Below are 461,373 nucleotides of genomic sequence, written 5' to 3'. Positions count from 1 at the left end.
GTATGGCGGAGCAGGGCAGCGCGCCGAAAATGTTCGCCAAGACGTCGCGTCGTGGCGTGCCATGGGTGACGGTGATGGTGATGACCATCGCGCTGCTGTTTGCGGTGTATCTTAACTACATCATGCCGGAAAACGTCTTCCTGGTGATCGCCTCTCTGGCGACCTTCGCAACGGTATGGGTGTGGATTATGATCCTGCTGTCACAAATTGCCTTCCGTCGTCGTCTGCCGCCGGAAGAGGTTAAGGCGCTGAAATTTAAAGTGCCGGGTGGGGTTGTGACGACCGTTATTGGCCTGATTTTCCTGGTCTTTATCATCGCGCTTATCGGCTATCATCCGGATACCCGCATTTCGCTATACGTCGGCTTTGCGTGGATTATCCTGCTGCTTGCCGGCTGGGTTTTCAAGCGCCGTCGCGAGCGCCAACTGGCTGAAGCGCAGTAATATTTTTGCCGGGTAGCTTAATGTTACCCGGCAATTTTCTCCTCCCCCACACTCCTCCCCCAATAAACGTTAAGATGATGAGTGATCCTGCACTTCGCTATGGCAAGGTGACGTCATTATCATCAAAGGGGATACGTGATGTTGAACGCCTGGCACCTTCCGGTTGCCCCATTTGTTAAGCAAAACAAAGATCAACTGACGATTACATTATGGCTGGCGGGGGAAAATCCACCCCAGCGGGTGACGCTACGCGCAGAAAACGATAACGAAGAGATTTCGCTGGGTATGCACAAGCAACGCAGCCAGCCGCAACCGGGCGTGACCGCGTGGAGAGCGGCGATCGATCTCTCCAGCGGACAGCCTCGTCGACGCTATAGTTTTAAATTACTTTGGCTCGATCGTCAGCTGTGGTTTACCCCGCAGGGATTCAGCCGTTTTCCGCCTGCGCGTCTGGAGCAGTTTGCTGTTGATGTGCCGGATAACGGTCCGCAGTGGGCCGCCGATCAGATTTTTTACCAAATTTTCCCGGACCGTTTTGCCCGCAGCCAGTCGCGTGAAGCGACTCAGGATAACGTCTATTACCACCACGCTGCCGGACACGATATTGTGCGGCGCGAGTGGGATGAACCGCTTACGGCCCAGGCCGGTGGCTCCACGTTTTATGGCGGCGATTTGGACGGCATCAGCGAAAAGCTGCCGTATCTGAAAACGTTAGGCGTCACGGCGCTGTACCTGAATCCGGTATTTACCGCGCCGAGCGTGCATAAATACGATACCGAAGATTACCGTCATGTTGATCCGCAGTTTGGCGGCGACAGGGCGCTGCTGCGCCTGCGTCACACCACCCAACAGCAGGGGATGCGCCTGATTCTCGACGGTGTTTTTAACCATAGCGGCGATTCACACGCCTGGTTTGACCGACATAATCGGGGAACGGATGGCGCGTGCCATAATCCGCAATCCCCCTGGCGCGACTGGTATCATTTCTCAGCCGACGGCGTCGCGCTCGACTGGCTGGGGTATTCCAGCCTGCCCAAGCTGGACTTTTCCTCTGAAAGCCTGGTGAATGAAATTTATCGCGGCGAAGACAGCATCGTTCGCCACTGGCTGAAAGCGCCGTGGAGTATGGATGGCTGGCGTCTTGACGTGGTGCATATGCTGGGAGAGGCCGGTGGTGCGCACAACAACCTGCAGCACGTGGCCGGAATTACGCAGGCGGCGAAAGAGACCCAGTCAGAGGCATATGTGGTGGGCGAGCATTTTGGCGACGCGCGCCAATGGTTGCAGGCCGACGCGGAAGATGCCGCCATGAACTATCGCGGTTTTACCTTCCCTGTATGGGGATTTCTCGCCAATACCGATATCTCATACGATCCGCAATTCATTGACGCCCAGACCTGTATGGCGTGGATGGATAACTATCGCGCGGGTTTGTCGCATCAGCAGCAGTTGCGGATGTTCAACCAGCTCGACAGCCACGATACCGCCCGTTTTAAATCTCTGCTCGGTAAAGACGTCGCACGTTTACCGTTGGCGGTGGTGTGGCTGTTTACCTGGCCTGGTGTGCCCTGTATTTACTACGGTGACGAAGTGGGACTGGATGGGAACAACGATCCGTTTTGTCGCAAACCATTCCCGTGGCAGCCTGAAAAACAGGACGCTAACCTGCTGGCGTTGTATCAGCGGCTGGCAACATTACGCCACCAGAGCCAGGCGCTGCGCCATGGTGGTTGTCAGGTGATTTACGCCGAGGATAACGTGGTGGTGTTTGTACGCGTGCTGAACCGCCAGCGTGTATTGGTGGCGATTAACCGTGGCCACGCCTGTGAAGTGGTCCTGCCTGCCTCGCCATTACTGAGCGTCAGCCAATGGCAGCACCAGGAGGGCAAAGGCGTGCTTACCGAGGATATCCTGACGCTGCCGGCGATTTCCGCCTCGGTGTGGATGGGTCATTGATATAAGTGCGTAACATCCGGGCTTGCCAGCAGCGTTTCCCGCCACCAGCGCTGCGCTAATCCATCGCGGTTATTGCGCCAGGCCATATAGGCCACGTCTTTTTGGCGAAATGAGATGACCGTTTTTTCCACCAGCTCGCCCGTGGCAAGCCACGGGTTAGCAATATGGCGGGGGAGAAATCCGCAGCCCAAGCCGGCCCGCAGTAGCATCACCTTACTGTGGAAATCATCAACGCGAATCTGCGCCTGCTCCTCCATCAGATTGGTTTGTAACGGATGACAAAAGCGGGCGCTGTCGCTAATGACAATCGCCCGGTGCAGGCACAGCTGTTCGTTAGTCAGGCCATCCGGTGCTACGGCCAGCGGATGCTCAGGCGCAACGACAAACACATTGTCCAGCGTGCCAAGCATTTTGTAGGACCAGGCCGCTGACGTAGGCGGTTCATTAATCGCCCCCAAAATAATATCTGCTCCATTATGCGTCAGCTCCTCCCAGGAGCCCGCCAGCGTATGGTGGGTGAAGTTAAGGCGGGTTTGCTTATTCAGCGCGTGAAATTCATCGATAATGGGCAGCAGCGAGGCGAAAGGGAAGGAGTCGTCCAGCGCAATCGCCAGCTCTTTTTCCCAGCCTGAACTCAGCTGCACCGCCTGCTTTTCGAGATCTTTTGCCGCACTCAGCAGCAAACGTCCCTTTTCCAGCATCATCTGACCGGTGTCGGTAAATTTTGCCCGGTGACCGGAACGGTCAAGCAACTCGATATTCAAATCACTTTCCAGCTTTTGAATCATATAGCTGAGTGCTGCAGGGGTTTTAAACAGCGATTCGGCCGCTGCGGCAAATGAACCCTGTTTATCGAGTGCGTCGAGAATTAGCAAAACATCCAGATTGATGCGCATAAGCAGAAAATATCCTGAAAATTAAACCCCTCTGTTGTACCGAATGGAGAAAAACAATGCCAGTGAATAAATTAGATGAGTCATGCGCATTTTTTTGATGTTGTTTAGGATATATCGCAACACAAAATTAATAGTTTCACTGGATGGTAAGTTTTCTTTAATAACTCGTTAGAAATTTCCCGCTATACTCAACAAGCTTTCTGATTCAGGATCCTGCTGCTGACGGCAGATACAGACCGTTGCCTTTTAACTTATTGATTAAGAAGGTGTGCTATGTCTATTCGGGAACTGATTGACCCTCAAAACTCAACGCTTATTTTTATTGATCATCAGCCGCAAATGTCATTTGGTGTGGCGAATATTGACCGCCAGACTTTGAAAAATAATACCGTGGCATTAGCTAAGGCCGGGAAAATATTTAATGTTCCGGTGATTTATACTTCTGTGGAAACGAAAAGTTTTAGCGGTTATATCTGGCCGGAATTGTTAGCGGTTCATCCTGATGTGAAACCAATTGAACGCACCTCGATGAACTCCTGGGAAGATGCGGCGTTTGTGAAAGCCGTGGAAGCGACCGGGCGTAAAAAATTGATTATCTCCGCGCTGTGGACCGAAGTATGCCTGACGTTCCCGGCGCTGATGGCGCTGGAAGCGGGTTACGAAGTTTATGTGGTAACTGACACTTCCGGCGGCACGTCCGTGGATGCCCATGAGCGTTCTATCGACCGCATGGTACAAGCGGGCGCCGTACCAGTGACCTGGCAACAGGTTCTTCTCGAGTACCAGCGCGACTGGTCCCGCAAAGAAACCTACGACGCCGTCATGGATCTGGTACGTGAGCACAGCGGCGCCTACGGTATGGGCGTGGATTACGCCTACACCATGGTGCATGGCGCGCCGGAACGTAAAGCCTAAATACACCTCATCCTTCATGTTGCCTCTTTGTGGGCTTCGTTTGCGAACCCCGGTCACTCACTTTGTCAGCTTCCGGGGATACACAATCTTGCCGCTTCGATGCGCCATGAATGATTTTGTGTATTGCTTCCGTGGCCTAAGCGGGCCTGTTTCCTCTCCACAAGGAACCCTTTATGGCGCAGAACAAACATGTGACGTTGGTGATTTCCCACACCCTGCTGCCTGAACAAGCGCAGCGGTATGAGCAGTGGCTGGGGAAAATCATGCCGGTGGCGGCCGAGTTTCCCGGTCATCTGGGGGCGAATGTGATTCGTCCTGCAGATGGCAACAATCTGTGGAACATCATTATCCGCTTCGACACGCTTGAGCATCTGTATAACTGGACCCAGTCCGATACGCGCCGCGTGCTGGTCGAAGAGATTGCCCCGCTGCTGGCGGAGGGGGATAAAACCGAAATCCGCACCGAAGCGGCGTTCTGGTTTACGCCGCCCGCGCCCCATGTACGTCAGCCCAGGCGCTGGAAACAGTTTCTGATAACCCTGCTGGTGATTTTTCCCAGCACCAATCTGGTGCCGTGGTTGACCGGCATTGTGCTGCCTGCCATGAAGGGCTCGTTACTCCTGCATCTGATCAATGATGCCTGTGTGGTTGCGCTGGTGGTCTGGTTCTGGATGCCCATCGTAACCCGTCTGTTTGCCGGATGGCTGAAAAAAGCCTGACCGGTTTCTCAGGAGATTGTTATGTCTCAAACTGCCACACTGATTCTGACTCACGGAAAAATTCATACTCTCGAAAGACAAAACCCGCAGGTCGAGGCGGTGGCGATCGCCAATGGTAAGATCCTGGCGACCGGTAGCCACGATCGCATCATGAGTTTTGCCACCGACGGGACGCAGGTTGTCGATCTGCAAGGGCATACGGTGATCCCGGGCCTGAACGATTCGCACCTGCACCTCATTCGCGGCGGTCTGAATTACAACCTGGAATTGCGTTGGGAAGGCGTTCCGTCGCTGGCGGACGCGCTACGCATGCTCAAAGAGCAGGCTGACAGAACGCCATCGCCGCAATGGGTGCGCGTGGTGGGCGGCTGGAGCGAATTCCAGTTTGCCGAACGTCGCATGCCAACCCTCGAAGAACTGAATGAAGCTGCCCCGGATACCCCAGTTTTTGTTCTGCACCTCTACGACAGAGCTTTGCTGAACCGTGCCGCATTGAAAGCAGTCGGCTACACCAAAGCGACGCCGGACCCGGCGGGTGGTGAGATTGTGCGTGATAGCAACGGTAACCCAACCGGGATGCTGATCGCCAAACCCAATGCCATGATCCTTTATTCGACGCTGGCAAAAGGACCAAAACTGCCGCTGGAAATGCAGGTCAACTCGACCCGGCAGTTTATGCGCGAGCTGAACCGTCTCGGGCTGACCAGCGCCATCGATGCAGGCGGTGGTTTTCAGAACTACCCGGAAGATTACGAGATAATTGAGCAGCTACACGCCAACAAACAGATGACGGTGCGCATCGCCTACAACTTGTTTACCCAGCGTCCGCAGCAGGAACTGGAAGACTTTGAACGCTGGACCGATATGCTCAAACCAGGGCAGGGGACCGACTTCTACCGTGCCAATGGGGCAGGGGAAATGCTGGTCTTCTCGGCCGCGGATTTTGAAGACTTCCTCCAGCCACGCCCGGATCTGCCGGAAGGTATGGAAGATGAGTTGGAGCGCGTGGTGCGCCACCTCGTGGAGCACCGCTGGCCGTTCCGCCTGCACGCCACCTACGATGAATCCATCAGCCGAATGCTCGACGTATTCGAGAAGGTGAATCGCGATATCCCGTTCAATGGCCTGCACTGGTTCTTCGATCACGCTGAAACGATTACCGAACGGAATATCGAGCGCGTAAAAGCGCTGGGGGGCGGGATCGCTGTTCAGCACCGTATGGCGTTCCAGGGCGAATATTTTGTCGATCGCTATGGCAAAGATGCGGTCAAACATACCCCGCCAGTGGCGAAAATGCTGGCGGCTGACGTTCCGGTAGGGCTGGGGACTGATGCCACCCGCGTGGCCAGCTACAACCCGTGGACAGCGCTCTACTGGCTGGTTTCGGGCCGTACTGTGGGAGGGATGGCGATGTACGATGATAACAATCGCCTGCCGCGCGATGTGGCGCTGGAACTGTGGACGGCCGGTAGCGCCTGGTTCTCCAGCGAACAGGGTAAGAAAGGGCGCATCGAGAAAGACCAACTGGCCGACCTGGTGGTGCTGTCTAAAGATTACTTCAGTGTGCCGGAAGAGGAGATCAAAGGCATAGAGTCGGTAATGACCATTGTCGATGGCAAAGTGGTGTATGCGGCCGGGCATTTCACTCCGCTGGCGCCGCCGGCCATCCCGGTTGTACCTGACTGGTCGCCGGTGGTAAAAGTGCCGGGGCACTATCGCTCAGCGCCGCCTGCTGCGGCGAAAATTGGCGCAATGGTGCAGATGCACCAGTGCTGCGGCAGCTGCGGCGTACACGGTCATCAGCATGATATAGCGCGTAAATCGGCAATTCCGGTGTCAGATGACCGGGCTTTCTGGGGCGCGCTTGGCTGCTCCTGCTTCGCGTTTTAATCCCTCATCACAGCCCCTGGCCAAACGCAGGGGCTGATTGTCTATTCTGAAAAGCGGTTCATCGTGTTAACCGATATGGCGCAACTGCAACAATTTGTGTCATTCTGGTCTGTCTTTATACAGTGAAGGTGGAAACATGGATGAGCTGCTAACCCTTGGCTGCATTGTATTATTCTTCGCGCTGGTAGTGGTTCCCGGCCTCGCGATCGTGGCATTCAGACGCAGTGCGGCTGTACGTTCTGAGCTGATGGCCTTGCGCCGTCGGGTAGAGGAGCTGGAGCTGCGCGGTGTGGCGCAGACCAGCGCCGTTGAGCCAACGGCAGCAAAAGATATTGTTCCTGCCGATGCGCCAACGGCTGCGATGAGCAGCGTATCGCCGGAGCCTGTAACTGAGCCGCCGCCTGAGCCCGTTAACCCGTGGGCTTCACAGCCGAAGCCGGATAATGCGGCGGTATCTACGCCCGACGTCGAGCGGCCTTCTGCTTTTGGCGGGGTAATGTCATCGCTGGTGCGCTGGTTTATGCAGGGTAACCCGTTGGCAAAGCTCGGTATTTTGCTCCTGTTTTTGGGGCTTTCTTTCCTACTGCGTTATACGGTCGAACATTCTCTGTTTCCGCTGGAGCTGCGTCTGGTGGCGGCCGCGCTGTTCGCTATTGTGCTGTTGGAGTTGGGCTGGCGGTTGCGGCATAAGCAACCGATTTATGCGCTGATATTACAGGGGGGAGCTACCGGAGCACTCTATCTCACCGTCTTTGGCGCGTTCCGGCTGTGGCAAATGCTGCCAATGACACTGGCATTTGCGCTGCTGGTGGTGATTTGTGCGGCGAGTGTGGGGCTGGCTATTCTGCAAAAGGCGCTCAGCCTGGCGATGCTGGCAAGTCTTGGCGGTTATCTCGCGCCGCTGTTGCTTTCCACCGGCGGCGGCAGTCATGTCGCGCTCTTCTCTTTCTATCTTCTGCTCTCGGTCGGTATTCTCGCCATCAGCATCTGGCAGCACTGGCGGGAGCTTAATCTGCTCGGCCTGTTGTTCACCTTCGGCGTTGGCGGGATGTGGGGCCTGGAGGGCTATCGACCAGAGTATTACCTGAGTTGCCAACTGTTCCTGATCGCCAACACGATTATTTTTGGCGTGCTGAGCGTGGCGTTGTCGCTCCGGACGCAGGAAAAAGGCAAACAGATTATTGACGGCGTACTGCTGTTTGCCCCACCGCTGATCGGTTTTGGAATGCAGTATGCCATTACCCGGCATATGGCTTATGGTCCGGCGCTTAGTGCGCTGGGCTACGGTGGTTTCTATCTGGTGTTAGCAAAGTTTGCGTTGCGCCGTTCCTCTTCTCTGGGGAGACCTTTGGTATTGTCCGCCCTGGCGCTCGGTGGTGCGTTTACCACGCTTGCTATCCCGTTGGCGCTTTCAGCCCGTTGGACGGCGATGGCCTGGTCGCTGGAGGGGCTTGGGATCCTCTGGCTGGGCGTGCAACAACAGCAACGACGCATGAGTTATAGCGGTACGGCGCTGCTCGTGCTGGCCGTGGGCAGCGCGCTATGGGCGCTGGCGAACGGAACAACCGCGCTCTCAGTCATGCTGATTTTTGCCGTGCTCAGCCTCAGTTGGCTGGTTGCTGCATGGCTATGGCGCAACATTTGGATGCCGGGCAGTTGGGCGCTACTCGCTGGTGGTTTGGTTTTCTGGATTGTTGCGCTCGTTGCGGCATCGCAACTCGTTCTGAAACAGGAGCGGTGGGTACTGTCTGGCGTGCTGGCATTAATGGCGGTATCGAGCTGGGGCTGGCGAAGTATCGCGGGTCGCCTGGCGTGGCGGGAGCTGGATGCCAGTAAATGGCTGCTGTGGCCGATGATGCTGGTGATGCTGATGTATCAGATCGCTGTACAGCAGATTTTTGCGGCGGGCTGGCCGAATCTGGCCTGGTGCGCGGCGCTAATTGTTGCGGTAGCGCTGCTCTGGCGTGACGCACAAATATTACCGCCAATGCTTTCCAGACTGGCGCATTTATCGTTCTTCTGGATGATTTTACTGGCGCTTGCGGTTGAGCTGTTCTGGTTCGCGCAGGGGCTGCCGTGGGGAAGGGCCGCGTGGGGTAGCGGCCTGATGATGGCGGCTGGCGGGCTGCTTATTTTCCTGATTTATCAGTCTGTTCATCGACAACTCTGGCCGTTTCGCATCTGGCCGGCCCTCTATTCTGTTCAGGCGATGGTTCCCGTTGTGCTGGTGCTGGTCGGTCTGCTCGTGCTGACGAATTTACAAGATGGCGTGGTTTATCGTCAGACTTATCTGCCGTTGCTCAACCCGCTGGAAGAGGGCGCAGCTTTTGCCCTGCTGGGCTTGGTGGTGTTTTATCGCGCGTCTGAACGCTATTTCCCTGTGCAGCTTTCGGTATGCCGCCCATGGTCGGTTGTGGCGCTGATGGCGCTCAGCTTTTGGTGGCTCAATGGTGTGCTGCTGCGCGCATTGTCCTGGTATGGCGAGGTTGCGTGGCGTGTAGACGCACTATGGGATTCACGGCTGATTCAAACCTGTTTTGCTCTGTTCTGGATGCTGGCGGCATTGGTGGTGATGCTGCGGGCGACCCGGCGCCGCTCGCGTCGGGAATGGCTGTGTGGCGCGGTATTGCTGGGGATAGTCATTGTGAAACTGATGCTGGTGGACAGCGCAGGAGGCGGCGGCCTGGCGCGCGCGGTTGCGTTTATCGGTGTGGCCATTCTGGTGTTGATTATCGGGTATTTTTCACCATTACCGCCCAAAGCTGGAGAAGAAAAATGAAATGGATGAAAGCGGTGTTATGCAGCGTACTGCTGGGCGCGACAGGCGCGGCGGTAAGCAGCGATGAAGTGAAAGAGTCTCCGGCGGACTACGTAACGGGGGTGACGCTGGAAACTACGGGCACATCGCCGTGGTATCGCGTTTCGCTACCTCCGGCGGTGTATCCGGGTACCGCCTGGGCGGATTTGCGCGATGTCCGGGTCTTTAACCATCTGGGGGAGACGGTGCCGTTTACTCTGGTTGCGCAGAAAACCCAGCCCGTTACGCCAGAGGCAGTGGCGCTGCGTTTTTTCCCGCTTGATATGTCACCGGTTGCGCCGCGTGAGGAGGGGCAACGAGGCGGAGACGCTATTGTTTTACGTTCGAAGAGCGGCATTGAAATTCATTTGCAAAGTGATGATGTCAAAGCGCTCGGCCAGAGCTATTTACTGACGCTCCCGGAAGAGACGAAAGATGCCTTTTCACTGGCGCAGTTACGCCTGAACTGGGACTCGCAGGCGGGCAACTGGCAGGGGAAAGCCTCGGTTTATGCAAGCAGTGATTTGCGCTACTGGCGACCCGTGCAGGAAGATGCGCCGTTAATGGATCTGACGCGTGATAACGATCGCCTGAAAATGGACACCATCAGCGCCAGCCTCACGCTCTCTGTGGAGGCGACTCGCTACCTGCTGGTGATCCTCGACTCGCAAAGTCCGGCGCTGACGTTAAACAGCGTGAGCGCGATAGCGGCCAGCAGCGAGCCGGAATCCGAGCGTATCGTGATTGAAGCCCAGGGGAATAAGGTTTCGGATGACGAAGCCGTCTGGCGATGGGCGCAGCCCCAGCCGCTGACCTCGCTTCGCATCGATCTGGAAAGTGAAGGTGTTTTACCGGTGGAACTGGCCTGGCGCAGCGCTGAAAAAGAGCCCTGGCAGCCGCTGACAAAAACCATGCTTTACAATCTGGACTGGAGGAGTGCGGAAGATATTCATCTTTCCGGTCAGTTGGTTGAGGCCGTCCGGATGACGACCATTAACGCCCGGTTGCCAGAGAGGCTGCCTGAGTTGAGCGGCATGCGCGACAGTTATCAACTGGTGTTTAATACGCAGGGCAAAGGGCCTTATATGCTGGCGTGGGGAAACCGGGCGGCGAAAAAGGCTGATGTTGGTCTCGATATGCTGATCCCGGCGTCGCTGCGTAAATCGCAGGAGATAGATTATCTACCGTGGGCGACTCTTCAGGAGAGCGTGGCGCTTGGTGGTGAAGCGCGATTGACGGCAACGTCAGTAGCTGAGCAACAAAGCCAGTGGAAAACGCTGTTGGTGTGGGGGGCGTTAATTCTTGGGGTCGCCGTACTGGCGCTTATGGCGTGGCGAATCTGGCGTGAAGTGAAAAAGGATAATCCGACATAGACCAATAAAAAAGGCCCGCATTTGCGGGCCTCTTACGATTCATGCCAATTACAGGCTGGAAACGTTCTCGGTCAGGTATTTTGCCACGCCGTCCGGAGACGCGTTCATACCTTCTTTACCTTTTTCCCACTGTGCCGGGCAAACGTCGCCGTGCTCTTCGTGGAACTGCAGCGCGTCAACCATGCGCAGCATTTCGTCGATGTTACGACCCAGCGGCAGATCGTTAACCACCTGGTGGCGAACAACGCCGTTAGCGTCGATCAGGAAAGAACCGCGCAGAGCAACGCCCGCTTCCGGGTGCTCGATGCCGTAGGCTTTCTGGATTTCGCGTTTGATGTCAGCAACCATTGCGTATTTCACTGCACCGATGCCGCCTTTGTCGACAGGGGTGTTACGCCATGCGTTGTGGACAAATTCAGAGTCGAAGGAAACGCCAACAACTTCCACGCCGCGCTTCTGGAATTCTTCGTAACGTTTGTCGAAAGCGATCAGTTCAGACGGGCAAACGAAGGTGAAGTCCATCGGCCAGAAGAACAGAACGGTAGTTTTACCGTTGGTATGCTGTTTGAAGTTGAAGTTTTCAACGATCTCACCGCTACCCAGTACCGCAGCTGCTGTGAAATCCGGAGCCTGACGAGTTACCAGTACCATATAATTCTCCTGCAATGTTAAGGGGTTTTTGGAACGCAACGCGGGCCAGTATAGAGAGTGTTCGGGAATAAGACAAAGAGGCGCTGGCAATCAATGAGACAGGTTTTGTCTATCAATCTTTTGCCGGATGGCGGCTACTGCTTATCCGGCGGCTAATACGGGCTGTAGTCAAAGGGTTTTACGCTGCGCCTGTTCCATCATTTGCGGATAAAACTGCCAGAATCGTTCCTCTAACGCATCGTAATGCGTATCCAGGTCATACCATGAGTCACGCAGGGCATCGAGTCGTGGGCGGCGGCTGGCCATGCCATTCAGGACGTTCTGGATAAAATCCATGTCCCGATAGCGCTCAAGCCATTTCTCTGACCATATATAGTTGTTTAAATTGATAAAGCGCGGTGGCGATTCAGGCAAAATAGTGGTCACCTGGGTGCGTGCATAGCGGACAAAGTCCGCCAGCGGGAAGTCGGGGGATATTTCCGACCAGTGGCGCGACAGAAAATGATCCCACATTACGTCCAGCGTAATCGGCGCGACACGGCGCGTTTCGCTGCGAAACCACTCTTTGGCTTCACGCACCTGCGGCAGGTTATCGGTCATCACGTCGATACGACGGTGCATGAAGATGCCTTCTACCACGTCAGGCGAAAAGTGCGTTTCCGGATTGCCCCGGACAAAGTCGGCCAACAAATTGCCGGAAAGCGAGCTGTCGGCAAGGTGAGCCAGATGCAAATGTGCAAGAAAATTCATATCCACTTCATCCTTCAAACTGCCTCTTTGTTGGCTGCCTTCTCTCACCCCTGTCACTTACTTGAGTAAGCTCCCGGGGACTCATTCAGTTGCCGCCTCGATGCATCTTGAATGATTTTGTGTATAGATTATGTCTTTTAACTTGAGGGGTAAAGGTTGCAGGGAGGACGCCCCGGCACTAGACTACCCGCCTCTTATTTTAGTCTGAGTCAGTGTCATGCGCGTTACCGATTTCACCTTTGAACTACCCGAATCCCTGATTGCCCACTATCCGCAAGCTGAGCGCAGTAGTTGCCGCTTGCTGTCTTTGGACGGGCCGACGGGCGCGCTGACGCACGGTACTTTCACCGATTTGCTCGATAAGCTCAACCCTGGCGATTTGCTGGTCTTTAACAACACCCGCGTTATTCCGGCGCGTCTGTTTGGCCGTAAAGCCAGCGGCGGCAAGATCGAGGTGCTGGTCGAGCGTATGTTGGATGACAAACGTATTCTGGCGCATATTCGCGCCTCGAAAGCGCCAAAGCCGGGGGCCGAGCTGCTGCTGGGCGACGACGAAAGTATTAAAGCAACGATGGTGGCACGCCATGACGCGCTGTTTGAAGTCGAGTTTAACGACGAGCGCAGCGTGCTGGATATCCTTAACGCCATCGGCCATATGCCGCTGCCACCGTATATTGACCGTCCGGATGAAGATGCCGATCGCGAGCTGTATCAGACCGTGTATAGCGAAAAACCCGGTGCGGTCGCCGCGCCGACTGCGGGTCTGCACTTTGACGATCCGCTGCTGGCTAAGCTGCGCGATAAAGGCATTGAAATGGCGTTCGTCACGCTGCACGTGGGCGCGGGGACTTTCCAGCCGGTGCGCGTAGACACCATTGAAGATCACATCATGCACTCCGAATATGCGGAAGTGCCGCAGGATGTTGTTGATGCTGTGCTGGCGGCGAAAGCGCGCGGCAACCGCGTGATTGCGGTGGGCACCACCTCCGTACGTTCACTGGAAAGCGCGGCACAGGCGGCCAAAAACGACCTTATCGAGCCGTTTTTCGGCGATACGCAAATATTCATTTATCCTGGCTATAAATATCAGGTGATTGATGCCCTGGTAACCAACTTCCACCTGCCGGAATCAACGCTGATCATGCTGGTTTCCGCGTTTGCTGGTTATAAAAACACCATGCACGCCTATCATGAAGCGGTAAAAGCGGAATATCGCTTTTTTAGTTACGGTGATGCGATGTTTATCACGTACAATCCGCAGGCTATTTCTGAGCGTGTCGGGGAATAAATCCGCGATATGAGTATTTAAAACGTCGGACTGTTTTTCTGACGCAGGAGTTAAGATGAAATTTGAACTGGATACCACAGACGGTCGCGCTCGCCGCGGCCGCCTGGTTTTTGATCGTGGCGTAGTAGAAACACCTGCTTTTATGCCGGTCGGTACTTACGGCACCGTGAAAGGCATGACGCCGGAAGAAGTTGAAGCAACTGGCGCGCAGATTATCCTCGGTAACACCTTCCACCTGTGGCTGCGCCCGGGACAGGAAATCATGAAACTGCATGGCGATCTGCACGATTTTATGCAGTGGAAAGGGCCAATCCTCACCGATTCCGGCGGCTTCCAGGTTTTCAGCCTGGGTGATATCCGTAAGATTACCGAGCAGGGCGTGCATTTCCGTAACCCGATCAACGGCGATCCGATTTTCCTCGATCCCGAGAAATCAATGGAGATTCAATACGATCTCGGTTCCGATATCGTCATGATCTTCGACGAATGTACACCGTATCCGGCCGACTGGGACTATGCTAAACGCTCGATGGAGATGTCTCTGCGTTGGGCGAAGCGCAGTCGGGATCGTTTTGATAGCCTCGGCAACAAAAATGCGCTTTTTGGCATCATTCAGGGCAGTGTTTACGAAGATTTACGTGATATCTCCGTTAAAGGTCTGGTAGACATCGGCTTTGATGGCTACGCTGTCGGCGGTTTGGCTGTCGGTGAGCCGAAGGAAGATATGCACCGCATCCTGGAGCATGTATGCCCACAGATTCCGGCAGATAAACCTCGTTACCTGATGGGCGTCGGCAAACCAGAAGATCTGGTTGAAGGCGTACGTCGCGGTATCGATATGTTTGACTGCGTGATGCCAACGCGAAATGCCCGTAATGGTCATTTGTTTGTGACTGACGGCGTGGTAAAAATTCGTAACGCGAAACATAAAAGCGACACCAGTCCGCTCGATGCTGAGTGTGATTGCTACACCTGTCGCAATTATTCGCGCGCTTACTTGCATCATCTCGACCGTTGCAACGAAATATTGGGCGCGCGACTCAACACGATTCATAACCTTCGCTACTACCAGCGTTTGATGGCGGGTTTACGCAAGGCTATTGAAGAGGGTAAATTAGAGAGCTTCGTGACCGATTTTTACCAACGTCAGGGTAGACCAGTTCCACCTGTGAACGTTGATTAATTTTAATAATGAGGGAATTTGAATGAGCTTTTTTATTTCTGATGCGGTAGCGGCAACAGGTGCTCCGGCGCAGGGCAGCCCGATGTCTCTGATTCTGATGCTGGTGGTGTTTGGTCTGATTTTCTACTTCATGATCCTGCGCCCGCAGCAAAAGCGCACCAAAGAACACAAAAATCTGATGAACTCCATTGCGAAAGGCGATGAAGTGCTGACTAACGGTGGTCTGGTGGGTCGCGTGACCAAAGTAGCAGAATCTGGCTACATCGCTATCGCGCTGAACGACACCACTGAAGTGGTTATTAAACGTGATTTCGTAGCTGCCGTTCTGCCGAAAGGCACCATGAAGGCGCTGTAATTTATTGTTTTCCCAAAGGGAACTGCCGTGTTAAACCGTTATCCTTTGTGGAAGTATGTCATGCTGATCGTCGTTATTGTCGTCGGTCTGCTCTATGCGCTTCCCAACCTGTATGGTGAGGATCCGGCTGTTCAAATCACTGGCGTGCGCGGTGCCGCCGCCAGTGAGCAAACGCTGATCCAGGTCCAGAAAACGTTACAAGAAGATAAAATCACACCTAAGTCTGTGGCTCTGGAAGAGGGTGCTATTCTTGCGCGCTTCGACTCCACTGATACCCAACTGCGCGCACGTGAAGTGTTAATGGGCGTATTGGGCGATCAATACGTCGTGGCGCTTAACCTTGCTCCGGCAACTCCACGTTGGCTGGCAGCCATTCACGCAGAACCGATGAAACTCGGTCTTGACCTGCGTGGCGGCGTTCACTTCCTGATGGAAGTGGATATGGACACCGCGCTGAGTAAGTTGCAGGAACAAAATATCGATAGCCTGCGCAGCGATCTGCGTGAAAAAGGCATTCCTTATACTACCGTTCGCAAAGAAGATAACTACGGTCTGAGCATCACCTTCCGTGATAGCAGCGCCCGTGATGAAGCTATCTCTTACCTGAGCAAGCGTCACCAGGATCTGGTTATTTCCAGCCAGGGCAGCAATGCTCTGCGTGCGGTGATGACCGATGCGCGCCTGAGCGAAGCCCGTGAATACGCGGTACAGCAGAACATCAACATTCTGCGTAATCGTGTTAACCAACTGGGTGTTGCTGAGCCGGTGGTCCAACGTCAGGGTGCTGACCGCATTGTGATCGAACTGCCAGGCATTCAGGATACCGCGCGTGCGAAAGAAATTCTGGGCGCTACCGCGACGCTGGAATTCCGTCTGGTGAACACCAACGTTGACCAGTCTGCTGCGGCATCCGGGCGTGTACCGGGTGATTCGGAAGTGAAACAGTCTCGTGAAGGTCAGCCGGTTGTGCTGTACAAACGCGTGATCCTGACCGGTGATCATATCACCGACTCCACTTCCAGCCAGGACGAATACAATCAGCCGCAGGTTAACATCTCGCTGGATAGCGCGGGTGGTAACATCATGTCCAACTTCACCAAGGACAACATCGGTAAGCCGATGGCGACCCTGTTCGTGGAGTACAAAGACAGCGGTAAAAAAGATGCCAACGGTCGCGCAGTGCTGGTGAAACAGGAAGAGGTGATTAACATCGCCAACATCCAGTCTCGCCTGGGCAACAGCTTCCGTATCACCGGTATTAACAACCCGAACGAAGCGCGTCAGCTTTCTCTGCTGTTACGTGCCGGTGCGTTGATTGCGCCGATTCAGATTGTTGAAGAACGTACCATCGGACCTACCCTGGGTATGCAGAACATTAAACAGGGTCTGGAAGCGTGTCTGGCCGGTCTGGTGGTGTCTATTCTGTTCATGATCTTCTTCTATAAGAAGTTCGGTCTGATCGCGACCAGTGCGCTGATTGCTAACCTGGTACTGATTGTCGGTATTATGTCGCTGCTGCCGGGAGCCACGCTGAGTATGCCGGGGATTGCGGGGATCGTCTTAACCCTTGCCGTCGCGGTCGATGCGAACGTACTGATTAACGAACGTATCAAAGAAGAGTTGAGTAACGGGCGTTCGGTGCAGCAGGCCATCAATGAAGGTTATGCGGGTGCATTTAGCTCCATCTTTGATGCGAACATTACGACGCTGATTAAGGTCATTATCCTGTACGCAGTTGGCACCGGGGCAATTAAAGGGTTCGCGATTACTACCGGTATTGGTGTGGCGACGTCGATGTTTACCGCGATTGTCGGTACACGTGCCATCGTAAACCTGTTGTATGGCGGCAAGCGCGTCAAAAAGCTGTCAATCTGAGGAGTGCGAAGTGGCACAGGAATATACTGTTGAACAATTGAACCACGGCCGTAAAGTCTGGGACTTTATGCGCTGGGACTACTGGGCTTTCGGCATTTCAGGTTTCCTGCTGATTGCGGCCATCGTGGTGATGGGCGTACGCGGGTTTAACTGGGGTCTCGATTTCACCGGTGGTACGGTAATTGAAATCACGCTGGAAAAACCGGCCGATATGGACGTGATGCGCGATGCGCTGGAGAAAGCGGGCTTTGTTGATCCGCTTCTGCAGAACTTCGGCAGCAGCCACGACATTATGGTGCGTATGCCGCCAACTGAAGGCGCAGACGGCGGTCAGGTACTGGGCAGCAAAGTGTTGAGTGTGATTAACGAATCCACCAACCAAAACGCCGCGGTGAAGCGAATTGAATTCGTAGGTCCGAGCGTGGGTGCAGACCTGGCGCAAACCGGTGCAATGGCGCTGATGGCGGCGTTAATATCCATCCTGGTGTACGTCGGTTTCCGCTTTGAGTGGCGACTGGCGGCAGGGGTAGTTATCGCTCTGGCGCACGACGTGATTATCACACTTGGGATCCTGTCGTTGTTCCATATCGAGATTGATCTGACTATCGTCGCATCGTTGATGTCGGTAATCGGTTACTCGCTGAACGACAGTATCGTCGTATCTGACCGTATTCGTGAAAACTTCCGCAAAATTCGTCGCGGTACGCCTTACGAAATCTTTAACGTGTCATTGACTCAGACGCTGCACCGTACGTTGATTACGTCCGGTACGACGTTGATGGTTATTCTGATGCTGTTCCTGTTCGGTGGTCCGGTACTGGAAGGCTTCTCGCTGACGATGCTGATCGGTGTTTCCATCGGTACTGCATCTTCTATCTACGTAGCATCGGCGCTGGCGCTGAAGCTGGGTATGAAGCGTGAGCACATGCTGCAGCAGAAGGTTGAGAAAGAAGGGGCGGATCAACCGTCAATTCTGCCTTAAACTATTAAGAGTGAAGATACTGGAATCCCGATCACAAGGTCGGGATTTTTTTTTGCCTGCGATTTGCTAGCAGTCCATTATCTTTTCCGGTCGCCATACTACTGACAGTATGCTGTCAGTAGCCCTGTCTTATAGTCCTTCTGAGATTACCCACACAGGCAGGAGGAAGTATGAATAACGTAATTAGCTGGTTTGAAATCCCCGTGGCACAAATGGAGCGCGCCATTGCTTTTTATGAGCCAGTGATGCAGGTTTCTTTGCGTCGTGAGAATATGGACAGCGCGGAGCTGGCCGTATTTCCACATCAGGATCCCGCTCCCGGCGGAGCGCTGGCTAAATTTGACGGTATTACGCCTTCGGCGCAGGGCGCTATTATTTATCTGCATACGGACGATTTGGCTGCAACGCTTAAACGCGTCGCCACCGCTGGCGGTCAGTGCGTGTTTGGTCCGCTCGAACTGGGGCAGGATATTGGCACTATTGCGCTGTTTACTGACAGCGAAGGCAATCGTGTTGGTTTACATCAACCCGCGTAATATTTTCAGGACTGAGGATTAAAATGACCAGACGCGCCGACCGCTTGTTTCAGATTGTACAAATCCTGCGTGGCAGGCGAGTGACAACGGCGGCGCTGCTGGCAGAACGTCTTGAGGTTTCTGAACGGACGATTTATCGCGATATCCGCGATCTCTCTTTATCCGGCGTGCCCATTGAAGGAGAAGTGGGCAGTGGATACCGCTTAATGGCGGGGTTTGATCTGCCGCCGTTGATGTTAACGCATCGCGAATCAGAAGCGTTAATGGTAGCGATTCGGTTGCTGAAAACATGGGGCGGGGATTCACTCTCACAGGCGCTGGAATCCGCGCAGGAAAAAGTGCTGGCGATATTGCCGCCAGAGTGTCGGCGCAGAGCCGAGCAAACGCGGGTTTTCGCGCCAGATTTTGGCAATCAGCCGCATTCACGCAGTGCTTTTGATCTCATACATCGCGCGGTTTCGGCGCAGCAGGTGTTGGCGCTGCATTATCGCGACGAGTCCGGGAATCTCTCCTGGCGCGACGTTCAGCCGCTGGGGTTATTTTTCTGGGGTGAGCACTGGTTGCTGGTTGCCTGGTGCGAGAAACGTGACGATTATCGCTGCTTTCGCGTTGATCGGTGTCTGAAGATCACGCCGCTCGACAGGCATTTTCGTGAATCTGCAGATCGCTCGCTAAGTGATTTTTTACGTAAAGTACGCTGTGAAGACCAGCCATAAAAAAGCCAGCGGTTAAGCTGGCTTGTCTGCGATAAATTGGCAGGATTAGAAGTTGTAACCTACGACCAGGTAACCACCCCAACCGGTAGATTTCGCGCTGAAGTCGCCTTCGCCCCAGTTCAGAGTATCTCCACCTTTCCACTGGCCGCCGTTATGGAAATAACGCGCTACTACGGAGTAGTGCCAGTGATCGTAGTTCAGCGCCAGGACGTGGCTGGAAGCGATAGAGTTGCTGGTGCGGTTCGGATCATCACCCAAATCGGAGCCCCAGTCGAAGTTGGTGAAGCCGATGTAGGTCAGTTGGCCGCCCCAAACCTGGGTGATCGGCACAAAGTATTTCACTTTGAAACGGTAGCCATCCCACTCGTTTTCGTTGGATGCGCCATAGTTCTGCCACTGGTATTTAGCATACACGTTCAGGGACAGACCCATCGGCAGACCGGTATCGATATCGGTACCCAGACCCATATACCAGGTGCTCTGGCGGCTGGCTTTGTTATCACCCATATCGTAGATGTAGTTGTTGGCGAAATACCACTCTTTGAACGGACCAAAGCTCAGGTCAGCACCGGTCAGTTTATCGATGGAGAAACGCGGTTCGATTTCCATAAACAGCGGGGAACCGTCAGACCAGATGCCTTTATCGTTGCCGTTACCCCAGTCGAAGGTTTTCGGAATATCGATGTAGCCATAGAAGTCAAACCAGTCTTTTTTGGCAAACGCTTCGTATTCCAGATAAACGTCGTTGTTCAGTTTCGGGGAGAAACGGGTGTGGTAGCTTCCCACCACGTTGACGCTCTGGTGCCACCAGTCGGACAGATATTGCGGTTTGTCATTTTCTGCAGCGTTGGCAGTAAAAGACGAGGAGAGCGCCAGCACTGCACCGGCTGCAAGTAATGTTTTTTTCATATGTATGCCACTGTTTGAAATCCCTTTCGGGAGTGAAAAAGGCGCAAATTGCGTTTCTAAATATTTCGTGTTTCTTCGGAGCCTATTATAAAAATCATTGTTCACAAAAATATGTGTTGTTTCACAGTTCTATCATTTACGTAATCGATTGCGTTCACGTTTGCTTACTTTAGGCGGCGAATTGTACTGGCTCCCATGAATGTTGCCAAGTTTTACCAGAAATATCGGTTATGTCAGGTGAGTAACAAAACGGGCCGGAGTGATGTTGCGGAACGCACAAAACGTCCCGCAAAAAAGTTTATTGATTAACAGGCTGGATGTCGTGGATACGAACAAATCCTAACTGGTCCGGAGAGAGGCCATTTATCTGCAGCGGAATGTCTACGTCGCTGGGAGCAAGGATACTTGCCGGGGCCGTTACCAATTGGTTCTGAACGTTCGTTTCCTGATAGTTATCCGTGGTGCCCTGAATTTGTCCATACTCGACGGTGGCGCTAAAGGCGGGTAAAGGCGTAGTGGATTCACCCTGAATACGTAATGTAAGCCGCGTGCCGTCGGCGTTCGGCGCAATATTGACAAGTGACATCCGTAACATGCCAATCTGGCTGTCCAGTCGGGCTGGTGTATTGGAACCCGGCAGCAGATAGGCTCCGCTGGTTGATTTGGCATTCAACATATTTTGTTGTGTACTTTTTACCGTTTCCTGATTTAGCTGTGTCATCTCTTTATTCAACGTGCTAACGCTTTGATGCATCTGGCGTACTTCGCTTTGCTGTGCGCATGCGCTAAGACTAAAGAGACTTCCCACCAGGAGAATTCTTAGGTAACGTCTTGTCATTGTGATTACTTCCTTCATTGTCGCGATAGCATAATGGTAGTGCGCACCGAGCACGAAGGCATCGATCCTTTGTCTCAAAAGCGCTGCGCCTTTGTTGTCACGCCAGTTCAGGGTAAAATAGATTTCTGTTAACCACTGAGGACAGGACGCCGTATGCATTGCCCATTCTGTTTCGCCGTAGACACTAAGGTAATTGACTCTCGTCTTGTAGGCGAGGGCTCCTCAGTACGCCGCCGTCGGCAGTGTCTGGTCTGTAACGAACGTTTCACCACTTTTGAAGTGGCTGAACTTGTCATGCCACGCGTTGTGAAAAGCAACGATGTGCGTGAACCCTTTAATGAAGATAAGCTGCGCAGCGGCATGCTCAGAGCGCTTGAGAAACGTCCGGTCAGCTCAGATGACGTCGAAATGGCGTTGAACCATATCAAATCACAACTGCGTGCGACTGGCGAGCGTGAGGTGCCGAGCAAGATGATCGGCAACCTGGTGATGGAGCAGTTGAAAAAACTCGATAAAGTCGCCTACATCCGCTTTGCCTCGGTTTACCGGAGTTTCGAAGATATCAAAGAATTTGGCGAAGAGATTGCTCGCCTACAGGACTAAGCCATGCAGGATGAATTGTACATGGCGCGCGCGCTGAAGCTTGCTGCGCGCGGACGTTTTACCACTCACCCCAATCCCAACGTGGGCTGCGTGATTGTCAAAGATGGGGAGATCGTCGGTGAAGGGTATCATCACCGCGCGGGCGAACCGCATGCCGAAGTCCACGCTCTGCGCATGGCTGGAGAAAAAGCGCAAGGGGCGACTGCCTATGTAACGCTTGAACCCTGCAGCCATCATGGTCGTACCCCCCCGTGCTGCGATGCGCTGATTGCCGCAGGCGTGTCACGTGTGGTTGCAGCGATGCAGGATCCCAATCCGCAGGTAGCAGGTCGTGGTCTCTACCGTTTGCAGCAGGCGGGCATTGACGTCAGTCACGGGCTGATGATGAGCGAGGTTGAGCAGCTTAATAAAGGCTTTCTCAAGCGTATGCGTACGGGATTCCCCTACGTGCAGCTTAAACTTGGTGCGTCGCTTGATGGGCGTACGGCGATGGCCAGTGGTGAAAGCCAGTGGATAACCTCGCCGCAGGCGCGTCGCGATGTGCAACGATTACGGGCGCAAAGCCATGCCATCTTAACCAGCAGCGCTACGGTGTTGGCTGACGACCCTCAGCTTACCGTGCGTTGGTCGGAACTTGGGGAGTCAACCCAGGCGAGTTACCCGCAGGAAAATCTGCGCCAGCCTATCCGCATTGTTGTTGATAGCCAGAATCAGGTCACGCCGGAACACCGTATTGTGCAACAGCCTGGAGAAACCTGGATTGCCCGGACAAAAGATGATCCTCGTAGTTGGCCGGAGACGGTGCGCAGCCTGAAGGTGCCGGAACATAACGGGCATCTGGATCTGGTGGTGCTGATGATGCAACTGGGCAAGCAGCAAATTAACAGCATTTGGGTTGAAGCTGGTCCAACGCTTGCGGGCGCGTTATTACAGGCCGGTCTGGTCGATGAGCTAATCGTGTATGTTGCGCCTAAACTGTTAGGCAGCGATGCACGAGGATTATGTGTGCTTCCAGGCCTTGAGAAACTGGCTGACGCCCCCCATTTCAAATTCAACGAAATACGCCATGTAGGTCCGGACCTTTGCCTGCATTTAGTGGGCGCATGATCTCCCGGTTCGAAAGGGAAGCAGCGCACAGATTATTATGATAAAATCCGCCCCCCTGCGGGGTCCAGTGAATCCGAAGGAAGAATATGAACATTATTGAAGCTAACGTTGCTACCCCGGACGCTCGCGTCGCCATCACCATTGCGCGTTTCAACAACTTTATCAATGACAGCCTGCTGGAAGGTGCGATCGACGCCCTGAAACGTATTGGTCAGGTTAAAGATGAAAACATTACCGTCGTTTGGGTTCCGGGCGCGTATGAGCTGCCGCTGGCAGCCTCGGTACTTGCAAAATCCGGTAAATACGACGCGGTGATTGCGTTAGGTACGGTGATTCGTGGTGGTACCGCGCACTTCGAATATGTGGCTGGCGGTGCAAGCAATGGCCTGGCGCATGTCGCTCAGGACAGTGGCATTCCGGTAGCCTTCGGTGTTCTGACCACCGAAAGTATTGAACAAGCCATCGAACGTGCTGGCACTAAAGCTGGCAACAAAGGCGCAGAAGCTGCACTGACTGCACTTGAAATGATTAATGTATTGAAAGCCATCAAGGCCTGATTTTTGTAAGGGGAAATCCGTGAAACCTGCTGCTCGTCGCCGCGCCCGTGAGTGTGCCGTCCAGGCGCTCTACTCCTGGCAGTTGTCCCAGAACGACATCGCTGATGTTGAATACCAGTTCCTGGCGGAACAGGACGTAAAAGATGTCGACGTTCTGTATTTCCGTGAACTGCTGTCCGGGGTGGCGACTAACAGCGCGTACCTGGATGGATTAATGAAGCCTTATCTGTCTCGTCTGTTGGAAGAGCTGGGTCAGGTAGAAAAAGCCGTGCTGCGTATTGCGCTGTTTGAACTGTCTAAACGTAGTGATGTGCCGTACAAAGTGGCCATCAACGAAGCGATTGAACTGGCGAAAACCTTCGGCGCTGAAGACAGCCATAAATTCGTGAACGGCGTACTGGATAAAGCAGCACCTGTGATTCGCCCCAACAAAAAGTAATCCCGAGGCCGGCTGGATGGTGGAACTTGTTTCCGCTGCCCCCGGCTTTTTCTTTTTTTTCTGCTGAGGCATAACGTATGGCATGCGGCGAATTTTCCCTGATTGCCCGTTATTTTGACCGCGTAAGAACGTCTCGTCTTGATGTCGAAACCGGTATTGGTGACGATTGCGCACTTCTGAACATCCCTGAAAAACAGACGCTGGCGATCAGCACCGATACGCTGGTGGCAGGCAACCACTTCCTCCCCGACATTGATCCCACCGATCTCGCCTGGAAAGCGCTGGCGGTGAATTTGAGCGATCTGGCGGCGATGGGAGCCGATCCTGCGTGGCTGACGCTGGCGCTCACGCTGCCTGACGTCGATGAAGCCTGGCTTGAAGCCTTCAGCGATAGCCTGTTTGAACTCCTCAATTACTATGATATGCAGCTGATAGGTGGTGACACCACGCGTGGGCCATTGTCGATGACGCTGGGTATCCACGGCTACGTCCCTGTTGGACGGGCCTTAAAACGCTCCGGTGCGAAACCGGGGGACTGGATTTATGTGACCGGTACGCCGGGCGACAGCGCGGCCGGGCTGGCGATTTTGCAGGATCGCTTGCAGGTGGCAGATGCAAAAGACGCAGACTATCTGCTTAAACGTCATCTGCGTCCAACACCGCGTATTTTGCAGGGACAAGCCCTGCGCGATCTGGCCAGTGCGGCTATCGATATTTCCGACGGCCTGATTTCCGATCTGGGGCATATCGTCAATGCCTGCGGCTGTGGGGCGCGGGTTAACGTCGATGCGTTGCCATACTCCACGGCATTTGCCCAACATGTTGAGCCGGAACAAGCCCTGCTCTGGGCGCTTTCGGGGGGGGAAGATTATGAGTTATGCTTTACCGTACCGGAAATTAACCGTGGCGCACTGGACGTGGCGCTGGGGAATCTCGGCGCATCGTTTACCTGCATTGGGCAGATGAGCGCGGACGTGGAAGGCATTCACTTTACGCGCGACGGAAAACCCGTCACGTTCGACTGGAAAGGATATGACCATTTTGCCGCGCCTTAAAAAAGATGTCGCCAAAAGCCGCCTGAGTATGCGCAATCCGTGGCACCTGTTGGCCACCGGTTTTGGCAGCGGGCTGAGCCCAATTGTTCCAGGCACGATGGGATCGCTGGCGGCGATCCCTTTTTGGTATTTAATGACGTTTCTGCCGTGGCAGCTGTATTCACTGGTGGTCATGTTGTCTATCTGTATCGGCGTTTATCTGTGCCATCAAACGGCGAAAGATATGGGCGTGCACGATCACGGTAGCATTGTCTGGGACGAGTTTGTCGGGATGTGGATAACCCTGATGGCGCTGCCGACCCACGACTGGCAGTGGGTCGCCGCGGGATTTGTGATTTTCCGTATTCTGGATATGTGGAAGCCGTGGCCGATCCGTTGGTTCGATCGCAACGTGCATGGCGGTACGGGGATCATGATTGATGATATTGTGGCCGGAATACTCTCCGCCGGAATTTTGTATTTTATCGGCCATCACTGGCCGGTAGGTATCATTTAAATGGGCTTGCCGGATGGCAGCGTAAACGCCTTATCCGGCCTGGAAACACGATGGCGGTTTCGTAGGCCCGATAAGCGCAGCGCCATCGGGCAATGCCAGATTATTTAAATCCGACCACCGGATGCTGTTTGTACGGCGTTTCCAGCTCGGCAATCTGCTCTGGCTTCAGCGTCAAATCCACCGCATTAAGTAACTCATCCAACTGTTCCTCGCGTGAAGTGCCGATAATCGGCGCTGCCACCCCCGGTTTGCTCAGCAGCCAGGCCAGCGCAACCTGCGCACGCGTTACGCCTAATTCCTCACTGACACCGGTCAGCCGCGCGGCAATTTGCGCGTCGTTTTCATCGCTGTCACTGTATAAATTTTTACCGACTTCATCAGAAACCAGACGTGCGGTCGTTTCTCCCCAGGGGCGCGTCAGGCGACCACGCGCCAGCGGACTCCAAGGGATCACCGCGACGCCTTCCTGATAGCAAAGCGGCAGCATTTCGCGTTCTTCCTCACGGTAGATCAGGTTGTAGTGATCCTGCATGCTAACGAACTGCGCCCAGCCGTGTTGTTTCTGTAAAGCCAGCGCCTGAGCAAACTGAGACGCGTGCATGGATGAGGCGCCAATATAGCGAGCTTTACCGGCTTTCACTACGTCGTTAAGGGCTTCCAGCGTTTCTTCGATAGGCGTATTGTAATCCCAGCGGTGAATTTGCAGGATGTCCACATAGTCCATACCCAGGCGTCTGAGGCTATCGTCGATTGAGCGCAAGATTTGTGCGCGGGATAATCCTTCCGCTAAATCATCAACCTGGTGAAAAACCTTGGTGGCGACCACGACCTCTTCGCGGCGGGCGAAATCACGCAGCGCGCGGCCGACAATCTCTTCGCTGCTACCAGCGGAGTAGCTGTTGGCGGTATCAAAAAAGTTAATGCCGCCTTCAATAGCGTGTTTGATTATCGGGCGGCTGCTTTCTTCAGGTAGCGTCCAGGCGTGATTGCCGCGATTGGGCTCGCCAAACGTCATGCAACCCAGGCAAAGGCGGGAGACCCGTAGGTCGGTTTTTCCTAAGGTGTTGTATTTCATTAATCCACTCCTGCTATGCTCGTGATGAGTTAAGCATAGCAGGAGCGGGGAGGGGATTATGCCAGCCAGGCCTTGATTTTGGCCTCAATTCCGGCGGCATTAAGTCCCAGTTCGGCGCGAGCCTCGTCCTGAGTTCCCTGCGGGATGAAGAAGTCAGGCAGGCCAATGTTCAGCACCGGAACAGGCTTGCGATGGGCCATTAGCACTTCGTTTACGCCGCTACCAGCGCCGCCCATAATGGCATTCTCTTCGAGGGTGACCAGCACCTCGTGTTGGGCTGCCATTTCGAGGATCAACGTTTCATCCAACGGTTTCACAAAGCGCATATCAACCAGCGTGGCGTTCAGTGACTCTGCGACCTGATCGGCTTCCGGCATTAGGGTGCCGAAGTTGAGGATCGCCACTTTCTCCCCGTGACGCTTCACGATGCCTTTGCCGATTGGCAGATGTTCCAGCGGCGCCAGCTCAACGCCCACCGCGTTACCGCGCGGATAACGTACGACCGTTGGACCGTCGTTGTAGTGATAGCCGGTGAACAGCATCTGGCGACATTCGTTCTCATCGCTTGGGGTCATAATGACCATTTCCGGGATGCAGCGCAGGAAAGAGAGGTCGAACGCCCCTTGGTGGGTTTGTCCATCTGCGCCAACGATACCTGCCCGGTCGATGGCGAACAGGACCGGCAGTTTCTGGATGGCGACATCATGCAGTACCTGATCGTAAGCGCGTTGCAGGAAGGTGGAGTAAATAGCCACGACCGGCTTATAACCGCCAATCGCCAGACCGGCCGCAAACGTCACCGCGTGCTGCTCGGCAATCGCCACATCAAAGTAGCGGTCCGGGAACTTACGTGAGAACTCCACCATACCGGAGCCTTCGCGCATCGCCGGGGTGATCGCCATCAGCTTATTGTCTTTCGCCGCGGTCTCGCACAGCCAGTCACCGAAGATTTTTGAATAGCTCGGCAGGCCGCCGCTGCTTTTCGGCAGGCATCCGCTGGATGGATCGAATTTTGGTACCGCGTGGAACGTAATCGGATCTTTTTCCGCCGGCTCGTAGCCACGACCTTTTTTGGTCATGATGTGCAGGAACTGTGGACCTTTGAGATCGCGCATGTTCTTAAGCGTGGTGATAAGCCCCAGCACGTCGTGACCGTCCACCGGACCAATATAGTTAAAGCCCAGCTCTTCAAACAGCGTACCCGGCACAACCATGCCTTTGATGTGCTCTTCGGTACGTTTGAGCAGTTCTTTAATCGGTGGCACACCGGAGAACACTTTCTTCCCGCCTTCGCGCAGCGAGGAGTAGAGTTTGCCAGAGAGCAGTTGCGCCAGGTGATTGTTCAGCGCGCCGACGTTCTCTGAAATCGACATTTCGTTGTCGTTGAGGATAACCAGCATGTCGGGCTTAATATCACCCGCGTGGTTCATCGCTTCAAATGCCATGCCTGCGGTGATTGCACCGTCCCCAATCACACAAACAGTACGGCGTTCCTTACCTTCTTTCTCGGCGGCAACCGCAATACCGATACCTGCGCTGATGGAGGTTGAGGAGTGCCCAACACTCAGTACGTCATATTCGCTCTCACCGCGCCATGGGAATGGATGCAAACCGCCTTTCTGCCGAATGGTGCCGATTTTATCGCGGCGGCCGGTCAGAATTTTGTGCGGGTAAGCCTGATGTCCCACATCCCAGATTAACTGGTCAAACGGGGTGTTGTAGACGTAGTGCAGCGCTACGGTGAGTTCCACCGTGCCCAGACCAGAGGCGAAGTGCCCGCTGGAACGGCTTACGCTGTCGAGCAAATAGCGGCGCAGTTCGTCGCAAAGCTTTGGCAGGCTCTCTTTTGGCAGCAGGCGTAACTCCTGAGTGGAGTCGACCAGCGCCAGGGTCGGGTATTTGGCTATATCAAAACTCATCGCAAGCTCATGGGATATGTTGGTTTATTTATCACGCTGGATTATGTAGTCCGCTAGCGCTTCCAGTGCCGAGGTATCGAGTGACTGTGCGGCCAGCAAACTTAGCGACTGGCGGGCATCCTCAATTAAATCCCGGGCTTTATTCTGGGCTTGCTCAAGACCCAGAAGTGCAGGATAGGTACTTTTGCCAAGCTGCTGGTCAGCACCCTGACGTTTACCCAATGTTGCAGTATCGCCTACCACATCCAGGATGTCATCCTGAACCTGGAAGGCCAGACCGATGCTTTCTGCGTACTTGTCGAGTATTGCCAGGCATTCTCGCCCTTTATCGCCTGCGCTTAACGCACCCAGACGCACGGCGGCGCGAATCAATGCCCCGGTTTTATGGCGGTGAATACGCTCCAGCGCATCCAATTCTACCTGATGGCCTTCAGCGTCCAGATCCAACGCCTGACCGCCGCACATACCGGCGATACCGCTGGCCTGGGCCAGTTCAGAGATCATCGCGATGCGGTCACGATCAGAAACTTCCGGCATCGGGGCGTCGCTGATAATGGAGAACGCCAGCGTCTGTAGCGCATCTCCGGCCAGGATCGCATTCGCCTCGCCAAATTTTACGTGGCAGGTCGGCAGACCGCGGCGCAGGTCATCGTCGTCCATCGCGGGTAAGTCATCGTGCATCAGCGAATAGGCATGGATACACTCGACGGCGGCAGCGGGAGCATCAAGCGTACTCAGGCTGACGCCAAACATCTGACCGGTCGCATACACCAGAAACGGGCGCAGACGTTTACCGCCTAATAATGCGCCATATTGCATGGTTTCGACCACGGGAGTGTTCTGAAAGGGCAATGGCGCGATAAAACGGCTCAGTGCCTGGTTGGCCTGCTCAACGCAAGCCTGTAGCTGCTGCGTAAAATCCATTTACTCATTATCCGGTGTGAAAGGCGTAAGGGCGGCGTCTTCAGTATCTGACAGCAGGATTTGTACGCGCTGTTCAGCCTGCTGCAACTTGACCTGTCCCTGACGTGCTAACTGTACGCCACGTTCAAATTCGTTCAGCGCTTCTTCCAGCGGCAGGTCGCCGCTTTCCAGACGGGTAACAATCTGTTCCAGGTCGCTCAGCGCTGTTTCAAAACTGGCTGGCGCTTCATTTTTCTTCGGCATAATGAATGTCTGACTCTCTGTATTGGCAGCACAAGGCTATGGTAACGGACTCGCACTGATAAGCAAATAACGCACAATGGTAAGGCGATGTGCACAGGATGACCATGATGGTGGTATACTTGCGCGCCTGGATGCAGCCGCAGGGTATGGGCTGCTGTATTTTTTTCCATTACAAGTCATTCAGACTTGCCAAAGAACCATTGCCGCCATGAAGTTTATCATTAAATTGTTCCCAGAAATCACCATCAAAAGCCAATCTGTGCGTTTGCGCTTTATAAAAATTCTGACAGGGAACATTCGTAACGTTTTAAAGCACTATGATGAAGACCTTGCCGTTGTCCGCCACTGGGATCACGTTGAGGTTCGCGCTAAAGATGAAAGCCAGCGCCTGGATATTCGCGACGCGCTGACCCGTATTCCGGGGATCCACCATATTCTCGAAGTTGAAGACGTGCCGTTTACCGATATGCACGATATTTTCGAGAAAGCGCTGGTGCAGTATCACGATCAACTGGAAGGCAAAACCTTCTGCGTACGCGTTAAGCGTCGCGGTAAGCATGAGTTTAGCTCTATTGAGGTGGAACGCTATGTTGGCGGTGGACTGAACCAGCATATTGAATCCGCGCGCGTGAAGCTGACGAAGCCGGACGTGACGGTTAATCTTGAAATCGAAAACGACCGTCTGCTGCTGGTTAAAGGCCGCTATGAAGGTATTGGCGGTTTCCCGATCGGGACGCAGGAAGATGTACTGTCGCTGATTTCCGGTGGTTTCGACTCCGGCGTGTCCAGCTATATGCTGATGCGTCGCGGCTGCCGCGTGCACTACTGCTTCTTTAATCTCGGCGGCGCAGCGCATGAAATCGGCGTTCGTCAGGTGGCGCATTATCTGTGGAACCGCTTTGGTAGCTCGCATCGCGTGCGTTTTGTCGCGATCAACTTTGAGCCGGTGGTTGGCGAGATCCTGGAGAAAGTCGACGACGGTCAGATGGGCGTGGTCCTTAAACGTATGATGGTTCGTGCAGCGTCGAAAGTCGCTGAGCGCTACGGCGTACAGGCACTGGTAACCGGTGAAGCGCTGGGCCAGGTGTCCAGCCAGACGCTGACCAACCTGCGCCTGATCGATAACGTTTCTGACACCCTGATCCTGCGCCCGCTTATCTCCCATGATAAGGAGCACATCATTAATCTGGCGCGTGAAATTGGTACTGAGGACTTTGCCCGTACCATGCCGGAATACTGCGGTGTGATTTCAAAAAGCCCGACGGTGAAAGCGATTAAAGCGAAGATTGAGGCCGAAGAAGAAAACTTCGATTTCTCTATCCTCGATAAAGTGGTTGAAGAAGCGAACAATATCGATATTCGTGATATCGCCCAGCAGACGCAGCAGACCGTGGTGGAAGTGGAAACCGTGAGCGGCTTCGGCCCGAACGATGTGATTCTGGATATCCGCTCTGTGGATGAACAGGATGACAAACCGCTGAAGGTTGACGGTGTGGACGTCGTTTCTCTGCCGTTCTACAAACTGAGCACCAAATTCGGCGATCTGGACCAGAGTAAAACCTGGCTGCTGTGGTGTGAACGCGGGGTGATGAGCCGTCTGCAGGCGCTGTATCTGCGCGAGCAGGGCTTTGAAAACGTGAAGGTATATCGCCCGTAGTGACTTTTGCCTGAGGGGGCTGCGCTTATCAGGCCTGCAAGCGGTATGTTTTGTAGGCCTGATAAATTGTTTATGCTGCCATCCGGCAATATAACAATATTATTCAAAACGGATGGGGAGCTTTTTCCCGTTCGACACCCAGACACCCTGATAGACGCCGTCTTTTAACTCCAGCGTTATCTTCTCTTCCGATTGTTCAGCGGCAGAGGTCTTCAGTACATAATGTTGATTGTCGGCTGTGTCGCATTTACCGTTTAATTCAATCGGTGCGCCAAATTTCTGGTAAAAGTAAGCCCCTTCAAAAAAATCACCGTATTTGCAGTCGACCTTCAACACAATACGCATGCTTTTTCCCAACGTGCCGTACATCACCTTGCCGTCAATGCCGGGCGCTGGCGAAACCGGTGTTGTTCTCTTTGCGGTAGTCAGATACTGGCCGTAAGGCGTGAGCTGATTATGCAGTTCAACGGTCGGGATCTTCGTGGTGAAATCGCCCAGTTCGTCACCCGCGCGATTGGCGTGGTTGCTACAACGTCCGTTCAGGAAAGCCAGATGGTCTTTTTGCAGGGAGAATTTGTCGATGTAGTACAGACCGTCGGTGTAGGTTGCACACGATGCGTAGAATTCGGCAAAGCCAGAATCTCCACCGTCTTCTTTTATTTGCTCCGGCTTTTGTGATTTCTGTGCGACAACAAAGGTATCAATTTGGCTGCGGATATCTTTTCTGATGCGGGTGTTTAATTCGGTCATCGTGGAGCGGGAAAAGAGGTCGTTAAGGGTAATTGTCGCGCCGTTGGCTAAATCGAAGCTGATCGGTACATTGTACGACTCGCAATACGCCCCGCAGCCTTCGACAAACATGTTGAGGGTCAACACTTTGGCGTCGCGATACTCAACCGTGTAGTCAAGGTTTGCGGTGGGATTCATCTCTGATTTCGCAAACTGATTCACGGTCGCTTGTGGATTATTTCCCGGTAGCTGATTGATAAAGCTTGTGAAAATATAATCGTTAATGCGTTTTGCAACCTGTGGGTTATCCGTTGAGGTAAACCACGGCACGCGATATTGCATCTCAGTGCTTGCGGGATAGCGATACTCAAGGCTCTCAATTTCAAGTTGAGTCGCACTGGCGTAGCCGGAAAGGAGCAGTAAAGCCACTCCGCTCAGATATCCTTTCATCATAATTCCTTGAATGCGAGTGGCCTGAAGATTACTCGTAGTAGTTATAAATACCCGCAGCCATCACCAGTTGTGATGCCACTTCGTAAGCTTTTTCGCGACTCACCAGGAGATCAATGATTTTTAAACCGAAATCGATAGAGGTTCCCGGTCCCTGGCTGGTTAACAGATTGACGCGCGGATCCCATACGACGCGCTTATCCTGCCACTGGTCAGTGGGAATATTGTCTTTCAGCGCCGGAAAACCGGTCATGTTACCGATGGGAAAAATATCGTGTGGGACGAGGACTGTGGCGGCAGCGGCGCAAATTGCTGCGACGATGCGCCCGGAGCGATGAAACTGTTTCACGGTTTCGACAAGCAGAGGGCTGTCGCGAAAACACTCGGCGCCTTTAATACCGCCGGGCAGCACGATAATGTCGAAATCCCCGTCAGCAACTTCCACTAATGGTGCATCCGCCAGTAGTTTTACTCCGCGTGAGCACACGATCGTCAGGCTGCCATCGCTGGCAACGCTTGCAGTCGTGACCTTAATTCCGCCGCGAACCAGCAGATCGATAGTGGTGACCGCTTCGGTCTCTTCACTACCAGGGGCGAGACATACCAGTGCTTGAGCGCTCATACTCACTTTCCTTTCTCTTAACCATTTCAAACAGGCGGGCATTTTCCGGGACGGCGATGCCGTGCGCGCGGGCGCGTTTTAACAAATAACCGGTAATGTAGTCGATCTCAGTATGGCGCAGGGCATGTATGTCTTGCAGCATTGATGAGATATTTTCCGCCGTACTGTCAATCACTTGCTCAACATAATAGCGTAAATCATCTGCTGATGTGTGGTGGCCTTCGCGTTCAATGACCGCCGCCACCTCCTCGCAGATGAGCGCTATTTTTTCAGGATGATGGCGTAACTCTCCATTCGAGCAATCCCATAATGCGGTCAGCGGGTTAATGACGCAGTTGACGGCCAGCTTGCGCCACAACTCAGCGCGAATATTGTTGTGCCAGGCGACGTCCGGCAGCACCTCTTGCAGGACTTCAGCCAGATAACTGAAATCACCGTCTTGTTCACGCGCCGGACCAATCCTTGTTGTTCCCTGAGCGACATGAATGATCACGTTCCCGTCACGGTGTGCCGCGTGGGTTGTGGTGCCCATCAATAGAGGTTGCTTAATGTTATGCAACTCTTCAATCGTCCCCATACCGTTGTGAATCAGCAGAATGGGAGTGGTGTCAGGCAGAATGGCGGCCAGGCCTTTGACCGCATCAGAAACCTGCCAGGCTTTCAGAGTGACAAGCAGCAGGTCGCTTTTCGCCAAAAAATCGGGGTCGTTTGCCGTCAGGGATTCATTGAATACTGACCCATCCGTGTCGATCAGGTTAACGCTGCAATAGGGTTGCGGTACGCGTAGCCACCCCTGAACCTCATGTCCATGTTTGCACAGCGTGGTTAGCCAAAGCTGTCCTAACGCTCCACATCCCAGTACGGTAATTTTCATTCTTCCTCCTCACCTGCAACATCACCAGGTGTTAATCCATATCGGCCGTACCCCATTATTGTTCGCAGGTATCAGTACCACGTACAATTAAAGGATACAGCCTAGTATAGCGCTGTCTGTTGTGTAACTTTGCAGGTATTATGCTTCGCATCAAAAATGAAGGGAGAGGAAAAGATGCCATCTTTCGATATTGTTTCTGAAGTTGATCTTCAGGAAGCCCGTAACGCGGTAGATAACGCCAGCCGCGAAGTGGAGTCACGCTTTGATTTTCGTGGCGTTGAAGCGACTTTTGAGCTGAACGAGTCGAATAAGACGATTAAGGTGCTAAGCGAGTCTGATTTCCAGGTCAATCAGTTGCTGGATATTTTACGTGCCAAGCTGCTGAAACGTGGTATTGAAGGCACTTCGTTGGACGTACCAGAAACCTTCGTGCATAGCGGTAAAACCTGGTTTGTTGAAGCTAAGCTGAAACAGGGCATTGAAAGCGCGGTGCAAAAGAAAATCGTTAAGCTGATCAAAGACAGCAAACTGAAGGTGCAGGCGCAGATTCAGGGCGAAGAAATCCGCGTGACCGGCAAGGCGCGTGACGATCTGCAATCCGTTATGGCGCTGGTTCGCGGCGGCGATCTCGGCCAGCCGTTCCAGTTTAAGAACTTCCGCGATTAAGTCGTAATGCCTGATGGCGCTACGCTTATCCGGCCTACAGGTTGCACACGCTATTTGTAGGCTGGATCAAACGATAGTCGCCATCTGGCACTCTTCACGCCTGGCTGATGGCCTGTTCAACCTCAAATCGATTCGTCACTTTGCTGTCGATTTTCACGTAAGCCGAATGCTCTTTCGCAACAATTAACACTTCGCTTATCCCTTCTTTAGCCAGCAGACGCTGCTTAAGGGTGTCATCTGCGGCAATCTCAGGTGGGATTTCCACTCGCAGGCTACTGACATACGGCGGCTCTTTCATTGTGCTTGCCACCAACAACCAAACTGCCGCCAGAAGCGCGCCGGCCAGGAATACCGCCTGACCATCAAACATTTCGACCACCCAACCGCCGAGCGAACCGCCAATCGCCACGCCAAGAAACTGGCTGGTGGAGTAAACGCCCATCGCCGTGCCTTTATAGCCAGCCGGAGACTCTTTGCTGATAAGCGAGGGGAGGAGGGCCTCCATCAGGTTGAAGGCGAGGAAGAATATCTGAACGCCCGCAATCAGCCCCCAAAAACGCACGTTAGCGCTCCACAATACAATCTCTGCGATAAGGATCAGTAACACGCAGGCGAGGAATACGCGCTTCATCCGCCGCTTCACTTCTGCGTAGATGATGAACGGCACCACGGAAACAAAGGACAGCAGCATCGTCACCAGATAAATTTTCCAGTGTTCTGCGGCGGGGAAACCGGCTTTCGCCAGTTGGCCCGGTAAGGCGACGAAAGTGGACATCAACAAAATGTGCAGACACATGATGCCAAAGTTGAGCTTGAGCAGTTTGGGCTCCGCCAGCACTTTGCTGAAGCTGCCTTTTACCATGCCAGATTCGCGGTTCAGCACGTGGCTGGTGCTATTGGGAACGACCCAAATGGTTAGCACGATGCCGGTGGTTGCAAGAGCTGCAATCATCCAGAACAGCGCGTGTAGCCCCAGCGCATGGGTAACGATCGGTCCTAGCACCATCGCAATGGCGAAGGTGATACCAAAGCTGACGCCGATAAACGCCATCGCTTTGGTACGGTTTTGCTCACGGGTTAAGTCGGAAAGCAGCGCCATCACGGCGGCGGCAATCGCGCCAGAGCCTTGCAAAGCGCGACCGAGAATAATGCCCCAGATTGAATCGGAGAGGGCGGCAATCACGCTGCCGAGAACGAACACCGCCAGCCCGCCGACGATAAGCGGCTTACGACCGATGCGGTCAGAAAGCAGACCAAAGGGGATCTGGAAAACGGCTTGCGCCAGACCATAAATGCCAATGGCAAGGCCAATTAGCGCTTCACTGGCACCCTGTAGCGCCATACCGTACGTGGTCAGAACCGGCAGAACCATAAACATGCCAAGCATGCGCAACGAGAATACGGTCCCTAAACCCCAGGTGGCGCGCAACTCACCGGGCGTCATTTTGTAATCGTTCATTCCCACCTCTGTATTAATTTCGCGCCTAGTGTAAAGCGGGGAAGGAGTGCGGTAAACCTCTACGATATGTGGAATTGTGTAGTGGGAAAATCGAAATAATTACAACTGCGACTAATTTACTTGCGATAATTACAGGTGTAGTCTTTTTGTGGTTATTTCTAATGGAAAGAGGGAAAAGGAAAATGGCGATTCCGGGCAATATGTGGATTTATGACGATGGTGGTGCGCTGATTAAGGGCGGGTGTGATGTAAAGGGAAGAGAATACAGTATTGAATTTAAAGGCTTTCATCACAATTTGTCTATTCCCACTGATAACGGTACAGGCAAGCCAACAGGCACACGCCAACATTCACCGATGATGATCGTCAAAGAGTTTGACTACTCTAGCCCGTATTTATACAAAGCTGTCGCTTCTGGTCAGAATCTTAAGTCCGCAGAGATTCGTTGGTACAAAATCAATGATGCCGGTCAGGAAGTTGAATACTTCAATATGTTTCTGGAAGGGGTGCGGATTGTCTCCGTTTCTCCCTCGATGGCTGGTCCAGAGGACATGAATAATAACCATCTTGAAACCATAGAATTACGCTACGAAAAAATCACCTGGAAGCATTGCGACGGGAACATTATCTATACCGACGCATGGAATGACCGGCAGACGGCATAATGGGGGATTGAATGGACACAACTGAAGAGGCGAATGGAACCTATTGGTATCATGGTCACGCTAACGTAACGTCGGGTGAACTGTTTGATTTGATATTCATTGAGCAGTTGGCAGATTCATTAGGTATCACCACGGAAGCTGTTATGCTGGTTTTGATCGGTCAACCATTTATTCCTGTCAAAGGAAAACTATCAGCAGCCACGAACACCCCAGGCACTAGTATTGCATCAATTCTATGTAGAAAACTTCTGAAAGGGGCTCGGTTCCCGTTTGGTTTAAGACTACACGCTCCTATGGGGAAGTTTTCCAAATTGAAGATGGTTCCAACAAACCAAATAGCAACTTACATAGGCCGTTGGGTTCCTTTTGTTGGGCATGCTCAGTTAATCGTGCTTTTGTTCGCGGTGACAAAACATACCCGCGATAAATACAACCTCATCGTACGACCCAAAGATCGCATACAGTGGACATCTTTCTGATGAGAAATTATGAAGCTGAAGTTATTGAGTACATCATGAAGAATTACCCAATCAGGGAACGTTGGTTTAGGCCTGGTCTTAAGCAGGTCACGAAAGAATGGACCCTGGAGGATGATTTTCAGTTTATTCCGGAAGATGCATATGATTTTTTAGCTGATTTATTTGAGCATTTTGATATTGAATATTCGAACTTTGATGGAAGGAATTATATTGAACAAGAATACCCTTTCTGGAAAAAAGATCCTCCTGAAATTGAATTAAAGCCTTTGACAGTAGAGATGATTATAGAGTCAGCAAAGGCGGGGAAATGGCTTTATGACTGAATAACATCCCTGCCAATAAAAAAGGGTGCCGGAGGCACCCTTTTCGTATCAGCAGATCTTTACCAGACGTAAGTCAGAAGGTTCTGCGAGTTTGGCACCATAAAGTCAACGGACATCATCACGGAAAGCGCGGTAATGGCGATGATGGAGAAACCGAACAGCTTGCGTGCCCAGACCCTGTCATCTTCCACTTTATAACCGCGCAGCGCCATGCCCAACCACCAGACGCTCACCGCCGCAGCAACAATCAGGTATTTATAACCAGCATAGCCGCCCAGGGTTAGCATCAGCGTGGCGATAGCAAACGCCACGATGTACAGCGTGATATGGTTCTTCGCGACCGAAATACCTTTCACCACCGGCAGTACCGGGATGTTGGCTGCCTGATAATCCTTAAAGCGGAAAATCGCAATCGCGTAAGAGTGCGGCATCTGCCACAGACTGAAAATAGCCAGCAGAATCAGCGCACCGCTATCGAACTCACCTGTTACGGCGCAGTAGCCAATCACCGGCGGCGCAGCGCCGGAGAGTGAGCCAATCAGCGTGCCATAAACGGAATGGCGCTTCATGTACAGGCTATAGACGCCCACATAGACCACGAAGCCCATTACCCCCAGCCAGCAGGCCAGAGGGTTCGCGCCAAACCACAGCAGCATAAAGCCAGCAATACCCAGCAGGGTGGCGTATACCAGCGAGACCGCAGGGGAAATCAGACCTTTAACCAGCACACGGTTTTTGGTCCTCTCCATCTTCCTGTCGATATCCCTGTCGATGTAGTTGTTAAATACACAACCCGACGCCACAACCAGTGACACCCCAACCAACGTGTAGATAAACAGGGGATAATCAATGCTGCCTTTCGAGGCCAGCAGGAATCCCCCAATCACCGAGATCAGGTTGCCAAAGATGATGCCTGGTTTTGTTACTTGCAGGTATTGCTTAAACATCATAATCGCCGCTCTTAGTGCATCATCATGTTGTAGTTAAGGTTCCACATAATCCAGATGGAGCCCACAACCAGGATGGCGATGATTAGCACAGTAAAGACAAAGGCTGTCATGTTCCAACCTTCATCAGATTTGCTATTCATGTGCAGGAAGCACACCAGGTGCACCAGAATCTGTACCACTGCCATTGCCAGAATAGTTCCCAGAATGACGGCAGGAGAGGCAGAACCTGTCATGACCATCCAGAACGGAATAACCGTCAGGATTATCGACAGGATAAAACCTGTCATGTAGGTTTTTACGCTGCCATGGGATGCGCCGCCGCTCTCGTTAGAATGACTCATTACATCGCCCCCATCAGATAAACAACAGTGAACACACAGATCCACACCACATCCAGGAAGTGCCAGAACAGGCTCAGGCACATGATGCGGGTACGGTTAGTACTGGTCAGGCCGCGACGAGCAACTTGCACCATCAGCACCGCCATCCAGATAAGACCGGAGGTGACGTGCAGACCGTGCGTGCCGACCAGCGCGAAGAACGCAGACAGGAAGCCGCTGCGATCCGGGCCCATACCGTTAACAATCAGGTGATGGAATTCATAGAGTTCCATCCCGATGAATCCGGCACCGAACAAGAAGGTCAACGCCAGCCAGGAGATAACCTGGCTCTTGTTGTTCTTGTACATGGCGATCGCCGCCATGCCGTAAGTAATAGAGCTGAATAACAGCAGGAATGTTTCAACCAGAACGAACGGCAGTTCAAAAATGTCCTTACCTGTTGGGCCACCTGCGGTGCCGTTCACCAGAACGGCATAGGTTGCAAACAGAATAGAGAACAGAATGCAGTCGCTCATCAGGTAGACCCAGAATCCGAAGATCTTGGTCTGGCCTGCATCGTGGTGCCCGTGTTCGTGCGCGTGGGCAGTCGCGTGCGTTAAAGTATCAGTTGCCATTTTTCAGCCCTGCCTTAGTAATCTCATCGAAATGCTGGTTTTCCAGTTTTTCGACTTCCGGGACCGGCACGTAGTAATCCACGTCTTCATCAAAGCTTTTCACAATCCAGCTAATGATCATGCCTGCGAAGCTTGCAATCGCCAGCCACCAGATATGCCAGATCATGGCGAAACCAAACAGTGTTGCGAAGGCGGTAATGACGATACCGGCACCGCTGTTTTTCGGCATATGAATTTCTTCATAGTGCGCAGGCTGCTTGTACGCTTCACCTTTTTCTTTCATTTCCCAGAAGGCATCACGCTCGTGAACGTGCGGCACAACGGCAAAGTTGTAGAACGGAGGCGGGGAAGAGGTTGCCCACTCCAGCGTACGACCACCCCATGGGTCACCGGTCAGGTCGCGGTTCTGCTCGCGGTCGCGAATAGAAACGAAGATCTGAATCAGCTGGCACAGGATACCCAATGCAATCAGCGCGGCACCGCAGGCGGCAACGACCAGCATCGGATGGAACTGCGGGTCAATCTGCTGGCTGAGGCGACGGGTCATCCCCATAAAGCCCAGCACATACAGCGGCATAAACGCCACGAAGAAGCCGATGATCCAGAACCAGAATGCGCGTTTACCCCAGGTTTCGTTCAGCGTGAAGCCAAACGCTTTTGGCCACCAGTAGGTCATACCTGCGAAGCATCCAAATACGACGCCGCCGATGATAACGTTATGGAAGTGCGCAATCAGGAACAGACTGTTGTGCAGCACGAAGTCCGCACCCGGAACCGCCAGCAGTACGCCGGTCATGCCGCCGACTGAGAAGGTAACGATAAAGCCAATCGTCCACAGCATCGCTGAGTGGAATACGATACGACCCTGGTACATGGTGAACAGCCAGTTGAAGATCTTCACCCCGGTCGGGATGGCGATAATCATGGTGGTAATACCGAAGAAGGCGTTTACGTTAGCGCCTGCACCCATGGTGAAGAAGTGGTGCAGCCAAACAACGAACGACAGAACGGTGATACACACGGTTGCCCACACCAGTGAGGTGTAACCAAACAGACGTTTACGTGAGAAGGTTGCAGCGATTTCGGAGAACACACCGAAGACCGGCAGAACCAGAATGTACACTTCCGGATGGCCCCAGGCCCAAATCAGGTTGATGTACATCATCATGTTGCCGCCCATATCGTTGGTAAAGAAATGGGTGCCCAGATAGCGATCCAGGGTCAGCAACGCGACGGTAACCGTCAGGATTGGGAAAGACGCGATAATCAGGATGTTCGCACACAGCGATGCCCAGCTAAATACCGGCATCTTGAACATGGTCATTCCTGGCGCACGCATCTTAATGATGGTCACAAAGAAGTTGATCCCGGTTAGGGTTGTACCAATACCGGACAACTGGACTGCCCATATCCAATAATCGACCCCGACGCTTGGACTGTACTCTATTCCCGAGAGTGGCGGGTACGCCAGCCAACCGGTCTGTGCGAATTCACCCACGCCCAGAGACAGGTTAACCAGGATTACGCCGACAACGGTGAACCAGAAGCTCAAGTTGTTCAGGAACGGGAATGCAACGTCACGTGCGCCGATCTGCAGCGGAACCACCAGGTTCATCAGACCGATAACAAATGGCATTGCCACGAAGAAGATCATAATCACGCCGTGAGCCGTGAAGATCTGGTCGTAGTGGTGAGGTGGCAGGAAGCCCGCTTCACCTGCAGAAGCCAGCGCTTGCTGACTACGCATCATGATGGCGTCGGCAAAGCCACGAATCAACATGACGATTGCGACAATGACATACATGATGCCAAGGCGTTTGTGGTCAACCGAAGTTAGCCACTCTTTCCACAGGTAGGTCCACTTACCGAAGTAAGTGATTAGGCCCAGTAAGGCCGCACCACCGATGATAATGGCAGCGATCGTAACCATGACAATTGGTTCATGGAACGGCACTGCATCCAGCGTCAATTTTCCGAACATCGTATTCTTCCTCGGCCCCTTAGTGAGCGGATTCCGCGTGGCTCATGTCCATGCCTTCCATTCCTTCGTGTGCGCTGTGCTCACCTTCGGGTTGGGTCATGTCCATGCTCTTACCGTGAGCCATAAATTTGTTAATAACGTCTTTAAACAAATCTGGTTTCACGTTGGAGAAGTATTCCACCTGGTTGTATTCGCTTGGCACAGCCACTTTTTCGAACGCAGCCATGTCGCTCATGGTGTTCGTGGACTGTTTAGCTTTAGCAACCCATTGGTCGAATTCGGCGCGGTCCTTTGTTGCGATAGCCTTGAACTTCATACCAGAGAAGCCTGGTCCGCTATAGCTTGCGGAGATACCATCATAAGTACCGACTTCGTTGGCGATCAGATGCAGTCGAGTCTGCATACCGGCCATGGCATAAATCTGGCTACCCAGACGCGGGATAAAGAAGGAGTTCATCACGGAGTTGGACGTCACTTTGAACTCAACCGGAGTATTCGCCGGGAAGGCGATTTCATTCACGGTAGCGATACCTTGTTCCGGATAGATGAAGAACCATTTCCAGTCCATGGAAACCACTTCAATGGTAATGGGCTTCTCGTCATGCGCCAGCGGTTTGCTTGGCTCAAGAGCGTGAGTGGTTTTCCAGGTCAGTACGGCAAGGAAAATGATGATTAAGATCGGCACCGTCCAGACCACAGCTTCCACTTTATTGGAGTGTGACCAGTTCGGGCTGTACTTCGCATCTTTATTGCTTGCACGATACTTCCAGGCGAAACCAACAGCCATCAAGATGGCAGGAATAACGACAATCAACATCAGGCCAAATGCCGTCAGTATCAGAGAACGTTGTTCCAGTCCAATCTGTCCTTTAGGGTCAAGCAGCGCAGAATTACAGCCACTGAGTAATGCAGTGCCTGCAATTAATGACAACCATCCCAAACTTTTATTGTATTTCCTGAGTCTCATTTAACGACCTCAATTCCACGGGACCGGGTGGCGTTTAAAGTGTGAGGGCATTTTACGGGAAGGTTACATTACTGTAAACATCCTTGGATCTGTGTTACTGGGTTCTGCCGGGCATGTCACATATGTTGCAATATATGTCGTTTTGACTTTAAGAACCTGTTGCAACATCACGTTATAACGAAAGCGGGCAAGCGGGAGACGTGCTGAGGGCAATTGGTATAACCAATACGAAAATAAAACAATTGTTTAACAATTGATTATCAATAAAAAGACAATTGAAGAACAAAAAATAAATCTGTAGTGGCTGAATCGAGTAAGGGAAATAGTATATATAAAAGGCGTCAATAATTTCCAAATTCTTTGGCGCACAAAATAACAAATAATATTTTTAGTAATTGTTGTTTATTTAGCCGTTATAATTACGCAGGGTGATTACAACGGCGATATTAATGTGGATTTTTACGCCAGGCGGGTTTTGCGCAGTGCCAGATAATCCAGCAATCCACCAAAAACGACCCCGCAGACCGCGACCACCACCGAGATTTCCAGCAGTTCCGGCAGGAAGGAGAAGTTGGTGTAATCCAGCGCGTTCATAGTTAACAGCAGCAGCCAAACCACCAGCAGCCCGCAGCCCGCAACCAACGTCATTAATGCCAGGCTGTACGCGCCACGAAATTCCGTGCGCGGAATGAAGCTCTCATTTTGCCAGCTATGTTCCAGAGTCTGACGACAAACCAGCAGCAGTATGAGGCCGGGGATAGCGGCAAACACAGAGAACAAATAAAACGTTGGCCACCCGTGCGCTTCAACAAACCAACCTGCTACCGGGCCAACGTAAACGCGACCAACGGCTGAAAGCGCGGAGAGCAGAGCGAACTGGGTCGCTGAGAAGGACTTATTGCACAGCGTCATTAATAAGGCGACAAACGCTGCCGTACCCATGCCACCACACAGGTTTTCAAAGAAGACGGCGGCGGCCATACTGAACATGTGTTTGTCAGTGATGGACAATAACCAGTAGCCCGCATTCGACGCCCCCTGCAGGATGCCGAAAATCAGCAATGCGCGAAACAGCGAAAGGCGTTGCATCAGGATCCCGCCGTACAGCGCGCCAACGATGGTTGCCAGCAGTCCGAGCGTTTTATTCACCACGCCAACTTCACCCGCATCAAATCCGACGCCGCGGATTAAAAAGGTTGTAGTCAGGCTCATGGCAAAGGCATCCCCGAGCTTATACAGAACGATAAGCAGCAGAATTAGCCAGGCGTTGTTACGACCAAAGAAGTCGCGCAGCGGGGCCACAACCGCTTGCTCCAGCGTTTTGGGCACCGGAATGGCATCAGTCGGTTCGGGCGCTAGCAGGGTAGCGATGATGCAAGGTATCAGCAGCGCCGCCATCAGCCAGTACATTCCTTGCCAGCCCAGCCAGCGGTCGGCCATCCACAGAGCCAGCCCACCGGAAACCAGCATCCCTAAACGATAGCCCAGCACGCTGATAGCCGCGCCGGTACCGCGTTCTTCGGCGGGTAGCACGTCGGTTTTCCATGCGTCAAAGACGATATCCTGCGATGCCGAGCAAAATGCGATCACCACCGCAAGCGCGGCCATCCAGCGTAGCTGCGTGCCAGGCTCCAGAAAGCCCATCGCGGCAATAGAAATCAGTAACAACACCTGAGTTGCCAGCAACCAACCACGGCGTCGACCTAAAAACGGCGGCGTGTAGCGGTCCATTAGCGGAGACCAGAGGAACTTAAACACGTAGGCCTGGCCGACCAGAGAAAAGAAACCGATGGTTTTAAGATCGATATTCTCGACTGTCATCCATGCCTGAAGCGTACCCGAGGTCAGTGCGAGTGGTAAACCGGAGGCGAATCCCAGTATGAGCAGGATAGCTGAACGTGGTTGCTGAAAAATACGTAAGTAATGACTGGACATGGGCTTCTATAGGCCCGACGAACGCCGGGCCATATGGGCAGAAATTAACGAGCGTTCTGCTTGATGAAATCGTGAACGCTGGTGTCCTGAGACATATCAGCGATGGTATCGGTCAGCACGCTGTTAACGGCGTCAGCGATATTTTTGTTAGAGGCCTGCAGTGCGCCTTCAACAGAATAGCTTGCGCGGTAGTTTTTGGTCATCTTGTTGCCGTTAGCAGCGGTCGCAATGATGGCGATGTCTGCCTTGGTGGCGATGTTATAGCGCACGCTACCCTGGGACACGTCTGCATACAGCTGGCTAACAATGATTTGCAGGTTAACAGCACCGTTTGGCCCAATCATATAACCGCGTGCGGTCATCTGTTTTTCCAGTACTTCTTGCAGCAGGAAGCGCAGATCGCGGGACGCGGTCAGGGTAACAAGCTGGTTGTCACGGGTAACTTTAGCCAGCGCCTGATCCTGACGCTGGTCGGCACCGTTGATGCTAACGGTCACACCCATCAGGCTCGGGTCCTGCTGTGGCAGGGTAATTTTCGGGGAAACTTCAATAGTGGTCGGCGGCGTTGCGCATCCAGCTAACATAAACAGCGCGACAAACGGGACGAGGATTTTTTTAAACATGCCAGGGCTCTCAGCGAATCTAAATTGTATGGTTGGAGAAAATTCCCGCCATCATAACATCGCCAACGATGAGGGGAAGTGGGTAACGCATGTAAATTCATTGTGTTGTCAGTTTTATGTCTTTGTGGAGACCATAAACGGACTTTTTGCAATAAATCGAAGTGAGGATTTAGTGAACTTCATCCATTTGGCTGAGAAAATCAGACAAACGCTAATTTTTTGTTGCTAAGGTGTAATGAAAGCGGTAAAAGCGGCTAGTATTTAAAGGGATGGGTGACATCTCAGCGTTGTCGGAGGAAAAACTTCATGATGATTCGTGAGCAAATAGAAGAAAAATTAAGGGCAGCGTTCCAACCCGTGTTCCTCGAAGTTGTGGATGAAAGCTATCGTCACAATGTCCCGGCAGGTTCTGAAAGCCACTTTAAGGTTGTACTGGTTAGCGATCGCTTTACAGGTGAGCGTTTTCTGAATCGTCATCGGATGATTTACAGCACCTTAACGGTGGAGCTTTCCACAACCGTTCATGCACTTGCCCTGCATACCTACACCATTAAGGAGTGGGAAGCGTTGCAGGATACGATTTTTGCATCGCCTCCGTGTCGTGGGGCGGGAAGCATCGCGTAAAAACGGATTTGCAACAACCGACGCTTTTCCAGTATGTTGCTACAGATTATGTGAAAACGGCCTGCGGGCCGTTTTGTTTTGTCTGAATTCTGGGGCAGTCGTACAGTATTCAGACAAAAATTAGCCGGGAATTGTGAAAAAAGCCGCAGCAACGCGCGATAACCGTTCTCGACTCATAAAAGTGATGCCGCTATAATGCGCGTCTTATTTTTCGGAATGTCTTCGGGATGATTCTGACGACAGGGAATGTGATTGCTTATGAGAACATCCCAGTTCCGCGAAGCCAACAACCTGTGCTTGCGGAGAAGAGTTGACCGAGCACTGTGATTTTTTGAGGTAACAAGATGCAAGTTTCAGTTGAAACCACTCAAGGCCTTGGCCGCCGTGTAACGATTACTATCGCTGCTGACAGCATCGAGACCGCTGTGAAAAGCGAGCTGGTCAACGTAGCGAAGAAAGTGCGTATTGACGGTTTCCGCAAAGGAAAAGTACCGATGAATGTTGTTGCTCAGCGTTATGGCGCGTCTGTTCGCCAGGACGTTCTGGGCGACCTGATGAGCCGCAACTTCGTTGACGCGATCATCAAAGAAAAAATCAATCCGGCTGGCGCACCGAACTACGTTCCGGGCGAATACAAACTGGGTGAAGATTTTACTTACGCGGTAGAGTTCGAAGTTTACCCGGAAGTTGAGCTGACTGGCCTGGAAGCAATCGAAGTTGAAAAACCGGTTGTTGAAGTCACCGACGCTGACGTTGACGTGATGCTGGACACCCTGCGTAAGCAGCAGGCTACCTGGAAAGACAAAGACGGCGCTGCTGATGCAGAAGACCGTGTAACCATCGACTTCACCGGCTCTGTAGACGGCGAAGAGTTCGAAGGCGGCAAAGCGTCTGACTTCGTACTGGCGATGGGCCAGGGTCGTATGATCCCAGGCTTTGAAGAAGGCGTTAAAGGCCATAAAGCTGGCGAAGAGTTCACTATCGATGTGACCTTCCCGGAAGAGTACCACGCTGAAAACCTGAAAGGTAAAGCCGCTAAGTTCGTTATCAACCTGAAGAAAGTTGAAGAGCGCGAACTGCCGGAACTGACTGAAGAATTCATCAAACGTTTCGGCGTTGAAGATGGTTCCGTAGCGGGTCTGCGCGCTGAAGTACGTAAAAACATGGAACGCGAGCTGAAAGGCGCTGTGCGTAACCGCGTTAAATCTCAGGCGATCGAAGGTCTGGTAAAAGCTAACGACATCGACGTTCCGGCTGCTCTGATCGACAGCGAAATCGACGTTCTGCGTCGTCAGGCTGCACAGCGTTTTGGCGGCAACGAAAAACAAGCTCTGGAACTGCCGCGTGAACTGTTCGAAGAACAGGCTAAGCGTCGCGTAGTTGTAGGTCTGCTGCTGGGCGAAGTGATTCGTACCAACGAGCTGAAAGCTGACGAAGATCGCGTTAAAGGCCTGATCGAAGAGATGGCTTCTGCTTACGAAGATCCGAAAGAAGTTGTTGAGTTCTACAGCAAAAATAAAGAGCTGATGGACAACATGCGTAACGTCGCTCTGGAAGAGCAGGCTGTTGAAGCCGTTCTGGCGAAAGCGAAAGTGACTGAAAAAGCCACTTCCTTCAACGAGCTGATGAACCAGCAGGCGTAATTCGTCGCTTATTTAGCACGAATTTCGTACACAAGCCCGTCACCTTTTGGTGGCGGGTTTTTTTTTGTCACGGATTTTGCATGGGAAGAGTGCGAAAACAGCGTTTCAGTGTTAGCGTTACAACAAAAGATTGTTATGCTTGAATTATGGCGATGTCGTACCCATTACAGAGGGACTAGCTGATAATCCGTCCATAAGGTTACAATCAGCACAGCAGGTTTTTTCAAATTTTATCCAGGAGACGGAAATGTCATACAGCGGCGAACGAGATAACTTTGCACCCCATATGGCGCTGGTGCCGATGGTCATTGAACAGACCTCACGTGGTGAGCGCTCTTTTGATATCTATTCTCGTCTACTTAAGGAACGCGTCATTTTTCTGACCGGCCAGGTCGAAGACCATATGGCTAACCTGATCGTGGCGCAGATGCTGTTCCTGGAAGCAGAAAACCCAGAAAAAGATATCTACCTGTACATCAACTCCCCTGGTGGAGTGATCACTGCCGGGATGTCTATCTATGACACCATGCAGTTTATTAAGCCGGACGTCAGCACCATTTGTATGGGCCAGGCGGCCTCAATGGGCGCGTTCCTGCTGACTGCCGGGGCGAAAGGTAAACGTTTTTGCCTGCCTAACTCTCGCGTCATGATCCACCAGCCTCTGGGCGGTTACCAGGGCCAGGCAACGGATATTGAAATTCATGCCCGTGAAATCCTGAAGGTAAAAGGGCGCATGAACGAACTTATGGCGCATCATACGGGTCAATCTCTTGAGCAGATTGAACGTGATACCGAGCGCGATCGCTTCCTCTCCGCTTCTGAAGCGGTAGAGTACGGTCTGGTCGACTCGATTTTGACCCATCGTAATTAATGCCCAGCGCGCAGGTGTACCGCTATAATTACCTGGAGCGGCACAACGCTGACTAGCGTCTTGCGCCTGAGAATGGCATTTGCGTCGTCGTGTGCGGCACAAAGAACAAAGAAGAGGTTTTGACCCATGACAGATAAACGCAAAGATGGCTCGGGCAAATTGTTGTACTGCTCTTTTTGCGGCAAAAGCCAGCATGAAGTGCGTAAGCTGATTGCCGGACCATCCGTGTATATCTGCGACGAATGTGTTGATTTATGTAACGACATCATTCGCGAAGAGATTAAGGAAGTAGCACCGCACCGTGAACGCAGTGCGCTGCCGACGCCACATGAAATTCGCAACCACCTGGACGATTACGTTATCGGTCAGGAGCAGGCGAAGAAAGTGCTGGCGGTCGCGGTATACAACCATTACAAACGTCTGCGCAACGGCGACACCAGCAATGGCGTCGAGTTGGGCAAAAGTAACATCCTGCTGATTGGCCCGACGGGTTCCGGTAAAACGCTGCTGGCTGAAACGCTGGCACGCCTGCTGGACGTTCCGTTCACTATGGCCGATGCCACCACGCTGACCGAAGCTGGTTATGTGGGTGAAGATGTTGAAAATATTATTCAGAAACTGCTGCAGAAGTGCGATTACGACGTGCAGAAAGCACAGCGCGGGATCGTCTATATCGATGAAATCGACAAGATTTCTCGTAAGTCTGACAACCCGTCCATTACCCGTGACGTTTCCGGCGAAGGCGTACAGCAGGCGCTGTTGAAACTGATCGAAGGTACGGTTGCTGCCGTTCCACCGCAGGGGGGGCGTAAACATCCTCAGCAGGAATTCCTGCAGGTTGATACCTCCAAGATCCTGTTTATCTGTGGCGGTGCCTTTGCCGGTCTGGATAAAGTCATTGCTAACCGTGTTGAAACGGGCTCCGGCATTGGTTTTGGCGCAACGGTAAAAGCGCAGTCTGATAAAGCCAGTGAAGGTGAACTGCTGTCGCAGGTGGAGCCGGAAGATCTGATCAAATTTGGTCTGATCCCTGAATTCATCGGGCGTCTGCCGGTTGTAGCGACGCTGAGCGAACTGAGTGAAGAAGCGCTGATCCAGATCCTGAAAGAGCCGAAAAATGCCCTGACCAAGCAGTACCAGGCGCTGTTCAATCTTGAAGGTGTTGATCTGGAATTCCGTGAGGAAGCGCTGGATGCGATCGCCAAAAAAGCGATGGCACGTAAAACCGGTGCTCGTGGTCTGCGTTCTATCGTCGAAGCCGCACTGCTTGACACCATGTACGATCTGCCTTCTATGGAAGACGTCGAAAAAGTGGTGATCGATGAGTCGGTGATTGGCGGCCAGAGCAAGCCATTGCTGATTTACGGTAAGCCGGAAGCGCAGCAGGCATCTGGCGAATAATTCATCAATTCATACAGACATTTAATTAATAAGGGGGGATTTTATCTCCCCTTTTATTTTTCCGTAAACATGGCGTTGAATGTGTGGGAAACATCCCCATATACTGACATACATGTTAAAGGTGGTGTGGAGCACAGTCGTACCACCTGATTACCTGGCGGAAACTAAACTAAGAGAGAGCTCTATGAATCCTGAGCGTTCTGAACGCATTGAAATCCCCGTATTGCCGTTGCGCGATGTGGTGGTTTATCCGCACATGGTCATACCCTTATTTGTAGGGCGGGAAAAATCTATCCGTTGTCTGGAAGCGGCTATGGACCATGATAAAAAAATCATGCTGGTTGCCCAGAAAGAAGCGTCAACGGATGAGCCGGGTGTAAACGATCTTTTCACCGTCGGGACCGTGGCCTCTATTTTGCAGATGCTGAAACTGCCTGACGGCACCGTAAAAGTGCTGGTCGAGGGGTTACAGCGCGCGCGTATTTCAGCGCTGTCTGACAACGGCGAGCACTTCTCTGCGAAAGCGGAGTACCTTGACTCGCCTGCTATTGATGAGCGCGAACAGGAAGTGCTGGTGCGTACCGCTATCAGCCAGTTCGAAGGCTATATCAAGCTGAACAAGAAAATCCCGCCCGAAGTGCTGACGTCGCTGAACAGCATTGACGATCCTGCACGTCTGGCGGACACCATCGCTGCGCACATGCCGCTGAAGCTTGCTGACAAGCAGTCCGTACTGGAGATGTCAGACGTTAACGAACGTCTGGAATATCTGATGGCGATGATGGAGTCTGAAATCGATCTGCTGCAGGTTGAGAAACGCATTCGCAACCGCGTGAAAAAGCAGATGGAAAAATCCCAGCGTGAGTACTATCTGAACGAGCAGATGAAAGCCATTCAGAAAGAGCTCGGCGAGATGGACGATGCGCCGGACGAAAACGAAGCGTTGAAGCGTAAAATCGACGCGGCGAAAATGCCGAAAGAGGCAAAAGAGAAAGCGGAAGCAGAACTGCAGAAGCTGAAAATGATGTCTCCGATGTCAGCGGAAGCGACCGTAGTCCGTGGCTACATCGACTGGATGGTTCAGGTTCCGTGGAATGCGCGTAGCAAGGTCAAAAAAGATCTGCGTCAGGCTCAGGAAATCCTCGATACTGACCATTACGGTCTGGAACGTGTCAAAGACCGTATTCTTGAGTATCTCGCGGTTCAAAGCCGTGTGAATAAAATCAAGGGGCCGATCCTGTGCCTGGTTGGGCCGCCGGGGGTAGGTAAAACTTCTCTGGGACAGTCCATCGCTAAAGCAACCGGACGTAAATACATCCGTATGGCGCTGGGCGGCGTGCGTGATGAAGCTGAAATTCGCGGTCACCGCCGGACCTATATTGGTTCGATGCCGGGTAAACTGATCCAGAAAATGGCTAAAGTGGGCGTTAAAAACCCGCTGTTCCTGCTTGATGAGATCGACAAAATGTCTTCCGACATGCGTGGCGATCCGGCTTCCGCACTGCTTGAGGTGCTGGATCCAGAGCAGAACGTGGCGTTCAGCGATCACTACCTGGAAGTGGACTACGATCTCAGCGACGTGATGTTCGTTGCGACCTCTAACTCCATGAATATTCCTGCACCGTTGCTGGATCGTATGGAAGTGATCCGTCTGTCCGGGTATACCGAAGACGAGAAGCTGAACATTGCTAAACGTCACCTGTTGCCGAAACAGATTGAGCGTAACGCGCTGAAAAAAGGCGAGCTGACGGTCGACGATAGCGCCATTGTGGGCATTATTCGTTATTACACCCGTGAAGCTGGCGTGCGTAGTCTGGAGCGTGAAATTTCCAAACTGTGCCGTAAAGCGGTGAAACAGTTGCTGCTCGACAAGTCGCTGAAACATATTGAGATCAATGGCGACAACCTGCACGACTACCTGGGCGTACAGCGCTTTGACTATGGCCGCGCGGACAACGAAAACCGCGTAGGTCAGGTAACCGGTCTGGCATGGACGGAAGTGGGCGGCGATCTGCTGACCATCGAAACCGCTTGCGTACCGGGTAAAGGTAAGCTGACCTACACCGGTTCTCTGGGTGAGGTCATGCAGGAATCCATTCAGGCTGCGCTGACCGTGGTGCGCGCGCGTGCGGAAAAACTGGGTATTAATCCGGACTTTTACGAAAAACGCGACATCCACGTTCACGTACCTGAAGGGGCGACGCCGAAAGACGGTCCAAGTGCGGGTATTGCCATGTGTACCGCGCTGGTTTCTTGTCTGACCGGTAACCCGGTTCGCGCCGACGTGGCGATGACCGGCGAGATCACCCTGCGTGGCCAGGTTCTGCCTATTGGTGGTTTGAAAGAAAAACTGCTGGCAGCACACCGTGGTGGTATTAAAACGGTCTTAATTCCAGACGAAAACAAACGCGACCTGGAAGAGATTCCGGACAACGTAATTGCCGATCTGGACATCCATCCGGTGAAACGCATTGAGGAGGTTCTGACGCTCGCGTTGCAAAATGAGCCCTCCGGAATGCAGGTTGTGACCGCAAAATAGTGACCTCGCGCAAAGAGCACTAATAAAAACAGGGCTGGCAGGCCATTTCGGACTTGCCAGCCTTTTTTTGTATAGCTAATTTAGATGACGGATTGGGCTTGCCATCATTAACGGGTGTTGTAAGGGCATGGCAGGCCTGATATAACTGCTGCGCGTTCGCACTTTGAAGGATTCAGGTGCGATATAAATTATAAAGAGGAAGAGAAGAGTGAATAAATCTCAACTGATCGACAAAATTGCTGCAGGGGCTGATATCTCTAAAGCTGCGGCTGGACGTGCGTTAGATGCAATTATTGCTTCTGTTACTGAATCTCTGAAAGAAGGTGATGACGTAGCGCTGGTAGGTTTTGGTACTTTTGCCGTTAAAGAGCGTGCTGCCCGTACTGGTCGCAACCCGCAAACAGGTAAAGAGATCACCATCGCCGCGGCTAAAGTACCGGGCTTCCGTGCAGGTAAAGCACTGAAAGACGCGGTAAACTAAGTGATTTCCCCTTTGGGGATGTGACGAAGTACAAGGGCGCATCGACTGATGTGCCTTTTTTATTTGTAATTCCGGTACTTTCTACGCGTTGTGGGCTGACAATTGCCCCTGTTTCTTGTCACAATAGGCCTTTGTACGCAGCGTTCAGGAAACGCTATGCTGCGTGAAGCATATATACCAAAATCCTTGCCGCCGCTGTTGTGACAACGCGCAGGCGGCTTGAGAGATAACGCGTATAGTCATCTACAGCGGAGTGTGGTTACACCATGATGGACAGCTTACGCACGGCTGCTAACAGTCTCGTGCTCAAGATTATTTTCGGTATCATTATCGTGTCGTTCATTTTGACCGGCGTGAGTGGTTACCTGATTGGCGGGGGCAATAACTTCGCCGCCAAAGTGAATGGCCAGGAGATTAGCCGCGGGCAGTTCGAGAATGCGTTCAACAGCGAACGTAACCGCATGCAGCAACAGCTGGGCGATCAATACTCCGAGCTGGCTGCGAACGAAGGCTACATGAAAACGCTGCGTCAGCAGGTGCTGAATCGTCTTATTGACGAAGCGCTGCTGGATCAGTACTCCCGCGAGCTTAATCTCAACATCAGCGACGATCAGGTTAAACAGGCTATTTTCGCCACGCCTGCGTTCCAGGTGGACGGTAAATTTGATAACAATCGCTACAACGCGATTGTTAATCAGATGGGAATGACCGCAGACCAGTACGCTCAGGCATTACGTAATCAGCTTACTACCCAGCAACTGATTAACGGTGTTGCCGGTACGGACTTCATGCTGAAAGGCGAAACGGACGAGCTGGCGGCGCTGGTCGCACAGCAGCGTATCGTTCGCGAGGCGACAATTGACGTTAACGCACTGGCCGCGAAGCAGTCTGTTACCGAGCAGGAAGTTGCCAGCTACTACGAGCAGAATAAAAACAACTTTATGACGCCGGAACAGTTCCGCGTGAGCTACATCAAGCTGGATGCTGCTGCTATGCAGGAGACGGCCAGCGATGCTGATATTCAGGCTTATTATGACCAGCATCAGGATCAGTTCACTCAGCCGCAGCGTAACCGCTACAGCATCATTCAGACCAAAACGGAAGATGAAGCCAAAGCGGTACTGGACGAGCTGAACAAAGGCGGTGATTTCGCTGCGCTGGCAAAAGAAAAATCTGCTGACATCATCTCTGCCCGTAAAGGCGGCGATATGGGATGGCTGGAAGATTCCACCACCCCGGATGAGCTGAAGAATGCCGGTCTGAAAGAGAAAGGCCAGCTGTCAGGTGTGATTAAGTCTTCCGTTGGTTTCCTCGTTGCGCGTCTTGACGACGTACAGCCTGCGCAGGTTAAACCGCTGAGCGAAGCCCGTGACGACATTGCGGTGAAAGTGAAGCAGGAAAAAGCGCTGGATGCCTACTATGCGCTGCAGCAGAAAGTGAGCGATGCCGCCAGCAACGATAACGAATCCCTGGCGGGCGCGGAGCAGGCGGCGGGTATGAAAGCGGTTGAAACGGGCTGGTTTAGCCGTGACAGCCTGCCGGAAGAGCTGAACTTCAAACCGGTCGCTGACATCATTTTCAATGGTGGTTTGGTTGGTGAGAACGGTACGCCTGGCAGTAACTCCGACATCATCACCGTGGATGGCGATCGCGCGTTTGTACTGCGTATTGCAGAGCACAAAGCTGAAGCCGTTAAACCACTGGCTGAAGTGAAAGATCAGGTAACTGCGCTTGTTAAGCACAATAAAGCAGAGCAGCAGGCGAAGCTTGATGCCGATAAACTGCTGGCGGATCTGAAAGCTGGTAAAGGCGATGAAGCCATGAAAGCGGCGGGTCTGAGCTTTGGCGAGGCGAAAACGCTGAGCCGTACGGGTCAGGATCCGCTGAGTCAGGCGGCCTTTGGCCTGAGCCTGCCGGCGAAAGACAAACCGAGCTACGGCGTGGCGAACGACATGCAGGGTAACGTTGTACTGCTGGCGCTGGACGAGGTGAAAGCCGGTTCTATGCCTGAAGAGCAGAAGAAAGCGATGGTTCAGGGGATTACCCAGAACAATGCGCAGATTGTCTTTGAAGCGCTGATGAGCAACCTGCGTAAAGCCGCAAAAATTAAAGTCGGTGACGCGCTGGAACAGCAGCAATAACCGAGGCTACTCGCAAAAAATTGCAAAAAGTTGTATCAACCAAAGGCCGCTTTCGCGGCCTTTTCCATTTCTGATATTTGCCGTTTGTCTGCCGTTCTGCACCTCGCTATCGTGATTCCACTGTTAACAAACAAGGAGAAAACAGTATGAAACATGGAATCAAAGCCCTGCTTATTACCCTTTCATTGACCTGCGCCGGTATGGCTCAAAGCGCACTGGCTGCAGAGCCAGTCGCCAAAAGCCAGGCGACTCAAGTCAAAGCGGATGCTACGGGGGTAGCACAAAGCAAAGCCACGCAACCGGCTAAAGCGAACGATGATGAAGGCACCAGGGTAAGCATCAACAGCGCTTCTGCGGAGGATTTAGCGCGAGTCATGAATGGCGTAGGTCTGAAGAAAGCACAGGCGATTGTCAGCTATCGTGAGGAGTACGGGCCGTTTAAAACGGTGGAGGACTTAAAGCAGGTGCCGGGCATGGGGAGTTCGCTGGTAGAGCGCAATCTGGCAGTTTTAACACTTTAATAACTTGCAGAGTTCTGAAAGTTTGCCAGACTGTAGAGGTCATACCAGTTATGACCTCTTACCCTAAAGTGTGTTCCTATAAAAACAACGTAAGGCTCCTGCGCTATGCAAACACAAATCAAAGTTCGTGGTTTTCATCTTGATGTCTATCAGCACGTTAACAATGCTCGCTATCTTGAGTTTCTGGAAGAAGCCCGCTGGGATGGCCTGGAAAACAGCGACAGCTTTCAGTGGATGACCGCACACAACATCGCTTTTGTGGTCGTGAATATTAACATTAACTACCGCCGCCCTGCGGTGCTGAGCGACCTGCTGACCATTACCAGTCAGGTGCAACAGTTAAATGGCAAAAGCGGTGTGTTGAACCAGACTATCACCCTGGAGCCGGAAGGACAGGTGGTGGCAGACGCGTTGATTACCTTCGTCTGTATTGATTTGAAAACGCAAAAGGCGCTACCGCTGGAAGGGGAGTTGCGCGAAAAACTGGAGCAGATGGTGAAGTGATGGAAGGAAGCCTGACGGCGCTTTGCTTATCAGGCTTACGGGCGATATTGACCACGGTGAACGTCGAAAGCCGGATAAGGTGCGTGCACCGCCATCCGGCAAAACGATCACTTTAGTCCTGTTTTCTGCTTCATTGCCGCCATCACTGCCGGTTTATCTGCCAGATAATGGTTCAGGCCGTTGGCGCGCAGATTACAGGCCGCGCAGTGACCGCAACCGTCACCTTTGATGCCGTTATAGCAGGTCAGCGTTTCTTCGCGTACCAGGTCCAGCTTGCCCCAGTAATCGGCCAGTGCCCAGGTTTCGGCTTTATCGATCCACATCAGCGGGGTTTCAAAGCGGATATCTTTCGCCATTCCCAGGCTTACGGCATGGTTCAGGGCTTTGACGAACTCATCGCGGCAGTCCGGATATCCAGAGAAATCCGTTTCACAAACGCCGGTAATGACCGCCTCCGCCTGCACCTGATACGCGTAAATCGCCGCCAGCGTTAAAAACAGAATATTGCGTCCTGGCACAAAGGTATTAGGAATGCCGTTCGCATCCGGTTCGTAATCGGGTACCGGAATGTTATCGCGGGTCAGGCTGCTGACGGCCAGTTCGCTGAGCAGCGTTACATCAAGTACCTTGTGCGCACGCGCGCCAAGTTTTAAGGCCAGGTCACGTGCGACATCAATCTCAGCGCGATGGCGCTGACCATAATCAAAGGTCACGCAGTGCACTTCATCATACTGATGCAGCGCTTGCGCCAGACAGGTTGTGGAGTCCTGACCCCCACTGAATACAACAACGGCACGTTTCATGGTTTTTCCTGACAAATAACGAAACCCTTATGGTAGCGCCTGGGCGTGTCGCCGACCAGCTTCTTCACGCCGACGGGGGCGGTAGCCAGGCTTCGGTAAATTCAAACCAGCCGCGAGGATTCAGGCGTACGCCGTTCACGCCCGGCGGAGCGCTAATACGATAGTGATAATTGAACAGCGGTGTCAGGGTCGCGTCATGCATCAGCGAGGCGAAAACGTGTTGTAAAGCCGCATGACGATCGTCCTCATCGGCCTGGATTTGCAGGGCATCCAGGGTGGTTTGCAGATGAGTATATGCCGGCGAGCTCAATACATGTGACCAGAGCTGATCGCAACGCAGCCACTGTTCGAGGGTATATTCAGGCGCTTCGCCAATCAGCCTGTCGCCCATCATCAGGTCGGCCTGGGCTAAAGGATGGTCGCCATCCCAGTTTTTAGCATTATGAAAAATAAGCGTTAATTCACAGCCGAGTAGCGCCAGCGCCTGGCGAAGCTGTTCAGCCATGGCGTGCAATTCTACCGGCAGGTGATAGGCCAGCGTAAGTTTTTCCGGTAGCGGCACGTCGTCCAGTTCATCCCATTGGGGGATCATCCATCCCGGCAGCAGCGCATTGCTTGGCGTGATCAGGTTTTCATCCACGTCAAGCGTTTGTAGCAGGGAAGAGCGGTGGATAATATTGACCAGGCGACGGGCCTGCTGCGTATTCAGCCGCGCGCTTTTTCTGAGCGTGAGATAGCAGAAACCGAGGCTGATCCCGCTGCTTACCTGGCTTAGCATGGGAAGCTCTTCGGGTTTACCAATTGCAATTTGAACCGGATGGCGACAGCTGGTGCCCAAATCCTGGGAGAAAAGCTGCGGGGTTATCCAGTATTCAATGGCTTTTAGTAGCGGGTGACTCAGGTGGTAGTGATCGTGACTCTCGATGCGCACCAGGTCTGGGGTAAACAGCGTCAACCGGAACGGACCGGTACCAACAAACGGGAGTTCGGGATGTGCCAGGTGACTGCTGTAGCTTGCCAGACGATGCGCCAGCCAGAAGTCTGGGCGATGCAAAATAAAGGTTAGGCACTGGGGATGCGTCACCTCAATGCGCTTTACGCTGATAAACAGCTTGTTTAACGCGGGTAGCTCTAATAGCTTCAGCAACTGTTGATGTAGCTGTGTGCTGCTGACCGCATCGCCGTTATGCCAGTACAGGGTGGAGCGAATATAGAAATCCCAGCGCTGGCCGTCGGCGGAGATATTCCAGTGGTGGGCTAAATCTCCGCAGGGGCGTTGCGTAACACTGTCGAACCGGGTCAGGCCCGAGAATATTTGTCCGGCGAGGTGTTGTTCTGCGCGACCAGGGAGAAATCCAGGGTGCAAAGGGTCGAGCTGGCGGTAATAGGGGATGCGCAGGGTTGGCGTGTCGTTTTGCCACTGCCCGCCCATAAACGGCTGGAGCAGCGTTCTTAATTCTCCCGGCGCCAGCTGAGCCAGCTCCAGTACGCTAAGTTGCTCCCCCTTTTGCAGCGCTTGCTCCATCATAATGCTGCGTAGCGAATCTGGCGTCACCAAAAAGCGCAGTTGCCCGCGTTTCCCACGCCCCGACTGGGCATGCCACTCCAGCCAGCCAGCATCCTGCGCTTGCTTCAGCAGGGTACGCACGTGGCGCTCGCTGCAAAAACAGCGTTCTGCCAGCTCCCCGACGGTCACCGACTGCGGTTCTCCCGCCGAAGGCTGCCACAGGCGTTGGTACTGATTCAGGCGATTCAACAATCTCATATACACGTCATCCTTCAAGCTGCCTCTTTGTTGGCGGCGTTAATTCACCCCAGTCACTGCATGCTCCTGGACGTTCATTCACTTGCCGCCTGGATGCAACTTGAATGATTTTGTGTAATAAACCCGGAACAATTCATTTTATCTATTCACTATTACTTCCGTATATCTCAGGTAATACTGAATCACAAGTTAACCGCGTCACAGTGTGGAGAAAGAAATGGCTCGTCTGGCTGCATTTGATATGGATGGCACCCTTTTGATGCCGAATCACCATTTAGGTGACGAAACGCTTTCAACGCTGGCGCGCCTGCGTGAACGCGATATTACCCTGACATTTGCCACCGGCCGCCATGTGCTGGAGATGCGCCATATTTTGGGTTCTATCTCACTGGACGCCTTTTTGATCACGGGTAACGGCACGCGCATTCACTCTGTTGAGGGCGATGTATTGCACCGTCAGGATCTGGATCCGACTGTGGCGGATATCGTGTTACATCAGAAGTGGGATACTACAGCCAGCATGCATGTCTTTAATGACAACGGTTGGTTCACCGGACAAGAGATCCCATCGCTGCTACAGGCGCATGTGTATAGCGGATTTCGCTACCAGATCGTCGATGTGAAACGTATCCCGGCTCATCAGGTAACGAAAGTCTGTTTCTGTGGGGATCATGACTCCCTGATCCAATTACGCATTCAACTGAATGAGGCGCTGGGTGAGCAGGCAAATCTCTGTTTTTCCGCGGTTGATTGCCTTGAGGTGCTGCCGCTGGGCTGTAACAAAGGGTCGGCGCTGGCGGTACTAAGCGACCACTTAGGTTATTCAATGGCCGAATGTATGGCGTTTGGCGATGCCATGAACGATCGCGAAATGTTAGGCAGCGTTGGGCGCGGCCTGATTATGGGCAACGCGATGCCACAACTGATTGCTGAACTGCCGCATTTGTCGGTGATTGGGCATTGCCGCAATCAGGCGGTGTCACACTTTTTGACGCATTGGCTGGACAATCCGCATCTACCTTATTCCCCCGAATGAGAGATCCCTTCCAGCAAGCCAGACTTCGCGTCTGGCTTTTTTTTATCCCATTAATGGGTGTTCAGAAGCCGGGTGAGTTCCGCTTTCCACGGCGTTAAATCACCGATGTGCGTGTCGATCCACTGCGGGTTGTAGTAGGTTTCAAGATAGCGTTCGCCGCTGTCGCACAGCAGCGTGACCAGTGAACCGCTTTCTCCGGCATCGCGCATACGGGCGGCAAGTTGCAGCGTTCCCCACATGTTGGTGCCGGTTGAAGCGCCGACTTTGCGGCCCAACTGCGTTTCCAGCCAGTGTGCGGTGGCCACGCTTGCGGCATCCGGTACGCGCAGCATTTCATCGACTACGTCAGGAATGAAGGAGGGTTCGACACGTGGGCGGCCGATGCCTTCGATTTTGCTTCCTACCGGGCTGCGTAACGTTGCATCGCGATCCTGCCAGAAGGGCAGAAAGACTGAGTTTTCCGGATCCACCACCATCAGGCGGGTGTCGTAGCCCTGACAGCGAATATAGCGGCCAATGGTTGCAGAGGTGCCGCCGGTTCCGGCGCTCATCACAATATGGCGGGGGACGGGGTTGGGCTCGCACTGCATCTGACGGAAGATGCTGTCAGCAATATTGTTATTGCCACGCCAGTCGGTAGCGCGCTCAGCATAAGTGAACTGGTCCATGTAATGACCGTTCAGCTCACGCGCCAGCTGTTCAGAGGCCGCATAGATTTCACAGGCGCTTTCCACGAAATGACAGCGACCACCGTAAAACTCTATCTGTTCAATTTTACGCTTCGCCGTACAGGAAGGCATGACGGCAATAAACGGCAGCCCTAACAGTCGGGCGAAATAAGCCTCAGAGACCGCCGTTGAACCGGACGATGATTCAATGATGGTGGTACCTTCTTTAATCCAGCCATTGCACAATCCGTACAGAAACAGTGAACGCGCCAGACGATGCTTCAGGCTCCCGGTGGGATGCGTGCTCTCATCTTTTAAATAGATCTGAATGCCCGGGAACGCCGGTAGCGACAGACGAATGAGATGCGTATCCGCAGAACGCTGATAATCCGCGTTGATTTCATTGATGGCGTTTTTAACCCAGGAGCTATTCATAATTAATAGATATCCATTTGTCATTTTGTGCCAAGAATAGCGAAAAGCACGGAAAAAATTGTTGCCATTTAGCCTTTAAAATAGAATGTAAGGAGAAAATTCTTCTCTGTGGAGTGGATATGTTAGACAAAATTGACCGTAAGCTGCTTAGCTTACTGCAACAGGACTGCACCCTTTCTTTGCAGGCGTTAGCAGATGCCGTTAATCTGACTACCACCCCCTGCTGGAAACGCCTCAAACGGCTTGAGGATGACGGTATCCTGCTGGGTAGAGTCGCCCTGTTAGATCCAGAAAAACTGGGGCTGGGGCTGACCGCGTTTGTGCTGATTAAGACTCAGCATCACAGCAGTGAATGGTATTGCCGCTTTGTCACCGAAGTCACCGGTATGCCGGAGGTTCTGGGGTTCTGGCGTATGGCAGGGGAATATGATTACCTGATGCGAGTGCAGGTCGCCGATATGAAAAGCTACGATGAATTTTATAAGCGCCTGGTGAACAGCGTACCGGGCCTGTCTGACGTCACCTCCAGCTTTGCGATGGAACAGATTAAATACACAACTGCGCTCCCTATTGAATAACTCTCCCGGCGCTTATTGCCGGAAATCTTGTCAGGACATAACGCGTGCGATTATTTGCTCAATTAAGCTGGTACTTCCGCCGGGAGTGGCGTCGCTACCTCGGGGCGGTGGCCCTGCTTATCATCATCGCTATCCTTCAGCTTATTCCGCCGAAAGTGGTCGGGATCATTGTGGATGGCGTGACGACTCAACGCTTCACCACCGAGCGACTGCTGATGTGGGTGGGAACAATTGCCCTGATTGCAGTGGTGGTTTATTTGCTGCGCTATGTCTGGCGCGTGCTGCTGTTTGGCGCATCCTACCAACTAGCGGTTGAGCTGCGGGAAGATTATTACCGTCAGTTGAGTCGCCAGCATCCAGAATTTTATCTGCGTCACCGCACGGGCGATCTGATGGCGCGTGCGACCAACGATGTCGATCGCGTCGTATTTGCCGCCGGAGAAGGCGTGCTGACGCTGGTAGATTCGCTGGTAATGGGATGTGCGGTGCTGATCGTGATGTCAACGCAGATAAGCTGGCAGTTGACGTTAATTGCGCTGCTGCCGATGCCAGTGATGGCGTTGATGATCAAACGTTACGGCGATCGACTGCATAACCGCTTTAAGCTGGCGCAGGCGGCGTTTTCCAGTCTCAACGACCGTACTCAGGAAAGCCTGACCAGTATTCGCATGATCAAGGCCTTCGGTCTGGAGGATCGGCAATCGGCATTATTTGCCGCCGATGCCGAAGATACCGGTAAGAAAAACCTGCGCGTGGCGCGCATTGACGCCCGCTTTGATCCCACGATTTATATCGCCATTGGCATGGCTAACCTACTGGCGATTGCTGGGGGAAGCTGGATGGTGGTGCACGGCTCGCTGACGCTCGGCCAGCTCACCAGCTTTATGATGTATCTCGGTTTGATGATTTGGCCGATGCTGGCGCTGGCATGGATGTTTAACATCGTCGAACGTGGCAGTGCGGCGTACAGCCGTATTCGCGCCATGCTGTCTGAAGCGCCGGTGGTGGATGACGGCACTGAACCGGTACCGGAAGGGCGTGGAGAGCTGGCGGTGGCGATTCGTGAATTTTGCTACCCGCAAACGGCGCATCCGGCGCTGGAAAATGTGAACTTCCAGCTTAAACCTGGGCAGATGTTGGGTATTTGTGGGCCTACCGGCGCGGGGAAAAGTACGGTGCTGTCGCTGATTCAGCGTCATTTTGATATCACCCACGGCGATGTGCGCTTTCATGATATCCCCTTAACGCGATTACAACTGGATAGCTGGCGCAGCCGGCTGGCAGTTGTCAGCCAGACGCCATTCCTGTTTTCGGATACCGTTGGCAATAACATCGCGTTAGGACGCCCTCAGGCCACGCAGGAAGAGATCGAGTATGTGGCACGCCTTGCCAGCGTTCATGAGGATATTTTACGTCTTCCGCAGGGCTACGACACCGAAGTGGGCGAACGTGGGGTGATGCTGTCTGGTGGGCAAAAACAGCGTATTTCTATCGCTCGAGCGCTACTCCTGAACGCTGAAATCCTGATTCTGGATGATGCGCTGTCGGCGGTAGATGGTCGTACCGAGCATCAGATCCTGCATAACCTGCGCCAGTGGGGCGAAGGCAGAACCGTCATTATTAGCGCCCACCGTTTATCGGCCCTGACGGAAGCCAGTGAGATTATCGTGATGCAGCATGGGCATATTGCCCAGCGCGGCGAGCATGATGCGTTAGTGCAGCAGCCTGGCTGGTATCGCGATATGTACCGCTATCAGCAACTGGAAGCGGCGCTGACTGATGCACCAGAGATAAACGAGGAGGCGGCTAATGCGTAGTTTTGGGCAATTATGGCCGACCCTGAAAAGATTGCTGGCGTATGGCTCTCCATGGCGAAAACAGCTGGCTATTGCGGTAGTCATGCTGTGGGTGGCAGCTGCGGCGGAAGTCAGCGGTCCGCTGCTGATTAGCTATTTTATCGATAACATGGTGGCGAAGAATAATCTGCCGCTGGCGATGGTCGCCGGGCTGGTTGCGGCATATATCGGTCTACAACTGCTGGCGGCTGGTCTGCATTACGCGCAGTCATTGCTGTTTAACCAGGCGGCAGTTGGCGTAGTACAACAGTTGCGCACCGACGTAATGGACGCTGCGCTGCGCCAGCCGCTCAGCGCCTTTGATACTCAACCTGTCGGGCAGCTAATCTCCCGTGTGACCAATGACACTGAAGTTATTCGCGACCTGTACGTGACGGTGGTAGCAACAGTCCTGCGCAGCGCGGCATTAATTGGCGCCATGCTGGTAGCGATGTTCAGCCTTGAGTGGCGTATGGCGCTAGTGGCGATGGCCATTTTTCCGGCCGTGCTGGTGGTGATGGTGATTTATCAACGCTACAGCACCCCGATTGTGCGCCGGGTTCGCGCTTATCTGGCGGATATTAACGATGGCTTTAACGAAGTCATCAACGGCATGAGTGTTATCCAGCAGTTCCGCCAGCAGGCGCGATTTGGCGAGAGAATGGGCGAAGCAAGCCGCTCGCACTATATGGCGCGTATGCAGACCCTGCGACTGGATGGTTTTTTGTTGCGCCCGCTGCTTAGCCTTTTCTCGGCGCTGATCCTCTGCGGATTGCTGATGCTGTTCAGTTTTACCTCTGGCAGCTCGATCGAGGTTGGCGTGCTGTACGCGTTTATCAGCTACCTCGGCCGTTTGAACGAACCGCTGATCGAGTTGACCACTCAGCAATCAATGCTGCAGCAGGCGGTTGTCGCCGGTGAGCGAGTGTTCGAACTGATGGATGGGCCACGTCAGCGCTATGGTGAAGATGAGCGACCGCTAAAGAGCGGGGACATTGAGGTGGATAACGTTTCATTTGCCTATCGCGACGACAATCTGGTGCTGCAAAATATCAGTCTGTCCGTGCCTTCGCGCAGCTTTGTGGCTTTGGTCGGACACACCGGCAGTGGTAAAAGCACGCTCGCCAGCCTGTTGATGGGTTACTACCCGCTGACGCAGGGGGAAATCCGTCTTGATGGACGGCCGCTATCTTCACTAAGCCACGGTGCGTTACGTCAGGGCATCGCCATGGTGCAGCAGGATCCGGTGGTGATGGCAGATACCTTCCTGGCGAACGTCACGCTGGGCCGCGATATCTCAGAAGAGCGGGTATGGCAGGCGCTGGAGACCGTGCAACTGGCAGAACTGGCGCGAGGTCTGAGCGAGGGGATTCATACCCGGCTGGGCGAGCAGGGCAATAATCTCTCCGTTGGTCAAAAACAGCTGCTGGCGTTGGCGCGGGTGTTGGTTGAAACGCCACAGGTGTTGATCCTCGACGAAGCCACGGCCAGTATTGACTCCGGTACTGAACAGGCCATTCAGCAAGCTCTGGCGGCGGTACGTGAACACACCACGCTGGTGGTGATTGCGCATCGGTTATCGACGATTGTCGATGCGGACACCATTCTGGTGCTGCATCGCGGTCAGGCGGTTGAGCGTGGTACGCACCAGCAATTACTGGCGGCGCAAGGCCGTTACTGGCAGATGTATCAGCTGCAGCTGGCGGGTGAAGAGTTAGCCGCCAGTACGCAAGACGATTCTGTTATCGCCTGATGGCGCGGCGCTTACCCGGTCTGCGGCCAGCGCGGTCTCGTAGGCCGGATAAGGCGTTTACGCTGCCATCCGGCAATCAACAATCTGGTGCAAAAATGTAACGCACTATGCACCGTTATAGTGCGTTTTTTCTTTTTCTCTCCCGGAAGTACCCTGAGAACCTGAATCATCCCGCCTTTTTCATTCCTGGCACATCCCTTGCAATATTCCTCTCGTGTATCTGCAGCCACTACTGAATTCTGACTGGAGGGGATCTATGAAGCTGGTTACCGTGGTAATCAAACCGTTCAAACTGGAAGACGTCCGTGAAGCATTGTCGTCTATTGGTATTCAGGGGCTGACCGTCACCGAAGTGAAGGGGTTTGGCCGACAGAAAGGTCATGCTGAGCTGTACCGTGGGGCTGAATATAGCGTCAATTTTCTGCCCAAGGTGAAGATTGATGTGGCGATTGCCGACGACCAACTGGATGGCGTGATTGATGTCATCAGTAAGGCGGCATACACCGGAAAAATTGGCGACGGCAAAATCTTCGTCGCCGAGCTGCAACGTGTGATTCGTATTCGTACCGGCGAAGCCGACGAAGCCGCACTGTAACGTCTGGCACACAGTGATAGGAAACCAAAAAATGAAGATAGCAACGATGAAAACAGGTATTGCTTCACTGGCGCTGCTGCCGGGACTGGCGATGGCGGCACCGGCGGTTGCGGATAAAGCGGATAACGCTTTTATGATGATCTGTACCGCGCTGGTGTTGTTTATGACCATCCCTGGCATTGCGCTGTTCTACGGCGGTTTGATTCGCGGTAAGAACGTGCTGTCGATGCTGACTCAGGTTACGGTGACATTTGCTCTGGTTTGTATTTTATGGGTGGTTTATGGCTACTCACTGGCCTTTGGCGAAGGAAATAATTTCTTCGGCAACTTCAACTGGGTATTGCTGAAGAATATTGCGCTAACGGCGGTAACGGGGAGCTTCTACCAGTACATTCACGTTGCTTTTCAGGGCTCGTTCGCCTGCATCACCGTTGGGCTAATCGTCGGTGCGCTGGCTGAACGTATTCGCTTCTCCGCGGTGCTGATTTTTGTGGTGGTATGGTTAACGCTGTCGTACATCCCCATTGCTCATATGGTCTGGGGCGGCGGCTTGCTGGCTTCCCATGGCGCGCTGGATTTTGCCGGCGGAACGGTTGTGCACATCAACGCGGCGATTGCCGGTCTGGTAGGCGCGTATCTGATTGGCAAACGTGTCGGTTTTGGCAAAGAAGCTTTTAAACCGCATAACCTGCCGATGGTCTTCACCGGTACCGCTATTCTCTACATTGGTTGGTTTGGCTTTAACGCTGGTTCAGCGGGTACGGCAAATGAAATCGCCGCACTGGCCTTCGTCAATACCGTGGTCGCCACCGCTGCAGCCATCCTCGGATGGATCTTCGGTGAATGGGCGCTGCGTGGTAAACCGTCTCTGCTGGGCGCCTGCTCTGGTGCCATTGCGGGTCTGGTGGGCGTAACACCTGCATGTGGCTATATCGGTGTCGGCGGCGCGCTGATTATCGGTGTCGTTGCGGGTCTGGCAGGCCTGTGGGGCGTGACCATGCTGAAGCGTTTTCTGCGTGTGGACGATCCGTGTGACGTGTTTGGCGTTCACGGCGTGTGCGGCATTGTCGGCTGTATCCTGACCGGAGTTTTCGCTGCCAGCTCTTTGGGAGGCGTGGGCTTTGCCGAGGGCGTGACCATGGGGCATCAGCTGCTGGTGCAACTGGAAAGCGTGGCGATCACCATCGTTTGGTCTGGCGTGGTGGCTTTCATTGGCTATAAGCTGGCGGATATGACGGTTGGTTTGCGCGTACCGGAAGAGCAGGAGCGCGAAGGTCTGGATGTAAACAGTCACGGCGAGAACGCTTACAACGCCTGATTCTCAATTTGCCGGATGGCAACGCTTTTGCGCCACCATCCGGTAATTCTCAATTGCGATTACGCATTACCCCTTCCTGTACGGTAGAAGCGACCAGCACGCCATCCTGGGTATAAAACTCTCCGCGTACAAAGCCCCGGGCACCGGATGCCGAAGTACTCTCGACGTTATACAGCAGCCATTCATTGATATTAAACGGACGGTGGAACCACATAGAATGGTCAATGGTGGCGATCTGAATCCCTTTTTCCAGGAAGCCAATCCCGTACGGTTGCAGCGCAACAGGCAGGAAGTTCAGGTCTGAGGCATAACCCAGCAGATACTGATGGACGCGCAGATCGTCCTGCAGCACGCCGTTAGCTCGGATCCATACCTGGCGCGTCGGAGGTGCGACGTGACCTTTTAGGGGGTTATGAAACTCGACAGGGCGTACTTCCAACGGACGATCGTTGATAAATTTTTCTTTCAACAGCGGCGGCAGCAAATGCGCCACTGAGCGGGCAATTTCCGTTTCTGATTTCAGCTCATCGGGACCCGGCGCATCCGGCATGGTTTTCTGATGTTCAAATCCGTCTTCCGGTGCCTGAAAAGAGGCAGTCATGTAAAAAATGGGTTTACCATTCTGGATCGCGGCAACGCGGCGCGCGCTGAAGCTGTTACCATCACGCAGGACTTCCACATCATAGATGATGGGCTTTTGGCTATCGCCGGGGCGTAAAAAGTAGCTGTGAAAAGAGTGTACCAGACGCTCTTCCGGTACGGTTTCTTTTGCGGCATATAGCGCCTGACCGACAACCTGTCCCCCAAAAACCTGACGTAACCCTAAGTCTTCACTTTGGCCCCGAAAGAGTCCTTCTTCAATTTTTTCCAGATTTAACAATGTCAGCAAATTTTTCAGTGCCAGACTCATACGTGCTCTCCAGGTGATATCGATGTCGCAGCGAGGTAGGCAGAGTATAACGCAATTTTAAAAGTGGTCCGATGGGTGCAATTGTCTGAATTACTGGCCTATTACAGGCAAAAATAGCTGTCTTGTGCCACACTTAGTCACGTTATGTTTTTGTTAACCACTCTTCTGGCGAGGAAAGTTCTCGCTGGTGCATAGATGATAAGGAGAATTTAATGAAACTCGTGCACATGGTAAGTGGTTTAGCGGTTGCAGTCGCTCTGGCGGCCTGTGCCGATAAAAGCGCTGATATTCAGACACCTGCGCCAAGCCCTAATACGTCAATTTCTGACACACAGTCTAAAATTCAGCAGCCAAATGTCTCCGGTACAGTATGGATCCGTCAGAAAGTGGCCTTGCCACCCGATGCGGTGCTAACCGTTACGCTGTCAGATGCTTCACTGGCCGATGCGCCGTCAAAAGTGCTGTCGCAAAAAGCGGTCCGTACTGAAGGTAAACAAGCGCCATTCAGCTTTGTATTACCGTTTAACCCGGCAGATATTCAACCTAACGCCCGTATTCTGCTGAGTGCGGCTATTACGGTAAATGATAAACTGGTCTTTATTACTGATACCGTTCAGACGGTCATCAATCAGGGTGGGACTAAAGCCGACCTGACGCTGGTCCCGGTACAGCAAACAGCAGTACCGGTTCAGGCGAGCGGTGGGGCTACTACCACGGTTCCGTCTACTTCACCAACCCAGGTGAATCCGTCATCTGCGGTTCCGGCTCCCACGCAGTACTAAGGTCGTTGTAACCCTCTCCGCCTGGAGAGGGTTAGTACACCCAGCGATAGCGCTGTAAATCGATCTGTCCGCTTCCTGAAACCACAATTCCTTCTGCCAGCAACGCCTGACGTTGTCGTTGCAGGTCGGGACCCGTCAGCGAAATGGCTCCGTGGCGATTGACCACCCGATGCCAGGGTAGGGTGCTGCCTTCGGGGAGACGCTTAAGCACGCCGCCTACCTGACGCGCAGCGCGCGGCGATCCCGCAAGCCGGGCAACATCGCCATACGTGGTGACGAAACCTTCGGGGATTGAAGCGACGATTTGCCAGACGCGTTGGGGGAAAGAGTCCTGTATATCCATCATTTATTCCTGCGCTAATCCTCCAGCATAATGCCGAATGGCGAAGGAGTGAAGCCGCATTGCACAAGAAAACAGCATCCGATGCTGGATGGGTTGCAATTACAGGGTGCAGCAGTGATAATGCGCCTGCGCGTTGGTTAACAACGCTCTCAATGGGGGCTCTGTTGGTTCTCCCGCAACACTACTCTGTTTACCAGGTCAGGTCCGGAAGGAAGCAGCCAAGGCAGATGACGTGTGTGCCGGGATGTAGCTGGCAGGGCCCCCACCCAATTCTGCCGTTCGGCAATTTCTCTTCTGTTTATCTTCTTTTCTTTGTCATCGGATCGTCATTTTATTGTCATCAAATACTGTCACTGTGTTTTGGGGATGTTATTTGAGCTTTTGCCGCCGCCATTGCGCTGTAATGACATGGTCTTACATCCGGTGTGTTGTGGCTGACCACAAGGATTTTCTACGATGTCGACCGCTGTATTGAATGTCAAAGTTGATGAGGCGCTAAAAGAAAAGCTTCGCCATTATGCTGAAGTGCATAATGAAAATTTGAGTATCGCCACGGAAAAACTGCTACTAATCGCGTTTTCCGCCATTGAAGAGGTGGGAGTCTCCGCTGAGGATATCGATAGCCAGCATACGGAAGAATCCGTAGTTGATGCACTGACTCCTAAAGAAATCAAAGCATTGCGAAGATTACTGAAGAAGAAAAAATGAAACAACAATCGCTCTCAACCGCCTGTAATTATGGCGAAGCCTGTGAAATGCTGCGCTCCGGTTATGTGAAACACGTTCGTCTGTGCTGGAATGTCGGCAGCGATGAGTTCTTCCGTATTGCCTCCGATTGGTGTGATGCTGGGGCAAAAATTAAGAAAGACGGTGAGAATTTCGTGATTTCCCTGAAGGGTTTTCCGGTTCCTCCTCAGCGGTAGTATTGCCAGGACCTCCTCGTCCATCACGGCATTCAAGAGCGAGTCCTTTAACTCGTCGTTTAGATTATTTTACGCATTTTCCCGCCGCTAGCCTGCAAACGCAGGCTATCCCAAATAGGTTGCAACACTCTGAAGGCGGCACACGCTGTGTCATCCGGCAACGTGAAGGGCATACGCAAAAAGCGGTCGAATGCGCCATCAAGGCCGAACCGCGTACCGGTTCCCAACTGAATGCCTGCACTTTCGGCGCGCGTGGCAAAGAGCGTCGCCAGCGTATCAGGCAGTTCAACCCAGAAAGAGAGTCCTCCTTGTGGCTGGGTAAACTGCCATTCCGGGAAATGTGAATTCATCAGGCGCGAGCACAGGTCTCGCTGTGATGTGAGTCGGCGTCTTCTGTCAGGAAGAAAGTCCTCGGCGTTATCCAGCAGCCAGCTGGTGGTGAGTTGTTCAAGCACCGGGGAGCCCAAATCGAAGGTGTCGCGGGTTTGGACCAGCGCGGCAATGGTACGCGCCGACGCCCGAATCCAGCCCAGACGTAATCCGCCCCAAAAGCTTTTCCCTGCTGAACCGAGCAGGATGATCGGGGCATCGCGATTGAATGCGGCAAGCGGCGGTGGCGGTGGGGCGTCATACCACAGGTTCACCATGGTCTCATCGACCACCAACGTCGTGCGGGTTCTTTCAGCAATATCCGCCACGACCTGGCGAGTAGCGGTGTCCATACAGCGCCCGGTCGGGTTGTGAAAATCCGGCATCAGATAGGCCATTCTCGGTGCAGTTTGCGCGATGGTGGCGACCAGACCCGCCGTATCCCAACCGTGCTCGGGCAGCGACACGCCGACGGGGCGACATGACGCCCCTTGTATTGCTGCAATGGCCAACGGATAAGTGGGGTGATCTACCACTACGCGATCGCCGGGGCCGGTGAGTAAACGCAGGATCAACGCCAGACCGCTGACCGCGCCGTTCACGACCATTATTTCGTCGGGCTGCGTCGGGAGTCCGCGTTCGCAATAATGCCGGGCGATGGATTCACGCAAAACCGACAGTCCCTGCGGTAGATACCCGGAGCTCAGCAGATGCTGCGGCATTGCGAACAGTGCCTGCTGGTAAGCCTGATGAATTTCAGGACCGGCACTCAGCGCTGCCGTGGACAAATCAAGCGCTGTTCCAGTGCTGGTCCGCGTTGGCACATGGCGAATGTGCTCCGGCAGGATCACCCGTGAACCGCTACCATGTCGGCTTTCCAGATATCCCTCCTCACGCAGTTGCGCCATGGCGCTGGCGACGGTGGTTCGGCTGACTTGCAGAACGGCAGCGAGCTCGCGTTCACCGGGCAAGCGGCTATTCAGCGCCAGTCGTCCATCGAGGATCAGCAAACGTAACGCTTCTGCCAGCTGTCGCCAGATGGGCGTTCGCGAGGGACTTTCCTGCCAGTGTCCGAGCAGGCGTTGCAAAGACTGGCTTCCGTAACGGCGAGATGACATAGCAGTCCACTTTTTGAAAACTGGACATTAATCATAGTGCCAATTGCGGTGAAGATGAAAGTTATCTGAGAGTAAGAGGGGAAGAACATGCTGCGTCGTTTACTTCAGCTGTTTATCGGGCTGACGCTGTACGGTGTGTCGACGGCGATGTTTGTCCGTGCCGATTTAGGGGCCGATCCGTGGAACGTGTTCCACCTGGGGGTGGCAAATTTACTGTCGATGAATATCGGCGTGGTGATTATTGCCGTGGGTGTGTTGGTGCTTCTGGCGTGGATACCGCTACGCCAGCGCCCAGGGTTTGGCACGTTAAGCAACGTGATTATGATTGGGCTGGCGGCAGATGTCGCGCTGCTGGTGATTCCGGGATTTGAATCCCTGCTGGCGCGCAGCGGGCTGCTGGTGTCAGCGGTGATACTGAATGCGTTAGCAACCGCTCTGTACATTGGTGCCGGTTTTGGCGCGGGCCCGCGTGACGGTCTGATGACTGGAATTCACGCGCGTACCGGCTGGCCAGTACGACGAATTCGAACCGCAATCGAAGTGTCCGTGTTGCTTATTGGTTGGCTGCTGGGGGGAACCGTTGGGTTTGGAACGGTGCTGTATGCACTGGCTATTGGGCCGCTGATTCAAATTTGCCTGCCATGGTTTTGCCATCAGCCGCAGGCGCGTATTCGTATCAGGAATGCGCCTGGGGCACGATCTCCTGCTGGCGACTAAACTTAACCTCGACTGACGCGGCCGGAATCGGCTTGCCGCGCAGTACACTTCGGAGGTTTTTCTCATGAAGTATGTTGATGGCTTTGTGGTTGCCGTACCCGCTGAAAACAAGGAGGCGTACATTGCGATGGCGGCAAAAGCAGCTCCGCTTTTCAAGGAGTTCGGTGCATTGCGCGTGGTGGAGTGCTGGGCAGATGATGTCCCCGACGGCAAACTGACCGATTTTCGCATGGCTGTGAAAGCGCAGGATCATGAAGAAGTGGTATTCAGCTGGATTGAATACCCTTCCAAAGAGGTCCGCGATGCGGCGAATCAGAAGATGATGTCCGATCCCCGTATGAAGGAATTCGGTGAATCTATGCCATTTGATGGCAAGCGAATGATCTACGGTGGATTTGCGCCCATTATGGAAGAGTGATGTGACTGGCTGTGCGGCGTGCCGCCAGCCATCTCAACATCAACAGCCATGCTAAAGCCGTTTTTCTGCCCACAGAATAAATTCCGCTTTCGGCAGCGCTTTACTGTAGAGCCAGCCCTGACCGTACTGCACGCCGTGCTGGCGTAGCCAGGCTTCCTGATTCTCGGTTTCAATACCTTCTGCCACCATCTCCAGCTTCAGCGTTTTCGCGATCTCGATGATATGCGGCGTGACGTTGTTGTACTCCAGCGCATCGACGAACGATTTGTCAATCTTCAGGATATCCACATCCAGATCCTGCAAATAGCTAAGACTTGAATAGCCGGTACCAAAATCATCAATATAGATCGAATGGCCTGCCTGTCGGTATTTAGCAATAAACGGCGCGCTGTTTTTTGGGTCGGCAAATTCGCGTTCGGTCAGTTCCAGCGCGATTTGTGCAGGCTTAAGTTGCCAGTGGTTCACCTTCTGGCTTAACAGAGCAGGAAGCGTTTCGGAGGTCAGATCGGCTGACTCAAGGTTAATGGATATATGCTGGTGGGGATATTGACGCAACCATTTTCCTAAATCGTCAAATACGCTTTCAATAATCAAACGGGTGAGCGGCTCTGAAAGCCCGGTCTCTTGCGCCAGTGCGACGAAAATCTCAGGCGACAGATAGCTCCCGTCGGCCTGTGGCCAGCGAGCCAGCGCTTCTGCCCCGACCACTTTCCCCGTTTTGAGCGAGATAATCGGTTGGTAGTAGACCTTGATATCCCGATGCTGGATAGCGTCCTGCAACTGGTGATGAGGGGACTGTAAACGGCGCAAAATACGCAGAATAAAGGCTGCGGTGAGTAAGCCGAGAAGGATCCCTGCCGGCAGCCAGATTAGCGCTTGTCGGTGCCAGCTTTTTTGCAAAGGTACAGTGGATGCCCAGGTTACAACCGTAATGCCCAGTTCGGGGAAGGGGCGGGCGTTATAAATACTGCCGCCTTTCTGAAGATGGGTAATCGAATGCTCTAGTTGCACATGTTGTAAAACATCCGGTGGCAGATCGGTGCTACTGGCTACCACCGTGTTACGCGCGGTACCAATGATAGCGACTTCAATCGGCCATGAGCCAAACGGGATGACATCAATAAAAGAACCGGGATCGATCATCACGACGTAATGCTTGCTACCTAATGCCGCCATAAAACGCTTGATGCCCAAATCGTTTTGCATGGTCAACCATGCGTGGTAGCCATCGGGCGTGATTTTCATTGCTGGAGGAAACGCGGCTGCCCGGCTTCTTTTTTCCAGGGATGAGCATTGTGGAACGTTATCTTTGAGGTACAGCACTTCCTGAATATAGCGATAGCTATATGACAAACGACGCATTTCAAGCAGATGCTCTTCACTACAAGGTTCACCCTGAAAAGCTTCAATATGGCGCAACGCTTTTTTGGCCTGTTCACCTACGCGTTCCGTACGTAATGCGACTCGGGTTGAGAACATATCGAGCTCATCGATAAATTTCGTTTCGACCTGACGATGCGCCAGCCACAGGCTTAAACCTACGGGCGCGAGGATGGAAAGAAACAGCACCCCAGTCACCAGGCTTATCAGATGTCGTGTTATCACAGTGATATCCTTATTAACACAGCGTAGGGAAAGTATATCCGAAAGCCGAAAAAGCTATTCGATTGGCATCATATATTTACGGCCACTTATCATCCCGTTTAACTCTTAATCGCGTAAACCAGGTTGTGATTTATACAAGAGTGGTGTATTTTTGTGGTTATGTTATAACGTAATAAATTGAGGTTGCCATGAAGCCGGATATTCATCCTTTTTACCGTACTGTGGTGTTTCACGATACCAGCGCCAATGAATTTTTTAAGGTCGGCTCGACCATTAAAACGGAACGTGAGATTGAGTTTGAGGGGAAAATGTATCCGTACGTGACCCTGGATATCTCTTCCAAATCGCATCCGTACTATACCGGGAAACAAAAAACCTTTGATAACGAAGGCAGTGCAGCACGTTTCCAGAAACGTTTTGGTCATTTTATTGGCACTAAGCGAGGTTAAGATGCAGGTACTCAATTCACTTCGTAGTGCAAAACAGCGTCATCCTGACTGCCAGATAGTGAAACGCAAAGGGCGTTTGTACGTAATCTGTAAAACGAATCCGCGCTTTAAAGCTGTTCAGGGGCGTAAAAAAAGACGTTAGTTTCTTTACCAACATTTCAGGGATTAAAGTGCGTTTCCTTCACCGGGACGCACTTTTTTTATCTGCGTTGAGATGTGGTTACTGGCTGGTCTGGGGACGGGTTAGCGTAAAGACATCGTAAAACGAGAGTTCACCCTTACGCGATATCATCTTTTGCAGCTGCGCTTTATGTTCGCTATCGACGGAAGGTGAGTGCAGGATGGTATCGATGAGTGAAGGGGGGACAAAGCGCGTGTTATACCATTCCCCGTTATAGCAAACTCTGAAATCCAGTACGTCGATATCTTCAAAGCGGTATCGCGGCGCAACGTCGAAAAAGAAAAACGCGTTGAGTATGACGAACAGAACCACCAGCAGCCATACTGAATCGACTAACGTTTCTGACTGCAGCATCACCGCCAGCGTGGCAAACCACGCAACATACATGCCGATGAACAAGCCGGGATGTTTGCGAATAAAGCTGATGCTAAAGCGCGGTTTGTTGTCGCGCTTTTCGCGAATATTTAAGTCGTCGATGGTTTCGGTAAGCAGGCGCTGTATTTCTGTCATCTCTTGCCTTTGTGGTGTCTGCGATATTCAGATGCGATCGCCCTATTTTAAAAGGGGATACCTTGTGAAGAAAGTAACAGATTAACCACAATTTAGCATAACAGTTACATTTAAGATCACAGCGTTTTGATAATCCTGGCGGGATTGCCCCCAACCACGCAGTTTGCCGGAACGCTTTTCGTGACCACCGCGCCCGAGGCCACAACCACGTTATCACCCAACGTTACGCCAGGGTTTATCACTGCGCGTCCACCTATCCAGACGTTGTGGCCAATAGTCACGGGTTTGCCGAGCTCCATGCCACTGTTTCGCTCGGTGGCATCCAGCGGGTGGGTGGCGGTATAAATATGGACTCCTGGGGCTAACATGCAGTTGTCGCCAATATGGATTGGGCAGACGTCGAGCATAACGCAGTCGAAGTTGGCGTAAAATTCTTTACCGAGATAGATGTTATAGCCGTAATCACAACGAAAAGAGGGTTCAATATAAGCCCCTTCGCTCTGGCCCAACAGCTCATGCAGGATAGCTTGTCGCGCATTTTTTTCATCGGGAGCGGTGAGGTTGTAGCGATGGGTCAACTGACGAGCGCGTAGTCGGTCGTGGCGCAATGTTTCATCCGCCGGGCGATAAAGTTCACCGGCGATCATTTTTTGCTTTTCATTACTCATTACGAATTTCCTGTGTACTGGAGGTCATTTCAACACAGTAAAACGCAATGCAAACAAGGGGAACGTTCCCACTTCTTCGCTGTGATCGTAGTCACGTGATTTGATTTAAATAACCATTGTAAATACGAAAATGGTCAGCCAGACAAATGTACCGCTATACCTGACTTAACCCGTGAGCAATTAGCGAATGAATTTCCAAACAGAAGTTGGAATCTTGTCGTAGAGCTTATTCATAGTCAATTCAGCAAGGCGGTGATCTGCTGCTGAGTAAAATACAGCCAGTTCGTTGTCGGACAATTCATATTTATTTTTTTCAATAACGCGCTCAAGTGTGTCAATTGTCTGACAACGTCGCAGGCGCATCAAATAATCAGTTTTAGTTAATGGTTTATCGGACATAAATCTTACCTATGATTGTAATAATTTTTAACAAGACAAACTAACAGGATTAGCCCTGGTGGCATTGACAAAACAGCGAAACAGTCGATTACCTGACTTCCGCCATTTCTGCAGATCCTGCGTATTAATACCATAACTGCTGAACAACATAAAAGTGTCATCCAGGTATTCATCTATCTGCGCGATCAGCTTATTGTCCTCATTGTACTTAATTTTATAATTAAGTGCGAAGGTTGCAATATGCTCTATCAGTTCATTGAGCTGCAAGCTAGTGGCAGAGGTAGGGTCATTAACCCAGCCATGGTTACTTTGTTCAAGGTTTGCAAGACAGTCATGATACAGGGTTTCGCAGAGAAATTTAAGCTGCGCGATATCATGTCTTTTGGGTGAGTATTCATCCATAACGCATCCCCTTCTTCGTGGCTTAAACTAACCGAACACCTTCGGGATGGATACAACAGACTACCTGGAACTTGCCCGCGACTCCTGATGATTTAACTATAATCTAGTCTAAAAAAGATTTCATCGTCATATCACGAAAAATTACAATTATGCAAACTTATGATGTCAGGTCATTTTTACATTTTAACAGATAAATGCGGTTATTCGGAATCGGACAATTTCTTTATTCTTCGGGCAATCATCGAGTTATCTTGATTAGGTTTAGCAACGAAAGGTAACAATCGACAATGTGAACCGCTTACCAGGAATAATCTTAATATTTATTAAAGTAAATAAGAACTCTCAATGATTTTTAAGAATAGCCTTTAAGGCTACAGGGATTATATCGCTTATTTACCCTGGAGAAAATAAACGAAATAGCAATAAGTGATTTTTATGATTTTTCCAGAAAAAAGGCCGCTTGCGCGGCCTTATCTTTAGAGATCTATCAATGATGGTCTACTGAGTGGCTATGCTCAAGATCTTCACTTTTGCGGCTAAAGCGGCGGCGTACCACCACAAAGAACACCGGAACAAAGAAGATAGCCAACACGGTTGCCGTCACCATCCCGCCCATTACGCCAGTACCAACGGCGTTCTGCGCGCCGGAGCCTGCGCCGGAGCTGATAACCAGCGGCATTACGCCCAGAATAAAGGCCAGCGATGTCATCAGGATCGGACGTAAACGCATGCGGACCGCATCCAGCGTCGCCTCTATCAGACCTTTACCCTCTTTATCCATCAAGTCTTTGGCGAATTCGACGATAAGTATCGCGTTCTTCGCCGACAACCCAATGGTTGTGAGCAGGCCTACCTGGAAGTAAACGTCGTTGGTCAGGCCGCGGAACGTTGCTGCCAGCAATGCACCGATAACACCTAACGGTACCACCAGCATGACGGAGAACGGAATTGACCAGCTCTCATACAATGCCGCCAGACACAGGAATACGACAATCAGTGAAATGGCATACAGAGCAGGGGCCTGGTTGCCGGACAGTCGTTCCTGGTAGGACATACCGGTCCAGTCATAGCCGATACCGGATGGCAGTTTGCTGGCCAGTTCCTCCATCATTGCCATGGCTTCACCGGTACTTTTACCCGGTGCGGCCTGGCCTAAGATTTCCATGGAAGGCAGACCGTTATAGCGTTCCAGACGCGGTGAACCATATTCCCAACGTGAGGTAGAGAAGGCGGAGAACGGTACCATCTGTCCATCGCTGCCGCGGACATACCAGTTTCCAATATCTTCCGGCAACATACGGTATTTCGCTTCAGACATGATGTAAACTTTCTTCACACGACCACGGTCGATGAAGTCATTTACGTAGCTTCCGCCCCATGCTGCACCCAGCGTTGTATTAATATCACTAATGGATACACCCAGAGCCTGCGCTTTTTCCTGATCGATATCGATCTTGAACTGTGGCGTATCTTCCAGACCGTTAGGACGTACGCCGACTAACAGATCAGGATGTTTCGCAACTTCACCAAACAGCTGGTTACGCGCCTGAGTTAGCTTCTCATGACCTAAACCTGCCTGGTCAATCAGTTGGAAGTCGAAACCGGTCGCGGTCCCTAACTCCACAATCGCTGGCAGGTTAAAAGCGAAGACCATCGCGTCTTTAATCTGCGAGAATGCGCCCATCGCACGTTGAGTAATTGCCTCAACCTTGTTCTCCTCGCCTGGACGTTCACTCCAGTCTTTCAGAGACACGAACGCGATACCGGTGTTCTGACCACGTCCTGCAAAACCGAAGCCGTTAACGGCAAACACCGATTCAACGTTCGCTTTTTCTTTGGTCAGATAGTAATCCGTCATTTCGTCCAGCACCTTCTGGGTACGCTCTTGCGTTGCACCCGCTGGCAGCTGAGCCATTGACAGGAATACCCCCTGGTCTTCATCCGGCAGGAACGAGCTTGGCAGACGAACAAACAGATAGGCCATACCCACGACGATGATCAGATACAGCGCCAGATAACGACCGGTGCTGCGCAGAATTCCGCCCACGCTGTCGGTGTAATGGTGCGTGCTCTTATCGAACATGCGGTTAAACCAGCCGAAGAAACCTTTTTTGCCTTCTCCGTGATCGCCTTTAGCAACCGGTTTGAGCATGGTCGCACACAGGGCAGGGGTCAGAATCAATGCCACCAGGACTGATAACGCCATCGCCGAAACAATAGTGATGGAGAACTGACGGTAAATTGCACCGGTAGATCCCCCGAAGAAGGCCATCGGAATAAATACCGCTGAAAGCACCATAGCGATACCAACCAGTGCGCCCTGAATCTGGCCCATCGATTTACGCGTTGCTTCCTTCGGTGGTAGCCCTTCCTCAGCCATTACACGTTCAACGTTCTCGACCACAACGATGGCGTCATCCACCAACAGGCCGATGGCGAGCACCATCCCGAACATCGTCAGCGTGTTTATCGAGAAGCCGAAAATCGCAAGGACGGCAAACGTACCCAATAGCACCACCGGCACGGCGATAGTCGGAATCAGCGTCGCGCGGAAGTTCTGCAGGAACAGATACATTACCAGGAACACGAGGATGATGGCTTCCGCCAGCGTTTTCACTACTTCGTGAATAGAGATTTTCACGAACGGCGTGGTGTCATACGGGTAAACGATCTTCAGACCTGACGGGAAGAACGGTTCCATCTTCTTCAGTTCATCGCGGATAGCGTTTGCGGTGTCCAGGGCGTTAGCGCCTGTCGCCAGCTTGATACCCAGACCGGATGCCGGTTTACCGTTGAACTTCGCAATGATGTCGTAGTTCTCGCCACCCAGTTCGACTTTCGCTACGTCACGCAGGCGCACCTGGGAACCGTCCTGATTCACTTTCAGCAGAATTTTGCTGAACTCATCGGCGGAGGTTAGACGGGTTTGCGCGATGATCGAAGCGTTAAGCTGCTGGCCTTTCACCGGCGGCGTACCGCCTAACTGACCGGCTGCAACCTGGGCGTTCTGCGCTTTGATGGCGCTAATCACATCAACCGGCGTCAGCTGGAAGTTATTCAGTTTGTTCGGATCCATCCAGATGCGCATCGCGTACTGGGAACCGAACAGCTGAACATCACCCACACCTGAAGTACGGCTGATGGCGTCCTTCATGTTGGCGCCCACGTAGTCGGAAATATCCTCCTGCGTCATGGTGCCGTTGGTGTTGATAACGCCGACAACCATCAGGAAGCTACTGGATGATTTCTCAACGCTCACACCCTGTTGTTGTACTTCCTGCGGCAGAAGCGGCATTGCCAGCTGCAGTTTGTTCTGCACCTGTACCTGCGCGATATCCGCATCAGTACCAGACTGAAAGGTAAGCGTGATCTGCACGGTACCCGTGGAGTCACTGTTTGAGGACATGTACATCAGGTTATCGATACCGTTCATATTCTGTTCGATAACCTGCGTAACAGTATCCTGTACTGTTTTGGCATCAGCGCCAGGGTAGGTCGCGGAGATCGTCACTGCTGGCGGTGCAATAGTCGGATATTGCGCTACCGGCAATTTGAGGATCGCGAGCCCCCCTGCCAACATGATGATAATGGCGATCACCCACGCAAATATTGGGCGATCGATAAAGAAATTAGGCATGTCTTAACGGCTCCTGTTTAAGTTAAGACTTGGACTGTTCAGGCTGGCTACCGCTTGCAGCTTGCTGGTTGTTATCAGCGGTGATTTCCTGCGCTTTTACCTGCGCGCCAGGACGTACTTTTTGCAGCCCAGTGACAATCACGCGGTCGCCCGGTTTAAGTCCATCAGTGACTAACCATTTGTCGCCAATCGCTTGTGCGGCGACAATTTGACGGGTTTCAACTTTGTTGTCTGCACCGATAACCAATGCACTGGCATCGCCACGCGGTGTGCGGGTAACGCCTTGCTGTGGAACCAGTAATGCAGTTGGGTTAGTCCCTTCTTCCAGACGAGCACGGACGAACATACCCGGCAGTAAGGTGTGATCCGGGTTAGGGAAGATTGCGCGTAACGTAATCGACCCGGTGGTTTGATCTACCGTGACATCAGAAAATTCCAGCGTACCGGACTGCGGGAATTTAATGCCGTCATTGGTCACCAGTTCGACTTTCGCTTTACCGTTTTCTTGCTTCAGCGTGCCGTTGGCCAACTCTTGTTTCAGGCGCAGGAAATCGTTGCTTGACTGCGTCACGTCCACATAGATGGGATCCAACTGCTGAACGGTTGCCAGTGCGGTTGCCTGACCGTTTTGCACCAGAGCGCCTTCAGTAACGGATGATTTACCAATGCGGCCGCTGATCGGCGACGTCACTTTGGTATAAGCCAGATTGATGCGTGCAGTTTCTACCGCGGCTTTCGCGGCGACAACGGAGGCGTTCGCCTGCTGTGCGTCTGCCAGTGCACTATCGTAATCCTGTTGACTGATGTACTTAGTACCCAACAGTTTCTGATAACGTTTGACCGTCAGTTGAGCGATATTTGCTGCGGCTTGTGCTTTTGCCAGATCGCCTTTTGCGCTTTCATAAGCGGCCTGGTAAGTAGCAGGATCAATCTGATAGAGAGATACACCCGCTTCGATGTCACCACCTTCCGTGAAATTACGCTTCAGGATAATACCGCTAACCTGAGGACGAACTTCTGCAATGCGATACGCACTGGTGCGACCCGGGAGTTCGGTTGTTATCTGTAGAGGTTCAGTTTTGAGCGTAACAACTCCAACCTCTGGCATCTGCTGGCCCCCTTGTTGGGCCTGTTTGTCGTCACATCCTGTTAGCGCTAAGCTGCCTGAGAGCATCAGAACGACTGCCAGAGGCGTTAACCCTCTGTTTTTGTTCATATGTAAACCTCGAGTGTCCGATTTCAAATTGATCAATGGCTGAAAGCCCATAAACCCATTGCTGCGTTTATATTATCGTCGTGCTATGGTACATACATTCACAAATGTATGTAAATCTAACGCCTGTAAATTCACTGACCTATGGCACGAAAAACCAAACAACAAGCACAGGAAACTCGACAGCACATTCTCGATGTCGCTCTGCGTTTGTTTTCGCAACAAGGGGTATCATCCACCTCGCTTGCGGAGATCGCAGCAGCCGCTGGTGTCACGCGCGGCGCGATCTATTGGCATTTCAAAAACAAATCGGATTTATTCAGTGAAATCTGGGAGCTAGCAAAACCTAACATTGATGAGTTAGAGACTGAGTATCAGGCAAAATTCCCCGACGATCCACTATCAGTATTAAGAGAAATTTTAATTTACGTTCTTGAAGCTACCGTGACAGAAGAACGCCGACGTTTATTGTTGGAAATTATATTCCACAAATGCGAATTTGTCGGGGAAATGGCCTCAGTTCAGCTAGCTCAACGCAGTCTGTGTATTGAAAATTACGACCGTATCGAACAAACATTGCGGCACTGCATGAACGCCAACATGCTGCCGGAAAATCTGAACACGCGTCGCGTGGCGGTGCTGCTGCGTAGTTATGTTACCGGAATTATCGAGAACTGGTTATTTGCCCCTGAATCTTTTGATCTGAAAAAAGAGGCTCGGGAATACGTCGCCGTGCTGCTTGAGATGTGTCTTCTCTGCCCAACCTTGCGGGTTAACGTAGCGGAAACCTGTTAACTCTCTGGGTCTGTACCAGGAATTCTCCTGGTCATTTTGCCTCCTGCTATTCTGCCGGTCACAGCCGTGATATTCTTGCCGCTTGACTATTTTCGGTCACTTTTCCGGTTCAGAAACCTTCATTCTCATGACTATGTTGCAGCTCTATAAACGTTCACAGCATCTTATTGCTATTACCATTCTTTTCTTCATTCTATTGCTATCCTGCCAGTCATCTGCATTTGCGCGGGCGCAACAGAGTGGTGAACTGCCGACGAAAGCGGATATTCAGAGCCAGTTAGACACGCTGAATAAACAAAAAGATCTCTCCGCACAGGATAAGCTGGTTCAACAGGATCTCATCGATACCATTGCCACGCTGGATAAAATCGATCGTGTGAAGGATGAAACCGTACAGCTTCGGCAAAAAGTTGCCCAGGCGCCGGAGAAAATGCGTCAGGCGACGGATGCGCTAAATTCGCTTAGCGATGTCGATAATGACGATGAAACGCGAAAAACGCTGAGTACGCTCTCCTTACGACAGCTTGAGTCGCGCGTGTCGCAGGTCCTGGATGACCTGCAAAGCTCGCAAAACGATCTGGCCGCTTACAACAGCCAACTGGTATCGCTGCAGACACAGCCAGAACGCGTACAAAATGCGATGTACACTGCGTCGCAACAGATGCAGCAAATCCGCAATCGACTCGATGGCACCACTGTGGGAGAGGCGGCTTTACGCCCCAGCCAGCAGGTGCTGCTGCAGGCGCAGCAAGCGTTGCTGAACGCGCAGATCGACCAGCAGCGTAAGAGCCTCGAAGGGAATACCGTTTTGCAGGATACCCTGCAAAAACAACGCGATTATGTGACGGCGCACAGTAACCGCCTTGAACACCAGCTCCAGCTCCTGCAAGAGGCGGTGAACAGCAAACGACTGACGTTAACCGAAAAGACGGCACAGGAAGCGGTAACGCCGGACGAAGCCGAGCGTATTCAGTCCAATCCGTTAGTGAAGCAGGAGCTTGATGTTAACCATCAGCTCAGCCAGCGCCTGATTGCCGCGACTGAAAACGGCAACAGCCTGATGCAGCAAAATATCAAGGTCAAAAACTGGCTTGACCGCGCGCTGCAATCCGAACGCAACATTAAAGAGCAGATCGCCGTTCTGAAAGGCAGTCTGCTGCTGTCGCGCATTTTATATCAGCAACAACAAACGCTGCCGTCGGCGGATGAGCTTGCCGATATGACCAACCGGATCGCCGATTTGCGTCTGGAGCAGTTCGAAGTTAACCAGCAGCGCGATACGTTGTTCCAGAATGATGCGTTTGTCGCCAAACTGGAAGAAGGGCACAGCAACGACGTTAACCCTGAAGTCCATGATGCCCTGCTGCAGGTCGTGGATATGCGTCGTGAACTGTTGGATCAGCTAAATAAGCAGCTGGGCAACCAGTTGATGATGGCGATTAATCTGCAAATCAACCAGCAGCAGTTAATGAGCGTGTCGAAAAACCTGAAAGAGATCCTCACGCAGCAAATCTTCTGGGTTAACAGTAACCGTCCGATGGACTGGGACTGGATCAAAGCCTTTCCGCAAACCCTAAAAGACCAGTTTAAGTCGATGAAAATCACGGTGAACTGGGAAAAAGCCTGGCCCGCCGTGTTTATTGCGTTCCTGGCAGGGCTGCCGCTGCTGCTTATCGCCGGGTTAATCCGTTGGCGTTTGAAGTGGCTGAAGGATTATCAGGCAAAATTAGCCGCCGCGGTGGGGAACCTGCGCAATGACAGTCAGCTTAATACGCCAAAAGCGATTCTGATCGATCTCATCAGAGCCTTGCCGGCGTGTCTGATTATCCTCGCGGTGGGTCTGATTCTGCTAACTATGCAACTGAATATTAGCGACCTGCTGTGGGCGTTCAGTAAGAAGATGACCATCTTCTGGCTGGTGTTTGGTCTGTGCTGGAAGGTGCTGGAAAAAGATGGCGTGGCGATACGTCATTTTGGCATGCCAGCGAAGCAGACCAGCCACTGGCGTCGCCAGATTGTGCGTATTAGCCTTGCGCTGTTGCCGCTTAACTTCTGGTCGGTCATTGCTGAGCTGTCGCCGCTTAATTTGATGGACGATGTGCTTGGCCAGGTGGTCATTTTCCTCAACCTGCTGCTGATCGCCTTCCTGGTATGGCCAATGTGCCGCGAAAGCTGGCGTGACAAAGAGTCGCATGGTCTGCGTCTGGTCACTATTACCGTGCTGTCTATTATTCCGATTGCATTAATGGTGCTGACGGCGACAGGGTATTTCTACACCACGCTGCGCCTGGCGGGCCGCTGGATTGAAACGGTCTATCTGGTTATCCTCTGGAATCTGCTGTACCAGACGGTGCTGCGAGGGTTGAGCGTAGCGGCACGCCGTATCGCCTGGCGTCGTGCGTTAGCGCGTCGTCAGAACCTGGTGAAAGAAGGGGCCGAAGGCGCAGAGCCGCAGGAAGAACCGACTATTGCGCTGGAGCAGGTTAACCAGCAAACGCTGCGTATAACCATGCTGGTGATGGTTGCCCTGTTTGGTGTTCTGTTCTGGGCCATTTGGTCTGATTTGATCACCGTGTTCAGCTATCTCGACAGCATAACGCTCTGGCATTACAACGGCACCGAAGCGGGTGCGGCAGTGGTGAAAGACGTCACCATGGGCAGCCTGTTGTTTGCGATTATTGCGTCAATGGTCGCGTGGGCGCTGATCCGCAACTTACCCGGCCTGCTGGAAGTGCTGGTGCTCTCGCGACTGAAGATGCGCCAGGGGGCTTCTTATGCGATCACCACGATCCTGAATTACGCCATCATCGCCATTGGTGCGATGACGGTCTTCGGATCGCTCGGCGTTTCGTGGGATAAGCTACAGTGGCTGGCCGCTGCTCTCTCGGTTGGTCTTGGTTTCGGCTTGCAGGAAATTTTCGGTAACTTTGTTTCCGGTCTGATTATTCTGTTTGAACGCCCGGTACGCATCGGCGATACCGTGACCATCGGTACGTTCTCCGGAACGGTCAGCAAGATCCGTATCCGTGCCACCACCATTACTGACTTCGATCGCAAAGAGGTGATCATCCCGAACAAAGCATTCGTGACGGAGCGTTTGATCAACTGGTCGCTCTCCGATACCACCACGCGTCTGGTGATCCGCATTGGCGTGGCCTATGGTTCGGATCTGGACAAAGTGAAGAAGGTGCTGTTGCAGGCGGCGACAGAACACCCGAAAGTGATGCACGATCCGGAGCCTGCAGTGTTCTTTACCGCCTTCGGTGCCAGCACGCTGGATCATGAGCTGCGTTTATACGTGCGTGAATTGCGCGATCGTAGCCACACGGTTGATGAACTTAACCGGGCGGTCGATCGTTTGTGCCGTGAAAATGACATTGATATCGCCTTTAACCAGCTCGAAGTTCACCTGCATAACGCGAAAGGTGACACCGTGACCGAGGTTAAACGTGACATCATTAAAGGTGACGATCCGACGCCTTCGGTAGGTTAAGAGAAATAATCATCAGGCCTGCGAGCTTCGATTCATTCGTAGGCCTGATAAGTGCAACGCCATCAGGTTCTCAGTTACAGCTCTTTTTTAGATAAAGAGAGCAGTTTCTTCTCGTAATCCTGCTTCACAATCTCCAGTGCTTTCAGAACTGTTTCAGGCTCCATCTGATTCTCTTCAAGCAGGACAATCAAATCGACGGCCAGTTTGACTTCATCTGGGGCGTTCTCTAATGACATAAATTCTCCGGGGATTAGCGGGTTAAACGCGCCAGCACATTATCTATTCTTGCCAGTGCATGACGACAGCGTGCCAGTCGAGCCTCGAATGCCTCTACTTCGCGATGCAGTTTTTGCTGTTCTTCAAAGCCCGTAACCTGCGCCAGGCGTTCTTTACGTTCACGCGTCATTTCAACCAGGCGGCGCTCAAACTCCTGGTGTTGAACTCGCTTACGCTGCCAGCGCGCCAGGCCAGGAGAGGCGCTGTCCCACTCCCGGAGCGACCAACTGGCGGTTTCACGTGAAATCGCCTCTAACTGTGAGGCAAGGTGTTCCGTAAGCCAGGTAATTTGTGGTAGTTGTTGCTGTTCAACTGCGCGACGTAGAGCAGTGAGATTATCATCAGCTTCATCCAGACAGGCCTGTAGCAACGTGCTGCGGGTGTGAAACAGATGCCTGTCAAAGCGGGCGCTAAGCGTGGCATGGTGTGCCAGTGGGGCACAACGCTGCCGCAAGCGGTTAAGCTGGTTTTCGAGCGTCTGAAGCAGCATGACGGTTTTCACGACAACACTCCGATGAAAATGAGAACTGTTATGATAAAGTAGCGATTCTCTGTGTTAAGTATTCATATTATGCAACGCATTATTCTAATCATCATAGGCTGGATAGCGGTAGTGTTAGGAACGCTGGGCGTTGTATTGCCTCTGTTGCCGACAACGCCGTTTATCTTGCTGGCCGCCTGGTGTTTTGCTCGCTCATCGCCGCGTTTTCACGACTGGTTGCTGTACCGTTCGTGGTTCGGCGGGTATCTGCGCCACTGGCAAAAACACCGCGCGATGCCGCCGGGAGCAAAGCCGCGCGCTATTTTGTTGATCCTGGTGACGTTTAGTATTTCACTGTGGCTGGTCAATATGATGTGGGTACGCGGCCTGCTGCTGGTTATTCTCGCCTGTTTACTGATTTTTATGTGGCGGATCCCGGTGATTGATGAAAAACAACAAAAGCAGTAAAGCGCAATAAACGCTGTTGCAATTGTCTCTCACAGCCAGTAAATTCGACCGTTTTCGAGCACAGGCGCAGGTGGTCAAAGGTTAAGCAAATATAACCTTGGCTCTTATACAGACACAAAATCATTCAAGATACGTCGAGGATGAAGTGTATAGTGCGCCGTGAAGTAATACTGTATTAATCAGGCACAAACTTATGACCGCGACTGCACAGCAGCTTGAGTTTCTCAAAAATAGCATCAAAAGCATCCACGATTACCCAAAACCGGGCATTCTTTTTCGTGATGTCACCAGTTTACTAGAAGACCCGAAAGCCTACGCCCTCAGTATTGAATTGCTGGTTGAACGCTACAAAAATGCGGGTATCACTAAAGTGGTTGGTACCGAAGCGCGTGGCTTCCTGTTTGGCGCGCCGGTAGCGTTGGGTCTGGGCGTTGGTTTTGTTCCGGTACGTAAACCCCGTAAGCTTCCGCGTGAAGTTATTGCTGAGAGCTATGAGCTGGAATACGGCACCGATCAACTGGAAATCCACGTAGATGCCATCAAACCTGGTGATAAAGTCCTGGTTGTGGACGACCTGCTGGCAACTGGCGGCACGATTGAAGCGACCGTGAAACTGATCCGCCGTCTGGGTGGCGAAGTGACCGATGCTGCATTTATCATTAACCTGTTTGATCTGGGCGGCGAGCAGCGTCTGGAAAAGCAGGGACTGACCTGTTATAGCCTGGTTCCATTCCCGGGCCACTAATTTCGGGCTATCTTATCTCGGCAGATTAATACCGAGACACACAACCTCGCCGTCGCTGCGAGGTTGTGTTAGCATTATCCCCCTGTGAATCCACCCTCCAGCCTTTCAGAGCCTGCCAATGAGTTATCAGGTCTTAGCCCGAAAATGGCGCCCACAAACCTTTGCTGACGTCGTCGGCCAGGAACATGTGCTGACGGCACTGGCGAACGGCTTGTCGTTAGGGCGTATTCATCATGCTTATTTGTTTTCCGGCACCCGTGGCGTCGGGAAAACGTCAATCGCCCGTTTGCTGGCGAAGGGATTAAACTGTGAAACCGGCATCACCGCTACGCCGTGCGGCGTGTGTGATAACTGCCGTGAAATCGAGCAGGGGCGCTTTGTCGATTTGATTGAAATCGACGCCGCCTCACGCACCAAAGTCGAAGACACCCGTGACCTGCTGGATAACGTCCAGTACGCGCCAGCGCGCGGTCGCTTTAAGGTCTATTTGATTGACGAAGTGCACATGCTGTCGCGCCACAGTTTTAACGCCTTGCTGAAAACGCTCGAAGAGCCGCCCGCACACGTTAAGTTCCTGCTGGCGACCACCGATCCGCAGAAGCTGCCGGTGACTATCCTGTCGCGCTGTCTGCAATTCCATCTTAAAGCGTTGGATGTCGAACAGATTCGCCATCAGCTTGAGCATATCCTCAAAGAAGAGCATATCGCCCATGAGCCACGTGCGTTGCAACTGCTGGCTCGCGCCGCGGACGGCAGCCTGCGCGATGCGCTGAGCCTGACCGATCAAGCGATCGCCAGCGGCGATGGTCAGGTCTCGACCGACGCGGTCAGCACCATGCTTGGTACGCTGGACGACGACCAGGCGCTTTCGCTGGTTGAAGCGGTTGTGGCTGCGGACGGCGAACGCGTTATGACGCTGGTGAACGATGCCGCCGCGCGCGGTATTGAATGGGAAGCGCTACTGGTTGAGATGTCGGCTCTGCTGCATCGTATTGCCATGGTTCAGCTTTCACCTGCCGCGCTCGGCAGCGATATGGCCGCCATTGAACAGCGTATGCGCGAACTGGCGCGAATCGTCCCGCCAACCGATGTGCAGCTTTACTACCAGACCCTGTTAATCGGGCGCAAAGAACTGCCGTATGCGCCGGACAGGCGAATGGGCGTTGAAATGACGCTGCTACGTGCGCTGGCTTTTCATCCGCGCATGCCGCTCCCGGAACCTGAAGCCCCGCGACAGTCTTTTGCCCCGGTCGCCCCCACTGCGGTGATGAACCCGACGCAGGTGCCGCAGCAGCCTGCGGCAGCGCAACAGCAACAGAATGTACCGCTCTCCGATGCTACCAGCCAGGTGCTGGCGGCACGCAGCCAGCTGCAACGCGCTCAGGGAGCAACCAAACCAAAAAAGAGTGAACCGGCAGCCGCTTCCCGCGCGCGGCCGGTGAATAATGCTGCGCTGGAAAGACTGGCTTCGGTGTCGGAACGTGTTCAGGCGCGTCCAGCGGCCTCTGCGCTGGAAAAAGCGCCAGCGAAGAAAGAAGCGTATCGCTGGAAAGCGACCAATCCTGTTGCAGAAGTCAAAGAGGTCGTCGCTACGCCGAAAGCGCTGAAAAAAGCGCTTGAGCATGAAAAAACGCCAGAACTGGCGGCAAAGCTGGCGGCTGAGGCCATCGAACGCGACCCGTGGGCTGCACAGGTAAGCCAGCTCTCGCTGCCTAAACTGGTGGAGCAGGTGGCGCTTAATGCCTGGAAAGAAGAGAATGGCAACGTGGTTTGCCTGCACCTGCGTTCCACGCAGCGACACCTTAACTCCAGCGGCGCGCAGCAAAAACTGGCCGAGGCATTGAGCTCCTTAACGGGGTCAACGGTTGAATTGACCATCGTTGAAGATGATAATCCAGCGGTGCGCACGCCGCTGGAGTGGCGTCAGGCCATTTATGAAGAGAAACTCGCGCAGGCGCGTGAGTCGATTATTGCGGATAATAACATTCAGACGCTGCGTCGTTTTTTCGATGCGGACCTGGACGAAGAGAGTATTCGCCCCATTTGATCGTCAGCCCTTACGGTTTGACGGTCGTCATCCCTTAACGTGATTGAGAGAGAAGCCTATGTTTGGTAAAGGCGGTCTGGGTAACCTGATGAAACAGGCCCAGCAGATGCAAGAAAAAATGCAGCAGATGCAGGAAGAAGTCGCCAAGCTGGAAGTGACCGGCGAATCTGGCGCGGGTCTGGTAAAAGTAACCATCAACGGCGCGCATAACTGCCGTCGTGTGGAGATCGATCCAAGCCTGCTGGAAGACGACAAAGAGATGCTGGAAGACTTGGTTGCTGCGGCATTCAACGACGCCGCGCGCCGTATTGAAGAGACGCAGAAAGAGAAGATGGCCTCTGTTTCCTCCGGAATGCAGCTGCCGCCTGGCTTTAAGATGCCGTTCTGATGCAAACCAGCCCGCTGTTAACTCAGCTTATGGAAGCTCTGCGCTGTCTGCCGGGCGTTGGCCCGAAGTCTGCGCAGCGCATGGCGTTCACGCTGCTTCAGCGCGATCGCAGCGGCGGGATGCGTCTGGCGCAGGCGTTAACGAAGGCGATGTCGGAAATCGGCCACTGTGCCGATTGCCGCACATTCACAGAACAGGACGTCTGCAACATCTGCTCGAACCCGCGTCGCCAGGAAAACGGTCAGATTTGCGTGGTGGAGAGTCCGGCGGACATCTACGCCATTGAGCAAACCGGGCAATTTTCCGGACGTTACTTCGTGCTGATGGGACACCTGTCGCCGCTGGACGGTATTGGTCCTGATGATATCGGGCTGGATCGTCTTGAGCAGCGGCTGGCATCTGAGCAAATCAGCGAACTGATCCTGGCGACCAATCCCACGGTCGAAGGAGAGGCGACCGCCAACTATATTGCTGAGCTTTGCATGCAATATGACGTTGAAGCCAGCCGTATCGCCCATGGCGTTCCGGTTGGTGGCGAGCTGGAAATGGTCGATGGCACCACGCTGTCGCACTCTCTGGCAGGACGACACAAGATTAAATTCTGAACAAACGGAGGCCGCGACGGCGGCTTCCGCTTGAAATCCTTCCCGCTTGTCCCCATTTCACCCTCAACCTGTTTTTACCATTGAAAATGGCATTGTTGAGGTAGACCTACATGAAAGGACAAGAAACTCGTGGTTTTCAGTCAGAAGTAAAACAGCTTCTGCACCTGATGATCCATTCTCTGTATTCCAATAAAGAAATCTTCCTGCGTGAGCTTATCTCTAACGCCTCGGATGCGGCAGACAAGCTGCGTTTTCGCGCACTGTCTAACCCGGACCTGTATGAAGGTGACGGTGAGCTGCGTGTGCGTGTTTCCTTCGATAAAGATAAGCGTACGTTGACCATTGCCGATAACGGCGTGGGGATGAACCGTGATGACGTTATCGATCATCTGGGGACCATTGCGAAATCCGGTACTAAATCTTTCCTTGAATCCATGGGATCCGATCAGGCGAAAGACAGCCAGTTGATCGGCCAGTTCGGGGTTGGCTTCTACTCTGCGTTCATCGTGGCGGATAAAGTCACCGTGCGTACCCGCGCAGCGGGCGATAAACCGGAAAATGGTGTGTTCTGGGAATCTGCGGGTGAAGGTGAGTACACCGTTGCCGACATCACCAAAGACGATCGCGGCACCGAAATCACGCTGCATCTGCGCGAAGGCGAAGACGAGTTCCTTGATGACTGGCGCGTACGTTCCATCATCAGCAAATATTCCGACCATATCGCGCTGCCGGTAGAGATCGAAAAATCTGAAGAGAAAGACGGCGAGACCGTAGTTTCCTGGGAAAAGATCAACAAGGCGCAGGCGCTGTGGACCCGTAACAAGTCGGAAATCAAAGACGACGAGTACAACGAATTCTACAAACATATCGCGCACGACTTCACTGATCCGCTGACCTGGAGTCATAATCGTGTGGAAGGTAAGCAGGAGTACACCAGCCTGCTGTACATCCCGTCTCAGGCTCCGTGGGATATGTGGAACCGCGATCACAAGCATGGTCTGAAACTGTACGTTCAGCGCGTGTTCATTATGGACGACGCCGAGCAGTTCATGCCGAATTACCTGCGCTTTGTGCGTGGCCTGATAGATTCTAACGATCTGCCGCTGAACGTTTCTCGTGAGATCCTGCAGGACAGCACCGTCACCCGTAACCTGCGTAGCGCGCTGACCAAACGCGTACTGCAGATGCTGGAAAAACTGGCGAAAGACGACGCGGAAAAATACCAGACCTTCTGGAAACAGTTCGGCCTGGTGCTGAAAGAAGGCCCGGCGGAAGACAACGCTAACCAGGAAACGATCGCTAAGCTGATGCGCTTCGCGTCCACGCACACTGACTCCTCCGCACAAACCGTGTCGCTGGAAGACTACGTGTCGCGTATGAAAGAAGGGCAGGAGAAAATCTACTACATCACCGCAGACAGCTATGCGGCGGCGAAGAGCAGCCCGCACCTGGAACTGTTGCGTAAGAAAGGCATCGAAGTGCTGCTGCTTTCTGACCGTATCGATGAGTGGATGATGAACTACCTGACCGAGTTCGACGGTAAGGCATTCCAGTCCGTAGCCAAAGCTGACGAGTCCATCGACAAGCTGGCGGATGACGTTGACGAATCGGCAAAAGAAGCGGAAAAAGCGCTGACGCCGTTCGTTGAGCGCGTGAAAATCCTGCTGGGCGATCGCGTAAAAGAAGTGCGTCTGACTCACCGTCTGACCGACACGCCGGCCATCGTTACCACCGATGCGGACGAAATGAGCACCCAGATGGCGAAACTGTTCGCAGCTGCTGGCCAGGCCGTACCGGAAGTGAAATATATCTTTGAACTCAACCCGGACCACGTGCTGGTCAAACGCACAGCGGATACCCAGGACGAAGCGCAGTTCAAAGAGTGGGTTGAACTGCTGCTGGATCAGGCGCTGTTTGCTGAACGCGGCACGCTGGAAGATCCAAACCAGTTCATTCGTCGTATGAACCAGTTGCTGGTGTCCTGATAGCCGTAAGGTAATGCCGGATGATGCTAACGCGTGTCCGGCTTACACCATCTCGTCGATCCCTGGCCGGATACGGTGTTTACACCGCGATCCGGCATTTTCTCTCCTCATTTTTAATTTTCCCATCGTTAACCGTTTCAGCGTCGGGCGTCTTCCTTGAGCCAATTGCGTGATGGTGGTATCGTTTAGCGCTTTTTAAAAAATATCGACAACCTTTAAGGGGATTTTCGTAATGCGTATCATTCTGCTTGGCGCTCCGGGCGCGGGTAAAGGAACTCAGGCTCAGTTCATCATGGAGAAGTATGGTATTCCGCAAATCTCCACCGGTGATATGCTGCGTGCTGCCGTGAAATCTGGCTCCGAGCTGGGCAAACAAGCGAAAGACATCATGGACGCCGGTAAGCTGGTGACTGATGAGCTGGTGATCGCGCTGGTAAAAGAGCGTATTGCTCAGGAAGACTGCCGTAATGGTTTCCTGCTTGATGGCTTCCCGCGTACTATTCCGCAGGCTGATGCCATGAAAGAAGCAGGCATCAACGTGGACTACGTTCTTGAATTCGACGTTCCGGACGAGCTGATCGTTGACCGTATCGTGGGTCGTCGCGTACACGCTGCTTCTGGCCGCGTTTACCACATCAAATTCAACCCGCCTAAGGTTGAAGGCAAAGACGACGTGACCGGCGAAGAGCTGACCACCCGTAAAGACGATCAGGAAGAGACCGTACGTAAGCGCCTGGTGGAATACCATCAGATGACCGCTCCGCTGATCGGCTACTACTCTAAAGAAGCGCAGGCGGGTAACACCAAATACGCGAAAGTTGACGGCACCCAGGCTGTGGCTGACGTTCGCGCAGCGCTGGAAAAAATCCTCGGTTAAGTTTTAGCGCAGTCAATGCCGGATGGCGGTGTAAACACCTTATCCGGCCTACGATTTTATGTAGGCCTGATAAGCACAGCGCCATCAGGCAAATTCTCGTCTTACCTTTCACAGCAATTAGTTCTTCTTTATCGCTTTTCCGCTACAATTATCAACAATTTGAATCGATAAGAGGCGGTAATGCGTCAGACGAAAACCGGTATCCTGCTGGCAAACCTCGGCACTCCCGATGCCCCAACCCCCGAAGCCGTTAAGCGCTACCTGCGCCAGTTTTTAAGCGATCAACGCGTAGTCGATACGTCACCTGCGCTGTGGTGGCCGCTGCTGCGTGGTGTGATTTTGCCGCTACGTGCGCCACGCGTGGCAAAGCTGTACCAGTCAATCTGGATGGAAGACGGTTCCCCGCTGATGGTCTACAGCAAGGCGCAACAGCAGGCGCTGGCACAACGTCTGCCAAATACGCCTGTCGCGCTGGGGATGAGCTACGGTTCACCGTCGCTTGAAAGCGCGGTCGATGAACTGCTGGCAAGCGGAGTTGAACACATGGTGGTGTTACCGCTGTACCCGCAATATTCCTGTTCTACCGTGGCGGCAGTCTGGGATGAACTGGCGCGAATCTTAGCGCGTAAACGCAGTATTCCTGGTATCTCATTTATTCGTGATTACGCTGATGACAGCAGCTACATTGATGCGCTGGCCAAGAGCGCCCGTGATTCGTTTGCTCAACATGGTGAACCCGATTTGCTGCTGCTTTCCTATCACGGCATTCCGCAGCGCTACGCCGATGAAGGCGATGACTACCCGCAGCGCTGTCGCGATACGACTCGTGAGCTGGTTTCTGCGCTTGGCTTGCCGCCGGAAAAAGTGATGATGACCTTCCAGTCTCGTTTTGGCCGTGAACCGTGGTTAACGCCATATACCGATGAAACGTTAAAAATGCTGGCGGAGAAAGGGACCCGACATATCCAGGTCATGTGTCCGGGCTTCGCGGCTGATTGTCTCGAAACGCTGGAAGAGATAGCGGTGCAAAACCGGGAGATTTTCCTTGAGGCAGGCGGTAAGCAATATGAGTATATTCCGGCGCTGAATGCCACACCGGAACATATCGAAATGATGGTTAAACTGACCGCAGCCTACCGTTAAAGCTGCGCTCTGAAGTAACGCGCGCCCTCCCGTAACGCATCGTCGGCGGTTTTCATCATCCGCGAATAGTGCAGGAAGGCGTGCAACGTGCCGGGGTACATTTTGTACTGGCAGGGCTGCTGATGCGCCTGTAGCGTCTGGAACAATAAGCGGCTGTCGTCAATCAGCGGATCAAACTCCGCACCGGCGATAAAACACGGCGGCACGTCGCGCGTCAGGTCGTTATTAAACAGGCAATAGTACGGTGATTCACGATCGTCGGCGCTACGCAGGTACGCGTTTTCGTACATCTGCAGATCCTCGCGAGTTAAACCATCCCAGGCTCCGCCCATTAGCCGTCGGCTCAGTGAATCCTGCAGGCCGTAAAGCCCATACCACAACAGCACGCCAGCCACCTTGCCGCAGGCAATGTGTTTATCCCGCAACCACAACGCGCTGGCAAGCGCCAGCATGGCCCCGGCGGAATCGCCCGCAAAACCAATATGATTCACATTAAGGGAATAATCGCCAGCGTGCTGATAAAAGTACTGACAGACGGCGACAATCTCTTCGATGGCTTGCGGGTAGCGGGCCTCTGGCGAAAGCGAATAGTCGATGCCAATTATCGTGCACTGCGTATAGCGCGCCAGTAAACGCATAATGCGATCGTGGGTATCCAGATTACCGAGAATAAAACCGCCGCCGTGCAGGTAATATAGCGTCGCCTGGCTATGGGGCAGCGGAGCGTAAATTCGTGTGGCAACGGGGCCGCATGCGGTGGAAATAACGCATTCTCGGGTATTCATCTGTGGGGCATCGGCATTCCACAACTGCCGTTCATGAATGTAGTGTTTACGCTGGGCCACAAAGTCATCGGCAGCGGGCCACGGCGGCAAATCTTCGCGATGAAAATTCACCACACTTTTCATTTCATCCGAAATGTTGTCGAGTACGGGGATCTTGTTTTCCGGCTTCATAAAGCGCTCCTTGTGAAGGTGAGTTATTGTAGAAATTCATCCCGGATAAACTGCGATCTCACCGTCCGATATTGAAACTCAGCGCCGCATCGCATGCGCAGCGGGGAATGTGCTACCATGCATCGCTCAGCTAACCACCCGTAAAATCGACCATGAAATTTCCCGGTAAACGTAAATCCAAACACTATTTTCCCGTCAGCGCGCGCGATCCGTTGCTGCAACAAATTCAGCCAGAAAATGAAACCAGCGCAGCCTGGGTGGTGGGTATTGACCAGACGCTGGTGGATATTGAAGCCAAAGTTGATGATAACTTTGTAAAACGTTATGGATTAAGCGCCGGGCACTCTCTGGTGATTGCAGATGATGTCGCTGAAGCGCTCTACCAGGAACTGGTGCGTGAAAATTTGATCACCCATCAGTTTGCGGGCGGTACTATCGGTAATACAATGCACAACTACTCCGTGCTGGCGGATGACCGCTCGGTGCTGCTGGGTGTGATGTGCAGCAATATCGAGATTGGCAGCTATGCGTACCGCTATTTATGCAATACCTCCAGTCGTACCGATCTGAACTACCTGCAGGGCGTAGATGGACCGATTGGTCGCTGCTTTACGCTGATTGGCGAGTCCGGTGAGCGTACCTTTGCAATCAGCCCAGGGCATATGAACAAGCTACGGGCGGATAGCATCCCTGAATCGGTGATTGCCGGAGCGTCCGCGCTTGTGCTGACGTCCTATCTGGTGCGCTGCGAGCCGGGCGAGCCAATGCCGGAAGCGACCATGAAGGCGATCGAATTTGCTAAAAAACACAATGTACCGGTGGTACTGACGCTGGGCACCAAATTTGTCATTGCCGATAATCCGCAGTGGTGGCAGGCATTCCTGAAAGAGCATGTCTCAATTCTGGCGATGAATGAAGAAGAGGCCGAAGCGCTGACCGGCGAAAACGATCCGCTGCTGGCGTCCGACAAGGCGCTGGATTGGGTGGATCTGGTGCTGTGCACAGCGGGTCCGGCGGGTCTTTATATGGCGGGCTTTACGGAAGAAGAAGTCAAACGTAAAACCCAGCATCCGCTGCTGCCTGGGGCCATTGCCGAATTCAACCAGTACGAGTTTAGCCGCGCCATGCGCCATAAAGATTGTACCAATCCGCTGCGTGTGTATTCGCACATCGCGCCGTATATGGGCGGCCCAGAGAAGATCATGAATACCAACGGCGCTGGCGACGGCGCGCTGGCGGCATTGCTGCATGATATTACCGCTAACAGCTATCACCGCAGCAACGTGCCTAACTCCAGCAAGCACAAGTTCACCTGGCTGACCTATTCGTCGTTAGCCCAGGTGTGTAAATATGCGAATCGCGTGAGTTATCAGGTACTGAACCAGCATTCCCCGCGCCTGACGCGCGGTTTGCCGGAACGCGAAGATAGCCTCGAAGAGTCGTACTGGGATCGTTAAATCATGCACATGCCGGATAAGCGATAGCGTCATCCGGCAACGACATCAGCCTGTAACGACCACCTCACCAGCAGGCGGCGTTTCAATCAGCTCCAGCATGGTACGGGCGATTTCACGCTCACCCATGACGACCTGATTGGCGCCGCGTTCGGTAATGTATTCCACCTCGTCGTCATAATGCGCGCGGGCGATAATTTCAATCGACGGGCACTTCTCGCGTGCTGAAGCGACAATTTCACCCGCTTCATAGCCATTGGGAATAGTCAGCAGCAGCCAGCGTGCGCAATCCAGATGCGCCAGATTCATAATTTCTTCGTTGGCGGCATTTCCCAGCACCGCGCGGATCCCGCGCTCGCGCAGTTCATCCACTCGGGTGCGTGAGGTTTCGATAACTACCAGCGGGATCCCCGCAGCCATCAATTTCTCGCCCAGCAGGCTACCGACGCGCCCAAAGCCAACCAGCAGGGCGTGATTGCAGATATCCACCGGAATTTGCTTCTCTTCTTCAATAGCCTCTTCCAGCGTCTGTTCTTCCAGCGTTTCTGTTTTGGCGAGATATTTTTCTAACACCGCGAACAGCACCGGGTTAAGCATGATGGACAGGATCGCCCCCGCCAGCACCAGATTCTGTCCGGCCTGCGGCAGCAGGTTTAACGCCATGCCCAGACCCGCCAGGATAAAGGCAAATTCACCAATCTGCGCCAGGCTGGTGGCAATGGTGAGCGCTGTGCGTTGGGAGTGACCAAACAGGCGCACCAGGAAATAGGCGGCAAGGGATTTACCAAAGATGATAATCGCCAGCGTGCCCAGCACCGCCAGCGGCTGCTGAATCAGAATCATGGGATCAAAGAGCATCCCGACGGAAACGAAGAACAGTACGGCGAACGCATCGCGCAGCGGCAGGGTGTCATGCGCCGCACGGTGACTCAGTTCAGATTCGTTCAGCACCATGCCGGCGAAGAATGCCCCCAGTGCAAAGGAGACATCGAACAGCTCCACTGCGCCAAATGCGATACCTAATGCGAGGGCGAGGACTGACAGGGTAAACAGTTCGCGTGAGCCGGTTGCGGCGCTACGGGCCATAATCCACGGCACCAGGCGACGACCAACCAGCATCATAATTGCGATAAACGCCACTACCTTACCGATGGTAATGCCCATATCTACGGCCAGCGAGGCAAAGCCGACATCTTCTTTTTCCAGCATTCCAGCGACGGCTGGCAGGAGAACCAGCGTCAGCACCATCATCAGGTCTTCGACAATCAGCCAGCCAATGGCGATTTGCCCGCGCTGACTGTCAATGAGCTGCCTTTCTTCAAGTGCACGCAATAGCACCACGGTACTGGCGGTTGAAAGACACAGACCAAACACGATCCCAACCATCAGCGACCAGCCCATCACCGCTGAAAGCGCCATGCCCAGCAGCGTTGCCACCGCTATCTGGGCAATCGCGCCGGGAATGGCGATAGACTTTACCGCCATCAAATCCTTCAGCGAAAAGTGCAGCACCACGCCGAACATCAGCAGGATTACGCCAAGCTCGGCCAGTTCAGGCGCTAACTTGGTATCAGCAACAAAACCAGGTGTAAATGGACCGGCCAGAACGCCCGCTAACAGATATCCCACCAGAGGAGAAATACGTAGTTTATTGGCAATCATGCCTAATATAAAAGCGAGCACAAGGCCGCCGACAATGGTGGTGATAAGCGGGGTGGCGTGATGCATTCCGTCTCCTTTGGTTGCTGTGATAATCCTGAAAACTCAAACGACGAGTAATAGTTTATGACAATTTTGATGTTTTTGTTTGTGAATAATTATTGAATTTTGATGAAAATAGGATTTTAGACGTAAAAAAGCACGGATCGGAAAAGTACAGCGGTATGTGAGAGGCAAAGGCTGATGGCTACTGTAAGTCTGACGGCCAAAATTTACTTTTGGCCGTCAGGAAATCACGCTTTATGTCGGTTATCAGGTAAGAATATGGTCAGTATCCCCAGTAGTGGCAGGAAAGCACATATTTTGTAGACCAAATCGATGCTGGTATGGTCGGCAATCAGCCCTAACACCGCGGCTCCCAAGCCGCCCATGCCGAAGGCAAAACCGAAAAATAGCCCAGAAACCATGCCGATACGGCCAGGAAGCAGCTCCTGCGCGTAGACCAGAATGGCAGAAAATGCCGATGCGAGGATAAAACCAATGATCACGGTTAAAATCCCGGTCCATTCCAGCGTTGCGTAGGGTAAAAAGAGGGTAAAGGGTGCTACGCCGAGGATAGAGCCCCAAATAACATATTTTCTGCCAATTTTATCGCCCAATGGTCCACCAATCACCGTCCCGGCTGCGACGGCAAACAGGAAGGCAAACAAGTGAAACTGGGCATTTTGTACCGATAATCCGAATTTTTGCATCAGATAAAAGGTGTAATAGCTGCTGATGCTCGCCATATAGAAGTATTTGGAGAAAATCAGCACCAACAGGATGCTTACCGCCAACACCACTTTATTCCGTGGTAACGGATTCACGATGGCGACTTTCGGTTTTCCTTTACTCATCCGGTGCTGCGCGGCATACCAACGGCTGATTTGCGCCAGAACGACAATCGCTAATAACGCAGCCAGCACAAACCAGGCCACATTACCCTTACCATATGGCGCGATGATGACAGCCGCCAGTAATGGTCCCAGAGAGCTACCGAAGTTGCCGCCAACCTGGAAAATTGACTGGGCAAGACCGTGACGACCGCCGGAGGCCATTCGCGCCACGCGGGATGATTCCGGGTGAAATACCGAAGAGCCGGTACCAACCAGCGCTGCGGCGAGCAGGACCATATGGAAACTGCCGGCCATGGCCAGCAAAACAAGCCCACTCAGCGTGAAGCACATCCCAATGGGCAGCGACCACGGCATTGGGTATTTATCCGTCCAGTAACCCACAACCGGTTGCAGCAGTGAGGAAGCAAGCTGGAAGGTCAGGGTAATCATCCCTATCTGCATAAACGTCAGCGAGAACTCTGACTGCAATAGCGGATAAATCGCCAGGATCAGCGACTGGATCATATCGTTTAGCAGATGGGAGAGGCTGATTGCCCCTAAAATGCCAAATGAGGTGCGTGCTTTAGCAACCGACGCTGACGCGCCAGCCACTGGCTGGGTTGGTTCACTTATTGCCATAGAAAGTCACTTCTGTTTGGGTTGCGATTATGAGGGTAATCTAATTTGTTATTATTACCTGACTAACATACCTGCGGAAGGTGTTTGAAGGAAGTCTCATTTCTGAAAACATTTTCGGCTATTATTTTCAGTAGCTGTAATTTTATGCCCGAACTAATTCGACTTACAGGTAGGCGGCAAACGCGAGAGTCCCAGGAGCTTACTGCATAAGCGACAGGGGGAAGTGAGCGCAGCCAACGCACATGTAATTTGAAGGATAACGGGTATGGCGGTTGATATTGAGTCAGGGAGTGAAATATGAAGTTTTTAAAACGGGGCGTGGCGCTGGCGTTATTAGCCGCATTTGCGCTGGCAGGTCAACCTGCACAGGCGTACGAAAAAGATAAAACCTACAAAATTACCATTCTGCATACCAACGATCATCACGGTCACTTCTGGCGCAGCGAATACGGTGAATACGGGCTGGCGGCACAAAAAACGCTGGTGGACGGTATTCGTAAAGAGGTGGCTGAGGAAGGGGGCAGTGTACTGCTACTTTCCGGTGGCGACATTAATACCGGCGTACCGGAGTCTGATCTGCAGGATGCGGAACCTGATTTTCGCGGAATGAACCTGATTGGCTATGATGCGATGGCGGTCGGAAACCACGAGTTTGATAATCCGCTTAGCGTATTGCGCCAGCAGGAAAAATGGTCCAAATTCCCGTTTCTCTCGGCCAATATCTATCAGAAAAGCACCGGCGAGCGTTTGTTTAAGCCGTGGGCCATCTTTAAGCGCCAGGATTTAAAAATTGCCGTACTCGGTTTAACCACTGATGATACGGCGAAAATTGGCAACCCAGAGTTCTTTACCGATATTGAGTTCCGTAAACCTGCTGATGAAGCCAAACTGGTTATCCAGGAACTGAACATGGGGGAAAAGCCGGACATCATTATTGCGACCACCCATATGGGACATTATGACAATGGCAATCACGGCTCGAACGCGCCTGGCGACGTAGAAATGGCGCGCAGCCTGCCGGCGGGATCGCTGGCAATGATTGTGGGTGGTCACTCGCAGGATCCGGTATGTATGGCCGCGGAAAACAAGAAGCAGGTTGATTACGTACCGGGTACGCCGTGTGCGCCAGACAAGCAAAACGGGATCTGGATTGTGCAGGCGCATGAGTGGGGGAAATACGTGGGGCGGGCGGACTTTGAGTTCCGCAATGGCGAAATGAAAATGGTTAACTACCAGCTCATCCCCGTCAACCTTAAGAAAAAAGTGACCTGGGACAACGGTAAAAGTGAGCGCGTACTCTACACCCCGGAAATTGCAGAAAATCAGCAAATGCTTTCTCTGCTGACGCCGTTCCAGAATAAAGGTAAAGCGCAGCTCGACGTGAAAATTGGTAGCGTCAATGCGCGCCTCGAAGGCGACCGTAGCAAAGTCCGTTTCGTACAGACCAACATGGGGCATTTACTGCTGGCTGCGCAAATGGCGCGAACCAGCGCTGATTTTGGCGTGATGAGCGGCGGCGGTATCCGTGACTCCATCGAAGGCGGTGATATCACCTATAAGAGCGTGCTGAAAGTGCAGCCGTTCGGTAACATCGTGGTGTACGCCGACATGAGCGGGAAAGAGGTGATTGACTATCTGACCGCCGTGGCGCAAATGAAGCCGGATTCCGGGGCCTATCCGCAGTTTGCCAATGTCAGCTTCGTGGCGAAAGACGGCAAGCTTAACGATTTGAAAATTAAAGGCGAACCCGTTGATCCAGCCAAAACCTATCGCATGGCAACGCTGAGCTTCAATGCCACCGGCGGCGATGGCTATCCGCGAATTGATAACAAGCCTGGCTATGTAAATACCGGGTTTATTGATGCGGAAGTGCTGAAAGAGTACGTGCAGAAGAACTCACCGCTCGATGCTGGTGCGTATGAGCCGAAGGGTGAGGTAAGCTGGCAGTAACAGGGCAATTTGGGGCATCATTTTATCCGCTCCTCCGGGCCGCCCTTCATGGCGGCCCAATAATCCTACTTATTACCTCTATGCTCCGGTTCCTGCACGCTGGCCGAGTCCAAACTGTCTTCACCAATCACACCCTGTATCGGACGGTTGGGCGCAATCTCGATATTGAGTTGCGCCTATGTTACTCATTTTTAGTCAATCCTAACGAGAGTTGTGTAATCAGTGGATACGATGCCTGTTATGCCCTATGCTATATGTACATGTTTAACGTACTTATAAGGTGTACCATATGAAAACACTGGCAATGACCGAAGCCCGTAAAAACCTGTTCGCGCTGGGGGATGAGGTGGCGCGGGGTGAAACCGTTATTCTCCAGCGTCGGGGCGGTGAGGATCTGGCACTCGTTACCGCGCGGGAGCTGACGGAGCTGCGCAAAGAGCGTAACCAGCGGAAGATTGATACCTTGCTGGGCCGCATTCATCCGTTAATGGTGGAGCTGGTTGATAAATGAATTACAACTTTCTCGCACCGGAGCTGGTGATCCAGTTGCATGACTCCATCCTTGCGATCACTAAAGGGCTACCAGGCGTGAAAGAGCCGGAACTGGTGGAGGCGGTATGTTCCCGCGTCCTCAATCTGGCGCACTATGAAGGCATTGACGACGTTTACACCCTGGCGGCGATGTATCTGGTAGCCATTGCCCGCGGTCACGTCTTCAATGACGCCAATAAGCGCACTGCCGCCGCTGCCGCGCTATTTTTCCTTGCGGATAATGGGATTGATACGCCGGACTTTATGCGTCTGTCGGAGCCTACCGTATTAGCCGCACAAGGTCTTATGACGGTTGATGATATCGCCGCCGTTCTGCGTACACTTTAATGAATTTCAGAAGATAGGGTATATGGTTCAGGTTATTGTTGCGCCTCCCTCAATTTCTCGGGATTGAACATAGCCGACTGGTGATGAGTGTCAGTCGTCAAACAGCTATTCAAAATATTTAAATCAAACAAGCGCATGAGGCTGAGCCGGAGACTCCGGGAACTTTTGGCGTTACTGTGCACGGTATGAAACATATCTTTCAGCGTAAGGTGAGAGTCGTAGAAAGCCCCTACGTTATAGTAGGCTCAATCGCCGTATCACCGGGCAAAAGACAATTAATCACGGCGTGCGATATCGGCGAATTTCGCATCCAGAATTTTCGCCAAATCGCCCGCTGCCAGTTCAATATCCAGCCCGCGTTTGCCGCCGGACACATAAATGGTGTCAAACGTCTGGGCGGGAGCGTCGATGAGCGTTGGCAATCTTTTTTTCTGCCCCAGCGGGCTGATGCCGCCTACCAGATACCCGGTGGTTCGCTGCGCGATCATCGGATCGGCCATATCGACCTTTTTGGCTCCCAACGCCCTGGCGACTTTTTTGAGATCCAGTTGACCGGCTACCGGCGTAACGGCAACCGCCAGGTGCTTCATATCGCCATTCACGGCAACCAGTAGCGTTTTGTAGACCTGGTCCGCATTCAGACCTAACTTGCGTACCACTTCGTCACCAAAGTTCGTCTCGGACGGATCGTGATCGTAGGTGTGGATCTGGAAAGAAATTTTGTTTTTTTCGAGTAATTTAACGGCGGGTGTCATAGCAATTTTCCTGGCCCAGACAAAATACGACACAAGCATACGCCTGATGTCTGTCTAAAAAATAGTACCATCTTGCGCAATAGTGTTGGCAGGATGATGACTTTGAGCGACAATCGAACTACACCGATGCTTTAAGCGTCGGGATCATAATAATGATGAAATTCCTCTTTGACGGGCCAATAGCAATATTGGCCATTTTTTTACCGTAACATCTCCGGCAAATTTCCTTCTCCATACAAATGCAGCGCGCCAACGGCCACGACATAGTGCCCGGCAGGCATCGCCCTGAGTCGATCGCGCCAGGCCACATTACGCTGATGCATCAAAACGTCATACAGCGACTGGCTAAAAGTATTGGGTAGAGTGAGTTCGCTATTGCGTGGCGGCGTTTTAAGCCACCAGCCCATCATCTGTTGTAGCAGTCTGGCATTGGTATGCCAGTGCGTCAGGGTATCGTCCAGTAGAGCCAGTCCGTTATCGGGTAACTGACACAACAGCTCGATTTGGCTGGATGCGCCTTCCAGCTCGATTATGGGTTTATGCACCTGTTTTGCCGCATTCAGAAGTTGGTAATCAATGCCGTATTCTGCCCGCAACCCCAACTGCTGCGCCTGCGTTGCCTGCAAGACCATGGCGATTTGCCACAGCGGCTGGGTAGACAGCAGGGAAGAGGAAATACCCAGCTCGTCGGTGACTTTGTGCAGATTATCTAGCAGCTCTGGGCTGATGCGCTCTTCCAGTGCGGCAAAGGTCGGAAGGTTGGCAAACGGCGCGTCGTCGCCGGAAACATCGGCTTCGACAATGAGCGCATCGGCACGCTGGAGCTTTTTGAGTAATTTGGCAGGCAGAGGCGCCATATCGCGGCTGCCCATGTGAATACTGCCAATCAGATGAAAATGGCGGTTTCCGGGCAAGGAGATGTCGATGGCAGGCCAGGTATAGTGGTTGCCGCGTAGCGCGGTGAAAAATGATTTTACCCGGTACAACAGATCCATACGGCCTCCCTAAGTAGACTTCCATGCTAGCGCGTGGTCCTGGAAGGTGCAAATACACTTCATCATTCGCTCAGCTTCTTTATTGGCAGCGAGCAAAAACCCCAGTCACATAGTTGGCTATGCTCCTGGGGTTTTTATACTTGCCGCCTTGAGGCAACGCGAATGATTTGGGGCTCCGTTCAGAGCGCCATCCGGTAAAGGCTTACTCTTTAGGTTTGAAGCGCAGCAGTCGATTAGCGTTGCTCACCACGGTAATGGAGGAGAGCGCCATCGCCGCCCCGGCAACGACCGGGTTGAGCAGTGTTCCGGTGAACGGCCACAAAATCCCGGCGGCAACGGGGATACCGATGCTGTTATAGATAAACGCGCCGAGCAGGTTCTGCTTCATATTGCGCAGCGTTGCCCGGGAGATAGACAGCGCATCGGCAACGCCCATCAGGCTATGGCGCATCAGCGTAATCGCGGCGGTTTCAATCGCCACATCGCTGCCGCCACCCATGGCAATCCCTACGTCAGCCTGAGCCAGTGCAGGCGCATCGTTGATACCGTCACCGACCATGGCAACCTGACGCCCCTGGCTCTGCAGACGTTTAATTGCCTCGGCTTTACCGTCAGGCAGAACGCCAGCAATCACCTCATCAATACCCGCCTCTTTGGCAATGGCGTTGGCGGTCGTTGGGTTGTCGCCGGTGAGCATCACCAGACGATACCCGGCGCGGTGCAGACGCTGGAGTGCTGCCACGCTGTCGCTACGCAGAGGATCACGTACCGCTAACAGCGCTGCCGCTTTACCGTCAATCGCTAACAGTACTGGGGTTGAGCCTTGGGAAGCCTGAGCGGTGATTTCAGCCTCCATTTCAGTGGTATCTACCTGCTGTTCATTGAGCAGCGCCTGGTTTCCCAGCAGCAGCGAATGACCTTCCGTTTCGCCACTGACGCCTAAACCGCGCAGCGTACGGAAACCGTTGACCTGCGGCAGCGTGACATCACCTGCTTTGTCCAAAATCGCCCTGGCTAACGGGTGGCTGGAACCCTGTTCAAGGGCCGCTGCCAGACGAATTGCCAGCGCTTCGTCGGTATTGCCAAACGTTTTGAAGGCGACAACCTGTGGTTTGCCTTCAGTTAGCGTCCCGGTTTTATCAAACACGATGGTATCGAGCGTGCTGGCGCGCTGCAGCGCATCGGCATCACGTACCAGCACCCCAAATTCAGCGGCACGCCCGACGCCGGAAATAATCGACATCGGCGTTGCCAGACCCAGCGCACAAGGGCAGGCAATAATCAGGACGGTGGTGGCGATTACCAGCGTATAGACAATCTGCGGTGCCGGTCCAAAGAAATACCAGATAGCCGCACTGACCAGCGCAATGGCGACCACGACCGGAACGAACACCGACGAGATGCGGTCGGCCAGTTTGCCAATCTCCGGTTTGCTGCTTTGCGCCTGGCGCACCATACGAATAATGCGCGACAGCGTGGTGTGACTGCCAACAGCGCTGGCGCGGAACAGCACGCTACCGTCCTGTACGACCGTACCGGCGTGGACGCTATCGCCTGCGCCTTTTTGCTGTGGAATCGGTTCCCCGGTCAGCATGGCCTCATCCAGCCAGGCTTCACCCTGAGTGATTTCGCCATCAACCGGAACGCGGTCACCGGTGGTCAGGCGCAGCAACATTCCAGCCTGCACCTCTGCCAGCGGCACGTTCTTTTCACCTTCGTCAGTGACGACGCGTGCGGTCGGCGGTGTCAGATCGAGCAGTTTTTCCAGTGCTTTAGACGAGCGTTGGCGAGCCCGCGCTTCCAGCATGTGTCCGAGGTTAATCAGACCGATAATCATGGCACTGGCTTCATAATAGAGGTGTCGCGCTTCCATCGGGAACCATTGCGGCCAGAGGTTGACGCTCATGGAATAGAGCCATGCCACCCCCGTACCCAGCGCCACCAGCGTATCCATGGTCGCGGTGCCGTTCATCAGGCTTTTCCACGCATTGCGGTAAAAGTGACCGCCCGCGAAAACCATCACGGCAAGCGTTGCCAGACCAATCATCAGCCACAGGCTGCGGTTGTCGTCGCTCACCATCATGTTGTCGCCAATCATGCCCCATACCATCACCGGGATACCCAGGAGCAGCGCGACGGCTGCCTGCCAGCGAAAACGTTTCATGGTTGCCACGGCGGTTTCTTGCTGACGTTCGCGACGCTTAGCATCATCTTCAATCGCTTCTGCGCCGTAGCCCGCTTTTTCAACCGCTTGTACTAAATCTGCGGCGGAGGCACTGCCCATTACCAGCGCAGTGCGTTCCGCCAGGTTTACCCGTGCCTGCGTGACGCCCGGTACACTTTGCAATGCATTTTGTACGCGGGTCACACAACTGGCGCAGCTCATGCCGTTTAACAGCAACTGTTGGCTGTCATCATCAGCCGTAGCTGCCGGAAGCTCGGAAGGGACCGCTGCCAGTGCTTCCGACGGGATTGATGACTCCGTCAGCGGTTTAGCCTTTGGGTGGCTTAACTCCGCGCCGTAACCGGCTTGTTTAATGGTTTCAATCAGCGCTTCTGCGCTGGCGCTCCCGGTAACATGCGCTTCTGTCACGGTGACATCCGCTTGCTCAACGTCCGGACGTTGTTCCAGACTTTCTTTAACGCGTTTTACGCAGTGACCACAGGACAGGCCGTCCAGGGTTAGATCGATTGTTTGAGACATAACCAACTCCTTTTTTGCAGGATTAACTGACTGTGATAAAGGTTAAACCTTCCAGCAAGGGGAAGGTCAAGGGCGTTTTTAGAAAAGGTGAAAAAAGGGTGTAAAGGGAGAAAAACGGGAACGCCACGTCAGGGGTTCCCGGTCTGTTATTGATTGAGGACGATAATTGGCGTTCGATGCTTCGGTTCATTTATGACCGTGAGATCGGCACCGTACAGCGCGTTCAGCGACCGTTGCTTCAGAACATCCTGCGGATATCCGTTATCAATTATTCTGCCGCGCTCCATCAATACCACGCGGTCGGCATAGCGCGCCGCGAGGTTGAGATCGTGCAGGACGCAGCAGACGTTAAACTGCCGTTCACGCACCAGACGACGTAGCAGACGAAAAAGGTGCTGCTGGTGGTGAATATCCAGCGCGGAGGTGGGTTCATCAAGAAACAACCATTTCGGCCCAGGCTCGGGCTCCCAAAGCTGAACCAGCAGGCGCGCCAGTTGTACCCGCTGTTGTTCTCCTCCCGACAGATGCCGGTAATCGCGTGCGGCCAGCGTCTGGCAATCACACAATGCCATGATGTACTCCGTTTCATCGCCCGTGTTGCGCGTACGATACGGATGTCTGCCCATGCGAATGACCTCCTGAACGCTAAACGGGAAGGCCATATGACTATTCTGGCGCATCACGGCACGGGTTTTTGCCAGCTCGGTGATTGACCACTTGTCCAGCGGCTTGCCAAACATGCTACAACGCCCACTGTGGGGCTGCAGATATCCCGTAAGCTGGCGTAGCAGCGTCGATTTCCCGGCTCCGTTCGGGCCAAGAATCGCGATGATCTCTCCATCAGGTAGCGTCAGGGAAACGTCGTCGGTCAGTCGTCTTCCCTGAATGTGGTAGACCAGATTTTCAGCGACGATCATGACACCCTCCGGCTACGCAGTATTAACCACAGGAAATACGGTCCACCGATCAGGCTGGTTAACAGGCCAACGGGCATTTCGGCTGGCTGAACAAGTGTGCGGGCCAACGTGTCGGCAATCAGAAGTAAACAGGCACCGGCCAGCGTAGAGCAGGGAATCAACCAGCGATGATCGGCACCGGTCGTCATTCTGATCAGATGTGGGATCACCAGGCCAATAAAACCAATTACGCCGCTGACGGAAACCGCAGCGCCAACCAGGAGCGAACTGAGCAACAGCAACTGCTGCCGCTTACGTTTGACGTTTACGCCGAGGTAATGCGCCTCTTCATCACCCAACTGCAGTAAATTAAGCGTTCCCGCCATGCAGATGGTTACAACAATGGCTGGAAGAACAAACGTGCTGGCAACCAACAGCGTTGGCCATTGGGCCTGGCCGAGATTTCCCATCATCCACAATGTAAGTTGACGTAGCTGCTGCTCGTCGCCCACATAGCTTAGTACGCCAATAGCCGAACCGCACAGGGCATTGATAGCGATACCGGCTAACAGCAGTTGCATCATTCCACCGTGGTTATGACGCTGGCTTATCAGGAAAATAATCGTGCAGACCACCATGCTGCCTGCGACGGCAAAAATCATCTGCTCATACAGCACCAGCACTACGGGGAACGAAAATGGGATAACTATCGCGATGCCGACCATCAGCGCGGAGCCGCTGCTGACGCCAAGCAGGCCAGGATCGGCCATCGGATTGCGAAAAAGTCCCTGCATGATGACCCCTGCCGTCGCCAGCGCAGCACCGACCAGAACGGCCAGCAGCACGCGAGGCAGGCGGATGTTTAACCAGATATCACGATATTCGTCGTTGAACAGAGCGCTGAAGCTAATGTTCAGCGCCCCCTGGCTGGCACCGAAGAGCATCAGAGCAACCAGCAAAAGAGAAAGACCCGTCAGGATGCTGACGGAAGAAAGCGAGTCCTTAAGCACGTAACGCTCCATAACGTCTTTGCGGCGCGGAGTTCCCGCGCCGTGAGGGGTTTACGCGGGTTTCAGTCCCGGCTCAACCAAACTGTAAATCTGGTTATTAAGTGCTGGCGCAGTGGCCAGTTCGTGAATATGCTTCGCAACATCTGCACGCATTACAAAGCCGTGACACTCCTGAGCCTGTATTCGTTGCGCCTGGCAGGTGGCTGCACCGTTCAGCAAACCGCCGGGGCGGAGAATGGCGTAGTCCAGTCGACTGGTTTGTAGCCAGCTTTCAGCCAACGATTTTTCGCGTACAGCCTGACCAAATGCGGCCTTTGCGCGTGAAGAAAGAAAAGGCCAACTGTCACCGCAGCCGAGTGAGGTCACCAGAATCATGCGCTTGATCTCCGCTTTTTCTGCTTCATCAATGACGGTTCTGTGCGCCAGATAATCCTGGGCGCCGCCCATGGAGGAGATCACCGTGGCATGTTGACCCGCTGCGCGACAGGCACAGGCGGTGACCTGACTATCGCAGGCGTCGCCGATGAAGACCTGCACACCTTTTTCCTGCAACCCTGCAGCGACCTGTGCGTTGCGAACGACAACAATCACCGGACGTTGTTCCGCCAGTGCGAGTTCAAGCGTTTTCGCACCGACGCCGCTACCACCCGCACCAAAAATGAGCCATGGAGCCATCAGGCATGTTCCTTTAAAGATGAAGACAACGCGTGAAAGGCGCTGACCTGTTCGGCCAGTAACTGTCGATGTTCATCCCGACCGAGGAAAATTTTGAACATCGCGCTACCCGCCTGGTTAAAGAAGAGAATGGACGCGGTGTCCATTCCCATAAATTTGCGTTCAATCAGGGCAATATGCGTACAGTTTTCTGCCTTGATATGACCGGTCATGCCTTTTTTGCCGCGCAGGTTGAAGTAGCCATGACGGTGGAATCCGGAAGGTAATTCCCCGGTGAATTCCAGAATGACATCAGCAGTATGGACCAGGGTGGTGACTTTGCCCCATTCGCTGACGGTTTCCCAGACAGTATCAAATTGATCGCCGGAAACCAGCGTCGGGGAGGGGAGGTTTTTCACCACCTCCAGCAGCGTGGTGTTGTACTGGGCAGCGATAGCTTCCAGCGTACCGTCCGGTTCAGTTTTCAAAAAATCCTGTAAAGAGACATGGCTCATAATTCACTCCTGGTATGGTTGTTCTACCGCAATGCGCGGCGCGTTAAGTGCCTGAATAAGTTCATCAAGAGACTGCAAAATATTGCTCGCCCAAAAACGCCCTTCATTGGTCAGGCGCACGCAGGTGCTGGCATCTCGCGTCAGTCCTGCGTGATGCCATTGGGTCAGTAGCGGGGTTAGTTTTTGTGCATGAGGCGTCAGTTCATCCAGCGGGACGCGGGCCGTTTCAATGCCCGCCTGGAGAGAGTGTCGCCACTGGAAACCACGCTCGGCGGTACGCATCATCATCATTAGCGGTTTTTTCCCGGCTGCGATAGATTCATGCCATGTCGTCAGATTGCGCTCGACCATCCAGGAATAGCCATTGACTGATCCCCCGGCGCCTGAGCCGAATGCCAGACAGTCCGCTCCCTGTTTAATCAGCAGGTTGTACAGATTGCGTTCACGCGTGGTACGCGCCCAGTGGCTGTTGCTGATGCAGCGCCAGCCCGCGCTGTCCATGAAATCGCAACCCTGAAGATAGAGATCGCGACGTTCGGCGGGAGAGGGAACGGTTGTGCGCCCGGTTTCAACTGCTTTGCCAAGCGGTGTATTGGGGATCAGGTTCAGCGCATAAAGATCTACGCCGTCGAGGCCGATGTCACGGGCAATCGCCAGATCGTCGCCCCACAGTTTTGCATCTTGTCCTGGCAGACCAAACAACAGATCGCATACCACGGCGGCACGATCCCGTTTTACCAGCCCCTGCATAAAGGCAATTGCGGTCGGGCCGTCTGAGGTGCGCGCCATTTTCTTGCGGATCCGGCTGTTAAAAGATTGAATACCGATCGAAAACCGATTGGCGCCAGCGTCAAGGCAGGCATCAATTCGCGCATCGTCAAAATTGAGCACTCGTCCCTCAATGGTAATTTCGCAGTCCGGTGCCAGCGGTAACTTTTCACGCAGCGCGGTGATGATTCTGCCCAGATCCCGTGCTGACAGCGCGGAAGGCGTACCGCCGCCAAAATAGACGGCGTGAATTGGGGCTGACTGATGTAATGCGCTATCGGCTTCCATCTCGATTTCGCGCAACAGCGCGTTGGTGTAGCGGGCGCAGTGATCTTCTTCGAACCGGTTTTGATAAAAACCGCAGAAAGTACAATGCGTTGCACAAAAAGGGATATGCAAGTACACCAGCCGTTTACGCGGCGGGGTAGGCTGGCTGATAACATCCTGCCAGGTTTGTGACAATAGCTCTTTGGCAATCGGGATCGCCCCGCGCCATGGCATTGTGGCGCGGCGATCCTTAAAGGGCTGACTTCCCTCAAGCGCAAAATGCGCGGTGAGATCCAGGGAGTGTTCAGTTTTCATTCTTTTTTATAAATCCAGTTAGTGAGGCCAGAATTGCTGGTGCAGGGCTTCAACCGCATCGGCGACGCGAGGCCCCATTCCCAGAATCAGCGCCTGGTCTACCGCCACAATGCGCTGGTTTTTCCAGGCCGCAGTGTGGGTAATACCGGCAATCGCGCTCAGACGAGCCAGATCGCCATCCACCATTTGCGACGTCACCACGATCACCTCCGGGTTGGCGGCGATCAGCGACTCCGCGCTGTAACTTTTATACTGCACGTGGGTGGCGACATTTTGTGCGCCTGCAAGGGTCATAATGGCATCGGCAACGCTGCCCTTGCCGGCGACCTGCGGCGCGCTGCCGCCAGCGGAGAGAATGAACATGGCTTTGACCGGCGCATTTTTCGCCGCCACGCTGTGCTGAACACGATCCAGACGTTGATGCAGGCGATTGACCAGCGCTTCACCTTGTTCAGGAATGCGCAGCGTTTGAGCCAACTCCCGAATGTTGGCGTACATCTGCTCGACGGTGGCCGGTACGCGCGGCAATGTAACGACGTTAACTTTCTGCGCCCGGAGCTGATCCAAAACGATTTGAGGGCCTGCATCCTGCCAGGTGATAAAGCTGTCTGGGTGCAGCGATAAAATGCCCTCGCTGCTTAACTGCTTCCAGTAGCCGATATGCGGGAGTGCGGCAGTTTCAGGTGGGTACGAGGTGGTTTCATCGACGCCAACCACCCGGTTGCCGACGCCCATGGCGTAAATCAGTTCGCTAAGCGAACCGCCCGCCACCACCAGGCGGTCAGCGGACTGGGCGCTGAAAACACAGGCGAGGCTCAGTAAGCCAATCATGAGTTTTTTCATCGTCAGAAATTCCACGCAAAGCCAACAGCGGCATTGAAACCAGCGTCTGGGATAGATTCATGCGCGGTTCTGTAACGCTTGTCGGTCAGGTTGTTGAGCGCGAGGTTGACCTGATACTGGTCCTGCGGACCAAACTCGGTGTTGAATGCGAGGTTAAGCGTGGCCCAGCCTGGATAGTTTATTTCCGTGGTGCCGGTATTATCTTTGGCGCGGGACGCCGCGCGAATAAAGACATCGGACGTCACGTTAGCGGCATTCATCAACCAGGTATGTTTCAGGCCAACGCGCCCGGTCAGCGTGGGTTCGCCGGTATCCCAGGTTTTTATGGTGTTGCCTTCGTATTGACGGCGAATGAGATTACCGCTCAGGTAGGGTGAAACCGCCCAGCCGTTGTATTCTGCGGTTAATTCCATGCCCCAGGTTTTGGCACGATCGATGTTGTCGTAGTAGTAATAGCCGCCGCGGGAAGAGGTGGTGTTGCCGTTGCAAACGGGTTGGCCTGAACAGGCCAGACTGGCGATATAGTCTTTGGCTTCGGAGTAATAAATAGCGCCGTCAATCAGCCACATATTCCCTTTATACCGCGCGCCCAACTCATAGTTATTTGAGTGTTCCGCCTTCAGGTTTGGGTTGCCGTAGGTAACGCTGCCGCCGGCGGATGTCTGCATGAACAACTGAGTAAGTGTGGGGAAGACATAGCCCTGGGCGTATGCAGCCCGAAGTTCAAGATCTTCAAAGCCGGAATAGCGCAGGCTGGTCGAGGTCACCAGTTCATCATCGTGAACGGAATTTCCCCCGGTGGATTGCCAGGTGGTGCCGCTGCTTTGGATGGTTTGCGTATCGTTGCGATTGAGTTTCGAAGACAGCCAGTACTGGCGTGCGCCCACGGTCCACGTCCAGTCATCGGCAAAGCGCCAGTCGTTTTGCGCGAACAGTGAGGTGTTGCTTTGTTCCGCTTCGTTATATGACAGGGTACGGGTTTGCGTATCGAAGAAGCCGGTAGCCGCGGTCTGGCGCGTACTGCCGTCCGTGTCCTGTTTTATTTTGTCATGCTGATACTGAGTGCCAATCACCAGCGTGTTGTTTGCCGGAAGGGAGATATTGCCCTGCAGCGTTACACCCTGGGTATATTGTTTGTCGTTGGTATTGGTTTGATTGCTTACCGTCAGCGCTTTAATCATCGGGCTGGGGATAATCTGGGTCGTTTTGACCCGGTTTTCAAATTTGCGCTCTATTGTCTGGGTGTATGCGTCAAAATGGATGTTCCTCAGGTAATCCCCGTCGGCCGCGTAGTCGTAGAAAAGACCGATTTTCTCGCGTTCCAGCTTAGGAATTTTGACGCTAAAGTCGTCGAACTGACCTTCGGGATCGTCAAACCAGGTTTGAGTGGATAGCTTATAACGGTCGAGTGAGAGCCCAATTTTGTGGCGATCGAGGTTGTAGCCAAGCCACACTCCCTGACCGTTATTACGGAAGTTGGTGTCGGGCAATCTTCCGTCAGGTGTATCGCGATCCCCCTGGTCGGAATAGCTGCCATTGATGCGGTAGTCAAAGTTACCGATGCTTCCCCAGGCTGCCGCTGACTCTTCCCATCCTGCCGTTGCGGAGTTATAAACAGCCTTAACGCTACCACCCAAAGGCTTATCGCCGCCTTTTTTGGTAATAAAGTTCACGACGCCGCCAATTGCCTGCGAACCATAGAGGACAGAATAAGGGCCTTTGACCACTTCAATACGTTCCAGCGCGGATTCGTCAATCAGTAAACCGGCTCCGTAGTTTTGTCCGGCACGTTGGTAGCTGACGACCTGGCCGTCTATCAAAATCAGCACCCGCGAAGAAGCTTCGCCACGGATACGAATTTGTTTCCGACCTGCGAGAGCGTTATCGGTAACTTCGACGCCGGGGATATCTTGTAAATCATCAGCAAGAGAAACGCTGGTGGAGTTTTGTAGCGTCTGGCGATCGATAACCTGAATGGTTGCCGGGCTATCCCAGAGACTACTTTCTGTGCGGTTAGCCGTAACGATCACCGTATCTTCGTCGGACGTTGAACCGTGTGTTGGAGAGGTCGCTGCAAAAGTAGCGCCGGACATGCATAATGTCAGGGCTGAAAGAATAAATGGCCTTTGGTTAATCCGTGGCAACATAAGAGAACCTTTATTGAATGTAAATGATCATCATTATCATTCGCGTTTGTATATAAAATTGTTTCCCTTTGTTCAAGATGAAAGGTGCAGAACCGATACATCTTTTGATTTGAGTCAATTTTGCGTGGTCAATAAATGCTGAAATGTGATCTGAATCGGATATAACAATGTGAATTAAAAGGATTTGTGCATCGCTGTGATGGTGGGAAATGCGCGGGGTTCTTGGGTAAAGGATTACGGCAATGTGGGCTATAATGTGGCTCAGTACCAACAAGATCAGCGGGGGAAATGTGAATATTAGCGATGTTGCGAAAAAAACCGGTTTAACCAGCAAAGCGATACGCTTTTACGAAGAAAAGGGGTTAGTGACGCCGCCGCTGCGTAGCGAAAATGGCTATCGCACATACAACCAACAGCATCTGAATGAGCTTACGCTGTTACGACAGGCACGACAGGTTGGTTTTAACCTGGAAGAGTGCGGCGAGTTGGTGAACCTGTTTAACGATCCGGCGCGTCACAGCGCAGATGTGAAAAAGCGTACGTTAGAAAAGGTGGCGGACATTGAGCGCCATATCAGCGAGCTGCAGGCTATGCGCTTGCATTTGTTGGCGCTGGCGGAGAGTTGCCCTGGCGATGACAGCGCTGAATGCCCGATTATTGATAATCTCTCCGGCTGCTGCCACCACAAAGCGAAGGCTTAACGGGGTGGCGGATTGAGCATAAACACCACCGTGCCGCGGTACCACGGTGATTTCTCAAGCTGCGCTTCAGCCTGCGGGTCCCGGCTACCGTTTTGTACCAGCCCCAGCTTAAATGGAATGCGCAGACGACTGAGGGCGGGCAGATACGCCTGATAATTCGGTACCGTGTGACGCCCCTGATAGCTCTGGACCACCAGTTCATCGACCGCCAGCGCGTTCAGCGTGGCGACGTCGCCCGTTTTTGCCCAATCCAGTAGTCCGGTTACGCCAAGTGCAAACTCGGTCGGTAGCCGTTGGCGTAACTGCTGCAGAAAGTAGGCGTAATCGGCAAGCTGATGGGTCGCCGCGTCAAAATCAACCTGCAGGCCGATGACGTGATTTCCGGCCGCCTGCCAGCGTTGCATCAAGCGTATGATGCGCGCCGGGATCTCCTCCGGTACGTCGAGTGTGGTAAAGCGCACGGTCAACCAGATAGAGGGGAAAGTCAGGCGATTAACCGGCAGCCCGAGACGCTGGAACACCACGTTACCTGAACGAACCAGGACTTCGCCCTGATGCAGATAGACTGTTTGTGCGTTTTTCAGCTCGTCACTGGCCTTCACTCCGGACCATAGCCAGAAGGCCGGATGTTCACGGGCGGCGACGATTTCCGCCGCCTGTGCCTGGCCGAGTAGCAGCGCAGTTACCAGTAGTATTTGAGTTTTTGCGCCCACGGACTTCCCGGATACTGCGTTTTCAGTTGGGTGAACCAGCCTTTACGCTGTAGTTTATCCACTTCCTCACCGCCGCACTCGTTAGAGCCTGACGGCGCATAGCACATGATGGCGCGATACAGCGCAAAGCTCTTATCTTCAACCTCTGCTTTTGGCGATGTGATCACCTGCTGGTAGTAGCTTTGCCTGTCGAACTGGCCGAACGGTTTCTTGCGCGAGATTGCTGATCCAAGCACATCGTTGCCGGAACTGTTTTTCCATAAATCAACGTGGGTTTGCGTAGTGCGGAAAAATTCGCCTAAGCAGTTCAGGGCGTGGGCATCATGCGCTTGTTTGCTCAGAACCGTTACCGTTTCATTGAGGCTGCGACAGGTATAACCGCTCTCGGCAGAGTCGCCGTTCCAGTCGAAAATACTCAGATTAACGTCATCAAACGCTTCGCCAATGACCGGCGGCGTAATGGCGCTGGCCAGTTTTCTGTCATTCAGCCAGTCGTCAAAGCGATGCTCAGTGAGATCCCGCACCAGCAGCGTATGCAGGGCGATGGTACGCTCTTCGTTATTAGGACCGTGGACGGCTTGCTGGCGCAGTAGTTCAGGCGTGGCCTGGGTTTTCAGCACCTGCGAGCGAAAGCGCAGGTTAGTTACTGCGCTTTCTGGGGCGAAAATTGCCGCCACGTCGCCGCTATAAACCAGCGTCGCGGCTAGCTTAGCCTGCACATACTGCTGCTGTTCATTGTCCTGGCTGAGCTTCAGCAATGTCTGCCAGAAATCACGTGCCGTGGGCCATTTCTGCTGGCCCATCAGCGCTTCGCCGTACAGCACCTGTTCGCTGAAGGCCAGCGTATCGTGGGCCGGAAGTTTCTGCGCTGGGGTAACTGCCGAAATAATCGCCGCGTAGTTGCCCGTTGCCAGCCACAGATTCAGCTGCAGATCGCGCCATAGCGGCAGTTTTTGGCTCTGCTCAAACACCGGTTTGCTGGCGTCAAGCTGGGCCTGCGTCAGCGTTGGTTTGTTGTTGTTATTCAGGCGCAACGCGCGCAGCAGTTCGATATAGCTGACAAGCGGCGCATCGGGGAAAGCCTCCACCACGGACTGTTCGTAGAACGCCATGCCGTAGACATTATCGTATTCGATGACGATCTCACGCAGTTGCTGTGCGTCAGCCGATTGCTGAAGCGTCTGCTCATACAACCCCGCCAATTGCGGCCACGCCTGTAAATACCAGTTGATACGACGCAGCATACCGTGCGAGGAAGCGGCGTACAGGCCTTGCGGGTAGTGTTGCAGATAGGCTTGCGCCAGCGTCTGAGCCTGAGAAGCGTCCTCGCGGTTAATTTTTGTGATATCAAAATCGCCGTACTCGCCCACGCTGTTCTGGCTGCTTTTGTTCAACGCCGCACGTATCAGCATGTATTGCGCGGTCTCAGCCAGCCACGGACGATCGCTTTTGGCTAGCTGAGCGAAATCCTGTTCGGCGCTGGCATAATCACCGGCATAAAAACTGGCGGCCGCTGCCAGATAGCTTTTGTAGGACTGAGCTGGAGAATCTGCCGGGAGAGTGGCAAGCGATGACTCAATCTGCTCGCGGGTTGCCCCGGATAACAGTCCTGTGCGCGCCTGGGCCAGGGCCTGACGCTGATTTGCCGTTAACGTTGAGTCGGCCAGCAGTGCGGCAAAAAACGCGCTGACGCTCGCGGTATTGTTCGAAACATGACGGTTCTCAAGCTCAGCGTCGTTGACGTTTATTTCGTCTGCGCTAATGTTCAGTTCGGCTATCTGTCGGGACAGGGGGCTGTCTTCGGCAGATACCTGCGCTGCGGCTGGCTGCGGGGCAATGTCATCCCACTGCGGATGATACGCAAAATAGAAATCGCGGGAGCGGGTGATGTCCGCCGGCATCGACTGCACCGGCAGAGCAAATGATTTCTCCTGGCTCAGCAGCCGCAGCAGGTTATCACGGCTGTCGTTTTCCGGATTGAAGGTGGGGGTGCCTTTCAGCAGGCAGCTGTCGTCGCTCCATTTGCAGTCTTCCATATCGAAAGAGGCGAATACCTGCGGGGCGGCGACCAATAATGAGCAAAGGGCAAAGGCAAGGGGTGTCTTCCTGACCATAGTCTTATTTCCTGTCTTTTTAGTGTGATACCGCTGTAATAATCAGGGTAATTCCCTCAACGGCAATAACTTCAACCTGCGTTCCGGCGCACAAATCGTCGCGGGCGCTGACGGGCCATGAGCTGTCGCCGACGCGCATATGTCCGCGGCCATTGACCAGGGCGGTTTCCAGAATAAATCGACGGCCAACCAACTGCTGCCCGCGCTGGTTAAGATGGCTGTCGGCGGGTTTCTGATCTTGTACGCGCCTTGCCAGCCACTTCCACCACAGCCAGGCCGCCAGCAGGGTGAGTACGGCGAACATCGCCCCCTGCCACGCCCAGTCAAGCGGGATAAGCCACACCACCAGGCCGGTAATCACCGCCGCCACGCCGCTCCACAGCAGATAGCCGTTACCGCCCAGCATCTCGGCGGCGAGTAGCAGACCGCCGAGGCTGAGCCAGAAGAAGTGCGGGTGCACCAGAATCATCGCTATCATGATTTTTTCCGTTCGCTGGCGCTGTCTTTCACCAGTTCGGCTATCCCGGCAATGGACCCCATCAGGCTGCTGGCATCCAGCGGCATCATCACCACTTTGCTGTTATTCGACGAACCGATGTGTTGCAGCGCTTCGGTGTATTTCTGCGCCACGAAGTAGTTCACGGCCTGAATATCCCCGGCGGCAATTGCCTCCGAAACCATCTGCGTCGCGCGGGCCTCGGCTTCTGCGGAACGTTCACGCGCTTCAGCCTGTAAAAATGCCGACTGGCGTTCACCTTCCGCTTTGAGGATTTTCGACTGTTTCTCACCTTCGGCCTTGACGATTTCTGCCTGACGGATCCCTTCCGCTTCAAGAATATAGGCGCGCTTGGTTCGTTCGGCTTTCATCTGCGCGTTCATGGCGTCGATAAGTTCTGCTGGGGGACGCACATCGCGGATTTCAATACGGGTGATTTTGATGCCCCAGGGATTCGTGGCCTCGTCAACGATATGCAGCAGGCGCGTGTTAATGTTGTCGCGCTGGGAGAGCATTTCATCGAGTTCCATCGAGCCGAGAACGGTACGAATGTTGGTCATGGTCAGGTTGATGATCGCCAGTTCCAGGTTGCTGACCTCATAAGCCGCTTTTGGCGCGTCGATCACCTGAATAAAACAGACGGCATCAATCGCGACGTTGGCGTTGTCTTTGGAGATGACTTCCTGAGAGGGGATATCAAGCACCTGTTCCATCATGTTGATCTTACGACCGATGCGGTCCATGAACGGTACAACAAGGTTTAAACCCGGTTGCAGGGTTTTGGTGTAACGGCCAAAACGCTCGACCGTCCACTGATATCCCTGCGGGACGATTTTGACGCCAGCACCGACGATGACCAGCGCGACAAAAATGAGAATAGGAATAAAAATGAGCATTGATGAAACCTCCTGTTGTGTTGTCCTTTACTGCCTCATTAGTCAAATTATACCCGATTTATCAGGGTGGGCTCCCCTATAATAAATTACAGGGATAGACTGTCTGCACGAAAGAGGTAAAAAAGGGATTGGTAATGGAAGAAAGCAGCATTCTGCTTCAGTTAAAAAATGTCGCATGGCAGGCAGGGGCGACGCAGGTTCTCAATAACATCTGTTTTAATCTCCGGGCCGGAGAATTTAAGCTGATTACCGGCCAGTCTGGTTGCGGTAAAAGTACGTTACTCAAGATAGTGGCGTCATTAATTAGCCCGACTGCCGGTGAAATTCTCTTTGAGGGCAAGGAGATAAACACTCTTAAGCCTGAAACATATCGCCAGCAGGTTTCTTATTGTGCGCAAACGCCCGCGTTGTTTGGTGACACCGTTTACGACAACCTCATTTTCCCCTGGCAAATCCGCGATAAACGTCCGGAGCCGGATGTGTTTCTTGCCGATCTGGCCCGTTTTGAGCTACCCGAAACGATCCTCAAAAAAAACATCAATGAGCTGTCTGGCGGCGAAAAGCAACGCGTCTCATTAATTCGTAATTTACAGTTTCTGCCAAAAATCCTGCTGCTTGATGAAATTACCAGCGCGCTGGATGAAGCCAATAAACGGAATGTGAACGAATTAATTCACCACTATGTTCGCGATAAGAATATTGCTGTGCTGTGGGTGACGCACGACAAAGATGAAATTAATCATGCGGATAATGTCATAACCCTTCAACCGCACGCCGGGGAAATGCAGGAAGTAAGCAATGAACGAGCATAATATTACCAATGAATCACTGGCGTTAGCGATGATGCTGGTGGTGGTCGCGATACTGATCAGCAACAAAGAAAAACTGGCGCTGGAAAAAGATATTCTCTGGAGCGTTTGCCGGGCGGTGGTTCAGCTTATTATCGTTGGTTATGTGCTGAAATATATTTTCGGCGTTAACCACAGCATTCTGACCTTATTGATGGTGCTGTTTATCTGTTTCAACGCGGCCTATAACGCGCAAAAGCGCAGTAAATATATTGATAAAGCTTTTCTCTCGTCATTTATCGCCATCACGGCGGGGGCGGGGTTAACGCTGGCGGTGCTGGTTCTGTCAGGCTCTATCGAGTTTACCCCAATGCAGGTGATCCCAATTTCCGGCATGATTGCAGGCAATGCGATGGTTGCGGTAGGGCTGTGTTACAACAATCTGGGGCAGCGGTTTAACAGCGAACAGCAGCAAATTCAGGAAAAACTCAGCCTCGGTGCGACGCCGAAAGTGGCCTCCGCGCCGCTGATTCGCGACAGTATTCGCGCTTCGCTGATCCCGACGATCGATTCAGCGAAGACCGTGGGACTGGTGAGTTTACCGGGGATGATGTCCGGGTTGATTTTTGCAGGTATTGATCCGGTAAAAGCGATTAAGTATCAGATTATGGTGACGTTTATGCTGCTTTCGACCGCCAGCCTGTCAACCATTATCGCCTGCTACCTGACTTATCGGAAGTTCTATAATTCACGTCACCAACTGGTGGTGACGCATTTGAAAAAAAACTAATGGAGTACCGGATGGCGCGGGCCTACGGGGAGATTGTAGGCCCGATTAGCACAAGCGCCATCAGGCAAATGCAGCGGATTAGTACAACAGCGCGTACAGCTGGCGGCGGTATTTCGAGGCCAGCGCATCGCCGGTGCCCAGTGCGGCAAGGATCTCCTGGAAGGTTTTACGCGCCTGACCGTCGGCTGCAGTGAGATCTTTCTTCAGGTGACTGAACAGCAATTCCAGTGATTCCTCGTTACGTCCGACCTGATGTAACTGAATGGCCAGTTGAGTTGCCAGCGCCGCATCCTGTGGATTGCTGGCGACCTGCTGCTGCAACTGTTGGATTTCAGGCGTATCAGCCGCCTGCTTCAGCAGTTCGATCTGTGCCACCAGGCCCTGATAACGGGTGTCCTGATCCTGCAACGGGATAGTTTTCAGTACCGCTTCGGCTTCGTCAGAACGGTTCAGGGCGATTTGCGTTTCCGCCAGCAGCAGGCCAATTTCGCTGCTCTGATTGGAGATCTGCCAGGCTTCTTTCAGCAGCGGCAGCGCATCAGCGTGATTGCCGGCTTCGATGAACTCGATCGCCTGGCGCGCTTTCAGCTCTTCCTCGCTCGGCAACACTTTCTCCAGCAGCGCGCGAATAACTTCTTCCGGCTGCGGGCCCTGGAATCCATCTACCGGCTGACCGTTCTGGAACAGATAAACCGTGGGGATCGCGCGCAGACCAAATTGGGAGGCGATGATCTGCTCGGCGTCGCAATCTAACTTGGCGAGAATAAACTGACCGTTGTACTGGGCAACAAGGCTCTCCAGTACCGGCGTTAATTGCAGACAATGCTGGCTGCGCTCAGACCAAAAATAGAACAGGACCGGCGTGGTCATCGACTGTTCAAGGGTCTGCTGGAGGTTCGATTCGTTAATGTTAACAATATTCTGTGTGGACATGGAGTTACTCTCTTTTGTCGATTTCTTGTTACATGGGGGCTGACGCGCGTGCTTCAACTCAACCGTGTAAAATTTTGTCCATTATGCGGCCTGGCAACAGGCGCTTCAGTAGCATAACTGCCCAGGTCACCAGCGTAACCGGATAACGCAGCTTGGGTTTGTCGCTCTCAAACGCATGACGCACTTTGGCGACAACCGCTTGTGGCTCCAGCGTAAAACGCGCGGCAATTCCGGGGTTTTCCACGGGAGCATCGCTCTGGGTCTGGTTGACGTTTTCGGTAAAGCGGGTGCGAATAGGGCCAGGCTCAATCAGGCTGACCTTAATCCCGCTGTGGCGCAGCTCCATACGCAGCGCGTCGGACCAGGCTTCCAGCGCATATTTGCTGGCGGCATAGGCCCCGCGCCCCGGCGTTGAGATCAATCCCATTACCGACGAGGTCATCACAATTCGTCCTTCGCCGTGGGGTAGCATGGCGGGTAACAGGCGCATGGTAAGCTGATGTGCGCCAAAGAAGTTGGCGGAAAACTGCTGTTCCATCTGCTCGCGGCTGATGGTGGGCAGTGGGCCATAGACGCCGTATCCGGCGTTGTTAAAGATCCCATACAAACGATTATCGGTCAGGGCGATCACCTCATCAGCCGCGCGATCTACGCTCTCGGGTGAATCCAGATCCAGCAATATGCCGGTGAATCCCATGCTGTTCATACGCGCCACATCGTCAGATTTGCGACAGCCCGCCAGAATTTGAAAACCCTGGCGCTTTAGCTCAAGCGCGCTTTCCAGACCGATTCCGCTGGAACATCCTGTTATTAAGACCGATTTTTGCATAACTTTACCTGTCAGGATCTCCGTTGTTTTACGAGTCGTGATTTACTAGAGGAGTGAGATGTTGCGCCATCCAGTCGGCAATAAACGGCTGGGCGTCACGGTTAGGATGAATACCATCATCCTGCATCCACTGGGGTTTCAGATAAACCTCTTCCATAAAAAAGGGCAGCAGAGGTATATCAAACTCTTTGGCGAGTTTTGGATAAATCGCGCTAAAGCTTTCATTATAACGGCGACCGTAGTTTGCCGGCAGACGAATTTGCATCAGCAGCGGTTCGGCATTTGCTGCTTTCACATCCTGCAGAATCGTGCGCAGGGTTTGTTCGGTTTGCGCAGGCGCAAATCCGCGCAGACCGTCGTTGCCGCCAAGTTCGACCAGCACCCAGCGCGGCTGGTGCTGCTTCAGTAATGCAGGCAGACGGGCCAGACCCTGCTGCGAGGTGTCGCCGCTAATACTGGCATTCACCACCGGCGTTTTGGTTTGCCATTTATCATTAAGTAGCGCAGGCCACGCGGCGCTGGCGGACATACGGTATCCGGCGCTCAGGCTGTCACCCAGAATTAATAACGTGTCCGCTGCGGCGGCGCGGAAAGTTAACAGGACCAGGAACAGGAAAGGCCAATGCCAGCGGAAAACATTGTTGAAGTTCATCATCTTAAGAAATCCGTCGGTCAGGGTGATCATGAGCTATCCATCCTTACCGGAGTTGAACTGGTTGTCAAACGCGCCGAGACCATTGCGCTGATTGGCGAGTCGGGTTCAGGAAAATCCACACTGCTGGCGATCCTCGCCGGGCTGGACGATGGCTCCAGCGGTGAAGTCAGCCTGGTGGGGCAGGCGCTGCACACCATGGATGAAGAAGCCCGGGCACAGCTGCGGGCGCGACACGTGGGTTTTGTCTTCCAGTCATTCATGTTAATTCCGACCCTAAACGCGCTGGAAAACGTCGAGTTGCCCGCGTTGTTGCGCGGCGAAAACAGCGGAAAAAGTCGCGACGGGGCAAAAACGTTGCTGGAGCAACTGGGGCTTGGAAAACGTCTTGATCATCTTCCGGCCCAGCTTTCCGGCGGGGAGCAGCAGCGCGTGGCGCTGGCGCGGGCGTTTAACGGTCGCCCTGACGTGCTGTTTGCCGATGAACCGACGGGCAATCTGGACCGCCAGACTGGAGACAAAATCGCCGACCTGCTGTTTTCTCTGAACCGGGAACATGGCACCACCCTGATTCTGGTGACCCATGATTCTCAACTGGCGGCGCGTTGCGATCGGCGTTTACGCCTGGTGAACGGACAGTTGCAGGAGGAGGCATGATTGCACGCTGGTTCTGGCGCGAATGGCGCTCGCCTTCATTACTGATTGTCTGGCTGGCGCTGAGTCTGGCCGTGGCCTGCGTGCTGGCGCTGGGCAATATCAGCGATCGTATGGAAAAAGGGCTGAGCCAGCAAAGCCGTGAGTTTATGGCGGGAGATCGGTCGCTGCAAAGTTCGCGTACCGTGCCGAAAGCGTGGATTGACGAGGCGCGACAGCGTGGCCTGAAAGTGGGCGAACAGCTGACCTTTGCCACTATGACCTTTGCCCGGGATACGCCGCAGTTGGCGAACGTCAAAGCGGTGGATGATGTGTATCCGATGTATGGCACGTTGCAAACCAATCCGCCGGGACTGAAACCTCAGCCAGGCTCGGTGCTGCTGGCTCCGCGTCTGATGGCGTTGCTGAACTTAAAAATCGGTGATTCCATCGACGTGGGTGATGCCACGCTGCGCATCGCCGGGGAAGTGGTGCAGGAGCCGGACGCCGGTTTCAATCCGTTTCAGATAGCGCCGCGCCTGATGATGAACATGGCGGATGTCGAAAAAACGGCGGCGGTCCAGCCGGGGAGCCGGGTGACCTGGCGCTATAAATTTGGCGGGACACCGCAGCAACTGGAAGCCTATGAAAAATGGCTGCTCCCGCAGTTAAAGCCTGAACAGCGCTGGTATGGGCTGGAGCAGGATGAAGGGGCGCTGGGGAAATCACTGGAGCGTTCGCAACAGTTCCTGCTGCTGTCGGCGCTGCTAACGCTGCTGCTGGCGGTCGCTGCGGTTGCCGTGGCGATGAGCCATTACTGCCGCAGTCGTTACGATCTGGTGGCTATTCTGAAAACCCTTGGCGCGGGCAGAGCACAGTTGCGCAGGCTAATTGTTGGTCAATGGCTGATGGTGCTGGCGCTGTCTGGCGTGACCGGAGGGTTATTCGGGCTGTTGTTTGAACGTGTGCTGGTGGTATTACTTAAGCCGGTACTGCCCGGCGAACTGCCGCCTGCCAGTCCCTGGCCGTGGCTATGGGCATTAGGCACTATGACGGTCATTTCTCTGCTGGTGGGGTTACGCCCTTACCGTTTGCTGCTGGCGACTCAGCCACTGCGGGTACTGCGCCGTGACGTGGTGGCAAACGTCTGGCCGCTGAAGTTTTATTTGCCGGTGGTATTGATAGTCGTGATTGCCCTGCTCACCGGACTGATGGGCGGAAGTCCGCTGCTGTGGGCCGTGCTGGCCGGAGCGGTAGTGCTGGCGCTTTTGTGCGGGGTGCTCGGCTGGATGCTGCTCAACGTGCTGCGTGGCCTGACGCTCACCTCGCTGCCGCTGCGTTTAGCTGTCAGTCGGCTGTTGCGCCAGCCGTGGTCAACGCTCAGTCAGCTGTCGGCATTTTCGCTTTCCTTTATGTTGCTGGCGCTGCTGCTGGTACTGCGTGGTGACCTGCTCGACCGCTGGCAGCAGCAAATGCCGCCGGAAAGCCCGAACTATTTTCTCATCAACATTGCCACCGAACAGGTGGTTCCACTCAAGGCTTTCCTGGCTGAGCATCAGGTGATCCCGGAATCGTTCTATCCGATTGTGCGGGCGCGTCTGACGGCGATCAATGAGAAGCCGACCGAAGGCAATCACGATGAGGCGCTGAACCGTGAGCTTAATCTGACCTGGCAGGATACCCGACCGGATCATAACCCGATCGTTGCCGGAAGCTGGCCGCCAAAAGCGGGCGAAGTCTCGATGGAAGAGGGGCTGGCGAAACGGCTGAACGTCAAACTTGGCGATCGGGTGACCTTTATGGGCGATACCCAGGATTTCAGCGCCACGGTTAGCAGTCTGCGCAAAGTGGACTGGGAAAGCCTGCGCCCCAACTTCTTCTTTATCTTTCCCTCCGGCGCGCTGGACGCTCAGCCGCAAAGCTGGTTAACCAGCTTTCGCTGGGAGAACGGCAACGGCATGCTGACGCAGCTTAACCGCGAATTCCCGACTATCAGCCTGCTGGATATTGGCGCAATCCTCAAACAGGTGAGCCAGGTGCTGGAGCAGGTGAGCCGGGCACTGGAGGTGATGGTGGTGCTGGTTACCGCTTGCGGTATGTTGCTGCTATTGGCGCAGGTCCAGGTCGGAATGCGTCAGCGTCATCAGGAACTGGTGGTCTGGCGCACGCTGGGCGCGGGTAAGAAGCTATTGCGTACCACGCTATGGTGCGAGTTCGCCATGCTCGGAATGGTCGCCGGACTGGTGGCTGCCATCGGTGCGGAAACCGCACTGGCGGTGCTGCAAACCCGAGTGTTTGATTTTCCGTGGGAGCCAGACTGGCGACTGTGGGTCGTGTTGCCGCTTTGTGGGGCATTGTTGCTCTCGCTATGCGGCGGATGGCTCGGTTCACGTCTGCTAAAAGGCAAAGCGCTGTTCCGTCAGTTCAGTAGTTAATTCATATTCGTGATGATTACGCACCGGTTTTTTAAATCGGTGCGTTTTTTTATCTATGTAGCACAAATTGATAACTCATTGATATTTAACAGCACAGAACAATAAAAACCCGACAACACGAGTGTATTAATAAACGTTAATATTTGTATGCTGAATAATTGGCAGGCTATCTATCAAGGTACAAATAATGACTATAAAAAAAACGGCGCTGGCGGTATCGATCGGCGCAGCAGTGGCATTAACGACGTTCGCCTCCCAGGCGGAAATCACGGTCCTGAAACAAGATCCACAGGCGGGCAACCCGCTGAGCCGTCTTAACTTCACCGTCGGCGGGAGTATTCGTCCGCAGTTCCAGAATATGGCCGGTGACGATGGTAAGAATGGCTACAAACGTAATGGTTTCGACGGCGGGACGCGTTTTCGCTTCGCCGCTGATTACTATCTGTTTGATGACATCAGCTGGGTGAGTTATTACGAGCTGGGCGTAAACTTCCCGGCAATGTTCAACTGGGATAATCACTATGCTAACGGCGCCAACGATACCACGCGTCGTATGTTGTACACCGGTCTGAAGAGCGCGACCTGGGGTACGCTGACCTTCGGTCAACAGAACAGCATTTACTATGATGTGGTTGGTGCGAAAACGGATATCTGGGACTACGACATGATCGGTCAGGCACCAGGTAACGGTATCAATGGCGACTATGACGGTTCCTATCGTACGCGTAAGTCACTGAAGTATAAGAAAACGGTTGGCGATGTTGATCTCTACGCATCTTATCTGTTCAGCGATGATTACAACCCGAACAACGGTCTGCGCTACAAGCGTAAAGGCGGTGGCTCGCTGGGTGTGGATTATCACATCACCGATGACCTGACCTGGGGTACGGCGTGGAACTACACCCGCGCGGAAATGCGTGGCGACACCAGCAAAACCTACGATCAAAACATCGTCGGTACCGCGCTGAGCTGGAAACCGGACAACTGGACCTTCTCGATGGGCGGCGGTTGGTATCAAAACTTCATGACCACCAAAAAAGTCTCTGTTAACGATTACTTTGCCGGTGATGCCTGGGGTCTGGAATACTTCGCGGGTTACACCTTCCCGGTTGGTCAGTATGCGCTGAAATCCGTTCAACCCTACGTTATGGGCGACCGTATTGAATACGTGAATGGTCGTAACTACCTGCGTACCGACAATGGTGTGGGTATCAGCTTCCAGCTGGACTACGGTTTCCGTGTGGATTACGAACACGTCTTCACCTCCAGCACCGACAATCTGGGTGATATGAACCTGGTTCGTCTGCGTTACGATTTCTAAGTCAATTTCCCTGCCAAAACCGGGTAACCAGAAGGTTATCCGGTTTTTTACTATCCTTTGCTGAAAAACGCATTAGTACCTTCAACGTACATTCAACGACATATCCCGCAACATCATGAAATAATTTCAAGGACAGCAGGTTGTGATCTGTGTCATGTTAACAATCAGCCTGTTAACAGGCCAACAAGAACAACGCCGCAAGAACGGCGTGAGACATGACACCACAACGTTAAAATGGAGAAATTATGGGATTGCGTCAGAGTTTACGCGTCGCGACCGGAGCGCTGTTACTGGCCTGTGGATTACAACTTGCTCATGCGAACAGTGACCCGCATACCATCGTGTTTGGCGTCGCACCTGGGCCGTACGGCGATATGGTGAAACAGGCCATTGCCCCTACGCTGAAAGAGAAAGGCTATAAGGTAGTGGTGCGCGAATTCAGCGACTACGTGCAGCCGAACATGGCGCTTTCCAACGGCAGTATTGATGCCAACTTGTTCCAGCACTCGCTCTACTTTGACAAATTCACCGCTGATAAAGGACTGAAGCTGAGCAAGCTGATTGTGGTCCCGACGGCCGGGATGGGTTTTTACTCACATAAAATCAAAAGCCTGGATGAGTTAAAAAAAGGGGATGTGATCACGCTTTCCAATGATCCAACCAATCTGGCTCGCGGTCTGCGTTTCCTGCAGTCTATTGACCTTATTACCATCAAAGACACTATCGATCCGACTAAAGCCTCTGAGCGCGATATCGCCAGCAACCCGAAAGGGCTGGTGTTTAAACCGCTGGAAGCGGCACAACTGCCGCGTACCCTGGACGGTGTGACCGGCGCGCTGGTCAACGGTAACTTTGCCGTGGCGGCGAAACTGGATCTCGCCAGTGCCATCAAGCAAGAGCATCTGGACGAAAATCTGAAAAATATCATAGCGGTTCGCAGTGAAGATGCGGATAAACCGTTCGCGAAAGATATTGTGGCGGCGGTGAAATCTCCGGCGTATCGCGCGGTGATCGACGATCCGCAAAATATCTACAGCGCCTTCCAGAAACCGGAATGGATGTCGGCAGCCCAATAATCGCTGCGCACAAGGTTAACAGGGGCAGCGGCGACTGCCCTTTTCGCATTTCTGAGGTGGCTATGATTGAGATAGAAAAGGTTTGCGTGGATTTTAGCGCAGGCCGTGGACCATCAACCCGGGCGGTTGATGACGTCAGCTTGCGCATAGGCGCAGGCGAGATATTTGGCATTGTCGGGACCAGCGGCGCGGGGAAAAGTACGCTGCTGCGCACCCTGAACGCCTTAACGCGACCAAGCCTGGGAAGCGTAAAGGTTAACGGCGTAGAAATTTCCGCGCTGGAAGGGGCGCAACTACGTAAAGCCCGTCAGCGTATTGGGATGATTTTTCAGCATTTTAATCTGATGCATACCCGTACCGTGGCGCAAAACGTCGCTTTCAGCCTGAAGGCTGCCGGATGGGAGCGCAGTAAAATTGGCCCACGCGTCAGCGAAATCCTGACGCTGGTGGGGCTGTCTGACAAGGCGAACCGCTTTCCTGTGCAGCTCAGCGGCGGGCAAAAGCAGCGCGTTGGTATTGCCCGTGCGATTGCCAATCACCCCGATGTGCTGCTGTGTGATGAACCGACCTCTGCGCTGGATCTGGAAACATCGGCCACTATTCTGGCATTGCTTAAGCAGATCAACCAACAGCTGGGGATCACGATCGTGCTGATCACTCACGAGATGAACGTGATCAAATCGATTTGCGATCGTGTGGCGGTGATGTCCGGCGGCAAGGTGGTGGAGTCCGGTGAGGTGTTTGACGTTTTTGCTCACCCGCAGCACGCTTTCACGCAGCAACTGGTGTCGCATACCCTCAATCTGACGCTACCCGAACGCTTGCGCCAGCATTTGCCTGGCCAGTTGCTGAAAATTCTGTTCATCGGCGATTCGGCGGAACAGCCAGTGTTGTCAGAAGTCGCGATTAAATTTGGTGTGGCGGTGAACATTCTGCACGGCAAAATTGAATATATCGGCGAGCGTGCGCTGGGGATTCTGGTGGTGCAACTGACCGCGCCGCATAACCCTTCTGCGGTGGATGTCGCCGTGGAGCATATTCGTCAACGCACGGCACAGGTGGAGGTGATTCGTGGATGATTTATTGCCTGATTTGACGCTGGCGTTTAATGAAACCTTTCAGATGCTAAGTATCTCTACGGTGCTGGCGATTATTGGCGGTCTGCCGCTCGGTTTTCTTATTTTTGTCACCGACCGGCATTTATTCTGGCAAAACCGTTTTGTGTATCTGCTCAGCTCCGTGCTGGTGAATATCATCCGTTCGGTGCCGTTTGTGATCTTGCTGGTGCTGCTGCTGCCGCTCACACAGTTTTTACTCGGAAATACCATTGGGCCGATTGCGGCGTCTGTCCCGCTCTCGGTGGCGGCAATCGCTTTTTATGCTCGTCTGGTCGACAGCGCACTGCGCGAAGTCGATAAAGGCATTATTGAAGCGGCGGAAGCCTTTGGCGCCAGCCCGATGCGCATCATCTGCACCGTTCTGTTACCTGAAGCGAGCGCGGGTCTGCTGCGTGGGTTGACGATAACGCTGGTGAGTCTGATCGGTTACTCCGCGATGGCCGGAATTGTTGGCGGCGGTGGGGTAGGCGACCTGGCGATTCGCTTTGGTTATTACCGCTACGAAACCCAGGTCATGATCGTCACCGTGGTGGCGCTGATTATTCTGGTGCAGGTCGTTCAGGTGCTGGGCGACTGGCTGGCGAAACGCGCGGATAAGCGCGACAGACACTGATCACTGTGCGTTAAGCCATCCGGCAACGTCCTGCCATGTGCCGCGAAAGACGATTTTCGCGGCTTTCTTTTCCAGCTGATAGCGATACATCGGGTCGTAATACTCGTTGAGCAACGGCACCAGCCAGCCCATATGGGCGTCGGTACTGCCCGTTGCTTGCTGTTCGCGCAGAGCCACGTCGAGCAGGGCGGTCAGCTCGGCAAAACGTTGTAAACCCAGACGGCGGCGAATAGCAAACAGGCCGTGGTGCAGATACTCGCTATACTCCTGCCAGCCCTGACTCTCGCCATAAGCATGGGTAAAATCGTGGTGCATCCGCACGAAATACTCTTCGCGCAGTCGCTCCAGACGACGCTCAAAAGGATCGTCCACCACTGCAATAGATGCCTGGGTCATGCGTTCGCGCAGGCACTCAGGCAGATGATTAGCCCCTATCATGCGGCCTTCATCTTCCAGTACCCACAGACGCAGATCCTGACGGCTGTCGGTTCTGAGCATTTCGACCGCCAGCAGGTTTTCAAAACTCGCCTGACTCAGCTGCGGTTCAACGGTGCGACCAAACGAGGAACCGCGATGGTGCGCCAGACCTTCGAGATCCACGCCGTTCGGCTGCTGTTGCACCAGCTGCGTTTTCCCGTTCCCGGTACAGCCGCCAATTAAGACGATCGGCTTTTGCACTAATTCTTCAGTCAGTTGAATCGCCGCCTGACGCAGGGCTTTGTAGCCGCCGTGTATCAGCGGGTAGTCAATCCCGGACTCGTGCAGCCACTGTTGCACAATGTGCGAACGCTGACCGCCGCGCGCGCAGCATAAATAACCCGCAGGATTTTGACGACAGGCATCCAGCCAGGCCTTCATACGTTGTTGGCGAGTCTCGCCGCAGACCAGTTGATGACCGAGCGTGAGGGCTGCCTCGGGTCCCTGACGTTTATAACAGGTACCCACGGCGGCACGTTCGTCATCGTTCATTAGGGGAAGGTTGATTGCGCCCGGCATTGCGCCTTGCAGAAATTCGACGGGGGCGCGTACATCGATTATAGGCGTACCAGCGAGCAAAATTGCGCGATAGTCCGTTCCATCGTTCATGTGTGATCCTGAAAATACAAAAACAGCAATGGAGGGGATTTTACGCGCCAGAGGAGGGGCCGGGGAAGGATAAAATCAAATCCCCGGCATTAATGGCTTATTTCAGCGTTGACTGCGCCCAGATAATACCGCTGGCATATTCCGGCGGCAGCAGGGGGATAAGCGCTTCCAGCGTCGCGCTAAGACGCGCGGTATCGCTGTCGCTCAGGTTCAGGTGTCCCACCTTACGCCCTTCACGCACCTCTTTGTCATACCAGTGCAGATGCACCAGCGGCAGCTTCAGCCAGTCATAGTTCAGGTCGCTACCAATCAGATTTACCATCACCGAAGGAGTGTTCACTATCGGCGTGGGTAACGGCAGGTTGGTAATGGCGCGCAGGTGCAGCTCAAACTGGCTGATGCTGGCACCGTTTTGCGTCCAGTGCCCGCTGTTGTGCACGCGTGGAGCCAGTTCGTTAATCAGCAGACCTTCCGGGGTGATGAAACATTCCATCGCCATCACGCCGACATAGCCCAGCTCCTGCATGATGGCAGAGAGCATCGCTTCGGCCTGTTTCTGCTGTTTGCCGTTAGCCTGCGGGAAGACCACGCTGGTGCGCAGAATGCCGTCCTGGTGCAGGTTATGGGTCAGCGGATAGAAGACGGTGCTACCGTCGTGCGCACGAGCGCCAACCAGTGAGACTTCACCAGAGAAGTTGATTCCCCGCTCAACGATGCACTCGCCGTAGCAGTCGTCCGGCAGTTGTTCGGTTTCATTTGCGCGCAAACGCCACTGCCCACGACCGTCGTAACCGCCGACGCGACGTTTCACGATCGCCAGCTCACCGAGTTTGTCGAATACTGCAGGCCATTCGCTTTTATCCGCCAGCAACTGCCACGGCGCAGTTGCCAGGCCGAGCTTGTCAAAAAGCTGCTTTTGCGTCAGACGGTCGGCAATAATTGGGAAAACGTCGCGGTTGACAAATGCCGGATGGCGCGCGAGCTCGCGGGTGAGCGCCGTTTCCGGCCAGCGCTCAATCTCAGCGGTGATCACGCTTTGCTGAAAAGGGACCGCTGCTGGTTCGGCATCCAGCCCGACGGGCCAGACCGCAATGCCCAGCGGCTCACCGGCCTGGCGCAGCATGCGCCCTAACTGACCGTTACCGAGTACGCAGACCTGCTTCATGCCGCACCTCGCGGGTCCGGATTCTCCAGCACCTCGTCGGTTTGTGCTTTGCGCCAGTCGTTCAGACGCTGGTGTAATGCTTTGTCGTGTGTTGCCAGAATTTGTGCTGCCAGCAGGGCCGCATTTGCCGCGCCCGCTTTGCCGATAGCCAGCGTTCCGACCGGAATACCGCGCGGCATCTGTACGATGGAGTAAAGGCTATCTACGCCGCTCAGCGCCGCGCTTTGCACCGGGACGCCTAAAACAGGCACCAGCGTTTTCGCCGCAATCATGCCTGGCAGATGTGCAGCGCCACCCGCACCGGCAATAATCACCTCATAGCCGTTCTCTTCTGCGCTTTCGGCGAAGCTAAACAGCTTGTCAGGGGTGCGGTGGGCGGAGACGACTTCAACATGATGCGGCACGTTCAGAATTTCGAAGATTTCGGCGGCGAACTGCATGGTAGCCCAGTCGCTTTTGGACCCCATCACGATGGCGACACGCGCCGGGTTATTGCGGGAAGACATGCGTCTGAAAACTCCTGTGATGCACTACACTCGACTTTTGAGGCCACAGAGAATAGCATAATTCGCCGTCAAGGAAAACGATTGCGCGCTTTACACTTCACCCTTCAGGCAGCCTCTGTAGCTGGCTGCATCTCAACGAGTTTTGTGTAAAGAGGAACTGGATATCTGCGGAATTAAAACGGAAATGCGATCAGTTCAACGTCATCTGGCGTGACTTTGATCATCGACCCTTCGGTGTGCCATGCGCCTAATACCACGCGGAAAGCGGGTTTTTCATTGGCCGTAAGCTCGTGGACTGCCGGGCGGTGGGTGTGGCCGTGAATTAACCACTGGACCTGATGCTTTTCCATCTCGGTGATGACGGCCTGCGGATTCACATCCATGATCTCCAGTGACTTGCTGCTGTTGGCCGCTTTGCTGTTGGCGCGCATTTTCGCGGCGATACGTTGGCGAACGAACAGAGGTAGGGAGAGGAACAGCTTCTGTAGCCAGGGTTGATGTACTTTGGCGCGAAACGCCTGATAGCCTGCATCGTCGGTACACAAAGTGTCGCCATGCATGATCAATACCTTGCGGCCATACAGGTTGAGTACTTTTTTCTCAGGCAGCAAGCTCATGCCGCTTTCACGGGCAAAACGTTTGCCGAGCAGAAAATCTCGGTTGCCGTGAATAAAAAAGCAGGGAACGCCGGAATCAACCAGTGATTTTATCGCCGCGGCTATTTCATGATGCAGTGGGGTTGGGTCGTCGTCGCCAATCCAGGCTTCAAACAGATCGCCGAGAATGTACAGTGCATCAGCTTTTCGCGCATCACCGGCTAAAAAACGCAGAAAACCGGCGGTGATCGCCGGTTCTTCTGTGCAGAGGTGAAGATCTGCAATAAACAGTGTCGTCACGATTACTCGCTGACGGTCACGTTTTCGATGATGACGTCTTCTTTTGGCACATCCTGGTGCATACCGCTGCGACCAGTGGAAACGCCTTTGATTTTATCAACCACGTCCATGCCTTCAACAACTTCAGCAAACACGCAATAACCCCAACCCTGCATGCTTTCGCCGGAGAAGTTCAGGAAGTCGTTGTCTGCAACGTTGATGAAGAACTGTGCGGTTGCGGAGTGCGGAGCCTGAGTACGCGCCATCGCCAGCGTACCACGGGTGTTTTTCAGACCGTTGTTCGCTTCGTTTTTGATCGCTTCTTTCGTGGCTTTTTGCTTCATGCCCGGTTCGAAACCGCCGCCCTGGATCATGAAACCGTTAATAACACGGTGGAAAATGGTGTTGTTGTAAAAACCTTCGCGGCAGTAGTCCAGGAAGTTTTTAACTGTTTCAGGCGCTTTATCATCAAACGTTTTGATTACGATATCGCCGTGATTAGTGTGGAAAGTAACCATTTTTGCATCCTGTTCCGATAGATTGGTGCTTCGACCCCGTGAAGGGTCAGAGTTAGGGGTGTGTTATAGCATAACCGCAAGCTGCGATCACCTCGCAAAGTGTGCTGCTTCCGGTCTAAATTATGGGTATTATACAGACTTTACTATCCACACACGTCTACACGGAATCTTCGATGTTAAAAATCTTTAATACACTGACGCGCCAAAAAGAGGAATTCAAACCTATTCATGCCGGGGAAGTCGGCATGTACGTGTGTGGTATTACCGTTTACGATCTCTGTCATATTGGCCACGGACGTACCTTCGTTTCTTTCGACGTTGTCGCGCGCTATCTGCGCTTCCTCGGCTATAAGCTGAAGTATGTGCGCAACATTACTGATATTGATGACAAAATTATCAAGCGCGCGAATGAAAACGGCGAGAGCTTTGTGGCGTTGGTCGACAGAATGATCGCGGAAATGCATAGCGATTTCGACGCGCTGAATATTCTGCGCCCGGATCTGGAGCCGCGCGCTACGCACCATATCGCTGAGATTATTGAAATCACTGAACAGCTGATTGCCAAAGGTCACGCTTATGTCGCTGATAACGGCGACGTGATGTTCGACGTGCCGACTGACCCGAATTATGGTCAGCTATCACGCCAGGATCTGGAGCAGCTGCAGGCGGGCGCACGCGTTGATGTGGTTGATGTGAAGCGCAACCCGATGGACTTCGTGCTGTGGAAAATGTCCAAAGAAGGCGAGCCGAGCTGGCCGTCTCCGTGGGGCGCGGGTCGTCCTGGCTGGCACATCGAATGTTCGGCGATGAACTGCAAACAGTTGGGCAACCATTTTGATATTCATGGCGGTGGTTCGGATCTGATGTTCCCGCACCATGAAAACGAAATCGCTCAGTCCACCTGTGCGCATGACGGTGAATACGTTAATTACTGGATGCACTCCGGGATGGTGATGGTTGACCGGGAGAAAATGTCCAAATCGTTGGGTAACTTCTTTACCGTGCGTGACGTGCTGAAATACTACGACGCCGAAACCATTCGCTACTTCCTGATGTCTGGTCATTACCGTAGCCAGTTAAACTACAGCGAAGAGAACCTGAAGCAGGCGCGCTCTGCGCTGGAGCGTCTGTATACCGCGCTGCGCGGCACCGATAAGTCCGTTGCCCCAGCCGGTGGCGAAGCCTTTGAAGCACGCTTCATTGAAGCGATGGACGATGACTTCAATACGCCGGAAGCCTACTCCGTGCTGTTTGATATGGCGCGTGAGGTTAACCGCCTGAAGGGTGAAGATATGGCGGCGGCTAACGGTATGGCTTCGCATCTGCGTAAGCTTTCCAGCGTGCTGGGCCTGCTGGAACAGGAGCCCGAAGCATTCCTGCAAAGCGGTGCGCAGGCGGATGACGGTGAAGTTGCTGAAATTGAAGCGTTAATCCAGCAGCGTCTGGATGCCCGTAAAGCCAAAGACTGGGCGGCAGCTGACGCCGCGCGTGACCGTCTCAATGAGATGGGTATCGTGCTGGAAGATGGCCCGCAGGGCACTACCTGGCGCCGTAAGTAATGATATTGATTGCCGGATGGCGGCTCGCGCCCTGTCCGGCAATCAATGTACGAATGTCGGTCGGATAAGACGCTTGTTGTATCCGGCAAATTAATATTTCCGATACCACCACAGCACACCCATCATCATAACTCCCGGTAGCCATACCCATATCAACTCCGAAATTATCACCTGGTGCCCGTATGGTGTGGCGTAGCGTGATAGCGCAAACGGGGCGGCTTTAATCACCTGCCACGGTGCAAAGAAGCGTTCATCCGACCACGGCCACAGCCAGCCGACGCCTTTGCCGCCAGTGGTGACCGAATCCAACAGGCTGTGCGACAGCAGTGAAACCGTCAGGAATAGCCAGCAGCGAATTAAGCCTGCCTTGAACCATCGTCGACCCATCCATACGCAGAGCAGCGGTACCACGAAGGCGAACAGCAGCGAATGGGTAAAACCGCGGTGACCAAACACGTTGCCGTAGGCGACGCCAAGCTTAAACGAGAGTACGTCGGCATCCGGCAACATAGCCAAAATGACGCCAGTAAACAGTAATTGCGGGGGGATGACTTTACGCCCGAGACCTAATCCTAAACAGAGAGGAACGGCAGCGTGGGTAACGATTGTTGGCATGATGATCGCTTCGTGTGGAAAAACAACATGCTAACAGTTAATTGTGAAGTGGTGATGAAGTCATTATCTGAAAAGGAGAGAGGAAGTGGCCGGACAGGGGTTAACCTCATCCGGCTCCTGGGATCACGCCACGACGTTAATGCTGTGGCCTTCAAAGCTGACGGTCTGTCCGGCAACGATTTTGCAGCGTTTACGCGTTTCTACCGCACCATCGACCTTCACTAGCCCTTCGCCAATAGCAATTTTTGCCTGGGCGCCGCTTTCGCTCCAGCCTTCCAGCTTCAGTAAATCGCAGAGTTCAACGTGTGGGTGTTTACCCAGTGAAAATGTGGCCATCTTAAACGTCCTTTACATCATGATATTCAACACACGCCTGCAGCGTGTTTTCGATAAGTGTAGCGACCGTCATTGGGCCTACGCCGCCGGGTACCGGCGTGATATATGACGCGCGTGCGGCAGCATCTTCAAAGACCACATCGCCAACAACCTTACCATTCTCCAGACGGTTGATGCCGACATCAATCACAATCGCACCTTCTTTGATCCACTCGCCGGGAATAAAGCCAGGTTTGCCGACGGCAACAATCAGCAGGTCTGCATGCTCTACATGGCGACGCAGATCTTTGGTGAACCGGTGGGTGACGGTGGTGGTGCAGCCAGCCAGCAGCAGCTCCATGCTCATCGGGCGGCCAACAATATTCGACGCGCCAATAACGACCGCATTCAGACCGTAGGTGTCGATATTGTAACGCTCAAGCAGAGTCACAATACCGCGCGGAGTACACGGGCGCAGGCGCGGCGCACGCTGGCACAGGCGACCAACGTTATACGGGTGGAAACCGTCAACGTCTTTATCCGGCGCAATACGCTCGAGAACTTTAACGTTGTCGATACCCGCAGGTAACGGCAGCTGGACCAGAATACCGTCGATGGTGGTATCTGCATTGAGCGTATCGATCAGCTCGAGCAGCTCCGCCTCGCTGGTGGTTTCAGGCAGGTCATAGGAGCGGGAGACAAACCCCACCTCATCACAGGCTTTGCGTTTACTCGCGACATAAATCTGCGAAGCCGGGTTGCTACCTACCAGCACAACAGCCAGGCCTGGGGCGCGTAATCCAGCCGCTAAACGCGCCTGAACTTTTTGAGCAACCTCAGAGCGCACCTGCTGCGCAATCGTTTTACCGTCAATAATCTTTGCTGCCATCAGAGAGAGGATTCCGTCTGTTACGTTAAATCGAAGGGGATGCCGCTATTTTGTCAGAAGCGGGACGTGCTGTCAGTTTTCGTTTGCATTTTTACGTGCGCCAGGGGGCGTCACGATCTGCGAATGGGATCAGGACAAAGGCATAAGCCTTGCGGATAATTAATGAGCATGCTAATTAAAATTAACGTGAATGAAACAACTCATCACCCTGGTATTTTCAGGGGTAATGCGCCACAAACCAGTCTGTTACGGTTAATTATGAGGGATTTTACCTCATTCTCACCCAGATTTTTCCTGGGTCCCATTAAGAATTAGCTAGGGTCATTAAAAGGATTTGCAGGTATTTTTCATTAATTGAAATGTTTAATTTATCGCTGTGACGAATAGTCATATTCGCGAGGAATAATTAGTGAATCAAATACTCAGGAGAATTGGGGTAAAAGGTTAGCTAATTCTCATGCGATATATATCTTTACAGGATGCAGAGATAATTAGCCTGACATTTAATGTCGATAATGATTCAAACGGATCCCGCAGGATGCTGGAGCCGGATGTGTGTAATTCAAGGGAAATCCATGAAACGTAAATTAATGACCTCTTCTGTTATTGCCAGCCTGATGTTAGTCGCCGGTGCAGCGGTTGCAGCCGATCCGGTAAGCGTTAGCGGCGGTACTGTGCATTTTGAAGGTGAACTGGTCAATGCAGCCTGTGCAGTCAGTACTCAGTCATCCGATCAGGTTGTGACGTTAGGCCAGTATCGTACTGCCAGTTTTGCCGCAGTGGGTGACACTACAGCACAAATTCCGTTCTCTATCGTGCTGAACGACTGTGACCCGAACGTTGCCGCAACTGCAGCCGTTGCTTTCTCTGGCCAGTCCGATAATACCAATAACAACCTGCTGGCCGTCTCTTCTGCAGACAACGGTACCACTGCGGGCGGTGTTGGGATTGAAATTCTGGACAATACGTCCACCGCGCTGAAGCCGGATGGCGCAACCTTCTCTACCGCTCAGGCGCTGGTAGAAGGGACCAACACCCTGCGTTTCTCTGCGCGTTACAAAGCCACTGCCGCAAGCGCAACGCCGGGTCAGGCAAATGCCGACGCGACGTTCATCATGAAGTACGAATAAGCCGTTTTGATTTGCGCAAGGATGACGTTCGCCTCAATGGATGAGGCAATATCCGGGGATGATGAAGGATGCGGCAGATGATAGGGAAAGGCGTGGCGCTGGCGGGAATGCTGTGCGTAATGCCTGTGCTTTCACATACGGTAATACTGGAAAGTGGCCGCGTCCACTTACGGGGGCAGCTCGTCAACGGCGCCTGTACGGTCGCCACTGACAGTCAGGATATGCGGGTGCAAATGGGGCAGTATCGCACCAATGCTTTCTCTGGGACGGGAAGCTTCGCCTCTACCAGCGTACCGTTTTCACTGCGCTTAACGTCGTGCAGCTCCGATGTTTATGACCATGTTGGGATTGCATTTGCGGGCGTGACGCCAGCGGAAGATCCGCAGGTTTTTCTTGCCAGCGGCGATGCGTCTGCGGCTTCGGGGATTGGCCTGGCATTATTTGACGAGCGCCAACGGCAAATTATACCGAATGCCCTGCCGCTTCATTATGCGCCGATTATAACGCAAGAGATGACGTTTCATTTCACTGCCCGCTATCGGGCTGTCTCGGAAAATATAACACCGGGAACGCTTCGCTCAGACGTGTGGTTTACGTTGGTTTATCCCTGATTTATTTCCCAACGATAATCGCATCAAAGGTATTTTTAGCTATGTTTAATTATCTAAAATCAGGTTTTATCCTTTTACTGGCCTTATTTTCTGCTGCCAGTGTTCAGGCTGCCGGAGGCATTGCATTAGGCGCCACTCGCGTTATTTATCCGGCCGATGCCAAACAAACGTCCCTGTCTATTAGCAATAGCGATACCAAAGAACGTTACCTGGTTAATTCATGGATTGAGAATAGCGCAGGTGCTAAAGAAAAATCGTTTGTGGTTACGCCTCCGCTGTTTGTCAGTGAACCCAAAAGCGAAAACACGCTGCGTATCATCTATGCCGGTGAACCGCTGCCCAAAGACCGTGAGTCGCTGTTCTGGATGAACGTCAAAGCCATTCCGTCAGTCAATAAAAACAGCCTTGAGGGAAAAAACGTTCTGCAACTGGCGATTCTGTCACGCATCAAACTTTTTGTTCGTCCGAATAATCTGCCGCAAATCCCGGAAGATGCACCAGGAATGCTGACCTTTTCCCGCTCCGGCAACCACCTGAAGATCAACAATCCGTCAGCGTATTACGTCACGTTGGTCAATCTCAATGTGGGGAAAACGAAGGTCGATAACGTGATGGTTGCGCCGAAAAGCGATGCGCAGGTCCTGCTACCCACGGGCGTTCAGGGCAACGTCACGTTCCAGACGGTCAATGATTATGGCGCTGTGACCCCGGCTAAAACGGTTAGTGTGCGTTGAGATAACGATGAATAAGACAACGTATTTTCCTGGCCTGTTACCGGGGGTTACGCCACCGCTGGCGGGGGTGGCGTTGTCCACGCTGGCGGCGCTCTTTCCCTCTCTAAGCTATGGAGAAAGCTATTTTAATCCGGCTTTTTTATCTGCGGATACGGCAACCGTGGCGGATTTATCACGTTTTGAAAAAGGCAATCACCAGCCTGAAGGCGTTTATCGCGTGGATATCTGGCGCAACGATGAGTTTGTTGCCACTCAGGATATTCGTTTTACTACCAGTGCGGCAAAAGCCGGGGAGAAGTCCGGTGGGCTGATGCCGTGCTTTGGACTCGACTGGGTAAAGCGCCTTGGCGTCAATATCGCCGCGTTTCCGGCACTCAGTAAGGATCCGAACGATACCTGTATCAATCTACCTGAGGCGATTCCCGGCAGCGAGATTGCGTTTGATTTTTCTACCCTGCGCTTAAACGTCAGCCTGCCACAGGCGTCAATGTTAAACAGCGCGCGCGGCTATATTCCTCCGGAAGAGTGGGATGAAGGGATCCCGGCCGCGCTGGTTAACTACAGCTTTACCGGCAGCCGCGGCAGTGATACTGACAGTTACTTCCTCAGTATGCTCAGTGGTCTGAACTATGGCCCCTGGCGGCTGAGAAACAACGGTGCGTGGAGCTACTCCAGGGGCGACGGATACCACTCGCAAAGTTGGAAAAACATCGGTACATGGCTTCAGCGCGCAATTATCCCGCTGAAGGGCGAACTGGTGATGGGCGACAGCAACACTGGCAACGACGTTTTTGACAGCGTCGGGTTTCGCGGTGCGCGGCTCTATTCCTCAGACAGTATGTATCCCGACAGCTTACAGGGCTACGCGCCTACCGTTCGCGGCATTGCGCGTACCGCAGCGAAACTGACCATTCGTCAGAATGGCTATGTGATTTATCAAAGCTATGTTTCCCCCGGCGCTTTCTCGATAACCGATCTCAACCCAACGTCATCCAGCGGTGATCTTGAGGTCACGGTGGATGAGAAGGACGGCAGCCAGCAACGCTATACGGTGCCGTACTCCACCGTTCCCTTATTACAGCGAGAAGGGCGTTTCAAATATGACATTGTCGCCGGGGATTTTCGCAGCGGCAATAGCCAGCAATCTTCACCGTTCTTTTTTCAGGGAACATTAATTGCCGGGTTACCAGAGGGCTATACCGCATACGGTGGTACGCAGTTGGCCTCACGTTACACCGCGGTGGTTTTAGGCACCGGTCGAAACCTGGGGGACTGGGGGGCGGTTTCTGTCGATCTCACCCATGCGCGCAGCCAACTGGCGGATGACAGTACGCACCAGGGGCAGTCTCTACGTTTCTTGTATGCGAAATCGCTGAACAATTTTGGCACTAACTTCCAGCTGTTGGGGTATCGCTACTCAACGCGTGGCTTCTATACCCTCGACGATGTGGCGTATCGCAGTATGGAAGGCTATGAGTACGAATACGACAGTGAGGGCAATCGCCACGACGTGCCCAATGTGACGAGTTACCACAACCTGAGCTACAGCAAAAAGGGCCGTTTCCAGATCAACATTTCGCAGAATCTGGGGGATTACGGATCGCTGTATATCTCGGGTAGTCAGCAGACGTACTGGAATACTTCAGACACCAATACCTGGTATCAACTGGGCTATGCCAGCGGCTGGCAGGGGATTAGCTATTCACTCTCCTGGTCGTGGAATGAATCGGTTGGCATCTCCGACACCGATCGTATTCTGGCGTTCAATATGTCTGTACCGTTCAGCCTGCTGAGCGGACGGCGTTACTCGCGTGATAACGCCCTCGATCGCACCTACGCCACGTTTAATGCCAACCGTAATAGCAACGGGCAGAACAGTTGGCAGAGCGGAATCGGCGGTACGTTGCTGGATGGGCGCAACCTGAGCTACAGCGTGAATCAGGGGCACAGCAGCAGCAATGGCTATAGCGGAAACGCCAGCGCCAACTGGCAGGCGGCCTATGGCACGCTGGGCGTGGGTTACAACTACGACCGTGACCAGCATGACTACAACTGGCAGCTCTCCGGCGGCGTGGTGGGGCATGCGGACGGCATTACGCTCAGTCAGCCTCTGGGCGATACCAACGTGCTGATTAAAGCGCCGGGCGCGCAGGGTGTACGGATAGAGAACCAGACCGGCGTTCAAACCGACTGGCGCGGATACGCGGTGATGCCATATGCCACCGTCTATCGCTATAACCGCGTCGCGTTAGACACCAATTCCATGAACAACAATACCGATGTGGAGAATAACGTCAGTAGCGTAGTGCCAACGCAAGGGGCGCTGGTGCGGGCGGCGTTTGATACACGAATCGGTGTGCGGGCGCTGATTACCGCCAAACATGCCGGTAAACCAGTGCCGTTTGGCTCCGTCGTGCGTGAAAACACCAGCGGCGTGACCAGCATGGTGGGTGAAGACGGGCAAATCTACCTGAGCGGCTTGCCGCTAAAAGGCGAGTTGTTGATCCAATGGGGGGAAGGCGCAAACGCGCGCTGCGTGGCGCGCTATGCCTTGCCAGAGGATAGCCTGAAACAAGCGGTAACGCTCACGAACGTGACGTGCGAATCTCCGTCAGCACGACAGGAATAATACGATGAAACGACAAACGGGTTTGTTACTGGGAAGCGCTTTACTGCTGATGGCCCATTCGTCCTGGGCGACGGTCTGCCAAAACTCGAATGGCACGCCAACGGATGTTTTTTACGATCTGTCGAATGTCTTCAACAGTAGTAACAACCAGCCGGGACAGGTGGTGACGTTACCGGAAAAATCTGGCTGGGTTGGCGTGAATGCCACCTGTCCGGCCGGGACAACGGTAAATTACACCTATCGAAGCTATGTCACTGAACTTCCGGTTCAAAGTACCGAAGGCGGCTTCCAGTATCTGAAGCTCAATGACTACCTGCTGGGGGCCATGAGCATAACCGATAGCTATGCCGGGTTATTTTATCCCCCACGTAATTACATTCGCATGGGGACTCACCCTAACGTACCTAAGCAGCAGCCTTTTGGCGTGATGGATTCAAAGCTGGTGTTTAAGCTCAAAGTGATCCGCCCGTTTATTAACATGGTGCCGATTCCGCGGCAGACGATGTTCAGCGTCTATGTCACGACCAGTACCGGAGATGCGCTAAGCGTGCCGGTTTATACCATCAGCTACAGCGGCAAGGTGGAGGTTCCACAAAACTGCGAAGTAAACGCCGGGCAGATTGTTGAGTTTGATTTTGGTGATATTGGCGCATCGCTGTTTAGCAAGGCAGGAGCGGGAAACCGGCCTGAAGGCATCAATCCGCAGACCAAAACGGTAGCGATAAAATGCACCAACGTCGCTGCTCAGGCCTACTTAACCATGCGTGTAGAGGCCGAGAAAGCCACCGGGCAAATGATGGTATCTGACAATCCCGATTTAGGTTTTATTGTCGCCGACAGCAGCGGTAAACCGCTGACGCCCAATAATCTGTCCAGCACTATCCCGTTTCAACTGGATGATAACGCCGCGGCGAGCGTGGGTATTCGAACATGGCCGGTCAGCGTGACGGGCAATAAGCCCACCGAAGGACCTTTTACAGCCCGTGGCTATCTGCGAGTGGATTATGACTAACAAGCAAACGCCAGCCGCAGGGAAACGCCTGGCAATGGTGTGCCTGCTGACATTCAGCTCGTTGTGCCATGCCGCTTCGTCGCTGGGAGAAATCAATATTGAACTGCGCGGAAACGTGGTGGACTTTACCTGCGCGGTAATTGCCAGCGACAGCAATAAGTCGGTGGAGCTAGGCACCTGGTCGACCAAGCAGCTTCAGACCAGCGGAGATACTACTCAACCGGTCGCGTTTACGCTGAAGCTAGAAGGCTGCCCGCCGGGTTCCGCTTCGATAACGTTTTCCGGAACTCCGGCCCCGGGCACGACGTTGCTGGCGCTTGATGATGCGGTGATGGCGCAAAAGGTGGCGATCGAACTGCACGACAGCGACCGTACGCGATTGCCGCTCGAACAGGCCAGCCAGACGGTGGGGATTGATGAGAACGGCAATGCCACGCTGACCTTTTTCGCAAACTATATCGCGTTAGCTGCTGGGGTTCAGCCTGGCATTGCCAGGGCTGATGCCACGTTCATGATTAACTATAACTAATCAATGCGCTAACAAAACACTCCCGAACGAAATCTCGCCGGGAGTGTTATTACATTAATTCATGCATTTTTGCGTAATCGATCAGCTCAACGATGGTGTGCAACCCGAGCTTGGAGTAGATATTAGCCTTGTGAGCGCTAATCGTTTTATTGCTGAGTAACAACTGCTCAGCAATTTCCTTATTGGATAGCCCGTTTGCCAGATAACGCAAAACGGTAACTTCACGGTTAGAGAGCGGCATGTCATGTAAGACGCCTTTTTGTGCATTTATATTGTTAATGAAATTAAGTGTATCCGAAGGAAAAAAGGAATATCCCGATAAAATCATTTTTACCGCATTGTAGATATCATTGAGATCCTTTCGTTTACTGACAAACCCATTTGCACCGGCCCGGATAGCACGCCCGGCATAAAATGACTCGGATTTTGAGGACAGAAACAGTACCCGAGTTTTCTCCTGCAATGACTTTATTCTTTTGAGTAATGTAAACCCATCAGAACCAGGCAGTTCAATATCCAGGATGACAAGATCGACAGGGTACGTGCGCAGGTGTTCTATTGCCGTACGGCTGTCATCGGTTTTCAACACTACCTGAATATTACTGTTTTTCTCGAGTAGTACTTCTATCGACATTCTGACAATAGGGTGTTCGTCCATAATGATAACGGATGCTGGTTTCATTGTTGTATGCCTCAAACTGTTTGCGTATCTTGCGAATTTGATAAAACATCAGGCGTTATAATATTGTCAAATAGCCAAGAATTGTTCTGAGGGAGAGCCGAATAAATATTATTTCATCCTTGTTTATTCGGTTGTTCTTCTGCAGAACAATGAATTTGTGGAAAATCCATTTCACACCGGGAAAACTAACAATTAATCAGGAAACTGTGGGGATTATACCTGCTCTGCTCATTCGGAAAAGACTTACAACATCCTGGTTGTTAATGTCAGTTAGGATATTCTGAAAGATCCAGATGTGTTAATGACTATTGGTATTATTTATCTGTGGTTCGAATTATGGCAGATTGAAAATTTTTTTTAAACAGTAAAAACGACACAATAAACCAATTGTTTAGGTTTTGTTAAGGCTGCAATAGGACTATTTTTTATTGAAATGCACAGGATCAGTAAGGTTAAGTGTGAGTGTGCCTCCAGGCATAATACCAGGAATAGTTGTAAATATTAAATATTTGTAAAAATTAGATCTTTTTTCTTATTCAATAATAAGTAATTTCCTAAAAAATCTTATAGCACAATGAGTTATGGTGTTAAATTAAATGGGGAGAGGTAACGTTGAGACGGTGTATCAGATGCAAAAAACGCTGCCTGCTGGGTAATCCAAGGCGCGTAATCAACTGGTTCAGGCGATAGATGATGCGGTGGTAGGGTTGTTCCTGTAACAATGCAATATTTTTTAAGGAGTTACCCTGCAATAGTAAGGTAATCAGCTCCCAGTCGAGCTGATTTATACGCCTGGAATGAATATAGTTAAGAACCGGAGATAATAAGGCATGGCGCATCTCGGGGAGGCGCAAATTGCGTGGCAAGATATAAAATGGACCGGACAGTGAAATAAATGTAGTGAGGTCTTCATCGCGACTGGAAAGCATTATGAAGATTTGGATGTCATTATGCTTCTTAATTAGCTGGCGCAGGCTTTCAAGTATATCGAAATAAGGGATTGTTAAGCTTTCAATGTCAATCACTAACTGGCTTATTACCGGCTCTTGCATGCTGAGCAAAGTCGATTCAACGCTCTGGAAGATCGCCGTGCGAGTACCTGAGAATAAATGTCGACTCAGCGCATAGGCCAGATAGTAGTCTGTCGTAATTATCGCCTGAGATATAGTGCCGTCCGGTAAGGTGTATTCGAGTTTTTGCGCCAGATACTCGATCCGGTCAAATACCTGTGAGGTACAGTGGGGAAATTGCCAGCTACAGTTAGCGTTTCGTATACGGCGATAGCGGTCCCGGCGTTTTGCACTGTGCATCCTTTTCCATTCCATTTCTGTTGCGGCAGGTCTGGATAAATTGCTGACTACAGGCATCCCTGAACCAAACTTTTGTCAGCGCAAATGTGAGTTGACTTGTGCCGTTGGGTTTCAGTGCTTCAACAATCATCAGACTGGCAATTGCGTACTCCATCAGAATAATCTGCCGGAAGTTTTCTGATGTCTTACTCAATGCCCAAAAGATCGTTTTATCCAGTTCAACCTCTCTCTGAGATTAGATAAAATATTACCGGGTGTGTCTTTCTGTTACCCCGGAAATAGTATGGCCGGATTATTCTCGCAGCCTGAAGCCAGGTACAGTAGGAGCCGATGCTTAATCGATGATGAGATATTTCTCAATAAAAATTAGGCAGAGACACCCCGTCTAATTTTGCAGAAAGTTCAGATGTGCGCGGATGTATCTTAAGAATTGCTGATCGTTTTTCACATGCAGCTTTTTCATAATGCTGCGGCGGGTCGCTTTGGCCTGGATATCACTGACTGAGAGCAGATGAGCCGTTTCGGCTAACGTATACCCGCTGGCGAGAAACATTAAGAACTGGCGTTCTTCGATAGAAAAGTTGCGGGTGGTGCAGTAATGGCAGATAGTCGCGGGCACGCTAGTGCGCAGTGCGCGTTTTTGCAGGATGAGGACCAGTTTTTTGGTTATCTCGTCGACGTCATCTTCCCGATAAATCAGTGGCAACATGTACAGGCAGGGGCGGAACATCAGCTTATCTTTGTCGTTTTTGCTACAGATGACCACCCGGTGTTGGCGCCTGGTATGGACAGGAACCATGTAACAATCGGCGCTGAGCCAATCTTCATCCAGTGAGATAAACGCGATTTCAGCGCGATCGATATCTTCGACAGGTAAAAAGCTAATCTCCTGATGCCACTGATTTGCCAGATGGGAGATGATGATTTTCAGTCCATGTTCGAAGTGACTGTTTTCTTCCTTGATGGCGATACTTAACATTAAAGAGTTCCTGACCACTGGAGAGGGGATAAAAGAATGTTAAGCAAAATCATAAATATTCTAAATACATGTATCCCTAAATCTGACGTTTTGCGGGCTGAGTTGTTACCAGGTGATTTCCTGGATACCTTTGAACGAGCAGAAAAAATCAACATTCGTACACTTCGCCAGCAACCGAAACAAAAGGCATTGACTCAGCAAGCACTGACCGTATAATTCACGCGTTTCATCTGCATGAAGTAATCACTTCGCAATGCGCCCTTAGCTCAGTTGGATAGAGCAACGGCCTTCTAAGCCGTAGGTCGTAGGTTCGAATCCTACAGGGCGTACCATTATATTTCAGCAACTTACTCATTTTCTGCAAGTTCCTTATTTTCCAGATGGGACATATTTGGGACATCATTACTAAAAATCGAGTCGATTTGCTTCGCGTGTTCCGTTAAATGATTCGGCGCAAGGTGAGCGTACCGGCGCACCATCTCGATGCTCTCCCATCCTCCCATTTCCTGCAGAACAGAAAGCGGAACTCCGGACTGAATTAGCCAACTAGCCCACGTGTGTCTCAGATCGTGGAAGCGAAAATCCTCAATTCCCGCCCGGCGACAAGCTGCATTCCATGCCCGCTGATCATCGACGCGCATCTTTCTGACTGTCGGTGTCTTTGAGCCATCAGGACGGATGCCTTCTTTCGTATGCACGAACACCCATTTATGATGCTTACCAATCTGGTCACGCAAAACCTTACAGGAGGTGTCGTTCAGCGCTACGCCAATAGCGCGATTTGACTTACTGTCTTCCGGGTTAACCCAGGCAACTCGACGCTGCATGTCGATCTGCTGCCACTCCATATTGATGATATTAGAACGGCGTAGGCCGGTTGCCAGCGCAAACTTAACAACCGACTTCAGCGGTTCCGGACATTCATCAATCAGCCTTTTCGCCTCATCAGCCTCAAGCCACCGGACGCGCTTATTGCGTACCGATGGAACCTTGATCACCGGCGCTTTCTCCAGCCACTTCCAGTCACGTTCTGCCGCCCGCAGGATTGCCTTCATCAATGCCAGATGCTTGGCCTTGGTGGAGGTGGTGACCGGTTTAGCTGAATATACTGGCGCTGGTTCTCCGTTCTTTTGCGCCGCGGCAGCCTTGATTTTCCATATCTCAAGTTGCTTGCGGTTACTCATCTTGTTCACTGCTGAGTAAATCTTTTGCTCGGTCACGTCCTTTAACCGGATCCCCTCAAAATGCGCCAGCCAGAAAGCCATACGGCTGCGATCATCTTTCAGTGATTTCTTCTCTGCCTTTTCCTCCAGCCATCGCATGCAGGCATCATCAAACGTTACGTCAGGGAAATCGCCAAGCCGGTCTACTCGCCACAATTCAGCTTTGCGCTTGTCATGTAGCTCAGTAGCGAGCCGCTTGTCGGAAGTCCCAAGGCTTTCCTTAATTCGCTTCCCGCCCGGTGTCGAGTAGGACGCGTACCATATTTCACCTCTGCGGAAGAGTGACATTGTTTTTCCTCTGTTATGCCATCACCCGCGCTCACGGCGACAGTATGCAGCGGAGAGTTAAGCGCCGCAATGCAGGCCTGTCGTGTGGTGAGGTAAGGGGATTTAGGTTTTGCGGGGTCTTTGCGGGTTGCTTGTAGTCGGCCTGAGCGGATCCAGTTGGTGGCTGTAGGTCTGGATATCTGAAGAAATGCGCAGGCCTCATCGAGTGTGAGGCTGTGTGATTTCATGGTTACTCCAGTTTTAATCCCGGTATTTTACCTGCACTGATTTGGTCATAGATAAAGAGAGCGTCGCTGTGTCTTGGATCGTTGCCGTAGTCAACCTTTACTGATGCTATAAGCACATTCTTTATTGCCAATACCGTTTCATTTCTCTTTTTCATCTCTCTGTCTTTTTTGATCTCAGAAAGAATTCCCGCGCATTCAAGACACACATGGATTTTGTTTTTACACTCAATCATTGATGCTTTACCGAAATTGCCACCACACAGAGAGCAAAGATCTTCTGGGTCTGGTTGGTACGTCTGAAATCCAATTATTGATGTTGGTGCTGACATGTTAGGCATGGTTTACTCCAGGCAAAAAGAACCCGGCACTATGGCCGGGCAAATGGGGGATAACGTGGCAGTGCATTCGCACCCAATAGCCAGCTCATAACTGGCTATCAGTTGCGTCAGTCGTCTTCATCGTCCCACCAATCTTCGTCATCACCTTCGTGACAATCAGAGAAAAGCGGATTGGTTGCAGATAGCATGTCACTGGCTGATCCGAGGCGTTGAAGTCGGCGTAGCGCCTCATATAATTCGAAGGCCTCAGTTCTCTCATCGCCTATTTCTAGAGAGCAAGCTACCTGATGAGCCTCTGGAACTAGCTCGGCTAACTTGTTGCGAATATCCTGAATGGTGCTCATATCTCTCCTCATGCCGCCCGCATAGCGCGGAGGCGTTTTAAGTGTTCTGCTGTTTCTATTTCTTCGGCGATCCGCTCGGCCTGTGCTTTGGTCAGCGGCTCGAATTCATGCTGAAAGCGGCCCATGCTGGAAATGCAGGTGCGACCGTTGCGGATGTAGTGGATGACTTCGTGAGTAGCGCGGATGATTTTGCAGGGCGCGCCGTGGGGATCGGCGTACCAGGTATTAGGCTGGATTATCCTGAACATTGGCTAACTCCTGAGTGCGCTTTAATTCCTCTCGGTATGCTGCAACCTCTCTCGCTTTCCTTTTCTGTCTCGGTGATGGCTTTGCGTGTTCCCATACAAATGGGTAATTACTTCCCCAAACCAGCCAGCGCCTGTTGCTTATCCGATAAGTGTCTCTGATATGAACACCAAGCAAGCGCCTTGCTTTGCGATTATTCATCACATCCTCCGATTCCGCTTTTCTTCATCTTCCTGACAACTAACGCACTTCTTACAGCCAGGAAACGCATCTCTACGTTCAGGAATTAGCGGATCACCGCATTCCTCACAGTGCGTTGCTGATACTGCTGAGTGGTTTAGTCTGTGCATGCTCAGTGCTGCGTCACGCTGCAAATCTTCAAGCGTTGATGCGTTATCGATAATGTCAGCCATGGTCAATGCTCCCGAAACTGTTTGTTGATCATCCCAATGGTGTAAACGAACAATAAAAAAGGGACTCCAAGTCCCTTTATCTTCTCGTAATGTTTCGCCAGAAGTGGCCGGCTGACAGAGTCAAACTTCGGCTTAGGCTTCTGTGCCATCGCAGCTTTCAGTTCGTCGTTGCAGCGCTTGGCAGTAGCTCGCAATGCGTTCTCCTGTTCGATAGTCATCTTCTTCATGCTGCCTCCCGTCGAGCGAGAAGTTTCGCCCCGAAAGCCATCAGCTCGTCCCGGTCCACAGTTGCGAAGAGGCAGTGTGTACGCGGGTACGGTCGCCAGATGATGAGCATCGATCCTTTGTTGTTGCCGCTTACCGGTTTACCGGTGGCCGGGTTGATGAATGCCAGACGCCCAGCGGTGATGAAGCGAACTTCGCTGGCTGTCTCGATAGCCTCACGGAACCAGCCAACCGAAGTATCAGCAGGAACCAGCATGACAGTGCCGATCTGGTTCTTGCTCTCCGCTGCAGCTTTTTTCACAAACGGCGTGATGTCGCTGTAAGGTGGGTTTAGCCATGCATAACCTGGAATGTTGAGGTAATCGGTCCACGGTGTTTCCAGCGTGTTCTGCTCGGCCGTGATGAACTTACGGCACAGCGCGTTATATGGCGCTGCGGCTGCGTCCAGTTGAAAGCAGAATTCAGCATCCAATGCTGCGAAGAGTGCCGGTGGTGTGCGCCAGAGGTCACGCTGATCTGCTGGCGTGTTGCTGCCGGTATAATCGGTCATGAATCCTCCCTCTCCGGATCGTTAACATCCCATCCATTCCGCTCAATATTCACCTGCAGCCGCTTATCTCCGACCTCTTCGATACTCCGACCGGTAATCTCTGCTACTTCTGCGTTGGTGTAGCGCATGAGAATCGCTAACTCTTCCGTTGACCATTCACGCATAGTTAATCCTCCGGAGCGGGCCAGAGCGTTACGCTTGCTTCTGACTGAGTAAATGGATCGACCGGTTGCTTTGGCTATCTCTTCCTCTGAGAACCGACCAAAGAGATGAAGTTCGGCTGGCGTCCATGGTCTGCCGGTCATCTTTCTGATAAGTGGTGCGCCGATGCGTGACGCCTGGCGAGTGATTGCCGATTCGGAACGTTCAAGCTTTTCTGCGATAACATGAACCGGCATTGTTCTGCCAACGTCATGCAGGAACAGGTTTTCCCACGGTTGCCAAAGTTCGCTCATTGGTTCTCCTTAAGCCGATACACACAGCCGCCGATCGTTCCGTTTCCCCATTCCTCAGCGACAAGGTGTTGTTGTATCTGGTCCAGCGCCGGGCCTGAGATGAATGTTTGTTGCATCTCTAAGTTAGGTGCCCATCCCTCGTAATATGGCTCGTGGTAATTGAGGGTGATTCCTTCTGAGTGGCTTAGTGCGCCTGCTGAAGTTTTCCATCTATGGAACGCAGTGATATTGTTCCGAGCGTCCTTGCGCAGAATGCTGAGGATAGTTTCTGGAGTCATGGTGAATCGGCCCTTAGGCCGCCTACTTGTAGGTTGGTTATGCAGATTCAGTGTTAGGAGAGAAATCTAGCTTCCTGCTGTCGTAAACTTCTTTTGCTTTTGCCTGGTATTCAGTGCCACGAAGAGTTATCCATGCTTCTTCGAAAAGAAGTTTCAGTGTCTCCATGTCTGGTGCATTTTCTGCATCAGAGACAAACTGCTTAAGTGCCTCTTCGTGTTGGTTGATTCCAGACTCAAGCCAGTCAAGCAAGCGCTTACCAGTGTCTTCTCCGAGAATTACCGGATCCGAGTTTGAGAACAATTTGGTACGGTCTTTACTGGCGATCGCATGGTGCGTTTCGTGGGCTATGTCCAGCACAGTAGTGAACTCGTATTCAACGCCGTCACGCTGCTCTGATTTCATGCCAAGCTTGGCGACCTTCTTGCGGCCGTTCTCTTCTACCTGGGCTGTTTCAGTCTTGCTGCGCATGGTTGCGATGATGTGCATAGGCGAACGCAAAATTGCATCGAGGAAAAGGCGATGACGAGGGTTAATTTCGCTCCAGGCTGACCAACTATTGCCGCGGTATTTCGCCTTGGCGATTGTGTCTACCAATTCCAGGCATCCGCCGACACCTCCCCATTCGTGGGTGATACTGTCGAGGATAAGCGTTTCATACCCGGCATCTTCTGCTGACTTGATCGCCTCAATGAAGCGCTCCGGAGAGAATGGCGGATCAAGTTCAAGTACGTCAAAGTCAGCGATATCTGAATAAAGTGAAGCGCTGCCTTTCTCTGTGTCGATGAAAGCTATTTTTCCGCCAATGCCTTTTGCTACCAACAATGCGCTATATGTTTTTCCAGATCCGCTTGGCCCGGTAAGTGCCAGCCGTAGCTTGGCTTTCTTTCTCATGGCTTTTTCGAATTTCATGATGTTTACCTTTTTAGAACGGGCATCCGCCCAAGAAATAACGCTGATTAAGAACCTCGATTCTCGACAAGTTCAGATGTGCTCTCATTCCATTGCGATCACCTTTATGGCGATACCAGAGAGCTTTCTGTGTGCTGAGTCGTCGTTGCAATTGACTATCTTTCACTGTTCTAGCGAGAGGCATGATTGACTCCTGAAATTTGGTTGTGCGCTTCCCGTCTGCGATAGCCGGACGAGTAGGGGGAATGGGGCGGGGGATTAATTATTCTTCTGGAGGAGCAGGAAGCGGCATCCAATGAGTAACAAAGAAAACATTATCATCAAAATCGCTCATCCCTTCGTCGCAGTTGGTATCGCAATCCTGAAATTTATTGCTCCATTCAGGGTCGTACCAATCCGTAACAACTCCAAAAGATGATGAAACAAGATATCGACCTTTAATATCTGGTCTGGAATCTTCTTTTTTTATCCATTCCATAATCATTTCCTGTGCCACGGAAAACCAATTGCCGCCTTCATATCGTTGTAGGCCGACATCCACATCACCGAATCACCTATAAATCTGGCGATTAGCGCTTTGTTCTGAGCTGCACGAAGCATGTTGTGATTAATCATGATTTACCCTCCACCTGCTGCAATAACCCGGCAATGTGCATCTGCCAGAGGTTCATTGTGATTTTCTCGCGAGGTTTATCGACTGATGAGAGTTGCCACTCGTTGTCGTTGAGTTTTGATGCGTGGTACTGCTTGCCGTTGTGGGTGACTGTCATGATGTCTCCCGGGCTTTGGCATTTGCCGCATTGATGGCGTCAATGTTCATCAGGCAGTAGATAGCGCATTCAGCGTCGTAATCACTCAACCCGCCGCTTTCCAGCTTATTAAGTGCGGTGACAGTTAAGCCGATCTTGAAGCAGATAGAGCCGTGCTTAGGGCCATATCCATAACGATGATCTTCACGCTGATCGCTCCATTGGGCGTAGTTTTTTGTGCCAAAATAACGCTCGCTCAGGCGGGTGAACCCGGATGCAATGTCGTTAATCGCATCTTCAACACACCCGCGCCGCTCCATGCTTTGCTTCGGCTCTCCGAAATTAACGATCGTCATGCCATGCTGGACCATCTCAACCGTAAGGCCTTTATTGGCCTGGTTGATTCCTTCAGACACGGCAATCAGCTCTTTACCGATGCGTGAGGTGTCATCAACAAACTTCGCCTTCAACTGAGCCAGTTCGGCTTCAATTGCCATTTTCTTTTTGGTCAATTCGATAAGAGTCATAATCATCTCCGCGCTTAAGCCGCGCCGCTGAGCTAAAGACCTCTGCATGAAAAAGCAATTTATGCAGACTTATTGGTAAGCGGTGGATAGCCGCCATTCATAACTAAGCGTCCTCTGAGAAGCCGCTGAGGTATGAGCAATAAAAAACCCGCCGGAGCGGGTCTTAAATTTCAGTCAGTCTTTGATGAACTCATCCGTTACAACCGATCGCTCCCCCGAATACAGGACAGCGCCGCCAACTTCAACGACGATAACTGCATGTGGATTAGCGTTATCGTTTAGCCATTTGATAAGCGGCTTAACTGCTTCTTCGAAACTTTGACTCCCTTCCATCGCCTTACCCTCTGTTTGTATCGTGAGCTAATAAAAAGGCCGCCAGTTAGGCAGCCTGTTTAATTTCCAGATTTTTCAACGTTGCTCCAGCTATCCACGCCCAGTACATCCAGTGGTCACGCGCATCGCCTTCATCTTCTGCTTCAATAATCCGATCGAACTCTTCGTCATTCCACTGACCGGTACATCGAAATCGATTACCTTCCATTGCCTCACCTCATAAGTTAATTAACGCGCCGTAACCGATTAAATCAGCGGCGTATTTTAATCTGATGTTTTTTCTTTCAACATTACTGACCAGTCCTCTGTCTTTTCAGTAAAGTAAAGAAAAAAAGCCTCGTCATCATCTTCGCTTCTTGATGAAATCAGCAGATTTAGAAAAAGCTCAAGAGCATTGACTTTTATTTGCCACTTTTTCGCCCTTGCAATGTCATGTGGGCATAAAGTTTTTATAGCGATTGATTGGCTATATTTCAGTGTTCTGGTGCTGCGCCTGTACGCTTCAAGAATTGAAGCAAGGGACTTTTCACTTACTATGTTTATGAAGTTATCGTTAGGTGAAAAATACGTATTTTCGTGCTCTCCGATTTTCATATTTACCTCGTTGTAATTTGTGTGCTTTGTTGAAACATTTTGTGGTGCGGTGCCGGGTTGCTTATCTTCCTGGTTACTGTCTGGCAGTTGCATTTCACCGCACTACAAAACATTCCGTTTGCATCCAATTGCCGTTCATCCTGAACCCGCCTGGTGCCCGACGTATGGTTTACTGTCGCGCCGTTCGACTGACCGAAACGCTGTGTTGTTTCGATGGGTTAAAGATAACCTTAGTTATGGGTAATGGCAATAACCTAATTTATAATTATCATCACAAAAGTTATAAATACATGATAACTAAATGAATTTATTTTTGTAAAAAATGGGTGATATGCTCATAAAAACATCAATGAGGGCTTTGTTATGGGGTTAGGAATGGATATGGGGCGGGATGAGCTATTGGAAGATCGCGCAGCGTTCATCGCTGGAGAGATCGGTGGTGCGGTTGTTGAGTTGATTATCGGCGGGGTAGTGATTGATAGGGATGCGATTGTGGATAGCCTGGAGACCAAGAGGAAGACGGTGGGTAATGTTATTCACAAGGGGTTGCTGAGAGATGCTGCTGAGTTCGTGAGGAAAGGGCAGTAAAAACCCGGCATGGTGCCGGGTCGATTACTATCTACAGCAATACAGAGTACCAAAACACGCGACCAATGATTTCCACGTCGGCCTCGTTAGCCGTCTCATCTTCACGGTTAAAGCTGCGTATAGTCAGCATCCCGCCTGGATTGCGATATAGCTGTTTTATTCGCTTCAGCTTATCGTCTCCCCCTCCTGGCTGGGCGATCGCATAAAGCTTTCCATCAACTATGCGCTTATTATTCGTGTCTACTGCAACGGTTGTCCCGTCTGGTATTACTGGTTCCATGCTGTCACCGGTTGCCGGGAAGCATAGAACACCAGAACCATCGCTATTGGCTCCAACGCGACGCAATGTTGCTTTTGAGAATCTCAACTTAAAACCGTTGTGATCTTCGCTATGCACGCGCCCATCACCACATGCAAACTCGATATCCTTAAGGAACGGCACTTCAACCTCATCATCTGGTAGTGGCGTGTTCTTGTCCCAAGCGTCAACTGATCCCCATTCGCTTTCCGGTGGAATTGAAGAATCTTTATTGACTTCATAACGCATATCACCAATGCCTGAACTAAGCCATTCCGGCCTTACTTTCAGCGCATGAGCAAGCTCAACCATCTTGCGGCTGCCGTTTGTTTTCCCCGATGTCATCTTCTGAATTGCTGGTTGGGATATACCCACCATTTCAGCCAATTGACCCTGAGAAACCCCCGCGGCTGTCATTGCCGCATTCAGTCTTTCTGCGAATGTTTTCATTTCACCAATATATAACCGAGGTTATGCAGAGTAAAATAACAAAGGTTATGGACATTCATCATAACTTGAGTTATCTTTTCATTAATCCAGTAATCGGATAGGAAAAATCCATGAACTTAGTTATTCAACGAGCTTTGAAAATCGTTGGCAGCCAAAAGCGACTTGCAGATGTCTGCGGTGTCAGCCAGCCAGCGGTGCACAAATGGCTGAATGGCGGTTCTGTCTCACCAGAGAAGGTGAATGCAATCGTCAATGCCACAGGTGGCGAGATTAAGGCGCATGAAATCAGACCTGATCTCCCTGAGTTGTTCCCTCATCCGGCGCCATAAACCGCCTGATGTACCACCAGTAATAACCGAACGGCCCGGTATATGGTCGGGTGCCCGGCGTGGTCAAGGTTGACTGTCAATGGTGCACGATAAAAAGAACAAACATTTATTAATTAACTATTTCACACCAAAGGAATTATCACAGATGGATAACACAACTACCCGAAACAAAACTCAGGCTCGAAAAATCGAGTCTTGGATCCTGAATCAGATTGCCATGCGTGGCTCCACTAACGTAGCCAAAGCGCTGGGTATGGATAAGTCAGGCATTACCCGCTGGAAGGAAAGCATGTTGCCGAAGCTGTCGATGCTTCTTGCTGTTCTGGAGTGGGGCGTTGTCGATGACGACATGGCCCGGCTAGCGAAAGAGGTTGCTTCAATCCTCAAAAATGAAAAGACGCCCAGCTGCGGTAACAGTCTGGACGCCTAAAAGCACTGTGTCATGTCAACAAAGTTGCAGGAGTAATTATGGCAAAGCGTAAGCAGAAATACCAGGAAAATGAGGAGCGTCGCTATCCTGATTCACCTGACGGGCTGATTGTTGCTGCATCAAAGAATCAGGCGTTCGCAGAGCGCCTTGTTGGAGTAATCCGGATCGCAATGGCTAAGGCAGGGGTGAAGCATGGGCGTCGTTAAGCAATTAGCAGACTACAGGCCATCACTGGAGGCCGTGGAGCGTCAGGTGGCAGATCTCGATGATGGTTACGCCAGACTATCAAACATGCTCCTTGAGGCTTATTCAGGCGCCGATCTGACAAAGCGACATTTTAAAGTGCTGCTTGCCATTCTGCGCAAAACCTACGGTTGGAATAAGCCAATGGACAGAATAAGCGATTCGCAACTTAGCGAGATAACAAAGTTGCCAGTCAAGCGGTGCAATGAAGCCAAGTTAGAACTCGTCAGAATGAACGTTATCAAGCAGCAAGGCGGCATGTTCGGACCTAATAAAAACATCTCAGAATGGTGCATCCCTCAAAGTGAGGGGAAATCCCCTAAAACGAGGGAGAAAACATCCCTCAAAATGAGGGAGTCGTATCCCTCAAAACAGGGGGACACAAAAGACACTATTCAAAAGAAAGAAAAACAAGATCCCCCTAAATCCCCCGAGGGGGAAAACATGCTCGCTCAGGAAGTGATGGATTACTTCAACGAGCTGACCAAAAGCCGCTGCTCAAAACTGGCGCCATTTGAAAAAGTTCTCTCCACCGTGAAAAGCAAAGGTGAGTGCTACACAGCTGAAGAGCTGAAGCTGGTTATCAGATGGGCTCATGTGAACTGGAAGCACAGCATCAAGCCGGAGAACATTTGCCGCATGACACGCTTCGATGGCTACCTGTCAGACGCTTTGCTTTGGGCTGATGAGCAAGGCAGCAACCCGGCAGCATGCCCACACAACGAAATAATCTCTCTCTGGAATGACAAGTTCCCGGCTAAAGCGGTTTCACAGCATGAGTGGAACCGGCGCCGACCTGCCTACCGAGATCTTGAAGCGGTATGGAATGGCAAGACGAGCCAGGGGAACTGGCGAGAGCTAAAACATATGAGCAGGGCATTCGACCTGATCGGCAAATCCTCTCTGTTCACCAACAAGCATGGTGAATCCTGGCTGACTTTGGACTGGATACTCAATCCGAAGAACTGGGGCTCAGTCTACGAGCAAGCCATCAACGAACACCGCCAGCGCAAGGGAGTTACTGCATGAGCCGTTTTATCGATCTCTACGCAGAGAAGTCAGTCATCGGTGGAATCATGCTGGCAGCCAGCAAGCCGGAAGGTGCTGACGCAGCCACAGATGCCATCGAGGGTATGGGTGAGGAACATTTCACCGTAAGGCCTCACAAGCTGATTCTGGGCGCTTACAAGCGACTTAACGAAGCAGGAACACCAATTGACCTGCTGACGCTTACCGATGAGCTTGAGCGCACTGGTAATCTGGCAGAAGCCGGAGGATTTGCCTACCTGGCTGAATGCAGCAAAGACACGCCATCATACGCCAATCTGTCGGCCTACTGCGAGAAGCTTCGTGAATTAGCTACTGGGCGCCGGATGGCGTTAATCCTCCAGGCCAGCCTTCAGAAACTATCAGAACCAACATCTGACTCACTGAGAGACATCATAGGCGCCATTCAGGCCGACGTATCAGGTATTGAATGCCAGGACGAAAGCGGAACAGAGCACATCACTACCGGAATCGACATGTCCCTGGAGACCATCCAGTCGATCATCAGCGGTGATATCTGGAAGCACAAAACAGAGCTTGGAATGGCAACCATCGACAATGCGTTTGGCGGGTTCAACAACACGGATTTCATCGTGGTAGGTGGTCGTCCTGGAATGGGTAAAACCATGTTCAGCACCACAGTAACCGAGACAGTAGGCCTGAAAAATAAAAAGCCGGTCCTGTTCTTCAGTCTGGAAATGCCAGTAGAGCAGATATCCGAGCGCGTCGCTTTCCACCGGGCCCGAGTGAGCAAAGAGGATTTGCTCAGCAAGCAGAGCGGCGTAATGGATGGCGCCTGGGGTAAAGTTGGTCACTGCATGAAAGACTTTATCGACTCACCAATTTACATCAACGACAAAAGCTCTCTCAGCGTCCATCAGGTACGCGCAGAGGCACGTCGCATGCACAAGAAGCTCGGTGGCCTCGGTGTGGTTATCGTCGATTACCTCCAGAAGATGCGCATGTCAGATCCGGAGAACATGAACCGCAGCGTTGGTGAGATAGCCACCGGCCTAAAGAACCTGGCTAAAGAGTTGCGATGCCCGGTAATCGCTTTGGCGCAGCTCAACCGAAATCTTGAGCAGAGAGCCAACAAGCGTCCGGTTGCAGCCGACCTACGAGAATCCGGCGTAATTGAGCAGGAGGCAGACGTGATTTTCATGGTGTATCGGGATGAGAAATACAACCCCAACACCGAACTGAAAGGCATCACGGAAATTATCTGCGTCAAATCTCGCCACGCTCCCGGCGCCGAAAAAACCTATCACTTCAGCAGTCGCTATTCCGGTCTGGATCCGGTGGCGTTTACGCATAACGAACAACAGGAAATCGACAATGACTATGAGTGCTAATGACGAAGGATTGAATACTCGCGAGGTAATCGAAAAGCATTACCCGGAGTTCCCTGAAACCATCCTCCACGCCGAACTATGCCGGGCATGTGCTCGCGTAGACGGTCGCAGCATCAAGCAGTCGCTTAAGGCCTTTGCTATGGCTCGTATCGAAAAGGTTGAGAGCAAGCCACTTAAAGGCGCACTGGAGCAGATGGCATCCAGCATGTTTCCAGAGACAGAAATAGCCCGTATTCGCGCCTGTGTAGGTCGCATGGAGTCGGCGCTGGTTAAGACATTCGGAGTGAAGCGAGCATGACTGAACCTTACATAGCAGAGCTATCTGCAAGCGTGGCCGTGATAGTCGGCCTTTTTTATGCCCGGAGGAAATGGTGAAAGAAACAATATTTTTATGCGCTCTTTATCTCACTGCCGGATTTGCTATTGGCTTTGCTGTTTTTTCTCCCGGGAAGGAGAGCGTAAACGAACTCAAGGCAAAGGTTGCTGTAGCGGTATACGAGGGAAGAGCGGTCTGCGAAAAGGCGCTAGATCAATGGGTATGCAGTATTCCAAAAGATTAACAGGCTCGCATCGCGGGCCTTTTTTATGAGGGTAGGATTATGATCGTTAAACGTTATTGGTCATACGCTGGCGGTGATTCCTCAATGCAGGAAACTGAAACTGGCAACTACGTGATGTATGAAGACTACGCATCACTTGAAAGAAAAAACATTGAACTGGCAGTACAGCTCGCTAACGCCGAGAGCAAGTGCAGGGAGCTGGCGGCGGAGAACTCGGCGCTAAAAAATCCAGATAACTGGCTGTCACAGAGTGATTACGGTTACGAAGCTGCTGAGGTTGCAACGCAAAACGGAGCAACTGAAGACGAGTCCCTGAGAGCAGGGATGGTCGCAATTATTAATCGAATTGAAACCCCAGCTACAGATGCGCACCTGGCTGAAGTGCGGGCCAGTGCAATTCCTGAAGGTTACGTACTCGTGCCTCAACAAATCTTTCTTGACCCATCCGACATTGAGTCTATTTGCTCGCAATGCGGTGACGGCCATGAATCCGGGTACGGTGATTTTACTGACGGACTGTTGTGGGTTGGCAACATTCAACGTGACGACGGAAGTATTGTCCACGGTCTGCATATCTCGTCAGCAGACTACACAGAGGAAGGTGGTGTAACAGTCTATGAGTTCGCCGCCCAACTTCGCAAAGGAGCCAAATCATGATTTGGATTCTGTTGTCACTTAGCGCTGGTTACTACAACAGCGGGAATATTTCCGGCGTTGAGTTTAATTCTCATGACGCATGCATTGAGGCCAGAGAAGAGGTGCGTAAGCACGACAGGATGAATGTCGTGGTTATGTGCGTGAAAAAAGGGGAGACAGCCCAATGACAGCACTCAACAAACAGGCGCTGATTGCAAAAATCAAAAAGCAGACCGAGAGCTTTGACACTGTAGTGCTGAAAGAGGATGAAGCTCTCGCGCTGATAGAGGCGCTGGAAGCGCCAGAGAATCGCAATGCTGAATTACAGAGAGAGAATGTATACATCCGGAACCGGTACAAAGAACTGGACCTGTTAATCGGGAAGAACATTCTGGTCATGCAGGCAGCGATTATCGAATGGCAGGCAACTGGCGACGCTAAGAACGGACTGGCATGGATTTATAACACGCTGTTTGGTCCTGGAGAATTACCGGACGAAGCAGAGAAAGATGCTCAGGCCTACTTTGACCGCAAATATGCACCGATTGACGAAAAGCTTATGGCGCTTCACAAGTGGTTTTGGGAACAAAGTGAAGCCGAACGCGCCGTCGCTGGCATTGGCGTGAAGGGGGAGTGAGATGATTCACTATCACGGCGGACCAATAACGGCGGATACGTGCGCCATGAAAGCGTGGAAAGGACGCCATGCGTTTATCAGTTTCGCGCACTCCGGGCAAATTAACCTCGCAGCTGAATACTGCCAGTCATTCGCGCTGGACAACGGTGCATTCACTGCGTGGAAAGCAGCTGGCAAAAACAAAATCGACTGGAGCGATTACTACGAGTTTGTGGCCCGCTGGAAAAATCATCCCGGCTTTGATTTCGCCATCATCCCGGATGTTATCGACGGCGGCGAGGAAGAGAACGAAGCGCTTCTTGATGAGTGGCCGCATGGGGAGTTTTTCGGCGTTCCTGTCTGGCACATGAATGAAAGCGACGAGCGTTTTATCAGGCTCTGCAATGAGTATCCCCGCGTTGCAATCGGTTCATGTGGTGACTATGACGTTAAGCGTCCCAACCTTGCTGTAGCCAGAATGAAAGACCTGATTCGTCATGTTGTTGATGCTCACAGCCAGCCTGTCACTAAGTTGCACGGTTTGCGCATGTTAAACCCGCTGATATTCACAAAGTTACCGTTAGCCAGCGCTGATAGTACAAATGTCGCCCGTAACATCGGCATCGATAAAGCATGGTCTGGTGCTTACGCGCCAGCTTCAAAAGAAACCCGCGCCGCGTTAATGGTAGAGCGCATTGAATCGCATAACAGCCCCGGCTCTCTTGCGTACTGCGAGCAGCGTGACCGGTTCGACATGCAACTGCAATTAGCAGTTTAAGGAATAACCCATGACAACTAACCACCCGGCCCACGGTCCTGTATCACTCGCTCGCCTGCACCAGATAAGCGAAATACTCAGTAAAGCAGCAGCACAAAGCGACGGCGGTAATCTCGGCTACGCAATGGCTGATGCTGTGAAGGTGATTGATATGGCGATTGTATCGTTCGATGCTGAGCCTGTTGGCTACTTCTATGAAACAGAACCTGGAAATTGGTACCAGCGTTCGGCTGGAGATAAAGCGCCAAAGTGGATACCGCTTTACGCCGCGCCGGTAGTGCCGCCTGAAATTGAACCTGACTACGAGGTTATAAAAGCCATTCTCCCAACGGCTAATCCGGATGAATACGCATGCTGCATTGCCGCTGATATGTGGAATGCCTGTCGAGCTGCCATGCTTCAGTCTGGCAACTCTCCGGTAACTCCGGATGGTTGGATTCCGGTAAGCGAGCGGATGCCTGATGATAGCAGTGATGTGCTTTGCACTGCTGAATTTGATGGCCCTGGAGACTGGAGAAGAAAGGTTGGTTATTGGCACGAAGGGAAGTGGGTAGTTTATGGTGCCTCATGGACTCCAACCCACTGGATGCCGTTGCCACAACCCCCAATGAAATAGTAATGTATAATCCCCTCCATAACCCGAGGGGATTTTCTTATGTCTGGTCATAACATCGCAACAAAATCGAAAGAAGAGCAGGACAAGGTTAACGTCGACCTGGCCGCCAGTGGTGTAGCGTACAAAGAGCGCCTGAACATGCCGGTAATCGCTGAGCAGGTAGCCCGCGAGCAGCCAGAGCATCTGCGTGAATACTTCATGGAACGCGTTCGCTACTACCGTGAGCAAAGCCTGACTCTACCGAAATCATTCGACCCGAGATACCTGGATATGGCAGCCCAGAACGAGAAGAAGTAATGGGCTGCCTCATTGTAAGCGGTATCAAGTTTTACGTTCTGGCAGAAGGTGAGTCATACCCGGATCCGCATGCTGATAACCGGTATGTCGGTGCGTATGCCGTATTTCCGTTCGAGGGAAAGTGGGTAGCTCAGAAGTATTTCAGGGGAGGGAGTTGGCGTGATATTACCGATCGCCGATTTAACACTGAAAGTGAGGCATTCAACTTCACATACGAATACGCATTTCTCCCGGAAAACCGCTACAAATATTAATCCGCGCAACGTCAAGCAACATTACCCACTCTCAAAATTAGTGTTATAATTAGGTCGCAGTCGGATTGAGCACCCGGCTGTGACCTCTGCATCTGATTGGGAAATTAGATGCGAAACACAAAGAGTACGACCTACCATATCCCGTCAGCGTTATCTAATGCTGAGGGTTTTCTGCATTCTGCGTTACCTCTCAGAGGTGGCGTATGAAGCAACAATTCCTCCTTCGAAATACTAACATTCGCGCCAATGCCATCAATGCGATTAACCAGTTACAGATTGATGAGAAGCGACCGGTCGTCATCGAGATAAAAGAGATGACCCGCTCCATTGACCAGAACTCCAAGCTTTGGGCAATTTTGGGCGACGTCAGCAGCCAGGTTGAATGGCATGGACGCAAGCTCTCATCCGAGTCGTGGAAGCACATCTTCACCGCCGCGCTGGTTAAGCAGGAAGTTGTGCCTAACCTGGCTGGTGATGGCTTCGTAGTGTTGGGTCAGTCAACCAGCAAGATGACAGTCGGCCAGATGCGCGACCTTATCGAACTGATCCACGCCTTTGGCGCAGAGCGTAACGTCCGTTGGGGAGATGAATCCCGCCTTGCTATGGAATGGGCTTCCCGCTTCGGAGGTTCCCATGCGTAAACCTACCCGCCGCAGCTGCAAAATCTGCAAGACAAAATTCACCGCTACCTACGACAACGTATGGTGGTGCTGTCCTGAGCATGGCTTCGAGTACAGCCAGTTGCTGTTAGCGAAGAAGAAACTGGCATCCGACCGCAAGCGTAAGCAGGAGGCGCAGCAAGAACGTCGTGAGCTGAAGGTAAGAAAGGCTGCATTCAAGACTAAGGCTCAATGGGATAAAGAGGCGCAATCCGCTTTCAATCGGTATATCAGGATCCGCGATGAAGGAAAGGAATGCGTAAGCTGCGGCAGTCCTCTCATGGGAAAAAGCAACTACCTGACAGGGAGCGCCATCGACGCCAGTCACTACCGTTCCCGCGGCGCTGCTTCACATCTCAAATTCAACGTGTTCAATGTTCATTCGGCGTGCACCCGGTGTAACCGGCAATTAAGCGGCAATGCTGTCGAGTACCGCATTCGCCTGATTGAACGCATTGGTCTGGAACGTGTCGAGCGACTTGAATCCGACAATTATCCGCGCCTGTTCGATATCGCATACCTGCAGCGCATCAAATCCATATTCATGCGCAAAGCTCGGCAACTTGAGAAGCGCCGAAATCGTCAACAGGAGGCAGCATGATTTTCATTTTTAGCATGTACATACCAGACACATGGAAATGTCAATCATGGCTGTTATGGGACAGGCGAGAAACGTGGCGTGTATGCAAGGCGTATTACAGAGATTTTCAGCTGGCCTATGAAGGATTGAGGCTTCATGAGCATATCGATGCATTACTCAAAGAGCACATAAGGGAGTCCGCATGACATTCGAATCCTACTTTGCTGATCACCTTCGTCTGCGCTGGACTCGGTTACGCATCTACCGTCGCCCGGGTTCATTTGCTACGGACTACCGAATTTTACGCAATTACATCAGCCGCTATAAACCATCAGGAGCAGAAGCATGAATACTCAATACCTGCAGTTTGTACGCGAGCAGCTCATTGTAGCGACTGCTGACCTGAGCGGCGCAACGAAAGGCCAGTTAGTAGCGTTTGCCGAGAATGCGATGTTTGAAGCGACACCGCGCAGCCGATCTCGCCTGAAGGTGGTTAATCCCGCTAACGGTCGCCTGATGAATCCAACCAGACCACCAATCCCCGGGCAGCAATCACGCGCTAAAGGCTCATCTATCGCACTGGTGCAACCGGTTGAGTATTCAACAGCATCATGGCGCCGTGCAGTGCTGTCTCTCGATGAGCACCAGAAGGCGTGGCTTCTCTGGAACTATAGCGAGAATGTGCGATGGGAAAATCAGGTTTCGATCACTCAGTGGGCATGGGCAGAGTTCAAAGCGTCTCTTGGCACAAAGAAGGTAGCAGGGAAGACGCTGGATAGATTGAAGGCACTTATCTGGTTAGCGGCGCAGGACGTTAAAGCGGAACTGGCAGGGCGCGAAACATACGAATATCAGCAACTGGCAGAACTGGTTGGCGTTACACCAAAGAACTGGTCAGAGACATTTACCGACCGGTGGCTGGAGATGAAACGCACATTCATGCGGCTTGATAGCAGCGCTTTATTACAAGTAACGCGATCACGTTCACAACAAAAGGCGACAAATTTAGATGTAAGTCTTGCAAAACTGGATTGAAAAGCATATATTTCATATAAATCTGATATCGTCGCCATAGCTTTGGTTGTCGACCGAATTACACAAAAGAGCCCCGGTTAATCGCTGGGGCTTTTTCGTATCTGGATACCTACCAGGACCATAAGAGCGAAAGCTCAACGCACTACCCTCATCTTGCCAGCCGCGCCGCTGGCTTTTTTAAAGCGCATTACCACCAAGAACCAGACCCAACCAACTCATTGCTGAATATCTGTGGCTACGGTGATTAGTGCGCTTCAAAAAAGAAAACCCGCACAATGGCGGGCTTCGTGAAAATGGGCGACGGTAAGTAGCGTCAGCTACTCACCGCCATCCTGCCCGTGAATCGACTCACGAACAAAGACCGAAGGCCCATATCGTCTGATCAGACGCTATAGACATTAGATCGGATTTGTTCATCTAACAATCACCCGCAATCTTATTTTTGAACAAGTCCCCGAGTCTGGGGGTGGAAATGAACAGAATGCCATACAAAAGCGATCCGAACCTCTGGTCGATCCTCATCGCTTTCGGCATGACCCTAGTCGGCGCAATAGCCAGTTATTCATTCAAAGTCCTCAACGGTGAAGCATTTAGTTGGAGGACCATGTGCCTACAACTAATCGTGTCGATTTTCGCCGGGCTTATCATGATCATGATTGCCATACATTACGCGTGGCCGCAGGAAGTTACTGGCGGTGTGTGTGGTATGGCTGGCTGGTCTGGCTCATCTCTCATTAAAGCTCTGGAAGGTCGCTTCCTAAGCAAAGCGGCGGGGAAAGAAGCTGATAATGAATAAAGACCAGTTTATCAAAGCAACAGGAATCACACCGGCTTTAGCCGGCAAGTGGTACCAGTGCATAGTCGATACCATGAAAGAATTCGGTATCGATACGCCAAAAAGGCAAGCACACTTTCTTGCGCAGATCGGAACTGAATCAAATGGTTTCAGAGCGGTGCAGGAATCTCTTAATTACTCGGTATCAGGCCTGCAGATATTCGGCTCCCGCCTGACTGAACCCCAACGGCAGCAACTCGGGAGGAAGCCGGGTGAGCTGGCGCTATCTCCTGCGAGACAAGAAGCCATTGCGAATATCGTTTACGGCGGCCGGTACGGTAACAATCAAAACGGCGACGGATGGAAATATCGTGGTCGCGGGCTAAAGCAGATTACCTTTAAGGATAATTACTCCGCCTGCGGGAAGGCGCTGAATCTTGATTTGGTAGCTAGTCCGGATTTGCTCCTTCAGGACTTAAATGCGGCTCGTTCCGCCGGGTGGTTCTGGAAAGCCAACAACTGCAATCAGTTTGCTGATGCCGGGGACGTTAAGGGTTTAACCAGGCGTATTAATGGTGGATTCAATGGGCTTCAGGACAGAATCGACCGCACGAATAAAGCGGAGGCAGTTCTGAAATGAGCATCACCACGATTAAAAACTTCATCCCATTCATTTTCGCGCTGATCATCATCGGCTTTATCGTAAAGCTCGGCGCTGACAACCGGCAGTTGCGCATCAGTAACGCTTCTCTTACCGCAGAATCGAAGCAACTCAATGTCAAGAACAACGATCTGGCCACAACGCTGCAGAATCTGACCGACGCTGTCACCGACATGAACAAGTTGGTAGACAAAGAAGCCAAGCGCCGGGCAGCAGCAGAAATGAAATCACAGAGGTTGCAGGAAGAGGTGAAAGATGCGCTTAAAAACAACAAGTGCTCTATCGAGCTTATTCCTGATTCTGTCATTGAGCAGTTGCGCAGACAGGCAGATTCAATACGAAGTGGTAAAGACTCCGACAGTGCCGATACCGGCAAATCTTCTGGTTGATTGCTTTATACCGACCATCAAAGAAGATATGACGTTCGGTGACAGCGTGCAGTTGAACGTTGCTCTGCTGAGTGCGCTGGATACCTGCAACGGACAGGTACGAACCATCCGAGAAATAGAATCCTCCCGAACAGGAAAGATTGCTCAACCCCAATAAGGCGGTGATCAAATCTTGCTGACGGGTAAGCCGGAAGTGACCAATCACTACTGAGAAGCAGGGCGAACGCTGCACCTTCAATAATACCAATACCCGGCACCGCGCCGGGAATGTCCGCGCATCGCACGCGCAAAACAAGAGAGTCTTTCAGTCGTGAGCCTGGGGAAATCGTTTCTCTCTGGCGGCTTTCCCGTGCGACAGGCTCACACCTAAAAGGAAATCAAGATGAGTAAAATTTTGTACTGGCACGTGAAGCTATTTCAGCATCATCAGTCATCCCACATTATGGCAGGTGGCGGAATTAACAAGGTGCAGGTTTTCGAAGGCTACGCAACAGACAAACCTCGTTTTCGCCCTGGCGCTGAATTCGTTATTGAGCTATTCACTGCCCCCGGCACTTTGGAAACCATATCCATCCGTACATGCGGTATCGACAGTATGGTTTGTACTCCGGTTTGCGAAGAAGAACCAAAGTCAGCAAACCATGAAACGCCTGAGCTGCCAAAGCAGGAAAGCTTCGAGCTTATCACTCTCCCACTCATCCAGTGGCTGAATGAAAACTCCAACCCGCATGCCATCATTGTTATCGACCCTACCAGCGCCGCTCTCTACACGGGTGAAACCGGGTTCACAACTGAAGAATTTCTGAAAGACTGACGGCATTACAGGAGCCATTCACCAAGTGGCTCCGATAATGTCAAACAGCAGGTGATTCAACATGGCAAAACCGGACTGGGGAGACCTCCAAAAACGGTTCCTGTCCGAGCATGCCAAAACCGGCATTTCCCCAAGAGACTGGTGCGAAGCGCAGGGACTGAATTACTCAAGTGCGAAGCGCTATATCAAGGTTACGAATTACGGTGCGAATTCGCAGAAAGGAAATGCGAAAAAAAGTGCGAATTCGCAGAAGCCTAATAAATCGCAACGTGAGCATAACAAGGCCAAGCCAGAAGAATGCGATTCGCAGGATGGTGAGATTTCCCCAGGCGCGAAACCTATTCGAGGCTCCCGCCACGCTCCACCTATAAAGCCATTCCAGCCTGGCAATCAGTATGCACTCAAGCACGGTGGATACGGTCGCCGGATGCTGCTATCTGACGCAGTCACTGAAGACGCCCAGGCGCTGACCCTCGACGATGAGCTGTTCTGGTTGAGAGCTGCAAACCTCACGGCGGCAGAGAATATTGGTCGCTGGCAGGCAGAGCTGGAGCTGGCCACAGATGATAAAGCGAAAGATTTACACTCGCTAATTTCCGCCGCTGAAAAGGCCATGCACCGCAACACGGCGCGAATAGAGTCTCTGGAGTATACGAAAGGCTCGATCGCCAAGATGCAGGTCGATGCTGCATACCGTGAGGCTGCCACTGAAAAAGTGGAGATGGAAATCGACGTTATGCGTGATGGCGACAGCGATAACGCAATAGTCGTCCACAACACCCTGCCAATACCGGGAAGATAATCATGGCTGACATTTACCTACCCACGCTACACAACGGGCAGTTAACGGTCTGGTCTGACTCCTGGGATCACCAGTTGAATGCGGTTCGCTGTGGTCGACGCTGGGGTAAGACATTCATGCTGTCCAGCGCCGCCGTGACCTATGCCACTGCGCCGTTTAAGCGCCCGGGCATGGACATTGAACTCGGCGGCCGCGTCGGTATCTTCACCGCTGAGTATCGCCAGTATCAGGAGATCTACGACAAGCTCGAAGAAATCCTGCTGCCGCTGAAGAAGAGCTTCAGCCGCCAGGAGAAGCGCCTGCTGTTGAAGAACGGCGGGAAGATCGACTTCTGGGTCACCAACGACAACAAACTGGCTGGCCGTGGCCGTGAGTACGAAATCATCCTGATAGACGAGGCGGCATTTACCAAGTCGCCAGAGATGCTGAGGGAGATCTGGCCGAAGTCGATTAAGCCAACGTTGCTGACGACGAAAGGCCGCGCCTACGTCTTTTCAACGCCGGACGGGGTGGACGAAGAGAACTTCTTCTATGCCATCTGCCACGACAAGAATCTCGGATTCATCGAGCATCACGCGCCGACATCCTCCAACCCGTTCGTTCCGCCGGAAGAACTGGAGAAGGAGAGGGCCAACAACGACCCGCGCGTGTTCCGCCAGGAGTTTCTGGCCGAGTTCGTCGACTGGTCTGCCGCTTCGCTGTTCGACGTCCGCAAATGGTTCGAGGGTGAGAATCAGGATCAGCCTGTCGATTACCCTGAAATGTGCCAGGCCGTCTTTGCTGTCATGGATACCGCCGTCAAGGGTGGTTCAGAACATGACGGTACGGCTGTGGTGTATTACGCCGTCGACACCCGGCCCGGCATTCAGCGCCTCACCATTCTCGACTGGGATGTGGTGCAGATTGACGGCGCGCTGCTGGAGACGTGGATGCCGTCGGTATTTGACCGCCTCAACGAGCTTTCCGGCCAGTGTGTTGCCATCAACGGCAGTCTGGGCGTGTTCATCGAGGACGCCAGCATGGGCAGCATCCTCCTGCAGAAAGGTGAAAGCCTGGGATGGCCGGTCAACAAAATTGAGTCCGCCCTGACCAGCAAAGGCAAGGACGAGCGCGCCATTATGGCCTCCGGTTACCACTACCGCGGCCTGGCGAAAATATCCAGACACGCTTACGAGAAGACAGCCGTCTTCAAGGGCGAAACAGCAAACCATCTGCACAAGCAGGTATCCCGATTCCACCTTGCCGACAAGAAAGCGCATAAGCGCGCCGATGACCTGCTCGATGATTACACCTACGGGCTGATCATCGCCTTCGGCAGCGGCGACGCAATCTGACGAGAGAACCAATGAACGAAGACGATTTCGAAATCGGCAGCTGCTCTCACTCAGAGTTGATGGCATTGCTGGACAGTGACGACATCCAGCCCGGCTCTACGGCTGGCTATCAGACCTGCAAAACGGTTTACCTCTACCACCCGTTGGGCGGCAAGATGGTGGATCGCCCGATTAAAATGGCGATGAATGAGCCGCGCACCGTGCATGTTGCCCAGTCGTATGGGTTTGAGCAGCGCCTGCGCGACGCGTTCGAGCGCGAGTGGAAAGCGATGGGTGCTAACCAGCACATCGCCAACGCCGCGCGCATCGCCCGAATTTACGGCGTATCGGCGATCGCAATGCTGGTGGATAACCAGGAGCCGAATGAATCGCTGGACTACCGCACGCTGTACAAGCACAACGTCAGCTTTAACATCCTTGACCCGCTGAACACAGCGGGCAGCATCGTGCTGAATCAGGATCCGAACGCCCAAGACTTCCAGAAAGTCGACGGAATCCGGGTGGCGGGCAAGCCGTATCACAAATCTCGCTGTGTCGTCGTGCAGAACGAGGACCCGATTTACCTCGCATACAACCCGGCGGCGTTCGGCTTCACGGGGCGCAGCGTGTACCAGCGCGCGCTCTACCCGCTGAAGTCTTTCATCCAGACCATGCGCACAGACGATATGGTTGCGGTGAAAGGCGGCCTGCTGGTGACGAAAATCGCGGGTGCTGGCGCGGTCGTTAACAAAGTCATGCAGGCGCTTGGCGGAATGAAGCGCATGATGTTGAAGCGAGGGAAAACAGGAGAAGTTCTGCAGATTGGCCCGCAAGATGGAATTGAGTCAATCGACCTGAGCAACCTGGAAAAGCCTCTCGACTCTGCGCGTAAGCACATTCTCGAGAACGTGGCCGCCGCCGCTGACATGCCGGCAATCATCCTCAACTCCGAGACGTTCGCCCAGGGCTTCGGTGAAGGCACTGAAGATGCACGCGCTGTAGCGGTGTACATCGACAACATCCGCGAGTGGCTGGACCCGCTTTATGCGTTCTTCATCCGCGTGTGCCAGTACCGCGCCTGGAGCATTGAATTCTTCCAGTCGCTGCGTGCTGACTTCCCGGAGCTGAAAAACACCTACAGCGTGTATTTCGCGAGCTGGATAAACAACTTCGAATATCGCTGGCCTTCCTCTCTGAAAGAGCCGGAAAGCGAGAAGGTGAAGGTCGACGAAACGCGCTTTAAGGCGATCGTCAGCATGCTGGAAGTGGTGCTGCCGCAGCTAACGGCAGACCCTGAAAATCGGGCGACGCTTATCGAGTGGGCCTGCGAAAACGCCAATGCCAACGAGAACCTCTTCCCTCAGCGGCTTAACCTCGATTATGACTCACTGAAAGATAACCCACCGCCGGAGCCGCCAAAAGCTGAAGAGCCTGGTGGCGGGATGATGCTATGAGCAAATTTTCCAGAACAGTAAGGGAGGCGGTTAAATTCTTCCTGCGCAATGGCTATACCTCGAGAGAGGAACTGGAGCGATGGCAGGGAATTATTCGGCAGGCGGCAGAAAGCGAAACCCATGATGACTATATATCAAGGGTGTCAGACAAGCTTCGATCAACCTATGAGATGCAGATTAACAGGGCTAAGGCTCTGGATCGGCATCCAGGGTTGTCTCGCTTTACTCTGAATTACATGGAGCCGAAGTTAAGAAGCGAGCTTGATAGACGCATCCTGGCTAGCGCCGACTTAATTAAGTTAAACCGTACAGGCGCGATAAATAAAACAGTCCAGAGATTTAGTGGGTGGGCTACCAGCATCCCTGTGCAGGATTACGTTGGAGGTGGACTGTCGCCATCCTCCAAAAGCGGGGTTAATTACAACTGTGATCACATTCAGAAAAGTGCCTTGCAAATTGATTTTGAAGCGCGCCGGGTGATGATTGATCAGAACCATAAACTCATTGCAAACATCGACAACATCATAGCTGCCAGTAATAACGCCATAGCTGCCGAGTGGCATAGTCACTGGCGCCAGGCGGGTTATGACTACCGGGAAGACCACAAAGAGCGCGATAAGGTGGTCTATCTCATCCGCGGTAACTGGGCACAAAAAAACGGTTACGTGAAGGTGGGGCCTTCCGGTTATCTCGATGAAATTACGCAGCCCGGAGAAGAGGTTTTTTGCCGGTGTTACGTAACCTATCTGTACAACCTCCGGAGTATTCCTGAACACATGCTGACCCAGAAGGGGCAGAAGTTCATGGCGTCTATGAAATCAGCATAGGAGCATTAAAACGTGGCTATTTTTGGCAGCGGGATAATGTTCCGTCAAGGTAAGTTCGTCTTCCTGATCCAGCGCTCAGATGATGGCACGTGGTGTCAGCCCGGTGGCACGGTCGAACCGGGTGAACTGGCTATTGACGCTGCGCGCCGCGAGGTACTGGAGGAGGTGGGCTATCAGTACGATGGCCCGCTGACTCCGCACAGCGTATACGGTGATTATCTTACGTTTCGCGCTGAAGTGCCTGAGAGGTTCGAGGCGAAGCTTAACGACGAATCGCTGGCCGCCGGATGGTTTCACATTGACGATCTGCCCAAGCCGCTTCATCAGCCCTTCGCTGAGATGCTGGCGCAGCAGGCGCTCAATGAAACCGAAGTGGCAGCGCTCATCGCTGACGGGACGCTAAGCAGCCCGCAATTCTTTATCAACATGTGGATGTTCGCCATCCGGGTAACCGGAACAGGGGTTACCTGGCGCTCTGCAGATCAACAGATGGCCTTCCGTAACCCGGACGACTATCTCACCCAAGAGTTTCTCCAGCGAGTTGCCGGTGTACCGCTTATCTGGCTGCACCCGGAGAAAAACAAGCTCGATAGCGATGAATTTGCGAAGCGTGTTATCGGCACCCTGACGAACAGTTGGGTTGCTGATAATGGCGAGGTCTGGGCTATTGCCCGGGTGTACGACGCTGAAGCCGCCGAAATTATGGCGACACGGCAGCTGAGTACCTCGCCAACCGTCACGTTCAGCGAAATGCAGGACTCAATCATCAAAATCGACGGTCAGCCTCTATTGGTGGAAGGTTCCCCGGTATTGCTCGACCACGTTGCAATTTGTGAACAGGGCGTATGGGACAAGCTCCTTGCCCCTACTGGTGTTAAATCTGATTCCATTCCAAACGAGGCTGAAAAGATGGACGAGGAAAAAATCGTAGCGCTAATCAATAAGGCGATTGACGCACGCATGGCTAAGGCTGACGAAGAAAAAGACGCCAAAGCTAAGGCCGATGCCGAAGAAGCAGCCAAGAAAGAAAAGGCTGATGCTGAGGCAAAAGAGGCCGAAGAGGCGAAAGCCAAAGCTGACGCGGAAGAGAAAGCCGCGAAGGAAAAGGCCGACGCCGAAGCCAAAGAGAAGGCTGATGCTGAAGCAGCAGAAGAAAAGGCAGCAAAAGAGAAAGCGGACTCTGAACTGCGTCAGCAGATTGCCGATCTTAAAACGCGCATCCCAACCGAGTTGAGCGATGAAGAGCGTAACGAAGTCGCCGACGCACAGGTGAAGGCTGATAGCGTGTTCTCCTGCTTCGGCAAGCGCGCTCCGGTTCCGCTGTCTGGTGAAAAGCCGCTGGCATATCGCCGCCGCCTGATGATCCAACTGCAGGAGCATTCGCCTGACTTCAAATCCGTCGACCTGTCCTCTATCGCTGACTCAGCCCTGCTGAGCGTGGCCGAGAAGACGATTTACGCCGACGCGCAGAAATCGGCAAGCCTGTCTGTTGGCCCTGGCATGCTGCGCGAAATTAAACGCGCTGATGCGACCGGTCGCCAGATCAGCACCTTCGAAGGCGATCCTGCTGCCACCTGGGCTCCGTTCCAGTCCGGAAAGCGTCAGGTCACCAGTTTCAACAACCAGGCTTAACGGGAGCTCTCAAGCATGGCTAACTTATCTCTTAACCCGATGGCAACCACGAATGCGCTGGGCTCCTTCGGTGTGCAGTCCGACGGTTATATTCAGGGCGTGGCGCTGGATGACCCGGCCAACCGCTTCAACCTGGCAGCGGGCACCGTGGCGGCAACGGAAACCAAACCTCTCTGGGGCGGTCTGCCGGTTGCTGAGCTTCTGCCTGGCACCAGTTCAAGCCCTCGCGGTTCTTACATCCGTCGCGCTGTGTCTGTTGCCGAGCTGGAAGGCTTCACTGTCTTCAATCAGGCTCACAACGGCCTGACCACTCCGCAGTCACCGGTTCCGCTGTACGCATCAGGCATGAGCGTTTCGTACTACCGCCTGGGCTCCAACATGCGCGTTCCGTTGAAAGCTTCTGCGCAGGTTGTTGCGCTTGGCACCTCCGGCGCGTCAGTGAAAACGCCTCTGGCCTGGGACTTCGTGAACAACCAGATCACCACTGCGGCGGCGGCCGGTTTCGCCGGTTCTGATATTGCGACAACAGCAGTGACCTATGCCAATGGTGTGGCGACAGCGGTAACCGCTTCAGCTCATGGCCTGACTGCTGGTCAGTACGTGAAAATCAGCGGCGTCGCTCCTGCGGCGTACAACGGCACAGTAGTCGTGCTTTCAGTCGTGAACACAACGACCTTCACCTATGCACCGGCAACTGCACCAGGCGGCGCTGCAACCACGCAGGGCACCATCGGCGCAGTTACGCTTTCCGACATCACGCTGCCGGTAAAAGTGCTCGCCATCGAATCAGGCAACTCCAAGACTGTCAGCTATGACAGCGCGACTGGTTTCCTGACCTGGAATAACACCGACAGCTGCGCGCTGGTCTTACTTTAATCGGGAGCTGAATTAAATGGCTGCAATTACCCCCAGCTACACCATCGTCAATCCGTCGTACATCGCGCCGGAGATGATCATTGGTTACCAGCAGGCATCAGGTGCGTTTGAAACCATCGCCAGCGGTAACCCGCAAGTCCGTCTCGGCGTAGGCGACCAGTACGTCTACATGCGCCGCCTGGATATTCGCACCCAGACCACTTCCAGCCAGTCCGGTAACGGTAACCAGCTGCCGAGCGTGGCGCTGGATGCGAAGATGATTTCAACCCCAACCTACCTGTTCCGCTGCCGTGGTATCTACGATCACCATGACATGGCGGCTGCCGGTAACTGGAACTTTGCACTGCCGGAAGCCCAGCGTCTGGGTATGCGTCAGGGCATCTTCCAGCAACTGCGCTCTGCTCTGCTGTATGGCATGAACCCTGCTGGTGGTGAAGGCCTGCTGAACACCGCTGGCGCGACTACCGAGTCCCTGCCACCGGACAGCAACGGCAACACCACTGTGCTGACCTATGATCACGGCCAGATGGCGGTATATCTGCTTGGCCACGTACAGGCCGCACTGACCCGCACCATGCAGCTGGGCCGCCAGCAGCGTGTTGTTATCCTGGGGCCGCAGCGCGTCCTCGGTGCCATGGAGATTCAGCAGATCGTTCAGCTGACTTCTTACCAGCGCCCTGGTGGTGGTACTGACACCGTCGGAGGCACTGTGAAAGAAGTGCTGAAAGGCGCAAACGTCCAGGTTGACTGGGTGTATGACGATACCCTGATCGGAGCTGGCGCTGGCGGTACCGACGCGGTGGTGATCACCATCCCTGAGGTCGAAGTGCCAATGGTCAACTCGACTGTGAACACCAACGAATTTGCCAAGCTGACCCCGTCTCTTGCCGCGAACGCGCTGATGTTTACCGACATGGCCGCGCCGCGTGAGATTCCGACGCCGATCGCTGGTGGTGCCATCGATGTTCTGTCCGAAATGCGTTCTACCGCAGGCTGGGCCGTTCGTCCGGAAGCAATCACCATCCTGTCCATGGCGTACAGCGCCTGATCCATTCTTTGAAGTGGTTAAGCCTCTGCCGGGGAAACTCAGCAGGGGATTTTTTACGAGGGTAACCAATGAAACTCTATATCGCTAACACCACCAAACAGCGCCAGATTTTTGCCTACCGCAAGCTTGAGACCGGCCGACTTGTTCAGTTCCCTATTAACCACGGCGAACAAATGATGGTTCTGGATGGTTCAACTGAAGAAGTTGATGCAGTTGTTCAGCATCACCAGGTTTACGGGCTGGTTGACTCAACGAGAATTGATCAGAGCCAGGCGTTTGTCGGCCTGTGCTACAGCCTGAACAAACCTGTTCCGTCGTCGGTTATCGAAAAGGCAATTCGTGATAACGATATTCACCTGACTCGTGGTGCACACGGTCGCCGCCAGGCATCTGTAGCAGCTCTTGATAGCTCTCTGCGTGAAAGTGGCACCGGATATTCCGGTGAGATGGAAGTCAGCGCTGAGCAGGCCAAAGGCCGCGAAGACAATGAAGACACCCAAACGGTTAACGAAACAATCGTAACTGAGAAATCCGGGAGTAAGAAAAAATGACAACGAGCCTGTCGGGATTTATCGAATTCGTTCGAACTGACATGGGCGTTACCGCCGCGCAGGTTCCCGACGACTCGCCATCTTTCACCCTTGCATATGGCGGCGCGGTTGAGTGGGTAAACCCTGATATCGCGTGTGTCACACCGAATCTGTACACCGTTGCCGTGTACAACCTGGGCGCGTCTTTCCTGGTCAACTACGGTACCGAATCGGTATTCTCCGAGTTCAGGAAAGAGTATGGCCTGAATAATTTCAAGGCTGGCGTGATTACCGGGGCCGGGGATAACTCAACCAGCGCGCAGCGTCTGGTGCCTGACTTCTTCAAAGATTTGTCTCTGGCCGATCTGCAGATGTTGCAGGACCCTTGGGGACGCCGCTATCTGATGATTGCCCAGCAGTTCGGTAGTTTGTGGGGGCTGTCATGATTACCTTTCATCTTGGTGTTATCGACCTTCCATACGAAGATGAGAACACCACGACAGGGGATGTTGCTGAATATCTGGAAGAAAAATACCAGATTATGCAGACCTTTTTTGACAGGTACGGGAACGACATCGCCGATCTGATGAGTAAAGACCTCGCCGCAAATCTTGAAAATATGCTGGCTGGCGCGCCGCCGTTAAGGGATCCGCTAGCGGAATCCATGTCACGCGTTCACGATCTGTTTGTGGCTTTTCTGGATAACGAAGAGATGAACGGCATGTCAGGTGTACCAACCCGACGCGCGCTGCTGGGTATATCAAAGCGTTTCAAAAATAAGAAGGGCGATCCGCGGGCATCCTTTATCGATACAGGAAACTATCAGGCGGCAATGCGGGCCTGGGTAAGCGGGGTATTAAATGCCTTCCCTGAGTGAGTTGCAGAAGACTGCAAAAACAGAGCTTAACGCCACGCTGACGCAGGGGCTTGACGACCTGAGCCGCTTTCAGGTGGTCACGTTCACGAAGTATATACGCAAGGTGCTACCCCTCGATGGTTTCGTCTTCTGGGTGAAGGCTTCTGTACTGTCGGAAGACCCAAGCAGCGAGCCGGATACGGTCGACGTTAAGGGCTATCTGCACCTGACGACCGAAACCATCCAGGACGATGAGCAACTTTACGACCGGAACGTCGTGACGTTTACCGCTCAGGCGGATATCGACCCGTTCAACGATATCGGATCTGACGTCCTGTATATCGGCGAGTTCTTTGGCCTCCAGTTTTCTTTCTCCCGGCGCACCGGACTGAACGAACCGGCCAATCTCTACCACTACACAGGGGAGGCAATATTCCCCTACATGCGATCGCAGATCATCAACTCTGCCAACGATATCGACCTGTCTGATGTGGTGGTTTCAAGCTCATTGCCGGTATGGCTGACGCTGAATCAGTACATGCCAATGTTCCCGGCCATGCTGTCGACGCAGAACCTGTCACCGCCGTATGCAACGGTGAAGTGCAGCAACACCGCGCCGATCGCCGGGAGCTTTTACCTCGATGAGCAGCAGAATCAGTATCAGCTGGTTTCTGAGGATGTGACGATCTCCATCACTGGCCTGCGCAATGCCGGGGTTGAGGATTTCCTGAGGTACGTACAGCAGTACACGCTCGGCGATGAAGCGGAAATGGGCGTGATGAATATCCCGGTAGTTCAGGACGAGCGCGTCACGCAGAACGAGCTGAATATCATCGCCATGAGAAAAACCATTAAGTTCAAAGTCAACTATTACCAGCAGCGCATGCGGAACGTCGCGCGCAAGCTGATCACGTCAGCGATTCCGTCCATTTACCCGGAGAAATAAATAAATGGCAATTGTTAACATTAACGTCTCGGTGACTAATCCACCGAAGCCCTCTCAACTGCTCAAATCCGGCGCGATGATCTCCATGGGCGGAACAACCCTGGCGGCAGGTGAGTATCAACTACTGACGACTAAAGATGATCTGAAGGATATCACCTCACCGGCCAAGACCATTTCAACGATTACCTGGGCAACTGGTGTTGTTACCGTGACCCTTTCAGCAGCTCATGGATGGAACATTGGCGACACTATCCCACTGGTTGTATCTGGCGTTACCCCATCAGCATATAACCGAGCCGTCACCGCCACCGTGACCACATCTACCGCCTTCACTTATCCGCTGGCAACAGACCCGGGAACGGCAACAGTCATGGGGTCAGTTAAATCCGTGGCAGCAAACGAAATTATCGAAATGAACACCACGTTCTGGTCCCAGGGAACGACCCGCGCGGTATATGTCCTGGAGTTGGGTGATGTGTCCGTTGCTGATGCTGTAGCCGCGCTGTCAGACTTCATCGATGAAGATATCTCTCTGGGAAACACCTACCAGAAATTCTTCTCGTACCTGGTGCCGCGCGAATGGGGCGGTGAGCCGACGTTCAAGACCCTGACGGGACTGTATACCAGCCCGGCGTCGCTGGTTTATTTTTTCGTTACCACTACGATCGCCACCTATCCGGATTGGGTCGCCACCAAAAACAAATCCGTGTTTGCGGGTGTCGAATCCCCAAACATCCCTGCGGGCGAGTTTTCCATGGCCGCGTGGTTCCAGTCCTCTCTGGCAAACGACCCTGGATCGTCAAACATGGTGCCGCCAATGGCGTACCGTTTTGGATACGGAGTAACCGAGTACCCGGTAGAAGGGAATGGGACGCTGCTTAAGCAGCTCCAGGACAACAGCATCAACTACGTCGGAACAGCTGCAGAAGGTGGGCTGAGCAACAAAATGCTGGTGGCTGGACACATGCTGGATGGTAATCCGTTTAACTACTGGTACTCAGTGGCATGGACTGCGATCAACCTTGAGCTTGATCTGGCTAACGAGGTTATCAATGGCTCTAACACCACTGTTAACCCGCTGTACTACGAGCAGAACGGCATCGACCGCCTGCAACGCCGGGCCCTTAAAACTCTGCGCAACGGCGTCAGTTACGGACTGATCCTCGGACGTGTGATTGGTACTGGCCTTACTCAGGAAGACTTCAACACTGAGTACGAGAAAGGAACGTATGCCGGTAATGCTGTCATCAACGCCGTTCCGTTCTCGAATTACACCAGCCTGAATCCGTCAGACTATGCCGCTGGCAAATACAATGGTCTGAGCGCCGTAATGACACCGCGCCGCGGCTTCGAATCCATCACGTTTAACGTGAACGTAACCAACTTTGTAGGGGCGTAAAAAATGACAAACCCATTAGTACCGCAGGGATTCCTCAATCGTGTACGCGGAGCGGTATCCGTAACTGACGTGCCTGCGCTGAACATCACCGCCTCTTATCTTGGCAAGGACGGGATCAGCATACGTCCTGATAGCGCAGCAACGGATATCATCCCGACGATGACCGGAACCGCTGGCAGTCAGGCTCCATATCAGCAGGTGACCGTCACCGTTCATCTGCTGCGTACCCAGGGACTTAGTGACAGCTACAAAAACCGTTTCGCCACCGATACGTCGATTGGGGAAGTGGTGATCACTCCTGACGCAAAAACGCTGAGTAATTTCACCGTACTTAACGCTTATCTCGTCAACTTCAACGAACTGCCGTTTACCGGTATGGATGCCGGGTACGTGGTGACCATCAGCGGTTACATACTGGCTAACGACAACATGTGGGTCTGATTGTGAAAATTGACAAAAAGCTCAACCTTGTAACAAACATCACGCGTGAAGACGGGTCAATCGTGTACCTGCATGTGACACCGTTCCCGTATGAGGTGGTTGAGGAGCATTGCCTGCTGCTGGGCAACCTCTTTACCAACTTCATCTCACAAGTCGGTGGTCTTGGCGCGGCGCGGGTTGCTGCGATGATGCTCCGTAAAAAGCTCAAGCGCGAGCAGGAGTTAAGGGACGAGGCTAACCATCCAGACCAGCAATCCCAGCAGGTTCAGCAGGGTCCAACCATCGTTGACGAGATCCAGCGCCTTACTTCAGTGGTCTGGAATGACGGCGGTATTTGGAAAACGACATCATTCGACGCCGCGATGAAGCAGGGGATTATCTCTCCTGATGAATATCGCGAAGTAGAGGGCGAAGTGGTTTTTTTTATGGTTACCTCTGCCATTCAGAAATCACATCTGATCGCGCCGACAGTGGGGACTGTGCTCGATATGTTCGGTGGGCAACTCAAATCATTAAGCGTTACGGCGTTCCGAGATTCATTGCAGACGTCGAATCCGCCTACCGATACCCAGATCCAGAATGCCCAGCCGGAAACGTCATATATACCCTCTTAGACTGGGCGTCGAATGAGGGATTCTGGCGGGTGATAAGGGAAATAACCGGCGAAGAATTCGCCAGCCCGGCGCAGTACCGCCAGCGTTACATCATTTCCGCGCTAAAAGACAGGGGTTCCTTCAATGGTGGCTAAGTCTATTGTCGATATTGACGTAAATGACGACAAGTTTGTCGCGTTTATGGAGAAGTTTAAAGAATATCAGGCCGCACTAGAGGAACTTCCTGAGGCATGGCGCGGGCTGGCTCATGGCGCCACTGATGCCACCAAAGAGACGGCGAAAGCGAAAACAGAGGGAGACCTACTGGCTAAAGCTTTTTCGGAGGGGGCAAGCGCGATTCTGTCGATAAACAGCGGACTTGAGCGGCTTACCGACAGCCTGGACCGGGCGAATAAAAGTCAGGATGACTTCAACAAGAAAACCCGCTCATCAAAGGGGTTTTTGAGTGACGCGAAGAAGGACGCAAAATCACTGGCTGGCCATATCAAGAATGCGACAGTAAGCCTGCTGTCATGGGGCGGTATTGTCGGCCTGTTCACTGGAGTGTTGGGGGTCGGTGGGCTATTCGGCATAAACCGACTGGCAGCCACAACCGGGTCTCAGCGATTCACATCCCTCGGGATCGGGACAAGCATTGGTGCGCTTGACTCTACAGCCATTAACTACCAGAAGGCACTCGGCAACCCTACTGGGACGCTTGGTGCCATTCGCGACAGCCAGATGGATCTGTCGAAGCGCTGGCAGTTTCAGGCTCTTGGGATCAACAACCCAGACCAGGACCCGGCTAAACTCCTGCCGCAGTTGATTCGGAATGCTCGAGATATCTTTGTCAAAAACGGTAGCACCCTACAGGGGGCAAACGCTTATGGCCTAACGAACTTCTTCAGTCTGGATGACCTGAATCGTTTTAAAAACATGAGCGATGAAGAAATCGATGCTATGGAACAGCGGGCGCAAAAGGATGCAAGGTTACTTCAAATCACCGATCAGCAGGCTCGACAGTGGCAGGATTTCAACGTACAGCTCGATTACAGTAGTCAGAGTATAAGAAATACATTTGTACGAGGTCTTGGACCTCTAGCCCCGCAACTGAGCAAGCTTTCTGACGCGCTGGCCGGTGCCATTGATACGGTGCTGCAGTCTCCAGAACTGGGTAAGTGGATTGACGGGCTGGCTGGAGGCATAGAACGCTTCGGAAATTACCTGGCGTCTCCCGAGTTCACCAAGGACGTTGACAGCTTCATGGCTGGAATTGAAAAGCTTGGGGCCCTCATTGGGAAGGTTTACGACTGGGTTGTGGGTAAAACTGACATCTCCGTATCGGATGTGACTTCCGGATCACCAATACTGAGCGACAAGAAAGTCACAGACCCTAAGACCGGGCAGAACTACACGCCTGGCTCTGAAGATGACCCACGGGTTTGGGGATGGTTGAAGGGGGTTAAGCGCTTCTTCTCCAGTGGCGATATTAAGCCTGTAGACCCAACCCCTGCTGATGTCTCTGCGAAAGGAAGGACGATCGCCGACCGTTTCAATAACCCGACCAACCTACGATGGGCAGAGGGGTACGGCACACACAACACTCAGAGCGGAAAATTTGCCGTTTTCCCTACGCTCGATGAGGGCGTACTGGCGTCGGCGAAGCAACTGCAAATTTATGGCACCCGCGGTATCAATACCGTCAGCGATATAGCGAAAAAATGGGCTCCGTCTAACGAGAACGATACGGCGGAGTACATTCGCCACGTCGTCAAAACGACCGGGCTTGGCGCTAACGATAAGTTGAATCTCAACGACCCTGCGATTCTGGCAAAACTCATTTCCGCTATGTCAGCGAAAGAGGGCGCTGGAAACCGGGTTAGCGAGGGCGCGGTTATCCAGATATTCAACAACACAGGCGGCAATGCCATCGTTTCATCATCACAGCTTGGAGTGACTGGATAATGGCATTTACTCGCGAACTCTATCGGCTCGGGTTTGAAATATCACCGGTTATCCTCTGCAATGGAGTAGCGGATGCTATCCCCGGCGGCATGCTGCCAATAGTGGCGCTCACCCAGAGCGCCAGCTTTGTGACCGGATTGATCGGCGGGGCAATCAACCTTACCGATCTGGACAAATATTTCTGTCACTGGCGGCCTGTTCAGGGCGCAACGATGGTTGACTACGACATAGCTCGTTATCCATTTGCTAACCAGACTGTTGCGGCCAACGCGCTTCTTGCCCAGCCTCTGAGGGTAAGTTTGATGATGGATGCACCAGTGAACGAGAATACTGGCGCAATGACTAAACTGGTAACACTAAGTTCTCTGCAGGCGGTGCTTCAGGCGCATGCCAACCTTGGCGGAACTTACATCGTGGCCACGCCATCAATCATCTACAACAACTGCATCCTGAAAACGGTTAAGGACAACTCATCCGGAAATGATCCGCTCCCTCAGCGGTCTTGGATCTGGGATTTTGAACAGCCACTTGTTACCGAAACTGCTGCTGACCAGGCCGTTAATAGTTTCCTCAGTAAAATTGACGGTGGAGACCAGAACAACAGCAGCGCATGGACAAACACCGTCAGCGCACTCGGTAACACATCGCTTGGCGGATCTGTTACTGAGGCGATTACGGGGGTAATTGGCAAGCTACAGGGGGTATTTGGCATATGAGCACCGTCAATTACCCGTTTACCGGGCTTGAGAGGAAAAGTATGACGTTCTCGCCAGTTCTCGACGGAACGGTCTACACCTGCCAGATGAAATGGAACATCGCAGCTCAGCGCTGGTATTTGCTGATAACTAACAGCGCCGGGAACCCGGTGCTGAACACCGCTGTTGTTGGCTCGACATCCTCTGGGGGAATAAACCTCCTGAATGGGGTGTTCACATCGACGACCATGATCTGGCGTGAAAAGAACGGGCAGATTGAGGTAACTGGCTGATGCGCTACTACGAAATTAACATTTTTGATGGCGACACCTTAATCCAGCAATATTCCAGCCTGAAGAATGGAGTCTATAACCCCGGCGCGCTGATGGTGGAATTCGACATCATGCGCTTTGGTGAATCAACGCCAGCAGGTGAAACCCACCTGACTGTATGGGGTATCGGCCCCAAAGACATGCAGCAGGCCAGGCAGAACCTTTATGGAAAGCGAATTCAGATCTTTGCTGGCATGTCAAAAGGTCTTCCGCTGGCGGGCTTATGGGATAAAAAGCTTGCCATTGAGGGCACCATTTTTCAGGTTTTCGGCAACTGGCAGGGCACAGAGTTACGTCTGGACTTCATCATTGTCGCGGGCCCTGTTAATACCACCACCCGAGGGCAAATGGTACCTATCCAGCTCACTATGCCATGGTCTATGGGGCAGAAACTTTCCGCTGCGCTGACACAATGTGTCATGACGATGGGTGGCTTTACACCGAACATAAGCATCAGCGACAGGCTGACTCTGAATTACGATCGCCCCATGTTTTGCGGATCCCTAGCTGAGCTGGCAAAAAACCTGAGGGCGTTTTCATTATCGCGCATCAAAGACCCGGGTTACACGGGGGTGGAAATCGCCGTGGTAAATGGAAATGAAATCCGGGTGTGGGATAACGACTACTCCAATCACCCAGATCAGAGCTCAAAAACCGGCGCATCGGAAAGAAGCAAAAATCCTATCCAGATAAATTTCAATGATCTCGTCGGTCAGCCAACATGGATCAGTTTTGGCGTTGTCAGCGTCATCTGCGTTATGCGCGCTGACCTGCAAACTGGTGACCACATCCTGATGCCGGAAAAGGCCAGGCCAATGATTCAGGCCTCCTCTTACTCGCAGTTTCGCGATGACTCGGCTTTCAACGGGGAATTCGTAGTTCAATCAGTGAGGTTGCTGGGTAACAGTAGGCAACCGACAGCTGAAGCGTGGATCACCGTAATTGAGGCATACCCGGCGGAGGCGATTAAGACAAAATGAGCGTTGACCAGAAGCTTAATTTCGGCCGGAACATGAACCGGTTCGCCGAGCAGAAGTTTAATGAGGCGTTCCAGGCCGCCGGTAAAATCCTTCCGGCCAGCATTGTTGAGCAGAATGGCAATATGGTCACGGTGGCTTTCGAGGTTCATGATACGCCATACGTTTTCCCTAATGTCACGATCCCACTCTTCGGCCCGCAGTACATTCGATATCCGATGCAGCCAGGTGATAAAGGAATTGTTATTCCCGCAGACACCTATCTTGGCGGCGTAAGCGGACAGGGCGGAGGTATCGCCGACCTCACCCCTCCCGCCAACCTTAGCGCGCTGGTATACCTGCCGATCAGCAATACCGAATGGGAGTCCGTAGACGGGAATGTTGTCACTATCTACGGGCCTGAGGGAGTAACCATCCGGGATCAGGGAAGCAATACGACGTTTCTTTTAACTCCTGACAGCGTAACAATAGCTGCCGTGGATCAGTTTAAGGTCACTGTCGGCAGCACTGTTCTTACCCTTACGCAGGGTATGTGGAGCATCACTGGACAGAGCGGCAAGTTGCAGGATTCAACCGCCATCACCAGCCCGGAGATTATGCATACCGGCTGGGCCGCACTGGTTGAATGGCTGAATTCTCATCAGCACTCAAACGGTAATGGCGGTTCAAACACTGGCAATCCAACAACCACTTTCAACGGGAATATCACGCAATGAGAACCTACGGGAGAGATGCAAATGGTAAGTGGGTGCTGGTGGTGCCGGATGAAAATGGCTTCAACGATTCCATCTATCTGACGACGCTAATCCAGAATCTGAAGTTGGCGCCGCAGGAGTCCCCATTTTTTGCAAACAACGGCATCCCGTCGCAGAGTTCAGTCATTCAGCAGGTGCTGCCCACCTATTATGTCGACAGACTTCAACGGCAATTTAGCCAGTATTTTTCATCCCTGCAGATCGCACTGGTGAGTGATGACCCTCCTGTATACAACATTTCGGCGATAACGAATGCCGGTTCAAAAATTATCACAACGGTGAACGTATGAGTGATTTGTCCGTTAGCTATGACGCAGCTGGCCCCGTTCCGAAAACATCCGAAGAGCTTCGTGCCGATCTTGTTTCAAGAGCAACTGAATTATCACCTGGCATCACGACAGACCTTCCTGGATCCTTGATTGAGGATATCGTAGGTACCGACGTTGGCGCGCTGCTTATTGCTGATCAAATCCGCGTCGACCTCATCAACTCAGTAGGTCCGCTGAAGGCGAATATGTACATGCTGAACCTGCTGGCTCAGCAGGCAGGTATCCCACCGCAAAAAACAGAAGGTTCGACAACTGTACCTATCGTCTTTGAAGGTCCGGTCGGGTTCGTAGTACCACAGGGATTTCTGGTAAGCGATGGCACGTATACCTACCAGATCGCAGATGCGACAGTGGTACTGTCTTCAGGGTTCAGCTCGATGGTAACAGCCATTGCAACGAATACGGGGTCGTGGGCTGTTCCTGTAGGATCTGTTAACCAGATCCTTACCAGTCTGCCGTCGGACATTAATCTGACCTGTACTAACCCAGTCGCCGGGACACCAGGTGGCGCACCTGAAACCAATTACGAGTTTCGCGAGCGTGTCTGGGAAGGTCAGATGTCAACCGTTCAGGGGTATCCTGGATTTATCCGTCAGAAGCTAACCGACCTGAGCAATGTTCAGGCGCGGATGGTTTCGGTGGTCCAGAGTGGTAATGCATGGATTGTGATGTGTGGCGGAGGCGATATCTATGAGATGGCAGGGGCCATTTATAAATCAGCAGGCGACATCAGCAGGCTCAAGGGCGCAGACCTGAATGTCACGGGCATTACCAATGCAAATCCTGGGGTTTTAACGACTGACATCACCCATGGGTTCAGCTCAGGTCAGGTGATTAACATTACTGGAGTAACCGGTATGATCGGCATCAATAACGTGCCACTTACCATTACCGTGCTAAGCCCTCATACCTTTTCCATTGGTATAAATACGACTTCATCCGGCACGTGGACGGGGGGAGGAATTGTCACCCCGAATCTGAGGAATAACGTTGTCACGATCAATGACTGGCCTGATAACTACGTCATACCATTTGTGATCCCACTACAGCAGCTTGTGACGATAAAGTTTGAATGGTCAACGGAAAGCGAGAACTACCTGACTGACGCTACTATTGCCTCTCTTGTGTCTCAGCCAGTAATTAACTACGTTAACGGGATATTCGCTGGAAAGCCAATGAATATCAATAACGTGAAGGATGTATTTCTACAATCAATTAATAGCACGCTGGATATGAGTCTGATATCTACTCTTAATGTTATTGTCACTGTTAATGGTGTCATAACTAGTGTGGATGCAGGCACTAATATTATTAGCGGTGATCCATACAGTTACTGGTTCATATCCTCTGATGGGGTTATCGTAGACGGGATATAAAATGCTGGAAGATATCATTAAATCCTACCTGTATACGCAATATAACGACGATGACGATATTCAGGCATTCGTTACTGCGTATAACTCTATGGCCCAGGAAATTTATTCATGGATGATTAACGCGAATCTCCCTATATTTGTTGGAGGATATAATGCAGGCAGCCAACTAAAATGGATAGCCAGAGGTATTTATGGTGTTAAACCTCCAGTTTTATTAAGTGGAAAACAGAGTGTTTATGGTTCATACTGATGTAGCCCCCTGAAACACCAGACAGTAGCTGTATCTCCAGATAAGAGATAGGCTTGAATATATGTCTAACACTAACACCAATTTTGAGATGACCGGGATCCTGTTAGGGCAAGAAGTCCGTAAACGTAAAACTCCTCAGGAGAAGATCGCCATTATCCAGCAGACGATGGAGCCGGGTATGAATGTCTCCCATGTCGCCCGCCTGCATGGTATCCAGCCCAGCCTGCTGTTTAAGTGGAAGAAGCAATATCAGGAAGGCAGCCTCACCGCCGTTGCGGCTGGAGAGGAAGTCGTTCCTGCTTCTGAGCTTACTGCTGCTCTGAAGCAGGTCCGGGAGCTTCAGCGCCTTCTGGGCAAGAAGACGATGGAAGTTGAGATCCTGAAAGAAGCCGTGGAGTACGGTCAGTCGCGAAAATGGATAGCGCACGCGCCCTTGTTGCCAAAGGACGGGGAATAGCCATGGTCAGCCGGACCATGGGCGTGTCGCGTGCGCAACTGTCACTGCGGATTAACCGTTCTGCCGACTGGCAGGACAGGCGCTGTAACCGGCGTAATGAAGAAGCAGACGCAGAAATACTGTCGGCTATCCTCAACATTATCAGCGATATGCCGAGTTATGGTTATCGACGCGTGTGGGGCATCCTGCGCAAGCAACGTCGCACAGAGGGACAGCCACCTGTGAATGCCAAACGGCTTTACAGGATAATGAGCGAGCATAACCTGTTGTTGTTGCATCACAAACCAGAGCGACCGAAGCGTGAACATAAGGGCAAGATAGCGGTGGCAGAAAGCGATATGCGCTGGTGTTCAGATGGCTTCGAGTTCGGCTGCGACAACGGCGAAAAACTGCGGGTAACGTTCGCGCTGGACTGCTGCGACCGTGAGGCCATAGACTGGGCAGCAAGCACGGGAGGCTATGACAGTTCGACCGTGCAGGATGTGATGCTGAGGTCGGTGGAAAAGCGCTTCGGCGACAGGCTGCCCGACACAGCGGTGCAGTGGCTGACGGACAACGGTTCAGCATATACCGCGCATGAAACGCGGAGGTTCGCCAAAGAGCTGAATCTGGAGCCATGTACAACAGCGGTGAGCAGCCCGCAGAGCAATGGCATGGCCGAACGGTTCGTGAAGACGATGAAGGAAGACTATATCGCGTTCATGCCGAAACCGGATGTGAGAACAGCCCTGCGAAACCTTGCAGCGGCGTTCACGCATTACAATGAAAATCACCCGCATAGTGCGCTGGGATATCACTCTCCGAGAGAATACCGGCGGCAGCGGGCATCGTTAACTTAAGATACAAAAGCTGTCCGGAAATGGCGGGTCAAGATCAGTTTATGGTTCATACAATGCTATGCTGTTTAACCAACTTCCATTTAATGGAAGAAAGATTGTAAATCAATCTGAACAGGTTGTTGTATCAGATGACCTATTCAAACGCATAATGACTTGGAACTTTTACAAGGGTGATGGATATTATTTCACCATACCATGGCTTAAACGACGAATCATTAGGTTCCTGACGGGGGTGGATGGTGTTGATGTCGTCAATGACCAGAGATGGAGTATTTCAGTTCTGTTCTCAGGATCTGGCGCTAGCATCACTATCATAAAAGGATACAGAAAGTTAACAGACTCCACCATTTTCAATAGTTTTTCATTCAATAGCAGGGCGTATAACCAGAAAAAAAACGTACTCATTAAAAGCAATGAATATGATTACGCACCTTTATTCAAGCAGGCCTTTGATAGCGGCCTGCTTCACATGCCTTTTTATCAACCGGTTACTATAACTATTGTCGGTTAATTAAATTTACCATTCATCAGTCATGCGTTTTTCTTTAATTGTTTTTTCATATATTTTATATCTTCTACTATCAGTAGCCATATCCATGTAATACTTAATGCACTGACAGATAACAAGAATCATAATGATTATAAAAAACAAAGCAATGCTGAATTTTACGTTTTCAAATGGAGGTATTCCATCTTGTAGCCACATATTAAAAATTAAAACTATAAGGAATGAAGAAAGTAAAATTGCTATTGCGCTAAATGATGATAACAGCGTTTTTGTAATAGCCACTGACAGATTATTCATAACCAACTCCGTTTAACATTGTTAACTAATAATACCACTATATATCACTATTAGGTGGTTTTGTTGCCCAAATCCCGGAGGATAAATGGCACTTACACTTTTAGCCGTCAACAATGCACAAACCGTGCTCGCATCTGGCATTAACTCAACTGCAACAACACTAACAGTTAATACCGGAACAGGAAATTTATTTCCCTCTCCAGTTCCTGGGACAAGCTTTTTTAAGTTAACACTTGTCGACTCAGCAACTGGATCGCTAACTGAGATTGTTCATGTCACCGCAAGAACAGGAGACATCATGACAATTGAAAGAGGTCAGGAAAGTACTATACCAAGAGCATGGTCAGCGAATGACATTGTGGCTAACATGATGACAGCAGGAACTCTGTCATACATTCTTGGTAACTTCCAGCCTCTTGATCCTACATTGACGGCACTAGCCGCATTAGTAGGAGTTGCGAATAAATTACCGTACTTTAATGGCAATGACACCGCAACTTTGACCGATCTAACACAGGTAGGTCGTGACATCATCGGTAAAAGCAGCATTGCTGATATATTAACATATTTAGGATTTACATCAGGTACTGGATGGTTGAGATTTCCAAGTGGTCATATTTTGCAATATGGTTTCGCTGGGGGATTTGAATCGTATACGATAGTTCTTCCGGTTCCATATACCAATACAAATTACATAGCCGTCGCAAACGGAACAGGTAATACATCCCCACCTGATACTGGAAGGGTTTTTGTTGAGACAGCTAACGTAGACAATGGTAGCTTCACCGCTATCTGTATAAATGCAGATGGTACTCGTAGTTCAAGAGGAATTTGCTGGATTACATTTGGTAAATAAAATGAATAAATTCAAATATAGCCCGTCTACAAATTACAGGTATCCAACCGCATTCTTAAGCTCATATGCTGAGAGCGGGACGTTACCTGCGGATGTTATAGATATAAGTGATGATATTTCTGATTTATATTTTGACTCCATACCTCCGGCAGGGAAGGTGCGCATAGCTGGTCCAGATGGACTTCCTGCTTGGGGAGATATTCCTGAACCACCAAATGATGCTCTACTTTCTCAAGAGCTATCAAGTCTTGGGAACGCATACAAAAAAGATATTGCAGATTTAAACACAGCGTATCTTGCTGCAATTGTAAGCGATGGACCATCAGAAGTAACTAAGCAGCAGGTTGTTAGGGATCAGATAACACAACGGAAATCTCAGTATGTTGCAGACATTGCAGCAGCAAAAGAAAAATACCCAATTTAAGGAACCGATATGACAGTAGAAAACGAAAAAGACACGGCTCAGAAAACTGAACAGGCTGCCATTCTTAAATTCTGTCCTATATGCGGTAGCACCATGCACCAGGAGGATTACTTGGGCGCTAAATGGTGGTTTTGCGATGATCCGGAATGTGGATTTTTAGAACCAGTGAAGTGATGAGACAAAAGCGGGACACACAAAGCTTTGCATCGGGTTGCAAGGCTTTGCATGTTTTTCGAAGATGGGACTTGTGAGCGCAGTATTGATGGGGTATGTTGTTGACTTAGAAGGTAGTTCTAGGAACTTCTAAGCCGTAGGTCGTAGGTTCGAATCCTACAGGGCGTACCATTTCAACGTCACTTCTGATGTTCAGCTTCTGCTAATCGCGACAAATTTTCTTTTGCCAACCACATTTCCACTTCTGTAAGACTTAGTTGTACTTCCTCTCTGAGTGAAAAATCAGCTAGCGGCTGCTGTTCAAGCGCTGCGCACATCCTGCTGGCGGAACGCATCCCCATGCTGGCGCAACTGCTTTTTAGCTGATGTGCCAGACGTTTTATCTTCTCGTACTCACATGCTGCACGTGCTGCGTCAATCTCATCTAATACAGGAAGGGTGTGTTGCTTAAAGAGCGCTAACCATTCGTGCACCTTTTGCCATCCCATTAGCTGGATATCCCCGGCTAATTGCTGGGTATCTAACCGTTGGTTGTCATTTTCTAATGCATCCGGGAGAGGGGCGTTACCGTGCAGATAATGGGTAATGAGCCGACTGAGTTCATCCTGGGGAACCGGTTTTTGAATAACGCCGAGAAACAGGGTGCTGGTTCTTTGGCTTAGCGTTTTGTCGATGACGTGTGCGCTAAAGCCTATTAGCTTTAACGTCGGAAACTCGCGGGTTAACTGTTGCGCCAGCGTGATGCCGTCGATATCCGGAAGATCAAAATCAACCAGCGCGGCATTATACTGGGCGTCTTGCTGCAGTATGGTGAGCGCCGCAGCCGCACTGTCGGCAGCGGTGACCTGGGCGCCATTGAGGGTGAGCATTTCTGTACTGATGCGCTGCGTGAGGGGGTTATCCTCGATTAGCAGTAAGCGTAAACCCTGTAACGATATGGCACGTGGAACGGATTTAGCTACCGGCATCGCGCCAGCCCGTAATGGCAGACGCAGACGAAAGCAGCTTCCGACTCCCGGAGTACTGGTGACGCTCAGTTCTCCCTGCATCGCCTGCGCAAGGCTGGCACTGATAGTGAGTCCAAGCCCGGTCCCCCCACGTTTACCGCTAACCTGAACAAACGGCTGAAAAATATCGCGCTGATAGACAAGATCAATCCCGCATCCCGTGTCCTCAACCTCAATATACCAGTCCTGATCTTTACATCGGCTACGCAGGGTGATGTGTCCGCGATCGGTAAAGCGCAGCGCGTTGTTTAATAGGTTAGTTATGATTTGCCGAATGCGGCGCGGATCGCCGCGTAGGGAGTCGGGGACATCGTCGGCAAAATCCGTAACCAGCACGACCGGGCGACCCACAACGCGACCGTGCATGAGCTGAAGCGTACTTTCCAGCAAGGGTCTGGGCTCAAAAGGTTCATCGCCGATCGCCACATTTTTTCCGCCCGCTTCGATAGCGGAATAGTCCAGGATATCGTTGAGGATGGTCAGCAGAGACTCGCCAGAGTCGGTGATTGCGCGCAGATTCTCCTGATGCTGCGCCAGAGCGGGATTGTCTGAGAGCAACTGCGCAGTGCCGAGGATCCCATACAGCGGGGTGCGTATTTCATGGCTCATGGCGGCAAGAAACGCCGATTTTGCCTGGTTGGCTTTTTCGGCTTCTGCCCGCGCCTGACGGTGTTCAGACACCATAGAACGCAGTTCGGCGGTGCGAGCTTTTACCTGAGCGGCCAGATGTTCGCGATGGCTATTAAGGGCGTGAACGCTACCGCGAAAGGCGTCCATTAACCGACCGATGGTATCCAGTTCGCGAACGCCCGCTGTTTCCGGAAATGGGGAGTCAATATCACCTTCAAGCAGACGCTGTAACGCCTGGGTTTGCTGCGCCAACGGGCGCGTGACCGAGCGGTAAACTACGCGCCAAAGAATGAGAATTAACAAGCACAATGACACCGCACCTAACAGCAGCAGCAGCGTTTGCCCGCGCTGGCTGGCCTGTTTGAGATGCGCCAGCCCGGTCTGATTGCGTTGGCCAATGATTTCTACCAACTGACTCACTTCGCTACTGAAACGGGTAAATTGCTCGATATTGTTCTGCGATAAGATCTGTAAGCGGGTGGTGATGTCATTATCCTGACGATACAGGGCCAGCAGATCGACATAACGGCTTATCGAATTTACAGCGCCGGCAACCTGGGTGCGTACCACCGGATCTTCAATGCGTATTTGTCGGCGGTGAAGCACTCTGACGGCGGCATTAAGCTGGGTTTCCAGCGCGGCAAGGTTATTCTGCGCCTGGTTATTCCCCAGATTCATCACCATTTGCTGCACGCGTAGCGCGCTCAGGCGCAGTTCATTCATCTGGTTATAATATTCCAGATCGATATCGATAAGCCTGTCGAGAGCGTGTTCTGCCGCCTGCCCCTGATGGCTCTCAATCAAATCATAAATGCTTGCCTGCGTAGCGCCCGCCGAGGTGGCGGCATTACTGGCCTGACCGCGCGCCATTTCGGCAACGTCGGCGGTAGCCTCAACAATATGTTGGCTGAGCTGTTGCTGCCGATCGCGCAGTTTCAGACGTTCGCCAACCAACTCCCCCTGATGGCTTAACGACTGGGCGATCTCTTTTTCCTGTTGTTCAATGGCCGACGTGTCAAAGCCCTGCTCGCGCAGAGTTTTCAGTAATGCGGTTATTTTCAGGCTTTGGGCGGTTAACATACGTCCCTGAGCCAGCCACATATTTTCATTATCTGCGGTGGTCAGATTCTGCGCGGAAAACAGTTCCCAGGCGCTGGCTTCGCTGAGCTGGCGCGCCATGTCCATGGTCGGGATCAGCGCCTGGGTATTGGCCTGCTCAACCTGGCTGACAAAACGCAGGTTATACCAGCCTACCAGCGTACTAATGAGGGTCAGTGCCGCCATCAGCCCGAAGCCTATCCACAGTCGTTTGGTCAGAGATAAATTCACTGTCGGGTCGCCACAGATTAAAAAGGTTGAGTCCAAAAGAGGAAAGCAACTAGGATAAAGCCTTATCAATGTTGAGGCTATCATGCGCGTATTGGTTTTCCTGCTTATCACACTTTTTCCCGGCTTAGGTCACGCGACCGGGTCCGCACTGCTACGTTGGCAGGATACCCAGCAGGCAGTGCCGGAGCCGCTAACGGACGTTACTGCGAACAAAGTCTGGAAACTGTGTGCGCTGTATCCCAGCCTGAAGGATTCCTACTGGCTTTCCGTGAATTACGGCATGCTGGAGGCGGCGAAAAAATACGGCGTAAGCCTGAAGGTGCTCGAGGCGGGAGGGTATCGCCAGTTCGACACGCAAAAATCACAAATCGCTCAATGCCAACAATGGGGCGCGGATGCCATTTTGTTGGGCAGCAGCACGACGACTTTTCCGGATTTGCAGGCACAGGTTGGCACGCTGCCGGTTATTGAGGTGGTGAATGCTATCCATGACGCAACGGTAAAAGCCCGGGTTGGGGTTCCGTGGTTCCAGATGGGTTATCAGCCTGGCCGCTATTTGGTTAAGTGGAGCGCGGGCAAACCGCTAAAGGTCTTATTATTGCCAGGACCTGATGACGCCGGGGACAGTCGTGAGATGGTGGCCGGATTCCGTCAGGCAATTGCCGGCAGTCAGGTGCGCATCGTGGATGTGGCGTTGGGCGATAATGATATTGAAATACAGCGTAACCTGTTGCAGGAGATGCTTGAGCGTCACCCGGATGTCGACGTGGTGGCCGGTACGGCAATTGCTGCTGAAGCGGCGATGGGGGAGAAGCGCAATCAGGGCGCGCCGTTAACTGTCGTCTCTTTTTATCTGTCGCATCAGGTGTATCGCGGGCTTAAACGCGAAAGAATCATTATGGCTGCCAGCGATCAAATGGTCTGGCAAGGTGAACTGGCGATTCAGCAGGCTATCAGAGTATTACAAGGACAACCGGTGCCGGAAAATATCAGTCCGCCGATCCTGGTGCTCACCCCGAAAAATGCCGACAGCCAGCATGTAAAGTGCTCGTTGTCACCCGGCGGATTCCGTCCTGTTTATCTGTATCAGTACACGTCGGCCGCTAAAAAATAGCCTTCCCCGTGCTGCGTTACCAGTAAATCAGCACGCAGCTTGTGGCGTAAACGGCGGATCAGTACGTCCACGGTGCGTAAGTCCGGATTGTCTACCCGTCGCGCCGAAAGCATGCGCAGTAAACGTTCGCGACTGAGAATTTCCCCCGGATTGGTGACAAACGCGACCAGCATTTCATACTCGGCGCGGGTGAGTTTGATTGCCTCGTCGCCCAGTTCCAGAGTATGACGGGAGACGTTCAGACAATACCCGGCAAACTGATAGCAGTTGTCTTTAGCCTCCGGTCGCGCCTCGCGGGCAAGGTCGATACGCCAGAGTAAATTTTTCACTCTCACCACCAGTTCACGTAGCTCCAGCGGCTTGGTGACATAATCATCAGCCCCCATTTCCAGGCCAACGATACGGTCAATTTGGTCACTACGACCCGTGACCAGTATGATCCCCACCGTTGAGCGTTCACGCAGGGCGCGGGTCAGCATTAAGCCATTTTCATCCGGGAGATTGATATCTAACAGAATAAGATCGACAGAGTGTTGTGACATGATTTCACGCAGGCCGGCTCCACTGGCTGTGACCGAGACGTGATAACCTTCCTGTTCAAAATAAGCCTGTAATCGTGCCTGGGTAACGGGTTCATCCTCAACAATGACAATGTGATGCGACATCCTGGTTGTTGTCTCTTTCTGTTCATATCTGTTCACATTGTGCCGTAAGCCATTCATCCTGACCAGTGTTGCCGTTCACATTTGCGAAATAAGATCCTCTGTAACTAAACCATATATTTACAGGGGCTATTATGCGGAAACTATGGAGGGCGCTGCTCAGACCGAGCGCACGTTGGTCAGTGTTGGCGCTGGTCGTCATCGGGATGGTGGTCGGTATCGCGCTGATCGTCTTACCGCACGTTGGCATTAAATTAACCAGTTCAACCGAATTTTGCGTGAGCTGCCACAGCATGCAGCCGGTTTATGAAGAATATAAACAGTCTGCGCATTTTCAGAATGCCTCCGGGGTACGCGCAGAGTGTCATGATTGCCACATTCCATCCGATATCCCTGGCATGGTGAAACGTAAGCTGGAGGCCAGCAACGATATTTACCAGACCTTTGTTGCCCACTCTATTGATACTCCTGAGAAATTCGAAGCCAAACGTGCCGAGCTGGCGGAGCGCGAATGGGCGCGAATGAAGGAGAACAACTCCGCGACCTGTCGTTCCTGTCATAACTATGATGCGATGGATCACGCGAAACAGCATCCTGAAGCTGCGCGTCAGATGAAGATTGCGGCCAAGGACAATCAATCCTGTATTGACTGCCATAAAGGTATTGCGCATCAGCTTCCCGATATGAGCAGCGGTTTCCGCAAGCAGTTTGACCAGTTACGCGCCAACGCAAACGACGATGGCGATACGCTCTATTCCCTGGACATCAAACCTATTTATGCCGCCAAAGGGGATAAAGAACCTGCGGGCTCACTGCTGCCTGCTTCTGAAGTAAAAGTGTTAAAGCGTGACGGCGACTGGCTGCAAATTGAAATTGTGGGCTGGACAGAGAGTAACGGGCGTCAGCGCGTGCTGGCGCAATTGCCAGGTAAACGCATTTTTGTGGCCTCCATTCGTGGCGACATCCAGCAGCACGTGAAAACCCTGGAGCAAACGACCGTCGCGGAAACGAATACGCAGTGGAGCAAGCTGCAGGCCACCGCCTGGATGCAGAAGGGCGATATGGTTAACGACATTAAGCCAATCTGGGCTTATGCCGACTCGCTCTATAACGGAACCTGTAACCAGTGCCACGGCGCACCTGAGAAAGAACACTTTGACGCCAACGGCTGGATTGGCACGTTGAACGGCATGATTGGATTTACCAGTCTGGATAAACGTGAAGAACGTACCTTACTGAAATATCTGCAGATGAATGCCTCTGACACCACGGACAAGCCGCATGGCGATAAGGGAGAAAGCAATGAAAAATAACGATCTCTTTCAGGCATCTCGCCGTCGTTTTCTACTGCAGTTGGGCGGCTTGACCGTCGCCGGTATGTTAGGACCTTCGCTGCTCACACCGCGCAGCGCCAACGCCGCAGAGGTGCAGGGAACTGGCGTCAAAGAGGGGATCCTGACCGGATCCCACTGGGGGGCAATCCGCGCCACCGTGGTTGATGGGCGTTTTATTGAAGCCAAACCGTTTGAGCGTGATAAGTACCCGTCAAAAATGATCGCCGGACTGCCGGATCACGTGCATGGTGGGGCGCGTATTCGCTATCCAATGGTCCGCGTCGACTGGTTGCGTAAACGCCATCAGAGCGATACCACGCAGCGTGGAGATAACCGCTTTGTGCGCGTTTCGTGGGATGAAGCGCTGGACTTCTTCTATCAGGAGCTGGAGCGAATTCAGAAGACCTATGGCCCGAGCGCGCTGCTGACGGCCAGCGGTTGGCAATCAACCGGCATGTTCCATAACGCCTCGGGGATGCTAGCGCGCGCCATTGCGCTGCACGGCAACAGCGTAAGTACCGGGGGCGACTATTCCACTGGTGCAGCCCAGGTGATTCTGCCGCGCGTGGTCGGGTCAATGGAGGTATATGAACAGCAAACCTCATGGCCGCTGGTGCTGAAAAACAGCAAAACGATTGTGCTGTGGGGTTCCGACCTGATTAAAAACCAGCAGGCGAACTGGTGGTGCCCGGATCATGATGTTTATGAATACTACGAACAACTGAAAGAAAAAGTGGCGCGCGGCGAGATCTCGGTTATCAGCGTTGATCCGGTCATCACCTCGACGCACGACTACCTGGGCCGCGACAAGGTTAAACACGTCGCCGTGAATCCGCAGGCCGATGTGCCGCTACAGCTGGCTCTGGCGCACACGCTTTATACCGAGAAGCTCTACGATAAGCATTTTCTCGATAACTACTGCGTTGGGTTTGAGCAGTTTCTGCCTTATCTGCTGGGGGAAAGTGACGGACAGCCTAAAGATGCCCAGTGGGCGGAAAAAATATGCGGGATTGATGCCGATACGATTCGTGAACTGGCGCGGCAAATGGCGGGCGGAAGAACGCAGATTATTGCCGGCTGGTGCGTCCAGCGTATGCAGCACGGGGAACAGTGGGCGTGGATGATCGTGGTGCTGGCCTCAATGCTTGGACAAATCGGCTTACCCGGCGGTGGCTTCGGCTTTGGCTGGCACTATAACGGCGCGGGCACGCCAAGCCGCAAAGGGATTATCCTGAGCGGTTTTTCTGGCTCCACTACCGTACCTCCTGTGCATGACAGCACTGATTATAAGGGGTACAGCAGCACCATCCCGATCGCGCGTTTTATCGATGCGATTCTTGAGCCGGGTAAACAAATTAACTGGAACGGCAAAACCGTCAAGTTGCCGCCGTTGAAGATGTGCGTTTTTGCCGGGACCAACCCTTTCCATCGTCACCAGCAGATCAATCGTATTATTGAGGGCTGGCGTAAGCTGGAAACCGTTATCGCCATCGATAATCAGTGGACCTCGACCTGTCGATTAGCTGACATCGTATTGCCCGCGACGACCCAGTTTGAGCGTAACGATCTTGACCAGTATGGCAACCACTCCAACCGCGGCATTATCGCCATGAAACAGTTGGTGCAGCCGCAATTTGAAGCACGTAATGATTTCGATATTTTCCGCGATCTCTGCCGCCGCTTTAATCGTGAAGAAGCCTTTACCGAAGGGCTGGATGAGATGGGGTGGCTGAAACGGATCTGGCAGGAAGGAAGCCAGCAGGGGAAAGGGCGCGGCGTTCATCTCCCCGCTTTTGACGTTTTCTGGAATCAGCAAGAGTACGTTGAATTCGAACATCCGCAGATGTTTGTACGTCATCAGGCATTCCGCGAAGACCCCGATCTTGAGCCGCTGGGCACGCCGAGCGGATTGATCGAAATTTTCTCGAAAACCATTGCCGGTATGCAGTATGACGACTGCCAGGGGCATCCGATGTGGTTTGAGAAAATCGAACGCTCACATGGTGGACCCGGGTCGCAGCGTTGGCCACTGCATCTGCAATCTGTTCACCCTGATTTCCGTCTGCACTCGCAGCTTTGTGAATCTGAAGCGCTGCGTAAGCATTATGCGGTAAGTGGTAAAGAGCCGGTGTTTATCAACCCGCAGGATGCCAGCGTCAGGGGGATTCGCAACGGTGATATTGTCCGTGTGTTTAACGCACGTGGACAAGTACTGGCCGGGGCGGTTGTCTCCGATCTCTACTCGCCAGGCGTGGCGCGTATTCATGAAGGTGCCTGGTACGACCCTGATAACGGCGGAGAAACTGGGGCGCTGTGTAAATACGGCAATCCAAACGTATTAACAATCGATATCGGCACGTCTCAACTGGCGCAGGCGACCAGCGCTCATACTACGCTGGTGGAAATTGAGAAATATACCGGCAAGGTGGATAACGTGACGGCGTTTAGCGGCCCGATAAAAATGGTGGCGCAGTGCGAATATGTTCCGGCGGAGAAGGTATCGTCATGATAAAACACTCTTCCCTTACAACAGAACAGATGGCCTGCGTTTACGCCTGGCTGGCGCAGTTGTTTTCCCGGGAACGTGACGATGACAGCCTGGCACTTTTGCAGTCCAGCGAAATGGCTGAGTGGTTCGCGGTGCTAAAAGGTGAACCGTCGCTTGAAGCGGAAGTCCTTCAGCTGGAGGAGAAAATTGCTGCGCTTCAGGTGCGTGAGGACGCAACCCTCGAACTGGCGGCTGATTTTTGTAGCCTGTTTCTGATGTCGGAAAAACACGCGGCGTTACCCTATGCGTCGGCCCATCTTGAAGGAGGGCCGAATTACGGGGTCATTAAACGATTGTTAGCCGATGCTGGTATGCAGGTAAGCGAAACGTTTAGCGAGTCAGCCGATCATCTGGCGATTTTTATCGAACTGCTGAGTCATCTGCATTTTTCTCTGGGAGAGTCCGGGCTTAGCCGCCAGCGTATTGATGCGCTGCGCAGAGAAACGCTGGCGGGGCTGTTACGCTGGTTACCGGAATTCACCGCCAAATGCCGCCGCTATGATGACTTTGGTTTCTATGGCGCGCTGAGTCAGCTGTTGCTGGCACTGGTCAGGCTGGATATTCAGAACTGAGTGATGGCCTAAGCCACAGAACACCGGGAATACATTCGCTCTAATGCTTGCCATTTTAACGAAAATGAATGGGCGTAATGAGTAACTGAGAGTGGGACATCCGGAGGCAATGAATCTGTTGCCTCCGGTATATTGCTACATTTACCGCTGAGGTGAACGCAACCCTGAGTAAGAATCACATGTTCTCAAGAATGCTTAACTTATAAACGTTAGTGCAAATTCGCCCCCATTTTGACCCTATCACCGCACAACCAGCACGGGACATTTTGCATGGCGTACTACGGCAGCCGCCGTTGAACCCAGCAGATAAGTGCTAAAACCAGGCTTATGTGAGGCAATGACGATAAGCTCAGCGTCAACCGCTTCCGCCAGTTTGAGGATCTGATCCTTCGGCGGGCCGTAAACGACGTGAGTCTGACTCCTGCCTGCAGGAATATTGAACTGCTTAATAATCTCTTCGAGTTTTTCGCTGGCCTTGGCCTGCAGACCGCTTCTGTCCGGGAATTCTGTTGAGTAAGCCAGCCCCAGCGAGGCATAGAACGGAACGGTAGGAATAACGGCTAAAAAGTGGACCTTAGCGGTTTTGGCATGCGCCTGGACCTGTGGAACAACATGGCGGGTTAAATCGGTTTCAGAGATATCAATGGGTACCAGAATTGAGCGATACATATTCACTACCTCCTGTTTGTTTACCTCTACCCAGAGTGTAGCGAAAATCGAATCTGTATAATAAGTGACCAGATCAAGGTTGCATGCATAAATGCGCGTCAATGATAGGTGTGTGTCACAAGTCTTGTCGTGAATGTATATCTGAGCACAACCACAAGAGGGGTATCTTCATTAATACGTGTTATCTCGTAATAGAAAAGGGTTCGTTTTTATGTTTTTTCATTATATATTTTATTATATAGCGACTATTGCCAAGGGCATAATTTTAATGCCATTCAGCACTCATCAAACTTTTATTCTGACGTTTCCATAATTAATGGTTAATTAAACCTTGGATTTGGTTTAATTCTCTGAATTTAAAAAGGTATTTTATATTTAATTTCGTTCGTATTAATTATGCGAGCGCCTTCAAACTTACCCACATGCTGATTCTCATTTCCCTCTGCGTTTGATGAATATCAATAAGTAGCCGCGTTAGGGTAATTATTGTCTACCTATTAAAGGGTATTCGTCTTGTGGGAATAAAAGATGAGAAAAATAAATAAAACCATCCTCGGGACGATGCTGCTGTGCATTGTTCTTGGTGCTGTTATCGTTTTGGCAGGGCAATGGACGTTGCACAAAACCTCAAGCACGGAATTCTGTTTGTCGTGTCATACGATGCAGGCACCGTATGAGGAATATACCGGTTCGGTTCACTTTCAGAATCAGAAAGGTATTCGTGCAGAGTGTGCTGATTGTCATATCCCCCAGGGCGGTCTGGATTATCTGGTGGCTAAACTGCGGGCCTCAAAAGATGTTTATCATCAGTTCATAACCAAAAAAATCGATACCCCAGAAAAATTTGAAGAACACCGTCTGGAGATGGCGCAAACCGTCTGGGCACAGCTAAAAGCGAGCGATTCTGCGACCTGCCGTAGCTGTCACAGCATGGACGCGATGGATCTTGCCGCACAAAGCGCGGAGGCCCAGAAAATGCACAAAATGGGCATTGAGGAAAAGCAAACCTGTATTGATTGCCACAAAGGCGTCGCCCATTTCCCACCTGAAATAAAAATGGATGACAGCGCGCTCAAAGGGCTTGAAGCGCAGTCAGCCTCCACCCCTGCTTCGGCAACAGAGCTTTATGCCGTAAGCAACACCGCGCTGGGCGATTTGGGAACCGTTTACCCGGCAACAAAAATGCAGGTTCTGAAAACAACGGACAATACGCGACAGGTCGAGATTCGCGGTAGCCAGATGCAGGGAAATGAACAGGTCATTTACTACGCGGCAGGACAGCGTTTGATTCTTGCCAGCCTGAGTGAAAAAGGTCAGCAATCGCTGAAGATCCTCTCCGACTGGAAAAAAGATGATTACGGCAATGTGTGGCGAGATGTCGTGCTGCAGGGTGAATGGAGCGGTTCCGCTCTCGCCAGCCGTGAACCGATGTGGGATTACGCGCGCAAACTCGACAATGTGTACTGCGCGGGCTGCCATGCGCCAATTCCGGCGAATCATTTCACGCTCAACGCCTGGCCTTCAGTAGCAAAAGGGATGGGAGCTCGCACCAATATCAGTGAAAACGAACTGGATATCCTGAGCCGTTACTTCCAGTACAACGCTAAAGACATGAACAAATAAGCGATAAATCAGGAGAAATCATGAAACTCACAAGACGTGACTTTATTAAGACGGCCGGCGCGGCAACCGGGACAATGGCGATTTCTTCGGTGATCCCAATGCCGGCCTGGGCCGAAGGCCAAAATGGCGGAGCGATTCTGACGGCAGCGCGTTGGGGCGCGGTATACGTGGAAGTAAAAGATGGCAAAGTGGTTTCCTCAAAAGGCGCGTTGCCTAAAACGGTGCCGAACTCGTTACAGCAAACCGCGCCGGATCAGGTCCATACCAATATCCGCGTAAAATATCCGATGGTGCGCAAAAGCTATCTGGAAAACCCGGGTAATGCGGATGGTAAACGTGGAAGCGATCCTTTCGTGCGGGTTAGCTGGGAGCAGGCACTGAAACTGATACACGAGCAGCATAGCCGGATCCGTAGCAGCTATGGCCCAGCGTCGATATTTGCTGGTTCTTATGGCTGGCGCTCTAGCGGCGTTCTGCATAAAGCGCAAACCTTACTGCAACGCTATATGAGCATGGCCGGTGGTTACGCAGGTCATACCGGAGATTATTCAACCGGTGCCGCGCAGGTGATCATGCCTTACGTTGTGGGATCGGTTGAAGTCTATGAGCAGCAAACCACCTGGCCGATGGTGCTTGAGCACAGTCAGGTCGTGGTGCTGTGGGGGATGAACCCGCTCAATACCCTCAAGATTGCCTGGAGCAGCACGGATGAACAGGGGATTGAATACTTTAATCTGCTGAAGAAATCAGGGAAAAGCGTCATCGCCATCGATCCGATGCGTTCCGAAACCATTGAGTTCTTTGGTGATAATGCGACCTGGATTGCGCCACATATGGGGACCGATGTGGCGATGATGTTAGGGATCGCCCATACGCTGGTGAAGAAAAATCTCCATGACAAAGCCTTCCTGGAAAAATACACCACTGGATATCCGCAGTTTGAAGAGTATTTGCTCGGCAAGAGCGACAAAATAGAGAAAACCGCCGAGTGGGCTTCCGGCGTGTGCGGCGTACCTGCTGAGCAACTGGAGAAGCTGGCGGAAATTTTCTCCAGCAATAAAACCATGCTCATGGCGGGTTGGGGGATTCAGCGCCAGCAATACGGTGAGCAAAAACACTGGATGCTGGTGACTCTGGCGGCGATGCTGGGGCAAATTGGTACCGAAGGCGGTGGTTTCGGATTCTCTTATCACTATTCCAACGGCGGTAACCCAACGCGTACCGGGGGAGTATTGCCAGCCATCTCCGCCCAAATTGAGGGTGGGTCATCTGCGGGTAACGACTGGGCGGTTTCCGATGCGGTGATCAGCCTGCCGGTAGCGCGAATTGTCGAAGCGCTGGAAAATCCAGGCGGCAAATATCAGCATAACGGTAAAGAGCAAACCTTCCCGGATATCAAAATGATCTGGTGGGCGGGCGGCGCTAACTTTACCCATCATCAGGATACTAACCGTTTAATCAAAGCCTGGCAGAAGCCTGAACTGGTTGTCATCTCTGAGTGCTACTGGACCGCAGCGGCCAAACATGCCGATATAGTTCTGCCGATAACCACGTCGTTTGAGCGCAACGATCTGACCATGACCGGTGATTACAGTAACCAACATCTGGTGCCGATGAAGCAGGTCATTGAGCCGCAGTTTGAAGCACGCAGTGATTTTGACGTATTTGCCGATCTGGCGGAGATGCTCAAGCCTGGCGGTAAGGCGGTCTACACCGAGGGCAAAGATGAAATGGCGTGGCTGAAGCAGTTCTATGATGCCGCGCAAAAAGCCGCCCGCGCCCAGCGTATCGCCATGCCTCAGTTCAACGCGTTTTGGCAGCAAAACAAACTGATCGAAATGCGTGAGAATGAAAAGAATAACAAATATGTACGCTACGCGGATTTCCGCAGCGATCCGGTGATGAATGCGCTTGGAACGCCGAGCGGTAAGATAGAAATCTACTCAAAAACGATTGAAGGCTATCAATACAAAGATTGCCCGCCGCATGCGTCATGGATTGAACCCGATGAATGGAAAGGAACTGCGGATAAAGATCAACTGCAGCTACTGACGGCGCACCCGGCACATCGTCTGCATAGTCAGTTGAACTACGCTTCGCTGCGCAAAGAGTACGCGATTGCCAATCGTGAGCCGGTAACGATTCACCCGGATGATGCGAAAGCCAGAGGTATTGCCGAGGGTGATCTGGTACGCGTATGGAACGCGCGTGGACAGGTGCTGGTGGGGGCACACATCAGTGACGGTATCAAACCGGGAATCATCTGTATCCATGAAGGCGCATGGCCAGATATTGAGAACGGTATCTGCAAAAATGGCGGCGCGAACGTGCTGACGGCGGATATCCCAACCTCAAGGCTGGCGAATGGCTGTGCGGGGAATACCAGCCTGGTATACGCAGAGAAATTCACCGGCGAAGCGCCAAAACTCACCGTCTTTGATGAGCCAGCAATCGTCACTCTGTAATGATGGTTGAAAAGCGGGGGCCGTAAGGCTCCCGCTTTTTATTGCTGTTTCGGCAATGTCTTATCGCCGTTACTCTGCCAGCACAATCACATCTCCCGTTGCCGGGGCGTCAGTTCCCGGTAGCCACAATCGACCCCACGAACCGGTGCAATGACAGCCGAGTAGTTTTTCTGGTTGTTGTTGCTTAATAAATTGTCGGGTTCGCCATAGCTTAGCGGGGGAGGCAGTGCGTAAATGGAACCCACCGACGAGGGCGTAAATTTGGTTAACGCCGGTGATGTTTTGGCAATGGCGTACGATATTCTCTATTCCCCGATGCCCGCATCCGGTAATGATGACTAACCCGCGATCAGATTTATAGATCAATACGCCTTCGTCGCTGATGTAATCCGGTTGAGGTGTTTTCTCGCTAATAACGCCATAGGCCTGTGGAGTGGCGACACTAATTTCCCCGGACCACAAAAATCGATCGCTGATCGCCAACGGTTCACGGGTGTATTCCATGATTAGTCGAGAATAGTCGTTATCACGCGAGAGTTTTTTTATTTTTCTTGGCGTTCCCGCCAGGGTTATTGAGGCGTACCGCTCGCAGGCTATTTGGGGATGGCAAATGATACGACTGTTATCCGCCAGCCACGGCACGCCGCCACAGTGATCGTAATGGCCGTGCGAAAGAACCACGGCGGTCAATTGCGTCAGGTCTACGCCCATTTGCGCGGCATTAAGTATGAAGCTGTCGTCCGGGCCGGTATCAAATAGTATGGTGGTGGTTTCATCCTGAACTAACAGACTTAATCCAGGCTTTGCCCGTAAGGATTTATCTGCGCTCGCAGCGCGCCTGTTTTCAAGCAATACCGTGAGGGTTAATGCCATGCCTGACTCCAGTATTAAAACGGCATACTGTAATACATGACCGTTGAGAGCGCTGTGATCGCAGCGCTCTTTGTGCTGACTTAGCGGTGATAGTAATGGCCGTCATCATCGGAGTGATGGTGACGATGCCGCCACGCATGCTGGTTCTCCCTTTGCTCGCGTTCCTGGCGTTCATGCTCTTTATCACGGTTGGCTTCACGGTTTTTGTGATTAGCGATCGCCGTGGCAACTGCTGCGGCCCCAATACCAGCAGCGGCTGCAGAAAGGTAAGGATGTTCGGCACAGCCCGACAAACTAGCCATAATAACCAATGTGGAAATCAGTTTTTTCATTGTGGCGGTATCCGTTACTCGCGCACAATTTTGCCAGCATTCCCGGCATCGCTGTCATTCCAGCTACCGCGACCATTCGTTTTAATGGTGTAAGTGGCATAGCCGACACGGAAGGTCATCGTATCCTGATAGGTATTTACGTCACGCACTTCATTACCATTGACGTACACGCTGGAACCCTCGACGTGAATATCAACGCTGCGTTGACCATTGGCAAATTTGGCTACGTAATTTCCGCTGAATTTGCCGTAAATATCGGCATTATCGTGGTTATCCCGTTCAGCGTTTTTTTGCTGCTCTTCACCATGACGATGATGACGGCTCTGCTGGCTGTCGCCGTTCTCAATAAAACCATGATCGCGGTTCCACTGATAGGATTTATTGATATCGCAGCCATTGAGTTCACTCATTTGCGTACAACCTGAATGTTCATACTTTTTCTGCATTGCCGGGGTAATTGCGCATGCTGTTGTGGCGGTTGTCAGGCCGAGGACAAAGAGGGTCAGCAGACGTTTTTTCATTTTTTGCTCACTATCATCATTAAGTTTATTTATAGGAATACGAACTGTTCGAATGTCATGTTTACGACGACGGCAGTCTCCCATTAAATATTAATGACGCATACCAGGGGGAATCCTAATTTATATTAATGGTGAGGGTGTGGGGGCTGTAATATGCAACATTACAAGCAGGTGAATTACGTGTTTTATACAAGTGAGATAAAGCGCTTAATTATATTTACTTTTTAATGAAGTGTTTAAAGAAATATTAATATTGACATTAACGGCAGGAACGCAGGCTTGTAAATGTACAGGCCTGCGTGGCGCGTTTTGTCCGCAATATTCATACATAGCGTATTGATGGACATTTTATTCAACACAGGGCAACGTTACCCTTGCGAGGGGATCTGTGCGCGGTGCTGCCTGGCCTGAACCTCATGGGCATATGAATGACCGTTATTCACTGACTGGTGAACGACCATCGCTTTTTCATGTTTATTCATTTGTGAAAAAGGGCGTGCCTGGGATGGCGTTGACGTTGAATTATTCGTCTGCGCGACGTGTTCTTGCGCCATTTGTTGATGTGCAGGGGCACTGCTGTTATTCATCATTTCATGGGCTGCTGCGGCCTGCTGATGCATTTTGGGTGTGTCTGCCGCATTAACGCCAGCTGAAATAAAAAACGCGATAGCGAAAAAAGAGGATATCTTATTCATCATATTTCTCCTGTTTGGGTTTACGGAAGAAATTATAATTGGTGAGGGCTGTCAGCGGCGTGACAGGATTATGACGGTTACGTCAGAGAATCGGTGATGATATATATCGTTCATACTTCAAGTTGCATATGCGTTGGCTGCGCTCGTTCACCCCAGTCATTTACTTAAGTAAGTGACTGGGGATTCCCTCTCTTGCCGCCTTCCTGCAACTCGAATTGTTTAAGGTATCAACGCCATTACCATAAATTACATCGCATGCTTGGGCAGCGTCAGAATAAATCGGGTGGCAAGCTGATCGGATGTCACCGAGACTTTCCCCTGATGGGCGATAACAATCGATTTCACAATCGCCAGGCCAATACCGCTGCCTTCGCCTTTACGCTGTCGCGAAGGGTCAACCCGATAAAAACGATCAAATAGCCGCGATAGATGCTGTGGGGGAATGGGGGGGCCGGGATTTTCCACGACTATCTGGACCAGGCCATCCGCCTCTTTCACCCGCACGGTTACCGACTCGCCCTTTGGCGTGTAGCGCATGGCATTTGAAAGCAGATTACTCATTGCCCGGCGTAGCATTAACGGATCGCCTGAAACCCAGCATGCGCGTCCTTCAAAACGTAAGCCAACCTCGCGCTCTTCTGCCCAGGCTTCGAAAAAATCGAACACTTTACCAACCTCATCGGCCAGATTAAGCGCTGTCTTTTCCGGGATAAGCTGATTGTTGTCTGCCTGCGCCAGAAACAGCATGTCGCTTACCATTTTCGACATACGACCAAACTCTTCAAGATTGGAATACAGCACGTCTTCCAGCTCTTTTTGGCTACGGGTTTGGCTGAGCGCAATTTCCGTTTGTGTGACCAGGTTGGTTATTGGCGTGCGGATCTCATGGGCAATATCCGCCGAGAAGTTCGACTGACGTTTAAATACATCCTCGATGCGTTCGATCATGTGATTAAACGAACTTACCAGCTGTTCCAGTTCAATAGGGACCGCTTGCGGATCGAGGCGCACATCAAGATCTTTTGAAGTGATATTTTGGATGCGCCGACTGACATTACGGATCGGTTCATGGCCTTTATACACAGCGAACAGCACGATAAATACAATCATCATGCTAATCAGCGATGCCGTCATAATCAGTTTGTTTTTCAGGTCGTTAATATAGTGCAGATGAAAATCGATCGATAACGCCAGATACAGCGTATACGCCGCTTTTCCATCAGTCAGCTTTCCTACCGGCAGGCGAATCATTCGCCAGTTAGACGACGTTTTTTGTCCGTGAATATGTTTGGCCGTTTGCAGTGTTGGGCCGGATATAATAAAAACATCGCTGGCATGGGCATTTTTATCCGGTCTTGCGCTGGCGATAAATTGCCGGAGATCCGGCGCATTTGGCGAATGAAAAATGGCTTTCTGCTTACTGTCTTCCAGAGAAATAATGACGTTCGAGTAGCCCTCAACCACGTTTTTTAGCGTTTCCAGGCGGCGTGATTCTGGCTCGTTGGGTTGGTTAATAATCCGCTCCAGCGTGGCGCTGATCTCTTGTAAATCATTGATGTCCTGCTCGGCGAAATGGACCTTCACGGAGTGGATCATTATCCATGCAAAGGCGAAAAATGAAGCGATCGTCGCCAGACTGATAAAAAAGGTCAGTCGTGTCGCCAGCGAAAAAGGGCGCCGCCATCGTTTACTGGGCATCAGGAACCTCAAGCATATATCCCACGCCGCGTACGGTCTGAATCAGTTTCGGCTCAAAATCGTTATCAATTTTGGCGCGCAGACGCTTAACGGCGACGTCGATGGCATTGGTATCGCTGTCAAAATTCATATCCCAAACCTGGGAGGCGATCAGCGAGCGGGGTAAAACTTCCCCTTGATGACGAAGGAAAAACTCAAGCAGCGTAAACTCTTTGCTGGTCAGGGTAATACGCGTCCCGCTGCGAGTGACTTTTCTGCTGACCAGATCGACCATTAAATCCGCGACCTGAAACTGGCTTTCGACAATCACCGCCGCACCCCGGCGCAGCAGCGTTCTGACCCGCGCCAGCAGTTCGGCGAAGGCGAACGGTTTGACCAGATAATCATCAGCGCCTAATTCCAGACCCTTAACCCGATGTTCGATGGTACCCAGCGCGGTGAGGAGAAGAATGGGCATCCCTTTGTTAGCGGAACGCAGCATCCGTACGATATCCCAGCCGTTTACATCCGGCAGCATGATGTCGAGTATGAGCAGGTCGTAATCGCCGGTCATCGCCAGGTGGTACCCGTTCAGGCCGTTATCCGCTAAATCCACGACAAAACCCGCTTCCGTCAGGCCTTTCGTCAGGTATTCACCGGTTTTTTTCTCATCTTCGACTATCAACACCTTCATCGCATTCTCCTTCTCACATGGGTTGTGCGGACTTTCAATTCTAGGGAAGCGGGATCGGATAGCAATCGGTTATTGGGAAAATGACAGTTTTGTCATTTTCCTGTCACCGCTTAAACAGAGTCACTTCGTTAAAGTACAACGCTATAAATTCCTACATTTTTTAGGGCCATCAGTCCGGTCAGGACGAGAAGAACTATGAGCAAATTTAAGCTTCTTACCCTCAGCGCTGTATTCGTTCTCGCCGGTTGTTCATTGGCGCCGGACTATCAGCGTCCGACATTGCCTGTGCCGCAGCAATTCTCCTTAAGCCAGAACGCCCTGGTTTCTGCACCGGTGGGATATCAGGACACGGGCTGGCGGAGCTTCTTCGTTGACTCCCAGGTAAAGGCGCTGATTGGCGAGGCGCTGGTCAATAACCGCGATTTACGTATGGCAGTGCTAAAAGTTCAGGAAGCGAGAGCGCAATATGGCGTCACGGATGCTGACCGCTATCCGCAAATCACGGCAGGTTCCAGCGGTACTTACAGCGGCAAATTAAAAGGCGATAGCAGCACCGATCGTGAATTCGAAGCTGGACTCAATCTCAGTTTCGATCTGGACTTCTTTGGTCGGCTGAAAAATATGAGTGAAGCCGAGCGACAGAACTTCTTTGCCAGCGAAGAGGCGCGTCGGGCGGTACACATCTCATTAATCTCCAACGTATCGCAAAGTTATTTCAATCAGCGTCTGGCTTATGCACAACTGCAAATTGCCGAAGAAACGCTGCAAAACTATCAGCGTTCTTACGCTTTTGTTGAGAAGCAGTTGCTGACCGGAAGCACCAACGTGCTGGCGCTGGAACAGGCGCGGGGCGTGATTGAAAGCACGCGCAGCGAAATCGCGAAGCGTAAAGGTGAACTGGCGCAGGCGAACAACGCGCTGCAACTGTTGCTGGGTACGTACGGGAAATTACCCAACGACCAGATGCGCAGCAGCGGGGATATTAAACCAGTAACGCTGCCGCCATCGCTCTCGTCGCAAATCCTGTTGCAGCGCCCGGATATTTTGGAAGCTGAACACGGATTAATGGCGGCGAATGCCAATATCGGCGCCGCACGGGCAGCGTTTTTCCCGTCGATTACCTTGACCAGTTCGGTTTCCAGCAGCAGCAGCGATCTCTCCAGCTTATTTAATGCGACCAGCGGTATGTGGAATTTTGTCCCCAAAATAGATATTCCCATTTTTAACGCCGGACGTAATCAGTCCAATCTCGACCTCGCTGAAATTCGCCAACAGCAGTCGGTGGTGAATTACGAACAAAAAATTCAGAACGCGTTTAAAGAGGTGGCGGATGCGCTGGTGTTGCGCCAAAGCATTGCCGATCAAATTAGTGGTCAGCAGCGCTACCTGACGTCATTGCAAATCACCTTACAACGCGCCAGAGCGCTTTATCAAAATGGTGCGGTTAGCTACATCGAAGTACTGGACGCCGAACGTTCTTTATTCGCTACGCAGCAATCGCTGCTCGATCTTAATTACGCCCAACAGGTTAATGAAATTAAGCTGTTTGCTGCCTTAGGCGGCGGTTGGGTGGAGTAATCCTTAATATTAACTTTTCAGGAGCATCAAGTATGAATACTACCGCCAAAGCCGTGTTGTTTAGCTTTTTCTCTGTGGTCATGTTTAACGCTCAGGCCAATGAGCATCAGCATGGCGAGATGATGAACATGCAGCCAGCGGCCCAACAGGAAGACGTCATTAGCGCCACCGGGGTGATTGAAGCTATTGATAAAGAAAGTAAAAAAATCACGATCAAGCATGATCCCATTGCCGCGGTGAACTGGCCTGCCATGACGATGCGTTTTACGCGGGTTGCCGACACCAAGGCTGACGATATTAAACCCGGCGATAAGGTTGCGTTTACGTTTGTTCAGCAGGGAAATCTCTCTGTGTTACGCGATATTCACATCAGTAAATAACGTTCTCGCTGGTCTCTTTTATTCTTGCCCGGATTCTTCGAAATGCGGGTGAGACTATCGCGCAATGGAAATCACTATGGCGTCTTTAAATATTAAAAATACCGCGCTTATTCTCGCTGGCATGATTGTCGGTGGGGTTATTTCTGTCGGTATTTATACTTATTATTCATCAGCAAACGTAACGGCTGAAACCGGGCAGGCTTCGCAAAAAGAAGCCAGAAAAGTGTTGTTCTGGTATGACCCCATGTACCCGAACACGCGCTTTGATAAGCCGGGTAAATCACCGTTTATGGATATGGATCTGATCCCCAAATATGCCGATGAAGAGACCGCGAGCGCGTCAGCGCCTGGCGTGCGTATCGATCCTACTCAGACCCAAAATTTGGGTCTGAAAACAGAACCTGTGCGCCGTGGCCCGCTGCACTATGCGCAAACTTTCCCGGCTAACGTTAGCTATAACGAATACCAGTTTGTTATTGTCCAGGCTCGCTCCGCAGGCTTTATCGAAAAGGTTTACCCGCTAACCGTGGGCGACAAAATTAAGCAAGGTGCGCCGCTTATCGATCTGACGATTCCCGACTGGGTTGAGGCGCAGAGCGAATATTTGTTACTGCGGGAGACTGGCGGCAGTGCGACGCAGGTGGAAGGGATTCTGGAGAGATTACGTCTGGCCGGTATGCCGGAAGCGGATATTCAGCGCTTAAAATCGACGCGTAAAATTCAGACCCGCTTTACCCTGAAAGCCCCTATTGATGGGGTGATTACCGCATTCGATTTGCGTACCGGCATGAACATTTCCAAAGACAATGTGGTCGCGAAAATTCAGGGGATGGACCCGGTATGGGTCAGCGCGTCGGTCCCGGAATCTATCGCCTGGCTGATCAAAGACGCCTCGCAATTTACCATCACTGTGCCCGCCTGGCCGGATAAGCCTTTCACCATTAGCAAGTGGAATATCTTGCCAAGTGTCGATGCCACCACGCGTACGCTGCAGATCCGTTTGCAGGTCAATAACCCTGATGAGGCGCTCAAGCCGGGGATGAATGCTTACCTGCAACTGAAAACGCAAAGTGAACCGATGCTGCTGATCCCCTCAAAGGCGTTGATTGATACAGGCACCGAGCAACGGGTGATCACCGTCGATAACGAAGGTCGATTTGTACCGAAGCAGGTTGCGGTATTCCATGAATCTCAAGGGCTGACGGCTATCCGCTCAGGCCTGACTGAAGGTGAAAAAGTGGTGTCCAGTGGTCTGTTCCTGATTGATTCCGAGGCGAATATCTCTGGCGCACTGGACCGTATGCGCGCGCAGAACAGTGGTGCGCAAGACGCATCCGCAAAGCCAGCCCAGGCGACCCATTCACACTGAGGACATGATAAATGATTGAATGGATTATCCGCCGTTCGGTGGCAAACCGTTTTCTGGTGATGATGGGGGCGCTGTTTCTCAGTATCTGGGGAACCTGGACTATCATTAATACCCCGGTTGATGCGTTGCCCGATCTCTCTGATGTTCAGGTGATCGTCAAAACCAGCTATCCAGGGCAGGCACCGCAAATCGTTGAAAATCAGGTGACTTACCCGCTGACCACCACCATGCTGTCGGTACCGGGCGCGAAGACCGTGCGTGGTTTCTCGCAGTTTGGTGATTCCTATGTGTACGTCATTTTCGAAGATGGCACCGATCCTTACTGGGCGCGCTCGCGCGTACTGGAGTATCTCAACCAGGTTCAGGGGAAATTACCGGCAGGGGTCAGTGCGGAGATGGGACCGGACGCCACGGGCGTCGGCTGGATCTTTGAATATGCGCTGGTCGATCGCAGCGGTAAACACGATCTGGCAGAGTTACGTACTCTTCAGGACTGGTTTTTAAAGTATGAGTTAAAAACGATTCCGAACGTGGCAGAGGTGGCCTCGGTAGGCGGCGTGGTTAAACAGTACCAGGTTGTTATCGACCCGATGAAGCTGACGCAATATGGCATCAGCCTGGCGGAGGTGAAATCTGCACTGGATACGTCGAATCAGGAGGCGGGCGGCTCGTCTGTTGAGATGGCTGAAGCGGAATATATGGTCCGCGCCAGTGGGTATCTACAAACGCTTGATGACTTCAATAATATCGTCCTGAAAACAGGGGCCGACGGTGTACCTGTTTACCTGCGCGATGTCGCGCGTGTGCAAATTGGGCCGGAAATGCGCCGTGGGATCGCCGAACTGAATGGTGAAGGCGAAGTGGCGGGCGGGGTGGTAATTCTGCGTTCCGGTAAAAATGCGCGTGAAGTGATCTCCGCCGTCAAAGCCAAACTCGACACGCTGAAAAGCAGCCTGCCGGAAGGCGTTGAGGTAGTTACAACATACGATCGCAGTCAGCTCATCGATCGCGCTATTGATAACCTGAGCTATAAGCTGCTGGAAGAGTTTATCGTTGTTGCGCTGGTGTGCGCGCTGTTCCTGTGGCATCTGCGTTCGGCGCTGGTGGCGATTATTTCCCTGCCGCTGGGACTGTGTATCGCGTTTATCGTGATGCATTTCCAGGGGCTGAACGCCAATATCATGTCGCTTGGGGGCATTGCCATTGCCGTCGGGGCGATGGTCGATGCCGCGATCGTGATGATTGAAAACGCCCATAAGCGGCTTGAAGAGTGGGGACATCAGCATCCGGATGAAAAACTGGATAACGCAACGCGCTGGAAGGTTATTACTGATGCCTCGGTAGAGGTCGGCCCGGCATTGTTCATCAGCTTGCTGATTATCACCCTGTCGTTTATCCCTATTTTCACGCTCGAGGGGCAAGAGGGGCGACTGTTCGGCCCGCTGGCGTTCACCAAAACGTATGCCATGGCAGGCGCGGCGTTTCTGGCTATTGTCGTCATTCCGATCCTGATGGGATTCTGGATCCGTGGCAAAATACCGGCGGAAAGCAGTAACCCGCTTAACCGTTTCCTGATCCGTATTTATCATCCACTGTTGTTGAAGGTGCTGCATTGGCCTAAAACCACCCTGCTGGTGGCGGTGCTTTCAATACTGACGGTTATCTACCCGCTGAATAAAGTCGGTGGTGAATTCCTGCCGCAGATTAACGAAGGCGATCTACTGTATATGCCGTCAACCCTGCCGGGGATTTCGGCGGCGCAGGCGGCGGATATGCTGCAAAAAACCGACAAGCTGATCATGACCGTTCCGGAAGTGGCGCGTGTGTTTGGTAAAACCGGTAAGGCGGAAACCGCAACGGATTCCGCGCCGCTGGAAATGGTCGAAACAACGATCCAACTGAAGCCGCAGGATCAGTGGCGTCCGGGGATGACGATGGACAAAATCATCGCCGAACTCGACAAAACCGTGCGCTTGCCAGGGCTGGCGAATCTGTGGGTTCCGCCTATTCGTAACCGTATCGACATGCTTTCTACCGGCATCAAAAGCCCGATTGGGATAAAGGTGTCAGGTAACGTTCTGGCTGATATCGACGCCACGGCAGAACAAATCGAAGAGGTAGCCAGAACCGTGCCGGGCGTCGCTTCGGCGCTGGCTGAGCGGCTGGTGGGCGGGCGCTATATTAATGTGGACATTAATCGGGAGAAAGCAGCCCGCTACGGTATGACCGTTGGCGCGGTACAGTTGTTTGTCACCTCCGCGGTCGGAGGCGCGATGGTGGGCGAAACGGTGGAAGGGATTGCACGTTATCCGATTAACCTTCGCTATGCGCAGAGCTATCGTGATAGCCCGGAAGCGCTGCGTAATCTGCCTATTCTGACGCCCATGAAGCAGCAAATCACGCTGGCTGATGTTGCAGATGTGACAGTGGTTTCTGGTCCGTCGATGTTGAAAACCGAAGATGCGCGACCCACCAGCTGGATTTATATCGACGCCCGCGACCGTGACATGGTTTCGGTGGTGAACGATCTGAAAAAAGCGATCGCTGAAAACGTGCAGTTAAAGCCGGGGACCAGCGTGGCGTTTTCCGGGCAGTTCGAGCTGCTTGAACGCGCCAGCCATAAGCTCAAACTGATGGTGCCGATGACGCTGATGATTATCTTTGTCCTGCTTTATCTGGCTTTCCGTCGCTTTGGTGAAGCGCTGCTGATTATCACCAGCGTGCCCTTTGCGCTGGTAGGGGGGATCTGGTTCCTCTACTGGATGGGGTTCCATATGTCGGTTGCGACCGGAACCGGGTTTATCGCCCTGGCCGGCGTTGCCGCGGAGTTTGGCGTAGTGATGCTGATGTACTTGCGCCATGCTATTGAAGCCGAGCCTGCGCTGGAAAATCCGCAAACCTTTACGGCGGATAAGCTGGATGAAGCGTTGTATCACGGCGCGGTGCTGCGCGTGCGTCCGAAAGCGATGACCGTGGCGGTGATTATCGCGGGCCTGTTGCCAATCTTGTGGGGGACAGGGGCGGGCTCAGAAGTGATGAGCCGCATTGCCGCGCCGATGATTGGCGGCATGATTACCGCGCCATTGCTGTCGCTGTTTATTATTCCGGCAGCTTATAAGCTGATGTGGCTGCACAGGCATCGTAGCCAAAAGTAATGCCTTGAAGCGCTCGCCTGCGTCGGTTTTGTTGCCGAAGCAGGCGGTGCGTTATGCCGCCAGCGCTTTCACGCGTTTTCGGTACTCGCCCGGCGTGCAGCCAAATCCCCGTAAAAAGACTTTGTGAAACGATGATTCGCTGGCGTAACCCACCGACTCGGCAATAACGATCAACGGCTGCGATCCGCGTGACAGCATCTGGGCGGCGAATTGCAGCCGTAGCTCGGTTAACACCGCCAGCGGCGTGGAGTTTGATACTTCACGGAATAGCTGCGCAAAGCTGGCCCGCGACATATGGGCACGCTTTGCCAGTTCTTCGACAGTCCAGGGAAAAGCCGGTGACTCCAGCATCATGAAGACAACGGCCCCAAGCCTTGGGTGCAGCAATAAATTCAGCACATTTTTAGCGGGTGTCGGCTGGGATAGCCACTCGCGAACGGCTAACGCGAACAGCGTAGCGCATTGCTGGCTGCAAACGATGTTGGAGCCAGGCAGATCGTTGATGTATTCCTGCTGCATAAGCGCAATCATGGCCTTCAGCCAGTGGCTAATGGGACTATTATCTTCTGGTGCCAGTATTAATACTTCCGGAAGGGCGGTTAAAAAATAGCGTGAAGATGCCTGCAATCGCAGGCTTCCGCAGACAATATGCGTTTGTTCTTCCCCTGTCTGGCACAGCCGATGCGCGGAGTTTTGAGGCAGAATGACTATTGTTCCTGGGCGTAACGTAGAAGACGTTCCGTCTGGCATATCCAGTTGAGCAAATCCCTGGGTTACCGTATGCCAGCGGATAACGGACAGCTCGCCCGCCGCGTGCGGCAGTTGCCAGTCCCTGCTCAGCAGGCAGTTTTGATCAATCGAGCCCTGCGGGTCGTTAAGCATAAGTAATCGGCTAAGTGCATCCATAAAGACTCCTGAGCAGTTCTTGTTGATGCTTGTCGAGATAAAGTAACGCTGTTACTCATTATTTATTAAATAAATTTATGGTCTTAGTTTATTGTCTCGATGGATTGAGTGGAAGAGAGATAGTAGTTGTTTAGACGATTTGACAGTAATTTGCGTGATATGGATACATTGTTCATGCATCGTTAAACCTATACTTCAGTTCAACAAACGAACAGTGACATGGTGGAGAGACAGCATGAATCAGTATCAGGCGATTATTATCGGATTTGGCAAAGCGGGTAAAACGCTGGCGGCTACCCTGGCGAAAACGGGCTGGCGAGTGGCGATTATTGAACAGTCAAACACCATGTATGGCGGGACATGTATCAATATCGGCTGCATTCCCACCAAAACCCTGGTACACGATGCTGAACTTCAGCATGACTTTGCTGCGGCGATGCAGCGCAAGGCCTCCGTTGTCAGCTTTCTGCGTGATAAAAATTTCCATAATCTTGCCGATCTGGAAAATGTAGATGTGATTGAAGGTCGTGCTGAATTCATTGATAACCATACGGTGCGGGTCGTGCAGTCAACAGGCGCGATTGAGCTAAGCGGCGAAAAGATCTTTATTAATACCGGCGCACAGGCAACGATGCCAAACGTGGCAGGGTTAATGACTACACCGGGCGTGTTTGACAGTACCGGGTTGTTAAGTTTGACGCAACGTCCGGAACGTTTGGGGATTTTGGGCGGTGGTTATATTGGTGTTGAATTCGCATCAATGTTTGCCAACTTTGGCAGTAAGGTCACCATTTATGAAGCCGCCCCACTGTTTTTAGCCCGCGAAGATCGGGATATTGCCGACGCTATCGCCAACATTTTACGCGACAAAGGGGTTGAGATTATCCTCAATGCCAGGGTGCAGGCGATTTCGTCCCATGACGGCGCGGTGCAGGTGCAAATGCCGGAAGGCGTCCAGACTGTGGATGCGCTACTGGTGGCATCAGGTCGCAAACCGGCAACTGAAAATCTGCAGTTGCAGAAAGCGGGTGTGGATGTCAACGCGCGCGGTGCCATTGTAGTGAATAAATATCTGCGTACTTCGGCAGACAATATCTGGGCCATGGGCGATGTGACGGGGGGGTTACAATTCACCTATATCTCGCTGGATGACTTCCGTATTGTGCGCGACAACCTGTTAGGCGAGGGATTACGTAACACCGGCGATCGCCAAAACGTACCGTATTCTGTTTTTATGACGCCGCCGCTTTCCCGCGTGGGAATGACAGAAGAACAAGCTCGCGCCAGCGGCGCGGCGGTCCAGGTTGTCACCCTGCCTGTCGCGGCTATCCCGCGTGCACGGGTGATGAATGACACGCGTGGCGTACTTAAAGCGGTGGTAAATCGCGAAACGAAACAGATATTAGGCGTATCGCTGCTGTGCGTGGATTCTCATGAGATGATTAATATCATTAAAACCGTTATGGATGCTGGTTTACCTTACACGACATTGCGCAATCAAATATTTACTCATCCGAGCATGAGCGAATCACTGAACGATCTCTTCTCTCTAATAAAATAATAATATAGTTTGCATGATTGCCCCACCTGTCTGGGGCTTTTTTTTATCATATATAAAGAAATACTCATGAACAGTTATTCTGGTGTTATGGAGGAAATAAGATAAGCAATAATGTTTTATTCTATTACGAGTGAAATCACTTGTTAATGGAAATAGAAATGAACATGCTTAAAACTTCATTATTGTTGACTGCTTTACTGACCGCGCCGGTGACATTTTCTGCACTGGCACAGCAGCCAGTCGAAGTAGCCCGCGTCAGCGTGTCGGCAATTGCCGCCGCACCTTCTGTTGTTGAACATGCAATCGCCAGACTGGCGCAGGAAAAGAAGGCAACTTCCTGGAAAATCACCTCAATGCGCATTGATAGCAGCACTCATGCAACCGCAATTTTGTACAAGTGAGGAGAGTCTGAATGGAAAAGTATCTGCGTTTACTCAGCAAGGGCGATAGAATTGGATTAACATTGATTCGCCTGAGTATTGCCATTGTTTTTATCTGGATTGGCTTATTGAAATTTGTACCTTACGAAGCCGATAGTATTACGCCATTTGTTGCCAATAGTCCGGTAATGTCATTTTTTTATGAACATCCAGAAGAATATAAGCAGCATTTAACCCACGAAGGTGAGTTTAAACCGCAGGAGCGGGAATGGCAGAAGGCGAATAACACCTATACGTTCTCCAATGGTCTGGGCGTAGTCGAAGTGCTGATCGCATTGCTGGTGCTGGCTAATCCTGTTAGCCGTTGGTTGGGATTAATTGGTGGCGTACTGGCATTTGCTACTCCGATTGTGACGTTATCATTTTTAATTACCACACCGGAAGCATGGGTGATGCCACTGGGCGATTTGCACCACGGTTTTCCGTACTTGTCCGGAGCCGGGCGTCTGGTGTTGAAAGACACATTAATGCTGGCGGGAGCGGTGATGATCATCGCAGATTCATCGCGATCAATTATTAAGCAAAAGTATTGAATTTTTAACGTTGTACCCTCTGTAAGACAGTAAGCCTCTATAGTTCGATTCGGTAATTACCGGGCCAGCAGGATGCTGGCCTTTTTTCTGCCCTAAGGTAAATTTATTTTACAGGTGAAATATAATTATTCACTTTTTCACAATTACTAGTCGGAGCTATATTCCTGGTTAATGATATAGTGCCGTAAGCATTTTCTCTTCTTCTTGCGATAGCACGCCAGTCCGCATACTTCGTGGTCCTTCCATCAAAACCCATTCATTTCCCTCTATTTTTTTCTGTGTAGTTCTTGCTATTTGTTATCTCAAAATGACATCTCAAAAAATTTTATTATTCTCTTTTGTTATAGTTAGCCAACAACTTCATGTGGTTTTAGGCATGGCTTCAGCTAGAATTAACTTTGATTAAATGTTTTTACGTATCAATAAATGGCTAAAGATAGTTAAAAACTTAATTTTTAACCAACTGTTCGACATGGAATCCACTATGGTAATTAAGCACCAGGGGTGGATGCTGATCTCGCGTTTTGTGAGCAACCAAAAGCGAGACATCTCTTAAATATGGAAATAAGGGTTTTAGAATGAGCTTTGGATTAGCAAAGGACAACAAGTTTGAAATCATCGCTACCCTTCGTGAAGAGTTGCACAAGAAAACGAAACTTGAAGTTTTATGTGAAAACCATAGTGTTATCACGCAGTTAGAGAAGATTGATTTCGAGCGGTTTGTCATCTCCGGACACGAAGACATTGTTCCTGAAAAGGTCCAGTACTTTATCCTGCACAGTGAAAGTGGGATTGTAAAATTTAGTGCCAGATTCGAACAAACCTTATCAGCAGGTGCACAAGCAGGATTATCCTACTTCATCCCGGATATGATTTTCTTTGCCCAGCAGCGACAAAATCAGCGTTTTTCCTTCCTGAAGGGTTACGACTTTTTCTGTTTTGGTCGTTACAAAAACGGAGAAAACTACTCTCTGAAGATTAAAAACATCTCGCAGGGCGGTTGTGCATTAATTGTTAAAGATGTGAACTCCCGTTTTCTCTATAAAGATGCGGTGATTAAAAATGCCGCGCTGGATTTTGATACGTTTGGCAGTTTACAGCTGGATTTGAAAGTGATCGATGTCGTCATGATCAATGAATTTGATGAGGATAATCAATTGTATGCCTGTCATCAGATCTCATGTGAGTTCGATTTTAAAAATCGTCGTGAAGAGGCAGAGGTCGAGAAGATTATTATTAAATTTTTAATGAGTAACAAGATTTGATGCTGATAAGGAGCGATGAACAGGATGTTGATGTGTGGCAGTGATAATTTTGTGGGCAACGGTTTGTTCGCCTACCTGACAAGCAAACATGTACCGATACAAACATTCCAGTTTGAGGATATGTTGCATCAGTCATCATTATGCCAGCATCAAACCATGGTTTTTAATATCATTGATAACGAACAACCATGTTCAACTATCGTGCAGTTTTTGAATAAAAACCGCTTCAAGTTTTATAATAATGTCGTGGTAATTATTGCTGATAGTTTGGTGGCGAAATTATGTGTAGAGTTATTATATGTTGAAAAAACGATAGTTTTGACGGAGAAATCTTCACTGCGCGATTTCGGTCAACTGGCGTCGTTAACGGCCGGGAAATGGAATCCCCGGCTGTATCGTTCACAGAAAAGATTAACCGAGAGAGAGCAGCAGATTCTGAATTTATTGGTAAACGGATATACCGCCAGAGAAATTTCAGAGTTAGTCAGCCTGAATTATAAAACTATCCAGGCGCATAAAATGAGGGTCGTCACCAAGCTGGGACTGACCAATACCTCGGAATTAAATAAATTAATTGTCAGATTTACCCATCGTATGTCTTTTTTACCCTAACCTGGCCATTCTATTCTGATGTAACACACCTAATAGTAGATACAATTCGGGAGTGATATTGACTGGTTTTTAATTTTTATGATTTGTTGAGGGAGAGATGAATGTTTAATTCTAGTGAGGTGTTAACCGCGCTTGAAAAGGCATTGAATACCAGTCAGCTTTATATGGTTTATCAACCAATTTTTAATTTGTGTAATCAGCGTATTAGCGGGTTTGAAGCATTAATGCGTTGGAATAGCCCCCAGATGGGGATGATCTCTCCCGATGTTTTTATTACCTTGCTGGAAGACAGCGGCAATATCATGTCAATTGAAGATATGGTTACCCACACTCCCTGGGATGTGGCAACCCGTTGGCCAGAGCCCCTTGTATTGTCCGTCAATATTTCCGCGCTTGAGTTCTGCGATCCGCTGTTACCCCAACGCGTCAGAAAAAACCTTACTGTATGTGGTCTCCCGCCCCATCGATGCCAGATAGAGGTCACGGAAACGTCGCCGCTGTGCGACAGTCAGGTTGCGGCTAAAAATATGACGGAGCTGAAGGCGATCGGGGTCAAAATTGCCCTTGATGATTTTGGAACCGGCCACGCCAATCTTAACTATCTGTTGAAATATCCTTTTGATACCTTAAAAATTGATAAGGAATTTATCGCCGGCATTGAACCCGATACCCGCTCAACAAAGATTGTCGAGGGTATAATTTCACTGGCGCACAATTTTGGTATTGAAGTTCTTGCTGAAGGGGTGGAAACCCAGTCCGAACTGGACCGGCTGATGCAGATTGGTTGTGACAAAATTCAAGGCTTTTTCATTTCTCCCCCAGTGTTAGCAGAAGAGATCCCGTTACTCCTGACGCAGTATAATCCTTAATCTTCTCCCTCTCTGTTGTTCCCCTGAATCTCGTTTGTTTCGCGTTGCCAGAGGGCCGCTCCCGCGCTTTTCCTGCCTATAAAAATAAGTCCGTAGGCCTGATACGTTAAGCGCATCAGGTAGCTTTGTATCTGTGACAGGCAAAAAAAAGCCCCCTGTTAAACAGAGGGCTAGCGAGTTTATGTCAGCTTAGAACGATTTCTTAAAGCCAATTGATGCATTAACCGGCGCTTCAACCTGCGACTTACTGCCACCGTTACTAAATTGCGTACCCAGTTCTCCGTAAACCTGCAGGTTTCTGTCGATAGACCATGACAGACCGGCTGCAACTTCAGTGCTGGAGTACTGTTGTGAAGACTCAAGCGTGGTGGTGGCTACCGCATTGCTAAAGTGCGTTTTGTCTTTTGAACCCAGACCCTGCCAGACGTTGACCCTGCCGTAAGGCTGGAATTTGCCATGGTTGGTGTCATAGTCAGCGACCAGACGCACGCCCAGACGGGCGGTAAAGGAATCCGCGGTATCCATTTTCACTTTCGTTTGGGTCACACCATCAAGCCGCCCGTTATCAAAGTCGCTGTGTTGATAGATCAGCTGAGCCTGAGGTTCCAGACTCCATGCGCTGGCGCCTAAACGGAACGATTTACCCACTTCTGTTGACGCCGTCAGCGTGTTGCCTCTGACGGTATACGAGCCGTTGTTACCGGTCGCCGCCAGGCGGGATTTATGGTTACCGTATTGCAGGACGTTATCAACATACATCCCGTCGCCCGAGAACCAGGTGGCGTAGCCGCCGACATAAAACGCGTTGTCGTCGATGTTGCCGCCTTTGCCGTCGCTGCCTGTCTTCGTGCCTTTCACGTTGCTGTCGATATCAAGAATGCTGGTATACATCCCGGCTTTCCAGCTTTCGTTGGCATACATATCGACGCCAACCTGAATCCCCATGGTGTGGGAGCTGGTTTGCGTTCCAGCCGCATCATCCAGTTTGGTTTTACCGGAGTAGCCAATCATTCTTGCCCAGGCGCGATTGTCTTCATCAATACCTGGTTTAACCTCGTCACCCATACGCTGGTGCATGTTGCCTAACAGGCTGATGTCGCCCTGACGAACGACGCTGGCGAGACCAGAATACAGCATAGTTTCTGGACGATATTCGCTTCTCAGATACCAGTTTTCACCCTGACCCTGAGCGTTACCCGCATGCAGTTGATACTCAAATGCGCCTGCAGCCATACGATCGGCGGCAAGATGGAAGGCGTCTCGTGACGTTTGTGCCGTAGTGGTTGCGCCATTGAGCGCGGTTACCACTTCGATACCATCACCAATAGTTGGTGCGCCGAGACCAGAACCATCGACATCCAATAGCGTACTACCGCTGGCTTTACCGCCATCGATAATCAGACGGTCGGCAATGCCTGCGCCGCTGCCAGTTTGTGTGGCCGCCATGTTAATAGTCCCTTTTTCGCCGGTGTAATCCCCTTTGACGGTTAACGTTGTGCCAGTCTGCTGGCCGATGAGTGAAACATCGCCGCCGTTGCTCAGTCCCGCTACCGTCTGGTTGTAACCTTGCGTGTTGAGGGTGGTGTCAGCGACAACGTAGTGGTGTGATGCGCTACTCAGAGTGTTGGTATTACCCGCCTGCAGTACACCGTTGGCAATCAGCGTTGCGCCGCTGTAGCTGTTTTCACCATGCAACTCCGTAACACCGCTGCCGGTTTGATGCAGTTGGCCTTCGCCGCTGATATTACCGGTCAGCGCCAGGGTATCGCCACGATTGACGTTGAGTACGCCGTTATCAACGATATCCCCCTGAATGCTGCCGATATCACCGCCGTTACCCAGCTGTAAAACGCCTTGCTCGATGGTGGTGCCACCGGTGTAGGTGTTATCCAGCGTCAGGGTGAGGGAGCCTTTACCAGTTTTGGTCAACTGACCGTTACCTTCGACTTCCGTCAGCAGAGAAACGTTATGTCCGTTGGTGTCGAATGTCCCGCCGCCGGATTCCAGAGTCACCTGACGAGCGGTATCAAACGCTTCACCATATTTCAGCGTACCACCATTAAAGGTAATTCCCGTCTCTGGTGCGCCAAGGTTGGTATCACCCGCCACCTGCAGCGTACCTGAGGTGATGGTGGTTCCACCGCTGTAAGTATTGTCGCCAGTGAGGATGAGCGTACCGAGGTCGCCTTTATTCAGGCCGCCGGTGCCGCGGATCACGCTGTCGATAGTCGCGGTGTAGTTAGCGCCGTCTACTGTGCCATCGCCGACGCGAATCAGCGTATTAGCCGTATCGGCGGTAATGGCTTCACCGCCCACGCGATAACCATCGGTGGCGAACTGTGCGCCACTGATGATGACGTCGCCTTTGCTGTTATCGACGGTTACATTGCCCGCTTCACCCTGGAAGACGGCGAACGCGGCATCGGTAAACGGTGCGTTCAGCGCGCCTTCTGGCGTTGATTCATCCGTTGTCCAGTTGTCATTACCCTGGCTGGATTGCCAGATACCGTCGCCGCCGTTGATGACGCCGTTGTTTTTCAGCTCGCCATTCTCACCGCCGGTGCCGTCCCAGAAACGTAGCGTCAGCCCGGCATGGTTGACCAGGTTAACCTGGTTTTTAACCGAGGTTTGTACGTACAGGCTGTCCGCAGCTTCCGGCGCGTCGGCAATGTCCATCACATTGTTGGTTAATGTGCCGGTGTAGTTGATGACGCGGTAAACACCAACGTCAAAGCTTCCGCCTGGAGAGGTCTGGATATTGAGCTTACCGTCGAGCGTCAGATCGCCATTCATATCTATCAGGTCATTGAAGGCTCCGCCTGGGGTATAGGCCTGACCAAACTGGTAATCAAGCTGTGCGTTATCGCTGAGCGTCAGTGAACCGGTAGTCAGTTTACCCACGCTATTGATGGCCGCACCCGCGGTAATATGGCCGTCATCCAGTACATCAACCGCGCCGCCGATAATACCGTTCCCGCCGAGCGTTGCCCCAGATTTCACCGTCACCTGACCGGTCGCGGCAGACTGATTACCGTTGACCAGCAGTACGCCTTCATTGACGTCCGTGGTGCCGGTCCAGGTGTTATCGCCGGTCAGCGTTAACGTGCCGTCACCGATTTTCACCAGGCTGCCATCGTTGCCGCTGATAATGCCGCTGATGGTGTCATCAAGATGCAGATTACCCAGCGACAATTCTTTATTGCCCAGTTCGACATTCCCCGCGCCGGACAACGAGCCGATAGATGTTGCGCTGTCGACTGCGCTGATATCGACCTTGCCGCCCGCCAGGTTTTTAACGACGGTATTCTCTGCTAACGCCTGGTCCGCAAAGGTCATCAGTCCGCTGTTATTCACGCTTGCAGAACCACCGCTGGCGTTTTCTTCCAGCGCCAACGTACTGTCTTTTGACACGTTAACCGTCGCCTCGCCCGCGGTGGCGTTATCGGTTAACAGCGCTTTCGCTGTGCCCGTCAGGTTCAGTTTTGCGCTCGCGGCGGTGACGTTATCCGCCAGTGTTAACAGGCTGTCGGCGATGTTCATGGTCAGGGATTTCAGGCTGGTCTCTGTTCCGCTGACATTGAGCGTTGCCCCGTTATTGACGTTCACGGTGCTGCTTTCATTGCTACCAAAGGCCCCGGTTTTGCTGACGTTGACCGTCACATTGTTGGCATTTCCGGTACCGGCAATTTCTGTGTCGCCTTTATAGCTGTTCGCGCGATTGAGCGACAAGGTACTGCCCGCATCGCTTGAGCTGCTGGTGACTTTCAGTTTACCGTCGCCGGTAATCTCACCGGTTGGCGTGAAGTTATGTGAATTGAGGTCAAACACCGCCGCGTTATCATTCGCGCCCAGCGCAATGGTGCGATTGCTGGTCAGGTCCGCACCCATCTGCAGCGTGGAGCCATTGTTGATAGCCAGGTCGGTTCCGCTCTGACCGAGGTTGCTGTCGGCGGAAATCTGCAACGTACCGCCATCAATGCGTGTGCCGCCGCGATACGCGTTATCACCGCTGAGGATCAGACGGCCAAGGTCGGTTTTCACCAGCGTCAGCTTGTCAGTCGTGCTGGCTTCGCGGATGACGGACTCAATGGTCGCGGTATAGTTTTGCCCCGCGCCACCCGCGCCAACGCGCAGCAGCAGTTCACCGGTTCCCGGCGTCTGGCCGGCGTGAGTCGCGTTTTCCGTGGTGGCATAAGCGTTAAGTGCGTCGCCTTTAACGACATAGCCATCGGCGTCAAACTGTGCCCCGGAGAAGTTAACTTCTCCTGCGGCGTTATCCACGGTAACGGTGCCACCTTTGGTGGTGAAGACGGCAAAGGACTTCTGCGCCCAAGGTGCGTTACCTTCGCCCGTTGCCGTGGTCCAGTTGTTATCACCCTGACTGCCGATCGCCATCCATTTGCCATCGCCACCGTCAATTTTGCTGTCGCCCTCAATGCCCGACGCGCCGTGGCTTTGACTTACCGTCGCCCCGTCCCAGAATTGCAGGGTAACGCCGTTGGCGTTCACCAGGTTGACCTGTTTGTCGATAGAGGTCTGGACAAAAATATTGCTCTTATCCTGACTGTCCGGTATTGCGCCCAGCTCCAGCGTCTGGTTATCCAGCGTACCGCCGTAATTATAGATACGGTACACGCCCGGTCCGAAGTTACCGCCTTGCGACGTGGTAACATCCAGGGTCCCGTCCAGTTGCAGATCGCCTGCCACGTTCACCAGATCGTTTAGCGCACCGCCTGGCGTAAAGGCCTGGCCCAGTTCAAAAGCGGAGGTCGTTTTGCTGCCAAGCTGCAGATTACCGTTAACAGATAGCGTACCCGCACCGCCGTCACCGGCGCTGATGGTTGTGGCATCGTTCATCAGCACGTTGCCGCCGATAATGCCTTTACCGCCCAGTGTGGACGTGCCGCTGACGGTGGTGACGCCGCGCGCCGCGCTTTGATCGCCATTCACCAGCAGTGTGCCGTTAGTAACGGTGGTGTTACCGGTATAGGTATTGTTGCCGTTCAGACGGGTAATGCCGCCGCCGATTTGCTGTAGCGCGCCGATACCGGAGATCACACCGTTGAGCAGCACGGTGTTGGCGCGATTAATCGCCAATACGCCGTTGTCGATGATGTCAGAGACGGCGCTCACTTCGCCTTCATTTCCACCGTCACCTAACTGCAGCGTACCGGTTTGATCAATGGTGGTAGAGCCGGTGTAGCTATTGTTGGCGGTAAATACCGTGGTACCGCCCGCCGCACGTTCAAATTTCCCGTCGCCGCTGATGATGCCGCGATAGATCTGTGCTGTTGAGGTATCCCCCTGAGTATCGAAGATAACCTTGCTGTCTGCGCCCTGGGTGGTGACATTGTAATCGCCAATGCTTGCGGCAGTGCTGGTTGGTTCGACGTGGTCGCCGGTACGCAGCGTGGCGCCATTGTTTACAGCAAGGGTTTCGCTCGCCAGATTCAGGTTTTCAACGATGCGTACATCTGCATTTGACCCGCTGATGGTCAGTGAATCCCAGCCAGTGCCAATGTTGGTACCGGTATTCAGGTTGTCGCTAGCCAGCGTACCAATCTTCGCACCTTTTGTATCAGTGAAGGTGAGGGCGTTGCCCGTTCCCGCTGCGGTAAGGATGTGGCGCGTTTTATCCAGCGTCACATTGCCAATGTTGGCTTTATTGTTACCGCCAGTACCCGCGAAATTCACTTCGCCAGCATAAGAGCCGCTACGCCAGTTGAAGGTATCCGTACCTTCACCGGTGTTGATTACGCCGCTGGTCACACCGCCGCTGATATCGATGGTGTCATTGCCTTTACCAGACTGAACTGCCACGGCCGAGTCGTTGATGGCCTGCAGGGTTCCCGTGTTGGTAATGGCTTTACTGCTGTCGCCGCTGGCGTCTATTACTGGTGAGGTGGTGCTGGCAGAGATAATCTTGCCGCTGTTGGTCAATGCGCTAACGTTTTTCGCGATGATTGCTGAACCACCTGCGCTGTCATGCACGTTGATGTCGGCATTGGTGGTGATACGACCGTCCGTATTGGCGCGAATACCGCTGCCTTCGCTGTTGAGTACCTCAATGGTATAGCCTTTGCCGATGGTTAGATTGCCCGTCACCGCGTCGCCATTACGTTGTTCAAAGGCGAAGCCGGTACCTTTACCGTTGACGTTGAGGATGTTGTTCAGCCCATCGTTCATGGTCAGCGCCACGCTGGTGCGGATCCCTGGGCCATCGTTGGAGTCGATGGTGACATCACGCAGCGTGATATTGGTGTTGTTGGCATCGTTTTGAATACCGGCACCGGTACCATCAGCGCGGATCATCACGCTTTGCGCGGCCAGAGCGCCAGCGCCTTCGGCCAGGCGAATACCGTCCGCGGAGCCATCGGTGGTAATGCTGTCGCCAGTCATACCGTTAATCAGCAGGCTTGCCCCTTGGGTCAACAGAACGCCAGCGGTGCCATCATCAACCTGAATTTTGCCCAGCTTATTAATCTGCGCGCTGGAGCCTGAGGCGCGTACGCCGATGCCGTTGCTGACATGCAGGGCGAGGGAGGAGTTATTGGTTAAGCTACCGCCTTTTTGAACATCGACACCGATGCTGTCGACGCTGGCCAGATCGATAATCGATTTGGTATCGAGGATCAGGTTGCCCAGACTCCTCGCCACATAGGCGATTACCTTGTTGCCGCTGGCTTCAGAGGTGATCTTCGCGTTTGAGGTGAGGGTCGTGCTCGTGGCATTGCCCTGCGTATTACCATTCAACTGATGCGCCTGACCATCCACAACCCCGGCAACGGTTCTTTCACCGGTTAAATTGATGGTGGTTTTATCGCTGATGGTCCCTTTCGCGCCGCCTTCGATAACCAGCGCCGCAGAGTCAGTGCCCTTAACGGTAAACGTTGCTTCACCGGTATCTACGTTACTGCCTGCGCCGGTGGCGAGTACGCCCACGGAATTGTTACCGCTGAGAGTCAAATCCAGGTTGGAGGTGGACTGATCTTTCGGGTTAGTGGTATTACCGGCCAGCAATGCGCCATTGGCGATACGGAAAATGGTGGTGCGATCCTGACCGTTGTCATTCATCACCGCCTGACCAATATTGGCGGTAGCGCCCTTACCATACAGGTAATAACCAATCTGATCGGTGCTGTTAAATGAGGGGCTACTTAAGCTGTCAACGTTAGCGATGGCGTTATCACGCACGTGGACGCCGATGTTACCGGCTTTATCCAGCGTAATATTAGAGTAGACGTTGACTACTGCCTGACCGTTGGCGCCACCTTCCGCCCAGATGGCGTAGTTACGATTACCGACGCCGCCTTCACCGTCCACCACGATAGAGCCTGCAGCGCTGGTGGTGACTTCGGCATTTTTGTTATTGGCGCTAACGTGGATCCCTACGTTGTTGGTGCCATTCACGTTAATCTTGCCGTCGTTACGGATTTCCTGATTATTTTCTGCGCCGCTGTCGTGTACGGAGATGCCGTAGTTTTTACTGCTGCCCCCTTTAGAACCGCCATTGATCACGATATTGCCGGTATTGAGGACGTTGCCCGTGGCATTTCCGACCAAAATCCCTGCGGCGTTACGGACGCCGGTTCCCAGCGTGATAAGGCCGTTGTTAATCACCTCTTTGGCGCTCTTGATCATAATACCGGCGCTCAGGCTGGAACCGCCTGCCATGGTGACATCTTTAGCCGGATCGCTTGCGTCGCGACCAAGATAAATAGAGGCATTCTGAGCGTTGGTAAAGGTGGCATTCCCGGCGACTTCTACGCCATAAGCGGTGCCGCTGGCAAAGGATGTACCGCTTTTACGTCCGTCTACGACGTTAATATCGCCGTTGTTGACCCCTTGCGCATCGTCAGACAATTGCATACCAATCGCCAGCGTCAGCGAAGAAGCGGGGACGTCTTTGCTCCAGGGATCGGCTGCCGAAGCGGTACCAAAGTTATCGGTGGTGATCGCCTGGTTGATGATGCCGTTGTTAGCGATCTGGCTGGTGCCTTGACCTTGCATACCAAATGCGCCATAGCTGTTGACGTTTTGGTTGCCGTCTTTATCGATAAACAGCCCTGAGTTGATCATCCCGTTGTTGGTTGCCGTCGCGTCTTTTGCCAGCATGCCAATCGCCAGGCTCTGCCCGGTAGACGTTCGTAATGCGTTCAGTTCGCCAAAGTTTGTGATAACCCCGCCATCAACGGCTTTCATGACGCCATTAATACTGCCGTCAACGGCAAGAATCGCATCTTTGTTCAGGGTGCCGGAGGTGCCTGCGCCGTTGGCGTAAATAGCATGCAGTTCACCGCGGCCAGCGGTCGCGTTATTGACATGCGATAAGCCGTCTGTCCAGACGTCGTAATCCCAACTGAGCACGTCAGAGGGCTTGCTGGAATTGATCAGACCATCAATCAGCTCGGCATACTTCGTTTGTGCTGCGGTGACGGTAGTGACTTCATTCGCTTCCAGCCACAGTTGGATTTGGCTGACTTTTTCGCCTTCCGGGTTTTCCGCCGCGTCGCTGCTATTGCCCAACAGCCAGTCGTTAAATTCGGCCAACTCCTGCGTGTTGGTGATGTTAAATGTGCGCTCACCCGTTTCGACGACTTTGCCGTCCGTATCATAGCCGTAGGTCATGAGCGTGACATCATCGCCAAACACGGAGGTTTGCGCTGAGCCGGCGAAGGTTTTTTCAGGAATAACCGGGGCGGCGTTAAATTTTATAAAGTTATCGGATTGCCAGTAAACCTGGCTACCCGCGTCCTGAGCCTCCAGTAAGGAGGAGTCTTTGGCCAGTAATTCGATGGTATTGGCTTTGGCGCGTACATTGAGCGTGTCGTCGCCCAAATTCAGATTGGCCGTGGAGCCGTTTGTCGCCAGCGCGATGCCAAATTGTTTGTAGATTTTAGACTGCGTCGGATCGTAAGTGTTTAATGCCGAATCGCCAATCTGTGATTCGGTAAGAAAGTTACTTAACGCGTTGGTATCAAAGACTTTAATGGTTGTTTTTTCGCCGGGGAACGCCGGGTCGTTAATCTCAAATTCTGTGCTCTGCGAAGGCGTTGATGATTGGTTATAAGTCAGGTATTCCGCCAGCTCCTCGGCGGTAGTAATCGTTTTTACGCCCTGGTCAGGGCTGGTGGCCTGCAGGGTGATTTTGCCGGTTTGCAGTAGCTCTCTGATGGTCGTTGATTCAACAACGCCACTTTGACCCGGACTGATGGTTGGGATCGCGCCGCTGATATTGAGCGCCTGACCAGCAGTGATATCTTCATATAAGAATCCGTAGTCGTGGACACCCTCATAATCCCCAACAGAAATACCTGTCTGGTAGTCGGCGAAAATATTATGTTCACCGATGTCGATGATCGGAGTTGCTGAAGCTTGCATTGAAGCAGCGCTTAATGCGCCGGCCGCCAGTACGGCGACAGTTTTACGTGAGCTGCTTTTTTTCTTTCCTTTGGTTAATTCGGAAACGACCACCCAGATACCGAGCACCGCGTTCCAAATAATGCTGTAAACTTTGTTCATATATAACCCTCGTCTACATTCCTGTTATGTGTATTGTTAATACATTGAGTTGTTGGCTATGGTTGGCACGCGGATGTGCTACCCGGTAATAGATTTTTGGAAATAGGATTCCCTTCCGTGCGATGCGGAATTAAAAAGTGAGCCGAAAGGAAATCTTTTAAATAATAACCGTGATAATTGTCCTTAAATAAGTCAGTTACGGCTGGCTATAGTGAGAAATGGTGTACTTGAGTCGGGAGTTATTTTTCCCGAGTTTTCTGGCAATGTTGCTTTTGTACGCCCCGATGGTTTTTTCACTTTTTTGTGATGCCCCAGCGATTTGAGTCAATGACCAACCCCGGGCAAGCATCATCATTACGTTAAATTCGTTTGCTGTGATTTTGTTGTTTATTTCTTTGATATCAATTGGTTTTTTGTTTTGTGATATGCACGTCACGGCATGCAGTAACCGATCTAGGCTGGCGTCTTGATCGAGGAACTGCATGTTCCTCCCGCAAACGGTTTGAAAAATAGAAAAAGTAGCTTCATCTGCCAAAACAATAATTTTTGTGGCAGGGCGTAAAGCCATGTTGCGGATAATCCTAGCATATTTTAAAAAATCTGAGTTGTCAGGATTAATAATGATGCAATCCATTTCATAAGGGATTATGTTGACGGCAGAAAGCGTCTGAGAGGAGTAGTACGCGATATCAATATATAATGATGAACCACGTAGGATTTCTCGCATGCCTAGCCAGGGATAAATTGATTCACCCAAAAAAATAGCCTTAGACATAACGATCTCCTTGAAATTTTGGTGCAGGCGGTCGCCTCTTTTTTTAGGCTAAAAAAAGAGTTTCTTGCGACGCATGAAATGTTAATTAAATCTCGTATGACGTTCTTTGGTGTGAACGCATCCTTATTTATTGCAGATTCAACAGGTATTATCTGTATTAATTTGAATCATTAACTATTCTTAAAGTAGATATTACACTTTGTTAAAATTTAAGATAAATCGTTTATTTCAGCTCTGAGTAAATGATTGATAGATTTCGCTTATGGATCACGCGAATAATGTTTCAGCCATTTCTATAAAGACAGGGTATTCCTATTTGTACTGGAGGGGATTTATATGAAAAATCTTATATTTCAAACAGATAACCATTCTTCTTAATGGGACTATTGGCAGGTAGGAGAATTCTTAATCAAGGCCAGGATAAAGAGAGAGGGAGAGCGGTGGGAGAGAGAAATATTGTCTTATTTGCAGTTATCGACCTAAAATTCGAGTATTTAAGTTGATAACTCTGACTTATCTTAATGGCTAAGCATTTTGTGCTATTTTTATCATTTGGTGCTTAATCTTCAAACCTCCCTTGAAGATGTTGTATTTTCTGCTTGCTATCGCTGATAGCGCTTACCCCGCCAACAGCTCCTGCTCAACCTGTTGCACCTGTTGTTCCAGCGTATTGCGGATTTCCGTAAGCGCCCGTTGTTGATCGGAGAAGTAAGCCTCTTTATCCGTCACGGAGGTGGCAAGGCGCCAGGCGTTCTCAGCTTCCAGTTCGGTAATCTCTTTGAGCAGTGCGTTAATTTGTTCTCTGAGCTGCTGTATTTTGCTGCGTAAATGCTGCAGATCGTTCAATCGGTCACTCGCCATCATCGGTTCGAGGCCGCTTTGCAATTGAGTCAGTAGCGCCCGAACGGCAGCAAGGTCGGCATTTTGGCGCGCCTGGTTAAGCTGCACCATCATCTGATGCGCTTTCTCTTTCAGATCGTCCGCCACCACGTCCGGATGACAAAGACGGCTGGCCTGACGCCACAGGCGTTTTAACTCATTACGCTCTTCAGAAGAAAGTCGTTGGTCCCGGCTAAAACGATGTTGCGCATCCTGCTGCTGCTCCTGATATTCATCATATTCATGGCTGGCTTCTTCCTGTGCCTGACGGGCTGCGCTGTCGTCCTGGCGAGAAAAGTCGTTTTCCAGCTCACGAATCTCCGCCAGCAGGGCGGTAATAAGTTCCGTTTGTTGTTGAATTCGTTGACGTGTTTCCACCGATTCGCGCGAATCTGAATTCTGGTTCATCCAGAGCTGCTTAAGCCTGGCCAGTTGATCAACAGCCTGGGAAATATAGTGCTGGCAGGATTGATAGTCTTGTTCCCGGCGTTTTCGCTCCGCTTCCTGTTTGCGCTGGGCGCTGGCGGCGAGCTGTTTACGCAACTCGAGGATCCGGCTCATCAGCGGCCCAAGGCGAAGATGATACAGATCGTTGAAATCATCGAGGATTTGAATGCGCGTGTTGCGCTTATCGATCAGGTCACGCAGCTGTGTTTCGAGCGCTTTTAGTTCCAGTTTACTGGCGGCAATGGCAGGATCCTGCCACGTTGAGACTGCCCGTTGAGATTGCAGCCAGGCCGTGATTTCACGTAGGGCGTCACTAAAGCGCCGTGCTTCGAGCGCCTGAACGATGGCGCCTGGCAAGACTGACATAGGCTCATTTTTCAGATGATCTACCTGCTGGAAAATAATCTCCTCATCTTCCAGTTCAATAGCGCTTTTGACGATTTCCAGTCGTTTGATGATCTTATTCATGACAGTCGTTGCCTGGCCTGGCTCAAAAACGAGTGGCTGAAACACAGCGGGTTCACCCGTTTGAAAATGTTAGAAAAACAGTAAAGCGCATTCTGTGGCCTGCGATGCCTTTTCGTCCAGAATAATTCACCGTAATTATGAACAAACGCAATGCCACGGGCACAGCGGGTCCTTATTGCGCCTTGCGACAACCAGGTTGAAATGTTAAAAGAAGCCCCTTCAATAAAAACGACACAGGGGAAGGGCGTGAAAAACGCGTCAACTGCATCTGACACCAGCGTGTCTGATGCCGCGTCAACGAATGAGCCGACGCTTCAGCGGGGGTTGCAAAACCGCCATATTCAATTAATTGCGCTGGGCGGCGCAATTGGTACCGGCCTGTTTTTGGGCATTGGCCCGGCTATTCAGATGGCGGGACCTGCGGTGTTACTGGGTTACGGCGTTGCCGGGATCATCGCTTTTTTGATTATGCGTCAACTGGGCGAAATGGTGGTGGAAGAACCCGTTTCCGGATCGTTTGCCCATTTTGCCTATAAATACTGGGGACCGTTCGCGGGATTTCTGTCCGGCTGGAACTACTGGGTGATGTTTGTGCTGGTTGGCATGGCGGAACTGACCGCGGCTGGGATCTACATGCAGTACTGGCTGCCCGATGTCCCGACCTGGATTTGGGCCGCGGCATTCTTCGTGATCATCAACGCGGTTAACCTGGTCAACGTACGTCTGTATGGCGAAACGGAATTCTGGTTTGCGCTGATTAAAGTGCTGGCCATTATCGGCATGATTGGTTTTGGCGTGTGGATGCTGTTTTCCGGTCACGGCGGGGAACATGCAAGCATTGATAACCTGTGGCGTTACAACGGCTTTTTTGCCACCGGCTGGAACGGGTTGATCCTGTCGCTGGCGGTGATTATGTTCTCCTTTGGCGGACTTGAGCTTATCGGGATTACTGCCGCAGAAGCACAGGATCCGCAGAAAAGCATTCCAAAGGCGGTAAACCAGGTGGTGTACCGTATTCTGCTGTTTTACATCGGTTCTCTGGTGGTGCTGCTGGCGCTGTACCCGTGGGTGGAAGTGAAATCCAACAGCAGCCCGTTTGTGATGATCTTCCATAATCTTGATAGCAACGTGGTGGCTTCTGCGCTGAACTTTGTCATTCTGGTGGCTTCGCTGTCGGTATATAACAGTGGCGTCTACTCTAACAGCCGTATGCTGTTTGGTCTCTCTGTCCAGGGGAACGCGCCGAAGTTCTTAACCCGCGTCAGCCGTCGCGGCGTACCGGTAAATTCACTGATCCTCTCCGGTGCTATTACGTCTCTGGTCGTACTGATCAACTATGTCCTGCCACAAAAGGCCTTTAGCCTGCTGATGGCGCTGGTTGTGGCGACGCTGCTGTTGAACTGGATTATGATCTGCCTGGCCCATCTGCGATTCCGGGCGGCGATGCGTCGTAAGGGACGTGACACGCAGTTCAAAGCGCTGCTGTACCCGGCAGGGAACTACCTGTGTATTGCTTTCCTTGGCATGATTCTGGTGCTGATGTGTACGATGGACGATATGCGCCTGTCAGCTATCCTCCTGCCGGTGTGGATCCTGTTCCTGTTCGTTGCCTTCAAACTGCTGTGTCGTAAGTCCCGCTAAGTTTCTACCGATCCCATCGTCAGGATGGGATCGGATCTTCTCTCAATGTTTATCGTGACCGCTCTCGCAATTTTGCCTTTGCTGGCAGGATCTTTATTTTGTAATCGATTACTTTTCTATTGAATCTATTTTGTAATCGATTACTTTTTAAAGGTGAGGCAAAAAATGGTGTCAACAACCGAAAGTAGTGGAAAACAGAACGTACAGTACCGGCTGCTGGTACCCCGGCTGTCGCTAATGATGTTCTTACAGTTCTTTATCTGGGGAAGTTGGTCTGTCACGCTGGGGCTGGTGATGAGCCAGCACAACATGTCGCTGCTGATTGGCGATGCGTTTTCAGCCGGGCCCATTGCTTCTATTCTGTCGCCGTTCGTCTTAGGGATGCTGGTAGACCGCTTCTTTGCCTCGCAAAAGGTGATGGCGGTGATGCACCTTGCAGGCGCGGCGATCCTCTGGTTTGTTCCGCAGGCATTGGTGGCGCAAAACGGTGCGCTGTTGATTGGTCTGCTGTTTGGCTACACGTTGTGCTACATGCCAACGCTGGCGCTTACCAACAACATTGCTTTTCATAGCCTGTCGGATAAAGACAAAACTTTCCCGGTGGTGCGGGTGTTTGGCACCATTGGCTGGATTGTCGCGGGGATTTTTATCGGCGTAACCGGAATCTCGGATACTACCGGCATCTTTACGCTGGCGGCGGTTATTTCTGTGATTCTGGCGCTCTACAGCCTGACGTTGCCCAACACGCCCGCACCGGCGAAAGGACTGCCGGTAAAAGTGCGCGATCTGTTTTGTGCGGATGCTTTCGCCTTACTCAAGGTTCGTCACTTTTTTGTCTTCTCGCTCTGCGCGACGCTTATTTCTGTACCGTTGGGAACCTATTACGCATATACCGCGTCGTTTCTGGCTGATGCAGGCGTTGGCGATGTCAGTACGGCGATGTCGTTTGGTCAGATGTCTGAAATTTTCTTCATGCTGGTGATCCCGTTCCTGTTCAGGCGTCTGGGCGTGAAATACATGTTGTTAATCGGGATGTGCGCCTGGTTTGTGCGCTACGCATTCTTTGCCCTCGGCATCAGCGAAGAGGGCCGATTCCTGCTGTATCTCGGCATTCTGCTGCACGGCGTGTGCTACGACTTCTTCTTCGTGGTCGGCTTTATTTACACCGATCGTATTGCCGGGGAGAAAGTAAAAGGCCAGGCGCAAAGCATGATCGTTATGTTTACCTATGGGATCGGTATGCTGCTTGGTTCGCAAATTTCAGGCGCACTTTACAACCGTCTGGTGGCGGGACAAACGGTGCCTCAGGCGTGGACCACATTCTGGTGGATCCCGGCAGTGGCTGCCGCAGTGATTGCCGTGATTTTCCTTTTTTCTTTCAAGTATGACGACAAAGAGCAGGCGTAATTTTCAGGAGGGGTTATGAAAACCATCAAGGGGCCTGGCATTTTTCTGGCGCAATTTATCGGGGATCGTCCCCCATTTAACACCCTGGAAGGCGTGGCAAAATGGGCGGCGGAGCTGGGCTATAAGGCATTACAAATCCCGTGTAATCACAAGTCTTTGTTTGATGTCGAACAAGCAGCCAGAAGTCAGGCCTATTGTGATGATATTCGTGGGATGCTGGCCGGGCATGGGCTGGTGATTAGCGAACTATCTACCCATCTTGAAGGCCAACTGGTTGCCGTCCATCCGGCTTACGATGACGCTTTTGACGGATTTGCTCCGCCATCTGTACGCGCTAATCCGCAGGCCAGGCAGGCGTGGGCCATCGAAACCCTCCACCAGGCCGCTGCGGCTTCGCAAAGGCTGGGGCTGACGGCGCATGCTACGTTTTCTGGTTCGCTCGCCTGGCCTTTCTTATATCCGTGGCCACCGCATAACCGTCAGCGCTTTGAAGAGGCTTTTCTGGAGCTGGCGCGCCGCTGGAGACCCATTCTCGATCGCTTTGATCATCATGGGGTGGATGTTTGCTTTGAGATCCATCCCGGTGAAGATCTGCACGATGGCGTAACGTTCGAGCGCTTTCTGGCGCTGGTTAATCATCATCCTCGCTGCAACATTCTCTATGACCCGAGCCATCTGTTATTGCAGCAGATGGATTACCTTGGGTTTATCGATGTTTACCACTCGCGCATTAAAGCGTTTCACGTCAAGGACGCTGAGTACCACGCCAGTAGCCGCAGTGGTGTCTATGGCGGTTATCAGCCGTGGCTCGATCGCGCTGGGCGTTTCCGTTCCCTGGGGGACGGTCAGGTCGATTTCAAAACCATCTTCAGCAAGCTCACACAATATGATTTCCCTGGCTGGGCGGTACTGGAATGGGAGTGTTGCCTGAAAGACGCGCAAACCGGGGCGCGTGAGGGGAGCGATTTTATACGCCGCCACATTATTCCGGTTTCTTCACGCGCATTTGATGATTTCGCCGCTGGCGATGAGGTACGCAAATGATACAGGTTGGCATTATTGGCAGCGGTTTTATTGGGCCTGCACATATCGAGGCGTTGCGTCGACTCGGCGGTGTGAACGTGGTGGCGCTCTGTGATAGCTCGCTGGCGGTTGCCCAGGAACGTGCAGATGCTCTTCATATTCCTCAGGCGTACGGCAGCGTTGAGGCGCTGCTGGCGCATCCCGGACTGCAGGTGGTGCATAACTGTACGCCGAATCATCTGCATGCCGACATCAACCGGCAGATTTTACGCGCGGGTCTGCACGTGTTTTCAGAAAAGCCGCTGTGTATGACGCCTGATGAGGCTCGTGAACTGGAAACGCTGGCGGAGCAGGTAGGAGTGGTGCACGGCGTGAGCTTTGTCTATCGTCAGTTTGCGATGGTACAACAGGCTGCCAGCATGGTCAGGCGCGGTAGCGTGGGGCGTCTGTTTGCCGTCCAGGGGAGCTATTTGCAGGACTGGATGCTGCTGGAAACTGACTACAACTGGCGGGTCGATGCCAAACAAGGCGGCAACTCACGGGCGGTTGCGGATATCGGTTCCCACTGGTGTGACACGGTGCAATTCGTCACTGGAAAACGTATTGTCGAGGTGATGGCCGATCTGGCTATCGTCTGGCCGGTACGAAAAGCCAGCATCGCCAGTAACGCTACGTTTGGCCAGCAAACGGCTGACCTGCAATTTGAGAATAAAGCGGTGACGACGGAAGATTGTGGATCGGTGCTGGTACGTTTTGACGATGGTAGCAAAGGCTGCTTTAGCGTTTCACAGGTGAGTGCCGGGCGCAAGAATCACCTGAGCTTTGAAATTAACGGTAGCCAGAGTTCACTGCACTGGGATCAGGAAACGCCGCAACAGCTTTGGATCGGGCACCGTCAGCAGGCGAACCAGATCCTGACGGATGACCCAGGATTGATGAATGCGGATGTCGCTGCCAGTGCGCACTTTCCGGGTGGGCATATTGAGGGCTGGCCGGATGCATTCAAGAATATGATGCAGCAGTTCTATCAGGCGGTGCAGGCAGGCAAAATGCCCGCGACGGCGGAGCGTCGATTTGCGTCATTTTCTGATGGTGCGGATGTGATGTATATCATTGATGCGATTATAAAAAGCCATCAGCAGCAGCGCTGGGTATCAGTGCAGCGCTAAACACGCACCCGGTTCGCCGGGCAGTGATTTTATGGTAGCCTCAACGTAAAGCCTAAACCGCAGGATTTGTCGTCGTTATGTCTATTCAAAAAATCGCCCAGCTTGCCGGTGTGTCGGTGGCGACGGTATCGCGTGTGCTGAATCACAGTGATACCGTCAAAGCCAAAAATCGCGAGCGCGTGCTTCAGGCTATTAAAGAAAGCAATTATCAGCCCAACCTGCTGGCTCGTCAGCTGCGTACGGCACGCAGTTCGATGATTCTGGTGATGGTTTCCAACATTGCCAACCCTTTTTGTGCAGAGGTTGTTAAAGGCATTGAAGAAGAGGCGGAAAAGAATGGCTATCGCATTTTGCTGTGTAATTCCGGCTCGGATACCGCCCGCTCAAAATCGGCGTTAAAGCTGCTGTCGGGGAAAATCGTTGATGGCATTATCACCATGGATGCATTCTCAAAATTACCGGAACTGACCACGCTGATTGGCGACGCTCCCTGGGTTCAGTGCGCGGAATATGCTGATAAAGGCGCGGTTTCCTGCGTAGGGATTAACGATGTTGACGCTGCGCAGTCGGTAATATCTCACCTGGTGGAAAAGGGCTATCGACGCATTGCGCTAATCAATCATGATCTGAGTTATAAATACGCCCGGTTGCGCGAACGTGGCTATAAAGCGGCGCTGCATGCGCTGTCGCTTGAGTATCAGGCCGTAGAATACGCCAGCGAGTTAAGTTCCAGTGCAGGAATTGCGGCGATGAAAACATTGCTTGCCGCAGAGGTGAAACCCGACGCGGTGTTTGCCGTATCGGACACGCTTGCCGCTGGGGCGATGCGTGCTATTTTCAATGCCGGATTACAGATCCCGCAGGATATCGCCGTCGTGGGCTTCGACGGTACGGAACTGGCAGAAATGGTTTCCCCACAGCTTTCGACCATTGAGCAGCCCTCGCGGGATATAGGCCGCAAAGCGGTAGGATTGCTGCTGAATAAAATAGAAAATCCTGACGCGCAGACGGAAAGGGTGATGATGGACTGGCGCTATATTTCACGCGCCAGTACCTGAGCGTTAGCGTTGAAACGCGCCTGACAGCGCGCGAATATCATTTCCGGTGGGTGACTGATGAATGCGCAAGCCAAATTCTTCGATCACGGCGAATATATGGTCGAAAATATCAGCCTGAATACTTTCATATTCCAGCCAGACCACCGTATTGGTAAAGGCATAAATTTCGATCGGTAAGCCGTGATCGTCTGGCGCAAGCTGGCGCACCATTAACGTCATATCTTTGCGAATCCGCGGATGATGACGCAAATATTCGTTCAGATAGGCGCGGAAGGTGCCAATATTCGTCATCCGACGGTGGTTTAATACCGATTCAGGCGCATCTAACTGTTGATTCCACTCGTCAATTTCCTGATGGCGCGTGGTCAAATACGGTTTCAGCAGGTGCGCTTTATGCAGCCGCTGACGCTCATCCTCATCAAGAAAATGAATGCTGGTGGCATCAATGCTGATGCTGCGTTTAATGCGTCGCCCACCGGAAGCCGACATCCCACTCCAGTTTTTAAAAGAGTCCGATACCAGTGACCAGGTTGGGATAGTGGTGATGGTGTTATCCCAGTTGCGCACTTTTACGGTGGTTAAGCCAATATCAATCACCGCGCCATCTGCGCCGTATTTAGGCATTTCCAGCCAGTCACCCAACTTCAACATATCGTTGGCTGAAAGCTGTATTCCGGCCACTAGCCCGAGGATCGGATCTTTAAACACCAGCATTAACACGGCGGCCATGGCACCCAGACCGCTTATCAATATTGCCGGTGACTGACCAATCAGCAGGGAAATCATCAATATTCCGACGACAATAGCGCTGATGAGCTTGATGCCCTGAAATATGCCTTTTAGCGGCAATTGCGATGCGGCAGGGAATTTTTGCGACAGATTGAGAATGACGTCCAGCAGGGAAAACAAGGACAACAGGGCGTACATCATGATCCACAGCTGTGCGCAGGTTACTAATATTTCTGCTGCTTCACTGCCTTTCTGTAACCAGAGTGCGGCCTGTATATTGACAATGATACCCTGCAGGGTGAATGCCAGCCGATGAAATAACTTGTTCTGCGTGATGATTTGTAGCCACAGGCGGGAGCTGGCGTTGGCGCGCTTTTCAAATGCGCGTAATACCACCCAGTGCAAAATAACGTGAACAATAATGGCGGTGATAAAAATAATGCCAAAAATCATCACCAGTGAGGTGGTGTGATTTATTTCAATGCCGAGTTCTTCTACCTGAGATATCAATTCCTGCATAACGTCTCCTTAATAAACAGCGGTCTATGATGACCGCTGTGTAGAGCTTATGCAAATGCGGGGATTAAACTTCCGTCAGTGTTGTTTCCAGCGGCAGACGAGATTTTGGCAGCGCGGCGTTGAAATCTTCTACGCTGTGATGACCCACCGGGACCACAACTACGCTGGTGAACCCTTTTTCTTTCAGGCCAAATTCTGCATCCATGACCGCCGCATCGAAACCTTCGATCGGCACCGCATCCAGACCCATCGCCGCCACGCCCAGCAGGAAGTTACCGACGTTCAGGTACACCTGTTTTGCCATCCAGTGGTTGTCATCTTTCAGCTCTTTGCGATGCATGTCGGCAAAGAAGGTGCGGCCTTTGTGGTTTGCGGCTTTGGCTTCAGGGGTGGCGAAACGGCCATCGTGCTCTTCTTGATCCACCACGCGCTCCAGCCAGGCATCGTCCATCGCCGTTTTGGCGCAGAACACCACGACGTGGGAAGCATCCAGCATTTTACGTTCGTTGAATACAAAGCCGCCGGCTGCGGATTTCGCCACGCGCGCTTTACCTTCGTCAGTGCTGGCAACGATAAAGTGCCACGGCTGAGAGTTGGTGCTGGACGGACTAAACTGCAGCAGCGTTTTTAATTTTTCGGCCTGCTCAGCGGTCAGTTTTTTATTCGGATCGAATGCCTTAGTGGAGTAACGTTTTAAGGCGACAGAAACAATATCCATAACTACTCCTGGTGATTTTTCATACCCTGCGGGTGCGTTTTGTTTCAGCAGGGTACAGGGTTAGCAAGAAAAAGATAAGACAGGAAAATGCAAAAACACTTATCGGAGTTAACGATAAATCAACCTGGACGCAGGCGTTTTTGATCCCGCTTCGCCAGGCCGTCTACGACGCGATGCCATGAATCATTTACCAACTCCGTCAGTAATGACTCGGTAATGTCGTCGCCTGGGTAGACCGATATCCAGTGCTTTTTATTCATGTGATAGCCGGGTTCAATGCTGGGGTAGATCTGCTGATTTAACAGTGACTTTTGCGGATCGGCTTTCAGGTTAACCAGCGGGCGTCCGCGAAGCTCTGAGACCAGCATAAAAATTTTGCCGCCGACTTTGAAGACATCGTATTCCGGGCCGAATGGCCAGCAGTGCTCGGTAAAAGGCAGTTCGAGCGCAAGGCGCTTTGCACAGGCATGTAAGGTCTGGCCGTCCATTATTTTTCCTCACGGGTGAGTGCGCGCCACATCGCCTCAAATCCCATCGAAATATATTCTTTTGCGCGAGCTGCATCGCGGGCGGCGAACTCCATGGTGGTCTCTGCCAGAGAAAGAAACAGCGCGTCGCCAAAGGCGCGATACTCGTCAGACATAAACTCAGGTCGTACGGAGCGATGACAAAGATCGCGCAGTTCCGGGAACATATCGTCAGCCTGCTGTTCCGTTTCTTTGCTGATTTTCTCGCTGACGGCCAACTGACGAATCGTGCGATGCCCGCAGGTATGGTTCAGGCCCCAGCTAATGTAGCTGTTCCAGATGTAGTGAGTCATGGTTTTGGCATCGGTCACCGATCGATCCAAATTTGCCATCATCGACTGACAAAGGTCTTGCTTCAAAAAGAGGTAAAGCTCGTTGATCAAATCATCTTTGGTTGCGAAATAGCGAAACAACGTCCCCTCCGCAACCCCTGCATTGCGGGCTATCACGGCGGTAGATGCCGCAATGCCTGATTGTGCAAATGCTGTGGTTGCAGCTTCCAGTAATGCCAGTTTTTTGTCTTCACTCTTCGGACGAGCCACTACACTTTACCCTTAAGTCTGTAAAAAACATGATTGAATCACGGCCTTTGCAGCACCGCAACGGCGAATGTCAAAGATTGAAAATCATCTTGACGGCGAACTTTCGATTTCTATAATGAGTGCTTACTCACTCATAATCAAGAGTCAGTCGCGCAAACCAGCGGAAAGGGGCGCGTTTAAGGTCAGGATATGAAGCGTCTCACAGTTTGTGTGGTTGTTATTATGCTAATTGCCGCAGCTGCAAGTTTACCGTTTGTACTCAATGCCGGGTTTGGTCAGGCTCCGCAAGGGGCACAACTGAGTTTGGTTGAACAGTCACCTCACTATCGTGATGGACAGTTTCATAACCAGGTGCCGACACCGGGCTATACCGGCAACAAAGGCATGCTGGCGGCCTGGTGGGAATTTCTGGTCGCTAAGCGTGATAATGCGCGCCCGGCGCAGCCGTTACCGCTGGTGGCAACCGATCTCGCCGGACTTTCGCCACAGCAGGATACTCTGGTCTGGCTGGGCCACTCCTCATGGTATTTGCAGCTGGCGGGTCAACGTATCCTGATTGATCCGGTATTTAGCAATTATGCCGCACCGTTTTCATTCCTGAACAAAGCCTTTGCCGGGGATTATCCGTGGACTGCGCAGACGATGCCGGAGATCGATCTGCTCATTATCTCGCACGATCACTATGACCATCTGGATCTCGCCACTATCAAGGCGTTAATGCCGAAAATTAAGCGAGTGATTACGCCGCTCGGCGTAGGGTCGCATCTGCGTTACTGGGGGATGCGCAGCGAGATAATCGAAGAGCGGGACTGGAATCAGTCCGTCAGAGTGACGGATTCGCTGATCGTTCATGTGCTGCCTGCTCGTCATTTTTCGGGGCGCGGTATCAAGCGCAACCAGACGCTATGGGCGAGCTTCATGTTCGAAACGCCGGAGCAGAACGTTTATTACAGCGGAGATTCCGGCTATGGACCGCATTTTAAAGCCATCGGTGAGCAGTTTGGCTCGGTTGATTTGGCGATTATGGAGAACGGTCAATATGACCAGGACTGGAAGTTTATTCACATGATGCCTGAAGAGACGGCGCAGGCTGCGGCCGATCTGCATGCGAAAGCCGTGTTGCCAGGGCATGCCGGCCGTTTCGTTCTGGCGAAACATACCTGGGATGATCCTTACAAACGACTGGCGCTTGCCAGCCGTCGTCAGGATTACCGACTACTGACGCCAATGCTGGGTGAACCGGTAATTCTGTCCGAACCGGACCAACCGTTTACGGCCTGGTGGCAACAGGCGACTCAATGAATACAGGGGAGAGCATGATGACGATTTCTGCTCAGGTCATTGATACGATTGTTGAATGGATTGATGATAATTTGAATCAGCCATTGCGCATTGATGATATTGCACGCCATGCGGGATATTCCAAATGGCACCTGCAGCGTCTTTTTATGCAGTACAAAGGCGAAAGCCTCGGGCGCTACATCCGCGAGCGTAAGCTGCTATTGGCGGCGCGCGATCTACGCGATACCGACCAGAAAGTGTATGACATCTGTTTGAAATACGGATTCGATTCGCAGCAGACCTTTACGCGAATTTTCACCCGTACGTTCAGCCAGCCGCCGGGCGCGTATCGCAAAGAAAATCATAGCCGAACGCATTAACGGCAAAGGGTTCTCGCGGGCCTAATCCGCCAGCGAGAACCAGCGCCGCCAGATAAAACGCAGTACAAAATATTCAATCACCCCCAGCAGTAAAAACCACAGACAAAACAGCAAAGTATAAAATTGGTTGAGATCCATTAGATGAAAGGTGGCGACGAGTTTTTGCGCCAGCACAATGCCCAGTGAGGGGGCGGGCAGCAGCAGGCAAGACAAAAAAGCCAGTAGCAGGATCCCTGCGGCGGTCATCAGTGATTCAAGCGGGTGTTTCATGGCATTGTTAAACTTGAGTTAAAAAGCCATTGTCCGGGATCTCTGTGGGCAACGCAAACGCCACGCTTACAGCCCGGCCCAAATCTCACAATGTTTTTTCACCAGACCACTCAGTGATCCGCCGTCGGCGACGAAATCACGCATGCTCTGCGCTTCATCATGACCATTTTTAACCTGCAGGCGTAAGGATTCAATCGCGCTGGTCGCGCCTACTTTGTCCGCAGAAGCGGCGACATTCTCCAGTAGCCGTAGCGTGTCATCTGACAGGCGGTGCCCATCGCCAGTATTGACATCGGTGATGATTCCCGCCATGCCAAAGCGGCAGGCCTGGAAACGGTTAAATTTATACAGCAGGTAATCACGCTCCTGGTGCTTGAATGGCCGTTTAGTGAGCAACCAGTGGGCGGTAGCCTGAATAAGTCCCGCCATATTGACTGCGTGTTCAAGGGTTAGCGGAGTGTCCATGACGCGAACCTCTACCGTACCAAAGTGCGGGCTGGGGCGGATATCCCAGTGTAAATCTTTAATGCTATCAATCATGCTGGTGTAAGCCAGTCGACGAAATAACCCCTCGAATTCCTGCCAGTTATTCACCCACGGCATCGGGCCATTATCGGGAAATCCGGAGAAAATATTCAGCCGCGCGCAGGCAAACCGCGTGTCGGACGTCTGCATATAAGGTGAGGCGGCAGAGAGTGCAATAAAATGGGGAACAAATCGCGACAGGCCGTGCAGGAGGTAAATAGCATCATCGCCGTTTGCGCAGCCGATATGCACATGTTGGCCGAATACCGTCGCCTGCTGAATAAGATAGCCAAAATTTTCCAGGTTGCGCCGATAGCGTTCGTCATCGCAGACTTCCTGACGTTGCCATTTTTGAAACGGATGCGTACCGCCGCCACAGATGGCGAGGTGATGCTCGGCAGCAACCCGTGAGATTATCTGCTGCATGGCGGATAATTCAGCACTCGCCTGGTCGATATTGCGACAAACCCCGGTCGCCATCTCCAGCATACTTTCAGTGATATCGTGCTTTACTTCTCCGGTGGTGAGCAGCGGCTTTACGGCGTCAATCAGTCGGGAAGAGTCCTGGCTCAGGTCGTAGCCCGGAGGATTGACCACCTGCATTTCCAGTTCAATGCCTAACGTAAAAGGGTCAGAAACATGAAAATCGGGTAGGGACATAGTGTTCTCTTCAGCGTTGATTTTTAATCAGTATAGACGCGTCATCTTGCAAGCTGCATATAGAAGGGCCGCTGAATTTCTGTTCGTTGTCAGAAATCCCCCCGCGATGCTTTGAAGGCGAAATGGCCGGTGTTATAACTATTTTTTACTTCGCAACAGGGGTTGAATCGTGCCGGAAATTAATCTTTATGGACAGACCGTCGGCGATATTGTGCCTGACTGGAATGGTGCCGCCGTACTGCCGCGGGAAGAACTTGCAGGGCAATATTGTCGACTGGTTCCCCTGAATGCCGACAGCCATGCCGCCGATCTGTTTGATGCTTACGCGCAGGCGCCAGACGATCGCGACTGGACCTGGCTTGCAAGTTCTCGCCCCACGAGCGTTGAGGCCACAGCTTGCTGGGTAGAGGGCAAATCTACGGATGCATCTCTGGTTCCCTATGCTGTCATTGAACAGCGTTCCGGTCGTGCGGTGGGACTGGTGTGCTTTATGGCGATCGAACGGGAGCATGGTTCGGTTGAAATTGGTCATGTAACCTGGTCACCGCGCATGAAAAATACGGTACTCGGCACCGAAAGCATCTGGCTGTTGCTGCGCCAGGCGTTTGCGTTGGGCTATCGTCGCGTGGAGTGGAAATGTGACTCTCTGAACACGGCTTCCCGTCGGGCGGCGGAGCGCCTTGGGTTTATCTTCGAAGGACGTTTTCGCCAGAAGATTGTGCGCAAGGGGCGTAATCGCGACAGCGACTGGTTATCGATGATTGATAGTGAATGGCCCCAGTGCGACGCTGTTTTGCAGCGCTGGCTGGTTGCCGACAACTTCGATGAAAAAGGGCAGCAACGCCGATCGCTGGCGGCGTGTCAGCATGCATATTGCGTTTTCCCTAACCACTCAGAGAGAAAAGGCTCGTGAGCATGATGCCGGGCTAGCGCACAGGGTGATGATGTTTTCTTCACGCTGAAACCAGCTAATGTTAACGCTCAGTCCGGCGAGGCCTTGCGAAAATGACGACATGATTTGTAATGTTAATTGCTGAGTCGTGAGTGCGGTGATTTTTGCGCTGGTGAAACCTGGTAGCCCCGATGCCTGATTGGAAAACGCCTTATATAGGCTCTCCTTTGCGCTGAATACCAGGGTTAAGGCGAGCGGAAAGGGCAGGCAGGTATGCTGCAAAATCTGATGTTCGTGGTTATCAATAATGCCATCAGCCAGCTCAACTGCGGTTTGTGGTGTAAAAATAGCTTCTATATCCAGCCCAATGGGATGCGTTGATACGACCGCCAGCGCCGTTGTTGCGCTATGGCTGATGCTGCCAAACAGATCCTGCGGCCACAATGGTTGGCGTTGCACACCGATGCCGGGCACGGTTTTGTGGCCAAATTCACGCAGTGCGTGGACTGCGGCAATACGCCCCGCTAAGTGCTCAGCTTTACGCTTACGCCCACTGAAGTGGAGCTGAGTGTGGTGGGGAAGCCAGAGCAGGTCGTGCTCATAGAAAGTGTCGGGATCAAATTCGACAATGTGCAGCGTATGATCTGCGAAAGGGAGCGGGATGTGCGTTGTGTGCATGATTTCTTACGGTTTCCCTCTCCCCGCAGCGAGGAGAGGGAAAAACGTTATCAGAAGTGTGTGTTAACGCTCATGAACCACGTCCGGCCCGGTTCGTTATAGGTGTGCGCGCCTGCGCCCGCCATATAGTTCCCGGTCACGATATCGCCCGTGGTCTGGGCATTCCCTTCACGCCATAAACGTTTGTCAAAGACGTTATCCACGCCGCCGGTCAGGCTGACGTTTTTCGTCACATCCCAGGTCGCACTCAGGCCGACGATGCTGTATGGGCTGACTTCACTGGCCGAGCTACCGGTAACGGGTTTACCCTGGTAATCGTATTTTTTCGGCTGCTGTTTGCCGTACCAGGTGAAGGTGGATTGCAATGACAGATCTTCACGTGCCTGCCAGCTCAGGGTCGAGTTCAGCGTGTATTCAGGAATAATCGACAGACGCTCGCCGGTCTCTTTATTCTTACTTTGCAGCATGTAGGTGATGTTGTTAGTCCAGTTAACGGTTTCGCTAACCGGCACGTTCAACGTTCCTTCCAGACCTTCAACTACCGCTTTAGGAATGTTTTCCCACTGATAGATATCGGTATAAGTCGTTTTCCCTTTGTTGGTGATAGACGTTCTGTCGAACGGGACCGTACCTGCTTCAATCTTGTTACGGTAATCGTTGCGGAACCAGGTTACCCCGGCCAGCCAGCCGTCGCGTTTGAACTCCAGACCAATCTCTTTGTTGATACTGGTTTCGGCCTTCAGATCATCGTTGCCCATCATATAGCAACCAATACCGGTCGCGGAGCCGGTGGCGTAGCAACCCTGACCTTTACTGTACAGAATGTAGTTCGGGTTGAGCTGATACAGGCTTGGCGCTTTATAGGCGCGCGCAATCCCCATCTTCAGGGTGAAGTCATCGCCCAGACCTTGGGACAGGTTCAGGGACGGACTCCAGTTATCGCCCACAATGCTGTGATGATCGAAACGCAAACCTGGCGTCAGCATGGTGCTGTCGGTCAGTTCCATGTTGTTTTCAGCAAACAGAGAGAAAATCTCTGCGTCTGAGTACGGGCTGCGGTTGGTGCTGCTGGACCCTGGAATATCACCGCCCATAAAGGTCTGCGAATTGGACAACATGTCCTTCATGCGCTGCTGATTCCATTCGGTACCGAGCGTCAGATTTTGGTTAACCAGCAGATCTAACGGAATGCTGATTTCACTGTGCAGCATGACGTCACTCAGGTCGGCGTCGAGGTATTTTTGTGACGCATTCGGGTCGAAAATCCCTTCGGTACCCCCCGCCAGGCCCTCCGGCGTACGGGAGTTACGCGTATGTTCATACTGCACCCAGTTACTGGTAGTGACGCCGTTATCCCAGCCGCCGTTCCAGGTCAGAGAGTAGTTCTGGCGGTAAAGACGGTTGGTCTCTTTCCCGTAGTTATCTTTCACCAGTTGGTTGGTGTTGGTGTTTTGAGTGTCGCCCGCATACAGGTTGCCCTGACGGCTATAGCCAGCCTCCAGTTCCAGTGACTGGAGCGGGGCGAAATCCCAGCGAACCACGCCGTTAATGTCTTTGTTGATCACCCCTTCACGACCGGCCGGTAAAGTATTTGAATACGTGCCGGTACGTTCTGACTGATGACCCTGGTTGATATCCCACGCGTCAGCCTGGGTTTTATCGAGATTACCGTACAAACGGAAGCTGAAATCCCCGCCCAGCGGACCGTTCAGGCTAAAGTTGGTGCGTTTGGTCGAACCTTCGTCTTTATGTTCCGGGGCGTTGAAATAGGTATCCCAGGAGCCGTGCCATTCGTTGCTGCCTTTTTTGGTGATGATATTCACCACGCCGCCAGCCGCACCGTTGCCATAGCGTGCCGCGGCAGGACCGCGCAGCACTTCAATACGTTCGATCATTTCTGGTGGCACCCAGGCGGTATCGCCGCGGGTATCACGCTCGCCGCGCCAGCCCTGACGCACAGAGTTACGGCTGGTTACCGGTTTGCCGTCGATCAGAATCAGGGTGTTTTCCGGCCCCATGCCGCGAATATCGATCTGGCGGTTGTTGCCGCGTTGACCGCTGGTTGAGTTACCGGTCAGGTTGACGCCTGGCATGGTACGGATGATTTCCGACACATCGCGAGCGGGAGGATTCTTACGAATTTCATCAGCGGTAATGGTTGAAACGCCCGGTGCCTGCAGGTTCTGCTGGGCGGCGGTAACCACGATGGTGTCTTCATGAGAGACAGCGGCGCTATCGGTTTGATCTTCTGCCATCGCTGGCAGGGCTACCCCGTAAATCCCTAAATTGACCAATAAGGCCAGTGAATGAATCTTGTTGTTCATTGTATGTCCTGCTGTTCTTTTAGCCACGAGTACCAATGTGCCGTGGTGCGGCATTTGGTCTGATGTCGCCCGCATCCGCGTAAACCCTCCATTCCAGAAAAAGTACGCAGCGCCAGGCCGGTTTATAAGTGGTGAAAAACTGTGCGCGCTTCCCACAGCGCGACAATACGCTATTGCAAATGCAAATAGTTATCAATAATATTATCAATATATTTCACGCTAGATCATAAAATTTGACAATAAACATGGGGTTATGGCGGTGACGACGTTAAAGATGGGAAGCGAGGCGTGGTGGCAGTCAAAAAAAGGCCCGGAGTGGGAGCGTGAAGACAACGGAAATTATCGGGTAACCTTCTGGTGGCGCGACCCGCAGGGAACGGAAAAAGAGTCAGCCATTCACCGCGTATGGGTCTATATCACCGGCGTCACCGACCACCATCAAAATGCCACCCCGCAGTCGATGCAACGCATTGACGGAACAAATGTTTGGTGCTGGAGTGTTTCCCTCAGCGCCAACTGGCGCGGCAGTTACTGTTTTATCCCAACAGAACGAAATGATATTTTTGCCGCGCAGACGCCGGGCGAAGCGCCTGACCGAACCGTGCTGCGTGAAGGCTGGCGGCAATTGTTGCCGCAGGCTATTGCCGATCCCCTCAATCCGCAGAGCTGGCAGGGCGGTCGTGGCCATGCGGTGTCTGCACTGGAAATGCCTGATGCACCCGTACAACCGGGATGGGATCGACCTGAAAACCCCGACTCGCCCGCAGTTTGCCTGCAATGGCGTAGCGCCAGACTCGGCAATACACGCCGCGTGTGGGTGTTTACCACTGGTGAAGCTCAGCCGGAAGCGCGTCCGCTGGCTATCCTGCTGGACGGACAGTTTTGGGCACAGAGTATGCCGGTCTGGCCTGCGCTGACTTCACTCACCCATCGCGGACACTTCCCGCCCGCCGTTTATCTCCTGATTGATACCATCGACACGGCTCACCGCAGCCGCGAATTGCCGTGTAATGCGGATTTTTGGTTGGCAGTACAGCAGGAACTATTGCCGCTGGTGAAGACCACGACCGCGTTCAGTGACGACCCGCAGCGTACCGTCGTCGCCGGGCAAAGTTTTGGCGGGCTGTCATCGCTGTATGCCGGGCTGAACTGGCCCGCGCGCTTTGGCTGCGTGCTCAGCCAGTCAGGCTCTTATTGGTGGCCGCATCGCGGTGGTCATCAGGATGGGGCGATCGTTGAGCAACTGAAAAGCGGAAAGATAAGCGCCCAGGGGCTGCGTATTGTCCTGGAAGCCGGGATCCGCGAACCCATTATTTATCGCGCAAATCAGGCGCTTTATGCCCAGTTACCCTCTGCACCACAGTCTATTTTCTGGCGTCAGGTTGATGGTGGACACGATGCGCTTTGCTGGCGCGGCGGACTGATGCAAGGGCTGATCACGCTCTGGCAACCGCTTACCGACACGATTTAACCGGACGATGTTCCACGACAGGAGTTGAGTATGGAATTCAGTAACCCCTTCGATAATCCGCAGGGCCAGTTTTACATTCTGCAAAATCCCCAACGTCAGTTTAGCCTTTGGCCGCAGCAATGCTCACTTCCTGCTGGCTGGACGGTCGCGTGCGAACCCCAATCACAGGAAGCCTGCCAGCAATGGCTGGATGCAAACTGGACCACGCTGACGCCAGCGAACTACGTCGATGTGCAGGAGGCTCCATGACTCAACGTTTACCGTTAGTTGCGGCTCAGCCGGGGATCTGGATGGCGGAAAAACTCTCCACATTGCCCTCAGCGTGGAGCGTGGCGCACTACGTAGAATTAACCGGCGAACTGGACGCTCCGTTGCTGGCGAAAGCGGTAGTGGCGGGTCTGCAGCAGGCCGATACTCTAAGGATGCGGTTTAGCGAAGATAACGGCGAGGTCTGGCAATGGGTAGACTCTGCGCTTGCCTTTGCGCCACCAGAAATTATCGATCTGCGCGAAAAATCCGATCCGCATGCGTCAGCGCGCGCATTGATGCAGGCAGACCTGCAGCAGGACATCCGTGCTGATGGCACTAAGCCGCTGGTTTTTCACCTGCTCATTCAGGTGGGAGAAAAGCGTTGGTATTGGTATCAGCGTTACCATCATCTGCTGGTTGATGGCTTCAGTTTCCCGGCCATTACCCGCCAGATAGCCGCAATTTACCGCGCATGGCTGCATGGCGAGCCCACGCCGGAATCACCTTTTACGCCATTTTCTGAGGTGGTGGAAGAGTATCAACAGTATCGGCAAAGCGATGCCTGGCAACGTGACGGCGCCTTCTGGACCGAGCAGCGAAAGCAACTCCCACCTCCGGCTTCGCTGTCTAACAAACCCCTGCCAGGGCGGTCGGCCAGCGCGGGTATTATTCGTCTGAAGTTAACCGCGCCTGAAGGGGAGTTTCGCCGGCTTGCGGCACGTATGCCAGACGTTCAGCGTGCGGATCTGGCCCTTGCGCTGGTGGCGCTGTGGCTCGGACGTTTATGCAGCCGAATGGAATATGCCGCCGGGTTTATCTTTATGCGGCGTATGGGGTCGGCGGCGCTCACGTCCACCGGACCGGTTTTAAACGTCCTGCCATTTGGCGTGCAGTTGAATGCGGCAGAAAGCTTGCCTGCACTTGCCCAACGACTGGCCACACAGTTGAAGAAAATGCGCCGACATCAGCGATATGATGCTGAGCAAATTGTTCGCGACAGCGGGCGCGCAGCCGGTGCCGAACCGCTGTTTGGCCCGGTACTGAACGTGAAAATATTCGACTATCAACTGAATATTCCTGGCGTTCAGGCGCAAACCCATACGTTGGCGACAGGTCCGGTGAACGATCTGGAACTGGCGCTGTTCCCGGATGAAAACGGCGGGCTGAGTATTGAAATCCTGGCCAATAAACAGCGCTACGATGCCGCGACGCTGGCGCAACATGCATCGCGTTTAACCGCGCTTATCGCGCAGTTTGCCGACAATCCGTCGCTATGCTGCGGCGATGCCGGGATGCTGTTGCCGACAGAACATGAGCGGCTGGCGAAGATTAACGATACGACCGTGGCGATCCCGTCCACCACGCTGAGCGCGCTGGTGGTACAGCAGGCCGATAAAACGCCGGATGCCCCGGCGCTGGCTGATGCCCGCTATCAGTTTAGCTATCGTGAAATGCGCCAACAGGTTGTGGCGCTGGCGCGCCGCCTGCGCGAGCGTGGCGTACAGCCTGGTGACAGCGTTGCCGTGGCATTACCGCGTTCCGTGTTCCTCACGCTGGCGCTGCACGGTATTGTTGAGGCGGGAGCCGCCTGGCTGCCATTGGATACCGGATACCCGGACGATCGCCTGCGGATGATGCTCGAAGACGCGAAGCCAAAATTGTTGATCGCGACCGAAGAGCAACTGGCGCGCTTTAGCGATATTCCGGAGCTGGAAAGTCTGTGCTACAACGCGCCGCTGCCAGAAGAGGATGCTGCACCGCTGGCGCTATCTCAACCTAATCATACGGCCTATATTATTTTTACTTCCGGTTCTACCGGCAGACCAAAAGGGGTGATGGTTGGGCAAACAGCCATCGTTAACCGTTTGCTGTGGATGCAAAATCACTATCCTCTGACCGCGGATGATGTGGTGGCGCAAAAAACGCCGTGCAGTTTTGACGTCTCGGTATGGGAGTTTTTCTGGCCGTTTATTGCTGGGGCAAAACTGGTCATGGCAGAACCTGAAGCGCACCGCGATCCGCTGGCGATGCAGCAGTTCTTTGCGCAGTCAGGGGTGACGACCACGCACTTTGTTCCCTCTATGCTGGCCGCTTTTGTTGCTTCACTGACGCCGGAAACCGCGCGGGAGAGCTGTGCCTCGCTGAAACGGGTATTCTGCAGCGGCGAAGCCTTACCTGCAGATTTATGCCGCGAATGGGAACAGTTGACTCATGCGCCACTGCACAATTTATACGGGCCAACGGAAGCGGCGGTCGATGTGAGCTGGTATCCGGCCTGGGGGGACGATCTCGCTGCCGTAACGGGCAATAGCGTGCCGATTGGCTATCCGGTATGGAATACCGGTTTACGGATCCTGGACGCCATGATGCGCCCGGTGCCCTTTGGCGTGGCAGGTGATCTCTATCTGACGGGGATCCAACTGGCGCAAGGATACCTCGGGCGAGCGGATCTAACCGCGAGCCGCTTTATCGCCGATCCGTTTAACCCTGGTGAACGCATGTACCGTACCGGGGATGTGGCGCGCTGGCTGGAGAATGGCGCAGTGGAATACCTCGGGCGCAGCGATGACCAGCTTAAAATTCGCGGACAGCGCATTGAGCTCGGTGAGATTGATCGGGTGATGCAGCAACTGCCAGATGTCGAACATGCCGTAGCCCACGCCTGCGTATTCAACCAGGCGGCGGCGACAGGCGGCGATGCACGACAGTTGGTGGGGTATCTGGTGTCGCAATCGGGGTTACCGCTGGATACGTCTGCATTGCAGGAAACTCTGCGTGAAAAACTGCCTGCGCATATGGTGCCGACGGTATTGTTGCAACTGGCGGAGCTGCCGCTGAGTGCAAACGGTAAACTGGATCGTAAAGCGCTGCCGATGCCGCAGTTGACGTCGCGTACGTCAGGACGTGCGCCGCGAGCAGGGACTGAAACCGCCATCGCGCAGTCTTTTGCGGCTTTGCTGGATTGCGAGGTTAATGACGTAGAGGCTGACTTCTTTGCGCTTGGCGGACATTCGCTGCTGGCGATGAAACTGGCAGCGCAGTTGAGCCAGATTTTTGAGCGTCAGGTAACGCCTGGGCAGATAATGGTGGCTTCTACTGTTGAACAACTGAGTGCACTGCTGGAGAGCAATGATGATGAACAGTCGCAGCGTCTGGGATTCGAGACGCTGCTGCCGCTGCGTGAAAGTCATGGCCCAACGCTGTTTTGCTTCCATCCGGCGTCGGGTTTCGCCTGGCAGTTTAGCGTGCTGTCGCGTTACCTCAGTCCGCAGTGGTCGATTATTGGCATTCAGTCGCCGCGACCGGATGGCCCTATGCAGACGGCGGAAAACCTTGATGCGGTCTGCGAACATCACCTGGCAACGCTGCTCAGCCAGCAGCCTCATGGTCCCTATTATTTATTAGGCTACTCGCTGGGGGGGACGTTGGCGCAGGGAATCGCCGCACGCTTACATGCCAGAGGAGAGACAGTTGCATTCCTGGGGCTGCTGGATACCTGGCCGCCGGAAACGCAAAACTGGCAGGAAAAGGAGGCCAATGGGTTGGATCCCGCGGTACTGGCCGAGATCGAGCGTGAACGTGAAGCGTTTCTGGCAGCGCAGCAGGGGAATGCGTCAGAGGCCTTATTTAATGCTATCGAAGGTAACTACGCCGATGCGGTTCGCCTGCTCACCACGGCACACAGCGTGCCGTTTGCTGGTCACGCCACGCTGTTCGTTGCTGAGCGCACTTTAGTGCCGGGTGTCAGTCCTGAACGCAGTTGGTCACCGTGGATATCCAGTCTGGATGTATATCGTCAGGACTGCGCGCATGTTGATATCATAACCCCTGAAGCGTTTGAGAAGATTGGGCCTGTCATGCGTGACCTGCTCCAAAATATCCAATAAACGTCATCGGGTCAGCGTGTTAAACGCTGACCCGTGTAGTCATCCCTATAGAGATGACTGGGTATGAATTTTCGGTGTACGCCCAAGCGGCACCACTAACGGCGTTCCGGCAACCGGATCGTCGATAATCATACAGCGCAGACCATAGATTTTTTCAATAAGCTGCGCGGTGACGATCTCTTTCGGCGCACCCTCGGCAACAATTTTTCCGTCACGCAGCGCAATCAGATGCGTCGCATAGCGACACGCCTGATTAAGATCGTGCAGAACGGCGGCCAGCGTATACCCTTTCTCCCGGTTTAGCTCACTCAGCAGCTCCAGCAGATCGATCTGATGGCTGATATCCAGCCATGTGGTAGGTTCGTCGAGCAGCATAATCGACGTTTCCTGCGCCAGCACCATCGCAATCCATGCGCGCTGGCGTTGTCCACCGGAAAGGGTATCCACACTTTGTGACGCAAGATGAGTGATTCCCGTCGCCTGCATTGCGTTTGAGACCGCGATTTCATCCTCATTTCGCCAGCGAGTAAACAATGGCTGGTGCGGGTAGCGCCCACGGGCAACCAGCTCCTGTACCGTAATATCACCCGGCGTGGTGGCGTTCTGCGCCAACAAACCTATTCTGCGAGCAACCTCTTTGCTGGCATAGTGCTGGATATGCTCGCCGTCGAGCCAGACCTTACCGTGCGCGGGCGTCATCAGACGACTAAGCGTGCGCAGTAGCGTTGATTTTCCGCAGCCGTTTGGCCCGATAATTGCGGTGAAGTGACCGTCTGGAATCGACACATTGAGGTTTTCCGCTACGGTAAATTTGCCATAACCCAGCGTTAACTGGTCGCCACGCAAACGGGCTACTGATTCGATCATTTTTTGCGGGACTCCTGAATTAACAAGACGATAAGATAAATACCGCCGAGGCTTACGGTGACAACGCCCACCGGAAGCTGATAAGGCATAAACAGCTGTTGGGCGCATAAATCCGCCATCAACAGCAGCAACGCGCCACACAGCGCCGACAGGGTTAATCCCCAGCGCGATGTGCCGCTAATCCGCCGCGCGATATGTGGGGCGACAAGGGCAATAAACGAGATAGGGCCAGCCAGCGCGGTGGCGGCAGCGGTCAGTACAACCGCAACCAGCATCATCATCAGACGTGAGCGCTCTACGCTGACGCCAAGCGCACAGGCGCTGTCATCACCCATTTCCAGTAAACGCATCCGGCGCACCAGCAGCGTGGCGCACACCAGCATAAGGATAATCAGTGGGGCAGAAGGCCAGGTTTTGGCCCAGGTCAGGCCATTGAGCGATCCGGCGTTCCACAGTCCGGCGGTCAGCGCGGTTTCTAATGATGCCTTCAGCAGTAGCCAGGTGTTGAACGCAACCAGCATGGCGCGTATACCGATCCCAATAATAATCAGCCGAAAGGTGTCGATACCATTGCGCCAGGCGAGCGCCCAGACCACCAGAGACGTCAGGACCCCGCCAACCATGGCCGCAAGCGCGATAGCGGTGAGATGCTGTCCGAACAGCACCATTGCCACCAGCACACCGCTCCAGGCACCGGTATTGAAACCCATCACATCCGGGCTGCCTAGCGGGTTGCGCATCAGCGACTGGAATATTGCACCGCTCACGCCGAGCGCCGCGCCAATCAATAGCGCCATCAGCACGCGTGGCAAACGCCATTCGGTCACCACCAGCGTAATACTGCGCGGCGCATCGCCAAGCAGGGCGGCAATAATTTGCTGGGTTTCCAGCGTCACGACGCCGCTACGCAGGCTCCATAAGCCAACGGCGAGACAACCTACAACCAGCAGCAGGCTGCTGACTATCAGGCGGCGGGAGAGGTGCATCATGCGCCACCCCCGCGCGGTTTCCGGCGTACCAGAAAGATAAGCACCGGCGCGCCGATAAATGCGCTGACCACTGAAACGCGCAGTTCGCCGGGGACAATCAGGCGACCGATGATATCGGCAATTAACAACAGAGAGGGGGTTGCCAGCAGGGTAACGGGCAGCGACCAACGGTGATCTGCCCCCACCAGCCAGCGCGCCATATGCGGCATCATCAGGCCGATAAAGGCGATAGGGCCAACAATCGCGGTCGCACTGCCGCACAGTACGGTAATCACCAACAGGCCAATAAACTGCGTGCGAGCGACTTTGCTGCCAAGCGCGGTGGCGGTGTCGCTCCCGAGGCTCAGGCTATTCAGAGCACGGCTAAGGAACAACGCGACAGCCGCGGCAATCAGTACCGGCACCAGGACGACCTTCAGCGTTTGCAGGCTGCGGATATCCAATGAACCGGCCTGCCAGAAACGCAACTGATCGTAGACATCCGGGTTGAGCAGGGCGATTCCGGTGGATAATCCTTCCAGCACCGCGCCCAGCGCAACGCCCGCCAGCGTCAGACGCACCGGGCTTAACTGCCCGCCGCCCTGGCTGCCGGTAAATGCCACTATAAGCGACGCGGCCAGCGCCCCGGAAAAGGCCATCAGCAGTTGCTCTTGCGCAGAAGAAAAACCGAACAGCGCGGCTCCCAGCACAATAGCGAAGCTGGCTCCGGAGTTAACGCCCAGAATGCCGGGATCGGCGAGAGGGTTACGCGTGAGCGTTTGCATTAATGCACCAGCCAGACCCAGCGCCCCACCGGCGAGCAGCCCCGCCAGCGTGCGCGGCAGTCGCGCGTCCAGCACGATGGTGCAATCAGCGCTTTGACAACTGCTGGTAAGTGCATCCAGCACCACGGAGGCAGGTAGCGACTTGGCGCCAATAACCAGACTTAATATCGTGGTGAGAACAAGTAATAACAATAGTCCGGGAACGGCGAAGGCACGTGTCGCGGAAACAGAGCATGACATATCAACTTCCCTGATAATGATAGTAATTATCGTTATCGATCTTATTTGGATATGTTAGCATGTGCAGCCATCGAATGGATATTGAAAAAGTACCTGGTAAGGCTCTGTAATGAATCGACAATCCTGGCTGCTCAATCTCAGCCTGTTAAAGACCCACCCTGCATTTCGCGCCGTCTTCCTCGCCCGTTTTATTTCCATTGTCTCTCTGGGGCTACTCGGCGTGGCGGTTCCGGTACAGATCCAGATGATGACCCAGTCGACCTGGCAGGTAGGTTTGTCAGTAACGTTGACCGGCAGCGCAATGTTTATTGGTCTGATGGTGGGCGGGGTGCTGGCCGACCGCTATGAGCGTAAAAAAGTGATCCTGTTGGCTCGTGGAACCTGCGGAATCGGCTTTATTGGTCTGTGTCTGAATGCGCTGCTGCCCGAACCGTCGTTACTGGCGATTTATTTGCTTGGCTTATGGGACGGTTTCTTTGCCTCGCTGGGCGTGACCGCGTTGCTGGCGGCAACACCGGCGCTGGTTGGGCGGGAGAATTTGATGCAGGCCGGGGCGATTACCATGCTGACGGTACGTCTGGGTTCGGTTATTTCGCCGATGCTTGGCGGGGTATTGCTCGCGACCGGTGGCGTGGCGTGGAACTACGGTCTGGCGGCGGCGGGCACTTTCATTACCTTGCTGCCGTTGCTGAGCCTTCCTGCGCTACCGCCTCCGCCGCAGCCGCGCGAGCATCCGCTAAAATCGCTGCTGGCAGCATTTCGCTTTCTGCTTGCCAGCCCGCTGATTGGCGGCATTGCGCTGCTTGGCGGTCTGTTGACTATGGCGAGCGCCGTGCGCGTGTTGTATCCCGCGTTGGCGATTAACTGGCAAATGTCGAGTGCGCAAATAGGTCTGCTGTATGCGGCCATTCCTCTTGGCGCGGCGGTGGGCGCGTTGACCAGCGGACAACTGGCGCACAGCGTTCGTCCGGGACTGATCATGCTGGTATCGACCGTGGCTTCGTTCCTGGCTATCGGTCTGTTTGGGTTGATGCCGGTCTGGGAGCTTGGCGTTGTCTGCCTGGCGCTGTTCGGCTGGCTGAGTGCGGTCAGCTCTTTGTTGCAGTACACCCTGTTACAGACGCAGACACCAGAAGCGATGCTCGGGCGAATTAACGGTTTGTGGACTGCGCAGAACGTTACAGGAGATGCGATCGGCGCGGCGCTGTTAGGGGGATTGGGGGCGATGATGACACCGGTTGCTTCGGCAAGCGTAAGTGGGTTTGGGCTGGTGATTGTCGGTCTGCTACTGCTGCTGTTGCTGGGAGAAGTGCGCCGATTCCGACAAATGCCTGTGAATGCCGGATAGCGTTGTCCTCTACGGTTTGTAGGCCGGATAAGGCGTTAGCCGTATCCGGCGCTGGCGATTAAAAGAGAGCTGACAGACGTTGCAGCAGCAAGGTCGCGCTGTAGTAGTCGAGACGGAAGGTTTCCGTACCCAGGGCGTAAACACGTTTATTCTGCACGGCCGGCAGATGCGCCAGCAGCGGATTAGCATAAATGGCGTCGGCATCTTTGTTGTCGCCAGCGAACAGGAACAGCGCTTCGCCGTTCAGACCAGCCGCCAGGTTCTCACCGCCAAGCTGGATGATATCGTGGCGTTTGCCCTGACTCTGGCTGGTGTGCAATCCGGCAGGCAGCGGTGCCAGGGTGAACCCTAACTGCTCCATCAGCTTGCCCTGCGCCGACTCAGGCGTCCACAGGTTGGCGCTGTGCGCTGCAGCGGTGTACACCAGCGCGCTGACCGGTTGCGGCGGTAGGGTAATACGCTGCTTGACCGCCTGCAGTTGCTTATCAAACTCGGCAATACGCGCAGCCGCCTGTTGCTCCTGACCGGTAATTTCACCTAACTGCGTCAGCAGCGCCTGCCAGCTTTTGTCGTCGTAATTAATGATTAGCGTTGGCGCAATGGTGGACAGCTGATCGTATAGCGCGAGGGCTGAATCTCCCCCGGTGGCGCTGATCAGAATCAGATCCGGCATTTGCGCCGCCACGGCCTCAGCGCTCGGTTCGCCGATATACAGGCGGCTCAGTTTGCGCGCTTTTGCCACTTCGCTCCACTGGCGTAAAAAGCCCTGTGCATCGCCGATGCGATTGTTCGGCGTAGTGGCGCCGCTGGCGATGACCGGAGCATCAATTGCCAGCAGCGAGCCGGTGAGGGTGACGCTGGTGGAGACAATTCGTTGCGGCTTATGTTCCAGCGTATGCGTACCACGGCTGTCGGTAACCTGACGCGGCCAGTCGGCGGCATAACCTGAAGAAATTCCTGAAATAGACAAACCTGCCAGTAAGAGCACGGTGCGGCAAAAAGAGGGGAGACTCACGAATCAGCATCCTGTTATCAGTATAAGTAATGCTTCTCATTTTCATTGTTAGTGGACAAGGATGCAAGCCAAAGTCGCACATTGTGCTGCCACAAGAGTTGACATACCGCCGCTTTGCTTTTAGGTTAGCGACCGAAAATATAAATGATAATCATTATTAGAGCTTTTATCATTTTTGGAGGATGATATGGAAACGTCACTGGCCGAGGAAAAAACGCAGACTATGCCGACGCTCGCTCCCGACAGTTTTTTCTTTATGTCGCCGTACCGTAGTTTTACGACGTCAGGATGCTTCGCCCGCTATGCGGAACCGGCAATTGATGGCGATTCGCCAGACAGCCCTTTCCAACAAAAAATGCATGCACTGTTTGCTGATGCCAAAGCGCAGGGTATCGCTAACCCCATCATGGTCGGGGCGATTCCTTTTGACACCCGCCAGCCGTCATCGCTGTTTATTCCCCAGTCATGGCAGACGTTCTCCCGAACGGCGAAGCAGCAATCATCTCGTTACTTTAACGCGCATCAGTCGCTGAACGTTGTTGAACGTAAATCGATCCCGGAACAGAACTTCTTTGAAGATATGGTCGCTCGCGCGGCTGCGCTGACGGCAACCCCTGAAGTCGACAAAGTGGTGTTGTCACGCCTGATCGATATCACCGCTGATGCCAATATTGACAGCGGGGCGCTGCTGGAGCGCCTGGTGGCGCAAAATCCGGCGAGCTACAACTTTCACGTTCCCCTTGAAGACGGTGGCGTATTGATTGGCGCCAGTCCGGAACTGCTGTTACGCAAAGAAGGCGATCGTTTCAGCTCATTACCGCTGGCAGGCTCGGCACGACGTCAACCGGACGATGTGCTGGACCGGGAGGCGGGCATCCGCCTGCTGGCGTCCGAAAAGGATCGCCATGAGCACGAACTGGTGACGCAGGCTATGAAAAATGTCCTGCGCGATCGCAGCCGTGAACTGCAACTCCCTTCTTCTCCGCAACTGGTCACCACGCCTACGCTCTGGCACCTCGGCACGCCGTTTGAGGGTAAAGCCAACGCGCAAGAAAACGCCCTGACGCTCGCGTGCCTGCTGCATCCGACGCCTGCGCTGAGCGGCTTCCCGCATCAGGTTGCGCGCAAACTTATCGCCGAGCTGGAGCCGTTCGATCGCGAACTGTTCGGTGGCATTGTCGGCTGGTGTGATTCCCAAGGCAACGGCGAATGGGTGGTGACGATCCGTTGTGCGAAGCTGCTGCGTAATCAGGTACGTTTCTTTGCCGGTGCCGGGATTGTTCCGGCTTCGTCCCCGGTTGCGGAATGGCGTGAAACGGGAGCCAAACTCTCCACGATGTTGAATGTTTTTGGACTGCATTAAGAGCCTTATTGACCAGGCCTCTAAGGAGCGATAATGAGTATTCCTTTCACCCGTTGGCCGGAGGAGTTTGCCCGCCGCTATCGTGAAAAAGGTTACTGGCAGGATTTGCCGCTGACCGACATTCTGACCCGTCACGCCGACAGCGACCATACGGCGGTGATCGATGGCGAACGCCACCTGAGCTATCGCCAACTGAATCAGGCCACTGACAATCTCGCCTGCAGCCTGCGCCGTCAGGGGATCAAACCCGGCGAAACCGCGCTGGTGCAACTGGGCAACGTGGCTGAGTTGTATATCACTTTCTTTGCGCTGCTCAAGCTGGGCGTAGCCCCGGTGCTGGCATTATTCAGCCATCAGCGAAACGAACTTAACGCCTATGCCAAACAGATCGAACCTGCGCTGCTGATTGCCGATCGTCAGCATGCGTTGTTTAGCGGAGACGATTTTCTTAACGCTTTTGTGGCTGAACACAATTCAGTGCGCGTGGTGCAACTGCGCAATGATGAAGGCGAACACAATCTGCAAACGGCGATAAGCCAGCCTGCGACTGATTTTTCCGCCACGCCATCGCCTGCTGATGAGGTGGCCTATTTCCAGCTTTCAGGCGGGACTACCGGGACGCCAAAGCTGATTCCTCGTACCCATAACGATTACTACTACAGCGTGCGTCGCAGCAATGAGATTTGCCGCTTCACCGGGGAAACGCGTTATTTATGCGCGATCCCGGCGGCGCATAACTACGCGATGAGTTCGCCTGGCGCGTTGGGGGTATTCCTGGCTGGCGGCACCGTCGTGCTGGCGGCTGACCCGAGCGCCACCCTGTGCTTCCCTCTGATTGAACAGCATCAGGTTAACGTCACGGCGCTGGTGCCGCCAGCGGTGAGCCTGTGGCTGCAGGCAATTGCGGAGTGGGGGAGCAATGCGCAATTGGCTTCGCTGACGCTGCTACAGGTCGGTGGGGCACGGCTTTCCGCCTCGCTTGCGGCGCGTATTCCGGCGGAGATTGGCTGCCAGCTGCAGCAGGTCTTCGGCATGGCGGAAGGGCTGGTGAACTACACCCGTCTGGACGACAGTCCTGAACGCATCATCAATACCCAGGGCCGCCCGATGTGTCCCGATGATGAAGTCTGGGTAGCTGACGCTGACGGCAACCCTTTAGCCCAGGGAGAAACCGGGCGCCTGATGACACGTGGCCCATACACCTTCCGCGGCTACTTCAAAAGTCCTGAGCACAATGCCAGCGCCTTTGACGCCAACGGTTTTTACTGCTCCGGCGATCTGATCGCCATCGATCGAGATGGCTACATCACCGTCCAGGGACGCGAGAAGGATCAGATCAACCGCGGTGGAGAGAAGATCGCTGCAGAAGAGATTGAAAACCTGCTGCTGCGCCACCCGATGGTGATCCATGCCGCGCTGGTCAGTATGGATGACGAACTGATGGGCGAGAAAAGCTGTGCCTGGTTGGTGGTAAAAGAGCCGCTGCGAGCGGTGCAGGTGCGTCGTTTTCTACGCGAACAGGGCGTAGCGGAATTTAAATTACCTGACCGCGTTGAGTGCGTTGAGTCGTTACCGCTGACTCCGGTTGGGAAAGTAGATAAAAAACAATTACGTCAGTGGCTGGCATCACGTTCACTGGCCTGAAGGAGAATAAGAGATGGCAATTCCTAAACTGCAGGCTTATGCGCTACCCACGGCGCTTGATGTTCCGGTGAACAAAGTGGACTGGGCGTTTGACCCCGAACGCGCCGCGCTGCTGATCCACGACATGCAGGACTATTTTATCGGCTTTTGGGGCGATAACTGCCCGATGATGGAGCAGGTCGTCGCTAACATCGCCGCACTGCGTCAGTACTGCAAAGAGCATAACATTCCGGTGTATTACACTGCTCAGCCGAAAGAACAGAGTGATGAAGACCGCGCTCTGCTCAATGATATGTGGGGACCGGGACTGACGCGTTCGCCGGAACAGCAGAAAATCGTTGAGGCGCTGGCGCCGGATGAAGCGGATACCATTCTGGTGAAATGGCGTTACAGCGCATTTCATCGCTCCCCGCTGGAACAGATGCTTAAGGAGACCGGACGTAATCAACTGATCATTACCGGCGTGTATGCGCATATTGGCTGTATGACCACCGCAACAGACGCCTTTATGCGCGATATCAAGCCGTTTATGGTTGCCGATGCGTTGGCAGACTTTAGCCGTGACGAACATCTGATGTCGCTGAAATACGTGGCGGGACGCTCCGGGCGTGTGGTGATGACTCAGGAATTATTACCGACGCCGGTACCGGCCAGCAAAGATGCGTTACGCAGCATTATTCTGCCGCTGCTGGATGAGTCCGAAGAGCCGATGGATGACGAAAACCTGATCGACTACGGACTGGATTCCGTGCGCATGATGGCGCTGGCGGCGCGCTGGCGTAAGGTTCATGGCGATATTGACTTCGTGATGCTGGCGAAAAACCCGACCATTGACGCCTGGTGGACGCTGCTCTCTCGCGAGGTGAAGTAATGTCTGGATTTGACTTCGCAGGGAAAACCGTCTGGGTAACCGGCGCGGGAAAAGGGATTGGCTACACCACGGCGCTGGCGTTTGTGAAAGCGGGTGCTGAGGTGACAGGATTCGATCGTGAATTTTCTCAGAATAACTACCCGTTTGCCACCGAAGTGCTGGATGTGGCGAATGCTGAACAGGTGGCTGAGGTGTGTCAGCGCGTCCTGCAAACGCGCGAGCGGTTGGATGTGTTGGTCAATGCGGCGGGTATTTTGCGTATGGGGGCCACCGATGCGCTGAGCATTGAGGAGTGGCAGCAGACGTTTGCGGTTAACGTTGGTGGGGCGTTCAATCTGTTTCAGCAGACGATGGCGCAGTTTCGTCGCCAGCAGGGCGGGGCAATCGTGACCGTCGCGTCGGATGCGGCGCACACGCCGCGTATCGGTATGAGCGCATACGGTGCGTCAAAAGCCGCGCTGAAAAACCTGGCACTGACCGTCGGACTTGAACTGGCAGGCAGCGGTGTGCGTTGCAATGTGGTTTCGCCAGGCTCGACCGACACCGACATGCAGCGTACGTTGTGGGTCAGCGATGACGCGGAGCAACAGCGCATTCGTGGGTTTGGCGAGCAGTTTAAGCTCGGCATTCCGCTGGGGAAAATCGCTCGTCCACAGGAAATCGCTAACACTATTTTATTCCTCGCTTCCGATCTGGCGAGCCACATTACGCTTCAGGATATCGTGGTGGACGGCGGCTCCACGCTGGGGGCATGACGATGATCTGGAAACGTCATTTAACGCTGGATGAACTGAATGCCACCAGTCAGAACACGATGGTGGCGCATTTAGGCATGGTCTATACCCGACTGGGGGATGATGTGCTGGAAGCCGAAATGCCGGTGGATAGCCGGACGCATCAGCCGTTTGGTCTGCTGCACGGCGGCGCGTCGGCGGCCCTGGCGGAAACATTGGGTTCGATGGCGGGTTATCTGATGACTCGCGACGGGCAGTGTGTGGTGGGTACGGAACTGAACGCCACGCACCATCGGGCGGTTGCGCAGGGGAAAGTGCGCGGCGTTTGCCAGCCGTTGCACCTCGGGCGTCAGAGTCAAAGCTGGGAAATCGTCATCTTTGATGAGCAGGGACGACGCTGTTGCACCTGTCGTTTAGGCACTGCGGTGATGGGGTGAAGTCGCCCGACAAAGTAAAATGAAATTGCAGGGTTAACGGCTAAATGAAGTGATCCAGTTAACAATGCAATGTAAATACTCAGTGATACTTCGGGTTTACATGGTTGTCAGGTTGTTAAATTCAGAAAAGATGTTATAGAAACAAAATGTAACATCTCTCTGACCAGGACAACGGAAAACCAAGTATGAATAAATCAGGGAAGTACCTCGTCTGGACAGTGCTCTCCGTTATGGGAGCATTTGCCCTCGGCTATATCGCATTAAATCGTGGCGAACAGATCAACGCGTTGTGGATAGTCGTGGCGTCGGTCTGTGTCTACCTTATCGCTTACCGTTTCTACGGCCTGTACATCGCGAAAAATGTACTGGCGCTGGACCCGACGCGTATGACGCCAGCTGTGCGTCATAACGATGGTCTGGACTATGTTCCTACCGATAAAAAAGTGCTGTTTGGCCACCATTTCGCGGCGATTGCTGGAGCGGGTCCATTAGTTGGACCGGTGCTGGCGGCGCAAATGGGCTATCTGCCGGGTATGATCTGGCTGCTTGCCGGGGTGGTACTGGCGGGGGCGGTGCAGGACTTTATGGTGCTGTTTGTTTCTACCCGTCGCGATGGGCGTTCCCTTGGCGAACTGGTGAAAGAAGAGATGGGCCCAACGGCGGGTGTCATTGCGCTGGTGGCCTGTTTTATGATCATGGTGATTATCCTCGCGGTACTGGCGATGATCGTCGTGAAAGCGCTGACCCACAGCCCGTGGGGAACCTACACCGTCGCCTTTACTATCCCGCTGGCGATCTTCATGGGGATTTACCTGCGTTATCTGCGCCCGGGCCGCATTGGTGAAGTGTCGGTCATCGGTCTGGTATTCCTGGTGTTTGCTATTATTTCCGGCGGCTGGGTGGCTGAAAGCCCGACCTGGGCACCGTACTTTGACTTTACCGGCGTACAGTTGACCTGGATGCTGGTGGGATACGGCTTTGTCGCCGCCGTACTGCCGGTGTGGCTGCTGCTGGCGCCGCGTGATTATCTCTCTACCTTCCTGAAAATCGGTACCATTGTTGGTCTGGCGGTAGGGATTCTGATCATGCGTCCGACGCTGACCATGCCTGCGCTGACCAAGTTTGTTGACGGTACAGGCCCGGTCTGGAGCGGTAACCTGTTCCCGTTCCTGTTTATTACCATCGCCTGCGGTGCGGTCTCTGGTTTCCACGCGCTGATTGCCTCCGGCACCACGCCGAAGATGCTGGCGAATGAAGGTCAGGCCTGTTTTATTGGATACGGCGGGATGCTGATGGAATCCTTTGTCGCCATTATGGCGCTGGTGGCGGCCTGCGTTATCGACCCGGGCGTCTACTTTGCGATGAACAGCCCGATGGCTGTACTGGCACCTGCCGGAACCACCGATGTGGTTGCGTCAGCGGCACAGGTTGTGAGCAGTTGGGGCTTTGTTATCACGCCTGATACGCTGCATCAGATTGCGAACGATGTCGGCGAACAATCCATTATTTCCCGCGCAGGCGGTGCGCCGACGCTGGCGGTGGGCATGGCGTATATTCTGCATGGTGCACTGGGCGGAATGATGGATGTGGCGTTCTGGTATCACTTCGCCATTCTGTTTGAAGCCCTGTTTATTCTGACGGCGGTAGACGCCGGTACGCGTGCCGCACGCTTTATGCTGCAGGATCTGCTGGGCGTGGTGTCACCGGGTCTGAAACGTACCGATTCGTTGCCTGCGAACCTGCTGGCAACGGCGCTGTGCGTGCTGGCCTGGGGTTACTTCTTGCACCAGGGCGTGGTGGATCCATTGGGTGGTATTAATACCCTGTGGCCACTGTTTGGTATCGCCAACCAGATGCTGGCCGGTATGGCGTTGATGCTTTGCGCGGTGGTGCTGTTCAAGATGAAACGTCAGCGCTACGCGTGGGTGGCGCTGGTGCCAACGGCCTGGCTGCTGATTTGTACCCTGACCGCCGGCTGGCAGAAAGCGTTTAGCCCGGATGCGAAAATTGGCTTCCTCGCCATCGCTAACAAGTTCCAGGCGATGATCGACAGCGGAAATATTCCGGCGCAGTACACTCAGTCGCAGCTGACGCAGTTGGTGTTTAACAACCGCCTGGATGCGGGTCTCACTATCTTCTTTATGGTAGTCGTTGTGGTGCTGGGTCTGTTCTCCATCAAAACTGCACTGGCAGCACTGAAAGAGGACAAACCTACGTCGAAAGAAACGCCATACGAACCGATGCCTGAGAATGTCGAAGAGATCGTGGCGCAGGCGAAAGGCGCGCACTAATATTCTCTTAACCAACGAGCCCTCTCCTGAATGGGGAGGGCGTTTGTTCGACAGGGAACCACTATGTTTGAAACGCTCTCTAAAGCCGGGAAGTATTTAGGTCAAACCGCCCGATTAATGATAGGTGTGCCGGATTACGACAACTATGTTGAGCATATGCGCGTCACGCATCCGGACCTGACGCCAATGACCTACGAAGAATTTTTCCGCGAACGTCAGGATGCGCGCTACGGGGGAAAAGGCGGCGCGCGCTGCTGTTAATGCTCTTCATCATTCAAGCTGCAGGCGTGTTCACTCTGGTCACTTACCTTTGTAAGTTCCAGGGTTTCGCTGCGTTGCTGCCATCAGGCATCCCACACCATAATCACACCGTAAACGATTCTACTTTTTCGAACGCTGCGCGCAGCGTCTGTGGCGTTAACGTTACCGGCAGCGCATGAATGGACTCCACCGGGCGCAGGGTGTGCGCAATCACGTTGTCGATTTCAGCGCGGTTGTTGATGTCCACGTCCAGTTGAGCCAACCGGGTTGGCAGGTTGAAGCGCTGATAGGCAGTAATTAACTGCGCCAGTACATCATCTTGTCCCAGCAGCGCGCTCTGCACCAGTATGCCGTACGCCACTTTGGTGCCATGCAAAAACTTCTCCGTTTGCGGGAGCACGGTCAGGCCATTATGTACCGAATGCGCCGCCGCCACGCGGGTGTAGCGCTCACCCAGACCGCCGACCATGCCGCCTCCGGCAATAATTGCATCCACTACATCGCAAAACGTGCGGCTTAACGTACCTTGTTGCTTATCGACCAGCGCCTGCTCGCTGCTTTCCAACAGGACGTCGCGGATCGTCTGCGCAGCATGGATACCCAGACGTACGGTCAGAGGCAGGTTTTCCGGCTCAGGTGCGAGCACGACTGCCTCGTACCATTTCGCCAGCGTGTCGCCGATCCCCGCCAGTAAGTATTCTTCAGGCGCATTGAGAACGATCTCTGGCTCGACCAGCACGAGGAAATTGGCGTCAGCGAAAATTTCGAAATGCAGCGCCTGGCCTGCATCGTTGTACCAGACGGAGAGCGGTGTCCATGCGGCGCAGGTCGCTGCGATAGTAGGAATACCGACAAAAGGCAGACCCAGACGACGAGCCAGCGCTTTGGCCGTGTCGAGCAATGTCCCGCCGCCCACACCAATCACCACGCTGCGATTCTCTCCTGACTCTTTTGCCAGTTGAGTAACATCGGTTTCACTGCAATGTCCCGTAAACAGCAGGTGTCTGGCATCGGCAAGATGAAATGCCTCAGGCAGATAAGGGCGGGCCGCGTCGATGGCGCGTTCACCGTAAACCCAGACGGCGCGTGAGAGTTGCTCTGCGGTGAAAAAATCGTTGAGTCTTGACAGGCTGCCGGGATGGGAAAAATAGTTGGCCGGGCCGGTGACGACGCGAATCTCGGTATTACTCATGTTGTGTTGTCCTTTTGGCTGTCCTGTCAATGCAGGTTATTTTTATATAGACGTCTGAACGTCTTGATTGCCAAATACTAGCATCGTGCTATAGTGGCTTCAACCACAACATCACCCGCTGGGATAACAATAATGAGTAATAACCCGCTGATTCCGCAAAGCAAACTGCCTAATCTTGGCACCACTATCTTCACGCAAATGAGCGCGCTGGCGCAGCAGCATCAGGCCATTAACCTCTCGCAGGGATTTCCTGATTTTGACGGGCCACTTTTTTTGCAGGAACGTCTGGCGTATCACGTCGCGCATGGCGCAAACCAGTATGCGCCGATGACGGGCGTACAGCCGCTGCGCGAAGCCATTGCGGATAAAACCGCGCAGTTGTACGGCTATAAACCTGATGCGAATAGTGAAGTGACCGTGACGGCGGGGGCCACAGAAGCGCTGTTCGCCGCAATTACGGCGCTGGTGCGTCCTGGCGATGAGGTGATTTGTTTTGACCCGAGCTACGACAGCTATGCGCCCGCGGTCGAATTATCCGGCGGCGTAGTTAAACGTATCGCGCTGCAACCGCCGTCTTTTCGCGTCGACTGGCAGGAATTTAGCGCTGTACTCAGCGAACGTACCCGACTGGTGATCCTTAACACGCCGCACAACCCTTCCGCCACCGTATGGCATCACGCCGATTTTGATGCCCTGTGGCAGGTAATTAAAGAACGTGAGATCTTTGTCATCAGCGACGAAGTTTATGAGCACATTTGCTTCGCCGGACAAGGACATGCCAGCGTGCTGGCGCATTCACACCTGCGCGAACGCGCCGTTGCCGTTTCATCGTTTGGGAAGACCTACCATATGACCGGCTGGAAAGTCGGCTACTGCGTTGCGCCTGCCGCCATTAGCGCTGAATTACGCAAGGTACACCAGTATCTGACGTTCTCAGTGAATACGCCGGCTCAGCTGGCGCTGGCGGATATGCTGCGGGAGGATCCAACACACTATCGTGAGTTGCCAGCCTTTTATCAGAAAAAACGCGATGTGTTGGTGAACGCGCTGCGTGACAGCCGGCTGGAAATTTTACCGTGTGAAGGCACCTATTTTCTGCTGGTCGATTACAGTGCCGTCTCCACGCTTAACGACGTTGAGTTTTGCCAGTGGCTGACCAAAGAAGTGGGCGTTGCCGCGATCCCGTTGTCGGTTTTCTGCGCCGATCCTTTCCCGCATAAGCTGATTCGCCTATGTTTTGCCAAGCAAGAATCGACGCTGCTGGCGGCAGCCGAACGTTTGGTCGCGCTGTAGTTATTTTACTGTCCAGGCTTTGGAGAAGCGACGGTCGGCAAATAACTCTTGCAGACCGTTAATTTGTTTCAGACGTAAAACCTCATCGTCGTCCATACCTAACTCTTTACTGATTTTCTCTTCGCTCCATCCCAGGAGCGATAATTCACGAACGATTTCCGACATGGCATGAATTTTATGCCGCCCACGGGCACGGTTATGACGAATTGTCGCTGCCATGCGTTCATGGCGTTCACGCTGTAAACAGGTGACCGGCAGGTAGCCATGCAGGCGTGATTTCAGCGACGGTTTGCTTTTACCTAGCTCATGACGGTGGAAACCATCGACAATTTCGTATTCTTCCGCCGTGGAGTGAACTACCACGATGGGCTGCGTGAATCCGTCTGCTTCGAGGGATTTCTGCAGCAGTTTTTTCTCCGGAGGCGCAACGTTATTGGGGTTATAGTCATTGGGTGAGATATGCTCATTTTTAATCCATAGTACACAATCTACTGGCTCTTCGCGAAAAGGGCTGACGCTGTGGATAGCCATTCTGAATTGGTTGATTGCTTCAATTCGTTCTTCTTCTGACAGCCCAGAAAGAAAACCAGTGAGTTCTTGAGTTAGTCGGTGTTGCATAAGATTCCCCATTGCTGGCGTTTTATTTTCATGCGTTCATTATAACGTTGGTAGTTTTTGGGTTTTGTGGGGCTGAATGACAGCGCCCGGCACCAGTAGTCGTTATTCAGCAGGACTTTACAGATACGCCGCCACGACGGAATATCCGCTGAGCCAATATCTTTTTCCTGAGTTTGCGGGATATTGTCCATGCCCTTTTTCTTATACCACTGCAAATAGATGGCGATTTTATTGCGATAATGCTCAGCGGTCTTTTCCGGCATGCTATTGAGTAGCAGCATGGCGTATTCCTGCCAGTTTAAATGTTCGGGTTTTAATATTTTGCGGTGCCCGTAAAAATGGTTGTCCTGACCGGCATAAATTCCGCCACTTTTTACACCGCTGACACGGGCACACATGGCTGCCCAGCGCTCGGGTTCAATGACGTGATATAGCCATAATCCCTGACGCTGTTCCGGGCCAAAGGGCTCACAAATACGCATGTAACGTGTTGGGACACCGGCCTGATACATGAGATTGTATAAGGGATTGCACGACATTCTGGTTTTTGCGAACCAGGTCCAGATATCGGCAGTTTTCCAGTCATAAATCGGGTAAATATACCAGGTATGCCCGCCGGGGGCGCTGGTGGTCCAGGGTTTATCATCGGCAAAGCGCTGCTTTTGCGAATTGGCAATGGCGACAAAACGATTATATGACTCATCGGCGCGGATCCCGACCATCATGCCGGCTGGACGTTTCTCTGAATACCAGTCAGCGAACTCGCGAACAAATTGTTCAAAGGTCATGCCGGGTTGATAGAAGGAGAAATACTCTGGATCGGTTATGGCATCCGTGGGAGGCTGGCGAACCCACGGAGTACCTGGTTCCCAACACTGCCATTCTGGCTGAAATTGAGAGAGGGAATTCTGGGTGGTGAGCGGTAAAGCCACCCAATAAAAGCGCTCGATGACATCAGAATAACGTGCACGAAGCGCCTCAACATAATCAATAGTGCAGGAAAACTGGGCTTCCCAGTCGATAAATAGTACATCAATTTTTTTATGCAGTTGGCGTGCAAGCATAGCTGTCAGATGTAACATCAGTCCTGAATCTTTCCCGCCGGAGAAAGAGACACAAACCCGAGGCAGAGTTTCCAGCGCCCAGGTTATGCGCTCCAGAGCGGCGTCCAGCACGTTTTGAGCAAGCGGGATTTTATAAATAGACATATTAAGCTCATATCAGAATTATTATTCAAAACAATAACAAATGCTGACAATAAGATATGCTAATTTTTTTCAGGTGCAACGTTTTAATACATTCATGGTTGTTTTGAATTGCCTTTATTCATAAAAATATAAAATGAATAGCTAAAGCTCTATTTGTTAGTCCTCTGGTCATTTTTATCATTTATTTTATTAATTAAATTAACGAAGCCAGTATTGTTGAGTGATGCTCTGTTATACATCAAAAATAAATTTATTTTTGGTAAGGGGATATCGATACAGATCTCTTTTAAATTAAATGAGCCGGTATATTGTTCGTAAACATCCCTTGGTAGCAGACCTATGATATCTGTGTTTGAAATAATATTAATGATCGTTATTAATGAGTCGCTGCGGAAACCAATATCTCGATTAGCCAGCAAGGCGCTGGTTTTTTGCCAGTATTCTTTAACGCCAGGGTCTTCAGAGATAAGTTGCGTGAACTGTTCTTTTAATATTGTTTCAAGCGTGCTTTCTCCATTAATTCTTGGATGGTTTTTGTTGCAAACTAATATTGTTTCAGCAGTTTTAAATGGTGAGCATATTATCGAGCGATTACTCACTGGGGCGGTAGCAATGACTAAATCTGCTTTTCTGTAAGCCAACAGATTTTCCGTACTTTCAGCAGTGATGAGTATGTTATGGTGCTCAATTTCGACATGTGAGTCTTCTCTGAGAAAATGAATAACTTCCTCGATGTTGATAATGGTTGGCAGTTGTGGACAGTAAATAATGAATTTTTTCTTCAGACTGGAGTTATTCATGATGTTTATTGTCTGCTCCAGACTGTTGAGGTTTTTCTCAAGATGATGATGGAGGTTAATCCCCATAATCGTTGGCGTTAGGCCTTTTCCGGAGCGGATAAACAGTGGGTCATTAAATTGTGTGCGTAGCCGTTGCAGTGACTGGCTAACGGCAGAGGGGGTAATATACAAAGTTTCAGCAGCTTTAGTGATACTCAAATGTTGATAAATACACTCAAAGATAACCAACAGATTGAGATCGAACTTTTTGAGGTCATAGAGGTTAGCCATGCATACCTTCCTGTGATGGTCATGTTTTGAAAGATTTAATTTTGAAATATTTTAAGTTGTGATTATTCTTGTGATTTATGTTTGTGTGCTTAATGAATTATTAATTTAAACTAAAATAGCACATATTGCATAATTTTGACCAAAAAAGTTAATTTAAATGAGTGATTGACATGAAAATGATAACAACCACTCATTTTGTTACTTTTATTTATTACCCATGATAATGTTTAATTTCTCCTTATCCGGCAAGCCGACTTCCTGTTGTAACGTATCGTCTTTACTCATGTAATAGATAGCCGGCGTGACGTTGGCGCCTAAATCATCCATCAACTTTTGATTGATATTCAATACCTTCATCTGCTCCGGTGAAATGGAGGTCGGGATTTCTAGCTTCATATTCCCACCAGATGCCTCATAGTCATGCCAGGTCTTGGCCGGATCTTTTGCGGCCAGAATCGCAGCGGCGGTAGCCGGGCTTTCGGGTTTAATTACGCCAACCAGTATTGTGCGCAACTGAACTTTACCTGAGTCTACCCACGGGCGAGCCTTTTGCCAGAACTGTTTGCAATAGGGACAGAAGGGATCGGCAAACACATAGACAATGACTGGAGCCTCTTTTTTCCCGTCCAGAATCCAGGATGTTTTTTCCATTCGCTGCCACATTTCGCGTCCGGCAGGGGCGTAGATCTCTTTTTCTATCAGCGTATTACTGAGGTTTTCACCTTTTTCGTTATACATATAACCGGAAATGGCGTGTTTGCCGTCAGGCGTAACATAGATAGTAACGCCCATATCCTGGTATTTTCCCAGGTAGCCCTTCATTCCACCCGGCGCGTCGAAGGGTTTGAGAATAGTAATGCCCTGTTTCTCAATAGCTTTAACGGGGGCAGGAAGTTCTTCGGCGTGCACCACGGCAGGAAGCAGGGTTAAGAGTAAGGTACGTTTAAACATTGATTTTCCTTATAAAATCAGAAGGAAAGGGGGCTAAGTTGCAAAACCTATCGCAGCCATAGGTAAGATCGACCGTCTGTCGATTGCCCTTTCTTGAGTGGGGTGATGTAATCCCAATCGCTGTTACGACCTTTGTTAAGGTAATGTAGAGCGCAACACATAGCCAGCCCTGCTGGTACTGACGTTACCTGCGGGTAGCTCGGGTAATGAGGCTCCCTGCAAAGGGGGCCTTTTTTACTTTTATCTTTAGGTTCACAACATGAGTTTGAGTGGGTTGTTAGTTAACGCTTATTGATTTGATAAAGGAAACGCATTAGCCCTGCGAAGAGATTTTCGTTAACTTATCTCTCAACGAAAACACGGAGGAAGTACAGATGTCTTTGATTAATACCAAAATTAAACCTTTCAAAAACCAGGCGTTCAAAAACGGTGAGTTCATCGAAGTAACCGAGAAAGATACCGAAGGTCGCTGGAGCGTCTTCTTCTTCTACCCGGCTGACTTTACTTTCGTTTGCCCGACCGAGCTGGGTGATGTGGCTGACCACTACGAAGAACTGCAGAAACTGGGCGTAGATGTCTATTCCGTATCTACTGACACCCACTTCACCCACAAAGCATGGCACAGCAGCTCTGACACCATCGCGAAAATCAAATACGCGATGATCGGCGACCCGACTGGCGCCCTGACCCGTAACTTCGACAACATGCGTGAAGATGAAGGTCTGGCTGACCGCGCAACCTTCGTTGTAGACCCGCAGGGTATCATCCAGGGAATCGAAGTTACCGCTGAAGGTATCGGCCGTGATGCGTCTGACCTGCTGCGTAAAATTAAAGCCGCACAGTACGTTGCCTCTCACCCAGGTGAAGTTTGCCCGGCGAAATGGAAAGAAGGCGAAGCGACCCTGGCTCCATCCTTAGATCTGGTCGGTAAGATTTAAGTCGCATAATTTGTGGGCCGGATAAACGCAGTGCATCCGGCCATTCCACAGGCGCAGTTTGCGCCTGTTTCATTCCAGCACCATGACGCAAGTTGCATTAATGCAGTCCCGCAAAGTCGGCTTGCATGATGATGTTTTCAGAGAGGGAAGAAGAATGCTCGACACAAACATGAAAACCCAGCTCAAGGCTTATCTTGAGAAACTGACCAAACCTGTTGAGCTGATTGCTACGCTGGATGACAGCGCTAAATCGGCAGAAATCAAGGAACTGCTGACTGAAATTGCTGAACTGTCAGAAAAAGTCACCTTTAAAGAAGACAATACTCTGGCGGTACGCAAGCCATCGTTCCTGATCACCAATCCAGGTTCTCACCAGGGGCCGCGCTTTGCCGGTTCTCCGCTGGGCCATGAGTTTACCTCCCTGGTGCTGGCGCTGCTGTGGACCGGTGGTCATCCGTCAAAAGAGGCGCAGGCGTTGCTGGAGCAGATCCGCGATCTCGACGGTGATTTTGAGTTTGAAACCTATTATTCGCTTTCCTGTCATAACTGTCCGGACGTGGTACAGGCGCTGAACCTGATGTCGGTACTGAATCCACGCATCAAGCATACGGCGATTGACGGCGGTACATTCCAGAACGAAATTACCGATCGCAACGTGATGGGCGTTCCGGCGGTGTATATGAACGGCAAAGAGTTCGGTCAGGGGCGTATGACGCTGACTGAGATCGTGGCGAAAGTAGATAGCGGCGCAGAAAAACGTGCGGCACAAGAGCTGAACAAACGTGATGCTTATGACGTGCTGATTGTCGGTTCCGGTCCTGCGGGGGCGGCAGCGGCAGTGTACTCTGCACGTAAAGGTATTCGCACCGGTCTGATGGGCGAACGTTTTGGCGGTCAGGTTCTTGATACCGTTGATATTGAAAACTACATCTCGGTACCGAAAACCGAAGGCCAGAAACTGGCGGGCGCGCTGAAAGCACACGTTGATGACTATGATGTTGATGTGATCGACAGCCAGAGCGCAAGTAAACTGGTTCCGGCGGCGCAGGAAGGCGGTTTGCATCAGATTGAAACGGCATCCGGCGCGGTGCTCAAAGCACGCAGCATTATCATTGCCACCGGTGCGAAATGGCGCAACATGAACGTTCCGGGCGAAGATCAGTATCGCACCAAAGGCGTAACCTATTGCCCGCACTGCGATGGCCCGCTGTTCAAAGGCAAGCGCGTTGCGGTGATTGGTGGCGGCAACTCCGGTGTTGAAGCTGCTATTGACCTGGCAGGCATTGTTGAACATGTGACGCTGCTGGAGTTCGCACCTGAAATGAAAGCTGATCAGGTGCTGCAGAATAAGCTTCGCAGTCTGAAAAACGTCGATATTATTCTGAATGCGCAAACGACAGAAGTGAAAGGCGATGGCAACAAAGTCACCGGCCTGGAGTATCGTGACCGCGTGAGTGGCGACGTTCACAGTGTGGAACTGGCGGGTATCTTTGTACAGATAGGTCTGCTGCCAAACACCAACTGGCTGGAAGGTGCCGTCGAGCGTAATCGCATGGGTGAAATCATCATCGATGCCAAGTGCGAAACCAGCGTGAAGGGGGTTTTCGCCGCTGGTGACTGCACCACCGTACCGTATAAGCAGATCATCATCGCGACCGGTGAAGGCGCGAAGGCCTCATTGAGTTCGTTTGATTATCTGATTCGCACGACAGTAGCATAAAAAAAGTAAGACACACCTGCAATGCCAAAACCGTCAGCCATCCGCTGGCGGTTTTTTATTTCCACGCTTTCAGATTGTCAATTCTTGAAACAATAAACCGCATAACACATTCATTTAATGAGTCTGACCATTAGTTTCATCAAAGAAAGATGAGGCGTTTTCTTTATTATATCAACCTGCATTACGTTTTCATTTGTTTTATGAATAAATGGTTGGTTAATTCATGGGTGAAATATATGAAACCCTGACGATCTTTGAATCGACAGGGTTATTGTTGCGTGATTTTTTTATTTCTCACGATAGTCACACGCTGAAAGCGGCTTATTCAGCTCTGGAAGCACATGCCTCGAGGCTAACAGAACAGGAGTGGTTGGACGCGGAGTACGACTTCAATGCGCTATTTGTTGGGCCACAGACGTTAAAGGCTGCGCCGTTCGCTTCGGTTTATCTCGAAGAAGATGCCCTCGTAATGGGTAAATCAACTTTGAGCATTCGGGAATTCATGGCAAATATAGGTTTATCTATAAACCACAAAAATAATATACCGGATGATCATATTTCATGTGTATTGGAATTGGCGGTTTTATTATCGGCTAATGCCAGAACATCAGCTAAATACCAGGTCGCCTTCACTCGGTATGTAAGTGAGTATATATCGCTGTGGGTGCCCGAGTATATCGAAAAAATAAATATAAATGCACAAACCGCCACGCTGAAAACCGTAGCGGGAAGGTTGTCTTCTTGGCTTAATGAATTAAACACGAGAGTATCAATATGAGTAATGAACCGGGAGTTCTGAACAGACGTTCATTTTTGAAAGGGTTAGTTGCCCTTGGAACCGTGGCTGCCCTGCCTGGGGGGTTGCTGACTTCACGCTGCGCATTGGCGCAACCGCCCATTCCGTTTAACCCTAAAACTTACAAAATTTCTCGCAACGCCTGTCCGCGTAACTGCTATGACACCTGTAGCCTGAAAACCTGGGTGAAGGATGACGTCATTACCTTTGTGGAAGGCGCGCCTGAGTCAACGTTTACGCATGGAACACCCTGTGTAAAAGGTCTGACTTATCCTCGCCGGGTGTATAGCCCGGATCGCATTAAATATCCGATGGTTCAGGATGTTCGCGGCAGCGGTAACTGGCGTCGTATCTCCTGGGACGAAGCAATGCAGCGCATTGCGACCAAGATGCTGGAGATTAAAAAGAAAGACGGCTCAATGCTGGGGCTGGCGCTGTCAAAATACTCAGGCAACCTTGGGGTGATGGGTTATGCCGTTGAAGGGATGATGTCTTCGCTGGGTTACACCACCCGTTTTGCCGGGACACCTTGCTGGCCAGCCGGTATCGACGCCCAGAACTATGATATGGGGGATATGTGGTGTAACGACCCGGAAGATTTTGTAAAAGCAAAATATATCATCATCTGGGGCGCGAATCCGGCCTGGTGCTCTATGCACACTATGAAATACATCTATCAGGCGCGGGAGAAAGGCGCAAAAGTTGTCGTTATCGATCCGCTGTTAACGCAGACCGCCGCGAAAGCCGATCTTTATTTACGTGTTCGCCCAGGCTCAGATGGCGCTCTGGCGCTGGGCATGGCGCGTCACCTGGTGGATAAAGGTTTAGTTGATCAGGATTTCGTCAATAACTATTCCCACGGATACCCGGAATTCGAAGCTTATCTGCGCAGCAGTGTGACCGTCGAGTGGGCCGCTGAAATTTGCGGTCTGTCGGCGGATGCCATTCGCCAGTTAGCGGAAGAGTTTACGGCGGTTAATCCTGCCACCGTGTGGATTGGCTACGGCATGCAGCGCCATGTTAACGGCGGCGCTAACGTACGGGCGATCGATGCCTTTGTGGCAATGACCGGCAATATTGGTATTGAGGGCGGCGGTGCCCGCTACGGTCATCTGCAGACATGGGGTTATAACTACCATGGAATGATGCAGAAGCCTCCTGCAGGTTCTGTCGGAATAAAAGGCGCAGGTGGTCCGGTGGGTGAGTTTGTCAGCGATAGCGGTGAGAAGAGCGAATACTCCGATCGTGCGCTGAATATCAACCAGACGGCGCAAGGGATTCTGGACGCCAGTGAACCACCGGTACGGATGCTGTGGGTGGCCTCTAAAAACCCGTTTGCTCAGGATTTCGACCGCAACAAGATGATCAAAGCGTTTGATAAACTGGAAATGGTGGTTTGTGTCGACCAGTTCTTCAACGAAACCGTCCAACATGCGGATATCGTGCTGCCTGTCACTACCACCTTTGAACAATGGGATGTCTCTTCGTCTTATTGGCACTACTGGTTATCCGTCAACGAGCCGGCTATCAAACCGCTGTATGAGTGCAAGAGCGATCCGGAAATCGCGGCGCTGCTGTCCAAAACCATCAATAAACTGGAACCCGGTTCATGTACCTTCCCGCAGGCGTTTGATGCTAAACGCTGGTTGGATCAGGAATTTAATGAGGGGATGGGGAAACAGTTTGGCATTGCGGGCTGGGATGACCTGCTGGAAGGACCACGCAAAGCAAAAATGGTCAGCACCGCGGCCTGGTACGATCGCAAGTTCAAAACGCCGTCAGGCAAGTACGAGTTCAAATCAGAACGTTGTGCGGAAAATGGTCACACGGCTTTGCCGGAATATAAAGCGGGTGCACAGGGTGCGCTGCCGTTCCACCTGTTTACACCTCATCTTCAGTACGGTCTGCACTCGCAGTTTGTCAATCTGGACTGGATGCAGGTTTTCTGGCCAGAACCCTTTGTTTATATCCACCCGCTTGCTGCACAGAAAAAGGGCATCACTGAGGGCGCTCACGTCAAAGTCTTCAACGAGGTGGGCCATGTTGAGTTGCGAGCCAAAATTACCACTAATGTGCCGGAAGATTTTCTTGTGATGTACGAATCCTGGTTCAACAAGCTTAGTTACAACGTACAGAATGTGGTCAAAGATACGCCCGCCGATATGGGAAAAATGGCGACAGGCGCGCCCGGTGCGGCCATACACAGTCAATTTGTAGATATTACTCTGTCAGGAAATGAAGGAGCTGCGGCATGAGACGCGCGTTTTTAGTCAATAGCGATAAGTGCATCGGCTGCCGTGGCTGTGCGATGGCGTGTAAGAGTTTTAATCAGCTGGAGCCTGAACGTTTCTGGCGCTATGTCTACCCGCTGGATAAAGAAATTTACCCGCATGAGGAGCGAGCGTTCTACTCGCTGGCCTGTAACCATTGCGAAAATCCGGCCTGCCTGGCGGCTTGTCCGGTAGAGGCGTACACCAAACGCGAGGATGGTGTTGTGGTGCATAATCCGGAACGTTGTATCGGATGCAAAAACTGTATCCGCAATTGCCCATACGGTGCGCCGCGCTTTAATGAAGAGACGAAAAAAGCGGAAAAATGCAGCATGTGCTACGAGCGTCTCGATGTCGGTATGCAGCCGGCGTGCGTGAGTGCCTGCCCGGTAGGCGCCCTGACGCTTATCGATCTGGATGCCGATCCGATCCCTAACAATGCCGTACAGTATCCGCCGGGATTCCCACGTATGCCGCAGCTTAATCCTGGCACACGTTTTATCCTCGCGCGTCAACCGAAGCAAGCGGAGGGCAAGTAATGGAAAAGTATGAATTCCCTCTGGTTATTTTTACCGTATTGAGCCAGATGTCGGTTGGTATAACGTTCATTCTGACGCTGCGCACGCTGCAAGGGAAACTGGAAAGCAAGCGCCTGTACTGGCTGGTAAGCGGGCTGGTTCTGGCGGCTGCTTCCGTGGCGGCGGTATTGCACCTTGCGCATCCGGATCGCGCCTACAATGCCCTGATTAACCTCCAGCATGCCTGGCTGAGCCGTGAGATTCTCGGCGCAACTTTATACGGCGCGGCGGTGGGCGTGACGTTTTTGGCAAAAGGGCACAGAGCGCCGGCTGTTCTGGCCTCTGTTCTCGGGATCGCGCTGGTGGCGGTACAGGGGATGACCTATGCCGCCCCGGCGATGGTGGCGATCGCCAACGGTCTGACGATGCTGCTGTTCTTCATCACGGTGTGGGTTATGGGTTGTGCGGCGATTCCGCTGCTTAACCTTGCGCCTGCCGTTGCCGCATTGCGCCAGGGGATTGTCGTTTGTATGGCGGTCATGATTGCCGCGCCCATTATCTGGCTAAGCGGTGGCACCATCATGCAGATGACGGCGCATGCCTGGCTGACGTCGCCGCTTTATCTGGCAAGTCTGGTGTGTCTGGCGGTGGCCTTTGTCCTCAGCCGCCAGGGCGAGCGTCGTGCAAAAGCGCTCTTTGTCCTGCTGTTTGTTGGCGTATTCCTGAGTCGTCTGACGTTCTTTGGCGATACGGTTAGTACCATCGTGAATATCGGTCATTTGTACTGATCGTCAGGCAATAAAAACCCCTGTCAGGCATTAACCTGGCAGGGGTTTTCTTTAGCAAATTAGAGGCTATTAACGTACAACCAGCACTGGCAGAGTAGCGTGGCGAACAACGCTGGAAGCGTTTGAGCCGAGCAGATGAGTGCTGATTGATGGGTTGCGCGATCCAATGACGACCACATCTGCATTCAACTCTTCACCCAACTCGTTGACGACGTCACGTACGCTGCCAAAGCGGACGTGTTGTTTAATACGGGAAGGATCGATGCTGAAGTGACCGACCATCGTTTGCAGACGAGTTTCCGCTTCGTGTTGTAGATGCTCTTCAAAACGACGGACATCGGCTGCAAAGCGGTGCAGGCTTAAGCTTGCTGAGCCTGGCAGCACATGCAGCAGATGAATAACCCCGTTTTCCTGTGCCAGAAATTCTGCATGGCGAATAGCCTTGTCGCTCAGTTCCATTTCGAATACATCAACAGGCATTATGATTGTGTTGTACATAAACATTCTCCTTGTCATTACATGAACACATATCAGCATAGTATTAAAAATGATTCTGTCAGTCACGACACAGATTTATGTTTTGCGAACAGGAGATAAGGTGAGGGTCAGGAGTTGGGGGCTAACCGGAAAGAGGATGCGGATGCATCCCCTGTAAGATAAAGCGAGTGGCTTTGATAAGACAGAGTTAGCGCAGGTAGTCGCCTGCAGCTTCAGGTTGGTACTCAAGCTCGATGACTTCGAGGTGTGTTGAGGTCCCGCCTGGTAGTTCCCAGTGAATGGTGTCGCCAACGCGCAGGCCCAGAAGTGCAGCGCCAACAGGTGCCATTACCGAAAGCTGTGTGCTGCTGTCAGTCATATTGGCCGGATACACCAGGGTACGCACACGGACTTCGCCATCACTCAGATTGCGGAATTTCACGCGGCTGTTCATGGTCACGACATCGTGCGGCATGGTTTCTGGTGAACACATTTGGGCACGATCCAGCTCGGCGTTCAGGGCGTCGGCAATCGGTAAACCAGCAAACGCAGGTTGCTCCAACAGGCGGTCAATGCGTTCCGCATCGAGGTCGTTAATGATGATAGTTGGTCTGGACATTTGTTACTCCATGTCGTCGATACTGCGGGTGCGCAGGTAAATAATCCCAAAAGAAAACCCTCACCGTCAGGCGGCAAGGGTTTAGCTTTTATGATGATACTGAGACTTACCCCTGGTTTGAAGTGATTTAGTTCACATTCAGGCAAATCATCAATATTGTTGCGTATGGTGTGATTTTAGCCGAAAAACGCGATCGTTCTCCAATTTGCATTATGCTTTTTAAGCGCTCGCTGCGGGCGCGTCAAACAACTCAGTGTTCCGCGACAGGAGATCTCATGAGCCAGTACGACAAACTTACCTTGAAAGACGGCAGCTATTTGCATTTTAAAGATTGGGGAAGTGGGCAGCCTATTGTCTTTAGCCATGGCTGGCCGCTGACGGCAGATGCGTTTGAAGATCAGATGCTGTTCCTTGGGTCGAAAGGATTTCGGGTGATCGCCCATGACAGGCGCGGGCATGGGCGTTCAGCCCAACCCTGGGATGGTCACAATATGGATCAGTATGCTGACGATCTGGCTGAACTTACCGCGCATCTCAATCTTAAAGATGCCGTACATGTCGGACACTCTACCGGGGGCGGGGAAGTGGCGAGGTACATTGGTCGCCATGGAACGCAGCGGGTAGCCAAAGCGGTGTTAATCGGCGCGGTGACGCCCATAATGATCAAGACCGACTTTAACCCAAATGGTGTGCCGAAAGAGGTGTTTGATGGCATCCGTGAGGGAGTGATAAACGATCGCGCTGCCTTCTTCTATGAACTGACCGCTGCATTCTATGGCTACAACCGCCCGGGCGTAAATGCGTCGAAAGCCGTTCGTGAAAGCTTTGTTGAACAGGGCTTACAAGGTTCCATCAAAGCGTTGTACGACTGTATTCACGCGTTTTCAGAAACTGACCTGCGTGAGGATCTCAAAAAGATGACTATCCCGACGCTGGTGATCCATGGTGATGACGATCAGATTGTCCCGTTTGAAACCTGCGGAAAGGTTGCGGCGGAAATACTGCCGGACGCGCAGTTGAAGGTGTATGTTGGCGGTTCGCATGGCATTTGCACTACCCATAAACAACAGATCAACGGCGATCTGCTCAACTTTATTCAATCGTAATCTTTAGCGGATTGTTCTACGCTGATCTTCTTTTTCCAGGGAGATGAGCGAAGCATAATTTGTGCTGCGCTGATGTTAACTTCAACAGAGAACGCTATGTATTTCTATCAACCATCACAAGGACACGGCTTACCGCATGACCCGCTGAATGCCATCATTGGACCGCGCCCTATTGGCTGGATTGCCTCCCGCGACAGCGACGGTCGGCATAACCTTGCACCGTACAGTTTCTTTAACTGCTTTAATTATCATCCGCCGATTATCGGTTTCGCCAGTAGCGGCTGGAAAGATAGCGTGCAGAATATTATCGACACCGGTGAGTTTGTCTGGAATCTGACGACTCTTGAGCTGGCCAGCGCGATGAACGAAACGTCAGCCAGCTTGCCTCACGGCGAAGATGAGTTTTTTGCCGCCGGGCTTAGTAAGGCAGATAGTCGGATAGTCAGCGTGCCGCGGGTGGCGCAAAGCCCGGTCAATTTTGAGTGTCGCTTATCGCAAAGTCTGCAACTGACCACCGCTGATGGTTCGCCTGTTGAAACCTGGCTGGTGCTGGGAGAAGTGGTGGGTATCCATATTGATGAAACGCTACTGGAAGGCGGCATCTACCAGACGGCGAAAGCAAAACCGGTACTGCGTGCGGGCGGGCCAACGGCGTATTATTCGATCAGTGAAACACACCGCTTTGATTTAGTTCGCCCGGATGCTCGTTCAAAACGCTAACCATATGGACCGACGCCAGCTTGCCGCGCCGGTCGTTATTTTCAGTATCCCACTTTGTCGATAATAAACTGTTTACCGCAGTTACCCGGATGCGGTTGCGGTAAGAATGACTGTGCGGATAACGTCTGGTTAATGGTGTCGGCTTTCAGGGACAACTGGATTTCTGTGAGATAGGCCGGATTGCCGTGGCAGCTTAGCTTCACGGCTTTAACGTTCTCTCTGCCCCAGCTTTTAGCGACGGCGGCGTCAAATGCGCTGCGGCTGACGGTTTTGCCGTAGTTTTCCGCGAGGAATTTGCCAGCCTCGCTGTTCTTAACCTCATTATTCATCCGTACCATCGTGCCGAAGTATGCGTCGGGATCAAAACCGAAACAGGCGCCATGTTTGGCATATTCGTAACGTTCCAGACAGGATCTCCCGCCAGCACCGGGCATTACGGCACTGAGTTTTGCCGCGCTTTCCAGCGACAGGCCCGTTTCGGGAGCCGCGCATTTACGGCTGGCGCGCGCTTCAGGCAGGTTGGGAATAGGGCGAGTCGCGCAGCCAAAGCGCATCCAGCGGCGGTTGTCTACTCCACGGGCGGCGATGGATTTTGGCAGGCTGGGCCATAAACCGTGAACGGTCAGGAAATCTGCTTTATCCGCGCTCTCTTTTTGCAGACGACATTCGGCGGGCTCTTGACGATTTCTCTCGTGTTGGCTCTGACAAAATCCGGTTTGCCAGGAGAGGGCCAGCACGTAGCTGTCAAAATCAGCGTACTGTTTTGCCTGAAGTTCATCGGCCTGAGCTACAGAAACTGGGAGCAGAAGTGCTGCCAGCAGCGAAGAATAACGCCATGTTGATGTCATGATGATTTCGGATACTTATATAAATTTTGAATATCATCTATTTAATCATAAAAAATGCCAGTCAGGTTTAGCTGACTGGCATCATTTTCATCAGGCGGGAACCCGAATGATTAGCTCCACATTGCCAGAATCGGCCAGCCGACCAGCAGAAGCATAGAGATGTAGATAACGCCGAAGATAGCACCCAGACGCCAGTAGTCTTTGGACTTCACATAACCGCAGCCGTAAATAATAACGCCAGGGCCAGTTGCATACGGAGTCAGACAGCCCATGATACCGATGGACAGTACCAGCAGGATACACAGGTGTTCCATCGGAACGCCCGGGATGCCTTTGCCGACGGCCAGAATAACCGGCAGCATGGTGGCGGTGTGTGCGGAAAGGCTGGCAAACAGGTAGTGAGCAAAATAGAACACCAGCACCAGAACGATCACGGTCGCGTTAGGCGAGAAGCCTTCCAGGTGCGAGCTCATCGTGTTGGCGAACCAGTCGATGAAGCCTGAACGGGTTAAACCATTCGCCATAACGACCAGCGTGGCGAGGTTAACCAGGGTGTTCCATGCGCTGTTATAACGGGTGATGTCTTTCCACGGGACAACGTGCAGCGCCAGCATCAGCGAGACTGCCAGCAGACCCACAGCGGTCGCATCAATCAGTTTACCGCCAAAGACCCACAGACCCAGGCTGAGCAGAACCAGACCGATCAGGGTCAGCTCTTTACGCGTCAGTTTACCCATGGTTTTCAGTTCATCACCAGCCCACGCGGCAACTTCAGCACTGTGAGTAACTTCTGGCTTGTAAAGAACATAGGACAGCCACGGAGCAACGATCAGCAAAATAATACCAACCGGCAGGAAGCTGAGGAACCATTGCAACCAGCTGATTTGAATACCGGCAATTTTATTGACGAATTCCAGACCCAGCACGTTAGGTGCAGCACCGGTAACGAACATAGAGGAGCTCAGGCTGGTACTGATTACCATCATCCACATCAGATATCCGCCGATACGGCGCGCGGACGGATCGTTCGGGAATGATTTAAACAGCGGCGGCAGGTTTTTGATAACCGGGAATACGGTACCACCGGTACGCGCGGTGTTGGACGGTGTAAACGGCGCCAGCAGAATGTCGATGATGACAATCGCGTAGCCCAGCGTCAGGGTGCGCTTACCCATGAATTTTACCAGGAACAGCGCGATACGACGACCCAGACCGGTGACTTCATAGCCCAGCGCGAAGATAAACGCGCCAAACACCAACCACACGGTAGTGCTGGAGAAGCCTGCCAGACCCCATTTCAGCGCTTGCTTACCCGCTTTAAACGCCGGGTCTGCCAGCTCTGAAGCATCAAACAGCAGATAGTTGCTGCCGATGACGCAGATCGTTACGGCGATAAAGCTTATCGCTGTTGCCGGGATTGGCTCCAGGATCATCCCGACAATCATTGCCACGAAAACGGCAAAATAGTGCCAGGCCTGCGGGGGCATTCCATCAGGGACAGGGATAAGAAACATTACGCCCATTACGACCAATGGGGCCAGTAATTTCCATATTTTATCTTTTGCTAAAGACATGTGTGTGATTCTCCGGAAAGGATCTTTAATTGTGATAATGATGAACTTGTGAAATCTGAGCTAAGAACCAGGTGACGATCAGCAGATCGGCGCAGCCTCCTGGGCTGAGGTTGCGTTCAATGCACTGTTGGTCGAACTGGCGCAGGTATTCGAGATCGGCAGGGGTGCGAATCCCCCCTTGCTGCAATAGAGTTGTGGCCTGCTGCTGTAGCCAGCGCAGACCTTCTGCGCCGCCACGTGAAGCCACGTTGGTGTCGCCATTGATAGACATCAGCAGCAATAACGTGTCGAGTAGCGCCAGTTCAGGATCGCGGCCCTGAGTCAGCAGTGCGCGGTAGTGCGGCAGGGCATGCTGGATGACTAGCGGGTATCCCGCTTCGGCTTCGCCCCGTGCGCCGGTTAATCCCAGTTGTTGATAAAGACGTTGGCCAGCCGTGAGTTGTTGATTGTTCTGGCGCAGTTCGCGCTCGGTCAGGCCACGGCAAAATGTTGCTGCCGTAGAGCAAAGGGTTTCAGCGGTAACAGTCAGTTGGAGCTGGTGCAGGCGGCCAATGGCGGCACACAGCAGCCCCAGTGAAAAGATGCTCCCTTTATGGGTGTTTACCCCCTCGGTGGCGCGAAACATATCGGCTTCGCAGGCCATACCCAGTGGGCGCAGTCCTTTCAACACATCTTCAGGCGACAGCTGTGCGCTAAACGCCCCATATTCAATAAAACGCGGCAGCCAGGCCTGAATTGCCTCAGCGCTGCGATGAAAATCTTCCAGCGCCATATCTTTATGTGCGCCGTTGTTAATACGATCCACCAGACCCGGTTTGGGCGACAGGTTGACTTCAGTCAACATGGCCCGCCACGCAAGCGTTGCGTAAGCGTCAGGCAGATCCAGAGGAAGGACTGCGTTATTGGTTGATGTTGCGGGAATCGGCATCATGCAGCAGTGCCTCCATCTGAGAGAGTAAGTCGGAAAGCGCGTGGGTTTTACCCCGCGCACATTCGGCAGCGCTTTGCTCGCACAGCAGACAGCGGCGGGCAGGGAGTGCGAAATGACGCCGGGACAGAATTTCCCCATCAGGGTTCAGGACATCGATGTCCCATAGCCGTCCCAGCGGATGTGAATGCTCAAGTTCAATCGTGGCGAGCTTGAGATCGTGGGCCGGGGCCTCAATAGACAAAAGACCTTCCGGACCGCTGGCAGAAACCAGCGCCGTTTGCTCCCTGATAATCCAGGTGGATTTTTCCGCCAGCGCGAGCAGGGCGGCTACGCCGTGATTAAAGATGCGACGGGTTAATGCGCTGTCTTTAATCGGACCCGGTGCGACCACGGTAAACGAGACCAGTGGCGCGTGATGACGCGTCAGCCAGGCATGTTGCCTTGCTTGTCTCTCATCCCGGCTGGCGAGCAGCTCAGGAATCGAAACCGCGTGTTGGGTGGCGTGTTCAGGGAGCAGGCGCATGGCTTATTCCTTCACCTGATGCACAACGTCAATTACCGAGCCATCGCGGTAACGCACAACGGCAATCACGCGGTCGGTGAATTCGATAGCGCGTGGCTGACCGGTGAGCTGCTGTGCACGTTCGCGCAGCCATTCAATGGACACCACTTTCATACCGGCTTCTTTCAGACGTTCAGCCAGTTCCGGACGTGCAGGGTTAACGGCGATACCGTGGTCAGTGACCAGGATGTCTACGCTGGAGCCTGGGGTTACGCAGGTCAGGACGTTATCAACCAGCGTCGGGATGCGTCCGCGAACCAGCGGAGCGACAATGATGGAAAGCGCAGCGGCAACCGCAGTATCGCAGTGACCGCCGGATGCGCCGCGCAGTACGCCGTCAGAACCGGTCAGTACGTTAACGTTGAAGCTGGTATCAACTTCCAGCGCACTCAGCACCACGACGTCCAGACGATCGACGGAGGCGCCTTTTGAGCCCCAGTTGGCATATTGGTTGGCACTGATCTCAATGTGGTTTGGATTGCGGGCCAGCGACTCAGCCGCGTTACGGTCAAAGCTCTGTACGTCCAGCAGTTTGCGAATCAGGCCTTTTTCGTGCAGGTCAACGATGGTAGCGGTGATGCCGCCAAGGGCGAAGTCAGCACGGATATCGCGGCTGCGCATCTTGTCTTCCAGGAAACGAGTAACGGCCAGAGAAGCGCCGCCGGTTCCTGTCTGCAGTGAGAAGCCTTCATTGAAGTAACCGGAGTTAGCAATGACGTCTGCCGCGCTACGGGCGATTAACAGTTCACGCGGGTTGGTGGTCATGCGTGTCGCATCAGCACCGATTTTGTCCGCATCGCCGACCTGATCGATCTGTACAATCAGATCCACTTGATCCTGCGTAATGCTGGCCGGGTTATGTGGATAGGTCAGCAGCTGTTCAGTCAGCAGGACAACCTGTTTTGCATTTTCGGCATCGACGCGGGCATAGCCCAGTGAACCACAGCACGCTTTACCGGTATAGCCGTTAGCGTTACCAAACTGGTCACAGGACGGTACGCCGAGGAACGCCACATCAATGCTGAGTTCGCCACTTTGCACCAGGTGTACACGGCCGCCGTGGGAGTGGACCTGCACAGGCTCGGCCAGCAGGCCACGGGAGATCTCTTCCGCCAGCGGACCACGCAGCCCGGAGGTGTAAATACGGCTGACCACGCCCTGACGGATGTGCTCAACCAGCGGAGCATGGCAGTCGCTCAGGGAGCTGGAGGCCAGCGTCAGATTTTTAAAGCCCATTCTGGCGATGGCGTCCATCACCAGGTTAATCGTCAGATCGCCACCGCGAAAAGCGTGGTGGAAAGAGATGGTCATGCCATCTTGTAAACCTGAACGACGAATGGCGTCTTCCAGGTTAGCGCACAGCTTCTTGTCGCGCGGTTTTTGCGCCTGTAATTCTACTTTTGCGGTGCTCTGATAAGCGGAAAGCTCACTTTCTGCATGACGGCTCCAGGTCGCCACGCGATCCTGGCGTTGAGACTGTTCGATTTTCTGCGTCATTTTTTTGCCTTATTCTTCGCGAATGCCGGAAAGTTCTGCACGGGAGATAACCAGAAGGGCGCGCTCGATAACCGGGCTGTCGACCATTTTGCCGTTCAGGGAAACTACGCCACGGCCTTCGCGAGCGGCGGCTTCAGCGGCTTCCACGACCAGGCGCGCGTGAGCCAGCTCTTTGCGTGTCGGCGCGTACAGGTTGTGCAGGAGCTCGATCTGGCGCGGGTTGATGAGCGACTTACCGTCAAAACCCAGTTGCTTTATGTGTGCGGCTTCATGCAGGAAACCCGCTTCGTTGTTGGCATCGGAATAAACGGTGTCGAACGCCTGAATGCCGGCAGAGCGTGCCGCCTGCAAAATAGAGCAGCGGGCAAACAGCAGTTCAGTCCCTTCCGCAGAGCGCTCAGTGCGCAGGTTACGCACATAATCTTCCGCACCCAGTGCAATACCGATCAGGCGCTCGGAAGCGTGGGCAATTTCTACCGCGCGGGTAATGCCTAACGGCGATTCGATGGCGGCTAACAGACCGGTACTGCCGGGCTCACGGCCACAGGCTTTCTCGATACGCAGGATTTCGCTTTCGATGTCGATGACATCCTGCGCGGTATCGGTCTTCGGTAAACGCACGATGTCAGCGCCGCCGCGTACCACGGCTTCGAGATCGTTAACGCCCCATTCGGAGTCGAGGGCGTTTACGCGCACGATAGTTTCAACGTCGTGATACAGCGGATGCTGCAGCGCGTGGTACACCATACGGCGAGCAGTATCTTTCTCGCGCAGCGCGACGGAGTCTTCCAGGTCGAACATCAGCGCATCTGCCGGATAGATGAACGAGTTGCTGACCATGGCGGCATTGGCGCCCGGTACGAACAGCATGCTGCGGCGGGTACGGGGTTTACGTTGCTGCAAAGATTCACTAATCACTGGCAATCCTCCCATGGCAGTGCAGGAATACCGCCAGCGCGGGCCAGTAGTGCTTCCAGTCGCGCACGTAAAATGCAGTCCAGTGCGCCTTTATCATCAACATTTAATTGCACGCCGCGTACGTTGTAGCGGGACAGAACGTCCAGAATGGTGGCCCGGATGGCATCACCGAACTGCTTTTCGACGCTACTGTTAACCTGCAGGTCAATATCCTGCGAATCGAGTGGGGCGATGCGAATCATCACATCACCGGACTCGAGTGTGCCTGCGACGGCTGCCTGGTTTATTTTCATTTTTCACCTGTTGCTAATGCGGGGGTATTTTGGCGGACTGCCGCACCCGATGAGGCCCGCTCAACCATGCTTTGCAGATAGTGCAGCGTGGCGTCAGGGACCAGGGATGCGATAGCCGTGAGATCTTTTTTAACCAGCAGCTTGCGCACCCAGGAGGCAGAAATCGGCATCTCCTGGAAGCACAGCCGCTCAATTTCCACCAGTTCAATCGGTGGGGCGGGAAGCGTTGGGGTCTCCAGCCAGTAGCGCATATCGTTGTTGTACTGGGAGGTGACGGTGCAATACGGCTCGGTACCGACGAAGCGGTGCGTGACGCCGAGAGCCGGGGCCAGATACTGGCGGAAGATTTTCAGGTCTATTTCGGTATAGCAGTGGTTAATAACGCTCTGCTCTTTGATGAAGTAGCACGGGAATGTGGCGCGGGAAATGATGTATTCCGAACCGCGATGAACGGTTAAACGTGGAATGTCTTTTGTCCCTTTAAGCACCAGATCCAGTCGGTCTTCATACGGAAAACGCGAGGTATCTTCTTTCACCAAAAACAGATGCAGCCAGTCACATTGCGCGGCTGCTTGTTGGATCAGAAAACGATGTCCGTTGGTGAAGGGGTTGGCGTTCATGACGATACAACCAATTTTTTTCCCTTCATGGCGCTGTTTCGCCAGTGATTCAGCGTAGCGTTTCAGACGTGTGGTGCTGTTTTCCATCAGCACCATAATGCCGGGAACGCTGGTCAGCGTAGAAAAACCGCACTGCTTAAACAGCGACTCGTACTCGGTTTTGGTATAGATGAAGAGGTGCGTACAGTGGCGCTCATAGGCGAGGTTGATTAACTCGGTCGCCAGCGTCAGCGCTAAGCCTTCACCCCTTACGGATTCGCAGATGGCGACGCACTTTATGATATTGCCGGCAATGCCGCCGCAGGCAATCAGGCGGTCATCACGGGTGACGGTGATAAATACTTCGACAGTTGTATCAACGCTCAAATCATTCTCTTTCAGAAATTGCGCGATAGCCGCCATCTTTTTATTTTCTGAGCGTTTAACTTGCGTGAATATATTATTACCGAACATAGTGAATAGAGCCCCGATGCTATATTTGTTACTGGGTTTCTGTTTTTGTTGCTCTGTTTAGCAACCTGATAACTTCTTGTTTGCAATTGAAGGGAATGTTTTTTTATTACGGAGTATTTCTTTTTTTCCCTGCTGCATACATCGTAAGGAGTATTTTGGAGGTAATTTTTGATTTATTTCACAATAAGTTAGAAGGTTTTAATGTGTTTTATGGTTTTAAGTTTTTTAATTAATTTAACTCCGAAATAGCGTGTGGTTTTAATTTGTTTAATTGATTTAAGGTGGGGAATCTGCAACGATCCTGTTTTATACCGCGACTTGCAAATAAAACATTTTTATTACAACTACAATGAGAAATAAGTTTCGGGTAACGTCGCTGAGGAAGAAATATGGCAGAGCAGAAAAATAAAACACGGTTTCCTTTTTTTCGCAGTCTGGCGTTTCCATTGCGTATCTTTCTGCTTATTTTGGTCGTTTCTGTTTTTATTATCGCCGCGTTAGCACAATACTTTACCGCCAGTTTTGAAGATTATCTGGCAACGCATGTCCGCGATATGGCGATGAACCAGGCCAAAATCATCGCCTCTAACGACAGTATCATCGCGGCGGTGAAGCATCGTGATTACAAGCGTCTGGCGACCATTGCCGACAAACTGCAGAGCGGGACTGACTTCGACTATGTGGTTATCGGGGATACCAACTCTGTCCGCCTTTACCACCCAAATCCGGAAAAAATTGGCTACCCGATGCAGTTCACCAAACCCGGCGCGCTGGAAAGAGGGGAGAGTTACTTTATTACCGGCAAAGGGTCGATTGGGATGGCGATGCGCGCCAAAACGCCCATCTTTGATGACGATGGCAAAATCATTGGCGTGGTCTCAATTGGCTATCTGATCAGTAAAATCGATAGCTGGCGATCGGACTTTTTACTCCCAATGGCAGGGGTGTTTATCCTGCTGTTGCTGGTACTTATGCTGCTCTCCTGGTTATTTGCCGCCCATATTCGCCGGCAGATGTTGGGGATGGAGCCTAAGCAAATCGCGCGGGTAGTGCGTCAGCAGGAAGCGCTATTCAGCTCGGTATATGAAGGTTTGATCGCCGTGGACCCTGATGGGTATATCACCGCAATAAACCGCAGCGCGAGGAAAATGCTGGGGCTGTCTTCGCCTGGACGAAAGTGGCTTGGAAAACCGGTTAGTGAGGTGGTTCAGCCGACTGACTTTTTCACCCAGCAGATTGCGGAAAAACGACAGGACGCGATGGTGAACTTTAATGGCCTGAGCGTTATCGCTAACCGTGAGGCGATTCGCTCCGGCGATGAACTGCTTGGGGCAATCATCAGTTTTCGTAGTAAAGATGAAATTGCTACTCTTAATGCGCAATTAACGCAGATCAAACAGTATGTAGAGAGCCTGAGAACGCTGCGTCATGAACACCTTAACTGGATGTCGACCATTAATGGCCTGCTGCAAATGAAAGAGTATGACCGGGTGCTGGCAATGGTGCAGGGGGAGTCGCAGGCGCAACAGCAACTGATTGACAGTCTGCGCGGCGCGTTTGCCGATCGTCAGGTAGCCGGTCTGTTGTTTGGCAAGGTGCAGCATGCGCGTGAACTGGGCCTCACTATGACTATCGTTCCTGGCAGTCAACTGCATCAACTCCCTGAGGGGCTGGATAGCACAGAGTTTGCAGCAATTGTTGGCAATCTGCTTGATAATGCATTTGAAGCGAGCTTGCGCACCCAGCAAGGCAACAAGATCGTCGAACTCTATTTGAGTGATGAAGGGGATGACGTGATCATCGAAGTTGCCGATCAGGGATGCGGTGTACCGGAAGCATTGCGTGAAAAAATATTTGAACAGGGTGTGAGCACCCGTACCGATGAACCAGGTGAACATGGCATCGGTTTGTATCTGATTGCAAGTTATGTGAGGCGCTGTAACGGGGTGATTACACTCGAAGATAACTCCCCCTGCGGCACCTTATTTTCTTTATTTCTTCCGAAAGTGAAAAAAAATAATGACGGAACCATTAACGCTATTGATCGTTGAGGATGAAACGCTACTGGCGGAAATGCATGCTGAATATATCCGCCATATACCCGGCTTCAGCCAGATTTGGCTGGCGGGTAATCTTGCGCAAGCGAGGATGATGATTGAGCGTTTTAAGCCCGGTTTGATTCTGCTCGATAACTACTTGCCGGACGGCAAGGGAATTACGTTGTTGCATGAGCTAACCCAGACGCGTTATCCGGGCGGCGTGGTGTTTACCACGGCGGCCAGCGACATGGAAACGGTCTCCGAGGCCGTGCGCAGCGGCGCGTTTGATTATCTGGTTAAACCCATTGCCTACGAGCGCCTGGGACAGACGCTGACGCGTTATCAACAGCGCAGACGCATGTTGGCCGGTAATGACAGCGCCAGTCAAAAGCAGATTGATGAAATGTTTAATGCTTATGCGCGCGGCGAACCGAAAGGCGATTTGCCGACCGGAATTGATGCGTTAACGCTGAATGCGGTGTTGAAATTATTTGCCGATCCGACGGTACATCATACTGCGGAAACGATCGCTCAGGCGCTCACTATCAGCCGTACCACCTCCAGGCGCTACCTGGAGTACTGTGCCAGCCGTCATTTGATTATTGCGGAGATTATTCACGGTAAGGTGGGGAGGCCGCAGCGTATTTATCACGGCGGCTAATTCACGTCATCCTTGAAGCTGCCTCTTTGTGGGCTGCGTGAAGAAACCCCAGTCACATAATTATCTATGGTACTGGGGATGTCTTCACTTGCCGCTTTGAGGCAGCTTAAATGATTTTGCGTATCAAGGTCAGATGCTGACAGTTATCGTTAACCGCCAATCAGGGCGGACGTCGCCGGCACCATCACTTCAGTTGCGATAATCACAACCAGCAGTCCAACCAGAACCGGAACCGAGGTACGTTTCACTACTTCGAACGGAGAGATCTTTGCCATCCCTGCGACAGCAACAACCACACCGGAGACCGGAGAGATTGTGCGTCCAAGGTTTGATGCCTGCAGCATCGGGATAGCAAGGTAAGCCGGGTTAATGCCAGAAGAGTGCGCCAGTTTCGGGATCATCTCAACGAAAGCATAGAAAGGTGCGTTACCGGACCCCGTGGTCATTGCCGCCAGCATAGTCAGGATCACCAGTACCAGCATCAGAATAATGCTCGCGGAGCCAAACGAGGTGGCGATAGAAATCAGACTCTGAATAAAGCCGATTGTGCTCAGACCCTGGGCAAAAACGCCCGCCGCGACTAACAGCATCACCACATTAGCAAAGGCATCCGCCATACCACGGTAGGCGACTTCCAGACCCGAGAAAACCTTCTGGGTGTTGAATCCTCGTACGAACTCCAGTACAGCAGCGATGAGCATGCACAGCACCAGAATCGTAATGATGTGCAGCTGTGGGCCCCATTTTCCATCGAAAATCAGGACGCCAACGATCGGGGTAAATGGCAAGATGGCGTAAAACGACGGGGCGGTAGTGGTAATTTCAGCCACATCTAACATTTCATGAGAAATGTTCTCTTTTTTATCCAGGTAACGCTGCCAGAAAAAATGGGCAATCGCCATAGCAATGATGGCGGCAATGGAAATTGGCAGCGTGGTTTTAAACGCGAAATCGATCAGCGGCATTTCCGCGGCTTTTGCAGCCAGCACTACATCACCGGATGTTGGCGAAAGAATAATAGCGGCTGGGGAGGCGCAAATGGCCGCTGCGGCGCCACGGCTAATCCCAACGTTAACCATGACCGGGAACAATGTCGCCATCAGCAATACGCCCAGACCGGTTGCTGAAGAGACCGCCAGGGACATCAGGCAGGCGACAAAATAGGCGGCAATCATAAGCAGATAAGGTGAATTGATATACTGCAGCGGCTTAGAGGCCAGCTTAACCACCATATCATTCGCGCCAATATGCGTCATGTAGGCGGCAAAACCACACAGCATCATAATCATCATGCCGAGATCGCCGCCACGGCTCATCAGCAAAATTTTAATATATTCAACAATGTCTGTTGCCGTATAGCCCGTTGTTGCTGCGCTAGACGGCAAAACTTTATGGCCCATCAACGCACTGATAATCAGCAAAACCAGACCGCCGACAAACAGTACGCCTGTCGCGGAATAACCTTTAATGATGTAGCGCGCTACACCCACAATAACCACAACTCCAATAAGGAGTTCAATAAATGTCAACATTGTTTCCCCTGTCGCATTGCTGCCCAGAAAGTTAAAAAACTAAAAAAAGTAAAAAGTGGTGACAGAATGTGCCTAATAAACCGATAACTCTTGCTGATTGAAATCAATAAAAATACGGATTCAAGCGATGGCTAAGCCGTTTTTTCAGCATCGCGATTAAAAAAAGAATATCACAATAAAAAACTGTGAAGCGCAGCGTTGGTGTGTGTGTTTTGTGGTGACATTGATGCTTTATTGTTAATTTATTGTGATGTTATTTAACTCTCGCCGCAGGAAAGCACAATTTATTGGCAATAAAGAGAAAATAGTTCCTATGAAATGGCTCAGTAAATAAAGGGGTAGGTTATAGGCTGAGGAATATTCTGATTTTTTATTTGCGCATTTTTGTTAAGCTGACATTAAGGTTGGGTTTGCTAAAATTAATAATAAATCCCAGGATGGTAATTAAGTTGTGATTTTCGCTAAACGATATTTTCTCATTTTTTCATTTATTTTTATTCAGTTAGCTTTCACTTCCCAGGCTGCTGCTGAAGATAAAGGCTGGTTTGCTACTTTTAAAGATAATGTCAGTGAAACCTGGCAGCAGCCGGAACATTATGATCTGTATGTACCTGCTATTACCTGGCATGCGCGTTTTGCCTACGATAAAGAAAAAACGGATCGCTACAATGAACGGCCGTGGGGTGCAGGATTTGGTCAATCCCGTTGGGATGATAAAGGTAACTGGCACGGACTTTATATCATGGCGTTTAAGGATTCCTACAATAAATGGGAACCCATTGGCGGCTATGGCTGGGAAAAAACCTGGCGACCGCTGGCTGATGAAAACTTCCATACAGGTCTCGGCTTTACCGCCGGTTTCACCGCGCGTGATAACTGGAACTACATTCCGGTACCGGTGCTGTTACCGCTGGCATCAATTGGTTATGGTCCGGCAACGTTTCAGATGACCTACATTCCTGGAACGTATAACAACGGCAACGTCTACTTTGCGTGGATGCGGTTCCAGTTTTGATGGACTACCTGTATTGTCAGGTGGTTTATTGGAAAGCCTTTTAAAAACATAGTGATAGGAAGTTTAACTGAAAAATAACGCGACATTTATCACTTTTTGATAAAGTTCGACTGGACAAAGTGCACCACAATTGTTGTACTGATACCCGACACAGCATTTGTGTCTATTTTTCATGTAAAGGTAATTTTGATGTCTAAGATTAAAGGTAACGTTAAGTGGTTTAATGAGTCCAAAGGATTCGGTTTCATTACTCCGGAAGATGGCAGCAAAGATGTGTTCGTACACTTCTCTGCAATCCAGACCAATGGTTTTAAAACTCTGGCTGAAGGTCAGCGTGTAGAGTTCGAAATCACTAACGGTGCCAAAGGCCCTTCTGCTGCAAACGTAATCGCTCTGTAAGCATAAGACAGCAAGCATTCAAAACCCGCTTAATTGCGGGTTTTTTTCGCTTCAATGTGCGGGAGAGGCAGATACCAACCAGAATGCCAGGGCGGTCATCGCGAATGATCCCAACAGATTAACCAGTACATTCACCATAGCCCAACCAAAGCGTCCTTCCTGCAGTAAAAACACTACCTCAGCAGAGAAAGTGGAAAACGTTGTCAGTCCCCCGCAAAAGCCAGTAGTAATCAGCACCTTCCACATTGGGTCAATATTTGTCATGCGATTAAACCATGCCAGACCCATACCAATGATAAATGCGCCAAGTAAGTTTGCAGCCAGCGTACCGAATGGAATGGCCTGATGCAGCGGGTTAAACCGCATACTCAACATCCATCTTGCTACGCTACCTGTGCCACCACCGATAAAAACTGCTAAAAGGAGTTGTAACACTGCGTAATCCTGCTATTTGATTGTATAGAGGGTGAGTGTAACGCTGAATAATTGTTGTTGGCGAGCCTAACAAAGTTTTCTGGAGGGAATATGTTCGTTGCAGCAGGGCAATTTGCCGTGGGACCTTCATGGGAAAAAAATGCAGAAACCTGCGCCTTACTGATGTCTCAGGCTGCTGGAGAGGGGGCGTCGCTACTGGTATTACCGGAGGCATTGTTGGCGCGTGACGATTTAGACCCTGACCTGTCAGTGAAATCAGCTCAGCTTTTGGAAGGCGGGTTTCTGACGCATTTGTTGCGAGAAAGCGCACAAAATGAGATGACGACAATCCTGACGATTCATGTTCCCTCTGTGCCAGGCCGGGCATTTAACATGCTGGTGGCGCTACGGGCTGGTCGGGTAGTGGCCCATTACGCTAAATTACATCTCTATGATGCCTTTTCGATTCAGGAGTCACGTAATGTCGATGCAGGGGACGCCATAGCACCGCTGCTGGACGTAGGCGGATTAAAAGTAGGGCTAATGACCTGCTATGACCTGCGCTTCCCTGAGCTGGCGCTGGCGCACGCGTTGCAGGGGGCTGAGATTCTCGTTTTACCTGCGGCTTGGGTGCGGGGATCGTTAAAAGAGCATCACTGGGCCACGCTTTTGGCGGCAAGAGCGCTGGATGCCACGTGTTATCTGGTTGCGGCCGGAGAGTGCGGTAACAAGAATATCGGCCAAAGCCGGGTCATCGATCCCTTTGGCGTGACTATTGCGGCGGCGGCTGAAACGCCCGCGCTCATTATGGCCGAGGTTTCCGCCGAGCGGGTCAGGCAGGTCAGGGCACAACTTCCGGTGTTAAGTAACCGACGCTTTGCGCCACCGCAATTATTATGACGTTTTTTTAAACAAGGCTTGATTCACCTTGTTACAGATTGCTATTGTGTGCGCGCGTCGAAAGGCCGTTAATATTCTCAGGTTAATATGGCGCTTTATGTAGCCTGGTTTAAGTCAAGAAGGTATCTATGGGTGAGATTAGTATTACCAAACTGCTGGTGGTTGCCGCACTGGTTGTTCTGCTGTTTGGTACCAAGAAGTTACGTACTCTGGGTGGAGACCTGGGGACGGCAATCAAGGGCTTCAAGAAAGCAATGAACGACGATAATGCCGATGCCAAGAAAGAGGCTGATGGTAGCGTTCAGGCTGAGAAGCTTTCTCATAAAGAGTAATACTGCAAACTCTGCATGAAAAAAAACCGGCGATTTGCCGGTTTTTTATTGCTGATATGTAAGTGAGTATTACACGATTACTTCACTTCCAGCCCTTTGGCCTGCATGTCAGCATGGTATGAAGAGCGCACGAATGGACCGCAAGCAGCGTGGGTAAAGCCCATAGCCATGGCTTCTGCTTTCATCTCATCGAACTCATCTGGGCTTACATAGCGTTGAACCGGGAGGTGATGGCGGCTTGGCTGTAAATACTGCCCCAGCGTCAGCATGGTCACGCCATGGCTGCGCAGGTCGCGCATGACCTCAATGATTTCAGCATTGGTTTCACCCAGACCCACCATCAGACCCGATTTGGTCGGAATCTCCGGGTGCGCTTCCTTGAAGCGTTCCAGAAGCTTCAGCGACCAGTTGTAGTCAGCCCCAGGGCGTACATTACGATAAATACGCGGTACGTTTTCGAGGTTGTGGTTAAACACGTCCGGCGGCGTGGCTGTGAGGATATCCAGCGCGCGATCCATACGACCACGGAAGTCAGGCACCAGCGTTTCGATTTTAATCGACGGGCTTTTCTCACGAATCGCGGTGATGCAGTCAGCAAAGTGCTGAGCGCCGCCGTCACGCAGATCGTCGCGGTCAACGGAGGTAATCACGACATAGCGCAGCGCCATGTCCGCAATCGTCTGAGCCAGTTTTAACGGCTCGTTGGCGTCAGGAGCAACCGGACGGCCATGGGCAACGTCACAGAATGGGCAACGGCGAGTACAGATTGCGCCGAGGATCATAAAGGTTGCTGTTCCGTGATTGAAACATTCAGCCAGGTTAGGGCAGGAAGCTTCTTCGCAGACAGAGTGCAGGCCATTTTTGCGCATTGCCGCTTTGATGCCCTGGATGCGAGTGGAGTCCGCTGGCAGTTTTATTTTCATCCATTCCGGTTTACGCAGCAGGGCTTCACGCTCTGTTGCCACATTTTTTACCGGGATAAGAGCCATCTTATCGGCATCGCGGTATTTAACACCGCGTTCCATCACAATGGGTTTACTCATAGCTTGCGTGTTCCAGTTGCGAATTACGAAGGAAAGCGTTTCAATTCAAGGGAATGTTGCATTTATCAACTATTTTTGAATTAGTGATACGCAGTATATCATTGAAACGGGCCAGAAAGCAGCCTGACAGGCTGGCAAAATGTAAAATAGTTGTTGTTTTGTGCCATTTGCCACAACATATGCCGTGGCAAAGTATGACCGTATTTTCAGCCCGCAATGTACTCGTGCGGTGGGTTACCCAACAGCGCGAAGATGTTGGCCAGCAGGCGGGGGCGAATGCTCTCGGTCGTGGCCGTGCTATCCCACTGCGATACTTTCGCCATCTCCATCCCGGCATAACCGCAAGGATTGATTCGCAGGAAAGGTGACAAGTCCATATCCACGTTGAGCGCTAAGCCGTGAAATGAACATCCTTTACGGATACGTAATCCCAAAGAGCAGATTTTCTTCTCACCCACGTATACGCCAGGCGCATCGGCTCGCGGGTGGGCGTCAATGCCGATTTCGGCAAGGGTATTCACGACGGTTTGCTCCAGCAGCGTAACCAGTTCGCGAACGCCAAGTTTACGACGCTTCAGGTTCAACAGCACATACATGACCTGTTGGCCTGGCCCGTGGTAGGTTACCTGACCGCCACGATCGCTCTGGATCACCGGAATATCTCCTGGCATCAATACGTGCTCAGCTTTACCTGCCTGACCCTGGGTGAAGACAGGATAATGCTCTACCAGCCAGATTTCATCATGACTGTTTTCATCACGGGTATCGGTAAATTCATGCATGGCCAGAGAGACTGGCTCGTAAGGTTGAAGACCGAGCTGGCGGACCAGAATTTTATCCTGATACAAAACGGCATCTCCGTAGAGAATGTTAAAGAGGGGAAAAGTATATCACAGGGGGGAGGGGTTACCCGAGCGGGGATGCAGCGGGTAACCGACAGGTTTTTACAGCACCATGCGTACGATATCGATATTGCCTAATTCTTCGTACAGCGTTTCAACCTGCTCAATGTGTGTAGCAGTGATGGTGATTGAGACCGAGTGGTAGTTGCCTTTGCTGCTCGGTTTTACCGTCGGAGAGTAATCACCTGGCGCATGGCGCTGTACCACTTCAACCACCTGATCAACCAGCTCAGGCAACGCCTGCCCCATTACTTTGTAAGTAAATGGAGTAGGGAATTCAAGCAGTTCGTTAAGTTTGGTTTTCATGTCAGCTCCGGCGTTACATCAAAAAATAATAACTCCCACTGCGCGTGGGAGTTATCTGGATACCTAGTATATGGGGACGTAAATCACACTTTCAAGTGTTCGATTTTTAGCCAAACCAGTGATGGAACATTAATTTAATGTAATCAATGATTTTCCCAAAGAAGTTGCCTTCAGGGATTTCCTGCAGCACCACCAGCGGGCGCTGTTCAATGGTTTTGCCATCCAACTGGAAGTTGATAGTGCCGACAACCTGGTTTTTCTGCAGCGGGGCGTGCAGTTCAGTGGTGTTCAACACATAGCTGGCTTTCAGGTCTTTCATGCGGCCGCGCGGAATGGTCAGGTAGACGTCTTTATCAACGCCTAACGACGCACGATCGGTGTTACCAAACCAGGCGGGTTCTGAGGCAAATTCTTTACCCACTTTCAACGGGTTCACGGTTTCGAAGAAACGGAAGCCCCAGGTCAGCAGTTTTTTACTTTCGGTTTCTCGGCCTTTATAGGTGCGACCACCCATAACGGCGGAGATCAGACGCATCTGGCCTTCGGTTGCGGATGCAACGAGGTTATAGCCAGCCTTATCGGTGTGACCGGTTTTGATACCGTCGACATTCAGGCTGTTATCCCACAGCAGGCCGTTGCGGTTTAACTGACGAATGCCGTTAAAGGTGAACTCTTTTTCTTTATAGATAGAGTATTCGTTAGGCACGTCGCGAATCAGAGCCTGACCAATCATCGCCATGTCGCGAGCCGAGCTGTACTGACCGTCAGCATCGAGACCATGAACGGTCTGGAAGTGGGTGTTTTTCAGGCCCAGCGCATTCACATAGCTGTTCATCAGGCCGACGAAAGCATCCTGGCTACCGGCTGCGAAGTCTGCCATCGCCACGCACGCGTCGTTTCCGGATTGCAGGTTAATACCACGGATCAGCTGAGAAACAGGAACCTGCATGCCTGGCTTGAGGAACATCAGCGATGAACCTTTGAAGACCGGGTTGCCCGTAGCCCATGCGTCATTGCCGACGGTGACCAGATCGGTTTCTTTGAATTTCCCGGCTTTCATCGCCTGGCCGATGACGTAGCTGGTCATCATTTTGGTCAGGCTGGCGGGGTCGCGGCGAGTGTCAGCGTTCTGTTCTGCCAGAACTTTACCTGAATTGTAATCAATCAGGATATACGACTCCGCATCGATCTGCGGAACACCCGGGATCATGGTTTTAATATTCAGGTCATCGGCATGGGCAGCAGAGAGAGAGGCTGCGCAGAGAGCCGCGGTGAGCGCCATACGCTGCACGAAACGAGCGGAAAAAGTGGTCTTCATGGTCTGAACTACGACGTCCGTGATGAAATTAAAAAAAGTGCCCTACTATAGCAAATGCATAACTGGCAGGCATCTGACTTTCCGCGTGACTTTGTTAATGTCATTTACAGAAACTGACAGTTCAGATACCTGATTTACGTTATTACACGCCGGTGATGAAGGACTGTAATTGCGCCTCGGATTGAAGACGCTGCTGCAATGTGGAGGCTTCAGCTTTGCTGGCAAACGGCCCCATCTGGATACGCCAGACTGCGCCGTTTTGTACCACCCGGCCAGGAACGCCAAACTGCTGGCTTAAACGCTTTTGATACTGCTGCGCGCGCGACTGCTCGCTGACTGCGCCAACCTGAACCACATAGCGTCCGTTGGCAGTTGCCGCAGGCGCAGGGGCTGTGACGGCTGCTGGGGTTGCTGCCGGCGCGGTTGACGTGACCGGTGCGGTGGTTGTCGATTGCGGTGCCGGAGTCGGCTCGCTGCTTTCCAGCACGCCTGATGCGAGCGTGGTTGGCGCACCGAGGAATCCACTGCTGTTTACTGGCGCACCGGTTGGGTCATCGCTTTTCAGCGTGGAATTGCTGATCGGACGAATATCGCCTTGCGGCTGACCTGCATCCGATGGCGAAGGCATGCTTCCCATATTGCCGCCACCGCTTAAATCAGGACGCGCAGGCAAGGCATAAGTTTGTTTCGCGACCGTGGTACAAGCCATACCCGGTCCGGACAATGAACCATCCTGGGCGACGATGATTGGGTCGATACGCACTTTAGTGTTGTTGGAGGTGTTCAGACGATCGGCTGCGGCGCGCGAAAGTGAAATCACGCGATCGTTGCCATAAGGCCCGCGATCGTTAATGCGCACGACGATCATCCTGCCGTTCGCCAGATTGGTAATTCTGGCATAGCTGGGGACAGGCAGCGTCGGATGCGCAGCGGTCAGCTGCATCGGGTCGAACGCTTCGCCAGACGCGGTTAAGTTGCTTCCTGGTTCCGCATCATAGATAGCGGCAAGTCCGGCCTGGCTAAAGCGGGAGGGATCCTGCACGATTTTGTAGCTTTTACCATCACGCTGGTAGTCCTGATTCGCCGTTGGGTTCAGGGGTTCAAAGCGCGGATCGGCCCCGCTGATTTCAACAATCGGACCATTACACACCGCAGGCTGCGGCGCGACAGCAACCTGTTGCTGACCATCATCACTCGAACACGCCGCGAGCATTCCTGCTGCGATGCAGATACCAAGCCACTGCTTACGCATTGCGTACCCCTTACACGCTTTTCGACAACATTTTTCTATGGGTGTGGATCGACATAACAATCCCGAACCCGGCCATCAGCACGATAAGTGCCGAGCCTCCGTAACTGACCAGTGGGAGTGGAACCCCAACCACGGGCAGAATACCGCTCACCATACCAATATTTACGAAGACATAAACGAATAATATCAACATTAAGCCACCCGCCATGACGCGACCAAAGGTAGTTTGCGCGCGGGCAGCGATCCATAATCCGCGCATAATCAGCAAAATGTAGAGCGTCAACAGAATCAAGATCCCCACCAGACCCAGCTCTTCCGCTAAGACAGCAAAGATAAAGTCGGTGTGGCGTTCGGGTAAAAACTCAAGCTGCGATTGTGTACCATGCAGCCAGCCTTTGCCGCGTAACCCGCCGGAGCCAATAGCAATTTTAGACTGAATTATGTGATAACCCGCGCCCAGCGGATCGGTTTCCGGGTCGAGCAGCATCATGACGCGCTGACGCTGGTAATCATGCATCAAGAAGAACCACAGTATCGGGATAAACGCCGCGACCAGAACCACCGCAACGCCGATTAAGCGCCAGCTCAAACCAGAAAGGAACAAGACAAACAGACCGGAAAGGGCGACCAGAATTGAAGTGCCGAGGTCTGGTTGGGCGGCGACCAGCAGCGTGGGCATAAAAATCAGCACCAGCGCAATGGCGGTATTTTTTAGCGATGGTGGGCAAACGTCACGGTTAATAAAGCGCGCAACCATCAGCGGCACGGCGATTTTGGCAATTTCAGAAGGCTGAAAACGCACGATACCCAAATCCAGCCAGCGCTGCGCACCTTTGGAAATGGCGCCGAAGGCGTCTACCGCCACCAACAGAATGATGCAAAAGATATAGAGATAGGGCGCCCAGCCCTCATACACCCGGGGGGGAATTTGCGCCATCACTACCATGATGACCAGGCCCATTGCGATCTGGCCGACTTTGCGCTCCATCATGCCAATATCCTGGCCGCTGGCGCTCCAGATGACCAGTGAGCTGTAAACCAGCAGAGCCAGCAAAATAAGCAACATTGTGGGATCTATGTGGATTTTGTCCCAGAATGTTTTTTTGTTCGGATTATCCGTCACGATTATTGGTCCTCCGCTGCTGCAACCGCTGGGTTTTCCGCAGGCAGATTGGTGTTGTTGTCGCCCAACATAATATGGTCAAGGATCTGGCGCATAATGGTACCCACAGCCGGACCCGCACCGCCGTTTTCAAGGATCATGGCGACAGCGACCTGGGGTTTATCATAGGGGGCGAAGGCCGTCATCAGCTTGTGGTCACGTAAACGCTCGGCGATCTTATGCGCGTTATAGGTTTCATTAGCTTTCAGGCCAAAGACCTGCGCGGTACCGGATTTCGCCGCAATTTTGTAAGGCGCGCCAGCAAAATACTTATGCGCAGTTCCGTTAGGGCGGTTCGCAACACCGTACATACCGTCTTTCGCGATTTCCCAGTAACCAGAATGAATATCGCCAACGGGTGGTTCGTGTGGCTGTACCCACGGCACCTGCTTGCCGTTTTCTGCCGTGCTCATCAGCAGATGCGGGACTTTTATCAAACCGTCGTTGATAAGGATCATCAGCGCTTTACTCATCTGGATTGGGGTTGCTGTCCAGTAACCCTGGCCGATGCCGACGGGAATGGTATCACCCTGATACCATGGCTTTTTAAACCGTTTTTGCTTCCACTCGCGGGTTGGCATATTGCCGGAGCGCTCTTCGGCAAGATCGATGCCCGTATATTTGCCGTAGCCAAATTTGCTCATCCACTCTGAAAGCCGGTCAATCCCCATATCATAGGCGATTTGATAGAAAAACGTATCCGCGGACTCTTCCAGTGAGCGGGTGATGTTCAGATGGCCGTGCCCCCACTTTTTCCAGTCGCGGTAACGTTTTTCAGAGCCCGGTAGCTGCCACCAGCCCGGATCGAACAGGCCGGTATTGCGGGTGATGACGCCTGCGCTTAACGCAGAAACCGCAACGTAAGGTTTAACCGTCGAAGCAGGGGGGTAAACACCCTGTGTGGCGCGGTTAACCAAGGGGGTGTTCGGGTCATTGAGCAACCCGGAGTAATCTTTACTGGAGATACCATCCACGAACAGATTCGGGTCATAGCTCGGCATAGATACCAGCGCCAGAACGCCACCGGTACGCGGGTCGGTAACCACCACGGCGGCACGACTGCCCGCCAGCAGCGTTTCAATATACTGCTGGAGTTTCAAATCAAGGGTGAGATAGATATCGTGCCCGGCCTGCGGCGCTACTTCTTTCAGCTGGCGAATGACGCGGCCGCGGTTGTTCACTTCAACTTCTTCATACCCGGTTTGGCCGTGAAGCACGTCCTCATAATAACGTTCAATACCCAGCTTGCCGATGTCATGCGTTGCCGCGTAGTTAGCCAGTTTGCCGTCTTTGTCCAGGCGGTCTACGTCTTTATCGTTGATCTTCGATACGTAGCCAATTACGTGGGTCAGCGCAGAGCCGTATGGGTAATAGCGGCGTTTATAGCCTTTAACTTCGACCCCAGGAAAGCGATATTGATTCACGGCAAAGCGTGCGACCTGAACTTCAGTCAGGTTGGTTTTTACCGGAATTGAGGTGAAACGGTGTGAACGGGCGCGCTCTTTTTTAAAGGCAGCAATATCGTCGTCCGTCAGGTCTACGACGTTACGCAGCGCGTCGAGGGTATCCTGAATGTTGTCTACCTTTTCCGGCATCATTTCTATCTGATAAATGGTGCGGTTAAGGGCGAGAGGAATTCCGTTGCGGTCATAAATGATGCCGCGACTCGGCGCGATAGGCACCAGTTTGATGCGGTTTTCGTTCGAACGGGTCTGATAATCAGTGAAGCGAACGATTTGCAGATTATAAAGGTTGGCGATCAGCACGCCGGTTAGCAGCAAAATCCCCAAAAAAGCGACCAGCGCCCGGCGCACAAACAGCGCGGACTCAGCCGAATAGTCGCGAAAAGAATTCTGTAGTTTCATCCGCTGCTTAATCTACTCAAGAATCAATGATCACTCACGGTGATAAGGATGGTTGGTGGTAATGCTCCACGCCCTGTACAGACTCTCCGCAACCAGAACCCGAACAAGAGGGTGTGGAAGGGTTAATGCAGAGAGTGACCAGCTTTGTTCCGCTGCGGCTTTACAGGCAGGAGAGAGACCTTCCGGCCCGCCAATTAACAGACTGACGTCACGACCGTCCAGTTTCCAGCGCTCCAGTTCGGTCGCCAGCTGCGGCGTGTCCCAGGGTTTACCCGGGATATCAAGGGTGACGATGCGGTTTTTGCCTGCGGCAGCCAGCATCTGCTCACCCTCTTTGTCGAGAATGCGTTTAATGTCCGCGTTCTTGCCGCGCTTTCCTGCCGGGATTTCGATCAGCTCAAAGGGCATATCTTTCGGAAACCGACGGAGATACTCGGTAAATCCGGTTTGTACCCAGTCAGGCATTTTCGTACCCACAGCGACAAGTTGCAGCTTCACGCATTAACTCCAGAGTTTTTCCAGTTCATACAGGCGACGACTCTCTTCCTGCATCACGTGGACAATCACATCGCCGAGGTCAACGACGATCCAGTCAGCGACATTCTCGCCTTCCACGCCGAGCGGCAGCAGGCCAGCAGTGCGGGACTCCTGGACCACGTGGTCTGCAATAGACATAACGTGACGGCTGGATGTACCGGTGCAGATAATCATGCAATCAGTGATGCTGGATTTGCCCTGAACGTCTAAGGCGATGATGTCTTGACCTTTCAGGTCATCAATTTTGTCGATTACAAAATCCTGGAGTGCTTTACCCTGCAAGTGTTCCCCCTGGGTGAAAAGAGTTAAAAACGTCTGTTAGTATACCTGAACCAGAGGCGATATCGGGACAAATGTCTCCGAATGCGCTTGTGAAGTGCGCTATCATCCCACCCCACGCCACAGAATGCATCGCCATTTTTGTAAAACAATTTCTGCAAAGCTCTGAAGGGCGGGAAAAGTCAGGCTGCGGAGAATAACAGCCTGTCATGGGGTGTCAATGGGAGAGAGGCCCTTCGGCATAAAAAACAGCGCTTTCACTCCCCGTCGCGCCATACGGCCCGGCTGTTAAGCACTTTCAGAACCGCAAAATCGTCACAAAAATCAATTGCGCTCCAGCAGCCTTGTTCGACGCGGAAATGCCACATTGCCGCAGCGGGCATGGACAGCAGACGGGCGATCAACACGCTCAGCACGCCTTGATGACTCACCACCAGCAGATTTTGGCACGCTTTATAATCAGCAAGCTGGGCAATGAAACGTTCCACTCGCTGGGAAAACGTCTGAAAACCTTCGCCATTGGTGGGCGTCGCATTCTGCCAGTCGTTACACCACACGGCGTAATTTTCGGCGTCTTCGCGCGCCAGATCGCGATGGTGACGCATTTCCCAGTCACCAAAAAACATCTCATTAAGCTCAGGCATGTTGCGCACAGGAACTTCACGTTCTGCCAGAATCAACTGCGTTGTATGGCGGGCGCGTTCCAGTTCGCTGCACAGAACGTTGTCGACAGGGACATTGCGTAACAGCGTACCCAGCGTTTGTGCCTGAGCGATCCCCCGTTCCGTTAGCGGTGTGGGGGCGTGGCCGCTATATAAACCAGCGACATTGGCTTCGGTTTCGCCATGACGTACTAACCAGAGTCTCATGTTTTCCTCGTGAGGCTATTCGCACAAAATATGATGTTTGCCCTGATTGCGCAGTGATTTTTCACTAAAATACCCTTTTTTACGTGGAGCGGCACGATGTCTTTATTGAAGAGCGCACATGGCGGTAACACCCGAGAAGCCGCCGAATTGTTGGGCATCTTGCCTGAGCAGTTGCTGGATTTTAGCGCGAATATTAACCCGCTGGGTATGCCAGTAAGTTTAAAACGGGCGATTATCGACAATCTGGACTGCACGGAGCGTTACCCGGATATCGATTACGCGCAACTGCATGCCGCGCTGGCGGAGCATCATCAAATTCCGTCCTCGTGGATCCTGGCCGGGAACGGTGAAACCGAATCCATTTTTACCCTGGTGCATGGCCTGAAGCCACGCCACGCGATGATCGTGACGCCCGGATTTGCGGAATATCGTCGGGCGCTGCAATGGGGAGACTGTACGATCCATGAGTTTGCGCTGTGCGAAGACGATGGTTGGCAGCTTACCGATGCGATCCTCGATGCGTTAACGCCTGAGCTGGACTGCCTGTTTCTCTGTACGCCCAATAATCCCACCGGGTTGTTGCCTGAAACCCGCCTGCTGCGTGAAATTGCCACGCGTTGCGAGTCGCTGGGGATCGCCCTGATCCTTGATGAAGCGTTTATCGATTTTATTGCCGGGGAGTCGGGGTTTATCCCGTTACTGCACGAGAACCCGCATATTTGGGTGCTGCGTTCGCTCACCAAGTTCTATGCGATCCCGGGACTGCGTCTGGGGTATCTGGTCAACAGTAACGAACAGGCGGTTGCACAGATGCGCAACCAACAAATGCCGTGGTCAATTAATGCGTTTGCTGCCCTGGCAGGCGAGATTATCTTACGCGATAGCGCGTATCAGCGGGCGACGTGGAAATGGCTGGAACAAGAGGGGGAGCGGTTTGATCAACAACTGCAAGATCTGCCCGGCCTGACGGCGTATCCCGGCCGGGCAAATTATCGTTTATTACGCTGCGATCGTGCGGATATTGATCTGCAACTTGCGTTGCTGAAACAGCATGTCTTGATTCGCAGTTGCGCCAATTATCCGGGGCTGGATGCGCGCTATTATCGGGTAGCCGTTCGCAGCCAGGAAGAGAATAACCGCCTGCTGACGGCCTTACGCAAGGCGCTTAGCGGTACAGTCCCTGTTGATTGATATAGTCAAGCACCGCGTCTGGCATCAGGTCGTCGCACGGCTCGCCCTTTTCCAGGCGCTCACGGATGAGCGTGGCGGAGATGTTAAACCACGGCGTTTCGGCCAGGTAAATCTTCCCGCAAGGCAGGTTGTGCAGGTCATCTGCTGAATGGGTCAGATGATCCTCCAGCCATTGCTGGTGTTTTTCCTGCGCCATTTCGAGTGGATAGCCCGGACGTCGGCACACGATGAGGTGGGTATTACCCAGAATCGTGTGGTAGTCATGCCAGGAAGGGAAGGTAAGCAGCGAATCCTGACCAATGATAAACGCTAACGGCACGTTCGGGCCTTGCTCCTCGCGCCACTCTTTTAGCGTTTGCGCGGTGTAGGAGGCGGTATCGCGTTTCAGCTCGCGTTCATCCAGGGAAAACAGCGGTTTATCAGCAATGGCCAGTTCAACCATACGCTTACGTTGCTCACCGGACGCTTCGGGCTGCGCACGATGTGGCGGCACGTTATTGGGCATGATGATGACCCGGGAAAGGCCAATCAGATTCGCCAGAATTTCAACCGGTTTAAGATGACCGTAATGCACCGGATCAAAGGTGCCACCGAACAGAGCCTGCAATGATTTCATATCAACCATCAATAAAAACATCGGCCAGCGATTTATGACAGAGCAAAAGGGAAAGCCCCTCTAGTTCCGCCCACACTGACTGACCATAGTCTTGTTTAAGCGTAATTTCCGTACGCGTTAAAAGCGTAACAGCCTGACGCAGTTGCGCCGGGTTCAGCCGGTTTAACGCATCTCCCATCATGCCCCGGCGATTTTGCCACACCCGGTGTTTATCAAACAACGTGCGCAAAGGCGTATGGGCCGACTGCCGTTTTAAGTTAACCAGCAACAGCAACTCACGCTGGATCGTACGCAGCAAAATAACCGGCTCGCTACCTTCCAGGCGTAGCTGCTGCAGAATGTGCAGCGCGCGTTTGCTTTTGCCCATTAGCAGCGCATCTACCCAGTGGAATGGGGTAAAGTGCGCGGCATCGTTAACCGCTTTCTCCACGCGAGGCAGCGTTAGTTTGCCGTCAGGCCAAAGCAACGCTAATCGTTCCAGCGCTTGCGCCAGTGCTAACAAATTACCTTCATAGCAATAGCACAAAAGCTGATTGGCTGCGTCATCCAGTTGCAGGTTGTTAAGTTTCGCCCTGGCGGCAACCCAGCGAGGAAGCTGTGCTTGTTCCGGCGTCTGGCAGCTTACCTGAACCGCGTTATTTGCAAGCCCCGTATACCATGCGGCGTTTTCCTGTGCCCTGGTGAGTTTGTTGCCGCGAACCATCAGTAGCAGATCGTCATGTAACAGAGTGACGAGTGACGCGAGCTGTTCATTAATGGCGGCATTAGGGCCATTTTCAGGCAACTGCAGAAGCAGAGTTTGACGGCTGGCAAACAGGCTCATCGCCTGGCAGAGTGAAAAAATCTCTCCCCAGTCGGTGCTGTTGTCCAGAGTGAAGGCGTGGTGTTCTTCGAATCCTTGTGTTGCGGCAGCCTGACGGATGGCACCCTGGCTTTCCTGCAATAAGAGGGGATCGTTGCCCAAGAGTAAATACGCCGCGCGCAGCCCTTCATTGAGCTGTGCGCGGAGTTGTTCAGGGTACAACTTGAGCATCAGTTACCCAGCGTGGTGGAGACACGCGCCGGAGATGACGCAGGCGCTGCGGTTTTATTCACCGCAGGCTCAGCATCAGCATTGGATGACTGAGTATCGGCCAGATGTACGCTTGGCAGCTTACGAATCAACTGTTCAGCCGCTTTGTCATACATCTCTTTTATGATCATGTCCTGCTCGTTATCCTTCGCCAGTGCAGCCTGTGGGTTGTCAAAGAACGAACGATAAACTTTGGCGCTGATTGGGTAAATATCATGACCTGGAATCAGCACAGTAGCACTTACGGACATCACCATCTGGTATTCAGCCGTTTGACCGTTCTGGAATACCGATGCCGTATCTTGCGAAAGGCTGACCGCACCCAGACGTAAGGACGTCACATCTTTACGCATGGTACCGTCTTCAAGCAGCGTAACGCCGTTCAGACGCAGCTGATTACGCACCGCGCGGCTTAACGGGCCGTTCGGATCGCCAGAGTTCAGGATCATGGTTTTCATTGAGGGTGGAACCTGCGTAGTACTACGCAGATGCCAGCCACACCCGGCGGTGACAAGCACCGCCAGCGATAACAACAATGTTGTCAGAAGTCGCACGCTTCCTCCCGCGCTTAGCCAACGACCAGATTGAGGAGTTTACCCGGTACATAAATCACTTTACGTACGGTAACGCCATCAAGATATTTTGCCACCAGATGCTCCTGGCCAGCACGTTCACGAACCTGCTCTTCAGTGGCGTTTACCGGAACGGTGATTTTGCCACGTACTTTGCCGTTTACCTGAACCACAACCAGCGTTGAGTCTTCAACCATTGCTGCTTCGTCCGCCACCGGCCACGGCGCGTTGTCGATATCGCCTTCGCCTTTCAGCGCCTGCCACAGGGTGAAGCAAACGTGTGGGGTGAACGGGTTAAGCATGCGTACAACAGCCAGCAACGCTTCCTGCATCAGGGCTCTGTCCTGCTCGTCTGCCTGCGGTGCTTTCGCCAGCTTGTTCATCAGCTCCATAATCGCCGCAATCGCGGTGTTAAAGGTCTGACGACGACCGATATCATCGGTGACTTTAGCAATGGTTTTATGCACGTCGCGACGCAGCGCTTTTTGATCTTCGCTCAACACATCAACGTTCAGGGCAGCAACATCTCCCTGGGACGTATGTTCGTAAACCAGTTTCCAGACACGTTTCAGGAAGCGGTTCGCCCCTTCAACGCCGGACTCCTGCCATTCCAGCGTCATATCAGCCGGAGAAGCGAACATCATGAACAGACGTACGGTGTCGGCGCCGTAGCGTTCAACCATGACCTGCGGGTCGATACCGTTATTTTTCGACTTGGACATCTTGCTCATGCCGGTATACACCAGTTCATGGCCTTCTGCGTCCTTAGCCTTGACGATACGACCTTTTTCGTCACGCTCAACGATGGCATCAACCGGAGAAACCCAGTTACGTTCGCCGTTGGCGCCAACGTAGTAGAACGCATCGGCCAGAACCATCCCCTGACACAGCAGCTGTTTAGCTGGTTCATCAGAGTTGACCATGCCTGCGTCGCGCATCAGTTTGTGGAAGAAGCGGAAGTAGAGCAGGTGCATGATGGCGTGTTCAATACCGCCAATGTAGATATCAACTGGCAGCCAGTAGTTCGCCGCGTCGGAATCCAGCATACCTTCCTGATACTGCGGGCAGGTGTAGCGCGCGTAGTACCAGGACGACTCCATAAAGGTATCGAAGGTGTCAGTTTCACGCAGCGCAGGCATACCGTTAACGGTGGTTTTCGCCCACTCCGGATCGGCTTTGATTGGGCTGGTAATGCCGTCCATGACTACGTCTTCCGGCAAAATAACCGGCAGTTGGTCTTCTGGCGTTGGCAGGACGGTACCGTCTTCCAGCGTCACCATCGGAATCGGCGCGCCCCAGTAACGCTGACGGGAAACACCCCAGTCACGCAGACGATAGTTAACTTTACGCTCACCCACGCCTTTAGCTACCAGCTTGTCAGCAATAGCGTTGAAGGCCGCTTCGAAGTCGAGGCCGTCAAACTCACCGGAGTTAAACAGCACGCCTTTTTCGGTCAGCGCTTGTTCAGACAGATCCGGCTCTGCGCCTTCAGCAGTCAGAATTACCGGCTTGATGGTCAGGCCATATTTGGTCGCAAATTCGTAATCGCGCTGATCGTGACCCGGAACGGCCATAACTGCGCCTGTACCGTATTCCATCAGCACGAAGTTTGCCGCCCAAACCGGGATCTCTTCGCCAGTCAGCGGGTGAACGGCTTTGAAACCAGTGTCGACGCCTTTCTTCTCCATGGTCGCCATTTCGGCTTCAGCAACCTTGGTGTTGCGGCATTCGTCAATGAAGGCAGCCAGTTCTGGGTTATTTTCAGCGGCTTTCTGCGCCAGCGGATGACCTGCAGCAACGGCCAGGTAGGTCGCACCCATAAAGGTGTCCGGGCGTGTGGTGTAGACGGTCAGCGTGTTGTCGTAACCGTTCACATCGAAGGTGATTTCCACGCCTTCAGAGCGGCCAATCCAGTTGCGCTGCATCGTTTTCACGGTGTCAGGCCAGTGATCCAGATTATCCAGGTCGCGCAGCAGTTCGTCAGCGTAAGCGGTGATTTTGATGAACCACTGCGGGATCTCTTTACGCTCAACTTTGGTATCGCAACGCCAGCAGCAGCCGTCGATAACCTGTTCGTTCGCCAGTACGGTCTGGTCGTTTGGGCACCAGTTAACGGCAGACGTTTTCTTGTACACCAGCCCTTTTTTGTACAGCTCGGTGAAGAACTTCTGTTCCCAGCGGTAGTATTCCGGGGTGCAGGTCGCCAGCTCACGGCTCCAGTCGTAACCGAAACCCAGCATTTTGAGCTGGTTTTTCATGTATGCAATGTTGTCATACGTCCACGGTGCCGGGGCGGTGTTGTTTTTAACCGCAGCGCCTTCGGCAGGCAGGCCGAACGCATCCCAGCCAATTGGCTGAAGTACGTTTTTGCCCAGCATACGCTGATAGCGAGCGATCACGTCACCGATGGTGTAGTTACGTACGTGGCCCATGTGTAGTCGACCAGAAGGATAGGGAAGCATAGACAGGCAGTAATACTTCTCTTTGCTCTCGTCTTCGGTAACTTCAAATGTGCGCTTCTCATCCCAGTGAAGCTGTACTTTGGATTCTATCTCTTCCGGGCGGTATTGCTCTTGCATGGCAGCCAGTGGTCCTGTTTTCAATACAGCTACAAACGTAGCTCTAGATGTGGTGTTTTAGATCCGCATAGCATAGCCCAAACGCCCGCGCCAAAACAGCCTTTCGCGCATTCAACGTTGAATTCCCGTAAGGATAATTCTTGCACGAATTTACACACTCTGTGGACAGTCTTGCAAAGCGTAGCGTAAATAACGTCTATTATTATAGACAGTTAACGACCCAGGAGGCGAAGCGATGAACAAGGTTGCTCAATATTACCGTGAACTGGTGGCTTCACTGAGTGAACGCCTGCGTAATGGCGAACGCGATATTGATGCGTTGGTGGAACAGGCGCGTCAGCGCGTTATGCAGACCGGGGAGTTAACGCGCACCGAGGTGGAAGAGCTCACCCGGGCCGTCAGACGCGACCTGGAAGAGTTTGCTCTGAGCTATGAAGAAAGCCTCGATGAGGAGACCGACAGCGTCTTTATGCGGGTTATCAAAGAGAGTATCTGGCAGGAACTGGCCGATATTACCGATAAAACGCAGCTCGAATGGCGCGAAGTGTTCCAGGACCTCAGCCATCACGGGGTTTATCACAGCGGCGAGGTGGTCGGGTTGGGCAACCTGGTGTGCGAGAAGTGCCACTTCCATTTAGCGGTGTACACTCCTGATGTGCTGCCGCTATGCCCGAAATGCGGACACGATCAGTTCCAGCGTCGACCGTTTGAGCCGTGATTTTCACCTGAGAGCCGCTAACGCGGCTCTGTGAGGGATTGCGAATGTGTTACGCCACAACGCGTTGATTCCAGGCATCCGTATAGATGATATTTCCATCGCAATGCTTCCATGTGATGCTTTCATAGCGTAGTAGAATGGTTTCAAGATGTGTCCCGGTTGAAGCTCCAGGATAAAGATCTGCGGTAATGGATGTGATTTTCACATTGTTTAGAATGATATTAAAATACTCCTTTTCCATATAAATATATAATATTGGGTTATTTGAATTTTTCGAATTTTTCTGTAATGAACGGATAAAACCAAAAAATAGCAATAATACTGATGAGCATTAGCTTCCACCAGTATTCAGGAAATAAATATAACCGAGCACGGCAAAAACTATCAAGATTGCTGGGAGTACAAGGTTATATAGTACAACTGATATTAGACTCTTAAACATCGAATCTTTCCATGATTTCGTCGGCAAGCTGATCGAGGTTAGAATAGACACCATCATGAACTTTCTGAATTATTTCTGAAAGAGCTGGCTCAACGAAGTAATAGAGCATCTCCAGCTTTGCTTGGTAAAGAATCCAATAATAACTTGGATCTATTGCTTTCTGTGCCCGGGCTGCCATAGCTGTTTTTTGCTGAAACCCATAGACCTGCAGAAGATAAACGCCAACTGGCATTTTACCAGCCAGTTTTCGCGCAACGGCTTTTGACAGAAACGCTGACTGTGCAATAGCTTCCGCCATAGCTGAGGCTACAGTAAACCGTGTACATCGTATTTGTGAATCCATTCTCAATATATATAGATAACTGCCTGTCATTCTGAAATCTTACCCTGAGATAATCTGAAGCATTCATTCAATGTTCCTCTGATTTGTTGTGCCGGATGTTGCATGATACATTAATCTGCTGGGGGATTTATTCAGTATTACCTGACAAATTAATGAAGTAACGCAGTATTCACGTTCGCTATTAGCTAACAGTAAAATCGCTATGATTCAACATAGCGATCTTACTCAATGATAAATTTCAGGCGTAAAATTTCAGACGCTCCGCTAGCAAATCGACAAACCCCTGGCGATCCACGTCCACCATTACGGTGGCGTTTGGCTTATTGCCGCTCAGGAAGTAGTAGTCAACCACGGTCATTCCCTGGGTGTATTTGCCCTGAGTTTCCACACCAACCCAGCGTTCAACGGTGGTAAACAGTTCAGGTTTCAGCAGCCAGGCAATGGTGCATGGATCGTGCAGCGGCGCGCCAATAAATCCCCATTTTTCATCTTTGTGATATTCAAAGAAGAAGTCGAGTAGCTCAGCAACGATTGTCGAAATGGGATTGCCGATAGCGCGGAACCGTTCGGTATCTTCACGATGTATTTGCGCTTTATGCGTGACATCCAGTCCAGCCATCACCATCGGAATGCCCGACTGGAACACGATCTCAGCGGCTTCTGGATCCACGAAGATGTTGAACTCGGCGGCGGGCGTCCAGTTTCCGAGGCCCATTGCACCACCCATGATCACGATACGGGCGATTTTGGGGTGCAGTTCAGGATGGCTATTCAGTAGCAATGCCACGTTAGTTTGCGGCCCGGTGGAGACAATCGTCACCGGTTCCTGACTGTTACGCAGGGTTTTCGCCATCAATTCCACGGCGGTGCAGTCCTGTGGAGCAAAAGCGGGTTCAGGCAGAGCCGGGCCATCAAGCCCGCTCTCACCGTGGACGTTATCGGCAATTATCAGGTCGCGCATCAGCGGTTTGACTGCGCCACCGGCCACTGGGATATCCGTACGGTTGAGCAACGTTAACATACGCAATACGTTACGCAGCGTTTTGTCGGGGGTCTGGTTACCGGCAGAGGAGGTTATCGCTTTCACATCCAGTTCAGGTGAAGCGAGGGCGAGAACAATTGCGATAGCGTCGTCATGACCTGGATCGCAATCAAACAGGATAGGAAGTGCCATTGTTGCTCCTTGTAAGTGGGACTTTGTGACAAGGTTAACGCTGGGCTGTGCCTGTTTCGAGAAGTGAAGAGATAAATCGTGAGGTGGCGCGCACATGGAGGTGCGCGCCAGCAAAATTAGTGCAGGATTTTCGCGAGGAAGTCTTTGGCACGGTCTGATTTTGGATTAGCGAAGAACTCTTCTTTCGGTGAGTCTTCAACAATCTTCCCTTCATCCATGAAGATCACCCGGTTCGCCACTTTACGCGCAAAGCCCATTTCGTGGGTAACCACCATCATGGTCATCCCTTCATTGGCCAGTTCAACCATGACGTCCAGTACTTCGTTGATCATTTCTGGGTCGAGTGCTGACGTCGGTTCGTCAAACAGCATAGCGATAGGATCCATGCACAGCGCTCGGGCGATGGCGACACGCTGTTGCTGGCCCCCGGAGAGCTGAGCTGGAAACTTCTCGGCATGCGCTGACAGACCAACGCGTTCCAGTAACTTTTGCGCTTTGTCGCGGGCCGGCTTTTTATCGCGTTTAAGCACTTTTACCTGCGCCAGAGTCAGGTTCTCAATAATCGACAGATGCGGGAACAGTTCAAAGTGCTGGAACACCATGCCAACGCGAGAGCGCAGTTTGGCCAGATCGGTCTTTTTATCATTCACCACGGTACCATCAACGGTGATGACGCCCTGTTGTACCGGCTCCAGCCCGTTCACCGTTTTGATAAGCGTTGATTTACCTGAACCTGACGGGCCGCAGACCACCACCACTTCACCTTTTTTCACTTCCGTGGAGCAGTCGGTCAGCACCTGAAAGTGACCATACCATTTAGAAACATTTTTCAGGGTAATCATTAAACTGTCCTTTTCTTCAAATAGCTGACCAACAACGATGCGCTCAGACTGAATACAAAATAAACGGCGCCAGCAAACAGGATCATTTCAACCTGCGTGCCGTCACGCTCACCAATGGTGGAGGCGGTACGGAAGAAGTCTGCCAGACTCAATACATAGACCAGCGAGGTATCCTGGAAGAGTACGATGCCCTGGGTAAGCAGCAGCGGCACCATCGCGCGAAATGCCTGCGGCAGAATGATGAGCTTCATCGACTGCCAATGGGTCATCCCCAGCGCCAGCGCGGCACTGGACTGCCCGCGAGAAATACTCTGGATACCGGCGCGGATAATCTCGGAATAGTACGCGGCTTCAAACATCGAAAATGCGACCATCGCTGAGATCAGGCGAATATCGGTTTTTGGCGACAGACCCAGCACGTTTTGCAGGAAGCCGGGCACAATCAGGTAGAACCACAGCAGCACCATCACCAGCGGAATGGAGCGGAATACGTTGACGTAGCCCTTCGCAAACCAGGCAATTGGCGCGAAGCTGGACAGACGCATTACTGCAAGGATGGTCCCCCAGACGATACCAATGACGACTGCCGTGACGGTGATTTTCAGCGTGATGATCAGCCCATCCAGCAGATACGGCAGGGAAGGGACGATAGAACTCCAGTCAAATTCGTACATTATTTGCCTCCCAAATTGCCAGGCAGGCGGATTTTGCGTTCGACGAGATTCATCACCAGCATGATGACGGCGTTAATCAGTACGTAGGCCAGAGTGATGGCCGTAAACGATTCCCATGCGTGGGCGGAGTAATCCAGTAGTTTACCCGCTTGCGCAGCCATATCGACCAGGCCGATAGTGGAGGCGATCGCGGAGTTCTTTACCAGGTTCATCATCTCTGAGGTCATTGGCGGAACAATCACGCGGTAAGCGTTTGGCAGCAGAACATAGCGGTAGGCCTGCGGCAACGTCAGTCCCATCGCCAGCGCGGCATTTTTCTGTCCGCGAGGCAGAGACTGAATAGCGGCACGAACCTGTTCGCAGACGCGCGCAGCGGTAAACAGCCCCAGACAAAGCATGGATGAGAGGAAGAACTGAATGTTGGGATCCAGTTCTGACTTAAACCACATCCCGATGTTTTCCGGCAGCAGTTCAGGAATGACCAGATACCAGGTAAAAAACTGGACGATGAGCGGAACGTTACGAAACAGCTCGACGTACAGCGTGCCGATCCCGGAAAGGAAACGATTTGGTACGGTACGTAAGATGCCGAATAAAGAGCCGATGAGGAAAGCGATAACCCAGGCGGTGATAGATAACGCGACAGTGACCTGGAAACCACTCCAGAGCCAGCCGAGATAGGTGGTGTTGCCGAACGGGGCTTGTTGTAAAAAAATACCCCAGTTCCAGTCTATAGACATAAATCTACTCCAGAAAAAAAAGGGTAGCAGCGCTACCCCCGAAGATTGTTATTCAGCGTTTTGCGGTTTTCAGGCCTGATGGGGAACGACCATCAGGCTTATAGTCTGTCCGTGCTGAGTAGCAATCGAGAGGGAGGGGAAGCCTCCCTGATTACACTTCATCCTTCAAGATATCTCGTTGTTGGCTGCCTTTATTCATCCCGGTTACTTACTCATGTAAGCGCCCGGGAATTCGCTCAGTTGCCGCCTCGATATAACTTGAAAGGTTTTGTGTACTCTTCTAATTAATTAGTTAAGCGCTTTATCATTCGGTTCTTTGAACAGGGCTTTCATCTCGTCTGATAGTTCGAAATTCATGTTCAGGTTCTTCGGTGGAATTGGATTTTTAAACCACTTATCAAACCATTTCTCAGCTTCGCCTGAGGTCTGCGCCTTGGCGATAGTGTCATCCATCAGCTTTTTGAACTGAGGGTCATCTTTACGCAGCATGCAGCCGTAAGCTTCCTGAGACTGCGGCTTGCCGACGATCTCCCAGTTGTCTGGTTTCTTCGCCTTCGCGCGCTCGCCAGCCAGCAGGGCGTCATCCATCATAAAGGCAACGGCGCGGCCGCTTTCCAGAGTACGGAAAGAGTCACCGTGGTCTTTCGCGCTGATGATGCGCATATCCATTTTTTGCTCTTCATTCAGCTTGTGCAGCAGCACCTCTGAGGTGGTACCCGAAGTCACGACTACGGCTTTACCTTTCAGATCGGCGAAATCTTTGACGTCGCCGCCTTTTTTCGCCAGCAGACGAGTACCGACAACGAAAATGGTGTCAGAGAAAGCCGCTTGTTTTTGGCGCTCGACGTTGTTGGTGGTGGAGCCACATTCAAAGTCGAAGGTGCCGTTTTGCAGCAGCGGGATACGGTTTTGTGAAGTAATCGGGATCAGTTTCACCTGCAGGTCAGGCTTGTTCAGCTTTTTCTTCACGGCTTCAACGATCGCGTTGGAGTAATCCTGTGAATAACCGACCACTTTTTGCTGGTTATCGTAGTAAGAAAACGGTACCGATGATTCACGGTGGCCGACCACAATCACGCCGTTTTTGGCGATCTTGTCCAGCGTGCTGCCTGCCGCTGGTGCTGCGTCTTCTGCGTGCGCCAGACCGGCGGACATTCCCATGACCAGCATGGCAGTGGCGAGCTTACGTAATTGCATATCCAACTCCTTTATCGTCTGCGCCAGGGACGCATTGATACCCATTGTGATGTTGTTATTGTTTGCTACTAAAACGTGCAGTCTTGTATATGTTTGTTAACATTTAGTTTGGATGAATGTAAAGAATTTGCTGTTTTATTGTTTATTTTTGCGAGGTGCGCCGCACCATTTGGGGGCAAAAATATCTTGTTGCACTTTTCAGGTGCTACCGGCGCTCAACGTTGGTGCGACCAGGTTGCACATTCAGCCAAAACTGCATTTGTCTTGTAGAACAAAGCAATAGACGTGCCAGAATGGGGAGCGGGAAATGTTTTGTGGGCCGGATAAGCGAAACGTTATCCGGCCAGGAAAGGAAGGTTACTTACGACGTTGGCGCAGGTTCATTACCACTGCACCAAAGCCAAACAGCGCGGTCAGCAGCCAGAGCGGCCAGTTACCGGTACGGGCATAAGGGGTTAAGCCCGTTGTTGGCGTCACGCTGGTGGTCAGGACCTGGCGGGTAAACTGCGGGATCATCGCCTGAATCTCACCCTGTGGACCAATCACCGCCGTAATACCGTTGTTGGTGCTACGCAGCAGAGGGCGCGCCAGCTCGAGGGAACGCATACGCGCCATCTGGAAGTGCTGCCACGGGCCGATGGATTTACCAAACCAGGCATCGTTGGAAATCGTCAGCAGGTAGTCCGTATCCGGGCGGAAATTATCCCGTACCTGTTCGCCAAGAATGATTTCATAGCAGATGGCAGCCGTCAGCTTAAAGCCGTGCGCATGCAGCTGTGGCTGCACATAAGGCCCACGGCTGAAAGACGACATTGGCAGGTCAAAGAACGGCGCTAACGGGCGTAGGATCGATTCCAACGGGACGAACTCGCCAAACGGTACCAGATGGTTTTTGTTATAGCGGTTGCTGGAATCGTAACTGTACGGGCTGTCTTTACCCAGCGTGATGATGGTGTTGTAGGTGTCGTAACGATTCTGCTTGTTCAGCCGTGCGTCAACGATACCGGTAATCAGCGTGCTGTCTTTCGATCTCAGCAGGTCATCCATCATGCCCAGGAAACGCTGCTGATTAATTTCCAGGTCCGGGATAGCGGATTCTGGCCAGATGATCAGCTGTGATTTGCCCATCTCAGGCTGGGTGGCGTCGAGATAAATCTTCAGGGTGTTGAGTAACTGACCTTCATCCCATTTGAGCGACTGCGGAATGTCACCCTGCACCATTGAGACCTGAGTGGTTTTTTCCGGCTCAAGCGTGTACCACTGGATATAGCGCAGCGGAAAGGGCAGAGCAAAGAGCACTAGCGCGGCAATCAGCGGTTTCCAGTTACGCGTCACCAGCGCCAGCGCCAGCAGGCCGCTAACCACCATCAGCAGGAAGTTAATCGCCTCAACGCCCATCACCGGAGCCAGCCCTTTTAACGGACCGTCGATCTGACTGTAGCCGAACTGTAGCCACGGGAAGCCGGTCAGTACCCAGCCGCGCAGGAATTCGGTTATTTGCCAGACGACCGGCGCGGCAATCGCCACGCGTATCCAGGTGGTTTTCGGCCACAGACGCGCCAACACGCCGGCAAACAGGCCGGTGTAGAGGGAAAGGTATGCGGCAAGCAGAACCACGAGGAACACATTAATGGGGCCCGGCATGCCGCCAAACTGCGCGATGCTGACGTAAACCCAGTTGATGCCGGAGCCAAACAGCCCCAATCCCCAGAAGTAGCCGATTGCGGCAGACTGGAGCGGACGGCGATTGAAGGTAAGAGCCTGCAAGCCCATCAGCGAAACGATCGCAGCGGGCCAGATGTCATACGGAGAGAAAGCCAGCGTCCCGCAGGCACCGAATAATAACGCCAGCAGCAGGCGAATGCGCTGGCGTTCAATTAATGGGGCAAATGCCATGTAGTCTTAGATCCAGTTTCGGGTTTATTCGTCCAGTTTGGGCTGGGGTGAGTCGTCCGGAATTCTGACATGAACCTGAATAATACGACGGCTGTCGGCCATTGCCACTTTGAACTGGTAACCATCAATGTCGATAGTCTCCCCGCGCGCGGGCAGATGACCAAAGGCCTGCATGACCAGCCCGCCGATGGTATCTACTTCTTCGTCGCTAAAATGGGTACCGAAAGCGTCGTTGAAGTCTTCGATCGGCGCCAGAGCGCGAATGGTCCAGGTGTGGCGACTAAGCTGACGGAAATCGATATCGTCTTCTTCGTCGTACTCATCTTCAATTTCACCCACGATCAGTTCAAGGATGTCCTCAATGGTCACCAGACCTGAGACACCGCCGAATTCGTCGATGACGATAGCCATATGATAACGCTGGGAGCGGAACTCTTTCAGCATGCGGTCAACTCGCTTGCTTTCAGGTACGACAACCGCCTGGCGTAACACTTTCTCCATGCAGAAGGCTTCGGCATCGCTGCGCATAAACGGCAGCAGATCTTTGGCCATCAGAATCCCTTCAATGTGATCTTTGTCTTCGCTGATCACCGGGAAACGCGAGTGGGCAGACTCGATAATGACATCGAGACATTCGTCCAGGGTCTGGTTGCGTTTCAGGGTAATCATCTGAGAGCGAGGGATCATGATGTCGCGCACGCGTTGGTCCGCAATATCCATCACCCCTTCGAGCATATCGCGCGTATCTTCATCGATAAGGTCGTTTTGCCCGGAATCACGGATCAGCTCCAACAGTTCGTCGCGGTTTTTTGGTTCACCGTGGAAAAGTTGGCTCAGTAACAGGGAGAAAAATCCCTTTTTGCTGTTTAAGGTGTCACTACTGTGTGAATTGTCGTCGCTCATGGCGTCGTATGGGTACTCATGTTAGTTAATACAAAGCTCGTCATGCGTATATTCAGCTGTTGACGGCATGTTTCTTCATCGTACTTCAAACCAGGTAAGCCGGATAAGGCGCAATACCTGATGGCGGCTGCGCCTTATCAGGCTTACAAGATTTCGAAATGCTTATTCTTTCTCGGCAATGTACGGATCCTCATAGCCCAGAGCAAGCATAATCTCTGTTTCTAGGGATTCCATCTCTTCCGCTTCATCGTCTTCGATATGGTCGTAACCGAGTAAATGCAGGCTACCGTGCACCACCATATGCGCCCAGTGGGCCTCAAGCGGTTTGCCTTGTTCCTGCGCTTCTTTCTCGACTACCTGACGGCAGATGATCAAATCGCCCAGCAGCGGCATTTCAATGCCCGGCGGGGCTTCAAACGGGAAAGAGAGTACGTTAGTTGATTTATCTTTCCCGCGATAGGTCAGGTTCAGCTCGTGGCTTTCCGCGTCATCGACCAGACGAATGGTAACTTCAGACTCTTCCTGAAACTGTGGGATCACCGCATCCAGCCAACCCTGAAACTGACTTTCTGTTGGTAAACCGGATTCGTCTTCACATGCCAGCTGTAAATCGAGAATAACCTGACTCATTTTTGTTCCTGCTCCTGAGCTTCGCGCTTGCGTTCTGCAGCCAGCTCGGCTTTGCGTTTCTGTTCTGCTTCTTCCCAGGCTTCATACGCCGTGACGATACGGGCGACCACCGGGTGGCGAACCACGTCTTCGCTATGGAAGAAATTAAAACTAATTTCGTCGACTTCAGCCAGTACTTCAATGGCATGACGCAGACCGGATTTGGTGCTTCGCGGCAGGTCAATCTGAGTGATATCGCCGGTGATAACCGCTTTGGAGTTAAAGCCGATACGGGTCAGGAACATTTTCATCTGTTCGATGGTGGTGTTCTGGCTCTCATCAAGAATGATGAACGCATCGTTTAACGTACGACCACGCATGTAGGCCAGCGGCGCAACTTCAATGACGTTACGCTCAATCAGCTTTTCGACCTTCTCAAACCCGAGCATTTCGAACAGTGCGTCATACAGCGGTCGTAAGTAGGGATCGACTTTCTGGCTGAGGTCACCCGGCAGGAAGCCGAGTTTTTCGCCCGCTTCCACTGCCGGACGGGTCAGCAGGATTCGACGGATCTCCTGACGCTCAAGCGCATCGACCGCAGCGGCAACCGCAAGATACGTTTTACCCGTACCCGCAGGGCCAACGCCAAAGGTGATGTCGTGGTCGAGGATATTCGCAATGTATTGTGCCTGGTTCGGCGTACGCGGCTTAATTACCCCGCGCTTGGTTTTGATGTTCACCGCTTTGCCAAATTCCGGCACGCTGTCTGCGCTTTGCTCAAGCACTCGCGCTTCTTTAATTGCCAGATGAATTTGTTCAGGCTCAATGTCCTGCGTCTGACCGCGCATTGGGGCAGTATCGACGTACAGGCTACGTAAAATATCTGCCGCCGCGGTGACGCAAATTGGGCGACCGGTCAGCTTAAAGTGGTTATCACGGCGGTTAATTTCGATGCCGAGGCGACGTTCCAGCTGCTTGATGTTGTCATCAAATGGGCCGCAAAGGCTCAACAGGCGGGCATTGTCTGCGGGTTCAAGGGTGATTTCGCGAGTGTCTATGTTCAAACTGTTCCTCTTTTGCATGTCTTGCCGGACGCTGAACATTTACCGGCATCTAAGGAAATTATTCACGCCATGGGGGAAAGGCGCAAGCATTGCGATAAATATGGGGATGATGAGGTAGATTACAAGGCCCGCCGGGGCAGCGAGCCCAGAAGAGTAAGCCCGACAAGCGTAGCGCCATCGGGCATTGAAGATTAAGGCTGATAAATACCGACGCCCAGATCGTTTTCTTTGCGGGTACGCGCAATAACTGACTCAGGGGATTCAGCGATGCGCAGACCCATTTCGTCTTCGGTGCGCACCACTTTACCGCGCAGGGAGTTCGTCCAGACATCGGTAATTTCTACATCCACGAACTTACCGACCATTTCCGGGTTGCCTTCAAAGTTCACCACTCGGTTATTTTCGGTTCGGCCAGACAGTTCCATGATGCTTTTACGCGATGTGCCTTCAACCAGAATGCGCTGGGTCGTGCCGACCATGCGACGGCTCCAGGCCATGGCTTGCTGGTTAATACGCTCTTGCAGAATATACAGGCGCTGTTTTTTCTCTTCTTCCGGCACGTCGTCAACCATATCGGCGGCAGGGGTGCCAGGACGCGCAGAGAAGATAAAGCTGTAGCTCATGTCAAAATTGACGTCTGCAATCAACTTCATGGTCTGCTCGAAATCCTGCGTGGTTTCGCCTGGGAAGCCAACGATGAAGTCGGAGCTAATCTGGATATCCGGACGCGCTGCGCGCAGTTTGCGGATGATCGCTTTATATTCCAGCGCGGTATGGGTGCGTCCCATCAGGTTCAGTACGCGATCTGAACCGCTCTGTACCGGCAGGTGCAGGAAGCTCACCAGTTCTGGCGTGTCACGATACACTTCAATGATATCATCGGTGAATTCGATCGGATGGCTGGTGGTGAAGCGGATACGGTCAATGCCATCGATCGCCGCGACCAGCCGCAGCAGATCGGCAAAAGATCCGATCGTGCCGTCGTAGTTTTCACCACGCCAGGCGTTCACGTTTTGTCCCAGCAGGTTCACTTCACGCACGCCTTGCGCCGCAAGCTGGGCGATTTCAAACAGGATATCGTCCGCCGGACGGCTTACTTCCTCACCGCGGGTGTATGGCACCACGCAGTAAGTACAATATTTATTACAACCTTCCATGATTGACACGAAAGCGCTTGGACCTTCAGCACGCGGTTCCGGTAGGCGGTCGAATTTTTCGATCTCCGGGAAACTGATATCAACCACCGGGCTACGGGTGGTGCTTCCACGCACTTTGTTGATCATTTCCGGCAGACGATGCAGGGTTTGCGGCCCAAAAATAATATCGACATAGTGCGCGCGTTGGCGAATATGGTCGCCTTCCTGAGACGCAACACAGCCACCGACACCGATGATCAGCTTGGGGTTTTTCTCTTTTAACAGCTTCCAGCGGCCCAACTGATGGAAGACTTTTTCCTGAGCCTTCTCACGGATAGAGCAGGTATTCAGCAGCAGCACATCCGCTTCTTCGGCCACGTCGGTCAGTTGATACCCATGGGTGGCATCCAGCAGATCGGCCATCTTCGATGAATCGTATTCGTTCATCTGACAGCCCCAGGTTTTAATATGGAGTTTTTTGGTCATCGACTTGCTCTTGCGAAATTGTGGCTGAAATGCAGGGCGCATAGTGTACTGCTTTGGCGCGGTTGTGACCAGTATGACGGATGTCAGCCTCAAGGGGTAAAAAATCCTGTAAACTTACACAATACATGTAACAGGATAATTGACCATGACAAATCAACCAACGGAAATTGCCATTGTCGGCGGGGGGATGGTCGGCGGCGCGCTGGCGCTAGGACTGGCGCAGCATGGATTTACGGTAACGGTCATTGAACATGCCGTTCCCGCGCCGTTTGTGGCTGACGGACAGCCAGATGTCAGAATTTCGGCCATCAGCTCCGCCTCCGTGTCGTTGCTAAAAGGGCTGGGCGTCTGGGATACGGTTCAGGGGATGCGCAGCCATCCTTACCGTCGTCTGGAAACGTGGGAATGGGAAAATGCCCATGTGATGTTTGATGCCGCCGAGCTTAAGCTGCCCTTGCTGGGCTATATGGTGGAAAACACGGTCCTGCAACAGGCGCTCTGGCAGGCTCTGGACGTTCACCCCAAAGTCACGCTGCGCGTGCCTGCGTCGCTGATCTCTCTGCATCAACATAACGATCGGCATGAGCTTGAGCTGGCTGGTGGCGAAAAAATCAGCGCGAAGCTGGTCATCGGCACCGATGGCGCAAATTCTCAGGTGCGGAAAATGGCCGGGATTGGTATCCATGCCTGGCAGTATGCGCAGTCCTGTATGTTGATAACCGTGCAGTGCGAGAATTCGCCGGGAGACAGCACCTGGCAGCAATTCACCCCTGACGGTCCGCGCGCATTTTTACCGCTGTTTGATAACTGGGCCTCGCTGGTGTGGTACGACTCACCGGCGCGTATCCGTCAGTTGCAAGGTTTGAATATGTCGCAACTGCAGGCGGAGATCGCCAAACATTTCCCATCGCGACTCGGTAACGTTACGCCTGTGGCAGCGGGAGCATTCCCGCTAACGCGCCGTCACGCGCTGCAATATGTGCAGCCAGGACTGGCGCTGGTGGGTGACGCCGCGCATACCATTCATCCGCTGGCGGGGCAGGGCGTTAATTTGGGGTTCCGTGATGTGGATGCGCTGATTGACGTGCTGGTGAATGCGCGCAGCTACGGTGAGTCCTGGGCAAGCCAGCCGGTGCTGAAGCGCTATCAGAACCGTCGTATGACTGACAATTTCATCATGCAAAGCGGCATGGATCTGTTCTACGCAGGATTTAGCAACAACCTGCAGCCGCTGCGTATCATGCGTAATCTTGGGCTAATGGCCGCAGAGCGCGCCGGCGTGCTGAAACGCCAGGCACTCAAGTACGCGTTAGGATTGTAATTCAGACAGGCCTACAGAGAACGTTGTAGGCCTGGTAAGCGTAGTGCCATCAGATAATAAATGCAGAAAAGCAAAAAGCTCGACGAAGCGAGCTTTTTTAATATGGCTGGGGTACGAGGATTCGAACCTCGGAATGCTGGTATCAGAAACCAGAGCCTTACCGCTTGGCGATACCCCAACGGGTGCATCCACAGAATGGACGGCTTTTTGAAATTGGCTGGGGTACGAGGATTCGAACCTCGGAATGCTGGTATCAGAAACCAGAGCCTTACCGCTTGGCGATACCCCAACAATTTTTTGGATTTACCGAACGAGTCGATACGTCCTTAATATGGTGGCTACGACGGGATTCGAACCTGTGACCCCATCATTATGAGTGATGTGCTCTAACCAGCTGAGCTACGTAGCCAGATATTATCATATTCTTCGATGGCTGGGGTACCTGGATTCGAACCAGGGAATGCCGGTATCAAAAACCGGTGCCTTACCGCTTGGCGATACCCCAATGACCGTTGCGGTGAACCGCTACATCGAAGAAAAAATGGCTGGGGTACCTGGATTCGAACCAGGGAATGCCGGTATCAAAAACCGGTGCCTTACCGCTTGGCGATACCCCATCCGTGCAACGCTTACGGGTGAATGGTGCGGGAGGCGAGACTTGAACTCGCACACCTTGCGGCGCCAGAACCTAAATCTGGTGCGTCTACCAATTTCGCCACTCCCGCAAAAAAGATGGTGGCTACGACGGGATTCGAACCTGTGACCCCATCATTATGAGTGATGTGCTCTAACCAGCTGAGCTACGTAGCCATCTTTTTTTCGCGTAACCTTATCGGCGTTGCGGGGCGCATTATGCGTATTGAGCCTTGAAGCGTCAACCCCTTTTTCATTGAAAATAGCTGGAATGTGACTGTTTGGTTAGGTTGCGAACAGCATGGCGCAATATTCGGCAATTATTAGTTATTAATTGTTTTTCTGCACAGAAAATAGACATAAAAAAGAGCCCTGCAGGGCCCTTTTCTAAGGATTAACTTATTTATAAGCGGACTGATGTACGCCAACCGCACGACCAGAAGGATCGTTCATGGTTTTAAACGCCTCATCCCATTCGATTGCTTTGGCAGAAGAACAGGCAACAGACGGCCCGCCAGGCACACATTCCGCAGCGCTCGCAACCGGGAACAGCTCTTCGAAAATCTCACGGTACAAATACGCTTCTTTAGATGATGGCGTGTTGTAAGGGAAACGGAAGCTGGCGGTTTCCAGTTGTTGGTCAGAAACTTGCTCAGCGGCCACCTCTTTCAGCGTATCAATCCAGCTGTAACCGACACCATCGGAGAACTGCTCTTTCTGGCGCCATGCAACGCTTGCTGGCAGGTAGGATTCAAAACATTCACGCAGAACATGTTTTTCCATTTTGCCGTTGCCGCACATTTTGTCCTGCGGGTTGATGCGCATCGCCACATCAAGGAATTTCTTATCCAGGAAGGGCACGCGAGCTTCCACTCCCCAGGCCGACATAGCTTTGTTGGCACGGGCACAGTCGAACATATGCAGCGCCTGCAGCTTACGCACGGTCTCTTCGTGCAGCTCTTTTGCATCTGGTGCTTTGTGGAAATAGAGATAGCCGCCAAATACTTCGTCAGAACCTTCGCCCGACAGCACCATTTTAATGCCCATAGCTTTAATTTTACGCGACATTAAGTACATCGGGGTCGAGGCGCGAATCGTCGTAACATCGTAAGTTTCGATGTGATAAATCACGTCGCGGATAGCATCCAAACCTTCCTGCACGGTGAAGTGGATCTCATGGTGTACAGTACCCAGATGGTTCGCCACCTCTTGCGCGGCTTTCAGGTCCGGAGCGCCTTCCAGGCCTACGGCGAAGGAGTGCAACTGCGGCCACCAGGCTTCGCTACGCTCCTGATCTTCAACACGACGCGCGGCGTATTTTTTGGTGATTGCGGAAATGACGGATGAATCCAGACCGCCGGACAGCAATACACCATAAGGAACATCTGACATCAGGTGGCTTTTCACTGCATCTTCCAGTGCCTGACGCAACTCGTTTTTATCGGTAACGTTGTCTTTTACCGCATCGTATTCAAACCAGTCGCGCTGGTAGTACTGACGAATTTCGCCGTCTTTACTCCATAAATAGCTACCGGCTGGGAATTCTTTGATCGTGCGACACACGGGAACCAGAGCTTTCATTTCAGACGCAACGTAGAAGTTACCGTGCTCGTCGTAACCCATATACAGCGGGATGATCCCGATATGATCGCGACCGATCAGATAAGCGTCCTGCTCGCTGTCGTACAGAGCAAAAGCAAACATGCCTTGCAGGTCATCCAGAAACTCTGGGCCTTTTTCCTGATACAGAGCAAGGATAACTTCGCAGTCGGAACCGGTCTGGAACTGATAGCGATCGCCATATTCAGCGCGCAGTGCCTGATGGTTATAAATTTCACCGTTAACCGCCAGGATATGCGTTTTCTTCACGTTGTACAGCGGCTGAGCACCGGCGTTGACGTCGACGATGGACAGACGTTCGTGCGCCAGAATGGCGTTATCACTGGCGTAAATACCCGACCAGTCCGGGCCGCGATGGCGCATCAGACGAGACAATTCCAGGGCTTTTTTACGCAGTTCAACTGCGTCAGTTTTAATATCGAATACGCCAAAAATAGAACACATAACCTTCTCCGTTAACCTGTTGCGTGATGCTTTTTATGTTTGCTTGATAAAGAAAATGCCGCAAACCTGGAGAGGGCGCAAGTGAATTACGGGTCAGAAAATAAAAAACGCAATGGTCATTGTGGATTGGTGAAAAAAGATTACGGAATAGACGGGTTTATTAATGAATCGATAATTTTATGGCGGTTTTATTAAATGGAAGGATTTCTTCTGGCCGGATATGACGCGGGGGCGTCTTATCCGGCTTACGCATCAAATCACATCAATTTCCGCAACGGACGGGTAAATCCAGCTTGGTCTGAACGGCATGCTGTCAATGTCGTCGAGCGTCGAAACGCCAGACAATACCAGGATAGTTTCGAGACCCGCCTGGAAGCCCGCCAGAATATCGGTACGCAGGTTGTCGCCAACGATAACGGTCTCTTCCGAATGCGCCTGCATTTTGTTGAGCGCCGCGCGAATAATCCACGGGCTGGGTTTGCCCACATAAAACGGCTTGCGGCCAGAGATTTTTTCGATACCGGCGCACAGCGCACCACAGGCGGGATAAAAGCCGCGTCCGTGAGTATCCGGGTTTGTGGCGATGAAACGCGCGCCGTTGGCCACAAAATATGCTGCTTTATGCATCATGTCCCAGTTATAGGATCGCGTCTCGCCAACAATCACAAAATCGGGGTTCACGTCAGTAATAGTAAACCCGGCTTTATACAGCTCGTGAATTAACGCACCTTCACCTACCACGTAGGCCTTTTTCCCTTCCTGGCGGCGAAGAAAATCAGCGGTAGCCATGGCGGAAGTATAAAAGACGCTATCAGGGACATTCACACCCGCGGTGGCGAAGCGGTTTGCCAAATCCTGCCCGGTCTGTGAAGGATAGTTAGTCAGCAAAACTAACGGCAGGCCTTTTTCCAGGATCCCAGTCAGAAATTCTGCCGCACCCGGTACGGCAACATTGTCGTGCATCAGCACGCCGTCGATATCACAAATTACATTCTTAATGGCCATGGACAATCCGACATCAAAAAAAGAAGGCATTACTATACACAAAATACACTAAATCATTCGAGTTGCATCAAGGCGGCACAAGTCTGAGAACCCCGGGAGCTTACTGAAGTAAGTGACTGGGGTGAGCAGATGCAGCTAACGCAGAGGCTGCTTGGTATTAGCTTTCCAGCAAACGTTGCAGCAATGTACCGTTGAGCATCGCACGCTTCACCAGCGCAAAGGCGCCAATGGCTGAGCGGTGATCCAGCGTGGAACGAACCACCGGTAAATTGTGGCGAAACGCTTTCAACGCCTGCGTGTTGATACAGCTTTCTATAGCAGGCAGCAGCACTTTATCAGCTTCGGTAATTTCGCCCGCAATGACGATTTTTTGTGGGTTAAACAGGTTGATGGCGATGGCGATGGTTTTACCCAGGTGACGACCAACGTGCTCAATGACTTCTGATGCCAGGTTATCGCCTTTATTAGCCGCCTTACAGATGGCTTTAATGCCGCAATCATCCAGCGTGAGTCGGCTTGGATAACCCTGTTTCAATAAGTTCTGCACGCGGTGTTCAATAGAGGCATTGGCGGCAATTGTTTCCAGACAGCCGAAATTACCGCAGTGACAGCGCTCACCCAGCGGCTCTACCTGAATATGGCCAATCTCACCCACGTTGCCATTGCGACCAATAAAAATTCGGCCATTGGAGATGATTCCCGCCCCGGTTCCGCGGTGAACACGCACCAAAATGGAGTCTTCGCAATCCTGGCTTGCCCCGAAATAGTGCTCGGCCAGCGCCAGACTGCGAATATCGTGACCGACAAAGCAGGTGACCTTAAAGCGTTTTTCGAGTGCTTCGACCAGCCCCCAGTTTTCGACCTGAATGTGCGGCATATAGCGGATGACGCCGCTTTCAGGATCAACCAGGCCTGGCAGAATGACGGAAATCGCAACCAGCTCGCGGATTTTCCGCTGGCAGTTCTCAATAAAGGTGGCAATGGTGTTGAGCAGCGCATACTCCAGCGTTTCCTGGGTGCGCTCCGGGAGGGGATAATGCTCTTCAGCGACCACTTTACTGCTCATATCATAGAGCGTGAGCGTAGTATCGTGGCGGCCTAAGCGAACGCCAATCGCGTGGAAATTGCGGGTTTCGGTGACGATAGAGATAGCGCGGCGGCCCCCGGTGGAGGCCTGCTGGTCGACTTCTTTGATCAGCCCGCGTTCGATCAATTGACGCGTAATTTTCGTTACGCTGGCGGGGGCAAGCTGGCTTTGCTCGGCAATTTGAATTCGCGAGATTGGCCCATGCTGGTCAATCAGGCGATAAACCGCCGCGCTGTTAAGCTGTTTTACGAGATCAACATTACCTATTTGAGCTTGTCCGCCTGGTGTCATTCTTTCTCTTACTCAGTAACGACCTCGTTGCCATTAACGATGGTCTTGATAATTTTAAAGTCGTGCGTGAACGCAGTCAGGTTGGCTACTTTGCCTGGCGCGATGCTGCCGAGTTGTTTGTCGACGCCAATGGCGCGAGCAGGGTAGAGCGTTGCCATACGTAAGACTTCGTCGAGAGCGATATTCGCATGTTCGACCAGATTGCGTACGCCTTCAATCATGGTTAATGATGAGCCGCTCAGTGTACCGTTCTCATCAACGCACAATCCATTACGGTAGTATATTGTTTTGCCAGCGAAAATGAACTGTTCAATGTTTGCACCTGCTGGTGCGGTTGCGTCGGTGACCAGGCACAGCTTGTCGCCTTTCAGGCGTTTGGCATTACGAATGTTAACGTAATCAACGTGGAGGCCATCAGCGATGATACCGCAATAGATATCGGCTTCATCAAGAATAGCGCCCGCCAGACCAGGTTCGCGGCCGGTAATGTACGGCATCGCGTTGAACAGATGCGTCGCAAAGGTGATACCTGCGCGGAACCCGATTTTTGCTTCTTTTACCGTTGCATTTGAGTGACCCGCAGAAACCACAATACCCGCATTCACCAGTTTGGTAATGACCTCTACCGGGACCATTTCTGGCGCCAGCGTTACTTTGGTGATTACATCGGCATTATTGCACAGGAAATCAACCAGCGCAGCGTCCGGTTGACGGACAAATCCCGGATTATGGGTGCCTTTTTTCACCAGATTCAGCCACGGGCCTTCCAGATGAAGCCCTAGTGCCTGATTCGGGTGTTTCGCCAGGTATTCACGCATGACGCGAACGCCTTGTTTCATCAGGTCATCGCTGGTGGTGATAAGCGTTGGCAGGTAGCTGGTGCAGCCAGATTTTTCATTGGCTTTCTGCATGATTTCCAGCGTTTCAACGGTCACGGCTTCTGCCGTATCGTTAAACTGTACGCCGCCGCAGCCGTTTAGCTGTACATCGATAAAACCGGGGGAAACAATGGCCCCATTCAGTGAGCGCTGTTCAATTCCTGACGGTAACTCAGCCAGTGGGCAAACGCTGTCAATCAGGCCATTGGCGACAACAATCGCATGGTCATCAAGAATTTCGTGACCGGTAAAAATCCGGCCCTGGGTTAAAGCATACATTCCGACCCCCGATTTCAAAAAATGCCGCCCTGCAACTTATCGACAGGGCGGAGACATCAATTACAGACCTTTAATATTTTCCGCTTCTAACTCGTTAAAGTATTTCAGCGTCTTCACTTTCAGTTCCATGGTGGAAGGCTCATCGCAGACCACAACGGCTTTCGGATGCAGCTGCAGACAGCTGATGGTCCACATATGGTTAACGTTGCCTTCAACGGCGGCTTGCAGCGCCTGCGCTTTCTGGTGGCCCAGTACCAGGATCATCACTTCTTCGGCATCCAGCAGGGTGCCCACGCCAACGGTCAGCGCATATTTAGGTACCTGGCTTACGTCGCCGTCAAAGAAGCGTGAGTTCGCAACACGCGTGTCGTGAGTCAGCGTTTTGATGCGGGTACGGGAAGCCAAAGAAGAGGCTGGTTCGTTGAACGCGATGTGACCATCGTTGCCTACGCCGCCCATAAACAGGTGGATTTTACCGTAAGAACGGATTTTCTCTTCATACTGACGGCATTCTGCATCAATATCCGGTGCGTTACCATTGAGGAGGTTGATGTTTTCTGCTGGAATATCAACGTGATCAAAGAAGTTGCGATGCATGAAGCTATGGTAGCTTTCCGGATGCTCTTTCGGCAGGCCAACATATTCGTCCATATTGAACGTCACAACATGCTTGAAGCTTACCTGGCCCGCTTTGTGCATTTCAACCAATGCTTTGTAGGCTGTCAGCGGAGTACCGCCAGTCGGCAGGCCCAAAACGAACGGACGATCAGCCGTTGGTTTGAACGCGTTAATACGGTTAACGATATGGCGAGCAGCCCATTTGCCGACTTGTTCAGCGGTATTCAGGGGGATCAGTCTCATTCTTCACCTCAAAAGTAAATGTAAGCAATTGGCGGATTGAGTCTCTGTGCAGTATTAAGCGTAACCTGGTTTTGCATCGGTAAGGATCAATCCGTTTCGATTTTTTGAATGATAAAATAAGTTTTCGTAGTTAGCCAGTGGAAGGGAGGGTTAATAACGATATTTGGTGACTGGAATCACAAAAAACACGCATTTAATTTGCGATACGAATTAAATTTTCACACACTCTGAATGTAGATGAATGGTTAATATTGTTGTTCCAGAATCTTGCTGTCAGGAATGGTCGCACAATAAAAATATGGCTTCAAAGAAGCCTAATCGGGGTCTCGTAGGGGGAATAAAATGAATATTTTAGGTTTTTTCCAGCGGCTGGGTAGGGCGTTACAGCTCCCCATCGCTGTGCTGCCAGTCGCGGCACTGCTGCTGCGATTCGGCCAACCAGATTTACTTAACGTACCCTTCATCGCGCAAGCGGGTGGGGCCATCTTTGATAACCTGGCGTTAATTTTCGCTATCGGTGTGGCTTCCAGCTGGTCAAAAGACAGCGCGGGTGCTGCAGCGCTGGCGGGTGCGGTCGGTTATTTCATATTGACCAAAGCAATGGTTACCATTAACCCGGCCATCAACATGGGCGTGCTGGCAGGTATCATCACTGGTCTGGTCGGCGGTGCAGTGTATAACCGTTGGTCTGGTATCAAATTACCTGACTTCCTGAGCTTCTTTGGCGGCAAACGCTTCGTGCCGATCGCCACTGGCTTCTTCTGTCTGGTGCTGGCTGCTATCTTCGGCTACGTGTGGCCGCCGGTGCAGAACGCCATCCATGCGGGAGGTGAGTGGATCGTAGGCGCTGGCGCGCTGGGTTCCGGTATCTTTGGTTTCATCAACCGTCTGCTGATCCCAACCGGTCTGCATCAGGTGCTGAACACCATCGCCTGGTTCCAGATTGGTGAATTCACTAACGCTGCAGGTACCGTATTCCACGGTGACATCAACCGCTTCTACGCGGGTGACGGCACTGCGGGTATGTTCATGTCTGGCTTCTTCCCGATCATGATGTTTGGTCTGCCGGGTGCGGCGCTGGCAATGTACTTCGCCGCTCCGAAAGCACGTCGTCCGATGGTTGGCGGTATGCTGCTGTCCGTTGCGATCACCGCGTTCCTGACCGGTGTTACCGAGCCGCTGGAATTCCTGTTCATGTTCCTGGCGCCATTGCTGTACCTCCTGCACGCACTGTTAACGGGTATCAGCCTGTTCGTTGCAACACTGCTGGGGATCCACGCGGGCTTCTCCTTCTCCGCAGGGGCTATCGACTACGTGTTGATGTACAACCTGCCGGCGGCAAGTCAGAACGTCTGGATGCTGGTCGTGATGGGCCTGGTGTTCTTCGTCATTTACTTTGTGTTGTTCAGCGCGGTTATTCGTATGTTTAACCTGAAAACGCCGGGCCGTGAAGATAAAGAAGACGATATCGTTACTGAAGAAGCAAACAGCAACACTGAAGAAGGTCTGGCTCAACTGGCAACCAACTACATTGCAGCAGTTGGCGGTACCGATAACCTGAAAGCGATTGATGCCTGTATCACTCGTCTGCGTCTGACCGTTGCCGACTCCGGTCGCGTAAATGATGCGATGTGTAAACGTTTAGGCGCATCTGGAGTGGTTAAGCTGAACAAGCAAACTATCCAGGTCATCGTGGGTGCGAAGGCCGAATCTATCGGCGACGAAATGAAGAAAGTTGTCGCGCGTGGCCCGGTGGCCGCAGCGTCTGGTGAAAGTGCGCCAGCAGCAGCGGCTCCGGTTGCTAAACCGCAAGCTGTAGCGAACGCAGTAACCGTTGAAACTTTAGTTTCTCCGATTACCGGTGACGTGGTTGCGCTGGAGCAGGTGCCTGATGAAGCCTTCGCCAGCAAAGCTGTAGGCGACGGCGTGGCGGTGAAGCCAACGGATAAAATCGTGGTTGCTCCGGCTGCCGGCACCATCGTGAAAATCTTCAACACTAACCATGCGTTCTGTCTGGAAACCGTTAAAGGCGCGGAAATCGTGGTCCACATGGGTATCGATACAGTAGCGCTGGAAGGTAAAGGCTTTAAGCGTCTGGTTGAAGAAGGTGCGGAAGTGACTGCAGGTCAACCGATTCTGGAAATGGATCTGGAGTTCCTGAACGCTAACGCACGTTCCATGATTAGCCCGGTTGTGTGCAGCAACAGCGATGATTTCGGTGCTCTGGTCATTAAAGCCGAAGGTCATGTGGTTGCTGGTCAAACACCACTGTATGAGATTAAAGGTAAATAACTGCTCCTGAGTAAAGTGAGTTAAGTGCCTTAAGCGGCGGGGGATATTCCTCCGCCGCTTTTTTTTGCAGCAAATACCCTCATATATCCTGTTGAAACACCTTTTTTGTGCAACTAATAGTTGTCTCCTGACGTCGCTTATAAGATCATGTTCCGTTATACGTTGTTTACGCTTTGAGGAATCCACGATGAGTGAGGCTGAAGCCCGCCCGAGTAACTTTATTCGTCAGATCATCGATGAAGATCTGGCCAGTGGTAAGCACACCACTATCCATACACGTTTTCCGCCGGAGCCAAATGGCTATCTGCACATTGGCCACGCGAAATCCATTTGTCTGAACTTTGGCATTGCGCAAGATTACCAGGGCCAGTGCAACCTGCGTTTTGATGATACGAACCCGGTTAAAGAAGATATCGAGTACGTTGAGTCGATTAAAAACGACGTTGAATGGTTAGGTTTCCACTGGACTGGCGATATTCGCTACTCTTCGGATTACTTCGATCAGCTTCACGCCTATGCGGTAGAGCTTATTAATAAAGGCCTGGCGTACGTTGATGAACTGTCAGCGGAGGAGATCCGCGAATACCGCGGCACTCTGACGCAGCCGGGTAAAAACAGCCCGTTCCGCGATCGTAGCGTCGAAGAGAACCTGGCGCTGTTCGAAAAAATGCGTACCGGTGGTTTTGAAGAAGGTAAAGCCTGCCTGCGCGCGAAAATCGATATGGCTTCGCCGTTTATCGTGATGCGCGATCCGGTGCTGTACCGTATTAAGTTCGCCGAACACCACCAGACCGGCAACAAGTGGTGCATCTACCCGATGTACGATTTTACCCACTGCATCAGCGATGCGCTGGAAGGCATTACGCATTCACTGTGTACGCTGGAGTTCCAGGATAACCGTCGTTTGTACGACTGGGTGCTGGACAACATCACCATTCCGGTTCACCCGCGCCAGTACGAATTCTCGCGCCTGAATCTGGAATACACCGTGATGTCCAAGCGTAAGCTGAACCTGCTGGTGACCGACAAGCACGTTGAAGGCTGGGACGATCCGCGTATGCCGACGATTTCTGGCCTGCGTCGTCGTGGTTATACTGCTGCCGCTATTCGTGAGTTCTGCAAACGCATTGGCGTGACCAAGCAGGATAACACCATTGAGATTGCTTCTCTGGAGTCCTGCATTCGCGAAGATCTGAACGAAAACGCCCCGCGCGCGATGGCAGTTATCGATCCGGTGAAACTGGTTATCGAAAACTACCCGCAGGGCGAAAGCGAGTTGGTTACCATGCCTAACCATCCGAACAAACCGGAAATGGGCAGCCGTGAAGTGCCGTTTAGCGGTGAAATTTGGATCGATCGCGCAGACTTCCGCGAAGAAGCGAACAAGCAGTACAAGCGTCTGGTGATGGGCAAAGAAGTACGTCTGCGTAATGCTTACGTGATCAAGGCTGAACGTGTAGAGAAAGATGCAGAAGGGAATATCACCACCATTTTCTGCACCTACGATGCCGACACCCTGAGCAAAGATCCGGCTGATGGTCGTAAAGTAAAAGGTGTTATTCACTGGGTGAGCGCGTCCTATGCGCTGCCGATTGAAATCCGTTTGTACGATCGTCTGTTTAGCGTGCCAAACCCAGGTGCGGCGGAAGACTTCCTGTCCGTTATCAACCCGGAATCGCTGGTCATTAAGCAGGGCTACGGTGAGCCGTCACTGCAGGCTGCGATTGCAGGTAAAGCGTTCCAGTTTGAGCGTGAAGGCTACTTCTGCCTGGACAGCCGCTATGCAACCGCTGACAAGCTGGTATTTAACCGCACTGTAGGTCTGCGCGATACGTGGGCTAAAGTCGGCGAGTAATTGCTGTCACACTGCCTCAAACGCCGCCAACGCGACGTTTGAGGCGGATTTTTCTGTTTTACTTATGCTGCATTAACGCCTGAACCCGCTGCTGGCTGCGTTCCAGCACCACCGATGTCTCCTGCTTACCCACCGTCGCCTGATTGACCATTTCACTGAGGATCATCGAGCCGGTAATATCCCCCATCCGCGTAAAGTTCTTCTCGCCGACCGATCCAAAGACCTGCATATTCGGGTACTGGGCAATCAGCTGTTCAGGGAGAGTTCCAAAGACTTTGACGGCAGGGTTGTCCTTCCAACTGACGTTTTGCGCGGCGGCCTTCGTCACCGGCAGCATCGCCCCCGGCGACATCAATACCCAGTCAGCCGCGTTCTGCGCCTGTCCCATAAAGCTGACAAATTTTTCGGCGGCTTTCGTTTCTGCCTCAGTCTGACCGGCTGTGAGCGTTAATGATGTGATAACGCCAAATACGGCAGGTGATTTTTCGCTCGGCACGACAAAGCCTAAATCCGCCAGTGAACCATCCTGATAAATCGCTGGCAGGATGTAGGTCGAATAGACCGCCATCGGCGCGGTGCCGTTCATAAAGGCGTCTTTGATCTCTGTTACGTTGTTCGAGCCGGGCATGGTATAGCGGGCCAGTTCGCGATAATAGTTCAGCGAGGCCTGCATTTCCGCTGAGTTAACCGTGATGTCGCCGTTTGCGTTGAACACATTGGCACCGTTTGAAAGTGCGAACTGGGAGAAGGTTTGTTCGCTCATGACGCTTTCAGCCGTCGGCAGCGCGATGCCATATTTTTTACTGGTGCTGTCGGTCAGCCTGCGTGCCGCTTCCAGCAGTTGCGTCCAGTTTTTGGGTTCGTTGATTCCCGCTTTAGCCAGTACCGATTTCCGATACCAGACTCCCTGTAGCCAGGCGCTGATCGGCACGCCGGTATAGGCCGTTCCGTCTTCGGTACGAACAATGCGCAGCACGCCGTCGTAGAAGGCGCTTTCGCCTTGCCTGTCGATCAGCGTTTTCACCGCTTTGTGGTCGATAAGCTGCTCTTTATCCATGACTTTGGCATAGTCATGGCTGACCTCGACGACCTCCGGCAGTGATCCTGAGCGGGCAAGGGTAATGATTTTGGTATTATAGGCATCCTCTTCGACGGGAACCTGCTTCACAATAATATCCGGATTCTCTTGCTGAAAGCGGTTGATGATCCCGGCAATGACGGTCTGGCGCTCCTGCTCAACGGCGGAGTGCATAAATTCGATGGTCACCTGCTGCGGTTTATCCTCACAGCCTGAAAGCAAAACGGCGGTTACCAGCGCCAGCATTGTTTTTGGTATGTTCATTTTTAATCCTTTGTTGTCGTCCATTTCCGTTAATTAACAACTGGCACTGATATGGATAGCGTCCGTCGACAGCGCACCTGCACAAATCAGTAAACCGATCCCGCCATCCATCAAGGCTTCGCGTTCAGCGTCCTCCACGCGCAGCGTTTTACCGTCAACGGTCGCGGAGATAATCTGCCCGTTGACGGCGATATCGAACGACACAGGGCGCTCGTACACGTCGGACAACGCCGCTTCTGCCAGAACTTTGGTACAGGTGTCGCGCACGCGGACGATCTGTAATTTCCCGTCGCGCAGGATGCGCGCGGCGTAATAGCGCCTCATCCCCTGCACCCGAAAAGCCAGACCGCCGTACTCCCCTGAATGCAGCGTAATGTCACTCTGAACGCGGTAGTTATCCCACTGCCGCGTTCCGTGAATAATCAATCCCTCGTCGTACTCTTTGGAGATGCGAAAGCTGGTGGGATAGTGGCGTGAAAAGAGATCCACGCCGTTTACCCAGGCCCGCCACCAGAAATTAGTTTCCCCTGTGGGTTTACGCAGGGTCAGCTCAGGTGCGCCGTCCCAGCGCATACTGTCGATGAGCAGGCGACCGCGGGCAACGCGGGCATCTGTGCTGATTGTTACGCCAATCTCGCCGATCGGTTGGCCCTGGCAGTCCGGGAGATCCAACGCCAGCGTTAGCGATTCGCCCGGGGCTATGCTCTGCGCGTCGCCGTACTGAGGCGTCAGCTGATTGTTGTCATCATAAACCCGGTAGCAGAGCCGCACGTTTAACGCGGATGTGTTATCCGGTGGCGCAATCAGGGTGGCCTGAAGACGCTGACCTGGGTAGATAAGTAGGGTAGCCATTAAATCGTAGCTGCGCATTTCCACGATTTCAGGCGGGGTAAAGGTTTGCGTGGTCACGCTGGCGTGAAGTCCGGGCGCAAGATGGCGATAGTGCAGACTCAACATCTGCCGCCCCAGGTGCGCCTCATTCTTAACCTCAACCGCGGCCGCATTTTCTTCATTAAGCCAGCGGAAACCCTGCACGCTGCCCGGTAGTGAGAAATGGTACTGCGCGCCGGATTTTTTGGCTTCAGGGCGCGGCAGACCGGCAATCTGGTGTCCCAGCCCGACCAGGTAATCGGTGATCCGCACGGCGTTGTTTATGGAGAACCCCCCGTCGGCTGAGGAGATCAGCATTCTGTCCGCCAGCGGCCCGCGCCAGTCCGGGCCTGCGTCAATACCCTGGAGTCCCAGCATAATACCGGACAGACAGCCGACATTCCCCGCATTGCAGTCAGTGTCCCATCCTGACGTATTGACAATGCACTGGGCCTGCTGGAAGTCGTCCGGCGCGTAAAGGATCGCCATAATCATCAGCGCATGATTAGGAATGATGTGACAATTGCTGGGATATTTGTGATAGCCATAGTTGTCGTCGATTCGCTGGCGGGTCGTCTGCCAGTCGTTATCTTCCCGTCGCCAGCGACGGATATCGCCAACCAACTGGGCTATTTGCGACTCTGCCGGGATCACGGATAGTCCAACGTCAATAAGCTGTTCGATCTCCTGGCAGATAAAGGCCTGTGATTCCATCGCGGCCCAGAGCATAGCGGCATACACCGCTTCACCGTCATGGCTCACGCTGGCGGCATTTTTGGCAAGTTCTGCCGCCAGACGGGGTTGTCCCGGTGCGACAAGCGCCCAGCTATCAATAAAGATTTGTGCGCCAATCTGTTCGGCAATCGTTTTCCCGTTGGTCGCAATGGCTCCGCTTAGCGGAGCCGGAATGCCTTTTTTGAGATTCAGCCAGGCGGTGTGTTCCGTCGAATTACCGTTGCCGCCCCACCAGAGAATGGTGCGCTTATCAATGATGTAATTAAGCCAGCAGTGACCCATCTGTTCCGCGCTCAGATCCGGCGGCAGGGCATAATCTTCCAGTGCGCGGATAAAGGTAAAGGTTCCGGCGACATCATCGTCGGTGACAACCAGCGGACGGTTAAATTTTTCGTGGACGTAATACTGGATCGGCCCCAGCTCCTGCATAATTTTTTCGTAGGTCCACCCTTCGAAAGGGCGGCCAAGGTAGACGCCGATTAATTTCCCTAACACCCCTGCATAAACGCGCGACTCATAATCTGAAGGCAATTCCATCTGTTTGATCCTTGTGTGGTTTTTTATCAGCCGTTCAGGCGGATTCTCTTTTTACCAGGCCCCAGGGCATTTCTGTGGTGCTGCCCTGGAGCGGCGCGGTGATATCGGTTTGTGCCAGGAGGAGGGCGGCCGCTTTTTGCCCAAGCTGCTCCGGGTACTGGGCGATAGTGGTCAGGGGAGGGGTCACCAGCCCGGCGGCGGGAATATCATCGAAACCCATCACCGCAAGCTGCTCCGGGATAGTGATGCCTTTCTCCCTTGCGGCACGCATCACGCCGATAGCCATTAAATCGTTGGCGGCGAAAATCGCATCCGGGAGCGTGCCGTCATTAATCAGCTGCATCGCGATCTGATAGCCGCTTTGTTCGTTAAAACCTGGCAGAATTTTGATGCGCGGAAGGCGGCCGGCCTGGGTCATCGCCTGGCGATATCCTTCCACTCTGGCAGGCTCAGGACCGCCAGCGCTGGCGATCATCGTGATATTTCGGTGCCCCTGTGCCAGCAGATATTCGACGGCGCTGCGCGCGGCAGCGGCGTTGTCGATATAAACATTATGCAGCGGTAGCGGGCCGCTTTTTTTCATCCTGGCTTCAATACGTGCAATCGGGATCCCTGCCTGAAGATACGGGGCAAAATCTTTCATCCCGACGTTAAAAAATGTCCCTACCACTGCGTCGACCCGCCCCTGCGCTGACCAGCGCAAAAAATGCAGCTCTCTTTCCCGTAATCCATCGGTGCTGGCCACGATCGCATCGTAGTGATACCTATCCGTCACCGACTGGACACCACGGACGAGCGAGGCATAAAAAGGGTTGGCGATATCCGGCACGATGCAGGCGATCGACATGGTTTTATTGGTTTTCAGCGCTTGTGCAAAACGGTTCGGTATATATCCCAGCTGATTAGCCGCTTGCTCAACCCGGATCACTGTCTCCTGTGGGTAGGTGTGATTTCCTTTGGTGAGTACCACGGATACCACCGCCTGTGAAACGCCAGCCAGGGCCGCGACGTCTTTCTGTGTGATGCGTTTTGTCATTTATTTATCAACTTATACGTATAACCTGCATCTTTGAATAATGGGACACCCGGTAGCTGTCAATAAAAACCTTATAAAGTGAGTGTATTTGTGTGGAAAATCCGAGGACGGTCACATCAACGACGGAGAGTGAATTCAGGAGCTCGAACGTTCTGTTTGCAGAGCGAATTAATGACGTTCGAGAATTAATTTGTTTTGCGAATGCAAAGACAATTATTAGGGGTGGAATTATATATATAATAATAAAATTGAAGATATCTATATGTATATAAAGTATTTTTTCTTGTTTTTGTGACTTTTTTTACTCCCAAAGCAAAATGTAACAGAAAACAAGAAAATATGTGCGGTTGCTCATACTATTACATACTCGTTACAGAAAGAGATTGATAATTCGCGTCGCGAAAAATAGTCTATTCATTGTAGTCACTGAGGTTTTCTCAGCGCTACTTTTTTAATTTTTGTTTTTTCGCTGTCCGCTTTTGTCGGCAGCATTTTATACCCAATGGATTTCGAGTTGCATCAAGGCGGAGACGCAGCGTGTGCGCTGTCCCCGATGGGGCGAGGCCAAAGGCCGAGTAAAGCCAACACTGATGCAGCTTGAAAAACGAAGGGTTATACGTCAAAGAGGATTAACATATGCGTACGTTTAGTGGCAAACGTAGTACGCTGGCGCTGGCTATCGCCGGTATCACAGCAATGTCGGGTTTCGTTGTCGCTCCCCAGGTACACGCCGAAGGATTTATTGATGACTCAACCTTAACCGGCGGCATCTATTACTGGCAGCGTGAGCGTGACCGTAAAGATGTGACCGATCACGACAAATACAAAACCAACCTTTCTCACTCCACCTGGAACGCTAACCTCGACTTCCAGTCCGGTTATGCGGCTGATATGTTTGGTATTGATATCGCAGCATTTACCGCTATTGAAATGAACGAAAGTAGCGAAAGCGGCCATCCAAACGAAATTGCATTCTCGTCAAAAAATAAAGGCTATGATGAAGATTACTCCGGCGATAAGAGCGGAATTAGCCTTTATAAAGCAGCAGCCAAATTTAAATTCGGCCCAACCTGGGCGCGCGCTGGTTACATTCAACCAACCGGACAGACTCTGTTGGCTCCGCACTGGAGCTTTATGCCAGGTACCTATCAGGGTGCTGAAGCCGGAGCCAACTTCGACTATGGTGATGCTGGTGCACTGAGCTTCTCCTATATGTGGGCCAACGAATATAAAGCACCATGGCACACTGAAGTCGATAAATTCTATCAGGCTGATAAAAAGACCAGCGTAGATTATCTGCACTCAATCGGCGCGAAATATGACTTCAAAAATAACCTGTTGCTGGAAGCCGCATTTGGTCAGTCTGAAGGCTACGTCGATCAGTACTTCGCAAAAGCCAGCTATAAATTCGATTTAGGCGGTAACCCGTTTACCACCAGCTATCAGTTCTACGGTGCGCGCGACAAAGTTGATGATCGCACCGTGAACGATATTTATGACGGTACGGCCTGGCTGCAGGCGCTGACCTTTGGCTACAAAGTGGCGGAAGTGGTTGACCTGCGTCTGGAAGGGACCTGGGTTAAAGCGGACGGGCAGCAGGGGTACTTCCTGCAGCGTATGACCCCGACCTACGCCTCATCAAACGGTCGCCTGGATATCTGGTGGGATAACCGTTCCGACTTCAACGCCAACGGCGAAAAGGCTGTCTTCTTCGGCGCAATGTATGACCTGAAGAACTGGAATTTGCCGGGCTGGGCAGTGGGCGCGTCCTACGTTTACGCATGGGATGCCAAGCCATCAACCTGGCAGATCAATCCGGATGCGTATTACGACAAAAACCGGACTATCGAAGAATCTTCTTACAGCCTGGATGCGGTCTATACCCTGCAAGAGGGGCGTGCGAAGGGCACCATGTTTAAACTGCACTTCACCCAGTACGACAACCATTCAGACATTCCGAGCTGGGGCGGTGGTTACGGCAACATCTTCCAGGATGAGCGCGACGTGAAATTCATCGTTATTGCTCCGTTCACCATCTTCTAATGCCAACAGCGGCAGGCCGGGCGCCTGCCGCATCGTTGAGGAAAGTGCTATGAAAAAACTGATACTCATCGCTGTTATGGCATCCGGGCTGGTGGCTTGCGCGCAATCCCCGGCACCAAAAGAAGACAGTCGTCTGAAAGAAGCCTACAGCGCGTGCATTACTACCGCGCAAGGATCGCCGGAGAAAATCGAAGCCTGCCAAAGCGTGTTGAATGTGCTGAAGAAAGAAAAGCAGCATCAGCAGTTTGCCAATGAAGAAAGCGTACGCGTACTGGATTATCAGCAATGCATCCAGGCCACGCGCACGGGTAATGGTCAGTCCGTTAATGCTGATTGCGACAAGGTCTGGCAGGAAATTCGTAGCAAGAATACTGCGCAGTAAATCGAAAAATGAAACAGACAACGGGCGGAGAGTTTTCCGCCCGTTTGCATTTCAGGGTTTATATTCCACCGGTTGATAACTCCGACTCAGCCGGACAAACAGCATTGCCGTGGCGGCGAGCCCGCAAAGTGCCGCACACATCAGCCACCACCCCGGTGAGCTTTTATCCCCGGTTAGCTGGACCAGCGCTGTGGAGATGACTGGCGTAAGGCCGCCAAAAATCGCCGTGGCAAGACTGAATGCCAGTGAAAAACCCACCGTACGCACATAGACAGGCATCACCTCGGTGAGTGCGGCGACCATTGCCCCGTTGTACATACCAAAAAAGAACGAGAACCAAAGCAGAACCAGCGTCATGCGCGTGAAATCTGGCGCGGCGGTGAGCCAGTGCATAACCGGCCAGGTGGTGATTAGTGCAAGGATGGTAATCCCCATCAACACCGGACGACGACCAATTCGGTCAGAAATCGCCCCGCCAATCGGCAGCCAGATAAAATTAGAAATACCGACCAGCATGGTGACGATCAGGCTGTCGCGAGCGCTCAGGTGAAGTACAGCTCTACCATAGGTCGGTGTGTAAACGGTAATAAAGTAGAACGTCGTTGTGGTCATCGCCACCAGCAGCGTACCCGCAGCGATAAGACGCCAGTTTTTGAGGATAGTAGTAAAAATTTCCCTGGTGTCGGGACGGTGTGTGCGTTGTAAAAAGGCGTCTGTTTCCTGAAGCGAGCGGCGGAGCACGAAGATCAAAGGAATAATCATGCAACCAATAAAGAATGGAATACGCCAGCCCCATTCAGAAATCTCATCGTGTCCCAGGGTGGCGTTCAGGCCGTAACCAATCAGAGCTGCCACCACAATGGCGACCTGTTGACTGGCGGACTGCCAGCTGGTGTAGAAGCCTTTATTGCCAGGGGTGGCGATTTCAGAAAGATAAACCGAGACGCCGCCCAGTTCCACCCCTGCAGAAAAGCCCTGTAATAATCGGCCGAGTAATACCAGGACAGGGGCCAGCAGACCAATACTGTGATAACCAGGTACCAGGGCAATCAGCAGGGTACCGCAGCCCATAATCGCCAGCGTCACCATCAGTCCTTTACGGCGACCAATTCTGTCGATGTAAGCACCCAGCACAATTGCGCCAACAGGCCGCATTAAGAAACCTGAACCAAACACGGCGAAAGTTAACATTAGCCCGGCAAATTCACTCTCTGCAGGAAAGAAGGTCTTTGCGATATAGGTGGCGTAAAAACCGAACAGAAAAAAGTCAAACTGTTCGAGGAAATTACCGCTGGTTACCCGCAGTATTGCGCCGAAAGTTCCGGCGCGCGATGGTTGTTGTGTCATTGGGTTTGCTCCACTGTCTTATCATAATATTTATAGAGGTAAGAGTTTGCGGGTTAGTCGCCTGCGACCCCCGCCTGTTTGCCGCGCCGTTTCTCAATCGCCCACTTGAGTAAGGCTGCGCAGCGGTAAAATCCGTGGGCAAATTTTCCATAAGGAATGGTCAGAAAGAGCGCCATGACCACGCCGAGGTGAATGGCGAGCAAAATAGCCATCCAGGAGGTGTCTCTTCCCGCCAGCAGCGCTAAACCGGTCAGACTGGTCAGGAGCAGCAGCAAAATAAAACCGCGATCCATCGGTTTTTGCCGTGCGTCGCCATGCAGCGGTGAGCGCTTAAAATTGAGCCATAGTAAGCCAGCTGGGCCGACAACCAGGCCAATGCCGCCCAACGTGCCCAGCATTACCGGAACGCTGAAGAACGGATAGGGCGCTTCTATACCTGCAAAGTAGTGATAGCCCGTTGCCACCACGGTGGCGGCAAAGCAGAGCATAAAACCGTAGAAGGTGAAGTGATGGAAACGGCGGCGCATCAGGGTGAAGGCATCATCTGCTTCGTTACAACCTTTGCCATGCCCACCATCGAGATACTTCAGCGTCAGCGCATTGTGTGAGGCTTCAGCAATTTCGGCGGAACGCGGTACACCCGGAGAGATTTCGCGCCAGAAGCGGAGAACACCCGCCATCAGCAGACCTATCGCCAGAATAAATACCGAACCAAACATCCATGCGAGCAGGTTATGCGGGAAAATCTGATAAAAATCCCCGGCCAGCGGAGGATGGAATAACGAGCCCTTTAAACTCATGGCGAGGAGTAAAAACAGGATCAGACCGAAAACCAGCGCCAGCGTCACAGTGATGCCTGCGCGACGATAAAGCGCGCCAAAGGCGGCGGGTTGCGCGTAGTGCTGATAGGTTTCGAGCCGCACTTCCGCCATCGCCTTCGGTACGTTGATGGCAAATTCATGAGGTGGGGCATACTGACACGCGTGCAGGCAGGCGCCGCAGTTATGGCACAAGTTAGCCAGATAATTGATATCCGCTTTACCGAATTCCAGGCGCTGAGTCATTGCCGGGAACACGGCGCAAAAACCTTCACAATAGCGGCAGGCGTTACAGACCTGCATCACACGTTCAACTTCTGCTTCCGGCTCGGTGATAATTTGTGCTTCGATGATCAGTTTCTCAAGCTGCTTCATGACGTGCCTCCTTACGTGCTGCCAGCGCGGCTTCTTTTCCGGCAATGCGGCCAAAGGTTGTCCCGATCGACATGCCCACGCCAGCGGTGTAACCCTTGCCCAACACGTTGCCCGCCATCATCTCTCCGGCGACGAACAGGTTGCGGCTTGGCTGCCCGGCAAAGTGTACGGCAGCGCGTTCGTTCACTTTTAACCCAAGATAGGTGAAGGTGATCCCTGGCCGCAGGGCATAGCCGTAGTAAGGTGGCTGGTCCAGCGGTCGCGCCCAGTGTGTTTTCGCGGGGGTTAACTTCTTCGTCGTGCAGTTGTCCAGGACGGTATGATCGAACTGACCTGGCTGGCAGGCGTTGTTGTACGCCGTCACGGTGTGGGTAAAGCGTTCGGCATCCAACCCCAACTGATGCGCCAACTCCGCCAGCGTATTCGCCTGTGCGCCGGGGAATACCGGTGGTATAAAGTGGCCGATGGCTTTACTGTCGATAATGGAATAGCCAATCTGTCCTGGCTGTTGGGCGACCAGGCGTCCCCAGATGGCGTAGCGTTTGGGCCAGAAATCTTCGCCTTCATCATAAAAACGTTCTGCGTCACGGTTGACTACTATGCCGAGTGAAACGCAGTCCACGCGGGTGCAAATCCCGCCGTCATATAATGGCGCTCTGGCATCAATGGCGACGCAGTGTGACTGGGAGGGGTCGCCGATGATGTCCGCCCCGGCATCCATCATAAATTTAAGCAGTACGCCCTGATTAAAGCGCGTGCCGCGAATCAGGAAGTTATCCGCAGGCCACTCGCCGCGGGCGTTCTCTCCCCAGGCTTCGCGCAGCCATTCGCGGTTTGACTCAAATCCGCCAGCGGCAAGCACGCAGGACTTAGCGGTTATGCGCTCTTCGCCTGCCAGCGCTGCCACAAACTCACCGTTATGCAGTTCAAGCGCCTGCACCGGTGTGTTATAGCGGATTTGCACGCCTAACTTTTCTGCGCTGCGATAATAGGCATTCACGAGGGCTTTCCCGCCCCCCATAAAAAAGGCGTTGGTTCGCGCTACGTGTAAAGCACCGGAGAGAGGAGGTTGAAAATTAACGCCGTGTTGGCGCATCCAGTCGCGGCATTGTGAAGAGGTGCGGATCACCAGACGCGCCAGGGCTTCGTTAGTATTTCCCTCGGTGACGCGCCGCAGATCCTGCCAGAACTCCTCTTCAGGATAGCTTTCCACCAGCACATCCTGCGGCGCGTCATGCATACAGCGCAGATTACGCGTGTGTTGAGAATTTCCCCCGCGCCATTCCCGTGGAGCCGCTTCGAGCAGGAGTACCGAAGCTCCTTGCTCACGGGCGGTTAGGGCAGCACATAACGCGGCATTGCCACCGCCAATCACCAGAACATCAACCATCGTATACTCCATTACCATTTAACTAATTGTTAAATTTGTAATTGAAATGTATACGTACAGCTTGTGCGGGCGCTATGACGAAGTGCTAAAGAGGGCTTTAGTTATTGTAAAGGATGGCGCCTGGCCAGCTTCCTGCTTCCACCAGTTGATGCATCACTTTTGTTAGCACGACGCGGGCGGCGAGGCCCGCGGGGGTGAGTTCATCATCAGAAAGGCTGACCAGAAAGTTGGGGCGACTCAGTATTGGATTATGGACGCCGATCACTCTTAACGTCTCTTTATCGAGATGGGAAATCGCCGCGCCGGGCTGGAGAGTTGCGCCGATTCCACTGCGAACGGCGCGCATTAGCAGCGCCAGACCATCAATTTCTGTGGCGATTTCAATGCGCAGCGCGTGTTCCTGACAAATTGCTTCCAGCCTGCCGCGCAGACCGTGGCCTGGGCTGGGCATTATCAATGGGATACTTGCCAGCTGGGCTGGCGCAATATTGTCATCGGCAATATCAGCCAGTAAGGCATGAGTCCCAATCAAAAACAGACGCTCTTCGAGAATCGGTCTGGCGCTCCAGCGCACGATCTTTTCTTTTTGAAATACCACGGCCAGATCAATCTGGCGGGTATTAATCATCCGTTCCAGGTTGCCAGAAAGGCTTTCCACCACATGCAGGCGGACATCACTATAGCTTTCCCGCATGGCGTTAATAAAAGGCATGCCGAGAACGGAAGCGGTACTGGGGGCCATACCGACGCTGACGTGCCCGGAAAGCCGGGACTCTCGCGCGGCGAGGATTGCATCGTCTGCGTGGCGGAGCGCCAGCTGCGCCTGGGAGTAAAAAGCCAGTCCGGCGCTGGTGGGCGTCACGCCACGCGAGGTGCGCTGCAGCAGGCGAATAGCGAGTTCGTTTTCCAGGCGGGACATTTGCTGGCTGAGTGCCGAAACCCCAATATTGAGATCGAGCGCCGCGCTACCCATGCTGCCGGTTTCTACAATGCGAACAAAATAGCGTAGCTGGCGAAGTTCCATTTCGACTCTCCGGGAAGGGACTATTGATTTTACATTAAAGCAACACAGGAGTGGAGGGAAGGGGAAAAGGGGTGATAACGCCCATAAAAAAAGCCAACCGAATGGTTGGCTTTTCAGAAAGCATCACATTATTTACCGTCGTGAGCATGCTCATCTTCGCGGCAATCGCCTTCGGCGCAGTGACCGTAAAGATAGAGGCTATGGTTGGTTAAACGAATACCATGTTTAGCCGCAATCTCACGCTGGCGCGCCTCGATGGAATCATCGCTGAACTCGACCACTTTGCCGCAGTCGAGGCAGATGAGGTGGTCGTGATGATGCTGTTGAGTCAGTTCGAAGACGGATTTACCACCTTCAAAATTATGGCGGGTCACGATACCGGCATCATCAAACTGGTTCAGCACGCGATACACGGTCGCCAGACCAATTTCTTCACCCATATCGATCAGACGTTTGTATAAGTCTTCCGCACTGACGTGATGGTTATCCGGTTCCTGAAGAACTTCCAGAATTTTTAAACGAGGAAGCGTTACTTTCAGGCCAGCCTTCTTTAATGCGGTATTGTTGTCAGTCATGCGGAATCTGTCCTGTAGCTAAACGATTCACTTCATTAACAGAAGTGACAGAAATTGCACTTGAGATAATGCGATTCATTATAGAACTGCCATGGCTAAATGAAAACTGCAAGTCTCTGGCATATATTGTTAATCAAAACGTGGTATCGCCGACAAACACACTGTGCAATACCCGATTGGCATCCGGCCATTGTACAGGGTCAGACGAAAAAGTTACAAATTTGTAGCAATTATTTTGATTGGTTTTATCTATTGATGTGGCGCAGATGGAAATCCGCGCCACACAAAATCAGGCATTGATGATTTCGTCGAGGTGCAGCTCCTCAGAGATCTGCTTAACCCATTTTTCTACGCGTTCGGCGGTCAATTCAGGCTGGCGATCTTCATCAATGGCCAGACCCACAAAGTGGTCGTCGTCCGCCAGGCCTTTGGACGCTTCAAAGTGATAACCCGCCGTTGGCCAGTGACCAACGATGGTTGCGCCGCGTGGTTCGATGATGTCGCGAATTGTACCCAACGCATCGCAGAAATATTCTGCGTAATCTTCCTGGTCGCCGCAGCCGAACAATGCAACCAGCTTGCCGTTAAAATCAATGTCTTCGAGGGTAGGGAAGAAATCGTCCCAGTCACACTGCGCTTCACCGTAGTACCAGGTTGGAATGCCGAGCAGCAAAATGTCATACCCTTCGAGGTCTTCTTTGCTGCTTTTTGCAATGTCATGTACATCGGCAACGTCTTTACCAAGCTGTTTTTGAATCATTTTTGCGATGTTTTCGGTGTTACCGGTGTCGCTGCCGAAAAAGATGCCAGTGATTGCCATGAGTAAAATAACCTCTTGAAACTTATTGAAATGGTGGTGGCGCATTGCCCACGGATAAGGGCAATCATAGCAGAACAGTCAGGCATGCGGAAACAGCAAACACGCAGGACTGCACTCTGTGCTACACGATTTATGATTTAGAGCAGAAATTCAGACTAAGCCTGACCGCGCAATGCGCTGAGTTGGTTCATCAGCATCTCTTCGATGAGTTCACTGCGACTCATGTTGCGCGCCTCGGCCAGCTCGTTCAGAGCGTCAACGGCATCAGCGTTCAGTTTCAGTTCGACACGCTTAAGCCCGCGAACTTTATCGCGTTTAAGCTGATTACGTTTGTTAATACGTAACTGTTCATCACGCGAGAGCGGATTAGTTTTGGGTCGTCCCGGGCGACGCTCCTGCGCGAACAGATCTAATGTCGTACGGTCCGTTTGTTCTTTGGCCATGATCTTGGTGACTTCGGGGAAACAATCAGCCAGGCGTCTGCCCGGATGGATAGCCCGCCATAATACATCAGCAGGGGAGACACGCCAACGCCCACGCGCGTAATCACGCGCAGACGCTGAGTTTTTAATCAGTTAGCCTGCTCGCTCAGATAACGACGGATGGCGCGCAGTACCGCCTCCGGTTTTTCCGCATGCACCCAATGGCCCGCGCCTGCAATAACGTGCGCCCGAGCCTGCGGGAATTGCGCCAGCAGTTGTTCGCGATACGCTTCGGTAACATAAGGTGAGTTGCCACCGGGGATAAACAGCGCCGGGTGTTCCCACGCCGGGATGGTCTCCCAGCCGACAATATGAGGATATTGCTCCCACAGCACGGGAACATTAAAGCGCCATTCGCCGTCCACGAAGGATTTGAGCAGAAACTGGATCACGCCTTCCTCTTGTAGATGCTGGCGCATGACGCTCGCCGCCTGCTGACGCGAAGAGGACTGCGCGTCAGTTACTGCGTTAATGGCAGCAAAAATCTCATCGTGACGGCGAACATGATAGTCAACGGGGGCAATGTCGATGGCTACCAACCGTTCGACACGTTCCGGGGCCAACGCGGTTAACGCCATGACGGCTTTGCCGCCCATCGAGTGACCAATAAAGATCGCTTTTTCGATTTGTTGATCGTCCAGCGTATCCAGCAGATCTTGCGCCATGGCCGGATAATTCATCACAGGTGAACGCGGGGAGAGGCCATGATTTCGCACATCAACCTGGATGATATCGTGATCGGCCACCAGATCGCGCGCCAGGATCCCCAGGTTATCCAGACTGCCAAACAGGCCGTGCACCAGGACGATGGGAGAATTATTGTGCAGGTTTTGCGCAGATTGCGCTCGGATATTCAATTTCATGGCAAAGTTCTTTTTTTCACACTCACGGGTTAGGGTATCATGTTGACCATTCTGCCACATGGCTGCAACAACTACGGTTACTCTGAGTTTTGCCAGCCACCAGGCTTGACGCTATCCGCTGTTGGGATTTGCCTTTACACTATGCGTGTTGACCCCAACAACTTGTATTCAGCTAAACACTGCACTGGATTAAGATGAAAACGATTGAAGTTGATGATGAACTCTATAGCTATATTGCCAGCCACACCAAGCATATCGGCGAGAGCGCATCCGACATTTTACGGCGTATGTTGAAGTTTTCCGCCGCATCACAGCCTGTCACTCCGGTAGTAAAAGAAGTCCGCGCTGTGCAAGCTGTCGTGGAAGCGAAGCCGGTTAACCCCGTAAAAGATAAAGTGCGCGCGATGCGTGAACTGCTGCTGTCCGACGAATATGCGGAGCAGAAGAAAGCAGTAAATCGCTTTATGCTGGTGCTGTCTACACTCTATTCACTGGATCAAAACGCGTTCGCCGAAGCAACGGAATCGTTGCATGGTCGTACGCGCGTTTATTTTGCAGCAGATGAACAGACGCTGCTGAAAAATGGTAATCAAACCAAACCGAAACACGTGCCAGGCACGCCGTACTGGGTGATCACCAATACCAATACCGGCCGTAAATGCAGCATGGTTGAGCACATCATGCAGTCAATGCAATTCCCTGCGGAATTGATTGAAAAGGTTTGCGGAACAATTTAATCCTTGCATTAGAAGGACCAGGCAATGGCAATCCACAACCGTGCAGGTCAACCTGCGCAACAGAGTGATTTGATTAACGTCGCCCAACTGACGGCACAGTACTATGTACTGAAACCAACGGCAGGGAACGCTGAGCACGCCGTCAAGTTCGGTACGTCCGGACATCGCGGCAGTGCAGGTCGTCATAGTTTTAACGAGCCGCATATTCTGGCTATCGCTCAGGCGATTGCTGAAGAACGTGCGAAAAACGGGATCACTGGCCCGTGCTACGTGGGCAAGGATACCCACGCGCTGTCTGAACCGGCTTTTATCTCTGTACTGGAAGTGCTGGCAGCGAACGGCGTGGACGTCATCGTGCAGGAAAATAACGGCTTTACGCCAACCCCTGCCGTGTCGAATGCTATCCTGGTCCACAACAAAAAAGGCGGCCCGCTGGCTGACGGCATTGTGATCACGCCGTCCCACAACCCGCCGGAAGATGGTGGCATTAAATACAACCCGCCAAACGGTGGTCCGGCAGATACTAACGTCACCAAAGTGGTGGAAGACAGGGCTAACGCTCTGCTGGCTGACGGTCTGCAAGGCGTGAAGCGTATGTCGCTGGATGCTGCGCTGGCATCTGGTCATGTAAAAGAGCAGGACCTGGTTCAGCCGTTTGTTGAAGGACTGGCCGACATCGTCGACATGGCCGCGATCCAGAAAGCGGGCCTGACGCTGGGCGTCGATCCGCTTGGCGGTTCCGGTATCGAATACTGGAAGCGTATTGCCAAGCACTACAACCTGAACCTGACTATCGTTAACGATCACGTTGATCAGACTTTCCGCTTTATGCATCTCGACAAAGATGGCGCAATCCGTATGGACTGCTCCTCCGAGTGCGCGATGGCGGGACTGTTGGCGCTGCGTGACAAGTTCGATCTGGCCTTTGCCAACGATCCGGACTATGACCGTCACGGTATCGTCACCCCGGCGGGTCTGATGAATCCGAACCACTACCTGGCGGTGGCGATCAACTACCTGTTCCAGCATCGTCCGCTGTGGGGCAAAGACGTTGCCGTTGGTAAGACGCTGGTCTCTTCGGCGATGATTGACCGCGTAGTGAATGATTTAGGGCGTAAACTGGTCGAAGTTCCGGTTGGCTTTAAGTGGTTCGTTGACGGTCTGTTTGACGGCAGCTTTGGCTTTGGTGGTGAAGAGAGCGCGGGCGCTTCTTTCCTGCGTTTTGACGGTACACCGTGGTCAACCGACAAAGACGGCATCATCATGTGCCTGCTGGCGGCAGAAATTACCGCAGTGACTGGTAAGAATCCGCAAGAGCACTACAACGAACTGGCAGCCCGCTTCGGCGCGCCAAGCTACAACCGCCTGCAGGCAAGCGCGACCTCCGCGCAGAAAGCGGCGCTGTCTAAGCTGTCTCCGGAAATGGTGAGTGCCAGCACGCTGGCGGGCGACCCGATCACGGCACGTCTGACGGCGGCACCGGGTAACGGTGCTTCTATCGGTGGTCTGAAGGTGATGACTGACAACGGCTGGTTTGCTGCGCGTCCGTCAGGTACTGAAGACGCCTATAAAATCTACTGCGAGAGCTTCCTTGGTGAAGAACATCGCAAGCAGATCGAAAAAGAAGCCGTTGAGATTGTCAGCGAAGTGCTGAAAAACGCGTAAGTCTTGTTTGTACTGACGCGTTTTGTAGGCCCGGTAAGCGTTAGCGCTACCGGGCTTTTTTATGCCAGGATTTAACTATGCTTATTTTTCAGTTCAAAACGCGGTGATACCAGGCCATACAGCGTCCAGCCGAGGAAGGTCACGATAGAACCATAAAGCATTGCTTCTTCGCCAGAGGAGTAGAGCGCATAGAAGCTGTACAATGCGCCAACAAACGCCACGAAGTTTGCCGGTTTCGCTTTCGACGACGGAACATTCGCCATTTTTTGAATAATTACCAGCGCGGCCATCGACAGAATATACGGAATGATGTTCGTTACCACCGCCAGGTTGACCAGCACGTTGAACTGACTGTTCAGTGACGGGCTGATAGTCATCAGCGATAAACCACTCTGGATGATCACGATAGCCAGCATCCCCTGTACCGGCGCGTCTACTTTGGTCACGCGAGAGAAGATTTTAGGGAAGTAACCCCCATCAGCCGACGATTTGAATACCTGAGCGATAGTGAACTGCCAGCCCAGCAGTGAACCGCAGCAGGACATCACCATCAGCGCCATGATCACTTTACCGACTTCCGGGGTGAACATTTGTGCGAAGGCTAAACCGAACGGTGCTGTAGAGTTAGCCAGATCCATATTCGGCACAATCCCGGCTATCACGTTGGTGGAGATGATGTAAATCACCGCCGCGCCCAGCGTACCGCCCAATACGGCGATGGGCACGTTGCGTTCCGGATTGTCTACCACTTCAGCGTTGGCGCAGGCCGATTCCAGACCCAGAAAAGCCCACAAGGTCATCGCAATGGAAGAGCCGACAGCCGTGAAGAACGGGACGTGGTGTGGATTCCAGGAGTTAGCGTACAGCGTCGGACTGAACCAGAACCAGCCGATGATACACAGACCGACAACCGGAATAATGACGCCCCAAACGGTGATGCTGCTGATCTGCCCGGTAATGCGCGCCCCGCCAAAGTTAGCCACGGTACAGATCCACAGTACACCAATGGTTGCCAGGCCAATCTGCACCGGTGTCAGTGTGGCGCCAAACAGCTCGGTACCGTAGCCAACGGCGGAGATGGCGATAGCCACGTTGGCGATTAACAGCGAAACGCCATAAGTGTAGTTCGCCATAAAGTTACCGGATTTGCCAAAGGCGTATTCAGCGTAACCCCCCATACCACCGGATTTACGGCTGAACATACCGCATTTTGCGAAGGCCCAGGCCAGCGCCATTGAACCGACAGCAGTCACCAGCCACGAGATGATCGAGATAGTACCGACTTCCGCAAGCTTGGTGGGCAACATGATGATTCCGGATCCCATCATATTAACCATGGTCAGGATAGTGAGCTGGACGACGCCCATTTTGTTGGATTTGGCTTTGCTCATAACATTTCCCCTTTCAACAGAGCGGGTTGCGCGCTTTGTTGCTTAATCACGTAGCACCACACCTGTTTACGACCGTCGTGTTCTTCGATGTAGACACCCTGGAGTTCAGGCGCAAAACCCGGTAGTAAATTGATTCCTTCTTCCAGTGCGCTGAAGTAACGTAATACTGAACCGCCCCAGATTTCACCCGGAACCACACACAGTACGCCCGGAGGATAAGGCAGCGCGCCTTCTGCCGCGATGCGACCTTCAGCGTCTGGCAGACGCACCAGTTCAACTTCACCACGCAGATATGCATAGTTGGCATCCTGGGGATTCATGCTAACGCGCGGGAAATGTGCCTTACGGAACATCTCTTTCTGGAGCTGCTTCACGTTGTGACGCGCATACAAATCGTGCATCTCCTGGCACAGCTGGCGCAGGGTGTAACCGGCGTAACGGGCTTCATGCTGCTTGTAGATCGAGGGCAGAACCTCGGCTAGCGGGGCATCGGCTTCCAGCAGTTTTTCGAAACGTACCAGCAGGGCGACAAGCTGCTGCAACTTCGCCATATCTTCTGCGGGGGTCAGCAGGAACAGGATGGAGTTGAGGTCGCATTTTTCGGGCACCACACCATTTTCGCGCAGGAAGTTAGCCAGAATGGTAGCCGGAACACCGAAGGTATCGTATTCGCCGTTACGTGCATTAATACCCGGAGTGGTGAGCAGCAATTTGCATGGATCCACAAAGTACTGGTGTTCGGCATACCCTTCAAAAGCATGCCAGTGTTCACCTGGGACAAAATGGAAGAAACGCAGGTCGCTGGCGATTTCAGCGGTGGGATAAGCCTGCCACGGTTTACCTTCTACTATCTCCGGCACGAACGGGCGGATATGGTGGCAGTTTTCCAGGATCAACTTACGAGTATCAATTCCGTTGACGACGCAGTCCATCCACATGTTGCGCCCGCTGACGCCTTCATGCATTTTGGCGTTGATGTCCAGTGCGGCAAAGAGCGGATAGAACGGGCTGGTGGAGGCGTGCATCATGAACGCGTTATTCATTCGTTTATGAGGCACGTAGCGAGACTGGCCTTTAATATGGCTGTCTTTTTTGTGGATCTGCGAAGTCTGAGAGAAGCCTGCCTGTTGTTTGTGCACTGACTGGGTGACCAGAATGCCGGGGTCATTTTCGTTAAGATCCAGCAACAGCGGAGAGCAATCGGCCATCATCGGAATAAACTGCTCATAGCCAACCCACGCGGAGTCAAACAGGATGTAGTCGCACAGATGACCGATCTTATCCACCACCTGACGGGCGTTATAGATTGTGCCGTCGTAGGTACCTAACTGAATCACGGCCAGACGGAACGGACGCTCATCTTTCGAACGTTGTGGCGCAACTTCACTCACCTGTTCACGTAGATAGCCTTCTTCAAAGCAGTGCGCGTCGATCCCGCCGATAAAGCCGTACGGGTTACGCGCGGTTTCCAGATATACCGGCGTTGCCCCGGCCTGCAATAACGCGCCGTGGTGGTTTGACTTGTGGTTGTTGCGGTCGAATAACACCAGATCGCCTGGGGTGAGCAATGCGTTAAGCACCACTTTGTTCGATGAGGAGGTCCCGTTCAGTACAAAGTAGGTCTTATCCGCGTTGAAAACTTTAGCTGCGTGCTGTTGTGCGATGCAGGGAGCGCCTTCGTGAATCAGCAGATCACCCATTGCGACATCGGCATTACACAAATCGGAGCGGAAAAGTGTTTCGCCGAAATATTCGACAAACTGATTACCCGCAGGATGGCGACGGAAAAACTCGCCCCCCTGATGACCAGGACAATCAAAGGCGCTGTTACCCTGATTGACATAGTCGACAAGCGCACGGAAGAACGGCGGACGTAACTGCGTTTCATAATGGCTGGCGGCGGTTTCTAACTGCCGGCCATAAAAGGCGGTACGGGCTTCATTACATTCGAATACACCTGAGATCCGCGGCAGATGTTCAGATGGAACACGTTCTTCATTTTCGGTGGCGATAAAAACAGGAATCCCATAGCCGGTGGCGTCAATTTCATCGAGTTTTCCACGTTCAATATCATTGATGGATAACACGATAGCAGCAACATCAATAAAATTACTTTCATCGATATTTACGCAAGAACGCTGCGTAGAAAAACAATCAGGACAGGAACGGCTTACGGCAATTTTTAATTCTGACATTTTCATCTCTTTATTTTTAGGTAATAGCAGGTCCTCAATTTCTCAAATGAGAAATTGATAACTCCGGAAAAAAAGCAAAGTCATACCGCTGATAAATAAATCAGTAAATTGCTTTTTTGAAGATGCAATAAACCCTAACCGGTCCGGTCACAGGTAATACAGGGTTATGCAGGGAGAGCACTGCGGATACAGGCGTTAGCCTGCGATACAGAGAGTCAGGAAGACCTGTATACTTGAGTGCCCTTAGTCGGAAGACTAACGGGCATTAAAGAAATGAAAGTCGAAACTGTTGCGGTGGGCAAACATCATAATATGCGTTGTTCGCCTTATATGTGGCATTGTACGGCTATTATTTTCCATTTTAGTTACCTTTACTGGATAAGTGGAAGGTGCGGGTATTTTATCCAGGAAATGGCTATGAACTGTGAAGAAGATCAATAAAAAACGATCGTTTATAAAATATTTAGTCGCCATTTATGCATAGTGCGAGACAAGATGCTGTTTTGTTGTTTATATGTTATTTATTTGTATTTTATTATTTTTTTACAATATTCTACTGGCTGCATAATAAGTATTATGCAGTGGAATGAGTAATGAAAAATATATTTATTAATTAATCAGAAAAAATGAATAAGAATTCACGGCATAAACCGATAGCCAATTCCGGTTTCGGTCAGAAAATGACGCGGACGGGCCGGGTCCAGTTCCAGCTTCTGGCGCAGGTGTCCCATATAAATACGTAGATAATGACTGTGTTCGACGGCGTTTGGTCCCCAAACCTGATTTAACAACTGGCGTTGCGTCAGTACCTTCCCGGCATTATTTAGCAGAACCGCTAACAGACGAAACTCAATCGGCGTCAAATGAATTTCCTCATCACCACGGTGAACGAGGCGCGCGGCAATATCCACTTTGACGTTGGAAAACTGTACCACCGGTTCGGGAGACGCACCGCTGGCGTGGCGACGCAATGCCACGCGCAATCTCGCCTGTAGCTCGCCAATACCAAAGGGTTTACTGAGATAGTCATCGGCACCGGCATCCAGCGCAGCAATTTTATCGCTTTCCTCACTGCGGGCTGAAAGCACAATCACCGGAATCGCGCTCCATTGTCGCAGGTCGCGAATAAAATCAATGCCGTCGCCGTCCGGCAGGCCGAGATCGAGAATGATGAGATCGGGTTTTCGCGTGGCGGCTTCCAACAGACCACGTTGCAGCGTTTCCGCTTCATATACACGCAGGCCATCGGCTTCCAGCGCAGTGCGCAGAAAGCGGCGAATGGCATGTTCATCTTCAACAATCAGTACGTTCGTCACATATCCTCATGAAAATCTTCAAGTTCAGGGGGGATTTCCTGGGGCAGTGTAACACGAAAACAGGCTCCTCCTTGCGCGCGATTGTGGACCGAAATAGTACCGCCGTGCACGTCCACAATAGCCTGACAAATTGCCAGCCCCAGCCCAACGCCGGGCACCGATGACTCTTTATTTCCCCGGGAAAATTTGTCAAAAACGCGCTGTTCCATACCCGACGGAATACCCGGCCCATTATCCCAGACGTCCAGTTGCAGATGTGCGCCATCGACGCTGGCATCAATACCGATTTGCGCCTGTGGCCCCGCGTATTTGACGGCGTTTTCCAACAGGTTAATCAGCACCCGTTCAAAGAGCGGACCATCGACGTGAATCAGTGTTAACGGTTCAGGTAACGACAGATTTATCGGGGCAGAGAGACCGGGCTCCAGCATCTGCAGGGCGCTGCCGACCACCTCTTCCAGCGTTAACCACTCCTTCTTAAGATTAAAGCCGCCAGACTGAATTCGCGCCATATCCAGCAGGTTATTAACCAGTCGGGTAGTATTCAGAACGTGCTGGCGAATCTCACTGGCCTGGCGCGCGTGCGGCGATCCCTCGCTGGCCAGATCCAGCGTTAAGATTTCCGCCTGACCGAACAACACCGTCAACGGCGTGCGCAAATCGTGGGACAGAGCAGCGAGCAGGGCGTTGCGAATGCTTTCGCGCTCGCTGGCAAACCGCGCCTGCTCTTCGCTGGCGGTCAGCGTCAGGCGCTCCAGCGCACTGGCTACCAGTAGAGTGAAGGTTTCCAGCAGGCGTTGCTGTTCGGGGATCATAAGCTGGCGTAAATTTCCCGGTTCGACTACCAGCAGCCCATGCGTTTTATCGGCGCTTTTTAACGGTAAAATCTGATACGGCACGCCCGGTAACGTGTCGGTGCCTGCACCGGCCGGTTGCCCTTTGTCAAAGCTCCATTGGGCAATAGCGTCATCCCACGGCGTCATGCCCTGTTGATGGGTGAGCGGGGCCAGCTTGCCGTTCTCACCGGGCAGTAAAACCTGGCTGCGGGCCTGAAACGTTGAAGCGATAAACTGTTCACTGGTGGCGGCGATATCCGTCTGACTCCGACCGACGGCCAGCGCTTTCGACATCTCATACAAATGACGCGTACGCTGTTCACGATAACGCGCTACCCGCGCCTGATAACGCACCCCGGCGGTCAGATTACCAATAACCAGCCCTACCGTTAGCATTACGGCAAAGGTGAGCAGGTACTGAACGTCTGAAACGGCCAGCGTCCCGCGTGGGGCAATAAAGAAGAGATCGAAGCTGGCGACGTTAATAAAGGTTGCCAGCACTGATGGCCAGCGTCCGTAAAAGAGTGCGATAACCACCACACCCAATAAATAGATCATCACCAGGTTGGCGGCGTCAAAGGCCATTAGCCACTGCATGGCGATTAGCGTAATGATGGCGCACAGCGCAACGGCAACCACACAACCCTGAATTTGTACCCGCCATTTATCCTTAAAGGTGCGGCTATCTGCCGTTTGCAGCACAGGGCGTGAAGGGGGCTCATTGAGCGCAACAATCATCAGGTCGAGATCCGGTGCGCGATGAGCGAGTTTGTCGGCAAAGGAATCGCTACGCCACCAGCGACGCGTAGTCGGACGCCCGAGCACAATTTTTCCCAGATTATGCTCACGGGCATAGTGGATGACCGCTTTGTCTTCGGCGGGGTCGGAAAGGGTAGCTGTTTCTGCGCCTAACTCCTGAGCCAGCCGCAGAGCGCTTAAAATTGCGCGGCGTTGTTTTTCGGGCAGTCGGTGCAGCGCTGGCGTTTCGACATACACCGCATGCCAGACGCTGCCGAGACGCGCCGCCAGACGTGCGGCGGCGCGTACCAGTTTTTCGCTGCCGGTATTGTGCCCAATGCACAGTAAAATAGCGTCGCGGGTATGCCAGACTTTCTCCTCTCCCGGACGTCCTCGCCAGGCGCGCATCTGATCGTCTACCCGATCAGCCGTGCGGCGCAGGGCAAGTTCACGTAGCGCGATCAGATTACCTTTGCGAAAGAAATGCTCAATTGCTCTTTCTGCCTGACCGGCGATATAAACCTTGCCTTCGTTCAGGCGCTGGCGCAAATCGTCGGGGGGGAGATCGACCAGCACCACATCGTCGGCGGCATCGAAAAAAGGGTCGGGTACGGTTTCACGAACCTGAATGCCGGTAACGCCGCTGACCACGTCATTGAGACTTTCCAGGTGCTGCACGTTAACGGTAGTAAAAACATCAATCCCGGCTTCCAGCAGCTCTTCAATGTCCTGCCAGCGCTTAGGATGCCGTGAGCCTGGCGCATTACTGTGCGCCAGTTCATCCATCAAAATGAGCGCCGGACGGCGGGCCAGCGCCGCGTCGAGATCGAACTCATTGATATGGCGACCGTGACGCGCTTGTCGCTTTAGCGGCAAGATGCTGAGGCCGTCCAACAGCGCGGCGGTCTCTTTGCGTCCATGGGTTTCCACCACGCCAATCAGCACATCTAACCCTTGCGCCCGCAGTCGCTGGGCCTCTGCCAGCATGGCCCAGGTTTTGCCGACGCCAGCACAGGCACCGAAGAAAATTTTCAGTTTTCCCCGGTGCGGGGCCGTGGTCTGCTCCAGCAGGCGATCGGGGTCGGGGCGTAAGGGTTCGTTATGCATGTCCTTTTTCTCAGTGCTTATCCAGCGCTAAATTAAGTTCCACCAGGTTCACCACCGGCTGACCGATAAAACTGACCAACGGCTTTTGCGTATATTGTGCAACCAACCGCGTAACCTCTTCAACGCTGAGGTTGCGAGCCTGCGCCACGCGGGGAATTTGCCAGGCCACCGCGGCTGGCGTCAGGTTGTTATCCAGCCCGCTGGAAGAAGCCGTTACCAGCTCTACCGGGACGGCAGGACTGGCCTGCGGGTTGGCGGCACGCAGTGCGGCAACCCGGCTTTGCAGCTGTTTATCCAGTTCCGGGTTGCTGGCTGCCAGATTACTGCCGCCTGAAGCCATTGGATTATAGGGCATTTCAGCTGTGGCAGACGGACGCCCCTGAAAATAACCGGCAGCGGTAAAATGTTGCCCGATGAGCTCAGAGCCGCGAACCACCTGACCTTCGCTAAGAAGCGAACCGTTAGCCTGGTGGGGAAACCACCACTGCCCCAGCGCGGTCGTCAGCAACGGGTAAGCCCCGCCGGTGATAAGCATCAGGAAAATCAATGTTGATAATGCAGGACGTAATCCACTCATCTGAAACCTCACACCAGACCCAGCAGGGTCAGTAGTAAATCAATCGCTTTGATACCGATAAACGGCACAACCAAACCGCCCAGACCATAGATCCACAAATTGCGGCGCAACATCGCGGATGCGGACAAAGGTTTGTAGCTCACGCCTTTTAGCGCCAGCGGGATCAGAAAGACGATAACCAGCGCGTTAAAGATAACCGCGCTGAGGATCGCCGAGTCTGGCGAATGCAGTCCCATCACGTTCAGCGCATTGAGCTGCGGATAGGTGGCGGCGAATGCGGCCGGGATAATAGCGAAATACTTCGCGACGTCGTTGGCAATACTGAAAGTGGTCAGCGAACCGCGCGTCATCAGCATTTGTTTACCAATGTGCACTACTTCAATCAGCTTGGTGGGGTTGGAGTCGAGATCCACCATGTTACCTGCTTCTTTCGCTGCCTGGGTTCCAGAGTTCATGGCGACCGCAACGTCCGCCTGCGCCAGGGCAGGAGCGTCATTGGTTCCGTCGCCGGTCATTGCCACCAGACGACCTTCCGCTTGATACTGACGAATCAGCGCCAGCTTGGCTTCCGGCGTGGCTTCAGCTAAGAAGTCATCCACTCCGGCCTCAGCGGCGATCGCGGCAGCGGTCAGGCGGTTATCGCCGGTGATCATCACCGTTTTAATCCCCATTTTGCGCAGTTGAGCAAAACGTTCTTTGATCCCGCCTTTCACAATATCTTTCAGCGCAATCACACCCAGTACGTGGGAGCCTTCGGCAACCACCAGCGGCGTTGCGCCAAGGCGAGCGACGCTTTCGACCTTCTGCTCCACATCGGCGGGAAAGTGGCCGCCGTTGGCTTCAACGTGCCGACGAATGGCATCGACCGACCCTTTGCGGATCATTCGGTTGTCGATGTTGATGCCGCTCATCCGGCTTTGGGCGGTAAACGGCACAAAGGTAGCGTGCAACGATTGCACGTCGCGAATACGCAGATTAAAGCGCTGTTTTGCCAGGATCACGATGCTGCGGCCTTCCGGCGTTTCATCGGCCAGCGATGAAAGCTGTGCGGCGTCGGCCAACGTTTTTTCGTCCACGCCGTGGGCGGGCAGAAAATCCGAAGCCTGACGGTTACCCAGCGTAATGGTGCCGGTTTTATCCAGCAGCAGTACGTCTACGTCACCTGCCGCCTCTACTGCACGTCCGCTGGTAGCGATGACATTCGCGCCCAGCATGCGGCTCATCCCGGCGACGCCAATCGCTGAGAGCAGTCCGCCTATCGTTGTAGGGATCAAACACACAAGCAAGGCAACCAGCACCGTGATGCTGACCGCACTACCACCCCAGGCGGAAAACGGCCATAGCGTGGCGGTCGCCAGCAAAAAGATAATGGTCAGGGCAATCAGCAGGATCGTCAGGGCGATTTCATTGGGCGTTTTACGCCGCTGCGCGCCTTCAACCATGGCGATCATCCGGTCGAGGAACGTTTCACCGGGGTTTACGCTGCATTCGATAACCAGCCAGTCGGAGAGGATGCGGGTCCCGCCGGTGACGGAGGCGAAATCGCCACCGGATTCACGAATCACAGGCGCGGATTCACCGGTAATGGCACTTTCATCTACTGATGCGCCACCTTCAATGACCTCGCCGTCACACGGGATAATATCGCCAGCTTCCACCAGCACGATATCCCCTTTCCGTAAATCATCGGCAGGAACGTGATCCATTGCCGCGCCGTATTTGGGTTCGCGAAGTTTACGGGCAAAGGCGGTTTTTTTGACTCCCTTTAGGCTGTTAGCCTGAGCTTTACTGCGACCTTCTGCCAGCGCCTCAGCGAAGTTGGCGAACAGAACGGTAATCCACAGCCACAGACTTATCGCGCCGGTAAACCATGGGCTGCCCTGCATATGACCTGTTGCCATCGCCACCGTTAACAGGGTTGTTAACAAACTGCCCAGCCAGACGATGAACATCACCGGGTTACGCCACTGGGTATGTGGGCTTAATTTTTTCACGGCGTCCATCAGCGCCTGTGCGACCAGAGAGGGTTCGAACAGCGCCAGTTGCTTGCGACTCATAGTAATGTGCTCCGCATCACTCAGTGTAATGACAGGTATTCTGCGACCGGGCCAAGCGCCAGGGCAGGAACAAAGGTGAGAGCGCCAACCAGTAACACCGTACCGATTAACAACCCGACAAACAGCGTGCCGTGGGTAGGTAGCGTGCCTGGGCTTGCTGGCTGGATCTTTTTACTGACCAGCGACCCGGCAATAGCCATCACGGGGATGATCACGCCGAAGCGACCGAAGAACATGCACAGGGCCAACAGGCAGTTCCAGAACGTGCTATTGGCGCTTAATCCGGCAAAGGCGCTACCGTTGTTGTTCGAGGCAGACGATACGGCATACAGGACTTCACTAAAGCCGTGAGGACCTGGATTAAGCATGGCGCTGCGCCCGGCATCGCTCATCATGGCGATCGCTGTACCGAGCAGGACCAGCGTAGGGGTGACCAGAATCGCCAGCGCGGTCATTTTCATTTCGCGCACGTCGATTTTCTTACCCAGATACTCCGGCGTACGGCCAATCATTAACCCGGCGATAAATACTGCCAGCAGCACGAACAGCAGCATGCCGTACAGACCTGAACCCACACCGCCGAAGACCACTTCACCAATCTGCATCAGCCACATAGGTACCATGCCGCCCAGTGCGGTAAAGGAGTCATGCATCGCATCGACAGCCCCGCAGGATGCTGCTGTGGTGACGACGGAAAAGAGACTCGTGGCCAGCACGCCAAAGCGGCTCTCCTTGCCCTCCATGTTGATATTGCTGTCGGCACCGAATGCCATCAGGTGCGGGTTGCCCTGAACTTCGGCCCACATCACGACGGCAACGCAGACCACAAAAATCAGTGACATGGCCCACAGTAAGGTCCGCCCCTGACGACGATCGCCCACTACATCACCAAAGGCAAAACACAGCGCGGTGGGAATTAAGAAAATAGCCAGCATCTGTACCAGATTGGTCAGTGCGGTTGGGTTTTCAAACGGATGCGATGAGTTAGCGTTAAAGAATCCCCCTCCGTTAGTGCCGAGCATCTTAATCGCTTCCTGTGAGGCGACTGGCCCCATTGGCAGCAGCTGTTTCACCCCTTCAAGGGTGGTGATGGGCTGATAAGGCAATATGTTTTGCAACGTACCTTGCTGAATGAAGAACAGGGCAATGAGCAACGCAATAGGGACGAGGATCCACAGCGTAATGCGAACCAGATCGACCCAGGCGTTGCCCAGCGTGTTCATACTCTGGCGTGTGAAAGCGCGGGTCAGGGCAAAAATCACCGCAATTCCGGTCGCCGCAGACAGGAAATTCTGCACTGTCAACCCGGCCATCTGGCTGAAATAGCTTAAGGTGGTTTCGCCAGCATAGGATTGCCAGTTGGTATTAGTGACAAAACTCACCGCCGTGTTGAGCGCCAGATCCCACGAAAGCCCTGGCAGTTGCTGGGGATTTAGCGGCAGCAGGTTTTGCGCCATCAGCATCGAAAACAGGACCAGCAGGCCCAGCGCATTGAGAGCGAGGATAGCCAGCAGATACTGCCGCCAGTTCATCTCCTGCTGCGAGATGCCCAGACCGCGCCAGAGTAAATGCTCCGCACCAACCAGACCCGGCAGGGGCGTATTGTTGATCAGTCGAGCCAGCCCAAATCCCAACGGTCTGGCGATGACAAATAGCACCAGCAAGAAACTGGCAATGAGTAAAAATCCTTGGGCTGCCATCAGAACGCCTCCGCATTGATCAGGGCATAGACCAGGTAACCTAATAATAAAAAGACCAGCACAATGCCGGTTATCACGCCTGCACTCACAGTGCACCTCCAGTGGCATAAATGTGATAACCAGAGCGTAGATTTTTGCTTGCAAAGATTTCGCAAAAATCAGCGGGTGGGGTGTAAAAAAAGTATAAAAATGGCAAAAACCATTATTTAACTAATGGTTAGTATTAATTTAACTTTTATGTAACTTAATTACAGTTTTAAGCTAAACGGAGCATCAATAGATAAAAATAAGTGGTCGGATGAGTAGCAAAATTACACACAAGGCGGTATTATTTTCATCAGTTAACCAAGTTTATTTTTCCGGTGCTATTCACCGAACAGATATATGGGAGAGGATTATGGACTTTTATAAAGAATATCCAGCACACATTGTTTTCTTGCGCCGTACCTTTGCCGTAGTGGCGGGCGTGCTGGCGCTACCGGTCATGCTGTTCTGGAAAGACCGCGCTCGTTTTTACAGCTACCTGCACCGCGTCTGGTCTAAAACCAGTGATAAACCGGTGTGGATGGAGCAGGCTGAAAAAGCCACCTGCGATTTCTACTAAGTTATCGTTCTTGCTCAAGAAAACCGCTCACAGTAATGTGGCGGTTTTTTTTATGCGCCGACGTCTACACTTGTCGGTGTAATAGATAACGAGTGGCAATGATTAATTTATATCCAGGAGTATTATGACCACCCATCTGGTCTGGTTTCGACGTGATTTACGTCTGCATGACAACCTCGCGCTGGCGGCGGCTTGTCGGGATCGTACTGCGCAGGTCATCGCGCTATATATCTCTACTCCTGAGCAGTGGAAGGCGCACGAAATGGCCCCACGTCAGGCGGCATTTGTGAGTGCGCAGTTGAATGCGTTGCAAGCGGCGCTGGCGGAAAAAGGCATCCCGCTTCTGTTTGATGAAGTTGCAGATTTTGCGACCAGCGTGGAAACCGTCAAAAACGTCTGCGCACAGCATAGCGTCAGCCGATTGTTTTATAACTATCAATACGAAATAAACGAACGTCAGCGTGATGTTGCCGTTGAGAAGGCATTACCCCATGTGGTGTGTGAAGGGTTTGACGACAGCGTGATCCTGCCTCCAGGGGCGGTCATGACCGGCAATCACGAGATGTATAAAGTCTTTACACCGTTTAAAAATGCCTGGCTAAAGCGGATTAAAGAGGGTGTTCCAGAATGCGTTAGTGCGCCGAAGGTGAGAGAAAGCGGCGCTCTTGACGCTCCGTTAACATCAATAACGCTGAGCTATCCGCAGCAAGATTTTGATGCGCAGCGGTTTGTGGCAGAAGAAAAACTGGCTATCGCGCAATTACGCCAGTTTTGCCAGCAGGCCGCGAGAGAATATGAGCAACAGCGTGATTTCCCCGCGGTTGACGGTACCAGTCGATTATCCGCGAGCCTGGCGACAGGGGGATTGTCGCCGCGCCAGTGCCTGAATCGACTGCTCGCGGAGCAGCCGCAGGCGCTTGAAGGAGGGGAAGGCAGCGTCTGGCTGAACGAACTTATCTGGCGTGAATTTTATCGTCATCTGATGACTTACCATCCGGTGCTGTGTCGGCATCAACCGTTTATCCGTTGGACCGATCGCGTGCAATGGCAGAATAATCCGGCACATTTGCATGCCTGGCAAACAGGGAACACGGGATACCCGATTGTGGATGCGGCGATGCGTCAGCTCAACGCCACGGGCTGGATGCATAATCGATTACGCATGATTACGGCCAGCTTTTTAGTGAAAGATCTGCTGATCGACTGGCGTAAAGGCGAGCAATATTTTATGTCGCAACTGATCGATGGCGATCTGGCGGCCAATAACGGCGGCTGGCAGTGGGCGGCCTCAACCGGGACCGACGCCGCACCGTATTTCCGTATCTTTAACCCCACGACTCAGGGCGAAAAATTTGATCGCGACGGCGAGTTTATCCGCCAGTGGCTGCCGGAACTGCGCGATGTGCCGGGTAAAGCCATTCATGATCCGTGGACGTGGGCTGAAAAAGCGCAGGTTACGCTTAACTATCCTCGTCCGATTGTCGATCATAAACAGGCAAGACTGGCGACGCTGGCGGCCTATGAGGCGGCGCGTAAAGAGTAGGCATGGTGGATTTCAGCGTAATGCCTTCCAGCAGAATGAGAATGTGGTGATAGCGCTTGTAGAGCAACTGACCACGCTGCTACTTACTGGATGCGCTAATGACACGCAATTACAAGCGATGTTTAATTACATTCTACAATCTGGCGATGAATCTCGCTTTAATGAGTTTATGCAAGAGATGACACAACGTATCCCCCAACACAAGGAGAGGCTGATGACTATTGCAGAGCGGTTACGGTTAGATGGATTACAGGAAGGTCTACAACAAGGACTACAACAAGGAAAACAAGAAGCGGCATTGCGTATAGCGCAAACCATGTTGGAGCAGGGAATAGAACGCGAAATGGTAAAACTGGTGACCGGTGTTTCAGAAGCGGATTTGGCTGTAAACCATGCATAATCTCCAGAAGAACAGGCCCGAATCTTATTACATCATCGGGCCTGTAAATTCAGGACTCTACCGCCAGCGAACGATTTCTGAACTTCAGCGACTGGTACAGCCAAATCAGCAGCACCAGCACCACACAGGCCAGCGCGCCCCAGGTTATTTCGCTAAAGACATCAATATATGCATTGATGGAATAGTTGATAGCGCCCGCCGAGTCAAACGAACCTTGTGAGGTCTGATCGGCGATAACGCCGGCCAGGTAGTTGGCGATGGCTCCGGAAAGCAGCATGTAAATACCCGTTAATACGCCGGTCACTCCTGGGATCTCGATACGTGTAATCTGAGACATAGCCACCGGATCGATAAACAGCTCGGCAAAGCCCATGACCGCCAGCCCCAATACCATCAGCGGCATGGAAGAGTGACCGTAAGCCGCAGACCAGCGGGCGCTCAAGGTCAGAATACAGAATCCGGCGCTCATTAAACCGAGGCCAAGGGCAAATTTACCCCAGATACGTACGGTACGATTACCGCTAACGCTTTCTTTGACCACCCAGGCCAGCACGATACCGCACAGCATAACGGCAAAGGCGTTAACCGACTGGAACATCGCGGTAGGGACGGAATATCCCAGAATATCGCGGTTAACGAAGCGGTCGATATACAGGCTAATCGAACTGCCGCCCTGTTGAGCAAAGGCCCAGAACAACAGACTGAAGAAGGTCAGCGTAACGATAAGCCCCAGCTCTTTGCGCTGTTTCTGGGTCTGCGCCTGGCGGTAAATCTTCGCCAGAACCGCCAGACCAATAACAGTAGCAACGATCAGTGCGTAAACGGACCACTCTTTCCAGAACAGAACGGTAATCAGCAGCGGTGCTGCAACCAGCAGAACTAATAACCAGGCCCAGTTTGGCAGCATATATTTTTTCGCACACAAGACGGCCTTGTTGACGCCGGTGGTATGGGCGAAATGGCGATTACCGCATACGAAAATCACCAGCCCCGCCAGCATGCCAATCGCCGCCAGCGCAAAGCCCATCGCCCAGCTGTACTCTTCCTGCACGTAGCCGCAGGCAATGGGCGCGATGATTGAACCAATATTACCGGCAGCGTAGAGCAGAGAGAATCCACCGTCACGGCGAGGGTCTTCAGGCTGATACAACTCGCCCAACAGGCAACTGATGTTGGATTTAAACAGACCGTAGCCACAGACAATAATCGCCAGCGACAAATAAAGGAACGCCGGGGCCATTTCGCTGGCGCCCAATACCAGATGTCCCACTGCCATTAAAAATGCGCCGATCATCACCGCCATTCGATTGCCGAGCACTTTATCGGCCAGGTATCCCCCAAGAATGGGCGTGACGTAGACCAGCGAGCAGTAGGCGCTGAACAGTTCATATGCGTGATTATCGTCGTACTTAAGCTGGTTAGTGAGATACAGGATCAGCAATGCACGCATGCCGTAAAAACTGAAGTATTCCCAAATTTGTAGCGCAACGACGTAATAAATCGCCCGTGGTTGAGATGCTTGTTTATTCATTCTTTTCTCGAAGTAAATGCCTCGCGACAGGCTGAACGTGCTGCGCGAGTGTGTTTCCTTAAAGTTTTAACTTTGATACAGATCTGATTATTTTTGCAATATGCTGTCTGATTGCATAAATATACATGAATTAGATCGCGTGGGGGTAAGCAAATTGCGTTCAAATCGGGTGTGATTGTTTCTTGATGTGTCAGTGAAATGTCTATCGACGAACGCAAGCGGGAACGCTATTTTAACCTAAGCTGTGTTGCTGATTGGGCAGGCAGAATTTATGACTACGAGGACGATGATGAAAAACACCGAACTGGAACAACTGATCAACGACAAACTGAACAGCGCCGCCATTAGCGACTATGCGCCGAATGGTTTGCAGGTTGAGGGCAAAGAGACGGTGCATAAAATCGTGACCGGCGTGACCGCAAGTCAGGCGTTACTGGACGAGGCGGTACGCCTGCAGGCGGATGCGGTCATCGTTCATCACGGTTATTTCTGGAAAGGCGAATCTCCGGTTATTCGCGGTATGAAGCGCCATCGTCTGAAGACGCTGTTGGAAAATGATATCAACCTGTATGGCTGGCACCTGCCGCTGGATGCTCACCCGGAACTGGGTAATAACGCGCAGCTGGCAGCGCTGTTGGGGATCACCGTCATGGGTGAAATCGAGCCGCTGGTGCCATGGGGAGAACTCTCCATGCCGGTTCCGGGGCTGGAGCTGGCATCGTGGATTGAAGCGCGTTTAGGCCGTAAACCGTTATGGTGCGGTGATACCGGGCCGGAAAAAGTTCAGCGCGTCGCCTGGTGTACAGGGGGCGGTCAGAGTTTCATTGATAGCGCAGCCCGGTTTGGTGTCGATGCCTTTATCACCGGTGAAGTTTCAGAGCAAACCATTCACTCAGCCCGCGAGCAAGGGTTGCATTTTTATGCTGCTGGTCACCATGCGACCGAACGCGGCGGCATTCGCGCATTGAGCGAATGGCTGAATGAAAATACCGATCTGGACGTAACCTTTATCGATATTCCTAATCCAGCGTAATAAAGAGGGACGAAAGTGCAGCGAGCGCGTTGTTATCTGTTAGGTGAAAGTGCGGTGGTTCTTGAGCTGGAACCTCCCATTACGCTGGCGACTCAGAAACGCATCTGGCGTCTGGCCCAGCGTCTGGTTGATGCCTCGAATGTGCTGGAAGCTATTCCGGGAATGAACAATATCACGGTTACCCTGCGCGACCCGAAAACGCTGGCGCTGGATGCGATTGAACGCCTGCAGCGCTGGTGGGAAGAGAGTGAGGCGCTGGAGCCGGACTCGCGCTTTATTGAAATTCCCGTGACCTATGGCGGTGAGTTCGGTCCCGATTTGGCAGAGGTCGCCCGGCACAGTGGATTAAGTGACAAGCAGGTCGTCGAACTTCATGCGTCGGTTGATTATGTGGTGTGGTTTATCGGTTTTCAGCCGGGATTTCCCTATCTCGGGAGCTTACCTGAACCGCTCCATACTCCGAGGCGTGCGGAACCGCGTCTGCTTGTTCCGGCAGGTTCTGTCGGTATTGGCGGATCCCAAACGGGGGTCTATCCGCTTTCCACGCCAGGCGGATGGCAATTGATTGGCCGTACCTCCGTTGCGTTATTTGATCCAAAACGGCAGGAGCCGATTCTGTTACGGGCTGGCGATACCGTGCGTTTTGTCCCGCAGAAGGAGGGGATATGTTAAACATCATTCGCGCTGGCATGTACACCTCAGTACAGGACGGGGGACGCCATAGTTTTCGTCAATCCGGAATCAGTCACTGTGGCGCGCTGGATAAACCGGCGCTGAACGTTGCTAACCTGCTGGTAGGTAATGATGCGAATGCCGCTGCGCTGGAAATCACACTGGGGCAGTTGGTGGTGGAATTTGAAACCGATGGCTGGTTTGCCCTGACCGGTGCGGGATGTGAAGCGCACCTGGATCGTACTCCTGTATGGAGCGGATGGCGGCTGCCGGTGAAAGCCGGGCAGCGTCTGACGCTAAAACGTCCACATCACGGCATGCGCAGCTATCTGGCGGTAGCGGGCGGTTTTGATGTGCCCGAAGTAATGGGGTCGCGCAGTACCGATCTCAAAGTCGGAATTGGCGGGCTGGAAGGGCGTCTGCTGCGCGATGGCGATCGGCTGCCAATTGGCGCATCGACCCGGCAATTCAGCGGGCCGCAGGGCGTAAAACAGCTGATGTGGGGCAACCACATTCGCGCGCTCCCCGGGCCTGAATACCAGGAGTTTGACGAAGTATCGCAGGCTTCTTTCTGGCGCTCCCCGTGGCAACTGAGTCCGCAAAGCAACCGTATGGGGTATCGCTTGCAGGGGCAGTCGCTGACGCGCACGACCGATCGCGAGCTATTGTCGCATGGTTTGCTCCCTGGCGTAGTGCAGGTTCCGCATAATGGTCAGCCCATCGTGCTGATGAACGATGCTCAGACGACGGGCGGCTATCCGCGTATCGCCTGTATCATCGAAGCAGATATGTATCATCTGGCGCAGATCCCGCTCGGCCAGCCGATCCATTTTGTGCAGTGTTCGCTGGAGGAAGCGCTTAAGGCGCGCCACGATCGGCAGCGTTATCTGGAACAGTTAACATGGCGACTTAACAATGAAAATTGATCTCAACGCAGACCTCGGTGAGGGATGCCCTAACGATGCAGCGCTGCTGCAACTGGTGTCATCAGCCAACATCGCCTGTGGGTTTCACGCCGGTGATGCGCAGACGATGCTTTTAAGCGTGCGCGAAGCGCTAAAAAATGGCGTAGCGATAGGCGCGCATCCGAGTTTTCCGGATCGTGAAAATTTTGGCCGTAGCGCCATGACCCTGCCTGTGGAAACGGTGTATGCGCAGATGCTGTATCAAATTGGTGCGCTGGCTGCCATCACGCGTGCGCAGGGCGGCGTAATGCGTCATGTTAAACCGCACGGTATGCTTTATAACCAGGCGGCGAAAGATCCTCAGTTGGCGGATGCTATTGCTCAAGCGGTGTATGCCTGCGATCCGTCGCTGGTTCTGGTAGGGCTGGCGGGAAGCGAACTGATTCGTGCGGGTGAACGCTATGGTCTGGTAACACGTCAGGAGGTTTTTGCCGATCGGGGTTATCAGGCGGATGGCAGTCTGGTGCCGCGCAGCCAGCCGGGCGCATTGATTGAGGATGAAGAGCAGGCGCTGGCGCAAACGCTAGAAATGGTGCAATCCGGCAGAGTAAAAAGCCAGAGTGGAACGTGGGCGAACGTGACAGCCCAGACGGTATGCATTCACGGGGATGGTGAGCACGCACTCGCTTTTGCCCGTCGCTTGCGAGCCGCATTCAATGCATGCAATATTCAAATTAGCGCATAAATTTATTCATAAAAAACAATAATATATTACACAACAACATATACAGGACTGAATTATGGGAGAGGTAATTTCTCTCTGGCCATTGACGGGGATCGCCGTCATCGTGGTCGGATTTCTTTTACGTTTTAACCCGGTATTGGTGGTCATTATTGCCGGGATCGTCACGGGGCTGGCGGCGCATATGCCGATCGCCACTATCCTTGAGAAGCTGGGTGAAGGTTTTCTTAACACCCGCAACCTGCCATTTATCCTGCTGATCCCGCTGGCGGTTATTGGCCTGCTGGAACGCCACGGACTCAAAGAGCGTGCTCAGGCGTGGATTGCAAAAATCCGCAGCGCCACCAGTGGCCGTCTGCTTATTGTCTATCTGTTCATTCGCGAAGCGACCGCTGCGTTAGGGTTGACCAGTCTGGGGGGGCATCCGCAGATGGTGCGTCCGCTGCTGGCGCCGATGGCGGAAGGAGCCGCAGAGAAAAATCACGGCGAGATACCTGGGGCGGTACGCTATCGTCTGCGCGCCATGTCAGCTGCGACCGATAACGTCGGACTGTTCTTCGGTGAAGATATCTTTGTTGCCTTCGGTGCCATCATTTTTATGCACAACTTTATGCTGGAGTCTGGTGGGATCCAGACCGAACCGCTGCATATTGCCTTGTGGGGGATCCCAACGGCAATTTGTGCATTCCTGATCCACGGTACGCGTCTGTGGCGTCTGGATAGCTATTTGCAACGTGAGGTGGCGAAAGCGAATGCCGCAGCGAAAGGGGAAGCGAAATGAATTTTCAACAAAGCTATCTCTACTGGCTGGCGGGAGCGGTATTACTGATTGTGGCGCTGATGTCCTGGCAGGACAAAGCGAACCCGCGTCGCTTCACCACCGGCCTGTTTTGGGGCATATACGGCGTACTGTTTCTGCTTGGCGACTGGACATACTCGCTGTTTGGCGACAAACGCACGGTGCATATTGCCGTTGGCGTCGCGGTGGTCGTGCTGGCCCTGATCGCCGGTTTTGGCGGCGTGAAGCTGGGAAGCTACCATCAACGAACGCAGCAACAGCGCGAAGAAAGCGCCAGTCGTCTGGGTAATCGCCTGTTTTTCCCGGCGCTGGCAATTCCGGTGGTAACGGTTATTGGCGTGCTGATGTTCAACCATATTCCGGGCTTACAGGATGCGCTGTTTGGGCCGGGTAATCACGCCACGCTGGTGACGCTCTTTTCCATGACCGCAGGCTCGTTGATTGGTCTGGCGATGGCGATAAAAATGACCCATGAGCGGGTTCATCAACCGATTCAGGAGGCGCGCCGTCTGCTGGACTCCATCGGCTGGGCGTTTATCCTGCCGCAGATTTTGGCCACGCTCGGGCTGTTGTTTACGGCAGCGGGCGTAGGCAGCGGTATTTCCTGGCTGACGCAAGAATACCTGGCGGTGGATAGCCGCTTTATCGCAGTGGCGGTGTACACCCTCGGCATGGCATTGCTGACGATGGTCATGGGCAATGCGTTTGCCGCTTTCCCGATCGTGACCGCTGGAATTGGTATTCCGATCCTCGTGCTGCAGCACGGCGGCAATCCGGCAGTAATGGCGGCAATTGGTATGTTCTCTGGCTATTGCGGGACGTTAATGACGCCGATGGCGGCAAACTTTAACATTGTTCCTGCAGCGCTGCTGGAGCTGCCGGATAAAAACGCGGTGATTAAAGCGCAGGTGCCAACCGGCATACTGCTGTTGCTGGTCAACGTGTTCCTGATGTATTTCCTGATGTTCTTGTAAGGAGACAGGATGAAAACAGTACTCATCACGGGATTTGAACCCTTTGGCGGCGAGTCAGTTAACCCTTCCTGGGAAGTGGTCTCGGGCCTCGACAATGCTATCATCGGCGGATGCCGCGTCGTTGCTCGCCAACTGCCGTGCGTCTTTGGCGAGTCTCTTGCCGTACTCAATGGTGCGATTGACGCGCTGTCGCCATCACTGGTGCTGGCGGTGGGGCAGGCGGGTGGACGCACGGATGTCACCGTGGAGCGCGTGGCGATCAACGTTGACGATGCGCGTATTGCGGATAATCAGGGTCAACAGCCGGTAGATGTGCCGATTGTGGCCGATGGTCCGGCGGCGTGGTTTAGTTCGTTGCCGATCAAAGCGATGGTTGTTGCCATGCGCAACGCGGGAATTCCGGCTTCGGTTTCCCAGACCGCGGGCACTTTCGTGTGTAACCACGTGATGTATGGCCTGCTGCATAAACTACGTGACGTTCCGGCGGTAAAGGGAGGATTTATCCATATCCCTTATTTGCCGCAACAGGCTGCACAGCATCCCGGGGCGCCAAGTATGGCAGCGGACACGGTGCGCCGGGCGCTGGAAGTTGCGATTGCCACCGCGTTGCAGGTGGAGAGTGATATCGCAGTGACGGGCGGTGCAACACATTAAAAAAGGACAGTCTTATGCCTGAAGGCCCGGAGATCCGCCGCGCGGCGGATAACCTGGAGGCGGCAGTCAAAGGCAAACCCCTGACCGATGTCTGGTTTGCCTTTGAGCAGCTAAAACCGTATCAATCTCAACTGATTGGGCAGAGTGTTACCCAGCTTGAAACGCGGGGTAAAGCATTGCTGACCCGTTTTTCTAATGGATTGACGCTGTACAGCCACAATCAGCTCTATGGCGTATGGCGAGTAGTGGATACCGGAAAAATACCGCAGACTTCGCGGGTTCTGCGTGTCAGGTTGCAAACACACGACAAAACTATTCTGCTCTATAGCGCCTCTGATATCGACATGCTGACGCCGGAACAGCTCGCTACCCATCCGTTCCTGCAACGGGTTGGGCCGGACGTTCTGGATTTACGTTTAACGCCCGATGACGTGAAAGCGCGTCTGTTATCCCCGCGTTTTCGCAATCGCCAGTTTTCTGGCCTGCTGTTGGACCAGACGTTTCTGGCGGGATTAGGTAACTACCTGCGAGTAGAGATTCTCTGGCAGGTAGGGCTGACCGGGCAGCATAAAGCGTCGATGCTCGGAGATGAGCAGTTGGATGCGCTGGCGCATGCGCTGCTTGATATTCCTCGTTTGTCCTATAACACCCGCGGGCTGGTGGATGAGAATAAACATCACGGCGCGCTGTTTCGCTTTAAGGTCTTTCACCGGGATGGTGAAGCCTGTGAGCGCTGTGGCGGAACCATCGAAAAAACGACGCTCTCTTCACGACCCTTTTACTGGTGTCCAGGATGTCAGCACTAAGCGGGATGCTTTGGCGCGTGTAGCGAAATAAACCGCGCCACCGCCGGGCCAGTCAATAAAATACTGAATAGCCGCAGGGTTTGCATCGCCATGATCAGCGCCATATCGGCGTGACTCCCCGCGGCAATCACCGCAACAGAATCCACGCCGCCTGGACTGGTCGCCAGATAGGCGGTAAGAAAATCTATCTGCATGTAATGCGCCAGTCCCCAGGCCATAGCGGCGCAGATCGCCATCAGTGAAAAAATGGACAAGAGGATTTGCGGTAAGGGGCGCAACGCCATTAAAAAGATCTGCTTGTCAAAGCCCAGGCCAATTTGCCAGCCGATGGCCATATAGGCAATCGCGAGCAACCATTCCGGTAGTTCGATCACCATCACGCCACCAGCATTCAGCAATGCGCCTGCCAACATCGGTAGCAACATGACGCCAGAGGGGATACGCAATAGACGCCCGGCCGTACCGGCAACGGCGGCCAGCGCCAGGGTACTGAACAGATTGCTGCTCAGCGGCGGAAACCAGACGATTTGCTCACTGACCGTTTGGGCCTGGTCGCCCATCATCACTCGGGTGACCAGTGCCGCCGCACCAACCACCAACAGTACGCGCAGATACTGCATAAACGCCACCAGCCGGATGTCGGCACCATATTCCTGCGCCATCGCCACCATTGCCGCCGCACCGCCAGGTGACGAGCCCCATGCACCGGTGTTTCCCGGTAGGTTACTGTAGCGAACCAGCAGCCAGCCGATTACCGCGCTGCTGATAAGGGTCGCCAGCAGGATGATAATCACCATCGGCCAGTGGGCCGTAAGGGTCGTTAAGATTGAGCCCGTCAGGTTTTGGGCAATCATGCAGCCAAGAATCGCCTGCGCGCCAAGAAATGTGCAGCGGGGAGGGTGCAGTGAGATGCCGCGCATACTGAATATGATGCCGACGATCATCGAACCGAGCAGCAGCGGTCCTGGAAGGTGTATAAACAAAAAGAACAGGGAAAGAAGGAGCGATAGCAGAAACAACAGGCTCCACTGCAAAACAGGCATCCCATGCTCCTGAGTGAAATGACGGAAATCTCAGTAAATCATAGAGAAAGCATGATGAGAATAAAATAATATGCATCAAAAAAAACAGGTCGGATTCTGGCTTCAATGCCTTGTCCGACCCGGGAGAATTAATGGCTGTAAGCCGGACAGGCGCTGGCGCCATCCGGCAGACAATTAACGCTTAATATCAGACTTAAAATCGCGCTTATCGTAGCCGGTGTACAGCTGACGCGGACGAGCGATTTTCATGCCGTCGGTGTGCATTTCGTTCCAGTGTGCAATCCAGCCCACGGTACGCGCCATGGCGAAGATAACGGTAAACATGGAGGACGGAATACCCATCGCCTTCAGGATGATGCCGGAGTAGAAATCTACGTTCGGGTAGAGTTTCTTCTCGATGAAGTACGGGTCGTTGAGCGCAATGTGTTCAAGTTCCATCGCCACTTCCAGCAGATCATCTTTGGTGCCCAGTTCTTTCAGTACTTCATGGCAGGTTTCACGCATGACGGTGGCGCGCGGGTCATAGTTTTTATAAACACGGTGACCAAAGCCCATCAGGCGGAAGGAATCATTCTTGTCTTTCGCGCGGCGAACAAATTCCGGAATGTGTTTAACAGAGCTGATTTCTTCCAGCATTTTCAGAGCAGCTTCGTTTGCGCCGCCGTGTGCTGGTCCCCACAGGGAAGCAATACCGGCCGCGATGCAGGCAAACGGGTTAGCGCCAGAAGAACCGGCGGTACGAACGGTAGAGGTTGAGGCGTTCTGTTCGTGGTCAGCGTGCAGGATCAAGATACGGTCCATTGCGCGTTCCAGAATCGGATTCACTTCGTATTTTTCGCACGGCGTGGAGAACATCATGTTCAGGAAGTTACCGGCGTAGGAGAGGTCATTACGCGGGTACACGAACGGCTGCCCGATGGAGTATTTGTAGCACATCGCTGCCATGGTCGGCATCTTGGACAGCAGACGGAAGGCGGCGATTTCACGGTGACGCGGATTATTCACATCCAGCGAGTCGTGGTAGAACGCAGCCAGCGCCCCGGTAACACCACACATAACGGCCATCGGGTGAGAGTCGCGGCGGAAACCGTGGAACAGGCGGGTGATCTGCTCGTGGATCATGGTATGGCGAGTGACTGTGGTTTTGAACTCGTCGTACTCTTCCTGCGTCGGTTTTTCGCCGTACAGCAGGATATAACACACTTCCAGATAGTTTGACTCGGTCGCCAACTGATCAATCGGGAAGCCGCGATGCAGCAAAATACCTTCGTCACCGTCGATGAAAGTAATTTTGGATTCGCAGGATGCGGTAGAGGTGAAACCTGGGTCAAAAGTAAACATCCCTTTTGAGCCAAGACTACGAATATCAATAACATCTTGACCGAGCGTACCTTTCAGCACATCCAGTTCAATAGCAGAGTCACCATTTAGAGTGATTTTTGCTTTAGTATCAGCCATTTACGGTCTCCTTAGCGCCTTATTGCTTAAGACTGCTGGAACTCACATTTGCCTTCGTACATCAATGAACCGTTACCAGTTTGTTATTTGGCTCGCCGCTCTGCGAAAGAGGGGATAACCTGGGTACAGAGCTATGGGCGCTTGCAGGTAAAACGGTCTTTTCATGGCGAATAAACTGCAAATCAAGAACTTAGCAATCCGAATTATTAAACCTGTCTATCACTAATAACTGTCCTGACTGTATTGGTCAATACTTCCACACTGTTACATAACTAAATGTCCGGTGAAAGAGTGACCCCATAACTTTTACGCATTATATGCTTTTTCTGGTGTCGTTTGTAACAATTTTGTTTAATGATTGTCAAATTAGATGGTTAAAAATTAAAATAATGTTGTTATCGTGACCTATGTCACTGTTCGGGATAAAACCCGACAAACTATATGTAGGTTAATTGTAATGATTTTGTGAACGTCCTATACTGCCGCCAGGTCTCCGGAATACCCTGCAATCCCGAGCCAACCAGCGTTGTAACGTGTCGTTTTAGCATCTGGAAGCAGTGTTTTATATGACGCGTAGTTATAGTAAGGACGCTGTCTGACCCGCACGCAGACCGGAGGAAGGAAATCCCGTCGTCTTTCAGGCTACAGGTGTCTTCATCTTCTGTACCCGAAGTCCAAAGGGAATAATAAGAACAGCATGTGGGCGTTATTCATGATAAGAAATGTGAAAAAACAAAGACCTGTCAATCTGGATCTACAAACGATCCGGTTCCCAATCACGGCGATAGCGTCCATTCTCCATCGCGTATCCGGAGTGATCACCTTCGTGGCGGTCGGGATTCTGTTGTGGTTATTGGGTACCAGCCTTTCCTCCCCTGAAGGTTTCCTCGCGGCGTCATCCATTATGAATAACTTCTTTGTGGAGTTAATTCTGTGGGGGATCCTGATTGCGCTGGCATATCACGCCGTAATGGGCATTCGCCATCTGTTGATGGATTTTGGCTATATCGAAGAAACCCTCGAAGCAGGGACACGTTCCGCCAAAATTTGTTTCGTTATCATTGTCGTGCTTTCACTTCTCGCAGGAGTCCTCGTATGGTAAGCAACGCCTCCGCATTAGGACGCAACGGCGTACATGACTTCATTCTGGTCCGTGCTACCGCTATCGTTCTGACGTTATACATCATCTATATGGTCGGCTTCTTCGCCACCAGCGGCGAACTGACGTTTGAAGTCTGGACCGGTTTCTTCTCATCGGCATTCACCAAAGTCTTCACCCTGCTGGCTCTTTTCTCCATCTTGATTCATGCCTGGATCGGCATGTGGCAGGTGTTGACCGACTACGTTAAACCGCTGGCCGTGCGCCTGATTCTGCAACTGGCTATCGTCGTTGCGCTGGTGGTTTACGTCATTTATGGATTTGTTGTGGTGTGGGGTGTGTAATGAAACTGCCAGTCAGAGAATTTGATGCTGTTGTGATTGGTGCCGGCGGCGCAGGTATGCGCGCGGCGCTGCAAATTTCCCAGAGCGGTCAGACCTGTGCGCTGCTCTCCAAAGTGTTCCCAACCCGTTCCCATACCGTATCTGCGCAAGGTGGCATCACCGTTGCGCTCGGTAATACCCATGAAGATAACTGGGAATGGCACATGTACGACACCGTAAAAGGGTCGGACTACATTGGTGACCAGGACGCTATTGAATATATGTGCAAAACCGGTCCGGAAGCGATTCTGGAGCTGGACCACATGGGGCTGCCGTTCTCTCGCCTCGATAATGGCACAATTTATCAACGTCCGTTTGGCGGCCAGTCGAAGAATTTCGGCGGCGAGCAGGCGGCACGTACCGCGGCAGCGGCAGACCGTACCGGCCATGCGCTGTTGCACACGCTGTATCAGCAGAACCTGAAAAACCACACCACCATCTTCTCCGAGTGGTACGCGCTGGATCTGGTGAAAAATGCCGATGGCGCGATTGTTGGTTGTACCGCGCTGTGTATCGAAACCGGTGAAGTCGTTTACTTCAAAGCTCGCGCAACCGTGCTGGCGACCGGCGGTGCTGGCCGTATTTATCAGTCCACCACCAACGCCCACATCAACACCGGTGACGGCGTCGGTATGGCTATCCGCGCTGGCGTGCCGGTGCAGGATATGGAGATGTGGCAGTTCCACCCAACCGGTATCGCTGGCGCGGGTGTTCTGGTAACAGAAGGCTGTCGTGGTGAAGGTGGCTACCTGCTGAACAAACACGGTGAGCGCTTCATGGAGCGTTATGCACCGAATGCGAAAGACCTGGCGGGTCGTGACGTGGTGGCGCGTTCCATCATGATCGAAATCCGCGAAGGTCGCGGCTGCGACGGTCCGTGGGGGCCGCACGCCAAACTGAAACTCGACCACCTGGGTAAAGAAGTGCTGGAGTCCCGTCTGCCGGGTATTCTCGAACTGTCCCGTACCTTTGCTCACGTTGACCCGGTGAAAGAGCCGATCCCGGTTATCCCAACCTGCCACTATATGATGGGCGGTATTCCGACCAAAGTCACCGGCCAGGCGCTGACCGTGAATGAGCAGGGCGAAGATGTGGTGATCCCAGGGCTGTTTGCCGTCGGTGAAATCGCCTGCGTATCGGTTCACGGTGCTAACCGTTTGGGCGGCAACTCACTGCTTGACCTAGTGGTATTTGGTCGTGCTGTGGGTCTGCATCTGCAGGAATCTATCGCAGAGCAGGGTGACCTGCTGGATGCAACCGAAGATGAAATCGACGCTTCTCTGGCGCGTCTGAATCGCTGGAACGGTAACCGTAACGGTGAAGACCCGGTGGCAATTCGTAAAGCGCTGCAGGAATGTATGCAGCATAACTTCTCGGTATTCCGCGAAGGCGATGCGATGGCGAAGGGTCTGGAAGAGCTGAAAGCGATTCGCGAACGCCTGAAAAATGCCCGTCTGGACGATACCTCCAGCGAGTTCAACACCCAGCGCGTTGAGTGTCTGGAGCTGGATAACCTGATGGAGACCGCGTACGCCACTGCAGTATCTGCAAACTTCCGTACCGAAAGCCGTGGCGCGCATAGCCGCTTCGACTTCCCGGAACGTGATGACGAAAACTGGCTGTGCCATTCCCTGTACCTGCCAGAGTCGGAATCCATGACGCGACGTCAAGTCAATATGGAACCGAAGCTGCGCCCGGCATTCCCGCCGAAGATTCGTACTTATTAATGCGGAGACAGGACAATGAAACTCGAGTTTTCAGTTTATCGCTATAACCCGGATGTTGACGACGCTCCGCGCATGCAGGATTACACCCTGGAGGCGGAAGAAGGGCGCGACATGATGCTGCTGGATGCGTTGATGCAGCTGAAAGAAAAAGATCCGTCGCTGTCGTTTCGTCGCTCATGCCGTGAAGGGGTTTGCGGCTCCGACGGTCTGAACATGAACGGCAAAAATGGACTGGCCTGTATCACACCTATTTCTGCGCTGAATCAGCCGGGCAAGAAAATTGTCATTCGCCCGCTGCCAGGTTTACCGGTTGTGCGCGATTTGGTGGTAGACATGGGGCAATTCTACGCACAGTATGAGAAGATTAAGCCTTACTTGTTGAATAATGGGAAAAATCCTCCGGCTCGTGAGCATTTACAAATGCCAGAGCAGCGTGAGAAGCTCGATGGGCTGTATGAATGTATTTTGTGTGCATGCTGCTCAACGTCCTGCCCATCATTCTGGTGGAACCCGGACAAGTTTATTGGCCCGGCAGGCCTGTTGGCCGCGTATCGCTTCTTAATTGATAGCCGCGATACCGAGACCGACAGCCGTCTGGAAGGTTTAAGTGACGCTTTCAGCGTATTCCGCTGTCATAGCATCATGAACTGCGTCAGCGTATGTCCTAAAGGGCTGAACCCGACGCGCGCCATCGGACATATTAAGTCGATGCTGCTCAAACGTAGTGCATAAGTAGTTGTAGTTGCCGGGGAAGAGATTCCCCGGCCGTGCAGGGAAACCTCTAAAAACTGCCACATTGATAGCAATAATCGCAGCCTGAACGATGACGATTATTAGACAGTTTTTAAAGGTTCCTTAGCGGACGCAGATGACACGACAGTCCGCAACAAGTGAACCCCGGCACGCACATCGGTGTGCGTGGTAGTATCCACGGCGAAATAAGCATACAAATGCTTAAGGGATCACGATGCAGAACAGCGCTTTGAAAGCCTGGTTGGACTCTTCTTACCTCTCTGGTTCTAACCAGAGCTGGATAGAACAGCTCTATGAAGACTTCTTAACCGACCCTGACTCGGTAGATGCTAACTGGCGTTCGACGTTCCAGCAGTTACCTGGTACCGGAGTCAAACCGGATCAACTCCACTCAAAAACACGTGATTATTTCCGTCGACAGGCGTTGATTACCCCACGTTACTCTTCTTCTATTTCCGACCCTGATGCCAATGTGAAGCAGGTTAAAGTCCTGCAGCTCATTAACGCCTATCGTTTCCGCGGTCATCAGCATGCGAATCTCGATCCGCTGGGACTGTGGCAGCAAGAAAATGTGGCCGATCTGGATCCCTCCTTCCACGATCTGACCGATGCGGATTTCCAGGAAAGCTTTAACGTGGGTTCTTTTGCCGGTGGCAAAGACACGATGAAGCTGAGCGACCTGGTTGTCGCGCTGAAACAAACCTACTGCGGCCCGATTGGCGCCGAGTATATGCACATCACCAGCACCGAAGAAAAACGCTGGCTTCAGCAGCGTATCGAGTCTGGTCGTACTGCGTTCAGTAGTGAAGAGAAGAAACGCTTTCTCAGCGAACTGACCGCAGCGGAAGGTCTGGAACGCTACCTGGGTGCAAAATTCCCGGGCGCGAAACGCTTCTCGCTGGAAGGCGGTGATGCGTTAATCCCAATGCTCAAAGAGATGATCCGCCACGCCGGTAACAGCGGTACCCGTGAAGTGGTACTGGGTATGGCGCACCGTGGTCGTCTGAACGTCCTGGTTAACGTGCTGGGTAAAAAGCCGCAGGATCTATTCGACGAATTTGCGGGCAAACATAAAGAACACCTCGGCACCGGTGACGTGAAGTACCACATGGGCTTCTCATCGGATATCGAAACCGAAGGCGGTCTGGTGCATCTGGCGCTGGCGTTTAACCCGTCGCACCTGGAAATCGTTAGCCCGGTGGTTATCGGTTCCGTACGTGCACGCTTGGATCGTCTGGACGAGCCGAGCAGCAATAAAGTGCTGCCAATCACTATTCATGGTGATGCGGCAGTAACCGGGCAAGGCGTGGTTCAGGAAACCCTGAACATGTCGAAAGCGCGTGGTTACGAAGTGGGCGGTACCGTTCGCATCGTTATCAACAACCAGGTGGGCTTCACCACCTCTAACCCGCTAGATGCACGTTCTACACCGTACTGCACCGACATCGGTAAGATGGTTCAGGCGCCGATTTTCCACGTGAACGCGGATGACCCGGAAGCGGTCGCTTTCGTAACGCGTCTGGCACTGGATTTCCGTAATACCTTTAAACGCGATGTCTTTATCGATCTGGTGTGCTACCGCCGTCACGGCCACAACGAAGCCGACGAGCCAAGCGCAACCCAGCCGCTGATGTATCAGAAAATCAAAAAGCATCCGACCCCGCGCAAAATCTACGCTGACAAGCTGGAAGCGGACAACGTCGCTACGCTGGAAGATGCGACCGAAATGGTCAATCTGTATCGTGACGCGCTGGACGCAGGCGAATGCGTGGTGAAAGAGTGGCGTCCAATGAATATGCACTCCTTCACCTGGTCTCCGTACCTCAACCACGAATGGGATGAAAACTACCCGAACAAAGTTGAGATGAAGCGTCTGCAGGAGCTGGCAAAACGCATCAGCACCGTGCCTGAAGCGGTGGAAATGCAGTCGCGTGTTGCCAAAATTTACGGCGACCGTCAGGCCATGGCCGCAGGCGAGAAGCTGTTCGACTGGGGTGGCGCAGAGAATCTGGCTTACGCCACGCTGGTTGATGAAGGCATTCCGGTACGTCTGTCGGGTGAAGACTCTGGCCGCGGAACCTTCTTCCACCGTCATGCGGTGATTCATAACCAGGCGAATGGTTCAACGTACACTCCGCTGCAGCATGTGCATAACGGGCAGGGCACGTTCCGCGTATGGGACTCCGTGCTGTCTGAAGAAGCGGTGCTGGCATTCGAGTACGGTTATGCCACGGCAGAACCGCGCACCCTGACTATCTGGGAAGCGCAGTTCGGTGACTTCGCCAACGGTGCGCAGGTGGTTATCGACCAGTTCATCTCTTCCGGCGAGCAGAAATGGGGCCGTATGTGCGGTCTGGTTATGCTGCTGCCACACGGCTATGAAGGTCAGGGGCCGGAGCACTCCTCCGCGCGTCTGGAACGTTATCTGCAACTTTGCGCTGAGCAAAACATGCAGGTTTGCGTCCCGTCTACCCCGGCACAGGTTTACCACATGCTTCGTCGTCAGGCGCTGCGCGGAATGCGTCGTCCGCTGGTAGTGATGTCACCGAAGTCGCTGCTGCGTCATCCGCTGGCGGTGTCCACGCTGGATGAACTGGCAAATGGCACCTTCCTGCCAGCCATTGGCGAAGTAGATGAACTTGATCCTAAAGGTGTGAAGCGTGTCGTGATGTGTTCTGGTAAGGTTTATTACGACCTGCTGGAGCAACGCCGCAAGAACGACCAAAAAGATGTCGCCATTGTGCGTATCGAACAGCTCTATCCGTTCCCGCATAAAGCGGTGCAGGAAGCGCTGAAACCGTTTGCTCATGTACATGATTTTGTCTGGTGCCAGGAAGAGCCGCTCAACCAGGGCGCATGGTACTGCAGCCAGCATCATTTCCGTGAAGTAATTCCATTTGGGTCAGCTCTGCGTTATGCAGGTCGCCCGGCCTCTGCCTCTCCGGCAGTAGGATATATGTCCGTTCACCAGAAGCAGCAACAAGATCTGGTTAATGACGCGCTGAACGTCGATTAAATAAAGGATAAATAATGAGTAGCGTAGATATTCTTGTTCCCGACCTGCCTGAATCCGTAGCGGATGCAACGGTTGCAACCTGGCACAAAAAACCGGGCGATGCAGTACGTCGTGATGAAGTACTGGTAGAAATCGAAACTGACAAAGTGGTACTGGAAGTACCGGCATCAGCGGACGGTATTCTTGATGCGGTTCTGGAAGATGAAGGGACAACCGTCACTTCTCGCCAGATCCTCGGTCGCCTGCGTGAAGGCAACAGCTCTGGCAAAGAGACCAGCGCCAAGTCTGAAGAGAAAGATTCTACTCCGGCACAACGCCAGCAGGCGTCTCTTGCTGAACAGAACAACGATGCCCTGAGCCCGGCGATCCGTCGCCTGCTGGGTGAGCATAACCTCGAAGCCAGCGCCATCAATGGCACCGGCGTCGGTGGTCGTATCACGCGTGAAGATGTTGAAAAGCATCTGGCCAAAGCACCGGCTGCGAAAGCAGAAGCCAAAGCGCCGGCCGCCGCGCCTGCACCACAGGCTCAACTGGGCGCTCGTGGCGAAAAACGTGTTCCGATGACCCGTCTACGCAAACGCGTAGCTGAGCGTCTGCTGGAAGCGAAAAACTCCACCGCCATGCTGACCACGTTCAACGAAGTCAACATGAAGCCAATCATGGATCTGCGTAAGCAGTACGGTGACGCGTTCGAGAAACGTCACGGTATCCGTCTGGGCTTTATGTCTTTCTACGTGAAAGCGGTTGTTGAAGCGCTGAAACGCTATCCGGAAGTGAACGCGTCCATCGACGGTGATGACGTGGTTTACCACAACTACTTTGATGTCAGCATGGCGGTCTCCACGCCGCGTGGCCTGGTCACGCCGGTCCTGCGTGATGTGGATCTGCTGGGTATGGCTGACATCGAGAAAAATATTAAAGAACTGGCAGTTAAAGGTCGCGACGGCAAGCTGACGGTCGACGATCTGACGGGCGGTAACTTCACCATCACTAACGGTGGCGTGTTCGGTTCCCTGATGTCTACCCCGATCATCAACCCACCGCAGAGCGCCATCCTGGGTATGCATGCCATCAAAGATCGTCCGATGGCAGTAGACGGCAAGGTTGAAATCCTGCCGATGATGTATCTGGCGCTGTCTTATGACCACCGTTTGATCGATGGTCGTGAGTCAGTAGGCTTCCTGGTAACCATTAAAGAGTTGCTGGAAGATCCGACGCGTCTGCTGCTGGACGTGTAGTAAATAAGAGTATCACCTGCCCCGTAGGTCTGGAGGCTTATCAGGCCTACGGGTAAAAGATAACGATTACCTGAAGGATGGACAGAACACATGAACTTACATGAATATCAGGCAAAACAACTTTTTGCCCGCTATGGCTTACCGGCACCGGTGGGTTATGCCTGTACTACTCCGCGTGAAGCTGAAGAAGCTGCATCTAAAATCGGCGCAGGCCCGTGGGTAGTGAAATGTCAGGTTCACGCTGGTGGCCGTGGTAAAGCGGGCGGTGTGAAGGTTGTGAACAGCAAAGAAGACATTCGCGCTTTTGCTGAACACTGGCTGGGTAAACGTCTGGTCACTTACCAGACAGACGCCCATGGTCAACCGGTAAATCAGATTCTGGTTGAAGCAGCGACCGACATTGGTAAAGAACTTTACCTCGGCGCAGTTGTTGACCGTAGTTCCCGTCGCGTGGTCTTCATGGCCTCTACCGAAGGTGGCGTGGAAATTGAAAAAGTGGCTGAAGAAACGCCGCACCTGATCCACAAAGTAGCGCTCGATCCGCTGGCCGGTCCGATGCCTTACCAGGGTCGTGAACTGGCGTTCAAACTGGGTCTGGAAGGAAAACAGGTTCAGCAGTTCACCAAGATCTTCATGGGTCTGGCGACTATCTTCCTTGAGCGCGATCTGGCGCTGATCGAAATCAACCCGCTGGTGGTGACCAAGCAGGGTGATCTGATCTGCCTCGACGGCAAACTGGGCGCTGACGGCAACGCGCTGTTCCGCCAGGCTGACCTGCGTGAAATGCGCGATCAGTCACAGGAAGATCCGCGTGAAGCACAGGCCGCACAGTGGGAACTGAACTACGTCGCTCTGGACGGCAACATCGGTTGTATGGTTAACGGCGCGGGCCTGGCAATGGGCACCATGGACATCGTTAAACTGCACGGCGGCGAACCGGCTAACTTCCTTGACGTTGGCGGCGGTGCGACCAAAGAGCGTGTAACCGAAGCGTTCAAAATTATCCTCTCTGACGACAATGTTAAAGCCGTACTGGTTAACATCTTCGGCGGTATCGTACGCTGCGACCTGATCGCGGACGGTATCATCGGCGCGGTAGCAGAAGTGGGCGTTAACGTTCCGGTCGTGGTACGTCTTGAAGGTAACAACGCTGAACTCGGCGCGAAAAAATTGGCTGATAGCGGCCTGAATATTATTGCAGCGAAAAGTCTGACGGATGCAGCTCAGCAGGTTGTTGCCGCAGTGGAGGGGAAATAATGTCAGTTTTAATTAATAAAGATACCAAGGTTATCTGCCAGGGCTTCACCGGTAGCCAGGGGACATTCCACTCTGAACAAGCGATTGCTTACGGTACGCAAATGGTCGGCGGTGTTACGCCGGGCAAAGGCGGCACCACGCATCTGGGTCTGCCGGTGTTCAACACCGTACGTGAAGCGGTAGAAGCGACCGGCGCAACCGCCACCGTTATCTACGTTCCGGCTCCGTTCTGCAAAGACTCCATCCTGGAAGCTATCGATGCAGGCATCAAGCTTATCATCACCATCACCGAAGGTATCCCAACGCTGGATATGCTGACTGTGAAAGTGAAGCTGGATGAAGCGGGCGTACGCATGATCGGCCCGAACTGCCCAGGTGTTATCACCCCTGGCGAATGTAAAATCGGCATCATGCCGGGCCATATTCACAAGCCTGGTAAAGTCGGTATCGTTTCTCGTTCCGGTACGCTGACCTATGAAGCGGTTAAGCAGACCACCGACTATGGTTTTGGTCAGTCTACCTGTGTGGGTATCGGCGGCGACCCGATCCCTGGCTCTAACTTCATCGATATCCTGAAGCTGTTCCAGGAAGATCCGCAGACCGAAGCGATCGTCATGATCGGTGAGATCGGCGGTAGCGCGGAAGAAGAAGCGGCGGCGTACATTAAAGATCATGTGACCAAGCCGGTTGTGGGTTACATCGCGGGTGTGACTGCGCCGAAAGGTAAACGTATGGGTCATGCTGGTGCGATCATCGCAGGTGGTAAAGGTACGGCGGATGAGAAATTCGCTGCGCTGGAAGCCGCTGGCGTGAAAACCGTTCGTAGCCTGGCCGATATCGGCGAAGCGCTGAAAACAGTGATTAAGTAAGAAAAAAAACAGCCCTGACTCTCTGCATAGTCAAGGGCTGGTCCCGTTTCGACATGGTTGGCCATCTGATGATGGCCTTTTTTAATGGCGTCGTTTTGCCACCAGCGTAAATTTATAATCGTCGCTTTTGAAGGTGTTGCGGCTGTATTCAAAAACGCGTCCATCGAGCAGAAACCCGCGAGAGATTTTCTCCAGCACCGGTTTCCCCTGCGGCATGCCCAGCATTTCTACAGTATCCTCATCCGGAATAACCGGGATCAGTTCCTGCTCGCTGCGATCGATAACCATCTTTTTGATCTGTTCTATGTAGTGATATTTAGAATTTTCCATCACCTCCCAGGTGAGATCGGGAAAGAGGGCGAGCGGCATCCATGTCTCTTCGAGGGTAACGGCTTTCTGCTTAATAAAACGAACCCGTTTTACATGCCAGACTTTATCTTCAGCCGCCAGCTGTAGCCACTCGGCCAGCATCTCTCCTGCTGGAATGACCTCAAAGACCTTCACTTCGCTGTGCGTTTCAACCTGACGGTCGGCAAGCTTCTCATAAAAACTGGTGAGCTGATAAATGTCGTAATTGACGCGCTCCTCTTTCACATACCAACCGCTGCCCTGAATGCTCTCGATAATATTCTGTTCCGTTAGCAGCTTGAGTGCTTGCCTGATGGTCACGCGGCTGACCTCGAAACGGCTCTGTAGCGTAGATTCTGTGGGAAGTGCATCACCTGGTTTTAATTCACCTTTTGCAACTTGTTCGCGCAGAACGTCGGCTATCTGGCGGTACATCGGTTTTTTGCTCATCTCTTTTCGCTTTTGTCGGCAATAAAGTCAGATATTCAAGACAAATTATGCGTACATTTTATCAATAGTAAATAATACAAATTAAATACAAATATTGTCTTGTTAGTGAAATTGATCACGTAAAGGTATTGTTTTGTCTGCGACAATCGCGGCACATAATAATGACAATCCTCTGAGGACCATGATGAATTTGACAATACTGTCCCACCCTCGCGCAGTCTGTGTGCAGGCGAGATTTACCGATCGTGACGATGCCATTCGCCAACTTACGCAGCGGCTGACCGAATTAGGCAAAATCACCGATGCCGACGCTTATCTGGCGGAAGTTTTTCACCGCGAATCGCTGGGACCTACGGCGCTTGGCGAAGGATTGGCGGTACCGCACGGTAAATCGTCGGCCGTGAAAGAGGCGGCTTTCGCGGTGGCGACGCTGAGTGAACCGATGGACTGGGAAGGTATTGATGGCCCGGAGTCTGTTGAACTTATTTTTTTACTGGCGATCCCGCCAGATGAAGCCGGTTCAACTCATATCCAAATCCTGACCGAACTGACCACCAGCCTTGCGGATGAGGATCTGCGTGCTCGCGTCATGGCGGCGACCAGCGCCGAAGCGGTGCTGGCGGCGTTAGTGGTCGAAACACCGCCGCAGGCCGCAGTGGCGACGGCGGATGCGCCAACGATTGTTTGCGTTACCGCATGTCCGGCGGGGATTGCGCATACCTATATGGCGGCTGAGTATCTGGAGAAAGCCGGCCGACAAATGGGCGTTAACGTGGTGGTGGAAAAACAGGGTGCCAATGGCATTGAAGACCGCTTAACGGCTCAACAACTGAATGATGCGCGCGCCTGCATTTTCGCCGCAGAGGTCGCTATTAAAGAAAGTGAACGTTTCAACGGTATCCCGGCGATCTCCGTTCCGGTTGCCGAACCGTTGCGCCACGCAAAAGCGCTGATTGAACAGGCGTTAGCGCTGGAGCCTCTGCAAAGCCAGCGTGTTTCTCAGCCACAGACAGAGGTGAAAAAGGGGCTGAAAACCGACCTGAAACAAGCACTGCTGAGCGGAATTTCGTTTGCCGTGCCGTTAATCGTCGCCGGAGGGACGGTACTGGCGGTGGCGGTATTGATTGCACAGATTTTCGGCCTACAGGATGTGTACAGCTTAGAGAAATCCTGGCTGTGGATGTATCGCCAACTCGGCGGCGGGATGCTGGGCACGCTGATGGTTCCGGTACTGTCGGCCTATACCGCTTATTCGCTGGCGGATAAACCAGCGCTGGCTCCAGGCTTTGCGGCGGGTCTGGCGGCGAACTTAATCGGCTCGGGTTTTCTTGGCGGTGTTGCCGGTGGCCTGATTGCCGGTTATCTCATGCGTTGGGTGAAACAGCATCTGCGTTTAAGCAGCAAATTCAATGGCTTTTTAACGTTCTACCTCTATCCGGTGATTGGCACGTTGGGCGCGGGTAGCCTGATGTTGTTTGTGATTGGCGAGCCTGTCGCCTGGATCAATACCTCGCTGACGGCCTGGCTAAATGGGTTATCAGGCACCAACGCGCTACTGCTCGGTATGATCCTGGGCTTTATGTGTTCGTTTGATCTTGGCGGTCCGGTCAATAAAGCGGCATATGCATTTTGTCTGGGCGCGATGGCCAACGGCGTATTCGGTCCCTACGCCATTTTCGCTTCGGTAAAAATGGTTTCTGCTTTTACCGTCACCGCCTCAACCATGCTGGCGCCACGCCTGTTCAAACAGTTTGAGATTGAGACCGGTAAATCCACCTGGCTGCTCGGCCTTGCCGGGATTACCGAAGGCGCGATTCCGCTGGCGATTGAGGACCCGATTCGGGTGATTGGCTCTTTAGTGATGGGGTCGATGGCGACCGGAGCCATCGTTGGGGCCATGGGGATTGGGCTTTCGACCCCAGGTGCCGGGATTTTCTCGCTCTTTTTACTTATCCCCACAGACCTAAGCGCGGTGATGGCCGCCGCGGGCTGGTTTGGCGCCGCGCTGATTGGGACGATTATCTCCACGGCGATTTTACTGCTCTGGCGGCGTCAAGCGGTTAAACAGGGGAAATACGTCACCGATAGCGTGATGCCGTAAGCACTTACTCAACAGGAAATGACGATGAAAGCAGTATCTCGCGTTCACATTACGCCGCATATGCACTGGGACCGTGAGTGGTACTTCACCACCGAAGAGTCGCGTATTTTGCTGGTTAACAATATGGAAGAGATCCTGACTCGCCTTGAGCAGGATGCAGAGTACAAATATTACGTGCTGGATGGTCAAACGGCGGTGCTGGAAGACTATTTTGCGGTGAAACCTGAAAACCGGCAGCGGGTTAAAGCGCTGGTGCAGGCCGGGAAGCTTATTATCGGCCCCTGGTACACGCAAACGGATACGACCCTCGTTTCCGGTGAGTCAATTGTCCGCAATCTGATGTACGGCATCCGCGATTGTATGGCCTTTGGAGAACCGATGAAGATAGGTTATCTACCTGATTCATTTGGGATGTCCGGGCAGATGCCGCATATTTATAATGGTTTTGGTATCAACCGGGCTCTGTTCTGGCGTGGGTGCTCTGAACGTCATGGCACCGATAAAACCGAATTTTTATGGCAAAGCGCTGACGGTAGCCAGGTGACGACACAGGTGTTGCCGCTGGGCTATGCGATTGGTAAGTACTTACCCGAGGATGAGGCCGGGCTGCGTAAGCGACTTGACGGCTACTTCGAGGTGCAGGAGAACGCCTCGGTGACTAAAGAAATCCTATTACCCAACGGGCATGACCAGATGCCATTACAGCAAAACATCTTTGCGGTGATGGATAAACTGCGTGAAATCTACCCGCAGCGAAAATTTGTCATGAGCCGCTTCGAGGAGGTTTTTGCTCATATCGAAGCGCATCGGGAGACGTTGGCTACCCTGCACGGCGAGTTTATCGACGGTAAATATATGCGCGTGCATCGTACGATTGGCTCCACACGAATGGATATCAAAATTACCCATGCGCGTATTGAGAATAAAATCGTTAACCTGCTGGAACCGCTCGCCACGCTGGCCTGGAGTTTAGGTTTTGACTATCACCACGGTCTGCTGGAGAAAATGTGGAAAGAGATTTTAAAGAATCATGCCCACGACAGCATCGGCTGTTGCTGTAGCGATAAAGTGCATCGTGAAATCGTTTCACGCTTCGTGCTGGCCGAAGATATGGCCGACAATTTGATTCGTTTTTACCTGCGTAAAATCACTGACAACATGGCGCACAGTGAAGAAGACAAGCTGGTGATGTTCAACCTGATGCCCTGGCCGCGTGAGGCGGTGATCAATACGACCGTACGTCTTCGCGCCAGCCAGTTCCGCCTGCTTGATAGCAGAGGAAATGAAATCCCTTATTTTATTCGTGGCGTGCGCGAGCTTGATCCTGGTCTTATCGACCGGCAAATCGTCCATTACGGCAACTACGAGCCGTTTATGGAGTTTGATATTCAGCTCAACCAGATTCTACCTTCGATGGGGTACTGCACGCTGTATATCGAACCGCATGTTGCTGGCCGTCAGGCGATACCCGCTCCGGCGACCCAGGCACTGTTGGAGAACGCGTTCTGGCTGATCGATCTCAATGACGATGGAACGCTACAGCTACGCGATAAGGACTCAGGGATTGTTTATCAACGCGTACTGGAGATTGAAGAAAGCGCCGACGACGGGGATGAGTACGATTACTCCCCCTCGCGCGAGGATTGGCGCCTCACGTCTGCGGGCGTTGCGTTTGAGCATGAAATTATCCGCGAGGGATGGCAAGACCGGGCAATCATTCGCTATCGGATGGCGGTTCCGGCGGATCTGGAGGCGCGCGCGTCACGTCAGCGCAATGGTGAAGTTAGCATCGAAATAGGTGTTACGCTAAGCCATAACAGCCGGCGGATTGAGGTTGATATTCGCATTGACAATCAGGCTGACGATCACCGAGTTCGGGTGCTTATCCCCACGCCATTTCACACTAATGACGTGTTGGCTGATACCCAGTTTGGTTCGCTGCTACGGCCTGTTCACGATGAAGCGATGGCCAACTGGCAGGCTGAGGGATGGAAAGAAGCGCCGGTGCCGGTCTGGAATCTGCTCAACTACGCCGCGCTGCAGGAGGGGCGTCATGGACTCGCGGTGTTTAGCGAAGGATTGCGCGAATTTGAGGTAGTGGGCGAGGAGAGAAAAACGTTTGCTCTGACGCTGCTCCGTGGCGTCGGCTTACTCGGCAAAGAGGATCTCTTATTGCGTCCCGGCAGGCCGTCAGGCATAAAAATGGCGGTACCGGATTCCCAGATGCGGGGCGTGCTGCACGGGCGCTTTTGCCTGTTTAGTTATAGCGGGACGCCGCTTAACGTTGGTCTGGCTCAGCAGGCGCGTGCCTGGCTGACGCCCGTCCAGTGTTATAACAAAATCCCGTGGGATGCGATGAAGCTCAACAAAGCAGCGTTTACTGTTCCCGATAGCTACAGCCTGTTGAGTATGTCACCGGTTGGCTGTCAGCTTAGCGCGCTAAAAAAAGCAGAGGACAGAGATGAAATCATCCTGCGTTTATTTAATCCCTCTGACAGCGTCAGCTGCGATGCCGCCGTGTCGTTTAGCCAAAGCGTAATGCGTTGCCGCGAAACCGGTATGGATGAAATACCCGCTGGCGAGCAGAGCGATGCGAAGGGAATTAACGGCGTGTTTCGGCCAGGGCAGTCGCGGACGTTTAGTCTGAAACTGGCCTGAAAGAAGTGATGAGTCAGCGCCAGCAATCTTATGCTGGCGCTGACCGGCCGCTATCAGGATGATGCCAGTGTTTTCAACCAGCGAATTCCGCTTTCCGGCGAGGTCATTACCGGCACCGGCGGGGAAGGGAGCTGCTGTAAAACGCGCGCCATCGAGGCTTGCGCCAGCATCACAACATCCGCCTGGGTAAAGGCGCTCTGTAACCCTTCACTGACGATACGGTCATGAGTATCCATGTCTCCCGCCAGCAGCGCGTGGAATGCCTCCTCCATTAATATAGGCGTGATGGTTCGCGATTTACCGCTCTGCTGCACTTTGCGCTGTACGTAATCCAGCGTTGGCTTCAGCGTGGTTGCCACGGTCGCCAGTACGGCGATCCGCTCACCTTTTTCAATCGCCTCTTCCACCATTGCGCAGTCAATGCGCGCGAGCTGCAGTGGGGTCATAAACTGGCATTGCTCCACCGCAGTACCAATTGAGGAGCAGGCGGTAATAAAGATATCGCAGTCCGCCTTTTCGGCAATATGTACATAGTCGGCGATGCGGACGGCAATATTGGGCGTCACGCCCTGGGCCTTCATTACCTGCTTGATCATGGATTCTTCCACCAGGTGCATGACTTCAACATCCGGCATGATGTCGGCAATCAGCTGTTGCATCATCGTAAGCGTGGCGGCACTGGTATGCAGCATGGCGACCTTTTTCATTGGGCAATCTCCTTAAGTAACGTTTCCGCGACGGCCAGCGCCGCATCATGATCTTCCTGCGCGGATAAACCGCCTACCGCGACGGCCCCAAGGCATTTTCCTTGGTGCAGAATCGGGATCCCGCCCGGCAGCGCCGTAAACAGCGGGTCGGCAAAATAACCAATATCCAGTTGCTCTTTCTGCAGTCGCTGTAAAAATGCCTGCGTGGTACAGCCCAGGCGGCTACTGGTGCGTGCTTTGCGCTGGGTTAACTCGATGGTTAACAGTTTGGCGTTATCCATCCGCACAAAGCTGAGTAGTTCGCCATTGGCGTCGCATACGGCCACGCTTAACGGGCGTTTTGCGTAACATGTTTCGGCGAGGTCGAGCGCAGAGGCCACGGCGCGCAGGGCATGCCCCAGAGTGAGAGTTGTCATCGTGATTATCCTTTTGACAGATTTTCGCAAGCGGGTTGAACGGGATCTTTGGCTGCGGCGGCCTGCGCCTGTCTGGCGTCTTTCTTGCGCCAGTAGTTCGCGAGCAGCGAGCCGCTGACGTTGCCAAGCGGAGTCATCACCGCCGAGGCCAGGCCAACCGTTGCCAGTTTGCCCATCGCTGCGGCAAGCCCGGACGCCATGCCGCCGTTTTGCAGGCCGACTTCAAAGGCTACGGTGCGGGCAGACTGTACGTCCATGCGGAAGATCCAGCGGCTCATCAGATAGCCAATCAGGAAGCCGCCGAGGTTATGCATCAACATGGCGAAGCAGAGCAGGAAGCCGACCTGCACCAGGTTCTCGCGCCCGGCTGCGGCTGCGGTGGTCGTAAAGAAAATGATCCCCATCATTGAGATGGTCGGCATGATTTTCTTCACGCCCGCCACGCGGCCATACAGCCAGTTGTAGAACAATGCCCAGACGAGACCGCCTGCCACGAAGTTGAGCACCACCGCGTACATTTGCGCGTCGGCGCTGGCGTGACCAAACAGCGCGTCCCAGCCGCCAGCAATCATATACAGCAGCCAAAGAGCGCCGATCCCGGCCAGCATCTGGACGACACGGCGGCCTCGCACGCCCGCATAGGTTTTCAGATAGTCATGCAGAATTGCCGCGCCGATGGGGATTAATACGATTTTCACCACATCCATTACCATCGCGGTGAGCTGGATATCGATCATCGACCCCGCCAGCAGATTAACCCACAGCGGCGTCATCACCGTCGCCGCCAGCGTTGAGACTGCGGCGATCGAGACCGCCAGCGCCAGGTTGGCGTTCGCGATATAGACCATGACGGTAGAGGAGAGTCCGCTTGGGCAGGCGCCAATCAGCAGAATCCCGACCGCCACCTCAGGCGGAAAGTTAAAGATAAGCGTAATGCTCAGGCCGAGCAGAGGCATGATGACGAAGTGGCAGAAGGTGCCAATAAACACCGCCCACGGCATTTTGGCGACGTCAATAAAATCCTGGATCGTTAGCTTAGTGCCCATGCTAAACATGGTGGCCTGAATGACGAGGAACACGATCCATTTATGGGTGATATTGAAACCGCCCCAGACGATTAGATCCGTAGACCAGGTCATGGCGGCGACAAACCCTGCGATGATCCATAGCGTAAACTGATAGCTGCGTAGACCCGGCCAGTAGCCTGCACCGGCGGCGAATCCGGCGGTGAACATCACCAGCCCTGGCTGCCAGAGCGCCGCGGACTGGATTAACGCGCCGATAATCGCCAGCGCCGCGCCCGCAACGCTGACGCCGAGTCCGGTTTTGTGAATAACAGTGGTCATAGTCATGTTGAAATGTCCTTGCTGTTGTTATTGCTGCCGGGATGGAATAGATAACATGTGCCGCGCAATTTCTGGCGTGGCGACTTTTTTATCCATGCTGCGAATGAGCGTGGCGAGTTTGGCAACCTGCTGGTAATTATGCTGTGCTTTTTCTTCAGCGCTTAAATAATAGCTATCCTCAAAGCCGATTCGTACTTCACTGGCCCCCATGCCGACGGCGGCGGCAATAATATCGAAGTTCTTTCTGCCAAAATGAGTAATACCCCATAAGGCATCGCGCGGGATCATGCTACGCAGAGCAATTAAAGCGTCAATGGTTGCTGGCGTACTGCCGCGATGACCGAGGACGATATTAAAGAGCATGGGTTTTTGGAATTTTATTTTATCTTCAAGGTTCAGGATGTTATTAATCATGCCAATTTCAAAAACTTCAAACTCGGGAATGATATTGCGCTCGACTATTTGCCGGGAGCAATATTCCACGTCCGGACCGGGATTAAAGTACACCGCATCTCCGAGGTTGACGGAACCGACGTTCAGCGAAGCCATCTCTACGCCGGGGCAGGAGAGTGGCGCGCAGCGTTCGGCGATGGACATTGAAGAGACGCCGCCGGTAGATGCCTGAATAATCAGGTCTGAATGGCGCATGACGTTATCAATGGTCGCCTGAAAATCGGTGGTATCCGGCGTCAGGCGACCCTGTTTATCGCGAACGTGTAAATGCACGATGGACGCACCATGCTCTACGCTGGCGAGTATTTCCTGCGCCAGTTCTGCGGGTATAACTCTGGGGCAATCCGCGGCAACGGGTGCCAGCGAAATAATAACAGTATCCGACATATTTTCCTCCGGTACAGAGATATTTAAATTATAGGTAAGGCGTTATCCAGTTTAATGAGTCGGGCCCTGATGTTGATGGTTGATATTCACAGCCAATCCAGCCCTGGTAATTCATTTTTCTAATAAAATCGAATAGCCATGTTTCATTTAATTCACCTGTTCCCGGTTCATGGCGATAGGGGACAGAAGCAATTTGAAAATGTTTAATTAAGGTGAAGTAGCGTTCAATATTTTTTGCCACATTGCCATGAATTTTCTGACAGTGGTAAATATCAAACTGTAAACCGATATTTTTCTTGCCAACCTCTTGAATAATAGATTCGGCCAACGGAAAGCTGTCAATAAAATAACCGGGCATATCCTGCGAATTTAACGGTTCAATCAGCACATCGATTTCCGCTTCAGCCATCATATCGCAGGCGATACGCAGCCGGTTGGTCAGGAGAGTGCGCTGAGCGTGAAGCGTCAGATCGTCGCAGCGCGAACCGGCCATAACGTGAACCCGACGACAGCCCAGCGCCGTGGCGTAATCACGCGCCACGTTGAGGCTATGGTGAAATTCCGGGTCTCGACCGGGCTGCGCGGCCAGTCCCCGCTCACCTTGTGCCCAGTTACCCGCCGGTGCGTTCATCAGCACCACCGGCAGGGATGTTTCCCGCTGTGCAGCGTGCAAATGCGCCAGCGGGTGCTGCCAGAGAAATAGCCCTTCAACGCCGCGAAAACCAGCCGCCTGCGCCGCCGCAAATCGTGCCGCTATTGGTAAATCTGTAAACAACCAGTCGAGGTTAGCCGCTAACTTCAGCATGGCGCGCACCCTCCCGGTTATCAACCAGATGCAGCTTAACGCCCTGGCTGGCAATAGTTTGCTGGGCGTTTTCCGGTAACCGGTTATCAGAAATAATGTCGGTTAACTGTTCCAGCCCACAGATATGGAACATGCCGTATTTGCCAAACTTACTGCTGTCGCAGACCAGCACCCGACGCCGGGAAACGGTGAGTACCGCTTCTTTAACCGAGGCTTTCCCTTCGCTCGGCGTCGACATGCCGCGTTCGGTATCCCACGATGAGGAGCTCAGAAACGCCACGTCAATATTAATGGTGCGCAGAAAACTGGCGGCGCTTTTTCCAAGGCATGAGCGGTTACGCTGATCCACCAGACCACCGGTGTGATAGAGCGTGATGTGCGGCATATCCATCAGATAGTGGCTGATGGAAAAATCGTTGGTTACTACCGTCAGATTGAAACAGTGGCTGGCGGCGACCGCTTTCGCCACTTCAAACAACGACGTTCCGGCATCCAGATACAGCGTTTGTCCGGGCTCAATGAGCATGGCGGCGAGCTGGCCCATTTTACGTTTCACGTCATGATTCAACTCGGCTTTTTCCCGCCATGGCAGCTCGGATTTCAGCAGGTTATTCAGCTTCACTCCGCCGTTAATGGCGATAACTTTGCCTTCTTCTTCCAGCAACTGGATGTCGCGACGCACGGTCATATGCGACACGCTCATCAAATCTGCCAGTTCATTAAATGAGGCGGCATTTTTTTCGTGCACGTAGCGGTAGATAAAATCACGTCGTTGCTCGGGGATCATTATGTCACCTCACGCTTGCCGGGAATGTTCAAGTTCGGCCACCGCTTCTTCTGAGAGCGGAACATAGCCAAGCGGTTTTAACGTCAGCCAGATGCGGGCGCTGTCTTCCAGTTCTTCAGCGTTAAACACCGCCTCACGCAGCGAGCGACCGCTTACTACCGGCCCGTGATTGGCCAGCAGCGCGGCCGTATGGTCTGCCGCGATTTCACTCAGTGCGCTGGCAATGCCTTCATGGCCAGGCTTGAAATAGGGCAGCAGCGGTAACTGCCCGACGCGCATCACATAGTACGGCGTTAACGGCGGCAGGCAGTTTTTCGGCGTGGTGCACGGCAGGCAGGAGAGCGCGGTCAGCCATGGAGAATGCAGGTGCACGACCGCGCCGCAGGATGGCCGATGTCGATACCACGCCAGATGCATGGGCACCTCTTTTGAGGGTTTGTCGCCGCTAAGATGAACGCCGTTGGCATCCAGTCGACTTAGCGTGGCAGGATCAAGCTCGCCCAGACAAGAGTTGGTCGGGGTCACCAGATAGCCGCCATCTGGCATTTTGACGCTAAGATTGCCGGAACCGCCGCTGCTGTAACCGCGCATAAACAGGGAACGGCCATAGTGGACGAGTAGTTCGCGCAGTTGGTGTTCACTCACCGAATTCATAATGCGTACTCCTGGGCAGTAAAAAAGAAATCGTCGTCACCAAAGTTGCCTGACTTCAGCGCCAGCGCCAGACGGGAGGAAAATACCCACGGCACGCCTGGCGCAATGGCTTTGCCGACGGACAGACGCTTCACCTGCAAGGCTTCCACAACGGTGCCGGAGGTTTCTCCGCCCGCGACGATAAAGGTGTTTACACCCGCAGTTCGTAGCTTTGAACTCAGCCGGGCAAAAGCGTGTTCGATTGCCTGGCTGGCGACCTGTTCGCCGTGCTCCTGTTGAATACGTTTGAGTACGTCTGGCGGCTGGGTGGCGTATATCAGTGGCGCTAATGAGTCGCTGATATGCGTCATCGCCCAGGCGCTCAGTTCATCGGTGTAGCGTTCGGCATCAGACAGGCAGCGGGACACATCAAGCAAACGAGACGCTGCTGCGGCCTTATAGCGATTAACCTGACGATTGCTCATTGCCGAACAGCTACCGGAGAACACCACCGTTTTGGCAGGCAGTGGAAAAGAGTCCGGCGGCATGGATTGCTGGCCTCCGCTGCAGGCGGCCAGCGCGCCGCCGAGCCCGGAGCCACCGGCTAACAGAGGGCTGGCATGGAGAGCTTGCGCCAGCGTGTTGAGATCTGCTTCATCCAGCGTATCGACGATAACGTGACGCGTACCTTCAGCCTGAAGTTGGGCCAGGGCGTAAGTGACCGCTTCCACACCTTGACGCAGGGTCGTGAGGTTGATGCAACCAACCGCGCCTGGCGTTTGCGCGCTCAGCAGGCGCGGCAGGCTGGCATCGTTCATTGGATTGAGCGGATGCTTTTCCATCCCGGATTCGTTAAGCAGTATGCCGTGTACAAAAAGATGACCATGCACCACCGTGCGTCCGTTTTGCGGCAGAGCGGGGCAGTGGACGATCAGCGGAACCTGCAGGTCGTTCATCAATGCATCGCTGACCGGGCCAATATTGCCTGTTGGCGTGGAGTCAAACGTCGAACAATATTTAAAATAAATCTGGCGGACACCTGCATTTTGTTTCAGCCAGCGGGCACAGGACAGGGATTGGGTGACGGCCTGTTCTGCGGGTAATGAGCGGCTTTTCAGCGAGATGACGATAGCGTCAACCTCTTCATTCCAGCATTGCGCGGTATCGGGCATACCGGGCAGAAGCGCGACGCGCCACCCCTGCTGCGCCATAAAGCTTGCAATGTCCGTTGCGCCGGTAAAATCGTCGGCGATAACGCCTGTGGTGACGGCCATGGATCAACTCCGTTCAGATTGTTTGCTAATTGAACATATTATTCAGGAGGGCCTTTCACATTCACATGATGATTATCACAAATAAGCACATCATCGATTCAGATTAAAAACGGGTAATTTATTGAAAATAATGAGGTTAGGTGTTGAGTGTTGCGAAAATAGTCTCACAAGAGAGTGTGAAGATTCGTTAATCTTTGAGAAAGCGGAGTCGGTGGTGTGCTGCAGAGTATTATCGTGGTCGCTATAATTTTCTTGCCAATTGATCATAATCATCTGCACAAATGAGATTATTTTTTGCGGTGAGCATCATTCTTTCCTGAGGCTAATTTTTGCATATTAGCGGCCTTAATATTATTAATGCCGGAGGATAACGTGCCGCTGAAAATCCAGGATGACTATTTACAACGTTTTTTCTCTATCGCAGAACTCTTCTCCCGAGCCACTGGGTTAGCCACAGTCGTCGTTGATATTAACGGTATAGCGTTGTCTAAATGTCATAATTTTAATTCGTTTTGCACATTAATGCGTGCGGATGAGCGCTATCGAGCAGGTTGCCAAAAGTGCGACAAGTACTGTGCTTTTGAGGCATTAAAACAGCTTAAACCCAGAATACTCACCTGTCATGCAGGGCTAAGCCTGTTCTCGATGCCATTAATCCATGAGGGACACCTTTACGGTTTTATTATCTGCGGGCAGGTGCGGGTAAAATATCAGGAATATAAAACTATCGCTATTGATAACAAAAACTCATGGATTAATAACCCCGAAATTAAAGCTGAGTGGGGCCAGTCTGCGGTGGTGGATAATAATGTGCTGGTGGCGTCGGCAAATTTGTTAAGTTTTATTGTTGATAATTTTGAGAAAGAACAATTGATCTCTGAGAAGATTGAGGTTCCGGCAACCCGATACGCTCATCATTATTTCACTGAGCCTTCACGTCACGAGAAAAAACTTATGGCGGCGCTGCGTTATATTGACGAGAATTTGTATGGTGAATTGTCTTTGGAATCTGTCGCGGCTCATGTGTGCTTAAGCGCGAACTATTTCAGCCGGTTTTTCAAGAAACGCCAGGGTGTTAATTTTAAAACCTGGGTGAGTCAGAAAAAAATGCAAAAAGCAGGGGAGTTATTACACGATCCGCTTCATTCCATAGACAGTATTGCCAGGAAACTGCAATACGCGCAAACCAGTTACTTTTGCCGCGTTTTCCGGGCGGCGCATCAAACGTCGCCCCAGTCTTTTCGTCACGCCAGACTTTCGCAGTAAAGATTGTCTAGCAGCGTGATGGCTTCAGGTATAAAAGAGAGCCGATCGCTCAGGGTCACCACATCTCCGATTACAATCAGCGCCGGTGGAACAATATTAGCTTCCAGCGCCTTGCTCAATAATGAACCGAGCGTGCAGGTCAGGCGACGTTGATTTTCTCGGGTCGCGGACATAATTAGCGCGGCGGGCGTGTCTGCTGATTTACCGCCCATCAACAGCTCTTCACAGATAAACGCCAGATTGGCGATACCCATGACGATGACCAACGTGCCGTTAAGTTTCGCCAGTTGACGCCAGTCCTGCTGCTGATTGCCTTCCCGCGTGTGGCCAGTCACCACGTGAAAGCCGGAGGCAAAATCGCGATGCGTCACCGGGATACCGGCATAGGTCAGGCCGCCAATCGTAGAACTAATACCCGGTACAACTTCAAAAGGGATGCCCATTTCAACCAGATCCTCCACTTCTTCAGCCCCACGGCCAAATACATACGGATCGCCACCTTTGAGGCGCACAATGTTGTGGTGTGTTTGGGCATACTGGACCAGCAGTGCGTTGATTTCATCCTGGGGAACGCAATGGAAGCCTGGATTTTTGCCGACATTGATAAGCAGGCAGTCAGGTAATGCCCATTCCAAAATTTTAGGATTGACCAGCCGATCGTAAATAATGACGTCGGCCTGTTTAATGCACATCATTGCTTTGAGGGTCAGTAATGAAATATCACCAGGACCTGCTCCAACGAGCCAGACCTTTCCGAAAGTTTTCACAATGTGTCCTTTATCACGTCTGTCAAAAAATGGCACAAACGACATCAATAAATGATTAAAAGCAGTCGTTTGCCCGTAAGTTATAACGTGAAATTATCCAGGATTAGCGCATGGATAATATTGATTAATCTCGCAAAGTTTTTTCTGCAATAAACAAGAAGACTTGAAAAATTATTAAGAACTTATTGGCACTATTTACTTAGGTTTAACCTTATTTAAATTGTGTTTATTGTTGTGCTTGAGTATTATTGGTTAATATTTATCCGCCATCAGTGTGAGCAAATCATGGATTGGATCAATGACATCAATGGAGAAAATAAAATATAACTCTCGGTGCTTATCTGGGTGCCTTGAATTATTTTTTATAAATTAAACTATTTTTGTACGCTGCATATGGAAGAGGTTATGAGAGGAAAAATACCCAAGACGGAGTTGCTGGTAACTTTTGAAGTGGTTGCGCGTCACGAAAGTTATACCCGGGCAGCTGAAGAGTTGGCGTTAACACAAAGTGCTGTTTTCCGCCAGGTGAATGCACTGGAGGATTTTCTTAATACCGCGCTATTTAATCATGCCAAAAAACGTATTTTTTTAAATGCGGCCGGCAAACACTATTTAAGTATCGTTAAAGAAACGTTAAATAAACTCGAGCGTGATACGACCACAATAATGACCTGGCAACCGACCGTACAGGTTATTGAGCTGGCGGTAAATCCGACGTTCAGTACGCATTGGTTGATCCCCAACCTGCGCGAGTTTAACAAACTCAATCCTGATATTATCGTGAACATCCATTCGCTGGCGAATATCGGTGATTTTCTTAATCGTGAGTATGATGCGGCAATTATGCGCGAAGATTTCTACTCACCGTGGTCAGAGGTTGAGTATCTGTTTGAAGAGGAAATTCTGCCAGTTTGCAGCCGCTGTCTGCTGGCCGAACCGGAACGGAAACTGTCAGTCCACGAACTGCTGAACGAATACCCGCTGTTGCACCAGAGTACGCGAATCAAAGGCTGGCAGGAATGGTTTGCGCTGTCCAACGTCAGCAGCCCGCTGGTAAATAAAGGCCCGAGATTTGATCTGTTGTCGATGTTGATTGCGGCGGTCCGTTCTAATCTGGGGGTTGCGCTGCTTCCTCGTTTTGCCATTCAGCACGATCTGGACAATGGAGATATGGTCATTCCTTGCGATGTTCCGATGCGCACCGGGAACCGTTTCATTATGACGTGGCGTGAAGAGAAATCGGAGTCTGCGCATTTACAGACATTTCGTAACTGGTTGCTCAGTAAGTCCGTGGTGTCGGCTACCTGACGGTGGTTTGCGCTTTATCAGGCCTACAACGATTGGTAGGCCGGATAAGACGCGTTAGCATCGTTATCCGGCAAAAGAACGGCTACCAGTCGATTCCAATCTGTGCCTGAATCCCGCGGTCAAACGCGTGCTTGACCGGGCGAATTTCACTGACCGTATCGGCCAGTTCCAGTAACAGCGCATGGCATCCGCGCCCGGTCACGATGACGCTTTGCTCCGCAGGGCGATTTTCGATGGCGCTGATAACCTCCTGGGTGTCCAGATAGTGGTAAGCCAGCATGTAAGTAAGCTCATCCAACACCACCAGATCGTACTGCGGATCAGCCAGCATGCGCTTACTTTCCTGCCAGACTACCGTTGCCGCCTCGATATCCGCTTGCCGATTTTGGGTTTCCCAGGTAAATCCGGTGCCCATAATATGAAATTCGACACCGAGCGGTTGCAGCGTGTTGTACTCGCCATTATCCCACTGGCCTTTAATAAACTGCGCGATGCCAACGGTTTTTCCGTGACCAACCGCGCGCGTTGCCGTACCAAAGGCTGCGGTGGATTTTCCTTTACCGTTGCCGGTGAAGACAATCAGGATCCCTTTCTTCTCCGTTGCTGCCGCCACGCGGGTATCAACCTGTTCTTTCAGTTTCTGCTGACGCTGGCGGTGTCTGTCATTATTGGCTCGCGCTTCCATGGTGACTCCTTAATGTCCTGCCGGACAGGTTGCGCAGCGGTGCTGCTGCTCAAACTGGCTAAAGAAGTTATTGCCTTTGTCATCCACTAATACGAAGGCCGGCATATTTTTAACTTCCATCATCCACACCGCTTCCATTCCCAGCTCGGGATATTCAAGGCAGTGCAGGCTCTTCACGTACTGCTGCGCCAACAAGGCTGCGGCGCCGCCAATGCTGCCAAGGTTAAAACCACCATGTTTGCGACACGCATCCGTGACTTGCGCGCTGCGGTTGCCTTTCGACAACATGATCAGACTGCCGCCCGCGGCCTGGAAAGCATCGACGTAACCGTCCATGCGCCCGCCGGTTGTGGGACCGAGCGAACCGCAGGCCAGATTACTGGGGGTTTTAGCCGGGCCCGCGTAATAGACGATATGGTTTTTCATGTAATCTGGCATCGGTTCGCCGTTATCCAGGCGCTCTTTGATTTTGGCATGCGCGATATCGCGAGCCACAACAATCGGGCCGTTTAACGATAAACGCGTCCCAATTGGCAGAGTGGTGAGATCCTGCAGGATCTCGCGCAACGGACGATTCAGATCCAGTTGTACGGTCTGGGCGCCATTTTCCACCCGCTGCGAATCGGGAATAAATTTGCCCGGATTATGCTCGAGTTTTTCCAGCCAGATTCCGTGTTTGTTGATTTTGGCCTTGATGTTGCGGTCGGCTGAGCAGGAGAGAGCCATGGCGATAGGGCAGGAGCCGCCGTGGCGTGGCAGGCGGATCACCCGGATATCGTGGGCAAAGTATTTGCCGCCAAACTGCGCGCCGATGCCAAACTCGCGACTGGCGTTGAGCAGCTCGGCTTCCAGCGCCGTATCGCGGAATGCCTGACCCAATTCGTTCCCGCTGGTGGGCAGGTTATCGTAATATTTAGTTGAAGCCAGTTTAGCAACTTTCAGCGTCTGGTCGGCGGACAAGCCTCCAACGACGAAAGCGATGTGATACGGAGGGCAGGCGGCTGTACCCAGTGATTTCATTTTTTCGATCAGAAACGCGGTGAGCTTTTCCGGCTGCAGAATAGATTTGGTTTCCTGGAACAGCGCCGCTTTGTTAGCAGAGCCGCCGCCTTTGTTGACGAACAGGAAACGGTATTCGTTACCCGGCGTGGCGCTGATGTCGATTTGCGCCGGCAGGTTAGTCTGGGTATTGACCTCGGTATACATGTCCAGCGGGGCATTTTGCGAGTAACGCAGGTTGTTTTCGGTGAAGGTGGTGTACACGCCTTTGCTTAATGCTTCTGCGTCATCGCCGCCGGTCCAGACATGCTGTCCTTTGCAGGCCACAATGGTTGCCGTCCCGGTATCCTGGCAGTTGGGCAGGACGCCTTTGGCCGAAACCTCAGCATTGCGTAGCAGTTGCAATGCGACGTACTTATCGTTACTGCTGGCCTGCGGATCGTGCAGAATGCTGGCTATCTGTTTTAAATGTCCGGCGCGCAGGAAAAATGAAGCCTCATAAAATGCCTGCTGGGCTAATAAGGTTAGCGCTTCTGGCGCAACCTTAATCACTTCCTCTCCGTCTAACTCCGTTACCGCAACGTGCTGGTTACTCAGTAATTCATATTCGGTATTATCTTTACTCTGAACAAAGAGTTCCTGCCAGACAAATGGTTTAGACATGTTTACATCTCACCTTTTAGTTAATATGTCGGATGGCGCTCACGCCATCCGTAATTGCTTAATGCGCTAAAAAGACATTGGCTTTTGTCGCTTCGGCGACATATTCGATCGTTTTCTGGGCGCGAACGCTGTTACCGGCTTCATCCAGCGGCGGAGAATAGACGGCAATCGCATATTCGCCCGGGACAACGGCGACCATTCCGCCGCCGACGCCGCTTTTTGCCGGGATGCCCACGGTGTAGAGCCATTTACCGCTGCCGTCGTATAGTCCGGCAATCGCCATTTCTGCCAGCACCTGCGGAACATATTTTTCATTCAGCAACTGCTTGCCGTTGAATGGAGATTTGCCTTTGTTCGCCAGTACCGCCCCCATTTTGGCCAGTTGCTCAACGGTGATATCCACCGAGCACTGACGGGTATAAATTTCGACAGCTTCGTCGGTATTGCCATAGAAGCTGTTATAGGATTCCATCAGCTTCGCCAGTGCCTGATTGTGCTGGTTGGTTTCCATCTCGGATTTAAAGACCGGCTCATTAACCGTGAGCGTGGCGTCGGCCCAGACGTTCAGGTTGTCGAGGATTTTGTTCCAGCGATCGGTTTTGTCTTTAGCTTCAATCAGGCTAACGGTGCTCATCGCCCCGGCGTTTACCAGCGGGTTCTCAGGTGCGCCTTTGGTCAGCTCAACCGCTAAACCGGAGTTGAAGGGCATGCCGGTGGCATTGGCCCCGAGTTTATCCAGCACCACCTGAGGGCCGTGCTGTTCCATGGCGAGCGCCATGGTGAAGACTTTGCTCAGGGATTCCATGGGGAAGGGTTTGTTAACATCGCCAACCTGGTAGATCTTGCCGTCCACCGTGGCAATGGTGATGGCAAAGTTATTCGGGCTGTAGGTCGCCAGGGCAGGGATGTAGTCGGCGACTTTTCCATCGTGGTTACTTTTATATTTTTGATGTGCCTGGTCGATAAGCTTTGCGTAATCCGGCGTGGTTTGCGCGAGAGTCGTTGCGCTAAACAAAACGCTGAAGGAAAAAATACTCACGCCGAGAAGAGTTTTAGTCATGGTGCAATCCTGTTGGTGTGCTCATCATGGTGCCGGATGGCGGCTTACCGCCTTATCCGGCCAACGGATAGTTAAACGTTATGTAGGCCGGATAAGCGTAAGCGTCATCCGGCAAAAACGTCGTATCAGGACAACGCGACTTCTGTTTCGGTAACCGGACGTTCTTGTTCCGGGGTCTTCACTGGTGCAGTGCCACGACAACCCTGGCCGAAGTGTTCACCTTCCCAGCGACCTACAATGGCAGCACCCATTGCGTTACTCATGACGTTGGTAGCAGAACGACCCATATCGAGGAACGGATCGACGCCCATCAACAGGATCAGACCGGCTTCAGGAATGTTGAACTGGTTCAGGGTTGCGGCGATAACCACCATTGATGCACGCGGTACGCCCGCCATCCCTTTAGAGGTCAGCATCAGGATTAACAGCATGGTAATTTGCTCGCCCATGCTCAGCTCAATGTTGCACGCCTGAGCAATAAAGACGGTGGCAAATGAGCAGTACGCCATGGAGCCGACCAGGTTAAAGGAGTAACCGATAGGCAGAACGAAGCTGGCGATTTTTGAAGAAACGCCGAATTTTTCCAGCTTGTCCAGGGTGCCAGGGAAGGCGGCTTCTGAGCTGGAGGTAGTAAAGGCCAGCAGTGCAGGCTCGAGGATTGATTTGGTCAAACGCGCGATGCAAGGCCCGACTATCATGGTTGACAGGCCAATCAGGATTGCCCAAAGCATACCCAGGGTCAGATAGAATTCACCCATGAAGATCCCGGCGCTGACCATCACCCCCAGACCACGTTCGGCAATCAGACCAGAAATAGCGGCAAATACGGTCAGTGGTGCAAACAGCATGACGTAGCCCGTCAGCTTCAGCATCACGTGTACCAGTGAATCCAGAACCTTCACGATAGGCTCGGCTTTTTCACCAATCGCGGCCAGGCTGCAACCGAGGAAAATTGAGAACACCACGATCTGCAGAATTTCATTACGCGCCATCGCATCGACAATACTGGTCGGTACCGCGTGCGAGATAAACACTTTCAGCGTGAATGGCTCTGACTTAACGGCGGCAACAGCCCCGACGTCATGTGGCACGAAGTTGATCCCCGCGCCTGGCTGGAAGATGTTAACGATAACCAGACCCAGTGCAATTGACACCAGAGAGGCGCAAATAAACAGGAAGAAGGTTTTCGAAAATATACGTCCCAGCGTTTTGGCATCGCCCATTTTGGCAATACCAACAACCAGAGTTGAAATAACCAATGGCGCGATAATCATTTTTACCATGCGTAAGAATATAGTGGTAAAAATAGAAATATCTGCTGCATAGGATTTTGCGGTTTCAGCCGCGGCCATATTATTTATGGCCACCCCGGCAATCATGCCGAGTATCAGGCCTAATATGATCATCTTCGTTAAACTTATTTTCTTCATGTGTACTCCATCGGATAAAGGCTGGTAATTGGAATTGTGTAGGGTGGCGTGCGCCTGAGCCTGGACAGCAGCTCAGACGCACGCCTGTTGTGACCAACCGCATGAATAATTCGAAGCACTGTGATACCGCTGAATTCTGTGCTCCAATGGTTGTTATTGTGTTTTTTGTTACAAGTCGAACTCAATACTTAATAATGGAGCGTGTTGCTGCGCACCATAAACATCATTGTCACCGACGTTGCCGGAAATAATATCGCGCGGCATGACGATTTTTACGGCGTTCGCCGGATCGAACCACACGATATTGTGAATAAAGTCAGGTTCAACATTATATAAACTGGCAATGAGCTGCGGCGTTAATTGCTCGCAGGCTTTTACCCGCTGATAGTCTTCCCTGGTTTTAAATAAAATATCTAAGACCAGTTCGTACGGTCCGGCGTTTTTGGAGCGAATAACCTGTGCCAGTGAACAAATTGAGTGTTTCATGCCTGAACTCCTTCTGGCGTCACCTGTTCAATGTGGAAATCAAATCGCAGCGCATCGCTCGCTTCAATCAGGTGATAGATCGAGAACTCATACACCGGTCCACTTTGAATATCAGATGGCGAGAACGGGAAGGCGAGGTTGCCCGCAGTCGCAATGCGATTTTCATAGCCGTAATGCAGCAGGGTAGAGCGTACCAGCGAGCAAACGCTGTTGGCGATATCCTGCGTCGGCGCAACGACATCCAGTAAAATCCCCAGCTCATGACCGGCGGTTTTCATCGGTTCATGGTTGCCCATCACACCGTTCTTACCATACAGGTGGAACGTCATGCGGATACTGTCGTCATTCAGTGAGAGGTTACGCGCCACGCTTGCCTGTACCTCTTCGAGAATGGTGTCAATCCCGGCAATCATAATTGGGTCGCGCGTTCCGGCGATGGTCAGGCAACGGAAGCCAACCTGACGCGCGCCTTCCAGTTTCAACGCATACGGTGTTTCTTCATGACGTGAACCACTGACATACACTTCGCCTTCGTTAACCTGGGTAAAGGTGCACGCTTTCAGGTTCAGCACGCCGCCTGGTCCTGGCAGGAAGTACGGATCGGACTTCTCATACAGGGTGTGCGCCGCAGCGGAAGTTTCAGTGAACTTACGCTTGGGATTGAACGCCTTCAGCGTAAAGCCGTTGTCATCAATGATCCCCATCGCACAATCTGAGCCGGAGCCAGGGGTGGCAGCAATGGCAGCACACTCAAGGATCTTCCCGCAATGAAGTGCCAGACCTTCATCAAAGCCCTGCATTATTGGCAGCGCGGCGAAGCAGGCCGGATCGTAGGCACGTCCGCCCAGAACCACCTGCGCGCCAGCTTCGAGCGCACGCTGAAAAGGCTCGACGCCCATCTGCGCGACAATGTAGGTGCTCTCTTCAATTGCATCGTGAGTCAGTTCAGGCACAAAATCGAGCGCGGTGATTTTGCCGTTATCCAGCGCCTGATGAACGATTTCTTTGTCGACATCAGACGGGATTAACGCCATTGAGAAGGACAGTTTTTCTTCCTGTGCGATCTCATGGATTATCTGGCGACACCACTCCAGATGCGGAGCTGCGCCAGAACCACCGGCCGTGCCGATCACTACCGGGATGTTGTTCTTCACGCCTGCCACGATCATATAGCGCAGATCGCGTTTCACACCGGCCCGGTCGGTAAAGGGTTTACCCGCCCCCAGATAGTGGGGGCCTGGATCGGAGGAACCTGCGTCAACAGCAATAAGATCCGGTGACTCTTCCATGGCTTTACGAAAACTTTCTTCCGGGAAGCCATAACCCAGGATAGCCGTAGGCGATAAGATCTTAAATGTGCGTGCCATCTCTTAATCCTTAGTTTGCAACAGCGCGATGGTGCGGTTCATTTCGTTAAACACGATGTTGAGACCTTCATCGAAACCCATACCCGGCTTGATCAGCATGCGCATTGGACGCGCAGCCAGCGCGACGTGTACGCAGGTACGCGCACTGATTTCCGTTTCGTTACAGGTACCGCCCTGATAGGCTTCCATTCCGTGTTTGTTGCAATACAGCACCGCATCGACGATGTTGTGAATACCGCCCAGATCCGGGGTCTTGATCTGCACCATGTGGCAACTGCCCGCGTCGGTGAAGTCCACGATATCCTGATAGGTGTTACACCATTCATCCGCAACAATTTTCACGCCGGAACCCAGACGGGTAAGCTCCTGAGTGATCTCGGTGAGCATGCGGATCTGATCCGGCTTGTTACCGGCATCTACCGGGCCTTCAATGTACAGCGGCAGGCCTTGAGCTTCGGCTTCCAGGCTGGCGATGTATTCGGCGCAACGCACCGGATCCATATCGAAGATCAGACCGATGGTGCCGTAGACATCAATATGCAGCGTCGGGTGATAGGTTTCGTTGGTGCGCAGGCTCAGGATGCGGTTTGATAACCAGCGGACGTACTCACGCAGTTTTTCGCCTTTGAAGCCCAGCTTCTCTTCTACGTTATTGATCAGCGCATGCGGCAGGACGTCCACACCTTTGAGGATCATCTTGTCGACGGCGATATAACGGTCGTCGCCGCTCTGGCCAAATAATGGAATGGCTTCCGGGACGCACGGCAGTTGCCATTCATCACAAACCACTTCTGCTTTCAGACGACCGGTAGCCAGTGCTGCCGCGTCGAGCAGCGCCTGAGACAGACCATAACGTACGGCGGTATGCAGCAGATGGCCGTCAATACGCAGTTCGTCAAAGAAACGGGCGTTGGTCAGGAACGAATCAACGTCGCGGCCTTCCAGCAGCGGTTTGATGTGATCGTTGAGGAACGGAATGAAGTTTTCAGCCAGGAACAGCGGATCGCGTCCACCTGCACCTGAATATTGCACCGCTGCACAATCGCCCACTGCTACTGCGCCGTTTTCCAGAATCAGCTGTACGGATACGCATTCACCCGCCTGACGAACAGACGTAAATCCAGGCGTTACCGGAGCGCCGGTATAGATAAACCCGTCATGACCGGCGCCGTTTTTGATGGCCTGCTGATCGTCAAAATAAAATGAGGAGTAGCCAGCTGTGAAAAGGGCCTGTTTAATTTTCATTATGGTCTTCCTATTAATTTACTGTGGGATACGGCGTTGATGTCATCAATGACCATCTGGAAAGAAGGCTTGCGGCCTTCGAAATGCGCGCGCTCTGCGACGTAGTCGTGGTGCAGGGCAAGAATGTCTTTCGGCAGCGGAACGGCACCGGCTTCGAGAATACGGATGGCGCCTGTGTTATCGCGAACAGGCAGGATCTTACCGGCGTTACAGGCGGCAGGCGCGAAAGGTACATCCAGTACGCCTGCTTCAAAGGCCAGCACCGTACCGCGCGCAATGTCGCCATTGCCCAGTTCGAAGACTTTCTTCAGCACCGCGCGGACTTCGCTCTTAATCAGATCAACTTCCTGCTCCACGGCAGCGCACTGCGGGAATTTCTGGTCGCTGACCATGTTGAGCATCTGGCGTGAAGCTTTCAGACCCTGGGCGTTCGCTGCCGCCGTTGGGATACCGAACGCTTCGTGCGGGCTTTTGGTGATCACTTTGGTGGCACCTGACATACCGGCAACCGCTGCGCCCCAGGCGATAACGGAGAAGGCTTTTGCTTCATCTTCCGGGAATCCGCCCATCCACTGGTGGAAAACGGTACTCAGTTCGTAATCGTCAAAGCCGTGGTTATGGAAATATTCGTGGGAAAGTTCGCGCAGCGCCTGAATCGCTGCAATATCCTGCGTTAGGCTACCGACCTGGCCGTAGCCAACGGTAATTGACTTCACGCCTTGTTCCAGAGCCAACAGACCTTCGATAATCGCCACCGAGTGGGACATAAACGGCGGGATCAGGGTGCCGGTCAGTGGGCCAAACGGTTCACGGTTGATACGAATACCGTTCTCTTCGTACAGGCCCATCAGGCGGTCGCAGTACTGCCAGTCGCGGATGGATTTTTCCAGAGTGACACGTTTAGCGTAAGGAATGTTGTAGGAGATGCCGCCGCCTTCGTAGCTGGTAAAGCCACTGGCCATGGCGATTTCTGCCAGCAGGCGCGCATCAGGCGTGCCGTGACGAACCTGGATCGGTTTTTCCAGTGCTTCAGTCATACGACGGCAGGCAGCAACCCCGTGATTGACGACCGGTAAACCATTCAGCTTGGAAGTACCTGCTTCGATAGATTTCTGGATCCCGACAGCGGCTTCTTCATAGCGGTTCAGACGGGTATAGGCATCGATAGTACTCGGCAGGAGGTCGCACTCTTCCTGCAATGTTTTGAGCAGCGCAATATGCTCATCCATTAATGCTACGCCTGCGCGCGGCTGGCTCAGGGTTTTCCCTTCCTGATCGGCCTTCAGCAGAGCAAGGGAGAAGCGCTTTTTATCCGGAATTGATTGCTGGTACTTCACGCCATCTTCGAAGTTCTCAACGTCTTTGCCGGTTTCCCAGGTTTGTAATACCTGATGCCTTTCGGTCATGAATTCGTCATGGGTCAATTTTTTATTTCGAAGTTCCATTCGTAGCTGCCTTAAGTTTTATAGGGTTAAACACTGAATGCTGGTGCGAGCAGCGGCTTGCGGGTACAGCCTGGCGACGTTTGCCAGTAGCGGGAGCAGGCCATTTGAATCGCGGTAATACTCAAACTGATTCGGTAACAAAATTCTTTTACCCTGGTCGTCCAGCTCCCGGTATTTGAGCCAGTTATGGATATCGAACTGGCTGGCGCGAGAGAGCCATCCCCCTGAACCGACGACTTTGCGTACGGTGGTGAGATCGCGACCCATCTGTAAATCCACGTTACCCACGCAGGTGCAAACCTGCTTTTTAGTGCCCGCGTGGCGCTCAGCGGCATAGCCCACGCACAAACCTGCCAGCAGGGTGTCGAAATATTTCTCCTCCTCGCTGAGCGGCAGGTAATCCGGTTGCCCCACCAGATGACGCAGGTAGCGGTAAAACGCTTCCTCGCGCTGCGGTTGTTGGGCGAAGATGACTTTCACCATATCCTGCGTACTTTCTCCCACCACGACGGCGGAAACGCGCATTCCCAGGTCGCCTTCAACGGTACGTTTGACGAACGGTTCAGGAACACCATGCAGGACGGTATCGGGGGAGAGGGTATTCGCGCTGGCCGAATAGACATCCGTGGTGGCTCCGCCCATATCAATCAGCATGAATTCCTTCCATGCGCTGTCGTAATCGCTAATGGCTTTGACTAACTCATATACCGTCCATGGCGTCGGCATTGGCTCTTCGCCGGTTTCGCCGACGATGACGTCCAGACCTTTACCTTTGACAATGCGTGACAAGAACACATCGCAAATCGCCTGGCGCGCGGCAAACGGATTCGGGTGATCGAGATCAGGCAGAATGTTGTCTACCGTGGTCAGATCTTTATGTCCCAGAATCGTTTGTATTTCGTCCTGAATGTCCCGGTTTCCGGCGTAGATAATGGCGCAATCAAGCGTTGAGCCTGCCAGCGCATGCGCATTCGCCAGGCCGTAGCTTTCTTCGCCACCGTCTGTACCGCCGGTAAACAACAGAATGTCTGGCGGTGATGATTCCAGCTCCTGGATGTCATGCCGGTTCAGTTTGTACGAATAATATTGCGCGATTTTCGCTCCTGCCGAATGGGCGGTAACTTTTGCTGATTCCAGCGTAATGGAAGGCACCAGCCCCATTGCTGCAACGGCGAGTCCACCCTTGGCCGAGGAGGAGTATTTCAACTGCACTTCACCACTTTTCAGTAACGGGCGAGCATCGGCAACGTTCAGCACCTGATTCAGGCTGGCAAAAAAACCGTCTGCCAGATGATGTGTGGTGGTTGGGGTCAGGACATGGTTTACCAGGGTTAATTCCTCGCCTTCATGGGCGAAGAGGGCAGCCTTGGTCCATGTCGAGCCGATATCGACAGAAACTGTTTGCATCAGATAGCCTCTTCCAGGCAACGCTGCTCAAGGCCATTGTGTTGGCGAATATCATTGGTGATAAGCGCGCAGACATCTTCCAGGTCGTGGCTCGGTGCGAAGACGCGGTTAAAACCCATCTCCTTAAACTTCACTTCCACATCGCCGAAGTCATGTTTACCAACTACCAGGTTGCCACCGACGTACAGCAGAATGTCGCCGAGGCCGCGTTCGATGCAGCGCTCACGTAACCCGAGGCAGTCAATGTCGCCATGACCGTAGATAGAGGACACCACGATGGCATCGGCGCCTGTTTCAATCGCGGCATCAATATATTCATCCTGGCTCACCATCACCCCGAGGTTGATTACGTGAAAATCATGAGCAGTAAAAACGCGATCCAGAACTTTATTACCTACTGCATGGCAGTCAGCACCGATGACGCCAATAACAAGTGTAGATTTCTTCATGGGTAATCCTCTGTAGGGCTGATGGTCAATAAGTGAAAATTATTTTCTAATATTTAGAACATGGTTTGTGACAACCTCTTAATAGGGTCGGAGTTTCTGTGTAAGCGGAAAAGGAAGCAATTGATCTATTTTCAAAATATCCTGCGCAAAATGATTGTTATATTTTTTATTAATAAAAATTCTTGTTTGTCAGGTAGTTGAATGTTGTTTTTGCGGGTTTTTTTAATTTACCAGGAAAATGAAGAATAAATGACTTGCCATGTTTGTGATCGAAATCTTATTTTGTTGTGCGCCTCATTTATGCGTCATTTTTTATAATTTAAAAAATTACCTTTACTAAATAACTTGTGAACGGGATAACGGTTTTTTATTGTTTAATCTTATATGACATAATTATATTTTGTTAAATTTAAGATAAAAATGATAATGAATTGTTTGTGGCATATTTAAACGTTGCCACATAAGAGAAAAAGAGAAGTGAGTGATAACTTTCAGTGATGCTTTAAGCGAAACGCCTGCGCTGTGCTGAGGACGTCAAACCCAATGCGTCTGTCAATGAGGGACGCTTTCGCTTCCATTTGAGATAGTTACATCTTGGTGTTAATTATAAGTAAAATTTAAATGAATAATTTGTATGAAATAACAATTCCATGACTTGCTAAACAAAAAACTGTGAGCTACCCAGCAATAGTGACTCTTTATCTGCTGGCAATTTTGTCAGTCGGGCGGGTTAAAAGATCGTGTAGATTTAAATAAATATCCTATCATTTATAGTAACGGCAATTACTCATTGAAAAACATACCGTTAACATGGTGTTCACTAGTCGCCTGACTGTTAAACACTATTAACATTAAATTTGAAAATTGATTTAAATCAATGTTTAAAACTTGGTAAACAGCCTCAAAAGAGGTTAAATTGCTGCAGATCAAATTGGTCTGAAAGTGATAAATTAGCTATAAATTGATCACTATCGAAAAATGCAAATTTACCTCGATAAAAACCTGTTTATTGTAAGGATTTTACGGCGTAATATAATTGCGGGATCAATTTGAGTGTTTTATTAACATGTTTGTAACCTTTCATCATTGTCCTTTCTTCAAATGAGAAGAAAGAGCAGCGGCGGAGGGAAGCAGATAAATTTGTATTGGGGCATGCGTGTGACCCTTTCTAACGGGGTTCACTCTCGGAGTCTTCATGCGATGAGCAAGGAGTCATGATGTTAGATATAGTCGAACTGTCGCGCTTACAGTTTGCCTTGACCGCGATGTACCACTTCCTGTTTGTGCCACTGACGCTAGGTATGGCGTTCTTGCTGGCCATCATGGAAACGGTCTACGTCCTTTCCGGCAAACAGATTTATAAAGATATGACCAAGTTCTGGGGCAAGTTGTTTGGTATCAACTTCGCTCTGGGTGTGGCAACCGGTCTGACCATGGAGTTCCAGTTCGGGACTAACTGGTCTTACTACTCCCACTATGTAGGGGATATTTTCGGTGCGCCGCTGGCGATCGAAGGTTTGATGGCCTTCTTCCTCGAATCCACCTTTGTAGGTCTGTTCTTCTTCGGCTGGGACCGTTTGGGTAAAGTCCAGCATATGTGCGTCACCTGGCTGGTGGCCCTGGGTTCTAACCTGTCCGCACTGTGGATTCTGGTTGCGAACGGCTGGATGCAAAACCCAATCGCCGCGGATTTCAACTTTGAAACCATGCGCATGGAGATGCTGAGCTTCTCTGAACTGGTGCTCAACCCGGTAGCACAGGTGAAATTTGTTCACACTGTGGCATCTGGTTATGTTTGTGGCGCGATGTTCGTTCTGGGGATCAGCTCCTACTATATGCTGCGCGGTCGTGACTTCGCGTTTGCTAAACGTTCTTTTGCAATCGCCGCCAGCTTTGGTATGGCTGCTATTCTGTCTGTTATCGTTCTGGGTGATGAATCCGGTTACGAAATGGGCGACGTGCAGAAAACCAAACTCGCTGCTATTGAAGCAGAATGGGAAACGCAGCCTGCACCGGCTTCCTTTACCCTGTTCGGTATTCCGGACCAGGATGCGCAGGAAAACCATTTTGCGATTCAAATTCCTTATGCGCTGGGCATCATTGCCACCCGCTCTGTTGATACACCGGTCATTGGTCTGAAAGACCTGATGGTGCAGCACGAAGAGCGCATCCGTAACGGGATGAAAGCGTATCAACTGCTGGAAGAACTGCGTGCAGGAACTACCGATCAGGCCGTTCGCGACCAGTTCAACAGCATGAAGAAAGACCTGGGTTATGGTCTGCTGCTGAAACGCTATACGGATAACGTCACCGACGCGACCGAAGCGCAAATTCAGCAGGCAACGAAAGATTCTATTCCTCGCGTTGCGCCGCTGTACTTCGCTTTCCGTATTATGGTGGCGTGCGGCATTCTGATGCTGGCAATCATCGCAGTGTCCTTCTGGACCGTGATTCGTAACCGTATCGGTGAGAAAAAATGGCTGCTGCGCACCGCGCTGTATGCGATTCCTCTGCCGTGGATTGCCATTGAATCCGGTTGGTTTGTTGCAGAGTACGGCCGCCAACCGTGGGCGATTGGTGAAGTGTTACCAACAGCCGTAGCGAACTCTTCGCTGACCGCTGGCGACCTCATCTTCTCGATGCTGTTGATTTGCGGCCTGTATACCCTGTTCCTGGTGGCTGAACTGTATCTGATGTTCAAGTTCGCACGCCTTGGGCCGAGTAGCCTGAAAACCGGTCGTTATCACTACGAGCAGTCCACTGTGACTTCTCAGCCGGCACGCTAAGACAGGAGTCGTCAAATGATCGATTATGAAGTATTGCGTTTTATCTGGTGGCTGCTGGTTGGCATTCTGCTGATTGGTTTCGCGGTCACTGATGGCTTCGACATGGGGGTGGGCATGCTCACCCGTTTCCTCGGTCGTAATGATACCGAGCGTCGAATTATGATTAACTCCATCGCCCCGCACTGGGACGGTAACCAGGTTTGGCTCATCACCGCGGGTGGCGCACTGTTCGCTGCCTGGCCGATGGTGTATGCCGCTGCGTTCTCCGGTTTCTATGTGGCGATGATCCTGGTACTGGCGTCTTTGTTCTTCCGTCCGGTCGGTTTTGATTACCGCTCCAAGATTGAAGACATGCGCTGGCGCAACATGTGGGACTGGGGCATCTTCATTGGTAGCTTCGTTCCACCGCTGGTTATTGGCGTGGCGTTCGGCAACCTGCTGCAAGGGGTTCCGTTCCACGTAGACGACTACATGCGTTTGTACTACACCGGTAACTTCTTCCAGTTGCTGAATCCGTTTGGTCTGCTGGCGGGTGTCGTGAGTGTTGGGATGATCATCACCCAGGGCGCGACCTATCTGCAGATGCGTACGGTAGGTGAACTGCATCTGCGTGCGCGTGCAACGTCGCAGGTTGCGGCACTGGTCACTATGGTCTGCTTCGCGCTGGCTGGCGTGTGGGTGATTTACGGTATTGACGGTTATGTTGTGACCTCAGCACTGGATCATCATGCCGCCTCTAACCCGCTGACCAAAGAAGTGGCTCGCGTGGCTGGCGCATGGATGGTGAACTTTAACAATGCACCTATCTTGTGGCTGGTTCCTGCACTGGGCGTGGTTCTGCCGCTGTTGACCATCCTGACTTCTCGTATGGAGAAAGGGGCATGGGCGTTCGTCTTCTCTTCACTGACGTTAGCCTGCATCATCCTGACGGCTGGTATCGCAATGTTCCCGTTTGTGATGCCATCCAGCACCATGATGAACGCAAGTCTGACCATGTGGGATGCAACGTCCAGCCAGCTGACGCTGAATCTGATGACGTATGTAGCTTGTGTGTTCGTTCCGATCATTCTGCTGTACACCGGCTGGTGTTACTGGAAGATGTTCGGTCGCATCACCAAAGAAGATATTGAAAGCAACACCCACTCTCTGTACTAAGTAAGGAGCTTAAAATGTGGTATTTCGCATGGATTTTGGGAACGCTTCTTGCCTGTGCATTTGGGATAATCACAGCGCTGGCGCTTGAGCACGTTGAATCAGGCAAAGCCGGACAAGAAGATAGCTGATGACCAACATTATCGCGATGCAGTATAACGCGATGGATAAGCGCCCCTTGCGGGCGCTTTCCTTTGTGCTGGCAATCGTGTTGGCTGGCTGCATATTCTGGGATCCGTCACGTTTCGCGGCCAAAACCAGTGAGCTGGAAATCTGGCATGGTCTCCTGCTGATGTGGGCGGTCTGCGCAGGCATCATTCACGGCGTTGGTTTTCGTCCACGCGCCGTACACTGGCAGGGCATTTTCTGCCCGCTAATCGCGGATATCGTCCTGGTTGTTGGTCTGATTTTCTTCTTCTTTTGAATAAGAAACATCCTTAAATATTTATGGGCTTGCATAAGCCCATAAATTTTTACTCTCCGTTTACTTTCCCCCATTCCAAACCACCATTCCCGCGCGTATAGTAGCGAAGTTTGAAAGCATTAACCTAAGGTTGTGCCCTGGAGTTGTGTGCGGTGGCGACACTGGACCATCAGGACGCAACTTAATTGCATTACCGGGATGTAAAGTGAATACAGCGCGATATACAACGACATTCTTGAAGCATCGCGGCGGCAAGAACGCGAGTCACCAGGCGCTTACAAAGTTAAGCGACCGGTGTGAGTGGGCGAAGCCAACAAAGAGGCAGTAAGAATGAACAAGTATATGTTTCGATGGCCGGTTCGTGTCTACTATGAAGACACCGATGCCGGTGGAGTGGTTTACCACGCCAGCTACGTCGCTTTTTACGAAAGAGCACGCACAGAAATGCTGCGTCATCATCACTTCAGTCAGCAGGTCCTGTTGGCCGAACGTGTAGCCTTTGTGGTGCGCAAGATGACGCTGGAGTATTTTGCGCCTGCCCGGCTCGACGATATGCTCGAAGTCCAAACCGAAATTACGTCAATGCGTGGCACCTCATTGGTTTTCACGCAACGCATTGTCAACGCAGAGAACACCGTGCTGAATGAAGCCGAAGTTCTGATTGTTTGCGTTGATCCACTCAAAATGAAGCCTCGTGCGCTTCCCAAGTCTATTGTCGCGGAGTTTAAGCAGTGACTGACATGAATATCCTTGATTTGTTCCTGAAGGCAAGCCTTCTGGTTAAACTTATCATGTTGATTTTGATTGGTTTCTCAATCGCATCCTGGGCCATTATTATCCAGCGGACCCGTATTCTTAATGCGGCTTCACGTGAAGCCGAAGCATTTGAAGACAAGTTCTGGTCCGGCATTGAATTGTCGCGCCTGTATCAGGAAAGCCAGGGGCGTCGTGATAACCTGGTGGGCTCGGAACAAATTTTCTACAGCGGATTCAAAGAGTTTGCGCGTCTGCATCGGGCGAATAGTCATGCGCCGGAAGCGGTCGTTGAGGGGGCATCCCGTGCGATGCGTATCTCGATGAACCGTGAACTGGAAACGCTGGAAACGCATATTCCATTCCTCGGCACCGTCGGCTCCATCAGCCCGTATATCGGTCTGTTCGGTACCGTTTGGGGGATCATGCACGCATTTATCGCGTTAGGCGCGGTAAAACAGGCAACGCTGCAAATGGTCGCACCGGGTATCGCGGAAGCGTTGATTGCAACGGCTATCGGTCTGTTTGCGGCAATCCCGGCGGTTATGGCTTACAACCGACTGAATCAGCGCGTGAACAAGCTGGAACTGAATTACGACAACTTTATGGAAGAGTTCACCGCGATTCTGCACCGCCAGGCGTTTACCGTTAGCGAGAGCAACAAGGGGTAAGCCATGGCCAGAACGCGTGGACGAGGTCGTCGCGAACTCAAGTCCGAAATCAATATTGTACCGCTGCTCGACGTACTACTGGTGCTGTTGCTGATCTTTATGGCAACTGCGCCGATTATTACGCAGAGTGTGGAAGTCGACCTGCCGGATGCGACCGAATCGCAAGCTGTCAGCAGTAACGACGAACCGCCGGTCATTATTGAAGTTTCCGGGATAGGGCAATACAGCGTGGTCGTTGAGAAAGATCGTATGGATCAACTGCCGCCGGAGCAGGTTATCGCGGAAGCGAAAAGTCGCCTGCAGACCAATCCGAAAACGGTCTTTTTAATCGGTGGTGCGAAAGACGTGCCTTATGATGAAATAATTAAAGCGCTGAACTTGTTACACAGTGCAGGCGTAAAATCGGTTGGCTTGATGACGCAGCCAATCTGATGACTGCGTTTTGCTGGCTTGAAAGATAGCGCGTAACAGGCGAACAGTTTTTTGGGAACCGAGAGTGTCAAAGGCAACCGAACAAAACGACAAGCTCAAAAGGGCGATAATTATTTCAGCGGTGCTGCATGTCATTTTATTTGCAGCGCTGATCTGGAGTTCGTTCGATGAGCACATTGATGCTTCAGCCGGCGGCGGCGGCGGTTCGTCCATCGACGCCGTTATGGTCGATCCTGGCGCCGTTGTGCAACAGTACGACAGGCAGCAGCAACAGCAGGCAAGTGCTAAACGTGCAGAAGAGCAGCGTGAAAAACAGGCGCAGCAGCAAGCTGAGGAACTTCGCGAGAAGCAGGCGGCCGAGCAAGAGCGACTGAAGCAACTTGAAAAAGAACGTTTAGCCGCGCAAGAAAAAGTGCGCGAACAGGCGGAACAGCAGAAACAGGCCGAAGCCGCCGCCGCGAAAGCGCAAGAGCAACAGAAACAGGCTGAAGAAGCTGCGGCGAAGGCTGCTGCAGACGCGAAGGCCAAAGCTGATGCTCAGGCGAAACAAGCGGCAGATGCCGCGAAGAAAGCCGCTGCGGACGCACAGAAAAAAGCAGAGGCTGAAGCCGCTAAAGCCGCCGCTGATGCGAAGAAAATTGCCGAAGCACAAGCTGCTAAGGCTGCCGCAGACGCTGCGAAGAAAGCTCAGGCTGAAGCCGCTAAGCAAGCAGCAGCCGAGAAAGCTGCTGCAGAGAAAGCAGAAAAAGCCGCTGCCGCGAAAGCTGCCGCTGCTGAAAAGGCTGCGGCTGATAAGAAAGCCGCAGCGGAAAAAGCAGCAGCAGATAAAAAAGCTGCAGCCGAGAAAGCCGCTGCCGATAAGAAAGCTGCGGCAGATAAAGCGGCGGCTGCGAAAAAGGCTGCGGCCGAAAAAGCAGCTGCAGCCTCTGGCGTTGACGACTTGTTGGGCGACTTAAGCTCCGGTAAGAATGCACCGAAATCGGGTGGTGGAGCGAAAGGAAACGGTCAACCGGCGAAAGATAGTGGTACAAGTGGTGCAAATGGCGGTGCATCTGGCGCTGATATCAGTGCTTACGCATCTCAAATTCGTAATGCGATCCAGAGCCGTCTGTATGGTGCCGATTTGTATGCGGGTAAATCTTGCGTATTACATATCAAGTTAGCACCCGATGGTCTGTTACTGGATGTGACCGAAGAGGGCGGAGATCCGGCATTGTGCCAGGCTGCGCTGACGGCTGCGAAAACAGCCAGAATTCCTAAACCGCCTAGCCAGGCTGTTTATGAAAAAGTAAAAGATGCCAAGCTGGACTTTAAACTGTAATAACGTCCCTGAGAATTCAGGGGAAACGGTCTAAGGTTGAGACAGCGTTCTGGTAGTTTTGTGTATTTGAGTTTGTTAACATTCTGCTAAATTATCGTGGGCTTTCCGTCCAGATAAGGGAGATATGATGAAGCAGGCATTACGAGTAGCATTTGGTTTTCTGATGCTGTGGGCAGCGGTGCTGCACGCAGAAGTACGTATCGAGATCACCCAAGGGGTGGACTCGGCACGCCCGATTGGTGTTGTCCCATTCCAGTGGGCAGGGCCGGGTGCTGCACCTGAAGATATCGGTGGTATCGTAGGCGCTGACCTGCGTAACAGCGGTAAATTTAATCCGTTAGACCGTTCTCGTCTGCCGCAGCAGCCGGGTACCGCACAGGAAGTTCAACCTGCCGCATGGTCTGCGCTGGGTATTGATGCCGTGGTAGTAGGTCAGGTTACGCCAAATCCGGATGGTTCCTACAGCGTTGCTTATCAACTGGTAGATACCGGTGGCGCACCGGGTACCGTACTGGCACAGAACACCTATAAAGTGAACAAGCAGTGGTTGCGTTACGCGGGACATACTGCAAGTGACGAAGTGTTTGAAAAACTGACCGGTATTAAAGGTGCATTCCGTACCCGTATCGCTTATGTTGTTCAGACGAACGGCGGCCAGTTCCCGTACGAATTACGTGTATCCGACTACGATGGCTACAACCAGTTCGTGGTACACCGTTCTCCGCAGCCGCTGATGTCTCCGGCATGGTCTCCGGACGGTTCAAAGCTGGCATACGTCACTTTCGAAAGCGGTCGTTCTGCGCTGGTTATTCAGACGTTGTCTAATGGCGCGGTTCGTCAGGTAGCGTCGTTCCCACGTCACAACGGTGCACCTGCGTTTTCTCCGGATGGCAGCAAACTGGCGTTTGCCCTGTCTAAAACCGGTAGCCTGAACTTGTATGTCATGGACATTGGTTCCGGTCAGATCCGTCAGGTGACGGATGGTCGCAGCAACAACACGGAACCTACCTGGTTCCCGGACAGCCAAAACCTGGCCTTTACCTCTGACCAGGCCGGTCGTCCGCAGGTATATAAAGTTAACGTCAACGGCGGTGCTCCGCAGCGTATTACCTGGGAAGGTTCGCAAAACCAGGATGCGGATGTGAGCAGCGACGGTAAGTTTATGGTAATGGTAAGCTCAGCCAATGGTCAGCAGCACATTGCCAAACAAGATCTGGTAGCGGGTGGCGTACAAGTCCTGTCGTCAACGTTCCTGGATGAAACGCCAAGTCTGGCACCTAACGGCACTATGGTAATCTACAGCTCTTCTCAGGGGATGGGATCCGTGCTGAATTTGGTTTCTACAGATGGGCGTTTCAAAGCGCGTCTTCCGGCAACTGATGGTCAGGTTAAATTCCCTGCCTGGTCGCCGTATCTGTGATAATAAATAATTGATTAATAAAGGAATCATTGAAATGCAACTGAACAAAGTGCTGAAAGGGCTGATGATTGCTCTGCCTGTTATGGCTATTGCAGCGTGTTCTTCTAACAAGAACGCCAGCAATGACGGCAGCGAAGGCATGCTGGGTGCCGGCACTGGTATGGATGCAAACGGCAGCGGCAACATGTCTTCTGAAGAGCAAGCGCGTCTTCAGATGCAACAGCTGCAGCAGAACAACATCGTTTACTTCGATCTGGACAAGTACGATATCCGTTCTGACTTCGCTGCAATGCTGGATGCTCACGCTAACTTCCTGCGTAGCAACCCGTCTTACAAAGTCACCGTAGAAGGTCATGCGGACGAACGTGGTACTCCTGAGTACAACATCTCCCTGGGTGAGCGTCGTGCGAACGCCGTTAAGATGTACCTGCAGGGTAAAGGCGTTTCTGCTGACCAGATCTCCATCGTTTCTTACGGTAAAGAAAAACCTGCAGTACTGGGTCATGACGAAGCGGCTTACGCCAAAAACCGTCGCGCCGTACTGGTTTACTAAGAGAATTGCATGAGCAGTAACTTCAGACATCACCTGTTGAGTCTGTCGTTACTGGTTGGCATAGCGGCCCCTTGGGCCGCTTTTGCACAGGCGCCAATCAGTAGTGTCGGCTCAGGCTCGGTCGAAGACCGTGTCACTCAACTCGAGCGTATTTCTAACGCTCACAGTCAGCTTTTAACCCAACTCCAGCAACAACTCTCCGATAATCAGTCCGATATCGATTCCCTGCGTGGTCAAATTCAGGAAAATCAATATCAACTGAATCAGGTTGTTGAGCGACAGAAGCAGATATTGCTGCAGATGAATAATCTTGGCAGCGGTAGTGCGCCTGCGGCACAGTCTACAGGTGGCGATCAGAGTGGGGCGGCAACCCCTGCACCTGATGCGGGAGCTGCAGCAACGTCAGGGGCTCCCGTGCAAACTGGCGATGCGAATACCGATTACAATGCAGCGATTGCTCTGGTGCAGGATAAATCCCGCCAGGATGACGCGATTGAAGCATTCCAGAACTTCATCAAAAAGTACCCGGACTCTACTTACCTGCCCAATGCGAATTACTGGCTGGGTCAGTTGAATTACAACAAGGGTAAAAAAGATGATGCTGCGTTCTATTTTGCTTCGGTAGTTAAAAACTTCCCCAAATCACCTAAGGCTGCAGACGCGATGTATAAAGTCGGCGTCATCATGCAGGACAAAGGTGACACAGCAAAAGCTAAAGCGGTTTATCAGCAGGTTATCACTAAATATCCTGGCACTGATGGCGCGAAACAAGCGCAAAAACGCCTTGGCGCGATGTAATGACCACCATGCGACCAGAAATCGTGTTATTTCTGGTCGTGTCGTGTGATTCCTAAGCAGTTGAGTTATTTACATCGAAATTTTTGTTGCGCTAAAATCTGAAATCAGTAATATATGCCGCCGTTGCCAAGGGATATCAAACAGCCCGAAAGCGGCGAAAAAAGTGGGGCGTTAGCTCAGTTGGTAGAGCAGTTGACTTTTAATCAATTGGTCGCAGGTTCGAATCCTGCACGCCCCACCACTTAATGCAGTATCCAGCGTAGTATCGGGTGATTAGCTCAGCTGGGAGAGCACCTCCCTTACAAGGAGGGGGTCGGCGGTTCGATCCCGTCATCACCCACCACTCGGGGCGTTAGCTCAGTTGGTAGAGCAGTTGACTTTTAATCAATTGGTCGCAGGTTCGAATCCTGCACGCCCCACCAACTTTAACATTGTACTCAGGTGTTAAACGTGAAGGATAACGTTGCTTTAGCAACGGCCCGTTAGGGCGAGACGAAGTCGAGTCATCCTGCACGCCCCACCAATTCTTATATTGGTGTCGAGTTAAGAATTTTTCAGGTGACATCCGAGCGGGTCGTTAGCTCAGTTGGTAGAGCAGTTGACTTTTAATCAATTGGTCGCAGGTTCGAATCCTGCACGACCCACCATCCTGAATAATTGAAGCAGTAAACCCCATACGGGGGCGTTAGCTCAGTTGGTAGAGCAGTTGACTTTTAATCAATTGGTCGCAGGTTCGAATCCTGCACGCCCCACCAGTGTAAAAAGGCGCCCTAAAGGCGCCTTTTTGCTATCTGCGATTTATAAGATTCGAACCTGCAGCAGGTTCGGGTCGAACGCAGTGAGACAACGGAGCCGTTCACGGCGACGGCCCGAAGGGCAAGCGAAGCGAGTCATCCTGCACGCCCCACCAGTGTAAAAAGGCGCCCTAAAGGCGCCTTTTTGCTATCTGCGATTTATAAGATTGCCTGATGTCCTTTGCTTATCAGCCTACAGACGACACTACTCGTGTAGGCCGGATAAGACGTCAGACGCCATCCGGCATTCATCACACGCAATTATTGTGACTTTTCTGCGCCAATCCGCTATCTTGTTTAGCATACAAAACAAATCAAACCGAATATGGCGTGCGTCACGCTTTTAATCGGTTATTTCGTTAAGCCAGTGAAACGAGAAAGCAAGATGAGCGTGATGTTTGATCCAGAAGCAGCAATTTATCCGTTTCCGCCGAAGCCAGTACCGCTAAGTGTGGATGAAAAGCAATTTTATCGTGAAAAAATCAAGCGCCTGCTGAAAGAGCGTGATGCCGTTATGGTCGCGCATTATTACACCGATCCTGAAATTCAGCAGTTAGCGGAAGAGACCGGGGGCTGTATTTCTGATTCTCTGGAGATGGCGCGGTTCGGTGCAAAGCATTCTGCCTCTACGCTGCTGGTTGCGGGCGTGAGGTTTATGGGAGAAACTGCCAAAATTCTCAGCCCGGAAAAGACCATCCTGATGCCGACCTTACAGGCGGAATGTTCATTAGATCTGGGCTGTCCGATTGACGCGTTCAGCGCATTTTGCGACGCGCATCCGGATCGTACCGTGGTGGTTTACGCCAATACCTCTGCTGCCGTTAAAGCACGTGCGGACTGGGTCGTGACTTCCAGTATCGCGGTTGAACTTATTGAGCATCTTGATAGTTTGGGTGAAAAAATCATCTGGGCTCCGGACAGACATCTGGGCAACTACGTGCAAAAACAGACCGGCGCAGACGTGCTCTGTTGGCAGGGCGCCTGTATCGTCCACGACGAGTTTAAAACCCAGGCCTTAACACGCATGAAAGGGCTTTACCCTGATGCCGCGGTGCTGGTGCACCCGGAGTCCCCTCAGTCTATCGTTGATATGGCAGATGCGGTTGGCTCAACCAGCCAGCTCATCAACGCGGCTAAATCGTTACCGCATAAGCAGTTGATTGTGGCGACTGACCGGGGCATTTTTTACAAAATGCAGCAGGCCGTTCCGGATAAAGAGCTGCTTGAAGCTCCGACGGCTGGCGAGGGGGCAACCTGTCGCAGCTGTGCGCATTGTCCGTGGATGGCGATGAATGGCCTGAAAGCGATTGCTGAGGGCCTGGAACATGGCGGCGCGGCTCATGAGATACATGTTGAGGACTCGCTGAGAGAAGGGGCGCTGTTGCCGTTAAATCGTATGTTGGAATTTGCGGCTACACTTCGAGCGTAATTATTTATTTTTGCTCTGGGGGAAAAGATGGACTTTTTTAGCACGCAGAACATTCTGGTACATATTCCGATTGGCGCGGGTGGTTACGATTTGTCGTGGATCGAAGCCGTGGGAACGATCGCCGGGTTGCTGTGTATTGGCCTGGCGAGCCTTGAGAAAATCAGCAATTACTTCTTCGGTCTGATAAACGTCACGCTGTTTGCAATTATCTTCTTTCAGATCCAGCTCTATGCCAGCTTGTTGCTGCAAGTTTTCTTCTTTGCCGCAAATATCTACGGCTGGTATGCCTGGTCCCGGCAAACCAACCAGCATGAAGCGGAACTGAAAATTCGCTGGCTACCGCTTCCAAAAGCGATCGGCTGGCTGGCGGCTTGCGTGGTGGCGATCGGCCTGATGTCGATCTATATCGATCCGGTCTTTGCGTTCCTGACAGGCATTGCAGTGAATATTATGCAGGCATTGGGATTACAGGTTGTTGTGCCTGAACTACAACCCGATGCATTCCCGTTCTGGGACTCCTGCATGATGGTGCTGTCGATTGCGGCGATGATCCTGATGACGCGCAAATACGTTGAAAACTGGCTGCTGTGGGTGATCATTAACGTTATTAGCGTTGTGATCTTTGCCCTGCAAGGCGTATATGCCATGTCGCTGGAATATATGATCCTGACGGTTATCGCCCTGAACGGTAGCAGGATGTGGATTAACAGTGCGCGTGAGCGGGGTTCCCACGCGCTTTCTCATTAATGGTGATGATGTGAATGGCCGGACACGCCCTGATACAGGTGACAGTCCGGCCCATTGCACGGATGATACTCCATCTGGATTGTGGCGTGTTCAATCTGGTAGTGATGGATAAGGAAATGCTGAATACGCTCCAGCAACGCATCGTGATCGTGTGGCGGGATCACCTGAACATGCAGCGTCATTACCGGTTTTTCGCCCACCATCCAGACATGGACATGGTGAACGTTGCGGACTTCAGGGATATCCCGGCTGAGATGGCGCTGCAGTGCAGCGATATCCAACGTCAGCGGGGCACCTTCCAGTAATTCATTAACGCTATCTTTTAGCAATCGCCAGGCGCTACGCAGCACCAGCACGGAAACCAGAATCGAGAGAATTGGGTCCGCGGGTGTCCAGCCCGTCCAGATAATAATCAGCGCAGCGATGATTGCCCCGACCGAGCCGAGTAAATCGCCCATCACATGCAGCGCCGCGGCGCGGACGTTCAAATTTTTCTCTTCACTGCCGCGATGTAAAACCCAAAAAGCGAGCACGTTGGCCAGTAGACCCGCGACAGCAATAACCATCATCATGCCGCCAGCCACGGGGCGAGGTGTCTGGAAGCGCTCAATCGCCTCCCAGACGATTAAAATGGTGATAACGACCAATGCGATGGCATTAACAAATGCGGCCAGCGTCGTGAGCCTCAGCCAGCCGAAGGTGTGTCGTATTGTGGGCGGGCGACGGGAAAACCGGACGGCCAGCAGCGCGAAAAGCAGCGCCGCAGCATCCGTGAGCATATGCCCGGCGTCGGCCAGCAAGGCCAGTGAACCAGAAAGTATTCCACCCACCACTTCAACCAACATAAATCCGGCTGTAATGCAGAATGCGAACATCAGTCGGCGGGCATTATTGTCCTTGGGTTGTTCAGAGGAAGTATGAGTATGTGCGTGCGCCATTATGCCATCCCTTTGTTATTCTCATCTTTACTGTATGCCATCATACCGTTTTTGGGATGATAAAATTAAAAAGGAGAGCTATTGCTCTCCCGTTATTAGCTTTAATTTCAGCGTTACTGCGTGGTGCCATCAGTTTTTGTGTCAACATCATTGTTGATGCCGTTTCCGGTCTCAACCTTCTTATTCACATCAGGGCAGCGACCGTCCTTACACATCGTGTTTTTGTGCATCTCATCTTTGGTCATCCCTTCATGGTTCATTGATGAACCGTCCGGGTGCAGCATTGTGCCACCTGAATTCACGTTACTGTTGTCGACATTATTTGGCGCCACGTTTTCGCGGGCGTCTGGGGCGATTTGTCCTGCATCAGCCGAGGAATTTGCCTGACCGTTATTGGACTGCGCGTTGCTTTCAGCAGCCAGTGCCGCGCCGCTGGCGAGGCTGAGTGTAGCGGTAAGGAAGAGTGAAGCCAGCTTTGTCATATGCATAATATGCTCCTGTTAAGGTCGATATGTCGGATAACGTCTTCCAACAGTGCATGTGCCAGTTACATCATTAATATGTGGTTAATCGTTTTGCTATGGAAATTAAAACCAGCATAGAATCTTGAAATCTATGAAAATTAAAGCTGTTACAGTTAGAAATTGTAGTTTGGATCTCGTTTTTCGCTACTTTATTGCGTTTTTTTGGCCAATTCCAGGATTAATCCGTCCAAAGTGTAAAACCCCGTTTACACTTTATGATTGAAGATATAGATTGGAGGGATTGCATTCATTTATATAAGTATGGCAACGCTGGAATAATCATGAATTATCAGAACGACGATTTACGCATTAAAGAGATCAACGAGTTATTACCACCAGTCGCACTGCTGGAAAAATTCCCCGCTACTGAAAATGCCGCCAATACGGTGGCTCATGCCCGTAAGGCGATTCATAAAATTCTGAAAGGGAGCGACGATCGCCTTCTGGTGGTGATTGGGCCGTGCTCTATTCATGATCCGGCAGCTGCCAAAGAGTATGCCACTCGTCTGCTGGCGCTGCGCGAAGCGTTAAAAGGTGAGCTTGAAATCGTCATGCGCGTCTATTTTGAAAAACCGCGTACCACCGTTGGCTGGAAAGGGCTTATCAACGACCCGCACATGGACAACAGCTTCCAGATCAATGATGGGCTGCGCATTGCGCGTAAACTGCTGCTGGATATCAACGACAGCGGATTGCCGACTGCGGGTGAATTCCTCGATATGATCACCCCACAATATCTCGCCGATCTGATGAGCTGGGGCGCGATTGGGGCACGTACAACAGAATCTCAGGTGCACCGCGAGCTGGCATCGGGTCTGTCCTGCCCGGTTGGTTTTAAAAACGGTACCGATGGCACCATCAAAGTGGCGATTGATGCAATCAACGCTGCTGGGGCACCGCACTGCTTCCTGTCTGTCACCAAATGGGGTCATTCAGCGATCGTGAATACCAGTGGTAATGGCGATTGCCATATCATTCTGCGCGGTGGCAAAGAGCCGAACTACAGTGCTCAGCACGTTGCGGACGTGAAAGAAGGCCTGGTCAAAGCAGGACTCTCTGCGCAAGTGATGATCGACTTCAGCCATGCCAACTCCAGCAAGCAGTTCAAAAAGCAGATGGATGTTGCTAAGGATGTTTGCGGACAAGTCGCCGGTGGCGAAAAAGCAATTATTGGCGTGATGATCGAAAGCCATTTGGTGGAAGGTAATCAGAATCCGGATAGCGGTGAGCCGCTGACCTACGGTAAGAGCATCACCGACGCCTGCATTGGTTGGGAAGATACCGATGCGGTGTTGCGTCAACTGGCGGATGCGGTAAAAGCGCGTCGCGGTTAACCAAGTCCCGTAGGCCTGAGAAGCGTAGCGCCATCAGGCATTCCGGTGCAGACTATCGGATGGGGCGATGCCTTATCCGGCCTACATTTTCTGGTCGTGCCGAAATAAAAAAGCGTGGAGGAATCCACGCTTTGTCTTTAACTTACCGCGAAAATTACTTCGCTTTACCTTGGTTCGCAACGGCCGCCGCTTTTGCTGCGATCTCGTCAGCGTTACCCAGATAGTAGTGTTTGATCGGCTTGAAGTTTTCGTCGAACTCATACACCAGCGGTACGCCGGTCGGGATGTTCAGTTCAAGGATCTCATCTTCGCCCATGTTATCAAGGTATTTAACCAGCGCACGCAGAGAGTTACCGTGAGCGGCGATAATTACGCGCTCACCGCTTTTCATGCGCGGTAGAATGGTTTCATTCCAGTAAGGGATAACGCGATCGATGGTCAGCGCCAGGCTTTCGGTAACCGGTAACTCTTTGTCGGTCAGCTTCGCATAACGCGGATCGTGACCCGGGTAACGCTCGTCGTCTTTGGTCAGTTCCGGCGGGGTAACCGCAAAGCCGCGACGCCACTGCTTAACCTGCTCATCACCGTATTTTTCCGCGGTTTCTGCTTTGTTCAAACCCTGCAGCGCACCGTAATGGCGTTCGTTCAGTTTCCAGGATTTCTCAACCGGCAGCCAGGCCTGATCCAGTTCGTCCAGTACGTTCCACAGGGTGTGGATGGCACGTTTCAGCACGGAGGTATAAGCAAAATCAAAGCTGTAGCCTTCCTCTTTCAGCAGTTTTCCTGCCGCTTTTGCTTCGCCCACGCCTTTCTCGGACAGATCAACATCATACCAACCGGTAAAACGGTTTTCGTTGTTCCACTGACTTTCACCGTGACGTACCAGAACCAGCTTAGTTACAGCCATACATTCACTCCTATAAATCATATCGAATGATAATAATTCTCATTATATTGCCGTAATGTGTAAGCGGCAATGCTTACGCATAACCATAGCGAAAATAGCGCTACAGTGTAAGGTTCTTGTGAACTCAAGGTTGCGATTTTGTCTTTGAGTGGTGGGGATTTGAGCGGTTCTACTGTGATTAACAAGCACCAGGCCCGAAAAGTTACGTCATTGGGCCTGGGAGGGGAAACGATCAAGCTGGAATAAACTGATATTCCGTCACGCTGGCATACTCTTCACCCGGACGCAGGAAGCAATCCGCCTGTGGCCACTCAGGGTGGTTCGGGCTGTCCGGCAGAAATTCACTTTCCAGTGCCAGGCCTTGCCAGTCTTCGTAGGCCACTGGCCCGCGGGAAGGCGTACCACCGAGGAAATTACCGGAGTAAAACTGCAATGCCGGGGCCGAGGTGTAGACCACCATCTGCAGTTTTTCATCCTGCGACCACAACTGAGCGACCGGCGTACGCGCATTGCCCTGTGCCTGAAGCAGGAAGGCGTGATCGTAACCTTTCACCTTACGCTGATCGTCATCGGCCAGAAATTCACTACTGATGATTTTAGGGGTGCGGAAATCGAACGTGCTACCGGCGACGGATTTCAGTCCATCATGCGGGATACCCATTTCGTCAACCGGTAAGTACTCGTCCGCCAGAATTTGCAGCTTATGCTGGCGCACATCCGTTTTATCGCCGTCGAGGTTAAAATAGACGTGATTTGTCAGATTCACCGGGCAGGGTTTATCGACCGTGGCACGATAAGTTATCGAAATACGATTATCATCAGTCAGGCGATACTGCGCGGTGGCGCAAAGATGGCCTGGGAAGCCCTGATCGCCATCGTCAGACGTTAAGGCGAACAGCACCTGACGGTCATTCTGATTGACTATCTGCCAGCGACGTTTGTCGAAACCGTCCGGTCCGCCGTGCAGTTGGTTATTGCCCTGACTTGGCAGTAATTCAACGGTTTCGCCAGCAAAGGTATATCGGCTGTTGGCGATACGGTTCGCGTAGCGGCCAATCGAAGCCCCCAGAAATGCAGCCTGTTCCGGGTATTGTTCCGGACTGGCGCAGCCGAGTAATGCTTCGCGCACGCTACCATCGCTAAGCGGAATACGCGCAGAGAGCAGGGTCGCGCCCCAGTCCATGAGCGTGACTACCATCCCTGCGTCATTGCGCAGGGTGAGCAGGCGAAACGGTTGACCGTCCGGAGCCTGCACGGGGATTTCGTTTAACATTGTCCGGCTCCTTGTGAAGGTTTGCAGACGTAGAATGTTTCTTTAATACCGGTTTTTGCCTCGTACTGTGTGGCGACAGCCTGCTGTACGGCAGGAACCAAATCTTGCGGGATCAGCGCCACGATGCAGCCGCCGAAGCCGCCGCCGGTCATCCGCACACCGCCTTTATCACCGATGGTCGCTTTGACAATCTCTACCAGCGTATCAATTTGCGGCACGGTGATTTCAAAGTCATCGCGCATTGAGACGTGAGATTCCGCCATCAGCTGGCCCATGCGCAGCAGGTCGCCTTTCTCCAGTGCCTGTGCGGCTTCAACGGTACGCGCATTTTCCGTGATGACGTGGCGCACGCGTTTGGCAACAATCGGATCCAGCTCGTGGGCGACAGCGTTAAACGCTTCGAGGCTGACATCACGCAGCGCTGGCTGCTGGAAGAAACGCGCGCCGGTTTCACACTGTTCGCGACGGGTGTTGTATTCGCTACCGACCAGCGTGCGTTTAAAGTTGCTGTTGATGATCACCACCGCTACACCCTCAGGCATAGAAACGGCTTTGGTGCCCAGCGTACGGCAGTCGATCAGCAGCGCATGATCTTTCTTGCCAAGTGCGGAGATCAGCTGATCCATGATGCCGCAGTTACAACCGACAAACTGGTTTTCAGCTTCCTGGCCATTCAGGGCAATCTGCGCGCCGTCGAGCGGCAGATGATAGAGCTGCTGGAATACCGTACCAACAGCGACTTCCAGTGAGGCAGAAGAGCTTAAGCCAGCACCCTGCGGGACGTTACCGCTGATCACCAGATCCGCGCCGCCAAAGGCGTTATTGCGCTTTTGCAGATGTTTTACCACGCCACGCACGTAGTTTGACCACTGCTGGCTATCGTGGGCGATAATCGGCGCATCGAGAGAGAACTCATCAACCTGATTGTCGTAATCAGCGGCGATGACGCGTACTTTTCGATCGTCGCGCGCCGCGCAGCTGATGACGGTTTGATAGTCGATGGCGCAGGGCAAAACGAAGCCGTCGTTATAATCGGTATGTTCGCCGATCAGGTTTACACGACCCGGTGCCTGAATAGTATGGGTGGCAGGGTAGCCAAACGTTTCTGTAAACAGAGATTGTGTTTTTTCTTTCAGACTCATTATTTACACTCCGGATTCGCGAAAATGGATGTCGCTGACCGCACGCAGTCGCTCAGCCGCTTGTTCTGCGGTCAGATCTCGCTGGGTTTCTGCCAGCATTTCATAACCGACCATAAATTTACGCACGGTCGCGGAACGCAGCAGCGGCGGGTAAAAGTGCGCGTGCAACTGCCAGTGTTCGTTTTCTTCACCGTTAAACGGCGCGCCGTGCCAGCCCATGGAGTAGGGGAATGAGCACTGGAACAGGTTGTCGTAACGACTGGTCAGTTTTTTCAACGCCAGCGCCAGGTCAGCACGCTGCTCGTTGGTCAAATCGGTAATACGCAGCACATGCGCTTTCGGCAGCAGCAGCGTTTCGAACGGCCACGCGGCCCAGTAAGGGACAACCGCCAGCCAGTGTTCAGTTTCAACGACCGTACGGCTGCCGTCTGCCAGTTCACGCTGGACGTAATCAACGAGCATCGGCGCGCCCTGTTCGGCGAAGTATGCTTTCTGTAGGCGATTTTCACGTTCAGCTTCGTTGGGCAAAAAGCTGTTGGCCCAAATTTGACCGTGCGGGTGCGGGTTCGAGCACCCCATCGCCGCGCCTTTATTCTCAAATACCTGCACCCAGGGATAGGTTTTCCCTAAGTCTTCGGTCTGCTCCTGCCACGTTTTTACGATTTCTGTCAGCGCAGGGACACTGAGTTCTGGCAGCGTTTTGCTGTGATCGGGGGAGAAGCAAATTACGCGGCTGGTACCGCGCGCGCTCTGGCAACGCATCAACGGATCGTGACTGTCCGGCGCGTCCGGGGTATCGGACATCAGCGCCGCAAAATCATTGGTAAAAACATAGGTCCCGGTGTAATCCGGATTTACATCACCGGTAACGCGCGTATTGCCAGCACACAGGAAACAGTCCGGGTCATGTGCAGGCAGTACCTGCTTAGACGGGGTTTCCTGCGCCCCTTGCCACGGGCGTTTGGCGCGATGCGGTGATACGAGGATCCACTGCCCGGTGAGCGGGTTAAAACGGCGATGTGGATGATCGACAGGATTGAATTGCGTCATGATTGGTCCTTAATCCGAATATCCTTGCGGGTGGCGTGACTGCCAGTGCCAGGTGTCTTGTGCCATTTCATCCAGTGTGCGGGTCACGCGCCAGTTAAGCTCGCGATCGGCTTTGCTGGCATCTGCCCAGTAAGCCGGAAGATCGCCATCACGGCGCGGGGCGAAATGGTAATTAATGGGTTTACCGCAGGCTTTGCTGAAGGCGTTGACCACGTCCAGTACGCTGCTGCCGATGCCTGCTCCGAGGTTGTAAATATGCACACCCTGTTTGCCCGCCAGTTTTTCCATCGCGACGACGTGGCCGTCGGCGAGATCCATCACGTGGATGTAGTCGCGAACGCCGGTGCCATCTTCAGTTGGGTAGTCGTTGCCAAATATGGCAAGGGACTCGCGGCGGCCCACGGCAACTTGTGCGATGTAAGGCATCAGGTTGTTGGGAATACCTTGCGGATCTTCCCCCATATCGCCCGACGGATGAGCACCAACCGGGTTAAAGTAGCGCAGTAAGGCGATACTCCAGTCGGGGTGTGCTTTTTGCAGGTCGGTCAGGATTTGTTCTACCATCAGCTTGCTTTTGCCGTACGGACTTTGCGGCGTGCCGGTAGGGAAGCTTTCAACGTAAGGAATTTGTGGCTGATCGCCATAGACGGTCGCGGAGGAACTAAAAATGAAGTTTTTCACGTTGGCTGCGCGCATTGCATTCACCAGACGCAGGGTGCCATTGACGTTGTTGTCATAGTACTCCAACGGCTTGGCAACCGATTCTCCAACGGCTTTTAAACCCGCAAAATGGATGACCGTGTCAATGGCATGATCGTGCAGAATCTCGGTTATCAGCGCTTCGTTACGGATATCCCCTTCCACGAAGGTCGGCTGCTTGCCACCTAAACGCTCAATGACGGGCAAAACGCTGCGTTTGCTGTTGCAGAGATTGTCCAGGATCACCACCTCGTGACCGTTTTTCAACAACTGCACGCATGTGTGGCTTCCAATGTAACCGCTACCACCTGTAACCAATACTCTCATAATTCGCTCCGTTAAGCCTATGGTATGCAATAACCATAGCATAACAAAGATGCGAAAAGTGTGACATGGAATAAATTAGTGGAATCGTTTACACTCCATAAGTTTCACGCATTTTTAATGGTTATTTTATTTTAAATCATTATGTTAGGTTGCTATTTCAGCGTTTGTCTGAAAAAAAGCAGAAAAAAAGGGCGTGATAAACGCCCTGCAATGAAAACTAACGCAGAGACGTTAGTCGATAGGCGTAGATGTCGTTCTCGGGCACAAACTCCAGTCGATGGGTTATGCAGGCTGGGGCATCTTCGGCGTGGTGAGAGACGAACAGCAGTTGAGTTTCACCTTCACCGATTAGCACATCCACAAAACGGCGAATCAGTTGGCGATTGAGCGGATCTAACCCTTGCAAAGGCTCGTCAAGGATCAACAACGTCGGGTGTTTAACCAGCGCGCGAACAATCAGTGCCAGCCGCTGCTGTCCCCAGGAAAGACTATGAAATGGCGCATCCGCGGTACGTTTATCGAAGCCAAGAATATCCAGCCACTGTTGCACCAGCTTGTGCTGCCTGTCGGAAACGGCCTGATAGATGCCGATTGAATCAAAATAACCAGAGAGAATAACGTTGCGAACTGTGGTACTCACCCGGTAATCCAGATGCAGACTGCTGCTGACGTAGCCGATGTGTTTTTTGATATCCCAGATAGTTTCACCGCTGCCACGGCGACGGCCAAACAGGGTCAGGTCGTTGCTGTAGCCCTGAGGGTGATCGCCGGTGATTAAACTGAGCAGAGTTGATTTTCCCGCACCGTTGGGGCCGACGATTTGCCAGTGTTCCCCCGGATTTACCTGCCAGCTCAAATGGTGAAGGATAGGGCGATCGTTATACGAGACCGTGCCATCGTTAAGCACAATTCGCGGCTCGTTATCTGACAACGTACGGCGCACCGAAGGCTCGTCCGGTTCAGGTAACTGAATTCCTTCCAGCCGCTCGCTATGGGCAAGCTGAGCGATTAATGCCTGTTGCAGAAGGTCGGTTTTTGCGCCGGTTTCTGTCAGTGTGCAATCGGCAAGTACGCCAGCAAACTGCACGAATTCGGGAATCTCATCAAAGCGGTTAAGTACCAGCACCAGCGTAAAGCCGGCCTGATGCAACTCAGCGAGCAGTTCTGCTAACTGACGGCGTGACGCTACGTCCAGCCCGTCAAAGGGCTCATCAAGGATCAGTAAATCCGGCGCGGACATTAACGCCTGACAGAGCAGGGTTTTGCGTGTTTCACCGGTGGAAAGGTATTTGAAACGCCTGTTGAGCAGGGAAGAAATGCCAAACTGCTGCGCCAACGCAGCGCAGCGGGCGGTATCGTTGACCTCATCCTGGATGATTTCGGCGGTGGTGCGCCCGGTGTCGTCTTCACCGGGACTAAGAAGATCGGTGTTGTTTCGCTGCCACTCGTCGCTGACTAGCTTTTGTAGCTGCTCAAAGGAGAGTCGGGTAATACGCGTGAACTGACAGTGGCGCTCGCCTTTCAGAAGCGGCAGCTCACCCGCCAGTGCGCGGGCCAGCGCGGATTTCCCGCTCCCGTTAGCGCCAACAAATGCCCAGCTATCACCCGCGTTTAACGTCAACGCATCTAACTGGAGCGTTTTTGTGTCGCTAAGACGAAACGTGCCTTGCGAAATTTGCAATGATGACATTTTGTATCCCATTATTTGCAGCGATTAATAACAGGGATACGTGTTCTTCAGGCTGATGTCAATCTACTCAGCACAGCGTGGCGATAATCACTCTGTCAGCATTAAACCAGGCGGTGACGTTAGCGCCTTCTTGCAGCGTTGCGGCGTCTTGGGCCGGAACGGTGGCGCACAGCGTCTGGCCGTCTGGCAACGTCATCAGCACTTCACACTGTTCCGCACCGCGTTCAATATGGCTAATCGTGCCCTGCAACTGGTTATCGGCGGCCTGAGCGATGGCGTCGTCCTGAGTGATTCCTACCCACGGCGCTTTCAGCAGAATCAGTACTTCTTTGCCTTCCTCAAGACCCAGACGCTCGCCGCTTTGCGCAGTGATCGCCACTTTCAGGCGCGTTTCGCCATCGGCCAGCAGGACGTCGACATGCTGCTGGACCTGATCGTGGTCGCGGGCGGTGATTGTGCCAAACCATTGGTTACGGGCGCTGGTTTGCAGTGAAAATCGAGAGATAGCCGCCAGCAGGCTATTGAGCGGTAGCGCATCGTCATCGCTCAAAACATCAAAGGCTTTTTGTTGGATCTGCGCCAGCAAATCATACAACTGGATTAAGCGTTGGCCGTAGCGCGTTAATACCGCGCCGCCGCCGCCTTTGCCGCCGGTGGCGCGCTCAACCAGCGTCTGCTCGCTGAGTTGGTTCATTTCGTTAATCGCATCCCAGGCGCTTTTGTAGCTAATACCTGCATCCTTCGCGCCCTGACTGATAGAGCCGGAAAGCGCAATATGCTTAAGCAGAGAAATGCGACGGGGATCGGCAAACAGTTTTTGCTGAAGTTTCAGCGTAAGAAGGATTTCGGCCTGCATCACAAGCTCCTGGCAAAAAAGGGTATTGTGACGGAAAACCGTGCCTGAGCAAAGCCGACCGCACAAAAGGGGAGTGCTTTTCTGCGTTATGTGGTTAGAATACAGCTAAGGACTACATCTGGAGTTGACCATGTTAGAGTTATTGAAAAGTCTGGTATTCGCCGTAATCATGGTACCTGTGGTAATGGCCATCATTCTGGGTCTGATTTACGGACTGGGTGAAGTGTTCAACATTTTCTCCGGTATCGGTCAAAAAGACCAGTCCAGACAGAATCATTGATTCCCCAAACGCCCGCTCAGTCGGGCGTTTATATTTTTTATGCCTTCCAACCCGTTTTCTCTGTCTACCGTTTCTCAAGATCCTGCTTTCCCTGCCGATATTTTCTTCGTGTAACCTCAAATTGGTATCAATAACCACTGGGAAAATCCTGGTTTACTCGTTATATTTGCGACTACATAACGAAACGCAAAGGAGTTACAGATGGCACGTACATGGTTACGCTTGTTTGCCGGGGCAACACTTTCTCTTACTGTTGCCGGGCATGCGCTGGCGGATGAAGGAAAAATTACTGTTTTCGCAGCGGCTTCACTGACTAACGCGATGCAGGATATTGCGACGCAATACAAAAAAGAGAAGAACGTTGACGTTGTCTCTTCTTTTGCGTCTTCTTCCACGCTGGCGCGCCAGATTGAAGCAGGCGCTCCGGCCGATCTGTTTATCTCTGCCGATCAGAAATGGATGGATTACGCGGTAGACAAAAAGTCGATTGATACCGCAACGCGTGAAACGCTGTTGGGTAACAGCCTGGTGGTTGTCGCACCGAAAGACAGTGCGCAGAAAGACTTCACCATCGACAGCAAAACCAACTGGACCCGTTTGTTAAATGGTGGGCGTCTGGCCGTTGGCGATCCGGAACATGTTCCGGCGGGCATTTATGCTAAAGAAGCGCTGCAAAAATTGGGGGCATGGGATACCCTGGCCCCGAAACTGGCACCTGCCGAAGATGTGCGCGGTGCGCTGGCGCTGGTAGAGCGTAACGAAGCGCCGCTGGGGATCGTCTATGGTTCCGATGCTGTCGCCAGCAAGGGCGTAAAAGTTGTTGCGACTTTCCCGGAAGATTCACACAAAAAAGTGGAATACCCTATCGCAATTGTTGATGGGCACAAAAACGCAACGGTCAGCGCGTTCTATGATTACCTGAAAGGACCGCAGGCTGCTGAAATCTTTAAACGTTATGGATTTACGACCAAGTAATGATACTGACCGATCCTGAATGGCAGGCCGTTATACTGAGCCTGAAAGTTTCTTCCCTGGCTGTGTTGTTTAGTCTGCCGTTTGGGATCTTCTTTGCCTGGCTGCTTGTGCGATGCAAGTTCCCGGGCAAAGCGCTGCTCGACAGCGTTCTGCATTTGCCGCTGGTACTGCCGCCGGTTGTGGTGGGCTATCTGCTGTTGGTCGCCATGGGACGCCGCGGATTCATTGGCGAATGGCTGTATGACTGGTTTGGCATCACCTTTGCCTTTAGCTGGCGCGGTGCGGTACTGGCTGCGGCGGTGATGTCTTTCCCGCTTATGGTACGGGCTATTCGTCTGGCGCTGGAAGGTGTCGATGTCAAGCTGGAGCAGGCGGCCCGCACGCTGGGCGCTGGACGCTGGCGCGTATTTGTCACGATTACTTTACCGCTGATGCTACCCGGCATTATTGTCGGTACGGTGCTGGCGTTCGCGCGTTCCCTCGGGGAATTTGGCGCAACGATTACCTTTGTCTCCAATATTCCTGGCGAAACCCGCACTATCCCGTCAGCGATGTATACCCTGATCCAGACCCCTGGCGGCGAAAGCGCGGCGGCAAGGTTATGTATCATTTCTATTGTGTTAGCGCTGATTTCACTGCTGATTTCTGAATGGCTGGCGCGTATTAGCCGTGAACGGACGGGGCGGTAATCATGCTGGAACTTAATTTCTCCCAGACGCTGGGGACGCATTGTCTGACGCTTAACGAAACGCTGCCAGCCAGTGGGATCACCGCTATTTTTGGCGTTTCCGGCGCGGGTAAAACCTCGCTGATTAACGCCATCAGCGGCCTGACGCAGCCACAGTCCGGGCGCATCGTGCTTAACGGACGGGTTTTGAACGACGTCGAGAACGGTATCTGTTTAACGCCCGAAAAACGCCGGGTGGGCTATGTTTTCCAGGATGCGCGCCTGTTTCCGCATTATAAAGTGCGCGGCAACCTGCGTTACGGTATGGCGAAAAGTATGGCCGGACAGTTTGATAAGCTGGTGGCCCTGTTGGGCATAGAATCGCTGCTTGACCGTCTGCCCGGTGGTCTTTCTGGCGGTGAAAAACAGCGCGTAGCCATCGGTCGGGCGCTGCTTACCGCGCCGGAACTGTTGTTGCTTGATGAGCCGCTAGCCTCGCTGGATATCCCGCGTAAGCGTGAACTGTTGCCTTACCTGCAACGCCTGGCGCGTGAAATTAATATTCCGATGCTGTACGTCAGCCACTCGCTCGATGAAATCTTGCACCTGGCAGACAAAGTGATGGTGCTGGAAAACGGGCAGGTCAAAGCGTTCGGTTCGCTGGAAGATGTCTGGGGCAGCAGCGTGATGCATCCGTGGCTACCAAAGGAACAGCAAAGCAGCATTCTGAAAGTCAGTGTGCTGGAACATCATCCACATTACGCAATGACTGCACTGGCGCTTGGCGATCAGCATCTATGGGTCAATAAGCTGGATCAACCGCTGCAAACTGCGCTGCGTATTCGTATTCAGGCATCTGATGTTTCGCTGGTGCTCCAACCACCGCAGCAGACCAGTATTCGTAACGTTCTGCGGGCGAAAGTCGCGCAGTGCTATGACGATAATGGTCAGGTGGAGGTTCAGCTTGAAGTGGGCGGTAAAACGCTGTGGGCGAGGATCAGCCCGTGGGCCAGGGATGAACTGGGTATCAAACCTGGCCTGTGGCTGTACGCGCAAATTAAGAGCGTGTCGATTACCGCGTGATTACAGCAGGTGGGAGTAAATAAATTTCGCGATGCTGTCGGTGGTGTTGTCACCAATTACGATGTTGGCGCGGGCTTTGACCGCGTCGTCCGCATTACCCATCGCCACGCCGGTACCTGCGGCTTCCAGCATGCTGATATCGTTAAAGTTGTCACCAAAGGCAATGACGTTTTCCATTGACCCGCCCTGTGCTTCAATCCACTGGGTAAGGCGTCGTCCTTTGCTGTTGCCTTTACGGGCAATGTCGACCTGATCGTGCCAGGACCATTCACACTCCAGCCCCAACTGTTGTTCAACATGCTTACCAAACTGCTGCAGTTTCGGAATATCTTCGTCGGTGAGGGCAAATTTCCAGACGGCGTTAACGTCATGTGCGGCCTGCGCCAGCGAAGGCACCTGGGTGAAGGTCGGGCGCTGTTCCGGCGGCAGGGTTTGCGCCCAGTTAGCGGTACGCACCACATGCCCGGTTGGGCGCTCATACAGCATGGCCTCATCCACATACATCAGCCCGTGGATCTGATGTTCATCCAGCATTTCGATCAGCTGTAATGCCTGGTTTACCGGTAGGGGATCGGATTCCAGTACCTTTTTTGCCTGATAATCATACAAGTAGGTGCCGTTGCAGCAAATTGCAGGTGTATCCAGCGCCAGTGCCTGATAAAAAGGATGAATAGCAACGTGATGGCGACCTGTGACAATGATAAGTTGGTATCCTGCTTCTCTGGCGCGCGCGAGCGCTTCAAGAGAGGATGGCAGCAAGGTTTTTTTCGGGGTCAACAGGGTACCGTCTAAATCCAGGGCAATCACGCGTGCGGTCATAGTTATTTCCAGATTAAGGTTGAGAATTTTGTCTGCTGGAATGGTACACCGAGACGGGAGCCGGACAAAATTCTGCGCCTTAATTAAGCATTCACCGTTAAAAGCGTCTACCTTAGGCGTGTGTCAGGCAATTGCAGCCACCTGCCAAAAAGCAAAGGAGTATTCATGAAGCAAACCGTTTATACCGCCAGCCCTGAAAGTCAGCAAATCCACGTCTGGAGCCTGAATCATGATGGTTCTCTGACGCTGACGCAGGTGGTTGATGTGCCGGGTCAGGTACAACCGATGGTCGTCAGCCCGGATAAGCGCTACCTCTATGTTGGCGTGCGCCCGGAGTTTCGCGTGTTGGCTTACCGCATTGCGCCTGATGACGGTGCGCTGACCTTCGCGGCGGAGTCTGCGCTGCCGGGTAGCCCGACGCATATTTCTACCGATCATCAGGGACGTTTCGTGTTTGTCGGCTCTTATAACGCCGGGAGCGTGAGCGTCACGCGTCTGGAAGATGGTCTGCCGGTGGAACAGGTTGACGTGGTTGAAGGTCTGGACGGCTGCCACTCGGCCAACATCTCACCGGATAACCGTATCCTGTGGGTTCCGGCGTTGAAACAGGATCGTATCTGTCTGTTTGAGGTAAGCGATGATGGACATCTGGTGGCGCAGGAACCGGCTGAAGTGACCACCGTTGAAGGCGCGGGCCCGCGTCATATGACGTTCCATCCGAATAAGCAATTTGCCTACTGTGTGAATGAGCTGAACAGCTCCGTTGACGTCTGGGCGCTGAAAGATCCGTACGGCAAGATTGAGTGTGTGCAGACGCTGGATATGATGCCGGCTGATTTCACTGATACCCGTTGGGCAGCGGATATTCACATTACACCGGATGGCCGTCATCTGTACGCCTGTGACCGTACCGCCAGCCTGATTACGATCTTTAGCGTGTCTGAAGATGGCAGCGTGCTGACCAAAGAGGGTTTTCAGCCTACTGAAGTTCAGCCGCGCGGGTTTAATATCGATCACAGCGGTAAATACCTGATTGCTGCCGGGCAAAAATCGCACCATATCGCGGTGTATGAGATTGCTGGCGAGCAGGGGCTGCTGGCAGAGAAGGGGCGTTATGCAGTGGGGCAGGGACCGATGTGGGTCGTGGTGAACGCCTACTAACGCCATCAGTCAGAGCAGGAAAAGCCTGTTCAAAGATAAAAGCGAGGTTTACATCCGTGTGAACCTCGCGGGGAAAATAAGTTATTTCAACGGATAAACACACTTAGCATCGGCCCAGGGGAAACATATTAAATCCGTCTTTTCTAATTTAAAATAAATCCCTGTAGTTTCAGGAAAATCCCAGTCTGGGTATTGATAATTATAGGAAAGCCCCACCTTGAGAACATCAATGTTCGTGAAATCGATTTCAGTTGCATCACCATGAATAGACGTAGCACCGACATCCCAATATCCCCCCGTATCTCTATTGGGGGGCGACGAAGGGAAAGTAGCCGCAAACATTTCCATCCCCATTCCTGGTTTGGCATGCCTATCCGTTCTTAATATCTTCATTTTCTTGCCCTGCCCCGTGGGAACATATTTCACAGCCGCAATAGGGAAGGTATAAAAGGCGTCCTTTTTAAACATTGTCTTATTTGTATGCTGGAAACCAATGACTTCAATAACGAGATATTCCAGATCGTTACTTGATATAAGTATGTCTTTAGGGACTTGATGTCCATCCTGGCCACCACAGAATCGACTGCCTGCTTTATCACAGGGGGCGTCGCTTTGGGAAAAAAAGATCGCTGAGAGCCGGACATTAGGATCGTCCACCTCATCCTGCTTATTCGCCGGTGGATACTCGTAACCGCCATAGCGATGTTTAAAGAACCGTGTCACTCTGTTAAATTTATCGGGGACCTTGCCCTGAATATAAATACCATTGTCAATCTCGAGATAACTATAAACCAAACCTTCAAGGTGTTCTGACGAAGCCTCCGAATTACCTCTAAGTTTGTCTCTACCGTTATCACATTGCCTTTCCTCTTTAAATGGACAACGCGGTAAATTTGGTGCAGTAACACTAAGATTATTACGACCTTTATCCTGATCGTACCCTTTCGTTTTCCAGTACACGTTCACGCCAAACGATTGTATAGCATCAGTACTAAATTGCCGACTAAAGTTATCTGCCGTTACCCGAACGGTAAAATAATGCGGCCCCAGCGAGGCCGACGTGCGTGTCAGAAAACCAAAATTTGCGCTGACGTCTTTTCCTGAATTGGGAGCATTATTCGAAGATATTGCACTTGTGCTAAAAAGCAGCATTGCCGAGATCAGCCCTGCCGATAAAACAGTCCTTTTCATTTGTCACTCCCTCTTTATGCGACGGAAATAATCTGATATTTACCACTGCGCAACAGCACGACCTGATAGTCGCCAAACACCATACTACCTGGTGCCACGGTGCGCGTTTTGTTGTTAAACCGGACGGTAATCCGGGTTCCGCCCGGTCCCTGAGAAACCAGCACCACCCGAGGTTGAGCGTCGGATTTTTCTTCCGTGGACGCCCGCCCGGCGCGCGCCAGCATCGGGGTGTTGTTCAGCAAGGGTTGCGGGTCGAGCGCCACGCCCCGCCAGGCAATTTCCAGGTGCAGATGGGGACCGGTGCTAAAACCGCTGCTGCCGGATGCGGCGATCTCTTCGCCCGCCGTCAGCTTTTCGCCTTTTCGCACCCGTGTAGAGGCGAGATGAAAATAGCGGCTCTGCCAGCCGTCCGCATGACGGAGTGTGATAAAGTACCCGGCGCCGCGATCGTAGCCGCTCTCCACCACTTCGCCGTCGGCAATTGCATGCACGCTGCTGCCGAATGGCACAGGAATATCCATCCCTTTATGCTGCATCATGCGCCCCAGCACAGGGTGCAGGCGTTGTCCAAATCCTGAGCTGATCTGGCGCTTCGCCACGGGCCAGATAAAGCGTACTGGGGCGTTATCATCATCCACCGCCGCAGCGCTGGACGGCATCCTCAGGTTCTCTTCTGACCACATTTGCGCCGCCTGTAATGACGGAACGAAAGCCTGCTGCCAGGCCTGCTCGCAGCTGGTCGTCGCCAGCGGCGACATTGTCAGCCATATGCTCCATATCAGACACGACACGATCGACCCCCGTCAGAGCAGCAGTAAAAACGCGACCAGCGCGATAGCCGGACCGAACGGAATATAAAAGCGATGTTTGTCATCCTCTTGCGTATAAAAGAACCGCACACCGGCGTAAAACAGCAGCCCGGCCAGCGCCGAAAAGCAGAGTAATTCCGGCAGGCGCTGCCAGCCAAGCCATGCCCCGCAGGCGGCGTAGAGCTTGACGTCGCCGTAACCCAGACCGTCACGTTTGCATAATGTCTCCCACAGCTTCATCACGCTCCACAACAGAAGCCAGGCGGCGGCGACGCCATAAACCGCGTCCTTCACCCGCACCATGGAGTACCCCGATGCGGCAAGCAGTAGCCCGCCCCAGAGCACGGTGAAGACCAGCGCGTCTGGCAGAATCAGATGTTTAAAATCGATAACCGCCGCGCTGTAGAGCACCATAAACAACAGCGCATATGCCAGCGCGAGCTGAGGAGACCATTGCGGCAGGTAAAACCAGGCCAGCGCCCCCCATACCAGCCCCATCGCCAGTTCAGAAACCGGATAAATAACCGGGATCGCAATGCCGCACTGGCGGCATTTGCCCTTCAGTAACAGCCAACTGAGAACCGGAATATTATCCCAGGGCTTAATATCCGATTTACAGGCAGGGCAGTGCGACGGCGGCCACCACAAATTAACCGCCGCCCCTTCTGAATCATCCGCATCTATTACGCCAAGCATCAGCGGCAGACGATAAATAATCACGTTGGCTAAGCTGCCAAACAGCAATCCAAGTGGGATAAAAATAGCCACCATCCATGGCATTAACAGTTCCATGATTTAATTTTCCTAAAAAGAACCGCTGGCGCCCATCGCCGCCAGCTTGTCGCTGAGCGCAAACAACGCGGCAAAAACCCAAATAACGCAACCGCCTAATATCAGCGTGGAGAGCGCTTTTAATAACCCGGAAAGTTTAGTGATATATTCCCGAATGTGTTCACGTGATTTATTCGATACCGCCAGCAGCACCTCATTAAACGAAGGTAGCGCGGCGTAAAGGCTGATATTGAGCAGCGTTTCCGTGTTCAGTAAACCCGAGTTGAGCGCTTCACCATAGCTGACGCCCGCCGCCATTTTCTTCTGCATCCCGGCCAGGTGCCAGCGCAGCCAGCGGCTGGAGTTCAGGCTAATAATGCTGAGCGCATCGTTGAGCGGAATGCCGTTTTTTAACATCAGCGCCAGGTTGTTGAGAAAAATAGAGGCAGTCAACTGCTTATACGTTGAGAACGGCATAATTCGGTCAAGAAACTGATTACGAATATTCCCGGTCATTTTGCCCATTGCTATTTTGATCACGGTAACCAGCGCAATAAATCCAATGAGGATATATATCCACAGCCCTTTACACAGCGCCATCCCAAAAATATAGAGCGCGCGGGTGACGCCAGGCCATTTCTCAACGGGTACCACGCTTTCAAAAGCCGGGAACACCTTATAGGCATAACCCGCAATTACCACCAGCGACAGGACCAGCATAATGAGCGGGAAGGTGATGGCACCGACAATTTTCTTGCGCAGCTCGTCGTTATAATTAATAACGTTTACCAGGGTGATAAAACCGTCGGCCAGGCTGCCGCTGCGTTCCGCCGCGTTAATTACGCTCAGTTCAGATTCAGGGACCAGCCCCTCGAAAACCATCGCAATGGAGGTGGTTTTCGCCATTTTGCTTGTCAGCTCTTCCAGACGTTTAGCAAATCCTTTGCCGAGCAGTTTTTCCCCTTCCGCGCGTAATTTTTGCAACGCGTCATATAGCGGAAGCTCAGCGTTAATCATGTCTGCGCAAAACTGATAAAGATAAATACGCTGTTTCTTACCGAATTTTTTCAACTATTACCTCCAGTTCTTCATGAACGACTTGTCCAAATTCCATTTGAAACCAGGTCGCGCACACGCGTCCCTGAAGTACCGCCGCCATCGTTTTTTCTTTAATTTCGAATCCTTCGCTCAGGCCGGGCTGTTTTAATCGCTTCGCGCGCCAGACGGTATAAACTTTAAGCCATTTCTGTTCAGCAATGGCCTCCAGCTCGTCATACACCGGCAGCAAATACTCCATCACCAACTGGCGTCCGCCAATACCGGTATGTTTGCAGGCCGGACAGCCTTCAGCGTTTTTTTCATAAAGCTGGAATTCGCGTCCCTTAATGGCGGTGGTCCGTAACGACGTTTTACACTGCGGGCACAGTACTGGTATTAGCTTCTGGCACTGTAAGCCCGCAATAAAGCCCGGCGTTGAAAGCTTATCGCTGGTAATCCCGAGCGCGGATAAGCGTTGCAATAACGAAACGATGTTACCTGCGTGCACGGTGGTAAAGCAGTAGAGACCACTTTCCACCGCCCCGGCCAGCGCGTTAGAAGAGATATTGTCGCGAATTTCCCCCACCATCAGTACGTCCGGGTCGCGACGCAGCGAGGATTTGATCGCCGAATGGAATCCTCCGGATTCGCCGCTTAATACCGAACTTTGCGTCGCGCCATAGATCTGATATTCGACCGGATCTTCTACGGTCAGAAAACAGCCGCGATTGTCATAGCGGTTGATCTGCATCCACTCCATCAGATTTTTCAGGGTAGTGGATTTTCCCGAACCGGTTGTTCCGGCAATAATATAAGCCCCGTAGGGGTTGCTCAGGATCCTTTTGAGGTCGCTAATTTCCTCATCGGAAACGCCAAGCTTATCCAGGCTCGCGACGCTGGCTCTGTCCAGACCCGATGGAATAATACGCAATACCGCGTGATAGCAATCGCTGGTCTCGCCAAATATCGGATAGTGCGCATAGCGGAAGCGGTAGCTTTTCCCCGCCAGCGAATAGAGGATATTGGCGTTTTGCGCAATATTGCGGTTCCAGGTGGTGTCGCGGGTGCTTGCCTCAACGTTGTAGAGCACGAACACCAGCTCATCGCAGCGTGACGCCTTCATCTGTATAAACGGACAAAGCACGCCGTTAATGCGCAGCTCAATATTCGCCACCATATCATTACGCGTGATATGCAGGTCGCTGGCCTTCAACGCCACGGCCTTTTTCAGCATCTCTTCCAGCGCAAGCTGTGTGTTACTGCTTTCCTGCTCAAGCAGCTTACTTCCTGCCGACAGCAGCTGTTCAACGATCAGGTAATAATTTTTCTCAGTAACCTGCGCTATTCCCTTAACCTGAATATTATGGGAAACCTGCAGGCGGTGGCACACCGCCTGCATTGGCGCCAGATTATCAATCAAAGGCGTGGATACCAGTAACCAGGCTTCATCCGCATGTTCAGCAACCAGAATATCGCCGTCATACTCCTGGAATTGCCACTCCTGAGAATGAATGTTCTCCTCGTTAAACTGGATATAATCGATCACTTACCCACAACCTCGACCGTCACGTCATTTGCCTGGTTATGACGCGCAATATAGTCATAACCGCCGTAGCTAAAACGCTGATTCAGCGGCACCATCTTCACGCCGCCGTCGGCGCCGGCAATCGCCACGCGTTTTTGACCCGCGATTTCGGAAATCAGCAGCGGCCGCAGCCCAGGCGCAGATTCTGACGTTGCTCCTGGGGAAGCGCTAATATCATCCATTGTGCTGGCGGTGCTCACCGGCATAACCGCTACGCTATCCGCCTTTTTCTCACCGCGTAGCTTACGCAGCTCGCTGCGGACTTTTTCCAGCGCAAGCTGATTCACCAGCTCACGGTACTGGCTCTCGAAGTTGAAATCTTTTTCTATCATCTCAACAACGTGATCCTGCATCGGCGATACGTCGCTTAACGGCGGCGTGCCTTCCGCTTGTACAACCTCCTGCGCAGGGATGATTTCTGCCGTATCTGCGGCGTAAAGAGCAGGTGAAAGCGTCAACACTATTCCCGCAATAATTAATTTCCCTTTTTGCATGCCAGTCCTCCGGTAACAAGCGTTGATTTTTCATTGAATACGATTGATTTGATAATAAACGCGTCGGCAAAGGGTTGCTTATTCAACACCAGCGACACGCCCGAGATATCCATTTGGGTCGGTGAGGTGATCGTCCAACCGGCGAACAGCATGCCGAATGACGTTACCGCACTTTTCAGCGCGCTTTCATTTTTCTCGACGGCAGAGGAGGGCATCCCCGTTAATACCAGTTCAGTATTTCGTCCGCCTAATGAGTTCCAGGTGCTGATATAACTTAATACATCGGTACAGACCGGCAGATTGACCGTGTTTTTACTCTGCCAGGCGCTGAGCCATGGGTGTTTATTCATCCCGGACTCAACGCCCGTATAGTCCAGCGTGTTTTTTGAAAAACTGGGCGACCAGGTTTTGCCCCAGAGATTAATATCGGCCACGCTAAATATCCGCCCTGGATTCAGCGCATAGCTGAGTGAACAGCCCGTACTGGTACATTCAATACTTTTTGGCGCAAAGCCCACCTGCGACAGTTTTTTATTCGCCAGCAAGAGCTGCTCCAGCAGCAGGCTGGCATCAGAAATGCTGCCGCCCGTGAGCGAGTTGCGATAAAAATCTTCGATAGCTTTGATTTTTTGCTGGCGGGCAGCCTGTTCAGCCTGGACTCTGGCCAATCGTTCCTGCTCCGGTTTCCAGATAAAATAGTAATAGCCTGACCCGCCGCCGCCAGCTAATAAAATCAGTAGCGTAACGACCCAGACGATAATATTACCTCCTCGCCCGGTAGAACCGCCCCCTATATTACGACGCTTCCAGAAATAGAGATTTTCAGAGACCGCCACGTTCTCATCCTTTTATAAATAATTTCAGTAGTGTCATAAACACCAGTAAAAATACGATGCCGCCTGCTATCAGAACGCCGATCATCATCTGTCGCCGCTTTTTCTGCCGCCGTTGATGTTCAGTACAGCCTTCAATCACCGCCTCAATGTGCTGTTCCGTTAACTGAATTAACGGTAGCTCCGCATACTGTGGCGATTCTTTCAGCTGTTCTTTCAGCTTCATCCAGAAGCGTCTGGAGACCAGACGATCGCTGCCCGAAACGGGAACACCGTGCGAGATAATCAGGAAATAGCAGCTTTCCGCCTGCTCATAATAATAAATACCGTCACCGTACAGGGCTTTCATCCACAGGGCGAAAGGCTCATATAAGGTGGAGTGTTTGGTACAGAAACCCGTAACCATTTCCCCTTCATCAGACTGGCCCGTTAACTGGCGATGGGTTCGCCGCAAATGTGATAACCAGTCAAGATAATAAGGCTCGTGAGAGGCAGGCTCGTAGCTCCAGACCAGATCAATTAATACTCGATTTTCTGATAAGTGCTTAAGCATGATGCCCTCATCGGGTCTGCGTTGGGGCACGGTAATTATCAATACCGACTACCATAACCACGGTTTCGACATGATCGCTGTTGGTAACCGAGCCTGCCAGCACCGACCATCCCTGACCGTCAGCATCCTCTTTCGCTTCGTATTTGCTGACCAGCAGCAGGCTACCCGGCGTAATTGTGGAAATGTTAAACATTTCCGTCGTGCTTACCGACGGCAACTGAACTTCATCAAAGGTATCGATTGAGTTGAGGTAGCGCTTGGTAAAGCCGCTGGCCACTTCAATTCGCCCGTCGGTTAAGATACGCGGGGTAAGAATAAAGCTGGTGCCGGTGACCAGTTCCGTGGTTTCCACCTCCGTGCTGACGTCTCCTGAATTGGAATCTTCTTCCCTGGTGCGACTGGAGACATAATATTGCGACGTGGTCATGTTGAGTGGAATAGGGATGTTATTACGGGTAATAAACGAACCGCTCTGGATCACCTTACTGCCGGTGAGTTCGTACAGGGCATCCAGTTGAGAGCTGATATTCATATGCTGATTGGTCCAGCCTGCGGTTAAGCCGCCGGAGAGCTTCATCAGCATTTCTGAGCTGTCGATACCAAAAGAGGAGGTCCCGTCGTTGAAGGTCATATTGACCCCACCGCCCAGCTCTTTCGTTTTGCGCTTATCAAGGGTAAATATTTTGTAAGTCACGACAAACTGACGGGTATTATCCGACTGGAATTTCTTCAGCGACTCATTCAGCGCGTGATACTCCGAAGGGCGCGCTGTGATCGTCAGAATCGAGGCGTCTTTAAAAATGCTGTAAACGCCGCTGGAGACAAATTTTTCTGCCATATCCTCAACGTCGTCCCAGAAGCTGGATTCAAATTTGGTTTCGGCTTTGCCTTTCAGACCGCCGCCGGTAGTGGCTTCATTACCGGACAGGTCGAGACTGGTCTCAAACTTGTTGTCTTCGCCGTAAAAATCCAGCTTCAGCACATAGTTCTGGAAATAAGAAACGACCAGCACGCCGTTGTTATCCAGCACTGGGTTCACGTCATATAGTGCGGAAATATAGCGGGTAAATTCCTCAAACGTTCCGTTGAACTTAACGCTGCGGAACTCCGGTTCCCCCGCATCCGATTTTCCACCGGGAACGGAAGTATTAATACGGTAGCTAATACCGGTTTGCGCGGTCACCGCCTCAAGAATTGTCGCCAGATCGGTAGGCTCGTAAGACTGAATACTCACCTGCTTACGCAGCAGCGCCTGTTTACGGGAGTTATATTCAACCTTTTTGCCCAGATAAGGCTCATTATATTTCATATAACCGGTCGTTTTCATCTCATCCGGAGTGGTCGGGTTGCCGGTTTCCTGCGGGACAATACTTTTATCGTACTTGGTATCAATAGACGTACAACCCTGAAGAGCCAGCGTCAACGCCAGAAGCGAAACTTTAATTTTCATAGCATTATTCCCTTGCGTAATTACTGCTCATCAATGATCAGTACGTTATTCGCCTGGTAGTCTTTTATCACCAGCCCGTAGTTTTCTGACGTAAATACTTGTCCAAGCTTAACCAGCACATCCTGTATTGATTTACCCTGCAAATGAATTGCCTTGTAAATAACAAAATCAGTTGAGCTGTTCCAGAGCAGCTTATAGCCATTTTGCTGCGCCCATTTTGAAAGCTGCTGGCTTAATAACTCCTCCTCCAGTAAATCAATTTTTATTTCCACTACTGGCGCACTGACAGGTGCGACGCTTTTCACCGTATCATCCCCGGAAAAGGGATTTCGCGGCGTGGTTGTACTTTCTTTCACTGGCGTGGTGGTTAACATCCCTGCGTCAATTTTTTGCCCGGCTGGTGCGCTGGCGGCAAAACTTCCCTGGCTGCCTAATAATGCGGACACGGCAGCCCCAATTATCCATGTTTTTTTCATCTTACTCTTCCAATGATTAATAGGTGATTCTTTCATGGTCCGGAATATCAAGTTTATTACCGTCTTCTTTATAAAACTTAAGATCGTTATCTTCCGCAACAAGAGAATGGAGCACATACTTATTCGGTACCGCCTCATCCCAGGCGTAACCTTCGGATGAAATCATTCCCCCTTGCGGGATCGTGCTGCACCACTGGTTAATCACCACTGAGAGAGACTGCGGATTCATTTTATTGATACCATCACCATCGGGATTAATCATTGCCGAGGTGGCGCTGATTAACCAGAAGGGGGCGGGGTCGTCCTTGGTACCTGCACCTTTGAACCAGTCTTCCGCGATCCAGTCCTCAAAGGTTCCGTTTTTGTCCCTTTTCACCGGATCGTTGGCAGGGGCTGCAGTATCTTTGTTAATCACAATATTGGCCTGGATCGCAACACCCGCTACCGCTCCCACTTTGTTGCGGGTTTTAACGGTATTCAAACGCGTTGCCCCTTGCTGGGTGTAGTCAGTATAACCAGTGTCTGTTTCACCAGTTTCTGTTTTACCATTCTGATCTGCCGCGACCGATGATATGGCGACCGACAGGCGGGGATAGAGGCTTCGCAGCGTGGTGTTACCGTCTTTATCGATACCGGTTACTTTAGGACACGTTTGCAACGGTAAACGAATCACGCCTGGCTCACTTAAGAGACCAGCGTAATTTGCACTATCATTTGCGGCTGTATAAATAGCATCAGCCCCTGTTGGACCTTCACCCTGCGGATAATCGTTTTTAAATGACTGATAAAAAGTGGTGGTGGGCGTCACCAGCTCATACTGACCACTGAAGGCATCAGAAAATACGCGTTCGGCATTATCACCACCCTGTTTGCCATCCTTAAGCGCATTCGCCTCTGCTTGATCGTAAGCCACATGCCATTTTTCCGGATGCTTGCGCGAGGTATTTTCCATCACGATATTGGCGTACAGCGTGCCGGTGGTGCCTTTGAGTGAACTCGGCGAAGCAGGTTCCGCCTCGCTACCGTCTGTTTTATCCGCACTGGTACGCAGGTGCAGAATGCGATCGTCCGGGTTATCCGTGCCAGGATTGACGCCGTTGCTGTTCATTGCCGCCAGGCACAGCGTGCTCTTGTTTTGCTCTCTGCTCCAGCACATCGCCGGTTCGTTTTTATCTTTGCCTTCCGCATCGCTGCTGGTAATCAGCAGGCGGTCTTCATCAATCGCCGTAATACACGGTCCGGCTTCATCTTTGGCATCGTTCCAGCATAGTTTGGCCGTTGGAACGGAACCATCGGCAGAGATATCTTCACTGCTTTTGTCGAAGCTTAAGCGAATGCCGTAACGTTTATTTGCATCGAGCCTGTCCAGATTGTTGGGAATGTCACCCATCTGCAGCGGCTGGCCTGAGGCCGTTGTTACCAGTTTAAAATTACCGCTACCCTCGATTTCAAACACCACCGCCTGCAGATAGCTGAGATCGACGCCTTTAAGCGCTTTTTCCAACGGTTTAATAAACCCGGCAAAATGGAGACCTTCGTTCTCAACCTCGTTCTGGTAGGCAAGATAGAAGTCGACACGTTCAATACCAGGCCCGATGGTGCCGGCTTGCCGAATGTTGTTGACGAAGTCCACACGTTCCAGCACTAGCTCCAGCGATTCTGCTCCAGGGCGCAGTTCACACGGCAGCATGGACTCCGCAAGTTCGAAGGGCAGTTTCCCTTTCGGGTTATTGCCATTTTTACATTCACTGCCCAGAAACAGATAGCGAGAACCCCGGGTGGGCGATACCTGGGTTTGCGTTGACACACCAACAGACCAGCCGGAATAAAACTTGTCTGTATCCGTATTAGGATAAGGTTGATCCTGTAAGGTTTTATTAGATACGCGATTATCATAATTCGCGACGGTGACGTTAGTATTTTTCGTCCCGAATAGTGGGTTGGCTTCTGGTGTGCCAGAAACCACAGCCAGCTTGTTCTGTGCC

General features: G+C 52.5%; 446 protein-coding genes, 13 tRNA genes, 2 other RNA genes, 6 pseudogenes and 1 other annotated feature (2 of these 468 cut by a window edge). Of the genes and pseudogenes, 237 read left to right on the top strand and 230 right to left on the bottom strand.

Translation table 11 applies throughout. From position 1 onward, the window contains the following. Both proY and malZ read left to right on the top strand, forming a co-directional pair. Window positions 1-443 carry the 3' end of a proline-specific permease ProY gene (gene proY / locus O6D90_RS18005; protein WP_016152018.1) on the top strand. 931 nt of this gene lie to the left of the window's left edge, so the window shows 443 of its 1,374 coding nt (coding positions 932-1,374); the start codon falls outside the window, past its left edge; the stop codon is at window positions 441-443. A gap of 138 nt (window positions 444-581) precedes the next feature. Further along, a complete protein-coding gene (malZ, locus tag O6D90_RS18000; protein ID WP_218731455.1) occupies window positions 582-2,399 on the top strand; it encodes a maltodextrin glucosidase in 1,818 nt (605 codons plus the stop codon). Here malZ and O6D90_RS17995 read toward each other — a convergent pair. Beyond that, window positions 2,393-3,295 (bottom strand): LysR family transcriptional regulator, encoded by a 903-nt coding sequence (locus O6D90_RS17995; RefSeq protein ID WP_016155847.1) that lies wholly within the window; start codon window positions 3,293-3,295, stop codon window positions 2,393-2,395. The genes malZ and O6D90_RS17995 overlap by 7 nt on opposite strands. A 273-nt stretch (window positions 3,296-3,568) precedes the next feature. Between O6D90_RS17995 and O6D90_RS17990 the strand changes: the two genes are divergently transcribed. From O6D90_RS17990 to O6D90_RS17970, 5 genes are all read left to right on the top strand, one after another. Continuing rightward, complete coding sequence (locus tag O6D90_RS17990) at window positions 3,569-4,210, top strand: hydrolase (protein ID WP_003021513.1); 642 nt, start codon at window positions 3,569-3,571, stop codon at window positions 4,208-4,210. 173 nt (window positions 4,211-4,383) lie between these two features. Next, window positions 4,384-4,929: an antibiotic biosynthesis monooxygenase gene (locus tag O6D90_RS17985; RefSeq protein WP_016152022.1), complete on the top strand. Its 546-nt coding sequence runs from the start codon at window positions 4,384-4,386 to the stop codon at window positions 4,927-4,929. A gap of 21 nt (window positions 4,930-4,950) precedes the next feature. After that, entirely contained in the window at window positions 4,951-6,819 is a 1,869-nt protein-coding gene (locus O6D90_RS17980; RefSeq protein WP_016155848.1) for an amidohydrolase, read from the top strand. Between the two features lie 136 nt (window positions 6,820-6,955). Continuing rightward, window positions 6,956-9,598 carry a DUF2339 domain-containing protein gene (locus tag O6D90_RS17975; RefSeq protein ID WP_016155849.1) on the top strand — a complete coding sequence of 881 codons (2,643 nt, stop codon included), beginning with the start codon at window positions 6,956-6,958 and terminating at the stop codon, window positions 9,596-9,598. Beyond that, the gene (locus tag O6D90_RS17970; RefSeq protein WP_016155850.1) at window positions 9,595-10,989 is read left to right on the top strand and encodes a DUF3999 domain-containing protein; all 1,395 of its coding nucleotides are present in this window, start codon (window positions 9,595-9,597) and stop codon (window positions 10,987-10,989) included. Before O6D90_RS17975 ends, O6D90_RS17970 begins: the two co-directional genes overlap by 4 nt. A gap of 48 nt (window positions 10,990-11,037) precedes the next feature. Here the strand turns inward: O6D90_RS17970 and O6D90_RS17965 are convergent, their stop codons facing one another. Then, window positions 11,038-11,640 (bottom strand): peroxiredoxin, encoded by a 603-nt coding sequence (locus tag O6D90_RS17965; RefSeq protein ID WP_003021524.1) that lies wholly within the window; start codon window positions 11,638-11,640, stop codon window positions 11,038-11,040. Window positions 11,641-11,808: 168 nt separating this feature from the next. Further along, entirely contained in the window at window positions 11,809-12,390 is a 582-nt protein-coding gene (gene acpH, locus O6D90_RS17960; RefSeq protein WP_016155851.1) for an ACP phosphodiesterase, read from the bottom strand. A gap of 217 nt (window positions 12,391-12,607) precedes the next feature. Here acpH and queA point away from each other — a divergent pair, with 217 nt between their 5' ends. The 7 genes from queA to O6D90_RS17925 all read left to right on the top strand — a co-directional run bounded on the left by queA (window position 12,608) and on the right by O6D90_RS17925 (window position 19,325). Then, window positions 12,608-13,678, top strand: a complete 1,071-nt coding sequence (gene queA, locus O6D90_RS17955; RefSeq protein WP_003021529.1) for a tRNA preQ1(34) S-adenosylmethionine ribosyltransferase-isomerase QueA — start codon at window positions 12,608-12,610, stop codon at window positions 13,676-13,678. A 55-nt stretch (window positions 13,679-13,733) separates the two neighbouring features. Then, the gene (gene tgt, locus O6D90_RS17950) at window positions 13,734-14,861 is read left to right on the top strand and encodes a tRNA guanosine(34) transglycosylase Tgt (RefSeq protein ID WP_003021535.1); all 1,128 of its coding nucleotides are present in this window, start codon (window positions 13,734-13,736) and stop codon (window positions 14,859-14,861) included. 22 nt (window positions 14,862-14,883) lie between these two features. Next, window positions 14,884-15,216 carry a preprotein translocase subunit YajC gene (gene yajC / locus O6D90_RS17945; protein ID WP_003021544.1) on the top strand — a complete coding sequence of 111 codons (333 nt, stop codon included), beginning with the start codon at window positions 14,884-14,886 and terminating at the stop codon, window positions 15,214-15,216. Window positions 15,217-15,243: 27 nt separating this feature from the next. Beyond that, window positions 15,244-17,091: a protein translocase subunit SecD gene (secD, locus tag O6D90_RS17940; protein WP_271143180.1), complete on the top strand. Its 1,848-nt coding sequence runs from the start codon at window positions 15,244-15,246 to the stop codon at window positions 17,089-17,091. 10 nt (window positions 17,092-17,101) lie between these two features. Continuing rightward, on the top strand, window positions 17,102-18,073 hold the full coding sequence (gene secF, locus O6D90_RS17935) for a protein translocase subunit SecF (protein ID WP_003021550.1): 972 nt from the start codon (window positions 17,102-17,104) through the stop codon (window positions 18,071-18,073). 170 nt (window positions 18,074-18,243) lie between these two features. Next, window positions 18,244-18,609 (top strand): VOC family protein, encoded by a 366-nt coding sequence (locus O6D90_RS17930; protein ID WP_016152028.1) that lies wholly within the window; start codon window positions 18,244-18,246, stop codon window positions 18,607-18,609. A 23-nt stretch (window positions 18,610-18,632) separates the two neighbouring features. Continuing rightward, on the top strand, window positions 18,633-19,325 hold the full coding sequence (locus O6D90_RS17925) for a helix-turn-helix transcriptional regulator (RefSeq protein WP_016155852.1): 693 nt from the start codon (window positions 18,633-18,635) through the stop codon (window positions 19,323-19,325). Window positions 19,326-19,370: 45 nt separating this feature from the next. Here the strand turns inward: O6D90_RS17925 and O6D90_RS17920 are convergent, their stop codons facing one another. Both O6D90_RS17920 and O6D90_RS17915 read right to left on the bottom strand, forming a co-directional pair. Then, the gene (locus O6D90_RS17920) at window positions 19,371-20,234 is read right to left on the bottom strand and encodes a nucleoside-specific channel-forming protein Tsx (protein ID WP_003021561.1); all 864 of its coding nucleotides are present in this window, start codon (window positions 20,232-20,234) and stop codon (window positions 19,371-19,373) included. Window positions 20,235-20,532: 298 nt separating this feature from the next. Further along, the gene (locus O6D90_RS17915; protein WP_088583122.1) at window positions 20,533-21,072 is read right to left on the bottom strand and encodes a DUF3251 domain-containing protein; all 540 of its coding nucleotides are present in this window, start codon (window positions 21,070-21,072) and stop codon (window positions 20,533-20,535) included. A 153-nt stretch (window positions 21,073-21,225) separates the two neighbouring features. Between O6D90_RS17915 and nrdR the strand changes: the two genes are divergently transcribed. The 6 genes from nrdR (at window position 21,226) to pgpA (ending at window position 25,329) form a co-directional block, all read left to right on the top strand. Beyond that, window positions 21,226-21,675, top strand: a complete 450-nt coding sequence (nrdR, locus tag O6D90_RS17910; RefSeq protein ID WP_016152032.1) for a transcriptional regulator NrdR — start codon at window positions 21,226-21,228, stop codon at window positions 21,673-21,675. A gap of 3 nt (window positions 21,676-21,678) precedes the next feature. Further along, complete coding sequence (gene ribD, locus O6D90_RS17905; protein ID WP_016152033.1) at window positions 21,679-22,782, top strand: bifunctional diaminohydroxyphosphoribosylaminopyrimidine deaminase/5-amino-6-(5-phosphoribosylamino)uracil reductase RibD; 1,104 nt, start codon at window positions 21,679-21,681, stop codon at window positions 22,780-22,782. An 86-nt stretch (window positions 22,783-22,868) separates the two neighbouring features. After that, window positions 22,869-23,339: a 6,7-dimethyl-8-ribityllumazine synthase gene (ribH, locus tag O6D90_RS17900; RefSeq protein ID WP_016152034.1), complete on the top strand. Its 471-nt coding sequence runs from the start codon at window positions 22,869-22,871 to the stop codon at window positions 23,337-23,339. Window positions 23,340-23,358: 19 nt separating this feature from the next. Further along, window positions 23,359-23,778 (top strand): transcription antitermination factor NusB, encoded by a 420-nt coding sequence (gene nusB, locus O6D90_RS17895; RefSeq protein WP_000801129.1) that lies wholly within the window; start codon window positions 23,359-23,361, stop codon window positions 23,776-23,778. A 77-nt stretch (window positions 23,779-23,855) separates the two neighbouring features. Beyond that, window positions 23,856-24,833 carry a thiamine-phosphate kinase gene (gene thiL / locus O6D90_RS17890; protein ID WP_016155854.1) on the top strand — a complete coding sequence of 326 codons (978 nt, stop codon included), beginning with the start codon at window positions 23,856-23,858 and terminating at the stop codon, window positions 24,831-24,833. Further along, on the top strand, window positions 24,811-25,329 hold the full coding sequence (gene pgpA, locus O6D90_RS17885; protein ID WP_016152036.1) for a phosphatidylglycerophosphatase A: 519 nt from the start codon (window positions 24,811-24,813) through the stop codon (window positions 25,327-25,329). The genes thiL and pgpA overlap by 23 nt, the downstream gene beginning before the upstream one ends. Before the next feature lie 100 nt (window positions 25,330-25,429). Here pgpA and yajO read toward each other — a convergent pair whose 3' ends face one another. From yajO to xseB, 4 genes are read right to left on the bottom strand one after another with little or no spacing between them, the layout of a single operon-like run. Next, window positions 25,430-26,404, bottom strand: coding sequence for a 1-deoxyxylulose-5-phosphate synthase YajO (gene yajO / locus O6D90_RS17880; RefSeq protein WP_016155855.1), 975 nt, complete (start codon window positions 26,402-26,404; stop codon window positions 25,430-25,432). Window positions 26,405-26,460: 56 nt separating this feature from the next. After that, entirely contained in the window at window positions 26,461-28,323 is a 1,863-nt protein-coding gene (gene dxs, locus O6D90_RS17875) for a 1-deoxy-D-xylulose-5-phosphate synthase (RefSeq protein WP_016155856.1), read from the bottom strand. 24 nt (window positions 28,324-28,347) lie between these two features. Further along, window positions 28,348-29,247: a (2E,6E)-farnesyl diphosphate synthase gene (gene ispA, locus O6D90_RS17870; protein ID WP_016152039.1), complete on the bottom strand. Its 900-nt coding sequence runs from the start codon at window positions 29,245-29,247 to the stop codon at window positions 28,348-28,350. Further along, window positions 29,248-29,490 (bottom strand): exodeoxyribonuclease VII small subunit, encoded by a 243-nt coding sequence (gene xseB, locus O6D90_RS17865; RefSeq protein WP_016152040.1) that lies wholly within the window; start codon window positions 29,488-29,490, stop codon window positions 29,248-29,250. Between the two features lie 208 nt (window positions 29,491-29,698). Here xseB and thiI point away from each other — a divergent pair, with 208 nt between their 5' ends. Next, a complete protein-coding gene (gene thiI, locus O6D90_RS17860; protein ID WP_016155857.1) occupies window positions 29,699-31,147 on the top strand; it encodes a tRNA uracil 4-sulfurtransferase ThiI in 1,449 nt (482 codons plus the stop codon). Window positions 31,148-31,246: 99 nt separating this feature from the next. On the opposite strand, the gene O6D90_RS17855 is transcribed toward thiI, so the two are convergent. The 3 genes from O6D90_RS17855 to panE are packed head-to-tail and all read right to left on the bottom strand — an operon-like array spanning window position 31,247 to window position 33,822. Then, on the bottom strand, window positions 31,247-32,326 hold the full coding sequence (locus O6D90_RS17855) for a hypothetical protein (protein WP_016155858.1): 1,080 nt from the start codon (window positions 32,324-32,326) through the stop codon (window positions 31,247-31,249). Between the two features lie 31 nt (window positions 32,327-32,357). Beyond that, a complete protein-coding gene (gene yajL, locus O6D90_RS17850; RefSeq protein WP_016155859.1) occupies window positions 32,358-32,948 on the bottom strand; it encodes a protein deglycase YajL in 591 nt (196 codons plus the stop codon). Continuing rightward, window positions 32,911-33,822 (bottom strand): 2-dehydropantoate 2-reductase, encoded by a 912-nt coding sequence (panE, locus tag O6D90_RS17845; protein WP_271143179.1) that lies wholly within the window; start codon window positions 33,820-33,822, stop codon window positions 32,911-32,913. Before panE ends, yajL begins: the two co-directional genes overlap by 38 nt. A gap of 174 nt (window positions 33,823-33,996) precedes the next feature. Between panE and O6D90_RS17840 the strand changes: the two genes are divergently transcribed. Beyond that, window positions 33,997-34,488: a YajQ family cyclic di-GMP-binding protein gene (locus O6D90_RS17840; RefSeq protein ID WP_003831002.1), complete on the top strand. Its 492-nt coding sequence runs from the start codon at window positions 33,997-33,999 to the stop codon at window positions 34,486-34,488. A 94-nt stretch (window positions 34,489-34,582) separates the two neighbouring features. Here the strand turns inward: O6D90_RS17840 and O6D90_RS17835 are convergent, their stop codons facing one another. Further along, entirely contained in the window at window positions 34,583-35,947 is a 1,365-nt protein-coding gene (locus O6D90_RS17835) for an MFS transporter (RefSeq protein ID WP_016152045.1), read from the bottom strand. A gap of 182 nt (window positions 35,948-36,129) precedes the next feature. Here O6D90_RS17835 and O6D90_RS17830 point away from each other — a divergent pair, with 182 nt between their 5' ends. The 3 genes from O6D90_RS17830 to O6D90_RS17820 are packed head-to-tail and all read left to right on the top strand — an operon-like array spanning window position 36,130 to window position 37,414. Next, the gene (locus O6D90_RS17830; RefSeq protein ID WP_016155861.1) at window positions 36,130-36,612 is read left to right on the top strand and encodes an Hcp family type VI secretion system effector; all 483 of its coding nucleotides are present in this window, start codon (window positions 36,130-36,132) and stop codon (window positions 36,610-36,612) included. A gap of 11 nt (window positions 36,613-36,623) precedes the next feature. Then, on the top strand, window positions 36,624-37,091 hold the full coding sequence (locus O6D90_RS17825; protein WP_016155862.1) for an STM2901 family protein: 468 nt from the start codon (window positions 36,624-36,626) through the stop codon (window positions 37,089-37,091). After that, window positions 37,091-37,414, top strand: a complete 324-nt coding sequence (locus O6D90_RS17820; protein WP_016152048.1) for a DUF1493 family protein — start codon at window positions 37,091-37,093, stop codon at window positions 37,412-37,414. The genes O6D90_RS17825 and O6D90_RS17820 overlap by 1 nt, the downstream gene beginning before the upstream one ends. A 59-nt stretch (window positions 37,415-37,473) precedes the next feature. Here the strand turns inward: O6D90_RS17820 and cyoE are convergent, their stop codons facing one another. The 7 genes from cyoE to O6D90_RS17785 all read right to left on the bottom strand — a co-directional run bounded on the left by cyoE (window position 37,474) and on the right by O6D90_RS17785 (window position 44,825). Continuing rightward, window positions 37,474-38,364, bottom strand: coding sequence for a heme o synthase (gene cyoE, locus O6D90_RS17815; RefSeq protein WP_003831005.1), 891 nt, complete (start codon window positions 38,362-38,364; stop codon window positions 37,474-37,476). Between the two features lie 11 nt (window positions 38,365-38,375). Further along, complete coding sequence (locus O6D90_RS17810) at window positions 38,376-38,705, bottom strand: cytochrome o ubiquinol oxidase subunit IV (RefSeq protein WP_003831006.1); 330 nt, start codon at window positions 38,703-38,705, stop codon at window positions 38,376-38,378. Next, complete coding sequence (locus O6D90_RS17805) at window positions 38,705-39,319, bottom strand: cytochrome o ubiquinol oxidase subunit III (protein ID WP_003831007.1); 615 nt, start codon at window positions 39,317-39,319, stop codon at window positions 38,705-38,707. Before O6D90_RS17805 ends, O6D90_RS17810 begins: the two co-directional genes overlap by 1 nt. Next, window positions 39,309-41,300: a cytochrome o ubiquinol oxidase subunit I gene (cyoB, locus tag O6D90_RS17800; protein ID WP_003831008.1), complete on the bottom strand. Its 1,992-nt coding sequence runs from the start codon at window positions 41,298-41,300 to the stop codon at window positions 39,309-39,311. The genes O6D90_RS17805 and cyoB overlap by 11 nt, the downstream gene beginning before the upstream one ends. A gap of 19 nt (window positions 41,301-41,319) precedes the next feature. After that, window positions 41,320-42,267, bottom strand: coding sequence for a cytochrome o ubiquinol oxidase subunit II (cyoA, locus tag O6D90_RS17795; protein WP_003847580.1), 948 nt, complete (start codon window positions 42,265-42,267; stop codon window positions 41,320-41,322). A 459-nt stretch (window positions 42,268-42,726) separates the two neighbouring features. Further along, window positions 42,727-44,202 (bottom strand): muropeptide MFS transporter AmpG, encoded by a 1,476-nt coding sequence (ampG, locus tag O6D90_RS17790; protein WP_016155863.1) that lies wholly within the window; start codon window positions 44,200-44,202, stop codon window positions 42,727-42,729. Window positions 44,203-44,246: 44 nt separating this feature from the next. Beyond that, complete coding sequence (locus O6D90_RS17785) at window positions 44,247-44,825, bottom strand: lipoprotein (RefSeq protein WP_016152050.1); 579 nt, start codon at window positions 44,823-44,825, stop codon at window positions 44,247-44,249. A gap of 306 nt (window positions 44,826-45,131) precedes the next feature. Here O6D90_RS17785 and bolA point away from each other — a divergent pair, with 306 nt between their 5' ends. From bolA to fadM, 9 genes are all read left to right on the top strand, one after another. Next, window positions 45,132-45,449, top strand: a complete 318-nt coding sequence (bolA, locus tag O6D90_RS17780) for a transcriptional regulator BolA (protein WP_016152051.1) — start codon at window positions 45,132-45,134, stop codon at window positions 45,447-45,449. A 344-nt stretch (window positions 45,450-45,793) separates the two neighbouring features. Continuing rightward, window positions 45,794-47,092, top strand: a complete 1,299-nt coding sequence (gene tig, locus O6D90_RS17775) for a trigger factor (RefSeq protein WP_003021622.1) — start codon at window positions 45,794-45,796, stop codon at window positions 47,090-47,092. A 247-nt stretch (window positions 47,093-47,339) separates the two neighbouring features. Further along, window positions 47,340-47,963, top strand: coding sequence for an ATP-dependent Clp endopeptidase proteolytic subunit ClpP (clpP, locus tag O6D90_RS17770; RefSeq protein ID WP_003021624.1), 624 nt, complete (start codon window positions 47,340-47,342; stop codon window positions 47,961-47,963). Between the two features lie 126 nt (window positions 47,964-48,089). Then, entirely contained in the window at window positions 48,090-49,364 is a 1,275-nt protein-coding gene (gene clpX / locus O6D90_RS17765) for an ATP-dependent protease ATP-binding subunit ClpX (RefSeq protein ID WP_003831013.1), read from the top strand. A 184-nt stretch (window positions 49,365-49,548) separates the two neighbouring features. Further along, window positions 49,549-51,903: an endopeptidase La gene (lon, locus tag O6D90_RS17760; protein WP_016152052.1), complete on the top strand. Its 2,355-nt coding sequence runs from the start codon at window positions 49,549-49,551 to the stop codon at window positions 51,901-51,903. A gap of 208 nt (window positions 51,904-52,111) precedes the next feature. Continuing rightward, complete coding sequence (hupB, locus tag O6D90_RS17755; protein ID WP_003021629.1) at window positions 52,112-52,384, top strand: nucleoid-associated protein HU-beta; 273 nt, start codon at window positions 52,112-52,114, stop codon at window positions 52,382-52,384. A 266-nt stretch (window positions 52,385-52,650) separates the two neighbouring features. Next, a complete protein-coding gene (ppiD, locus tag O6D90_RS17750) occupies window positions 52,651-54,525 on the top strand; it encodes a peptidylprolyl isomerase (RefSeq protein ID WP_016155864.1) in 1,875 nt (624 codons plus the stop codon). 146 nt (window positions 54,526-54,671) lie between these two features. Further along, window positions 54,672-55,046: a helix-hairpin-helix domain-containing protein gene (locus O6D90_RS17745; RefSeq protein ID WP_016155865.1), complete on the top strand. Its 375-nt coding sequence runs from the start codon at window positions 54,672-54,674 to the stop codon at window positions 55,044-55,046. A gap of 105 nt (window positions 55,047-55,151) precedes the next feature. Next, window positions 55,152-55,550 (top strand): long-chain acyl-CoA thioesterase FadM, encoded by a 399-nt coding sequence (gene fadM, locus O6D90_RS17740; protein WP_016152055.1) that lies wholly within the window; start codon window positions 55,152-55,154, stop codon window positions 55,548-55,550. 107 nt (window positions 55,551-55,657) lie between these two features. On the opposite strand, the gene queC is transcribed toward fadM, so the two are convergent. Together queC and O6D90_RS17730 are read right to left on the bottom strand one after the other, a co-directional pair. Next, window positions 55,658-56,353, bottom strand: a complete 696-nt coding sequence (queC, locus tag O6D90_RS17735) for a 7-cyano-7-deazaguanine synthase QueC (protein WP_003021638.1) — start codon at window positions 56,351-56,353, stop codon at window positions 55,658-55,660. Between the two features lie 64 nt (window positions 56,354-56,417). Beyond that, entirely contained in the window at window positions 56,418-58,118 is a 1,701-nt protein-coding gene (locus O6D90_RS17730; RefSeq protein WP_016155866.1) for an SgrR family transcriptional regulator, read from the bottom strand. Window positions 58,119-58,335: 217 nt separating this feature from the next. Between O6D90_RS17730 and cof the strand changes: the two genes are divergently transcribed. Beyond that, window positions 58,336-59,154, top strand: coding sequence for an HMP-PP phosphatase (gene cof, locus O6D90_RS17725; RefSeq protein ID WP_016155867.1), 819 nt, complete (start codon window positions 58,336-58,338; stop codon window positions 59,152-59,154). A gap of 50 nt (window positions 59,155-59,204) precedes the next feature. Here cof and O6D90_RS17720 read toward each other — a convergent pair whose 3' ends face one another. Continuing rightward, entirely contained in the window at window positions 59,205-60,260 is a 1,056-nt protein-coding gene (locus O6D90_RS17720; protein ID WP_094168793.1) for a PLP-dependent cysteine synthase family protein, read from the bottom strand. Between the two features lie 116 nt (window positions 60,261-60,376). Here O6D90_RS17720 and decR point away from each other — a divergent pair, with 116 nt between their 5' ends. The 5 genes from decR (at window position 60,377) to amtB (ending at window position 66,336) form a co-directional block, all read left to right on the top strand. After that, complete coding sequence (decR, locus tag O6D90_RS17715; protein ID WP_016152059.1) at window positions 60,377-60,835, top strand: DNA-binding transcriptional regulator DecR; 459 nt, start codon at window positions 60,377-60,379, stop codon at window positions 60,833-60,835. A gap of 44 nt (window positions 60,836-60,879) precedes the next feature. Continuing rightward, on the top strand, window positions 60,880-62,652 hold the full coding sequence (locus tag O6D90_RS17710; RefSeq protein WP_016155869.1) for a SmdA family multidrug ABC transporter permease/ATP-binding protein: 1,773 nt from the start codon (window positions 60,880-60,882) through the stop codon (window positions 62,650-62,652). Next, window positions 62,645-64,423, top strand: coding sequence for a SmdB family multidrug efflux ABC transporter permease/ATP-binding protein (locus O6D90_RS17705; protein WP_016152061.1), 1,779 nt, complete (start codon window positions 62,645-62,647; stop codon window positions 64,421-64,423). Before O6D90_RS17710 ends, O6D90_RS17705 begins: the two co-directional genes overlap by 8 nt. Before the next feature lie 256 nt (window positions 64,424-64,679). Further along, a complete protein-coding gene (gene glnK, locus O6D90_RS17700; protein WP_003021657.1) occupies window positions 64,680-65,018 on the top strand; it encodes a P-II family nitrogen regulator in 339 nt (112 codons plus the stop codon). 31 nt (window positions 65,019-65,049) lie between these two features. Next, window positions 65,050-66,336 (top strand): ammonium transporter AmtB, encoded by a 1,287-nt coding sequence (gene amtB, locus O6D90_RS17695; RefSeq protein WP_008783954.1) that lies wholly within the window; start codon window positions 65,050-65,052, stop codon window positions 66,334-66,336. Between the two features lie 49 nt (window positions 66,337-66,385). Here amtB and tesB read toward each other — a convergent pair whose 3' ends face one another. Continuing rightward, on the bottom strand, window positions 66,386-67,246 hold the full coding sequence (gene tesB / locus O6D90_RS17690; RefSeq protein WP_016152062.1) for an acyl-CoA thioesterase II: 861 nt from the start codon (window positions 67,244-67,246) through the stop codon (window positions 66,386-66,388). Between the two features lie 212 nt (window positions 67,247-67,458). Between tesB and O6D90_RS17685 the strand changes: the two genes are divergently transcribed. Beyond that, window positions 67,459-68,028, top strand: a complete 570-nt coding sequence (locus O6D90_RS17685) for a YbaY family lipoprotein (protein ID WP_016152063.1) — start codon at window positions 67,459-67,461, stop codon at window positions 68,026-68,028. A gap of 31 nt (window positions 68,029-68,059) precedes the next feature. Here O6D90_RS17685 and O6D90_RS17680 read toward each other — a convergent pair. Next, window positions 68,060-68,449: pseudogene (locus O6D90_RS17680) on the bottom strand (MGMT family protein). A gap of 84 nt (window positions 68,450-68,533) precedes the next feature. Here O6D90_RS17680 and ffs point away from each other — a divergent pair. From ffs to O6D90_RS17665, 3 genes are all read left to right on the top strand, one after another. Next, an RNA gene (gene ffs, locus O6D90_RS17675) (signal recognition particle sRNA small type) lies at window positions 68,534-68,630 on the top strand. 197 nt (window positions 68,631-68,827) lie between these two features. Beyond that, the gene (locus O6D90_RS17670) at window positions 68,828-69,079 is read left to right on the top strand and encodes a hypothetical protein (RefSeq protein WP_016152065.1); all 252 of its coding nucleotides are present in this window, start codon (window positions 68,828-68,830) and stop codon (window positions 69,077-69,079) included. Continuing rightward, window positions 69,076-69,294 (top strand): hypothetical protein, encoded by a 219-nt coding sequence (locus O6D90_RS17665; protein WP_016155870.1) that lies wholly within the window; start codon window positions 69,076-69,078, stop codon window positions 69,292-69,294. Before O6D90_RS17670 ends, O6D90_RS17665 begins: the two co-directional genes overlap by 4 nt. A 59-nt stretch (window positions 69,295-69,353) precedes the next feature. On the opposite strand, the gene O6D90_RS17660 is transcribed toward O6D90_RS17665, so the two are convergent. Continuing rightward, a complete protein-coding gene (locus O6D90_RS17660) occupies window positions 69,354-70,781 on the bottom strand; it encodes a PLP-dependent aminotransferase family protein (protein WP_016155871.1) in 1,428 nt (475 codons plus the stop codon). An 87-nt stretch (window positions 70,782-70,868) separates the two neighbouring features. Between O6D90_RS17660 and O6D90_RS17655 the strand changes: the two genes are divergently transcribed. Further along, complete coding sequence (locus O6D90_RS17655) at window positions 70,869-71,498, top strand: YczE/YyaS/YitT family protein (protein ID WP_016155872.1); 630 nt, start codon at window positions 70,869-70,871, stop codon at window positions 71,496-71,498. Between the two features lie 64 nt (window positions 71,499-71,562). Then, on the top strand, window positions 71,563-71,916 hold the full coding sequence (locus O6D90_RS17650; protein ID WP_003831033.1) for a DUF1428 domain-containing protein: 354 nt from the start codon (window positions 71,563-71,565) through the stop codon (window positions 71,914-71,916). Between the two features lie 51 nt (window positions 71,917-71,967). Here the strand turns inward: O6D90_RS17650 and O6D90_RS17645 are convergent, their stop codons facing one another. After that, window positions 71,968-73,521, bottom strand: coding sequence for an EAL domain-containing protein (locus tag O6D90_RS17645; RefSeq protein ID WP_016155873.1), 1,554 nt, complete (start codon window positions 73,519-73,521; stop codon window positions 71,968-71,970). Between the two features lie 188 nt (window positions 73,522-73,709). On the opposite strand from O6D90_RS17645, the gene O6D90_RS17640 reads away from it, so the two are divergent. Next, a complete protein-coding gene (locus tag O6D90_RS17640; protein ID WP_016152070.1) occupies window positions 73,710-73,970 on the top strand; it encodes a type B 50S ribosomal protein L31 in 261 nt (86 codons plus the stop codon). Between the two features lies 1 nt (window position 73,971). Next, entirely contained in the window at window positions 73,972-74,112 is a 141-nt protein-coding gene (gene ykgO, locus O6D90_RS17635; RefSeq protein ID WP_005125190.1) for a type B 50S ribosomal protein L36, read from the top strand. 78 nt (window positions 74,113-74,190) lie between these two features. On the opposite strand, the gene O6D90_RS17630 is transcribed toward ykgO, so the two are convergent. The 6 genes from O6D90_RS17630 to acrA form a co-directional block, all read right to left on the bottom strand. Then, entirely contained in the window at window positions 74,191-74,661 is a 471-nt protein-coding gene (locus O6D90_RS17630; protein WP_016152071.1) for a YlaC family protein, read from the bottom strand. 116 nt (window positions 74,662-74,777) lie between these two features. Next, window positions 74,778-75,329, bottom strand: coding sequence for a maltose O-acetyltransferase (gene maa, locus O6D90_RS17625; protein WP_016155874.1), 552 nt, complete (start codon window positions 75,327-75,329; stop codon window positions 74,778-74,780). 180 nt (window positions 75,330-75,509) lie between these two features. Further along, window positions 75,510-75,728 carry an HHA domain-containing protein gene (locus O6D90_RS17620; RefSeq protein WP_002892050.1) on the bottom strand — a complete coding sequence of 73 codons (219 nt, stop codon included), beginning with the start codon at window positions 75,726-75,728 and terminating at the stop codon, window positions 75,510-75,512. A 27-nt stretch (window positions 75,729-75,755) separates the two neighbouring features. Beyond that, the gene (gene tomB, locus O6D90_RS17615) at window positions 75,756-76,130 is read right to left on the bottom strand and encodes an Hha toxicity modulator TomB (protein WP_003021733.1); all 375 of its coding nucleotides are present in this window, start codon (window positions 76,128-76,130) and stop codon (window positions 75,756-75,758) included. Window positions 76,131-76,617: 487 nt separating this feature from the next. Then, window positions 76,618-79,767, bottom strand: coding sequence for an efflux RND transporter permease AcrB (gene acrB / locus O6D90_RS17610; RefSeq protein ID WP_016152073.1), 3,150 nt, complete (start codon window positions 79,765-79,767; stop codon window positions 76,618-76,620). A gap of 22 nt (window positions 79,768-79,789) precedes the next feature. After that, window positions 79,790-80,983, bottom strand: coding sequence for a multidrug efflux RND transporter periplasmic adaptor subunit AcrA (acrA, locus tag O6D90_RS17605; RefSeq protein ID WP_016152074.1), 1,194 nt, complete (start codon window positions 80,981-80,983; stop codon window positions 79,790-79,792). A 141-nt stretch (window positions 80,984-81,124) separates the two neighbouring features. Here acrA and acrR point away from each other — a divergent pair, with 141 nt between their 5' ends. Next, window positions 81,125-81,775, top strand: a complete 651-nt coding sequence (acrR, locus tag O6D90_RS17600; RefSeq protein ID WP_016152075.1) for a multidrug efflux transporter transcriptional repressor AcrR — start codon at window positions 81,125-81,127, stop codon at window positions 81,773-81,775. Window positions 81,776-81,902: 127 nt separating this feature from the next. Further along, entirely contained in the window at window positions 81,903-85,268 is a 3,366-nt protein-coding gene (gene mscK / locus O6D90_RS17595) for a mechanosensitive channel MscK (RefSeq protein ID WP_016152076.1), read from the top strand. A 74-nt stretch (window positions 85,269-85,342) separates the two neighbouring features. Here the strand turns inward: mscK and rsmS are convergent, their stop codons facing one another. Together rsmS and priC are read right to left on the bottom strand one after the other, a co-directional pair. After that, window positions 85,343-85,504 (bottom strand): pleiotropic regulatory protein RsmS, encoded by a 162-nt coding sequence (gene rsmS, locus O6D90_RS17590; RefSeq protein WP_016155875.1) that lies wholly within the window; start codon window positions 85,502-85,504, stop codon window positions 85,343-85,345. Window positions 85,505-85,518: 14 nt separating this feature from the next. Next, window positions 85,519-86,046 (bottom strand): primosomal replication protein N'', encoded by a 528-nt coding sequence (gene priC / locus O6D90_RS17585; RefSeq protein ID WP_016152078.1) that lies wholly within the window; start codon window positions 86,044-86,046, stop codon window positions 85,519-85,521. 69 nt (window positions 86,047-86,115) lie between these two features. On the opposite strand from priC, the gene O6D90_RS17580 reads away from it, so the two are divergent. The 8 genes from O6D90_RS17580 (at window position 86,116) to hemH (ending at window position 94,283) form a co-directional block, all read left to right on the top strand. Then, a complete protein-coding gene (locus O6D90_RS17580; protein WP_029139439.1) occupies window positions 86,116-86,493 on the top strand; it encodes a DUF454 family protein in 378 nt (125 codons plus the stop codon). A 193-nt stretch (window positions 86,494-86,686) separates the two neighbouring features. Beyond that, window positions 86,687-87,238, top strand: a complete 552-nt coding sequence (gene apt / locus O6D90_RS17575; RefSeq protein WP_006685676.1) for an adenine phosphoribosyltransferase — start codon at window positions 86,687-86,689, stop codon at window positions 87,236-87,238. A 118-nt stretch (window positions 87,239-87,356) separates the two neighbouring features. After that, window positions 87,357-89,285 carry a DNA polymerase III subunit gamma/tau gene (gene dnaX / locus O6D90_RS17570; protein ID WP_016155876.1) on the top strand — a complete coding sequence of 643 codons (1,929 nt, stop codon included), beginning with the start codon at window positions 87,357-87,359 and terminating at the stop codon, window positions 89,283-89,285. Beyond that, window positions 88,618-88,682, top strand: a sequence feature (DnaX frameshifting element). Its footprint overlaps the gene before it by 65 nt. Before the next feature lie 58 nt (window positions 89,286-89,343). After that, window positions 89,344-89,673, top strand: coding sequence for a YbaB/EbfC family nucleoid-associated protein (locus O6D90_RS17565; protein WP_003021764.1), 330 nt, complete (start codon window positions 89,344-89,346; stop codon window positions 89,671-89,673). After that, the gene (recR, locus tag O6D90_RS17560; RefSeq protein ID WP_016152082.1) at window positions 89,673-90,278 is read left to right on the top strand and encodes a recombination mediator RecR; all 606 of its coding nucleotides are present in this window, start codon (window positions 89,673-89,675) and stop codon (window positions 90,276-90,278) included. The genes O6D90_RS17565 and recR overlap by 1 nt, the downstream gene beginning before the upstream one ends. 110 nt (window positions 90,279-90,388) lie before the next feature. After that, on the top strand, window positions 90,389-92,263 hold the full coding sequence (gene htpG / locus O6D90_RS17555; protein ID WP_016155877.1) for a molecular chaperone HtpG: 1,875 nt from the start codon (window positions 90,389-90,391) through the stop codon (window positions 92,261-92,263). Between the two features lie 232 nt (window positions 92,264-92,495). Next, window positions 92,496-93,140, top strand: coding sequence for an adenylate kinase (gene adk / locus O6D90_RS17550; RefSeq protein WP_003021773.1), 645 nt, complete (start codon window positions 92,496-92,498; stop codon window positions 93,138-93,140). Window positions 93,141-93,320: 180 nt separating this feature from the next. Beyond that, the gene (gene hemH, locus O6D90_RS17545) at window positions 93,321-94,283 is read left to right on the top strand and encodes a ferrochelatase (RefSeq protein WP_016152084.1); all 963 of its coding nucleotides are present in this window, start codon (window positions 93,321-93,323) and stop codon (window positions 94,281-94,283) included. On the opposite strand, the gene aes is transcribed toward hemH, so the two are convergent. Then, complete coding sequence (gene aes, locus O6D90_RS17540; protein ID WP_016155878.1) at window positions 94,280-95,239, bottom strand: acetyl esterase; 960 nt, start codon at window positions 95,237-95,239, stop codon at window positions 94,280-94,282. The two genes, hemH and aes, sit on opposite strands and share 4 nt — an antisense overlap. Before the next feature lie 152 nt (window positions 95,240-95,391). Between aes and gsk the strand changes: the two genes are divergently transcribed. After that, window positions 95,392-96,696, top strand: coding sequence for an inosine/guanosine kinase (gene gsk, locus O6D90_RS17535; protein ID WP_016152086.1), 1,305 nt, complete (start codon window positions 95,392-95,394; stop codon window positions 96,694-96,696). Between the two features lie 45 nt (window positions 96,697-96,741). Here the strand turns inward: gsk and ybaL are convergent, their stop codons facing one another. Both ybaL and fsr read right to left on the bottom strand, forming a co-directional pair. Continuing rightward, window positions 96,742-98,421 carry a YbaL family putative K(+) efflux transporter gene (ybaL, locus tag O6D90_RS17530; RefSeq protein ID WP_271143178.1) on the bottom strand — a complete coding sequence of 560 codons (1,680 nt, stop codon included), beginning with the start codon at window positions 98,419-98,421 and terminating at the stop codon, window positions 96,742-96,744. 224 nt (window positions 98,422-98,645) lie between these two features. Then, the gene (fsr, locus tag O6D90_RS17525; RefSeq protein ID WP_016155879.1) at window positions 98,646-99,866 is read right to left on the bottom strand and encodes a fosmidomycin MFS transporter; all 1,221 of its coding nucleotides are present in this window, start codon (window positions 99,864-99,866) and stop codon (window positions 98,646-98,648) included. 297 nt (window positions 99,867-100,163) lie between these two features. On the opposite strand from fsr, the gene ushA reads away from it, so the two are divergent. From ushA to O6D90_RS17510, 3 genes are all read left to right on the top strand, one after another. Next, window positions 100,164-101,816 (top strand): bifunctional UDP-sugar hydrolase/5'-nucleotidase UshA, encoded by a 1,653-nt coding sequence (gene ushA / locus O6D90_RS17520; RefSeq protein WP_016155880.1) that lies wholly within the window; start codon window positions 100,164-100,166, stop codon window positions 101,814-101,816. Between the two features lie 289 nt (window positions 101,817-102,105). Next, window positions 102,106-102,327 carry a type II toxin-antitoxin system prevent-host-death family antitoxin gene (locus O6D90_RS17515; RefSeq protein ID WP_016155881.1) on the top strand — a complete coding sequence of 74 codons (222 nt, stop codon included), beginning with the start codon at window positions 102,106-102,108 and terminating at the stop codon, window positions 102,325-102,327. After that, entirely contained in the window at window positions 102,324-102,695 is a 372-nt protein-coding gene (locus tag O6D90_RS17510) for a type II toxin-antitoxin system death-on-curing family toxin (protein WP_016152091.1), read from the top strand. The genes O6D90_RS17515 and O6D90_RS17510 overlap by 4 nt, the downstream gene beginning before the upstream one ends. 275 nt (window positions 102,696-102,970) lie before the next feature. Here O6D90_RS17510 and ybaK read toward each other — a convergent pair whose 3' ends face one another. The 10 genes from ybaK to O6D90_RS17460 form a co-directional block, all read right to left on the bottom strand. Further along, the gene (gene ybaK / locus O6D90_RS17505; RefSeq protein WP_016152092.1) at window positions 102,971-103,450 is read right to left on the bottom strand and encodes a Cys-tRNA(Pro)/Cys-tRNA(Cys) deacylase YbaK; all 480 of its coding nucleotides are present in this window, start codon (window positions 103,448-103,450) and stop codon (window positions 102,971-102,973) included. Between the two features lie 200 nt (window positions 103,451-103,650). Then, window positions 103,651-104,445 (bottom strand): TraB/GumN family protein, encoded by a 795-nt coding sequence (locus O6D90_RS17500; protein ID WP_016155882.1) that lies wholly within the window; start codon window positions 104,443-104,445, stop codon window positions 103,651-103,653. A 202-nt stretch (window positions 104,446-104,647) separates the two neighbouring features. Continuing rightward, the gene (copA, locus tag O6D90_RS17495; RefSeq protein ID WP_271143177.1) at window positions 104,648-107,149 is read right to left on the bottom strand and encodes a copper-exporting P-type ATPase CopA; all 2,502 of its coding nucleotides are present in this window, start codon (window positions 107,147-107,149) and stop codon (window positions 104,648-104,650) included. Window positions 107,150-107,295: 146 nt separating this feature from the next. Further along, window positions 107,296-108,066, bottom strand: a complete 771-nt coding sequence (locus O6D90_RS17490; RefSeq protein ID WP_016155884.1) for a heme ABC transporter ATP-binding protein — start codon at window positions 108,064-108,066, stop codon at window positions 107,296-107,298. After that, window positions 108,063-109,055 (bottom strand): FecCD family ABC transporter permease, encoded by a 993-nt coding sequence (locus tag O6D90_RS17485; RefSeq protein ID WP_016152096.1) that lies wholly within the window; start codon window positions 109,053-109,055, stop codon window positions 108,063-108,065. Before O6D90_RS17485 ends, O6D90_RS17490 begins: the two co-directional genes overlap by 4 nt. Window positions 109,056-109,106: 51 nt before the next feature. Then, complete coding sequence (gene chuY, locus O6D90_RS17480; protein WP_016155885.1) at window positions 109,107-109,730, bottom strand: anaerobilin reductase; 624 nt, start codon at window positions 109,728-109,730, stop codon at window positions 109,107-109,109. Next, window positions 109,730-110,224 (bottom strand): heme utilization cystosolic carrier protein HutX, encoded by a 495-nt coding sequence (hutX, locus tag O6D90_RS17475; RefSeq protein ID WP_016155886.1) that lies wholly within the window; start codon window positions 110,222-110,224, stop codon window positions 109,730-109,732. Before hutX ends, chuY begins: the two co-directional genes overlap by 1 nt. A gap of 3 nt (window positions 110,225-110,227) precedes the next feature. Then, window positions 110,228-111,574, bottom strand: coding sequence for a heme anaerobic degradation radical SAM methyltransferase ChuW/HutW (hutW, locus tag O6D90_RS17470; protein WP_016155887.1), 1,347 nt, complete (start codon window positions 111,572-111,574; stop codon window positions 110,228-110,230). A gap of 18 nt (window positions 111,575-111,592) precedes the next feature. Then, entirely contained in the window at window positions 111,593-112,417 is an 825-nt protein-coding gene (locus O6D90_RS17465; RefSeq protein WP_016155888.1) for a heme/hemin ABC transporter substrate-binding protein, read from the bottom strand. Between the two features lie 2 nt (window positions 112,418-112,419). After that, window positions 112,420-114,564: a TonB-dependent receptor plug domain-containing protein gene (locus tag O6D90_RS17460; RefSeq protein WP_016155889.1), complete on the bottom strand. Its 2,145-nt coding sequence runs from the start codon at window positions 114,562-114,564 to the stop codon at window positions 112,420-112,422. Between the two features lie 290 nt (window positions 114,565-114,854). Between O6D90_RS17460 and cueR the strand changes: the two genes are divergently transcribed. Continuing rightward, the gene (gene cueR / locus O6D90_RS17455) at window positions 114,855-115,265 is read left to right on the top strand and encodes a Cu(I)-responsive transcriptional regulator (protein WP_029139441.1); all 411 of its coding nucleotides are present in this window, start codon (window positions 114,855-114,857) and stop codon (window positions 115,263-115,265) included. Here the strand turns inward: cueR and O6D90_RS17450 are convergent. From O6D90_RS17450 to O6D90_RS17435, 4 genes are read right to left on the bottom strand one after another with little or no spacing between them, the layout of a single operon-like run. After that, window positions 115,262-115,978 (bottom strand): DUF3142 domain-containing protein, encoded by a 717-nt coding sequence (locus tag O6D90_RS17450; RefSeq protein WP_016155890.1) that lies wholly within the window; start codon window positions 115,976-115,978, stop codon window positions 115,262-115,264. The genes cueR and O6D90_RS17450 overlap by 4 nt on opposite strands. Then, a complete protein-coding gene (locus O6D90_RS17445) occupies window positions 115,948-118,092 on the bottom strand; it encodes a hypothetical protein (RefSeq protein WP_016155891.1) in 2,145 nt (714 codons plus the stop codon). The genes O6D90_RS17450 and O6D90_RS17445 overlap by 31 nt, the downstream gene beginning before the upstream one ends. A 19-nt stretch (window positions 118,093-118,111) precedes the next feature. Then, a complete protein-coding gene (locus tag O6D90_RS17440) occupies window positions 118,112-118,570 on the bottom strand; it encodes an NfeD family protein (protein WP_016155892.1) in 459 nt (152 codons plus the stop codon). Further along, the gene (locus O6D90_RS17435) at window positions 118,567-119,484 is read right to left on the bottom strand and encodes an SPFH domain-containing protein (RefSeq protein ID WP_016152106.1); all 918 of its coding nucleotides are present in this window, start codon (window positions 119,482-119,484) and stop codon (window positions 118,567-118,569) included. Before O6D90_RS17435 ends, O6D90_RS17440 begins: the two co-directional genes overlap by 4 nt. Window positions 119,485-119,618: 134 nt before the next feature. On the opposite strand from O6D90_RS17435, the gene fetA reads away from it, so the two are divergent. Next, window positions 119,619-120,296, top strand: a complete 678-nt coding sequence (fetA, locus tag O6D90_RS17430) for an iron efflux ABC transporter ATP-binding subunit FetA (protein ID WP_016155893.1) — start codon at window positions 119,619-119,621, stop codon at window positions 120,294-120,296. After that, complete coding sequence (gene fetB / locus O6D90_RS17425) at window positions 120,283-121,062, top strand: iron efflux ABC transporter permease subunit FetB (RefSeq protein WP_016155894.1); 780 nt, start codon at window positions 120,283-120,285, stop codon at window positions 121,060-121,062. Before fetA ends, fetB begins: the two co-directional genes overlap by 14 nt. A 78-nt stretch (window positions 121,063-121,140) precedes the next feature. Here fetB and O6D90_RS17420 read toward each other — a convergent pair whose 3' ends face one another. Genes O6D90_RS17420 through tesA form a run of 3 tightly spaced genes read right to left on the bottom strand, consistent with a single transcriptional unit; the run spans window position 121,141 to window position 123,479 of the window. After that, complete coding sequence (locus O6D90_RS17420) at window positions 121,141-121,995, bottom strand: co-chaperone YbbN (protein ID WP_016155895.1); 855 nt, start codon at window positions 121,993-121,995, stop codon at window positions 121,141-121,143. A gap of 58 nt (window positions 121,996-122,053) precedes the next feature. Beyond that, window positions 122,054-122,824, bottom strand: coding sequence for an SDR family oxidoreductase (locus tag O6D90_RS17415; RefSeq protein ID WP_016155896.1), 771 nt, complete (start codon window positions 122,822-122,824; stop codon window positions 122,054-122,056). A 28-nt stretch (window positions 122,825-122,852) separates the two neighbouring features. Further along, on the bottom strand, window positions 122,853-123,479 hold the full coding sequence (gene tesA, locus O6D90_RS17410) for a multifunctional acyl-CoA thioesterase I/protease I/lysophospholipase L1 (protein WP_085951033.1): 627 nt from the start codon (window positions 123,477-123,479) through the stop codon (window positions 122,853-122,855). Here tesA and ybbA point away from each other — a divergent pair. From ybbA to O6D90_RS17380, 6 genes are all read left to right on the top strand, one after another. Beyond that, window positions 123,447-124,133 carry a putative ABC transporter ATP-binding protein YbbA gene (gene ybbA, locus O6D90_RS17405; RefSeq protein WP_016155897.1) on the top strand — a complete coding sequence of 229 codons (687 nt, stop codon included), beginning with the start codon at window positions 123,447-123,449 and terminating at the stop codon, window positions 124,131-124,133. The genes tesA and ybbA overlap by 33 nt on opposite strands. After that, window positions 124,130-126,544 (top strand): putative ABC transporter permease subunit YbbP, encoded by a 2,415-nt coding sequence (gene ybbP / locus O6D90_RS17400; protein ID WP_218731460.1) that lies wholly within the window; start codon window positions 124,130-124,132, stop codon window positions 126,542-126,544. The genes ybbA and ybbP overlap by 4 nt, the downstream gene beginning before the upstream one ends. 187 nt (window positions 126,545-126,731) lie before the next feature. After that, the gene (locus O6D90_RS17395) at window positions 126,732-127,865 is read left to right on the top strand and encodes a porin (protein ID WP_016152115.1); all 1,134 of its coding nucleotides are present in this window, start codon (window positions 126,732-126,734) and stop codon (window positions 127,863-127,865) included. 245 nt (window positions 127,866-128,110) lie between these two features. Beyond that, on the top strand, window positions 128,111-128,941 hold the full coding sequence (locus O6D90_RS17390) for a MetQ/NlpA family ABC transporter substrate-binding protein (protein ID WP_016155899.1): 831 nt from the start codon (window positions 128,111-128,113) through the stop codon (window positions 128,939-128,941). 62 nt (window positions 128,942-129,003) lie between these two features. Then, on the top strand, window positions 129,004-130,020 hold the full coding sequence (gene sfbB / locus O6D90_RS17385; protein WP_016155900.1) for a virulence-associated ABC transporter ATP-binding protein SfbB: 1,017 nt from the start codon (window positions 129,004-129,006) through the stop codon (window positions 130,018-130,020). After that, a complete protein-coding gene (locus O6D90_RS17380) occupies window positions 130,013-130,672 on the top strand; it encodes a methionine ABC transporter permease (protein ID WP_003831085.1) in 660 nt (219 codons plus the stop codon). The genes sfbB and O6D90_RS17380 overlap by 8 nt, the downstream gene beginning before the upstream one ends. On the opposite strand, the gene mnmH is transcribed toward O6D90_RS17380, so the two are convergent. The 5 genes from mnmH to ppiB all read right to left on the bottom strand — a co-directional run bounded on the left by mnmH (window position 130,673) and on the right by ppiB (window position 134,822). Beyond that, complete coding sequence (mnmH, locus tag O6D90_RS17375) at window positions 130,673-131,758, bottom strand: tRNA 2-selenouridine(34) synthase MnmH (protein ID WP_016155901.1); 1,086 nt, start codon at window positions 131,756-131,758, stop codon at window positions 130,673-130,675. Between the two features lie 97 nt (window positions 131,759-131,855). Beyond that, the gene (gene purK, locus O6D90_RS17370) at window positions 131,856-132,923 is read right to left on the bottom strand and encodes a 5-(carboxyamino)imidazole ribonucleotide synthase (protein WP_016155902.1); all 1,068 of its coding nucleotides are present in this window, start codon (window positions 132,921-132,923) and stop codon (window positions 131,856-131,858) included. Further along, entirely contained in the window at window positions 132,920-133,429 is a 510-nt protein-coding gene (purE, locus tag O6D90_RS17365) for a 5-(carboxyamino)imidazole ribonucleotide mutase (RefSeq protein WP_016155903.1), read from the bottom strand. The genes purK and purE overlap by 4 nt, the downstream gene beginning before the upstream one ends. Window positions 133,430-133,602: 173 nt before the next feature. Next, complete coding sequence (lpxH, locus tag O6D90_RS17360; RefSeq protein ID WP_016155904.1) at window positions 133,603-134,325, bottom strand: UDP-2,3-diacylglucosamine diphosphatase; 723 nt, start codon at window positions 134,323-134,325, stop codon at window positions 133,603-133,605. A gap of 2 nt (window positions 134,326-134,327) precedes the next feature. After that, window positions 134,328-134,822 (bottom strand): peptidylprolyl isomerase B, encoded by a 495-nt coding sequence (gene ppiB, locus O6D90_RS17355; RefSeq protein ID WP_003021875.1) that lies wholly within the window; start codon window positions 134,820-134,822, stop codon window positions 134,328-134,330. A 173-nt stretch (window positions 134,823-134,995) separates the two neighbouring features. On the opposite strand from ppiB, the gene cysS reads away from it, so the two are divergent. After that, window positions 134,996-136,381 carry a cysteine--tRNA ligase gene (cysS, locus tag O6D90_RS17350; RefSeq protein ID WP_016155905.1) on the top strand — a complete coding sequence of 462 codons (1,386 nt, stop codon included), beginning with the start codon at window positions 134,996-134,998 and terminating at the stop codon, window positions 136,379-136,381. A 90-nt stretch (window positions 136,382-136,471) separates the two neighbouring features. Here cysS and O6D90_RS17345 read toward each other — a convergent pair whose 3' ends face one another. From O6D90_RS17345 to folD, 3 genes are all read right to left on the bottom strand, one after another. Then, the gene (locus tag O6D90_RS17345; protein ID WP_016155907.1) at window positions 136,472-136,996 is read right to left on the bottom strand and encodes a metal-dependent hydrolase; all 525 of its coding nucleotides are present in this window, start codon (window positions 136,994-136,996) and stop codon (window positions 136,472-136,474) included. A gap of 123 nt (window positions 136,997-137,119) precedes the next feature. Continuing rightward, a complete protein-coding gene (ybcJ, locus tag O6D90_RS17340) occupies window positions 137,120-137,332 on the bottom strand; it encodes a ribosome-associated protein YbcJ (protein WP_016152124.1) in 213 nt (70 codons plus the stop codon). A gap of 1 nt (window position 137,333) precedes the next feature. Continuing rightward, the gene (gene folD, locus O6D90_RS17335) at window positions 137,334-138,200 is read right to left on the bottom strand and encodes a bifunctional methylenetetrahydrofolate dehydrogenase/methenyltetrahydrofolate cyclohydrolase FolD (protein WP_003021887.1); all 867 of its coding nucleotides are present in this window, start codon (window positions 138,198-138,200) and stop codon (window positions 137,334-137,336) included. Window positions 138,201-138,775: 575 nt separating this feature from the next. On the opposite strand from folD, the gene fimA reads away from it, so the two are divergent. The 6 genes from fimA to sfmF all read left to right on the top strand — a co-directional run bounded on the left by fimA (window position 138,776) and on the right by sfmF (window position 144,845). Then, on the top strand, window positions 138,776-139,330 hold the full coding sequence (fimA, locus tag O6D90_RS17330) for a type 1 fimbrial major subunit FimA (RefSeq protein WP_032931075.1): 555 nt from the start codon (window positions 138,776-138,778) through the stop codon (window positions 139,328-139,330). Between the two features lie 77 nt (window positions 139,331-139,407). Next, window positions 139,408-139,941 carry a type 1 fimbrial protein subunit FimI gene (fimI, locus tag O6D90_RS17325; protein WP_016152126.1) on the top strand — a complete coding sequence of 178 codons (534 nt, stop codon included), beginning with the start codon at window positions 139,408-139,410 and terminating at the stop codon, window positions 139,939-139,941. A gap of 41 nt (window positions 139,942-139,982) precedes the next feature. After that, window positions 139,983-140,675: a type 1 fimbria chaperone FimC gene (gene fimC / locus O6D90_RS17320; RefSeq protein ID WP_016152127.1), complete on the top strand. Its 693-nt coding sequence runs from the start codon at window positions 139,983-139,985 to the stop codon at window positions 140,673-140,675. Window positions 140,676-140,682: 7 nt separating this feature from the next. Then, entirely contained in the window at window positions 140,683-143,304 is a 2,622-nt protein-coding gene (locus O6D90_RS17315; protein WP_218731462.1) for a fimbrial biogenesis usher protein, read from the top strand. Window positions 143,305-143,308: 4 nt separating this feature from the next. After that, the gene (gene fimH, locus O6D90_RS17310; RefSeq protein ID WP_016155910.1) at window positions 143,309-144,316 is read left to right on the top strand and encodes a type 1 fimbria D-mannose specific adhesin FimH; all 1,008 of its coding nucleotides are present in this window, start codon (window positions 143,309-143,311) and stop codon (window positions 144,314-144,316) included. Next, window positions 144,309-144,845, top strand: a complete 537-nt coding sequence (sfmF, locus tag O6D90_RS17305) for a fimbria assembly protein (RefSeq protein WP_016155911.1) — start codon at window positions 144,309-144,311, stop codon at window positions 144,843-144,845. The genes fimH and sfmF overlap by 8 nt, the downstream gene beginning before the upstream one ends. Before the next feature lie 49 nt (window positions 144,846-144,894). Here the strand turns inward: sfmF and fimZ are convergent, their stop codons facing one another. The 3 genes from fimZ to fimW form a co-directional block, all read right to left on the bottom strand. Beyond that, entirely contained in the window at window positions 144,895-145,527 is a 633-nt protein-coding gene (gene fimZ / locus O6D90_RS17300) for a fimbria biosynthesis transcriptional regulator FimZ (protein WP_016152131.1), read from the bottom strand. Window positions 145,528-146,114: 587 nt separating this feature from the next. Further along, the gene (fimY, locus tag O6D90_RS17295) at window positions 146,115-146,837 is read right to left on the bottom strand and encodes a fimbria biosynthesis regulator FimY (RefSeq protein ID WP_016155912.1); all 723 of its coding nucleotides are present in this window, start codon (window positions 146,835-146,837) and stop codon (window positions 146,115-146,117) included. Window positions 146,838-147,222: 385 nt separating this feature from the next. Beyond that, complete coding sequence (gene fimW, locus O6D90_RS17290) at window positions 147,223-147,816, bottom strand: fimbria biosynthesis transcriptional regulator FimW (protein ID WP_016155913.1); 594 nt, start codon at window positions 147,814-147,816, stop codon at window positions 147,223-147,225. Between the two features lie 36 nt (window positions 147,817-147,852). On the opposite strand from fimW, the gene O6D90_RS17285 reads away from it, so the two are divergent. Both O6D90_RS17285 and O6D90_RS17280 read left to right on the top strand, forming a co-directional pair. After that, the gene (locus tag O6D90_RS17285; RefSeq protein WP_016152134.1) at window positions 147,853-148,032 is read left to right on the top strand and encodes a hypothetical protein; all 180 of its coding nucleotides are present in this window, start codon (window positions 147,853-147,855) and stop codon (window positions 148,030-148,032) included. A 39-nt stretch (window positions 148,033-148,071) separates the two neighbouring features. Continuing rightward, window positions 148,072-148,148: transfer RNA gene (locus O6D90_RS17280), tRNA-Arg, on the top strand. Window positions 148,149-148,163: 15 nt separating this feature from the next. On the opposite strand, the gene O6D90_RS17275 is transcribed toward O6D90_RS17280, so the two are convergent. The 16 genes and pseudogenes from O6D90_RS17275 to O6D90_RS17195 form a co-directional block, all read right to left on the bottom strand. Continuing rightward, window positions 148,164-149,327 (bottom strand): integrase, encoded by a 1,164-nt coding sequence (locus tag O6D90_RS17275; protein ID WP_271143176.1) that lies wholly within the window; start codon window positions 149,325-149,327, stop codon window positions 148,164-148,166. 161 nt (window positions 149,328-149,488) lie between these two features. Then, window positions 149,489-149,554 (bottom strand): annotated as a pseudogene (locus O6D90_RS17270) (helix-turn-helix domain-containing protein); the annotation flags it as partial. Window positions 149,555-149,556: 2 nt separating this feature from the next. After that, window positions 149,557-149,892: a hypothetical protein gene (locus tag O6D90_RS17265; protein WP_425476440.1), complete on the bottom strand. Its 336-nt coding sequence runs from the start codon at window positions 149,890-149,892 to the stop codon at window positions 149,557-149,559. Window positions 149,893-149,999: 107 nt separating this feature from the next. Then, on the bottom strand, window positions 150,000-150,236 hold the full coding sequence (locus O6D90_RS17260) for a hypothetical protein (protein WP_271143175.1): 237 nt from the start codon (window positions 150,234-150,236) through the stop codon (window positions 150,000-150,002). Window positions 150,237-150,244: 8 nt separating this feature from the next. Beyond that, complete coding sequence (locus tag O6D90_RS17255) at window positions 150,245-150,484, bottom strand: DUF4222 domain-containing protein (RefSeq protein ID WP_271143174.1); 240 nt, start codon at window positions 150,482-150,484, stop codon at window positions 150,245-150,247. Window positions 150,485-150,682: 198 nt separating this feature from the next. Further along, window positions 150,683-150,895: a TraR/DksA family transcriptional regulator gene (locus tag O6D90_RS17250; protein ID WP_206167328.1), complete on the bottom strand. Its 213-nt coding sequence runs from the start codon at window positions 150,893-150,895 to the stop codon at window positions 150,683-150,685. 2 nt (window positions 150,896-150,897) lie between these two features. Next, complete coding sequence (locus tag O6D90_RS17245) at window positions 150,898-151,122, bottom strand: hypothetical protein (protein WP_233623885.1); 225 nt, start codon at window positions 151,120-151,122, stop codon at window positions 150,898-150,900. Continuing rightward, window positions 151,119-151,670, bottom strand: coding sequence for a phage N-6-adenine-methyltransferase (locus tag O6D90_RS17240; RefSeq protein WP_271143173.1), 552 nt, complete (start codon window positions 151,668-151,670; stop codon window positions 151,119-151,121). Before O6D90_RS17240 ends, O6D90_RS17245 begins: the two co-directional genes overlap by 4 nt. Then, complete coding sequence (locus tag O6D90_RS17235; protein ID WP_271143323.1) at window positions 151,667-152,125, bottom strand: hypothetical protein; 459 nt, start codon at window positions 152,123-152,125, stop codon at window positions 151,667-151,669. The genes O6D90_RS17240 and O6D90_RS17235 overlap by 4 nt, the downstream gene beginning before the upstream one ends. A gap of 315 nt (window positions 152,126-152,440) precedes the next feature. Further along, window positions 152,441-153,313 (bottom strand): ATP-binding protein, encoded by an 873-nt coding sequence (locus tag O6D90_RS17230; RefSeq protein ID WP_271143172.1) that lies wholly within the window; start codon window positions 153,311-153,313, stop codon window positions 152,441-152,443. Between the two features lie 262 nt (window positions 153,314-153,575). After that, window positions 153,576-153,791 (bottom strand): DUF551 domain-containing protein, encoded by a 216-nt coding sequence (locus O6D90_RS17225; protein WP_271143171.1) that lies wholly within the window; start codon window positions 153,789-153,791, stop codon window positions 153,576-153,578. Between the two features lie 133 nt (window positions 153,792-153,924). Then, on the bottom strand, window positions 153,925-154,083 hold the full coding sequence (locus tag O6D90_RS17215) for a hypothetical protein (protein ID WP_271143170.1): 159 nt from the start codon (window positions 154,081-154,083) through the stop codon (window positions 153,925-153,927). Then, entirely contained in the window at window positions 154,080-154,589 is a 510-nt protein-coding gene (locus tag O6D90_RS17210; RefSeq protein WP_271143169.1) for a hypothetical protein, read from the bottom strand. Before O6D90_RS17210 ends, O6D90_RS17215 begins: the two co-directional genes overlap by 4 nt. A 174-nt stretch (window positions 154,590-154,763) precedes the next feature. Continuing rightward, a complete protein-coding gene (locus tag O6D90_RS17205) occupies window positions 154,764-154,922 on the bottom strand; it encodes a hypothetical protein (protein ID WP_271143168.1) in 159 nt (52 codons plus the stop codon). A 46-nt stretch (window positions 154,923-154,968) separates the two neighbouring features. After that, window positions 154,969-155,130: a hypothetical protein gene (locus O6D90_RS17200; RefSeq protein ID WP_181638300.1), complete on the bottom strand. Its 162-nt coding sequence runs from the start codon at window positions 155,128-155,130 to the stop codon at window positions 154,969-154,971. A 56-nt stretch (window positions 155,131-155,186) separates the two neighbouring features. Continuing rightward, on the bottom strand, window positions 155,187-155,609 hold the full coding sequence (locus O6D90_RS17195) for a hypothetical protein (protein WP_271143167.1): 423 nt from the start codon (window positions 155,607-155,609) through the stop codon (window positions 155,187-155,189). A gap of 270 nt (window positions 155,610-155,879) precedes the next feature. Between O6D90_RS17195 and O6D90_RS17190 the strand changes: the two genes are divergently transcribed. Beyond that, a complete protein-coding gene (locus O6D90_RS17190) occupies window positions 155,880-156,104 on the top strand; it encodes a hypothetical protein (protein ID WP_271143166.1) in 225 nt (74 codons plus the stop codon). Window positions 156,105-156,135: 31 nt separating this feature from the next. Here the strand turns inward: O6D90_RS17190 and O6D90_RS17185 are convergent, their stop codons facing one another. Continuing rightward, window positions 156,136-156,852 carry an XRE family transcriptional regulator gene (locus O6D90_RS17185; RefSeq protein WP_080096709.1) on the bottom strand — a complete coding sequence of 239 codons (717 nt, stop codon included), beginning with the start codon at window positions 156,850-156,852 and terminating at the stop codon, window positions 156,136-156,138. 110 nt (window positions 156,853-156,962) lie between these two features. Here O6D90_RS17185 and O6D90_RS17180 point away from each other — a divergent pair, with 110 nt between their 5' ends. The 46 genes and pseudogenes from O6D90_RS17180 to O6D90_RS16960 all read left to right on the top strand — a co-directional run bounded on the left by O6D90_RS17180 (window position 156,963) and on the right by O6D90_RS16960 (window position 190,126). After that, window positions 156,963-157,181: a transcriptional regulator gene (locus tag O6D90_RS17180; protein ID WP_080096710.1), complete on the top strand. Its 219-nt coding sequence runs from the start codon at window positions 156,963-156,965 to the stop codon at window positions 157,179-157,181. Window positions 157,182-157,326: 145 nt separating this feature from the next. Continuing rightward, window positions 157,327-157,611, top strand: a complete 285-nt coding sequence (locus tag O6D90_RS17175) for a CII family transcriptional regulator (protein ID WP_117343701.1) — start codon at window positions 157,327-157,329, stop codon at window positions 157,609-157,611. Between the two features lie 38 nt (window positions 157,612-157,649). After that, complete coding sequence (locus O6D90_RS17170; RefSeq protein ID WP_168188477.1) at window positions 157,650-157,817, top strand: hypothetical protein; 168 nt, start codon at window positions 157,650-157,652, stop codon at window positions 157,815-157,817. Continuing rightward, on the top strand, window positions 157,804-158,883 hold the full coding sequence (locus O6D90_RS17165) for a replication protein (RefSeq protein WP_271143165.1): 1,080 nt from the start codon (window positions 157,804-157,806) through the stop codon (window positions 158,881-158,883). The genes O6D90_RS17170 and O6D90_RS17165 overlap by 14 nt, the downstream gene beginning before the upstream one ends. Then, window positions 158,880-160,253 carry a replicative DNA helicase gene (locus tag O6D90_RS17160; RefSeq protein WP_271143164.1) on the top strand — a complete coding sequence of 458 codons (1,374 nt, stop codon included), beginning with the start codon at window positions 158,880-158,882 and terminating at the stop codon, window positions 160,251-160,253. Before O6D90_RS17165 ends, O6D90_RS17160 begins: the two co-directional genes overlap by 4 nt. Continuing rightward, complete coding sequence (locus tag O6D90_RS17155; RefSeq protein ID WP_271143163.1) at window positions 160,237-160,551, top strand: hypothetical protein; 315 nt, start codon at window positions 160,237-160,239, stop codon at window positions 160,549-160,551. Before O6D90_RS17160 ends, O6D90_RS17155 begins: the two co-directional genes overlap by 17 nt. Window positions 160,552-160,621: 70 nt before the next feature. Then, complete coding sequence (locus O6D90_RS17150; RefSeq protein ID WP_252905783.1) at window positions 160,622-160,813, top strand: hypothetical protein; 192 nt, start codon at window positions 160,622-160,624, stop codon at window positions 160,811-160,813. A 39-nt stretch (window positions 160,814-160,852) separates the two neighbouring features. Then, entirely contained in the window at window positions 160,853-161,470 is a 618-nt protein-coding gene (locus O6D90_RS17145; protein WP_271143162.1) for a hypothetical protein, read from the top strand. Continuing rightward, entirely contained in the window at window positions 161,467-161,637 is a 171-nt protein-coding gene (locus O6D90_RS17140; protein ID WP_192575224.1) for a hypothetical protein, read from the top strand. Before O6D90_RS17145 ends, O6D90_RS17140 begins: the two co-directional genes overlap by 4 nt. Window positions 161,638-161,738: 101 nt before the next feature. Beyond that, a pseudogene (locus O6D90_RS17135) lies at window positions 161,739-162,086 on the top strand (ead/Ea22-like family protein); the annotation flags it as partial. A gap of 1 nt (window position 162,087) precedes the next feature. Further along, the gene (locus O6D90_RS17130) at window positions 162,088-162,843 is read left to right on the top strand and encodes a hypothetical protein (protein WP_271143161.1); all 756 of its coding nucleotides are present in this window, start codon (window positions 162,088-162,090) and stop codon (window positions 162,841-162,843) included. A gap of 10 nt (window positions 162,844-162,853) precedes the next feature. Further along, window positions 162,854-163,459 (top strand): DUF551 domain-containing protein, encoded by a 606-nt coding sequence (locus O6D90_RS17125; protein WP_271143160.1) that lies wholly within the window; start codon window positions 162,854-162,856, stop codon window positions 163,457-163,459. Between the two features lie 39 nt (window positions 163,460-163,498). Then, complete coding sequence (locus O6D90_RS17120; RefSeq protein ID WP_271143159.1) at window positions 163,499-163,756, top strand: DNA polymerase III subunit theta; 258 nt, start codon at window positions 163,499-163,501, stop codon at window positions 163,754-163,756. A gap of 457 nt (window positions 163,757-164,213) precedes the next feature. After that, the gene (locus tag O6D90_RS17115; RefSeq protein ID WP_151030040.1) at window positions 164,214-164,651 is read left to right on the top strand and encodes a recombination protein NinB; all 438 of its coding nucleotides are present in this window, start codon (window positions 164,214-164,216) and stop codon (window positions 164,649-164,651) included. After that, entirely contained in the window at window positions 164,644-165,270 is a 627-nt protein-coding gene (locus tag O6D90_RS17110; protein ID WP_271143158.1) for a recombination protein NinG, read from the top strand. Before O6D90_RS17115 ends, O6D90_RS17110 begins: the two co-directional genes overlap by 8 nt. 181 nt (window positions 165,271-165,451) lie before the next feature. Next, entirely contained in the window at window positions 165,452-165,598 is a 147-nt protein-coding gene (locus O6D90_RS17105; protein ID WP_104009827.1) for a YlcG family protein, read from the top strand. Continuing rightward, the gene (locus tag O6D90_RS17100; RefSeq protein WP_271143157.1) at window positions 165,595-166,284 is read left to right on the top strand and encodes a bacteriophage antitermination protein Q; all 690 of its coding nucleotides are present in this window, start codon (window positions 165,595-165,597) and stop codon (window positions 166,282-166,284) included. The genes O6D90_RS17105 and O6D90_RS17100 overlap by 4 nt, the downstream gene beginning before the upstream one ends. Before the next feature lie 481 nt (window positions 166,285-166,765). Then, window positions 166,766-167,080, top strand: coding sequence for a phage holin family protein (locus tag O6D90_RS17095; RefSeq protein WP_053389185.1), 315 nt, complete (start codon window positions 166,766-166,768; stop codon window positions 167,078-167,080). After that, window positions 167,073-167,699 carry a glycoside hydrolase family 19 protein gene (locus O6D90_RS17090; protein WP_271143156.1) on the top strand — a complete coding sequence of 209 codons (627 nt, stop codon included), beginning with the start codon at window positions 167,073-167,075 and terminating at the stop codon, window positions 167,697-167,699. Before O6D90_RS17095 ends, O6D90_RS17090 begins: the two co-directional genes overlap by 8 nt. Next, a complete protein-coding gene (locus tag O6D90_RS17085; protein ID WP_271143155.1) occupies window positions 167,696-168,109 on the top strand; it encodes a DUF2570 domain-containing protein in 414 nt (137 codons plus the stop codon). The genes O6D90_RS17090 and O6D90_RS17085 overlap by 4 nt, the downstream gene beginning before the upstream one ends. Further along, window positions 168,063-168,266: an Rz1-like lysis system protein LysC gene (gene lysC / locus O6D90_RS26390; protein ID WP_418921860.1), complete on the top strand. Its 204-nt coding sequence runs from the start codon at window positions 168,063-168,065 to the stop codon at window positions 168,264-168,266. Before O6D90_RS17085 ends, lysC begins: the two co-directional genes overlap by 47 nt. A 225-nt stretch (window positions 168,267-168,491) precedes the next feature. After that, a complete protein-coding gene (locus O6D90_RS17080; protein WP_271143154.1) occupies window positions 168,492-168,923 on the top strand; it encodes a hypothetical protein in 432 nt (143 codons plus the stop codon). 61 nt (window positions 168,924-168,984) lie between these two features. After that, window positions 168,985-169,725, top strand: coding sequence for a hypothetical protein (locus O6D90_RS17075; protein ID WP_271143153.1), 741 nt, complete (start codon window positions 168,985-168,987; stop codon window positions 169,723-169,725). Window positions 169,726-169,727: 2 nt separating this feature from the next. Then, window positions 169,728-171,059, top strand: a complete 1,332-nt coding sequence (locus tag O6D90_RS17070; RefSeq protein WP_271143152.1) for a terminase large subunit domain-containing protein — start codon at window positions 169,728-169,730, stop codon at window positions 171,057-171,059. Window positions 171,060-171,070: 11 nt separating this feature from the next. Continuing rightward, window positions 171,071-172,492 carry an anti-CBASS protein Acb1 family protein gene (locus O6D90_RS17065; RefSeq protein WP_271143151.1) on the top strand — a complete coding sequence of 474 codons (1,422 nt, stop codon included), beginning with the start codon at window positions 171,071-171,073 and terminating at the stop codon, window positions 172,490-172,492. Continuing rightward, window positions 172,489-173,319, top strand: a complete 831-nt coding sequence (locus O6D90_RS17060; RefSeq protein WP_000033207.1) for a hypothetical protein — start codon at window positions 172,489-172,491, stop codon at window positions 173,317-173,319. Before O6D90_RS17065 ends, O6D90_RS17060 begins: the two co-directional genes overlap by 4 nt. A 12-nt stretch (window positions 173,320-173,331) precedes the next feature. Further along, window positions 173,332-174,951, top strand: a complete 1,620-nt coding sequence (locus O6D90_RS17055; protein WP_271143150.1) for an NUDIX hydrolase — start codon at window positions 173,332-173,334, stop codon at window positions 174,949-174,951. Between the two features lie 15 nt (window positions 174,952-174,966). After that, window positions 174,967-175,827, top strand: a complete 861-nt coding sequence (locus tag O6D90_RS17050; protein WP_023327265.1) for a hypothetical protein — start codon at window positions 174,967-174,969, stop codon at window positions 175,825-175,827. Between the two features lie 16 nt (window positions 175,828-175,843). Then, window positions 175,844-176,875, top strand: coding sequence for a hypothetical protein (locus tag O6D90_RS17045; RefSeq protein ID WP_045407450.1), 1,032 nt, complete (start codon window positions 175,844-175,846; stop codon window positions 176,873-176,875). 68 nt (window positions 176,876-176,943) lie between these two features. Beyond that, the gene (locus O6D90_RS17040; protein ID WP_271143149.1) at window positions 176,944-177,426 is read left to right on the top strand and encodes a hypothetical protein; all 483 of its coding nucleotides are present in this window, start codon (window positions 176,944-176,946) and stop codon (window positions 177,424-177,426) included. After that, window positions 177,423-177,851 carry a hypothetical protein gene (locus tag O6D90_RS17035; RefSeq protein ID WP_185654549.1) on the top strand — a complete coding sequence of 143 codons (429 nt, stop codon included), beginning with the start codon at window positions 177,423-177,425 and terminating at the stop codon, window positions 177,849-177,851. The genes O6D90_RS17040 and O6D90_RS17035 overlap by 4 nt, the downstream gene beginning before the upstream one ends. Further along, complete coding sequence (locus tag O6D90_RS17030; protein ID WP_003833603.1) at window positions 177,848-178,282, top strand: hypothetical protein; 435 nt, start codon at window positions 177,848-177,850, stop codon at window positions 178,280-178,282. Before O6D90_RS17035 ends, O6D90_RS17030 begins: the two co-directional genes overlap by 4 nt. Beyond that, window positions 178,266-179,207, top strand: coding sequence for a hypothetical protein (locus tag O6D90_RS17025; protein ID WP_271143148.1), 942 nt, complete (start codon window positions 178,266-178,268; stop codon window positions 179,205-179,207). Before O6D90_RS17030 ends, O6D90_RS17025 begins: the two co-directional genes overlap by 17 nt. A 4-nt stretch (window positions 179,208-179,211) precedes the next feature. Further along, on the top strand, window positions 179,212-180,606 hold the full coding sequence (locus O6D90_RS17020; RefSeq protein ID WP_271143147.1) for a hypothetical protein: 1,395 nt from the start codon (window positions 179,212-179,214) through the stop codon (window positions 180,604-180,606). 3 nt (window positions 180,607-180,609) lie between these two features. After that, window positions 180,610-181,047, top strand: a complete 438-nt coding sequence (locus O6D90_RS17015) for a hypothetical protein (RefSeq protein ID WP_271143146.1) — start codon at window positions 180,610-180,612, stop codon at window positions 181,045-181,047. 2 nt (window positions 181,048-181,049) lie between these two features. Continuing rightward, a complete protein-coding gene (locus tag O6D90_RS17010; RefSeq protein ID WP_271143145.1) occupies window positions 181,050-181,661 on the top strand; it encodes a hypothetical protein in 612 nt (203 codons plus the stop codon). Window positions 181,662-181,784: 123 nt separating this feature from the next. Beyond that, window positions 181,785-183,605, top strand: coding sequence for a hypothetical protein (locus O6D90_RS17005; protein WP_271143144.1), 1,821 nt, complete (start codon window positions 181,785-181,787; stop codon window positions 183,603-183,605). Then, window positions 183,605-184,321 (top strand): hypothetical protein, encoded by a 717-nt coding sequence (locus O6D90_RS17000; RefSeq protein ID WP_271143143.1) that lies wholly within the window; start codon window positions 183,605-183,607, stop codon window positions 184,319-184,321. The genes O6D90_RS17005 and O6D90_RS17000 overlap by 1 nt, the downstream gene beginning before the upstream one ends. After that, window positions 184,318-184,593 carry a phage baseplate plug family protein gene (locus O6D90_RS16995; RefSeq protein WP_271143142.1) on the top strand — a complete coding sequence of 92 codons (276 nt, stop codon included), beginning with the start codon at window positions 184,318-184,320 and terminating at the stop codon, window positions 184,591-184,593. The genes O6D90_RS17000 and O6D90_RS16995 overlap by 4 nt, the downstream gene beginning before the upstream one ends. After that, complete coding sequence (locus O6D90_RS16990) at window positions 184,593-185,612, top strand: hypothetical protein (RefSeq protein ID WP_271143141.1); 1,020 nt, start codon at window positions 184,593-184,595, stop codon at window positions 185,610-185,612. Before O6D90_RS16995 ends, O6D90_RS16990 begins: the two co-directional genes overlap by 1 nt. After that, a complete protein-coding gene (locus O6D90_RS16985) occupies window positions 185,609-186,325 on the top strand; it encodes a hypothetical protein (RefSeq protein WP_271143140.1) in 717 nt (238 codons plus the stop codon). Before O6D90_RS16990 ends, O6D90_RS16985 begins: the two co-directional genes overlap by 4 nt. Beyond that, window positions 186,322-186,654, top strand: a complete 333-nt coding sequence (locus O6D90_RS16980; protein ID WP_023327279.1) for a hypothetical protein — start codon at window positions 186,322-186,324, stop codon at window positions 186,652-186,654. Before O6D90_RS16985 ends, O6D90_RS16980 begins: the two co-directional genes overlap by 4 nt. Continuing rightward, window positions 186,651-188,069, top strand: a complete 1,419-nt coding sequence (locus tag O6D90_RS16975) for a ubiquitin-activating E1 FCCH domain-containing protein (RefSeq protein ID WP_271143139.1) — start codon at window positions 186,651-186,653, stop codon at window positions 188,067-188,069. Before O6D90_RS16980 ends, O6D90_RS16975 begins: the two co-directional genes overlap by 4 nt. A 1-nt stretch (window position 188,070) precedes the next feature. Further along, window positions 188,071-188,319 carry a hypothetical protein gene (locus O6D90_RS16970; RefSeq protein WP_271143138.1) on the top strand — a complete coding sequence of 83 codons (249 nt, stop codon included), beginning with the start codon at window positions 188,071-188,073 and terminating at the stop codon, window positions 188,317-188,319. An 88-nt stretch (window positions 188,320-188,407) separates the two neighbouring features. After that, a protein-coding gene (locus O6D90_RS16965) for an IS3 family transposase (protein WP_087776199.1) occupies window positions 188,408-189,615 on the top strand; the annotation gives its coding sequence in 2 pieces (ribosomal slippage) (window positions 188,408-188,729 and window positions 188,729-189,615; 1,209 coding nt in all). 58 nt (window positions 189,616-189,673) lie between these two features. Continuing rightward, window positions 189,674-190,126, top strand: coding sequence for a hypothetical protein (locus O6D90_RS16960; RefSeq protein WP_271143137.1), 453 nt, complete (start codon window positions 189,674-189,676; stop codon window positions 190,124-190,126). 6 nt (window positions 190,127-190,132) lie between these two features. On the opposite strand, the gene O6D90_RS16955 is transcribed toward O6D90_RS16960, so the two are convergent. After that, window positions 190,133-190,420 (bottom strand): hypothetical protein, encoded by a 288-nt coding sequence (locus O6D90_RS16955; protein WP_271143136.1) that lies wholly within the window; start codon window positions 190,418-190,420, stop codon window positions 190,133-190,135. An 85-nt stretch (window positions 190,421-190,505) separates the two neighbouring features. Between O6D90_RS16955 and O6D90_RS16950 the strand changes: the two genes are divergently transcribed. From O6D90_RS16950 to O6D90_RS16940, 3 genes are read left to right on the top strand one after another with little or no spacing between them, the layout of a single operon-like run. Then, the gene (locus tag O6D90_RS16950; protein ID WP_271143135.1) at window positions 190,506-191,276 is read left to right on the top strand and encodes a gp53-like domain-containing protein; all 771 of its coding nucleotides are present in this window, start codon (window positions 190,506-190,508) and stop codon (window positions 191,274-191,276) included. Window position 191,277: 1 nt separating this feature from the next. Continuing rightward, window positions 191,278-191,700, top strand: coding sequence for a tail assembly chaperone (locus O6D90_RS16945; RefSeq protein WP_271143134.1), 423 nt, complete (start codon window positions 191,278-191,280; stop codon window positions 191,698-191,700). A gap of 9 nt (window positions 191,701-191,709) precedes the next feature. Continuing rightward, entirely contained in the window at window positions 191,710-191,874 is a 165-nt protein-coding gene (locus tag O6D90_RS16940) for a hypothetical protein (protein WP_271143133.1), read from the top strand. Window positions 191,875-192,053: 179 nt separating this feature from the next. Here O6D90_RS16940 and torS read toward each other — a convergent pair whose 3' ends face one another. Continuing rightward, window positions 192,054-194,840, bottom strand: a complete 2,787-nt coding sequence (gene torS / locus O6D90_RS16935) for a TMAO reductase system sensor histidine kinase/response regulator TorS (RefSeq protein ID WP_071600296.1) — start codon at window positions 194,838-194,840, stop codon at window positions 192,054-192,056. 82 nt (window positions 194,841-194,922) lie between these two features. Between torS and torT the strand changes: the two genes are divergently transcribed. Then, entirely contained in the window at window positions 194,923-195,954 is a 1,032-nt protein-coding gene (gene torT / locus O6D90_RS16930) for a TMAO reductase system periplasmic protein TorT (protein ID WP_271143132.1), read from the top strand. Here torT and torR read toward each other — a convergent pair. Continuing rightward, window positions 195,927-196,619, bottom strand: a complete 693-nt coding sequence (gene torR / locus O6D90_RS16925; RefSeq protein ID WP_016152137.1) for a two-component system response regulator TorR — start codon at window positions 196,617-196,619, stop codon at window positions 195,927-195,929. The genes torT and torR overlap by 28 nt on opposite strands. Window positions 196,620-196,750: 131 nt before the next feature. Between torR and torC the strand changes: the two genes are divergently transcribed. From torC to torD, 3 genes are read left to right on the top strand one after another with little or no spacing between them, the layout of a single operon-like run. Further along, window positions 196,751-197,929, top strand: coding sequence for a pentaheme c-type cytochrome TorC (gene torC, locus O6D90_RS16920; RefSeq protein WP_016152138.1), 1,179 nt, complete (start codon window positions 196,751-196,753; stop codon window positions 197,927-197,929). Then, the gene (torA, locus tag O6D90_RS16915) at window positions 197,919-200,459 is read left to right on the top strand and encodes a trimethylamine-N-oxide reductase TorA (RefSeq protein ID WP_016155915.1); all 2,541 of its coding nucleotides are present in this window, start codon (window positions 197,919-197,921) and stop codon (window positions 200,457-200,459) included. The genes torC and torA overlap by 11 nt, the downstream gene beginning before the upstream one ends. After that, window positions 200,456-201,070, top strand: coding sequence for a molecular chaperone TorD (gene torD / locus O6D90_RS16910; protein ID WP_016152140.1), 615 nt, complete (start codon window positions 200,456-200,458; stop codon window positions 201,068-201,070). Before torA ends, torD begins: the two co-directional genes overlap by 4 nt. Window positions 201,071-201,310: 240 nt before the next feature. Here the strand turns inward: torD and uspF are convergent, their stop codons facing one another. Continuing rightward, a complete protein-coding gene (uspF, locus tag O6D90_RS16905; RefSeq protein ID WP_003021923.1) occupies window positions 201,311-201,739 on the bottom strand; it encodes a universal stress protein UspF in 429 nt (142 codons plus the stop codon). Window positions 201,740-202,267: 528 nt separating this feature from the next. Here uspF and O6D90_RS16900 point away from each other — a divergent pair. Both O6D90_RS16900 and O6D90_RS16895 read left to right on the top strand, forming a co-directional pair. Next, window positions 202,268-203,362, top strand: a complete 1,095-nt coding sequence (locus O6D90_RS16900; RefSeq protein ID WP_016155916.1) for a NapC/NirT family cytochrome c — start codon at window positions 202,268-202,270, stop codon at window positions 203,360-203,362. Window positions 203,363-203,382: 20 nt separating this feature from the next. Continuing rightward, a complete protein-coding gene (locus tag O6D90_RS16895; RefSeq protein ID WP_016152143.1) occupies window positions 203,383-205,827 on the top strand; it encodes a trimethylamine-N-oxide reductase 2 in 2,445 nt (814 codons plus the stop codon). A 69-nt stretch (window positions 205,828-205,896) separates the two neighbouring features. Here O6D90_RS16895 and O6D90_RS16890 read toward each other — a convergent pair whose 3' ends face one another. The 6 genes from O6D90_RS16890 to cusR all read right to left on the bottom strand — a co-directional run bounded on the left by O6D90_RS16890 (window position 205,897) and on the right by cusR (window position 210,619). Further along, complete coding sequence (locus O6D90_RS16890) at window positions 205,897-206,700, bottom strand: MBL fold metallo-hydrolase (RefSeq protein ID WP_016155919.1); 804 nt, start codon at window positions 206,698-206,700, stop codon at window positions 205,897-205,899. An 80-nt stretch (window positions 206,701-206,780) separates the two neighbouring features. Beyond that, window positions 206,781-207,032, bottom strand: a complete 252-nt coding sequence (locus O6D90_RS16885) for a membrane lipoprotein lipid attachment site-containing protein (RefSeq protein ID WP_016155920.1) — start codon at window positions 207,030-207,032, stop codon at window positions 206,781-206,783. 14 nt (window positions 207,033-207,046) lie between these two features. Continuing rightward, window positions 207,047-207,553, bottom strand: coding sequence for a hypothetical protein (locus O6D90_RS16880; protein ID WP_016155921.1), 507 nt, complete (start codon window positions 207,551-207,553; stop codon window positions 207,047-207,049). Between the two features lie 368 nt (window positions 207,554-207,921). Then, window positions 207,922-208,248: a hypothetical protein gene (locus O6D90_RS16875; RefSeq protein ID WP_016155922.1), complete on the bottom strand. Its 327-nt coding sequence runs from the start codon at window positions 208,246-208,248 to the stop codon at window positions 207,922-207,924. Between the two features lie 246 nt (window positions 208,249-208,494). Further along, window positions 208,495-209,946 carry a Cu(+)/Ag(+) sensor histidine kinase gene (locus tag O6D90_RS16870; protein ID WP_016155923.1) on the bottom strand — a complete coding sequence of 484 codons (1,452 nt, stop codon included), beginning with the start codon at window positions 209,944-209,946 and terminating at the stop codon, window positions 208,495-208,497. Beyond that, window positions 209,936-210,619 (bottom strand): copper response regulator transcription factor CusR, encoded by a 684-nt coding sequence (cusR, locus tag O6D90_RS16865; RefSeq protein WP_016152149.1) that lies wholly within the window; start codon window positions 210,617-210,619, stop codon window positions 209,936-209,938. Before cusR ends, O6D90_RS16870 begins: the two co-directional genes overlap by 11 nt. Window positions 210,620-210,814: 195 nt before the next feature. Here cusR and O6D90_RS16860 point away from each other — a divergent pair, with 195 nt between their 5' ends. The 4 genes from O6D90_RS16860 to O6D90_RS16845 all read left to right on the top strand — a co-directional run bounded on the left by O6D90_RS16860 (window position 210,815) and on the right by O6D90_RS16845 (window position 217,101). After that, the gene (locus tag O6D90_RS16860) at window positions 210,815-212,197 is read left to right on the top strand and encodes an efflux transporter outer membrane subunit (protein ID WP_016155924.1); all 1,383 of its coding nucleotides are present in this window, start codon (window positions 210,815-210,817) and stop codon (window positions 212,195-212,197) included. Window positions 212,198-212,229: 32 nt separating this feature from the next. Beyond that, entirely contained in the window at window positions 212,230-212,577 is a 348-nt protein-coding gene (gene cusF, locus O6D90_RS16855; protein WP_016155925.1) for a cation efflux system protein CusF, read from the top strand. Window positions 212,578-212,653: 76 nt separating this feature from the next. Then, entirely contained in the window at window positions 212,654-213,946 is a 1,293-nt protein-coding gene (locus tag O6D90_RS16850; RefSeq protein ID WP_016155926.1) for an efflux RND transporter periplasmic adaptor subunit, read from the top strand. A gap of 11 nt (window positions 213,947-213,957) precedes the next feature. Continuing rightward, a complete protein-coding gene (locus O6D90_RS16845) occupies window positions 213,958-217,101 on the top strand; it encodes a CusA/CzcA family heavy metal efflux RND transporter (RefSeq protein ID WP_016152153.1) in 3,144 nt (1,047 codons plus the stop codon). A gap of 51 nt (window positions 217,102-217,152) precedes the next feature. Here the strand turns inward: O6D90_RS16845 and rclR are convergent, their stop codons facing one another. Further along, window positions 217,153-218,007, bottom strand: a complete 855-nt coding sequence (gene rclR, locus O6D90_RS16840) for a reactive chlorine-specific transcriptional regulator RclR (RefSeq protein ID WP_016155927.1) — start codon at window positions 218,005-218,007, stop codon at window positions 217,153-217,155. A 235-nt stretch (window positions 218,008-218,242) separates the two neighbouring features. Between rclR and rclA the strand changes: the two genes are divergently transcribed. From rclA to O6D90_RS16810, 6 genes are all read left to right on the top strand, one after another. Further along, window positions 218,243-219,568: a reactive chlorine resistance oxidoreductase RclA gene (gene rclA / locus O6D90_RS16835; protein WP_016155928.1), complete on the top strand. Its 1,326-nt coding sequence runs from the start codon at window positions 218,243-218,245 to the stop codon at window positions 219,566-219,568. A 164-nt stretch (window positions 219,569-219,732) separates the two neighbouring features. Next, on the top strand, window positions 219,733-219,969 hold the full coding sequence (rclB, locus tag O6D90_RS16830; protein WP_029139445.1) for a reactive chlorine resistance periplasmic protein RclB: 237 nt from the start codon (window positions 219,733-219,735) through the stop codon (window positions 219,967-219,969). Window positions 219,970-219,980: 11 nt separating this feature from the next. After that, on the top strand, window positions 219,981-220,541 hold the full coding sequence (gene rclC / locus O6D90_RS16825; RefSeq protein ID WP_016152157.1) for a reactive chlorine resistance membrane protein RclC: 561 nt from the start codon (window positions 219,981-219,983) through the stop codon (window positions 220,539-220,541). A gap of 578 nt (window positions 220,542-221,119) precedes the next feature. Next, window positions 221,120-221,806: a flagellar brake protein gene (locus O6D90_RS16820; protein WP_016152158.1), complete on the top strand. Its 687-nt coding sequence runs from the start codon at window positions 221,120-221,122 to the stop codon at window positions 221,804-221,806. A gap of 24 nt (window positions 221,807-221,830) precedes the next feature. Further along, window positions 221,831-222,418 carry a helix-turn-helix domain-containing protein gene (locus tag O6D90_RS16815; protein ID WP_019076223.1) on the top strand — a complete coding sequence of 196 codons (588 nt, stop codon included), beginning with the start codon at window positions 221,831-221,833 and terminating at the stop codon, window positions 222,416-222,418. Window positions 222,419-222,519: 101 nt separating this feature from the next. Continuing rightward, window positions 222,520-223,287 (top strand): putative bifunctional diguanylate cyclase/phosphodiesterase, encoded by a 768-nt coding sequence (locus O6D90_RS16810; RefSeq protein WP_016155930.1) that lies wholly within the window; start codon window positions 222,520-222,522, stop codon window positions 223,285-223,287. A 189-nt stretch (window positions 223,288-223,476) separates the two neighbouring features. Here O6D90_RS16810 and O6D90_RS16805 read toward each other — a convergent pair whose 3' ends face one another. From O6D90_RS16805 to O6D90_RS16795, 3 genes are all read right to left on the bottom strand, one after another. After that, window positions 223,477-232,809: an autotransporter outer membrane beta-barrel domain-containing protein gene (locus O6D90_RS16805; RefSeq protein ID WP_271143131.1), complete on the bottom strand. Its 9,333-nt coding sequence runs from the start codon at window positions 232,807-232,809 to the stop codon at window positions 223,477-223,479. A gap of 196 nt (window positions 232,810-233,005) precedes the next feature. Next, entirely contained in the window at window positions 233,006-233,584 is a 579-nt protein-coding gene (locus tag O6D90_RS16800; RefSeq protein ID WP_016155932.1) for a helix-turn-helix transcriptional regulator, read from the bottom strand. Window positions 233,585-234,202: 618 nt separating this feature from the next. Further along, window positions 234,203-235,378: a DnaJ family molecular chaperone gene (locus O6D90_RS16795; RefSeq protein WP_016152164.1), complete on the bottom strand. Its 1,176-nt coding sequence runs from the start codon at window positions 235,376-235,378 to the stop codon at window positions 234,203-234,205. A 246-nt stretch (window positions 235,379-235,624) separates the two neighbouring features. On the opposite strand from O6D90_RS16795, the gene pheP reads away from it, so the two are divergent. The 5 genes from pheP (at window position 235,625) to O6D90_RS16770 (ending at window position 241,676) form a co-directional block, all read left to right on the top strand. Next, the gene (gene pheP / locus O6D90_RS16790) at window positions 235,625-237,019 is read left to right on the top strand and encodes a phenylalanine transporter (protein WP_032931079.1); all 1,395 of its coding nucleotides are present in this window, start codon (window positions 235,625-235,627) and stop codon (window positions 237,017-237,019) included. Between the two features lie 165 nt (window positions 237,020-237,184). Next, a complete protein-coding gene (locus O6D90_RS16785) occupies window positions 237,185-238,426 on the top strand; it encodes an MFS transporter (protein ID WP_016155933.1) in 1,242 nt (413 codons plus the stop codon). Between the two features lie 15 nt (window positions 238,427-238,441). Beyond that, window positions 238,442-239,470, top strand: a complete 1,029-nt coding sequence (locus O6D90_RS16780) for a sugar phosphate isomerase/epimerase family protein (protein WP_016155934.1) — start codon at window positions 238,442-238,444, stop codon at window positions 239,468-239,470. Continuing rightward, window positions 239,467-240,618 carry a Gfo/Idh/MocA family protein gene (locus tag O6D90_RS16775; protein WP_016155935.1) on the top strand — a complete coding sequence of 384 codons (1,152 nt, stop codon included), beginning with the start codon at window positions 239,467-239,469 and terminating at the stop codon, window positions 240,616-240,618. Before O6D90_RS16780 ends, O6D90_RS16775 begins: the two co-directional genes overlap by 4 nt. Window positions 240,619-240,695: 77 nt before the next feature. Further along, entirely contained in the window at window positions 240,696-241,676 is a 981-nt protein-coding gene (locus O6D90_RS16770) for a LacI family DNA-binding transcriptional regulator (RefSeq protein WP_016155936.1), read from the top strand. Window positions 241,677-241,679: 3 nt separating this feature from the next. Here O6D90_RS16770 and O6D90_RS16765 read toward each other — a convergent pair whose 3' ends face one another. The 4 genes from O6D90_RS16765 to O6D90_RS16750 form a co-directional block, all read right to left on the bottom strand. Continuing rightward, window positions 241,680-242,924 carry a mechanosensitive ion channel family protein gene (locus O6D90_RS16765; RefSeq protein ID WP_016152170.1) on the bottom strand — a complete coding sequence of 415 codons (1,245 nt, stop codon included), beginning with the start codon at window positions 242,922-242,924 and terminating at the stop codon, window positions 241,680-241,682. 64 nt (window positions 242,925-242,988) lie between these two features. Then, window positions 242,989-243,642, bottom strand: coding sequence for an oxygen-insensitive NAD(P)H nitroreductase (nfsB, locus tag O6D90_RS16760; RefSeq protein WP_016155937.1), 654 nt, complete (start codon window positions 243,640-243,642; stop codon window positions 242,989-242,991). Between the two features lie 119 nt (window positions 243,643-243,761). Beyond that, window positions 243,762-244,130, bottom strand: a complete 369-nt coding sequence (locus O6D90_RS16755; RefSeq protein ID WP_016152172.1) for an MmcQ/YjbR family DNA-binding protein — start codon at window positions 244,128-244,130, stop codon at window positions 243,762-243,764. After that, on the bottom strand, window positions 244,130-244,711 hold the full coding sequence (locus tag O6D90_RS16750; protein ID WP_016152173.1) for a TetR/AcrR family transcriptional regulator: 582 nt from the start codon (window positions 244,709-244,711) through the stop codon (window positions 244,130-244,132). The genes O6D90_RS16755 and O6D90_RS16750 overlap by 1 nt, the downstream gene beginning before the upstream one ends. A gap of 189 nt (window positions 244,712-244,900) precedes the next feature. Here O6D90_RS16750 and O6D90_RS16745 point away from each other — a divergent pair, with 189 nt between their 5' ends. Both O6D90_RS16745 and O6D90_RS16740 read left to right on the top strand, forming a co-directional pair. Continuing rightward, window positions 244,901-246,013 carry an MBL fold metallo-hydrolase gene (locus O6D90_RS16745; protein ID WP_016152174.1) on the top strand — a complete coding sequence of 371 codons (1,113 nt, stop codon included), beginning with the start codon at window positions 244,901-244,903 and terminating at the stop codon, window positions 246,011-246,013. A 17-nt stretch (window positions 246,014-246,030) separates the two neighbouring features. Further along, window positions 246,031-246,372, top strand: coding sequence for a RamA family antibiotic efflux transcriptional regulator (locus O6D90_RS16740; RefSeq protein ID WP_003021996.1), 342 nt, complete (start codon window positions 246,031-246,033; stop codon window positions 246,370-246,372). Window positions 246,373-246,393: 21 nt separating this feature from the next. On the opposite strand, the gene O6D90_RS16735 is transcribed toward O6D90_RS16740, so the two are convergent. Next, window positions 246,394-246,642 (bottom strand): DUF1158 domain-containing protein, encoded by a 249-nt coding sequence (locus tag O6D90_RS16735; RefSeq protein ID WP_016152175.1) that lies wholly within the window; start codon window positions 246,640-246,642, stop codon window positions 246,394-246,396. Window positions 246,643-246,708: 66 nt separating this feature from the next. Beyond that, a complete protein-coding gene (locus O6D90_RS16730) occupies window positions 246,709-247,827 on the bottom strand; it encodes a YbdK family carboxylate-amine ligase (protein WP_271143130.1) in 1,119 nt (372 codons plus the stop codon). Window positions 247,828-247,996: 169 nt separating this feature from the next. On the opposite strand from O6D90_RS16730, the gene O6D90_RS16725 reads away from it, so the two are divergent. Further along, window positions 247,997-248,740 (top strand): GNAT family N-acetyltransferase, encoded by a 744-nt coding sequence (locus O6D90_RS16725; protein ID WP_016155939.1) that lies wholly within the window; start codon window positions 247,997-247,999, stop codon window positions 248,738-248,740. On the opposite strand, the gene entD is transcribed toward O6D90_RS16725, so the two are convergent. Next, window positions 248,720-249,397 (bottom strand): enterobactin synthase subunit EntD, encoded by a 678-nt coding sequence (entD, locus tag O6D90_RS16720; RefSeq protein WP_016155940.1) that lies wholly within the window; start codon window positions 249,395-249,397, stop codon window positions 248,720-248,722. The two genes, O6D90_RS16725 and entD, sit on opposite strands and share 21 nt — an antisense overlap. A gap of 50 nt (window positions 249,398-249,447) precedes the next feature. Next, window positions 249,448-251,721, bottom strand: coding sequence for a TonB-dependent siderophore receptor (locus O6D90_RS16715; protein ID WP_016155941.1), 2,274 nt, complete (start codon window positions 251,719-251,721; stop codon window positions 249,448-249,450). A 253-nt stretch (window positions 251,722-251,974) separates the two neighbouring features. Here O6D90_RS16715 and fes point away from each other — a divergent pair, with 253 nt between their 5' ends. The 3 genes from fes to entF are packed head-to-tail and all read left to right on the top strand — an operon-like array spanning window position 251,975 to window position 257,328. After that, window positions 251,975-253,192, top strand: a complete 1,218-nt coding sequence (gene fes / locus O6D90_RS16710) for an enterochelin esterase (RefSeq protein ID WP_218731465.1) — start codon at window positions 251,975-251,977, stop codon at window positions 253,190-253,192. A 30-nt stretch (window positions 253,193-253,222) separates the two neighbouring features. After that, a complete protein-coding gene (locus tag O6D90_RS16705) occupies window positions 253,223-253,441 on the top strand; it encodes an MbtH family protein (protein WP_016152190.1) in 219 nt (72 codons plus the stop codon). Then, a complete protein-coding gene (gene entF / locus O6D90_RS16700; protein WP_016155942.1) occupies window positions 253,438-257,328 on the top strand; it encodes an enterobactin non-ribosomal peptide synthetase EntF in 3,891 nt (1,296 codons plus the stop codon). The genes O6D90_RS16705 and entF overlap by 4 nt, the downstream gene beginning before the upstream one ends. A gap of 45 nt (window positions 257,329-257,373) precedes the next feature. Here the strand turns inward: entF and fepC are convergent, their stop codons facing one another. From fepC to fepD, 3 genes are read right to left on the bottom strand one after another with little or no spacing between them, the layout of a single operon-like run. Further along, window positions 257,374-258,195: an iron-enterobactin ABC transporter ATP-binding protein gene (fepC, locus tag O6D90_RS16695; protein ID WP_016152192.1), complete on the bottom strand. Its 822-nt coding sequence runs from the start codon at window positions 258,193-258,195 to the stop codon at window positions 257,374-257,376. Next, on the bottom strand, window positions 258,192-259,184 hold the full coding sequence (fepG, locus tag O6D90_RS16690) for an iron-enterobactin ABC transporter permease (RefSeq protein WP_016152193.1): 993 nt from the start codon (window positions 259,182-259,184) through the stop codon (window positions 258,192-258,194). The genes fepC and fepG overlap by 4 nt, the downstream gene beginning before the upstream one ends. Continuing rightward, window positions 259,181-260,188, bottom strand: coding sequence for a Fe(3+)-siderophore ABC transporter permease (fepD, locus tag O6D90_RS16685; RefSeq protein WP_016155943.1), 1,008 nt, complete (start codon window positions 260,186-260,188; stop codon window positions 259,181-259,183). The genes fepG and fepD overlap by 4 nt, the downstream gene beginning before the upstream one ends. A 109-nt stretch (window positions 260,189-260,297) precedes the next feature. On the opposite strand from fepD, the gene entS reads away from it, so the two are divergent. Beyond that, window positions 260,298-261,536, top strand: a complete 1,239-nt coding sequence (entS, locus tag O6D90_RS16680) for an enterobactin transporter EntS (RefSeq protein ID WP_016152195.1) — start codon at window positions 260,298-260,300, stop codon at window positions 261,534-261,536. 58 nt (window positions 261,537-261,594) lie between these two features. On the opposite strand, the gene fepB is transcribed toward entS, so the two are convergent. Then, on the bottom strand, window positions 261,595-262,551 hold the full coding sequence (fepB, locus tag O6D90_RS16675) for a Fe2+-enterobactin ABC transporter substrate-binding protein (protein ID WP_016155944.1): 957 nt from the start codon (window positions 262,549-262,551) through the stop codon (window positions 261,595-261,597). A gap of 187 nt (window positions 262,552-262,738) precedes the next feature. Here fepB and entC point away from each other — a divergent pair, with 187 nt between their 5' ends. The 7 genes from entC (at window position 262,739) to O6D90_RS16640 (ending at window position 270,152) form a co-directional block, all read left to right on the top strand. Then, a complete protein-coding gene (gene entC, locus O6D90_RS16670; RefSeq protein WP_016155945.1) occupies window positions 262,739-263,914 on the top strand; it encodes an isochorismate synthase EntC in 1,176 nt (391 codons plus the stop codon). A gap of 33 nt (window positions 263,915-263,947) precedes the next feature. After that, window positions 263,948-265,558 (top strand): (2,3-dihydroxybenzoyl)adenylate synthase EntE, encoded by a 1,611-nt coding sequence (gene entE, locus O6D90_RS16665; RefSeq protein ID WP_016155946.1) that lies wholly within the window; start codon window positions 263,948-263,950, stop codon window positions 265,556-265,558. Window positions 265,559-265,571: 13 nt separating this feature from the next. After that, entirely contained in the window at window positions 265,572-266,429 is an 858-nt protein-coding gene (locus tag O6D90_RS16660; RefSeq protein ID WP_016152199.1) for an isochorismatase, read from the top strand. Continuing rightward, window positions 266,429-267,184: a 2,3-dihydro-2,3-dihydroxybenzoate dehydrogenase EntA gene (gene entA / locus O6D90_RS16655; protein WP_016155947.1), complete on the top strand. Its 756-nt coding sequence runs from the start codon at window positions 266,429-266,431 to the stop codon at window positions 267,182-267,184. The genes O6D90_RS16660 and entA overlap by 1 nt, the downstream gene beginning before the upstream one ends. A 2-nt stretch (window positions 267,185-267,186) precedes the next feature. Then, the gene (entH, locus tag O6D90_RS16650; protein ID WP_029139447.1) at window positions 267,187-267,600 is read left to right on the top strand and encodes a proofreading thioesterase EntH; all 414 of its coding nucleotides are present in this window, start codon (window positions 267,187-267,189) and stop codon (window positions 267,598-267,600) included. A 185-nt stretch (window positions 267,601-267,785) separates the two neighbouring features. Then, window positions 267,786-269,891: a pyruvate/proton symporter CstA gene (gene cstA, locus O6D90_RS16645; RefSeq protein WP_016152202.1), complete on the top strand. Its 2,106-nt coding sequence runs from the start codon at window positions 267,786-267,788 to the stop codon at window positions 269,889-269,891. Between the two features lie 63 nt (window positions 269,892-269,954). After that, a complete protein-coding gene (locus O6D90_RS16640; protein ID WP_019076244.1) occupies window positions 269,955-270,152 on the top strand; it encodes a YbdD/YjiX family protein in 198 nt (65 codons plus the stop codon). A gap of 103 nt (window positions 270,153-270,255) precedes the next feature. On the opposite strand, the gene O6D90_RS16635 is transcribed toward O6D90_RS16640, so the two are convergent. Continuing rightward, on the bottom strand, window positions 270,256-271,344 hold the full coding sequence (locus O6D90_RS16635; RefSeq protein WP_016155948.1) for an oxidoreductase: 1,089 nt from the start codon (window positions 271,342-271,344) through the stop codon (window positions 270,256-270,258). Window positions 271,345-271,476: 132 nt separating this feature from the next. Here O6D90_RS16635 and O6D90_RS16630 point away from each other — a divergent pair, with 132 nt between their 5' ends. Continuing rightward, on the top strand, window positions 271,477-272,637 hold the full coding sequence (locus O6D90_RS16630; RefSeq protein ID WP_016155949.1) for a pyridoxal phosphate-dependent aminotransferase: 1,161 nt from the start codon (window positions 271,477-271,479) through the stop codon (window positions 272,635-272,637). Here the strand turns inward: O6D90_RS16630 and O6D90_RS16625 are convergent, their stop codons facing one another. The 4 genes from O6D90_RS16625 to dsbG form a co-directional block, all read right to left on the bottom strand. Then, a complete protein-coding gene (locus O6D90_RS16625) occupies window positions 272,638-273,255 on the bottom strand; it encodes an IbrB-like domain-containing protein (protein ID WP_016155950.1) in 618 nt (205 codons plus the stop codon). Further along, window positions 273,240-274,463 carry a phosphoadenosine phosphosulfate reductase gene (locus O6D90_RS16620; protein ID WP_016155951.1) on the bottom strand — a complete coding sequence of 408 codons (1,224 nt, stop codon included), beginning with the start codon at window positions 274,461-274,463 and terminating at the stop codon, window positions 273,240-273,242. The genes O6D90_RS16625 and O6D90_RS16620 overlap by 16 nt, the downstream gene beginning before the upstream one ends. Window positions 274,464-274,612: 149 nt before the next feature. Next, window positions 274,613-275,533 carry a DNA-binding transcriptional repressor CitR gene (gene citR / locus O6D90_RS16615; protein ID WP_016155952.1) on the bottom strand — a complete coding sequence of 307 codons (921 nt, stop codon included), beginning with the start codon at window positions 275,531-275,533 and terminating at the stop codon, window positions 274,613-274,615. 204 nt (window positions 275,534-275,737) lie between these two features. Further along, on the bottom strand, window positions 275,738-276,484 hold the full coding sequence (gene dsbG / locus O6D90_RS16610; protein ID WP_016155953.1) for a thiol:disulfide interchange protein DsbG: 747 nt from the start codon (window positions 276,482-276,484) through the stop codon (window positions 275,738-275,740). A gap of 374 nt (window positions 276,485-276,858) precedes the next feature. Here dsbG and ahpC point away from each other — a divergent pair, with 374 nt between their 5' ends. The 6 genes from ahpC to O6D90_RS16580 all read left to right on the top strand — a co-directional run bounded on the left by ahpC (window position 276,859) and on the right by O6D90_RS16580 (window position 283,514). Continuing rightward, a complete protein-coding gene (gene ahpC / locus O6D90_RS16605; protein ID WP_218731469.1) occupies window positions 276,859-277,422 on the top strand; it encodes an alkyl hydroperoxide reductase subunit C in 564 nt (187 codons plus the stop codon). Window positions 277,423-277,576: 154 nt separating this feature from the next. Next, on the top strand, window positions 277,577-279,142 hold the full coding sequence (gene ahpF, locus O6D90_RS16600; protein ID WP_271143129.1) for an alkyl hydroperoxide reductase subunit F: 1,566 nt from the start codon (window positions 277,577-277,579) through the stop codon (window positions 279,140-279,142). A 223-nt stretch (window positions 279,143-279,365) separates the two neighbouring features. After that, a complete protein-coding gene (locus tag O6D90_RS16595) occupies window positions 279,366-279,920 on the top strand; it encodes a TorD/DmsD family molecular chaperone (protein ID WP_016155954.1) in 555 nt (184 codons plus the stop codon). Then, on the top strand, window positions 279,917-282,193 hold the full coding sequence (locus O6D90_RS16590; RefSeq protein ID WP_016155955.1) for a molybdopterin-dependent oxidoreductase: 2,277 nt from the start codon (window positions 279,917-279,919) through the stop codon (window positions 282,191-282,193). The genes O6D90_RS16595 and O6D90_RS16590 overlap by 4 nt, the downstream gene beginning before the upstream one ends. Further along, a complete protein-coding gene (locus O6D90_RS16585) occupies window positions 282,190-282,747 on the top strand; it encodes a 4Fe-4S dicluster domain-containing protein (RefSeq protein ID WP_016155956.1) in 558 nt (185 codons plus the stop codon). Before O6D90_RS16590 ends, O6D90_RS16585 begins: the two co-directional genes overlap by 4 nt. Then, window positions 282,747-283,514, top strand: coding sequence for a dimethyl sulfoxide reductase anchor subunit family protein (locus O6D90_RS16580; protein WP_016155957.1), 768 nt, complete (start codon window positions 282,747-282,749; stop codon window positions 283,512-283,514). Before O6D90_RS16585 ends, O6D90_RS16580 begins: the two co-directional genes overlap by 1 nt. A gap of 69 nt (window positions 283,515-283,583) precedes the next feature. Here the strand turns inward: O6D90_RS16580 and uspG are convergent, their stop codons facing one another. Beyond that, the gene (gene uspG, locus O6D90_RS16575) at window positions 283,584-284,012 is read right to left on the bottom strand and encodes a universal stress protein UspG (protein WP_016152215.1); all 429 of its coding nucleotides are present in this window, start codon (window positions 284,010-284,012) and stop codon (window positions 283,584-283,586) included. Window positions 284,013-284,199: 187 nt separating this feature from the next. After that, window positions 284,200-284,610 carry a nucleoside diphosphate kinase regulator gene (rnk, locus tag O6D90_RS16570; protein WP_005120853.1) on the bottom strand — a complete coding sequence of 137 codons (411 nt, stop codon included), beginning with the start codon at window positions 284,608-284,610 and terminating at the stop codon, window positions 284,200-284,202. A gap of 275 nt (window positions 284,611-284,885) precedes the next feature. Here rnk and O6D90_RS16565 point away from each other — a divergent pair, with 275 nt between their 5' ends. After that, complete coding sequence (locus O6D90_RS16565; RefSeq protein WP_016152216.1) at window positions 284,886-285,716, top strand: alpha/beta fold hydrolase; 831 nt, start codon at window positions 284,886-284,888, stop codon at window positions 285,714-285,716. Between the two features lie 96 nt (window positions 285,717-285,812). After that, window positions 285,813-286,436: a flavin reductase family protein gene (locus tag O6D90_RS16560; RefSeq protein WP_016155958.1), complete on the top strand. Its 624-nt coding sequence runs from the start codon at window positions 285,813-285,815 to the stop codon at window positions 286,434-286,436. Window positions 286,437-286,477: 41 nt separating this feature from the next. Here O6D90_RS16560 and rna read toward each other — a convergent pair whose 3' ends face one another. The 8 genes from rna to citC form a co-directional block, all read right to left on the bottom strand. Next, the gene (rna, locus tag O6D90_RS16555; protein WP_016155959.1) at window positions 286,478-287,284 is read right to left on the bottom strand and encodes a ribonuclease I; all 807 of its coding nucleotides are present in this window, start codon (window positions 287,282-287,284) and stop codon (window positions 286,478-286,480) included. 110 nt (window positions 287,285-287,394) lie between these two features. Further along, complete coding sequence (gene citT / locus O6D90_RS16550; protein ID WP_016152219.1) at window positions 287,395-288,858, bottom strand: citrate/succinate antiporter CitT; 1,464 nt, start codon at window positions 288,856-288,858, stop codon at window positions 287,395-287,397. A 25-nt stretch (window positions 288,859-288,883) separates the two neighbouring features. After that, a complete protein-coding gene (citG, locus tag O6D90_RS16545) occupies window positions 288,884-289,789 on the bottom strand; it encodes a triphosphoribosyl-dephospho-CoA synthase CitG (protein ID WP_016152220.1) in 906 nt (301 codons plus the stop codon). Beyond that, the gene (gene citX, locus O6D90_RS16540) at window positions 289,758-290,312 is read right to left on the bottom strand and encodes a citrate lyase holo-[acyl-carrier protein] synthase (RefSeq protein ID WP_016155960.1); all 555 of its coding nucleotides are present in this window, start codon (window positions 290,310-290,312) and stop codon (window positions 289,758-289,760) included. The genes citG and citX overlap by 32 nt, the downstream gene beginning before the upstream one ends. 3 nt (window positions 290,313-290,315) lie before the next feature. Continuing rightward, entirely contained in the window at window positions 290,316-291,848 is a 1,533-nt protein-coding gene (gene citF / locus O6D90_RS16535) for a citrate lyase subunit alpha (protein ID WP_016152222.1), read from the bottom strand. A gap of 9 nt (window positions 291,849-291,857) precedes the next feature. Continuing rightward, window positions 291,858-292,766, bottom strand: coding sequence for an aldolase/citrate lyase family protein (locus tag O6D90_RS16530; RefSeq protein ID WP_016155961.1), 909 nt, complete (start codon window positions 292,764-292,766; stop codon window positions 291,858-291,860). After that, complete coding sequence (gene citD, locus O6D90_RS16525) at window positions 292,763-293,059, bottom strand: citrate lyase acyl carrier protein (RefSeq protein ID WP_003831276.1); 297 nt, start codon at window positions 293,057-293,059, stop codon at window positions 292,763-292,765. Before citD ends, O6D90_RS16530 begins: the two co-directional genes overlap by 4 nt. Beyond that, window positions 293,056-294,132: a [citrate (pro-3S)-lyase] ligase gene (citC, locus tag O6D90_RS16520; protein ID WP_016152224.1), complete on the bottom strand. Its 1,077-nt coding sequence runs from the start codon at window positions 294,130-294,132 to the stop codon at window positions 293,056-293,058. Before citC ends, citD begins: the two co-directional genes overlap by 4 nt. Before the next feature lie 389 nt (window positions 294,133-294,521). On the opposite strand from citC, the gene dpiB reads away from it, so the two are divergent. Next, window positions 294,522-296,183 (top strand): sensor histidine kinase DpiB, encoded by a 1,662-nt coding sequence (dpiB, locus tag O6D90_RS16515; protein WP_016155962.1) that lies wholly within the window; start codon window positions 294,522-294,524, stop codon window positions 296,181-296,183. Continuing rightward, window positions 296,152-296,832 (top strand): two-component response regulator DpiA, encoded by a 681-nt coding sequence (gene dpiA, locus O6D90_RS16510; RefSeq protein WP_016152226.1) that lies wholly within the window; start codon window positions 296,152-296,154, stop codon window positions 296,830-296,832. Before dpiB ends, dpiA begins: the two co-directional genes overlap by 32 nt. A gap of 149 nt (window positions 296,833-296,981) precedes the next feature. On the opposite strand, the gene dcuC is transcribed toward dpiA, so the two are convergent. Next, complete coding sequence (dcuC, locus tag O6D90_RS16505; RefSeq protein ID WP_016152227.1) at window positions 296,982-298,364, bottom strand: anaerobic C4-dicarboxylate transporter DcuC; 1,383 nt, start codon at window positions 298,362-298,364, stop codon at window positions 296,982-296,984. Between the two features lie 451 nt (window positions 298,365-298,815). Here dcuC and pagP point away from each other — a divergent pair, with 451 nt between their 5' ends. Together pagP and cspE are read left to right on the top strand one after the other, a co-directional pair. Next, window positions 298,816-299,379, top strand: a complete 564-nt coding sequence (gene pagP / locus O6D90_RS16500) for a lipid IV(A) palmitoyltransferase PagP (RefSeq protein ID WP_016155963.1) — start codon at window positions 298,816-298,818, stop codon at window positions 299,377-299,379. A gap of 189 nt (window positions 299,380-299,568) precedes the next feature. Then, on the top strand, window positions 299,569-299,778 hold the full coding sequence (cspE, locus tag O6D90_RS16495; RefSeq protein WP_000034825.1) for a transcription antiterminator/RNA stability regulator CspE: 210 nt from the start codon (window positions 299,569-299,571) through the stop codon (window positions 299,776-299,778). A gap of 51 nt (window positions 299,779-299,829) precedes the next feature. On the opposite strand, the gene crcB is transcribed toward cspE, so the two are convergent. Beyond that, a complete protein-coding gene (crcB, locus tag O6D90_RS16490) occupies window positions 299,830-300,213 on the bottom strand; it encodes a fluoride efflux transporter CrcB (protein ID WP_003831281.1) in 384 nt (127 codons plus the stop codon). A gap of 90 nt (window positions 300,214-300,303) precedes the next feature. Here crcB and O6D90_RS16485 point away from each other — a divergent pair, with 90 nt between their 5' ends. Both O6D90_RS16485 and tatE read left to right on the top strand, forming a co-directional pair. Next, window positions 300,304-301,092: a deaminated glutathione amidase gene (locus O6D90_RS16485; RefSeq protein WP_016155964.1), complete on the top strand. Its 789-nt coding sequence runs from the start codon at window positions 300,304-300,306 to the stop codon at window positions 301,090-301,092. Window positions 301,093-301,220: 128 nt separating this feature from the next. Continuing rightward, window positions 301,221-301,424: a twin-arginine translocase subunit TatE gene (gene tatE, locus O6D90_RS16480; RefSeq protein ID WP_016152230.1), complete on the top strand. Its 204-nt coding sequence runs from the start codon at window positions 301,221-301,223 to the stop codon at window positions 301,422-301,424. A gap of 77 nt (window positions 301,425-301,501) precedes the next feature. Here the strand turns inward: tatE and lipA are convergent, their stop codons facing one another. The 10 genes from lipA to O6D90_RS16430 all read right to left on the bottom strand — a co-directional run bounded on the left by lipA (window position 301,502) and on the right by O6D90_RS16430 (window position 310,957). Further along, the gene (gene lipA, locus O6D90_RS16475) at window positions 301,502-302,467 is read right to left on the bottom strand and encodes a lipoyl synthase (protein ID WP_003022702.1); all 966 of its coding nucleotides are present in this window, start codon (window positions 302,465-302,467) and stop codon (window positions 301,502-301,504) included. Between the two features lie 206 nt (window positions 302,468-302,673). After that, entirely contained in the window at window positions 302,674-303,315 is a 642-nt protein-coding gene (gene lipB, locus O6D90_RS16470) for a lipoyl(octanoyl) transferase LipB (protein WP_016155965.1), read from the bottom strand. A gap of 96 nt (window positions 303,316-303,411) precedes the next feature. Next, complete coding sequence (gene ybeD / locus O6D90_RS16465) at window positions 303,412-303,675, bottom strand: DUF493 family protein YbeD (RefSeq protein ID WP_003022706.1); 264 nt, start codon at window positions 303,673-303,675, stop codon at window positions 303,412-303,414. 106 nt (window positions 303,676-303,781) lie between these two features. Beyond that, window positions 303,782-304,993, bottom strand: a complete 1,212-nt coding sequence (dacA, locus tag O6D90_RS16460) for a D-alanyl-D-alanine carboxypeptidase DacA (RefSeq protein ID WP_003022711.1) — start codon at window positions 304,991-304,993, stop codon at window positions 303,782-303,784. Window positions 304,994-305,135: 142 nt separating this feature from the next. Beyond that, entirely contained in the window at window positions 305,136-306,245 is a 1,110-nt protein-coding gene (gene rlpA / locus O6D90_RS16455) for an endolytic peptidoglycan transglycosylase RlpA (RefSeq protein ID WP_016155966.1), read from the bottom strand. Between the two features lie 10 nt (window positions 306,246-306,255). Next, window positions 306,256-307,368, bottom strand: coding sequence for a peptidoglycan glycosyltransferase MrdB (gene mrdB, locus O6D90_RS16450; protein ID WP_006685529.1), 1,113 nt, complete (start codon window positions 307,366-307,368; stop codon window positions 306,256-306,258). 2 nt (window positions 307,369-307,370) lie between these two features. Further along, window positions 307,371-309,272 carry a peptidoglycan DD-transpeptidase MrdA gene (gene mrdA, locus O6D90_RS16445; protein ID WP_016152233.1) on the bottom strand — a complete coding sequence of 634 codons (1,902 nt, stop codon included), beginning with the start codon at window positions 309,270-309,272 and terminating at the stop codon, window positions 307,371-307,373. A 30-nt stretch (window positions 309,273-309,302) separates the two neighbouring features. Further along, complete coding sequence (gene rlmH, locus O6D90_RS16440; RefSeq protein ID WP_003022725.1) at window positions 309,303-309,770, bottom strand: 23S rRNA (pseudouridine(1915)-N(3))-methyltransferase RlmH; 468 nt, start codon at window positions 309,768-309,770, stop codon at window positions 309,303-309,305. Window positions 309,771-309,773: 3 nt separating this feature from the next. Next, the gene (rsfS, locus tag O6D90_RS16435; protein ID WP_003022728.1) at window positions 309,774-310,091 is read right to left on the bottom strand and encodes a ribosome silencing factor; all 318 of its coding nucleotides are present in this window, start codon (window positions 310,089-310,091) and stop codon (window positions 309,774-309,776) included. A 254-nt stretch (window positions 310,092-310,345) separates the two neighbouring features. Then, on the bottom strand, window positions 310,346-310,957 hold the full coding sequence (locus tag O6D90_RS16430) for an adenosylcobalamin/alpha-ribazole phosphatase (RefSeq protein ID WP_016155967.1): 612 nt from the start codon (window positions 310,955-310,957) through the stop codon (window positions 310,346-310,348). A gap of 96 nt (window positions 310,958-311,053) precedes the next feature. Between O6D90_RS16430 and cobD the strand changes: the two genes are divergently transcribed. Continuing rightward, window positions 311,054-312,148, top strand: coding sequence for a threonine-phosphate decarboxylase CobD (gene cobD, locus O6D90_RS16425; RefSeq protein WP_016155968.1), 1,095 nt, complete (start codon window positions 311,054-311,056; stop codon window positions 312,146-312,148). On the opposite strand, the gene nadD is transcribed toward cobD, so the two are convergent. From nadD to leuS, 4 genes are read right to left on the bottom strand one after another with little or no spacing between them, the layout of a single operon-like run. Further along, the gene (gene nadD / locus O6D90_RS16420) at window positions 312,123-312,764 is read right to left on the bottom strand and encodes a nicotinate-nucleotide adenylyltransferase (RefSeq protein WP_087121840.1); all 642 of its coding nucleotides are present in this window, start codon (window positions 312,762-312,764) and stop codon (window positions 312,123-312,125) included. The two genes, cobD and nadD, sit on opposite strands and share 26 nt — an antisense overlap. A 1-nt stretch (window position 312,765) precedes the next feature. Then, a complete protein-coding gene (gene holA / locus O6D90_RS16415; RefSeq protein WP_016155969.1) occupies window positions 312,766-313,797 on the bottom strand; it encodes a DNA polymerase III subunit delta in 1,032 nt (343 codons plus the stop codon). Further along, window positions 313,797-314,390, bottom strand: coding sequence for an LPS assembly lipoprotein LptE (lptE, locus tag O6D90_RS16410; protein ID WP_016152238.1), 594 nt, complete (start codon window positions 314,388-314,390; stop codon window positions 313,797-313,799). Before lptE ends, holA begins: the two co-directional genes overlap by 1 nt. 14 nt (window positions 314,391-314,404) lie before the next feature. Next, window positions 314,405-316,987 carry a leucine--tRNA ligase gene (gene leuS / locus O6D90_RS16405; protein WP_016155970.1) on the bottom strand — a complete coding sequence of 861 codons (2,583 nt, stop codon included), beginning with the start codon at window positions 316,985-316,987 and terminating at the stop codon, window positions 314,405-314,407. Between the two features lie 235 nt (window positions 316,988-317,222). Between leuS and O6D90_RS16400 the strand changes: the two genes are divergently transcribed. Then, window positions 317,223-317,705 (top strand): zinc ribbon-containing protein, encoded by a 483-nt coding sequence (locus O6D90_RS16400; protein WP_003022748.1) that lies wholly within the window; start codon window positions 317,223-317,225, stop codon window positions 317,703-317,705. A gap of 49 nt (window positions 317,706-317,754) precedes the next feature. Here the strand turns inward: O6D90_RS16400 and O6D90_RS16395 are convergent. The 12 genes and pseudogenes from O6D90_RS16395 to miaB form a co-directional block, all read right to left on the bottom strand. Beyond that, a pseudogene (locus O6D90_RS16395) lies at window positions 317,755-317,946 on the bottom strand (type VI secretion system tube protein Hcp); the annotation flags it as partial. Window positions 317,947-318,139: 193 nt separating this feature from the next. After that, window positions 318,140-318,445, bottom strand: coding sequence for a hypothetical protein (locus O6D90_RS16390; protein WP_016155971.1), 306 nt, complete (start codon window positions 318,443-318,445; stop codon window positions 318,140-318,142). A 283-nt stretch (window positions 318,446-318,728) separates the two neighbouring features. Then, window positions 318,729-319,664 (bottom strand): pyrimidine-specific ribonucleoside hydrolase RihA, encoded by a 936-nt coding sequence (rihA, locus tag O6D90_RS16385; protein ID WP_016155972.1) that lies wholly within the window; start codon window positions 319,662-319,664, stop codon window positions 318,729-318,731. Between the two features lie 116 nt (window positions 319,665-319,780). Continuing rightward, window positions 319,781-320,506: a glutamate/aspartate ABC transporter ATP-binding protein GltL gene (gltL, locus tag O6D90_RS16380; protein WP_003022754.1), complete on the bottom strand. Its 726-nt coding sequence runs from the start codon at window positions 320,504-320,506 to the stop codon at window positions 319,781-319,783. Next, entirely contained in the window at window positions 320,506-321,180 is a 675-nt protein-coding gene (gene gltK / locus O6D90_RS16375; protein ID WP_003022757.1) for a glutamate/aspartate ABC transporter permease GltK, read from the bottom strand. Before gltK ends, gltL begins: the two co-directional genes overlap by 1 nt. Continuing rightward, entirely contained in the window at window positions 321,180-321,920 is a 741-nt protein-coding gene (gene gltJ / locus O6D90_RS16370; RefSeq protein WP_016152241.1) for a glutamate/aspartate ABC transporter permease GltJ, read from the bottom strand. The genes gltK and gltJ overlap by 1 nt, the downstream gene beginning before the upstream one ends. Window positions 321,921-322,208: 288 nt before the next feature. Next, a complete protein-coding gene (gene gltI / locus O6D90_RS16365) occupies window positions 322,209-323,117 on the bottom strand; it encodes a glutamate/aspartate ABC transporter substrate-binding protein GltI (protein ID WP_016152242.1) in 909 nt (302 codons plus the stop codon). Window positions 323,118-323,474: 357 nt separating this feature from the next. Next, a complete protein-coding gene (gene lnt, locus O6D90_RS16360) occupies window positions 323,475-325,013 on the bottom strand; it encodes an apolipoprotein N-acyltransferase (RefSeq protein ID WP_016155973.1) in 1,539 nt (512 codons plus the stop codon). Between the two features lie 24 nt (window positions 325,014-325,037). After that, window positions 325,038-325,916, bottom strand: a complete 879-nt coding sequence (gene corC / locus O6D90_RS16355; protein ID WP_016155974.1) for a CNNM family magnesium/cobalt transport protein CorC — start codon at window positions 325,914-325,916, stop codon at window positions 325,038-325,040. 162 nt (window positions 325,917-326,078) lie between these two features. After that, window positions 326,079-326,546, bottom strand: a complete 468-nt coding sequence (gene ybeY / locus O6D90_RS16350) for an rRNA maturation RNase YbeY (RefSeq protein ID WP_003835559.1) — start codon at window positions 326,544-326,546, stop codon at window positions 326,079-326,081. Continuing rightward, the gene (locus O6D90_RS16345; protein WP_019076268.1) at window positions 326,543-327,589 is read right to left on the bottom strand and encodes a PhoH family protein; all 1,047 of its coding nucleotides are present in this window, start codon (window positions 327,587-327,589) and stop codon (window positions 326,543-326,545) included. The genes ybeY and O6D90_RS16345 overlap by 4 nt, the downstream gene beginning before the upstream one ends. 191 nt (window positions 327,590-327,780) lie before the next feature. Continuing rightward, window positions 327,781-329,211 carry a tRNA (N6-isopentenyl adenosine(37)-C2)-methylthiotransferase MiaB gene (gene miaB / locus O6D90_RS16340; RefSeq protein WP_016152245.1) on the bottom strand — a complete coding sequence of 477 codons (1,431 nt, stop codon included), beginning with the start codon at window positions 329,209-329,211 and terminating at the stop codon, window positions 327,781-327,783. 145 nt (window positions 329,212-329,356) lie between these two features. Between miaB and ubiF the strand changes: the two genes are divergently transcribed. Continuing rightward, complete coding sequence (gene ubiF, locus O6D90_RS16335) at window positions 329,357-330,532, top strand: 3-demethoxyubiquinol 3-hydroxylase (RefSeq protein ID WP_016155975.1); 1,176 nt, start codon at window positions 329,357-329,359, stop codon at window positions 330,530-330,532. Between the two features lie 103 nt (window positions 330,533-330,635). Here ubiF and O6D90_RS16330 read toward each other — a convergent pair. The 12 genes from O6D90_RS16330 to nagB all read right to left on the bottom strand — a co-directional run bounded on the left by O6D90_RS16330 (window position 330,636) and on the right by nagB (window position 337,630). After that, window positions 330,636-330,710 (bottom strand) — tRNA-Gln (locus O6D90_RS16330). Window positions 330,711-330,746: 36 nt separating this feature from the next. Continuing rightward, a tRNA-Gln gene (locus tag O6D90_RS16325) sits at window positions 330,747-330,821 on the bottom strand. Window positions 330,822-330,864: 43 nt separating this feature from the next. Continuing rightward, a tRNA-Met gene (locus tag O6D90_RS16320) sits at window positions 330,865-330,941 on the bottom strand. 21 nt (window positions 330,942-330,962) lie between these two features. Beyond that, window positions 330,963-331,037, bottom strand: a tRNA-Gln gene (locus tag O6D90_RS16315). A gap of 37 nt (window positions 331,038-331,074) precedes the next feature. Continuing rightward, a tRNA-Gln gene (locus O6D90_RS16310) sits at window positions 331,075-331,149 on the bottom strand. Between the two features lie 23 nt (window positions 331,150-331,172). Then, a tRNA-Leu gene (locus O6D90_RS16305) sits at window positions 331,173-331,257 on the bottom strand. Window positions 331,258-331,265: 8 nt separating this feature from the next. Next, window positions 331,266-331,342 (bottom strand) — tRNA-Met (locus O6D90_RS16300). A gap of 222 nt (window positions 331,343-331,564) precedes the next feature. After that, window positions 331,565-333,229 carry an asparagine synthase B gene (asnB, locus tag O6D90_RS16295; protein ID WP_003835552.1) on the bottom strand — a complete coding sequence of 555 codons (1,665 nt, stop codon included), beginning with the start codon at window positions 333,227-333,229 and terminating at the stop codon, window positions 331,565-331,567. A gap of 252 nt (window positions 333,230-333,481) precedes the next feature. After that, window positions 333,482-334,234, bottom strand: coding sequence for a ribonucleotide monophosphatase NagD (gene nagD, locus O6D90_RS16290; RefSeq protein ID WP_005121413.1), 753 nt, complete (start codon window positions 334,232-334,234; stop codon window positions 333,482-333,484). Between the two features lie 157 nt (window positions 334,235-334,391). Then, entirely contained in the window at window positions 334,392-335,612 is a 1,221-nt protein-coding gene (gene nagC / locus O6D90_RS16285) for a DNA-binding transcriptional regulator NagC (protein ID WP_016152247.1), read from the bottom strand. 8 nt (window positions 335,613-335,620) lie between these two features. After that, entirely contained in the window at window positions 335,621-336,769 is a 1,149-nt protein-coding gene (nagA, locus tag O6D90_RS16280) for an N-acetylglucosamine-6-phosphate deacetylase (protein WP_032931096.1), read from the bottom strand. Between the two features lie 60 nt (window positions 336,770-336,829). Beyond that, window positions 336,830-337,630 carry a glucosamine-6-phosphate deaminase gene (gene nagB, locus O6D90_RS16275; RefSeq protein ID WP_003022803.1) on the bottom strand — a complete coding sequence of 267 codons (801 nt, stop codon included), beginning with the start codon at window positions 337,628-337,630 and terminating at the stop codon, window positions 336,830-336,832. 342 nt (window positions 337,631-337,972) lie between these two features. Between nagB and nagE the strand changes: the two genes are divergently transcribed. Together nagE and glnS are read left to right on the top strand one after the other, a co-directional pair. Continuing rightward, window positions 337,973-339,922, top strand: a complete 1,950-nt coding sequence (nagE, locus tag O6D90_RS16270) for a PTS N-acetyl glucosamine transporter subunit IIABC (RefSeq protein ID WP_016152249.1) — start codon at window positions 337,973-337,975, stop codon at window positions 339,920-339,922. 187 nt (window positions 339,923-340,109) lie between these two features. Continuing rightward, a complete protein-coding gene (glnS, locus tag O6D90_RS16265; protein ID WP_016155976.1) occupies window positions 340,110-341,777 on the top strand; it encodes a glutamine--tRNA ligase in 1,668 nt (555 codons plus the stop codon). A gap of 58 nt (window positions 341,778-341,835) precedes the next feature. On the opposite strand, the gene O6D90_RS16260 is transcribed toward glnS, so the two are convergent. Genes O6D90_RS16260 through O6D90_RS16250 form a run of 3 tightly spaced genes read right to left on the bottom strand, consistent with a single transcriptional unit; the run spans window position 341,836 to window position 346,297 of the window. Next, the gene (locus O6D90_RS16260) at window positions 341,836-343,119 is read right to left on the bottom strand and encodes an ABC transporter substrate-binding protein (RefSeq protein WP_016155977.1); all 1,284 of its coding nucleotides are present in this window, start codon (window positions 343,117-343,119) and stop codon (window positions 341,836-341,838) included. A 33-nt stretch (window positions 343,120-343,152) separates the two neighbouring features. After that, on the bottom strand, window positions 343,153-345,261 hold the full coding sequence (locus O6D90_RS16255) for an ADP-ribosylglycohydrolase family protein (RefSeq protein ID WP_016155978.1): 2,109 nt from the start codon (window positions 345,259-345,261) through the stop codon (window positions 343,153-343,155). Between the two features lie 34 nt (window positions 345,262-345,295). Next, entirely contained in the window at window positions 345,296-346,297 is a 1,002-nt protein-coding gene (locus O6D90_RS16250; protein WP_016155979.1) for a LacI family DNA-binding transcriptional regulator, read from the bottom strand. Window positions 346,298-346,933: 636 nt separating this feature from the next. Between O6D90_RS16250 and chiP the strand changes: the two genes are divergently transcribed. Together chiP and chiQ are read left to right on the top strand one after the other, a co-directional pair. After that, window positions 346,934-348,340 carry a chitoporin ChiP gene (gene chiP, locus O6D90_RS16245; protein ID WP_016152254.1) on the top strand — a complete coding sequence of 469 codons (1,407 nt, stop codon included), beginning with the start codon at window positions 346,934-346,936 and terminating at the stop codon, window positions 348,338-348,340. 49 nt (window positions 348,341-348,389) lie between these two features. Then, complete coding sequence (gene chiQ, locus O6D90_RS16240) at window positions 348,390-348,722, top strand: ChiQ/YbfN family lipoprotein (protein ID WP_016155980.1); 333 nt, start codon at window positions 348,390-348,392, stop codon at window positions 348,720-348,722. Window positions 348,723-348,773: 51 nt separating this feature from the next. Here the strand turns inward: chiQ and O6D90_RS16235 are convergent, their stop codons facing one another. The 9 genes from O6D90_RS16235 to ybfF all read right to left on the bottom strand — a co-directional run bounded on the left by O6D90_RS16235 (window position 348,774) and on the right by ybfF (window position 356,416). Beyond that, window positions 348,774-350,069, bottom strand: coding sequence for an MFS transporter (locus tag O6D90_RS16235; protein WP_016155981.1), 1,296 nt, complete (start codon window positions 350,067-350,069; stop codon window positions 348,774-348,776). A 53-nt stretch (window positions 350,070-350,122) separates the two neighbouring features. After that, window positions 350,123-351,262: a tricarballylate utilization 4Fe-4S protein TcuB gene (gene tcuB, locus O6D90_RS16230; RefSeq protein WP_016155982.1), complete on the bottom strand. Its 1,140-nt coding sequence runs from the start codon at window positions 351,260-351,262 to the stop codon at window positions 350,123-350,125. Next, complete coding sequence (gene tcuA / locus O6D90_RS16225) at window positions 351,249-352,652, bottom strand: FAD-dependent tricarballylate dehydrogenase TcuA (RefSeq protein WP_016155983.1); 1,404 nt, start codon at window positions 352,650-352,652, stop codon at window positions 351,249-351,251. Before tcuA ends, tcuB begins: the two co-directional genes overlap by 14 nt. A 97-nt stretch (window positions 352,653-352,749) precedes the next feature. Beyond that, window positions 352,750-353,676, bottom strand: coding sequence for a tricarballylate utilization LysR family transcriptional regulator TcuR (gene tcuR, locus O6D90_RS16220; RefSeq protein WP_016155984.1), 927 nt, complete (start codon window positions 353,674-353,676; stop codon window positions 352,750-352,752). 128 nt (window positions 353,677-353,804) lie between these two features. Further along, a complete protein-coding gene (gene fur / locus O6D90_RS16215; RefSeq protein ID WP_003022836.1) occupies window positions 353,805-354,251 on the bottom strand; it encodes a ferric iron uptake transcriptional regulator in 447 nt (148 codons plus the stop codon). Then, window positions 354,244-354,330 (bottom strand): ryhB-regulated fur leader peptide, encoded by an 87-nt coding sequence (locus O6D90_RS16210; protein WP_049259739.1) that lies wholly within the window; start codon window positions 354,328-354,330, stop codon window positions 354,244-354,246. Before O6D90_RS16210 ends, fur begins: the two co-directional genes overlap by 8 nt. Before the next feature lie 210 nt (window positions 354,331-354,540). Next, window positions 354,541-355,071 (bottom strand): flavodoxin FldA, encoded by a 531-nt coding sequence (fldA, locus tag O6D90_RS16205; RefSeq protein WP_003022839.1) that lies wholly within the window; start codon window positions 355,069-355,071, stop codon window positions 354,541-354,543. Between the two features lie 155 nt (window positions 355,072-355,226). Then, complete coding sequence (gene ybfE / locus O6D90_RS16200) at window positions 355,227-355,514, bottom strand: LexA regulated protein (RefSeq protein ID WP_003022842.1); 288 nt, start codon at window positions 355,512-355,514, stop codon at window positions 355,227-355,229. A gap of 128 nt (window positions 355,515-355,642) precedes the next feature. After that, window positions 355,643-356,416 carry an esterase gene (ybfF, locus tag O6D90_RS16195; RefSeq protein ID WP_032931289.1) on the bottom strand — a complete coding sequence of 258 codons (774 nt, stop codon included), beginning with the start codon at window positions 356,414-356,416 and terminating at the stop codon, window positions 355,643-355,645. A gap of 194 nt (window positions 356,417-356,610) precedes the next feature. On the opposite strand from ybfF, the gene seqA reads away from it, so the two are divergent. After that, a complete protein-coding gene (gene seqA, locus O6D90_RS16190) occupies window positions 356,611-357,153 on the top strand; it encodes a replication initiation negative regulator SeqA (RefSeq protein ID WP_016152261.1) in 543 nt (180 codons plus the stop codon). A 24-nt stretch (window positions 357,154-357,177) separates the two neighbouring features. Next, entirely contained in the window at window positions 357,178-358,818 is a 1,641-nt protein-coding gene (pgm, locus tag O6D90_RS16185; RefSeq protein ID WP_016155986.1) for a phosphoglucomutase (alpha-D-glucose-1,6-bisphosphate-dependent), read from the top strand. Window positions 358,819-358,889: 71 nt separating this feature from the next. On the opposite strand, the gene potE is transcribed toward pgm, so the two are convergent. The 9 genes from potE to kdpF all read right to left on the bottom strand — a co-directional run bounded on the left by potE (window position 358,890) and on the right by kdpF (window position 370,824). After that, window positions 358,890-360,209 carry a putrescine-ornithine antiporter gene (gene potE, locus O6D90_RS16180; protein ID WP_016155987.1) on the bottom strand — a complete coding sequence of 440 codons (1,320 nt, stop codon included), beginning with the start codon at window positions 360,207-360,209 and terminating at the stop codon, window positions 358,890-358,892. Continuing rightward, window positions 360,206-362,404, bottom strand: a complete 2,199-nt coding sequence (gene speF, locus O6D90_RS16175) for an ornithine decarboxylase SpeF (RefSeq protein ID WP_016155988.1) — start codon at window positions 362,402-362,404, stop codon at window positions 360,206-360,208. The genes potE and speF overlap by 4 nt, the downstream gene beginning before the upstream one ends. Window positions 362,405-362,659: 255 nt before the next feature. After that, the gene (gene speFL, locus O6D90_RS16170; protein ID WP_114149115.1) at window positions 362,660-362,764 is read right to left on the bottom strand and encodes a leader peptide SpeFL; all 105 of its coding nucleotides are present in this window, start codon (window positions 362,762-362,764) and stop codon (window positions 362,660-362,662) included. A gap of 278 nt (window positions 362,765-363,042) precedes the next feature. Continuing rightward, window positions 363,043-363,720 carry a two-component system response regulator KdpE gene (kdpE, locus tag O6D90_RS16165; RefSeq protein ID WP_016155989.1) on the bottom strand — a complete coding sequence of 226 codons (678 nt, stop codon included), beginning with the start codon at window positions 363,718-363,720 and terminating at the stop codon, window positions 363,043-363,045. Continuing rightward, window positions 363,717-366,401, bottom strand: a complete 2,685-nt coding sequence (kdpD, locus tag O6D90_RS16160; RefSeq protein WP_016155990.1) for a two-component system sensor histidine kinase KdpD — start codon at window positions 366,399-366,401, stop codon at window positions 363,717-363,719. Before kdpD ends, kdpE begins: the two co-directional genes overlap by 4 nt. A 10-nt stretch (window positions 366,402-366,411) precedes the next feature. After that, window positions 366,412-366,978 carry a potassium-transporting ATPase subunit KdpC gene (gene kdpC / locus O6D90_RS16155; RefSeq protein WP_016155991.1) on the bottom strand — a complete coding sequence of 189 codons (567 nt, stop codon included), beginning with the start codon at window positions 366,976-366,978 and terminating at the stop codon, window positions 366,412-366,414. 8 nt (window positions 366,979-366,986) lie between these two features. Beyond that, window positions 366,987-369,035: a potassium-transporting ATPase subunit KdpB gene (kdpB, locus tag O6D90_RS16150; RefSeq protein WP_016152268.1), complete on the bottom strand. Its 2,049-nt coding sequence runs from the start codon at window positions 369,033-369,035 to the stop codon at window positions 366,987-366,989. A 20-nt stretch (window positions 369,036-369,055) separates the two neighbouring features. Continuing rightward, window positions 369,056-370,735, bottom strand: a complete 1,680-nt coding sequence (gene kdpA / locus O6D90_RS16145; protein ID WP_016155992.1) for a potassium-transporting ATPase subunit KdpA — start codon at window positions 370,733-370,735, stop codon at window positions 369,056-369,058. Further along, window positions 370,735-370,824, bottom strand: coding sequence for a K(+)-transporting ATPase subunit F (gene kdpF, locus O6D90_RS16140; RefSeq protein ID WP_001670793.1), 90 nt, complete (start codon window positions 370,822-370,824; stop codon window positions 370,735-370,737). The genes kdpA and kdpF overlap by 1 nt, the downstream gene beginning before the upstream one ends. Before the next feature lie 308 nt (window positions 370,825-371,132). Between kdpF and O6D90_RS16135 the strand changes: the two genes are divergently transcribed. The 3 genes and pseudogenes from O6D90_RS16135 to O6D90_RS16125 all read left to right on the top strand — a co-directional run. Beyond that, window positions 371,133-371,339, top strand: coding sequence for a YbfA family protein (locus O6D90_RS16135; RefSeq protein WP_003022870.1), 207 nt, complete (start codon window positions 371,133-371,135; stop codon window positions 371,337-371,339). 124 nt (window positions 371,340-371,463) lie between these two features. Next, window positions 371,464-372,882, top strand: a complete 1,419-nt coding sequence (phrB, locus tag O6D90_RS16130; protein WP_016155993.1) for a deoxyribodipyrimidine photo-lyase — start codon at window positions 371,464-371,466, stop codon at window positions 372,880-372,882. A gap of 46 nt (window positions 372,883-372,928) precedes the next feature. Further along, window positions 372,929-373,282: pseudogene (locus O6D90_RS16125) on the top strand (ISNCY family transposase); the annotation flags it as partial. 49 nt (window positions 373,283-373,331) lie between these two features. Here the strand turns inward: O6D90_RS16125 and dtpD are convergent. After that, complete coding sequence (gene dtpD / locus O6D90_RS16120; protein WP_016155995.1) at window positions 373,332-374,813, bottom strand: dipeptide permease DtpD; 1,482 nt, start codon at window positions 374,811-374,813, stop codon at window positions 373,332-373,334. Between the two features lie 289 nt (window positions 374,814-375,102). On the opposite strand from dtpD, the gene ybgI reads away from it, so the two are divergent. From ybgI to nei, 8 genes are read left to right on the top strand one after another with little or no spacing between them, the layout of a single operon-like run. After that, window positions 375,103-375,846, top strand: a complete 744-nt coding sequence (ybgI, locus tag O6D90_RS16115; protein WP_016152273.1) for a radiation resistance protein YbgI — start codon at window positions 375,103-375,105, stop codon at window positions 375,844-375,846. A 15-nt stretch (window positions 375,847-375,861) separates the two neighbouring features. Further along, complete coding sequence (gene pxpB / locus O6D90_RS16110) at window positions 375,862-376,518, top strand: 5-oxoprolinase subunit PxpB (RefSeq protein WP_016155996.1); 657 nt, start codon at window positions 375,862-375,864, stop codon at window positions 376,516-376,518. Then, on the top strand, window positions 376,512-377,444 hold the full coding sequence (pxpC, locus tag O6D90_RS16105; RefSeq protein ID WP_016152275.1) for a 5-oxoprolinase subunit PxpC: 933 nt from the start codon (window positions 376,512-376,514) through the stop codon (window positions 377,442-377,444). Before pxpB ends, pxpC begins: the two co-directional genes overlap by 7 nt. Further along, complete coding sequence (gene pxpA, locus O6D90_RS16100; RefSeq protein WP_016155997.1) at window positions 377,434-378,168, top strand: 5-oxoprolinase subunit PxpA; 735 nt, start codon at window positions 377,434-377,436, stop codon at window positions 378,166-378,168. Before pxpC ends, pxpA begins: the two co-directional genes overlap by 11 nt. Window positions 378,169-378,223: 55 nt before the next feature. Further along, window positions 378,224-378,946 carry a DUF969 domain-containing protein gene (locus O6D90_RS16095; protein WP_003831395.1) on the top strand — a complete coding sequence of 241 codons (723 nt, stop codon included), beginning with the start codon at window positions 378,224-378,226 and terminating at the stop codon, window positions 378,944-378,946. Then, window positions 378,943-379,938 (top strand): DUF979 domain-containing protein, encoded by a 996-nt coding sequence (locus O6D90_RS16090; RefSeq protein WP_016152277.1) that lies wholly within the window; start codon window positions 378,943-378,945, stop codon window positions 379,936-379,938. Before O6D90_RS16095 ends, O6D90_RS16090 begins: the two co-directional genes overlap by 4 nt. Before the next feature lie 9 nt (window positions 379,939-379,947). Next, a complete protein-coding gene (gene pcp, locus O6D90_RS16085; RefSeq protein ID WP_016155998.1) occupies window positions 379,948-380,592 on the top strand; it encodes a pyroglutamyl-peptidase I in 645 nt (214 codons plus the stop codon). Window positions 380,593-380,606: 14 nt separating this feature from the next. Continuing rightward, window positions 380,607-381,398, top strand: a complete 792-nt coding sequence (gene nei, locus O6D90_RS16080) for an endonuclease VIII (protein WP_016155999.1) — start codon at window positions 380,607-380,609, stop codon at window positions 381,396-381,398. On the opposite strand, the gene O6D90_RS16075 is transcribed toward nei, so the two are convergent. From O6D90_RS16075 to O6D90_RS26385, 3 genes are all read right to left on the bottom strand, one after another. After that, complete coding sequence (locus O6D90_RS16075; protein WP_016156000.1) at window positions 381,395-382,441, bottom strand: AbrB family transcriptional regulator; 1,047 nt, start codon at window positions 382,439-382,441, stop codon at window positions 381,395-381,397. The two genes, nei and O6D90_RS16075, sit on opposite strands and share 4 nt — an antisense overlap. A gap of 174 nt (window positions 382,442-382,615) precedes the next feature. Then, window positions 382,616-383,899 carry a citrate synthase gene (locus O6D90_RS16070; protein ID WP_016152281.1) on the bottom strand — a complete coding sequence of 428 codons (1,284 nt, stop codon included), beginning with the start codon at window positions 383,897-383,899 and terminating at the stop codon, window positions 382,616-382,618. A gap of 206 nt (window positions 383,900-384,105) precedes the next feature. After that, a complete protein-coding gene (locus tag O6D90_RS26385; RefSeq protein ID WP_418135082.1) occupies window positions 384,106-384,159 on the bottom strand; it encodes a hypothetical protein in 54 nt (17 codons plus the stop codon). A gap of 437 nt (window positions 384,160-384,596) precedes the next feature. On the opposite strand from O6D90_RS26385, the gene sdhC reads away from it, so the two are divergent. The 8 genes from sdhC to sucD all read left to right on the top strand — a co-directional run bounded on the left by sdhC (window position 384,597) and on the right by sucD (window position 394,241). Then, on the top strand, window positions 384,597-385,001 hold the full coding sequence (sdhC, locus tag O6D90_RS16065; RefSeq protein WP_016152282.1) for a succinate dehydrogenase cytochrome b556 subunit: 405 nt from the start codon (window positions 384,597-384,599) through the stop codon (window positions 384,999-385,001). Then, window positions 384,995-385,342, top strand: coding sequence for a succinate dehydrogenase membrane anchor subunit (gene sdhD / locus O6D90_RS16060; RefSeq protein WP_005122550.1), 348 nt, complete (start codon window positions 384,995-384,997; stop codon window positions 385,340-385,342). The genes sdhC and sdhD overlap by 7 nt, the downstream gene beginning before the upstream one ends. Beyond that, window positions 385,342-387,108 (top strand): succinate dehydrogenase flavoprotein subunit, encoded by a 1,767-nt coding sequence (sdhA, locus tag O6D90_RS16055; protein WP_003022919.1) that lies wholly within the window; start codon window positions 385,342-385,344, stop codon window positions 387,106-387,108. Before sdhD ends, sdhA begins: the two co-directional genes overlap by 1 nt. A 15-nt stretch (window positions 387,109-387,123) precedes the next feature. Next, entirely contained in the window at window positions 387,124-387,840 is a 717-nt protein-coding gene (gene sdhB, locus O6D90_RS16050; RefSeq protein WP_003022921.1) for a succinate dehydrogenase iron-sulfur subunit SdhB, read from the top strand. Window positions 387,841-388,075: 235 nt separating this feature from the next. Beyond that, window positions 388,076-390,877, top strand: a complete 2,802-nt coding sequence (gene sucA / locus O6D90_RS16045) for a 2-oxoglutarate dehydrogenase E1 component (protein WP_016152283.1) — start codon at window positions 388,076-388,078, stop codon at window positions 390,875-390,877. A 14-nt stretch (window positions 390,878-390,891) separates the two neighbouring features. Continuing rightward, window positions 390,892-392,115 (top strand): 2-oxoglutarate dehydrogenase complex dihydrolipoyllysine-residue succinyltransferase, encoded by a 1,224-nt coding sequence (odhB, locus tag O6D90_RS16040; RefSeq protein WP_016156001.1) that lies wholly within the window; start codon window positions 390,892-390,894, stop codon window positions 392,113-392,115. A gap of 90 nt (window positions 392,116-392,205) precedes the next feature. Continuing rightward, window positions 392,206-393,372: an ADP-forming succinate--CoA ligase subunit beta gene (sucC, locus tag O6D90_RS16035; RefSeq protein WP_003022927.1), complete on the top strand. Its 1,167-nt coding sequence runs from the start codon at window positions 392,206-392,208 to the stop codon at window positions 393,370-393,372. Beyond that, window positions 393,372-394,241 (top strand): succinate--CoA ligase subunit alpha, encoded by an 870-nt coding sequence (sucD, locus tag O6D90_RS16030; protein ID WP_003022929.1) that lies wholly within the window; start codon window positions 393,372-393,374, stop codon window positions 394,239-394,241. The genes sucC and sucD overlap by 1 nt, the downstream gene beginning before the upstream one ends. 81 nt (window positions 394,242-394,322) lie before the next feature. On the opposite strand, the gene O6D90_RS16025 is transcribed toward sucD, so the two are convergent. Next, entirely contained in the window at window positions 394,323-395,039 is a 717-nt protein-coding gene (locus O6D90_RS16025; RefSeq protein WP_019076293.1) for a GntR family transcriptional regulator, read from the bottom strand. 184 nt (window positions 395,040-395,223) lie between these two features. Here O6D90_RS16025 and mngA point away from each other — a divergent pair, with 184 nt between their 5' ends. Together mngA and mngB are read left to right on the top strand one after the other, a co-directional pair. Then, window positions 395,224-397,140 (top strand): PTS 2-O-a-mannosyl-D-glycerate transporter subunit IIABC, encoded by a 1,917-nt coding sequence (mngA, locus tag O6D90_RS16020; RefSeq protein WP_016156002.1) that lies wholly within the window; start codon window positions 395,224-395,226, stop codon window positions 397,138-397,140. A 24-nt stretch (window positions 397,141-397,164) separates the two neighbouring features. Then, a complete protein-coding gene (gene mngB, locus O6D90_RS16015) occupies window positions 397,165-399,798 on the top strand; it encodes a mannosylglycerate hydrolase (protein WP_016156003.1) in 2,634 nt (877 codons plus the stop codon). A 53-nt stretch (window positions 399,799-399,851) separates the two neighbouring features. On the opposite strand, the gene O6D90_RS16010 is transcribed toward mngB, so the two are convergent. Genes O6D90_RS16010 through otnK form a run of 8 tightly spaced genes read right to left on the bottom strand, consistent with a single transcriptional unit; the run spans window position 399,852 to window position 406,606 of the window. After that, on the bottom strand, window positions 399,852-400,505 hold the full coding sequence (locus tag O6D90_RS16010) for an aspartate/glutamate racemase family protein (RefSeq protein ID WP_016156004.1): 654 nt from the start codon (window positions 400,503-400,505) through the stop codon (window positions 399,852-399,854). Then, window positions 400,502-400,921, bottom strand: coding sequence for a GlcG/HbpS family heme-binding protein (locus O6D90_RS16005; RefSeq protein ID WP_016156005.1), 420 nt, complete (start codon window positions 400,919-400,921; stop codon window positions 400,502-400,504). Before O6D90_RS16005 ends, O6D90_RS16010 begins: the two co-directional genes overlap by 4 nt. A 5-nt stretch (window positions 400,922-400,926) precedes the next feature. Then, window positions 400,927-402,273, bottom strand: a complete 1,347-nt coding sequence (locus tag O6D90_RS16000) for a bile acid:sodium symporter family protein (RefSeq protein ID WP_016156006.1) — start codon at window positions 402,271-402,273, stop codon at window positions 400,927-400,929. Window positions 402,274-402,294: 21 nt separating this feature from the next. After that, window positions 402,295-403,107, bottom strand: a complete 813-nt coding sequence (locus tag O6D90_RS15995; RefSeq protein WP_016152291.1) for a 3-keto-5-aminohexanoate cleavage protein — start codon at window positions 403,105-403,107, stop codon at window positions 402,295-402,297. 28 nt (window positions 403,108-403,135) lie between these two features. Then, window positions 403,136-403,912: a hydroxypyruvate isomerase family protein gene (locus O6D90_RS15990; protein WP_016156007.1), complete on the bottom strand. Its 777-nt coding sequence runs from the start codon at window positions 403,910-403,912 to the stop codon at window positions 403,136-403,138. Then, the gene (locus O6D90_RS15985; protein WP_016156008.1) at window positions 403,893-404,699 is read right to left on the bottom strand and encodes a DeoR/GlpR family DNA-binding transcription regulator; all 807 of its coding nucleotides are present in this window, start codon (window positions 404,697-404,699) and stop codon (window positions 403,893-403,895) included. Before O6D90_RS15985 ends, O6D90_RS15990 begins: the two co-directional genes overlap by 20 nt. 9 nt (window positions 404,700-404,708) lie before the next feature. Then, window positions 404,709-405,353 carry an aldolase gene (locus O6D90_RS15980; protein ID WP_016152294.1) on the bottom strand — a complete coding sequence of 215 codons (645 nt, stop codon included), beginning with the start codon at window positions 405,351-405,353 and terminating at the stop codon, window positions 404,709-404,711. Continuing rightward, complete coding sequence (otnK, locus tag O6D90_RS15975; protein ID WP_088583124.1) at window positions 405,350-406,606, bottom strand: 3-oxo-tetronate kinase; 1,257 nt, start codon at window positions 406,604-406,606, stop codon at window positions 405,350-405,352. Before otnK ends, O6D90_RS15980 begins: the two co-directional genes overlap by 4 nt. 372 nt (window positions 406,607-406,978) lie before the next feature. Here otnK and O6D90_RS15970 point away from each other — a divergent pair, with 372 nt between their 5' ends. After that, on the top strand, window positions 406,979-407,872 hold the full coding sequence (locus O6D90_RS15970) for a PocR ligand-binding domain-containing protein (RefSeq protein WP_047418261.1): 894 nt from the start codon (window positions 406,979-406,981) through the stop codon (window positions 407,870-407,872). On the opposite strand, the gene cobA is transcribed toward O6D90_RS15970, so the two are convergent. Next, the gene (gene cobA / locus O6D90_RS15965; RefSeq protein WP_016156011.1) at window positions 407,851-408,639 is read right to left on the bottom strand and encodes a uroporphyrinogen-III C-methyltransferase; all 789 of its coding nucleotides are present in this window, start codon (window positions 408,637-408,639) and stop codon (window positions 407,851-407,853) included. The two genes, O6D90_RS15970 and cobA, sit on opposite strands and share 22 nt — an antisense overlap. A gap of 405 nt (window positions 408,640-409,044) precedes the next feature. On the opposite strand from cobA, the gene O6D90_RS15960 reads away from it, so the two are divergent. Then, window positions 409,045-409,947 carry a LysR substrate-binding domain-containing protein gene (locus tag O6D90_RS15960; RefSeq protein WP_016152298.1) on the top strand — a complete coding sequence of 301 codons (903 nt, stop codon included), beginning with the start codon at window positions 409,045-409,047 and terminating at the stop codon, window positions 409,945-409,947. An 82-nt stretch (window positions 409,948-410,029) separates the two neighbouring features. Here O6D90_RS15960 and cobO read toward each other — a convergent pair whose 3' ends face one another. The 10 genes and pseudogenes from cobO to glmS form a co-directional block, all read right to left on the bottom strand. Further along, window positions 410,030-410,632, bottom strand: a complete 603-nt coding sequence (gene cobO / locus O6D90_RS15955; RefSeq protein WP_016156012.1) for a cob(I)yrinic acid a,c-diamide adenosyltransferase — start codon at window positions 410,630-410,632, stop codon at window positions 410,030-410,032. Window positions 410,633-410,641: 9 nt separating this feature from the next. After that, window positions 410,642-412,294: a class I fumarate hydratase gene (locus O6D90_RS15950; RefSeq protein WP_016152300.1), complete on the bottom strand. Its 1,653-nt coding sequence runs from the start codon at window positions 412,292-412,294 to the stop codon at window positions 410,642-410,644. 58 nt (window positions 412,295-412,352) lie between these two features. Then, entirely contained in the window at window positions 412,353-413,354 is a 1,002-nt protein-coding gene (gene glsA / locus O6D90_RS15945) for a glutaminase A (RefSeq protein WP_016152301.1), read from the bottom strand. Window positions 413,355-413,502: 148 nt separating this feature from the next. Continuing rightward, window positions 413,503-414,784: pseudogene (locus O6D90_RS15940) on the bottom strand (dicarboxylate/amino acid:cation symporter); the annotation flags it as partial. A 168-nt stretch (window positions 414,785-414,952) separates the two neighbouring features. Further along, on the bottom strand, window positions 414,953-415,270 hold the full coding sequence (locus O6D90_RS15935) for a DUF4387 domain-containing protein (protein ID WP_016152303.1): 318 nt from the start codon (window positions 415,268-415,270) through the stop codon (window positions 414,953-414,955). After that, window positions 415,267-416,637, bottom strand: coding sequence for an acyclic terpene utilization AtuA family protein (locus tag O6D90_RS15930; protein ID WP_016156013.1), 1,371 nt, complete (start codon window positions 416,635-416,637; stop codon window positions 415,267-415,269). The genes O6D90_RS15935 and O6D90_RS15930 overlap by 4 nt, the downstream gene beginning before the upstream one ends. Window positions 416,638-416,640: 3 nt before the next feature. Next, a complete protein-coding gene (locus O6D90_RS15925) occupies window positions 416,641-417,882 on the bottom strand; it encodes a methylaspartate ammonia-lyase (RefSeq protein WP_016152305.1) in 1,242 nt (413 codons plus the stop codon). After that, window positions 417,882-419,327 carry a methylaspartate mutase subunit E gene (locus tag O6D90_RS15920; protein WP_016156014.1) on the bottom strand — a complete coding sequence of 482 codons (1,446 nt, stop codon included), beginning with the start codon at window positions 419,325-419,327 and terminating at the stop codon, window positions 417,882-417,884. Before O6D90_RS15920 ends, O6D90_RS15925 begins: the two co-directional genes overlap by 1 nt. Before the next feature lie 18 nt (window positions 419,328-419,345). Beyond that, complete coding sequence (glmL, locus tag O6D90_RS15915; protein ID WP_016156015.1) at window positions 419,346-420,734, bottom strand: methylaspartate mutase accessory protein GlmL; 1,389 nt, start codon at window positions 420,732-420,734, stop codon at window positions 419,346-419,348. Continuing rightward, window positions 420,734-421,183, bottom strand: coding sequence for a methylaspartate mutase subunit S (gene glmS, locus O6D90_RS15910; protein ID WP_016152308.1), 450 nt, complete (start codon window positions 421,181-421,183; stop codon window positions 420,734-420,736). Before glmS ends, glmL begins: the two co-directional genes overlap by 1 nt. 1,217 nt (window positions 421,184-422,400) lie before the next feature. On the opposite strand from glmS, the gene cydA reads away from it, so the two are divergent. From cydA to pnuC, 19 genes are all read left to right on the top strand, one after another. Continuing rightward, window positions 422,401-423,969, top strand: coding sequence for a cytochrome ubiquinol oxidase subunit I (cydA, locus tag O6D90_RS15905; RefSeq protein WP_016152309.1), 1,569 nt, complete (start codon window positions 422,401-422,403; stop codon window positions 423,967-423,969). Window positions 423,970-423,984: 15 nt separating this feature from the next. Continuing rightward, window positions 423,985-425,124 carry a cytochrome d ubiquinol oxidase subunit II gene (cydB, locus tag O6D90_RS15900; RefSeq protein WP_016152310.1) on the top strand — a complete coding sequence of 380 codons (1,140 nt, stop codon included), beginning with the start codon at window positions 423,985-423,987 and terminating at the stop codon, window positions 425,122-425,124. 14 nt (window positions 425,125-425,138) lie between these two features. Beyond that, complete coding sequence (gene cydX, locus O6D90_RS15895; protein WP_003022970.1) at window positions 425,139-425,252, top strand: cytochrome bd-I oxidase subunit CydX; 114 nt, start codon at window positions 425,139-425,141, stop codon at window positions 425,250-425,252. Beyond that, window positions 425,252-425,545 (top strand): cyd operon protein YbgE, encoded by a 294-nt coding sequence (ybgE, locus tag O6D90_RS15890; RefSeq protein WP_016152311.1) that lies wholly within the window; start codon window positions 425,252-425,254, stop codon window positions 425,543-425,545. The genes cydX and ybgE overlap by 1 nt, the downstream gene beginning before the upstream one ends. A 330-nt stretch (window positions 425,546-425,875) precedes the next feature. Then, on the top strand, window positions 425,876-426,280 hold the full coding sequence (gene ybgC, locus O6D90_RS15885; RefSeq protein WP_003831439.1) for a tol-pal system-associated acyl-CoA thioesterase: 405 nt from the start codon (window positions 425,876-425,878) through the stop codon (window positions 426,278-426,280). Then, window positions 426,277-426,969 (top strand): Tol-Pal system protein TolQ, encoded by a 693-nt coding sequence (gene tolQ / locus O6D90_RS15880; protein ID WP_016152312.1) that lies wholly within the window; start codon window positions 426,277-426,279, stop codon window positions 426,967-426,969. Before ybgC ends, tolQ begins: the two co-directional genes overlap by 4 nt. Window positions 426,970-426,972: 3 nt before the next feature. Then, a complete protein-coding gene (gene tolR, locus O6D90_RS15875) occupies window positions 426,973-427,401 on the top strand; it encodes a colicin uptake protein TolR (protein ID WP_003022978.1) in 429 nt (142 codons plus the stop codon). Window positions 427,402-427,465: 64 nt separating this feature from the next. Beyond that, window positions 427,466-428,722, top strand: a complete 1,257-nt coding sequence (gene tolA / locus O6D90_RS15870; protein ID WP_016152313.1) for a cell envelope integrity protein TolA — start codon at window positions 427,466-427,468, stop codon at window positions 428,720-428,722. A gap of 127 nt (window positions 428,723-428,849) precedes the next feature. Then, on the top strand, window positions 428,850-430,142 hold the full coding sequence (tolB, locus tag O6D90_RS15865; protein ID WP_003022981.1) for a Tol-Pal system beta propeller repeat protein TolB: 1,293 nt from the start codon (window positions 428,850-428,852) through the stop codon (window positions 430,140-430,142). A 34-nt stretch (window positions 430,143-430,176) separates the two neighbouring features. Then, a complete protein-coding gene (pal, locus tag O6D90_RS15860) occupies window positions 430,177-430,695 on the top strand; it encodes a peptidoglycan-associated lipoprotein Pal (RefSeq protein ID WP_003022983.1) in 519 nt (172 codons plus the stop codon). A 9-nt stretch (window positions 430,696-430,704) separates the two neighbouring features. Then, on the top strand, window positions 430,705-431,493 hold the full coding sequence (gene cpoB, locus O6D90_RS15855) for a cell division protein CpoB (protein ID WP_016156016.1): 789 nt from the start codon (window positions 430,705-430,707) through the stop codon (window positions 431,491-431,493). Between the two features lie 165 nt (window positions 431,494-431,658). Then, window positions 431,659-431,734: transfer RNA gene (locus O6D90_RS15850), tRNA-Lys, on the top strand. Window positions 431,735-431,760: 26 nt separating this feature from the next. Further along, window positions 431,761-431,836 (top strand) — tRNA-Val (locus O6D90_RS15845). Between the two features lie 3 nt (window positions 431,837-431,839). Beyond that, a tRNA-Lys gene (locus O6D90_RS15840) sits at window positions 431,840-431,915 on the top strand. Between the two features lie 149 nt (window positions 431,916-432,064). Further along, window positions 432,065-432,140, top strand: a tRNA-Lys gene (locus O6D90_RS15835). A 32-nt stretch (window positions 432,141-432,172) separates the two neighbouring features. Next, window positions 432,173-432,248 (top strand) — tRNA-Lys (locus O6D90_RS15830). A 29-nt stretch (window positions 432,249-432,277) separates the two neighbouring features. After that, a non-coding RNA gene (locus O6D90_RS15825) (RtT sRNA) lies at window positions 432,278-432,403 on the top strand. Window positions 432,404-432,672: 269 nt separating this feature from the next. Then, window positions 432,673-433,716: a quinolinate synthase NadA gene (gene nadA / locus O6D90_RS15820; RefSeq protein ID WP_016152315.1), complete on the top strand. Its 1,044-nt coding sequence runs from the start codon at window positions 432,673-432,675 to the stop codon at window positions 433,714-433,716. Between the two features lie 27 nt (window positions 433,717-433,743). Continuing rightward, a complete protein-coding gene (pnuC, locus tag O6D90_RS15815) occupies window positions 433,744-434,463 on the top strand; it encodes a nicotinamide riboside transporter PnuC (protein ID WP_016152316.1) in 720 nt (239 codons plus the stop codon). On the opposite strand, the gene zitB is transcribed toward pnuC, so the two are convergent. Next, entirely contained in the window at window positions 434,460-435,401 is a 942-nt protein-coding gene (zitB, locus tag O6D90_RS15810) for a CDF family zinc transporter ZitB (protein WP_016156017.1), read from the bottom strand. The two genes, pnuC and zitB, sit on opposite strands and share 4 nt — an antisense overlap. A 113-nt stretch (window positions 435,402-435,514) precedes the next feature. Then, window positions 435,515-435,889 (bottom strand): YbgS-like family protein, encoded by a 375-nt coding sequence (locus tag O6D90_RS15805; RefSeq protein ID WP_016156018.1) that lies wholly within the window; start codon window positions 435,887-435,889, stop codon window positions 435,515-435,517. A gap of 317 nt (window positions 435,890-436,206) precedes the next feature. Here O6D90_RS15805 and aroG point away from each other — a divergent pair, with 317 nt between their 5' ends. Beyond that, window positions 436,207-437,259 carry a 3-deoxy-7-phosphoheptulonate synthase AroG gene (aroG, locus tag O6D90_RS15800; protein WP_016152319.1) on the top strand — a complete coding sequence of 351 codons (1,053 nt, stop codon included), beginning with the start codon at window positions 436,207-436,209 and terminating at the stop codon, window positions 437,257-437,259. Window positions 437,260-437,413: 154 nt separating this feature from the next. Here aroG and gpmA read toward each other — a convergent pair whose 3' ends face one another. The 7 genes from gpmA to modE all read right to left on the bottom strand — a co-directional run bounded on the left by gpmA (window position 437,414) and on the right by modE (window position 445,203). Then, complete coding sequence (gpmA, locus tag O6D90_RS15795) at window positions 437,414-438,166, bottom strand: 2,3-diphosphoglycerate-dependent phosphoglycerate mutase (RefSeq protein WP_003022999.1); 753 nt, start codon at window positions 438,164-438,166, stop codon at window positions 437,414-437,416. A gap of 232 nt (window positions 438,167-438,398) precedes the next feature. Then, window positions 438,399-439,439 carry a galactose-1-epimerase gene (gene galM, locus O6D90_RS15790; protein ID WP_016156019.1) on the bottom strand — a complete coding sequence of 347 codons (1,041 nt, stop codon included), beginning with the start codon at window positions 439,437-439,439 and terminating at the stop codon, window positions 438,399-438,401. After that, on the bottom strand, window positions 439,433-440,581 hold the full coding sequence (gene galK / locus O6D90_RS15785) for a galactokinase (protein WP_016156020.1): 1,149 nt from the start codon (window positions 440,579-440,581) through the stop codon (window positions 439,433-439,435). The genes galM and galK overlap by 7 nt, the downstream gene beginning before the upstream one ends. A 3-nt stretch (window positions 440,582-440,584) precedes the next feature. Further along, the gene (gene galT, locus O6D90_RS15780; protein WP_016156021.1) at window positions 440,585-441,631 is read right to left on the bottom strand and encodes a galactose-1-phosphate uridylyltransferase; all 1,047 of its coding nucleotides are present in this window, start codon (window positions 441,629-441,631) and stop codon (window positions 440,585-440,587) included. Window positions 441,632-441,640: 9 nt separating this feature from the next. Beyond that, window positions 441,641-442,657 carry a UDP-glucose 4-epimerase GalE gene (gene galE / locus O6D90_RS15775; protein WP_016152323.1) on the bottom strand — a complete coding sequence of 339 codons (1,017 nt, stop codon included), beginning with the start codon at window positions 442,655-442,657 and terminating at the stop codon, window positions 441,641-441,643. Window positions 442,658-442,874: 217 nt separating this feature from the next. After that, complete coding sequence (gene modF / locus O6D90_RS15770; protein WP_016156022.1) at window positions 442,875-444,347, bottom strand: molybdate ABC transporter ATP-binding protein ModF; 1,473 nt, start codon at window positions 444,345-444,347, stop codon at window positions 442,875-442,877. 67 nt (window positions 444,348-444,414) lie between these two features. Beyond that, window positions 444,415-445,203 carry a molybdenum-dependent transcriptional regulator gene (modE, locus tag O6D90_RS15765; protein WP_016152325.1) on the bottom strand — a complete coding sequence of 263 codons (789 nt, stop codon included), beginning with the start codon at window positions 445,201-445,203 and terminating at the stop codon, window positions 444,415-444,417. A gap of 130 nt (window positions 445,204-445,333) precedes the next feature. On the opposite strand from modE, the gene O6D90_RS15760 reads away from it, so the two are divergent. The 4 genes from O6D90_RS15760 to modC all read left to right on the top strand — a co-directional run bounded on the left by O6D90_RS15760 (window position 445,334) and on the right by modC (window position 448,208). After that, window positions 445,334-445,483, top strand: a complete 150-nt coding sequence (locus tag O6D90_RS15760) for an AcrZ family multidrug efflux pump-associated protein (protein ID WP_003023026.1) — start codon at window positions 445,334-445,336, stop codon at window positions 445,481-445,483. Window positions 445,484-445,684: 201 nt separating this feature from the next. After that, the gene (modA, locus tag O6D90_RS15755) at window positions 445,685-446,458 is read left to right on the top strand and encodes a molybdate ABC transporter substrate-binding protein (protein WP_016152326.1); all 774 of its coding nucleotides are present in this window, start codon (window positions 445,685-445,687) and stop codon (window positions 446,456-446,458) included. Next, a complete protein-coding gene (modB, locus tag O6D90_RS15750; protein ID WP_016152327.1) occupies window positions 446,458-447,147 on the top strand; it encodes a molybdate ABC transporter permease subunit in 690 nt (229 codons plus the stop codon). Before modA ends, modB begins: the two co-directional genes overlap by 1 nt. Before the next feature lie 2 nt (window positions 447,148-447,149). Further along, window positions 447,150-448,208 (top strand): molybdenum ABC transporter ATP-binding protein ModC, encoded by a 1,059-nt coding sequence (gene modC / locus O6D90_RS15745; RefSeq protein WP_016152328.1) that lies wholly within the window; start codon window positions 447,150-447,152, stop codon window positions 448,206-448,208. On the opposite strand, the gene O6D90_RS15740 is transcribed toward modC, so the two are convergent. Then, window positions 448,209-449,027, bottom strand: coding sequence for a pyridoxal phosphatase (locus O6D90_RS15740; protein ID WP_016156023.1), 819 nt, complete (start codon window positions 449,025-449,027; stop codon window positions 448,209-448,211). A 165-nt stretch (window positions 449,028-449,192) separates the two neighbouring features. Here O6D90_RS15740 and pgl point away from each other — a divergent pair, with 165 nt between their 5' ends. Continuing rightward, window positions 449,193-450,188 carry a 6-phosphogluconolactonase gene (gene pgl / locus O6D90_RS15735; RefSeq protein WP_016156024.1) on the top strand — a complete coding sequence of 332 codons (996 nt, stop codon included), beginning with the start codon at window positions 449,193-449,195 and terminating at the stop codon, window positions 450,186-450,188. 81 nt (window positions 450,189-450,269) lie between these two features. Here the strand turns inward: pgl and O6D90_RS15730 are convergent, their stop codons facing one another. The 11 genes in view from O6D90_RS15730 to O6D90_RS15680 are tightly spaced (at most 20 nt apart) and all read right to left on the bottom strand, a layout consistent with a single transcriptional unit that may run on beyond the window. Continuing rightward, on the bottom strand, window positions 450,270-451,379 hold the full coding sequence (locus O6D90_RS15730) for a hypothetical protein (protein ID WP_016156025.1): 1,110 nt from the start codon (window positions 451,377-451,379) through the stop codon (window positions 450,270-450,272). 14 nt (window positions 451,380-451,393) lie between these two features. Beyond that, window positions 451,394-452,170, bottom strand: a complete 777-nt coding sequence (locus O6D90_RS15725) for a M23 family metallopeptidase (RefSeq protein ID WP_225836847.1) — start codon at window positions 452,168-452,170, stop codon at window positions 451,394-451,396. A gap of 12 nt (window positions 452,171-452,182) precedes the next feature. Beyond that, window positions 452,183-452,980 carry a prepilin peptidase gene (locus tag O6D90_RS15720; RefSeq protein WP_016156027.1) on the bottom strand — a complete coding sequence of 266 codons (798 nt, stop codon included), beginning with the start codon at window positions 452,978-452,980 and terminating at the stop codon, window positions 452,183-452,185. 12 nt (window positions 452,981-452,992) lie between these two features. Then, window positions 452,993-454,030 carry a type II secretion system F family protein gene (locus O6D90_RS15715; RefSeq protein ID WP_016156028.1) on the bottom strand — a complete coding sequence of 346 codons (1,038 nt, stop codon included), beginning with the start codon at window positions 454,028-454,030 and terminating at the stop codon, window positions 452,993-452,995. Continuing rightward, on the bottom strand, window positions 454,014-455,543 hold the full coding sequence (locus tag O6D90_RS15710; protein WP_425476439.1) for an ATPase, T2SS/T4P/T4SS family: 1,530 nt from the start codon (window positions 455,541-455,543) through the stop codon (window positions 454,014-454,016). The genes O6D90_RS15715 and O6D90_RS15710 overlap by 17 nt, the downstream gene beginning before the upstream one ends. After that, complete coding sequence (locus O6D90_RS15705) at window positions 455,540-456,076, bottom strand: hypothetical protein (RefSeq protein WP_016156032.1); 537 nt, start codon at window positions 456,074-456,076, stop codon at window positions 455,540-455,542. Before O6D90_RS15705 ends, O6D90_RS15710 begins: the two co-directional genes overlap by 4 nt. Next, a complete protein-coding gene (locus O6D90_RS15700; protein WP_016156033.1) occupies window positions 456,058-456,912 on the bottom strand; it encodes a hypothetical protein in 855 nt (284 codons plus the stop codon). Before O6D90_RS15700 ends, O6D90_RS15705 begins: the two co-directional genes overlap by 19 nt. A gap of 4 nt (window positions 456,913-456,916) precedes the next feature. Next, window positions 456,917-457,462 (bottom strand): hypothetical protein, encoded by a 546-nt coding sequence (locus O6D90_RS15695; RefSeq protein WP_016156034.1) that lies wholly within the window; start codon window positions 457,460-457,462, stop codon window positions 456,917-456,919. Between the two features lie 7 nt (window positions 457,463-457,469). Beyond that, window positions 457,470-458,912, bottom strand: coding sequence for a hypothetical protein (locus O6D90_RS15690; RefSeq protein ID WP_016156035.1), 1,443 nt, complete (start codon window positions 458,910-458,912; stop codon window positions 457,470-457,472). Between the two features lie 20 nt (window positions 458,913-458,932). Further along, window positions 458,933-459,388, bottom strand: coding sequence for a TcpQ domain-containing protein (locus O6D90_RS15685; protein WP_016156036.1), 456 nt, complete (start codon window positions 459,386-459,388; stop codon window positions 458,933-458,935). A 16-nt stretch (window positions 459,389-459,404) separates the two neighbouring features. Then, window positions 459,405-461,373: the 3' portion of a pilus assembly FimT family protein gene (locus O6D90_RS15680; protein WP_088583126.1), read on the bottom strand. Its footprint extends 197 nt past the window's final position; 1,969 of the gene's 2,166 nt are visible here — the last part of the coding sequence; its start codon lies off the right edge, out of view; it ends in the stop codon at window positions 459,405-459,407.

This window comes from Citrobacter sp. 21OH12SH02A-Citro, assembly GCF_027919895.1.
Classification (GTDB): Bacteria; Pseudomonadota; Gammaproteobacteria; order Enterobacterales; family Enterobacteriaceae; genus Citrobacter; species Citrobacter braakii.
The sequence above is the reverse complement of the archived record's forward strand: the minus strand, read 5'-3'. Positions and strand labels throughout refer to the sequence as shown.

Bases quoted from the DNA above. Each gene is read 5' to 3' on its own strand.
- malZ (WP_218731455.1), top strand. From the start codon at position 582: ATGTTGAACGCCTGGCACCTTCCGGTTGCCCCATTTGTTAAGCAAAAC.
- O6D90_RS17995 (WP_016155847.1), bottom strand. From the start codon at position 3,295: ATGCGCATCAATCTGGATGTTTTGCTAATTCTCGACGCACTCGATAAA.
- O6D90_RS17990 (WP_003021513.1), top strand. From the start codon at position 3,569: ATGTCTATTCGGGAACTGATTGACCCTCAAAACTCAACGCTTATTTTT.
- O6D90_RS17985 (WP_016152022.1), top strand. From the start codon at position 4,384: ATGGCGCAGAACAAACATGTGACGTTGGTGATTTCCCACACCCTGCTG.
- O6D90_RS17980 (WP_016155848.1), top strand. From the start codon at position 4,951: ATGTCTCAAACTGCCACACTGATTCTGACTCACGGAAAAATTCATACT.
- O6D90_RS17975 (WP_016155849.1), top strand. From the start codon at position 6,956: ATGGATGAGCTGCTAACCCTTGGCTGCATTGTATTATTCTTCGCGCTG.
- O6D90_RS17970 (WP_016155850.1), top strand. From the start codon at position 9,595: ATGAAATGGATGAAAGCGGTGTTATGCAGCGTACTGCTGGGCGCGACA.
- O6D90_RS17965 (WP_003021524.1), bottom strand. From the start codon at position 11,640: ATGGTACTGGTAACTCGTCAGGCTCCGGATTTCACAGCAGCTGCGGTA.
- acpH (WP_016155851.1), bottom strand. From the start codon at position 12,390: ATGAATTTTCTTGCACATTTGCATCTGGCTCACCTTGCCGACAGCTCG.
- queA (WP_003021529.1), top strand. From the start codon at position 12,608: ATGCGCGTTACCGATTTCACCTTTGAACTACCCGAATCCCTGATTGCC.
- tgt (WP_003021535.1), top strand. From the start codon at position 13,734: ATGAAATTTGAACTGGATACCACAGACGGTCGCGCTCGCCGCGGCCGC.
- yajC (WP_003021544.1), top strand. From the start codon at position 14,884: ATGAGCTTTTTTATTTCTGATGCGGTAGCGGCAACAGGTGCTCCGGCG.
- O6D90_RS17930 (WP_016152028.1), top strand. From the start codon at position 18,244: ATGAATAACGTAATTAGCTGGTTTGAAATCCCCGTGGCACAAATGGAG.
- O6D90_RS17925 (WP_016155852.1), top strand. From the start codon at position 18,633: ATGACCAGACGCGCCGACCGCTTGTTTCAGATTGTACAAATCCTGCGT.
- O6D90_RS17920 (WP_003021561.1), bottom strand. From the start codon at position 20,234: ATGAAAAAAACATTACTTGCAGCCGGTGCAGTGCTGGCGCTCTCCTCG.
- O6D90_RS17915 (WP_088583122.1), bottom strand. From the start codon at position 21,072: ATGACAAGACGTTACCTAAGAATTCTCCTGGTGGGAAGTCTCTTTAGT.
- nrdR (WP_016152032.1), top strand. From the start codon at position 21,226: ATGCATTGCCCATTCTGTTTCGCCGTAGACACTAAGGTAATTGACTCT.
- ribD (WP_016152033.1), top strand. From the start codon at position 21,679: ATGCAGGATGAATTGTACATGGCGCGCGCGCTGAAGCTTGCTGCGCGC.
- ribH (WP_016152034.1), top strand. From the start codon at position 22,869: ATGAACATTATTGAAGCTAACGTTGCTACCCCGGACGCTCGCGTCGCC.
- thiL (WP_016155854.1), top strand. From the start codon at position 23,856: ATGGCATGCGGCGAATTTTCCCTGATTGCCCGTTATTTTGACCGCGTA.
- pgpA (WP_016152036.1), top strand. From the start codon at position 24,811: ATGACCATTTTGCCGCGCCTTAAAAAAGATGTCGCCAAAAGCCGCCTG.
- yajO (WP_016155855.1), bottom strand. From the start codon at position 26,404: ATGAAATACAACACCTTAGGAAAAACCGACCTACGGGTCTCCCGCCTT.
- dxs (WP_016155856.1), bottom strand. From the start codon at position 28,323: ATGAGTTTTGATATAGCCAAATACCCGACCCTGGCGCTGGTCGACTCC.
- ispA (WP_016152039.1), bottom strand. From the start codon at position 29,247: ATGGATTTTACGCAGCAGCTACAGGCTTGCGTTGAGCAGGCCAACCAG.
- xseB (WP_016152040.1), bottom strand. From the start codon at position 29,490: ATGCCGAAGAAAAATGAAGCGCCAGCCAGTTTTGAAACAGCGCTGAGC.
- thiI (WP_016155857.1), top strand. From the start codon at position 29,699: ATGAAGTTTATCATTAAATTGTTCCCAGAAATCACCATCAAAAGCCAA.
- O6D90_RS17855 (WP_016155858.1), bottom strand. From the start codon at position 32,326: ATGAAAGGATATCTGAGCGGAGTGGCTTTACTGCTCCTTTCCGGCTAC.
- yajL (WP_016155859.1), bottom strand. From the start codon at position 32,948: ATGAGCGCTCAAGCACTGGTATGTCTCGCCCCTGGTAGTGAAGAGACC.
- panE (WP_271143179.1), bottom strand. From the start codon at position 33,822: ATGAAAATTACCGTACTGGGATGTGGAGCGTTAGGACAGCTTTGGCTA.
- O6D90_RS17840 (WP_003831002.1), top strand. From the start codon at position 33,997: ATGCCATCTTTCGATATTGTTTCTGAAGTTGATCTTCAGGAAGCCCGT.
- O6D90_RS17835 (WP_016152045.1), bottom strand. From the start codon at position 35,947: ATGAACGATTACAAAATGACGCCCGGTGAGTTGCGCGCCACCTGGGGT.
- O6D90_RS17830 (WP_016155861.1), top strand. From the start codon at position 36,130: ATGGCGATTCCGGGCAATATGTGGATTTATGACGATGGTGGTGCGCTG.
- O6D90_RS17825 (WP_016155862.1), top strand. From the start codon at position 36,624: ATGGACACAACTGAAGAGGCGAATGGAACCTATTGGTATCATGGTCAC.
- O6D90_RS17820 (WP_016152048.1), top strand. From the start codon at position 37,091: ATGAGAAATTATGAAGCTGAAGTTATTGAGTACATCATGAAGAATTAC.
- cyoE (WP_003831005.1), bottom strand. From the start codon at position 38,364: ATGATGTTTAAGCAATACCTGCAAGTAACAAAACCAGGCATCATCTTT.
- O6D90_RS17810 (WP_003831006.1), bottom strand. From the start codon at position 38,705: ATGAGTCATTCTAACGAGAGCGGCGGCGCATCCCATGGCAGCGTAAAA.
- O6D90_RS17805 (WP_003831007.1), bottom strand. From the start codon at position 39,319: ATGGCAACTGATACTTTAACGCACGCGACTGCCCACGCGCACGAACAC.
- cyoB (WP_003831008.1), bottom strand. From the start codon at position 41,300: ATGTTCGGAAAATTGACGCTGGATGCAGTGCCGTTCCATGAACCAATT.
- cyoA (WP_003847580.1), bottom strand. From the start codon at position 42,267: ATGAGACTCAGGAAATACAATAAAAGTTTGGGATGGTTGTCATTAATT.
- ampG (WP_016155863.1), bottom strand. From the start codon at position 44,202: ATGTCCAGTCATTACTTACGTATTTTTCAGCAACCACGTTCAGCTATC.
- O6D90_RS17785 (WP_016152050.1), bottom strand. From the start codon at position 44,825: ATGTTTAAAAAAATCCTCGTCCCGTTTGTCGCGCTGTTTATGTTAGCT.
- bolA (WP_016152051.1), top strand. From the start codon at position 45,132: ATGATGATTCGTGAGCAAATAGAAGAAAAATTAAGGGCAGCGTTCCAA.
- tig (WP_003021622.1), top strand. From the start codon at position 45,794: ATGCAAGTTTCAGTTGAAACCACTCAAGGCCTTGGCCGCCGTGTAACG.
- clpP (WP_003021624.1), top strand. From the start codon at position 47,340: ATGTCATACAGCGGCGAACGAGATAACTTTGCACCCCATATGGCGCTG.
- clpX (WP_003831013.1), top strand. From the start codon at position 48,090: ATGACAGATAAACGCAAAGATGGCTCGGGCAAATTGTTGTACTGCTCT.
- lon (WP_016152052.1), top strand. From the start codon at position 49,549: ATGAATCCTGAGCGTTCTGAACGCATTGAAATCCCCGTATTGCCGTTG.
- ppiD (WP_016155864.1), top strand. From the start codon at position 52,651: ATGATGGACAGCTTACGCACGGCTGCTAACAGTCTCGTGCTCAAGATT.
- O6D90_RS17745 (WP_016155865.1), top strand. From the start codon at position 54,672: ATGAAACATGGAATCAAAGCCCTGCTTATTACCCTTTCATTGACCTGC.
- fadM (WP_016152055.1), top strand. From the start codon at position 55,152: ATGCAAACACAAATCAAAGTTCGTGGTTTTCATCTTGATGTCTATCAG.
- queC (WP_003021638.1), bottom strand. From the start codon at position 56,353: ATGAAACGTGCCGTTGTTGTATTCAGTGGGGGTCAGGACTCCACAACC.
- O6D90_RS17730 (WP_016155866.1), bottom strand. From the start codon at position 58,118: ATGAGATTGTTGAATCGCCTGAATCAGTACCAACGCCTGTGGCAGCCT.
- cof (WP_016155867.1), top strand. From the start codon at position 58,336: ATGGCTCGTCTGGCTGCATTTGATATGGATGGCACCCTTTTGATGCCG.
- decR (WP_016152059.1), top strand. From the start codon at position 60,377: ATGTTAGACAAAATTGACCGTAAGCTGCTTAGCTTACTGCAACAGGAC.
- O6D90_RS17705 (WP_016152061.1), top strand. From the start codon at position 62,645: ATGCGTAGTTTTGGGCAATTATGGCCGACCCTGAAAAGATTGCTGGCG.
- glnK (WP_003021657.1), top strand. From the start codon at position 64,680: ATGAAGCTGGTTACCGTGGTAATCAAACCGTTCAAACTGGAAGACGTC.
- amtB (WP_008783954.1), top strand. From the start codon at position 65,050: ATGAAGATAGCAACGATGAAAACAGGTATTGCTTCACTGGCGCTGCTG.
- tesB (WP_016152062.1), bottom strand. From the start codon at position 67,246: ATGAGTCTGGCACTGAAAAATTTGCTGACATTGTTAAATCTGGAAAAA.
- O6D90_RS17685 (WP_016152063.1), top strand. From the start codon at position 67,459: ATGAAACTCGTGCACATGGTAAGTGGTTTAGCGGTTGCAGTCGCTCTG.
- O6D90_RS17670 (WP_016152065.1), top strand. From the start codon at position 68,828: ATGTCGACCGCTGTATTGAATGTCAAAGTTGATGAGGCGCTAAAAGAA.
- O6D90_RS17665 (WP_016155870.1), top strand. From the start codon at position 69,076: ATGAAACAACAATCGCTCTCAACCGCCTGTAATTATGGCGAAGCCTGT.
- O6D90_RS17660 (WP_016155871.1), bottom strand. From the start codon at position 70,781: ATGTCATCTCGCCGTTACGGAAGCCAGTCTTTGCAACGCCTGCTCGGA.
- O6D90_RS17655 (WP_016155872.1), top strand. From the start codon at position 70,869: ATGCTGCGTCGTTTACTTCAGCTGTTTATCGGGCTGACGCTGTACGGT.
- O6D90_RS17650 (WP_003831033.1), top strand. From the start codon at position 71,563: ATGAAGTATGTTGATGGCTTTGTGGTTGCCGTACCCGCTGAAAACAAG.
- O6D90_RS17640 (WP_016152070.1), top strand. From the start codon at position 73,710: ATGAAGCCGGATATTCATCCTTTTTACCGTACTGTGGTGTTTCACGAT.
- ykgO (WP_005125190.1), top strand. From the start codon at position 73,972: ATGCAGGTACTCAATTCACTTCGTAGTGCAAAACAGCGTCATCCTGAC.
- O6D90_RS17630 (WP_016152071.1), bottom strand. From the start codon at position 74,661: ATGACAGAAATACAGCGCCTGCTTACCGAAACCATCGACGACTTAAAT.
- maa (WP_016155874.1), bottom strand. From the start codon at position 75,329: ATGAGTAATGAAAAGCAAAAAATGATCGCCGGTGAACTTTATCGCCCG.
- O6D90_RS17620 (WP_002892050.1), bottom strand. From the start codon at position 75,728: ATGTCCGATAAACCATTAACTAAAACTGATTATTTGATGCGCCTGCGA.
- tomB (WP_003021733.1), bottom strand. From the start codon at position 76,130: ATGGATGAATACTCACCCAAAAGACATGATATCGCGCAGCTTAAATTT.
- acrB (WP_016152073.1), bottom strand. From the start codon at position 79,767: ATGCCTAATTTCTTTATCGATCGCCCAATATTTGCGTGGGTGATCGCC.
- acrA (WP_016152074.1), bottom strand. From the start codon at position 80,983: ATGAACAAAAACAGAGGGTTAACGCCTCTGGCAGTCGTTCTGATGCTC.
- acrR (WP_016152075.1), top strand. From the start codon at position 81,125: ATGGCACGAAAAACCAAACAACAAGCACAGGAAACTCGACAGCACATT.
- mscK (WP_016152076.1), top strand. From the start codon at position 81,903: ATGACTATGTTGCAGCTCTATAAACGTTCACAGCATCTTATTGCTATT.
- rsmS (WP_016155875.1), bottom strand. From the start codon at position 85,504: ATGTCATTAGAGAACGCCCCAGATGAAGTCAAACTGGCCGTCGATTTG.
- O6D90_RS17580 (WP_029139439.1), top strand. From the start codon at position 86,116: ATGCAACGCATTATTCTAATCATCATAGGCTGGATAGCGGTAGTGTTA.
- apt (WP_006685676.1), top strand. From the start codon at position 86,687: ATGACCGCGACTGCACAGCAGCTTGAGTTTCTCAAAAATAGCATCAAA.
- dnaX (WP_016155876.1), top strand. From the start codon at position 87,357: ATGAGTTATCAGGTCTTAGCCCGAAAATGGCGCCCACAAACCTTTGCT.
- O6D90_RS17565 (WP_003021764.1), top strand. From the start codon at position 89,344: ATGTTTGGTAAAGGCGGTCTGGGTAACCTGATGAAACAGGCCCAGCAG.
- recR (WP_016152082.1), top strand. From the start codon at position 89,673: ATGCAAACCAGCCCGCTGTTAACTCAGCTTATGGAAGCTCTGCGCTGT.
- htpG (WP_016155877.1), top strand. From the start codon at position 90,389: ATGAAAGGACAAGAAACTCGTGGTTTTCAGTCAGAAGTAAAACAGCTT.
- adk (WP_003021773.1), top strand. From the start codon at position 92,496: ATGCGTATCATTCTGCTTGGCGCTCCGGGCGCGGGTAAAGGAACTCAG.
- hemH (WP_016152084.1), top strand. From the start codon at position 93,321: ATGCGTCAGACGAAAACCGGTATCCTGCTGGCAAACCTCGGCACTCCC.
- aes (WP_016155878.1), bottom strand. From the start codon at position 95,239: ATGAAGCCGGAAAACAAGATCCCCGTACTCGACAACATTTCGGATGAA.
- gsk (WP_016152086.1), top strand. From the start codon at position 95,392: ATGAAATTTCCCGGTAAACGTAAATCCAAACACTATTTTCCCGTCAGC.
- ybaL (WP_271143178.1), bottom strand. From the start codon at position 98,421: ATGCATCACGCCACCCCGCTTATCACCACCATTGTCGGCGGCCTTGTG.
- fsr (WP_016155879.1), bottom strand. From the start codon at position 99,866: ATGGCAATAAGTGAACCAACCCAGCCAGTGGCTGGCGCGTCAGCGTCG.
- ushA (WP_016155880.1), top strand. From the start codon at position 100,164: ATGAAGTTTTTAAAACGGGGCGTGGCGCTGGCGTTATTAGCCGCATTT.
- O6D90_RS17515 (WP_016155881.1), top strand. From the start codon at position 102,106: ATGAAAACACTGGCAATGACCGAAGCCCGTAAAAACCTGTTCGCGCTG.
- O6D90_RS17510 (WP_016152091.1), top strand. From the start codon at position 102,324: ATGAATTACAACTTTCTCGCACCGGAGCTGGTGATCCAGTTGCATGAC.
- ybaK (WP_016152092.1), bottom strand. From the start codon at position 103,450: ATGACACCCGCCGTTAAATTACTCGAAAAAAACAAAATTTCTTTCCAG.
- O6D90_RS17500 (WP_016155882.1), bottom strand. From the start codon at position 104,445: ATGGATCTGTTGTACCGGGTAAAATCATTTTTCACCGCGCTACGCGGC.
- copA (WP_271143177.1), bottom strand. From the start codon at position 107,149: ATGTCTCAAACAATCGATCTAACCCTGGACGGCCTGTCCTGTGGTCAC.
- O6D90_RS17490 (WP_016155884.1), bottom strand. From the start codon at position 108,066: ATGATCGTCGCTGAAAATCTGGTCTACCACATTCAGGGAAGACGACTG.
- chuY (WP_016155885.1), bottom strand. From the start codon at position 109,730: ATGGCTCCATGGCTCATTTTTGGTGCGGGTGGTAGCGGCGTCGGTGCG.
- hutX (WP_016155886.1), bottom strand. From the start codon at position 110,224: ATGAGCCATGTCTCTTTACAGGATTTTTTGAAAACTGAACCGGACGGT.
- hutW (WP_016155887.1), bottom strand. From the start codon at position 111,574: ATGAAAACTGAACACTCCCTGGATCTCACCGCGCATTTTGCGCTTGAG.
- O6D90_RS17465 (WP_016155888.1), bottom strand. From the start codon at position 112,417: ATGAAAAAACTCATGATTGGCTTACTGAGCCTCGCCTGTGTTTTCAGC.
- O6D90_RS17460 (WP_016155889.1), bottom strand. From the start codon at position 114,564: ATGTTGCCACGGATTAACCAAAGGCCATTTATTCTTTCAGCCCTGACA.
- O6D90_RS17445 (WP_016155891.1), bottom strand. From the start codon at position 118,092: ATGGTCAGGAAGACACCCCTTGCCTTTGCCCTTTGCTCATTATTGGTC.
- O6D90_RS17440 (WP_016155892.1), bottom strand. From the start codon at position 118,570: ATGATAGCGATGATTCTGGTGCACCCGCACTTCTTCTGGCTCAGCCTC.
- O6D90_RS17435 (WP_016152106.1), bottom strand. From the start codon at position 119,484: ATGCTCATTTTTATTCCTATTCTCATTTTTGTCGCGCTGGTCATCGTC.
- fetA (WP_016155893.1), top strand. From the start codon at position 119,619: ATGGAAGAAAGCAGCATTCTGCTTCAGTTAAAAAATGTCGCATGGCAG.
- fetB (WP_016155894.1), top strand. From the start codon at position 120,283: ATGAACGAGCATAATATTACCAATGAATCACTGGCGTTAGCGATGATG.
- O6D90_RS17420 (WP_016155895.1), bottom strand. From the start codon at position 121,995: ATGTCCACACAGAATATTGTTAACATTAACGAATCGAACCTCCAGCAG.
- O6D90_RS17415 (WP_016155896.1), bottom strand. From the start codon at position 122,824: ATGCAAAAATCGGTCTTAATAACAGGATGTTCCAGCGGAATCGGTCTG.
- ybbA (WP_016155897.1), top strand. From the start codon at position 123,447: ATGCCAGCGGAAAACATTGTTGAAGTTCATCATCTTAAGAAATCCGTC.
- tesA (WP_085951033.1), bottom strand. From the start codon at position 123,479: ATGATGAACTTCAACAATGTTTTCCGCTGGCATTGGCCTTTCCTGTTC.
- ybbP (WP_218731460.1), top strand. From the start codon at position 124,130: ATGATTGCACGCTGGTTCTGGCGCGAATGGCGCTCGCCTTCATTACTG.
- O6D90_RS17395 (WP_016152115.1), top strand. From the start codon at position 126,732: ATGACTATAAAAAAAACGGCGCTGGCGGTATCGATCGGCGCAGCAGTG.
- O6D90_RS17390 (WP_016155899.1), top strand. From the start codon at position 128,111: ATGGGATTGCGTCAGAGTTTACGCGTCGCGACCGGAGCGCTGTTACTG.
- sfbB (WP_016155900.1), top strand. From the start codon at position 129,004: ATGATTGAGATAGAAAAGGTTTGCGTGGATTTTAGCGCAGGCCGTGGA.
- mnmH (WP_016155901.1), bottom strand. From the start codon at position 131,758: ATGAACGATGGAACGGACTATCGCGCAATTTTGCTCGCTGGTACGCCT.
- purK (WP_016155902.1), bottom strand. From the start codon at position 132,923: ATGAAGCAGGTCTGCGTACTCGGTAACGGTCAGTTAGGGCGCATGCTG.
- purE (WP_016155903.1), bottom strand. From the start codon at position 133,429: ATGTCTTCCCGCAATAACCCGGCGCGTGTCGCCATCGTGATGGGGTCC.
- ppiB (WP_003021875.1), bottom strand. From the start codon at position 134,822: ATGGTTACTTTCCACACTAATCACGGCGATATCGTAATCAAAACGTTT.
- cysS (WP_016155905.1), top strand. From the start codon at position 134,996: ATGTTAAAAATCTTTAATACACTGACGCGCCAAAAAGAGGAATTCAAA.
- O6D90_RS17345 (WP_016155907.1), bottom strand. From the start codon at position 136,996: ATGCCAACAATCGTTACCCACGCTGCCGTTCCTCTCTGTTTAGGATTA.
- ybcJ (WP_016152124.1), bottom strand. From the start codon at position 137,332: ATGGCCACATTTTCACTGGGTAAACACCCACACGTTGAACTCTGCGAT.
- folD (WP_003021887.1), bottom strand. From the start codon at position 138,200: ATGGCAGCAAAGATTATTGACGGTAAAACGATTGCGCAGCAGGTGCGC.
- fimA (WP_032931075.1), top strand. From the start codon at position 138,776: ATGAAACGTAAATTAATGACCTCTTCTGTTATTGCCAGCCTGATGTTA.
- fimI (WP_016152126.1), top strand. From the start codon at position 139,408: ATGATAGGGAAAGGCGTGGCGCTGGCGGGAATGCTGTGCGTAATGCCT.
- fimC (WP_016152127.1), top strand. From the start codon at position 139,983: ATGTTTAATTATCTAAAATCAGGTTTTATCCTTTTACTGGCCTTATTT.
- O6D90_RS17315 (WP_218731462.1), top strand. From the start codon at position 140,683: ATGAATAAGACAACGTATTTTCCTGGCCTGTTACCGGGGGTTACGCCA.
- fimH (WP_016155910.1), top strand. From the start codon at position 143,309: ATGAAACGACAAACGGGTTTGTTACTGGGAAGCGCTTTACTGCTGATG.
- sfmF (WP_016155911.1), top strand. From the start codon at position 144,309: ATGACTAACAAGCAAACGCCAGCCGCAGGGAAACGCCTGGCAATGGTG.
- fimZ (WP_016152131.1), bottom strand. From the start codon at position 145,527: ATGAAACCAGCATCCGTTATCATTATGGACGAACACCCTATTGTCAGA.
- fimY (WP_016155912.1), bottom strand. From the start codon at position 146,837: ATGCACAGTGCAAAACGCCGGGACCGCTATCGCCGTATACGAAACGCT.
- fimW (WP_016155913.1), bottom strand. From the start codon at position 147,816: ATGTTAAGTATCGCCATCAAGGAAGAAAACAGTCACTTCGAACATGGA.
- O6D90_RS17285 (WP_016152134.1), top strand. From the start codon at position 147,853: ATGTTAAGCAAAATCATAAATATTCTAAATACATGTATCCCTAAATCT.
- O6D90_RS17275 (WP_271143176.1), bottom strand. From the start codon at position 149,327: ATGTCACTCTTCCGCAGAGGTGAAATATGGTACGCGTCCTACTCGACA.
- O6D90_RS17265 (WP_425476440.1), bottom strand. From the start codon at position 149,892: ATGCCTAACATGTCAGCACCAACATCAATAATTGGATTTCAGACGTAC.
- O6D90_RS17260 (WP_271143175.1), bottom strand. From the start codon at position 150,236: ATGAGCACCATTCAGGATATTCGCAACAAGTTAGCCGAGCTAGTTCCA.
- O6D90_RS17255 (WP_271143174.1), bottom strand. From the start codon at position 150,484: ATGTTCAGGATAATCCAGCCTAATACCTGGTACGCCGATCCCCACGGC.
- O6D90_RS17250 (WP_206167328.1), bottom strand. From the start codon at position 150,895: ATGGCTGACATTATCGATAACGCATCAACGCTTGAAGATTTGCAGCGT.
- O6D90_RS17245 (WP_233623885.1), bottom strand. From the start codon at position 151,122: ATGAAGAAGATGACTATCGAACAGGAGAACGCATTGCGAGCTACTGCC.
- O6D90_RS17240 (WP_271143173.1), bottom strand. From the start codon at position 151,670: ATGACCGATTATACCGGCAGCAACACGCCAGCAGATCAGCGTGACCTC.
- O6D90_RS17235 (WP_271143323.1), bottom strand. From the start codon at position 152,125: ATGAGCGAACTTTGGCAACCGTGGGAAAACCTGTTCCTGCATGACGTT.
- O6D90_RS17230 (WP_271143172.1), bottom strand. From the start codon at position 153,313: ATGAAATTCGAAAAAGCCATGAGAAAGAAAGCCAAGCTACGGCTGGCA.
- O6D90_RS17225 (WP_271143171.1), bottom strand. From the start codon at position 153,791: ATGGAATGGATAAAAAAAGAAGATTCCAGACCAGATATTAAAGGTCGA.
- O6D90_RS17215 (WP_271143170.1), bottom strand. From the start codon at position 154,083: ATGACAGTCACCCACAACGGCAAGCAGTACCACGCATCAAAACTCAAC.
- O6D90_RS17210 (WP_271143169.1), bottom strand. From the start codon at position 154,589: ATGACTCTTATCGAATTGACCAAAAAGAAAATGGCAATTGAAGCCGAA.
- O6D90_RS17205 (WP_271143168.1), bottom strand. From the start codon at position 154,922: ATGGAAGGGAGTCAAAGTTTCGAAGAAGCAGTTAAGCCGCTTATCAAA.
- O6D90_RS17200 (WP_181638300.1), bottom strand. From the start codon at position 155,130: ATGGAAGGTAATCGATTTCGATGTACCGGTCAGTGGAATGACGAAGAG.
- O6D90_RS17195 (WP_271143167.1), bottom strand. From the start codon at position 155,609: ATGCAACTGCCAGACAGTAACCAGGAAGATAAGCAACCCGGCACCGCA.
- O6D90_RS17190 (WP_271143166.1), top strand. From the start codon at position 155,880: ATGGGGTTAGGAATGGATATGGGGCGGGATGAGCTATTGGAAGATCGC.
- O6D90_RS17185 (WP_080096709.1), bottom strand. From the start codon at position 156,852: ATGAAAACATTCGCAGAAAGACTGAATGCGGCAATGACAGCCGCGGGG.
- O6D90_RS17180 (WP_080096710.1), top strand. From the start codon at position 156,963: ATGAACTTAGTTATTCAACGAGCTTTGAAAATCGTTGGCAGCCAAAAG.
- O6D90_RS17175 (WP_117343701.1), top strand. From the start codon at position 157,327: ATGGATAACACAACTACCCGAAACAAAACTCAGGCTCGAAAAATCGAG.
- O6D90_RS17170 (WP_168188477.1), top strand. From the start codon at position 157,650: ATGGCAAAGCGTAAGCAGAAATACCAGGAAAATGAGGAGCGTCGCTAT.
- O6D90_RS17165 (WP_271143165.1), top strand. From the start codon at position 157,804: ATGGGCGTCGTTAAGCAATTAGCAGACTACAGGCCATCACTGGAGGCC.
- O6D90_RS17160 (WP_271143164.1), top strand. From the start codon at position 158,880: ATGAGCCGTTTTATCGATCTCTACGCAGAGAAGTCAGTCATCGGTGGA.
- O6D90_RS17155 (WP_271143163.1), top strand. From the start codon at position 160,237: ATGACTATGAGTGCTAATGACGAAGGATTGAATACTCGCGAGGTAATC.
- O6D90_RS17150 (WP_252905783.1), top strand. From the start codon at position 160,622: ATGGTGAAAGAAACAATATTTTTATGCGCTCTTTATCTCACTGCCGGA.
- O6D90_RS17145 (WP_271143162.1), top strand. From the start codon at position 160,853: ATGATCGTTAAACGTTATTGGTCATACGCTGGCGGTGATTCCTCAATG.
- O6D90_RS17140 (WP_192575224.1), top strand. From the start codon at position 161,467: ATGATTTGGATTCTGTTGTCACTTAGCGCTGGTTACTACAACAGCGGG.
- O6D90_RS17130 (WP_271143161.1), top strand. From the start codon at position 162,088: ATGATTCACTATCACGGCGGACCAATAACGGCGGATACGTGCGCCATG.
- O6D90_RS17125 (WP_271143160.1), top strand. From the start codon at position 162,854: ATGACAACTAACCACCCGGCCCACGGTCCTGTATCACTCGCTCGCCTG.
- O6D90_RS17120 (WP_271143159.1), top strand. From the start codon at position 163,499: ATGTCTGGTCATAACATCGCAACAAAATCGAAAGAAGAGCAGGACAAG.
- O6D90_RS17115 (WP_151030040.1), top strand. From the start codon at position 164,214: ATGAAGCAACAATTCCTCCTTCGAAATACTAACATTCGCGCCAATGCC.
- O6D90_RS17110 (WP_271143158.1), top strand. From the start codon at position 164,644: ATGCGTAAACCTACCCGCCGCAGCTGCAAAATCTGCAAGACAAAATTC.
- O6D90_RS17105 (WP_104009827.1), top strand. From the start codon at position 165,452: ATGACATTCGAATCCTACTTTGCTGATCACCTTCGTCTGCGCTGGACT.
- O6D90_RS17100 (WP_271143157.1), top strand. From the start codon at position 165,595: ATGAATACTCAATACCTGCAGTTTGTACGCGAGCAGCTCATTGTAGCG.
- O6D90_RS17095 (WP_053389185.1), top strand. From the start codon at position 166,766: ATGCCATACAAAAGCGATCCGAACCTCTGGTCGATCCTCATCGCTTTC.
- O6D90_RS17090 (WP_271143156.1), top strand. From the start codon at position 167,073: ATGAATAAAGACCAGTTTATCAAAGCAACAGGAATCACACCGGCTTTA.
- O6D90_RS17085 (WP_271143155.1), top strand. From the start codon at position 167,696: ATGAGCATCACCACGATTAAAAACTTCATCCCATTCATTTTCGCGCTG.
- O6D90_RS17080 (WP_271143154.1), top strand. From the start codon at position 168,492: ATGAGTAAAATTTTGTACTGGCACGTGAAGCTATTTCAGCATCATCAG.
- O6D90_RS17075 (WP_271143153.1), top strand. From the start codon at position 168,985: ATGGCAAAACCGGACTGGGGAGACCTCCAAAAACGGTTCCTGTCCGAG.
- O6D90_RS17070 (WP_271143152.1), top strand. From the start codon at position 169,728: ATGGCTGACATTTACCTACCCACGCTACACAACGGGCAGTTAACGGTC.
- O6D90_RS17065 (WP_271143151.1), top strand. From the start codon at position 171,071: ATGAACGAAGACGATTTCGAAATCGGCAGCTGCTCTCACTCAGAGTTG.
- O6D90_RS17060 (WP_000033207.1), top strand. From the start codon at position 172,489: ATGAGCAAATTTTCCAGAACAGTAAGGGAGGCGGTTAAATTCTTCCTG.
- O6D90_RS17050 (WP_023327265.1), top strand. From the start codon at position 174,967: ATGGCTAACTTATCTCTTAACCCGATGGCAACCACGAATGCGCTGGGC.
- O6D90_RS17045 (WP_045407450.1), top strand. From the start codon at position 175,844: ATGGCTGCAATTACCCCCAGCTACACCATCGTCAATCCGTCGTACATC.
- O6D90_RS17040 (WP_271143149.1), top strand. From the start codon at position 176,944: ATGAAACTCTATATCGCTAACACCACCAAACAGCGCCAGATTTTTGCC.
- O6D90_RS17035 (WP_185654549.1), top strand. From the start codon at position 177,423: ATGACAACGAGCCTGTCGGGATTTATCGAATTCGTTCGAACTGACATG.
- O6D90_RS17030 (WP_003833603.1), top strand. From the start codon at position 177,848: ATGATTACCTTTCATCTTGGTGTTATCGACCTTCCATACGAAGATGAG.
- O6D90_RS17025 (WP_271143148.1), top strand. From the start codon at position 178,266: ATGCCTTCCCTGAGTGAGTTGCAGAAGACTGCAAAAACAGAGCTTAAC.
- O6D90_RS17020 (WP_271143147.1), top strand. From the start codon at position 179,212: ATGGCAATTGTTAACATTAACGTCTCGGTGACTAATCCACCGAAGCCC.
- O6D90_RS17015 (WP_271143146.1), top strand. From the start codon at position 180,610: ATGACAAACCCATTAGTACCGCAGGGATTCCTCAATCGTGTACGCGGA.
- O6D90_RS17005 (WP_271143144.1), top strand. From the start codon at position 181,785: ATGGTGGCTAAGTCTATTGTCGATATTGACGTAAATGACGACAAGTTT.
- O6D90_RS17000 (WP_271143143.1), top strand. From the start codon at position 183,605: ATGGCATTTACTCGCGAACTCTATCGGCTCGGGTTTGAAATATCACCG.
- O6D90_RS16995 (WP_271143142.1), top strand. From the start codon at position 184,318: ATGAGCACCGTCAATTACCCGTTTACCGGGCTTGAGAGGAAAAGTATG.
- O6D90_RS16990 (WP_271143141.1), top strand. From the start codon at position 184,593: ATGCGCTACTACGAAATTAACATTTTTGATGGCGACACCTTAATCCAG.
- O6D90_RS16985 (WP_271143140.1), top strand. From the start codon at position 185,609: ATGAGCGTTGACCAGAAGCTTAATTTCGGCCGGAACATGAACCGGTTC.
- O6D90_RS16980 (WP_023327279.1), top strand. From the start codon at position 186,322: ATGAGAACCTACGGGAGAGATGCAAATGGTAAGTGGGTGCTGGTGGTG.
- O6D90_RS16975 (WP_271143139.1), top strand. From the start codon at position 186,651: ATGAGTGATTTGTCCGTTAGCTATGACGCAGCTGGCCCCGTTCCGAAA.
- O6D90_RS16970 (WP_271143138.1), top strand. From the start codon at position 188,071: ATGCTGGAAGATATCATTAAATCCTACCTGTATACGCAATATAACGAC.
- O6D90_RS16960 (WP_271143137.1), top strand. From the start codon at position 189,674: ATGCTGTTTAACCAACTTCCATTTAATGGAAGAAAGATTGTAAATCAA.
- O6D90_RS16955 (WP_271143136.1), bottom strand. From the start codon at position 190,420: ATGAATAATCTGTCAGTGGCTATTACAAAAACGCTGTTATCATCATTT.
- O6D90_RS16950 (WP_271143135.1), top strand. From the start codon at position 190,506: ATGGCACTTACACTTTTAGCCGTCAACAATGCACAAACCGTGCTCGCA.
- O6D90_RS16945 (WP_271143134.1), top strand. From the start codon at position 191,278: ATGAATAAATTCAAATATAGCCCGTCTACAAATTACAGGTATCCAACC.
- O6D90_RS16940 (WP_271143133.1), top strand. From the start codon at position 191,710: ATGACAGTAGAAAACGAAAAAGACACGGCTCAGAAAACTGAACAGGCT.
- torT (WP_271143132.1), top strand. From the start codon at position 194,923: ATGCGCGTATTGGTTTTCCTGCTTATCACACTTTTTCCCGGCTTAGGT.
- torR (WP_016152137.1), bottom strand. From the start codon at position 196,619: ATGTCGCATCACATTGTCATTGTTGAGGATGAACCCGTTACCCAGGCA.
- torC (WP_016152138.1), top strand. From the start codon at position 196,751: ATGCGGAAACTATGGAGGGCGCTGCTCAGACCGAGCGCACGTTGGTCA.
- torA (WP_016155915.1), top strand. From the start codon at position 197,919: ATGAAAAATAACGATCTCTTTCAGGCATCTCGCCGTCGTTTTCTACTG.
- torD (WP_016152140.1), top strand. From the start codon at position 200,456: ATGATAAAACACTCTTCCCTTACAACAGAACAGATGGCCTGCGTTTAC.
- uspF (WP_003021923.1), bottom strand. From the start codon at position 201,739: ATGTATCGCTCAATTCTGGTACCCATTGATATCTCTGAAACCGATTTA.
- O6D90_RS16900 (WP_016155916.1), top strand. From the start codon at position 202,268: ATGAGAAAAATAAATAAAACCATCCTCGGGACGATGCTGCTGTGCATT.
- O6D90_RS16895 (WP_016152143.1), top strand. From the start codon at position 203,383: ATGAAACTCACAAGACGTGACTTTATTAAGACGGCCGGCGCGGCAACC.
- O6D90_RS16890 (WP_016155919.1), bottom strand. From the start codon at position 206,700: ATGGCATTAACCCTCACGGTATTGCTTGAAAACAGGCGCGCTGCGAGC.
- O6D90_RS16885 (WP_016155920.1), bottom strand. From the start codon at position 207,032: ATGAAAAAACTGATTTCCACATTGGTTATTATGGCTAGTTTGTCGGGC.
- O6D90_RS16880 (WP_016155921.1), bottom strand. From the start codon at position 207,553: ATGAAAAAACGTCTGCTGACCCTCTTTGTCCTCGGCCTGACAACCGCC.
- O6D90_RS16875 (WP_016155922.1), bottom strand. From the start codon at position 208,248: ATGAATAAGATATCCTCTTTTTTCGCTATCGCGTTTTTTATTTCAGCT.
- O6D90_RS16870 (WP_016155923.1), bottom strand. From the start codon at position 209,946: ATGCCCAGTAAACGATGGCGGCGCCCTTTTTCGCTGGCGACACGACTG.
- cusR (WP_016152149.1), bottom strand. From the start codon at position 210,619: ATGAAGGTGTTGATAGTCGAAGATGAGAAAAAAACCGGTGAATACCTG.
- O6D90_RS16860 (WP_016155924.1), top strand. From the start codon at position 210,815: ATGAGCAAATTTAAGCTTCTTACCCTCAGCGCTGTATTCGTTCTCGCC.
- cusF (WP_016155925.1), top strand. From the start codon at position 212,230: ATGAATACTACCGCCAAAGCCGTGTTGTTTAGCTTTTTCTCTGTGGTC.
- O6D90_RS16850 (WP_016155926.1), top strand. From the start codon at position 212,654: ATGGCGTCTTTAAATATTAAAAATACCGCGCTTATTCTCGCTGGCATG.
- O6D90_RS16845 (WP_016152153.1), top strand. From the start codon at position 213,958: ATGATTGAATGGATTATCCGCCGTTCGGTGGCAAACCGTTTTCTGGTG.
- rclR (WP_016155927.1), bottom strand. From the start codon at position 218,007: ATGGATGCACTTAGCCGATTACTTATGCTTAACGACCCGCAGGGCTCG.
- rclA (WP_016155928.1), top strand. From the start codon at position 218,243: ATGAATCAGTATCAGGCGATTATTATCGGATTTGGCAAAGCGGGTAAA.
- rclB (WP_029139445.1), top strand. From the start codon at position 219,733: ATGCTTAAAACTTCATTATTGTTGACTGCTTTACTGACCGCGCCGGTG.
- rclC (WP_016152157.1), top strand. From the start codon at position 219,981: ATGGAAAAGTATCTGCGTTTACTCAGCAAGGGCGATAGAATTGGATTA.
- O6D90_RS16820 (WP_016152158.1), top strand. From the start codon at position 221,120: ATGAGCTTTGGATTAGCAAAGGACAACAAGTTTGAAATCATCGCTACC.
- O6D90_RS16815 (WP_019076223.1), top strand. From the start codon at position 221,831: ATGTTGATGTGTGGCAGTGATAATTTTGTGGGCAACGGTTTGTTCGCC.
- O6D90_RS16810 (WP_016155930.1), top strand. From the start codon at position 222,520: ATGTTTAATTCTAGTGAGGTGTTAACCGCGCTTGAAAAGGCATTGAAT.
- O6D90_RS16805 (WP_271143131.1), bottom strand. From the start codon at position 232,809: ATGAACAAAGTTTACAGCATTATTTGGAACGCGGTGCTCGGTATCTGG.
- O6D90_RS16800 (WP_016155932.1), bottom strand. From the start codon at position 233,584: ATGTCTAAGGCTATTTTTTTGGGTGAATCAATTTATCCCTGGCTAGGC.
- O6D90_RS16795 (WP_016152164.1), bottom strand. From the start codon at position 235,378: ATGAATAAGATCATCAAACGACTGGAAATCGTCAAAAGCGCTATTGAA.
- O6D90_RS16785 (WP_016155933.1), top strand. From the start codon at position 237,185: ATGGTGTCAACAACCGAAAGTAGTGGAAAACAGAACGTACAGTACCGG.
- O6D90_RS16780 (WP_016155934.1), top strand. From the start codon at position 238,442: ATGAAAACCATCAAGGGGCCTGGCATTTTTCTGGCGCAATTTATCGGG.
- O6D90_RS16775 (WP_016155935.1), top strand. From the start codon at position 239,467: ATGATACAGGTTGGCATTATTGGCAGCGGTTTTATTGGGCCTGCACAT.
- O6D90_RS16770 (WP_016155936.1), top strand. From the start codon at position 240,696: ATGTCTATTCAAAAAATCGCCCAGCTTGCCGGTGTGTCGGTGGCGACG.
- O6D90_RS16765 (WP_016152170.1), bottom strand. From the start codon at position 242,924: ATGCAGGAATTGATATCTCAGGTAGAAGAACTCGGCATTGAAATAAAT.
- nfsB (WP_016155937.1), bottom strand. From the start codon at position 243,642: ATGGATATTGTTTCTGTCGCCTTAAAACGTTACTCCACTAAGGCATTC.
- O6D90_RS16755 (WP_016152172.1), bottom strand. From the start codon at position 244,130: ATGGACGGCCAGACCTTACATGCCTGTGCAAAGCGCCTTGCGCTCGAA.
- O6D90_RS16745 (WP_016152174.1), top strand. From the start codon at position 244,901: ATGAAGCGTCTCACAGTTTGTGTGGTTGTTATTATGCTAATTGCCGCA.
- O6D90_RS16740 (WP_003021996.1), top strand. From the start codon at position 246,031: ATGACGATTTCTGCTCAGGTCATTGATACGATTGTTGAATGGATTGAT.
- O6D90_RS16735 (WP_016152175.1), bottom strand. From the start codon at position 246,642: ATGAAACACCCGCTTGAATCACTGATGACCGCCGCAGGGATCCTGCTA.
- O6D90_RS16730 (WP_271143130.1), bottom strand. From the start codon at position 247,827: ATGTCCCTACCCGATTTTCATGTTTCTGACCCTTTTACGTTAGGCATT.
- entD (WP_016155940.1), bottom strand. From the start codon at position 249,397: ATGCACACAACGCACATCCCGCTCCCTTTCGCAGATCATACGCTGCAC.
- O6D90_RS16715 (WP_016155941.1), bottom strand. From the start codon at position 251,721: ATGAACAACAAGATTCATTCACTGGCCTTATTGGTCAATTTAGGGATT.
- fes (WP_218731465.1), top strand. From the start codon at position 251,975: ATGGCGGTGACGACGTTAAAGATGGGAAGCGAGGCGTGGTGGCAGTCA.
- O6D90_RS16705 (WP_016152190.1), top strand. From the start codon at position 253,223: ATGGAATTCAGTAACCCCTTCGATAATCCGCAGGGCCAGTTTTACATT.
- entF (WP_016155942.1), top strand. From the start codon at position 253,438: ATGACTCAACGTTTACCGTTAGTTGCGGCTCAGCCGGGGATCTGGATG.
- fepC (WP_016152192.1), bottom strand. From the start codon at position 258,195: ATGATCGAATCAGTAGCCCGTTTGCGTGGCGACCAGTTAACGCTGGGT.
- fepG (WP_016152193.1), bottom strand. From the start codon at position 259,184: ATGATGCACCTCTCCCGCCGCCTGATAGTCAGCAGCCTGCTGCTGGTT.
- fepD (WP_016155943.1), bottom strand. From the start codon at position 260,188: ATGTCATGCTCTGTTTCCGCGACACGTGCCTTCGCCGTTCCCGGACTA.
- entS (WP_016152195.1), top strand. From the start codon at position 260,298: ATGAATCGACAATCCTGGCTGCTCAATCTCAGCCTGTTAAAGACCCAC.
- entC (WP_016155945.1), top strand. From the start codon at position 262,739: ATGGAAACGTCACTGGCCGAGGAAAAAACGCAGACTATGCCGACGCTC.
- entE (WP_016155946.1), top strand. From the start codon at position 263,948: ATGAGTATTCCTTTCACCCGTTGGCCGGAGGAGTTTGCCCGCCGCTAT.
- O6D90_RS16660 (WP_016152199.1), top strand. From the start codon at position 265,572: ATGGCAATTCCTAAACTGCAGGCTTATGCGCTACCCACGGCGCTTGAT.
- entA (WP_016155947.1), top strand. From the start codon at position 266,429: ATGTCTGGATTTGACTTCGCAGGGAAAACCGTCTGGGTAACCGGCGCG.
- entH (WP_029139447.1), top strand. From the start codon at position 267,187: ATGATCTGGAAACGTCATTTAACGCTGGATGAACTGAATGCCACCAGT.
- cstA (WP_016152202.1), top strand. From the start codon at position 267,786: ATGAATAAATCAGGGAAGTACCTCGTCTGGACAGTGCTCTCCGTTATG.
- O6D90_RS16640 (WP_019076244.1), top strand. From the start codon at position 269,955: ATGTTTGAAACGCTCTCTAAAGCCGGGAAGTATTTAGGTCAAACCGCC.
- O6D90_RS16635 (WP_016155948.1), bottom strand. From the start codon at position 271,344: ATGAGTAATACCGAGATTCGCGTCGTCACCGGCCCGGCCAACTATTTT.
- O6D90_RS16630 (WP_016155949.1), top strand. From the start codon at position 271,477: ATGAGTAATAACCCGCTGATTCCGCAAAGCAAACTGCCTAATCTTGGC.
- O6D90_RS16625 (WP_016155950.1), bottom strand. From the start codon at position 273,255: ATGCAACACCGACTAACTCAAGAACTCACTGGTTTTCTTTCTGGGCTG.
- O6D90_RS16620 (WP_016155951.1), bottom strand. From the start codon at position 274,463: ATGTCTATTTATAAAATCCCGCTTGCTCAAAACGTGCTGGACGCCGCT.
- citR (WP_016155952.1), bottom strand. From the start codon at position 275,533: ATGGCTAACCTCTATGACCTCAAAAAGTTCGATCTCAATCTGTTGGTT.
- dsbG (WP_016155953.1), bottom strand. From the start codon at position 276,484: ATGTTTAAACGTACCTTACTCTTAACCCTGCTTCCTGCCGTGGTGCAC.
- ahpC (WP_218731469.1), top strand. From the start codon at position 276,859: ATGTCTTTGATTAATACCAAAATTAAACCTTTCAAAAACCAGGCGTTC.
- ahpF (WP_271143129.1), top strand. From the start codon at position 277,577: ATGCTCGACACAAACATGAAAACCCAGCTCAAGGCTTATCTTGAGAAA.
- O6D90_RS16595 (WP_016155954.1), top strand. From the start codon at position 279,366: ATGGGTGAAATATATGAAACCCTGACGATCTTTGAATCGACAGGGTTA.
- O6D90_RS16590 (WP_016155955.1), top strand. From the start codon at position 279,917: ATGAGTAATGAACCGGGAGTTCTGAACAGACGTTCATTTTTGAAAGGG.
- O6D90_RS16585 (WP_016155956.1), top strand. From the start codon at position 282,190: ATGAGACGCGCGTTTTTAGTCAATAGCGATAAGTGCATCGGCTGCCGT.
- O6D90_RS16580 (WP_016155957.1), top strand. From the start codon at position 282,747: ATGGAAAAGTATGAATTCCCTCTGGTTATTTTTACCGTATTGAGCCAG.
- uspG (WP_016152215.1), bottom strand. From the start codon at position 284,012: ATGTACAACACAATCATAATGCCTGTTGATGTATTCGAAATGGAACTG.
- rnk (WP_005120853.1), bottom strand. From the start codon at position 284,610: ATGTCCAGACCAACTATCATCATTAACGACCTCGATGCGGAACGCATT.
- O6D90_RS16565 (WP_016152216.1), top strand. From the start codon at position 284,886: ATGAGCCAGTACGACAAACTTACCTTGAAAGACGGCAGCTATTTGCAT.
- O6D90_RS16560 (WP_016155958.1), top strand. From the start codon at position 285,813: ATGTATTTCTATCAACCATCACAAGGACACGGCTTACCGCATGACCCG.
- rna (WP_016155959.1), bottom strand. From the start codon at position 287,284: ATGACATCAACATGGCGTTATTCTTCGCTGCTGGCAGCACTTCTGCTC.
- citT (WP_016152219.1), bottom strand. From the start codon at position 288,858: ATGTCTTTAGCAAAAGATAAAATATGGAAATTACTGGCCCCATTGGTC.
- citG (WP_016152220.1), bottom strand. From the start codon at position 289,789: ATGATGCCGATTCCCGCAACATCAACCAATAACGCAGTCCTTCCTCTG.
- citX (WP_016155960.1), bottom strand. From the start codon at position 290,312: ATGCGCCTGCTCCCTGAACACGCCACCCAACACGCGGTTTCGATTCCT.
- citF (WP_016152222.1), bottom strand. From the start codon at position 291,848: ATGACGCAGAAAATCGAACAGTCTCAACGCCAGGATCGCGTGGCGACC.
- citD (WP_003831276.1), bottom strand. From the start codon at position 293,059: ATGAAAATAAACCAGGCAGCCGTCGCAGGCACACTCGAGTCCGGTGAT.
- citC (WP_016152224.1), bottom strand. From the start codon at position 294,132: ATGTTCGGTAATAATATATTCACGCAAGTTAAACGCTCAGAAAATAAA.
- dpiB (WP_016155962.1), top strand. From the start codon at position 294,522: ATGGCAGAGCAGAAAAATAAAACACGGTTTCCTTTTTTTCGCAGTCTG.
- dpiA (WP_016152226.1), top strand. From the start codon at position 296,152: ATGACGGAACCATTAACGCTATTGATCGTTGAGGATGAAACGCTACTG.
- dcuC (WP_016152227.1), bottom strand. From the start codon at position 298,364: ATGTTGACATTTATTGAACTCCTTATTGGAGTTGTGGTTATTGTGGGT.
- cspE (WP_000034825.1), top strand. From the start codon at position 299,569: ATGTCTAAGATTAAAGGTAACGTTAAGTGGTTTAATGAGTCCAAAGGA.
- O6D90_RS16485 (WP_016155964.1), top strand. From the start codon at position 300,304: ATGTTCGTTGCAGCAGGGCAATTTGCCGTGGGACCTTCATGGGAAAAA.
- tatE (WP_016152230.1), top strand. From the start codon at position 301,221: ATGGGTGAGATTAGTATTACCAAACTGCTGGTGGTTGCCGCACTGGTT.
- lipA (WP_003022702.1), bottom strand. From the start codon at position 302,467: ATGAGTAAACCCATTGTGATGGAACGCGGTGTTAAATACCGCGATGCC.
- ybeD (WP_003022706.1), bottom strand. From the start codon at position 303,675: ATGAAAACCAAACTTAACGAACTGCTTGAATTCCCTACTCCATTTACT.
- dacA (WP_003022711.1), bottom strand. From the start codon at position 304,993: ATGAAGACCACTTTTTCCGCTCGTTTCGTGCAGCGTATGGCGCTCACC.
- rlpA (WP_016155966.1), bottom strand. From the start codon at position 306,245: ATGCGTAAGCAGTGGCTTGGTATCTGCATCGCAGCAGGAATGCTCGCG.
- mrdA (WP_016152233.1), bottom strand. From the start codon at position 309,272: ATGAAACTACAGAATTCTTTTCGCGACTATTCGGCTGAGTCCGCGCTG.
- O6D90_RS16430 (WP_016155967.1), bottom strand. From the start codon at position 310,957: ATGAGACTCTGGTTAGTACGTCATGGCGAAACCGAAGCCAATGTCGCT.
- cobD (WP_016155968.1), top strand. From the start codon at position 311,054: ATGTCTTTATTGAAGAGCGCACATGGCGGTAACACCCGAGAAGCCGCC.
- nadD (WP_087121840.1), bottom strand. From the start codon at position 312,764: ATGAAATCATTGCAGGCTCTGTTCGGTGGCACCTTTGATCCGGTGCAT.
- holA (WP_016155969.1), bottom strand. From the start codon at position 313,797: ATGCTCAAGTTGTACCCTGAACAACTCCGCGCACAGCTCAATGAAGGG.
- leuS (WP_016155970.1), bottom strand. From the start codon at position 316,987: ATGCAAGAGCAATACCGCCCGGAAGAGATAGAATCCAAAGTACAGCTT.
- O6D90_RS16400 (WP_003022748.1), top strand. From the start codon at position 317,223: ATGAACAAGGTTGCTCAATATTACCGTGAACTGGTGGCTTCACTGAGT.
- O6D90_RS16390 (WP_016155971.1), bottom strand. From the start codon at position 318,445: ATGGCGGAAGCTATTGCACAGTCAGCGTTTCTGTCAAAAGCCGTTGCG.
- rihA (WP_016155972.1), bottom strand. From the start codon at position 319,664: ATGGCACTTCCTATCCTGTTTGATTGCGATCCAGGTCATGACGACGCT.
- gltL (WP_003022754.1), bottom strand. From the start codon at position 320,506: ATGATTACCCTGAAAAATGTTTCTAAATGGTATGGTCACTTTCAGGTG.
- gltK (WP_003022757.1), bottom strand. From the start codon at position 321,180: ATGTACGAATTTGACTGGAGTTCTATCGTCCCTTCCCTGCCGTATCTG.
- gltJ (WP_016152241.1), bottom strand. From the start codon at position 321,920: ATGTCTATAGACTGGAACTGGGGTATTTTTTTACAACAAGCCCCGTTC.
- gltI (WP_016152242.1), bottom strand. From the start codon at position 323,117: ATGCAATTACGTAAGCTCGCCACTGCCATGCTGGTCATGGGAATGTCC.
- lnt (WP_016155973.1), bottom strand. From the start codon at position 325,013: ATGGCATTTGCCCCATTAATTGAACGCCAGCGCATTCGCCTGCTGCTG.
- corC (WP_016155974.1), bottom strand. From the start codon at position 325,916: ATGAGCGACGACAATTCACACAGTAGTGACACCTTAAACAGCAAAAAG.
- ybeY (WP_003835559.1), bottom strand. From the start codon at position 326,546: ATGAGTCAGGTTATTCTCGATTTACAGCTGGCATGTGAAGACGAATCC.
- miaB (WP_016152245.1), bottom strand. From the start codon at position 329,211: ATGACCAAAAAACTCCATATTAAAACCTGGGGCTGTCAGATGAACGAA.
- ubiF (WP_016155975.1), top strand. From the start codon at position 329,357: ATGACAAATCAACCAACGGAAATTGCCATTGTCGGCGGGGGGATGGTC.
- asnB (WP_003835552.1), bottom strand. From the start codon at position 333,229: ATGTGTTCTATTTTTGGCGTATTCGATATTAAAACTGACGCAGTTGAA.
- nagD (WP_005121413.1), bottom strand. From the start codon at position 334,234: ATGGCCATTAAGAATGTAATTTGTGATATCGACGGCGTGCTGATGCAC.
- nagC (WP_016152247.1), bottom strand. From the start codon at position 335,612: ATGACACCAGGCGGACAAGCTCAAATAGGTAATGTTGATCTCGTAAAA.
- nagA (WP_032931096.1), bottom strand. From the start codon at position 336,769: ATGTATGCTTTAACCCAGGGCCGGATTTTTACCGGTCACGAAATTCTT.
- nagB (WP_003022803.1), bottom strand. From the start codon at position 337,630: ATGAGACTGATCCCCCTGAATACCGCTGAACAAGTCGGCAAATGGGCT.
- nagE (WP_016152249.1), top strand. From the start codon at position 337,973: ATGAATATTTTAGGTTTTTTCCAGCGGCTGGGTAGGGCGTTACAGCTC.
- glnS (WP_016155976.1), top strand. From the start codon at position 340,110: ATGAGTGAGGCTGAAGCCCGCCCGAGTAACTTTATTCGTCAGATCATC.
- O6D90_RS16260 (WP_016155977.1), bottom strand. From the start codon at position 343,119: ATGAACATACCAAAAACAATGCTGGCGCTGGTAACCGCCGTTTTGCTT.
- O6D90_RS16255 (WP_016155978.1), bottom strand. From the start codon at position 345,261: ATGGAATTGCCTTCAGATTATGAGTCGCGCGTTTATGCAGGGGTGTTA.
- O6D90_RS16250 (WP_016155979.1), bottom strand. From the start codon at position 346,297: ATGACAAAACGCATCACACAGAAAGACGTCGCGGCCCTGGCTGGCGTT.
- chiP (WP_016152254.1), top strand. From the start codon at position 346,934: ATGCGTACGTTTAGTGGCAAACGTAGTACGCTGGCGCTGGCTATCGCC.
- chiQ (WP_016155980.1), top strand. From the start codon at position 348,390: ATGAAAAAACTGATACTCATCGCTGTTATGGCATCCGGGCTGGTGGCT.
- O6D90_RS16235 (WP_016155981.1), bottom strand. From the start codon at position 350,069: ATGACACAACAACCATCGCGCGCCGGAACTTTCGGCGCAATACTGCGG.
- tcuB (WP_016155982.1), bottom strand. From the start codon at position 351,262: ATGAAGCAGCTTGAGAAACTGATCATCGAAGCACAAATTATCACCGAG.
- tcuA (WP_016155983.1), bottom strand. From the start codon at position 352,652: ATGGTTGATGTTCTGGTGATTGGCGGTGGCAATGCCGCGTTATGTGCT.
- tcuR (WP_016155984.1), bottom strand. From the start codon at position 353,676: ATGGAACTTCGCCAGCTACGCTATTTTGTTCGCATTGTAGAAACCGGC.
- fur (WP_003022836.1), bottom strand. From the start codon at position 354,251: ATGACTGACAACAATACCGCATTAAAGAAGGCTGGCCTGAAAGTAACG.
- O6D90_RS16210 (WP_049259739.1), bottom strand. From the start codon at position 354,330: ATGAATCGCATTATCTCAAGTGCAATTTCTGTCACTTCTGTTAATGAA.
- fldA (WP_003022839.1), bottom strand. From the start codon at position 355,071: ATGGCAATCACTGGCATCTTTTTCGGCAGCGACACCGGTAACACCGAA.
- ybfE (WP_003022842.1), bottom strand. From the start codon at position 355,514: ATGGCCAAAGAACAAACGGACCGTACGACATTAGATCTGTTCGCGCAG.
- ybfF (WP_032931289.1), bottom strand. From the start codon at position 356,416: ATGAAATTGAATATCCGAGCGCAATCTGCGCAAAACCTGCACAATAAT.
- seqA (WP_016152261.1), top strand. From the start codon at position 356,611: ATGAAAACGATTGAAGTTGATGATGAACTCTATAGCTATATTGCCAGC.
- pgm (WP_016155986.1), top strand. From the start codon at position 357,178: ATGGCAATCCACAACCGTGCAGGTCAACCTGCGCAACAGAGTGATTTG.
- potE (WP_016155987.1), bottom strand. From the start codon at position 360,209: ATGAGCAAAGCCAAATCCAACAAAATGGGCGTCGTCCAGCTCACTATC.
- speF (WP_016155988.1), bottom strand. From the start codon at position 362,404: ATGTCAGAATTAAAAATTGCCGTAAGCCGTTCCTGTCCTGATTGTTTT.
- speFL (WP_114149115.1), bottom strand. From the start codon at position 362,764: ATGGAAAATAATAGCCGTACAATGCCACATATAAGGCGAACAACGCAT.
- kdpD (WP_016155990.1), bottom strand. From the start codon at position 366,401: ATGCATAACGAACCCTTACGCCCCGACCCCGATCGCCTGCTGGAGCAG.
- kdpC (WP_016155991.1), bottom strand. From the start codon at position 366,978: ATGAGTGGATTACGTCCTGCATTATCAACATTGATTTTCCTGATGCTT.
- kdpB (WP_016152268.1), bottom strand. From the start codon at position 369,035: ATGAGTCGCAAGCAACTGGCGCTGTTCGAACCCTCTCTGGTCGCACAG.
- kdpA (WP_016155992.1), bottom strand. From the start codon at position 370,735: ATGGCAGCCCAAGGATTTTTACTCATTGCCAGTTTCTTGCTGGTGCTA.
- O6D90_RS16135 (WP_003022870.1), top strand. From the start codon at position 371,133: ATGGACTTTTATAAAGAATATCCAGCACACATTGTTTTCTTGCGCCGT.
- phrB (WP_016155993.1), top strand. From the start codon at position 371,464: ATGACCACCCATCTGGTCTGGTTTCGACGTGATTTACGTCTGCATGAC.
- dtpD (WP_016155995.1), bottom strand. From the start codon at position 374,813: ATGAATAAACAAGCATCTCAACCACGGGCGATTTATTACGTCGTTGCG.
- ybgI (WP_016152273.1), top strand. From the start codon at position 375,103: ATGAAAAACACCGAACTGGAACAACTGATCAACGACAAACTGAACAGC.
- pxpC (WP_016152275.1), top strand. From the start codon at position 376,512: ATGTTAAACATCATTCGCGCTGGCATGTACACCTCAGTACAGGACGGG.
- pxpA (WP_016155997.1), top strand. From the start codon at position 377,434: ATGAAAATTGATCTCAACGCAGACCTCGGTGAGGGATGCCCTAACGAT.
- O6D90_RS16095 (WP_003831395.1), top strand. From the start codon at position 378,224: ATGGGAGAGGTAATTTCTCTCTGGCCATTGACGGGGATCGCCGTCATC.
- O6D90_RS16090 (WP_016152277.1), top strand. From the start codon at position 378,943: ATGAATTTTCAACAAAGCTATCTCTACTGGCTGGCGGGAGCGGTATTA.
- pcp (WP_016155998.1), top strand. From the start codon at position 379,948: ATGAAAACAGTACTCATCACGGGATTTGAACCCTTTGGCGGCGAGTCA.
- nei (WP_016155999.1), top strand. From the start codon at position 380,607: ATGCCTGAAGGCCCGGAGATCCGCCGCGCGGCGGATAACCTGGAGGCG.
- O6D90_RS16075 (WP_016156000.1), bottom strand. From the start codon at position 382,441: ATGCCTGTTTTGCAGTGGAGCCTGTTGTTTCTGCTATCGCTCCTTCTT.
- O6D90_RS16070 (WP_016152281.1), bottom strand. From the start codon at position 383,899: ATGGCTGATACTAAAGCAAAAATCACTCTAAATGGTGACTCTGCTATT.
- sdhC (WP_016152282.1), top strand. From the start codon at position 384,597: ATGTGGGCGTTATTCATGATAAGAAATGTGAAAAAACAAAGACCTGTC.
- sdhD (WP_005122550.1), top strand. From the start codon at position 384,995: ATGGTAAGCAACGCCTCCGCATTAGGACGCAACGGCGTACATGACTTC.
- sdhA (WP_003022919.1), top strand. From the start codon at position 385,342: ATGAAACTGCCAGTCAGAGAATTTGATGCTGTTGTGATTGGTGCCGGC.
- sdhB (WP_003022921.1), top strand. From the start codon at position 387,124: ATGAAACTCGAGTTTTCAGTTTATCGCTATAACCCGGATGTTGACGAC.
- sucA (WP_016152283.1), top strand. From the start codon at position 388,076: ATGCAGAACAGCGCTTTGAAAGCCTGGTTGGACTCTTCTTACCTCTCT.
- odhB (WP_016156001.1), top strand. From the start codon at position 390,892: ATGAGTAGCGTAGATATTCTTGTTCCCGACCTGCCTGAATCCGTAGCG.
- sucC (WP_003022927.1), top strand. From the start codon at position 392,206: ATGAACTTACATGAATATCAGGCAAAACAACTTTTTGCCCGCTATGGC.
- sucD (WP_003022929.1), top strand. From the start codon at position 393,372: ATGTCAGTTTTAATTAATAAAGATACCAAGGTTATCTGCCAGGGCTTC.
- O6D90_RS16025 (WP_019076293.1), bottom strand. From the start codon at position 395,039: ATGAGCAAAAAACCGATGTACCGCCAGATAGCCGACGTTCTGCGCGAA.
- mngA (WP_016156002.1), top strand. From the start codon at position 395,224: ATGAATTTGACAATACTGTCCCACCCTCGCGCAGTCTGTGTGCAGGCG.
- mngB (WP_016156003.1), top strand. From the start codon at position 397,165: ATGAAAGCAGTATCTCGCGTTCACATTACGCCGCATATGCACTGGGAC.
- O6D90_RS16010 (WP_016156004.1), bottom strand. From the start codon at position 400,505: ATGAAAAAGGTCGCCATGCTGCATACCAGTGCCGCCACGCTTACGATG.
- O6D90_RS16005 (WP_016156005.1), bottom strand. From the start codon at position 400,921: ATGACAACTCTCACTCTGGGGCATGCCCTGCGCGCCGTGGCCTCTGCG.
- O6D90_RS16000 (WP_016156006.1), bottom strand. From the start codon at position 402,273: ATGACTATGACCACTGTTATTCACAAAACCGGACTCGGCGTCAGCGTT.
- O6D90_RS15995 (WP_016152291.1), bottom strand. From the start codon at position 403,107: ATGTCGGATACTGTTATTATTTCGCTGGCACCCGTTGCCGCGGATTGC.
- O6D90_RS15990 (WP_016156007.1), bottom strand. From the start codon at position 403,912: ATGCTGAAGTTAGCGGCTAACCTCGACTGGTTGTTTACAGATTTACCA.
- O6D90_RS15985 (WP_016156008.1), bottom strand. From the start codon at position 404,699: ATGATCCCCGAGCAACGACGTGATTTTATCTACCGCTACGTGCACGAA.
- O6D90_RS15980 (WP_016152294.1), bottom strand. From the start codon at position 405,353: ATGAATTCGGTGAGTGAACACCAACTGCGCGAACTACTCGTCCACTAT.
- otnK (WP_088583124.1), bottom strand. From the start codon at position 406,606: ATGGCCGTCACCACAGGCGTTATCGCCGACGATTTTACCGGCGCAACG.
- O6D90_RS15960 (WP_016152298.1), top strand. From the start codon at position 409,045: ATGAGAGGAAAAATACCCAAGACGGAGTTGCTGGTAACTTTTGAAGTG.
- cobO (WP_016156012.1), bottom strand. From the start codon at position 410,632: ATGGAAGCGCGAGCCAATAATGACAGACACCGCCAGCGTCAGCAGAAA.
- O6D90_RS15950 (WP_016152300.1), bottom strand. From the start codon at position 412,294: ATGTCTAAACCATTTGTCTGGCAGGAACTCTTTGTTCAGAGTAAAGAT.
- glsA (WP_016152301.1), bottom strand. From the start codon at position 413,354: ATGACTAAAACTCTTCTCGGCGTGAGTATTTTTTCCTTCAGCGTTTTG.
- O6D90_RS15935 (WP_016152303.1), bottom strand. From the start codon at position 415,270: ATGAAACACTCAATTTGTTCACTGGCACAGGTTATTCGCTCCAAAAAC.
- O6D90_RS15930 (WP_016156013.1), bottom strand. From the start codon at position 416,637: ATGGCACGCACATTTAAGATCTTATCGCCTACGGCTATCCTGGGTTAT.
- O6D90_RS15925 (WP_016152305.1), bottom strand. From the start codon at position 417,882: ATGAAAATTAAACAGGCCCTTTTCACAGCTGGCTACTCCTCATTTTAT.
- O6D90_RS15920 (WP_016156014.1), bottom strand. From the start codon at position 419,327: ATGGAACTTCGAAATAAAAAATTGACCCATGACGAATTCATGACCGAA.
- glmL (WP_016156015.1), bottom strand. From the start codon at position 420,734: ATGCAAACAGTTTCTGTCGATATCGGCTCGACATGGACCAAGGCTGCC.
- glmS (WP_016152308.1), bottom strand. From the start codon at position 421,183: ATGAAGAAATCTACACTTGTTATTGGCGTCATCGGTGCTGACTGCCAT.
- cydA (WP_016152309.1), top strand. From the start codon at position 422,401: ATGTTAGATATAGTCGAACTGTCGCGCTTACAGTTTGCCTTGACCGCG.
- cydB (WP_016152310.1), top strand. From the start codon at position 423,985: ATGATCGATTATGAAGTATTGCGTTTTATCTGGTGGCTGCTGGTTGGC.
- cydX (WP_003022970.1), top strand. From the start codon at position 425,139: ATGTGGTATTTCGCATGGATTTTGGGAACGCTTCTTGCCTGTGCATTT.
- ybgE (WP_016152311.1), top strand. From the start codon at position 425,252: ATGACCAACATTATCGCGATGCAGTATAACGCGATGGATAAGCGCCCC.
- ybgC (WP_003831439.1), top strand. From the start codon at position 425,876: ATGAACAAGTATATGTTTCGATGGCCGGTTCGTGTCTACTATGAAGAC.
- tolR (WP_003022978.1), top strand. From the start codon at position 426,973: ATGGCCAGAACGCGTGGACGAGGTCGTCGCGAACTCAAGTCCGAAATC.
- tolB (WP_003022981.1), top strand. From the start codon at position 428,850: ATGAAGCAGGCATTACGAGTAGCATTTGGTTTTCTGATGCTGTGGGCA.
- pal (WP_003022983.1), top strand. From the start codon at position 430,177: ATGCAACTGAACAAAGTGCTGAAAGGGCTGATGATTGCTCTGCCTGTT.
- cpoB (WP_016156016.1), top strand. From the start codon at position 430,705: ATGAGCAGTAACTTCAGACATCACCTGTTGAGTCTGTCGTTACTGGTT.
- nadA (WP_016152315.1), top strand. From the start codon at position 432,673: ATGAGCGTGATGTTTGATCCAGAAGCAGCAATTTATCCGTTTCCGCCG.
- pnuC (WP_016152316.1), top strand. From the start codon at position 433,744: ATGGACTTTTTTAGCACGCAGAACATTCTGGTACATATTCCGATTGGC.
- zitB (WP_016156017.1), bottom strand. From the start codon at position 435,401: ATGGCGCACGCACATACTCATACTTCCTCTGAACAACCCAAGGACAAT.
- O6D90_RS15805 (WP_016156018.1), bottom strand. From the start codon at position 435,889: ATGCATATGACAAAGCTGGCTTCACTCTTCCTTACCGCTACACTCAGC.
- aroG (WP_016152319.1), top strand. From the start codon at position 436,207: ATGAATTATCAGAACGACGATTTACGCATTAAAGAGATCAACGAGTTA.
- gpmA (WP_003022999.1), bottom strand. From the start codon at position 438,166: ATGGCTGTAACTAAGCTGGTTCTGGTACGTCACGGTGAAAGTCAGTGG.
- galM (WP_016156019.1), bottom strand. From the start codon at position 439,439: ATGTTAAACGAAATCCCCGTGCAGGCTCCGGACGGTCAACCGTTTCGC.
- galK (WP_016156020.1), bottom strand. From the start codon at position 440,581: ATGAGTCTGAAAGAAAAAACACAATCTCTGTTTACAGAAACGTTTGGC.
- galT (WP_016156021.1), bottom strand. From the start codon at position 441,631: ATGACGCAATTCAATCCTGTCGATCATCCACATCGCCGTTTTAACCCG.
- galE (WP_016152323.1), bottom strand. From the start codon at position 442,657: ATGAGAGTATTGGTTACAGGTGGTAGCGGTTACATTGGAAGCCACACA.
- modF (WP_016156022.1), bottom strand. From the start codon at position 444,347: ATGTCATCATTGCAAATTTCGCAAGGCACGTTTCGTCTTAGCGACACA.
- modE (WP_016152325.1), bottom strand. From the start codon at position 445,203: ATGCAGGCCGAAATCCTTCTTACGCTGAAACTTCAGCAAAAACTGTTT.
- O6D90_RS15760 (WP_003023026.1), top strand. From the start codon at position 445,334: ATGTTAGAGTTATTGAAAAGTCTGGTATTCGCCGTAATCATGGTACCT.
- modA (WP_016152326.1), top strand. From the start codon at position 445,685: ATGGCACGTACATGGTTACGCTTGTTTGCCGGGGCAACACTTTCTCTT.
- modB (WP_016152327.1), top strand. From the start codon at position 446,458: ATGATACTGACCGATCCTGAATGGCAGGCCGTTATACTGAGCCTGAAA.
- modC (WP_016152328.1), top strand. From the start codon at position 447,150: ATGCTGGAACTTAATTTCTCCCAGACGCTGGGGACGCATTGTCTGACG.
- O6D90_RS15740 (WP_016156023.1), bottom strand. From the start codon at position 449,027: ATGACCGCACGCGTGATTGCCCTGGATTTAGACGGTACCCTGTTGACC.
- pgl (WP_016156024.1), top strand. From the start codon at position 449,193: ATGAAGCAAACCGTTTATACCGCCAGCCCTGAAAGTCAGCAAATCCAC.
- O6D90_RS15730 (WP_016156025.1), bottom strand. From the start codon at position 451,379: ATGAAAAGGACTGTTTTATCGGCAGGGCTGATCTCGGCAATGCTGCTT.
- O6D90_RS15720 (WP_016156027.1), bottom strand. From the start codon at position 452,980: ATGGAACTGTTAATGCCATGGATGGTGGCTATTTTTATCCCACTTGGA.
- O6D90_RS15705 (WP_016156032.1), bottom strand. From the start codon at position 456,076: ATGCAAAAAGGGAAATTAATTATTGCGGGAATAGTGTTGACGCTTTCA.
- O6D90_RS15695 (WP_016156034.1), bottom strand. From the start codon at position 457,462: ATGCTTAAGCACTTATCAGAAAATCGAGTATTAATTGATCTGGTCTGG.
- O6D90_RS15690 (WP_016156035.1), bottom strand. From the start codon at position 458,912: ATGAAAATTAAAGTTTCGCTTCTGGCGTTGACGCTGGCTCTTCAGGGT.
- O6D90_RS15685 (WP_016156036.1), bottom strand. From the start codon at position 459,388: ATGAAAAAAACATGGATAATTGGGGCTGCCGTGTCCGCATTATTAGGC.